The organism is Streptomyces paludis, from assembly GCF_003344965.1.
Lineage (GTDB): Bacteria > Actinomycetota > Actinomycetes > Streptomycetales > Streptomycetaceae > Streptomyces > Streptomyces paludis.
Window position 1 is genome coordinate 4,528,455 of the sequence record NZ_CP031194.1, and the last position, 461,373, is coordinate 4,989,827.

400 protein-coding genes, 3 tRNA genes, 4 pseudogenes and 2 riboswitches (2 of these 409 running past the window's edge) are annotated in these 461,373 nt (G+C 70.9%); of the genes and pseudogenes, 221 read left to right on the top strand and 186 right to left on the bottom strand.

Annotated features, from left to right (window positions below):
* The 3 genes from DVK44_RS20095 to DVK44_RS20105 all read right to left on the bottom strand — a co-directional run.
* Positions 1-2,246: the 5' portion of an MMPL family transporter gene (locus tag DVK44_RS20095; protein ID WP_114660899.1), read on the bottom strand. 13 nt of this gene lie to the left of the window's left edge; the window shows 2,246 of its 2,259 coding nt (coding positions 1-2,246); it begins with the start codon at positions 2,244-2,246; its stop codon lies beyond the left edge, outside the window.
* Between the two features lie 223 nt (positions 2,247-2,469).
* The gene (locus DVK44_RS37220; RefSeq protein ID WP_228447276.1) at positions 2,470-3,069 is read right to left on the bottom strand and encodes a helix-turn-helix transcriptional regulator; all 600 of its coding nucleotides are present in this window, start codon (positions 3,067-3,069) and stop codon (positions 2,470-2,472) included.
* Between the two features lie 121 nt (positions 3,070-3,190).
* Positions 3,191-3,952: an NADPH-dependent F420 reductase gene (locus DVK44_RS20105; RefSeq protein ID WP_114660900.1), complete on the bottom strand. Its 762-nt coding sequence runs from the start codon at positions 3,950-3,952 to the stop codon at positions 3,191-3,193.
* A gap of 159 nt (positions 3,953-4,111) precedes the next feature.
* Here DVK44_RS20105 and DVK44_RS20110 point away from each other — a divergent pair, with 159 nt between their 5' ends.
* Entirely contained in the window at positions 4,112-4,705 is a 594-nt protein-coding gene (locus tag DVK44_RS20110) for a TetR family transcriptional regulator (protein ID WP_228447277.1), read from the top strand.
* Between the two features lie 120 nt (positions 4,706-4,825).
* Positions 4,826-6,475 carry a penicillin-binding transpeptidase domain-containing protein gene (locus tag DVK44_RS20115; protein WP_114660902.1) on the top strand — a complete coding sequence of 550 codons (1,650 nt, stop codon included), beginning with the start codon at positions 4,826-4,828 and terminating at the stop codon, positions 6,473-6,475.
* Between the two features lie 72 nt (positions 6,476-6,547).
* Here DVK44_RS20115 and DVK44_RS20120 read toward each other — a convergent pair whose 3' ends face one another.
* Positions 6,548-7,912, bottom strand: coding sequence for a M6 family metalloprotease domain-containing protein (locus DVK44_RS20120; protein WP_114660903.1), 1,365 nt, complete (start codon positions 7,910-7,912; stop codon positions 6,548-6,550).
* 277 nt (positions 7,913-8,189) lie between these two features.
* Here DVK44_RS20120 and DVK44_RS20125 point away from each other — a divergent pair, with 277 nt between their 5' ends.
* Together DVK44_RS20125 and DVK44_RS20130 are read left to right on the top strand one after the other, a co-directional pair.
* Positions 8,190-8,924, top strand: a complete 735-nt coding sequence (locus DVK44_RS20125; RefSeq protein ID WP_408055338.1) for a TetR/AcrR family transcriptional regulator — start codon at positions 8,190-8,192, stop codon at positions 8,922-8,924.
* A 228-nt stretch (positions 8,925-9,152) separates the two neighbouring features.
* Positions 9,153-10,694, top strand: a complete 1,542-nt coding sequence (locus tag DVK44_RS20130; protein ID WP_114660905.1) for an MFS transporter — start codon at positions 9,153-9,155, stop codon at positions 10,692-10,694.
* 109 nt (positions 10,695-10,803) lie between these two features.
* Here DVK44_RS20130 and DVK44_RS20135 read toward each other — a convergent pair whose 3' ends face one another.
* Positions 10,804-11,331 carry a MarR family winged helix-turn-helix transcriptional regulator gene (locus DVK44_RS20135; RefSeq protein ID WP_408055407.1) on the bottom strand — a complete coding sequence of 176 codons (528 nt, stop codon included), beginning with the start codon at positions 11,329-11,331 and terminating at the stop codon, positions 10,804-10,806.
* A gap of 157 nt (positions 11,332-11,488) precedes the next feature.
* Between DVK44_RS20135 and DVK44_RS20140 the strand changes: the two genes are divergently transcribed.
* Together DVK44_RS20140 and DVK44_RS20150 are read left to right on the top strand one after the other, a co-directional pair.
* Complete coding sequence (locus DVK44_RS20140; protein WP_228447278.1) at positions 11,489-12,307, top strand: dioxygenase family protein; 819 nt, start codon at positions 11,489-11,491, stop codon at positions 12,305-12,307.
* A 539-nt stretch (positions 12,308-12,846) separates the two neighbouring features.
* Positions 12,847-13,869, top strand: coding sequence for a sigma-70 family RNA polymerase sigma factor (locus tag DVK44_RS20150; RefSeq protein WP_114660906.1), 1,023 nt, complete (start codon positions 12,847-12,849; stop codon positions 13,867-13,869).
* Between the two features lie 132 nt (positions 13,870-14,001).
* Here the strand turns inward: DVK44_RS20150 and DVK44_RS20155 are convergent, their stop codons facing one another.
* Complete coding sequence (locus DVK44_RS20155; protein WP_114660907.1) at positions 14,002-15,087, bottom strand: helix-turn-helix transcriptional regulator; 1,086 nt, start codon at positions 15,085-15,087, stop codon at positions 14,002-14,004.
* 62 nt (positions 15,088-15,149) lie between these two features.
* On the opposite strand from DVK44_RS20155, the gene DVK44_RS20160 reads away from it, so the two are divergent.
* Positions 15,150-16,718, top strand: a complete 1,569-nt coding sequence (locus tag DVK44_RS20160; protein WP_114660908.1) for an MFS transporter — start codon at positions 15,150-15,152, stop codon at positions 16,716-16,718.
* 75 nt (positions 16,719-16,793) lie between these two features.
* On the opposite strand, the gene DVK44_RS20165 is transcribed toward DVK44_RS20160, so the two are convergent.
* A complete protein-coding gene (locus DVK44_RS20165; protein WP_162793975.1) occupies positions 16,794-17,126 on the bottom strand; it encodes a hypothetical protein in 333 nt (110 codons plus the stop codon).
* Positions 17,127-17,254: 128 nt separating this feature from the next.
* Between DVK44_RS20165 and DVK44_RS20170 the strand changes: the two genes are divergently transcribed.
* From DVK44_RS20170 to DVK44_RS20180, 3 genes are all read left to right on the top strand, one after another.
* Positions 17,255-18,016, top strand: a complete 762-nt coding sequence (locus tag DVK44_RS20170) for a DeoR/GlpR family DNA-binding transcription regulator (protein ID WP_114660910.1) — start codon at positions 17,255-17,257, stop codon at positions 18,014-18,016.
* A gap of 12 nt (positions 18,017-18,028) precedes the next feature.
* Complete coding sequence (gene pfkB, locus DVK44_RS20175) at positions 18,029-19,018, top strand: 1-phosphofructokinase (RefSeq protein WP_114660911.1); 990 nt, start codon at positions 18,029-18,031, stop codon at positions 19,016-19,018.
* Between the two features lie 100 nt (positions 19,019-19,118).
* Positions 19,119-21,254 (top strand): PTS fructose transporter subunit IIABC, encoded by a 2,136-nt coding sequence (locus DVK44_RS20180; RefSeq protein ID WP_114660912.1) that lies wholly within the window; start codon positions 19,119-19,121, stop codon positions 21,252-21,254.
* 75 nt (positions 21,255-21,329) lie between these two features.
* Here DVK44_RS20180 and DVK44_RS20185 read toward each other — a convergent pair whose 3' ends face one another.
* Both DVK44_RS20185 and DVK44_RS20190 read right to left on the bottom strand, forming a co-directional pair.
* Positions 21,330-22,214 carry a DUF6227 family protein gene (locus tag DVK44_RS20185; RefSeq protein WP_114660913.1) on the bottom strand — a complete coding sequence of 295 codons (885 nt, stop codon included), beginning with the start codon at positions 22,212-22,214 and terminating at the stop codon, positions 21,330-21,332.
* 146 nt (positions 22,215-22,360) lie between these two features.
* Positions 22,361-23,392, bottom strand: coding sequence for a P1 family peptidase (locus DVK44_RS20190; protein WP_114660914.1), 1,032 nt, complete (start codon positions 23,390-23,392; stop codon positions 22,361-22,363).
* 136 nt (positions 23,393-23,528) lie between these two features.
* Between DVK44_RS20190 and DVK44_RS20195 the strand changes: the two genes are divergently transcribed.
* The gene (locus DVK44_RS20195) at positions 23,529-23,711 is read left to right on the top strand and encodes a hypothetical protein (RefSeq protein WP_114660915.1); all 183 of its coding nucleotides are present in this window, start codon (positions 23,529-23,531) and stop codon (positions 23,709-23,711) included.
* A gap of 22 nt (positions 23,712-23,733) precedes the next feature.
* Here the strand turns inward: DVK44_RS20195 and mscL are convergent, their stop codons facing one another.
* The 6 genes from mscL to DVK44_RS20225 all read right to left on the bottom strand — a co-directional run bounded on the left by mscL (position 23,734) and on the right by DVK44_RS20225 (position 29,829).
* The gene (mscL, locus tag DVK44_RS20200; protein WP_114660916.1) at positions 23,734-24,222 is read right to left on the bottom strand and encodes a large conductance mechanosensitive channel protein MscL; all 489 of its coding nucleotides are present in this window, start codon (positions 24,220-24,222) and stop codon (positions 23,734-23,736) included.
* 138 nt (positions 24,223-24,360) lie between these two features.
* Complete coding sequence (locus DVK44_RS20205) at positions 24,361-24,960, bottom strand: hypothetical protein (RefSeq protein WP_114665301.1); 600 nt, start codon at positions 24,958-24,960, stop codon at positions 24,361-24,363.
* Between the two features lie 194 nt (positions 24,961-25,154).
* On the bottom strand, positions 25,155-25,988 hold the full coding sequence (locus DVK44_RS20210; protein ID WP_114660917.1) for an S-methyl-5'-thioadenosine phosphorylase: 834 nt from the start codon (positions 25,986-25,988) through the stop codon (positions 25,155-25,157).
* Between the two features lie 98 nt (positions 25,989-26,086).
* Entirely contained in the window at positions 26,087-26,470 is a 384-nt protein-coding gene (locus DVK44_RS20215; protein ID WP_114660918.1) for an FmdB family zinc ribbon protein, read from the bottom strand.
* Between the two features lie 211 nt (positions 26,471-26,681).
* Entirely contained in the window at positions 26,682-27,935 is a 1,254-nt protein-coding gene (locus DVK44_RS20220; RefSeq protein ID WP_228447650.1) for an MFS transporter, read from the bottom strand.
* A 331-nt stretch (positions 27,936-28,266) separates the two neighbouring features.
* Positions 28,267-29,829, bottom strand: a complete 1,563-nt coding sequence (locus DVK44_RS20225; protein WP_114660920.1) for a potassium/proton antiporter — start codon at positions 29,827-29,829, stop codon at positions 28,267-28,269.
* Between the two features lie 312 nt (positions 29,830-30,141).
* On the opposite strand from DVK44_RS20225, the gene DVK44_RS20230 reads away from it, so the two are divergent.
* A complete protein-coding gene (locus DVK44_RS20230; RefSeq protein ID WP_114660921.1) occupies positions 30,142-33,027 on the top strand; it encodes a penicillin acylase family protein in 2,886 nt (961 codons plus the stop codon).
* 28 nt (positions 33,028-33,055) lie between these two features.
* On the opposite strand, the gene DVK44_RS20235 is transcribed toward DVK44_RS20230, so the two are convergent.
* Complete coding sequence (locus DVK44_RS20235) at positions 33,056-33,646, bottom strand: 5-formyltetrahydrofolate cyclo-ligase (RefSeq protein ID WP_114660922.1); 591 nt, start codon at positions 33,644-33,646, stop codon at positions 33,056-33,058.
* A gap of 138 nt (positions 33,647-33,784) precedes the next feature.
* Between DVK44_RS20235 and galU the strand changes: the two genes are divergently transcribed.
* The 7 genes from galU (at position 33,785) to DVK44_RS20270 (ending at position 39,478) form a co-directional block, all read left to right on the top strand.
* Positions 33,785-34,687 carry a UTP--glucose-1-phosphate uridylyltransferase GalU gene (gene galU / locus DVK44_RS20240; protein ID WP_114660923.1) on the top strand — a complete coding sequence of 301 codons (903 nt, stop codon included), beginning with the start codon at positions 33,785-33,787 and terminating at the stop codon, positions 34,685-34,687.
* A 150-nt stretch (positions 34,688-34,837) separates the two neighbouring features.
* Positions 34,838-36,118 (top strand): molybdotransferase-like divisome protein Glp, encoded by a 1,281-nt coding sequence (glp, locus tag DVK44_RS20245; protein ID WP_114660924.1) that lies wholly within the window; start codon positions 34,838-34,840, stop codon positions 36,116-36,118.
* A 73-nt stretch (positions 36,119-36,191) separates the two neighbouring features.
* On the top strand, positions 36,192-36,788 hold the full coding sequence (gene moaC / locus DVK44_RS20250) for a cyclic pyranopterin monophosphate synthase MoaC (RefSeq protein WP_114660925.1): 597 nt from the start codon (positions 36,192-36,194) through the stop codon (positions 36,786-36,788).
* Positions 36,785-37,372 (top strand): MogA/MoaB family molybdenum cofactor biosynthesis protein, encoded by a 588-nt coding sequence (locus DVK44_RS20255; RefSeq protein ID WP_114660926.1) that lies wholly within the window; start codon positions 36,785-36,787, stop codon positions 37,370-37,372. The genes moaC and DVK44_RS20255 overlap by 4 nt, the downstream gene beginning before the upstream one ends.
* Positions 37,369-37,998, top strand: a complete 630-nt coding sequence (locus DVK44_RS20260) for a GNAT family N-acetyltransferase (protein ID WP_114660927.1) — start codon at positions 37,369-37,371, stop codon at positions 37,996-37,998. Before DVK44_RS20255 ends, DVK44_RS20260 begins: the two co-directional genes overlap by 4 nt.
* 137 nt (positions 37,999-38,135) lie before the next feature.
* Entirely contained in the window at positions 38,136-39,308 is a 1,173-nt protein-coding gene (sepX, locus tag DVK44_RS20265) for a divisome protein SepX/GlpR (RefSeq protein ID WP_114660928.1), read from the top strand.
* Positions 39,309-39,404: 96 nt separating this feature from the next.
* Positions 39,405-39,478 (top strand) — tRNA-Ala (locus DVK44_RS20270).
* Positions 39,479-39,577: 99 nt separating this feature from the next.
* Here DVK44_RS20270 and DVK44_RS20275 read toward each other — a convergent pair.
* Positions 39,578-40,471 carry a ketopantoate reductase family protein gene (locus tag DVK44_RS20275; protein ID WP_114660929.1) on the bottom strand — a complete coding sequence of 298 codons (894 nt, stop codon included), beginning with the start codon at positions 40,469-40,471 and terminating at the stop codon, positions 39,578-39,580.
* 128 nt (positions 40,472-40,599) lie between these two features.
* On the opposite strand from DVK44_RS20275, the gene DVK44_RS20280 reads away from it, so the two are divergent.
* Positions 40,600-41,106, top strand: coding sequence for a DUF5949 family protein (locus DVK44_RS20280; protein ID WP_114660930.1), 507 nt, complete (start codon positions 40,600-40,602; stop codon positions 41,104-41,106).
* A gap of 8 nt (positions 41,107-41,114) precedes the next feature.
* Positions 41,115-41,762, top strand: a complete 648-nt coding sequence (locus tag DVK44_RS20285; RefSeq protein ID WP_114660931.1) for a vitamin K epoxide reductase family protein — start codon at positions 41,115-41,117, stop codon at positions 41,760-41,762.
* 112 nt (positions 41,763-41,874) lie between these two features.
* Here DVK44_RS20285 and DVK44_RS20290 read toward each other — a convergent pair whose 3' ends face one another.
* Both DVK44_RS20290 and DVK44_RS20295 read right to left on the bottom strand, forming a co-directional pair.
* Positions 41,875-42,201 (bottom strand): hypothetical protein, encoded by a 327-nt coding sequence (locus DVK44_RS20290; protein WP_114660932.1) that lies wholly within the window; start codon positions 42,199-42,201, stop codon positions 41,875-41,877.
* A gap of 247 nt (positions 42,202-42,448) precedes the next feature.
* Entirely contained in the window at positions 42,449-42,688 is a 240-nt protein-coding gene (locus tag DVK44_RS20295) for a chaplin (RefSeq protein WP_114660933.1), read from the bottom strand.
* A 300-nt stretch (positions 42,689-42,988) separates the two neighbouring features.
* On the opposite strand from DVK44_RS20295, the gene DVK44_RS20300 reads away from it, so the two are divergent.
* The 9 genes and pseudogenes from DVK44_RS20300 (at position 42,989) to DVK44_RS20340 (ending at position 54,389) form a co-directional block, all read left to right on the top strand.
* The gene (locus DVK44_RS20300) at positions 42,989-44,104 is read left to right on the top strand and encodes a DUF3344 domain-containing protein (RefSeq protein WP_114660934.1); all 1,116 of its coding nucleotides are present in this window, start codon (positions 42,989-42,991) and stop codon (positions 44,102-44,104) included.
* Positions 44,105-44,191: 87 nt separating this feature from the next.
* Positions 44,192-45,427: a glycosyltransferase gene (locus DVK44_RS20305; RefSeq protein ID WP_114660935.1), complete on the top strand. Its 1,236-nt coding sequence runs from the start codon at positions 44,192-44,194 to the stop codon at positions 45,425-45,427.
* A complete protein-coding gene (locus DVK44_RS20310; RefSeq protein WP_114660936.1) occupies positions 45,424-47,109 on the top strand; it encodes a sugar transferase in 1,686 nt (561 codons plus the stop codon). The genes DVK44_RS20305 and DVK44_RS20310 overlap by 4 nt, the downstream gene beginning before the upstream one ends.
* Positions 47,109-48,614: an O-antigen ligase family protein gene (locus DVK44_RS20315; RefSeq protein ID WP_114660937.1), complete on the top strand. Its 1,506-nt coding sequence runs from the start codon at positions 47,109-47,111 to the stop codon at positions 48,612-48,614. The genes DVK44_RS20310 and DVK44_RS20315 overlap by 1 nt, the downstream gene beginning before the upstream one ends.
* The gene (murJ, locus tag DVK44_RS20320) at positions 48,611-50,419 is read left to right on the top strand and encodes a murein biosynthesis integral membrane protein MurJ (RefSeq protein ID WP_114660938.1); all 1,809 of its coding nucleotides are present in this window, start codon (positions 48,611-48,613) and stop codon (positions 50,417-50,419) included. The genes DVK44_RS20315 and murJ overlap by 4 nt, the downstream gene beginning before the upstream one ends.
* A gap of 49 nt (positions 50,420-50,468) precedes the next feature.
* Positions 50,469-51,155: pseudogene (locus DVK44_RS20325) on the top strand (polysaccharide deacetylase family protein); the annotation flags it as partial.
* Between the two features lie 137 nt (positions 51,156-51,292).
* The gene (locus DVK44_RS20330) at positions 51,293-52,474 is read left to right on the top strand and encodes a glycosyltransferase (protein WP_114660939.1); all 1,182 of its coding nucleotides are present in this window, start codon (positions 51,293-51,295) and stop codon (positions 52,472-52,474) included.
* Positions 52,471-53,172, top strand: a complete 702-nt coding sequence (locus DVK44_RS20335; protein WP_228447280.1) for a YveK family protein — start codon at positions 52,471-52,473, stop codon at positions 53,170-53,172. Before DVK44_RS20330 ends, DVK44_RS20335 begins: the two co-directional genes overlap by 4 nt.
* Positions 53,172-54,389 carry a GNAT family N-acetyltransferase gene (locus tag DVK44_RS20340; RefSeq protein WP_114660940.1) on the top strand — a complete coding sequence of 406 codons (1,218 nt, stop codon included), beginning with the start codon at positions 53,172-53,174 and terminating at the stop codon, positions 54,387-54,389. Before DVK44_RS20335 ends, DVK44_RS20340 begins: the two co-directional genes overlap by 1 nt.
* 88 nt (positions 54,390-54,477) lie before the next feature.
* Here DVK44_RS20340 and DVK44_RS20345 read toward each other — a convergent pair whose 3' ends face one another.
* The gene (locus DVK44_RS20345; RefSeq protein WP_114660941.1) at positions 54,478-55,830 is read right to left on the bottom strand and encodes a glycoside hydrolase family 26 protein; all 1,353 of its coding nucleotides are present in this window, start codon (positions 55,828-55,830) and stop codon (positions 54,478-54,480) included.
* A 171-nt stretch (positions 55,831-56,001) separates the two neighbouring features.
* Here DVK44_RS20345 and DVK44_RS20350 point away from each other — a divergent pair, with 171 nt between their 5' ends.
* Both DVK44_RS20350 and DVK44_RS20355 read left to right on the top strand, forming a co-directional pair.
* Positions 56,002-57,423, top strand: coding sequence for a carboxylate--amine ligase (locus DVK44_RS20350; protein WP_181957491.1), 1,422 nt, complete (start codon positions 56,002-56,004; stop codon positions 57,421-57,423).
* Between the two features lie 122 nt (positions 57,424-57,545).
* Positions 57,546-58,823 (top strand): FAD-dependent oxidoreductase, encoded by a 1,278-nt coding sequence (locus tag DVK44_RS20355; RefSeq protein WP_114660942.1) that lies wholly within the window; start codon positions 57,546-57,548, stop codon positions 58,821-58,823.
* Between the two features lie 111 nt (positions 58,824-58,934).
* On the opposite strand, the gene DVK44_RS20360 is transcribed toward DVK44_RS20355, so the two are convergent.
* From DVK44_RS20360 to DVK44_RS20370, 3 genes are all read right to left on the bottom strand, one after another.
* The gene (locus DVK44_RS20360; protein WP_114665304.1) at positions 58,935-59,855 is read right to left on the bottom strand and encodes a chaplin; all 921 of its coding nucleotides are present in this window, start codon (positions 59,853-59,855) and stop codon (positions 58,935-58,937) included.
* Positions 59,856-59,943: 88 nt separating this feature from the next.
* Positions 59,944-60,177 (bottom strand): chaplin, encoded by a 234-nt coding sequence (locus DVK44_RS20365; RefSeq protein ID WP_114660943.1) that lies wholly within the window; start codon positions 60,175-60,177, stop codon positions 59,944-59,946.
* Positions 60,178-60,412: 235 nt separating this feature from the next.
* Positions 60,413-60,823: a rodlin gene (locus DVK44_RS20370; RefSeq protein ID WP_114665305.1), complete on the bottom strand. Its 411-nt coding sequence runs from the start codon at positions 60,821-60,823 to the stop codon at positions 60,413-60,415.
* 263 nt (positions 60,824-61,086) lie between these two features.
* On the opposite strand from DVK44_RS20370, the gene DVK44_RS20375 reads away from it, so the two are divergent.
* From DVK44_RS20375 to DVK44_RS20385, 3 genes are all read left to right on the top strand, one after another.
* On the top strand, positions 61,087-61,497 hold the full coding sequence (locus DVK44_RS20375; protein ID WP_114660944.1) for a rodlin: 411 nt from the start codon (positions 61,087-61,089) through the stop codon (positions 61,495-61,497).
* A 169-nt stretch (positions 61,498-61,666) separates the two neighbouring features.
* Entirely contained in the window at positions 61,667-62,074 is a 408-nt protein-coding gene (locus DVK44_RS20380) for a rodlin (protein WP_114660945.1), read from the top strand.
* A gap of 422 nt (positions 62,075-62,496) precedes the next feature.
* Positions 62,497-64,200, top strand: coding sequence for a sensor histidine kinase (locus tag DVK44_RS20385; protein WP_114665306.1), 1,704 nt, complete (start codon positions 62,497-62,499; stop codon positions 64,198-64,200).
* Positions 64,201-64,218: 18 nt separating this feature from the next.
* Here the strand turns inward: DVK44_RS20385 and DVK44_RS20390 are convergent, their stop codons facing one another.
* Complete coding sequence (locus DVK44_RS20390) at positions 64,219-65,064, bottom strand: response regulator (RefSeq protein WP_114660946.1); 846 nt, start codon at positions 65,062-65,064, stop codon at positions 64,219-64,221.
* Positions 65,065-65,244: 180 nt separating this feature from the next.
* On the opposite strand from DVK44_RS20390, the gene DVK44_RS20395 reads away from it, so the two are divergent.
* Positions 65,245-65,823 carry a hypothetical protein gene (locus DVK44_RS20395; RefSeq protein WP_228447281.1) on the top strand — a complete coding sequence of 193 codons (579 nt, stop codon included), beginning with the start codon at positions 65,245-65,247 and terminating at the stop codon, positions 65,821-65,823.
* Between the two features lie 9 nt (positions 65,824-65,832).
* Here DVK44_RS20395 and DVK44_RS20400 read toward each other — a convergent pair whose 3' ends face one another.
* Both DVK44_RS20400 and DVK44_RS20405 read right to left on the bottom strand, forming a co-directional pair.
* Entirely contained in the window at positions 65,833-66,915 is a 1,083-nt protein-coding gene (locus tag DVK44_RS20400) for a hypothetical protein (protein WP_114660947.1), read from the bottom strand.
* A gap of 36 nt (positions 66,916-66,951) precedes the next feature.
* Positions 66,952-67,320, bottom strand: coding sequence for a PadR family transcriptional regulator (locus tag DVK44_RS20405; RefSeq protein WP_114660948.1), 369 nt, complete (start codon positions 67,318-67,320; stop codon positions 66,952-66,954).
* Positions 67,321-67,453: 133 nt separating this feature from the next.
* On the opposite strand from DVK44_RS20405, the gene DVK44_RS20410 reads away from it, so the two are divergent.
* The gene (locus DVK44_RS20410; protein ID WP_114660949.1) at positions 67,454-68,251 is read left to right on the top strand and encodes an exodeoxyribonuclease III; all 798 of its coding nucleotides are present in this window, start codon (positions 67,454-67,456) and stop codon (positions 68,249-68,251) included.
* Between the two features lie 32 nt (positions 68,252-68,283).
* Here DVK44_RS20410 and DVK44_RS20415 read toward each other — a convergent pair whose 3' ends face one another.
* Both DVK44_RS20415 and DVK44_RS20420 read right to left on the bottom strand, forming a co-directional pair.
* Complete coding sequence (locus tag DVK44_RS20415; protein ID WP_114660950.1) at positions 68,284-68,601, bottom strand: carboxypeptidase-like regulatory domain-containing protein; 318 nt, start codon at positions 68,599-68,601, stop codon at positions 68,284-68,286.
* A 10-nt stretch (positions 68,602-68,611) separates the two neighbouring features.
* Positions 68,612-69,532: a trypsin-like serine peptidase gene (locus DVK44_RS20420; RefSeq protein WP_114660951.1), complete on the bottom strand. Its 921-nt coding sequence runs from the start codon at positions 69,530-69,532 to the stop codon at positions 68,612-68,614.
* Between the two features lie 344 nt (positions 69,533-69,876).
* Here DVK44_RS20420 and DVK44_RS20425 point away from each other — a divergent pair, with 344 nt between their 5' ends.
* The 6 genes from DVK44_RS20425 to DVK44_RS20450 all read left to right on the top strand — a co-directional run bounded on the left by DVK44_RS20425 (position 69,877) and on the right by DVK44_RS20450 (position 75,874).
* The gene (locus tag DVK44_RS20425) at positions 69,877-70,593 is read left to right on the top strand and encodes a DUF1684 domain-containing protein (RefSeq protein ID WP_114660952.1); all 717 of its coding nucleotides are present in this window, start codon (positions 69,877-69,879) and stop codon (positions 70,591-70,593) included.
* A gap of 102 nt (positions 70,594-70,695) precedes the next feature.
* Positions 70,696-72,222 carry an ABC transporter substrate-binding protein gene (locus DVK44_RS20430; RefSeq protein ID WP_114660953.1) on the top strand — a complete coding sequence of 509 codons (1,527 nt, stop codon included), beginning with the start codon at positions 70,696-70,698 and terminating at the stop codon, positions 72,220-72,222.
* 118 nt (positions 72,223-72,340) lie between these two features.
* The gene (locus tag DVK44_RS20435; RefSeq protein WP_114660954.1) at positions 72,341-73,348 is read left to right on the top strand and encodes an ABC transporter permease; all 1,008 of its coding nucleotides are present in this window, start codon (positions 72,341-72,343) and stop codon (positions 73,346-73,348) included.
* Positions 73,348-74,211, top strand: a complete 864-nt coding sequence (locus DVK44_RS20440; protein ID WP_114660955.1) for an ABC transporter permease — start codon at positions 73,348-73,350, stop codon at positions 74,209-74,211. The genes DVK44_RS20435 and DVK44_RS20440 overlap by 1 nt, the downstream gene beginning before the upstream one ends.
* Positions 74,208-75,032, top strand: a complete 825-nt coding sequence (locus tag DVK44_RS20445; RefSeq protein ID WP_114660956.1) for an ATP-binding cassette domain-containing protein — start codon at positions 74,208-74,210, stop codon at positions 75,030-75,032. Before DVK44_RS20440 ends, DVK44_RS20445 begins: the two co-directional genes overlap by 4 nt.
* Entirely contained in the window at positions 75,029-75,874 is an 846-nt protein-coding gene (locus DVK44_RS20450; RefSeq protein ID WP_228447282.1) for an ABC transporter ATP-binding protein, read from the top strand. Before DVK44_RS20445 ends, DVK44_RS20450 begins: the two co-directional genes overlap by 4 nt.
* Positions 75,875-75,883: 9 nt before the next feature.
* Here the strand turns inward: DVK44_RS20450 and DVK44_RS20455 are convergent, their stop codons facing one another.
* On the bottom strand, positions 75,884-76,540 hold the full coding sequence (locus DVK44_RS20455; protein WP_114665308.1) for a MerR family transcriptional regulator: 657 nt from the start codon (positions 76,538-76,540) through the stop codon (positions 75,884-75,886).
* Positions 76,541-76,737: 197 nt separating this feature from the next.
* On the opposite strand from DVK44_RS20455, the gene DVK44_RS20460 reads away from it, so the two are divergent.
* The 4 genes from DVK44_RS20460 to DVK44_RS20475 all read left to right on the top strand — a co-directional run bounded on the left by DVK44_RS20460 (position 76,738) and on the right by DVK44_RS20475 (position 80,516).
* Entirely contained in the window at positions 76,738-78,267 is a 1,530-nt protein-coding gene (locus tag DVK44_RS20460) for a flavin-containing monooxygenase (RefSeq protein WP_114660958.1), read from the top strand.
* Positions 78,268-78,371: 104 nt separating this feature from the next.
* Positions 78,372-79,259, top strand: a complete 888-nt coding sequence (locus DVK44_RS20465; protein ID WP_228447283.1) for an alpha/beta fold hydrolase — start codon at positions 78,372-78,374, stop codon at positions 79,257-79,259.
* A 32-nt stretch (positions 79,260-79,291) separates the two neighbouring features.
* Positions 79,292-80,218 (top strand): SDR family oxidoreductase, encoded by a 927-nt coding sequence (locus tag DVK44_RS20470; RefSeq protein ID WP_114665309.1) that lies wholly within the window; start codon positions 79,292-79,294, stop codon positions 80,216-80,218.
* Positions 80,219-80,336: 118 nt separating this feature from the next.
* The gene (locus tag DVK44_RS20475) at positions 80,337-80,516 is read left to right on the top strand and encodes a hypothetical protein (RefSeq protein WP_114660959.1); all 180 of its coding nucleotides are present in this window, start codon (positions 80,337-80,339) and stop codon (positions 80,514-80,516) included.
* Between the two features lie 138 nt (positions 80,517-80,654).
* Here the strand turns inward: DVK44_RS20475 and DVK44_RS20480 are convergent, their stop codons facing one another.
* The 3 genes from DVK44_RS20480 to DVK44_RS20490 all read right to left on the bottom strand — a co-directional run bounded on the left by DVK44_RS20480 (position 80,655) and on the right by DVK44_RS20490 (position 84,861).
* Positions 80,655-80,972 (bottom strand): helix-turn-helix domain-containing protein, encoded by a 318-nt coding sequence (locus DVK44_RS20480; protein WP_114660960.1) that lies wholly within the window; start codon positions 80,970-80,972, stop codon positions 80,655-80,657.
* Positions 80,969-81,331, bottom strand: coding sequence for a type II toxin-antitoxin system RelE/ParE family toxin (locus tag DVK44_RS20485; protein WP_114660961.1), 363 nt, complete (start codon positions 81,329-81,331; stop codon positions 80,969-80,971). The genes DVK44_RS20480 and DVK44_RS20485 overlap by 4 nt, the downstream gene beginning before the upstream one ends.
* Positions 81,332-81,393: 62 nt before the next feature.
* Entirely contained in the window at positions 81,394-84,861 is a 3,468-nt protein-coding gene (locus tag DVK44_RS20490) for a S41 family peptidase (protein WP_114665311.1), read from the bottom strand.
* A 212-nt stretch (positions 84,862-85,073) separates the two neighbouring features.
* Between DVK44_RS20490 and DVK44_RS20495 the strand changes: the two genes are divergently transcribed.
* Together DVK44_RS20495 and DVK44_RS20500 are read left to right on the top strand one after the other, a co-directional pair.
* Positions 85,074-85,646 carry a TetR/AcrR family transcriptional regulator gene (locus DVK44_RS20495; RefSeq protein ID WP_114660962.1) on the top strand — a complete coding sequence of 191 codons (573 nt, stop codon included), beginning with the start codon at positions 85,074-85,076 and terminating at the stop codon, positions 85,644-85,646.
* A gap of 173 nt (positions 85,647-85,819) precedes the next feature.
* Positions 85,820-88,048, top strand: a complete 2,229-nt coding sequence (locus DVK44_RS20500; RefSeq protein ID WP_114660963.1) for an MMPL family transporter — start codon at positions 85,820-85,822, stop codon at positions 88,046-88,048.
* A 227-nt stretch (positions 88,049-88,275) separates the two neighbouring features.
* Here the strand turns inward: DVK44_RS20500 and DVK44_RS20505 are convergent, their stop codons facing one another.
* Positions 88,276-88,710, bottom strand: coding sequence for an SsgA family sporulation/cell division regulator (locus tag DVK44_RS20505; RefSeq protein ID WP_114660964.1), 435 nt, complete (start codon positions 88,708-88,710; stop codon positions 88,276-88,278).
* 163 nt (positions 88,711-88,873) lie between these two features.
* Between DVK44_RS20505 and DVK44_RS20510 the strand changes: the two genes are divergently transcribed.
* The 3 genes from DVK44_RS20510 to DVK44_RS20525 are packed head-to-tail and all read left to right on the top strand — an operon-like array spanning position 88,874 to position 91,636.
* On the top strand, positions 88,874-89,998 hold the full coding sequence (locus DVK44_RS20510; protein WP_114660965.1) for an energy-coupling factor ABC transporter permease: 1,125 nt from the start codon (positions 88,874-88,876) through the stop codon (positions 89,996-89,998).
* Position 89,999: 1 nt separating this feature from the next.
* On the top strand, positions 90,000-90,761 hold the full coding sequence (gene cbiQ, locus DVK44_RS20515; RefSeq protein ID WP_114660966.1) for a cobalt ECF transporter T component CbiQ: 762 nt from the start codon (positions 90,000-90,002) through the stop codon (positions 90,759-90,761).
* Positions 90,758-91,636 carry an energy-coupling factor ABC transporter ATP-binding protein gene (locus tag DVK44_RS20525; protein ID WP_228447284.1) on the top strand — a complete coding sequence of 293 codons (879 nt, stop codon included), beginning with the start codon at positions 90,758-90,760 and terminating at the stop codon, positions 91,634-91,636. Before cbiQ ends, DVK44_RS20525 begins: the two co-directional genes overlap by 4 nt.
* 21 nt (positions 91,637-91,657) lie before the next feature.
* On the opposite strand, the gene DVK44_RS20530 is transcribed toward DVK44_RS20525, so the two are convergent.
* Positions 91,658-93,037, bottom strand: coding sequence for a hypothetical protein (locus tag DVK44_RS20530; RefSeq protein ID WP_114660967.1), 1,380 nt, complete (start codon positions 93,035-93,037; stop codon positions 91,658-91,660).
* A gap of 64 nt (positions 93,038-93,101) precedes the next feature.
* On the bottom strand, positions 93,102-93,506 hold the full coding sequence (locus DVK44_RS20535; protein WP_114660968.1) for a RidA family protein: 405 nt from the start codon (positions 93,504-93,506) through the stop codon (positions 93,102-93,104).
* Positions 93,507-93,638: 132 nt separating this feature from the next.
* On the opposite strand from DVK44_RS20535, the gene DVK44_RS20540 reads away from it, so the two are divergent.
* The gene (locus DVK44_RS20540; protein ID WP_114660969.1) at positions 93,639-94,064 is read left to right on the top strand and encodes a winged helix-turn-helix transcriptional regulator; all 426 of its coding nucleotides are present in this window, start codon (positions 93,639-93,641) and stop codon (positions 94,062-94,064) included.
* A 57-nt stretch (positions 94,065-94,121) separates the two neighbouring features.
* On the opposite strand, the gene DVK44_RS20545 is transcribed toward DVK44_RS20540, so the two are convergent.
* From DVK44_RS20545 to DVK44_RS20555, 3 genes are all read right to left on the bottom strand, one after another.
* Entirely contained in the window at positions 94,122-95,063 is a 942-nt protein-coding gene (locus DVK44_RS20545; protein WP_228447285.1) for a CPBP family intramembrane glutamic endopeptidase, read from the bottom strand.
* 148 nt (positions 95,064-95,211) lie between these two features.
* Positions 95,212-95,880: a response regulator transcription factor gene (locus DVK44_RS20550; protein WP_162794273.1), complete on the bottom strand. Its 669-nt coding sequence runs from the start codon at positions 95,878-95,880 to the stop codon at positions 95,212-95,214.
* Between the two features lie 91 nt (positions 95,881-95,971).
* On the bottom strand, positions 95,972-97,330 hold the full coding sequence (locus DVK44_RS20555) for a sensor histidine kinase (protein ID WP_114660971.1): 1,359 nt from the start codon (positions 97,328-97,330) through the stop codon (positions 95,972-95,974).
* 159 nt (positions 97,331-97,489) lie between these two features.
* On the opposite strand from DVK44_RS20555, the gene DVK44_RS20560 reads away from it, so the two are divergent.
* Entirely contained in the window at positions 97,490-97,741 is a 252-nt protein-coding gene (locus DVK44_RS20560; RefSeq protein WP_114660972.1) for a hypothetical protein, read from the top strand.
* Positions 97,742-98,544: 803 nt separating this feature from the next.
* Complete coding sequence (locus tag DVK44_RS20565; RefSeq protein ID WP_228447286.1) at positions 98,545-99,330, top strand: S66 peptidase family protein; 786 nt, start codon at positions 98,545-98,547, stop codon at positions 99,328-99,330.
* A 597-nt stretch (positions 99,331-99,927) separates the two neighbouring features.
* Here the strand turns inward: DVK44_RS20565 and DVK44_RS20570 are convergent.
* The gene (locus DVK44_RS20570; protein ID WP_114660973.1) at positions 99,928-100,134 is read right to left on the bottom strand and encodes a DUF397 domain-containing protein; all 207 of its coding nucleotides are present in this window, start codon (positions 100,132-100,134) and stop codon (positions 99,928-99,930) included.
* Between the two features lie 4 nt (positions 100,135-100,138).
* Positions 100,139-101,020: a DUF5753 domain-containing protein gene (locus DVK44_RS20575; protein ID WP_114660974.1), complete on the bottom strand. Its 882-nt coding sequence runs from the start codon at positions 101,018-101,020 to the stop codon at positions 100,139-100,141.
* A gap of 313 nt (positions 101,021-101,333) precedes the next feature.
* On the opposite strand from DVK44_RS20575, the gene DVK44_RS20580 reads away from it, so the two are divergent.
* A complete protein-coding gene (locus tag DVK44_RS20580; protein WP_331461615.1) occupies positions 101,334-101,744 on the top strand; it encodes an ATP-binding protein in 411 nt (136 codons plus the stop codon).
* Positions 101,737-101,991 carry a hypothetical protein gene (locus DVK44_RS20585; protein ID WP_114660975.1) on the top strand — a complete coding sequence of 85 codons (255 nt, stop codon included), beginning with the start codon at positions 101,737-101,739 and terminating at the stop codon, positions 101,989-101,991. Before DVK44_RS20580 ends, DVK44_RS20585 begins: the two co-directional genes overlap by 8 nt.
* Positions 101,992-102,074: 83 nt before the next feature.
* Here the strand turns inward: DVK44_RS20585 and DVK44_RS20590 are convergent, their stop codons facing one another.
* Positions 102,075-103,487 (bottom strand): M14 family metallopeptidase, encoded by a 1,413-nt coding sequence (locus tag DVK44_RS20590; protein ID WP_114660976.1) that lies wholly within the window; start codon positions 103,485-103,487, stop codon positions 102,075-102,077.
* 195 nt (positions 103,488-103,682) lie between these two features.
* Between DVK44_RS20590 and DVK44_RS20595 the strand changes: the two genes are divergently transcribed.
* Together DVK44_RS20595 and DVK44_RS20600 are read left to right on the top strand one after the other, a co-directional pair.
* The gene (locus DVK44_RS20595) at positions 103,683-107,495 is read left to right on the top strand and encodes a S8 family serine peptidase (RefSeq protein WP_162793977.1); all 3,813 of its coding nucleotides are present in this window, start codon (positions 103,683-103,685) and stop codon (positions 107,493-107,495) included.
* A gap of 128 nt (positions 107,496-107,623) precedes the next feature.
* Positions 107,624-108,868 (top strand): serine hydrolase domain-containing protein, encoded by a 1,245-nt coding sequence (locus DVK44_RS20600; protein WP_114660978.1) that lies wholly within the window; start codon positions 107,624-107,626, stop codon positions 108,866-108,868.
* A gap of 54 nt (positions 108,869-108,922) precedes the next feature.
* On the opposite strand, the gene DVK44_RS20605 is transcribed toward DVK44_RS20600, so the two are convergent.
* The 21 genes and pseudogenes from DVK44_RS20605 to DVK44_RS20705 form a co-directional block, all read right to left on the bottom strand.
* Positions 108,923-109,984 (bottom strand): DUF1259 domain-containing protein, encoded by a 1,062-nt coding sequence (locus DVK44_RS20605; protein ID WP_114660979.1) that lies wholly within the window; start codon positions 109,982-109,984, stop codon positions 108,923-108,925.
* Positions 109,985-110,046: 62 nt separating this feature from the next.
* A complete protein-coding gene (locus tag DVK44_RS20610) occupies positions 110,047-110,946 on the bottom strand; it encodes an EamA family transporter (RefSeq protein WP_114660980.1) in 900 nt (299 codons plus the stop codon).
* Positions 110,947-111,041: 95 nt separating this feature from the next.
* Positions 111,042-112,712 carry a penicillin-binding transpeptidase domain-containing protein gene (locus tag DVK44_RS20615; protein ID WP_114660981.1) on the bottom strand — a complete coding sequence of 557 codons (1,671 nt, stop codon included), beginning with the start codon at positions 112,710-112,712 and terminating at the stop codon, positions 111,042-111,044.
* 281 nt (positions 112,713-112,993) lie between these two features.
* Positions 112,994-114,253: a tyrosine-type recombinase/integrase gene (locus DVK44_RS20620; protein ID WP_114660982.1), complete on the bottom strand. Its 1,260-nt coding sequence runs from the start codon at positions 114,251-114,253 to the stop codon at positions 112,994-112,996.
* 96 nt (positions 114,254-114,349) lie between these two features.
* Positions 114,350-114,583 (bottom strand): helix-turn-helix domain-containing protein, encoded by a 234-nt coding sequence (locus DVK44_RS20625; protein WP_114660983.1) that lies wholly within the window; start codon positions 114,581-114,583, stop codon positions 114,350-114,352.
* A gap of 420 nt (positions 114,584-115,003) precedes the next feature.
* Positions 115,004-116,479 carry an ATP-binding protein gene (locus tag DVK44_RS20630; RefSeq protein ID WP_114660984.1) on the bottom strand — a complete coding sequence of 492 codons (1,476 nt, stop codon included), beginning with the start codon at positions 116,477-116,479 and terminating at the stop codon, positions 115,004-115,006.
* Positions 116,480-116,482: 3 nt separating this feature from the next.
* Positions 116,483-117,331, bottom strand: coding sequence for a bifunctional DNA primase/polymerase (locus tag DVK44_RS20635; protein ID WP_114660985.1), 849 nt, complete (start codon positions 117,329-117,331; stop codon positions 116,483-116,485).
* Complete coding sequence (locus DVK44_RS20640) at positions 117,328-117,957, bottom strand: DNA cytosine methyltransferase (protein WP_114660986.1); 630 nt, start codon at positions 117,955-117,957, stop codon at positions 117,328-117,330. Before DVK44_RS20640 ends, DVK44_RS20635 begins: the two co-directional genes overlap by 4 nt.
* 84 nt (positions 117,958-118,041) lie before the next feature.
* A complete protein-coding gene (locus DVK44_RS20645; RefSeq protein ID WP_114660987.1) occupies positions 118,042-118,320 on the bottom strand; it encodes a hypothetical protein in 279 nt (92 codons plus the stop codon).
* A gap of 11 nt (positions 118,321-118,331) precedes the next feature.
* Positions 118,332-118,550, bottom strand: coding sequence for a hypothetical protein (locus DVK44_RS20650; protein WP_114660988.1), 219 nt, complete (start codon positions 118,548-118,550; stop codon positions 118,332-118,334).
* A 3-nt stretch (positions 118,551-118,553) separates the two neighbouring features.
* Positions 118,554-119,156, bottom strand: coding sequence for a hypothetical protein (locus DVK44_RS20655; protein ID WP_114660989.1), 603 nt, complete (start codon positions 119,154-119,156; stop codon positions 118,554-118,556).
* 11 nt (positions 119,157-119,167) lie between these two features.
* On the bottom strand, positions 119,168-119,356 hold the full coding sequence (locus DVK44_RS20660) for a hypothetical protein (protein ID WP_114660990.1): 189 nt from the start codon (positions 119,354-119,356) through the stop codon (positions 119,168-119,170).
* A 148-nt stretch (positions 119,357-119,504) separates the two neighbouring features.
* Entirely contained in the window at positions 119,505-119,756 is a 252-nt protein-coding gene (locus DVK44_RS20665) for a hypothetical protein (protein WP_114660991.1), read from the bottom strand.
* 140 nt (positions 119,757-119,896) lie between these two features.
* Complete coding sequence (locus DVK44_RS20670; RefSeq protein WP_114660992.1) at positions 119,897-122,131, bottom strand: cell division protein FtsK; 2,235 nt, start codon at positions 122,129-122,131, stop codon at positions 119,897-119,899.
* A 148-nt stretch (positions 122,132-122,279) separates the two neighbouring features.
* Positions 122,280-122,708 carry an NUDIX domain-containing protein gene (locus tag DVK44_RS20675; RefSeq protein ID WP_114660993.1) on the bottom strand — a complete coding sequence of 143 codons (429 nt, stop codon included), beginning with the start codon at positions 122,706-122,708 and terminating at the stop codon, positions 122,280-122,282.
* Between the two features lie 87 nt (positions 122,709-122,795).
* Positions 122,796-123,185: pseudogene (locus tag DVK44_RS37230) on the bottom strand (RRQRL motif-containing zinc-binding protein).
* Positions 123,185-124,363 carry a DUF2637 domain-containing protein gene (locus tag DVK44_RS20685; RefSeq protein ID WP_114660994.1) on the bottom strand — a complete coding sequence of 393 codons (1,179 nt, stop codon included), beginning with the start codon at positions 124,361-124,363 and terminating at the stop codon, positions 123,185-123,187. Before DVK44_RS20685 ends, DVK44_RS37230 begins: the two are co-directional and overlap by 1 nt.
* Entirely contained in the window at positions 124,360-125,016 is a 657-nt protein-coding gene (locus DVK44_RS20690) for a GGDEF domain-containing protein (protein WP_114660995.1), read from the bottom strand. The genes DVK44_RS20685 and DVK44_RS20690 overlap by 4 nt, the downstream gene beginning before the upstream one ends.
* The gene (locus tag DVK44_RS20695; RefSeq protein WP_114660996.1) at positions 125,013-125,312 is read right to left on the bottom strand and encodes a hypothetical protein; all 300 of its coding nucleotides are present in this window, start codon (positions 125,310-125,312) and stop codon (positions 125,013-125,015) included. Before DVK44_RS20695 ends, DVK44_RS20690 begins: the two co-directional genes overlap by 4 nt.
* Positions 125,313-125,407: 95 nt before the next feature.
* Positions 125,408-125,587 carry a hypothetical protein gene (locus DVK44_RS20700; RefSeq protein WP_114660997.1) on the bottom strand — a complete coding sequence of 60 codons (180 nt, stop codon included), beginning with the start codon at positions 125,585-125,587 and terminating at the stop codon, positions 125,408-125,410.
* Between the two features lie 16 nt (positions 125,588-125,603).
* Positions 125,604-126,074, bottom strand: coding sequence for a transcriptional regulator (locus tag DVK44_RS20705; RefSeq protein ID WP_114660998.1), 471 nt, complete (start codon positions 126,072-126,074; stop codon positions 125,604-125,606).
* A gap of 1,078 nt (positions 126,075-127,152) precedes the next feature.
* Here DVK44_RS20705 and DVK44_RS20710 point away from each other — a divergent pair.
* Positions 127,153-127,911 carry a helix-turn-helix domain-containing protein gene (locus tag DVK44_RS20710; protein WP_114665315.1) on the top strand — a complete coding sequence of 253 codons (759 nt, stop codon included), beginning with the start codon at positions 127,153-127,155 and terminating at the stop codon, positions 127,909-127,911.
* A gap of 2 nt (positions 127,912-127,913) precedes the next feature.
* Positions 127,914-128,387, top strand: a complete 474-nt coding sequence (locus DVK44_RS20715; RefSeq protein WP_114660999.1) for an NUDIX domain-containing protein — start codon at positions 127,914-127,916, stop codon at positions 128,385-128,387.
* Here the strand turns inward: DVK44_RS20715 and DVK44_RS20720 are convergent.
* The 4 genes from DVK44_RS20720 to DVK44_RS20735 all read right to left on the bottom strand — a co-directional run bounded on the left by DVK44_RS20720 (position 128,375) and on the right by DVK44_RS20735 (position 133,440).
* Positions 128,375-128,947 (bottom strand): HD domain-containing protein, encoded by a 573-nt coding sequence (locus tag DVK44_RS20720; protein ID WP_114661000.1) that lies wholly within the window; start codon positions 128,945-128,947, stop codon positions 128,375-128,377. The genes DVK44_RS20715 and DVK44_RS20720 overlap by 13 nt on opposite strands.
* Complete coding sequence (locus DVK44_RS20725) at positions 128,944-129,447, bottom strand: GntR family transcriptional regulator (protein ID WP_331461616.1); 504 nt, start codon at positions 129,445-129,447, stop codon at positions 128,944-128,946. The genes DVK44_RS20720 and DVK44_RS20725 overlap by 4 nt, the downstream gene beginning before the upstream one ends.
* A 195-nt stretch (positions 129,448-129,642) precedes the next feature.
* Positions 129,643-131,364, bottom strand: a complete 1,722-nt coding sequence (locus DVK44_RS20730) for an AIPR family protein (RefSeq protein ID WP_114661001.1) — start codon at positions 131,362-131,364, stop codon at positions 129,643-129,645.
* A 348-nt stretch (positions 131,365-131,712) separates the two neighbouring features.
* Positions 131,713-133,440, bottom strand: coding sequence for a dolichyl-phosphate-mannose--protein mannosyltransferase (locus DVK44_RS20735; protein WP_114661002.1), 1,728 nt, complete (start codon positions 133,438-133,440; stop codon positions 131,713-131,715).
* 125 nt (positions 133,441-133,565) lie between these two features.
* On the opposite strand from DVK44_RS20735, the gene rsmI reads away from it, so the two are divergent.
* From rsmI to DVK44_RS20760, 5 genes are all read left to right on the top strand, one after another.
* Complete coding sequence (rsmI, locus tag DVK44_RS20740; protein WP_228447288.1) at positions 133,566-134,543, top strand: 16S rRNA (cytidine(1402)-2'-O)-methyltransferase; 978 nt, start codon at positions 133,566-133,568, stop codon at positions 134,541-134,543.
* Between the two features lie 139 nt (positions 134,544-134,682).
* Positions 134,683-135,138, top strand: a complete 456-nt coding sequence (locus tag DVK44_RS20745; RefSeq protein WP_114661003.1) for a hypothetical protein — start codon at positions 134,683-134,685, stop codon at positions 135,136-135,138.
* A gap of 82 nt (positions 135,139-135,220) precedes the next feature.
* On the top strand, positions 135,221-136,063 hold the full coding sequence (locus tag DVK44_RS20750; protein ID WP_114661004.1) for a TatD family hydrolase: 843 nt from the start codon (positions 135,221-135,223) through the stop codon (positions 136,061-136,063).
* Positions 136,064-136,187: 124 nt separating this feature from the next.
* A complete protein-coding gene (gene rsmA, locus DVK44_RS20755) occupies positions 136,188-137,048 on the top strand; it encodes a 16S rRNA (adenine(1518)-N(6)/adenine(1519)-N(6))-dimethyltransferase RsmA (protein WP_114665319.1) in 861 nt (286 codons plus the stop codon).
* 65 nt (positions 137,049-137,113) lie between these two features.
* On the top strand, positions 137,114-138,052 hold the full coding sequence (locus DVK44_RS20760; RefSeq protein ID WP_114665318.1) for a 4-(cytidine 5'-diphospho)-2-C-methyl-D-erythritol kinase: 939 nt from the start codon (positions 137,114-137,116) through the stop codon (positions 138,050-138,052).
* Between the two features lie 138 nt (positions 138,053-138,190).
* On the opposite strand, the gene DVK44_RS20765 is transcribed toward DVK44_RS20760, so the two are convergent.
* The 5 genes from DVK44_RS20765 to DVK44_RS20785 all read right to left on the bottom strand — a co-directional run bounded on the left by DVK44_RS20765 (position 138,191) and on the right by DVK44_RS20785 (position 145,888).
* Positions 138,191-141,556 (bottom strand): S8 family peptidase, encoded by a 3,366-nt coding sequence (locus tag DVK44_RS20765; protein ID WP_114661005.1) that lies wholly within the window; start codon positions 141,554-141,556, stop codon positions 138,191-138,193.
* A gap of 265 nt (positions 141,557-141,821) precedes the next feature.
* Complete coding sequence (locus DVK44_RS20770) at positions 141,822-142,370, bottom strand: hypothetical protein (RefSeq protein WP_228447289.1); 549 nt, start codon at positions 142,368-142,370, stop codon at positions 141,822-141,824.
* Entirely contained in the window at positions 142,370-143,965 is a 1,596-nt protein-coding gene (locus tag DVK44_RS20775) for an alpha/beta hydrolase (protein WP_114661006.1), read from the bottom strand. Before DVK44_RS20775 ends, DVK44_RS20770 begins: the two co-directional genes overlap by 1 nt.
* A gap of 9 nt (positions 143,966-143,974) precedes the next feature.
* Complete coding sequence (locus tag DVK44_RS20780) at positions 143,975-144,274, bottom strand: hypothetical protein (protein WP_114661007.1); 300 nt, start codon at positions 144,272-144,274, stop codon at positions 143,975-143,977.
* A gap of 1,275 nt (positions 144,275-145,549) precedes the next feature.
* A complete protein-coding gene (locus DVK44_RS20785; RefSeq protein ID WP_114661008.1) occupies positions 145,550-145,888 on the bottom strand; it encodes a hypothetical protein in 339 nt (112 codons plus the stop codon).
* Between the two features lie 331 nt (positions 145,889-146,219).
* Here DVK44_RS20785 and DVK44_RS37235 point away from each other — a divergent pair, with 331 nt between their 5' ends.
* The 5 genes from DVK44_RS37235 (at position 146,220) to DVK44_RS20810 (ending at position 149,294) form a co-directional block, all read left to right on the top strand.
* A complete protein-coding gene (locus tag DVK44_RS37235) occupies positions 146,220-146,534 on the top strand; it encodes a hypothetical protein (protein ID WP_114661009.1) in 315 nt (104 codons plus the stop codon).
* Complete coding sequence (locus DVK44_RS20795; protein ID WP_114661010.1) at positions 146,452-146,988, top strand: DUF6879 family protein; 537 nt, start codon at positions 146,452-146,454, stop codon at positions 146,986-146,988. Before DVK44_RS37235 ends, DVK44_RS20795 begins: the two co-directional genes overlap by 83 nt.
* Positions 146,989-147,018: 30 nt before the next feature.
* Positions 147,019-147,879 (top strand): helix-turn-helix domain-containing protein, encoded by an 861-nt coding sequence (locus DVK44_RS20800; protein WP_114661011.1) that lies wholly within the window; start codon positions 147,019-147,021, stop codon positions 147,877-147,879.
* Positions 147,880-147,980: 101 nt separating this feature from the next.
* Positions 147,981-148,475 (top strand): hypothetical protein, encoded by a 495-nt coding sequence (locus tag DVK44_RS20805; protein WP_114661012.1) that lies wholly within the window; start codon positions 147,981-147,983, stop codon positions 148,473-148,475.
* A 93-nt stretch (positions 148,476-148,568) separates the two neighbouring features.
* Positions 148,569-149,294: a class I SAM-dependent methyltransferase gene (locus tag DVK44_RS20810; RefSeq protein WP_114661013.1), complete on the top strand. Its 726-nt coding sequence runs from the start codon at positions 148,569-148,571 to the stop codon at positions 149,292-149,294.
* A 70-nt stretch (positions 149,295-149,364) separates the two neighbouring features.
* Here the strand turns inward: DVK44_RS20810 and DVK44_RS20815 are convergent, their stop codons facing one another.
* Positions 149,365-151,656 (bottom strand): MMPL family transporter, encoded by a 2,292-nt coding sequence (locus DVK44_RS20815; protein WP_114661014.1) that lies wholly within the window; start codon positions 151,654-151,656, stop codon positions 149,365-149,367.
* A 281-nt stretch (positions 151,657-151,937) separates the two neighbouring features.
* On the opposite strand from DVK44_RS20815, the gene DVK44_RS20820 reads away from it, so the two are divergent.
* Positions 151,938-152,750 carry a TetR/AcrR family transcriptional regulator gene (locus DVK44_RS20820; RefSeq protein WP_114661015.1) on the top strand — a complete coding sequence of 271 codons (813 nt, stop codon included), beginning with the start codon at positions 151,938-151,940 and terminating at the stop codon, positions 152,748-152,750.
* Between the two features lie 38 nt (positions 152,751-152,788).
* Here DVK44_RS20820 and DVK44_RS20825 read toward each other — a convergent pair whose 3' ends face one another.
* The 6 genes from DVK44_RS20825 to DVK44_RS20850 form a co-directional block, all read right to left on the bottom strand.
* A complete protein-coding gene (locus DVK44_RS20825; RefSeq protein ID WP_114661016.1) occupies positions 152,789-154,153 on the bottom strand; it encodes a tetratricopeptide repeat protein in 1,365 nt (454 codons plus the stop codon).
* 170 nt (positions 154,154-154,323) lie between these two features.
* The gene (locus DVK44_RS37660) at positions 154,324-156,924 is read right to left on the bottom strand and encodes an ABC transporter permease (RefSeq protein WP_114661017.1); all 2,601 of its coding nucleotides are present in this window, start codon (positions 156,922-156,924) and stop codon (positions 154,324-154,326) included.
* Positions 156,921-157,709, bottom strand: coding sequence for an ABC transporter ATP-binding protein (locus tag DVK44_RS20835; protein ID WP_114661018.1), 789 nt, complete (start codon positions 157,707-157,709; stop codon positions 156,921-156,923). The genes DVK44_RS37660 and DVK44_RS20835 overlap by 4 nt, the downstream gene beginning before the upstream one ends.
* Positions 157,710-158,206: 497 nt before the next feature.
* Positions 158,207-159,058 carry a cellulose-binding protein gene (locus DVK44_RS37665; protein ID WP_162793980.1) on the bottom strand — a complete coding sequence of 284 codons (852 nt, stop codon included), beginning with the start codon at positions 159,056-159,058 and terminating at the stop codon, positions 158,207-158,209.
* A 227-nt stretch (positions 159,059-159,285) separates the two neighbouring features.
* Entirely contained in the window at positions 159,286-161,754 is a 2,469-nt protein-coding gene (locus DVK44_RS20845) for an SUKH-4 family immunity protein (protein WP_114661020.1), read from the bottom strand.
* Positions 161,751-162,728 (bottom strand): SMI1/KNR4 family protein, encoded by a 978-nt coding sequence (locus DVK44_RS20850; RefSeq protein WP_114661021.1) that lies wholly within the window; start codon positions 162,726-162,728, stop codon positions 161,751-161,753. The genes DVK44_RS20845 and DVK44_RS20850 overlap by 4 nt, the downstream gene beginning before the upstream one ends.
* A 601-nt stretch (positions 162,729-163,329) precedes the next feature.
* On the opposite strand from DVK44_RS20850, the gene DVK44_RS20855 reads away from it, so the two are divergent.
* Together DVK44_RS20855 and DVK44_RS20860 are read left to right on the top strand one after the other, a co-directional pair.
* The gene (locus DVK44_RS20855) at positions 163,330-163,944 is read left to right on the top strand and encodes a YwqJ-related putative deaminase (protein ID WP_114665321.1); all 615 of its coding nucleotides are present in this window, start codon (positions 163,330-163,332) and stop codon (positions 163,942-163,944) included.
* Positions 163,945-163,951: 7 nt separating this feature from the next.
* Complete coding sequence (locus tag DVK44_RS20860; RefSeq protein WP_114661022.1) at positions 163,952-164,440, top strand: SUKH-3 domain-containing protein; 489 nt, start codon at positions 163,952-163,954, stop codon at positions 164,438-164,440.
* Between the two features lie 23 nt (positions 164,441-164,463).
* Here the strand turns inward: DVK44_RS20860 and DVK44_RS20865 are convergent, their stop codons facing one another.
* A complete protein-coding gene (locus tag DVK44_RS20865) occupies positions 164,464-165,969 on the bottom strand; it encodes a sensor histidine kinase (RefSeq protein WP_114661023.1) in 1,506 nt (501 codons plus the stop codon).
* 240 nt (positions 165,970-166,209) lie between these two features.
* Here DVK44_RS20865 and DVK44_RS20870 point away from each other — a divergent pair.
* The 6 genes from DVK44_RS20870 to DVK44_RS20895 all read left to right on the top strand — a co-directional run bounded on the left by DVK44_RS20870 (position 166,210) and on the right by DVK44_RS20895 (position 171,020).
* Positions 166,210-166,281, top strand: a tRNA-Gln gene (locus DVK44_RS20870).
* A gap of 118 nt (positions 166,282-166,399) precedes the next feature.
* Positions 166,400-167,848, top strand: coding sequence for a bifunctional UDP-N-acetylglucosamine diphosphorylase/glucosamine-1-phosphate N-acetyltransferase GlmU (gene glmU / locus DVK44_RS20875; protein WP_114661024.1), 1,449 nt, complete (start codon positions 166,400-166,402; stop codon positions 167,846-167,848).
* 139 nt (positions 167,849-167,987) lie between these two features.
* Complete coding sequence (locus tag DVK44_RS20880; RefSeq protein ID WP_114661025.1) at positions 167,988-168,968, top strand: ribose-phosphate diphosphokinase; 981 nt, start codon at positions 167,988-167,990, stop codon at positions 168,966-168,968.
* A gap of 195 nt (positions 168,969-169,163) precedes the next feature.
* Positions 169,164-169,754, top strand: a complete 591-nt coding sequence (locus DVK44_RS20885) for a 50S ribosomal protein L25/general stress protein Ctc (protein ID WP_114661026.1) — start codon at positions 169,164-169,166, stop codon at positions 169,752-169,754.
* 122 nt (positions 169,755-169,876) lie between these two features.
* The gene (gene pth / locus DVK44_RS20890; protein ID WP_114661027.1) at positions 169,877-170,473 is read left to right on the top strand and encodes an aminoacyl-tRNA hydrolase; all 597 of its coding nucleotides are present in this window, start codon (positions 169,877-169,879) and stop codon (positions 170,471-170,473) included.
* Between the two features lie 115 nt (positions 170,474-170,588).
* Positions 170,589-171,020 carry a hypothetical protein gene (locus DVK44_RS20895; protein WP_114665322.1) on the top strand — a complete coding sequence of 144 codons (432 nt, stop codon included), beginning with the start codon at positions 170,589-170,591 and terminating at the stop codon, positions 171,018-171,020.
* Between the two features lie 68 nt (positions 171,021-171,088).
* On the opposite strand, the gene ppc is transcribed toward DVK44_RS20895, so the two are convergent.
* Positions 171,089-173,818 carry a phosphoenolpyruvate carboxylase gene (ppc, locus tag DVK44_RS20900; RefSeq protein WP_114661028.1) on the bottom strand — a complete coding sequence of 910 codons (2,730 nt, stop codon included), beginning with the start codon at positions 173,816-173,818 and terminating at the stop codon, positions 171,089-171,091.
* A 274-nt stretch (positions 173,819-174,092) separates the two neighbouring features.
* Between ppc and DVK44_RS20905 the strand changes: the two genes are divergently transcribed.
* Together DVK44_RS20905 and DVK44_RS20910 are read left to right on the top strand one after the other, a co-directional pair.
* Positions 174,093-175,082: an acyl-CoA desaturase gene (locus tag DVK44_RS20905; protein WP_114661029.1), complete on the top strand. Its 990-nt coding sequence runs from the start codon at positions 174,093-174,095 to the stop codon at positions 175,080-175,082.
* The gene (locus tag DVK44_RS20910) at positions 175,079-175,807 is read left to right on the top strand and encodes a TetR/AcrR family transcriptional regulator (protein ID WP_408055339.1); all 729 of its coding nucleotides are present in this window, start codon (positions 175,079-175,081) and stop codon (positions 175,805-175,807) included. Before DVK44_RS20905 ends, DVK44_RS20910 begins: the two co-directional genes overlap by 4 nt.
* 287 nt (positions 175,808-176,094) lie before the next feature.
* Here DVK44_RS20910 and tgmC read toward each other — a convergent pair whose 3' ends face one another.
* The 4 genes from tgmC to DVK44_RS20930 are packed head-to-tail and all read right to left on the bottom strand — an operon-like array spanning position 176,095 to position 178,744.
* The gene (gene tgmC / locus DVK44_RS20915; RefSeq protein WP_114661031.1) at positions 176,095-177,249 is read right to left on the bottom strand and encodes an ATP-grasp peptide maturase system methyltransferase; all 1,155 of its coding nucleotides are present in this window, start codon (positions 177,247-177,249) and stop codon (positions 176,095-176,097) included.
* Complete coding sequence (tgmB, locus tag DVK44_RS20920; protein WP_114661032.1) at positions 177,246-178,241, bottom strand: ATP-grasp ribosomal peptide maturase; 996 nt, start codon at positions 178,239-178,241, stop codon at positions 177,246-177,248. The genes tgmC and tgmB overlap by 4 nt, the downstream gene beginning before the upstream one ends.
* A 48-nt stretch (positions 178,242-178,289) precedes the next feature.
* Complete coding sequence (locus DVK44_RS37670) at positions 178,290-178,421, bottom strand: hypothetical protein (RefSeq protein ID WP_269439626.1); 132 nt, start codon at positions 178,419-178,421, stop codon at positions 178,290-178,292.
* A 59-nt stretch (positions 178,422-178,480) separates the two neighbouring features.
* Positions 178,481-178,744 carry a hypothetical protein gene (locus DVK44_RS20930; protein ID WP_162793982.1) on the bottom strand — a complete coding sequence of 88 codons (264 nt, stop codon included), beginning with the start codon at positions 178,742-178,744 and terminating at the stop codon, positions 178,481-178,483.
* A 175-nt stretch (positions 178,745-178,919) separates the two neighbouring features.
* On the opposite strand from DVK44_RS20930, the gene DVK44_RS20935 reads away from it, so the two are divergent.
* Genes DVK44_RS20935 through DVK44_RS20945 form a run of 3 tightly spaced genes read left to right on the top strand, consistent with a single transcriptional unit; the run spans position 178,920 to position 181,009 of the window.
* Positions 178,920-179,669 (top strand): DUF6879 family protein, encoded by a 750-nt coding sequence (locus DVK44_RS20935; RefSeq protein ID WP_114661035.1) that lies wholly within the window; start codon positions 178,920-178,922, stop codon positions 179,667-179,669.
* Between the two features lie 49 nt (positions 179,670-179,718).
* On the top strand, positions 179,719-180,522 hold the full coding sequence (locus DVK44_RS20940) for a helix-turn-helix domain-containing protein (protein WP_114661036.1): 804 nt from the start codon (positions 179,719-179,721) through the stop codon (positions 180,520-180,522).
* Positions 180,523-180,559: 37 nt separating this feature from the next.
* Positions 180,560-181,009 carry a DUF6879 family protein gene (locus tag DVK44_RS20945; protein WP_331461651.1) on the top strand — a complete coding sequence of 150 codons (450 nt, stop codon included), beginning with the start codon at positions 180,560-180,562 and terminating at the stop codon, positions 181,007-181,009.
* 139 nt (positions 181,010-181,148) lie between these two features.
* Here DVK44_RS20945 and DVK44_RS20950 read toward each other — a convergent pair whose 3' ends face one another.
* The 4 genes from DVK44_RS20950 to DVK44_RS20965 all read right to left on the bottom strand — a co-directional run bounded on the left by DVK44_RS20950 (position 181,149) and on the right by DVK44_RS20965 (position 184,672).
* Complete coding sequence (locus tag DVK44_RS20950; protein WP_114661037.1) at positions 181,149-182,162, bottom strand: zinc-dependent alcohol dehydrogenase family protein; 1,014 nt, start codon at positions 182,160-182,162, stop codon at positions 181,149-181,151.
* A gap of 63 nt (positions 182,163-182,225) precedes the next feature.
* A complete protein-coding gene (locus tag DVK44_RS20955; protein WP_114661038.1) occupies positions 182,226-183,233 on the bottom strand; it encodes a zinc-dependent alcohol dehydrogenase family protein in 1,008 nt (335 codons plus the stop codon).
* 137 nt (positions 183,234-183,370) lie between these two features.
* Positions 183,371-183,718 carry an ArsR/SmtB family transcription factor gene (locus tag DVK44_RS20960; protein ID WP_114661039.1) on the bottom strand — a complete coding sequence of 116 codons (348 nt, stop codon included), beginning with the start codon at positions 183,716-183,718 and terminating at the stop codon, positions 183,371-183,373.
* A gap of 108 nt (positions 183,719-183,826) precedes the next feature.
* Complete coding sequence (locus DVK44_RS20965; protein WP_114661040.1) at positions 183,827-184,672, bottom strand: trans-aconitate 2-methyltransferase; 846 nt, start codon at positions 184,670-184,672, stop codon at positions 183,827-183,829.
* A gap of 116 nt (positions 184,673-184,788) precedes the next feature.
* On the opposite strand from DVK44_RS20965, the gene DVK44_RS20970 reads away from it, so the two are divergent.
* The gene (locus tag DVK44_RS20970; RefSeq protein ID WP_114661041.1) at positions 184,789-185,286 is read left to right on the top strand and encodes a MarR family winged helix-turn-helix transcriptional regulator; all 498 of its coding nucleotides are present in this window, start codon (positions 184,789-184,791) and stop codon (positions 185,284-185,286) included.
* A 103-nt stretch (positions 185,287-185,389) separates the two neighbouring features.
* Here DVK44_RS20970 and DVK44_RS20975 read toward each other — a convergent pair whose 3' ends face one another.
* The 9 genes from DVK44_RS20975 to DVK44_RS21015 all read right to left on the bottom strand — a co-directional run bounded on the left by DVK44_RS20975 (position 185,390) and on the right by DVK44_RS21015 (position 198,605).
* Entirely contained in the window at positions 185,390-186,160 is a 771-nt protein-coding gene (locus tag DVK44_RS20975; protein WP_114661042.1) for a LuxR C-terminal-related transcriptional regulator, read from the bottom strand.
* 305 nt (positions 186,161-186,465) lie between these two features.
* Positions 186,466-187,647: a galactokinase gene (galK, locus tag DVK44_RS20980; RefSeq protein ID WP_114661043.1), complete on the bottom strand. Its 1,182-nt coding sequence runs from the start codon at positions 187,645-187,647 to the stop codon at positions 186,466-186,468.
* A gap of 50 nt (positions 187,648-187,697) precedes the next feature.
* Positions 187,698-188,681: a UDP-glucose 4-epimerase GalE gene (galE, locus tag DVK44_RS20985; RefSeq protein WP_114661044.1), complete on the bottom strand. Its 984-nt coding sequence runs from the start codon at positions 188,679-188,681 to the stop codon at positions 187,698-187,700.
* The gene (gene galT / locus DVK44_RS20990; RefSeq protein WP_114661045.1) at positions 188,678-189,763 is read right to left on the bottom strand and encodes a galactose-1-phosphate uridylyltransferase; all 1,086 of its coding nucleotides are present in this window, start codon (positions 189,761-189,763) and stop codon (positions 188,678-188,680) included. Before galT ends, galE begins: the two co-directional genes overlap by 4 nt.
* A gap of 190 nt (positions 189,764-189,953) precedes the next feature.
* On the bottom strand, positions 189,954-190,640 hold the full coding sequence (locus DVK44_RS20995; protein ID WP_114665323.1) for a response regulator transcription factor: 687 nt from the start codon (positions 190,638-190,640) through the stop codon (positions 189,954-189,956).
* 252 nt (positions 190,641-190,892) lie between these two features.
* Positions 190,893-192,800 carry an outer membrane protein assembly factor BamB family protein gene (locus DVK44_RS21000; protein ID WP_114661046.1) on the bottom strand — a complete coding sequence of 636 codons (1,908 nt, stop codon included), beginning with the start codon at positions 192,798-192,800 and terminating at the stop codon, positions 190,893-190,895.
* Positions 192,801-192,816: 16 nt separating this feature from the next.
* The gene (locus DVK44_RS21005; protein ID WP_114661047.1) at positions 192,817-194,883 is read right to left on the bottom strand and encodes an outer membrane protein assembly factor BamB family protein; all 2,067 of its coding nucleotides are present in this window, start codon (positions 194,881-194,883) and stop codon (positions 192,817-192,819) included.
* A 252-nt stretch (positions 194,884-195,135) separates the two neighbouring features.
* A complete protein-coding gene (locus DVK44_RS21010) occupies positions 195,136-196,968 on the bottom strand; it encodes an ABC-F family ATP-binding cassette domain-containing protein (RefSeq protein WP_114661048.1) in 1,833 nt (610 codons plus the stop codon).
* Between the two features lie 158 nt (positions 196,969-197,126).
* Positions 197,127-198,605 (bottom strand): MFS transporter, encoded by a 1,479-nt coding sequence (locus tag DVK44_RS21015; protein ID WP_228447292.1) that lies wholly within the window; start codon positions 198,603-198,605, stop codon positions 197,127-197,129.
* A 225-nt stretch (positions 198,606-198,830) separates the two neighbouring features.
* On the opposite strand from DVK44_RS21015, the gene DVK44_RS21020 reads away from it, so the two are divergent.
* A complete protein-coding gene (locus DVK44_RS21020) occupies positions 198,831-199,250 on the top strand; it encodes a MarR family winged helix-turn-helix transcriptional regulator (protein ID WP_408055408.1) in 420 nt (139 codons plus the stop codon).
* 48 nt (positions 199,251-199,298) lie between these two features.
* Here the strand turns inward: DVK44_RS21020 and DVK44_RS21025 are convergent, their stop codons facing one another.
* The 3 genes from DVK44_RS21025 to DVK44_RS21035 all read right to left on the bottom strand — a co-directional run bounded on the left by DVK44_RS21025 (position 199,299) and on the right by DVK44_RS21035 (position 202,490).
* Positions 199,299-200,021: a polysaccharide deacetylase family protein gene (locus DVK44_RS21025; protein WP_114661051.1), complete on the bottom strand. Its 723-nt coding sequence runs from the start codon at positions 200,019-200,021 to the stop codon at positions 199,299-199,301.
* A gap of 1,379 nt (positions 200,022-201,400) precedes the next feature.
* Positions 201,401-201,622 (bottom strand): DUF397 domain-containing protein, encoded by a 222-nt coding sequence (locus DVK44_RS21030; RefSeq protein ID WP_114661052.1) that lies wholly within the window; start codon positions 201,620-201,622, stop codon positions 201,401-201,403.
* Positions 201,623-201,635: 13 nt separating this feature from the next.
* Positions 201,636-202,490, bottom strand: coding sequence for a helix-turn-helix domain-containing protein (locus tag DVK44_RS21035; protein WP_114661053.1), 855 nt, complete (start codon positions 202,488-202,490; stop codon positions 201,636-201,638).
* 151 nt (positions 202,491-202,641) lie between these two features.
* Between DVK44_RS21035 and DVK44_RS21040 the strand changes: the two genes are divergently transcribed.
* Positions 202,642-202,986, top strand: coding sequence for a hypothetical protein (locus tag DVK44_RS21040; RefSeq protein WP_228447293.1), 345 nt, complete (start codon positions 202,642-202,644; stop codon positions 202,984-202,986).
* A gap of 109 nt (positions 202,987-203,095) precedes the next feature.
* Here DVK44_RS21040 and DVK44_RS21045 read toward each other — a convergent pair whose 3' ends face one another.
* Entirely contained in the window at positions 203,096-204,310 is a 1,215-nt protein-coding gene (locus DVK44_RS21045; RefSeq protein WP_114661055.1) for an esterase/lipase family protein, read from the bottom strand.
* Positions 204,311-204,503: 193 nt separating this feature from the next.
* On the bottom strand, positions 204,504-204,950 hold the full coding sequence (locus DVK44_RS21050) for a nitroreductase family deazaflavin-dependent oxidoreductase (RefSeq protein ID WP_114661056.1): 447 nt from the start codon (positions 204,948-204,950) through the stop codon (positions 204,504-204,506).
* Between the two features lie 233 nt (positions 204,951-205,183).
* Here DVK44_RS21050 and mfd point away from each other — a divergent pair, with 233 nt between their 5' ends.
* Positions 205,184-208,726 carry a transcription-repair coupling factor gene (gene mfd / locus DVK44_RS21055; protein ID WP_114661057.1) on the top strand — a complete coding sequence of 1,181 codons (3,543 nt, stop codon included), beginning with the start codon at positions 205,184-205,186 and terminating at the stop codon, positions 208,724-208,726.
* A gap of 73 nt (positions 208,727-208,799) precedes the next feature.
* On the opposite strand, the gene DVK44_RS21060 is transcribed toward mfd, so the two are convergent.
* From DVK44_RS21060 to DVK44_RS21075, 4 genes are all read right to left on the bottom strand, one after another.
* Entirely contained in the window at positions 208,800-209,207 is a 408-nt protein-coding gene (locus DVK44_RS21060; protein WP_114661058.1) for an XRE family transcriptional regulator, read from the bottom strand.
* 337 nt (positions 209,208-209,544) lie between these two features.
* Positions 209,545-210,285, bottom strand: coding sequence for an RES domain-containing protein (locus DVK44_RS21065; RefSeq protein ID WP_181957492.1), 741 nt, complete (start codon positions 210,283-210,285; stop codon positions 209,545-209,547).
* Between the two features lie 303 nt (positions 210,286-210,588).
* Positions 210,589-212,982, bottom strand: a complete 2,394-nt coding sequence (locus DVK44_RS21070) for a WD40 repeat domain-containing protein (protein ID WP_114661059.1) — start codon at positions 212,980-212,982, stop codon at positions 210,589-210,591.
* Positions 212,979-215,354 (bottom strand): P-loop NTPase family protein, encoded by a 2,376-nt coding sequence (locus tag DVK44_RS21075; RefSeq protein ID WP_181957493.1) that lies wholly within the window; start codon positions 215,352-215,354, stop codon positions 212,979-212,981. Before DVK44_RS21075 ends, DVK44_RS21070 begins: the two co-directional genes overlap by 4 nt.
* A gap of 19 nt (positions 215,355-215,373) precedes the next feature.
* Here DVK44_RS21075 and DVK44_RS21080 point away from each other — a divergent pair, with 19 nt between their 5' ends.
* The 3 genes from DVK44_RS21080 (at position 215,374) to DVK44_RS21090 (ending at position 217,713) form a co-directional block, all read left to right on the top strand.
* A complete protein-coding gene (locus tag DVK44_RS21080; RefSeq protein WP_331461617.1) occupies positions 215,374-216,927 on the top strand; it encodes a lipase/acyltransferase domain-containing protein in 1,554 nt (517 codons plus the stop codon).
* An 82-nt stretch (positions 216,928-217,009) separates the two neighbouring features.
* Positions 217,010-217,345: a hypothetical protein gene (locus tag DVK44_RS21085; protein ID WP_114661060.1), complete on the top strand. Its 336-nt coding sequence runs from the start codon at positions 217,010-217,012 to the stop codon at positions 217,343-217,345.
* A 53-nt stretch (positions 217,346-217,398) separates the two neighbouring features.
* Positions 217,399-217,713 (top strand): hypothetical protein, encoded by a 315-nt coding sequence (locus tag DVK44_RS21090; RefSeq protein ID WP_114661061.1) that lies wholly within the window; start codon positions 217,399-217,401, stop codon positions 217,711-217,713.
* Positions 217,714-217,744: 31 nt separating this feature from the next.
* Here the strand turns inward: DVK44_RS21090 and DVK44_RS21095 are convergent, their stop codons facing one another.
* The 5 genes from DVK44_RS21095 to DVK44_RS21110 form a co-directional block, all read right to left on the bottom strand.
* The gene (locus tag DVK44_RS21095; protein ID WP_114661062.1) at positions 217,745-218,113 is read right to left on the bottom strand and encodes a hypothetical protein; all 369 of its coding nucleotides are present in this window, start codon (positions 218,111-218,113) and stop codon (positions 217,745-217,747) included.
* A gap of 100 nt (positions 218,114-218,213) precedes the next feature.
* Positions 218,214-218,909, bottom strand: a complete 696-nt coding sequence (locus DVK44_RS21100; protein WP_114661063.1) for a hypothetical protein — start codon at positions 218,907-218,909, stop codon at positions 218,214-218,216.
* A 79-nt stretch (positions 218,910-218,988) separates the two neighbouring features.
* The gene (locus DVK44_RS36460; RefSeq protein ID WP_162793985.1) at positions 218,989-219,462 is read right to left on the bottom strand and encodes a hypothetical protein; all 474 of its coding nucleotides are present in this window, start codon (positions 219,460-219,462) and stop codon (positions 218,989-218,991) included.
* A complete protein-coding gene (locus DVK44_RS21105) occupies positions 219,459-230,198 on the bottom strand; it encodes a LamG-like jellyroll fold domain-containing protein (protein ID WP_114661064.1) in 10,740 nt (3,579 codons plus the stop codon). The genes DVK44_RS36460 and DVK44_RS21105 overlap by 4 nt, the downstream gene beginning before the upstream one ends.
* A 147-nt stretch (positions 230,199-230,345) precedes the next feature.
* Complete coding sequence (locus tag DVK44_RS21110) at positions 230,346-230,912, bottom strand: BMP family ABC transporter substrate-binding protein (RefSeq protein ID WP_114661065.1); 567 nt, start codon at positions 230,910-230,912, stop codon at positions 230,346-230,348.
* A 160-nt stretch (positions 230,913-231,072) separates the two neighbouring features.
* Between DVK44_RS21110 and DVK44_RS21115 the strand changes: the two genes are divergently transcribed.
* Positions 231,073-231,900, top strand: coding sequence for an HNH endonuclease family protein (locus DVK44_RS21115; RefSeq protein ID WP_228447294.1), 828 nt, complete (start codon positions 231,073-231,075; stop codon positions 231,898-231,900).
* Positions 231,901-231,951: 51 nt separating this feature from the next.
* On the opposite strand, the gene DVK44_RS21120 is transcribed toward DVK44_RS21115, so the two are convergent.
* Entirely contained in the window at positions 231,952-233,220 is a 1,269-nt protein-coding gene (locus DVK44_RS21120) for an alpha/beta hydrolase family protein (protein WP_114661066.1), read from the bottom strand.
* Positions 233,221-233,425: 205 nt separating this feature from the next.
* Between DVK44_RS21120 and DVK44_RS37255 the strand changes: the two genes are divergently transcribed.
* Positions 233,426-233,911, top strand: a complete 486-nt coding sequence (locus tag DVK44_RS37255) for a GtrA family protein (RefSeq protein WP_114661067.1) — start codon at positions 233,426-233,428, stop codon at positions 233,909-233,911.
* Here the strand turns inward: DVK44_RS37255 and DVK44_RS21130 are convergent.
* Positions 233,877-234,962: pseudogene (locus tag DVK44_RS21130) on the bottom strand (acyltransferase family protein); the annotation flags it as partial. The gene DVK44_RS37255 and the pseudogene DVK44_RS21130 overlap by 35 nt on opposite strands.
* Before the next feature lie 212 nt (positions 234,963-235,174).
* Here DVK44_RS21130 and DVK44_RS21135 point away from each other — a divergent pair.
* The 10 genes from DVK44_RS21135 (at position 235,175) to DVK44_RS21180 (ending at position 245,541) form a co-directional block, all read left to right on the top strand.
* A complete protein-coding gene (locus DVK44_RS21135) occupies positions 235,175-235,831 on the top strand; it encodes a SurA N-terminal domain-containing protein (RefSeq protein ID WP_114661068.1) in 657 nt (218 codons plus the stop codon).
* A 77-nt stretch (positions 235,832-235,908) separates the two neighbouring features.
* The gene (locus DVK44_RS21140; protein WP_114665328.1) at positions 235,909-236,919 is read left to right on the top strand and encodes a nucleoside triphosphate pyrophosphohydrolase; all 1,011 of its coding nucleotides are present in this window, start codon (positions 235,909-235,911) and stop codon (positions 236,917-236,919) included.
* 73 nt (positions 236,920-236,992) lie between these two features.
* Positions 236,993-238,165, top strand: a complete 1,173-nt coding sequence (locus tag DVK44_RS21145; RefSeq protein WP_114661069.1) for an N-acetylmuramoyl-L-alanine amidase — start codon at positions 236,993-236,995, stop codon at positions 238,163-238,165.
* 141 nt (positions 238,166-238,306) lie between these two features.
* Positions 238,307-239,596: a cytochrome P450 family protein gene (locus tag DVK44_RS21150; RefSeq protein WP_114661070.1), complete on the top strand. Its 1,290-nt coding sequence runs from the start codon at positions 238,307-238,309 to the stop codon at positions 239,594-239,596.
* A 136-nt stretch (positions 239,597-239,732) separates the two neighbouring features.
* A complete protein-coding gene (locus tag DVK44_RS37675; RefSeq protein WP_181957494.1) occupies positions 239,733-240,563 on the top strand; it encodes a transglycosylase family protein in 831 nt (276 codons plus the stop codon).
* A gap of 351 nt (positions 240,564-240,914) precedes the next feature.
* Positions 240,915-241,088: riboswitch (cyclic di-AMP (ydaO/yuaA leader) on the top strand.
* A 6-nt stretch (positions 241,089-241,094) separates the two neighbouring features.
* Positions 241,095-241,814 (top strand): transglycosylase family protein, encoded by a 720-nt coding sequence (locus DVK44_RS21160; RefSeq protein ID WP_114665329.1) that lies wholly within the window; start codon positions 241,095-241,097, stop codon positions 241,812-241,814.
* A gap of 280 nt (positions 241,815-242,094) precedes the next feature.
* Positions 242,095-243,384: a phosphopyruvate hydratase gene (gene eno, locus DVK44_RS21165; protein ID WP_114661071.1), complete on the top strand. Its 1,290-nt coding sequence runs from the start codon at positions 242,095-242,097 to the stop codon at positions 243,382-243,384.
* Positions 243,385-243,514: 130 nt separating this feature from the next.
* Positions 243,515-243,991 (top strand): FtsB family cell division protein, encoded by a 477-nt coding sequence (locus DVK44_RS21170; protein WP_114661072.1) that lies wholly within the window; start codon positions 243,515-243,517, stop codon positions 243,989-243,991.
* 57 nt (positions 243,992-244,048) lie between these two features.
* Positions 244,049-244,603, top strand: a complete 555-nt coding sequence (locus DVK44_RS21175; protein WP_114661073.1) for a DUF501 domain-containing protein — start codon at positions 244,049-244,051, stop codon at positions 244,601-244,603.
* The gene (locus DVK44_RS21180) at positions 244,600-245,541 is read left to right on the top strand and encodes a Ppx/GppA phosphatase family protein (RefSeq protein WP_114661074.1); all 942 of its coding nucleotides are present in this window, start codon (positions 244,600-244,602) and stop codon (positions 245,539-245,541) included. The genes DVK44_RS21175 and DVK44_RS21180 overlap by 4 nt, the downstream gene beginning before the upstream one ends.
* Positions 245,542-245,545: 4 nt before the next feature.
* Here DVK44_RS21180 and DVK44_RS21185 read toward each other — a convergent pair whose 3' ends face one another.
* Positions 245,546-245,815 (bottom strand): type II toxin-antitoxin system RelE family toxin, encoded by a 270-nt coding sequence (locus DVK44_RS21185; RefSeq protein ID WP_114661075.1) that lies wholly within the window; start codon positions 245,813-245,815, stop codon positions 245,546-245,548.
* Positions 245,812-246,084, bottom strand: coding sequence for a type II toxin-antitoxin system Phd/YefM family antitoxin (locus tag DVK44_RS21190; protein WP_114661076.1), 273 nt, complete (start codon positions 246,082-246,084; stop codon positions 245,812-245,814). Before DVK44_RS21190 ends, DVK44_RS21185 begins: the two co-directional genes overlap by 4 nt.
* 400 nt (positions 246,085-246,484) lie before the next feature.
* On the opposite strand from DVK44_RS21190, the gene DVK44_RS21195 reads away from it, so the two are divergent.
* The 3 genes from DVK44_RS21195 (at position 246,485) to DVK44_RS21205 (ending at position 250,833) form a co-directional block, all read left to right on the top strand.
* The gene (locus DVK44_RS21195) at positions 246,485-247,870 is read left to right on the top strand and encodes an NAD(P)/FAD-dependent oxidoreductase (RefSeq protein WP_114661077.1); all 1,386 of its coding nucleotides are present in this window, start codon (positions 246,485-246,487) and stop codon (positions 247,868-247,870) included.
* Between the two features lie 243 nt (positions 247,871-248,113).
* Entirely contained in the window at positions 248,114-249,415 is a 1,302-nt protein-coding gene (locus DVK44_RS21200) for an SAM-dependent methyltransferase (protein ID WP_114661078.1), read from the top strand.
* Between the two features lie 161 nt (positions 249,416-249,576).
* On the top strand, positions 249,577-250,833 hold the full coding sequence (locus tag DVK44_RS21205; protein WP_228447296.1) for a phospholipase D-like domain-containing protein: 1,257 nt from the start codon (positions 249,577-249,579) through the stop codon (positions 250,831-250,833).
* 121 nt (positions 250,834-250,954) lie between these two features.
* On the opposite strand, the gene DVK44_RS21210 is transcribed toward DVK44_RS21205, so the two are convergent.
* A complete protein-coding gene (locus DVK44_RS21210; RefSeq protein WP_114661079.1) occupies positions 250,955-253,564 on the bottom strand; it encodes an ABC transporter permease in 2,610 nt (869 codons plus the stop codon).
* 119 nt (positions 253,565-253,683) lie between these two features.
* Entirely contained in the window at positions 253,684-254,454 is a 771-nt protein-coding gene (locus DVK44_RS21215; protein ID WP_114661080.1) for an ABC transporter ATP-binding protein, read from the bottom strand.
* A 382-nt stretch (positions 254,455-254,836) separates the two neighbouring features.
* On the opposite strand from DVK44_RS21215, the gene DVK44_RS21220 reads away from it, so the two are divergent.
* Positions 254,837-254,919, top strand: a tRNA-Leu gene (locus tag DVK44_RS21220).
* A 208-nt stretch (positions 254,920-255,127) separates the two neighbouring features.
* Positions 255,128-255,991, top strand: a complete 864-nt coding sequence (locus tag DVK44_RS21225; RefSeq protein WP_114661081.1) for a Bax inhibitor-1/YccA family protein — start codon at positions 255,128-255,130, stop codon at positions 255,989-255,991.
* A gap of 101 nt (positions 255,992-256,092) precedes the next feature.
* Here the strand turns inward: DVK44_RS21225 and DVK44_RS21230 are convergent, their stop codons facing one another.
* Positions 256,093-256,323, bottom strand: coding sequence for a DUF4287 domain-containing protein (locus DVK44_RS21230; protein WP_114661082.1), 231 nt, complete (start codon positions 256,321-256,323; stop codon positions 256,093-256,095).
* Between the two features lie 114 nt (positions 256,324-256,437).
* Between DVK44_RS21230 and DVK44_RS21235 the strand changes: the two genes are divergently transcribed.
* Positions 256,438-256,767 (top strand): hypothetical protein, encoded by a 330-nt coding sequence (locus tag DVK44_RS21235; protein WP_114661083.1) that lies wholly within the window; start codon positions 256,438-256,440, stop codon positions 256,765-256,767.
* Here DVK44_RS21235 and DVK44_RS21240 read toward each other — a convergent pair.
* The 3 genes from DVK44_RS21240 to DVK44_RS21250 all read right to left on the bottom strand — a co-directional run bounded on the left by DVK44_RS21240 (position 256,751) and on the right by DVK44_RS21250 (position 260,429).
* Positions 256,751-257,680: a hypothetical protein gene (locus tag DVK44_RS21240; protein WP_181957656.1), complete on the bottom strand. Its 930-nt coding sequence runs from the start codon at positions 257,678-257,680 to the stop codon at positions 256,751-256,753. The genes DVK44_RS21235 and DVK44_RS21240 overlap by 17 nt on opposite strands.
* A gap of 342 nt (positions 257,681-258,022) precedes the next feature.
* Positions 258,023-259,243 (bottom strand): acetyl-CoA C-acetyltransferase, encoded by a 1,221-nt coding sequence (locus DVK44_RS21245; protein WP_114661085.1) that lies wholly within the window; start codon positions 259,241-259,243, stop codon positions 258,023-258,025.
* A 79-nt stretch (positions 259,244-259,322) separates the two neighbouring features.
* A complete protein-coding gene (locus tag DVK44_RS21250; RefSeq protein WP_114661086.1) occupies positions 259,323-260,429 on the bottom strand; it encodes an SGNH/GDSL hydrolase family protein in 1,107 nt (368 codons plus the stop codon).
* Between the two features lie 159 nt (positions 260,430-260,588).
* On the opposite strand from DVK44_RS21250, the gene DVK44_RS21255 reads away from it, so the two are divergent.
* On the top strand, positions 260,589-261,983 hold the full coding sequence (locus DVK44_RS21255) for a cystathionine beta-synthase (protein ID WP_114661087.1): 1,395 nt from the start codon (positions 260,589-260,591) through the stop codon (positions 261,981-261,983).
* 276 nt (positions 261,984-262,259) lie between these two features.
* Here the strand turns inward: DVK44_RS21255 and DVK44_RS21260 are convergent, their stop codons facing one another.
* Positions 262,260-262,703, bottom strand: a complete 444-nt coding sequence (locus tag DVK44_RS21260; protein ID WP_114661088.1) for a hypothetical protein — start codon at positions 262,701-262,703, stop codon at positions 262,260-262,262.
* A gap of 41 nt (positions 262,704-262,744) precedes the next feature.
* Positions 262,745-263,266, bottom strand: coding sequence for a potassium channel family protein (locus DVK44_RS21265; protein WP_114661089.1), 522 nt, complete (start codon positions 263,264-263,266; stop codon positions 262,745-262,747).
* A gap of 96 nt (positions 263,267-263,362) precedes the next feature.
* On the opposite strand from DVK44_RS21265, the gene DVK44_RS21270 reads away from it, so the two are divergent.
* The 3 genes from DVK44_RS21270 (at position 263,363) to DVK44_RS21280 (ending at position 265,263) form a co-directional block, all read left to right on the top strand.
* Positions 263,363-263,971 carry a hypothetical protein gene (locus tag DVK44_RS21270; RefSeq protein WP_114661090.1) on the top strand — a complete coding sequence of 203 codons (609 nt, stop codon included), beginning with the start codon at positions 263,363-263,365 and terminating at the stop codon, positions 263,969-263,971.
* Between the two features lie 166 nt (positions 263,972-264,137).
* Positions 264,138-264,815 carry a hypothetical protein gene (locus DVK44_RS21275; RefSeq protein WP_114661091.1) on the top strand — a complete coding sequence of 226 codons (678 nt, stop codon included), beginning with the start codon at positions 264,138-264,140 and terminating at the stop codon, positions 264,813-264,815.
* A 70-nt stretch (positions 264,816-264,885) separates the two neighbouring features.
* The gene (locus DVK44_RS21280) at positions 264,886-265,263 is read left to right on the top strand and encodes a hypothetical protein (RefSeq protein ID WP_114661092.1); all 378 of its coding nucleotides are present in this window, start codon (positions 264,886-264,888) and stop codon (positions 265,261-265,263) included.
* On the opposite strand, the gene DVK44_RS21285 is transcribed toward DVK44_RS21280, so the two are convergent.
* A complete protein-coding gene (locus DVK44_RS21285; RefSeq protein WP_114661093.1) occupies positions 265,233-266,549 on the bottom strand; it encodes a class I SAM-dependent methyltransferase in 1,317 nt (438 codons plus the stop codon). The two genes, DVK44_RS21280 and DVK44_RS21285, sit on opposite strands and share 31 nt — an antisense overlap.
* Before the next feature lie 81 nt (positions 266,550-266,630).
* On the opposite strand from DVK44_RS21285, the gene DVK44_RS21290 reads away from it, so the two are divergent.
* The 3 genes from DVK44_RS21290 (at position 266,631) to groL (ending at position 270,013) form a co-directional block, all read left to right on the top strand.
* Positions 266,631-267,695, top strand: coding sequence for a polysaccharide deacetylase family protein (locus DVK44_RS21290; RefSeq protein ID WP_408055340.1), 1,065 nt, complete (start codon positions 266,631-266,633; stop codon positions 267,693-267,695).
* 285 nt (positions 267,696-267,980) lie between these two features.
* Positions 267,981-268,289 carry a co-chaperone GroES gene (gene groES, locus DVK44_RS21295; protein ID WP_023539274.1) on the top strand — a complete coding sequence of 103 codons (309 nt, stop codon included), beginning with the start codon at positions 267,981-267,983 and terminating at the stop codon, positions 268,287-268,289.
* 98 nt (positions 268,290-268,387) lie between these two features.
* On the top strand, positions 268,388-270,013 hold the full coding sequence (gene groL, locus DVK44_RS21300; protein WP_114661095.1) for a chaperonin GroEL: 1,626 nt from the start codon (positions 268,388-268,390) through the stop codon (positions 270,011-270,013).
* Positions 270,014-270,088: 75 nt separating this feature from the next.
* Here the strand turns inward: groL and DVK44_RS21305 are convergent, their stop codons facing one another.
* From DVK44_RS21305 to DVK44_RS21315, 3 genes are all read right to left on the bottom strand, one after another.
* Positions 270,089-270,862, bottom strand: a complete 774-nt coding sequence (locus tag DVK44_RS21305; protein ID WP_114661096.1) for an SDR family NAD(P)-dependent oxidoreductase — start codon at positions 270,860-270,862, stop codon at positions 270,089-270,091.
* Between the two features lie 107 nt (positions 270,863-270,969).
* Entirely contained in the window at positions 270,970-271,656 is a 687-nt protein-coding gene (locus DVK44_RS21310) for an MOSC domain-containing protein (protein WP_114661097.1), read from the bottom strand.
* A gap of 51 nt (positions 271,657-271,707) precedes the next feature.
* Positions 271,708-272,043 (bottom strand): WhiB family transcriptional regulator, encoded by a 336-nt coding sequence (locus tag DVK44_RS21315; protein WP_114661098.1) that lies wholly within the window; start codon positions 272,041-272,043, stop codon positions 271,708-271,710.
* Between the two features lie 392 nt (positions 272,044-272,435).
* Here DVK44_RS21315 and DVK44_RS21320 point away from each other — a divergent pair, with 392 nt between their 5' ends.
* The 4 genes from DVK44_RS21320 to DVK44_RS21335 all read left to right on the top strand — a co-directional run bounded on the left by DVK44_RS21320 (position 272,436) and on the right by DVK44_RS21335 (position 276,811).
* Positions 272,436-273,047, top strand: coding sequence for a response regulator transcription factor (locus DVK44_RS21320; protein ID WP_003948568.1), 612 nt, complete (start codon positions 272,436-272,438; stop codon positions 273,045-273,047).
* A gap of 255 nt (positions 273,048-273,302) precedes the next feature.
* Positions 273,303-273,878, top strand: coding sequence for a sigma-70 family RNA polymerase sigma factor (locus DVK44_RS21325; protein ID WP_114661099.1), 576 nt, complete (start codon positions 273,303-273,305; stop codon positions 273,876-273,878).
* A 189-nt stretch (positions 273,879-274,067) separates the two neighbouring features.
* Positions 274,068-275,570 (top strand): IMP dehydrogenase, encoded by a 1,503-nt coding sequence (gene guaB / locus DVK44_RS21330; RefSeq protein WP_114661100.1) that lies wholly within the window; start codon positions 274,068-274,070, stop codon positions 275,568-275,570.
* A gap of 116 nt (positions 275,571-275,686) precedes the next feature.
* Complete coding sequence (locus tag DVK44_RS21335; RefSeq protein WP_114661101.1) at positions 275,687-276,811, top strand: GuaB3 family IMP dehydrogenase-related protein; 1,125 nt, start codon at positions 275,687-275,689, stop codon at positions 276,809-276,811.
* A 69-nt stretch (positions 276,812-276,880) separates the two neighbouring features.
* Here DVK44_RS21335 and DVK44_RS21340 read toward each other — a convergent pair whose 3' ends face one another.
* Positions 276,881-278,143 carry a nucleotide sugar dehydrogenase gene (locus DVK44_RS21340; protein ID WP_114661102.1) on the bottom strand — a complete coding sequence of 421 codons (1,263 nt, stop codon included), beginning with the start codon at positions 278,141-278,143 and terminating at the stop codon, positions 276,881-276,883.
* A 304-nt stretch (positions 278,144-278,447) separates the two neighbouring features.
* Here DVK44_RS21340 and DVK44_RS21345 point away from each other — a divergent pair, with 304 nt between their 5' ends.
* The 6 genes from DVK44_RS21345 to DVK44_RS21370 all read left to right on the top strand — a co-directional run bounded on the left by DVK44_RS21345 (position 278,448) and on the right by DVK44_RS21370 (position 291,828).
* A complete protein-coding gene (locus DVK44_RS21345) occupies positions 278,448-280,154 on the top strand; it encodes a glycerol-3-phosphate dehydrogenase/oxidase (RefSeq protein WP_114661103.1) in 1,707 nt (568 codons plus the stop codon).
* Positions 280,155-280,680: 526 nt separating this feature from the next.
* The gene (locus tag DVK44_RS21350) at positions 280,681-282,654 is read left to right on the top strand and encodes a serine/threonine-protein kinase (protein ID WP_114661104.1); all 1,974 of its coding nucleotides are present in this window, start codon (positions 280,681-280,683) and stop codon (positions 282,652-282,654) included.
* 277 nt (positions 282,655-282,931) lie between these two features.
* On the top strand, positions 282,932-286,237 hold the full coding sequence (locus DVK44_RS21355; RefSeq protein ID WP_114661105.1) for a protein kinase: 3,306 nt from the start codon (positions 282,932-282,934) through the stop codon (positions 286,235-286,237).
* 199 nt (positions 286,238-286,436) lie between these two features.
* Positions 286,437-288,155, top strand: a complete 1,719-nt coding sequence (locus DVK44_RS21360; RefSeq protein ID WP_114665331.1) for a serine/threonine-protein kinase — start codon at positions 286,437-286,439, stop codon at positions 288,153-288,155.
* A 100-nt stretch (positions 288,156-288,255) separates the two neighbouring features.
* Positions 288,256-289,941 (top strand): succinic semialdehyde dehydrogenase, encoded by a 1,686-nt coding sequence (locus tag DVK44_RS21365; protein ID WP_114665332.1) that lies wholly within the window; start codon positions 288,256-288,258, stop codon positions 289,939-289,941.
* An 18-nt stretch (positions 289,942-289,959) separates the two neighbouring features.
* Positions 289,960-291,828: a GMC oxidoreductase gene (locus DVK44_RS21370; RefSeq protein WP_114661106.1), complete on the top strand. Its 1,869-nt coding sequence runs from the start codon at positions 289,960-289,962 to the stop codon at positions 291,826-291,828.
* Between the two features lie 85 nt (positions 291,829-291,913).
* Here DVK44_RS21370 and DVK44_RS36790 read toward each other — a convergent pair whose 3' ends face one another.
* Positions 291,914-292,966 (bottom strand): LPXTG cell wall anchor domain-containing protein, encoded by a 1,053-nt coding sequence (locus DVK44_RS36790; protein ID WP_228447298.1) that lies wholly within the window; start codon positions 292,964-292,966, stop codon positions 291,914-291,916.
* A 451-nt stretch (positions 292,967-293,417) separates the two neighbouring features.
* A complete protein-coding gene (locus DVK44_RS21380) occupies positions 293,418-293,699 on the bottom strand; it encodes a chorismate mutase (RefSeq protein WP_114661107.1) in 282 nt (93 codons plus the stop codon).
* 405 nt (positions 293,700-294,104) lie between these two features.
* Here DVK44_RS21380 and guaA point away from each other — a divergent pair, with 405 nt between their 5' ends.
* From guaA to DVK44_RS21405, 4 genes are all read left to right on the top strand, one after another.
* Positions 294,105-295,688 (top strand): glutamine-hydrolyzing GMP synthase, encoded by a 1,584-nt coding sequence (gene guaA / locus DVK44_RS21390; protein WP_114661108.1) that lies wholly within the window; start codon positions 294,105-294,107, stop codon positions 295,686-295,688.
* A gap of 126 nt (positions 295,689-295,814) precedes the next feature.
* Complete coding sequence (locus DVK44_RS21395) at positions 295,815-296,426, top strand: Uma2 family endonuclease (protein WP_114661109.1); 612 nt, start codon at positions 295,815-295,817, stop codon at positions 296,424-296,426.
* 137 nt (positions 296,427-296,563) lie between these two features.
* On the top strand, positions 296,564-297,829 hold the full coding sequence (locus DVK44_RS21400) for a hypothetical protein (protein WP_114661110.1): 1,266 nt from the start codon (positions 296,564-296,566) through the stop codon (positions 297,827-297,829).
* A gap of 141 nt (positions 297,830-297,970) precedes the next feature.
* On the top strand, positions 297,971-298,495 hold the full coding sequence (locus tag DVK44_RS21405) for a DoxX family protein (protein ID WP_114661111.1): 525 nt from the start codon (positions 297,971-297,973) through the stop codon (positions 298,493-298,495).
* Here DVK44_RS21405 and DVK44_RS21410 read toward each other — a convergent pair.
* Together DVK44_RS21410 and DVK44_RS21415 are read right to left on the bottom strand one after the other, a co-directional pair.
* Entirely contained in the window at positions 298,402-298,665 is a 264-nt protein-coding gene (locus tag DVK44_RS21410) for a hypothetical protein (RefSeq protein WP_114661112.1), read from the bottom strand. The two genes, DVK44_RS21405 and DVK44_RS21410, sit on opposite strands and share 94 nt — an antisense overlap.
* Positions 298,652-300,139, bottom strand: coding sequence for a PspC domain-containing protein (locus DVK44_RS21415; RefSeq protein ID WP_114661113.1), 1,488 nt, complete (start codon positions 300,137-300,139; stop codon positions 298,652-298,654). Before DVK44_RS21415 ends, DVK44_RS21410 begins: the two co-directional genes overlap by 14 nt.
* Before the next feature lie 157 nt (positions 300,140-300,296).
* On the opposite strand from DVK44_RS21415, the gene DVK44_RS21420 reads away from it, so the two are divergent.
* The 3 genes from DVK44_RS21420 to DVK44_RS21430 all read left to right on the top strand — a co-directional run bounded on the left by DVK44_RS21420 (position 300,297) and on the right by DVK44_RS21430 (position 305,778).
* Entirely contained in the window at positions 300,297-301,595 is a 1,299-nt protein-coding gene (locus tag DVK44_RS21420) for an ATP-binding protein (RefSeq protein WP_114665334.1), read from the top strand.
* A 172-nt stretch (positions 301,596-301,767) separates the two neighbouring features.
* On the top strand, positions 301,768-302,493 hold the full coding sequence (locus DVK44_RS21425; protein WP_228447299.1) for a LuxR C-terminal-related transcriptional regulator: 726 nt from the start codon (positions 301,768-301,770) through the stop codon (positions 302,491-302,493).
* Between the two features lie 117 nt (positions 302,494-302,610).
* Positions 302,611-305,778 (top strand): glycoside hydrolase family 2 TIM barrel-domain containing protein, encoded by a 3,168-nt coding sequence (locus tag DVK44_RS21430; RefSeq protein ID WP_114661114.1) that lies wholly within the window; start codon positions 302,611-302,613, stop codon positions 305,776-305,778.
* 22 nt (positions 305,779-305,800) lie between these two features.
* Here the strand turns inward: DVK44_RS21430 and DVK44_RS21435 are convergent, their stop codons facing one another.
* The 3 genes from DVK44_RS21435 to DVK44_RS21445 form a co-directional block, all read right to left on the bottom strand.
* Positions 305,801-306,202, bottom strand: a complete 402-nt coding sequence (locus tag DVK44_RS21435; RefSeq protein ID WP_114661115.1) for a hypothetical protein — start codon at positions 306,200-306,202, stop codon at positions 305,801-305,803.
* Positions 306,203-306,348: 146 nt separating this feature from the next.
* Positions 306,349-307,497, bottom strand: coding sequence for a C40 family peptidase (locus tag DVK44_RS21440; protein ID WP_408055409.1), 1,149 nt, complete (start codon positions 307,495-307,497; stop codon positions 306,349-306,351).
* A 292-nt stretch (positions 307,498-307,789) separates the two neighbouring features.
* On the bottom strand, positions 307,790-309,202 hold the full coding sequence (locus DVK44_RS21445) for a C40 family peptidase (RefSeq protein WP_408055341.1): 1,413 nt from the start codon (positions 309,200-309,202) through the stop codon (positions 307,790-307,792).
* Between the two features lie 7 nt (positions 309,203-309,209).
* Positions 309,210-309,382, bottom strand: a riboswitch (cyclic di-AMP (ydaO/yuaA leader).
* 299 nt (positions 309,383-309,681) lie between these two features.
* Between DVK44_RS21445 and pcrA the strand changes: the two genes are divergently transcribed.
* Positions 309,682-312,195, top strand: a complete 2,514-nt coding sequence (gene pcrA, locus DVK44_RS21450; RefSeq protein ID WP_114661118.1) for a DNA helicase PcrA — start codon at positions 309,682-309,684, stop codon at positions 312,193-312,195.
* A gap of 114 nt (positions 312,196-312,309) precedes the next feature.
* Here the strand turns inward: pcrA and DVK44_RS21455 are convergent, their stop codons facing one another.
* Positions 312,310-314,124, bottom strand: coding sequence for a M23 family metallopeptidase (locus tag DVK44_RS21455; protein WP_228447300.1), 1,815 nt, complete (start codon positions 314,122-314,124; stop codon positions 312,310-312,312).
* A gap of 632 nt (positions 314,125-314,756) precedes the next feature.
* Here DVK44_RS21455 and DVK44_RS21460 point away from each other — a divergent pair.
* Positions 314,757-315,170 carry a cobalamin B12-binding domain-containing protein gene (locus tag DVK44_RS21460; RefSeq protein ID WP_114661120.1) on the top strand — a complete coding sequence of 138 codons (414 nt, stop codon included), beginning with the start codon at positions 314,757-314,759 and terminating at the stop codon, positions 315,168-315,170.
* A 124-nt stretch (positions 315,171-315,294) separates the two neighbouring features.
* Here the strand turns inward: DVK44_RS21460 and DVK44_RS21465 are convergent, their stop codons facing one another.
* Together DVK44_RS21465 and DVK44_RS21470 are read right to left on the bottom strand one after the other, a co-directional pair.
* A complete protein-coding gene (locus DVK44_RS21465; RefSeq protein WP_181957497.1) occupies positions 315,295-317,040 on the bottom strand; it encodes a DUF5691 domain-containing protein in 1,746 nt (581 codons plus the stop codon).
* A 232-nt stretch (positions 317,041-317,272) separates the two neighbouring features.
* Positions 317,273-318,331 (bottom strand): hypothetical protein, encoded by a 1,059-nt coding sequence (locus DVK44_RS21470; RefSeq protein ID WP_408055342.1) that lies wholly within the window; start codon positions 318,329-318,331, stop codon positions 317,273-317,275.
* Between DVK44_RS21470 and DVK44_RS21475 the strand changes: the two genes are divergently transcribed.
* The 5 genes from DVK44_RS21475 to sucD all read left to right on the top strand — a co-directional run bounded on the left by DVK44_RS21475 (position 318,330) and on the right by sucD (position 325,349).
* Positions 318,330-319,484 (top strand): ATP-binding protein, encoded by a 1,155-nt coding sequence (locus tag DVK44_RS21475; RefSeq protein WP_228447301.1) that lies wholly within the window; start codon positions 318,330-318,332, stop codon positions 319,482-319,484. The genes DVK44_RS21470 and DVK44_RS21475 overlap by 2 nt on opposite strands.
* Positions 319,481-321,817 carry a DUF5682 family protein gene (locus tag DVK44_RS21480; protein ID WP_114661121.1) on the top strand — a complete coding sequence of 779 codons (2,337 nt, stop codon included), beginning with the start codon at positions 319,481-319,483 and terminating at the stop codon, positions 321,815-321,817. Before DVK44_RS21475 ends, DVK44_RS21480 begins: the two co-directional genes overlap by 4 nt.
* Positions 321,814-323,028: a VWA domain-containing protein gene (locus DVK44_RS21485; protein WP_114661122.1), complete on the top strand. Its 1,215-nt coding sequence runs from the start codon at positions 321,814-321,816 to the stop codon at positions 323,026-323,028. The genes DVK44_RS21480 and DVK44_RS21485 overlap by 4 nt, the downstream gene beginning before the upstream one ends.
* A 239-nt stretch (positions 323,029-323,267) precedes the next feature.
* Positions 323,268-324,443, top strand: coding sequence for an ADP-forming succinate--CoA ligase subunit beta (gene sucC / locus DVK44_RS21490; RefSeq protein ID WP_114661123.1), 1,176 nt, complete (start codon positions 323,268-323,270; stop codon positions 324,441-324,443).
* Between the two features lie 21 nt (positions 324,444-324,464).
* A complete protein-coding gene (gene sucD, locus DVK44_RS21495; protein WP_114661124.1) occupies positions 324,465-325,349 on the top strand; it encodes a succinate--CoA ligase subunit alpha in 885 nt (294 codons plus the stop codon).
* Between the two features lie 135 nt (positions 325,350-325,484).
* On the opposite strand, the gene DVK44_RS21500 is transcribed toward sucD, so the two are convergent.
* Positions 325,485-326,912, bottom strand: a complete 1,428-nt coding sequence (locus tag DVK44_RS21500; protein ID WP_114661125.1) for a helix-turn-helix domain-containing protein — start codon at positions 326,910-326,912, stop codon at positions 325,485-325,487.
* 116 nt (positions 326,913-327,028) lie between these two features.
* Between DVK44_RS21500 and DVK44_RS21505 the strand changes: the two genes are divergently transcribed.
* On the top strand, positions 327,029-328,804 hold the full coding sequence (locus DVK44_RS21505; RefSeq protein ID WP_228447302.1) for a cell division protein PerM: 1,776 nt from the start codon (positions 327,029-327,031) through the stop codon (positions 328,802-328,804).
* Here the strand turns inward: DVK44_RS21505 and DVK44_RS21510 are convergent.
* Entirely contained in the window at positions 328,794-329,786 is a 993-nt protein-coding gene (locus DVK44_RS21510) for a hypothetical protein (protein ID WP_114661127.1), read from the bottom strand. The genes DVK44_RS21505 and DVK44_RS21510 overlap by 11 nt on opposite strands.
* A 413-nt stretch (positions 329,787-330,199) precedes the next feature.
* Here DVK44_RS21510 and purN point away from each other — a divergent pair, with 413 nt between their 5' ends.
* Both purN and purH read left to right on the top strand, forming a co-directional pair.
* Positions 330,200-330,796 (top strand): phosphoribosylglycinamide formyltransferase, encoded by a 597-nt coding sequence (gene purN, locus DVK44_RS21515; protein ID WP_228447655.1) that lies wholly within the window; start codon positions 330,200-330,202, stop codon positions 330,794-330,796.
* Positions 330,793-332,355 carry a bifunctional phosphoribosylaminoimidazolecarboxamide formyltransferase/IMP cyclohydrolase gene (gene purH / locus DVK44_RS21520; RefSeq protein WP_114661129.1) on the top strand — a complete coding sequence of 521 codons (1,563 nt, stop codon included), beginning with the start codon at positions 330,793-330,795 and terminating at the stop codon, positions 332,353-332,355. The genes purN and purH overlap by 4 nt, the downstream gene beginning before the upstream one ends.
* Positions 332,356-332,438: 83 nt before the next feature.
* Here the strand turns inward: purH and DVK44_RS21525 are convergent, their stop codons facing one another.
* Positions 332,439-333,041 (bottom strand): RDD family protein, encoded by a 603-nt coding sequence (locus tag DVK44_RS21525; protein ID WP_114661130.1) that lies wholly within the window; start codon positions 333,039-333,041, stop codon positions 332,439-332,441.
* A gap of 302 nt (positions 333,042-333,343) precedes the next feature.
* On the opposite strand from DVK44_RS21525, the gene DVK44_RS21530 reads away from it, so the two are divergent.
* The 16 genes from DVK44_RS21530 (at position 333,344) to DVK44_RS21605 (ending at position 351,774) form a co-directional block, all read left to right on the top strand.
* Positions 333,344-334,216 carry a bifunctional methylenetetrahydrofolate dehydrogenase/methenyltetrahydrofolate cyclohydrolase gene (locus tag DVK44_RS21530; protein WP_114661131.1) on the top strand — a complete coding sequence of 291 codons (873 nt, stop codon included), beginning with the start codon at positions 333,344-333,346 and terminating at the stop codon, positions 334,214-334,216.
* A 32-nt stretch (positions 334,217-334,248) separates the two neighbouring features.
* Entirely contained in the window at positions 334,249-334,944 is a 696-nt protein-coding gene (locus DVK44_RS21535) for a DUF3017 domain-containing protein (protein ID WP_114661132.1), read from the top strand.
* Positions 334,945-335,448: 504 nt separating this feature from the next.
* Complete coding sequence (locus DVK44_RS21540; RefSeq protein WP_114661133.1) at positions 335,449-336,732, top strand: XRE family transcriptional regulator; 1,284 nt, start codon at positions 335,449-335,451, stop codon at positions 336,730-336,732.
* A 262-nt stretch (positions 336,733-336,994) separates the two neighbouring features.
* Entirely contained in the window at positions 336,995-337,984 is a 990-nt protein-coding gene (locus DVK44_RS21545; protein WP_114661134.1) for a malate dehydrogenase, read from the top strand.
* 243 nt (positions 337,985-338,227) lie between these two features.
* A complete protein-coding gene (locus DVK44_RS21550; RefSeq protein ID WP_114661135.1) occupies positions 338,228-339,730 on the top strand; it encodes an aldehyde dehydrogenase family protein in 1,503 nt (500 codons plus the stop codon).
* Between the two features lie 117 nt (positions 339,731-339,847).
* Positions 339,848-341,395, top strand: a complete 1,548-nt coding sequence (locus tag DVK44_RS21555) for a GMC family oxidoreductase (protein ID WP_114661136.1) — start codon at positions 339,848-339,850, stop codon at positions 341,393-341,395.
* A 152-nt stretch (positions 341,396-341,547) separates the two neighbouring features.
* Positions 341,548-342,615 (top strand): quaternary amine ABC transporter ATP-binding protein, encoded by a 1,068-nt coding sequence (locus tag DVK44_RS21560; protein ID WP_228447303.1) that lies wholly within the window; start codon positions 341,548-341,550, stop codon positions 342,613-342,615.
* Complete coding sequence (locus DVK44_RS21565) at positions 342,612-344,585, top strand: ABC transporter permease subunit (protein ID WP_114661138.1); 1,974 nt, start codon at positions 342,612-342,614, stop codon at positions 344,583-344,585. Before DVK44_RS21560 ends, DVK44_RS21565 begins: the two co-directional genes overlap by 4 nt.
* Position 344,586: 1 nt before the next feature.
* Positions 344,587-345,552: an ABC transporter substrate-binding protein gene (locus DVK44_RS21570; protein ID WP_114661139.1), complete on the top strand. Its 966-nt coding sequence runs from the start codon at positions 344,587-344,589 to the stop codon at positions 345,550-345,552.
* A gap of 178 nt (positions 345,553-345,730) precedes the next feature.
* On the top strand, positions 345,731-346,429 hold the full coding sequence (locus DVK44_RS21575) for a response regulator transcription factor (protein WP_162793989.1): 699 nt from the start codon (positions 345,731-345,733) through the stop codon (positions 346,427-346,429).
* Positions 346,426-348,732, top strand: a complete 2,307-nt coding sequence (locus DVK44_RS21580) for a sensor histidine kinase (protein ID WP_114661141.1) — start codon at positions 346,426-346,428, stop codon at positions 348,730-348,732. Before DVK44_RS21575 ends, DVK44_RS21580 begins: the two co-directional genes overlap by 4 nt.
* A gap of 210 nt (positions 348,733-348,942) precedes the next feature.
* Positions 348,943-349,290, top strand: coding sequence for a hypothetical protein (locus tag DVK44_RS21585; RefSeq protein ID WP_114661142.1), 348 nt, complete (start codon positions 348,943-348,945; stop codon positions 349,288-349,290).
* 53 nt (positions 349,291-349,343) lie between these two features.
* Complete coding sequence (locus tag DVK44_RS21590; RefSeq protein ID WP_114661143.1) at positions 349,344-350,363, top strand: GTPase family protein; 1,020 nt, start codon at positions 349,344-349,346, stop codon at positions 350,361-350,363.
* Positions 350,363-350,659 (top strand): hypothetical protein, encoded by a 297-nt coding sequence (locus tag DVK44_RS21595; protein WP_162793991.1) that lies wholly within the window; start codon positions 350,363-350,365, stop codon positions 350,657-350,659. Before DVK44_RS21590 ends, DVK44_RS21595 begins: the two co-directional genes overlap by 1 nt.
* Before the next feature lie 19 nt (positions 350,660-350,678).
* Positions 350,679-351,104, top strand: a complete 426-nt coding sequence (locus tag DVK44_RS21600) for a hypothetical protein (RefSeq protein ID WP_114661145.1) — start codon at positions 350,679-350,681, stop codon at positions 351,102-351,104.
* A gap of 142 nt (positions 351,105-351,246) precedes the next feature.
* Positions 351,247-351,774: a VOC family protein gene (locus tag DVK44_RS21605; RefSeq protein ID WP_114661146.1), complete on the top strand. Its 528-nt coding sequence runs from the start codon at positions 351,247-351,249 to the stop codon at positions 351,772-351,774.
* Here DVK44_RS21605 and DVK44_RS21610 read toward each other — a convergent pair.
* From DVK44_RS21610 to DVK44_RS21620, 3 genes are read right to left on the bottom strand one after another with little or no spacing between them, the layout of a single operon-like run.
* Positions 351,764-352,786, bottom strand: a complete 1,023-nt coding sequence (locus tag DVK44_RS21610; RefSeq protein ID WP_114661147.1) for a thiopeptide-type bacteriocin biosynthesis protein — start codon at positions 352,784-352,786, stop codon at positions 351,764-351,766. The two genes, DVK44_RS21605 and DVK44_RS21610, sit on opposite strands and share 11 nt — an antisense overlap.
* Positions 352,768-353,982, bottom strand: coding sequence for a lanthionine synthetase C family protein (locus DVK44_RS21615; RefSeq protein WP_114661148.1), 1,215 nt, complete (start codon positions 353,980-353,982; stop codon positions 352,768-352,770). Before DVK44_RS21615 ends, DVK44_RS21610 begins: the two co-directional genes overlap by 19 nt.
* Positions 353,979-357,059, bottom strand: a complete 3,081-nt coding sequence (locus DVK44_RS21620; protein WP_228447304.1) for a lantibiotic dehydratase — start codon at positions 357,057-357,059, stop codon at positions 353,979-353,981. Before DVK44_RS21620 ends, DVK44_RS21615 begins: the two co-directional genes overlap by 4 nt.
* 114 nt (positions 357,060-357,173) lie before the next feature.
* Here DVK44_RS21620 and DVK44_RS21625 point away from each other — a divergent pair.
* A protein-coding gene (locus DVK44_RS21625) for an IS5 family transposase (RefSeq protein ID WP_114658164.1) occupies positions 357,174-358,054 on the top strand; the annotation gives its coding sequence in 2 pieces (ribosomal slippage) (positions 357,174-357,534 and positions 357,534-358,054; 882 coding nt in all).
* A 248-nt stretch (positions 358,055-358,302) separates the two neighbouring features.
* On the opposite strand, the gene DVK44_RS21635 is transcribed toward DVK44_RS21625, so the two are convergent.
* The 7 genes from DVK44_RS21635 to DVK44_RS21665 form a co-directional block, all read right to left on the bottom strand.
* A complete protein-coding gene (locus DVK44_RS21635; RefSeq protein WP_114665339.1) occupies positions 358,303-358,500 on the bottom strand; it encodes an FxLD family lanthipeptide in 198 nt (65 codons plus the stop codon).
* Positions 358,501-358,557: 57 nt separating this feature from the next.
* A complete protein-coding gene (gene fxlM / locus DVK44_RS21640; RefSeq protein ID WP_114661149.1) occupies positions 358,558-359,796 on the bottom strand; it encodes a methyltransferase, FxLD system in 1,239 nt (412 codons plus the stop codon).
* Positions 359,797-359,960: 164 nt separating this feature from the next.
* Complete coding sequence (locus tag DVK44_RS21645; RefSeq protein ID WP_114661150.1) at positions 359,961-360,812, bottom strand: helix-turn-helix domain-containing protein; 852 nt, start codon at positions 360,810-360,812, stop codon at positions 359,961-359,963.
* A 28-nt stretch (positions 360,813-360,840) separates the two neighbouring features.
* A complete protein-coding gene (locus tag DVK44_RS21650; protein WP_114661151.1) occupies positions 360,841-361,365 on the bottom strand; it encodes a DUF6879 family protein in 525 nt (174 codons plus the stop codon).
* On the bottom strand, positions 361,334-361,570 hold the full coding sequence (locus DVK44_RS37815; protein ID WP_331461652.1) for a DUF397 domain-containing protein: 237 nt from the start codon (positions 361,568-361,570) through the stop codon (positions 361,334-361,336). The genes DVK44_RS21650 and DVK44_RS37815 overlap by 32 nt, the downstream gene beginning before the upstream one ends.
* Before the next feature lie 34 nt (positions 361,571-361,604).
* Positions 361,605-361,802, bottom strand: a complete 198-nt coding sequence (locus tag DVK44_RS21660) for a DUF397 domain-containing protein (RefSeq protein WP_114661153.1) — start codon at positions 361,800-361,802, stop codon at positions 361,605-361,607.
* Between the two features lie 5 nt (positions 361,803-361,807).
* Complete coding sequence (locus tag DVK44_RS21665; protein ID WP_228447305.1) at positions 361,808-362,689, bottom strand: helix-turn-helix domain-containing protein; 882 nt, start codon at positions 362,687-362,689, stop codon at positions 361,808-361,810.
* A gap of 218 nt (positions 362,690-362,907) precedes the next feature.
* Between DVK44_RS21665 and DVK44_RS21670 the strand changes: the two genes are divergently transcribed.
* From DVK44_RS21670 to DVK44_RS21680, 3 genes are all read left to right on the top strand, one after another.
* Positions 362,908-363,363, top strand: coding sequence for an ATP-binding protein (locus DVK44_RS21670; protein WP_114661155.1), 456 nt, complete (start codon positions 362,908-362,910; stop codon positions 363,361-363,363).
* Between the two features lie 8 nt (positions 363,364-363,371).
* On the top strand, positions 363,372-363,614 hold the full coding sequence (locus tag DVK44_RS21675; RefSeq protein WP_162793993.1) for a hypothetical protein: 243 nt from the start codon (positions 363,372-363,374) through the stop codon (positions 363,612-363,614).
* A 1,105-nt stretch (positions 363,615-364,719) separates the two neighbouring features.
* Positions 364,720-365,250 (top strand): SMI1/KNR4 family protein, encoded by a 531-nt coding sequence (locus tag DVK44_RS21680; RefSeq protein WP_114661157.1) that lies wholly within the window; start codon positions 364,720-364,722, stop codon positions 365,248-365,250.
* Between the two features lie 31 nt (positions 365,251-365,281).
* On the opposite strand, the gene DVK44_RS21685 is transcribed toward DVK44_RS21680, so the two are convergent.
* Positions 365,282-365,770 carry a carboxymuconolactone decarboxylase family protein gene (locus tag DVK44_RS21685; protein ID WP_114661158.1) on the bottom strand — a complete coding sequence of 163 codons (489 nt, stop codon included), beginning with the start codon at positions 365,768-365,770 and terminating at the stop codon, positions 365,282-365,284.
* A 47-nt stretch (positions 365,771-365,817) separates the two neighbouring features.
* Between DVK44_RS21685 and pdxR the strand changes: the two genes are divergently transcribed.
* Both pdxR and DVK44_RS21695 read left to right on the top strand, forming a co-directional pair.
* Positions 365,818-367,347: a MocR-like pyridoxine biosynthesis transcription factor PdxR gene (pdxR, locus tag DVK44_RS21690; protein WP_114661159.1), complete on the top strand. Its 1,530-nt coding sequence runs from the start codon at positions 365,818-365,820 to the stop codon at positions 367,345-367,347.
* A 109-nt stretch (positions 367,348-367,456) separates the two neighbouring features.
* The gene (locus tag DVK44_RS21695; protein WP_114661160.1) at positions 367,457-367,846 is read left to right on the top strand and encodes a VOC family protein; all 390 of its coding nucleotides are present in this window, start codon (positions 367,457-367,459) and stop codon (positions 367,844-367,846) included.
* Positions 367,847-367,890: 44 nt separating this feature from the next.
* Here the strand turns inward: DVK44_RS21695 and DVK44_RS21700 are convergent, their stop codons facing one another.
* Both DVK44_RS21700 and rocD read right to left on the bottom strand, forming a co-directional pair.
* On the bottom strand, positions 367,891-368,748 hold the full coding sequence (locus DVK44_RS21700) for a DMT family protein (protein WP_114661161.1): 858 nt from the start codon (positions 368,746-368,748) through the stop codon (positions 367,891-367,893).
* 105 nt (positions 368,749-368,853) lie between these two features.
* A complete protein-coding gene (gene rocD / locus DVK44_RS21705; RefSeq protein WP_114665340.1) occupies positions 368,854-370,092 on the bottom strand; it encodes an ornithine--oxo-acid transaminase in 1,239 nt (412 codons plus the stop codon).
* A gap of 174 nt (positions 370,093-370,266) precedes the next feature.
* Here rocD and trpS point away from each other — a divergent pair, with 174 nt between their 5' ends.
* Both trpS and DVK44_RS21715 read left to right on the top strand, forming a co-directional pair.
* On the top strand, positions 370,267-371,280 hold the full coding sequence (gene trpS, locus DVK44_RS21710) for a tryptophan--tRNA ligase (RefSeq protein ID WP_114665341.1): 1,014 nt from the start codon (positions 370,267-370,269) through the stop codon (positions 371,278-371,280).
* Between the two features lie 111 nt (positions 371,281-371,391).
* On the top strand, positions 371,392-371,979 hold the full coding sequence (locus DVK44_RS21715; RefSeq protein ID WP_114661162.1) for a 2'-5' RNA ligase family protein: 588 nt from the start codon (positions 371,392-371,394) through the stop codon (positions 371,977-371,979).
* 34 nt (positions 371,980-372,013) lie between these two features.
* On the opposite strand, the gene DVK44_RS21720 is transcribed toward DVK44_RS21715, so the two are convergent.
* Together DVK44_RS21720 and DVK44_RS21725 are read right to left on the bottom strand one after the other, a co-directional pair.
* On the bottom strand, positions 372,014-372,799 hold the full coding sequence (locus DVK44_RS21720) for a decaprenylphospho-beta-D-erythro-pentofuranosid-2-ulose 2-reductase (protein WP_114665342.1): 786 nt from the start codon (positions 372,797-372,799) through the stop codon (positions 372,014-372,016).
* Positions 372,800-372,897: 98 nt separating this feature from the next.
* Positions 372,898-374,340, bottom strand: a complete 1,443-nt coding sequence (locus DVK44_RS21725) for an FAD-binding oxidoreductase (RefSeq protein WP_114661163.1) — start codon at positions 374,338-374,340, stop codon at positions 372,898-372,900.
* Between the two features lie 145 nt (positions 374,341-374,485).
* On the opposite strand from DVK44_RS21725, the gene DVK44_RS21730 reads away from it, so the two are divergent.
* The gene (locus DVK44_RS21730) at positions 374,486-375,424 is read left to right on the top strand and encodes a YihY/virulence factor BrkB family protein (RefSeq protein WP_114661164.1); all 939 of its coding nucleotides are present in this window, start codon (positions 374,486-374,488) and stop codon (positions 375,422-375,424) included.
* Here the strand turns inward: DVK44_RS21730 and DVK44_RS21735 are convergent.
* Positions 375,372-376,667, bottom strand: a complete 1,296-nt coding sequence (locus tag DVK44_RS21735; protein WP_331461618.1) for a D-alanyl-D-alanine carboxypeptidase family protein — start codon at positions 376,665-376,667, stop codon at positions 375,372-375,374. The two genes, DVK44_RS21730 and DVK44_RS21735, sit on opposite strands and share 53 nt — an antisense overlap.
* A gap of 94 nt (positions 376,668-376,761) precedes the next feature.
* On the opposite strand from DVK44_RS21735, the gene DVK44_RS37265 reads away from it, so the two are divergent.
* Both DVK44_RS37265 and DVK44_RS21740 read left to right on the top strand, forming a co-directional pair.
* On the top strand, positions 376,762-377,019 hold the full coding sequence (locus DVK44_RS37265) for an SCO4848 family membrane protein (protein ID WP_228447307.1): 258 nt from the start codon (positions 376,762-376,764) through the stop codon (positions 377,017-377,019).
* On the top strand, positions 377,016-378,425 hold the full coding sequence (locus DVK44_RS21740) for a metallophosphoesterase (protein ID WP_228447308.1): 1,410 nt from the start codon (positions 377,016-377,018) through the stop codon (positions 378,423-378,425). The genes DVK44_RS37265 and DVK44_RS21740 overlap by 4 nt, the downstream gene beginning before the upstream one ends.
* Positions 378,426-378,448: 23 nt before the next feature.
* Here DVK44_RS21740 and DVK44_RS21745 read toward each other — a convergent pair whose 3' ends face one another.
* The 3 genes from DVK44_RS21745 to DVK44_RS21755 form a co-directional block, all read right to left on the bottom strand.
* Complete coding sequence (locus DVK44_RS21745) at positions 378,449-379,264, bottom strand: TetR/AcrR family transcriptional regulator (protein ID WP_181957498.1); 816 nt, start codon at positions 379,262-379,264, stop codon at positions 378,449-378,451.
* A gap of 11 nt (positions 379,265-379,275) precedes the next feature.
* Complete coding sequence (locus tag DVK44_RS21750) at positions 379,276-379,668, bottom strand: thiol-disulfide oxidoreductase DCC family protein (protein ID WP_228447657.1); 393 nt, start codon at positions 379,666-379,668, stop codon at positions 379,276-379,278.
* A gap of 155 nt (positions 379,669-379,823) precedes the next feature.
* Positions 379,824-380,231 (bottom strand): hypothetical protein, encoded by a 408-nt coding sequence (locus tag DVK44_RS21755; RefSeq protein WP_114661167.1) that lies wholly within the window; start codon positions 380,229-380,231, stop codon positions 379,824-379,826.
* Between the two features lie 186 nt (positions 380,232-380,417).
* On the opposite strand from DVK44_RS21755, the gene DVK44_RS21760 reads away from it, so the two are divergent.
* From DVK44_RS21760 to DVK44_RS21770, 3 genes are all read left to right on the top strand, one after another.
* Complete coding sequence (locus DVK44_RS21760) at positions 380,418-380,915, top strand: peptidylprolyl isomerase (protein ID WP_114661168.1); 498 nt, start codon at positions 380,418-380,420, stop codon at positions 380,913-380,915.
* Between the two features lie 230 nt (positions 380,916-381,145).
* The gene (locus DVK44_RS21765; protein WP_114661169.1) at positions 381,146-381,769 is read left to right on the top strand and encodes an RNA polymerase sigma factor; all 624 of its coding nucleotides are present in this window, start codon (positions 381,146-381,148) and stop codon (positions 381,767-381,769) included.
* Positions 381,766-382,914 (top strand): CU044_5270 family protein, encoded by a 1,149-nt coding sequence (locus tag DVK44_RS21770; RefSeq protein ID WP_114661170.1) that lies wholly within the window; start codon positions 381,766-381,768, stop codon positions 382,912-382,914. Before DVK44_RS21765 ends, DVK44_RS21770 begins: the two co-directional genes overlap by 4 nt.
* Before the next feature lie 14 nt (positions 382,915-382,928).
* Here DVK44_RS21770 and DVK44_RS21775 read toward each other — a convergent pair whose 3' ends face one another.
* Positions 382,929-383,138: a DUF397 domain-containing protein gene (locus DVK44_RS21775; RefSeq protein ID WP_114661171.1), complete on the bottom strand. Its 210-nt coding sequence runs from the start codon at positions 383,136-383,138 to the stop codon at positions 382,929-382,931.
* On the bottom strand, positions 383,135-383,953 hold the full coding sequence (locus DVK44_RS21780; RefSeq protein WP_114661172.1) for a helix-turn-helix domain-containing protein: 819 nt from the start codon (positions 383,951-383,953) through the stop codon (positions 383,135-383,137). The genes DVK44_RS21775 and DVK44_RS21780 overlap by 4 nt, the downstream gene beginning before the upstream one ends.
* Before the next feature lie 119 nt (positions 383,954-384,072).
* Between DVK44_RS21780 and DVK44_RS21785 the strand changes: the two genes are divergently transcribed.
* Positions 384,073-384,360 (top strand): hypothetical protein, encoded by a 288-nt coding sequence (locus tag DVK44_RS21785; RefSeq protein WP_114661173.1) that lies wholly within the window; start codon positions 384,073-384,075, stop codon positions 384,358-384,360.
* A gap of 106 nt (positions 384,361-384,466) precedes the next feature.
* On the opposite strand, the gene DVK44_RS21790 is transcribed toward DVK44_RS21785, so the two are convergent.
* From DVK44_RS21790 to DVK44_RS21810, 5 genes are all read right to left on the bottom strand, one after another.
* Positions 384,467-385,255, bottom strand: coding sequence for a succinate dehydrogenase iron-sulfur subunit (locus DVK44_RS21790; protein ID WP_114661174.1), 789 nt, complete (start codon positions 385,253-385,255; stop codon positions 384,467-384,469).
* The gene (gene sdhA / locus DVK44_RS21795) at positions 385,255-387,009 is read right to left on the bottom strand and encodes a succinate dehydrogenase flavoprotein subunit (RefSeq protein ID WP_114661175.1); all 1,755 of its coding nucleotides are present in this window, start codon (positions 387,007-387,009) and stop codon (positions 385,255-385,257) included. The genes DVK44_RS21790 and sdhA overlap by 1 nt, the downstream gene beginning before the upstream one ends.
* 20 nt (positions 387,010-387,029) lie before the next feature.
* Positions 387,030-387,506, bottom strand: coding sequence for a succinate dehydrogenase hydrophobic membrane anchor subunit (locus DVK44_RS21800; RefSeq protein ID WP_114661176.1), 477 nt, complete (start codon positions 387,504-387,506; stop codon positions 387,030-387,032).
* Between the two features lie 8 nt (positions 387,507-387,514).
* Positions 387,515-387,895, bottom strand: coding sequence for a succinate dehydrogenase, cytochrome b556 subunit (gene sdhC / locus DVK44_RS21805; protein ID WP_114661177.1), 381 nt, complete (start codon positions 387,893-387,895; stop codon positions 387,515-387,517).
* 168 nt (positions 387,896-388,063) lie between these two features.
* Positions 388,064-388,702, bottom strand: a complete 639-nt coding sequence (locus tag DVK44_RS21810) for a 2-oxo-4-hydroxy-4-carboxy-5-ureidoimidazoline decarboxylase (RefSeq protein WP_114665345.1) — start codon at positions 388,700-388,702, stop codon at positions 388,064-388,066.
* A gap of 417 nt (positions 388,703-389,119) precedes the next feature.
* Here DVK44_RS21810 and DVK44_RS21815 point away from each other — a divergent pair, with 417 nt between their 5' ends.
* The 7 genes from DVK44_RS21815 (at position 389,120) to DVK44_RS21850 (ending at position 403,757) form a co-directional block, all read left to right on the top strand.
* On the top strand, positions 389,120-390,763 hold the full coding sequence (locus tag DVK44_RS21815) for a beta-N-acetylhexosaminidase (protein ID WP_114661178.1): 1,644 nt from the start codon (positions 389,120-389,122) through the stop codon (positions 390,761-390,763).
* A gap of 135 nt (positions 390,764-390,898) precedes the next feature.
* Positions 390,899-391,489: a hypothetical protein gene (locus tag DVK44_RS21820; protein ID WP_228447309.1), complete on the top strand. Its 591-nt coding sequence runs from the start codon at positions 390,899-390,901 to the stop codon at positions 391,487-391,489.
* A gap of 187 nt (positions 391,490-391,676) precedes the next feature.
* Complete coding sequence (locus DVK44_RS21825; protein WP_114661179.1) at positions 391,677-392,321, top strand: hypothetical protein; 645 nt, start codon at positions 391,677-391,679, stop codon at positions 392,319-392,321.
* 1,012 nt (positions 392,322-393,333) lie between these two features.
* Complete coding sequence (locus DVK44_RS37680; protein WP_269439627.1) at positions 393,334-399,363, top strand: DNRLRE domain-containing protein; 6,030 nt, start codon at positions 393,334-393,336, stop codon at positions 399,361-399,363.
* A 1,595-nt stretch (positions 399,364-400,958) separates the two neighbouring features.
* Positions 400,959-401,816 carry an RNA polymerase sigma factor gene (locus tag DVK44_RS21840; RefSeq protein ID WP_114661180.1) on the top strand — a complete coding sequence of 286 codons (858 nt, stop codon included), beginning with the start codon at positions 400,959-400,961 and terminating at the stop codon, positions 401,814-401,816.
* Positions 401,816-403,012 carry a hypothetical protein gene (locus tag DVK44_RS21845; protein WP_114661181.1) on the top strand — a complete coding sequence of 399 codons (1,197 nt, stop codon included), beginning with the start codon at positions 401,816-401,818 and terminating at the stop codon, positions 403,010-403,012. The genes DVK44_RS21840 and DVK44_RS21845 overlap by 1 nt, the downstream gene beginning before the upstream one ends.
* A gap of 247 nt (positions 403,013-403,259) precedes the next feature.
* Positions 403,260-403,757, top strand: coding sequence for a GNAT family N-acetyltransferase (locus DVK44_RS21850; protein ID WP_114661182.1), 498 nt, complete (start codon positions 403,260-403,262; stop codon positions 403,755-403,757).
* Positions 403,758-403,808: 51 nt separating this feature from the next.
* On the opposite strand, the gene DVK44_RS21855 is transcribed toward DVK44_RS21850, so the two are convergent.
* Positions 403,809-404,741 (bottom strand): L,D-transpeptidase family protein, encoded by a 933-nt coding sequence (locus DVK44_RS21855; protein ID WP_114661183.1) that lies wholly within the window; start codon positions 404,739-404,741, stop codon positions 403,809-403,811.
* A 224-nt stretch (positions 404,742-404,965) separates the two neighbouring features.
* Here DVK44_RS21855 and leuE point away from each other — a divergent pair, with 224 nt between their 5' ends.
* From leuE to DVK44_RS21915, 12 genes are all read left to right on the top strand, one after another.
* Entirely contained in the window at positions 404,966-405,643 is a 678-nt protein-coding gene (gene leuE, locus DVK44_RS21860; protein WP_114661184.1) for a leucine efflux protein LeuE, read from the top strand.
* Between the two features lie 318 nt (positions 405,644-405,961).
* Positions 405,962-406,993, top strand: a complete 1,032-nt coding sequence (locus tag DVK44_RS21865) for a 3-oxoacyl-[acyl-carrier-protein] synthase III C-terminal domain-containing protein (protein ID WP_162793995.1) — start codon at positions 405,962-405,964, stop codon at positions 406,991-406,993.
* On the top strand, positions 406,990-407,904 hold the full coding sequence (locus DVK44_RS21870) for a diiron oxygenase (RefSeq protein ID WP_114661186.1): 915 nt from the start codon (positions 406,990-406,992) through the stop codon (positions 407,902-407,904). The genes DVK44_RS21865 and DVK44_RS21870 overlap by 4 nt, the downstream gene beginning before the upstream one ends.
* Positions 407,894-408,163, top strand: a complete 270-nt coding sequence (locus DVK44_RS21875; protein WP_114661187.1) for a hypothetical protein — start codon at positions 407,894-407,896, stop codon at positions 408,161-408,163. The genes DVK44_RS21870 and DVK44_RS21875 overlap by 11 nt, the downstream gene beginning before the upstream one ends.
* Positions 408,160-409,101 carry a class-II aminoacyl-tRNA synthetase family protein gene (locus DVK44_RS21880; RefSeq protein WP_114661188.1) on the top strand — a complete coding sequence of 314 codons (942 nt, stop codon included), beginning with the start codon at positions 408,160-408,162 and terminating at the stop codon, positions 409,099-409,101. The genes DVK44_RS21875 and DVK44_RS21880 overlap by 4 nt, the downstream gene beginning before the upstream one ends.
* Positions 409,098-410,279: an SDR family oxidoreductase gene (locus DVK44_RS21885; protein ID WP_114661189.1), complete on the top strand. Its 1,182-nt coding sequence runs from the start codon at positions 409,098-409,100 to the stop codon at positions 410,277-410,279. Before DVK44_RS21880 ends, DVK44_RS21885 begins: the two co-directional genes overlap by 4 nt.
* Positions 410,270-410,833 (top strand): ferritin-like domain-containing protein, encoded by a 564-nt coding sequence (locus DVK44_RS21890; protein WP_114661190.1) that lies wholly within the window; start codon positions 410,270-410,272, stop codon positions 410,831-410,833. The genes DVK44_RS21885 and DVK44_RS21890 overlap by 10 nt, the downstream gene beginning before the upstream one ends.
* Positions 410,830-411,507, top strand: a complete 678-nt coding sequence (locus DVK44_RS21895) for a 4'-phosphopantetheinyl transferase family protein (protein WP_114661191.1) — start codon at positions 410,830-410,832, stop codon at positions 411,505-411,507. The genes DVK44_RS21890 and DVK44_RS21895 overlap by 4 nt, the downstream gene beginning before the upstream one ends.
* A gap of 57 nt (positions 411,508-411,564) precedes the next feature.
* Positions 411,565-411,861, top strand: a complete 297-nt coding sequence (locus DVK44_RS21900; RefSeq protein WP_162793997.1) for an acyl carrier protein — start codon at positions 411,565-411,567, stop codon at positions 411,859-411,861.
* 13 nt (positions 411,862-411,874) lie between these two features.
* Complete coding sequence (locus DVK44_RS21905) at positions 411,875-412,465, top strand: methyltransferase family protein (RefSeq protein ID WP_114661193.1); 591 nt, start codon at positions 411,875-411,877, stop codon at positions 412,463-412,465.
* Positions 412,462-413,343, top strand: a complete 882-nt coding sequence (locus DVK44_RS21910) for an SDR family NAD(P)-dependent oxidoreductase (RefSeq protein WP_114661194.1) — start codon at positions 412,462-412,464, stop codon at positions 413,341-413,343. Before DVK44_RS21905 ends, DVK44_RS21910 begins: the two co-directional genes overlap by 4 nt.
* Before the next feature lie 60 nt (positions 413,344-413,403).
* Complete coding sequence (locus DVK44_RS21915; RefSeq protein ID WP_114661195.1) at positions 413,404-415,068, top strand: fatty acyl-AMP ligase; 1,665 nt, start codon at positions 413,404-413,406, stop codon at positions 415,066-415,068.
* Here DVK44_RS21915 and DVK44_RS21920 read toward each other — a convergent pair whose 3' ends face one another.
* Positions 415,069-415,329: a hypothetical protein gene (locus DVK44_RS21920; protein WP_162793999.1), complete on the bottom strand. Its 261-nt coding sequence runs from the start codon at positions 415,327-415,329 to the stop codon at positions 415,069-415,071.
* 5 nt (positions 415,330-415,334) lie between these two features.
* Complete coding sequence (locus DVK44_RS21925) at positions 415,335-415,778, bottom strand: ATP-binding protein (protein WP_114661197.1); 444 nt, start codon at positions 415,776-415,778, stop codon at positions 415,335-415,337.
* Positions 415,779-416,041: 263 nt separating this feature from the next.
* Here DVK44_RS21925 and DVK44_RS21930 point away from each other — a divergent pair, with 263 nt between their 5' ends.
* Both DVK44_RS21930 and DVK44_RS21935 read left to right on the top strand, forming a co-directional pair.
* Complete coding sequence (locus tag DVK44_RS21930; protein ID WP_114661198.1) at positions 416,042-416,929, top strand: helix-turn-helix domain-containing protein; 888 nt, start codon at positions 416,042-416,044, stop codon at positions 416,927-416,929.
* A complete protein-coding gene (locus DVK44_RS21935) occupies positions 416,929-417,123 on the top strand; it encodes a DUF397 domain-containing protein (protein WP_408055343.1) in 195 nt (64 codons plus the stop codon). The genes DVK44_RS21930 and DVK44_RS21935 overlap by 1 nt, the downstream gene beginning before the upstream one ends.
* On the opposite strand, the gene DVK44_RS21940 is transcribed toward DVK44_RS21935, so the two are convergent.
* Positions 417,112-417,600: a GNAT family N-acetyltransferase gene (locus DVK44_RS21940; protein WP_114661200.1), complete on the bottom strand. Its 489-nt coding sequence runs from the start codon at positions 417,598-417,600 to the stop codon at positions 417,112-417,114. The two genes, DVK44_RS21935 and DVK44_RS21940, sit on opposite strands and share 12 nt — an antisense overlap.
* Positions 417,597-417,839, bottom strand: a complete 243-nt coding sequence (locus tag DVK44_RS21945; RefSeq protein ID WP_162794275.1) for a VOC family protein — start codon at positions 417,837-417,839, stop codon at positions 417,597-417,599. The genes DVK44_RS21940 and DVK44_RS21945 overlap by 4 nt, the downstream gene beginning before the upstream one ends.
* A 344-nt stretch (positions 417,840-418,183) precedes the next feature.
* Between DVK44_RS21945 and DVK44_RS21950 the strand changes: the two genes are divergently transcribed.
* A complete protein-coding gene (locus DVK44_RS21950; protein WP_114660064.1) occupies positions 418,184-419,839 on the top strand; it encodes an IS4 family transposase in 1,656 nt (551 codons plus the stop codon).
* Positions 419,840-421,142: 1,303 nt separating this feature from the next.
* Positions 421,143-422,846 (top strand): bifunctional metallophosphatase/5'-nucleotidase, encoded by a 1,704-nt coding sequence (locus DVK44_RS21955; protein WP_408055344.1) that lies wholly within the window; start codon positions 421,143-421,145, stop codon positions 422,844-422,846.
* A 62-nt stretch (positions 422,847-422,908) separates the two neighbouring features.
* Here DVK44_RS21955 and DVK44_RS21960 read toward each other — a convergent pair whose 3' ends face one another.
* The gene (locus DVK44_RS21960; RefSeq protein ID WP_114661202.1) at positions 422,909-423,103 is read right to left on the bottom strand and encodes a DUF1918 domain-containing protein; all 195 of its coding nucleotides are present in this window, start codon (positions 423,101-423,103) and stop codon (positions 422,909-422,911) included.
* A gap of 70 nt (positions 423,104-423,173) precedes the next feature.
* The gene (locus tag DVK44_RS21965; protein ID WP_114661203.1) at positions 423,174-424,724 is read right to left on the bottom strand and encodes an FAD-dependent monooxygenase; all 1,551 of its coding nucleotides are present in this window, start codon (positions 424,722-424,724) and stop codon (positions 423,174-423,176) included.
* A gap of 29 nt (positions 424,725-424,753) precedes the next feature.
* Between DVK44_RS21965 and DVK44_RS21970 the strand changes: the two genes are divergently transcribed.
* The 5 genes from DVK44_RS21970 (at position 424,754) to DVK44_RS21990 (ending at position 431,462) form a co-directional block, all read left to right on the top strand.
* Entirely contained in the window at positions 424,754-425,458 is a 705-nt protein-coding gene (locus DVK44_RS21970) for a TetR/AcrR family transcriptional regulator C-terminal domain-containing protein (protein ID WP_181957658.1), read from the top strand.
* Positions 425,459-425,591: 133 nt separating this feature from the next.
* Positions 425,592-427,067 carry a glycosyltransferase family 29 protein gene (locus DVK44_RS21975; protein WP_228447312.1) on the top strand — a complete coding sequence of 492 codons (1,476 nt, stop codon included), beginning with the start codon at positions 425,592-425,594 and terminating at the stop codon, positions 427,065-427,067.
* Positions 427,064-429,430 carry a glycosyltransferase gene (locus tag DVK44_RS21980; protein ID WP_114661205.1) on the top strand — a complete coding sequence of 789 codons (2,367 nt, stop codon included), beginning with the start codon at positions 427,064-427,066 and terminating at the stop codon, positions 429,428-429,430. Before DVK44_RS21975 ends, DVK44_RS21980 begins: the two co-directional genes overlap by 4 nt.
* A gap of 273 nt (positions 429,431-429,703) precedes the next feature.
* A complete protein-coding gene (locus DVK44_RS21985; RefSeq protein WP_408055345.1) occupies positions 429,704-430,792 on the top strand; it encodes a GSCFA domain-containing protein in 1,089 nt (362 codons plus the stop codon).
* Positions 430,755-431,462, top strand: coding sequence for a hypothetical protein (locus tag DVK44_RS21990; RefSeq protein ID WP_408055346.1), 708 nt, complete (start codon positions 430,755-430,757; stop codon positions 431,460-431,462). The genes DVK44_RS21985 and DVK44_RS21990 overlap by 38 nt, the downstream gene beginning before the upstream one ends.
* On the opposite strand, the gene DVK44_RS21995 is transcribed toward DVK44_RS21990, so the two are convergent.
* The 3 genes from DVK44_RS21995 to DVK44_RS22005 all read right to left on the bottom strand — a co-directional run bounded on the left by DVK44_RS21995 (position 431,459) and on the right by DVK44_RS22005 (position 434,690).
* Complete coding sequence (locus DVK44_RS21995) at positions 431,459-432,184, bottom strand: SpcZ (protein WP_162794004.1); 726 nt, start codon at positions 432,182-432,184, stop codon at positions 431,459-431,461. The two genes, DVK44_RS21990 and DVK44_RS21995, sit on opposite strands and share 4 nt — an antisense overlap.
* A 104-nt stretch (positions 432,185-432,288) precedes the next feature.
* Positions 432,289-433,677, bottom strand: coding sequence for a polysialyltransferase family glycosyltransferase (locus DVK44_RS22000; protein ID WP_114661208.1), 1,389 nt, complete (start codon positions 433,675-433,677; stop codon positions 432,289-432,291).
* Positions 433,677-434,690, bottom strand: coding sequence for a glycosyltransferase family 2 protein (locus DVK44_RS22005; protein WP_114661209.1), 1,014 nt, complete (start codon positions 434,688-434,690; stop codon positions 433,677-433,679). Before DVK44_RS22005 ends, DVK44_RS22000 begins: the two co-directional genes overlap by 1 nt.
* Before the next feature lie 175 nt (positions 434,691-434,865).
* Between DVK44_RS22005 and DVK44_RS22010 the strand changes: the two genes are divergently transcribed.
* From DVK44_RS22010 to DVK44_RS22025, 4 genes are all read left to right on the top strand, one after another.
* Positions 434,866-436,209 carry a DUF6716 putative glycosyltransferase gene (locus tag DVK44_RS22010; RefSeq protein WP_114661210.1) on the top strand — a complete coding sequence of 448 codons (1,344 nt, stop codon included), beginning with the start codon at positions 434,866-434,868 and terminating at the stop codon, positions 436,207-436,209.
* 67 nt (positions 436,210-436,276) lie between these two features.
* On the top strand, positions 436,277-437,551 hold the full coding sequence (locus DVK44_RS22015) for an acylneuraminate cytidylyltransferase (RefSeq protein ID WP_114661211.1): 1,275 nt from the start codon (positions 436,277-436,279) through the stop codon (positions 437,549-437,551).
* Positions 437,552-437,561: 10 nt separating this feature from the next.
* Positions 437,562-438,497 carry an N-acetylneuraminate synthase family protein gene (locus tag DVK44_RS22020; protein WP_114661212.1) on the top strand — a complete coding sequence of 312 codons (936 nt, stop codon included), beginning with the start codon at positions 437,562-437,564 and terminating at the stop codon, positions 438,495-438,497.
* A 4-nt stretch (positions 438,498-438,501) separates the two neighbouring features.
* A complete protein-coding gene (locus DVK44_RS22025; RefSeq protein WP_228447313.1) occupies positions 438,502-439,593 on the top strand; it encodes a hypothetical protein in 1,092 nt (363 codons plus the stop codon).
* A gap of 54 nt (positions 439,594-439,647) precedes the next feature.
* Here DVK44_RS22025 and DVK44_RS37935 read toward each other — a convergent pair.
* From DVK44_RS37935 to DVK44_RS22055, 6 genes and pseudogenes are all read right to left on the bottom strand, one after another.
* A pseudogene (locus DVK44_RS37935) lies at positions 439,648-440,195 on the bottom strand (GNAT family N-acetyltransferase).
* A gap of 13 nt (positions 440,196-440,208) precedes the next feature.
* Complete coding sequence (locus tag DVK44_RS22035; protein WP_228447315.1) at positions 440,209-442,605, bottom strand: lasso peptide biosynthesis B2 protein; 2,397 nt, start codon at positions 442,603-442,605, stop codon at positions 440,209-440,211.
* Between the two features lie 96 nt (positions 442,606-442,701).
* Positions 442,702-442,875, bottom strand: a complete 174-nt coding sequence (locus DVK44_RS22040) for an albusnodin family lasso peptide (protein WP_114661213.1) — start codon at positions 442,873-442,875, stop codon at positions 442,702-442,704.
* 114 nt (positions 442,876-442,989) lie between these two features.
* Positions 442,990-443,880, bottom strand: coding sequence for a helix-turn-helix domain-containing protein (locus DVK44_RS22045; RefSeq protein WP_228447316.1), 891 nt, complete (start codon positions 443,878-443,880; stop codon positions 442,990-442,992).
* Positions 443,867-444,385: a DUF6879 family protein gene (locus DVK44_RS22050; RefSeq protein WP_114661215.1), complete on the bottom strand. Its 519-nt coding sequence runs from the start codon at positions 444,383-444,385 to the stop codon at positions 443,867-443,869. Before DVK44_RS22050 ends, DVK44_RS22045 begins: the two co-directional genes overlap by 14 nt.
* Positions 444,382-444,612, bottom strand: coding sequence for a hypothetical protein (locus DVK44_RS22055; RefSeq protein WP_114661216.1), 231 nt, complete (start codon positions 444,610-444,612; stop codon positions 444,382-444,384). Before DVK44_RS22055 ends, DVK44_RS22050 begins: the two co-directional genes overlap by 4 nt.
* A 281-nt stretch (positions 444,613-444,893) precedes the next feature.
* On the opposite strand from DVK44_RS22055, the gene DVK44_RS36470 reads away from it, so the two are divergent.
* Both DVK44_RS36470 and DVK44_RS36475 read left to right on the top strand, forming a co-directional pair.
* Positions 444,894-445,034: a hypothetical protein gene (locus DVK44_RS36470; protein WP_162794006.1), complete on the top strand. Its 141-nt coding sequence runs from the start codon at positions 444,894-444,896 to the stop codon at positions 445,032-445,034.
* On the top strand, positions 445,035-445,199 hold the full coding sequence (locus DVK44_RS36475) for a hypothetical protein (RefSeq protein ID WP_162794008.1): 165 nt from the start codon (positions 445,035-445,037) through the stop codon (positions 445,197-445,199).
* A gap of 309 nt (positions 445,200-445,508) precedes the next feature.
* Here the strand turns inward: DVK44_RS36475 and DVK44_RS22060 are convergent, their stop codons facing one another.
* Positions 445,509-445,853, bottom strand: a complete 345-nt coding sequence (locus DVK44_RS22060) for a hypothetical protein (RefSeq protein WP_114661217.1) — start codon at positions 445,851-445,853, stop codon at positions 445,509-445,511.
* Between the two features lie 349 nt (positions 445,854-446,202).
* On the opposite strand from DVK44_RS22060, the gene DVK44_RS37685 reads away from it, so the two are divergent.
* The 9 genes from DVK44_RS37685 (at position 446,203) to DVK44_RS22105 (ending at position 456,832) form a co-directional block, all read left to right on the top strand.
* Positions 446,203-447,471, top strand: a complete 1,269-nt coding sequence (locus DVK44_RS37685) for an AfsR/SARP family transcriptional regulator (protein WP_162794010.1) — start codon at positions 446,203-446,205, stop codon at positions 447,469-447,471.
* 109 nt (positions 447,472-447,580) lie between these two features.
* Positions 447,581-448,891, top strand: coding sequence for an amidohydrolase (locus tag DVK44_RS22070; RefSeq protein WP_114665351.1), 1,311 nt, complete (start codon positions 447,581-447,583; stop codon positions 448,889-448,891).
* Between the two features lie 136 nt (positions 448,892-449,027).
* Positions 449,028-450,089, top strand: a complete 1,062-nt coding sequence (locus tag DVK44_RS22075; protein WP_114661219.1) for a BMP family lipoprotein — start codon at positions 449,028-449,030, stop codon at positions 450,087-450,089.
* Positions 450,090-450,279: 190 nt separating this feature from the next.
* Positions 450,280-451,872, top strand: a complete 1,593-nt coding sequence (locus DVK44_RS22080; RefSeq protein WP_228447318.1) for an ABC transporter ATP-binding protein — start codon at positions 450,280-450,282, stop codon at positions 451,870-451,872.
* Positions 451,872-453,065 carry an ABC transporter permease gene (locus DVK44_RS22085; protein WP_114661220.1) on the top strand — a complete coding sequence of 398 codons (1,194 nt, stop codon included), beginning with the start codon at positions 451,872-451,874 and terminating at the stop codon, positions 453,063-453,065. Before DVK44_RS22080 ends, DVK44_RS22085 begins: the two co-directional genes overlap by 1 nt.
* Positions 453,062-454,342: an ABC transporter permease gene (locus DVK44_RS22090; protein ID WP_114661221.1), complete on the top strand. Its 1,281-nt coding sequence runs from the start codon at positions 453,062-453,064 to the stop codon at positions 454,340-454,342. Before DVK44_RS22085 ends, DVK44_RS22090 begins: the two co-directional genes overlap by 4 nt.
* On the top strand, positions 454,339-454,758 hold the full coding sequence (locus DVK44_RS22095) for a cytidine deaminase (protein ID WP_114661222.1): 420 nt from the start codon (positions 454,339-454,341) through the stop codon (positions 454,756-454,758). Before DVK44_RS22090 ends, DVK44_RS22095 begins: the two co-directional genes overlap by 4 nt.
* Before the next feature lie 107 nt (positions 454,759-454,865).
* Complete coding sequence (locus DVK44_RS22100) at positions 454,866-456,143, top strand: thymidine phosphorylase (RefSeq protein WP_114661223.1); 1,278 nt, start codon at positions 454,866-454,868, stop codon at positions 456,141-456,143.
* A 116-nt stretch (positions 456,144-456,259) separates the two neighbouring features.
* Entirely contained in the window at positions 456,260-456,832 is a 573-nt protein-coding gene (locus DVK44_RS22105) for a Uma2 family endonuclease (RefSeq protein ID WP_114661224.1), read from the top strand.
* On the opposite strand, the gene DVK44_RS22110 is transcribed toward DVK44_RS22105, so the two are convergent.
* The gene (locus DVK44_RS22110) at positions 456,825-457,478 is read right to left on the bottom strand and encodes an HAD family hydrolase (RefSeq protein WP_114661225.1); all 654 of its coding nucleotides are present in this window, start codon (positions 457,476-457,478) and stop codon (positions 456,825-456,827) included. The two genes, DVK44_RS22105 and DVK44_RS22110, sit on opposite strands and share 8 nt — an antisense overlap.
* Before the next feature lie 173 nt (positions 457,479-457,651).
* On the opposite strand from DVK44_RS22110, the gene DVK44_RS22115 reads away from it, so the two are divergent.
* The gene (locus DVK44_RS22115; RefSeq protein ID WP_114661226.1) at positions 457,652-457,990 is read left to right on the top strand and encodes an STAS domain-containing protein; all 339 of its coding nucleotides are present in this window, start codon (positions 457,652-457,654) and stop codon (positions 457,988-457,990) included.
* Between the two features lie 1,259 nt (positions 457,991-459,249).
* Here the strand turns inward: DVK44_RS22115 and DVK44_RS22120 are convergent.
* A complete protein-coding gene (locus DVK44_RS22120) occupies positions 459,250-460,245 on the bottom strand; it encodes a sigma-70 family RNA polymerase sigma factor (RefSeq protein ID WP_114661227.1) in 996 nt (331 codons plus the stop codon).
* Between the two features lie 217 nt (positions 460,246-460,462).
* On the opposite strand from DVK44_RS22120, the gene DVK44_RS22125 reads away from it, so the two are divergent.
* Both DVK44_RS22125 and DVK44_RS22130 read left to right on the top strand, forming a co-directional pair.
* On the top strand, positions 460,463-461,197 hold the full coding sequence (locus DVK44_RS22125) for a MerR family transcriptional regulator (protein WP_114661228.1): 735 nt from the start codon (positions 460,463-460,465) through the stop codon (positions 461,195-461,197).
* A protein-coding gene (locus tag DVK44_RS22130; RefSeq protein WP_181957501.1) for a hypothetical protein crosses the window boundary here: on the top strand, positions 461,194-461,373 show its 5' portion. It continues 657 nt past the right edge of the window; the window shows 180 of its 837 coding nt (coding positions 1-180); its start codon is at positions 461,194-461,196; its stop codon lies off the right edge, out of view. The genes DVK44_RS22125 and DVK44_RS22130 overlap by 4 nt, the downstream gene beginning before the upstream one ends.

Genomic DNA, 461,373 nt, shown 5'->3' on the forward strand with positions numbered 1-461,373 from the left:
GTGAGCGTGCGCTCAGGGTTGTCGTGGTCGTTGCCCCGACCCTGTCCGTCGCCCTGGTCGGTGGGGGCGGGGTGCTTGCGGGTGATTGCCTCGCCCTCGACGTCGATGCTGGGCAGGAGCCGGTCGAGCCAGCGCGGCAGGTGCCAGGCGCGGTCGCCGAGGAGGGCGAGTACGGCCGGGACGATGGCCATGCGGACCACGAAGGCGTCGAAGAGGACGGCGATGGCGAGACCGAAGCCGATCATCTTGATCATGGACTCGCTGGCGCCGATGAATCCGGAGAAGACCGCCACCATGATCAGTCCGGCGGCGACGACCACCCGGCCGCTGGTGCGGAACCCGGAGACGATCGCCTCCGCGGGCCGCTCGCCGTGCACGTACGCCTCGCGGATACGGGAGACGAGGAAGACCTCGTAGTCCATGGCCAGTCCGAAGACGATCCCGACGAGGAAGATCGGCATCATGCTCATGATCGGGCCGGTCTGTTCGACACCGAGGAGGCTCGCGCCGTGGCCGTTCTGGAAGACGGTGACGACCACGCCCAGGGCCGCCAGGACGGAGAGCAGATAGCCCACCGCCGCCTTCAGCGGGACGAGGATCGAGCGGAAGACCAGCATGAGCAGCACGATCGCGAGTCCGACGACGACGATCAGATACGGGATCAGGGCGTCCTGGAACTTCTTCGCGACGTCGATGTTCATCGCCGTGCTGCCCGTGACCTCGTACGTCGCGCCGGCCTCGGCCTCGATGCCGCCGCGTTCGGCGCGGATGGACTTGACCAGGTCGATGGTCCTGGAGTCGGTGGGGCTGGTGGACGGGGTCGCGGAGATGATCGCCGTGTCACCGGCCGGGTTGAACTGCGCCGGCGATACGGAGACGATCCCGCTCGTTCCGGCGATGCGCTTGCCGACCGTGGCGGCGGCGGCCTTGGGGTCGTCCGCTCCCTTGGCGTCGACGACGATCACCAGCGGGCCGTTGAAGCCGGGCCCGAAGCCGTCGGCCAGCGCGTCGTAGGCACGGCGTTCGGTGGTGGAGGTGGGCTTGGCCTCGTCGCCCGGCATCCCGAGCTGGAGGTCGGCGGCCGGGACGGCGAGGGCGCCGAGGCCCACGACGCCGAGGATGAGGATGGGCAGGGGGCGGCGTACGACCAGGCTCGCCCAGCGGCTGCTGGCGTTCTTGACGTTGCCCGCGCTGTCGGTCTTCGTACGGCGGGGCTTCTTGCCCTTGCGGACCCGGCGGGAGAGCACGGCGTTGGGCCAGAAGCCGAGGAGCGCGGGGACCAGGGTGAGGCAGATGACGACGGAGACGAGAACGGCTCCGGCGGCGGTGAGGCCCATCTTGGTGAGCATGGGGATACCGACGACGGCCAGGCCGGCCAGCGCGATGACGACGGTCAGACCGGCGAAGACGACGGCGGATCCGGCCGTACCGACGGCCATGCCCACGGCTTCCCTCGGCGCGCGGCCCTTGGCGCGTTCCTCGCGGTAGCGGGAGACGACGAAGAGGGCGTAGTCGATGCCGCAGGCGAGGCCGAGCATCGAGGCGAGGGTGCCGCTGGTGAGGGAGAGCCCGAAGGTGGTGCCGAGGGCGATAATGGCGGTCATGCTGACGGCGACACCGATGACGGCGGTGAGCAGCGGCAGCCCGGCCGCGGCCATGGACCCGAAGGTGATCAGCAGGACCACCGCCGCGATCGCGATACCGATGGCCTCGGCGGAGCCGCCCGCGGCGGGCTGGGTCGCCAGGGCGTCCCCGCCTGTCTCGACCGTCAGACCCGCGTCCCGGGCCTGTTCGACGGCGCGTTCCAGATGCTCCTTGCCGGCGTCCGTCAGGTCGTCGGCGGCGGTCTTGAAGGAGACGGTGGCGTACGCGGTGGTGCCGTCCTCGCTGACCGCCTTCGCCTGGAAGGGGTTGACGGCTCCGGCGACCTGCGGGCCGTCCGCGGCGTCCTTGACCAGGTCGTTGATGACCGCCTTGTTCTTCGCGGCGGTGACCTTCTCCCCGTTCGGCGCGATGAACACGATCCGGGCGCTCGCCCCGTCCGCCCCCGATCCGGGGAAGCGCTCGTCGAGGAGGTCGAACGCCTTCTGCGACTCGATCCCCGGCATCGCGAACCCGTCGTCGGGCGCTTCGGACGCCTGGGTCGCCGCGAAACCGACGGCCCCCAGAACGGCCACCCACAGCAGGGTGACGAACCATCGCCACCGGAAAGCGATACGGCCTACGTGATACAGGACAGTAGCCATGGCGGTCAGGAGCCTCCACATCGGCGGAACAAGAACGGGGAAGGACAGCAACGGGGAAAGACAGCGCAGAAGAAGTCGGGGAGGCGCGTTCCGTCCGCCTCGGTCCAGGACCGGGGACGCCGTGCCTCACTGGTCTCTACGATCCCGTTCCGCGCGCTCCGCCACGAGGGACCACCCTCCCGAACCCGGGGTGTAGCCCAGCTCCGACGCGGGGTGTAGCCAGCTACACCCCGGGACGCCAGAGGTGACGACAGAAGCGGGTGAACCCCGTCTGATACGCGACCACGACGAGCTGCGCCCGGTCGCGCGCGCCCAGCTTGGTCATGATGCGGTTGACGTGCGTCTTCGCGGTGTGCGGCGATACGTACAGCCGCCGCGCGATGTCGTCGTTGGACAGCCCGCCGGCGACCAGCCCGAGCACCTCGCGCTCCCGCTTGGTGAGCCGGTCCATGCCGGGGTGCGCCGGGCGCGCCACCGCGGACAGGAAACCCCCGGTCGCACGGGCGCGTTCCCGCATACCCGTCAGCCCCAGCCCGAGCCCGGTGCCGCCGGCAGGCGCCGGTCCGGCGCGCATCGCGTTGCGGACGGTGATGTCCAACGCGCCCGGACCGTACGCCGGCAGCAGCCGTACCTCGTGGTCCCGGCCGTGCTTGTGCGCGTTGGTGAGGCCCTCCTGGATGATCCGGTACGCGGCCGGATCCGTGGCGGGCGGCAGTGGGCGGGGCCGCCCGGCCGTCCGCTGCCGGATGGCCAGACCGGCCGAGGTGAACGATTCGAGCAGCTGGCCCAGCCGGGACAGACCGGGGAGGGGCTCGGTCGGCATGGCCTCGTCGCCGGAGCCGGTCCGGCGCGGTACGCCTCTCGGGGGCCCCTCGGGCGTCGCCTCACCGTGGACACCCGCCGTACCGCGATCGCGGTACGTTCCGGGGCCCGCTCCGCGCCGGTCAGACCTGGCCGGGGGCGGTGGGGTCGACAGCCGCCGGGTGGACGGCCGCGTCGGCCAGGGCCGCGACCCGCTCGGCGGGGACCGGCGTTCCGGGCGTCTTCACGTACCAGCCGTACATCTCCTCCTGGCTCAGCCCCGTGGCGGGCTTCGCGGTGAAGTACGGGTCGACGTGGACCGGGGTGCCCGGCCGGCTGCGCCAGCTGTCGGCGAGGGTGCCGATGTCGACCGAGTCGTAGCCGAGGACGTCCAGCAGCGCCGCCGCCTCCGCCTTGGCCGTGGCATCGTCACCCGCGATCGGCAGGGCGCTGCGGTCGGCGGCACCGGCGGGCCGGGCGAGGGTGAACAGCCGTACGAAGTCGATGTTGTTGAACGCCTTGACCACCTTCGCCCCGGCGAGGTGCCGCTGCACCAGCACGCTGGAGGCCGGGGCGGCCGGGCCGGCCTCGTCCAGCGCGGCGATGGGGCCGAAGCGGTCCGGGTAGTAGTTCATCGTGTCGATCACGGTCTTACCGGCCAGGGCGGCGGCCGGAAGCCTGTCGTAGGCGCTCAGCGGGACGGTCGCCACCACCAGGTCGCCGGCTTCGGCGGCCTCGGCGGGGGTGGCCGCGCGGGCCCGCGGGCCGAGTTCGGTGACGAGGTCCGCGAGGGTCTCGGGGCCGCGGGAGTTGCTCAGGACGACGTCCAGTCCGGCGGCGACGGCGAGCCGGGCCAGCGCGCTGCCGATGTTGCCGGCGCCGATGAGTCCGAGGGTCTTGGTCATGGCTTCATGCCTCCATTGCGATGGTGCCGATGACACCGACGGCGTACTGCGTCAGTGCTTCAGTAATGACTCAATGACGATAACTGAAACTCAGTGTCATACTGGCTACTGTAGCTCACGTATGCGAGCCGGATCCGGGTGAGAGGTAGGATGCGCGAGGTGAACGCTGGACCGCGTACGAGAACGAGAGACATCGCACGGGCCGCCGTGCGGTCGGAGCTGGCGCAGGTCGCCTACGACCTGATCCGCCGCGAGGGCTTCGACAAGGTGACCGTCAGTGATCTGGCCGCGGCGGCGGGAGTGTCCCGCAGCACCTTCCTGCGGTACTTCGGTACGAAGGAGGACGCCGTCCTCGGCGCCCTCGACGCGCAGGGCGAGCAGCTCGCCGACGCCCTGCGGGACCGCCCGGCCGACGAGGACGACTGGACGGCGCTGCGGCGCTCGCTCGACGTCCTCGTCGAGCCGTACCGCCTGGACCCGGCCGAGGCGCTCGCCACCACCCGCCTCATCATGGGCACCCCGGCCCTGTGCACACGGCAGCGCGAGAAGCAGAACAGCTGGCGCCCGCTCCTTGTCGGCGCCCTCGCCGAACGCACCGACCCGGCACGGCCGTTCACGGTGGCGCTGTCGGTACGGGCGGGTGCGGCGCTGGAGTGTCTGAACACGGCCCTCGACCACTGGATCGTGTCCGACGGCGACTTGGACCTCGTCGACCTCCTGGACGAGGCATTCGCCGCACTGACGATCGGGTAACCGGGCTTCCGGTGCGCACGAGCCTCGGACAGCACAGGTTCTGTCTCGAATCCCGGATTGCCTGTCTTGAATCACCTGTTCGGGAGTGGCAAGAGGGAGCGGGCGATTAGTCTGCTTCTCATGGCGCACGAGAGCGATCACCGCAACCACCGTTCCAGGAGTGACGCGTCGCGTTCCCGCCGTCGTCCCCTCATAGCGACGCTGGTGGCGGTCGCGGCGATCACGGGAGTCGGCTATGGCGGATACGTGGCCCTGGCGGGCGGTTCCGGCGAGGACCCCGAGGTCCGTGCGGCCACCGACCAGCTGACGAAGTTCCTCGGCGCGTGGGAGTCGGGCGACGCCGAGGCGGCCGGTTCCTTCACGGACACGCCCAGCAACGCGGAATCGCTCATCAAGTCCGTCATGACCAATCTGAAGCCGTCGAAGACCACCATCTCCGCGGGCTCGGGGAAGAAGATGGAAGGGGAGGTCTACATCCCCTTCACCGTCGAGATGGCCATCCCCGACGCCGGCGGCTACACATGGGAGTCCGAGGCCAAGGTCGTCCCCAAGCAGGGGAAATGGGAGGTCGAGTTCACCTCTCCCATGATCCATCCGAAGCTGACCTCCGGACAGACCCTCGCCCTCCAGTCCAAGAAGCGCGCCGCCGTGCTCGACACCAACGGCGACGAACTGCGGGCGCCCTCCCTGGTCGGCGCGGTCGACCCCGAGAGCGGCAAGGGGCTCTCCGGACTCCAGGCCCGGTACAACAAGCAGCTCACCGGCGGCGGAGGCGGCGCCAAGTCCGTCGCGATCGTGGACCGTCAGTCCGGGGAGGCCGTGCGGCGGCTCACCGAGGTCGGGGGCGCCGAGGCCAAGCCGGTGAAGACCACCATCGACCCGAAGGTCCAGGAAGCCGCCGCCGAGGCGCTGGACGGCGTCACGAAGAACGCCGCCATCGTCGCCATCCAGCCCTCCACCGGGCATGTCCTCGCCGCCGCCAACAACCCCGGCGGCATGAACCGCGCCCTCGAAGGCCGCTATCCGCCCGGCTCCACCTTCAAGGTCGTCACGGCCGCCGCGCTCCTCAAGGAGGGCCTGAGACCGGCCGACCCGGGCGACTGCCCCAAGTTCGCCGAGGTGAACGGCCAGAAGTTCGAGAACCAGAACCAGTTCACGCTGCCCGACGGCGCCACTTTCAAGGACTCGTTCGCCAAGTCCTGCAACACCTTCTTCATCAACTCGCGCGCCAAGCTCTCGGACGCGGCCCTCCACGACACGGCCGGGGCGTTCGGCATCGGCGGCGCGTGGGACGTCGGCATCAGCACGTACGACGGCAGCGTGCCCGTCGCCACGAGCGACAACGACAAGGCCGCCTCCGCCATCGGCCAGGCACGCGTCCAGGCGTCCCCGCTGGTGATGGCCTCCATCGCGGCGACGGTCAAGGACGGCACGTTCAAGCAGCCCGTGCTCGTGCCCGACGGCGTGAAGAAGCCGTACGAGGCCCCCGCCGCCCTGGACGCGGCGGTCGTGGCGGATCTCCGCGAGATGATGCGCGCGACGGTCACCTTTGGCTCGGGCGCGGCGCTGAAGGACCTCTCGGGCGAGCCGCACGCCAAGACCGGCACGGCCGAGTTCGGCGAGGAGACCCCGCCGCGCACCCACGCCTGGATGATCGGCTACCAGGGCGAGCAGGACATCGCGTGGGCGGTGCTGCTGGAGGACGGCGGCTCGGGCGGCAAGGACGCCGGACCGATCGCGGCGAAGTTCCTGAAGGGCGTCATCGACTGACGGCCACGGCCCTCCGAGCGGCCGGACGGAGGGCCGTGGATCCCTCAGGATCGCTCAGGCACTCAGGAACGCTCAGGAACGCTCCACCCGTACCAGGAAGTTGTCGTCCGGCTCCCGCGAAAGCACCGAGATCCGCACCCGGTTCTCCTTGTCGGTGAAGGACGTCCCGGGACCGTACGGCGCGTCCGACAGCTCCGCGTGCACGTTGGGCCGCCGCGTACAGCCGCCGCTGTTCTCCCTGCTGTCCGAGACCGTCACCGGGCCGCGCCCGGTGTCCACGCCCGAATCGACGCGGTAGATGAGGACGCCCGGCGCGCAGACCGCCTCGTCGTTGCCCGCCCGGGTCCGTACCTCGACCGCGTACCCCGACTCCTTGGAGACCGGTACGAAGACGATCTTCGGGCCGTCGGGAAGCGCCAGCGGGGAGAGCAGGAAGTCGCTCGAACCCCGCTCCGAGGCGCAGCCGATCTGCTCGTCGTCGAGCCAGCCGAGCTTCCACTTGTGCCAGCCCAGCAGATCGTTGTTGGCGCCCCAGTCCTCGGACATGATGTCCCAGTGCCCGACCGCGCCGCCGCCCTCCGCCGTGTAGAGGTCGGGGAGGCCGAAGACATGGCCGTTCTCGTGCGGCAGCACCCGGTAGCCGGTGTCGACGTACGAGCCGGAGCCGTCGTCCTGGCGGCTGTAGACGAAGGACGTGTTGGCGAGCGGCACCCCGTCCGCGTGCGGCGCGTCGGCGTTGCCGGAGAACGTCACGGACAGGACGGTGTCCAGCGCCGACGGCCCGGCGTTGGGTGTGACCAGGATGTTCACCAGGTCGTACGCGCTGAAGTCCACGTCCGTGTCGGTGGCGGCCACGATGTCCTCGACGAGCCGCCGGTAGCCGGGCTCGTACGGTGACCCGCGCTCGATCCCGTACTCCGCGAACGGCATCGGCATCCGCAGCCAGTCCCGGACCGGGGCCTCGGCGCGGTAGTCGAGCCGCCCGTACGAGCTGGTCCTGAACCACTCGGACGTCTGCGGGAAGAACTCGGCGAGCCGCTCCGTCGCCTTCACCGGGCCCACCGCGTCCGGGAAGTCGATCATGAGGTTGAGGGCGCGGATCCGCCCGGTGGAGCGGGAGTAGCCGGCCGGGGTGGGCAGCCCCTCCGACATCTGGACGGCGGTGGCGGCGGCGATACGGCACGGGCCGAGCGCCGAGCCGGTGCTGCCTCCGGGGCCCGCGGAGGCGCGGGTGGGGTGCGGGAGGGTGCCGCTCGCCGAGGTCAGGGCGGCGAGGGCGAGCGCGGTGAGGCCGGCGAGGGCGCCGAGCCTGCGGGTGGTGTGCGTACTGCGGGTGCTGCGCGTACTGCCCGCGCTGTGGCTGTCGTGGTCACTTCTCTTGGTCCACTCGCCGCCGGCACGTCCGCCGGCTCTGCCTATCCCACGCCTCTGCTGCATCCGGCCGCCTTCGGTCGCGCGGCAGTCGGCGGTTCTGACTGCTCTCCGTTCGATCACCCTCCGTCGGTCGGCGTGTCGGCGCCCGCTGGGTGCGCCGATCGTGGGTTCTTCCACCCTTGTGATCCAGATCACATGAGGGCGTGAAATATCCGGGGAGGGGCTCCCCGTTTGCACCTGTGTCCCCGAGAAACGGGGAGGTGTTCCCCGTTTACCTGGGCATTGCCAAGGGTTCACCGAAGCTTGACGAAGACTCCGAAGGATGAAGGAAGCGCGACACGTGACCACCGTCAGCGACACCACGGCAGCCGGAACGGCGTCCAAAGAGGCGGCGTCCGGAGCGGCGTCCCAGGCGGCGGCGCCCGCCGCGGCCCGCCGCGTCACCCGGCCGCGCGCGGACGCCCTGCGCAACCGGGAGCGGATCGTCGCGGCGGCACGCGAGATGTTCGTGGAGTACGGTTCAGAGGCGCCGCTGGACGAGATCGCCCGGCGCGCCGGCATCGGCAACGCCACCCTGTACCGCCACTTCCCCGACCGTCGTGCCCTCATCCACGGCGTCGTCCGGTCGGTCATGTCCCGTACGGCCGACATCGCGGAGCGGCTCCTCGCCGAGGACGCGGCGTCCGAGCGGCCCGACCCGTTCGGCGCGCTGTGCCGCTTCGTGCACGCGTCGGCCGACGAGCGGATCGGGGCGCTCTGCCCGATGCTCTCGGAGACCTTCGAGCAGGACCGCCCGGATACGCGAGCCGAGCGGGAGCGGCTCGAAGGGCTCGCCGAGCGTCTGATGGAGCGGGCGCGCGTGGCCGGCCAGCTGCGTACGGATGTCACCGTCACCGACGTGATGATGGCGCTGTCCCAGCTCACCCGCCCGCTGCCGGACTCGGCGTGCCTGAACCTGGACCGGTTCACCCACCGGCACATCCAGCTGCTTCTCGACGGTATGGCGGCCCCCGCCCGCTCCGTACTGCCGGGAACCGCCGCGACCACGGAGGACCTGCTGCCCACCGCCCGGTGAGGTGAGCCCATGAGCCACACGAAACACACGAGCACGCACAAGTGTGCGAGCCCCGTAGAGAACCCGCGCGGCTGAGTCGACGAGCTGACGAATCGACGAGTCGATGAGCGCGGGTTCCATGACCCGTCACGGCCTCGACACGGCCCCGCCATGACTTCGTAAGTCCCGCAGCGTCGCCTGTACTTACGTACCTATTTCGCCCTTCCGTACCCTTAGGTGGCTACCTCCATGTCAGAAACAGCCGAGAAGAGGCTCCCCGACGCGGGAGCCGCGCTTCCCGATCCGAACCGCTGGAAGGCGCTGGTGTTCATCGCCGTCGCCCAGCTGATGGTCGTGCTCGACGCGACGATCGTGAACATCGCGCTGCCCTCCGCCCAGCAGGACCTGGGGATATCGGACGGCAACAAGCAGTGGGTCATCACCGCGTACGCCCTCGCCTTCGGCGGTCTGCTGCTCTTCGGCGGCCGTATCGCCGACCTGTGGGGCCGTAAGCGCGCCTTCGTCGTCGGCCTGATCGGCTTCGCCGCCGCGTCCGCCATCGGCGGCGCCGCCAACGGCGAGGCGGTGCTGCTCGGCGCCCGCGCGCTCCAGGGTGTCTTCGGCGCGCTGCTCGCGCCGGCCGCGCTGTCGCTGCTCGCGGTGACCTTCACCGACGCCAAGGAGCGGGCGAAGGCGTTCGGCATCTTCGGTGCGATCGCCGGTGGCGGTGGCGCCGTCGGTCTGATCCTCGGTGGCTTCCTCACCGAGTACCTGGACTGGCGCTGGACGTTCTTCGTCAACATCCCGTTCGCCGTCGTGGCCGCGCTCGGCGCGTACTTCGTGATCCGGGAGCCCGCGGGCGGCCGGAACCGCTCCGCGCTGGACATCCCCGGTGTCGTCCTGTCGACGCTGGGTCTGGTCTCGCTGGTGTACGGCTTCACGCGCGCCGAGTCCGACGGCTGGGGCGACATCACGACCATCTCGCTCTTCGTCGCCTCCGCGGTCCTGCTGGGCCTCTTCGTCGCCGTCGAGTCGCGGGTCAAGAACCCGCTGCTGCCGCTGCGCGTGGTCACCAACCGGAACCGCGCCGGTGTCTACCTCTCGCTGGGCCTCGCCATCATCGGCATGTTCGGCCTGTTCCTCTTCCTGACCTACTACCTCCAGGTCGTCGAGGGATACTCGCCGGTCAAGACGGGCTTCGCGTTCCTGCCGATGATCGTCGGCATGATCACGGGCTCGACCCAGATCGGCGCCCGGCTGATGACCCGCGTCCCGCCGCGGCTGCTGATGGGCCCCGGCTTCCTGGTCGCCGCCGTCGGCATGCTGCTGCTCACCCAGCTGGAGATCGGCTCCTCGTACACGACCCTGATCCTGCCGGCGGAGCTGCTGCTCGGACTGGGCATGGGTACGGCGTTCATGCCGGCCATGTCGCTGGCCACGCACGGCATCGAGCCGCGCGACGCGGGCGTCGCCTCCGCGATGGTGAACACCTCGCAGCAGGTGGGCGGCGCGATCGGGACGGCGCTGCTGAACACGATCGCCGCGTCCGCCACGACCTCGTACCTCGCCTCGCACGCGGCGGGTGCGAACGATCAGAAGCTGCTCGCCCTCCAGGGCCTGGTGGCCGGCTTCTCCAGCGCGATCTGGTGGGCCGTCGGCATCCTGGTCGTCGCCTCGGCGATCGCGGTCACCTTCATCAACACCGGTCGCCCCGGCACCTCCCCGGCCGCTTCGGGCGGAGCGGGCGACGGCGCCGAGGACGAGTTGGTGCTGCCGGTGGCGATGCACTGACGGCGACGGCGGCACGGCGGACGGGCACCGTACGTACGTAACTGAACAGCACGGCACAACAGAACAACAACAGAACAGAAACCGGATCTGCCCTGGTACGGCCGCGAACTCAGCGGCGCCAGGGCAGATCCGCGCCCGTACCCTCCGGCTGGAGCCCGTCGGCCATCACGCGCATGATCTCCCCGAGCTGCCCCAGCTGCTCCGGCGAGAGCCGGTCGAAGAGCGCCTGCCGTACGGCGGCCACATGGCCGGGCGCGGCGCGCTGGAGCACCTTCTCGCCCTCGTCCGTCAGGAACGCGTTCTGGCCGCGCTTGTCGGAGGGACAGTCCTCGCGCTGCACCCAGCCGTGCTTCTCCAGCCGCGCGATCGCGTGCGAGAGCCGCGATCTGGTGATCTTCGCGTCCATCGCCAGCTGCGTCATCCGCATCCGACGCCGCGGCGCCTGCGCGAGATGCACGAGCAGTGCGTAGTAGATGTGCGGCATACCGGAGTCCCTTTGGAGCTGCCGGTCGAGATGGTCCTCCAGCAGCGTGGTCGCGTGGAGGTATACGCGCCAGACACGCTGTTCCTCGTCGCTGAGCCAGCGCGGCTCCTGGTCGCTGTCGCTGCCGGTGGATGCCATGGTCATGCTCTCCACTCTACTCGTCATTGAAAGTTAAATTAAATGCGGATAGGGTGAGCGCGGGGCAATGCTTGAGGATTCAAGTATAGGCCCCGTCAACAGCTGCCCATAGCTGTCTACAGCCATTGAGGGCCGTGACAGCAGGGCCGAGAATCCGGACCGGGGAGTCGCCATGACCGCCATGAGTACCGCCACCGCGCGCACCGACGCCGAGCCCGCGCCGACGCGCATGCCGGCCCTCTATCTCTCCCACGGCGCCCCGCCGCTCGCGGACGACCCGGTCTGGCCCGGCGAACTGGCCGCCTGGTCCGCGGACCTGCCCCGCCCCAAGGCGATCCTGATGGTCTCCGCGCACTGGGAGGAGGCCCCGCTCGCACTCGGCGCGACCGTGCCCGTACCGCTGGTGTACGACTTCTGGGGCTTCCCGGAGCACTACTACCGGGTGCGGTACGACGCGCCCGGCGCGCCCGGGCTCGCGGACTCCGTGCGCAAGCTGCTGCGCGTCCCGGGGACGCCCGTACAGGACGTGCCGGACCGGGGGCTCGACCACGGGGCGTACGTACCGCTCGTGGAGATGTTCCCCGACGCGGACATCCCCGTGCTCCAGATATCCCTGCCCACGCTGGACCCGCGCAAGCTGCTTGAGGTCGGGCGGCGGCTGGCGCCGCTGCGGGACGAGGGCGTGCTGATCGTCGGCAGCGGTTTCTTCACCCACAACCTGGCCGCGCTGCGGCACACCGGCGGAGGGGTGCCCGGCTGGTCCTCGGAGTTCGACGACTGGGGCGCGCGGGCGCTGGCGGACCAGGACATCGACGCGCTGCTCGACTTCGAGCACAAGTCCCCGGCCGGCCGGCTGGCCCATCCGCGCACGGAGCACTTCGCCCCCCTCTTCGTCACGCTCGGCGCGTCGCAGGACGAGCTGGGCAGCGGGCGGAGCGTCATCGACGGATTCTGGATGGGGATGGCGAAGAGATCAGTGCAGTTCGGCTGACCGGCGCGGCGGCGCCGGGGCGCTTCCCGTACCACGCCGCATCCCCGTACCCGTCGAATTTCCGCCCCGCCTCGTCGTACGTGCCGATGTGACGGACGCGGGGACGGCGCCTCCGGAACTGAGAGCGGCGCCGCCGGGGCCGGGGAAGGCGCTGCTGGTCGCGTATCCCGGAATGCGGGCAGACGCGACATCCTGAGCAACCAAAAGCCGGTGCGGCCCGTCTTCCGGGTGAGAGCGCAGCCGGCCAAGCCGCTGATCGGGGGTGAAAGGGGTGGTGTCAAAGGTGATGGCAGTCTCACGCACGTAGTGGTTGTAGAGGTCGGTCAGCGCCTCAAGATCGGCTTCCTCGCCCGGCCTGACCTGCACTTCTGTACGTACGTACGACACCTGTTCTCCCCGGTTCGCGGCACAGGGTACTGCATGATCAGAAAATCTCCGCACCGGAGGGGAATTCTGTCCGGATTCCAGTCGTTGTTTCCAACGGATGCAGGGCACCCGGGAGGGTGTCGCGACTACTCAGTTCAGCAAGGGAGCTCAGCATGGCAACCCGTGCCGTCGCCCGTCGTTCCACCTCTGCCTCCGGTGCCTCCGGTTCCGGCTCCCGTGGGACGAAAGCGGCAAGCAGTGTTCGCGCTGGAGGCGGGGAGATCGCCGACCGCGACCTGGTCGGCATGTACCTCGACGAGATAGCGCGCACACCGCTGCTCGACGCCGCGAAGGAAGTCGAGCTGTCCCAGACCATCGAGGCCGGGGTCTACGCCCGGAAGATACTCGACGGGGAGGTCGAGAGCGGTTCGGCCGGTGCCTCGAAGGAGGAGCTGGAGGCGCTGTACGAGGCGGGGGAGCGTGCCAAGGACGTCTTCATCCGCTCCAACCTCCGCCTTGTGGTGGCCGTCGCCCGGCGCTATCCGCGCAGCGGCCTGCCCCTGCTCGACCTGATCCAGGAGGGGAACGCGGGCCTGGTGCGCGCGGTCGAGAAGTTCGACTACGCCAAGGGCTTCAAGTTCTCCACGTACGCGACCTGGTGGATCCGCCAGGCCATCACCCGCTCCATAGCCGACCAGTCGCGCACGATCCGGCTCCCCGTCCACCTGGTGGAGGAGCTGGGCAGGATCCGCCGTGTGCAGCGCGAGTTCAACCGGGAGCACGGCCGGGACCCGGAGCCCGCCGAGGTCGCCGCCGAGCTGGACTCGAATCCGGCGCGCGTCCTGGACGTCCTCGACTGGGCCCGTGACCCGGTCAGCCTGAACATGTCGGTGGACGACGACGGCGACACGCAGTTCGGTGACCTGCTGGAGGACACCTCCGCCGTCTCGCCCGAGCAGTCCGTCCTCACGCTGCTGCGCAGCGAGGAGCTGGAGGATCTGATCGGCAAGCTCGACCAGCGCACCGCCTCGATCATCAAGATGCGGTACGGAATCGTCGACGGCCGCGAGCGCACCCTGACCGAGGTCGGCAAGCAGCACGGCCTGACGCGCGAGCGGATCCGGCAGATCGAGAAGCATGCTCTGATGGAGCTGAAAAAGATGGCTCGGGACACAGGTTTCGACGCGGCGGCGTGACGTCAGCGCCCGAGAGCCGTAGTGTCCCCCTTAGCCCGTATCGAAGCGCTCCCCGTGAGCGCGGTACGGGACGGCCGATACGTCGGCCCCCGAAGACGAGCCCCGGCACCAACCCCCCCCAGGTGCCGGGGCTCACCTCTGCCCCGGATCGTGCTCGGGGCTCTGTGCCGGGCTTCGCGCCTGGCCCTGTTCCTGGCTTCGCGCCTGGCTCTGCTCCGGGCTCTGTTCAGGACTCCGCTCCGGGCTTCGCTCCCAGCGGGTCGCCGCGCGGGTCAGCCGCTGGCCCAGCTCGCTCAGGTAGTCGGTGAGCCCGGCCGGCGCGTGGACAGTGAACTCGCAGTCCACCAGCGCCAGTCGCAGCGCCAGCCACTCCAGCGAATCGTGCACCGTGCCGCGCAGCCGGCAGGAGTCCGGCCCCGTCTCCTCCGGCGCGCCGAGGTGGCGCGGCAGCCGGGCCGTGACGAACGCCGCCGGTGCCCGGAAGACCACGTCCAGCTCCAGCCGGGGCTTCATCCCCGACATCGACCTGCTCAGATACTCCGCCGCGTCCCCGCCCGTCGGCAGCTCACGCGGCGCGAAACGGGCGCCGGTCGCGAACGGCTCGCCCACGCGGTCGACCCGGAACGTACGCCAGTCGCTCCGCCCCAGGTCGTACGCGACCAGATACCAGCGCCGGCCGGTCGAGACCAGGCGGTACGGCTCGACCTGGCGCTTGGTCTCCGTACCGTCCCCCGAGCGGTAGCCGAAGCGCAGCCGCTCGGTGCCCGTGACGGCGCCGGCCAGGACGGTCAGGGTGCGCGGATCGATGGTCGCGCCGTCGCCGCGCGTGAGGGGGACGGTCGCGGCCTGGAGGGTCGACACCCGGTGCCGCAGCCGGGCCGGCAGCACCTGCTCCAGCTTGGCGAGGGCCCGTACGGACGCCTCGTCGACGCCCTCGATGGCATGGCCCGCGCCCGCCCGCAGCCCGACGGCGATGGCCACGGCCTCCTCGTCGTCCAGGAGCAGCGGCGGCATCGCCGTCCCCGCGACCAGCCGGTAGCCGCCGACCGCGCCCATCGTGGCCTCGACGGGATAGCCGAGGGCGCGCAGCCGGTCGATGTCGCGGCGGATGGTGCGGGGGCTGACCCCGAGACGCCCGGCCAACTCGCTGCCGGGCCATTCGCGCGGGGTCTGAAGGAGCGAGAGCAGGCTGAGCAGCCGGGCCGGGGTATCGGTCATAGGACCATCGTGCGCGCCATTGAGGACACGTTCTGGCCTAGATGGGTCATAACTTCTGCCGCATGAGTTCTTCCGCCACCGCCGAACCCGCCCTGGAACCGACACCGCCCCGGCCCGCGTCACCACGCGCGGAGCCGGGCGCCACGCCCGACAGCTCCACGCCTGAATCGGCGCCCGACAAGCGGCGCTGGTTGGCGTTGGCCATCGTCATGACGGCCGCCTTCATGGACCTGGTCGATGTGACCATCGTCAATATCGCCGTCCCGAGCATGGAACGGGACCTGGGGGCCTCGTTCGGGGCGATCCAGTGGATCACCGCCGGATACGCGCTGGCGTTCGCCGCCGGCCTGATCACTGGTGGCCGACTCGGCGACATTTACGGCCGTAAAAGGCTCTTCCTGATAGGTATCACCGGCTTCACTATCGCCTCCGCCCTCTGCGGTTTTGCTGCCAACCCGGAGATGCTCGTCGGCTCCCGGCTGCTCCAGGGCGCGATGGCCGCGATGATGGTGCCGCAGGTGCTCGCGATCATCCATGTCACCTTCCCGGCGCACGAACGGGGCAAGGTCTTCGGGATGTTCGGCGCGATCGTCGGGCTGGGCGCCGTCTCGGGGCCGCTGCTCGGCGCGCTGCTCACGCAGTGGAACCTCTTCGGCCTCGAATGGCGCCCGATCTTCCTGATCAACCTGCCGGTCGGTATCGCGGGTGTGCTGCTGGGCCGGCGGTTCATCACCGAGTCCCGGGCCCCCAAGGCGCTCCGGCTCGACCTGGTCGGTGTGGTGCTGGTGACGGCCGCGATGCTGATGCTGGTCTATCCGCTGACGCGCGGGCGCGAGCTGGGCTGGCCGCTGTGGGGGCACCTCTGCATGATCGGCAGCGTCGGTGTGGTGGCGGTGCTCGTGGCGTACGAGCGGCGGAAGGCGCGGGTGGACGGTTCGCCGCTGATCGAGCTGTCGCTGTTCCGCGTGAAGAGCTTCGCCGCGGGCATCGCCGTCCAGCTCACCTTCGGTGTCGCGCTGGGCATCTTCTTCCTGGTCTGGACGCTCTACATGCAGACCGGACTCGGCTGGAGCCCGCTGCGCGCGGGGCTGACCGGGGTGCCGTTCTCGATCGCTGTGTCGGTGGCGGCGGGTCTCTCCGTACAGAAACTCGTACCGCGCTTCGGCCGGAAGGTGCTCCAGGCGGGCGCGCTCACGATGATCGCCGGACTGCTGCTCTACATCGCGGAGGCCGACCGGTACGGCCTGGACATCCGCCCGTGGCAGATGGCCGCGCCGCTGGTGGTGATGGGCCTCGGGATGGGCCTGATCGTGGCGCCGCTGACGGACGCGGTCCTGTCGGGGGTGCCGCGCGAGCACTCGGGGTCGGCGTCCGGCCTGATCAACACCGTGCAGCAGATGGGCAACGCGCTCGGGCTCGGGCTGGTGTCGGTGGTGTTCTTCGGGGTGGTCGACGACCGGCTCGCGGGCGGGTCCGGCGCGGTGGGCGGGGCCTTCGCGGCCGGTTTCGAGCACGCGATGTGGTGGGTGGTGGCGGTGCTCGCGGTCATCTTCGCGGTGATGTTCGCACTGCCGGGCCGGCCGAAGCCGCACGAGGACCAGGCGGATCACCAGGAGGCGGCGGCGGTCTGACCGCGCCGGGGCGGAGGTCTCCGGTTCCGTATGGGAAATCCTGTACGGCGCCGGAGACCTCCGCTCCCGGATACCTCAGCGCCGGCGCGGCGCGATCTGCGCGAAGACCGTCAGCCCCAGACCGGCCACCAGGCCGACCGCGGTCGGAATGGTGAAGAAACTCAGCTCCGTGGCCTGGTCGTCGACCAGCAGCCCGCCGGCCAGCTGGAGCGCGAAGGCCGCCGCCACGACCAGCAGCCCATAGCCGTACAACTGCGGCCGGACCAACCGCTTGCGCAACGGCGGGAACACCCAGCCGGTCGCGAGCGCGGCCACTCCGCCCGCTCCCGCGAGCACCATCACGGTCGCGTTCAGCGCTATCGCGTACCCATTCACGTTCTGCTCTACCCCCTGTCTCGTGGACCACATGTCCACCGAACGTCCACATGATGCCTGATCATGTCCGCACCATGCCCGGATCTGTTTACTTTGTGGAAATGTCGGCGTAGCCTTCCGTCGAAACCACAGGTTCGGGCACGGAACGGACGTAAAACCACATGTACGCACCGGAGCGTCAGCAGGAGATCCTGCGCCTGGCCCGCGAGGACGGCCGGGTCGATGTGCTGTCGCTGGCCGAGGAGTTCCAGGTCACCGCCGAGACCGTGCGGCGCGATCTCAAGGCGCTGGACCGCGCGGGGCTCGTCCGGCGGGTGCACGGCGGGGCCATACCCGCGGGCCGGCTGGACTTCGAGCCGGATCTCGCCGAGCGCGAGTCCACCGCCGCCGACGAGAAGGACCGGATCGCCCACGCGGCGCTCGCGGAACTGCCGCACGACGGCAGCGTGATCCTCGACGCCGGTTCGACCGTGGCGCGGCTCGCGGCGGCGCTGCCGCTGGACTGCGGGCTCACCGTCGTCACGCACGGGCTGCCCGTCGCCGCCCGCCTCGCGGACCACCCGGGGATCGATCTGCACCTGGTCGGGGGCAGGGTCCGGCACCGTACGCGTGCGGCCGTCGACGCCTGGGCGCTGCGGGCGTACAGCGAGATCCGCGCCGATGTCCTCTTCCTCGGCACCAACGGATTCTCGGCCGAGAGCGGCCTCACCACCCCGGACCTCGCCGAAGCCGCCGTCAAGCGCGCGCTCGTCGGCGCCGCCCGGCGGGTGGTGCTGCTCGCCGACTCGGCCAAGCACGGCCAGGAGCACTTCGCGCGCTTCGGCAGCCTCGCCGATGTCGACCTGCTCATCACCGACAGCGGGCTCAGCCCTTCGGATGTCGCGGCGGTCGAGGCCGCGGGCACCGAAGTGCTGAGTGTTTAGGAGCGCCGCCGCATGATCCTCACCGTCACCCCGAACCCCAGTCTCGACCGTACGTACGAGGTCCCGGCGCTGGACCGCGGCGAAGTGCTGCGCGCCACGGCCGAGCGCATGGACCCGGGCGGCAAGGGCGTCAATGTCTCGCGGGCCGTCGCGGCGGCCGGCCGGCGCACCGTCGCCGTACTGCCGCTCGGCGGCGCGCCGGGCGCCCTCGTCGCCGAACTCCTCGCCCAGCAGGGCATCGAGGTCGCACCGGTGCCGGTCGCGGGGGCGACCCGGTCCAATATCGCGCTCGCCGAGCCGGACGGCACCCTGACGAAGATCAACGCGCCGGGTCCGGAGCTGACCGGCGCCGAGTCGGAGGCGCTGCTCGCCACCGTCCGCGCCCGGATCGGCGCCCACGCGGGCGCCGGGGCGGGGACCGGCCGGGACGGCGACGCCGTGACATGGATCGCCTGCTGCGGCAGCCTGCCGCGCGGGCTGGCCCCGGAGTGGTACGCCGAACTGGTCGCCCGCGCCCACGAGGCCGGGGCCCGGATCGCGCTGGACACCTCGGGACCCTCGCTGCTGGCCGCGCTCCGCGAGCGCCCGGACGTCGTGAAGCCGAACGCCGAAGAGCTGGCCCAGGCCGTCGGCCGCCCCCTCGCCACGGTGGGGGACGCGGTCAAGGCGGCGGAGGAGCTGCGGACGTACGGCGCCGCGGCGGTCCTCGCCAGCCTCGGCGCGGACGGCCAGCTGCTGGTCACGGAGACCGGCACCTACTTCGGCTCCGCCACGGTCACCTCGGTCCGCAGCAATGTGGGCGCGGGGGACGCCTCGCTCGCCGGGTTCCTGGCGGCGGGCGGCGAAGGCCCGGCGGCGCTCGCGTCCGCCGTCGCGCACGGTGCGGCGGCCGTACAGCTGCCGGGCAGCGTGATGCCGTCACCGGGAGACCTGGACCTGTCGGCGGTCACGGTGACCGCGGATGTCCCGCTGGACCGCCTTCTCACGGAGCCCGCCTCATGAGCCCGAGCTTCAGTTCCCTTCCCCTCCCGTACCCCCTTTCCCTTTCTCCCCTCCTTCCCCTTCCTCCCCACCGCGCGATAAGCGAGCAAAGGAGCCCGCGATGAGCGACATGATCACCGCGGACCTGGTCGACCTCGACCTGGCCGCCGAGACAAAGGAAGCAGCGGCCCGTTCGCTGGCCGAGCGCATGGTGACCCTGGGCCGGGTCACCGATCTGGACGGCTTCCTGGCCGATGTGGCGGCGCGCGAGGCGCAGATGCCGACCGGCCTCGACGGCGGCATCGGGATCCCGCACTGCCGTAGCGCGCATGTCAGCGAGCCGACGCTCGCCTTCGGCCGATCGGCCCGGGGCATCGACTTCGGCGCCCCCGACGGCCCGGCGGACCTGATCTTCCTGATCGCCGCCCCGGCCGGTGCGGACGACGCGCATCTGACGATCCTCTCGGCGCTGGCCCGCCGGCTGATGAACGAGGAGTTCACGACGGCGCTGCGGTCCGCGACCGACGCGTCGTCGGCGGCGGCCCTCATCCGCGGCGAGGAGCCCGAGGAGACCCCGGCGGCTACCGCTGGACCTGCCACCGCCGAAACGGCCTCAGAGGCGCGTTCCGAGACGCCCTCGGCGGTGTCCTCGGAGACGCCCGGAACCCCGAAGAGCGCCGAGAAGAGCGCCCCGAAGAGCGCCGTGCCCGCGCCGGAGGAGCCGCCCGCTCCCGCGGCCGCCGGCTCCACCGAGCCGTTCCGTATCGTCGCCGTCACCTCCTGCCCTACGGGCATCGCCCACACCTATATGGCCGCCGAGGCCCTGGAGCAGGCGGGGGAGCGGGCGGGCGTCGAGCTGACCGTCGAGCCGCAGGGCTCCTCCGGATTCAACCGCCTCGACCCCGCCGTCATCGCCGCCGCCGACGCCGTGATCTTCGCCCACGACGTGCCGGTACGGGAGAAGGAGCGCTTCGCCGGGAAGCCCACCGTCGACGTCGGCGTCAAGGCCGGCATCAACCGCCCCGACGAACTGATCACCGAAGTACGCGGCAAGGCGGCCCGCGGCGAGGCCACCGCTCCCGCCGGCCACCCCACGCCCGTCGAGAGCGCCGGCGAGGCCGGTGAGGGCTATGGCACCAAGCTGCGCAAGTGGCTGATGTCCGGGGTGAGTTACATGGTCCCGTTCGTCGCGGCGGGCGGCCTCCTCATCGCCCTCGGCTTCGCCATCGGCGGCTACACCATCGACAAGGCGCCGTCGGTCGCCGAGCACTTCGTCTGGACGGACCACGTCAGCTGGGCGGCCCTGCTCTTCCAGATCGGCGGCCTGGCCTTCGACTTCCTGGTGCCCGTCCTGGCGGGTTACATCGCGTACGGCATGGCCGACCGTCCCGGACTGGTGCCCGGCTTTGTCGGCGGCATGATCGCTTCCACCATCGAAGCGGGCTTCCTTGGCGGCCTGGCCGCCGGTCTGATCGCCGGTGGCACCGTGATGGCCATTCAACGAGTCCGGGTGCCCGCCGTACTGCGCGGGATCATGCCCGTGGTCATAATTCCCCTCCTCTCGTCCATCGCCGTCGGCTTCCTGATGTTCCTGGTGGTCGGCAAACCGATCGCCGAGCTACAGAAGGCCCTGACCGACTGGCTGTCCGGTCTCTCCGGCGCCAACGCGATCGTTCTCGGCGTCATCCTCGGGCTGATGATGTGCTTCGACCTGGGCGGCCCGCTGAACAAGGTCGCCTACGCCTTCGCCGTCGGCGGCCTCGCGGACCCCAACCCGGGCAGCCTCAAGGTCATGGCCGCCGTCATGGCCGCGGGCATGGTCCCGCCGCTCGCGATGGCGCTCGCCACCACCGTGCGCGGCAAGCTGTTCACCCGTACCGAACGGGAGAACGGCAAGGCCGCCTGGGTGCTCGGCGCCTCCTTCATCACCGAGGGGGCCATCCCGTTCGCGGCGGCCGACCCGCTGCGGGTCATCCCGTCCGCCATGGCGGGCGGGGCTGTCACCGGCGCGCTCTCGATGCTCTTCGAGTGCACCCTGCGCGCCCCGCACGGTGGCGCCTTCGTGATCCTGCTGATCGGTCACCCGGTCCTCTACGTGATCGCCATCGCGGCGGGTACGGCCGTCAGCGCCGGGCTGGTCATCCTGCTGAAGGGCGCCCGCAGGACGGGCGGTCCCGCCCGGTCGGAGGAGCCGATAGCCGCCGGTGACACCGAGGCCGCGGCCCCGTCCGGGACCAAGGTGCCGGTGGCCGTCTGACCGCCGTCCACCCCGTGGGTCGTACGCCCGTCCACCCCTGGCGGCCGTACGACCCACACCCATGTCTTCCCGGCCTCATCTCACCTGCGCGCGGAGTTCCATGGCCTCGCGCGCCGCGCTCTCCGTCTCGTAGACCTCGCACATATGGCGGCCGTCCCGCGTCGCCGTGTGCTCGACCTCCCAGAGGCTTGTCTCACTGCCGTCGATCAGCAGGAACGCGTGCTCGTACAGCATGAACCCGGCGTCCTTGCCCTCGACCTGGCACTGCCGGCCGAAGACCTGCGTGATGTGGTGCGCGAACGCCGTTTTCAGCATCCGTCCGGTCTCCTCGCCCGGCCGGTCCTCGTTCTCCGCCCGGCGCAGCACCCGGCGCGCGTGGTCGGGGGAGTTGTCCGGTGAGTACATCCGGTGCCGTGTCGCGGGCGCCGGCGCGGGCAGCGCCCGCAGCGCGCGGAGCAGGGCGAGATGGGCGTCGATCTCCGCCGTACGCTCCGACTCCAGCTCCGCGAGCAGTCCGGCCGCGAGATCGTCCGTGGCCGGATCGCCGGTATGGGACTCCGCCTCGGGGACGGCCGGATACGCCGCGTCCGCCGGCCCCTCCCCGCCTTCCCCGGCGAACGGGGAGCACAGCGGCCCCTCCCCGCCGATGCGGCCGAGCCGGGCCGCGGCGAGCTGGGCGTCGGACTCCTCCCCGTACAGCTCGTGCAGCCGCGCGCCGTCCCGGCCGGTGTTGTGCACCAGCTCCCAGAGGCTGATCGCGCTGCCGTCGTCGAGCAGATAGGTGTGCCGGTACGTCTCGCGGTGCAGCCCCGCACTGTGGTGCGCGGAACACAGCGAGCTGGCGTGCGCCAGCGCACGGTCGAGTCCCTCGACCAACGTGTCAGGCAGGTCGAAGGAGTTGAGTGCCCGACCCAGGAGTCGCTCGAGGTGCGTCTCGGTTGTCTCGTAGGGATCGTTCAAGATGGGTCTCCAGGCCGTCGCCACATGTCACTTGGTGATTGCATAACGTAGTGCCTAGGGCTGACATCGCGTCCCCCCTTTGGGAAAACGAAGGGGGCGCACACAAAGTTCTTCCGCGCCCCCGGTCAACCCGCCGTCCGCGCCCCTCAGTCGAGTCCGTACAAATCATGGTACGAAGGAAACGTCCCGCCGGGCCCGTCCACGCCCTTCGCCGCGCGGACGGCCGAGACTATTGCCCTGGTCACCACGTCCGCACCGGCCGCCAGCACCTCATTGAGCGCCAGTTGATCCGTCGCGTCGAGCGGGCGAAGACCGGTCGACAGAGCGAATACCGTATCGCCGTCATTGAGAAGATGCACCGGACGGACGGCGCGCGCTATGCCGTCGTGCGCCGTCCCCGCGAGCTTCTGCGCCTGGGCACGGGACAGTTCGGCGTCGGTGGCGACGACGGCCAGCGTGGTGTTCAGCGGAGCGGGCCCGTTCCGCTCGCTCAGTCCGGCCAGCCGCTCGCACGCCGCCCGGTGGACCTCGGGCGCCGGATACTCCGCCCGGCCGTCGAAGTAGCGCCCGTACAGCACCCCCGTCAGCGGATCGACCACCGAACCCGCCGCGTTGGCCACGACCAGGGCGGCCACCGTCGCCCCGGAGGCCAGCACCGCGCTCGCCGTCCCCGTCCCGCCCTTCAGCGGGCCGACCAGCGCGCCCGTCCCCGCGCCCACCGCGCCCTCCTCGACAGGCGCCCCGACGGCCGTCCCGGCGGCGGCCTCCACCGCCGCCCGCCCCGTCGCCGCGTCCGGCCGTATCCGCCAGTCGCCACCGCGCCCCAGATCGAAGACGCCCGCGGCCGGCACGACCGGCACCACCTGCTCGGGCTCAGGACCCACCCGCACCCCGCGCCCGCGCTCCTCCAGCCACGCCACCACCCCGGCCGCCGCGTCAAGCCCGAACGCGCTGCCGCCCGTCAGGACGACGGCCTCGATCCGCTGGACGACATTGCGAGGATCGAGCGCCTCGGTCTCCCTCGTCGCCGGACCGCCGCCCCGCACATCCACGGCCGCGACCACGCCGCCCTCCGGCGCCAGGACGACCGTGGTCCCCGTCAGCGCCCGGTCCCCGGCCACCCGCGCGTGACCCACCCGCAGCCCCGCCACATCGGTCAGTGCGTCATTCCTCGTCATACTTCCCATGCGTACCACGCGGGTACGACAACTCCCGGCGCCGAGAGGCCGCCTCGGCTCGGCCGGCGACCAGCGCCCCGGGCCCCGGCCGCCGGGACAGCGCCCGGCCGGCCGCGCGCGCCCGTACCCTGGACTGATGAGCACCGCCCCCACCCCCGAGCCGCCGCGCCCCAGTCCGGCGCTGATCTTCGACGACCCGCTGGACCAGCCGTCCTCGGACGACACCGACCGGGGCTGGGGCGAGCGGCCCGCCGCGAGCGGCGACAGCGCCGCCGACCTCGCGCGCTTCCTCGACGAGAAGCCGCCCCACCACCTCTGACCCCGCCGGGCCGGCACCGCCGTTACGGAGCGGCCCGTCCCGGCCCGCCCGGCCCCGGCGCCCCGCGCTGGGCGACCAGGGCGTCCCGGATCTCCTTCAGCACCTCCAGCTCGCTGACCTCCAGCACCTCCTTGACCTCTTCCTTGGCCGCCTGGAGCCTGGCCCGCCGGGCGAGGTACTTCGACATCGGCAGCACCATCAGGAAATAGACGACGGCGGCTGTGATCAGGAAGGTCAGCACGGCGCTGAGCACCGATCCCCACATGATCGGGATGCCGCTGACCGCCTCGCCGCCCTTCGTCACGCACGGCGCCTTCAGACAGGAGCTGTAGTGATCCAGGTCCTTCGTGCCGAAGGCGCCCACCAGCGGGTTGATCACGCCCTTCACCAGCGAGTTCACCACGTTGGTGAAAGCCGCGCCGATGACGACCGCGACCGCGAGGTCGATCACGTTGCCGCGCATCAGGAAGGCTTTGAAGCCCGCCAGCACGCTTTCCTTCTCTTTGCTCACGAGTGAGCCTTTCTTCACATGTGCCGTAGGAATGACAAACTGCTGCGAAACCTACGGCAGCGAGTGCCCGCGCTGTCCAATCCGCGTACGCGATCAGGCGACGCGACAGCTCACCCGTTCGACCCGGCGCGGCACGTCTCAGCACAGCGTCACCGCCAGCCGGGACATGGCCCCCGCGCCCGCCAGCGCCACCGCGGTATCGCGCGGCACGGACAGCACGATCAGCGCCCCGTCGTCCGCGAGGCCCTCCCGCACCCGGGGGATCTCCGCCACCCGGGCACCCTCGGCCACCACCCGGGCCTCGGACTCACCGTCCGCCCCGGCGATCACATCGACGCGGTCGCCCCGGCGCAGCAGCCGCACCGTCGCCGCGTCCGCGATACGTACGGGAGCGGACACCATCCCCGCCGGCCGGTGCGCACGGCGCCGGGCGGGCGGCGGGCCCGCCGCGATGGCGCGGGCGGCGGCCTCCGCCCGGGCGTCGCTCCCGGGCTCGGCCCCGGCCCCGGCCGCGCCCACCGCCCCGCCGGCCCCGGTGGCGGCCAGCGCCGCCGCGGTCATGGCCAGCCCGGCCGCCGTAGCCCGGCGCCGCCGGAGCAGCGCGCGGCGCAGCCGCTGTCCGGAGCCGCGCACCCGCAGCGGGGCGAACGGAGGCACTCCGCGCGGCTCCGGCGCGGGCACGGGAAGGGGAGGGGACGGAGTGGGGGAGGAGGGATCGTGCGGGAAGGAACGGGCCATGCTGACCACCGCCTGACGTGAGGAATCGCTGCTTTCGCTCCTCACGATCCACGGTCCGCCACGATCCCGCCGGGGCCTGTGGGTCAACTCCCGATTGTGGACAACTCCCTCACCCGCGCGAGTGGTTCAGGGCGCTGCCGGGGAAATTCCGAGGCCCCGGCGCATGGCACGCCGGGGCCGGGGGCAACTCGTGATCAGGGCAGTTCGAGCCCGGTATCGATTCCGTCCAGCGCGTGCGAGCACAGACAGTCCCGTGTCTCGCTCGGCTGCAAACCGCCCACCGCGTCGAACAGCACGGTGCGCAGCCGGCCGACATTGGCGGCGAAGACCTTGAGGACCTCTTCGTGGGAGACCCCCTCACCGGTCTCCGCGCCCGCGTCCAGATCCGTCACGAGTGCCATGGAGGTGTAGCAGAGACCCAGTTCACGAGCGAGCACGGCCTCGGGATGACCGGTCATCCCGACCACCGACCAGCCCATCGCCGCATGCCACCGGGACTCCGCGCGTGTCGAGAAGCGCGGTCCCTCGATCACCACCAGCGTTCCGCCGTCCACCGGCTCCCAGCCGTGCCCGCGCGCCGCGGCGAGGGTCGTGCTCCGCCCCTCGGGGCAGTACGGGTCGGCGAGCGAGATGTGCACGACTTCGGAGGCGCTGCCGTCGGGCAGCGGCAGTCCGTCGTAGAAGGTCTGCGTCCGGGCCTTTGTGCGGTCCACCAGCTGGTCGGGCACGAGCAGCGTGCCCGGTCCGTACTCGGGCCGCAGACCGCCCACGGCGCACGGTCCCAGGACCTGCCGCACTCCGACGGAGCGCAGTGCCCACAGATTGGCCCGGTAGTTGATGCGGTGCGGCGGCAGGCCGTGCGCGCGTCCGTGCCGGGGCAGGAACGCCACCCGACGGCCGGCGATCTCGCCGAGGAAGAGGGAGTCACTGGGCGGCCCGTAGGGGGTCTCCACCTGGACCTCGGTCACATCGTCGAGGAAGGAGTAGAAGCCCGAGCCACCGATCACACCGATCTCTGCGTTCGCCATCCGATCACAGTAGCCGCAGTCGCACGGTCGCACGCGAAGGACCCCGACCGTGAAAACGGCGGGGTCCCGGCGGACAGAGAGCGGGGAGGACGAGAAGGTCAGGCGGCCGAAGAGCCGCTGGACGATCCGGCGCTCGCGCCGGATCCCGAGCCCGACCCGGTGCTCGAACCACCCGAGGAGGAGGAACCGGAGCCTGAGGACGAGGAGGACGAGGACGCGGCGGACGCGCCGGCCTTGGCCTCGGACGACGAGGACGGCTTGGCGGCCGAGGAGCTTGCCGTGGCGGGGGCACTGCTCGACGACGAACCGCGGCTGTCGTTGCGATAGAAGCCGGAGCCCTTGAAGACGACACCGACCGCGGAGAACACCTTCTTCAGGCGGCCCTCGCAATTCGGGCACACAGTGAGGGCGTCATCGGTGAACTTCTGCACCGCTTCGAGGCCCTCGCCGCACTCGGTGCACTTGTACTGGTAGGTCGGCACTGATTCCTCCTGGCACTCTGACTCGATGAGTGCTAACGATCGTCCATACTAACCTGTGTCACCTGCGATTGGAGTAGCCTCCATGACCATGCTCACAGGCATCGGTCAGGGCTTGACCGCCATGAGGGCCTCCGCGTCCGGGTGAGAAGCCGCTCGGGCGGCCGGGTCACAGCGACCCGTTCCGCGCCGAACGAAGCGATATTCCAGCACGTCACGTCCTTCCGACCGCGACAGGTTCGCGTTGCGCCGGACCGTGGGTGACCGTTCTGGCCGCACGCGGCGCCGCCAGCCGCGAACGCAGCGCCAGCAGGACGACCAGAGCCAGCGCCGTGCCCGCGAGGGGCACCACGAATCCGGCGCGCGCACCGTAGGTGTCGGCCAGCTGCCCGGCGACGGTGACCGCCGCGGCCTGGCCGAGCGCGACGGCGCCGGTCAGCCAGGTGAACGCCTCGGTACGGGCCGACGCGGGCACCAGCGATTCGACCAGCGTGTAGCCCGTGATCAGCGCGGGCGCGATACAGAGCCCCACCAGCAGGCCGAGACCGGCGAGCAGGGGCACCGAGTGCACGGCCCAGAGAGCGGAGGTGGCCAGGGTCAGCGCGACATAGCCGTACAGCAGCCTGTGGCGGGGCCCGGTCTTCCAGGCGAGGGTGCCGCACACGATCCCGGCGAGCATGTTGCCCGCCGCGAAGATCCCGTACAGCAGACCGTTCACGCCGGGGTTGCCCATCTCCGCGGCGAAGGCAGTGAGGGAGACCTGCATGCCACCGAAGACCGAACCGATGCCCAGGAAGGCCACCACGAGCACCTTCACCCCGGGAACGGACAGCGCGGAGCCGCGCCGCTCGGCGGGGGTGCCGGCGCCGCGCGGGTGGCGGGGGCTCGGCAGGCCGCTGCGTTGCGCGGCGAAGAGCAGACCGCCGACGAGGGTCAGCGTGGCCTCGGCGAGCAGCCCCGCCGCCGGGTGCACCCCGGTGCACAGCGCCGTCGCGAGCACCGGCCCGATGACGAAGGTGAACTCGTCCGTCACGGATTCGAAGGCCGCCGCCGTGGGGAGCAGTGATGCCCGGGGGCCGGATCCGTCACCCAGTACCGTCGCCCAGCGGGAGCGGACCATGGGGCCGATCTGGGGGACCGAGGCGCCCGTCGGGACGGCGGCGGCGAACAGCGCCCACAGCGGGGCGCCGGCCAGCGCCAGCGCGACCAGGGCGCCCACGGACACGGTGTGCAGCAGCACGCCCGGCACCAGCACGGCGCGCTGCCCGAACCGGTCGGCGAGCCTGCCGCCCTGCGGGGCGCACAGCGCCATCGAGACGCCGGTGACCGCCGCGACGGCGCCTGCGCTGCCGTACGAGCCGGTGGTGTGCTGGACGAGAAGCACGATGCCGATCGTCAGCATCGCGAAGGGCTGCCTGGCGGCGAACCCGGGGAGCAGGAAGGACCGGACGCCGGGGGTGCGCAGCAGCCGCCCGTATCCGGGGCGGGGAGCCTGCTGGGCGGTGTTCTTCTGGTGGGTGCCGGCCTTATGGGCCTTGCTGACCGTGTTGCGGGACACGGCCTTGCCTTTCCGCCGCCTGGTAGCGCGTCCCGGGGATCCGGGCAGGGCCGAGAGCTGTCCTCTTGCGCGGAACTGCGGTAGATGCCGGGGCCCACTGAAAGGAGCGCCACGGCCGCCATACGGGTCGCGCCAGCACTGCGTCAGGCAGAGTTGGTTCGATCAAGTGCGCCTTTATCGTACAGGCACAGAAGCGCATCCCGCCTGGGAAAGGCCGAGCGCGGTGGCTGCCCGCCTCCGATCAGGAGAGCTTGCCACCGACGCCCACACCGCGGTCCTTCCTTCTGCCCGTGCCGAGCCAGTCGGCCAGCTTGCCGCCCTGCGCCACCGCGCGCAGCCGCCGCTCGGCCGCGTCCCGTACCGGATCCGTCGCCACCACCAGCAGTTCGTCACCGCGGCGCAGCACGGTCGCGGGCAGGGGCACGAAGCTCTTGTCGTCCCGTACGACCAGGGTCACGGCGGACCCCGCGGGAAGCCGCAGTTCCGCGACCTCCACGCCGTGCATCTTGGACCCCTCGGGGATGGCCACGGAGAGCAGATGCCCGCGCAGCCGTTCCAGCGGCGCCGACTCGATGCCCAGATCGGCGGCGTCGGAGGAGGAGCCGAGCTTCAGCGCCCGTGCCAGCCAGGGCAGTGTCGGGCCCTGGATCAGCGTGTAGACCACGACCAGGAGGAAGACGATATTGAAGATCCGCAGGCTGCCCTCGACACCGGAGACCATCGGGATGGTCGCCAGGATGATGGGCACCGCGCCGCGCAGCCCGGCCCAGGACATCAGCGCCTGCTCCTGCCAGGGGATACGGAACGGCAGCAGACTGACCAGGACCGCCAGCGGCCGGGCCACCACGGTCAGGACGAGTCCGACGATCAGCGCGGGCAGGAAGTCGTCCCCCAGTTGGTGCGGGGTGACCAGCAGCCCGAGCAGGACGAACATGCCGATCTGCGCGATCCAGCCCAGCCCCTCCGCGAACCCGCGGTTGGCCGGGGCGTGCGGCAGCTTGGAGTTCCCGAGGATCATCGAGGCGAGATAGACGGCGAGGAAGCCACTGCCGTGGGCGGTGGCGCCGATCGCGTACGCGGCGACCGCGATGGCCATCACGGCGATCGGATAGAGCCCGGAGGCAGGCAGGGCGACCCGCCGCAGCCCGAAGGCGCCCGCCCAGCCGACGGCGAGCCCCACACAGGCGCCGATCGCCAGCTCCAGCGTGATCTCGCCGAGCAGTACGTACCAGTGCTCGACCGGGCCGGACGCGGAGAGCGCGACCACCATGATCACCACGGGCGCGTCATTGAACCCGGACTCGGCCTCCAGCGCCCCGGTCACCCGGGACGGCAGCGGCACCTTGCGCAGGACGGAGAAGACGGCGGCCGCGTCCGTCGAGGAGACGACCGCACCGATGATCAGCGCCTGCCGCCAGTCCAGACCGATCAGATAGTGCGCGGCGGTGGCCGTCACACCCACACTCACCGCGACGCCGACCGTCGACAGCACAGCTGCCGCCGGCAGCGTCGGCCGGACTTCCTTCCACTTGGTGCCCAGGCCGCCCTCGGCCAGGATCACCACCAGCGCGGCATAGCCGATGACCTGGGTGAGTTCGACGTTGTCGAACTTGACGTGGAAGAGACCGTCCTGCCCTATGACGACCCCGATGCCGAGATAGAGCAGCAGGCTGGGAAGGCCGCTGCGCGAGGAGATCCGGACAGCGGCGACCGCGATCAGCAGGACGAGGGAGCTGATCAGCAGGAGTTCATTGAGATGGTGGACAGTCAGCGGCCGATCCTTCCCCTCGCGCGCGTCCCGGATCGTTTCTCCGGTAGCCGGTACTTCATTACCTTACCTAATCTTTAACGCTTCCTTGACGCTTTCGAGTGCCAGTACGAGCCGAACTTCCGGCTGAACTGCGGCCCTGGTCACGAGGGATGAGCGCCTTCCGGTGAGGAGGTGATGTGATTTCCGTCGCGGTCAAGGTGCGAATCGGCCCATAAAGACCGGTGTGAATCGCGATGTGATCGACTGATGAGTCGTACTGCATGACACCGCGTCCGGCGCGGTGAAGTGCTGCGCCTATGGTTGCTCCAGCATTCCCAGGACCACCCTGCCCCTCGAAGGACAGCGATGCCCGCCAATACAGCCCCCCCTTCCGGCAAAAAGAAGGGGCGACGCGCCCGTCTGATCGTGATCGTCCTGGTGCTGGCGCTCGTCGCGGGTGTCGGATACGGCGCGTTCTGGGGCGTCAGTACGGTCCGTGCCTCCTTCCCCCAGACCACGGGGACGATCAAACTCGCGGGCCTGTCCGGCTCCGTGGAGGTCCGGCGCGACAGTTACGGAATCCCGCAGATCTACGCGGACACCGACCAGGACCTCTTCCGCGCCCAGGGCTTCGTCCAGGCGCAGGACCGCTTCTGGGAGATGGACGTCCGCCGCCATCTCACCGCCGGGCGGCTCTCCGAGATGTTCGGGAAGGGGCAGGTCAAGACCGACACCTTCCTGCGCACCCTGGACTGGCGCGGAGTCGCGCAGAAGGAGTACGACACCCAGCTCTCGGCGGAGACCAAGAAGAACCTCCAGGCGTACGCGGACGGGGTGAACGCCTACCTCGAAGGCCGTGACGGCAAGGACATCTCCGTCGAGTACGCCGCGCTGAAACTCACCAACGACTACAAGCCCGAGAAGTGGAGCCCGGTCGACTCCGTGGCCTGGCTCAAGGCGATGGCCTGGGACCTGCGCGGCAACATGCAGGACGAGATCGACCGTTCGCTGATGACCAGCCGGCTGAGCCAGAAGCAGATCGACGAGCTGTACCCGTCGTATCCGTACAGCCGCAACGAGCCCATCGTCAGCGCGGGCGGGATAGACCCGGCCACCGGCAAGTACGACCCCGCGGCGGAGCCCTCCAGCGAGGCGCCGGGTGACACGAGCGGCGACACCGGCACGGGCGACTCCACCGAACAGGGGCAGGGCCAGGGCCAGGGCACGAACCCGAGCACGGACACCGGCACGGGAACAGGCACCGGTACGGGCTTCGGTACCGAGACCGGTACCGAAACCGGCACGGGCACCGGCACCAACGTCGGTTACAGCCCCTCCGAAGCCACCGAGGGCCTCGCCTCCCAGCTCGCCGCCCTCACCAGCACCCTGGACGAGATGCCCGCCCTGCTCGGTCCGAGCGGCAGCGGCATCGGTTCCAACTCCTGGGTCGTCGCCGGCCAGTACACGACGACGGACAAGCCCCTCCTCGCCAACGACCCGCACCTCGCGCCCCAGCTGCCCTCGCTCTGGTACCAGATGGGCCTGCACTGCCGGACGGTCTCCGCGTCCTGCCAGTACGACGTCGCCGGCTACACCTTCTCCGGAATGCCCGGTGTGATCATCGGTCACAACCAGAACATCGCCTGGGGCTTCACCAACCTCGGCGCCGACGTGACCGACCTCTACCTGGAGAAGGTCAGCGGCGACACGTACCTGTACGGCGACAAGGAAGTGAAGTTCAAGACCCGCGAGGAGACCATCAAGGTCGCGGGCGGCGCCAGCCGGAAGATCACCGTCCGCTCCACCGGGCACGGCCCGGTGGTCTCCGACCGCAACAGCGAGCTGAAGAAGGTCGGCGAGAAGGCCCCGGTCGGCGATGTCGCCCCGGACCGCGGTGACGGTTACGCCGTATCGCTCCAGTGGACCGCGCTCGAACCCGGCAAGTCCATGGACGCCGTCTTCGAGATCAACAAGGCGGCGGACTTCGACCAGTTCCGCAAGGGCGCCGAGCACTTCGAGGTCCCCTCGCAGAACCTGATCTACGCCGACACCAAGGGCAACATCGGCTACCAGGCCCCCGGGAAGATCCCGGTCCGCTCCAAGGGCTTCGACGGCCGCACCCCGGCCCCCGGCTGGGACCCCGCGTACAAGTGGGACCGGTACATCCCCTTCGACCAGCTGCCCTACGAGTACAACCCGAAGCGCGGCTACATCGTCACCGCCAACCAGGCCGTCATCGACGCCAAGAAGTACCCGTACACGCTGACCGAGGACTGGGGCTACGGCGCCCGCAGCCAGCGGATCGTCGACCTGATCGATTCGAAGATCAAGGACGGCGGGAAGATCTCGACCGACGACATGCAGTCCATGCAGATGGACAACAGCAGTCAGATCGCCAAGCTGCTGATGCCCCATCTGCTGAAGGCGGACATCACGGAGCCGTCCGTCCGCGAGGCCCAGAAGCTCCTCGAAGGCTGGGACTACACCCAGGACTCCGACTCGGGGGCCGCCGCCTACTTCAACGCGGTCTGGCGCAACATCCTTATGCTCGCTTTCGGAAATAAACTCCCCAAGGAGCTGCGGGTCAAGGGCGAGTGCCTCAACGTACGGCCGGCCAACGGCTCGGGACCGGTGGACGACAATCAGCGGCTGGTGCGCGAATGCGGCCAGCGCGCCGCCGACCAGGCCCAGCCGGACGGCGGGGACCGCTGGATCCAGGTCGTCCAGAACATCATCAAGGACGAGAACAGCCCCTGGTGGACCTCCCCGGCCACCCGCAAGGACGAGGCGACCCAGACCCGTGACCAGCTCTTCGCCCGCGCCATGGCGGACGCGCGCTGGGAGCTGACCGCCAAGCTCGGCAAGGACGTCTCCAGCTGGAGCTGGGGCCGTCTCCACCAGCTGCAACTGGAGAACCAGACCCTCGGCACCAGCGGCCCCGGCATCCTCAAGCAGATGCTCAACCGCGGTCCGTGGAACCTCGGCGGCGGCGAGGCCACGGTCAACGCGACGGGCTGGAACGCCGCGGGTGGCTACCACGTGGTGTGGGTGCCCTCGATGCGGATGGTCGTCAACGTCGGCGACTGGGACAAGTCCCGCTGGATCAACCTCACCGGCGCCTCGGGGCACGCCTACAACGCGCATTACACCGATCAGACGGACAAGTGGGCCAACGGCGAGCTGCTCGACTGGTCCTTCGGCGACGACGCGGTGAAGAGCGCCACGACGGACACGCTGACGCTGACGAAGTAGGCGAAGTAGACAGCGGACGCGGTAAGCGCTACGCGAAGCGCGTGACGCCCTCGGGCGTCACCACCGCCCGTACGGGGTGGTCGTGCGGTTCCTCCGGGACCCGCGCGACCACCTCGTTCGCGTACAGCAGCACCACCAGCGCCGGCGTCGCGCCGGCCGCCGCCAGCCGCGCCAGGACGCGGTCGTACGAGCCGCCGCCGCGCCCCAGCCGCATCCCCCGCGCGTCCACCGCGAGACCGGGCAGCAGGACCGTACGCGCCGTCAGGACGGCCTCCGGGCCCTGTCGCGCACCGGCGGGCTCCAGCAGGCCGCGCGCGGCCCGTACGAGCCGTTCGGCGCCCTCGTACTTCGCCCAGTCCAGGTCGTTGTCCGCGAGCAGCACCGGCAGCAGCACCCGTACCCCCCGCGCCCGCAGCGCGTCGAGCAACGCGCGCGTGCCCGGCTCCCGCCCGACCGACACATACGCGGCGACCGTGCCGACGCCGGTCAGCTCCGGCAGATCCAGTGCGTGCCGCGCGAGAACCGATCCGGCCCGCCGCGCGTCTTCATCGGACAGCAGGGCTCTCGCCGCGAGGAGTTCACGGCGCAGGGCCGCCTTGCCGGACGTGTGCTGACTCACCTGGCGGCCCGCTTTCTGACTGACGACGGCTCAATTCAGGCCGACAGAGTGTCGTAAACCTCACACATGAGAGTTTATGAGCCGAAAGTTAACCGGAGTATCATCTTCCGCCCATTCCTGATGGATAGGGTTCGTCGTATGACTCACTCGCCCTCCAGGATCACCAAGGCTGTCATCCCCGCCGCGGGCCTCGGCACCCGGTTCCTGCCCGCCACCAAGGCAACCCCGAAAGAGATGCTGCCGGTCGTCGACAAGCCGGCGATCCAGTACGTGGTCGAGGAGGCGGTGGCCGCCGGCCTCTCCGACGTCCTCATGGTCACCGGCCGCAACAAGCGCCCTCTTGAGGACCACTTCGACCGGAACTACGAGCTGGAGCAGGCGCTCACCCTCAAGGGCGACACCGAACGCCTCGCCAAGGTCCAGGAGTCCAGCGACCTCGCCACCATGCACTACGTGCGTCAGGGCGACCCCCGGGGTCTCGGCCACGCCGTGCTGTGCGCCGCCCCGCACGTCGGCCAGGAGCCCTTCGCGGTCCTGCTCGGTGACGACCTGATCGACCCGCGCGACCCGCTGCTCGCCCGCATGGTCGAGATCCAGGAGCGCGAGGGCGGCAGCGTCATCGCCCTCATGGAGGTCGACCCGGCACAGATCCACCTCTACGGATGCGCCGCCGTCGAGCCCACCGCCGACGCGGACGTCTTCAAGGTCCACGACCTCGTGGAGAAGCCCGAGCCGGCCGACGCCCCCAGCAACTACGCCATCATCGGCCGCTATGTGCTGGACCCCGCCGTCTTCGAGATACTGCGCAGGACCGAGCCCGGCCGCGGCGGCGAGATCCAGCTGACCGACGCGCTCCAGCAGCTCTCGGCGGACGAGAAGGTCGGCGGGCCCGTCCACGGCGTCATTTTCAAGGGCCGCCGCTATGACACCGGGGACCGCGGTGACTATCTGCGTGCCATTGTCAGACTCGCATGCGAACGTGAAGACCTGGGCCCGGACTTCCGGACCTGGCTCCGCGGTTACGTCAGCGAGGAGATGTAGCACTTGAGCAGCACGGCAGACCCGGCACCGGACCAGTCGGCGACAGCGGCCACAGCGGCGGCGCCACCTGAGGCAGCGACACCTGCGACGACGGCGGCAGCGGCGACAACGACGGCCGAGGCGACGGCAGGTCCCGGCCGGCTCTGGTCGGTGGACGAGCACCTGGCGGACATCCTCGCGGCCGTCCGCCCGCTCGACCCCATCGAGCTGCAACTGCCCGACGCCCAGGGCTGCGTCCTCGTCGAGGACGTTACGGTGCCGGTGGCCCTGCCGCCGTTCGACAACAGCTCCATGGACGGCTACGCGGTCCGTACGGCCGATCTCGCCGGAGCCACCGAGCGGTTTCCGGCCGTGCTGACCGTCATCGGCGATGTCGCGGCCGGCAGCGGCGCCCTGCCCGAGGTCGGCCCCGGGCAGGCGGCCCGCATCATGACCGGCGCGCCGCTGCCGCCCGGCGCCGAGGCCGTCGTCCCGGTGGAGTGGACCGACGGCGGTACGGGCGGCGGCGCCGTCACCTCGATGCGCCCCGCCGGCCCCGGCCGGGACGGCTCCGACGGCGAGGTGCGGGTCTACCGCTCGGCGGAGCCCCGCGCCCATGTCCGCGCCGGCGGCAGCGACGTACGCGCCGGCGATCTGGCCCTGGCGGCCGGTACGGTCCTGGGCCCGCCCCAGATCGGCCTGCTGGCCGCCATCGGCCGGGACAGGGTGCGGGTCCACCCGCGCCCGCGCGTGGTCGTGCTCTCCACCGGCAGCGAGCTGGTCCAGCCCGGCGAGCCGCTGGGCGCCGGCCAGATCTACGACTCCAACAGCTTCGCCCTCACCGCCGCCGCCCGGGACGCCGGCGCCATCGCCTACCGCGTCGGCGCCGTCACCGACGACGCGGACACCCTCCGCGCCACCATCGAGGACCAGCTGATCCGCGCCGACATGGTCGTCACCACGGGCGGCGTCAGCGTCGGGGCGTACGACGTGGTCAAGGAGGCGCTCTCGTCCGTAGGGGACGAGGACGAGGAGGGCAGCGGCATCGACTTCCGTACGCTCGCGATGCAGCCCGGCAAGCCGCAGGGCTTCGGCTCGATCGGCCCGGACCACACCCCGCTGCTCGCCCTCCCGGGCAACCCGGTGTCGTCGTACGTCTCCTTCGAGCTGTTCGTACGGCCCGCGATCCGGGTGCTGATGGGCCTGGAGGACGTGCACCGGCCCGTCGTCCGGGCGACGCTGACGGCCGACGGGCCGCTGTCGTCCCCGGCGGGGCGGCGGCAGTTCCTGCGCGGCGCGTACGACGCGGAGGCGGGCGCGATCACCCCGGTCGGCGGCGCCGGCTCGCACCTGGTCGCCGCCCTCGCCCAGGCCGACGCGCTGATCGTCGTCCCGGAGGAGACCGTCTCCCTGGCGCCCGGCGCGGAGGTCGACGTGGTCCTGATCGGCTGAGAGCCGCCCGGTGGCGGTACCGTGTCTGCCCACACAGGCCCTGTCGGGCCCGGACCGGGAGCGCCAGCAGCGAATGACCGTGTTTTCCCGGGGGGAGACCCCCGGATCCCAGCCCCCTCAGCCCCCCGACGAGCGGGGCGGTGACCGTCTGACGCACCTCGACGGGTCGGGCGCGGCCCGTATGGTCGATGTCTCGGCCAAGGAGATCACCGCGCGCGTGGCGCGCGCGTCCGGCCGGGTGCTCGTCTCGGCCGCAGTCGTGGAGCTGCTCAGGGGCGGGGGAGTGCCCAAGGGGGACGCCCTTGCCACGGCCCGTATCGCCGGCATCATGGGCGCCAAGCGGACCCCCGACCTGATCCCCCTCTGCCACCCGCTGGCGGTCTCGGGCGTGACGCTCGACCTCCGGGTGGCCGACGACGCCGTCGAGATCCTGGCGACGGTGAAGACCACCGACCGCACGGGCGTCGAGATGGAGGCGCTGACCGCCGTCTCGGTCGCCGCGCTGACGGTCGTCGACATGGTCAAGGCCGTCGACAAGGGCGCCGTCATCACGGACGTACGGGTCGAGGAGAAGACCGGCGGCAAGTCCGGCACCTGGACCCGCCCGGGGACGGCGGCGGACGCGGCGGACACAGAGGGCGCGGCGGACGCGGCGGGAGGCGCGGCATGAGCACGCCACCCGCACGGGACGGCGCGGGCCACAGACCGCCGGACACCGGTACGGACGCCCATACGGCCCCGAGTACGGACGCCGCGCCCGCCCCCGTTCCCCGCCGCGCCCTGGTGATCACCGCGTCCCAGCGCGCCGCGGCCGGGGTCTACGCCGACACCGGCGGCCCGATCCTCGCCGCCGGTCTGGCCGCGCTCGGCTTCGCGGTCGACGGGCCGACGGTCGTCCCCGACGGCGATCCGGTCGAACGGGCGCTGCGCGCGGGCGTGGCCGCCGCGTACGACGTGATCCTGACCACCGGCGGCACCGGCCTCTCGCCGACGGACCGCACCCCGGAGGCCACCCGGCGCGTGCTCGACCAGGAGATCCCGGGCATCCCGGAGGCGATCCGCGCGCAGGGCACCGCGAAGGTCCCCACCGCCGCGCTCTCCCGGGGCCTGGCGGGCGTGGCCGGCCGGACGCTGATCGTGAACCTGCCCGGCTCCACCGGCGGCGTACGCGACGGCCTCGCCGTCCTCGACCGGCTGCTCGTCCACGCCGTGGACCAGATCCACGGCGGCGATCACCCGCGTACCGCCGGATGACCCCGGCCTGGCCCGCGACCCTGGCGTACGGCGATGTCGTCCTGCGCCCGATAAAACTGCGCGACCAGCGCGCCTGGCGCGAGGTGAACCGGCGCAACCGCGACTGGCTGCGCCCTTGGGAGGCGACGATTCCGCCCCCGCCGCCGGGCTCCCCGGCCGCGCAGCGCCCCACGTACCGTCAGATGGTCCGGCATCTGCGCGCCGAGGCGCACGCGGGCCGGATGCTGCCGTTCGTCATCGAGTACCAGGGGCGGCTGGTGGGCCAGTTGACGGTCGCCGGGATCACCTGGGGCTCGATGTGCGCGGGGCATGTCGGGTACTGGGTGGACCGCGAGGTGGCGGGGCGCGGCGTGGTGCCGACGGCCGTCGCGCTCGCCGTCGACCACTGCTTCCGGATGGTCGGGCTGCACCGTATCGAGGTCTGCATCCGGCCGGAGAACGGGCCCAGCCGCCGGGTCGTCGACAAGCTGGGCTTCCGCGAGGAGGGGCTGCGCCCGCGCTACCTCCATATCGACGGGGCCTGGCGGGACCATCTCGTCTATGTGCTCACGGCCGAGGAGGTGCCGGAGGGACTGCTGCACCGCTGGCAGCGGACACGGCCCGGGAACAACCAGAAAATGAAATAAGTGTTCGATATTGGTTTCCATAAGGTCATAAACTGATCCGAAAGATCATAAAAAAAGTCCGTGATATCAGCTAGATCGTGCGACACACCGGCCCAATTGGCGTATGCCGTCGTGCGAACCCCTCTACGGTGTGAACCGTGAGCAGCAGCGGCCTCATCTACGCAGTCATCGTCGGGGCTTGGGCCGCCTACTTGGTGCCGATGTGGCTCCGCAGGCAGGACGAGCTGAACGAGGCGCGTCCGACGGAACGCTTCAGCACCGCCATCCGGCTGCTGTCCGGAAGGGCGGCCATGGAGCGCCGTTACGCCAAGGAGCTTCAGGGACGCGCCGAGGAGGCGGGAACCGACGCGGAGCCGGACCGTCACGCGGAGTCGATCAGCTCCGTCGACGTCCGGGCCTTCTCCGCGCCTCGGGAGCACACAGAGGTACGGATGGAGATCCCCGTGGCCCCGGCCCCGCGCCCCGCACCCCGCGCGGAACCCGCACCCGAACCGGAGCGCGGCCCCGAGCGGCGCGATACGCGAGAGACGCTTCGGCGGCCTGAGCGTCGCGACCGGCGTGACCGCCGCGACCGGCGTGAGCGCCCCACCGGCGCATCGGCCGAACGCGCCCGGCGCGCACAGCGCTCGCAGGTCCTGGCGCGCCGTCGCCGTACGACCGTGGTCCTCTTCCTCGCCTTCACCCTCGGCGCCGTCGTCGCCGCGGTCGGCGGCCTCGGCTTCCTCTGGGCCCCCGCTGTGCCGGCTGTCCTGCTGAGCACGTACATCGTGCATCTGCGCGGCCAGGAGCGGCGCCGCTTCGCGTTCACGATGGACCGGCGCAGGGCCGAGGCCGCCGCCCAGCGCCTGCGCGAGAACCGTCCCCGCCGCCACCAGCCCGCCGCGTCGGCGGCCGGCGAGCCCGCAGAGGAGCCCGACCCCGCCGCGTGCCCCGGCCCCGCCGCCGAGCCGGTCGCCGCGGTCTCCCCACAGGAGGCCGGGCGCCGGGCCCTGGTCGAGCAGACCGACCACGCGGAGTGGGTCGACCAGCAGCGCGAACGCGGCCCGGCCCGCGGCGACAGCTGGGAACCGGTCCCGGTCCCCCTCCCCACCTACGTCACGGCCCCGGTCGCCCCCCGCGCCACCGGCGGCGTGGACGTCACCGACCCGGAGACCTGGAGCGCGGCCCGCTCCTCCACAGCGGAACCCGCCCCGGAACCGGCCCCCCCGGCCACGGCCCCCCCGCCCCCGCGCCGCCACCGCGACCGCGGCCGGACCCCCCTCTTCGACCAGTACGACGACACCACCCGCCCCCGCGCCGCCAACGAATGACCGCCCCCTCCACACCGAGCCCCCCCCGGCCCGTGACCAGCACCCAACGGATTTCCGAGCACGGCCCCGAGGGTGCTAAAGTTTCACTCGTTGCAAGGGCCTGTGGCGCAGACTGGTAGCGCACCTCGTTCGCATCGAGGGGGTCAGGGGTTCAAATCCCCTCAGGTCCACAACAACAACAGCGAAGTCCCGTCCGATCGGTTGATCGGGCGGGACTTCGCTGTTGTGGCGCTCGGCAACGCGAGTGGGGCGCGGGTGGCCCCGTTGGGTCAGTGGTGGGGGAGTGACTCGCGCAGTGCCGTCAGGGCTGTTACCGGGAGGTTCCGTGATGTGCCCTCCGTGATCCAGGTGTCGAGCATTTTCCGTGTCTGGGTGCCCACTTTGGTGAAGTGGGTTCGCAGGTAGCGGGGCAGGTCGAACGGGGCCAGGGCGGGGAGGGCCCGCAGGATCAGGTTCGCGGCGGGGGCCGGGACGTTGAGGCGGGGTGGGGGGCGGTGGAGGAGGGCGGCGGTCACGGTGACCGCCTCGCGGGTGGCCGTGGCGGGGGTGGTCAGGTCGGCGCGGAGTGCGGGCAGGGACCAGTCGGCGGCTTCCAGGGCGGCCAGGTACGGGATCATCCGCGCGGCGCCCAGTTCGGCGGTGCCGGGGCGCCGGGCGCGGCGTACCCGTACGCCCGCCGCGCGCAGCGCCGTGACGACGGGGCGGGCCCGGTCGTCCGTGCCGTGGACGGTGTGCGCGGTGCCGGGCGGCGACCAGTAGGCGATGCCCGCCGGTGTCCGGTGGGCCAGGACGGACGGGACCAGCTGGACGATCTGCTCGGCCGGCCAGATCCCGGCGAGGGCGGGCAGATCGCGCGGGTCCTGGCCGATGGTGACGACGGTCGCGGCGCCGACGCGCTCGCGGAGGTCCCGTACCCACGGCTCGTGCAGGGCGGGGGAGGGCACGCACAGCCACACCGCGTCCCAGACCCCGTCAGCCGGGTACGGTCGCGCGCGGAGTTCTTCGGGCACCGGGCGGGCGAACCTTCGCAGGCGATAAAGGGTTTTTATGTCACTGTTGGTCGTTTTCTGTCTTGCCTCGTACGTTACGGACGCGCCGGCCTTGGTCAGCCACAAGCCGAAGACCTGTCCCAAAGCTCCCGCACCGACCATCAGAATTCTCATTCAGGCATCTTATATTCATTATGAGAAAGCGGATTGGACGCATGAAGAAGTGAAGTCGCCCCAGTGGTAACCCGGTCGGGTGAACGGGGCTCACGGATATACGACGCGGGCCAGTACTGTGCCGGAGTATGACCACTACCAACGCCGCGTCGAACAGCGCCCAGTACATCTCCCAATTGGGCACTCTCTCGGTGATTCCCTGGACCAGCGACCCCACCGACAGTGAACGCAACTCTCCTTATCTGCTCGCCTATTCGCTCGGTGACGGCCGGGGCGGGCCCGGGGTCGTCGAGGAGACCATGCGTGCGGTTCTCGGTGAGGTCGGGCTGCGGCCCGGTGAGGTGGTCGACCTCACGGAGGAGCCCGGCGGTGTCTCGGTCAAGCTGCTCGTGGAGGCGGGCCGGGCCGTGCTGACCATGCCGTATCTGAACGCGCAGTGCCCCGTGCCCCCGGAGTGGGAGCGGGACGCCCGCGAGACCGGGAAGGTCTACTTCGTGGTCGCCACCCGGCCGTGGGCCGAGGCGGTTCCGGGCCGGCCGGTGGACGAGGAGCGGCTGCGGGCCTTCGCCGGGGACCCGGAGATGCTCGCCGCCGCCGCGCACTGTGTGGTGCCCGTACGCAGCCTGCGAGGCTGAGACGGGACATGGCAACCACCTTGGCGCAGCAGGACGCGACGGCTCTGGACGGCGCCGGCCGGGCCGGCGGCGACGGCGAAGTGCGCGGTGACGGCGGGGCGCTGGCGCTGCTGCTGGTGATCACGGGCGCGGCGGGGGCGCTCGCGGCGTGGGTCATCACCCTCGACAAGTTCAAGCTGCTGGAGGATCCGGGGTTCACTCCGGGGTGCAGTCTGAACCCGGTGGTCTCGTGCGGCAACATCATGAAGAGCGCGCAGGCATCGGTCTTCGGCTTCCCGAATCCGATGCTGGGGCTTGTCACCTACGCGGTGGTGATCGCCGCCGGGGCGGGGCTGCTGGCCGGGGCGCGCTACCGGCCGTGGTTCTGGCTCGGGCTGAACGGCGGAATGCTGTTCGGGGTCGGCTTCTGCACCTGGCTCCAGTATCAGTCGCTGTACAGCATCGGCTCGCTCTGCCTCTGGTGCAGTCTGGCCTGGGCGGCGACCATCGTCATGTTCTGGTACGTGACTTCGCGCAATGTGCGGGCCGGGCTGCTGCCCGCGCCGGCCGTTGTGCGCGGGCTCCTCGGGGAGTTCACCTGGGTGCTGCCGGTGCTGCACATCGGCATCATCGGGATGCTCGTCCTGACCCGGTGGTGGGACTTCTGGACCGGCTGAGCGGTCTTGTTCCGGTCCGGCCGCTCGCCTCTCGACCCCTCTCCGCCCCTCTCGGCTTCTTTCTCGGCCGTGAGGGGCGGCGGCTGTTCCGGGTGCGGTACGGGCGGAGGGGCTACTTGCCGAGCGGCATGCCGCCGAGGAGCTGGCCGCCGCCGCTGCCGCCCTGGCGGGGCTTGTTCAGCTCCTGCGTCACCTGATTCACCGCGTGCAGCACCGAGCCCGGCCGCTCCGTGTCCAGCGCGTTGCTGTGCAGCGGCTGGGGGTCGCGCAGGCCCTGGGCCAGGATGTCCTCCACGCCGCCGTTCAGGCTGAGCGAGGTGGTGGGGGCCGGTCCGGCGGCGGGCGCGGCGGCGGCGAGGGCCGGGGTGACGGCTCCGGCCAGCGCCAGCACGGAACCGGCGGTGGCGACGACAGTGGCGGTGATCTTGGTGGGCTTCATCGGTGAATCCTTCTCTGGTGATTCCGCTTTCCCCGCGCGGCGCAACTCACTTCTCACGCCCGGGCTTTGGGGATCTCCCCTCTTCCGGTGGCGATCCCGCTATCGTTAACGACTTCTCGGCGCGGCGGAAACTCCGTACCGGTCGAATTCTGCGCGGGCCACCCGAACGAGCGGCCAACGAAGCCGTGGAAACGCGGAAAGCCGTCCTTTCCCCTGGGGGAAAGGACGGCTCTTCGATACGACGACGTCAGTTGTTGACGCAGACGTTCCCGAACGCCGGGTTCAGGATGCCGATGACGTCGATCGTGTTGCCGCACAGGTTGATCGGGACGTGCAGCGGGATCTGGATGACGTTGCCGGAGATGACGCCCGGGGAGCCGACAGCCGCGGCCGACGCGTCGGAGTCGGCGAAGGCGGCGCCGGAGGCACCGGCGACAGCGGCGGCGGCCGCGGCGGAGAGGACGACGGCCTTGGCGATACGCGACATAGGGGAAAGGCTCCTCGGTCGTATGAAGATGACGTAAGCGCCGGGCGCGATTGCCCGACTCATGCATCAACGCCGAGGACCCCCGGAGGTTGCGGGCCCGAACGGGTGAATCCACGTTCGGTGCGCTGCTCGTGGGGGTTCGCGAGGATCGCGAGAGTTCATCGGGGAGGGATTCTTCCGGTCACCCCTTCATATACGTGCAACTGTACGTTCAGCAGCTTTCAGCGCGTCTGGCGTGATTTTCAGTCCGCGCTCTGTAATGGTGCGTTCTGGTTTCGGACTTGGAGGCGGAGAGCCCGTATGCGGAATTCTGCGGTTCGTGCGGTGGGGCGTGGCGTGCTGTGCGGTCTGGCCGTACTCTCGCTGTCCGCAGCGGTATACCCACCGGTGGTCCCTTCATACTTCGCTCCGCGCGCCGGTGCGAGGGAAGACCCCCGTATTCCGTTCGCCGCCCGCTGGTACGCCGTGCAGCACGGCGGGATCGTACGGGCGGCCAACGCGGCCATCAGCTGCCGGGCCGAGGAGGGCGACCGTACGTCGGCCTGTGCGGCCGCGCGGGCCGGCGGGGACGCGGCCAATCAGCAATTCGACATGTTCTATTCGGATGTCGACGACGATCCCAACACCTACAACTCGACCCGCGCCGAACTGCGGCTGCCGGACCGCGCCCGGGTCAGCTACGCGCGCCTCTACTGGGGCGGCAATCTGCTGGTCGGCGAGCAGAAACCGGCCGCGGACAACGGGCGGGTGCTGATCGCCGAGCCGGGCGGCCGGTACAAGGAGATCCTGGCCGACACCGTGATCGGCCACCGGATCGCGGGCGGGGCCGACGCCTACCAGGCGTCCGCGGATGTGACGACGCTGGTGAAGGACAGCGGTCCCGGGATGTACACCGTGGCGCAGCTCAATGTGGCCATGGGGCGCTCCGGCGCGGGTGCCTGGGGCGGCTGGACGCTGGTCGTCGCGTACAAGAAGGACGACGATCCGCTGCGGCATCTGTCGATCTGGGACGGTTTCGATCTGCTCGACGCGCGCCATGAGGAAGAGCGCGTCGACCTGGGCGCGATGCCCATTCCCGAACGGGCCTCCGGGCGGCTGGGAGTTGTCGCGTACGACGGTGACCGCGGGGTCACCGGGGACACGCTCGCCGTGGAAACGGGGAAGGGGAAAGGCGTTCTTCTCAGTAATAAAGATAACCCTTCCGATGATGTGATGAATTCCAGCATCACGGACTTCGATTCCCGTGCGATGAAGCGCGAGCCGGACTATGCGAACACCCTTGGGTATGACTCCGACGTGTTCGACCTGCGTGGTGCACTGGCATCCGGCGCCGACCGGCTTAGCGTTCGATTCGGCACCGAGCGTGACTCCTTCTGGATCGGTGCGTTTTTCGTAGAGGCCGACGCGCAGTTCTGAGCGACGCAGTTCTGATTGACGCAGTTCTGAACGGTCCGCGTGCTCTGCGTCTCGATTTCCGATGTCCACGAGTGGAAAGAGTTGCGCGTGCAGCCAGAACGGCACCGGCCAGGGACCGGCTTCACCGCGCTCCACCTCGTCCAGCCGGTCGACGGCGGAGTGGCCCGCGTGGTCCTGGACCTGGTCGCGGCACAAGTCGCCGCGGGGGTACGGGCGGTCGTCGGCTGCCCGGCGGAGGGACCGCTCGCCGCCGCCGCGGCCCGCCGGGGCGCCGAGGTCCATGTCTGGCGGGCCACCCGCGCCCCCGGGCCGGCGCTGCCGCGGGAGATCGCGGACGCGGCCCGGCTGGTCCGCCTCGTACGGCCCGATCTCGTCCACGCCCACAGCGCCAAGGCCGGACTCGCCGGCCGGCTGGCCGTACGGGGCCGTGTCCCGACCGTCTTCCAGCCGCACGCCTGGTCGTTCGAGGCGGTCGGCGGGGTGACCGCGCGGCTGGCCGGGCGCTGGGAGCGGTGGGCGGTGCGGTGGACCGACCGGATCGTGTGCGTCAGCGACGCCGAGCGGCGCACCGGCGAGCGGGCGGGCATCGAGGCCGTCTGGTCGGTCGTCCGCAACGGGGTCGAGGTCGATCGGTTCGGCGACCGGGGCGACTTCGGAGGCGCGGCGGGGACCCGGCGGGCGGACGGCCGGGCCAGGGCCGACGCTCGGGCCGCCCTGCCGCTGCTCGCCGGGCGCCCGCCGGTCCTTCCTGATGTCCCCGACGCTCCCGTCGTCGTCTGTGTCGGCCGGCTCTGCCGTCAGAAGGGCCAGGACATCCTGCTCCGCGCCTGGCCGTCCGTCGTACGGCGGTTCCCGGGGGCCCGTCTCGTCCTCGTCGGCGACGGGCCCGACGCAGGTGCCCTGCGCGCCGCCGCGCCGCCCTCCGTGCTCTTCGCCGGTGCCGTACCGGACACCGCGCCCTGGTACCGGGCGGCCGATCTGGTCGTTCTGCCCTCCCGTTGGGAGGGGATGGCCGTAGCACCCCTGGAGGCCATGGCGAGCGGCCGGGCCGTCGTCCTCAGCGATGTGGACGGCGCGCGCGAGTCCCTGCCGCCCGGCCGGGAAGCGCTCTGTCTCGCCCCGCCCGAGGACCCGGCCGCGCTGGCGGCGGCCATCAACACGCTGCTCGACGACGGGCCGCTGCGCGAAGCCATCGGCCGCCAGGGCCACCAGCACGTACTCGACACCCACGACGTGCGGCAGACCGCGCGGGCCATCGCGGACGTGTACCGCGCCGTGGCCGCGGTGCCGCGCCCCGAGCGCAGGGAGCCGATTCCCCAGTGACCACGGAAAGCACCAGCGTCCCTCCGCCGTCCGGGCGTGAGCGGACGGCGACGACGGCACGGCGCCCGGACGGTACGGCGGCCACCGGCCGGCCCACCGCCGTGAGCCAGGCGGTACGCGGGCGGACCGCCCCGGGGCGCGTGCCGATCGCGCCGCCCCGCGACACCCGTGGCGTACGCGAACTCCCCGACCGCCTCGCGCCACCGGCCCGCCGCCGGCCGCGGCGCTCCGCGCTCCGCTTCGCCCTGCCGCTGCTCGCGACGGATGTGCTCGCCGCGCTGCTGGCCACCGCCGTCCGCACCGACGGGCAGCCGGACGCCGTCCTGCCGCTCCAGCTCCTGACCCTCCTCCTCTGCGTCACCGCGCTGAACGCGCTCGCCGGGCTGTACCGGCACGGTGTCGTCCTCTCCGGCCTCGACCAACTGCCCGCGCTGGCCGCGCGGATCGCGGTGGCCTGGTGCGCGGCGGCAGCGGTGTGCGCCGCGGTGTTCCCGGCCAACGCCCTTGGTTTCACCGCCCTGTTGAGCGCCGGAGCCGTACAGCTCGCCGTCGCCTGCGGCGGCCGTTCGCTCCTCCACACGCACCGCCGCTCGGCGGCCCGCAACCGGCTGCGCTCGGCGCTCGTCGTCGGCGCGGGCCCGGCCGTACGGCGGATCACCGCGCTGCTCGCCCAGCACCCGGAGTACGGCCTGCGGCCCGTCGGCGTCGCCTCCCCCACGGCCTGCGCGCCGGGGGAGCCCGCGAAGGACGACGGCGTCGGCGTCGGCACCGTACGGGAGAAGCGGGAGAAGGAGGGGACGCGCGACGGTGGGGGCAGCGGTGCCGGCCTGAGCGCGGACGCGCCCGCGCTGCCCGTTCTCACCACCCCCGAGGACATCCACCGCGCCGTCATCCAGAACGGCGTCCAGGAAGCCCTGTTCACCGAAGGCGGCGACCCCGGCGCCCGGGCAGGCATGGTCGCGCTCTTCCACACGTACGGCTGCGCCACCTGGTTCGTCGGCGCCGGGCCCTGGGACCTCGTCGCCCCGCGCGCCGTCATGGAGCGGCACCTGTGGGGATTCGGCTACCACCGCGTGGAGCCGCCCGCCACCGCCCGGCGCCGCCGGGGCGCCCTCGCCAAAAGGCTGCTGGACCTGCTGCTCACCGCGCCCGTCCTGGTGGCCGTCTCGCCGCTGCTGCTGCTCTGCGCGCTCGCCGTCAGGCTCGGCGACGGGCCGGGGGTGCTCTTCCGCCAGGAGCGCGTCGGGCAGCACGGCCGCCCGTTCACCCTGCTGAAGTTCCGTACGCTGCGCCCCTCCGACGACCAGGAGTCGGCCACCCGCTGGAACATCGCCAACGACCGCCGTATGAGCCCGGTCGGCAATCTGCTGCGCCGCACCTCCCTGGACGAGCTGCCGCAGCTGTGGAACGTGCTGCGCGGGGACATGAGCCTCGTCGGCCCCCGGCCCGAACGCCCCTACTTCGTCGCCAACTTCAGCAAGACCCACCCGGGTTACGCGGCCCGCCACCGGATGCCCGTCGGTATCACCGGCCTGGCGCAGGTCCACGGGCTGCGCGGGGACACCTCCATCGAGGAGCGGTCCCGGTTCGACAACCACTACATCGACCACTGGTCGCTCTGGCAGGACGTGTGCATCATCGTGCGGACCGCGGTGTCCCTCGTCCGGCCGGCGGGCAGCTGATGGCCACGGCCGTGGTCCTGGATACGGCTGCCGCCGTGTCCGACGCGCCCGTACGGCCCGCTGCCCGGCCGCCCCTCCCGTGGCGCCGGGCCGCCCCGCTGCTCCCCGCGATCGCCGTCGTCGTCCTGCTCGCCGTACCGGTGGCGCCCGCCGGGGACGGTACGGCCGGCTCCGGGAGCCCGGCGGACGTGGCGTCCGCGCTGCTCGTCCTCCACTGCCTCGTCCGCGTACTGCGCGACCGGGCCCGCCCGTTGACCCGTACGGCGGCGTTCGTCCTCGGACTCCCGGTGCTCGGGGTGACCGTCGCGTCCCTCACCGCCCAGGACCCGGCGGTGAGCCTGCCCGGCCTGGCGCGCTACCTCCAGATCTTCGTGCTGGTGCCCGCCGCGCTGCTGCTGCTCCTGCGCGACCGCTGGGACTTCCGGCTGCTGGCCGGGTCCGTGGTCGCGGTCGCGCTCGTCCAGGGCGCGGTCGGCGTCGGCCAGTACCTGACCGGTACGGGCGCCTCGTACAAGGGCGAGGACGTCCGCGCGGTCGGCACCTTCGGACCGACCGATGTGATGGGGATGGCCACCGTCGTCGCGTACGGGCTGGTCATCGCGGTCGGCTTCGCCGTCGGCGGGAAGGGCGGGAAGGGCGGCAAGGGCGGCAAGGGCGGTACTGGGGCCGGTCGGCCGGGCGCGTGGACGGGGGCGCGCCTCGCCGCCCTCGGCTGCGCCGGGCTGCTGGCCGTACCCCTCCTCCTCTCCTTCAGCCGCGGCGCCTGGATCGCCACGGCGGTCGCGGTCGTCTGCCAGCTCGTGCTCTCCGGGCCGCGCCGCGCCGCCGCGGCGCTGCTCGCGGCCGGCGCGCTCGGGGTCGTGCTCGTCGGCGGGCTCGGCATCGGCTCGCAGCTCGTCACCGAGCGCGTCGACTCCATCGCGCGCGTGGCCGACGCGCCGGACCAGTCCGTCACCGACCGGTACACGATGTGGGCCGCCGCCGCCGACATGTGGCGTACGCGACCGCTGACCGGCGTCGGGCTGAAGGGTTTCCCCGAACACCGCGACAGCCACGCCTCGCTGGCCCTCTCCTCCGGCAGCGATACGGCGGGCGCCGGGCTGGGCTTCCAGCGTCAGCCGCTGCTCTCCCCGCACAACATGTACCTGCTGGTCCTCAGCGAACAGGGGCTGCTCGGCGTTCTCGCGCTGGTCGGCAGCTGGGCCGCGCTGCTTCTGCTGGGGCTGCGGGCGCTGTGGCGCTCCCGTACCGGCCGCCGTGCGGGTGGCGGGGGGTGTGGTCTTGTCGTCATCGGGCTGCTGGTCTGGCAGTTGGTGGACTTCGGGTACGCGGACATCGGCGGGCCCTCGACCGTGCTGACGGCCGTGATGCTGGGACTGGCGGCCTGGTGGGCGCTCGGGGCCGGGCCGGACGGTGACGCGTTTGACGGTGCTGTGCCGGAGGGTGCTGTGCCGGGTGGAGCCACGCCGGGCGGGGTCGTCTCGGACGGGGTCGCCCGCGCATGACCGATACCCGGCGGTCCGCCCTCCCGGCGCCCCCCGCCACCGTCGTCCCCGCGCAGACTCCGCCTCCGGAGGTGGAGAGCGGCACCGGCTCGCTCACCTCCGGCCCCGCCGGGCGCTTCCTCGCGCGCGCCGCGCTCGTCACCGCCCTGCTGACGGCGGCCGGTTCGGTCCTCGGGCTGGTCCGGGACCAGACCATCGCGCATCTGTACGGTGCCGGGCCCGGCACCGACGCCTTCCTCGTCGCCTGGACCATCCCCGAGGTCTCCGCCACGCTGCTCATCGAGGACGCCATGGCGCTCATCCTCGTACCGGCGTTCAGCTTCGCCCTCGCCCGCCGGGCCGCCGCCGTACCCGGGACGGCCGCTGATCCCGTACGGCTGCTCACGCGGTCGACGCTGCCCCGGCTCTTCCTCGCGCTCAGCGCCGCCGCGGCGCTGCTGGCGGTGGCCGCGCCCTGGGTGGTGGCGCTGCTGGCGCCGGGGCTGCCGGAGACACAACTCGCCGTGGACTGCACTCGGTTGACCGCCACATCGGTCTTCACGTACGGGCTCGCCGGATATTGCAGCGCCGTGCTCCGCGCGCACGGCAGCTTTGTGGCGCCCGCCGCGATCTATGTGGCGTCCAACGTCGGGATCATCGGCACGATGCTGGTCGTACGGGACCGGTGGGGCGTCGAGGTGGCCGCGGGCGGGGTCGCGGTCGGCGGCGTCCTGATGGTGCTGATCCAACTGCCGTGCCTGTGGCGGCGGCTGGCGGAGGGACGGCAGACGGCCGGTGCGGGGGCCGACTCCGTGGGCGGAACCGCCGCCGTCGCTCAGGGCACTCCCGCGACGGCGACCGCGACGGCGTCCGTAACTGCGACTGCGACTGCGACTGCGACTGCGACCGCTACCACTACCGCAGCCGCCACCGCGCCCGTCGCTCTCGGTCTTCTCGCGCCCGTCATCGTCTTCGCGCTCAGCCGCCAGTCACAGGTCCTCATCGAGCGCTTCCTCGCCGCGCCGCTGCCCGCCGGGGCCATCTCGCATCTCAACTACGCGCAGAAGGTCGCGCAGATCCCGATGACGCTCTCCCTGATGCTCTGCACAGTCACCTTCCCCGTCGTCGCCCGCGCGATGGCGGCGGGGGAGACCGACCGGGCGCGGCGGCGCGTCGAGCGGGATCTCGCGCTGGCCGGGGCGATCGTGCTGGTGGGCGCCGCGACGATCATCGCCTGTGCCCCGCAGTTCATCGAAGTCCTCTTCCAGCGGGGCGAGTTCACCGCCGCCGACACGGCCGCGACCGCCGCCGTCATGCGGGTGTACGCGCTCGGGCTGCTCGGCCACACCCTGGTCGGGGCGCTCGTACGCTGCTACTTCTCGGCCGCGCGCCCGCTGTGGTTCCCGGCGGTCGCCATGATCGCGGGGCTCGGGCTGACCACCGTCGCGGGCTCGCTGCTCGTACAGGTCTGGGGGGTACGCGGCATCGCCGCCGCCAACGCCCTCGGCATCACCCTCACCGCCGCCCTCATGCTGGCCGGCCTCGCCCGCCACAGTGTGCCCCTCGACGCCCGGTTCATGGCCGGCGGCCTCACCAAACTCAGCGCCGCCGCCGCCGCGGCGACCGGCGCCGGCTGGCTCTGCGGAGCCCTTGTCGCCTCCCCCGCGCCCGCCGCTACCGCCGCCTGCGCGGTGATCGCCGCGGTGTTCCTCGTCCTCGCCCGGGCCCTCCGGGCACCCGAGATCGACAGTCTTCTCGACCCCGTACTCCGCGTACTCCGCACCCTCCTCCGCCCCGCCTCACGAAAGCCGCCGCATGTCCGCTGACACGGTCTCCCCGTCCGCCGCCGCCCGTCCGGGTCCCCTGTGGGCCTTCATGTACCACTCGGTCGCCGATGTCACCGGCCCGGCCGACGACCCCTACCAGGTGACGGTCACCCCCGCCCGGCTCGAACGGCAGCTGAGCTGGCTCCGCCACCGGGGCCTGCGGGGCGTCTCCATGGACGAACTGCTGCGCGCCCGCGCCGCCGGCCGGGGCGCCCGGCTCGTCGCGCTCACCTTCGACGACGGCTACGCCGACTTCGTGGAGCGGGCCGTACCGCTGCTGCGGCGGCACGGCTGCACCGCGACCCTCTTCGTCCTGCCCGGCCGTCTCGGCGGTACGAACGAATGGGACCCCCTCGGCCCCCGCAAGCCCCTCCTCACGGAGGACGGCATCCGGGCGGCCGCCGACGCCGGCATGGAGATCGGCTCGCACGGACTGCGCCACACCGACCTCACCACCGCCAACAACGAGGACCTCGCGCGCGACACCGCGCACAGCCGCGAGCTGCTGCGCTCCATCACCGGCCGCGAGGTGGCGGGCTACTGCTACCCGTACGGGACGGTCGACGCGCGCGCCGTCGAAGCCGTCCGCGCCGCCGGTTACGGATACGCCTGCGCCATCAGCCCCGGCCCGCTCACCGGGGTGCTCGCCCTGCCCCGTATCCATGTCGGCCAGTCCGACACGGGGGCGCGGCTGTTCCTCAAGCAGCTGCTGCACCGGCGGCGCCGCGAGCCCGTACCGACGGCCGCCTACACGCAGTACGCGGCGTACGTGGCCGCGCAGAGCAAGACCGCTCCGGACGCGACCATGCCCGGCACAACCGCTCCCGGCACGGCCGCTCCGGACTCCGCCGCTCCGGACACGGCGGTCCCGTCATGAAGGTGCTGCACATCATCACCGGTCTCGGCATCGGCGGCGCCGAGCAGCAACTGCGGCTCCTGCTGCGCCAGTTGCCCACCGATGGCGATGTCATCACGCTCACCAACCCCGGCGCCGTCGCGGACGGCATCGTCGCCGACGGCGGCTCCGTCCGAAACCTCGCCATGGCCGGCAACCGCGACCTCGGCGCGCTGCCCCGGCTCACCGGACTGATCCGCCAGGGCCGGTACGACCTGGTGCACACGCACCTCTACCGCGCCTGCCTGTACGGGCGGTTCGCGGCCCGGCTCGCGGGCGTCCGGGCCATCGTCGCCACCGAACACTCCCTCGGCGAGGCCCAGATCGAGGGCCGGCCGCTGACCCCCGGCGCCCGCGCCCTCTATCTCGCGGGCGAGCGCGCGGGAACGGCGACCGTCGCCGTCTCCGCCACGGTCGCGCGGCGGCTGGAGCGCTGGGGGGTACGGCGCGACCGTATCCACGTCGTCCCCAACGGCATCGAGGCCGGGCGCTTCGCCTTCGATCCGGCCGCCCGCCGCGCCGCCCGCGCGCACCTGGGGCTGCCGGCCGGCGCCTTCGTGGCCGGCGGGGTGGGCCGGCTGACCCCCGGCAAGCGCTTCGACCGGCTGGTACGGGCCGTCGCGCGGCTGCCCGAGGCGCGCTTCCTCCTGGTCGGGGACGGCCCGGAGCGCGCGCGGCTGCGGCGGCTCGCCGAGGAGCTGGGCGCGGCGGACCGGGTGCTGCTGTACGGCGCGTGCGAGGACCCGCCGCCGTACAAGGATCTGTCCCGTACGGGAGGGTCTCCGGCCGGTGGCCTCGGGCTGCCCGCGCTGCTCGCCGCCATGGACGTCGCCGTATCCACCTCCCACGACGAGGCGTTCGGACTCGCGGCGGTCGAGGCGCTCGCCGCCGGGCTGCCGGTGCTCTACGTCACCTGCCCCGCCCTCCAGGACCTGCCCCCCGAGTCCGCGCCGGAGGCCCGCCGGATCAGCGGCTCCGTACCCGGACTCGCGGATGAGCTGCGGCGGTTCCAGGAGACGCCCGCCGCGCGAGCGCCCCGGGCGGTGGCTCCCGCCGCACTCCACTACGACATCTCCCGCAGCGCAGCCCAGCTCATGGCCGTCTACGAGCACGCCGCCCGAGGCCGGTCGGCCTCCCTCCGAGAAGTGAGTTGCCCATGACCCCGCAGAACCGGCTCCGAGCCCCGAAGACCCTCCGCAAGTCCGGCGTCAGGGCCCTGCCCGTGCGCTGGATCGTGCCGCTGGCCGTCACGGCCGGGGCGCTGGCGGGCGGCGCGTACGGGATGCTCCGTACGCCCGAGTACGCGGCGACCAGCTATGTCGTCGTCGTCCCGCTCGACACCACGGAACCGGCCGCCGCGCAGGGGTTCGCGACGGCGTTCGGCCGGGTCGCGCCCCAGCTCGCGCTGGTCGGTGACGCGCCGACCTGGGCCGGGGTGCCCGCCGCCACGCTCAAGCGCGATGTACGGACGGCGACCTCGCCCGACGCGCCGATGATCTCCGTGACGGCGACCTCGGCCAAGGCGTCGACGGCGGTGGACATGGCGAACGGGGTCGCGCGCTCGCTGGTCGTCAGCGGCACACAGATGCAGGGCAGTACGAACGTACGGGTGCTCCAGTTCTCCCGGGCGATCGCGCCCACCGGCCCGGTCACCCCGTCGGCCGGGCTGTCCGCCCTCGTCGGCGGCTGCGCGGGCGGGCTGCTGGGCGGGCTCGGGCTGCTCGTACGCCCGAAGCGCCGCCGGGAGGACGCGCCCGCCGGGTCCGCGTCCGTCCCGGGACCGGCGTCCGGCTCCGGTGCCTCCGTAACCTCCTCCTCCGCCTCCGCTGCCGCCAAACCGCACCCGGAAACGGTCTGATGGGATCCCCCACGCGGTCGCGGACCGCCCCGGCCCTCCGCGCGCCGGTCTCCTCCGTACCGGTGGCCGCCCTGCTCACCGTCTCCCGGTCCGGCAGGGCCTTCACCACGGAGATCTGCGCGGACGCCGCGCGGTTCGGCGCGATCGCCCCGGAGTGGGACGCCCTCTACCGCGCCTCCCGTACGGCCACCCCGTTCCAGAGCCACGCCTGGCTGCACTCCTGGTGGCAGTCGTACGGGACGGGCGGCGGCGGCAGGCTGCGGGTCGTCCTGGTCCGCCGGGGCGGGGAACTCGTCGCCGCCGCGCCGCTGATGCTGCTGTTCCGGCCGCTTCCCGTCCTCGTACCGCTCGGTGGCACCATCACCGACTTCTCCGATGTCCTGCTGGACGAGTCCCGTACCGACGAGGAGACCGAGGCCGCCGTCACCGCGCTGGCGAGGGCCTTCGCCGAACTGGCGGGCACGGCCGTGATCGATCTCCGCGAGGTACGCCCCGGAGCCGCCGCCGAGCGCGTCTACGCCCGCTGGACCGGCCCGCGCCGCCGGCTCGCCGACTCGCCCTGCCTCGAACTGCCCGCCGTACCGATGGAAGGGCTGCTCGCCCGGCTCCCCGCGTCCCGCGCCCAGCGCGTCCGCGCGAAGCTGCGCAAGCTCGACGCGCTCGGTATCGAGGAGCGCGAGGTCCCGGCGGACGAGGTGCCGGTCGCGGTCGGCCGGCTGCTGGAGCTGCACCGGCTCCAGTGGGAGGGGCGCGGTGTCACCCCCGAGCACCTCAGCGCCCGCTTCGCCGAGCATCTGACCAGGGCCGCGCGGACCATGGTCGCGAGCGGCGACGCCCGGCTGACGGAGTTCCGGCTCGCGGGGGCGGTGGTCGCGGCCGATCTCACCCTGATGTCCGGCGCGCTGGCGGGCGGTTATCTGTACGGGGCCGATCCCGTGCTGCGCGCGCGGAAGGCGGACGTGGCCACGATGCTGCTGCGCGCCGGGGCCCGGGACAGCGGCGCGCACGGGCGCGCGACGCTGAGCATGCTGCGCGGCGACGAACCGTACAAGCACCACTGGCGCCCGGAGACCGTCCGCAACCAGCGGCTGCTGCTGGCCCGGCCCCATCTCGCGCCGTCCCTGTGGCTGCTGCTGGCGCGGGCGGCGGGGCGGGAGCGGGCGGCGACGCTGGTCAAGCGGGCGCGGAAGACGGAGGAAGGCGGCGACAAGGGATGACAGGGACGACGACGCTCGTGACCTCGACCGTCACCTCGACCGTGCCTCTCTCCTTGACGCCGCCGTCCTCCGGGCGCGCCGCGCCGCGTCACTTCCGCAGGCGCTCCCCCCACCAGTCGAGCCGCAGACAGAGCTTGCCGCCGAGCCACTTCTCGACCAGCGGGCCGAGGTTGAGCGGGGTGCAGTTCTGCGGGCGGCTGGGCGGGGGAGTGGGAGCGGGCGTCGACTCGGGTTCGGGCGTCGGGTCCGGCGTCGGGTCGGGCGTCGGCTTCGGCGTCGACTCGGGGTCGGGTGCCGGCGGCGGAGTCGGGTCCGGCGTGGAATCCGGCGTGGGAATCGGCGTGGGAACCGGCGGCGTCGGATCCGGTGTCGGCTCCGGTGTCGGCGTCGGGGTGGGATCCGGCTCGCGTGCGGAGAGCATGGACCGGAACACCTTCGACGACTCGGGATTCTTCTCGCACTGCCAGATGCCGTGCGGACAGTAATCCGTGACCGTGTTGTACAGCGGCTTGTACGTGTCGATCCACTGGAGCATGCGCCGCATGTATTCGGGGTTGTCTCCGTTGCGGAAGAGGCCCCACTCCGGATAGGAGATAACCTTTCCGTGTGCAGCGGCGAAGTCCACGTGTTCCTGAAGCCCGAGAGGCTCATTCACCTGTTCGTCAAAAGTCCGGCCGGGCGGCTGATCGTACGAATCCATGCCGATGACATCCACGACATCGTCACCGGGATAGCACGCGGTCCACGGAACGGCGTCCCGTCCGCGATTCGGCGCGAAGTCGAAACGGAACTTCTGCCCGGGAACGGCACGCATGGCGGTGACAATGCGGTTCCAGTATCTCTTCCACGCCTGTGGGTCGGGCCCGCAACGATGGGTGTACGTCGTGCCGTTCATCTCCCAGCCGAGCACGATCACCGTGTCCGGGACGCCGAGGTCCACCAGCCGCCGGGCCAGCGCCGTGAAGTGGCCGTCGTACTGTCCGTACGCGCCTCTGCGCAGCTCACGGCGGACGAGCCGGTCGGGCACCCGCCCCTCGGTGCGCTCCAGCATCGGTACGTTGAGGACGAACAGCCGGTCGTCCTTGGCCTTGCGCCAGGCCGCCCAGTCCTCCAGGAAACCCGGGCTTCCCTCGATGTTGGACCACACGTCCCCGGGGAGATAGGTGTGGCCCACGCGCAGCTCCGTACCGCCGAGCCATTTCTCCATGGCGGCGATGCGCTGGACGCCACTGGGACCGAAATCCAGATACGCGCCGAGCGCGGGCGAGGCGGCCTGGGGCGGTTTCCGCTTCTCCGCGCTTTCGGGGCCGTTCAGTGCTCCCGCGCTCTCCTGTCCCTCCGCCGTACCGGCCGGAGTCGGAAGCGCCGCGCCGGAGACAAGGAGACCGGCTGTGACCGCCCCCAGGCAGGTGGTCGTCAGCCTTCGACGTCTGGATGGCATGTCAGCTCCTCGTGATTCGAACCCGTTTCCGCGGTCGCGACCCGGAATCGTGCAGCCACGTTGAGCGTAAAAGTATTTCTAATAAGCCGATCGGGAACCTGGCCCGGCGCTCCAGTAGTCCATCCGTGAATTTCATCCCCCGCATGGGGTATCGATCTGAAGGACCCCACCGTGCCGAGCTTCGACACCCGTGTCCCCGCCGTCCTGCTGCGGCTCGACCGGAACCCGTTCCACCACGGCACGCTGGGCGCCGTCCGGTCGCTGGGCCGGGCCGGGATCGAGGTGCACGCGGTCGTCGAGTCCGCGCGCAGCCCCGTCGGACGCTCCCGCTATCTGCACCGGGCCCATCTACGGCCGCTCCGGGGACCGGATCTGACACCCGCTCCGGACTTCGACGGGACCGCGCGGCTGCTGCTCGGGATCGCGGACGGGCTCGCCGGGCCGGCCGTGCTGGTGCCGATGGACGATCTGAGCGCGATCGCCGTGGCGCGCCTCCGCGAGCGCCTGACCGGGCGTTATCTCCTGCCTGAGCAGCCGTCAGGGCTGCCCGAGCGGGTCGCCGACAAGGCGGAGCTGGCCGGGATCTGCCGCGAGCTGGACATCCCCCACCCCCGGACGGTGGTGCCCGGCTGCGCGGCGGAGGCGGCTGCCGCCGCCTGGTCGCTCGGGCTGCCGGTGGTGGCGAAGTGGAGCCGGCCCTGGCTGCTGCCCGAGGGCACGGGGCTGCGCAGTACGCAGGTGGTCCGCTCCCCGCGGGAGGCGCGGGAGCTGTACGGGCGGGCGGCGGAGGCGGGCAGCGGGCTGCTGCTCCAGGAGTTCCTGGCGCCGGGGCCCGACCTGGACTGGTTCTTCCACGGTTACGGCGGCGGTCCCGGCCGCCGCTTCCTGGGCGCCGCCGGGCGCAAGGAGCGGGCCTGGCCGGTGGGGGCGGGGCTGACGGCGGTGGGCCGGTGGCTGCCCAATCCGGAGGTGGAGCGGACGGCGCGTCAGCTCGTCTCGGCGCTCGGCTACCGGGGCATCCTCGATCTCGACTTCCGCCGCGACGCCGCCTCCGGCGCGTACCACCTGCTCGACTTCAACCCCCGGCCCGGAGCGCAGTTCCGGCTCTTCACCGACCGGGCGGGCGTCGATGTCGTCCGCGCGCTCCATCTGGACCTCACGGGCCGGACCGTACCGGCGCAGGAGGCGGCGCACGGGCGGACGTTCGTCGTGGAGAACTACGCGCTGCTCTCCGTCCTCGCCTCGGCGCGCTCGGCCGCCCCCAGGCCGTCCCCGTCCGGGGCGCGGGCCGCGGCGGCGGGGACCGAGACCGCGTGGTGCGCGCTGGACGACCCGTGGCCCGCCGGCGCGATGGCCGTGGCCTGGGCGCTGCACGCCGTACGGCGCGGCTGGCGCCGGCTCCGGCGCGCGCTGCCGTCGCGGCGGCGTGCGGGCGGCGGCGGGCGGTCGCGGACGCCCCCGGTACGGCAGCGACGGGGCAGCCCCGACCGGCCCGACCGGCCGCACCGCCCGGATCGCGCCGACCGCCCCGACCGCCCGGATCGCTCGGACCGTACGACGCCGGGTGGGCCCGTACCGAGGCGGACCCGATGAGCCGCACCGGCGACACGAACCCCGTGCCCCTCGGCGGCCCCGGCAGCCCCGGCGTCTTCGGCACGACAACGACTACACGCTCCACGCCCCATACCTCCGGAACAGAGAGCGGGACAGACACGATGCACGACCTGGTAGTGGTGGGCGCCGGCCCCTACGGACTCTCCATCGCGGCACACGCCGCCGCGGCCGGCCTCGATCTGCGGGTGTTCGGCCGGCCGATGGCCTCGTGGCGGGACCACATGCCGCCCGGGATGTTCCTCAAGTCCGAGCCCTGGGCCTCGAACCTCTCCGACCCGAAGCGCTCCTTCGGCCTGGCCTCCTACGCCGCCACGCGCGGGGTCGAGGCCCGGCACGGGGTGCCGCTGCCGGTGGGCTTCTTCGCCGCGTACGGACTCTGGTTCGCGGAGCGGGCCGCGCCGCCGGTCGACGAGCGGACGATCACCTCCGTACGGCCCTGCCCGGGCGGGTTCCGGCTCACCGCGGAGGACGGCGAGACCGTCCTCGCCCGTACGGTGGCGCTCGCGATCGGGGTCATGCCGTTCATCGACATCCCCGCCCCGCTGCGCGGACTGGCGCCCGAGCAGGCGACGCACAGCAGCCACCACGCGGATCTGACCCGCTTCGCCGGGCAGGACGTGACCGTCATCGGCGCGGGCCAGGCGGCGCTGGAGACGGCCGCGCTCCTCGCCGAACAGGGCACCACCGTACGGGTGGTGGCCCGGTCGGGCCGGCTGAACTGGAACACCCTGCCGCCGCCCCGGCAGCGCCCCTTCGGCCAGTCGGCGCGCGCCCCGCACACCGGTCTGGGCTGCGGCTGGAAGAACTGGCTGTACGCGGAGACCCCCGGCCTCTTCCGCCGGCTGCCGGAGGAGACCCGGGCCCGGGTCTTCACCTCGGCGCTCGGCCCGGCGGGCGCCTGGTGGCTGCGGGAGCGCTTCGAGCCGGCGGTGGAGGTTCGGCTCGGTGAGAGCGTGGCGGCGGCGGTCCCGGCGAACGGGCGGCTGCGGCTGGAGCTGATCGCGAACACCGGGCGGGTGGAGACCCTGGAGACGGACCATGTCATCGCCGCCACCGGCTTCACGCCCGGCCTCGAACGGCTGGGGCTGCTCGACGGTGAACTGGCGGGCTCGCTGCGGACGGTGGGGCCCACGAGCGCGCCCGAGGCGAGCGCGGTCTTCGAGTCGTCGCACCCCGGGCTGTTCCTCGCGGGGCTGCTGAGCGCTCCGTCGTTCGGCCCGTCGATGCGCTTCGTGTACGGCGCCTCGTACACGGCGGAGCGGCTGGTACGAGGGGTACGGCGGCGGCTCGGCGCGGGCGGCGGCGGCAGCGGGCCGCGGGTGACGGTCCGGCAGCGGCGGGGCGAGGGGGAGACCGTACCGACGTCGGCGGTGTCCTGAGCGGCACGGCACGGCACGGCACGCACGGCACGGCGACGGAACTGATCGGTTCTGATGCGGATCGGTGCAGCCGGGAGGATCCCCCGTGGTTTTCTCCCGGCCGGTTCGGTGTCAGACGCGCGCGGCGGGCCTGTTGCGGCGGTAGAGGACGCCGCCCGCGATCAGCAGGCCGGCGCTGAGCGCACCGGTGGTGAGCAGGTGGGAGCCGGCGCCGGTGGCGGCCAGCTCGTCGGTGCGCGCGGGCGTCGACGCCTCGGGGGCGGTGGGCGCCGCGGCGACCGGCTTGACGACGGGCTTGACGGCCTCGGTCTGGGGCACGGGGTTGTTCGGGGTGCCGGGGGTGCCGGGGGTCTCGGGGGTGTTCGGGGTGTGCGGCGGGACGGAGGTGGACGGCGGGTTTCCGGTGCGGCCGTCGGTCGGGGGCGAGACCGGGGGCACCTCCTTCTCCTCGTCGGGGGAGCCGGGGGTCACGGGCCGGACCGGGGGCCGGCCGGGGGCGGCCGGCGTACCGTTCACACAGGTGTTGCCGAAGGCCGGGTTGAGCAGACCGACCACGTCGATGGAGTCGCCGCAGACGTTGAGCGGGACGGCGACGGGCACTTCGAGGCCGTTGCCCGCGAGGACGCCCGGCGAACCGGTCACGAGGGCGGTGGAGCTGGCGCCCTCGCTGTGGCTGCCGCGCCCGCCTCCGTATCCGTCGGGGGAGCCGTACGCGTCGGTGGATCCGTGACCGCCGTGCGAGCCGTAACCGCCGTGCGAGCCGTAACCGCTGTGGTGCGCCTTCGGTGAGCCCGACGAGTTGACGCAGGTGTTGCCGAAGACGGGGTTGAGCAGACCGATGACGTCGATGGTGTTGCCACAGAGGTTGACGGGGATGTCGACGGGCACCTGGACGCCGTTGCCCGAGAGGACGCCGGGGGAGCCGGCGACTACGGCGTCGGCGTCCGCCGCCTGGGCGGATCCGCCGCTCAGGGACAGCACACTCGACGCCGCGGCGGCGGTGAGCAGCCCTTTGCTGATGAGGTCTCGCACGTGGTTCTCCTGATTGATCGCCACGACGGCCGAGGCCGGCCCCGGAGCGCGGAGATACCGCGCTCCGGAACCGGCCCGGGACACCGTGTTACTTGTTGATACAGGTGTTGCCGAAGGCCGGGTTGAGCAGCGAGATGATGCCGATGCTGTTGCCGCAGATGTTGATCGGGATGTGGAGCGGCACCTGGACGACGTTGCCCGAGAGGACGCCGGGTGAGCCGACGGCGACGGCACCGGCGTCCGAGTCGGCCATGGCCGGGGCCGCGGCGCCCAGCGCCAGGACCAGTCCCGCGGCGACGGCCGCGGCCTTCATGCTCTTCATGGTGTAGCCCTTTCCGCAGCGGCGAATACGTCCGCACGACGGTCGTGGCACGTGAGCATCCGCTTTCTCAGCTCTTTACGTCCGCTGCGAAAAGTCCAACGAATGTGACGTTACGAGGAAACTGCCCCGAATTGGGTGGTACGTCGGGTTCACTCAATTGACGCAGTCGCCGGGAAACGCGAACCGGCCCGGTGCGTCATTGCGCCGGGCCGGTCCGTCGGCCGGGGAGCCCCGGTCAGCCGTTGGCCACACCGTTGCCCGAGAGCACCGGGATGTTGTTGACGAGGTGCGACAGCGGCTCGTCCTGCTTGGCCTGCGTGGAGTTGTCCGCGCACTGCTGGTTCTGCGGGTTGGCGAGGACGTTGACGTCCTGGACGGCGACCGGCACGAGGATGCCGACCAGCGCGCCGACGTTGGCCTTGACCGGGACGCCGAGGCAGAGCTTGTTCAGCGAGCCCTGGATCAGCTCGGCCTGGGGGCTCTGGTCGCCCTTGGTCGTCGAGTTGCCGAAGGCGCTCTCGGCGCCGTTCCCGCTGAGGGAGATCGGGCCGTCGTCGTTGCCGATGGCGAGAGCGGGGGCCGCGGCGGCAGCGGTAACGCCGACTACGGAGGCGGCCACGGCCGCGCCGGCCATAATCTTCTTGATCACGGTGTGTTCCTTTGATGGTGAAGAAAAAGCAGATCCAGCGATGCAGCAATGCAGCGACCTGAACAACCATCCATTCGCTGTTTGGTTCCGATGCTTCACCCGAACGGCTTGCGGGTCGGCGTGGCATTGCCGCGCGACCGGAGTGAGTAATAGGCCATTGGAGTGAAGAGGGGGGTCCCGTCAGAACCAAAGAGGCGGGTGGGGAGTTGCTCAGAGGGCTCCGGGAACTTAGGGGCATCCGTCAGAAGGGGACTCAGATCGTGATCAAGAAGGTTATGGCCGGCGCGGCCGTCGCCGCCTCCGTCGTCGGCGTCTCCGCCGCCGCGGCGGCCCCGGCGCTCGCCATCGGCAACGACGGTGGACCCACGTCCGCGAGCGGCAACTTCGCCACCCAGCAGTACGGGAACATGTCGACGTACGGCGACATGAGCCCGCAGATCGCCCTCATCCAGGGCTCTTTCAACAAGCCCTGCATCGCGCTGCCGGCCAAGGCGAACCTCGGCTCCCTCATCGGCCTCGTGCCGATCGGTCTCCAGGACATCAACGTCCTGTCCTCGCCGCAGAACCAGCAGTGTGTCGAGAACTCGACGCAGACGAAGGGCGACGAGCCCCTGTCGCACATCCTGGACAACATCCCGATCCTGTCCGGGAACGGTGTGGCCAACCGCTGAGAAGCCGGCCGACCGGGCCGGCCCACCGCTGAATTCCGCGGTGGGCCGGCCTTTTTCCCGAAAAGCGTGCTACTCCATTCGGGGGAACCCCCGAAACTAATCCAGCTGCCGATGAGTTGAGCAGCTCGGATTCCACCGGTGGAATCCGACTTTCTGGAAAGGCATTAAAATGAAGAAGCTGTGGGCAACCGCTGCTGTAGCGGCGTCCATCGTCGGAGCCACGGCCGCCGCGGCGTCGCCGGCGCTGGCCATCGGTAACGACGACGGCCCGATCTCCTTCAGCGGCAACGGCGCCAGCCAGGCCTTCGGCAACCAGGCGACGAAGGGCGACATGAGCCCCCAGCTGAGCCTGGTCCAGGGCTCGCTGAACAAGCCCTGTGTCGGCCTGCCGCTCAAGGCGAACGTCGGCTCGCTCATCGGCCTCGTGCCGATCGCCGTTCAGGACATCAACGTCCTGTCGTCGCCGCAGAACCAGCAGTGCGTCGAGAACTCGACGCAGGCCAAGGGCGACGAGGCCCTCTCGCACATCCTGGACAACATCCCGATCCTGTCCGGGAACGGCGCGGGCAACCACTGATCCCCGCAGAGGCCCGGCCCCGCGTTCCGTACGCGGCGGCCGGGCCTCTTGGCGTGTCCGGCTCCGTACGGCGCGATGTGCCGGGAAGGTCCGACGGCTGCGGGGGACATGACGCAGAACTTCCCGGCTCCACCATCATCCAGCGGCGCCCCGCCCCGCCGATAGGGCCGAACAGCCCCCTCCCCGGGCCAACCGGCCCTATCCGCGCTTCCATCTTCCGTGCCCCGGGCGGAAGATGGGCAGGTCGGAGGGCTGTCGTAGGCTGCCGAGAGGGAGACCGGACCGGGGAGCACGCGTTGGTCAAGACGACGGACAGTTCGGGACGTTCGGACGAATCGCCGGACGACTGTCCCCGTCGGCCGACCGCCGAACTCGTCCACCCGCCCGCACCGTCCCCGCCGCCGTCCGGCAGCCCGGACCGGATGCGCGAGCTGCTGGACGCCGTGATGAACCTCGGCCACGGGCTCGAACTGCCCGAAGTGCTACGGCGCATGGTCAAAGCGGCGGTCACCCTCACCGACGCGCGGTACGGGGCGCTCGGCGTCGTCGGTGACGGCCAGACGCTCGCGCAGTTCATCTCCGTGGGCATCAGCGACTCCGTCGCGGCGGAGATCGGCCCGACCCCCTGCGGCCGGGGGCTCCTCGGCGAGCTGATGCGCCACCCGGTGCCGCTGCGCCTCACCGACCTCACCACCCACCCCAGCCGCTACGGCTTCCCCGCGCACCACCCCGCGATGCACACCTTCCTGGGGGTGCCCGTCCGGGTGCGCGACGAGGTCTTCGGCAACCTCTACCTCACCGAGAAGCGCGGCGGCGGCGACTTCGACGCGGACGACGAGGCCGTACTGACCACCCTGTCCATCGCCGCCGGGGTCGCCATCGAGAACGCCCGGCTGTACGAGGAGAGCCGCCGCCGGGAGCGGCGCCTCGAAGCGCTGGGCGAGATCACGCGCTCGCTGCTGTCCGGTACGGACGCGGGCGAGGTGCTGCATCTGATCGCGGAACGCGCGATGGAGGTGGCGGGCGCCGACTGCGCCGCCGTCCTCCTGCCGAAACCCGGCACCGCGGACCCGGAGGGCCCGCCGGACGAGGGCGCCGGACCCGCGGACCTGCTGACGGTCGAGGTGGCGCGCGGCCAGGGGGCCGACCGGGTCCGGGGTGTCTCCGTACCGGCCGCCGGCTCGCTCGCCGGGCTGGCCGCCCGTACCGGAACCCCCGTGGCCAGCGCCGACGTACGGTCCGATCCGCGGGCCCATCCGCTCGGTGACGGTGTGGAAGGCAGCCTGGGGCCGGTGGTGGCCGTACCGCTCCAGATCGACACGGGTGCGCTCGGCGCGCTGCGGCTGGGGCGGCTGGCCGGGAGCCCGCCGTTCGACGAAACGGAGATCGAGCTGGTCTCCGGCTTCGCCGACCAGGCCGCGATCGCCCTCGAACTCGCCCGGCGGCGCGCCGAGTCGGAGGAGCTGGCGGTCCTGCACGACCGGGACCGGATCGCCCGGGACCTGCACGATGTCGCGATCCAGCGGCTCTTCGCGACCGGGATGACCCTCCAGAGCACCACCCGTTCCATCGCGGACCGGCCGGCCGCGGCGGAACGGGTCAGCCGGGCCGTGGACGATCTGGACACCACCATCCGCATCATCCGGTCCACGATCTTCGACCTGCGGACGGCGGACCGGCCCGGCCGGTCCGGGCTGCGCCGCCGGATGGCGGAGACCGCGCAGACGGCCGCCCGCGCGCTGGGCTTCCGGCCGGCGCTGCGGATCGAGGGGCCGGTGGACACCAATATCCCGGACGAGCTGGCCGAACAGGTGCTGGCGGTCGCCGCCGAGGCGCTCTCCAACGCGGCCAGACACGCGCGGGCCCGCCGGATCGAGGTCGCGCTGACGGTCGCCGACGACGACACGGTGACGCTGACGGTCACGGACGACGGGGTGGGGATGCGCGGCCCGGCCGGGGACGGCTCGGCCGGGGCCGGCTCGGGTACGGGCGGTGAGCCGCCGCACACCGGCGGGCTGGCGAACATGCGCACCCGGGCCCGGCTCAACGGCGGCGCCCTCACCCTGGAGACCCCCGAGGACGGCGGTACGCGGGTGCGGTGGCGGGTGCCGTTGCCACCGGGGTGAGGCCCGTACGGTGCCGGGTTACGGGCGGGGGCGGTCCGGGCCGTAACCGCTGGGGCCACTGGGACCGCTGTGACCGGGGGCATGACCGGGGGCTGCCTCCCGGGCCCGTACCCGCCCGGCTATCACCGCGGCCTGCACCCGGCGGCCCACGCCGAGTTTGGCCAGGATCGAGGAGATGCGGTTCTTGACGGTCTTCTCCGCCAGGGACAGCCGGTCGGCTATCTCGCGGTTGGTCAGGCCCTCACCGATCAGGTCCAGGATCTGACGCTCCCTCGGCGCGAGCGCGTCCAGCTCGGAGGGCGCCGGTTTCCGCGCGGCGACCGGGCCGCCGCGCCCGCCGCTGTGCGGGCCGGTCCGCGGGCCGGCTTGGGGGCCGCGCAGCCGGGCCATGACCCGTGAGGTCGTACGCGGGTCGAGCATGGAGGTGCCGGCCGCGACGGTGTGTACGGCGGCCACCAGGTCGGCGCCGTTGATCTGCTTCAGCACATAGCCGGCCGCGCCCGCCATGATGGCGTCGAAGAGCGCCTCGTCGTCGTCGAACGACGTCAGCATCAGACAGGCCAGCTCCGGCATGGCGGCGCGCAGTTCGCGGCAGACCTCGATGCCGGCGTGGTCGCCGCCCCGGTCGTCGCCCAGCCGTACGTCCAGCACCGCCACATCGGGCCGGGCGGCGGGCACCCGGGCCAGCGCCTCGCGCGCGTCGGCCGCCTCGCCGACGACCTCGATACCGTCCTCGGCCTCCAGCAGATCGCGCACCCCGCGGCGGACGACCTCGTGGTCGTCGAGAATGAAGACACGCACGGTCGCGGGGGCGGGTGTGGCGGCGCTTGTGGAGGTTGTCGCGGGCGCGACGACGGGGGGCACGGGGGACTCCTTCGTGTTCACCCGACGCTCGCGCGCCGGGTGGGGCGGTCGCGGGTGCTCCAGTATCCCGGTCGGTTCCCGGGGCCGGAAGTGACGAACTTCATGGGGGCCGGAAGAAGCGCGCGTCGGACAGCCGCTACATTGTCGTTGCTGGTAGGAGAGTTGAGGAGATCCACACCTGTGCATGGCCGCCGACTGCCCTCGTGGGCCTGGGTTACCGCGCTGACCGCTGGCGCGCTCGTGGCCGTCACCTTCCTGGCCGTGGAGGCCGGAAACGGGTCACGCCCGACCGCCACCGCACCCACCGCACAGGTCAAACCGACCGCGAGCCCGAGCCCGAAGGCGGCGGCGTCCCCCGGGCTCGGCGAGGACGTGAAGCACCAGGTGCCGACGGCGTCCGGCGAGGGGCGGCGGATCGTGTACTCGCTCGGTGAGCAGCGGGTGTGGCTGGTCGATCCCAACAACAACTACGACGACTCCTTCGCCGTGTGGCCGGGCACGATCAGCCCGGAGAAGGGGTCGTACGCGGTCTCCTTCCGGCGGGACGACGGGGTCGGTTCCGACGGGGTGTCCATCGAGCACATCGTCTACTTCGCGGTGAAGGAAGGCATGTCCATAGCGTTCTCGAACGCGGTGGACGGCGCGGCGCCGAGCCCCGCGCCCGGCGTGAGCACGGGCGGGATACGGGTCGCGACGACGGCGGGCGGCGCGATATGGAAGTTCGGCGCGCTGGGCACGAAGATTTCCGTGGTCGATTAGCCGCCGCGGTCAGGCGTCCTTCTTGTCGCCGGTCAGTTCGGCCGCCAGGAACAGGGCGGAGCCTGCCAGTCCCACGGCGGCGACCCAGAACCGCCAGCCGAAGTCGCCCTTGACGGTGGCTGTCACGACATAGGCGAGCAGCAGGGCCGTGAGCAGCGCGGTCTGCCACGAGGCCCGTGACCACCACACCCGCGGGCCTGACTGCTCGGCCAGCTGGAGCGCGTACACCTCGACCGGTCCGAACTCCTCGGCGGGCGAGCCGCCGGTGGCGGCCAGATGGCCGCGGGCCTCGGCGACCAGCTCGCGGGAGCGGCGGCCCGGCACCTTGTGCCGGCCGGTCAGCAGTCCGCCGAGCAGGCGCAGCCAGTCTTCGGGGTCGGTGGGGTCGGTGGAGCCATCGTGGTTGATGGGGTCGGTGGGGGCTGTCGTGTCCTCCGGGCCGGTTACGGCGGCGGCCGACCTGCGGTTGAGCAGCCACAGCAGCCCGAGCGGGGCGAGCGCCGCCAGGGCGAGGAGCGGCGAGGGGAGCCGGGCCAGCGAAGCGTCCGGCAGCAGGGCGAACGCGGCGAAGGCCCCCGCGATCAGTACGGCGGTCCCGGCGCCCGCGAGGGCGGTGGCCCGGATCCGGCCTGCGGCGTACAGGCCCTTGGCCATCCAGACGGCCTGCACGGTCGCCGCCAGCAGCAGGATCCCGGTCAGGCCCGCCGCGGTGACATGGAACCAGAGGCCGTCGTGCCGCATGACGTTGTACGTGTACACGCCCAGCAGTGCGCTGAGGGTGGTCAGCCCCGCCTTCCAGAAGTCGCCGGGCAGCCGGTCGGACCGGTCCCGCCGGGCCCGTTCCGCGACGGGGACCCGCTCGCGCGCCGTCTGCGCCGCGAACTCGTCCGCCGGGCCGAAGGCGTCCTCGGGGTGCTGGCCCGTCTCGGCGCAGTGCGCGGTGACCTCGGCGAGGATGTCCTCGGTGATCTCGCGTGTCATGCCCGGGGCGAGGGCGAGCCGTAGCTCCAGCCGGTCCAGCCACTGCTGCTCGCTGTTTCCGTCCGTCTCGCCTGTCCCGTCCGTGGGTGTGGGTGTGGGTGTCTTCGTCATCGTTCCCCCTGTTTCAGGTCGGCCATATCGGACGGGTCACGTCTCGCGCGGTGCGTCGGGTGCGGCGGGAGCGGCGTCCAGCAGGCCGGTCATCAGCACCGAGAAGCGGTCCCACTGCGACCGCTGCTCCGCGAACCGCTCCCGGCCCGCGGCAGTGAGGCCGTAGACCTTGCGTCCCGGTCCGCCCTCGCCGGGCTCCCAGGTCGCGGTCACCGTCCCGTCCCGCTCCATCCGGCCCAGTACGGGATAGAGCGCGGCCCCCCGGACCTTGCCGAAACCCCGCTCGTCGAGCCGGCGCGCCAGCGCGTACCCGTGCCCGGCGCCGTCGGTGAGGACCGCGGCCAGGGCGAGTTCGAGCACGCCACGCAGCCAGCCGGTCTGCCAGTCCGCCGGATTCTCCGTCATGCGCCCGCCTTCTCTCCGCTCAGTCGTTGAGTCTATGAGTAGACGGCCTTTTTGACTAGTTGCAATTCTGACTAGTGGGTCCGGGGCGTCCTGGCCGCCCCGCGCGGCCAGCTCCGCCCGGTACTGTGCCGGGATGCTCACCGTGACAACCGTGAATGTGAATGGACTCCGCGCCGCCGCGAAGAAGGGTTTCGTGGAGTGGCTCGCCGGCACCTCCGCCGATGTGGTCTGCCTCCAGGAGGTACGGGCCGAGCCCCATCAGCTGCCCGACGAGGTCCGCGCGCCCGAGGGCTGGCATGTGCTGCACGCGCCGGCCACCGCGAAGGGGCGGGCCGGTGTCTCCGTCTACTCGCGGCGGGAGCCGGACCGTACGCGGATCGGGTTCGGCAGCGAGGAGTTCGACGCGAGCGGGCGGTACGCGGAGATCGAGCTGCCGGGGGTCACGGTCGCCAGCCTCTATCTGCCCTCGGGTGAGGTCGGCACGGAGCGCCAGGACGAGAAGATCCGCTTCATGGACGAGTTCCTGCCGTACCTGGAGCGGCTGCGGGCGAGCGCGGCGGCGGACGGCCGGGAGGTCGTGGTCTGCGGTGACTGGAACATCGCCCACCGGGAGGCCGACCTCAAGAACTGGAAGGCGAACCGCACGTCCTCCGGCTTTCTGCCCGAGGAGCGCGCCTGGCTGGGCCGCGTCTTCGACGAGGCCGGTTACGTCGATGTCGTACGCGCCCAGCACCCGGACCAGGACGGGCCGTACTCGTGGTGGTCGTACCGCGGCCGGGCGTTCGACAACGACGCGGGCTGGCGCATCGACTACCTCGTCAGCTCACCGGGGCTGGCGGACCGCGCGGTCAAGGCGTACGTGGAGCGGGCGGCCAGCCACGCGGAGCGGTGGAGCGACCACGCGCCGGTGACGGCGGTGTTCGAGCTGTAGGTGGGGCGCGGGTGATCGTCTCCGGTGTCGGGTTACGGGCGGCCCAGGCGCAGGCGTACCTCGGTGTCGGCCGGGCCGACGGCGGCCCCGGCGATGACGGTGACCCGCGCGGTCGCGGTGCCCGCCGGGCCGGTGGCGGAGTGGTCGTAGCAGCTCACGGAGTAGGTCCCGTCGGCGGGCGCGGCCAGGGCGAACCGGCCGTCCCCGTCGGTCAGGGCGGCGACGTCCGGCACGGGGACCGGCCCGTCGGTGATGGCCACGCGCACGCCGGGCGCGGGGGCGCCCGCGGCGTCGAGGACGATGCCGCGGATCACCCCCGCGGGGCGGGGAGCTGGGTTTGTCGGGCTCATGGAGTGGTTCTCATGCCTTCCAGGCCACGTAGTTGTCGTAGACCGGGGTCGTGATGCGGGTCCCGGAGTTGACCGTGGCGCCGCCGTAGGCGTGGATCGCGACGCCGTAGCGGTCGCTGCCGTTGATGATGCGGTAGACGGCGCTGCCGCTCTGTCCGCCGTAGGTGTCGATGTCGTAGTAGACCTTGCGGGGACCGACCGAGTCGATCTTGCGGGCGTCGTACCAGAGGGTGCCGTACGGCTTGTCGCCCGGATAGCCCGCGATGTTCCCCACGGAGGCGACCAGATCGGCGTCGGACCACACGCCGAAGCCGAACCAGCCGGTGGTGCTGCCCAGGTCGTTGGGGAGGATGATCGCGCCGTAGTCGTAGTTCTCGTCGCCGTTCGCCGTCCAGCCGTTCACCGAACGGAAGTCGGTGCTGGTGACGGAACCGTAGGGGGCCGAGCCGCCGTTGCGTCCCGCCCACACCGTGATGGAGCGGACCCAGCCGTCGCGGCCGGCGACACCGCTGTTCTTGATGAAGACCACATGCCCGGCGGTGGCGATGGTGTGCGGACCCAGGAACCAGCCGGTGCCGATCCACCGGGATCCGTCGGCCGCCGTGATCTCCAGGAAGCAGTGCACGCGCCACGGGTACACATCGGTGTTCGTGATCTGGACCCGGTCGTCCGGCCCGTGGACGGTCTCCGGCGCGGCCGGCGGACCGAACGACGCCTCGCCGATGTCCCGCAGGGATTCGTCCGGCGCGGGCGGGACCGCTGTGGGCAGCCGGAAGCCGTCCACGGCCTCGACACCCTCGTCGGATCCGCCCGGCGCCAGCCCTTCCGAGCCGGGGGACGGGCCCTCCAGGCGTGGTCGGCCGGGCACGGCCGTGAGCAGGCCCTCGGGCTGATTGGACACCGCTATGTGCAGATCGAGTTCCTGTGGCATCTGAACGTCACCGCTTCCCCGAGTCTTGTCATGAATTGGAGGGGAACACCCCTTCGTCGCGAATATCCCACTCGTTACCAAGTGGCCGGAAGGCGTGGAACGGTAGTGCTCGGGGGCGCGCAGGGTGCGGGGGGTACGGGGGTGTGCGGCGGAGCACTCCGTAGAGATTCACTCTGTGTAGTGGGTGAGGGGTGCCGGGGTATTAATGAGACGGGTGTCTCGGTATTTGGTCATTTCGTGGCCGGAAATGCTCCCTTGTATGTACGATTCCTCCGTTACAGACCTGGCTGCGACGGTGCGCCGGATCGAATCGTCGTCCCCGCACGGACCGGAGCTGGCCTCGTATGTCTTCACCGCAGTTCGATCATGATGTTTGGCAGGCCGCGCGGCGGGACGCCGTGGTGGCGGGCACCGGGAATCTGGCGCTGGTCGAGACGCGCTGGCTGCCGCCCCGGGTGGACGCCGAGGTCGCCTGGAAGCAGGCGCGGGCGGAGGCCGAGGCCGAGGCGGGCGCGGGGGTGACGGTCACCACGGTGCGGCGGACGAATCTGCACACCGGGGAGCCCGAGCACGGGCTGCGCTTCTGGGACGCCGACGCTCCGGCCGTCCGTAACTTCGAGCGGATCGACACGTTCCCGTACCGGGCGGACTGGGTGGTCGAGGCGGGCTTCACACCGGTCGAGGGCGGCCGGCGGGTGCCCTTCGAGCACATCAGGGACAGTGGCGGCAGCCGCGAGCTGGTCGTGCCGGGGGACATCCGGGTGACGATCGACGGTGTCGCGTACGTCCTGTCGGCGTTCGACGACGACGGAACGCTTCTGCTGGTCTTCGGCGACCCGACCAACGGGGTGGACACCTACGGCGCCGGCCGGTTCCTCTTCGTACCGCACGAGTCCGGCAGTTCGACCGTCGTCCTGGACTTCAACCGCGCCTTCGTGCCGCCGTGCGGTTTCTCCGCCCAGTACAACTGTCCGTTGCCGCCGCGGCAGAACCGGATCCATGTGCCCGTCGAGGCGGGCGAGAAGGTTCCGGTTTTCCGCGGCGGCTACACGGTTCACTGAGCGTTTGAGCGACCGATCGGCCGGGTGACCGCGTCCGACCGGGCGACCGAGCACCCGAGCGACTGAGCACCCGTCCCGGCCTACAGCAGGAGAAACAACGTCATGAGATCCACGTCCGCACGGCTTCTCGGCGGCGGCGCCCTCGCCGTCAGCCTCTCCCTCGCCCTCTCCGCCTGCGGCGGGGGCGGCGGGAGCAAGTCCTCCTCGGGCGGCTCCGGTTCGTACGACAAGAACGCGACCATCGGGATCGGATCGCTCTACGAGCCGCAGAACCTCGACAACACCGGGGGCGGCGGCCAGGGCGTGACCGAGGCGCTCAACGGGAACGTCTACGAGGGCCTGTTCAAGCTCACGGACGACGGCAAGGTCGAGAACCTGCTGGCCACCGACTACAAGGTCAGCCCGGACGGCCTCACCTACACCTTCACCCTGCGCAAGGGCGTGAAGTTCCACTCCGGCAAGACCCTCACCTCCGCCGATGTGAAGTACAGCATCGAGAAGGTCCGGGCCAAGGACTCCCAGTCGGCGCGCAAGAGCAGCTTCGACGTGGTGAAGTCGATCACCACCCCGGACGCCGACACGGTGAAGATCGCGCTGTCGTCGAAGTCGATCTCGTTCGTCTACAACCTCAGCTACGTCTGGATCATCAACGCCGACGCCAAGAACCTCAAGACGTCGGAGGACGGCACCGGCCCGTACAAGCTCGACAAGTGGACCCGCGGCTCCGCGCTCAGCCTGGTGCGCTTCCCGGGCTACTGGGGCACGCCCGCCACCAACGAGAAGGTCGTCTTCCACTACTACAAGGACGCGACCGCGCTCAACAACGCGCTGCTCACCAACGCCGTCGACGTGGTGACCAGCGAGCAGAGCCCCGACGCGCTCGACCAGTTCAAGAACAACAGCAACTACAAGGTCAACGACGGCAATTCGACCACCAAGCTGCTGCTGGCCTTCAACGACCGGGTCAAGCCGTTCAACAACGTCGAGGTGCGCAAGGCCGTCACCTCCGCCATCGACAACAAGAAGCTCCTCCAGTCCGTCTGGGGCGACCACGGCACACTGATCGGCTCGATGGTCCCGCCCACCGACCCCTGGTACGAGGATCTGACCAAGGTCAACCCGTACGACGTGGCGCTCGCGAAGAAGGAGCTGGCCAAGGCGGGTTACGCCAAGGGCTTCAGCTTCACGCTCGACACACCGAACTACGACCCGCACCCGACCGCCGCCACCTTCATCAAGTCGGAGCTGGCCAAGGTCGGTATCGATGTCAAGATCAACATCATTACGCCGGACGAGTGGTACACGAAGGTCTACAAGAACCACGACTTCAGCGCGACGCTCCAGGAGCATGTCAACGACCGCGACATCGTCTGGTACGGAAACCCCGACTTCTACTGGGGCTACGACAACAAGCAGGTCACCGAGTGGGTGAAGCAGGCGGAGGAGTCGGACACCACCGAGCAGCAGACGGCCCTGCTGAAGAAGGTCAACACGAAGATCGCGGAGGACGCGGCAAGTGACTGGCTGTACCTCTACCCGCAGATCGTGGTGGCCAACACGAAGCTGTCGGGCTACCCGCTGAACGGGCTGAACTCGCAGTTCTACGCGTACGACATCAAGAAGAGCTGACGCGCGCGCTTCTGCTGATGTGCTGTTCCGCGGGGCGGGCCGGGGCTTTTCGGCTCTCCGGCCCGGTCCCCGGCCGTCCCGCGGAATACCCGCTTCCCCCGATCGGTTCGGTCTCCTGATGCTCTCCTATCTCCTACGGCGGCTGGCCTTCCTCGTCGGCTCGCTCTTCCTGGCCAGCGTGGTGCTCTTCCTGCTGCTGCGGCTGCTGCCGGGCGACCCGGCGAACTCCCTGCTCTCGGTCGGCGCGACCCCGGAGCAGATCGAGGCCGCCCGCCACCAGATAGGGTCCGACCGGCCGCTGCCCGAGCAGTTCGGGCACTGGCTGCACCAGCTGGCCACCTTCGACCTCGGCACCTCCTTCATCAGCTCGCTGCCGGTCGGCCCGGAGATCACCTCCCGGCTGAACGTCACCGTGCCGCTGACGCTGCTGGCCTTCCTGCTGGCCGTGGTGGTCGCCGTACCGGTCGGCTATGTCGCGGCCCTCCGCGCGAACACCCGCTTCGGCACGCTCATCAGCGGGGTCTCCCAGCTCGGTATCGCCGTCCCGGTCTTCTGGGTCGGCATGCTCCTCATCACCGTCTTCGCGCTGCGCCTCGGTGTGCTGCCCGCCGGGGGCTTTCCCCAGGACGGCTGGGCGGAGCCCGGGGAGGCGCTGAGATCGCTGGCGCTGCCGGTCATCACGGTCGCGCTCGTGATGTCCGCGTCGCTCATCCGGTACGTACGCTCCGCCGCCCTGGACGTCCTCGGCAGCGACTACCTCCGTACGGCGCGGGCGCTCGGCTCGTCCTTCACCCGCGCGATGTGGCGGCACGGGCTGCGCAACGGGGCCGTACCGGTGATATCGGTGCTCGGTATCGAGCTGGCGACGACGCTGCTCGGCGCGGTGGTCGTGGAGACGGTGTTCGCGCTGCCGGGGCTGGGGAGCATGCTGGCGCAGGCGGTCGCGCAGCACGACTATCCGGTGGTGCAGGGCGTGCTGTTCGTGTCCACGTTCGCGGTGCTGGTCATCGGGTTCCTCAGCGATATCGCGCAGCGGCTGGTCGATCCGCGGCTGCGCGGCCATCTGGCGTCGGGCCGGATGTCGTCTGGTCGGTTGTCGTCCGGTCGACGGGGGGCGAAGTCGTGATGAGCGACACCACGGTGCGGGACACGGTTACGGAGAAGACCACGCGACGGCGGCGGCGTTCGCCCGCGCTGGTGACCGGGCTCGTCCTCGTCGGGTTCATCGTCCTGATCGCGGTGGTGTCGGCGTTCTGGCTGCCGTATCCGCCCGACGACACCTCCGGCGGCCGGCTCGTGTCGCCCGGGCTCGACCATCTGCTCGGCACGGACAAGCTGGGCCGCGATCTGCTGACGCAGCTGATGAACGGCGCGGGCATCGCCCTGCGGGCCGGGCTCGGCGCGACGGCGATCGGCGCCGGGCTCGGGGTGTGCGCCGGGCTCGCGGCCGGATTCGCCACGCGCTGGCTGGACGACACACTGTCGACGCTGCTGGATGTCCTGATCGCCTTCCCCACCCTGCTGCTGGCCATGCTGATGGTGGCGGCGCGCTCCGCGTCGCTCGGCTCGGCGATCCTGGCGATCGGGTTCGCGATGACGGCGGTGGTAGCCCGGCTGACCAGAGTGCTGGTCAAGCGGGTGCTGGCGCAGGACTACATCACCGCCGCCCGGACCTCGGGCACCTCGTGGCCCCGTATCGTCAGCGCGCATGTACTGCCCAACATCTGGCCGACGCTCGTGGTGAACCTCGCCCTCCAGTTCGGCCTCGCCGTCATGGCCGAGGCGAGCCTGTCGTTCCTGGGGCTCGGCGCGCCGCCGCCGAACGCCTCGTGGGGGCGGATGCTCCAGGAGGCGCAGGCGACCGTCTTCACCGCGCCGACCGGGGTGATCGCGCCGGGCGTACTGCTGGTCATGCTGGTCGTCGGCATGAACCTGATCGCGGACGGACTGCGCGACACGCTCGATCCGACGCGGCGGAGGTCCCGATGAGCGACGTACTGCAAGTTCAGGGGCTCGGTGTCCGTACGGACGACGGGCGGGACCTCGTCTCCGACGTCTCGTTCTCGATCCGGGCCGGGTCCCGGCTCGGGCTGGTCGGGGAGTCCGGTTCGGGCAAGTCGCTGACCGCGCTCGCCGTCATGGGGCTGCTGCCGCGCGGGATGAGCGCGTCGGGCAGCATCCGGCTGAGGCCCTCGGCCGCCGGGCCGGCCGCCGAGGTCGTCGGCGCGTCCGAACAGCGGCTGAACGGGCTGCGCGGCAGCGCGGCCACCGTCGTCTTCCAGGAGCCGCTGACCGCCCTCGACCCGCTGATGCGGGCCGGGCACCAGATCGCGGAGGCCCTGCGGCTGACCCATGGGCGCGGGCTGCGCGGTCCCGCGCTGCGGCGGGCGGTGACGGACGCGCTCGACCGCGTACGACTGCCCGAGCCCGACCGGATCGCCCGCGCGTATCCGCACGAGATCTCCGGGGGCCAGCGCCAGCGGGTCGCCCTCGCCATGGCCCTGGCCCGGGAACCGGCGCTGCTGATCGCGGACGAGCCGACCACCGCGCTGGATGTCACCGTGCAGTCGGAGGTGCTCGCGCTGCTGGACGGGCTGGTCGCCGAGCGGGGGATGGCGCTGCTCTTCATCAGCCACGATCTGGCGGTGGTCTCGGCCGTGACCGACCATGTCCTGGTGCTCAAGGACGGGTCGGCGGTCGAGTCGGGCACCGTGGACGACATCGTGCGGCGGCCGTCGCATCCGTACACCCGGGACCTGGTGGGGAGCGCCCGGCACCTCGAAAGCGCGCTGGAACGGATTGTCCGATGACGTCAGATGCTCCGATGGTTCCCTCCGCGGCCCCTTCCGCGGCCCCCGTTCTGGCCGCCGATGACGCGGGGTTCGCGTACCGCGGCGCGCCGCCCGTGCTGCACGGTGTCTCGCTCGACATCACGGCGGGACGGAGCGTCGGTCTGGTCGGTGAGTCGGGCGCGGGGAAGACGACCGTGCTGCGGCTGCTGCTCGGTCTGACCCGGCCCACCAGCGGGCGGATCCTCTTCGACGGCGCCGAACTGCGGCTGCGCGACCGGGAGCAGATGCGGCGCTTCCGGCGGGGTGTGCAGAGTGTGTTCCAGGACCCGTACTCGTCGCTGGATCCACGGCAGCGGGTGGGCAGGATCGTCTCGGAGCCGCTGCGGTCGCTGGGGCTCGCGCCGGAGGCCGGTCTTGTACGGGGTGTGCGGGGCGCGCGTGGGGATGATCCCCGGGTCGGGGCTGCGCTGGAGGCAGTCGGGCTGCCGGCGGAGGTGGCGGGGCGCTACCCGCACGAGTTCTCCGGCGGTCAGCGCCAGCGCATCGCGATCGCGCGGGCGACGGTCTGCGATCCGCGTGTGCTGCTGGCCGACGAGCCGGTCAGCGCGCTCGATGTGACCACGCGCGTCCGGATCGTCGATCTGCTGATCGAGCTGAAGGAGACCCGCGGGCTGACCATCGCGATGGTCTCGCACGATCTGTCGGTGGTGGCCGCGCTCTGCGAGTGGACGGTGGTGCTGGAGCACGGGCGGGTGGTGGAGCAGGGTGACACCGCCGGGGTGCTGGGGGCGCCGTCGCATCCGTACACGCGGCAACTGCTGGCGAGCGTACCGAGGTTGCCGGCGGCGGACGCGTCGTAACAGGGGCCCTCAGGCGTCCGGGGCTTCGGCGGCTTCCGCGGTTTCGGCGGCTTCTGCGCGGAGGTGGCGGTCCAGGGCGAGTGACACCTCCGCCGTCACCACGCTCTGGGCCAGGGGCCTGAGTTTGGCCGGGTCCGTGCCCGGGATGTGGTCGCGGAGGACCGCGGCGAATATGGCGGCCAGCGCGTCCGTATGGACCCGGACGCTCCGGCCCGCTTCGAGGACCGCCGCGAGCGGTACGCCCTCCCGTACCAGCGCCGTCGAGACGTCCAGCAGCCGGCGGCTGACGTGCACGATGTCCGGGCCGTCCGTGGCGAGATAGCCGAGGTCGAGGGCGGCGGCGAGGTTCGCGGGGGTGACCTCGCCCTCGAAGTGGTCGGCCAGCTCCTCGGGGGAGAGCCGGACCGGGGTCTCCTCGAAGTCGGCGCCCAGGCCCAGGACTTCGCCGATGTCCCGGCCGGTCTCGATGGTGGCGGCGAGGTCGGCGATGCCGTTCAGGGTGTGGCCGCGCTCCAGGAGGGCGGCGATCGTACGGAGCCGGGCCAGGTGCCCGTCGTCGTACCAGGCGATGCGGCCCTCGCGGCGGGGCGGCCGGATCAGCCCGCGCTCGCGGTAGAAGCGCACGGTGCGGACGGTGATGCCGGCTTCCCGGGCCAGCTCGGCCATGCGGTACTCGCGGACCGCCGTGTCCTGCTCCCGTCGCTGCCCCTCTTCCATGCCGGGCAGCTTATGTCGTACGCGTCGTACCGCGGGTAACTTGCCCCGGTCCGACCCCTACCCATCAGTACGGTGCTGCTCTACGCTCCGAATTGCGCCAGTGATCGCTGGCGCGTTCTTGCTCGGTGGGTGGGTCAGGAGGCGGTATGGGTCAGCATGTACGTGTCGCGGTGATCGGATCCGGATTCGGCGGCCTGGGGGCGGCCGTGCGGCTGCGACGGGAGGGGATCACCGACTTCGTCGTACTGGAACGGGCCGGTTCCGTCGGCGGCGCCTGGCGCGACAACAGCTATCCGGGCTGCGCCTGCGACGTACCCTCGCACCTCTACTCCTTCTCCTTCGCGCCCAACCCCGACTGGCCGCGCACCTTCTCCGGGCAGCGCCACATCCGCGCGTATCTGGAACACGTCGCCGACACCTTCGGGCTCCGGCCGCATCTCCGCTTCCACCACGAGGTGCTGCTGATGCGCTGGGACAACGACGCCCTGCGCTGGGAGATCGAGACCACGGGCGGCACCACACTCACCGCTGATGTGGTCGTCTCCGCGTCCGGTCCGCTCTCCGATCCGAAGGTCCCGGAGATACCGGGGCTCGCGGAGTTCCCGGGGAAGGTCTTCCACTCCGCGCGCTGGGACCACGGCTACGACCTGCGCGGCAAGCGCGTCGCCGTCGTCGGTACGGGCGCCTCGGCCATACAGATCGTCCCCGCCATCCAGCCCGAGGTGTCCCGGCTGACGCTCTTCCAGCGGACCGCGCCCTGGGTGCTGCCACGCGCCGACCGGGCGATCACGGCGGCCGAGCGGCGGCTGCACCGGGCGCTGCCCGTGACCGCCGCGCTGCGCCGTCAACTGCTCTGGTCGGTGCGGGAGTTGCAGGTCCAGGCGTTCACCAAGCGGCCGAAGGAACTCGGTCTGGTCGAGACCCTCGCGAAGGCCAATATCGCGCGGTCGGTCAAGGACCCGGCGCTCCGGGCCAGGCTGACGCCCTCGTACCGCATCGGCTGCAAGCGGATCCTGCTCTCCAGCTCGTACTATCCGGCGCTCGCGCGGCCCAATGTGCAGGTGGTCGACGGCGGGCTGGCCGAGGTGCGCGGTTCGACACTGGTCGGTGCGGACGGTACGGAGGTGGAGGCCGACGCGATCGTCTTCGGCACCGGATTCCATGTGACGGACATGCCGATCGCGGAGCGGGTGATCGGCGCGGACGGGATCACCCTCGCGGAGGTGTGGAAGGGCGGTGTGACATCGCTGCGCGGCGCGACCGCCGCCGGATTCCCCAACTGGATGACGATCGTCGGCCCGAACACCGGGCTGGGAAACTCCTCGATGGTCCTGATGATCGAGTCCCATCTGAACTATCTTGCCGACTATCTACGGCAGTTGGACGGACTGGGCGGCCGGGACGCGGGCCGGGGGCGGGTGGCGCTGGTGCCCCGGGCGGCGGCCGTGCGCGGCTGGAACGAACGGGTGCAGCGCCGGATGGAACGCACGGTGTGGAACACCGGCGGCTGCACCAGCTGGTATCTCGACGAGAGCGGTCACAACACCACACTCTGGCCGGGCACGACGGCCGAGTTCCGGCGGGCGACGCGGGAGGTGAACCTCGCGGAGTACGAGGTGATCCGGGCGGCGGGGTCCGCGCGGGGCACCGAGCGGGAGAAGGAGGCGGTTCAGTGAGCGGGTCGGTGAACGGTTCGGGGAGCGGGTCGGTGAACGGGGCGGCAGGGCGCGGGCGCCAGGCGCGGCGCCCGGGGCGTCCGTACATCCCCAAGGAGCGGGAGGTGGCCGTCACTTCGGCCGACGGCACCCGGATACACGCGGAGATCCACGGCGAGGACGGCCGGCCCGCCGTCGTCCTCGCGCACGGCTGGACCTGCTCCATCCAGTACTGGGCGGCGCAGCTCGCGGATCTCGCGGTCGACCACCGGGTGATCGTCTACGACCTGCGCGGACACGGCCGTTCGCCGGTACCGGCCAATCCGGGCGGACGGGGCGGACCGGGCGCGTTCTCGGTCGACGCGCTGGCCGACGACCTCGAAGCGGTGCTCGCCGCGACCCTCGCGCCCGGCGAGAAGGCGGTGGTGGTCGGCCACTCGATGGGCGGTATGACGGTGATGGCCGCCGCCCGCAGACCCGTCTTCCGGGAGCACGCGGCGGCCGTTCTCCTCTGCAACACGGGCAGTTCGCGGCTGGTCACCGACATGGCGGTCGTACCGCTGCGCGCCGGGCGGGCACGCGACCGGATCACCCGGAGCATCCTCGGCACACGGCTGCCGCTGGGCCCGGTCACACCGCTCTCGAAGCGGCTGCTGCGGTACGGGACGATGGGCCCCGGTACGGCGCCGGAGCGCGTCACGGCGTGCGCGCGCATCGTGCAAGCCTGTCCCACGGTGACCCGGGCGGGGTGGGCGAGGGTGCTGGACGGGCTCGATCTCGACGCGAACGTACCGGAGTTGAAGGTGCCGACCTCCGTACTGGCCGGGGCGGCGGACCGGATGACCCCGCCCGCGATGTCACGGTCGCTGGCCGCCGCGCTGCCCGAGTGTGTCGGGCTGACCGTGCTGACGGGCGTGGGGCACATGGGGCCGGTGGAGGCGCCGGAGGCCGTGGGCGAGGCGATACGGGAGCTGACGGCGGCGCATCTCGGGGCGAAGGAGGACACGGCGTGAGCACGAAGAACCGAACCACGACGAACCGGACACTGCCGCTTACGGGCCGCCCGCGCGGCTTCCGCGACCTCGACGGACAGGTCGCCGTTGTCACCGGCGCCGCGCGCGGGGTCGGTGAGCTGCTGGCGCGCAAGCTCTCGGCGCGGGGCGCGCGGGTGGCGCTCGTGGGCCTGGAGGAGGACGAGCTGAAGCGTGTCGCCGGGCGGCTGCACGCGGAGGGTGGCCACTGGTACGCGGATGTCACGGACGACGCCGCGATGACCCGGGTCGCGGGCGAGGTGCAGGAACGCTTCGGCCGGGTCGACATCGTCGTGGCGAACGCGGGTGTGGCGGCGGGCGGCCCCTTCGAGGACTCGGACCCGGCCGCGTGGCGCCGGGTCGTCGAGGTCAATCTGATCGGGGGCGCGGTGACGGCGCGGGCGTTCCTGCCGTATCTGCGCCGCAGCCGCGGCTACTTCCTCCAGATAGCCTCGCTCGCCGCGATCACGCCGGCGCCGCTGATGACGGCGTACTGCGCGTCCAAGTCCGGCGTCGAGGCGTTCGCGCACAGCCTGCGCGGCGAGGTCGCGCACCAGGGCGTACGTGTCGGCGTCGGCTATCTGTCCTGGACGGACACCGACATGGTGCGCGGCGCCGACGAGGACGAGGCGCTGCGCGAACTGCGCGCCCGGCTGCCCTGGCCGGCGAACCGTACGTACCCGCTCGGCCCCGCGGTGGACCGTATCGTCGCCGGCATAGAGCGGCGCGCGCCGCATGTGTACGCGCAGTGGTGGCTGCGCGGTATGCAGGGCGTACGGGGCTATGTGCCCGGCGTCGTCGCCACCGCCGGACAGCGCGAGATGCGCCTCTTCGAAGCGCGCCTCGCGGGCCGTCCGGGGGGCGCGGGCGCGGGCGTGCGCAGGGGGCTGGTGGGCGCGGGCGGCGCGGCGGACGAACGGGGGCGCACGCTCCGTAACTGATCGCACCTTGATCGAAATGCGTGGAATGTCGCGCCGTGTCAGTCTGATCGAGGCCCCACCCCGCATCCGGGGTTCCGGGCCTCATCCCAAGGCTCCACAACTTCAGGAGTGACATTCCATGGGCATTTCCGACCAGTTCAAGGACAAGGCACAGCAGCTCGCCGACCAGGCCAAGGCCAAGATGGACGAGAACAAGGACCCGTCAAAGGCCAAGGACCGCGCGCAGGACGCCCGCGACCAGGGCCAGTCGAGGGCCCAGGACGCCCGCGACGAAGCGGAAGACCGCTTCGACCACTGACACGGCGCCGCTGAGACGGTCCTGGAAAGGCGCACCCGGCCCGCCGGGTGCGCCTTTCGGTGTGTCCTCCGGCGTGTCCGCCCGGGGCGACCGGCTCGGGCCCTGCGGCTCGGGCCCCGCGGGTGGCGGATGAGGCTGTCAGGCGATAGCCGCGATGTCCCCGTCATCGAAATAGATGGCCTGATGCAGACGCCCACCCAAAGCCACAGCGAATCGAGCGATGACGTCTTGGCCGGAGACGTGTCCGCGCTCGATTTGTGACACACGCCCCTTGGTGACGCCCATACGGTCGGCCACGTCCTGCTGGGTCAGCCCTCGGGACCGCCGTAGTTCCGCCAGGCGGCGGCCAGTTGTCTCCGCGAGAAGCTGCTCCTTGCCCGCCTGTACAGCCTCCTCGCCTCCGGCGCGGGCAACATGCTCAGCGCGAATGTCCTGCCAGCGCGTGTAGCCGCTCACGATCGTCCTCCTTCTTTCTGGGCTCGTTCCTTCACGTAGGTCTCATAGCGCTCTTCGGCCAGCGGAATCGCTTCCCGGTACCACTCGTTCCACCGCCCCGCTTTGTCTCCCGCCACCAGCAGAATGCTGCAGCGCCACGGATCGAAGGCGAACAAGATGCGCACCGTTCCGGGGCGCAGTTCCTTCATATTCGCCATCGTCGAGCCATGGATGGTGTCGACCAGTGGACGCCCGAGCCCCGGGCCTCCCTCCGACAGGGCATCCAGTGCCTGCACCACTCGTGCATGCGCCAGGTCGTCGAGGCCATCGATCCAGTCGCGCACCTCGTCGACCAGGAAGATCTCCCACTCGCTGTCCATACGTCCAAGTATAGTGAAAGCTATACCTTCGGGAGTCAACCGCTGTCGCGGCACCGGTGGTGTCACATTGGTTGGGTGCGTGGGGGGAGTGGTGGGCGGCGGAGGTTGGGGACTGCGTTGTAGTCGGGTGGGGTGGCGGCCGGGGTGCCGGCCAGGAGGTCCAGGGCCATCCAGACCGCGTCGTCCAGTTGGGCGTGGCGGCCCTCGGCCCAGTCGAGGGGGGTGCGCAGGGCTTCGACGTCCGGGGCGACGCCGTGGTTCTCGATGGACCAGCCGTACGCGTCGAACCAGGCCGCGTTCATCGGCACCGTGATCACCGTGCCGTCGACCAGGCGGTGGCGGCCCGTCATGCCGACCACGCCGCCCCAGGTGCGCTGGCCGACGACCGGGCCCAGGCCGAGCAGCTTGAAGGCGGCGGTGATCATGTCGCCGTCGGAGGCGGTCGCCTCGTCGGCCAGTGCGACGACCGGGCCGCGTGGGGCGTTCGAGGCGTACGAGACGGGCTGGGCGTCGCGGGTCAGGTCCCAGCCGATGATGCGGCGGCTGAGCTTCTCGACGACCAGTTCGCTGATATGGCCGCCCGCGTTGCCCCGGACGTCCACGATCAGCGCCGGGCGCGAGACCTCCAGCCGTAGATCCCGGTTGAACTGCGCCCAGCCGGAGCCGCCCATGTCGGGGATGTGCAGATAGCCGCACCGGCCGCCGCTGATCTCCCGTACCGCCTCGCGGCGTTTGGACACCCAGTCCTGGTAGCGCAGCGGCCGTTCGTCGATCAGCGGGACCACCGCGACGCGCCGGGGCCGGTCCTCGCGGGTCTCGCGGCCCTCGCGCGCCGCCGGGCGGAAGGTCAGCTCCACCGTCGTGCCCCCGGCGGCGGAGAGCAGGGGATACGGGCCGGTCAGCGGGTCCACCGCCCGCCCGTCCACATGCGTGAGCACCGCGCCCTCGCGGATGCCCGTACCCGCCAGCGGCGAGCGCGCCCGGGAGTCCGAGGAGTCGCCGGGCAGGATGCGCTTCACCGTCCATTCGCCCTCCCGGCAAACGAGGTTGGCGCCCAGCAGCCCCATCGCCCGCTGGTAGTGCGCCGGGCCCTCGTTGCGCCTCGCCGGTGTGACGTACGCGTGCGACGTGCCCAGCTCGCCGAGGACCTCGCGCAGCAGATCGGCGAACTCGTCGGGGGAGGCGACGCGTTCGACCAGCGGCCGGTACTGGTCGAGGACCCCGTCCCAGTCGATGCCGCACATCCGCGGCTCCCAGAAGTACGCGCGGATGATCCGCCCCGCCTCCGCGTACGCCTGCCGCCACTCCGCCTCCGGATCGACGTCGTGCAGGATGCGCCGGGGATCGAGGAAGACCGTCGTATCGAGGTCGCCCAGCTCGGTCGCGGGTACGGCGCGCAGCTCGCCGTCGTCCACGACCACCAGCCTGCTCCCGTCGCCGCTCGTCGCGAACCAGTCCAGATGCGCGACGAGTTCGCTCTTGCGCGCCTTCGCGATGTCGAAGTGCTCCAGCGTCGGCCGCCCGGACATGTCCGCCGGGTTCGCGAACGTCTCACCCAGCGCGCCCGAGATCGGCCAGCGCAGCCAGACCAGCCCCCCGCCGCTGACCGGGCGCAGCGCCGAGTACTTCGACGCGGTCACGGGGAACGGCGTGACCCGGTCCGGCAGCCCCTCGACCTCGACCGTGACCGTACCCTCGCCGTCCTCACCGAGCGTCGGATCGAGCCCGCCCGCGGCCGGCCGGCCGTCGGGGGAGAGCGCGAAGGGCGACGGGGTCGCGGAGGAGAGCGGCACGAGGTACGGGCGGCAGCCCAGCGGGAAGGACAGGGCGCCGGTGTGCACGTCGTAGACCGGGTCGAAGCCGCGCCAGGAGAGGAAGGCGAGATAGCGGCCGTCGCTGGTGAAGACGGGGTTCTCGTCCTCGAAACGGCCGTTGGTGACATCGACGACGGTACGGGCGAAGCTGCCGGCGATCTTGGCGAGCTTGATCTGGCGCAGCGAGCGGCCGATACCGGGGTGGGACCAGGTGAGCCAGCCGCCGTCGGGGGAGAAGGCGAGGTCGGTGACGGGGCCGTTGATGGAGCGGATGAGTTCGGTGACGGGATCGGGGGTTGGGATTGGGGTTGGATCGGGGGTGGGGGGCTGCGCTTCTTCCGAAGGCTCGGGCGGCGCCTCTGGCTCGGGCGGCTCCTGGGGTTCTTGTGGCTCCTGGGGCTCGGGGGGCTTTGGCGGCTCGGGCTGCTCGGGTGCCTCCGGCTCCACCGGCGTCCCCACATCCCCGTCCGCCACATCGATCAGCAGCAGCCGCCCGTCGTGCGACGCGATCGCGATCCGTTCCCCGTCCGGGTCCGCGACCATCTCCAGTACGCGGCCCAGCCGCCCGGACGCCAGTCTGCGCGGGGCGCGGTCGCCGCTCGCGCGCGGGAGGTACGCGATCTCGACGGCGTCCTCGCCGTCCGCGTCCGTGACGTACGCGACCTGGCCGCCGCTGCCGAGCATCACCGGGTTTCTGACCCGTACGCCCGGGGTGTCCGCGATGGTGCGGGCGGGGCCGTCGCGGTGGGTGAGCCAGTAGAGGCTGCCGCGTACGGAGACGGCGCTCGCGCGGCCCGTCAGGTCCACCGAGAGGCCGTCGATGTGCCGGCCGGCGGGCACCTGATAGCCGCGCCGGCCCGCGCGCGGGCCCCCGAGCCGTACGTCCAGCCTGCGCGGCCGGGAGTCCGGGGTCAGGGTGTCGACCAGCCAGAGGTCGCCCGCGCACTGGTAGACGACCCGGTGGCCGTCGGAGGCGGCGTGGCGGGCGTAGAAGGCGTCGTGGTCGGTGTGGCGGGTGAGGTCCGTACCGTCGGGGAGGCAGGAGTAGAGGTTCCCTACGCCCTCGTGGTCGGAGAGGAACGCGATGCGCCCGGCCACGAACATCGGCGAGTCGAGATGCCCGCCGATGTCCGGGAGCAGCCGCTCCCCGTGCAGCCAGAGGCGGCCGGTCGCGCCGCCCCGGTAGCGCTTCCAGGCGGCGGGCTCGTGCGGCGGCTTGCCGGTGAGCAGGAGCGTACGGCGCTCACCGTCGAGGTCCGCGACGGCGATGTCCGTCACCGGGCCCCAGGGCAGCGCGCCGCCGGGGGAGCCGTCGAGGGGCAGGCTGTACGCCCAGGCGAAGTACGAGAAGGGCTGGCCGTGCGAGGAGACGGCGAGGATCTGCGGCTCGCCGTCCGTACGGTCGCCGGGGGTCCAGCCGCAGACGCGGGTGTCGGTGGCGCCCCAGTACGTCAGCCGCCGCGCGGGGCCGCCGCCGACGGGCGCGAGGTGGATCTCGGGGTCGAGGCTGCGCCAGCTCGTATAGGCGATGTGCCGCCCGTCGGGCGAGAAGCGGGGATGGCCGAGCCGGGTCCGGTCCGCCGTCACCCGCCAGGCCCGGCCGGGTTCCTCCCCGGCCCCGGGGAGCGGGGCGACCCAGAGGTCGTCCTCGGCGACGAAGCACAGGGAGTCGCCGTGCAGGTGCGGGAAGCGAAGGTACGCGGTCTCGTCACTCACCTCCCCCATGCTGCACTCGTCGGGGGTGCCGCGCCTCTTGAACGCGGGTTCTGGTGCGGTCCGCCGGGCGGGGAGACCGGGGGCCGGGGGCCGGGCGGGACACCCCGGCCGGGCGGTGTGGCGTAGGACACAAGCGAAACGGTTTCGTTTCGTTCGGGGGCGGGGTTATCTTCGTACTGTACGAAACCGTTTCGTTCGGAAGGTCGAGGAACATGGCACGCAGCAGACTCACGCCTGAACGCGAGGCCGAGCTGTACGGTGCCGTGCTCGATCTGCTGCGCGAGGTCGGTTACGACGCCCTCACCATGGACGCCGTGGCCGCTCGTACCCACTCCAGCAAAGCCACCCTCTACCGCCAGTGGGGGAGCAAGGCCGAGCTGGTCGTCCGGGCGATGCGGAGCAACAAACCGCTGCACACGACCCAGGTCGACACCGGTTCGCTGCGCGGGGACTTCCTCGCCATGGTGTCGGACACGGACGACTGTCAGGTGGAGAAGGACACCGCGCTGATGCGGGGTCTGTTCCACGCCGTGCACGACAATCCCGAACTCTTCCAGGCGCTGCGCGAACTGCTCATCGAGCCCGAGATCGACGGACTCAATGTGCTGCTCCAGCGGGCCGTGGACCGGGGCGAGATCCCCGCGGACAGCCCCGCGCTGAAATATGTCGTCCACATGCTGGTCGGGGCCTTCGCGGCCCGGCAGCTGATCGAGGATGTGCCGCCGGACCAGGCGTTCCTCGGCTCTTATATCGACGCCGTCGTCTTCCCCGCCCTCGGTGTCTGAGTCCCCCTCCCCATAGCACGCAGCACTCCCGCAGCACGCGTCACCGCGGTCACCCGTCGCGGTCGCGTACCCCGCTGTGCCCGTAACACCCCGTAATACCTGACGCGTACCGCTCTGCCGTCGGGCCGGCTCCCCATGCCCTGTTCGTTCCATAGACCCGGGAGTACGCCCTCGTGGCCACGTTCCTCTACAAGCTCGGTCGGTTCTCCTTCCGGCGCCGCAATTTCGTCGCCCTCGTGTGGGTGGCGCTGCTGGCGCTCGCCGGGGTCGGCGCGGTCTCCGCGGCCACCGCCCCCGCCAGTTCCTTCTCCATACCCGGTACGGAGGCGCAGAAGGCCTTCGACCTGCTTGAACAGCGCTTCCCGGGCGCCACCGCCGACGGTGCGACCGCCCGGGTCGTCTTCAAGGCGCCCGACGGCGAGAAGATGACCGACGCCGCGCACAAGGCGGAGGTCGGGAAGATCGTCGGCGAGTTGCAGAGCGGCTCGGACCAGGTCGCCTCCGTGACCGACCCGTACACCGCCAACGCCGTCTCGCAGGACGGCACCACGGCCTACGTCTCCGTCTCGTACAAGGTCGACCAGGCCACGGTGACCGACGCCAGCCGCGACGCGCTCACGGAGACCGCCGAAGGCGCGCGCGCCGACGGGCTGACGGTCGAGATCGGCGGTACCGCCCTCCAGGCCGAGCCCGAGGGCGCCGCGTCCTCCGAGGCCATCGGGGTGGCCCTCGCCGCGGTCGTCCTCGTCATCACCTTCGGATCGCTGATCGCCGCCGGGCTGCCGCTGCTCACCGCGATCATCGGGGTCGGTATCTCCTTCGCCGCGATCACCGCGCTGGCGAGCCCCCTGGACCTGGGCACCAGCTCCTCCAGCCTCTCCACGATGATCGGCCTCGCGGTCGGTATCGACTACGCCCTGTTCATCGTCTCGCGCTACCGCTCCGAACTGGCCGAGGGCCGCGAGCGGGAGGAAGCCATCGGACGCGCCGTCGGCACCGCCGGTTCCGCCGTGGTCTTCGCCGGTCTCACCGTCGTGATCGCGCTGGCCGGCCTGGTCGTCGTCGACATTCCGGTGCTCACCAAGATGGGCTTCGCCGCGGCCGGCGCGGTCGTCGTCGCCGTCCTCATCGCCCTCACGCTCGTCCCGGCGTCCCTCGGCTTCGCGGGCAAGCGGGTGTTCGGCCGCAAGGAGCGCAAGGCCATGGACGAGAAGGCGGCCGCCGGGACGCAGCCCGAGGGCAAGCCCAACATGGGCACCCGCTGGGCGCGCTTCGTCCTGCGCCGTCCCGTCGCCGTCATGCTCACCGCGGTCGTCGGCCTCGGTGTGATCGCCATCCCCGCCACCTCGCTGGAGCTGGGCCTGCCCGACGACGGCTCGCAGCCGACCAGCACCACCCAGCGCCGGGCGTACGACCTGCTCTCCGACGGCTTCGGCCCCGGCTTCAACGGGCCGCTGATGGTGGTCGTCGACGGCAAGTCCCGGAACAACGCCCAGGAGGCGGCCGACAAGGTCGTCGAATCCGTCGGCAAGCTGGACCATGTCGCCGTCGTCGCGCCGCCCACCCTGAACAAGGCGGGCGACACCGCGATCATCACCGTGATCCCCAAGGACCGGCCCTCCTCGACCTCCACCGAGGAACTGGTCCACTCCATCCGTGACACCGGCGCCACCGTCAAGTCCGACAACGGCGCGGACGTTCTGGTCACCGGCAACACCGCCATGAACATCGACTTCGCCCAGCGGATGAACGACGCGCTGATCCCGTACCTCGGTCTTGTCGTCGGTCTCGCCTTCCTGCTGCTGATGCTGGTCTTCCGGTCGATCCTGGTGCCCCTCAAGGCGGCGCTCGGCTTCCTGCTCTCCGTGGTCGCCACGCTCGGCGCGGTCGTCGCGGTCTTCCAGTGGGGCTGGCTCGCGGGCCTCTTCGGGGTCGATCAGACCGGTCCGGTGATGGCGATGATGCCGATCTTCCTGGTCGGAATCGTCTTCGGTCTCGCGATGGACTACGAGGTCTTCCTCGTCACCCGGATGCGCGAGGCGTTCGCCCACGGCGAGGAGCCGCGCGAGGCCATCGTCACCGGCTTCCGGCACAGCGCGCGGGTGGTCGTGGCCGCCGCGGCGATCATGATCGCGGTCTTCGCCGGCTTCATCGGTGCGAGTGAGTCGATGATCAAGATGATCGGCTTCGGTCTCGCCATCGCCGTCCTCTTCGACGCCTTCGTGGTCCGGATGACGATCGTCCCGGCCGTGCTCGCGCTGCTCGGCAAGCACGCCTGGTGGCTGCCGCGCTGGCTCGACCGCGTCCTGCCCAACGTCGACGTCGAGGGCGAGGCGCTGACCAAGCACGACACGGCGCCGACGCAGGGCCCGGACGGGGACCGGGAGTTGGTACGGGTCTGATCCCGCACCCCCATGACTCCGGAGCCGCCGCCTGAGCGGGGTGGCGGCCCCGGATCGCTGCGGCACCGTGGGGACGGGAGCCGGAGCGGAACACGCGGCCCGGTCGCACACCTCGGTGGGAGGTGTGGGACCGGGCCGCTGTACGTGTGCGTATGTCCTTCAGGCTCTGTTGCCCGTCATGCCCTGTTGCCCGTCATGCCCTGTTGTTCGTCAGGCTCTGTTGTTCGTCAGGCTCTGTGGACCAGGCCGCCCTCCGCGCGCTCTTCCCGCGCGTACGTGCTCGCCAGGAACCTGCGCAGTGGCGCCGAGTCGAACTGCACCACCGCCACCCCGTCCGGCGAGTGGAACTCCATCACCGTCTGCGCCCGGCCGCACGGCCACACCTGTACGTCGTCGCCGTCGTCCCCGGCGGGCTGCCGCAGGCCGGTTTCGAGGAGCGTGCGGGCGAACGCCCAGACCACCTCGTCCCCGTCGGCGGAGACCTCGGGCGGGAACGCGATCCGTACGGTGCCGGGATCCGCGCCGTCATGGCGGAGGGTGACGGTGACCGGTCTGGACTGGGGGGCGTCCGTGATGAGACGGGCCTTGGCGGGCTGTTCCACGAGCTGCCCAGGGGGCTGTTCGACGGACTCTTCGACGGGCTGTTCGACGGCGGGAGACATGTCATTGCTCCTCGGCGGATCGTCTGGCCGGGCGGGGACGTAAGGCCATAACGCTCTTAATAGTACAAATGATGCTCCTTGGCATGTCGCGCGGCTGGTCGCGCCGTATCTCGCATGCCGTCCGCTCTTGCGAATCATTCGCAAGAGGCCCGATCATCGGTCCATGCATGTGCCCGACGGATTTATCAACGTGCCCGTCTCGGTCGCCACCGGCGCCGTCGCGGCGACCGCCGTCGCCGTCAGCCTCCGCGGCGCCCGCCGGGAGCTGGACGAGCGCACCGCGCCCCTGGCCGGGCTCGTCGCCGCCTTCGTCTTCGCCGTCCAGATGCTGAACTTCCCGGTCGCCGCCGGGACCAGCGGCCATCTGCTGGGCGGGGCGCTCGCCGCCATCCTCGTCGGCCCGTACACCGGTGTCCTCTGTATCTCCGTCGTCCTGCTGATGCAGGGCATCCTCTTCGCGGACGGCGGGCTCACCGCGCTCGGCGTGAACATCACCAACATGGCCGTCGTGACGACCGTCGTCGCGTACGCGCTCTTCCGCGGGCTGGTCCGGATCCTGCCCCGTACCCGCCGCTCGATCACGGGCGCGACCTTCGTCGCCGCGCTGGTCTCCGTCCCGGCCGCCGCGCTCGCCTTCACCGGGATGTACGCCGTCGGGGGGACGACGGACATCCCGATCGGCCGGGTGGCGGTCGCGATGACCGGGGTCCATGTGCTCATCGGCATCGGCGAGGCGGTGATCACGGCGCTCACCGTCGGCGCCGTCATCGCCGTACGCCCGGACCTGGTGTACGGGGCGCGCGGGCTCACCGCGCCGCTGAAGCTGCGGGTGGGCGGGGAGCTGGTGGACGCGGCGGTTCCGGGGGCGGGGGAGCCTGTCGCCGCGCGGTCGGCTTCGGCTTCGGCTTCGGCGTCCACCCGTAACGTCCGGATCGCCGGGCTGGTCACCGCGCTCGTCCTCGCCGGGTTCGTCTCGTACTACGCCTCGTCCAGCCCGGACGGACTGGAGAAGGTCGCCGCCGACCAGGGCATCGACGAGAAGACCGAGGCGCACCACACCGACGGCTCCCCGCTCGCGGGCTACGGCGTCGCGGACATCTCCGACGGCCGGCTCTCCGGCGGGCTCGCCGGGGTGATCGGGGTGGGTGCCACGGTCGCCGTCGGCAGCGGGATCTTCTGGGCGGTACGGAGGCGGCGCACGGCCGAGGGCGCGGGGGCAGGTCAGGGGGCGGTCGGTGGCGGGGCCGGGCCGGACGGGGATCCCTCCGTACCCGCCGGGAACGCCTGACATGGGCGCCGGGCACGCCCACAAGCTCTACCGGCCGGGCCACTCGCCCGTCCACGCGCTGCCGCCGCACTGCAAGCTCGCCGCCGTCTTCGGCTTCGTCCTGGTCGTCGTCTCCACCCCGCGCACGGCGGTCTGGGCGTTCGCGCTCTACGCGCTGCTGCTCGCGGCGGTCGCCGCCGTCGCCCGGATCCCGGCCGGATTTCTGCTGCGGCGGCTGCTGATCGAGGTCCCGTTCGTCGCGTTCGCGGTGCTGATGCCCTTCGTGGTCCCGGGCGAGCAGGTGGTGTTCGCCGGTCTGTCGCTCAGCGTCCCCGGGCTGTGGGGCGCCTGGAACGTCCTCGCCAAGGGCACGCTCGGCGTCGCCGCGTCCGTACTCCTCGCCTCCACCACCGAACTGCGCGCGCTGCTGCTCGGCCTCCAGCGGCTGCGGCTGCCGCCGCTGCTCGTGCAGATCGCGTCGTTCATGATCCGCTACGGCGATGTGATCACCGACGAGATGCGCCGGATGTCCATCGCCCGCCGCTCGCGCGGCTTCGAGGCCCGGGGCGTACGGCACTGGGGCGTGCTCGCCAAGTCGGCGGGCGCGCTCTTCATCCGCTCGTACGAACGCGGCGAGCGGGTGCATCTGGCGATGGTCAGCCGGGGGTACGCCGGGACCATGCCGGTGATCGACGAGGTGCGCGCGGACCGGACGCAGTGGACGTACGCGGCGGCCCTCCCGGTGTCGGCGCTCGCGGTGTGTCTGCTTGGCTGGGCGCTATGACCGCGCCCGAACCCGTACCCGCGCCCGACGCCGCGCCCGAACCCGTACCCGCGCCTGAACCCGTACCCGTGTCCGTTTCCGACCCCGTACCCGTTTCCGACGCCGACTCCGTACCGCTTCCGCCGTCCCTCGACGTCCGTGGCCTCGCGTACGCCTATCCCGACGGCCACCAGGCACTGTTCGGCGTCGATCTGACCGTCGCGCGCGGCGAGCGGGTGGCGCTGCTCGGCCCCAACGGCGCGGGCAAGACCACCCTCGTACTGCACCTGAACGGCATCCTCACGGCGGGTGCCGGTACGGTCGCGGTCGCCGGACTGCCTGTGGAGCGGCGGAACTTGGCGGAGATCCGGCGCCGGGTCGGCATCGTCTTCCAGGACCCGGACGACCAGCTGTTCATGCCGACCGTACGGGAGGACGTGGCCTTCGGCCCGGCCGCCTCCGGGCTGCGCGGCGCCGAGCTGGAGGCGCGGGTCGTGGCGGCGCTGCGGCAGGTGGGGATGGCGGAGTACGCGGACCGGCCGCCGCACCATCTGTCCTTCGGCCAGCGCCGCCGGGTCGCGGTGGCGACCGTACTGGCCATGGAGCCCGAGATCCTCGTACTGGACGAGCCGTCGTCCAATCTGGACCCGGCGTCCCGCCGCGAACTCGCGGACATCCTGCGGTCGTTGGACATCACCGTGCTGATGGTCACGCACGATCTGCCGTACGCGCTCGAACTCTGCCCGCGCGCGGTCGTCCTGAGCGAGGGCGTCATCGCGGCGGACGGCCCGACGGGAGCGCTGCTCTCCGACGACCAACTGATGCGCGCACACCGCCTGGAGCTGCCTTTCGGCTTCAACCCGGCGACGGTACGGGCCCCTTCCGGAGCCGCGTAGCCGGTCATCCCGCGTAGCCGGTCATTCCGCGTGGGTGGCGAGGATGTCGTACATCTCGGCGGGCCGCAGCGCGGGGTTGGCGGCGGCGTCGTCGACGACCTCGGGGGCCGGGTCCGACAGGAGCCGCGTCAGCAGCTCCTGCGTGATGTTGGGGTGACGGGCGACGCCTCGGCGCACGAAGTGCTCGGCGTCGGCGGCGAGTTGTGCCAGGGCGGGTACGGGCAGTGCCGGGTCCTGGAGGGCTACGTAGCGGATGTGCGGGCTCGGTTCGTCGACGAACGTGCGCAGTGTGTGCCGGGGGAAGCGGGGGTGGTCGACCAGCAGCGGCCGGATGTGGAACACCTCGCCGTGGGCGCGGACCAGCCGCTCCAGTACCTCCGGCGGAGCGTCCGGGCGGCGGGCGGCGGTGCGGCGGACCGTGAGTTCCGGGTCGCTGTCCAGCCGGCGCCATGCCTCGTCGGGCAGGTCGTGGCAGGAGGCCAGCACCCGCCGGAAGGCGCTGTGCGGGCAGTCGAGGTAGGTCAGCCGCTCGTCGAGGGGCGCCTCGCGCAGCCAGTCCGGCTCGATTCCGTACCAGCTCAGCGCCACATCGGCCTCGATGCTGCCGCCCGCGCGGTCGGCTTCCACGCGCGCGTACAGCCGGTCCCGGGTCGCGGCGTCCGTATGGCGGTGCTGCGCCACCGCGACGCGCACCATCGGATCGTCGATCTCCCCGGCCGCGTCCATCTCCAGGATGCGGGCCACCATCGCGGACGACAGACACGGGTTCTCGGTGACAGCCTGATGGGTCTCCTCGTCCTCGCTCCGCATGAGCGGTACGAACTGGTCCCACGTGAGCGGGGCGTGACGCGCCACGTTCGCCCGCGTGGCCGGGTCCGCGAGGCAACGGTCCCGCCACTCGGGCGGGACGGCCGGCTGCCCGTGCCCGGTCGCGCTCGCGCGGACCGTTGGATCCGGGTCCGCGAGCAGCTCCACGTGTACGGCGAGGGGCCGGTCGCGCCAGGCCCGCGCGACCGCCGCGCGCAGCGGCGCACTCGGCGCGCCGACGAGCGCGGTCCGGGGCCGGCCGTAGGCGTCCTCCAGGTCTTCGATGTCCATCGGCACATCGCGGTCGACCATGGAGCGGACGAAGTCCGCGTGCGCGTCACGGATCGCCGGATCGGGATGCCCGGCGATCCGGCGGCGCATCGCCGGGGAGAGCCGGTCCCTGGGCCGGACGACCGTGACGCTGTTGTCGCCGTGCGCCAGCAGGGCCTCGACGACGGCGTCCGGCAGCGGGCCGCCGCGCCCCGCCATCCCGTGCCGGCCGGCCGGGTGCGCGGCGAGGCGCACGAGGATGTCCTCGGGGGCGGCCGGGTTCCGGCCCAGCCCGGACAGGTGCGGGTGGTGGAGGCTTGTCATCGGCTCAAGGTAGTGGCACGGCCCGGTAACTTCAGCCCGGTTAAAGGGCCTTGGCCTGACGGGATCAGGCGGGCAGCTTGGTGTCGACGATGAAGCTGATCTCGATGACCTGGCCGGGGAAGGTCAGCGCGGTGACACCGAGCACGGTGCTGACCGGGCGGTGGTCGCCGTAATACGCCAGGTTGCCCCGCATGGTCTCGTCGGAGTGCCGCTGCACGTCCACCACGTACAGGACCTGCGAGACGATCTGGTTGCGGGTGACGCCGTAGTGGCCAAGGATCTTGTCGAAGTTGGCGTAGGTCAGCTTGAGTTGGGCGGCGAAGGCGTCCGCGTGGCGGAACTCTCCGGCGTCGTCGAGGGAGAGCTGTCCGGAGACATGGATCAGGTCCCCGGACTTGATCGCCTGCGTGTAGCCGAACGCGCTCTCGGCCGGGATGTTGTGGTTGAAGGTGTCGGTGGTGGTGGCCATGGTGTGTGTCCTCACTGGTGTGGCCGCGGGGTGCGCGTGCTGGGCGCACGTGCTCTCTTGCGGTTACTGGGAAACCGTAGAAGAGTGAGCGCTGACCTGGAAGAACGCACTTTTTAGTGACTGGGGAACCTCATGGTGACCAAGCAGTTCAGCGGCTCGCCCGAGGACGCGGACCTGAGACGCGCGGACTCCCTGGCGCGGGAGATCTTCTCCGACGTCGCCAACAAGTGGGCGTTCCTGATCATCGAGGCGCTGGGTGGCGAAGCCGTGGGCGGAAAGGCTCCCGGCGGGAAGGCCGCAGGCCGGGGCACCCTGCGCTTCAGCGAGCTGCGGAACCAGGTCGAGGGCATCAGCCACAAGATGCTCACCCAGAACCTGCGCATGCTGGAGCGCTACGGCCTGGTCGACCGTACGGTCCACCCCACCGTGCCGCCACGCGTCGAGTACACCCTCACCGAGCCGGGCCGCGTCCTGCACGCCACGGTGGACGGGATGTGCGGCTGGACCCACCAGTACCTCGGCCATATCGAGGCGGCGCGCAGCCGCTTCGACGGGTAGCTCGGGCAGCTCGTGTGGCGGTGCCGGAGGGCTGGCTCCCCTCTGCCGCCGCTGCCCTCAGCGACCGTCGACGGCTGCCGGCTCCGGGGGCTGCGCGGCCTCCGGCTTCGTGGGCGGCTTCGTGGGCGGTACGGACCGCCCGGCCACGTACCCCAGACGCCCCCGCGTGGCCGCCAGCACGATGATCGCCGCCGTGACGGCGGCCAGCAGGAACGCGTGGGAGCCCTGCTTGTCCGTCAGCTCCGGGAACATGTCGGACCAGGCCAGGGAGAAGAAGTTGTTGACGCTGGTGTGCAGCAGCATGACCAGCGGCATGCTCTCGCGCGAGCGGTTGAAGACCCACGTCATGACGTAGCTGAAGGCCAGCGCGGTGACCAGGAACTCCGCCACGCGCAGCGGCTCCATGCCCGCCGCGACCCCCCAGTCCGTCAGGAACAGCGGCAGGTGCCACGCGCCCCACAGCACGCCGACGATGAAGGTCGCGACCAGCGGGCCGTAGCGGTTCTGCATCCGGGGCATCGCGAACTCGCGCCACCCGGGCTCCTCCGCGAGGCCCGTTGTGATCATCTGGATCAGCAGGCCAGGCAGGTACACGGCGAGAATCATGGCGGCGGGCAGTACGGGCGTTGTGTCCGTCAGCGCGATGGTGGCGAGTGTCAGCGCGGCGGGGACCGAGACCATCACCAGCAGATACCAGTGCCAGCCGACCCGGAACCCGACCATCCGGGCCCGCCAGTTCCGCAGACCCTGACGGCCCTCGGTCAGGGAGGTGATCAGCAGGGCCGAGCAGATCGGGCCGAGGTACGCGCCCGGCAGTATGCCCAGGATCTGGCCCGAGCCCCCGGCGCCGAAGTCGTGGTCCCAGACGCCGAGTCCGTTCTCCGACAGGATGTACGGCGTCCAGGCCAGCCAGCTCAATGCGTACGCGAGGATGAAGAACCAGGTCAGCGGGGCGCGTTGGAAGGCGCCTCGGATGCCTGAGGTGGTGGGGACGGTCACCGCGTGTCCTCTCGGAGGGGGCTGGATGTGATGCGTTCAGCACACCAGCCCCGAGGCCGAGGATCATTGCCGTGGGCACCCCGAAACGGAGTACAGCAGGCTGTACCAGCGGTAGTTGCCGTAGCCGTCGTAGCCGTCGTAGGCGTACTCAGACCAGGCGCCGGGTGTCCTCCAGGTAGTGCAGGACGGCGGCCACCCGCCGGTCCACGCGGTCGGCCCGGTCGGTGGGGGAGAGGTCGAGCTTGGCGAAGATGCTGCGGATGTGTTTGTGGACCGCGCCGTCCGTGACGACGAGCCGGGCCGCGATAGCGCCGTTGTCCAACCCCTCGGCCATCAGGGCGAGTACGTCCCGCTCGCGCGGGCTCAGACGCTCCAGCCGGGTGTCCTGGCGGGAGCGCGTGAAGAGCTGCGCGACGACCTCGGGATCGATGGCCGTACCGCCGCCCGCCACCCGGTGCAGCGCGTCGAGGAACTCCTCGACCCGGCCGACGCGTTCCTTGAGCAGATAGCCGAGGCCGCCGACCCCGCCGGTGAGCAGGTGCGTGGCGAAGCTCTGTTCGACGTACGCGGAGAGGACGAGCACGGCCAGCCCCGCGTGACGGCGCCGCGCCTCCACGGCCGCCCGGATGCCCTCGTCGGTGTGGGTGGGCGGCATCCGTACGTCGAAGATGGCGACGTCCGGCCGGTACGTGTCGATGGCGGCCAGCGCCTCGTCGGGGGTCCCGGCGGTGGCGGCCACGTCGAGCGACTCGGCGCGCAGCAGGAGGGCGAGCCCCTCCCGGAGCAGCGGGTCGTCCTCGGCTATGACGATGCGCAGATCGCGGACGGCGGTGGCGTCAGGGCGAGTTGGGGCGTTGCGGTCGGCGGGGAGGTCGCGCGGCGCGGAGGGGGCAGGGCCCTCGGGGAGTTCACGAGCCACAGGGGAGATCCACTTCCAGGGTTGTCGGACCGCCGGGCGGGCTGGCCAGGCGGAGAGTGCCGTCATGGGCCGCCACCCGGCGGCGTATCCCGGTCAGCCCGGAGCCACCGGAGCCACCGGAGCCACCGGAGCCACCGGAACTACCGGAACTACCGGAACTACCGCCGCCATCCGCGCCGTTCGCGCCCTCCGCACCGCCCCGGCCGTCGTCGGTGACGTGCAGCAGGAGCCGCCCGTCCCGCGTACGGACGGTTACGGTGGCGAGGCGGGCGCCGCTGTGCTTGGCGACGTTGGTGAGGGCCTCGGCCACGACGAAGTAGGCGGTCGCCTCGACGGAGGCGGCACAGCGTTCGAGCGTTTGTACGTCGATACGGCAGTCCACCGGGCACTCCGAGGCGAGCCCGGACAGCGCCCCGGCCAGCCCCCGGTCGTCCAGTACGGGCGGCATGATGCTCCGCGACACGGAGCGCAGCTCGGCCAGCGCCTGTTCGGCGGCGGACTGGGCGCGTTCGAGGATCTCGTCGGCGCGCGACGGATCGCGGGCGACCTGGCGGCGGGCCGCGCCGAGCAGGATGGAGACGGACACCAGCCGGTTCTGGGTGCCGTCGTGCAACGCCCGCTCGATACGGCGCAGTTCGACGGCGTGGGCATCGAGGGCGGCGGCGCGGGTGGAGGTCAGCTCTGCCACCCGCAGCAGCAGATCCACATCCGAACCCGCCGCGAGATACCGCCGGCCGGGGGCGGCCTGGAGCCGCGCCATGGCGGGGGTCAGACCGAGGAGCATCGCGATCGCGCCCACACCGACCAGGAACACGGCGATGGCGTCCAGCCAGGTGTGCGCCGTACCGACGCCGAAGGAGGTGGCGGTGGGAGGGCTGGGCGTCAGCCGCCAGTAGAGGGGGAAGGTGGTGTCGCGTACGGCGGAGAGCGGCAGCCAGAAGGCGAGCACGCCCAGCAGAAAGCCCAAGGTCGCGTGCTGAACGAGCCAGCGCGCCTCCCGCCGCGTGGTCGGGTCCACGAGCGCGGCCACCAGCCCGGCCGGCGGCGGATCCGGCGCGACGACCTCGGCACCCCGCCGGCCCAGCCGGGCACGCTCCTGGCGGGCCAGAGCGTGCAGGGCGCGCAGCGCGAGGGGCGCGAGGAACAGCCCGACCCCGACGAGCGCGGTGACGGCCGTCGCGGCCAGCAGAACCAGAACGGCCAGCGCCAGAACGGCCGTTCCGAGACCACCGAGAAGCTCCCCGACGGCCGAGGCGGCGCGCCGCAGGGCGCGGGCGGCGGCGCCTCGGCCGTCGTTGCCGTCGCTACGGCCGTTGCTGTCTGCGGTCGCGGGGGATGCCGTAGCCATCCGTCAGCCTCCTTACGTGGCCCTCGGGGCCGGACGGTACAGCCTGCTGTACCGCGAACCGGGCGGTACGCGGGATGGGCGGGTCCCGCCACGCTCCGTAACGTCGTCCACGAACGTCATCCACAACCTCGTTCACACCCACCCGAGGAGCACCCCGCCGTGACACCCACCGAACCGTACCGTCCCGCAACCGCCCAGCAGGCTGGGCAGGTTCAGCAGCCCGCCGGAGCGTCCCGCGACGGGCTCGTACGCAACCTGCTGTGGGCGGTCGTCGTCCTCAGCTCGACCGCCAACGTCGCAACCAACTTCGGCTCCGCCCCTGCTTGGACCCACCTGGCAAGCGGCCTGGTGACCACGGCGGCCGTAGCCGCCCTGGTCATACGCGCCCGGCGCCAGCGCCGCCGCCGATAGGTGGGGGCCTGCGGGTCAGTACCAAGGGGTAGACCGGGGTGGGCCGGTGGCGAGGTGCTGGGCGCTTGGTGCGGGATGGGCCGCCCCTCCTCCTGCCAGTGTCGCGCCTCCAGGGGAGGAGTAAAGGGCGCTCCTTCGTCGCGTCGGCTGCGCCGACTCCGCTGCGCTACGCCCTTGACACCTCCCCTTCCGGCGCGTGTACGGAAGAGGGGGGGCGGCCGGGGGGAGGGGGCCCGAGGGGTCCGCTGTTCTGCCACTCGGCTCAGGGTCCGGCGGGCGGGTGGGCCCTGCGGGGCGCGCGGTAGAGGAATGGGGTGACTCGGCCCCGTCTCGGCGGCCGACCGTCCGTTGTTGGTTGCGACTCAAGCCCCGCTGGTCACCGTTGCGTTGTGGTGCCCGGAAGGCGGGTGGGTTCTGCTGCCCGGATGGGGTCCGCAGGGGCTCCTCGGGCGGCTCATGTGTCCGGGGGTGCGTTAGCGGCACTCCTGAATGCATGGACCGCTTCCAGGGGGACCGGAGTGACTGGTGGGGCAGGGGGTGGCCGGTCCGGCGCCGGTTAATGCGTGGCGTGTTGTCGCGTCGTGTTGGAACACTGCGGCGGTGACCACTTCGGTACTGCTTCGGCCGCGTGCTCTGAGTCCCGGCGATCTCGTTGTCATTGCGGCGCTGTCCGGGCCGCTCCATGCCGTCTATGAACCTGATCTTGAGCGGGCGGTGGTGGTGCTGGAGCGGATGGGGTTTCGTGTGCGGCGGGCGCCGCTTCTTGAGGCGGGGCGGAGTCTTGGTGGAGTGCGGCTCGGCCGGTGGAGATTGCTGAGGAGTTCAATGGGTTGCTGCGTGATCCGGAGGTGCGCGCGATTGTCGCGCATGACGGTGGTCAGACGGCGCTCGGTTACCTGGACCTGATCGACGTTGAGGCGGTCAGGGCCGATCCCAAGCCGATTCTCGGCTACAGCGACATCTCGTTGTTGCATTTGGTGCTCTATGCGCGTGCGGGGCTGGTGGGTTTCCATGCGGACCTGGCCACTCCCGGACTCGGCGGGCACTGGCAGGCCGCGCCCGCAGCGCGCCAGGCGGTGCTTGAACAGCTCTACTCGACGCTGTTGACCAGCGACGAGCCGATCGGTGCGCTGCCGACCACTCCGTCGTGGGAGTGCTGGCGCGCGGGGCGTGCCGAGGGTCGGCTGCTTGGCGGTGTCATCAACCGGATCGTGCTGGCGCAGGCGACGCCGTATGCGCTGCCGCTTGAACGGTTCGACGGCGCGGTGCTGTTCTGGGAAGAGATGGGCGGCTACGCGTCGTATGTGTGGAGCAATCTCCAGGTGATGCGGCACTGCGGCATCCTCGACCGGATTTCCGGCATGGTCGTGGGTATCCCGCACGCGATCGACGGCCTCGGGACGGACGGGTCCCCGACCCTCCGCGAGATCGTCCTCGACGTTCTGGGTGACCGTGACATCCCGGTCCTGGGCAACGTCGAGTTCGGCCACGCCGGCCCCAACCTGCCAATGCCGGTAGGCATCCGCGCCGCCCTGGACGCGGGGCAGCGAACCCTGTCACTCCTCGAACCAGCAGTACGCCCCCGGTGACGTGACGGGGCGCGCCCCTCTCGCCCCGCCGCCGGTCCGGCCGTCTCCCCCCCTGCCCCACCCGTCACTCCAGTCCCCCTGGAGCCGCTCCATGCATCCAGGAGTGCCGCCAATGCACCTGCGGACGCATGAGCCGCCCGAAGGGACCCCCACCCTCCCGCGAAACAGCCCCATATGGGGCGGATCGACAGGAGGGCGGCCCGCAGACCCGGCCGGGCCGCAGAACCCGTCCGCCTTCCGGGCACCACAGCGCGACGGTGACCAGCGGGGCTTGAGTCTCAGCAAACAGCGGACCGTCAGCCGCTGAGCCGGTGCCGAGTCACCCCATTCCTCTGCTGCGCAGCCCCGCAGGGCCCACCGGCCCGCCGGACCCTGAGCCGACCGGCAGTACGGCGCCACCCCTTGGGCCCCCTCCCCCCCGGCCGCCCCCCCCTCTTCCGTACACGCGCCGGAAGGGGAGGTGTCAAGGGCGGAGCGCAGCGGAGTCGGCGCAGCCGACGCGACGAAGGAGCGCCCTTTACTCCTCCCCTGGAGGCGCGACACTGACAGGAGGAGGGGCGGCCCAGCGTTCAGCTTCTCGCCCCCGTACACCCCTGCTTACCTCTTGGTACTGACCCGCACGCCCCAGGGCCCGCAGCTGGCGAAGGTCTGCCAGGCCGCAGGGGCAACGTGCAGGACCGGGCCGGTGGGGTGCTTGGAGTCGCGTATGGCAACGGTGGTGGGCACGTTGCGGGCGACTTCGACACACTCCTGAGTGTTGTTGGCTCCGCTGTAGCTCGATTTGATGAACTTGTACGCGGCCATACCGCTACAACTCCTTGAGGCTTGCGTTGATCAGCTGAGCAGAGTCACGCGGTGAGAGCGTCAGCTCGGTGAGGCGTTCGAAGGAGCGGCCATGGCGAGGGGTGTCAATTTCGTCTTCCAGCCAGATGGCCGTCAGTGTGGTGTCCATATGCACGACGTCCAGCGCGCCTGGTTCAGCGAACGAAAGGATGCTGAACCCGTTGGTCATGGCCGGGTGGGCGCCGGCGGAGTAGGGCACCACCTGCAATGTCACGTTGGGCTGCTTGGCCACGTCCAGCAGGCGGCTGAGTTGCTGCTTCATCACGTCTCGGCCCCCGATGTGTTGGCGTAGGACGCTCTCGTGAAGAACCGCTGAGAGGTGGAGCGGCTGCTCACCTTCCAGTCGGATCTGCCGGGCAATCCTGCTCTCGACGAATGGGTCGATAGCTGCGGGATCGTCCCAGAAGCCTGCCCCGGTGGCGAGGGCTCTCACGTAGTCCGGCGTTTGAAGCAGGCCAGGCACGAGCGAGTGTTGCCACGTACGAATGTGCGTCGCGACGGCCTCAAGGGCGACGTATTCCAGCAGTGAGGCCAACTGCGGGTGTTGACTCCACCAGCCCTTCGCCTTGCGTCGATCGCGGTCGACTGCCGCCAGCTCCAGCAGCCGTTCTATGACCGTCTCGTCCCGCTCCCCGTACAGGTGACACAACGCTCGGATGTCCGGGTCCCGCATGGGGACCAGGCCGCGCTCCATCTTTGCGACCTTGGTCGCGGATGCCGTCAGGGCCTTGGCCGCAGCGGCCTGGCCCTGCTTTCGCTGCAATCGCATGCGTAGCAGCTCGCCACCGAGCCTGCGCCCCAAGACGGTTGAGACCGTCTTGCCCCGGTCGGGGTTGGTGCCACCCATGCTGCCCTCCCTTGTTGCGTCGCCACATTCTGAGGTCTCGGCCCTGTCGAACTCAACTCGGACAGCGAGTTGACTGTCCGCCATATTGCGGGACAGCCATTCACCCCAATACGGTGTGTACGCAACCGCTCGCACAGCGGAACCGCCCAGCGGAAGTGCACCGCCACGCCCTGCCCAACGGCAGGCGTGGGCTTCGGTATCGCCACCGCCGCGTATCCGCCCCGTACGGGCAACGCCCCGACCGCACATGGAGGTGCGCGCGTCCATGGCCTCAGATCCTCAAACCCCTTGCCCCGAGCCCCCTTTCGAGCCCGTGTTGCACGAGGACCGGCTCAACTACAGTCCCGTCGCCGGCAGTGTCACCCTCGCCAGACACCGTGCCGCGTCGCTGGTGGCCAAGTGGGGGTATCCCGAACTTTCCTGGTCCGTGGGGCTGGTGGTCTCCGAGTTGGGGACCAATGCCCTGATGTACGGCTGCGTCCGAGGGCGGCTGTTCCAGGTGCGCCATGTTCTGCGGGCCAGCACTCTGCGGGTCGAGGTCAGTGATCCGCGTGGTGAGCGGCTGCCGCGTGCTCGGGTCGCCGCCGACGACGAGTGTTTTGGGCGGGGGCTCCGGATTGTCGCGGAGATCGCGGACCGGTGGGGGACGGAGCCTCGGAGCGTGGGGAAGACGGTGTTCGCCGAGTTCGATGTCCTCAACGGCCTTGGGGTAGAAGGTGGTTGAGCCCGTCAGTGACGCGCGGCTCTGGGGGGTCGTCGCGCTCGGCGTGAGCTTTCTGGTGCTCGTTGTGACCGTCCTGTGGGCGGCCTCGTCGTCCTCCGCCGATCCGGACTACGAGGTACGGGCCTTGCTCGCCGACGAAGCGCCGGGCGCTGTGTACGCGTACACCTGCCACTGTCACCGCGCGTCGGTTCTCGTGACCGTGCCGGTGGGGGAGTTGCCCTGTCGGCGGGGGTGGGGGCGGATATGAGGTTGCCGCGCCCCCGTGCGTACCCCCGGACCGCCGCGTGCAGCGCAGCGGTCCGGGGGCCTGCTACCTCAGCTACCTCAGCGTCAGCAGTACTGCGCCTGTTTCCCGATCGACCGGTACATGCAGTCCGCGTTCTCCAGCAGTTGGAGCACCGCGTCGCGGTTCCGGCTGGTCTCCCGGGTGATGAGTGAGCCCGGCGGGTAGAAGCCGCCCTGCGCGCTCGTCCTCGGATACAGCTCGTACGTGTAGCTGAAGATCTTGTGCGTGCCCCACAGCCAGTCGGGGATCGAGCCGTCCGTGATGTACAGCGCGCTGGACTGCTGCGCCGTGTAGCCGTTGCTGGCCGCCATTTTGCGGCCGACCGTCGCGAAGGCGTCCCGGTCGTCGGCGGTCAGGCCGGTGGCGGTGGTGGCCGTGGTGTAGCCGTACGGCCACATCACCAGCTCGCTGTAGGTGTGGAAGTCGATCGCGGCCTTGATCTGCTGGACGCCGCCCACGACCCGGCTGCGCACGAAGTTCGCCACGACCTTCACCTCGGGCGACGACTCGGCCGCCGTGCCCCGGTAGGTCTCCGAGGAGAAGGTGCCGGAGGACCCGCCACAGCAGCCCCAGCGGTACGCCCAGTTGCGGTTGAGGTCCGTACCGACGGCGGTGGAGCCGGAGTTGGGCTGGCGGTTCTTGCGCCAGCTGCGGTACGCGCCGGTGGCGATGTCGTACTCGCCGCCGTCCGGGTTGAGGTCCGGGATGATCCAGATCTCACGGGTGTTGAGGAGTGTGGTGATCCGCGAGTCGGTGCCGTAACCCGAGGTCAGCTCGTTGAGCAGATACAGCGCCATCTCGACGGTGAGGTGCTCGCGCGCGTGCTGGTGGTGGGTGAAGAGGACCTCGGGCTCGTTCTCGTCCACGGCCACATTGCGGCTGATCTTGATCGCGACGATGTTGCGGCCCTCGTACGAGGTGCCGATGACGCGCTGGCTCGCGATGGTGGGGTTGGCCGCGATGACCGAGTTGATCTCCGCCGTCATCTCCGCGTAGTTGTGGTACGCCGAGTCCGACGAGGGGAAGTCGGCGATGGAGACCTCGCCGTCGGCCCGGCGGTCCGGGGGGCCGCCCAGCGGGGTCGGCTCGTAGCCGATGGCCTTGAGCTTCGCGACCTGCGCGGGGTTGGCGGAGACGACCACGGACTCGCTGTCCGTCTCGTCGATGGACACGCCGGTGGAGGTGACTTCGGCGCGGGTGGCCGGGGTCGCGTGCAGATGGATCTCGTACTGCTCGATGTCCTCGGTGGTGTCGGGCCCGACGGCGGCGGTACGGCCGGCCGCGGCCTGCTGCAACGGGGAGGTCGAGTCGCTCTGGGCCGCGACGGCGGTGAGGCCGAGGGCCAGGGCCACGAGGGCGGCCAGTGGGCCGGTCCGGCCGCGACGGGTGTGACGGGTGGGGCGGATGCGTTTGGTTCCGCTTCCTGGCATTCCGCTTCCTGAGGGTCGGAGGCGCATGAGTTCTCCTGTGTAGGGGGGAGCCATCGTGAGGGGAATGTCATGGTCAGGTCAAGAGTGCAAAAAGTTAGGTAAGCCTAAGTTGTGCGTTACCTTTGCGCAGTGCATCGCACCGCCGGGCGCGGGCCGCTGTTCGGCGGCCCGCGTTGGCCTGATTTGTCATGCCCATCAGCCACCACTCCGAACGGAGTTCGCGTGATAAGACATCGCGCCGCGACCTGGACGGGCGGCGCTCTCGCGGCCGTCATGCTCGTCACCACCCAGAGCGGGATATCCACCGCCGCCGGCTCGCTTCCCGCCGGCTCTCTCGCCTCGGCTTCCCCTGCCTCGGCCGCCTCCGGCGCCGTACCTGCCGCCCTCCAGGGCAAGCGGTTCACCCTCATCACCGGGGACGTCGTCAGCGTCAACACCACCAAGGGCACCGCCGACATCGATGTCTCGGCCGCCCCCGGCCGGGAAGGCGTCGGCTTCTTCCGTACGCGTACGGGCGACGACGTCAGCGTCGTACCCGCGGATGTGGCCCCGCTCGTGGCCTCCGGGCAGCTGGACGACCAGCTCTTCAACATCAGCGAACTCGGCAGGCTGGGGCTGGGCGACCGGACGGCGGGTCAGGAGGCGGATCGCAGCACCCACAAGGCTGGTGCCACCGCCGGAGCGACCACCACCGGGACCCGCCTTCCGCTGATCATCAAGCACCGCGGCGCCCGCCTCCCCGCCGCCGCCCGTGCCGAGGTCGCCGGGGCGGAGATCGTCCCGCTCACCTCCATCGGTTCCACCGCCGTGAGCGTCCCGGAGGACGACGGGGGCGACCTCTGGAAGGCGCTCTCCCAGGACGCGGCCAACGGCAAGGCCGCGACCCCGAAGGCGACCCCGAAGGCCGGTGCGAAAGCAGCCCCCTCCGCAACCGCCGCGCTCCTCCCCGCCGTAGAGACCGTCTGGCTCGACCGCCCCGCCCAACTGACCGACGCGCGGAGCACGAGGCCCCACGCCGGGCCCGAGATCACCCCCGACGGCGACACCGCCGTCTCCGACCTCGTCGGCCAGATCAACGCCAAGAGCGTCCGGGCCGGCGGCATCGACGGCTCCGGCGTCAAGGTCGCCGTCCTCGACACCGGTGTGCTCACCTCGCACCCCGACCTCAAGGACCGCGTCTCCCAGTCCGCCAACTTCATCGAGTGGGACGACGAGACCGCGACCAGCGACATCGACGGCCACGGCACCCACGTCGCCGGCATCGTCGGCGGTACGGGCGCCGCCTCCGGTGGTACGTACGCGGGGGTTGCCCCCGGGGCCGAGATCATCAGCGGCCGGGTGCTCTCCGGCAGTCTGGGGCAGATCTCGCACATCATCGCGGGCATGGAGTGGGCCGCCGAACAGGGCGCCGACATCGTCAACATGAGCCTTGGCGCGTCCGGGCTCAGCGACGGCACCGACCCCTGGTCCCTCGCCACCGACGCACTGCTGGCCAAGGGCGTGCTGCCGGTCGTCTCCGCGGGCAACAGCGGCCCCGGTTCGTACACCGTCACCCCGCCCGCCGCGGCCGAGGGCGCGCTCTCCGTCGGAGCGGCCGGTGGCGACGGCGCCACGGCCACGTTCTCCAGCCGCGGGCCGCTCTACGGCGACTACAGCGTCAAGCCGAACGTGAAGGCCCCCGGCGTCGCCGTCACCTCGGCGCGCGCCGCCGGCACCCCCGTAGGCGACGCCGAGCGCGAGGGCCCCGAAGGGCCGGTGGACGACAACTACACCCGGCTGTCCGGTACGTCGATGGCCGCACCGGCGGTGGCGGGCGCCGCCGCGCTCGTCATGCAGGCGCACCCGGACTGGACGCCCGTCCAGGTCAGCCAGGCGCTCATCTCCAGCGCGCGGGGCACCCCGGGCGAGTCCGTGTACGACGAGGGCGCCGGCCTGATCGACGTACAGCGCGCCATCGACCAGCGGGTCAGCGCGACCACCCCCGCCGTGGACTTCGGGCGGCAGGCGTGGCCCCGGCCCGCGGCCCCGACCACCCGGAAGGCCACCTTCCGTAATGCCTCGGACGCGCCCGTCACCCTCGATCTGTCGCTCGCCGTCCGGTCGACGCGCGGCACCCTGCCCAGCTCGGTCCTGAGCCTGTCCACCAACCGCCTGACCGTGCCCGCGCACGGCGAGGCGTCGGCCGATGTCGTCCTGCACGACAAGGGCGTACGTACGGGCGGTACGGTCTCCGCCGTTGTCACCGCCAAGCAGTCCGGCGGTCCCGATATCGGTGAACCCGCCGTCGTACTGCTCCCCGTGGGGCTCACCCTCGAACCCGAGAGCCACGAACTGACGCTGCGGCTCCTCGACCAGAACGGCGAAGGCGCCTCCGACATCTCCCTGTTGAGCGTCACCCCGCTCGACCGCGACCTGGAGCCCTTCGAGAGCCCCATCCGCTACACCGACCGCGACACCCTCAAGGTCCGCGTCCCCACCGGCTCGTACGGCGTCTCGGCGATCATCGCCCGGGGCGGCGGCGACTACTGGTACGAGAGCGACATCCTCATCACCGGCGAGCCGTACGTCCGCGTCACCAAGGACACCGCCCTCACCCTGGGCGGGAAGACCGCGACCCGGCTCGGCAACACCGTACCGACCAAGGGCGTCCAGCGGATCTACCAGCTGGCCGGCCTCAAGCAGACCCAGCCGAGCGCCCCGCCCGGCCGCGCCACGCCCATCTCCACGGACATCTCGGTGGAGTTCAAGCACCGGTCGCCCGCCTACTGGTCCGTCCCGTCGAGGACCAGCGACAAGCGGTCCGACTTCACGACGTACTACCGCGAGGATCTCGCGGCGGGTTACGAGTACGCCACCGACGACGAGTACAGCAAGCCCACCGCTACCGGGCCCGTCTACTACCTCGCCAACGCCCACCGCGGCGGCGTCCCGGCCAAGCTCACCGGCAAGGTCGGTACGGAAGGTCTGGCGCGGATCGACGCCCGTTACGCCCAGTCACAGGCGACGACCTGGGCCAACGGCCCGTTCCCCCTCAAGAGCAAGCTGGTCACCGCCCGGATCGCCGGGATCGACACCGGGGGCCGCCGGGTCAACGTGAAGTCGCCCGGCACACGTACGGAGTACTACTCCGCCTCGCCCGATGTCGCCTGGACACAGGAGCTGCGCCAGACCTGGCAGAACTACGACAGCGACGACCCGCGCACCGACGGCGCCCTTTACACCGCCCCCGAGACGCTGCGCGGCGGCTCCCGGCGCACCGAGAAGTGGAACTACCCGGTCGCGGGCGGCCCGGCCCTGGTGGCGGGCGCCACGAGCCCCCTCACCCGTACGGGCAGCACCCTCACCGCCGATCTCCCGCTGACCGGCGACTCCAACCCCCGCCACCGCAGCGTGGGCGATCACTACCTGGTCGACTCGGTGGACTACACCCTCAGCCGCGACGGCAAGCGGATCCCCCGCACGCGCGAAGGCGCCGAGGAGTTCCCCCGCGCCTCCTGGATCAATGGCTGGGACATCCCGGCCGGCAACGACACGTACACCCTGAAGGCCACGGCCGTAAGGGACTTCTGGTACACGCTCTCCACGGAGGTACGGGCCTCCTGGACGTTCGCGGCGGGCGCCACGCCCGGCGGCGGACGGACCGCCGGGCTGCCGCTCAGCAGCGTCCGCTGGCAGCCGGCGACCGACAACCAGTCGCGGGCGAAGGACAACCGGCGCGCCAAGGTGCCTTTCACCGTCCAGCGCGTCGGAGGCACCGGCGGCAAGGACAAGGAGCGCGGCAAGCTGCGCTCGCTGACCGTCGAGGCGTCGTACGACAACGGCACCACCTGGAAGAAGGTGCCCGTGCGACGGTACGGCAAGGACGGCCTCCAGGGGCAGGCGCTGCTGCGCTACCCGAAGCTCAGCACGCTGGACGCCAAGTACCTGGACGTCAACGGCGACGGGTATGTGAGCCTGCGCGTGCGGGGGAAGGACGCGGTCTCGTCCTTCGCGCTGACGGTCAAGAAGGCGTACAAGCTGAAGGCCGCTTCGTAGCACCCCGGGGTACACCGGACCGCCCTGGAAATCGTCGCCGCCCTCGCCGTGCTGCAATAGAAGGACCGCCCGTCCCCGTGGGGGACGGGACGGCGGCGAGGGCGGAACGACGGGCAGGGAGTACGGGCGTGGACGTCCAGGGCACGGTGGATGCGGGCTTCGAGCCGGTCAGGGACGCGTTCGCCGGGAACTTCGAGCGGCTCGGTGAACGGGGCGCGGCCGTCGCCGTGTACCGGGACGGCCGCAAGGTCGTCGACCTGTGGGCGGGCACGCGCGACGTGGACGGCGGCAGCGGCGGCGAGGGCAGCGGCGGCGGCGAGGGCGGCAGCGGTGAGGGCGGCGACGCCGGTCCGGGCGCGCCCTGGGCGCTCGACACCGCGCAGATCGTCCGCTCGGCGACCAAGGGCATCGCCGCCGCCGTACCGCTGCTGCTGCACCAGCGCGGCCAGATCGACCTGGACGCCCCGCTCGGCACGTACTGGCCGGAGTTCAAGGCGGCGGGCAAGGAGCGCGCGCTCGTACGGCATCTGCTGTCGCACCGCGCCGGGGTGCCCGTGCTGGACCGGCCGCTCACGCCCGCGCAGGCGGTCGACGGCGTGTCCGGGGCGCGCGCGCTCGCCGCGCAGGCGCCCGCGTGGGAGCCGGGCACCGACCACGGTTACCACGCGCAGACCTACAGCTGGCTGCTGTCCGAACTGGTCGTGCGCGTGACGGGCCGGTCCATCGGCCGGTGGATCGCGGAGGAGATCGCCCGGCCGCTCGGGCTCGACTTCTGGGTCGGGCTGCCCGCCGAGGAGGCGCACCGGGTGGGCCGGATCGGGCCGGTGACGGAGCCGGCGGCCGTCGGGGGCGCGCTGCGGCTGCGGCCGAAGCGGTCCGTCTCGGCGGCGTACGGCGACCCGGGGTCGCTGACGCGGCGCGCGTTCGGGGTGATCGACCCGCTGCCGGACGAGAACGACCCGGTGTACCGCGCGGCCGAACTCCCGGCGTCCGGCGGCATTTCGACGGCCCGCGCGCTGGCCCGCTGCTACGCGGCGATGATCGGCCCGGTGGACGGGCACCGGCTGTTCGCGCCCGCGACGCTGACCCTGGCCCGTACGGAGGAGTCGGCGGGCCCCGACCGCGTCCTGGTCGTACACACCCGCTTCGGTCTTGGCTTCATGCTGCACGGCCCGGCGGCGCCGCTGCTGGGGCCGGGCTCCTTCGGCCACCCGGGGCGCGGCGGCTCGCTCGGCTTCGCGGACCCGGAGACGGGGATCGCGCTGGGGTACGTGACGAACGGGATGCGCAAGGGCGTGACGGCGGACCCGCGCGCGCAGGCGCTGGTGCGGGCGGTACGGAGCGTGGTGGCGCCGGAGGGCGGGGCGGGCTGAGGGGTTCCGTACGGCAGCCCCTCGGCCCCTCCCCTCCTCGGGCGGCTTCCCCGCCTATGTCGCCGGGGTCCGGGGGTTGCTGACCGGCACCACGTTCGTGAGGTCCAGCGCGGCCCGCAGGACCTTCGCCAGCCGGACCGCGTCGCCGACCGCCCACACATGGATGAAGAACAGCCGCGGATTCTCGGTGAGTCCGTGGTTGTGCAGCTCCACCAGGCCGATCCCGCCGCGCAGCAGCACCTTGATGACGCCCTGCACCTCCGGCGCGATCAGCGCGAAGTCCCCGCTGAGCGCGGCCCGGCCGCCGCCCAGCGGCTGGAAGATGAGCGCCGAGATCGAGCCGAGCCCCGGCGGCAGCACCATGCCCTGGTCGACGATGGTCTCGCGGCGGGCGAAGGTGGCCTTGGCGACCTCGCCGTCCCGGCCGATGTTGCTCCGTAGCGCCGCGTTGATTCCGTCGAGGTCCAGATCGATCGGCCGCGGCGGCTCCGGGTCGGTGTGCGGCGGGCTCGCGGTCCGCGCGAGCGCCGCCCGTACGCCGCGTGCGAGGGCCACCGGGTCCTTGCCGTGCGCGTGGATGTGGATCCACCAGACGTCGGGCTGGTGGGCGGGCAGATGCTTGTGCAGCGAGGTCTGCGCGATCCCGTGGTCCTGGAGGGCGCTGAGCACCCCGTGGACCTCGCCCTCGGTGATCGTGAGATCGCCCATGAGCAGTACCTCGTCCTCGGGGTACCGCACGAACGCGATGTGCGACCCGAGGGCGAGCGAGGTCGACACGGGGACGCCGTGGGCGGTCAGCCGCAGGTCGCCGCGCGGGTAGCGGGTGAAGTACGCCGTGTTGTTGTTCCCCAGGGTCCCCGGCCGGCCCAGCTCCGCCGTGACGCCCCGCCAGTACTCAAGGGTGCTGGGTACCGGCCGTACGGGCTCGGTGTCATGGCCGGGATCGGCGCCGCGGCGCGATCCTGCCGACGACGCCGGGGTCTCCGCCGCTTCGGCGGCTGAGGCGGCCTCGGCGGCTCTGGCGGTCAGGAGTGGCACTCCGGCGAGTACGGGGGCCAGTGCGGCGGCGGTGAGTACGGTGCGCCGGGGCGTGGTGTCCCTTATGGGTGTGTTCATCGTATTTTGCACCTCCGGGAGGAGATGAGAACACGAGGCGCCGGTGAATCGCCGCCGACACGTCAGCCCGCGTGCAGCATCAGTCCGATGCCCACCACCATCAACCCGGCCGCCACCATCCTCGGCACGCCGAAACGCTCCTTGAAGAAGATCGTCCCGATGGCCGCGCCGACGATGATCGACGACTCCCGGAGCGCCGAGACCGGCGCCAGCGCCGCCCGGGTCTGCGCCCACAGGACCAGGCCGTACGAGAGCATCGAGAGCGCCGCGCCGAGAAGGCCGAGCCCGGCGTGCCGGCGCAGTTGCGGCAGGAGCCGCCCGCGCCGGGTCAACAGGGCGTATATCGGGATCAGGCCGCCCTGGAGGATCATCAGCCAGGCGATATAGCTGAGCGGGGAGCCCGCGCTCCGTACCCCGACCCCGTCCACGACGGTGTACGCGGCGATCGACAGCCCGGTCGCGACCGCGGCGAGCAGGGCCGGCCAGCGGGATGCCGTCCTGCTGCTGTCGCCGCCGTTCCCGCCGTTCCCGCCGTTCCCGCCCTTCCCGCTCCCCCGGATGCCCCACACCGCGAGGCCCACCAGCCCCGCCGAGGCGACCGCGACCCCCGCCGTCTGCCAGGAGTCCAGCGACTCACCGACGAAGACGGCGGCGGCCACCGTCACCACCAGCGGTGCCGTGCCCCGGGCGATCGGATACATCTGGCCGAAGTCACCGAGCTGGAAGGAGCGCATCAGCAGCAGCATGTAGCTCACGTGCAGCACGCCCGACGCCACCAGATACGGCCAGGCCGCCGCGTCCGGGAACGGGGTGAGGAAGGCCAGGACCACGCCGATCGCCGCCGAGCCGCCGCCGATCAGGCTGAACACGGCCAGCTTGTCGCTGATGTTGTGCGCGATCGCGTTCCAACTGGCGTGCGTCAGCGCGGCGATGAGGACGGCCGTGGCCACCAGGGGGGTCATCCGCCGGCCCCCGTCAGATACGTACCTCCGGAACCACGTCCGGCACGATGTACCGCATTACGGCCGACGATGTCCCCGGTACCTACGCTCCGCACTTACCCACCCGCGCCCAGCACCGCCGCCACCACCGGGCCCGCCGCGTCGCCGCCGTGCCCGCCGGCCTGGACGACGGCCGCCGCCGCGACATCGTTGCGGTAGCCGACGAACCAGCTGTTCGAGGTCGCCTGGCCGTCCACCTCGGCGGAGCCGGTCTTCGCGCCCTTGTCGCCGCTCAGCCCGGACATCGCGTTCGCGCCCGTACCCGTGGTCGCCGTGATCACCATCATCCGGCGCAGCTGCTCCGCCACATCGAACGGCAGCGAGCGCGCGGCCGTGGCGATCTCCCGGCCGTCCAGCTCGGGCGCCACGATGACGGGCTGCTTGAACGAGCCGTTCTTGGCGGTCGCCGTGATCGACGCCATGTTCAGGGCGTTCATCTGTACGGTGCCCTGTCCGATGTACTGCGCCGCCGCTTCGCCGCCGAAGGTCTCCGGCACACTGCCGTCGAAGGTCGGGATGCCCGTCTTCCAGTTGTCGAGCCCGATCCCGAACACTTCCCGTGTCTCCGTGGCCAGCGCGGAGTCGTCCCGGACGTCGTCGATCAGCTTGATGAAGGCGGTGTTGCAGGAGCGCGCGAAGCTCTCCGAGAAGGGCCGGCTGCCGAGCGAGAACCCGTTCAGGTTCTGGAACGTACGGCCCTGGTAGGTCGCGGTCTCCGGGCAGTCGGCCGGCCGGTCGGCGGCGACGAGGCCCTTCTCCATCAGCAGCGCCGCCGTCACGATCTTCATCGTGGAGCCGGGCGCCTGCTTGCCGAGCAGGGCCGCGTTGAAGCCGTCGGCGCGGTTGTTGGCGATGGCCAGGATCTCGCCCGTACTCGGCTGGACGGCCGCGACGGACGCCTCGCTGAACTGCTTCACCGACCGCTCGGCGGCGGACTGCGCGTTCGCGTCGATCGTGGTCGTCAGCCGGCCGGGGGTGCCCTCGGAGAGCGTGAGCAGCGTCTCGGCCGCCCGGCCCGTACCGCCGCCGCCCGTACCGCCGTCGCTGTCGCCGCGCAGCATCAGCTCGATGCCCGGCGAGCCGCCGGACGTCTCGCCGTACCGCTCGCGCAGCTCGTCCAGGACCGGCCCGAGCGACGGGTACTTCTCTTTCGTCAGCTCCACGCCATTGCGGTCGACGGCCTCTATCTGGGGGGCCGCCGCCTCGCTCGTGACGAGCTGGTTGGTCTTCGTCAGCTTCGGGTGGACGACGGACGGCGACCAGTCGACGAGCGGCCGGCCGGTGGTCAGCCCGCGCACCACCGTCAGCTCGGACGTGTAGGTCCAGGCCGCGCTCCGGCCGCCGAACTCGACGGTGGCCCGGACGGTGAAGGGGACCTTCGTGCCGAACGCCTGGCCCGGGGTGATCTCCGCCCGCGTCACATGCGCCTGTTCGCGGTAGTCGTCGATGACGGTCGCCGCGGCGTTCGGGTCGTTGGTCAGCTGGGCCACGGTGGCGCCGTCGTCACCGTTCGCCCAGGCGGCGAGGAAGGCCCGGCCGGCCTGGTCGACCTCGGCGGCGGTCAGCGGCGCGCTGCCGGCGTCACGCGCGGCGGAGACGGAGGAACCACCCGTGCCCGTACCGTCGTTGGTGATCCCGTCGTAGACGTTGTACGCGCCGTACCCGACCCCACCCGCGAACACCAGAAAAACTCCGCCGATCACGGCGGTCCTCGCCCCACTGCGCATGAGCGCGGTCTCCCCTCCCCAGTCCGGAGCCTCCGCTCCACAGAGCCCAGTCCTCAGGTGGCCGCACTCTACGGGACCGCCGCGACCCCCGGGGCGGGAGTGGCCGGACTGCGACGCGGCCCACACCTCACACCCAGGTGTCCAGCCACATGCGCGCGCGCCACGAGTCGATGGGGATCGGCGTTCCCGTGTACAGCGGCCAGAAATAGATGAAGCCTCGCCTATCTCGGGCCATTCTCCCCTGACCAGCATGTTCGCTGCTGGCCGGGGCCACCGGACGGCTACGGGGCCGTCTCCGGGCCGTGATCATGGTCCTGTGACGCTTCGAACAGGGTGTCAACGGCCTTACGGGTGCGCCCCTCGCTGCTCGGCATGAGGTGCGTGTAGATCCGCAGTGTGAACCCGGGGTCGCTGTGACCGAGGTACGTACTCAGGGCCCGGATGTTCTCGCCGGCGTCCAGCAGAACGGAGGCGTAGAAGTGCCTCAGCGCGTGCATGCCGTGCTCGGGGGCCGCCGCGTACCGCTTGCCATCCTCGGGGTACGGGATGATGCCGACGGACGCGAGAGCGGGCTTCCACATGAAATCGTTGAAGTGGCTCACCCGGACGTGGTCACCGGACGCTCCGCTGAAGATGAGCGTCTTGGTCACGAGCGGCCCGTCCGGCGTCCGCCACGGCAACGCGACTTTGACCGGCGCGTACCGCTTCGAGTGCGCGCGCAGTGCCGCGCCTACCGCCTTGGGCAGGGGCACGCTCCGCACCTTGCCACCCTTGGGCCGGGCAAAGACGAACTTGCCCCGGATGCGCTTGAGCTGGTGGTCCACGGAGAGCCACCCACCCTCGTAGTCGATTTCGTCCGTCGAGAGACCGAACACTTCCCCCTGCCGCAGACCGCAGCCGCTGGCCACGTCGACTGTCGCTCGCAGATGCTCGGGCAGTGCGGCCCGTACGCCGAACACCTGCTTCGCGGTCCACGGGGTCACCCGGGGCAGGCTCCCCTTCGGGATCTGGACTGACCGCGCACGGCAAGGATTCTTGGCGAGCAAGGTGTCATCCACGGCGGCGCTGAGGGCGGCGGACACGGTTCCGAAGATGATCCGGCGGTGGGACGACGCGGGAACCGCCGACTCCAGCTCACCCAGCCACGTACGGATGTGACCGGGCTGGAACGACGCGAGCGGGCGCGTGCCGATGTACGGGTACGCGTGCAACCTGAGGCGACGCTCCGCCGCCTCACGGCTGTTGATCTCGGTGGTGTGGGTGGCCACCCACTTCTCCGCGAACTGCTGGAAGGTGATGCGCGCGGCGCGGGGGTCGATGTACTGCCCCCTCGACATGTCCGCCGCCGTCGCGATGAGCCACTGTTCCGCGAGGCGCTTCTGCTTGTCCGGGAAGGACTTGGACTTCTCGGTGCCGTCCGGGCCGACGTACCGGGCGCGGTAGCGCATGCCGGTGCCGTGGCGGTCGGTTTTGACGCGGGTGGTCTTGCCGTTGGTGCTGGTCTCGGTCTTGAACCAGCGGTCTTGGATGTGGCCGGCCATAGGTGGCTGCTCCTTGCGAATGGCGGCGGCCGGTGGCGAGGGGTGCTCGCCACCGGCCGGGGTGCTGGTGCTGGTGCTGGTGCTGGTGCGGGATGGTCATGCCGCGTTGTCGGCCATGCGGTCGTTGACCCATGTGCGGACGGCGGTGGGGTCGTAGCGGAGGTGTTTGCCGATGCGGAAGCCGGGCGGGCCGGTGCGCTTCTTGCTCCACTGGTAGACGGTCTCTTTGGGCACGTCGAAGATCTCGGCGATGTCGTCGGGGGTGAGGTAGCGGTCCGGGAGTCCGGCGCGGAGGGTGGTTCGGGGGTCTGCGGGAGTCGCCGTGGCCAACGTGTCTCCTTGGCTGTGCTGTCCGAGGTGCGGATTTCTGCGTCACAGCGTCACGTGCGTCATGCGGGGGTGTGAGCTGCGGTTTTGTGTGACGCAGTGGTGTGGGAGTGCGTCACGGCTGCGTCATGTGCTGCGTCACGGCGTGACGCGGTGACGCAGCGGTGACGCAGAACCCGCCGTCTGCGTCACGCCCGTTGCAGCAGGTCGGGGGCCGCTTTCCCGGTGTGCGTGACGCTGTGACGCAGAGCTTCCCTACCTAGGAAAAAGAAAAGGGGGTGTCTGTAGTGGTGCGGTGCTCCTTCGGGCGTGAAGAAGGAGCCGCTGCGCGGCACGCCTTTGGCGCGGCGTTCCGCCGGACAAGCAAGAGGAGCACCCCGGGCGCGGCGTGCTCCTCTTGCTTGTGCCGTGACCGGGCGGTCGTCAGAACGCTTTCGCCTGTTCGGGCGGTGGTGGCGCGCCTTGGCGGGTCATTTCGAGGTAGCGGCCTTCTCGGGTGCGTCCGCTGTCGATGAGGACGCCCCGGGCCGCGAGGGTGGGTTGAAGGCGCTTGAGGCGGTCTGAGAGCACCTTGCCCGTGGTCGGCCATCCTTTAGGCAGGGGGCGGAGTTCGTCGCCGTTGTAGAGGCGGCTGAGGCAGTGCAGCCACTCGGTGGATGTCTTTCGCTGCTCACCGCCGGGGGCCATGGTCGCGGCGTGCTGGAGGACGGTTTGCGCGAGGAGGTCGCCTTCGATCACGTCGTCGTTGAGGTCGTCCAGGCTGGCCCGGTAGGCGTTGAGCGCTCCGAGGCCGGTTGCTGCGTCGAGTTGCGCGCACAGGTGGGCGAAGTCCGCCATGCGCAGATCGGTGGGTGTCTCGGCATCGGCGGCGCGGACCTTGACGGTGAGGTCGAGGAGCGAGCCGAGAACGACGGGCAGCACCTCGGCGTACTCCGCCCACAACTCCGCCTCGGTCCGTCGGACGCGGGGCCGCTCCAGCCTCAGGGGCAGGAGCCGTTCGGCAAGGTCGGGGCGGATGACGCCGACGTCGATGCCGGTGAGGAGCAGGGGGCGGCGGTATCGGGCGCGGTGGACGTCCCCGTCGGTGAACAGGGCGCGCTTGACGCTCTCGGCGCCGGTAACGATGCAGCACATGGCGTCGGACAGGTCAGGGGTCATGTGGGAGAGGTTGTCGAGCGCGGTGACCCATCCGGCGGCCACGGCCGCGATCAGGTTCTCCTCATCCTTCGGCGCCCGTCGCAGGTCGCCGCTCATGCCTTCCACGATCCGCACCAGCATCCGCCCGCCGGTCGACTTCCCCGCCCCCTGCGGCCCGGTGAGGAACGGGGCCGGGACGGGCACGCCCGGCCCCAGACAGCCGATCAGCCAGGCAATGGCCAGGCACTCGGTCTCGGCGGTGGCGAAGTTGCACAGCCGCATCAGCAGGTCGATGCCCTTGCCGTCAGTGTCCTTGGCCGGCAGCGGGAGTTCCCCGGTGAGCTGGGTGCGCCGCCAGCACACCTCACGCGGGTCCGGAACCGTGACCTCCCACCCCGTGGGGTGGATACGGACGGACTGCCCATCGGAGCGGCCCAGGTCCAGCCATGTCGCCCCGTCGAACCCGGGGGCGACGCGGATGTGCACGGCCTGAGTGGTCTCGATCAACGCCAGGGCCTCGATCAGGTCCAGCGCTTCCTTGAGCGCGGTGCCGTTGAACACGCCGACACCGTCCTTGAACATGCCGACCATGAGTTCCTGGCGGTGGCTGCCCGTTGTGCCCTGGGAGCGGATCGGACGCGCGACGGGGTGGCCGTTCTTCTGCGCGTAGACGGTGCCGTCGGCGGTGCGAAAGTACCGGAAGTGGGACTGCGCGTAGTCGGTGATGACCTCACGCGCCGGGGTCTTCTCGTCCTCGGACATGGCTCACATCCCCAGCGCGGAAAGGGCATTGGTCCACGCGTCGTTGCAGTGCCGGCCGCTCTCGCCCATGCCCTGTGCGGCGGTGAACAACCGGGTGATGTGGGTGTCGGTGAGGCAGCCGCACCGGCCGTGCGTGGACAGGACGGCGAGGAACGTCCGGTACACGGTGGCGTGGACCCCGGCCGCCGCCCCGGTGATGCGCTGCTCGGCCATGGTGATGCCGCGTTCCAGGTAGGCGGGCGTACGGTGTCGGCATTCCCCGCCACCGGCCGGCGCGGCCACGGCGACGGCGCGCGGCGCGGGCCGGGCCGGGGACGGCTTCTTGACGACCAGGGCACGCACGACGTCGGGCAGGGCGGTCATGGTGCCAGCGCCGGGGCCGCGCCACTGTGCGTAGGACATCGTGGACTTGATGTCGACACCGTCACGTACGGCGTTCGCGGAGCGCGTGGTGCCCTGGTAGATCCAGTGCTCGCCGCGTGTGGTCGGGACGGTCCGGGTGGCGGGGAGGGTTTGACGTGCCCATGCGACGGCCGCCGCGTTGTCGAGGTCTACGACGGTCACTCCGGCGCCGCCGGGGTGGTAGGCGATGGCCTGAGCCTCGCGCCACGCTCCGGCCCATGCGGGGGAGGTGAGGACGCGCGGGTCGGTGGTGGCGGCGGCCCATGCGTGGCAAGGGCGGGGGCACCCGCACTTGCCCGGGGTCAGCATGTGGGGGCGCCCGCCGCACGCGAGGTCCGCGCATGTACGGCAGTTGCCGAACGGCACCTTCCCGGCCCGCAGCGGTAGCACCGGCACACCGGCCGTGGCCAGTTCCAGCGCGGTGCGAAGGTGGTCGCGACGGGCGCTCATGCGGCGATGCTCCTCTCGTGGGTGAGGAACTGGCGGCCGATCCATTCGCTGTAGGCGGGGGGTACGGCTTTGCGCGCATCGGTGCTGCTCATCCAGGTGCAGCCCATGGCGTCGGCGTAGGCGCGTTCCGCTTTGTGGGCGAAGGGGAGGAGGTTCTTGTGGTGCCAGCAGGGTGCGACCAGGTCTCCGCCGCCGCCCCAGGACGTCTCGAACGCCCGGTGCCGGCGGACGTTGAGGCCGAACTGCGATCCGCACAGCAGGTAGTCGGGGCGCAGGGGTGCTTCGGGGACGTTCTCGATGATCCACGGCAGTCCGGACGCCAGGAGGCGTTCGCGGCCGGGGGTAAGGAGGTCGGGGTGGTTGTCCTGGTTGCCGCGCCATGCGGTGACGCGGGCGAAGCGCTCGCACGGCCAGGACGCGTGGACCAGGTCGAACCCGTCGAGGGGGAAGGTGAGGGCGTCGGCCTGGTGGAAGGTGAACGGGTAGTTGGGCTGCGGGGTGATGTCGACGCCCACGACGTCGAATCCGGCGAGGTGATAGCCCATGGACAGGCCACCCGCGCCACAGCACAGGTCCAGCAGGCGCGGCCGGTCGCCCACTCGCCGGATCGGGACAGGTTGAGTCATGCTGGGTGTCTCCAGTTCTGTGAAGAGTGCTGGCAGACGAGAGCGGCCCCGGTTCTTGGTCGGATGGGGGCCGCTCTCGGCTTGTCAGAAGGGCGGTTCGTCGCTGTATCCGCCGGTGGCCCACGGGTCCTGTCCAGCCGTGCGGCGGCGGGGCAGGAGCGGGAGGGGCAGGAGCGTCCAGCAGCGGTCCGGGTGCCAGCAGGGACAGAGGTACGAGTGGGTTCCGGCGTACTCGCCGGTCTCGTCTCCGTAGTCCTCGTCCCAGCCGCCCTCACCTCGGCAGTCCGGGCAGTTGGGGCGGGGGGTGTCGGTGAGGACGAGTGCCGGGCGGGGCCATGTGGTGCGGTGGATGCGCAGTCGCACAGGCGGTGTCCTTACGAGGTGGTGGTGTGGGCGGCGCGGTGGATGAGGCTGGTGATGACGGCGACGGTGGGCCAGTCGGATCCGGCGAGCCAGTTGACGATGCGGTGGTCGTAGGTGCCGAGTTCGACGCCCGCGGCTTCGAGGGCGGTGATGAGCGCGGCGTGCTGTTCGTCGTCACCGACGAAGCCGACGGGCGCGGTGTTGATCGGGCCGGTGGGGATGGGGAGCATCGGTCAGTGCTCCTCGGTGATGTCGTGAGCGGGGTGGCGCAGGAGTTGGGGGAGTCCGGTGGTTTCGATGGCGGTGGGGTCGTAGCCGGGCATGGCGGCCCGTGCGGTGAGTGCGGCGGCGAGGGCCTGTGCGTACGCGCTTCCCTCGCGGGCTACTTCGATCTGTGTGCGGCCCCGGATCGCTTCGACGCGTTCGGCGTGCACGTGATCCTCGCGCCGGACCGTGGTGGCGCGTTCGTGTGCGGTGGTGTCGCGGCGGTCGGTGCGCCAGTGGCGGGCGGCGACCCCGTACGCCACCGCCGTGGTGACCGCCCAGAGCAGTACGGGCAGTGACCAGCCGTCGGCGTATCCGGCGACTCCGGCGAGGGTGAGGGCGCCGGAGGTGGCGAACGCAGTACCGGCGAGCACCCCGTCACCGCCGGAGCGTCCGGCCGATGCGAACGCGCCGGCGGTGGCGGCGCCGGTGGCCAGTACGACCATGAGCGCTGCGTTGCCGGTGGAGTGTTCGGCGCCGTTGGCGTTCCAGATCCGCCCCAGGATGAGCACGGTGGAGGTGGCGATGACCGGGGCGGCTTTCGCGGCTGTGTGGGTGAGGGGTTCGTCCATGACCGGTTCTCCTACGGGCTCGGTATGGCGTTGATGACGGCGGTGGCGAGCTGGTTGATCGGGGTGGCGGCGCCGGTGGAGGCGAGGAAGAACCCGAAGCCGATGGCGACGAACGCGGCGCCGTAGCTGAGGGAGTGGGAGCGGAGCAGGAAGAACAGGACGAGTCCGAAGAGCGCGACGAGCGAGACAGTGATTGCCATGAGGGACCTCCGGCGGGGAGCGGTAAAGTGCGTGGCGGTGCTCGCCCTTGGGGGCGGGTTTCGAGTGGGACCGGCGGTCGCGCCAACCTGTCGTCAGCTAGATGAGGGGTCCGCCTTATGGCGGGCGACCGCCGGTCTTTTGTTTCCGTCAGCGGGTGCCGTCGCGGTGGAGACGGGCGGCGGTGTTGTAGAAGTGACGGCCGATGCGGATGCGCTTGCCGGTGGCGTCGCAGCGACGGCAGTCCTTGCCTCGCTTGGCCCGGCCCTTGCGGTCCGTCTTCATGGCGTGGCCCCAGCCACGGCACTTGCGGCAGTTCCCGAACGGCGAAACGGCACACAACCCGCCGTAACAGAGTGTGATGCCGAGTAGGCAGGTGATAGCGAGGATGACGGGGGTCATGAAGGTGCCTCCAGGCCGGATTCAGAGGTTTTCCCAGCTGAGCAGCTATCCACTAGCCCGCTGATCAGAGGCATGTTGGGCCGCTATCGGCGCTGCTATCGATAGCAGGGGCAGGCACTATCGATAGCAGCCCCGATTGGTCAGCTCGCGTCCCGCTTTCCGTCACGTTCCGCAACCATGGCAGCGATGTCGTCGCGCTTGATGCCGCGCTTGTTGACGAACTTTCCGTCGATGCGGCGGCCCACCTGACCGGCCGTGATGCCGTAGGGCTTGAGGACGGTGGTCAGGTGCGCGGTCTGTTCCTCACCAGACATACGTGCCCAGTCGCCATAGCGCTCCGGACGCAGGTCCGCGAGGCGCTCCACCACGGTCTCGTTCCACACCTTCGCCTCATCCGCGCCGATGACCGCGAGAATGTCGGCAAGGAGTGTGTCCCCGGCCGTGTCACTGGCCTCGAACTCCTCCCCGAGCGCGTGGCCGGAGAGGGTGCCGGCCGCTTCGCGCAAGGTGCGGGCGCGCTGGCCGATGGTCTCGGCGGTGGGGGCGTCGACGTAGACGGAGGAGACGATCCGGGCGTCGGATCCTTCACCCACGAAGTAGTGGATGCCCTTGTCCTTCCACGAAAACATCGTGGCCCTGATCCCCCGCTTGTACGACGACGTGCCCAGGACCATGTCGTTCTCCAGCTGGCCCATGACCTTGAGGCAGAACCGGGCCGACGCGTTCGCGGAGATCCCGGTAGGAAGTGCCTTGGCGTCCGGGCGCTGGGTGGCCAGCAGCAGGACGATGCCGGTGGCGGGGCCGCGCTTGACCAGGTCGGTGCAGATCTCTTCGAACTCGGCTCCGTGCTTGGGGTGTTCGAACCACACCTGGCACTCGTCCACCCCGATCACGATCGGGTGCAGCCCCAGCGTCGGCTTGTTCGCCAGCTCGGACGTCACCTTGGACTCCGGGCAGATGTCCCGGGGCAGCGAGCGGATCATCTTCGCGCGGCGGCGCAGTTCCTTGCGCAGTTCGCGCAGGTCGGCGAGCGCGTATTCGATGTCCTCGTCGTCGTCCCCGGCCCGGTGCCGGTGGGAGACCCGCTCACCCACCGGGTCGAGGTCCCCGGTCCCTTTCAGGTCGTAGGTGTGCAGCTCGGCGCGTACGTCCAGCGCGCCGATCAGCAGGAGGAGCCGGAGGAGGAAGGTTTTACCCATGCGGGGGATCGCCCCGATGACGGCGGCAATGTACATGAGGGTGATCTCCACCCACCGGCCGCGCTGATCGGTGCCGAACGCTACGGGCTTGAACAGGTCGACCGAACCACCCTTGAGCAGCGGCCACACCGGCTTCTTCGCCGTCGACATGTCCTGGTCACCCACCCACAACACCAGCCGCCCGGTGTGCTCCTCCGGAACGGCTTCGGGCCACACACACCCCAGCGTGCGCCGCAGACCTGAGGCGAGTTTGTCGCGGCGTTCGATGACGTCGGTGACCGTGACGCCGTAGGGGAGGTTGCCCTCCGCGCGCCAGCCGGGGCCGTCGCGCGTGATCGGGGCGGTGAACTGGAACCCGTCACGTCCCTTGCCCTGCGCCTGGTTGATCGCGGGGATCCCCAGCGCCCCGAGTGCGCGAAGCACGATGTCGCTGGTGAGCTTCGGCGCGTTCGGCAGCTCCACCGCCCGCGTCACCACCGGTGCGTCCGCCCGCGTGCCGGCCGACCCCAGCGCCAGTACCAGCGCGCCGACGGACAGGGCTTGCAGCCAGCCCGGGGCGAGTACGTAGATGGCGAGCGCGGCCCCCAGCCCGGTGAACATGGCCAGCACACCGGCCAGCGTCCGCAGCCGTACGCGGCCGTCGCGCTGGCGCGAGAGCTTGAGGTACTCGGCAGTGTCCTCACGGCGGACGGCGGCGAGGCGTACGGGCTCGCCCTCACGGTCCGACATCCACCGCATCGACCCACCCACGAACCGTGCCGCTCCGCGCGGGGACTGGAACGCGAGGCGGCCGGCGTAGTAGGGGGAGCGGAGCGCGTGGTATCCGGCGAGGTGGCCGTAGTGCCCGGCCGCCCACCGCGCCGCCGTCTTCAACTCGGCACGCGAGCGCAGCCACGCGGGCAGCAGAGCGCGGCGGCGGGCGCCCATGAGCCTGCCGAGGTAGCCGGGCCCGGTGGGCGCGGGGCCGTCGACCATCACGCGCTGGGTCGGGTCCGCGTCGTCGGGGGTGGTGTCGGCCGGGTCGGGGGTCGACTCGGCGCGGGCGGTACGGGCCTTGTCGAGGTCGACCACCTCAGCACCCGAACCCGCCTCAGGGTCGGTGGCGGGGTTGGTGGTGGGGGTGGTCATGTCGGCTTCGAGCCGCGGGAACAGCTCGTTCTCATCCTCGTGATTCACTGAATGTCCTTCCCGGACACGTGGGGTGGGAAAGGGGTCCGGACGGCGCTTTGGTAGGGCCGACCGTCCGGGCCCCTGCTTGACGGTGGTGCGAGTGCCCCGGCCGGGAGTCGAACCCGGTCTGCGACCATCGGGGCGGATGTGCTGGTCAGGAGGCGGATCGCAGGATGTTGGCGAGGATGTCGCCGTGGTCGAACGCCAGCGGGGGCAGCTCGCTCAGGGGCCACCAGCGGGCGGCGGTGGCGTCGTCACCGGCCGCCGGCGCAACGGCCTGGGGCAGGGTCGCGGCGTAGGCGACCGTGACGTACCGGCCGCGCGGGTCACGGCCGGGGGCGTCGAAGGTGCCCACCTGCCGTAGGTCGGCGGAAGCCACGGTGATGCCCGTCTCCTCGGCCAACTCGCGGGCGGCGGCGACCAGGCTGGTTTCGCCCTCGTCCACGTGTCCACCGGGCAGTGCCCAGCAGCCCTCGAACGGGTCCCACCCGCGCTCGATCAGCAGCACGCGGCCTTCGGCAAACAGAACGACATCGGCCGTGAAACGGATGGTCTCGAACGTCTCGGTCTCGGTGGAGGTCATGGTGTCCTCTTGGATTGTTGGATGGTGCGGTGCGTGCCCCGGCCGGTAGTCGAACCCGGCCTCCGACCATCGGGGCGGAAGTGCTGGTCAGGCCGCGCGTTGTTCTTCGGGGTATGCACAGGTCACGCACATGCCGAGTGAGGTGGGGATGACGTATCCCGCATCCGTGCCGCATTCGGGGCAGGTGCGGCGGGCGGTGTTCGCCTTGGCGAGTGCGGCCCATTTGGCGGGGGTCATCGGCCGGACCGGAAGGGCCCGGTCGACGGGGTAGAGGAAGGCGCACCGGATCGGCGGAGTACCGGGGCGGCGGTAGCGGTGCGAGTGCCAGAGCACTTGCGCTGCTACTTCCTGACCGCCGGGCCGCAGTCCGGCGGCCCGGAGCTACCGGCGGGTTGCCAGCCCTTCCGGGGCGAGGCGGAAGGGGTAGGTGGGGATGCCGTAGCGGGACCCGTCCGGGTCCCAGAAACGCCCGGCCATCAGGCGGCCGTCGCCTCAGCAGCGGTGTCCGCCGTGCCGCGTTCGATGCGCAGCGCGTCGCGCAGGATCCGGCCGTTGGCCGACGACGTACGGACCGCCTTACGGATCGCCTCACCCGTCAACTCGCTCTCCTGCCAACCCGCCGTCGCGGTCCGCGCCTCGGTGAGGAGCTGTTCGCGGGTGCGGACCGGCCGGGACGTACGAGCCGACTGAGGTACGCGGCCGGTCGCCCGACGGCGGGCGGGCGCCGCCACAGCGACCGGCTTCACCGGGGCCGACTCGGCGGGCACGGCAGGCTCGACCACCGCCGTCTCGTCCGCCGACTCCATCGGGCCGGTGGACTCGACTACCGGTGCCGGACCGGCCGTCGGGAGCGACTCGACTGCTGGGGCCGGTTCGGCCGACTCGGCGGCCGGGAGTCCGGCCGTCGGTGCTTCGAGGGTGGGGGTCGACTCTCGCAGGTCAGACCCCGACTGATTTACGGTAGACCGTGGTGTTTCATCCTGGTCTGTGACCGGGGTGGTCGGGGTGAGTTCTCCGAGCTTCAACAGGACGCGTTCGCGGCGGGGAGTCTTCGACCGCCAGCGTCGACCATGCCGCTCGCGCAGGTCCGCCCGCGCCAACTGCCGCTCCCGCTCACGGGCCAACGCGTCGCCGTACGAGGTGATCTCCCACAGCGTCATCCGGCGCCACAACGCGAACGTCGAGGGGAACGCCAGCAGCCAACGCGAGCGGCGGATCTTCTCCATCCGCTTGCCCGTGACCGCGCCGATCCTCACCGCGTAGACGTGCGCGATGATCTCGGAGAACACCACCCACAGCAGCGGCATCGTCCCGTGCGCCACCTTCGCGGACACCGACGTACCGGCCGCGATGTTCAGCCAGCACGTCACCCCGGTGAGCACCCACGGCACGAACCGCACCCACGCCAACGCCATGTCCATCCGCACCAACAACAGGTGGGCCACGGTGAACACGGGGATCGCAATGTCGATACCGATCGGCAGCATCCACGGCGCCGCGAAATCCCACCGCGCCGCCGCCTCCGAAACCGCGCTGAACGACGACGCGAACCCCAGCGCACCGACCCCGGCCGCCGCCACAGCGGCCAGCCCCATCAGCGCCTGTTCGGGCCGGGTCAGCGGCGGAACATCCCGCCGTCCGATGTTCTCGCTCATGACGTCGCCCCCGTGGCGCCGTGCGTGCCCGTACGGCCGGCGCGACGGCCGTTGACCGTGCCCATGCCGGACGTGTGGTCCGATGCGATCTGCCACGGGGTGCCGGTGCGCTTGGCCCGGTACATCTCCTCATCCGCGAGCCGCAGCAACGCCGACAAGTCGACGCCGTCCACGGCGGGATCATGGGTGACGGCGCCGATGGACGCCCCCACCGTCAGGACGTGTCCCTCGTAGCGGACCGGCTCTTCGAGCGAGTGGGTCAACCCGTCCAGCATCCAGACCAGTTCGGTGCTGCTGTGGACCGTGCTGACGGCGGCGAACTCATCCCCGCCCAGCCGCGCCACCGTGGCGGCGTGGATGTCGGCCCACTCGGTCAGCCTGTGCCCGGTCGCGCGGATGACCGCGTCCCCGGCCGCGTGGCCGTGGGTGTCGTTGATCTCCTTGAACCGGTCCAGATCGATCAGGTAGACCGCGCCACGACGGCCCCGGGACAGCGTCCGGGCGGCGCGCTCGGTGAACGCGTCGCGGGTCCACAGCCCGGTCAGGGGATCGCGCCGGGCGGCATCGACCTGTCGGCGCAGCCGCAGGCTGTGAAACGACCATCCGGCCGCGAGCGGCGCGGCAGCGGCCAGCGCGGAAAGGACCGTGCTCATGCCGCAGCCCCCTTCCCGAAACGCGCCCGGCGGCGGGCGGTGGGGCGGTTCAGCGGGGTGACGTCGAACAAGCCCGGCGCGAACGCCTCAATCGCCTCGACGGCAACCCGGGAAACCCGGTCCGAGAGGCTGGGATCATCCGCGAGGATGTCGCGGGCCGCGTCCATACGGGCGGCGCGCTCCTCCTCGCTCTCCCCGCCGTCCGGACCGAGCCACAGGTCCAGCGGAGTACCGAGCGCCAGCTCGACGAACTCTGTCGCCGTAACGGCCGTATGACCGGCAACGATGAACTTCATGAGTCGTGCTCTCCCAAGAAGGATGTAACGGCTCAGGGCGGCCCCGGAGGTGCAACTCCAGGGCCGCTCGCCGTTGATGTGGGTGTGGGTGGTGGTCAGAGTCCGGCCCGTCGGGTGACCTCAGCGCGGATGTCGTTCTGCGTCGCGCCGGCGGCGAGCGCACGGGCCACGGCCCGGCCCCTGGCCGCGTTCGCGCGCTTCCCGTAAAGCCCGGCGGGGCCGCTCTTGTCGAGGATCTCGGCGGCGGCTTCCCGTACGGCTCTCTTTCTGTTCACGACGACGCCCCCTGGTTCAGACGGTCGCGATGATGAGCGCGGCGACCAGCAGCCACACATGGTGAAAGGACTGGTCAAGGGCGTAGGCGCCGGTCCCCAGATGCGCGGACGGCTTGCCCTCAGCGGTGACCGGGTGCGCGGGGTGCGCGCCGGTGCCGAGCGAGTAGAACTCGCTCTGGCCGGTGACCCTGGCCAGCCACGCGAGGGTGGACCGGCGATCCGCCCACCCGTGCGATACGGCGTCGACCAGCAGACCGAGAGCCACACCCGTCACGGACAGGTCCAGTCCCAGCAGTACGGCGACCGGGGCGAGCAAGGCGGCTTTGGTGGCGGTGAGGGTGGCGACATGGCGGGCGGCGGCGAGGCGGCCCCTCCAGCCGGGCAGTCCCTTCGTGCAGGACTGGTGAGAGGTCTGGACCCAGTGGTCACCCACCGAGTGCCCGACCCATAAAGCGATGAACACGGCGGCGAAGACTGAAGCGTGCACGCTGGTTCTCCTCAGCAGCAGCGGGGCCGGACTGTCCGGCTCCCCTCACCGCCCGTACGAGACGGGCGGATCGGGCAGCCGTCAGCGACCGGGCTGCGCGATGTGACCAGCGGCATTACCGGACGCGAACGCCTTCGACGGCTCCTGCTGGCGGCCCCTCATCGGGTGCCCTTGGCGCGGGCGTTGTCCCGGCTGGCCCGGTTCCGTTCGGCGTTCCTGCGATCCAGGTCCGCTCGCTTTTCCTCGTCTGTCAGACTGACGTTCACAGGGACCTCCAGAGGGTGCCTGTACTGCGCCGTCCGGAGTTACCGCTCCGGGCGGCGCGCCTTTTGGTGCCGGTTTTCCGGCTCCCCTCTGCCCCGTCCGTACGGCGTCGCACGCAGCGAGCCGGACGGGCGGGGGAGGCAACCGGCCCCGCGATAGCCGCGGGGAAACACGATCCGATCAGGCGGCCCTACTGCTCGGCCGCCGACGCTGTAGGGCGTTGTCACCCGCGCCGGTCCAGCGCGGGCAACGCCCTGAGTAGTCGCTTGTTCATGGGGCCCTCCTTCGCTGCGGTGGCTGAGGGGGTGCGGTTGCTCGGTTCTCGTGTTCGCACGGCGCTGCTCGGTCCGGGGAGATCCGAAGTCCCGGACGTCTGAGGGGGCAGCTTCAAGGTGTGCCGTAGCGGTTCTTTCGAGTCGGTGGCGTGTCCCCCATCTGGGGTGTCGGGCCCCGGTGTGACGGGGGCCCCTTCTCGACCGACTGGTCTCCACTCGCCCCGGCCGGAGTTGTCACGGCCGTCGTACTGCGGTGGATCACACTGTGCAGTTGTTGTGCGGTTCGAAGCAGCCCAAAGAAGGGCCTCTCCGGTCGTGCGTCTCGCTCCGGACTTCCGCCCGATGCGATACCTGTATTACAGGTCCCGCATGGTGGTCTCGTCAAGTCACGCAGCGAACTTCTTGGGCTTCGCGCCGGGACTTCCTGGCGCACCATCAGAATGGCCCCAGGTGGGGGGCGTTGTTTACCTCGTACGTGGACAGCTCGAATTCATCTGGCTACCTTCAAGAGGTCCCTAGACGTCCCATCGGAGGTGGAGATGTCCAACGAGCGCTTACGGTCGGCCCTTCTCGCGCAGGGCATGACCGTGCAGGATCTGGCAGAGGCAATCGACGTCAACCCCAAAACGGTTGAGCGCTGGATCACTCAGGGGAAGGTGCCGTACCGGCGGCATCAGTACGCCACCGCGTCCCTGCTCAAGGTCGACGTGACGACCCTGTGGAACGACGACCGCGCGGTCGACAGCGCGTCGGACCTCAGCAAAGCGGAGATCGTCACGGTCTACCCGCACCGGCACATGGTGCCCGCAGGACTGTGGCGGGACATCTACTCGCGCGCCGAAACACACCTTGACGTGCTCGTCTACTCCGGCCTCTGGCTGTCGGAGGATCCCTTGTTTCACGACCTGCTCAAGGAGAAGGTGCAGGCATCGGCCCAGGTCCGCATCCTGCTGGGCGAGCCCGGGTGCGCGGCGGTTGAGCAGCGGGGCATAGATGAGGGCCACCGCATCATGGACGGCAAGATTCGCAACGCCCTGGTGAACTACCGGCCGCTCTTCGCCAGCCACCCCGACATCGGGTTCCGGCTCCATGACGCGACGCTCTACAACTCGCTCTTCCGCTCCGATGACGAGATGCTCGTCAACACCCACGTCTACGGCATCGGCGCGTACATGGCGCCCGTGCTCCACCTGCGACGACTCCCCGGCGGCGGGCTCTTCGACACGTACGCGAATAGCATCGAACAGACCTGGGGAAGCGCACGCCCGATAACCGACCACGACATCACGGGAGCATGAGCATGGGCCGTATCGACTACCTCCACGATCCCGCCGCGCCGCCGGCCAACTCCGTCGTTCCGTCCGTTGTGGCGTTCGTCCAGAACGAGGCGGATGAGGTGCTGGTGATCCGCCGCTCCGACAACGGCCGTTGGGCGCTTCCGGGCGGTGGCCACGACGCGGGGGAGTCCATCAGCGACACCGTGGTGCGCGAGGTGTGGGAGGAGACCGGGATCAAGGCCGAAGTCATCGACATGTCCGGGATCTACACCGACCCCGGGCACGTCATGCAGTACGACGACGGCGAGGTGCGACAGCAGTTCAGCATCTGCTTCCGGGCCCGGCCGGTCGGCGGTGAGATCCGTACGAGCGACGAAACGACCGACGTCCGGTGGGTCGCGCCGGCGGACCTGTCGGAGTTCGACATCCACCCCACCATGCGCCTGAGGATCGACCACGCGATGGACCGGGCCCGTACGGCGCCCTACATCGGCTGACGGGCCGCACTGGCGAGCCGTACGAGCACCCGGGATGTGCTTGCCAGGATCTCAGGCTCGGCGCGCCGGATAAATGTACCGATGAGGCTGTCGGCGCCGTACCGCCCGGCGATCTCGTTCACCCGGTCCACGGGATTGGTGGGGGCGCCGTCCGGGGTGGTGTTCATGTCGCAGTAGCAGAGCGCGTCGTTGAGATGCGCGCTCTCGCGCGGGAACTCGCTCTCCAGCTCATGCCGCAGACCCCGGGCTTCCGCCTCCATCCATGAGCAGGAGTGATGGGCTACGAGGCAGACGATCCGTTCGTCCGCACGGGCCACCTCCCGGAGGTAGCGCGCGCCGTCGAGCGGGTGGAACCCGGTCTTGGCGACGTCGGGCGAGTAACCGATGTCGTGCAGCACAGCCGCGGCCTCCATGAGGTCGGCGTCCGTGCCGAGGACCGGGGCGATCGACCGGGCTCGCTCGGCCACACCCAGCGAATGCGCCCACCGGCGCGGCAGTGCCTCGGCAAGGAGAGACTCTGCGAGCGGGTAGGCCCATGTGGTCAGTTCGTTCGTGCTCAAGGTTCGGGACGCTCCTCTCGGTCGGGCAGAGCCCGCACGGTTCGCGGCTTCCCCTGCCGGGACTCCGACAGCAGACCCGCGGCTTCGAACTTGTTCAGCACCTTCGCCACCGTGGGGCGCGCTACGCCGAAGCGCTCGCTCAGCGCGGACGCGCTCGGGAACGGCACGCCCACCTTCAGTTCGTCGGTCACGAAGATCTCAGCGATCCGATCGGCCAACGGCCGGCGGTCGGCGTCGTCGGAACCTCTGAGCACGCGCCAGCGGCCCCCAGCCACTGGCTCTGCGATACCTGCTTCCCTGAGAGCTCCAAAGGCCCTGAGCGCCACCCCACGGGAGATCCCGTGGGCACTCATGAGGTTCGCGACAGACGGAAGCTCGGTCATTTCTGGATTCGCTTCGATCTGAGACTTCACCGCATCGGCAATTTTTAGAAAAGTTCCCCGAGGGCTGACCTTCTGCGACACACCCACTTCCTCTCTCTTGTGCGTGATCGTGGACAAGCGTGCCACGTTCCTTGAAGTCTCGGTGTTGTACCCCTTTCCGGCCCTGCCTCCGACTGTAAATCCTGGAGCTGCCAGGCGGTCCATGAGTGCTTTGATGAGGACCAGACCGACCGGGGGCCGACGTGATAACGGGCACGCCGCCATGCTGTGCAGCCGTGGCTTGGTTACGGCAGGTCCCGTCGCTAAAGTGGATTACCTTCGTCTCAAATTTTTGACTCCCTTGAGGATCAAGTCTGTGAAAGCCTGAGTGCGAACAGTGTCCCTATCGAGGATTCCATCCTTTTCGGTCTCGCGCACTGCGGAATCAACGATTGGCAGAACTGATTGCACCAAAGCTGGCCCCTCTTGCGGATCCCAGAGTCGATCGGCCAGTCGGGTGCAGTACTTCTCCAAATCCCGCCGCTTATTAGGTACTGGGGCCGGCTCGGCGTAGTGGCGAATAGCCATGAGTATTTGATAGCGCGCCGGCTTGTATTTTCCGTCGACGTAGTTATTTCGAAAGAAATACTCCAGGCGGTATGCCGCCACAGCGCTTACGTAGTAGGGGTCCGGGTAGTCTGCTGAAGCGAAGATGTCGTTTCCGCGGATTCGCTGGAGTTCTTTGTAGTATCTCCCTGCTCGCCACGCTTCATCGAGCATCATTGCCGCATAAGTGCGAACTAGCTGTGGGCGAGTAATAATTCGAGTTTTCTCTAGGCCGGGAATCGAACTGTATTGCTTTGAGCGGCGCTCATAGTAGAGACGCTTTTCGATCGGATGGGCTTCAAGGAACGCCTCTAGCTCTTTCTGGAGGGTCTCCAATGCTTTCAAGTCTTCGTCTGAGACGAGAGTTTGCTTGTTCGTGGCAGCGGTTACGCTACTGGCCACGTCTTCGTCCTGTGTGACGATGAGGCGTAGAGGGACGTGGACGCCCTCCAGTTCGTCCTTCTCGTCGAAGAGGACGTGGCTTGTTTGGCATCCGTTGACGATTTGGTAGTCGCGCAAGGTGAACTTGTTTCCGACAACGCCCATCTCGCGTGCGACTACGGTGATTCCGTTATTTAGTACTACGAAGCGGCCTCGCAGGCGTTCCTCTTGCAGCGTGGAGCGAATTCCTCTATTTACGTCGTTGTAGTCTTGGAAGTCGCGCACATTCTCATAAAACAGCGATTTTCGGATATTTCCGTTAGGGTCGCTGATGAGCTTCATGTATTCGGTTGCAGAGACTGTTCCGATATAGGACTGCTCTACGCCGTCAATGTCGGGGAGTAGGACCTGATTTGAAAATAGAAACTCCGCCTCGACAGTATTCTTTGCGCTGCGATAGAGGGATTGGATTTCCCTTGCACCTAGGCACTCAAATTCTACCGTTTCAAAGATATTCAGGCTTTCGAGTCTGGCCTTTGCTGCAGCCGCCTTAGAGGAGAGGTGGGCGTCGCCAGTCCAGCTTCCTGTCGTGACATATCTGACGACGAGGTCGGGAGATCCCTTGCGGAAAGCTGTACTGTTCTCGTAGAGTCGCTCGGTTAGATCTTTAAACTCCTTAAGGTTGCTACTCATGGGGAGTGAGGGATCGTTTGAGAAGAAATCACAAAGGTTGTCTGCAAGGTCGGTGATGCGGGCTCCATCGAAACCGCTGCTTGTCTTTGCTTGTATGATTAGAATGCGTGCCTGTAGGTAATTATTCCTGTTTCGTAGATCGTCAATTTCTTCAGGACTTGAAATGATGTCGCCGTTGACAACCAGGGCTGCTGCATCCACGGCTAGGTCGTTTCCGCCACCGGTTCGCATCTCGACTGGATCGAACTCGCCGTCGAACTCGCTAGAAATTACGCAATATGCACAAAAAGCCTCAAATTGCCCCGACTCGGGTTCGTGGCTCAGCTGGCGCTCGCTAGAGAATTCTTGCAGGAAACTACCTGTGATCCGGTCCACTGGCACACTCCTTGAGCCCGCACATGCGATGTCTTCCGGGAACGTACCTCAAGGGGATGGTTCTTTGCTCGGCCTTCACCAGAATCGACGCGAAAGGTGCGTATCCCAGTCGGCAGGAGGTTCACCTGTTGTGTTGGTAGTGAACGAGGCAGGTGCGAGGTAAGGCAGTTGTGGCACAACCCCTGGTCATGTTGGAGAGCGGGAGGCAGTGCTCTGTATATCCGCCAACGGAGGCCAGGGTTGGGCCGCCTGTGGGCCGTCCAAGGGTGGCCGACGACCACCGCCAACGACCGACAACGATTACGGGGGTACGGCGCCATGCCGTACCCCCGTGGTGCGTTCACCCAGCTACACCCAGGTGTCCAGCCACATGCGCGCGCGCCACGAGTCGATGGGGATCGGCGTCCCGGTGTACAGCGGCCAGAAGTAGATGAAATTCCAGATGATCAGCAGGGTCAGCACCCCCGCGCCGACCGCGCCCACCGTCCTGCGACGCTCGTCGGAGCCCGGCGGGCCGATGATCGCGCCCAGCAGCATGGCCACCGCCAGACAGAGGAACGGCACGAAGACGACGGCGTAGAAGAGGAAGATCGTCCGCTCCTGGTACATGAACCAGGGGCCCCAGCCCGCCGCCACCGCGCACGCGATCGCGCCCGCGCGCCAGTCGCGGCGGAAGAACCAGCGCCACAGCACGTAGCAGAGCGCGAACGCGGCCGTCCACCACAGCAGCGGGGTGCCGATCGCCAGCACCTCGCGCGCGCACTTGCCGGCCGTCGTCGCCGGGCAGCCGTCCGTGCCGGCCGCCGGGTCCTCGTAGAAGTACGAGACGGGGCGGCCCAGGACGATCCAGCTCCACGGGTTCGACTGGTAGGTATGGCCCGACGTCAGGTTGATGTGGAACTGGTAGACCTCGTACTCGTAGTGCCACAGGCTGCGCATCCAGTCCGGCAGCCAGGTGAACCAGCCGCCCTCGCCCTGGCCGGGTGTCGTCGCCCAGTTCCGGAAGTACCCCTTGTCGCTGAGGATCCAGCCGGTCCAGGAGGCGACGTACGTGACGATCGCGACCGGCACCGTCGAGACGAAGGCCGGCAGGATGTCCCGCTTCAGCACCGAGAGATACGGCAGCCGCGCGCCCGCGACCCGGCGCGCGCCCACGTCCCAGAGCACCGCCATGAGCGCGAAGGCGGCCAGCAGATAGAGGCCGTTCCACTTGGTGCCGAAGGCCAGCCCGAGCATCACCCCGGCGGTGATCCGCCAGGGCCGCCACCCCAGGCGCAGCTGGTCCGCGACGGTGGCGTCCGGGCGCAGCAGGCCCTCCTCGTCCACCGGCAGGGCCGCCGCCAGTCTGCGCCGGGACCAGTCGCGGTCGATCAGCAGACAGCCGAACGCGGCCAGCACGAAGAAGGACAGCACCAGGTCGAGCAGCGCGGTCCGGCTCATCACGAAGTGCAGCCCGTCCACGGCCAGCAGCGTGCCCGCCAGACACCCCAGGAACGTCGACCGGAAGAGCCGGCGCCCGATCCGGCAGAGCATCAGCACCGACAGCGTGCCGAGCACCGCCACCATGAAACGCCAGCCGAAGGGGTTGAAGCCGAAGAGCTGCTCCCCGAGGCCGATGACCCACTTGCCGACCGGCGGATGCACCACATAGCCGGGATCGGACGGGACCGGCACCAGGGACGGGTCCTTGAGGATCTGCTTGTCGATGTCCTTGGGCCAGCTGCCCTCGTAGCCCTGGTTGACGACCGCCCAGGCGTCCTTGGCGTAATACGTCTCGTCGAATATCACCGCCTTGGGGCTGCCCAGGTTCCAGAACCGCAGCACCCCCGCGACGAGCGCCACCAGCAGCGGCCCGCCCCACGCCGACCAGCGGATGATCCGGTCCGCGAGCGCGGGCGACACCCCGAGGACGGCCCACAGCCGCTCCGAGGGCCTGGTGTACGGCGGCACGAGCCGTTCGCGCAGCCCGGTCACCCGCCGCGGGGCGTGGCCGAATCGGCGGAGCCGCTGGGGCCATGAGGGCGGCTTGTCCCCGGCGTCGTGCCCCTGGAGGGGTGTGGGCGCAGTACTCGTCACCGCGCCATCGTAGGGAACGCCGCTGTGCGAGGGGCGCGTCGCGTCCTGCGAGGATGGCGGATGTGACGGAAATGCTCGGAACTCACGGACCTCAAGAACCCCACGAATCACGCGAAGCGGACGATATGTCCGATGTGGGTGATGCGGGCGGTACGGATGGCGCTGACGTGGCGTACGGCGCGGGCCGGGCGCCCGGCGTGCCCGGCGCCGACGGGGCCGCCGGGACGCTCGTGCTCGCCGGGACGCCCATCGGTGATGTCACGGACGCCCCGCCCCGGCTCGCCACCGAGCTGGAGACCGCCGATGTGATCGCCGCCGAGGACACCCGGCGGCTGCGCCGGCTCACCCAGGCGCTCGGGGTACGGACCAGGGGCCGCGTCGTCTCGTACTTCGAGGGCAACGAGAGCGCCCGTACCCCCGAGCTGGTCGAGGCGCTGGCCGGCGGCGCGCGGGTGCTGCTGGTCACGGACGCGGGCATGCCGTCCGTCTCGGACCCCGGCTACCGGCTGGTGGCGGCGGCCGTCGAGCGGGACATCCGCGTCACCGCCGTACCCGGACCGTCCGCCGTACTGACCGCGCTGGCGCTCTCCGGGCTGCCCGTGGACCGCTTCTGCTTCGAGGGCTTCCTGCCGCGCAAGGCGGGCGAGCGCCTCGGCCGGCTCCGCGAGGTCGCGGGTGAGCGCCGTACCCTCGTCTACTTCGAGGCGCCGCACCGGCTGGACGACACCCTCGCCGCGATGGCCGAGGTCTTCGGCGCGGGCCGCCGGGCCGCCGTCTGCCGTGAGCTGACCAAGACGTACGAAGAGGTCAAGCGGGGCGGTCTGGGCGACCTCGCGGCCTGGGCGGCGGAGGGCGTACGGGGCGAGATCACCGTCGTCGTCGAGGGCGCGCCCGCCCCCGTACCCGGCGAGCTGGACGCGGCCGAACTGGTGCGCCGGGTACGGGTGCGCGAGGAGGCGGGGGAGCGGCGCAAGGAGGCCATCGTGGCGGTCGCCGCCGGGGCCGGGGTGCCGAAGCGCGAGGTGTTCGACGCGGTGGTGGCGGCGAAGAACGCGGCACGGGCCGCCGGGGAGGGCGGCGGGAATGGCAAAGGGCCGTCTTGAAATGTAAAGCGCAGACCGCGCGGTGTGCCTTTTGCCGGGCTTTTGTGGCATGAGAAGGCCAAGACCCCTCCATTAATCGACAGGGTCCATGCGCTCCCGCCCGTAAAGGCGTCCACTGGGTCAGTGGAGAGGAGCTGGCATGAGTGAGATCACGGGCACCGCCGTAGCCCACGAGGCATATGCCTTTTGCTGCATGCACTGTGGACACGGCTGGGAGCAGTCTTTCGACATAACGCACTTCGTCGACGGCGCGGGCCGTACGGTCGTGGTGTACAAGGCGGACGGGGTACGGGTGCCGTCGCCGCTGTCGAGCCCGACCTGTGTCAACTGCGGGGGGCATGTCGTACGCATCATGAGGTCCGGACAGGTCTCGTCCGTCCGGGCGCTGACGAACGAGAAGCACCACCCGGCGAAGACGTCCCGGGCGGGCGCGGAGGCGGCGGCCGCGGAGGCGGCGCGGCAGGCCGGGGAGCCGGGCGGCGCGATATCCCCGGTGGCCGACGGCCACGGCCCCGGGACCGGGGCCGACCACGGCCACCACCACTGGCACCTCTCCGATCTGCTGCATCCGTTCCAGCACCGCCACCGCGGCTGAGGTCCGTCGCGCGTGGTGAGACCGGTGGGAGTGGTGAGACCGGTGGGAGCGGTCGCTGAGGGGTCCTCGTAGGATCGCTCCCATGAGTGCGAAGCAAGCCCCGCCGCCGCTGCCCGAACCCCTCCGGGTGGCGGTCGCGGACGCGCACACCCACCTGGACATGCAGGACGGCACCGTCGAGGAGGCCCTGGAGAAGGCCGCCGCGGTCGGTGTGACGACGGTGGTCCAGGTGGGGTGCGACCTCAAGGGCTCCCGCTGGGCCGCCGAGACGGCAGGGGCGTACGAGAACGTGCACGCGGCGGTGGCCCTGCACCCCAACGAGGCCCCGCGCATCGGCGACGCGTCGAGTGACGCGCTGGACGACGCGCTCGCCGAGATCGACCGGCTGGCCGCCCTGCCGCAGGTGCTCGGCGTCGGCGAGACCGGCCTCGACCACTTCAGGACCGGCCCCGAGGGCGTCGCCGCCCAGGAGCACTCCTTCCGCGCGCACATCGAGATGGCCAAGCGCCACGGCAAGGCGCTCGTGATCCACGACCGGGACGCGCACGCGGATGTGCTGCGTATCCTGACGGAAGAAGGCGCGCCGGAGCGCACGATTTTCCATTGCTATTCCGGTGACGTGGAAATGGCGGAGAAGTGCGCGGCAGCCGGTTATTACATGTCGTTCGCCGGTAATGTCACCTTCAAAAACGCTCAACCGTTGCGTGACGCGCTCACAATAGCGCCGCTGGAACTCGTTCTCGTGGAGACGGACGCGCCCTTTCTCACGCCCGCGCCTTTTCGCGGCCGTCCGAATGCGCCCTACCTCATCCCGGTCACGCTGCGCGCGATGGCCGAGGTGCGCGGGATCGACGAGGACACGATGGCGCGGGCGCTCGCGGACAACACGGCGCGCGCGTTCGGGTACGGCGCCCCCGTAGGCTGAGCAGGTGAGCAGCACTGAGCCCGACGCACCGGCCCCTGACGACACCGCACCCGAGTCTCCGGCCCCTGACGACACCGCACCTGAGGCGCCCGTCTCCGACGCCCTCCCGACGTCCGACGCCCTCCTGGCCTCGGACGCCCTGCTGGGGCCGGCGGAGATCCGTGAACTCGCCTCGGTGCTGGGCGTACGCCCCACCAAGCAGCGCGGCCAGAACTTCGTCATCGACGCCAACACCGTCCGCCGGATCGTCCGCACCGCCGGAGTCCGCCCCGACGATGTCGTCGTGGAGATCGGCCCCGGGCTGGGCTCGCTGACACTGGCGCTGCTGGAGGCCGCCGACCGGGTCACCGCCGTAGAGATCGACGACACCCTGGCGAGCGCGCTGCCCGCGACGATCGCGGCCCGGCTGCCCGCGCGCGCCGACCGCTTCGCGCTGGTGCACTCGGACGCGCTGCGGGTCACCGAGCTGCCGGGCCCGCCGCCGACCGCGCTGGTCGCGAACCTCCCGTACAACGTGGCCGTACCGGTGCTGCTGCACATGCTGGAGCACTTCCCCACCATCGAGCGGACCCTGATCATGGTCCAGGCGGAGGTCGCGGACCGGCTGGCCGCCGCCCCGGGCAACAAGGTGTACGGAGTGCCGTCCGTCAAGGCCAACTGGTACGCGGACGTGAAGCGGGCCGGCGCGATCGGCCGCAATGTGTTCTGGCCCGCGCCCAATGTGGACTCGGGGCTGGTCTCGCTCGTCCGCAGGGCCGAGCCGCTGAAGACGACGGCCGCCAGGACCGAGGTCTTCGCGGTCGTCGACGCGGCCTTCGCACAGCGTCGTAAGACCCTGCGGGCCGCCCTGGCCGGCTGGGCGGGCTCGGCGCCGGCGGCGGAGGCGGCGCTGGTCGCGGCGGGGGTGTCGCCGCAGGCGCGCGGCGAGTCGCTGACGGTCGAGGAGTTCGCGCGGATCGCGGAGTCGAAGGGCGCGGGCGAGTGAGTACGGAGCGGGAGCGCGAGCGGGAGCAGGGGCGGGAACGGGTGTCGGCCCAGACGGAGGCACAGGTGCCGGCACAGGTACCGGCACAGGCAGAGGTACCGGCGCAGGTACGCGTACGGGTCCCGGCCAAGGTCAATGTGCAGCTGGCGGTGGGCGCCGCCCGCCCCGACGGCTTCCACGACCTGGCCAATGTCTTCCTCGCGGTCGGGCTCTACGACGAGATCACCGTCACCCCCGCCGACGCCCTCCGCGTCACCTGCGCGGGCCCGGACGCCGCTCAGGTCCCCCTCGACACCACGAACCTGGCCGCCCGCGCGGCCCTCGCGCTGGCGGAGCGGCACGGCATCGACCCGGCCGTCCATATCCACATCGACAAGGACATCCCCGTCGCGGGCGGTATGGCGGGCGGCAGCGCGGACGGCGCCGGAGCCCTGCTGGCCTGCGACACCCTGTGGGGGCTCGGCTCCTCGCAGGACGAACTGCTTGCCATCTGCGCCGAGTTGGGCAGCGACGTACCGTTCAGCCTGATCGGCGGCGCGGCGCTGGGCACGGGCCGGGGCGAGCACCTCACCCCGCTCGATGTCGGCGGCGGCTTCCACTGGGTGTTCGCGGTCGCGGACGGCGGTCTCTCCACACCGACGGTCTTCCGCGAGTTCGACCGGCTCACCGAGGGGACGGACGTCCCGCTCCCGGCCGCCGACCCCGCCCTCCTCGCCGCGCTCCGTACGGGCGATCCCGTGGCGCTCGCGGCCACCCTCGGCGGCTCCAACGGCCTCCAGCCCGCGGCCCTTTCGCTGCGCCCGTCCCTGGCGGACACCCTCGCGGCGGGTACGGCGGCGGGCGCCCTGGCGGCCCTGGTCTCCGGCTCCGGCCCGACGACGGCCTTCCTGGCGAAGGACGCCGACACCGCGGCGGCCGTGGCCGAGGCGCTGACCGCCTCGGGGACCTGCCGTACGGCCAGGGTGGCGACGGCACCGGCGCCCGGCGCGACGGTGGTGTCGTAACCGAACGACGCCGAACGACGCCGGCCGCGCCCGGGGGAGTGGTGCGTGATCCCCGCCCGGACGCGGCCGACGTACGTACTGCCGATGCGTGCCTGCTTGCTTGTTTGCCTGCCTGCTTCAGTCGCTTACTTCAGGCGCTTACTTCAGCAGGTACGCCTTGATGATCGTGACCTCGTAGCTGTTGCCGCTCTTGTCGACGAGCTTCGCCTTGAAGGAGACCGACGTCGCCTTCTTCGGGTGGCTCAGCTTCAGGCTCTTCTTGCCGCTCTTCGCGGTGGTGACCGGAGCCTTCGCCCACTTCTTGCCACCGTCGTAGGAGACCTGCACGGCAAGGGACTTGAGGCTCTTCTTGGCCGCGCCCTCGATGGTCAGCGGTACGGTCAGCTTCTTGCCGGCCGAGGCCGTGCTCGCCAGGCTCAGCTTCGGGCTGAAGCGGAGCGAGGAGAGCGGCAGGTTCGCGGTCTTGTCGCCGGTGAGCTTCTTCGTGTTGAAGGTCCAGGTCGCGATGTGCCGGGTGGTGACCGGGAACACCGTGGAGGAGCGGGTCGCGTCCGTGGTGACCTTGGCCTTGGCCGCCTTGTTGGGCAGGCCCTCGTACGCCCCGCACAGCTCGTCCTTGACGTCGGCGATCTTCTTGCCGTCGACGGTGACCGTGGACCGCTGCTTGCTGACGGTGGAGAAACCGAGGTGCCCGGCGCCGTCGGAGTGCTGCGCCACGCAGAAGAACAGCATCTGCCCGATCTGCTCGTACGTGGTGAAGCGGCTGCGGTCCACGGAGGGGCTGAACACCCCTACGTTATAGGTCTTGTTGTACGTCTTCTTCGCCGTGTAGGCCCTGTTCGTGGTGTCGTTGAGGTACAGGTACGAGCCCTTGCGCGCCTCCTGGTAGACGTTCACGTCCCAGCCGATGCCCTTGGGCGTGGTGACGTACGTCTTCGCCGTGCCCGGGAGGGCGAACGAGCGCGTGCTTGAGCTGAAGCCGCGCTCCTCCTTGTCGAGCCAGCCGACGTCGAGGGAGACGGTGCTCTTCTTGACCGGGGATCCGATCTTGACGTTCAGCAGCGCGAGTTCACTCTTGGCGGTCTTGTGGGTGAACCCGGTGGAGAGCGAACCCGCCTTGGTGTAGAGGAGGTTGTAGTTGGTGCTGCCCTTCAGCCACTGGCCGCCGACCAGCGAGTTGAACTGCTTCGCCGGCAGCCCCGAGCCGATCTGGAGGGTCCTGAAACCGGCGAAGGACCGCATGATCGAGCCCTGGCCGTAGTCGAAGTCGGGCCGCTGAAGGGTGTAGCTGATCAGCGCGCTGTTGATCTTCGCGGACTCCGGCGCGGTGATGTTGACCGGCTTCGCCTTGCGGGCGTCGAAGGTGTACGTGGCGTTCTTGGTCACGCTCACATTCGGCTGGACGATCATCGCGGAGTCGCCCTTGGGCGTGTTCACCGTGGTGTCGATCAGATACGAGCCCCTGGGGACACGGATCTTGACGACACCGTCACCGTCGGAGTCCCAGGCGGGGTACTGGACGTCACGGGTGCGGTCGACGACGCTCGCGAAGGACTCGACGGGCTTGCCGTTCGTACCGATGAACTTCAGCGTGATGTCGTACGACTCGACCTCGCGCTCGACGGCGAAGGACGTACGGACGACCTGACCGGCGCCGCTGCCGGTGCCGCTGCCGTCGTCGGTGGCCGTGGCGACGACCGAGCCGGTGAAGACGCCGTCCACGGTGCCCACGGAGGTGTTGGCGATGAGGCCGACCCGCGCGGTACCGCCCGCCGGGACGGTGACCCGCGGCGCGCCGGTGGTGAAGAAGCCGGCCGGGGCCGCCTTGCCCTTGGGGCCGGTGGCCTCCACCGCCAGATCGAGGGTGACGTCCCGTGTACCGGTGTTGGCGTACGTGATCTCCTTGGTGACCGGCTTGTCGTCGGTGTGCGGCCACGGTGTGACACCGAAGTTCAGCCCGGCCTGCTCACTGACGACGGTCTGCGTGATCGCCTTCGTCAGATCGGCGCGCCCGGTGCCCTGCTGGAACGCGGTCAGCCCGGCGGTCGGCTTGGCGGACGAGATCAGCGCCTGCTTGATGCGCTGGCTGCTCCAGTCCGGGTGCTGCTGGGCGAGGATCGCGGCGGCGCCCGCGACATGCGGGGTTGCCATGGACGTACCGGAGAGCGATACGTAGCCGTCGGCGGCCGGTTCACCGATGAAGCCCTTGGCGGCCTTCGCGGCGACGATGTCCACACCGGGCGCGGTGATGTCCGGCTTCAGCGAGCCGGTGACCGTCGGACCCACGCTGGAGAATCCGGCGAGCTGGTCCTTGCGGTCGACCGCCCCGACGGTCAGCGCGGAGACGGCGCTGCCCGGGGAGTCGATGGTCCCGGAACCGGGGCCGTCGTTGCCTGCGGCGATGACGAAGAGCACGCCCTTCGACGCGGACAGCTCGTTGACGGCCGCCGTCAGCGGGTCGTTCGTCCCGCCGTCCAGACCGCCGAGGCTCAGGTTGCCGATCTTGGCACCCTGGTCGGTGGCCCACTGCATACCCGCGATGATGCCGGAGTCATCGCCCCCGCCGTTGTCGTCGAGAACCTTGGCGTCGATGATCTTCGCACCGGGCGCGACGCCCTTGTACTTCCCGCCCGACTTGGCGCCCGAGCCGGCCAGGATGGACGCGACGTGCGTGCCGTGGCCGAAGTGGTCGACGATATTGCCGGAACCGGAGAAGTCCTTCTGGACGATCTCGGCACCCTTGAGGTCGGGGTGCGTCTGGTCGACCCCGGTGTCCAGTACCGCGACCTTCACCCCCGTACCGTCGAAGCCGGCCTGCCACGCAGCCGGCGCGCCGATCTGCGGCACACTCTTGTCCAGCAGCGCCTTGCGCTTGCCGTCCAGCCACACCCGCTCGATCCCCGGCGCCACTTCGCGCCCCTCGACGCCCGGGTCACCGGGCGCGGTGAGCGCGTGCCAGACATCGGCGGTGTCCCCCTTGGGCGCGGTGAGCGCCTCACCCCGTACGGCGGGCAGATTGCGGCGTACGGAGACATCCGCGTCCGCGATCGCCGCCTTCGCCCGCGCCTTCTGCCGCGCGTCCTTCGCGTACGACACGATCAGCGGGAGCGAGGCCCGGTGCGCGTCGTCGTACTCGGCCTCGATCAGCCGCGTCACATCGAACAGCCGCCGGTCCAGCCGCCCCTGCGCGACAAGCGCGGCGGCATCCGCCGGCACGACATAGGTCGCGCCCCCGTCGTACCGGACCGATATCCGTATCCCTTCCCGCCCTTCGGCGGCCTCCACCTGCCCCACCCGGCCCTTGGCGTCGACGTGGACGCGGTCACCGGTGATGAGGGTGACGACGGTGGGCGCGCCACCGGCGGCCGCGGTGGCGGCAGCGGCGGTACGGGCGGCATCTGCTGTACGGGCGGCATCTGCGGTGCTCGCGCCCGTGGACGCCGTGGAGGCCGTCGCCGGGGTGAACCCGGTGGCCAGCCCGGCGGTGAGCAGCGCCGCGACCATGGCTGCGCCGGTTCTCCGGCTGGTGTTGATGCTGCTTCTGTTGTTACTCCTGCTCCTGCTGCTGAACAACTCGTCCCCCCAGGATGAGTGCACACCTCGTTTGCCCGTTCGCACCGCCAACTAAAACGCCCTACTGGGTAGTTGGGTGGGCTATGTCGGGCTGTCGTCTTGGACGTGGAGATGAGCAACAGCCTCGGATGGTTCCCATCGATCCGCCCCATTTTTCCGGAACCATTGCTTCCGGCGGGGTGAGGGGGCGCGGGGATCAGAACTGCTGCTGCGAGACGCCGGGCGGGAGGAGGCAGGGGGTGTTGACGATCAGGACGAGGAGGGAGTCGTCGATGTCCTCGGCCGAGATGGCCTGGTGATCTTCCGGGTGCTTCGCGTCCACCAGGTTGGCGGGGTTCTTGCTCGCATCGGAGCGATAGCCGACGATCTCGAACCCCTTCCGCTTGAGGGTGTCCCTGATCGCGCGGATCGCCTGTGCGTGCTGTTTCTTGGGCAGTTTGGCGCGCACGCTGTAGCGGAGAGTGAAGCGCCCGTCGCCCGCGACCTCGTCCCTTTCTCCCACACAGTGGGTGAAGGACGCAGCGGAAAGTTCGGGGTCGGTCTCGGGCTGGATCTCGGCCTTTGCGGTGCGGGCCATGGATTCGGTCCAGTGTCTGGCCCATTCCTCGGCCTTCACCTTGCTCATGCGAGGCAGTGGATCGTTGATCCCGTTGTCGGACATGCAGCCTCCCAGCAGCAAGGTCAAGGCCAGGGCGGTGGTGATCCGGCGCGGTACGGATGAGGAGACGGTCTGCCCGCGCGGCATCAGCCCAGTCCTCCGTCTCGCGGGTCCTTGCCCGCGATAATGCGCCCCTGGTTCTCCAGACTCAGGCTGCCGTCATCCCAGTAACCGCTGTGGCCGCCGGTGTCCACGTACATTCTCTGGGCACCGAATCCTGGATCTTTGGGGTCCGGACCCAAGGTCAGGCCCGACGCGTGGTTGGAGATGTGGTCATTCGAGGCCGCGCCGACCCACAAGTGCCGTGGATCGATGTGGAGTTGCTCGGCTCGGCCGACCGTCAGCCCCGGACTTCCGACCACCACCATGTCGTCGGCGTCCAGCCCTCTGCCACCGGCGTCGGCGGCGCCTGCCGTGGTGGAGCCGTAGCTGTGGGCGAGTACGGTCAGGTGGGTGGGGGCGCCTTCATGGCCCGCGCGGAGGCCGTGGGTGAAGTCGCGGAGGTCCGGGGCTCCGGCCAGTGCCCGTTCTTGGGTGACGATGCTGTTGTTGTACTCGGGGGCGTTGTAGCCCAGCCAGGCGATGACTGAGACATCGCGGCCCTTACCCACACTTCGATCTCCCGCCGCGTTCTGCAACTTGTTCACCCGATCGATCTGGCCACCGAAGTTCTCCAGTTGGCTGTTGGTCCCGGGAACGAGTACGGCGGTGTGCCGGGCCGTGTCCGGATTTCCGATGGCGACGATGGCCCGGCCGTCGCTCTCGGTGCTGAAACCGAGCAGATACATCCGCTTGTGCGCGGCGCCCGAATCCGTAGCGTCCATACGGCTCTTGAGGTCGAGGAGGGCGCGGTAGCTGCTTCTGTCGTGGTGGCCGAGACCGTTCTCGCGCAGGTCGTAGTCATTGAGGCGCATGTCCAGTACGGCACGGTTCGCCAGATCCCTGGTGCCGGCGGGCAGGCCGTCCAGTGCGCCGATCCGCTCGGGGAACGCGGCGAGGTAGAAGTCGCGAACGTCCTCGTCGAGCGCGGCCCACCAGCGCGCTGACCGGCGCGGGCTCTTTCCGTCCGGGATGTCCTTCTCGCTGAGGCCGGTGAATTCGGCGACCAGCGCCGCGTCTTTGCGGGCGTTGTCCGCGCCGTACTGTTTGCCGAGGTCGAACGGATCGATCTGGTGCAGGATCTCTCCCGCCCGATAACTCGCGGTCTCGGCTTCGGTGACGGCCTGTTCGATACGGGCGCGGAATTCCCCGAGCCCGGAATTGGCACGCCGCTGGATCTCCGCGTACTCCGGATCGTGGCGGTGCCTGGGGTCGACGGCCGTCTTCGGCTCGACCCAGCCGTCAGCCGCGACCTTGTGCCCCGCCGCCTCGGCATCGGCCACGGCGTTCCGCAGTGTGCGCTGGGCTGCCGCCATTCTGGTGTGGAGAGTGTCGAGAACGGTGCTGATCAGCCGCGCGTTCACCTGCCCGGTGCCGAGCTTGCTCTCGGTGGCGCGCAGCGCGTCGAACCCGTACGAGGCGCTGACCCCGGTCCAGCCGGCCTCGTGGAGCGGCCCGGTCACCCGCCCGCCACTACCGGTCTTGGTCCTTCCGAGTGTGGTGGCGAGTCTCTTCCAGGCGGCGGTGGCGGCGTCCAGGTCGGTGAAGTCCTGCGCGAGGAGCTGAGCGAATTTCTCCGGCATACGGCGGTGTCACCAGCCCGCAAAGGAGCTGCGGACTTCCTCCTCCATGATGTCCCGGCCGTTCGCCAGTATCCGCATGCCGGACGCGTGCGCGCAGAGCCGGTCGCACACCGTACCGAGCGCCCGGCCCCAGCCGTCGCTGGTCTGACCCATCCGGGGCGCCGCGTCCCAGCCGCGTAAGGACGCGGCGGCGGTGGACAACTCGTCCACCGCCTTCTTCAGGACCGGTTTGAGATCGGTGACCAGGTCGTCGGCGGCTCCGGCCGAGGCCCTGAGGTCCTTTACGGAAATGCTGAGGTCCGATGCCATGTTTCTCCCACTCCGCCTCTGGGCTGGCGCCTAGGACCGCGCGGTAGCGGTACAGCGGTACAACGGCGCAAACGGGCGCCCATAGTGGCGCGGCCCGTTCCTTGGGCGCAAACGGTTCAGGGGGGTTTGTGCGGATGACGGTGACCGACGTTGACGATGGCGTTGACGAGTGCCTGTGGGCGGGTGTAGGGGGTGTAGGTGCGGGTGGGCTGTTCCCTGCGGGTCAGAGCGGAACTCTGTCGGGGGTGGGTCGGTGGCGGAGGTTGTGGACGTGGGGCCGCCCCTCCAGCTTTGAGTGTCGCGCTTCCGGGCCGGGTATCAAGGGCGCTCCTTCGTCGCGTCGGCTACGCCGATTCCGCTGCGCTCCACCCTTGACACCCGGCCCTCCAGCGCAAGTGCGGGTGCGGGAGGGGCGGCCGGGGGGAAGGGGGGCCCAGGAGGTGGTGCCGTGCTGCCACTCGGCTCAGGGTCCGGCGGGCGGGTGGGCCCTGCGGGGCTGCGCGACAGAGGAATGGGGCGGCCCGACACCGGCTCAGCGGCTGACGGTCCGCTGTGTGCTGAGACTCAAGCCCCGCTGGTCACCGTTGCGTTGTGGTGCCCGGAAGGCGGGTGGGTTCTGCTGTCCGGCCGGGTCTGCGGGCCGCCCTCCTGCCGATCCGCCCCAAATGGTCCGGTTTGGTGGGCGGTTGGGGGTCTTCTCGGGCGGCACATGTGTCCTCAGGTGCGTTAGCGGCACTCCTGGACGCATGGACGGCCTTCAGGGGCCCACTCACCGCCACCCGCGTCTCAGTAACCCCACAACCCACACTCGGTGACCAGCGGGCTTGGGTCGCAACCAGCAGCGGACGGTTGGCCGCTGAGCCGGTGCCGAGTCGCCCCATTCCTCTGCTGCGTAGCCCCGCAGGGCCCACCGGCCCGCCGGACCCTGAACCGAGTGGCAGCACGGCACCACCCCCCGGGCCCCCTCCCCCCCCGGCCGCCCCCTCTCCCGTACACGCGCCGGAAGGGGAGGTGTCAAGGGCGGAGCGCAGCGGAGTCGGCGTAGCCGACGCGACGGAGGAGCGCCCTTTACTCCTCCCCTGGAGGCGCGACACTGGCAGGAGGAGGGGCGGCCCACCCCGCACCAAGCGTTCAGCGCCTCGCCCCCGTACACCCCGGTTACCTCTTGGTACTGACCCGCAGGCAACAACCCCACAGAAAGTGGTCGCCCGGGCCGCCCGGGCCGCCGGGCTCACCAAGACAGCCACGCCGGCAAGTGACTCCCCGCAAGCCCGGTCAGTTGAAGACGACCAGGTCCGTGCGGACCCGGAGGCCGCTGCTCCAGGCGACGTTGACCCTGACGGTCACGATCCCGGCGGCGGGAACGATGTTCGCGACCGTGATGGGCGCGGCGCCCAGGAACCGTACGCTGTTGCCGTCGATCTCGCTGGCCGCGACGAGGACCGTCGAGTTCGCGTTGATCACGCTCCAGGTGATGGGGTAGTCGACCCAGCCGCTGTACGCGCCCCAGTTGACCCAGCCGCGCCAGATGTCAACGACATTGCCACCGGCGGCGACGCCCTTGGTCAGCTCGGGCGCCTCCACATCGGTTGCCGGTGCGGTGATGATGGACATAGCGGTCCCCTCTCTTCCCGGGCGGACCCATGCCCCGGCCGGCCACTCCGACCAGGGAGCCCTTCCATAACTCTGAGTGTCCAACCCATCGCACTACGCAACAACCCCTCGAAGGAGTGAACCTCCCACCAACGCGCCCGCACCGGAGCGGCCACAACCACCCCCTCGTGATACAGCCCCGCACAGAACGCGTGCGTACCACCAAAGGCGCCGCCCCCTCACATCTCCTGCGCTTGGCCGAATCCTTCTGTTCCGCCTCCAGGGTGTCTGGACATCGACGGGCAAGCCACTGTGCAATGGCACGCAATCGGCTCCGTATGGGGAGGACGCCATGCAACTGCGGTTCGTAGGTATCGACCCGGAGACGGGCACATCCAACTCGCCAACCGTGTGGTTACGAGAGAGGGCCGAAGAGCTGGTCTTCCAGGGGTGGAAGCCTGACGCCGAACTGGAAAGGGAATGCGCCGCATTCCACGTTCCGGGTCACGCCGTGGGCATCCCCTCGGACGAGACCGTGGTCCGGATTCCGTTCCGGATGATTTCAGTCTTGAGGGAGGCGTGTGATGCGGCAGAGCGGGCAGCAGCCCAGCTTCGAGGAGCTCATGGCGGCGACGACGCGGGCGGCCGTGCATCTGGAGATGCGTGACGCGTACGGGGTGAGCGACGAAGCGGACGACTTCCGGCACTGGCGGCAAACCGGCGAGCGGGACGTGGACCCGGCCTCCGCATACTGGGGGCCGTGGGTGTCGCTCGTGAAGGACACCGTGCGGCGTGGCGTTGAGGTCCGCCGGGTCCGTATCGTCTCCGAGCCGGTCTCGGACTACATCAGGTACGAGCACGCCGGCACCGTCGTCAACACCGGGGCCGGGGAGAACGTACGGTGGCTGCCGCGCCGGCAGGCGTCCGCCCTGGCCCTGCCGGGCAACGACTTCTGGCTCTTCGACGAGGAGACGGTTCTCTTCAACCATTTCGCCGGTGACGGCGAGGTGTCACCCGAGGGCCGCGAACTCCGAACGGAACCAGCCGTGGCGCGACTCGCGGCACGCGCCTTCGCAGCCGCCTGGGCCCTCGCGACTCCCCACGACCACTACAGAATCTGAGCACGATCACCGGACCGGACAGACCCACCCATGGCTTACTCGCACCACCCCGAAGCACTCGACAGCGTCGAAGAGGTCCGCAGGGCTGTGGCCACTCAGCTGGGAACGATCAGGAGGGATGCGGGCCTCACCGGACTTGAGCTGGCCGAGCGGTGCGGCTGGCACGCGTCGAAGCGGTCGCGTATCGAGAACGCGCGCACCCGGCCGTCGGACGAGGACATACGCGCCTGGTGCCGCGCATGCGGCGCCGATGAGCAGATTCCCGACCTCATCGCGTCCTCACGCCATGCCGACTCGATGTACCGCGAGTGGAAGCTGGTCCACAGTCGCGGCCTCAAGAAGGCTCAGGACTCCGTCGTACCTCTGTACCTGCGTACCGAGCACATGCGGGTGTACTGCTCGAACGTCATCCCGGGCCTCGTCCAGACCGCGGGCTACGCCACCGCGCTCCTCAGCTCCATCGCGTCATTCGAGAACGTCGCGAATGACGCCGAGGAAGCCGCGATCGCGCGCGTCGCACGATCGGAGATCATCTACGACGCGCGACGGCGTTTCGCGCTGCTGATCGAGGAAGACGTCCTGTACTTCCGTTTCGGGGACGCCGACGTCATGTCCAGGCAACTCGCCTATCTGCTCTCCGTCATGACGCTGCCCAACGTCTCCCTCGGGGTCATTCCCCGGACCGCGGTCCGCGAGATGTGGACACTCGAAGGCTTTGTCATCTACGACAACATCCAGGTGCAGGTCGAAACCCTCTCGGCCGACATGAACATCAAGCGCCCCGGCGAAGTCACCGTGTATCAGCGCGCGTTCAGCAAGCTGTCCCAGATGGCGGTCCACGGCAGCGCCGCGCGGGCCCTGATCCATGAGGCCCTCGGCACACTCGGTTGACACTCAAGGGTGATTCACATGCAATCTTGTGCAATCTCATTGCTCGGACGGTGCGCGAGTTCCTACCTTCGAGCCACGACACACGACCACGGCTCAGACTCATGGAGGTACGCATGAGCACAGCAGTCAGGCTCAGGACCCGTGACCCGCGGGTCATCCTCAACGCGTTACAGGACCGGGTTCCGCATCTCGTCGCGGACGTCGGTGTGGAAGATCTCTGGGAACGAGAGGTCCGGCTGCTGCTCCGGGACAGTGTGGCCGTCCGCAGCCTGGCGGAACGCATCCTCGGCCAGGGAGTCGCGTATCTGGTGACCGCCATGGAGCACCCCGGCACGGACATGGGTGTCGGCTGCACCGTCGACATCGGCGTCCATCAGCTCATCCTGGACACGCCTCTCTACTTCGCGTTCTGCGAGGAGTACAACGACGGCCGCTACAAGCATCACGCTCCCCTCATCGAGCGGCGCCGCGACGGCACGGTGACGCGGACCGCCGAGTTGCTGCGCGGGAACGGGTTCGCGGTGGATGAGGAGCTGTGGTCGGTGGACGCGTCGGACTGCTCCCCGTGCGACAACAAGGTTCCCGACAGCCACTGACCCCGATAGGTACGGGGCCGCTCTCCGTCCTCGTCCGCAGGACGGAGAGCGCCCCCTTCGCGCACCACTCACCGACCCGCCCAGAGGAACACGTTGCCCGCACAGCACAACATCGACCACGAGCGCGAGCTGTGGGACGCCTTCGCGCTGAGTACCAAGGACAAGGTCTTCGCCTCCGAACCGGTCTTCCGCTGGACGCAGTACGCCGGCCACGGGCCGGGCGCCGAACTTCTCGGATCGCCCAGGACCGCGCTGGAGATCGGCTGCGGTACGGGCCGGGCGCTGGCGCACCTCGTCCGGCAGGGCGTCAGGGCGACCGGGGTGGACATGTCGCCGGTCATGGTGGAGCACACCACCGCACGCTGGGGGCCGGACGGCGTCCGCTTCGTGTGCGCGGAGGTGCTGGAGCATCTGCGGGCCGAGTCGGAGACGTACGACGCGGTCTACTCCATCTTCGGGGCCGTCTGGTTCACCGACCCGGAGGAACTGCTTCCGCTGATCGTCCAGCGGCTCAACCCGGGGGGCGTCCTGGTCTTCTCCCACCCGCCCGCCATCCCCGGCGCCTACGGCCCCCAGGGCATGTACAAGGGCGGCTTCGCAGGCCCGGCGCGCTATACGTACCGCTACAGCCATACCCCCGGGACCTGGGAACGGCTTCTCCTGAACGCCGGCTTCGCCGAGGCCGACGCCTGGATCCTCGACGCCCCGACCGCCGGGCACATCGGCACCCTGATCGCCCGCGCCACCGTCGTCTCCTCCGCCGCCTGCGCCCCCTCGGCCCCTGCGCCACTCAAGCCACCTCTGCCTCCCAGTAGCTGACGACGCCACACGAACCGTGCCCGCCTCCGCAGTGGAGGCGGGCACACAGCGGGTGGCTGTCCTCGCGCAGTCAGACGCCCGCCGCGTCCTTCGCCGGCGCCACGACGGTCGCCGCCGCCGTGTGCTCCGGGCCGCTCTCGCTCAGGCCGAAGCGGTTGTGGAACGTGCGCAGGAAGCCGGGCGCGTACCAGGCCGAGCGGCCGAGGAGGCGCATCGCAGCCGGGACCAGGACGCCGCGTACCGCGATGGCGTCGATGAGGATGGCCAGCCCGCTGCCGAGGCCGAACATCTGCATGAAGCTGATCTTGGCGACGCCGAAGGCGAAGAAGCTCACCGCGAGCAGGAAGGCCGCCGCGCTGACGATGCGTCCGGTGTGGCCGAGGCCGTCGATGACGGCGGTCTCGTTGTCCGCGCCCAGGTCGTGGAGTTCCTTGATGCGGCTGGTCACGAACACCTCGTAGTCCATGGACAGACCGAAGGCGATGCAGAACATCAGCACCGTCATCGCCATCTCCATCGGCTGCGGCGTGAAGCCGAGCAGGCCGGAGAGGTGGCCGTCCTGGAAGATCCAGGTCATGACGCCGAGGGTGGCGGCGAGGCTGATCCCGTTGAGGACCAGCGCGCGCAGCGGGTGCACGACGCTGCCGGTGAAGAGAAAGAGCAGGACGAAGGTGGTCAGGGTGATCAGGGCGACGGCGATCGGGAGCCGGCCGCCGATGGAGTCCTTGGAGTCGACCAGCGCGGCGTCGTTGCCGCCGACCAGGGGCTGGGATCCGGCGGGCGGGGTGACCGCGCGGACCTTCGCGACGAGGGCCTGGGCGGCGTCGGACTTCGGTTCCAGTGAGCTGATCACACTGATCCGCTGTGCGTCGGGGCGGCCGAGGGCGGCGCTGGCGGGGCCGGGTGGTGCGGACGTACCCCCGGCGTAGGTTCCCGTACTGGCCTCGACGCGGGCGACGCCCGGCAGCGCGGCCAGTTCGGTCGCGTACGACTCCAGTGGGGCCTTGCTCACCGGCGTACCGATGACGATGTTGAGGGCCGCGTCCTCGCTGCCGTCGAAGTTCTCCCGCAGCGCGGTGGAGACCTGCCGGCTCCCGGCGTCCTCGGGCAGGACGCGCTCGTCCGGCGTACCGAAGGTGATGCCCAGCAGCGGGCTCGCCGCCAGCAGCAGCACCGCGAGTACGGGCAGCGCGGTGACTCCGGGACGGCGCATGACGGTACGGGCGAGCCGGCCCCACAGCGGATCCCGGTACAGCGGATCCCGGTCGCCGGAGCGGTCCTTCTCCGCGTACGGCTTCGCGTACGGCTTCGCTGACGACTTCGCCCACGGCAGCCGCCCGCTGTTGACGCGATGCCCCAGTACGGCCAGCAGCGCCGGCATCACGAACAGGGTGCCGACAGCCGCGATGACGACGACCCCGACACCGGCGAAGCCGAAGGAGCGGAGGAAGTACTGCGGGAACACCAGGAGCGCGGCGAGCGCGGCGGCCACCGTGGCGGCGGAGAAGGCGACGGTCCGGCCGGCGGTGCTCACCGTACGGCGGACGGCGTCGTCCACGCTCGACCCGGCGGCCAGCTGCTCCCGGAAGCGGCTGACCATCAACAGGGCGTAGTCGATGCCCAGTCCGAGGCCGAGGGCGGTGGTGAGGTTGGTGGCGGTGTCCGCGACGTCGGTGACGCTGCCGAGGACGAAGAGCTGGGCGAACGAGCCGACGATGGCGATGGTGGCGATGGCCAGCGGCAGCAGGGCCGCGACGACGCTGCCGAAGATGAGCAGGAGCAGGATGAGCGTCAGCGGAATGGCGATGGCCTCGGCCAGGATCAGGTCGTCGACCACCTGCGCCCCCAGATCGCTGCCCACGGCGGCCCCGCCGCCGGCACCGACCTCCAGCGCGCCCTTGTACGGGCCGGTGTACGGGCCGGTGTACGTGGCGAGCAGCTCCTTGGCGTTGTCCCGCTGCGTGGTGTCGTCGCCGGTGACATGGGCGAGCACCATGGCCTCGCGGCCGTCGCGGGAGCGCAGGTCGGGGCTGTTGGTCTCCCAGTACGAGACGACGTTGGTGAGGTTCTTCTCCTTCTTGAGCCGGTCCACCAGGGACGCGCCGTCCCGCGCGGCGGCCGGGTCGTCGACGCGGCCTTCGGTGGCGCGGACGAGCAGGATCAGGTTCGTCTCGCCGCCGAACTTCGCGTCGATGACCCGGGCGGCCCGGCTGGACTGCGAGGCGGGGTCGTCGAAACCGCCTCCGCGCAGCTTGCCGAAGGCACCGGCGCCGAGCGCGGCCATGAGGGCGACGGCGACGGTGGCGACGACGAGTATCAGCCGGGACCGGCGGATCGCCAGTTCGGCCAGACGTTCAAACACGTGCGTTCTCCTTAGGACCATAAGAACAAACAGGACACGCCGAGGGATATGAGGGCATGTCAGAGACCGTGCTGTGCAAGGGAGTCGGCGCGTGCGGTGTCGCGTGGTGGCGGTGCCGGGTGGTGGCAGTGTCGCGGTGTCGCACTCTTCGTCGCCGGGAACGACGTTAGCCAGGCGGCGGGTTGTTGAGCAGTAGGAGATTTACCTGACGGTGTCAGATTTTCCTCATGGATCGAGGTGCTTCGATACCGCGACCGTCACCGCCGTCGTACGGTCATCGCATGCCCACCGCAGCCGAACACGTGCCCGAACCCCGCACCGCCCCGCCCTCACTGCGCCAGCGGCGCAGGGCCGTAGCCGTCCAGGAGATCGTGGACGCCGCCGAGCGCCACCTCGCCGAGCACGGACCGGCGGCGCTGTCCCTGCGCGCGGTCGCCCGGGACCTCGGGATGACGGTGCAGGCGCTCTACCACTACTTCCCGAGCCGGAACGCCCTGGTCACGGTCCTCATCACCAAGGGGTACGACGACCTGACCGAGGCCGTACGGGCCGCCGTCGACGCGGTCGCGGGCGACACGGCGCCGGGCGACTCGGTGGCCGTCGTCACGGCGACGGGCGACACGGCCGTACTGCCGCGCTTCGTGGTGGCCGCCCTGGGCTACCGCCAATGGGCCGTCGACCATCCCGAACGGTTCCAACTCCTCTACGGAACACCGCTGCGAAGCTACGAGGCCCCCGCCGAGGGCCCCACCACACAGGCCACGCGCCGGATGGGCGCGCTCTTCCAGAACGAACTGTTCGCCGGCCGCACCACAGCCCAACTCGCCGCGGCCGGCCCCTTCACCCTCTCGCCCCCGCTCCGGTCACACCTGGAACGCCTGAGCCCCCAGGGCCCCGACGCCCTGCCCCCGGCGGCGGCCTCGCTCTTCCTGAGCGCGTGGGGACATCTGCACGGCCTGGTCACACTGGAGGTCTTCGGCCACACGGCCTTCATCGGCAGCCACCAGGCCGAGATCTTCCAGACGTCGATGCTCACCATGCTCGAAGACATCCACCACCGAATCCCGGGCCCCGCCGGCCCGACCGGCCGGTGAGACTCCGGTCCCGGCCCGGTCGATCCCAATCCGCGCTGTCAGAAAGGTGGTTCGGCGGAGTGGGTGCCGCCCCAAGCAGGTGCGGTCGGAGTGGTCGTCGGCTGCTGGAGGACTCGTACGGCGTCCTTGACGCGGCCGAGGTCGATGAGCCGCTCGGCGCGCAGAGACCTGTTGAAGCTCGTGTGCTGTTCGAGGACCGCGGCGGCTTCCTCGGTGCGGCCGGCTCCGGCGAGCAGGTCGGAGAGGGCCGATGCCGCGTACCAGGTGCCGCCCTCGGGGTGTGCCCCCGCCTGCTCGATCGCTTCGTCGAGCAGGCCGCAGCGGGCCATGAGCGGAAGCAGCAGACGGAAGAAGTCCCAGTCCTCCTTCCCGCCGCGGCGGGCCTTGAGGGCGTCGAGATGGGCGAGGCCCTCATGGGCCCGGCCATGGTCGGCGTACAGGGTGCACAGCTCGTGGACGATCCAGTCCTCCGCGCCGCCGGGCTGTTCGGCGAGCGTACGCAGCACCTCGATCGCCTCCTCGCTCCGTCCGTGCCGGAGCAGGAGCTGGGACAGCGGAACGGCCGCATGCCACATGCCTTCCCGCGTAGCACCGAATGTCCGGTAGGCGGCGATCGCGCCTTCCGTGTCGCCGCGTTCGTCCAGCACTTCGGCGAGGCGCCGCACGGCGTGCCCGTGGTGCTCGGAAGCCGCGTACGCGCGCAGTTCCGCGATCCGGTCGTGCCTCGCCAGCAGGTCGGCCAGCTGGTCACGGTCGTTGACCGAGGTGGAGTCACGGGTGTGCAGCAGGGCGATCGCCTCCTCGGTCCGGCCTTGCCGTTCCCGGATGATGGCGAGCAGTTCGACCGCGTTGAACGGTTCGCACCGGAGGTTGCCGCAGTCGGGGTCGTCGCACGCGGGGACCGCCGCTTCCACCCGGGCCGTCAACAGGGCCGCCGCTTCCTCGTCCAGGCCCGCCGCTTCGGCGACGTCGACCAGGCATGCGGCGAGGAACCAATCCTGGATGCCGGCGCGCAGCAGCATGAATGCCTCGCGGCCGCGGCCGTGGCGTGCCAGCAGTCGCGCGAAGAAGACCAGCACCAGCCGGTCCCCGGCCTCCGCGTACGGGCGGGACAGCGCGATCGCCTCCTCCACCAGGCCGTAGCTCTCCAGCAGCTCTGCCCGGGCCCGGATCGCCGGCCACCAGTGCGTGGCGGTGTAGGGATCAAGCACCTCCAATGCCCGCTCACGCTCGCCCCGGCGCCCGAGCAGCCGCGCCCACTCCAGCGCGCAGAACCACTCGCCGCGGCCGGCCTGGAACTCCACTTCTCGCTCATGACCGAGTTCGAGAAGCCGTGCCACCAGCAGCGGAGGAACGCAGCCCGTCAGCGTCCGGGCCCGGTGTTCAAGATCAGCAGCGTCCACGACAGAGCACTCTAGCCATGAGCCCTGAGCCACTCCGGCGCGCGGCCGGCGAGAGTGCCGATGCGGCCGGCAGGTGAACGGGTGGCGGGTGGCGGGTGGCGGAACGCGAGTCCGGCCCCGGTGGATGTTGGAGGACATCCACCGAGGCCGGAAGGGTTGATCCTATCGTCCTACTCCGAGGCGATCGCGTTCAGGACGTTCATCCGGCCCGCGCGGAACGCCGGTACGAGGGCTGCGAAGAGGCCGACGAAGGCGGAGGCGATGAAGACCGTGAGGATGGTGGGCCAGGGGATGTCGAGGACGCCCATGCCCTCCAGGGCCAGCAGCTTCTGGGCCGCCGTGCCCCAGCCCATGCCCAGGCCGAGGCCCAGCAGGGCGCCGAAGAGGGCGATGACGACGGACTCCAGGCGGATCATGCGGCGCAGCTGGCGGCGGGAGAGGCCGATGGCGCGCAGCAGGCCGATCTCGCGGGTGCGTTCGACGACCGAGAGGGCCAGGGTGTTCACGACGCCCAGCACCGCGACGATGATCGCCAGCGCCAGCAGGCCGTAGACGATGTTGAGGAGCTGGCCGACCTGGTCGCGCAGTTCCTGCTTGTAGTCGGCCTGGTTGCGGACCTGGTACTGCGGGTACGGGGCGAGCGCGTCCTTGAGGGCCGCGTACGCCTGCTTCTCCTTGCCGTCCGCCGCCTGGGCGAACATGAGCAGGTTGTCGGGCACCTTGTCCGCCGGGAGATACCGCCGCGCGGTCTCGATGTTCGTGTACATCGAGTGCTTGTCGATCGCCGTGTCGTCCGAGGTGATCGCCGCGACCTTCAGCTTCGCCGTCTCACCGCCCTTGAACGCGACGGTCAGCTCGTCGCCGAGCTTCACGCCGTGGCTCTCGGCGTAGGTGTCGCCGACCGACATCGCGTCCTTCCCGTACGCGGCGGACAGATCGCCCGCGACCGTCTCGCGGCGCAGATCCTCGGGGTACGTGGGATCGGCGGCGGAGAGGGCGAGGCTCTCGGTCTTGCCGTCGGGGGAGGTCAGTTTGGCCTCGACCCACTTGTACTGGGTGACATGGTCGAGGTCCGGGGACTTCGCCAGGGCCTCCTGGGCCTGCGGGACGATCGTGGCGCCGCTGTCCGACTGGACGATGAAGTCCGCGCCGACCGACCGGTCCAGCTCCTGCGTCGCCGAGGCCAGCATCGACGAGCCGACCACCGACAGACAGGCGACCAGGGCCAGCCCGATCATCAGGGCCGCGCCGGTGGCCCCCGTACGGCGCGGGTTGCGCAGCGCGTTGCGCTCCGCCATGCGGCCGACCGGGCCGAACATCCGCAGCACGACCGCGCTCAGCGCCCGTACCAGACCACCCGCCAGCAGCGGGCCGATCACCACGAAACCGAGCAGTGTGAGGACGACCCCCAGCCCCAGATACGCCGAGCCCTCGCCCGCCTTGTCCGCCCGCGCCGCCACCAGCAGCGCCGCACCGCCCAGCACCGTCAGGACGAGGCCGACGATGCCCCGGACACGCCCCGCGCGCCCGTCCGCCGGCGTGCCCGCGTCGCGCAGCGCCGCCATCGGGGAGATCAACCCGGCCCGCCGGGCGGGCACATACGCGGCGAGGACCGTGACGACGACACCGAGGAGCAGCCCCAGCACCGGCGTCGTCCACTTCACCGTCAGATCGTCCACGGACAGCTCCATGCCCATGGCCGACATCAGCTTCATCAGCCCGACCGCGATCCCCACGCCGGCCGCGACCCCCGCCACCGAACCGACGATCCCGAGCAGCACCGCCTCCAGCAGCACCGAGCGGTTGACCTGCCGGCGGCTGGAACCCAGCGCCCGCATCAGCCCGATCTCCCGGGTCCGCTGCGCCACCAGCATCGAGAAGGTGTTGACGATGAGGAAGATGCCCACGAGGAAGGCGATCCCGGCGAAGCCGAGCATCGCGTACTTCATCACGTCCAGGAACGACCCGACGTCCGACCGGTTCTCGTCCGTGGCCTCCTGCTGTGTCAGTACTTTGTACGAGCCCGGGTCCGCCCCCAGCACCGCCGCCACATCCCGCTTCAGCTCGGCATCCCCGACTCCCGGCTCGGCCGAGACGTTGAGATGGGTGAACCGTCCGGTGGCGCCCAGCAGCGCGCGCTGAGCCGTCTCCCTGTCGAAGAAGAGGATCGTCGCACCCGGGTTGGTCACCGTGAAGGTCACGATCCCGGATATCTCCGCCGTCACATCGCCCGTCGGCGTGATGGTCCGCAGCTCGTCGCCGAGCTTGAGGTCGTGCTTGCGGGCGGTGTCCGCGTCGATCATCATCTCGTTCGGCCCGGCCGGCTCATGACCCGAGGTGATCTTCATCGAACGGAGGTCGTTGCGCGTCCAGTTGCCCGCGATCGTCGGGGCGCCGTTGCTGCTGCCCAGATTCTTGTTGTCGGAGTCGACGACGGTCACGCTCTCGCTGTGGACAGCGCCCTCGACCGACCGCACACCGGGCGCCTTCTCCACCGTACGGACGACGGCGGCGGGCACCGTGTCCGGCCGGCCGTTACCACCGCCCGGACCGTTGCCACCGCCACCGTCGCCGTCGTCGTCCGTCTTCGGAACGACCGTCACATCCGGCGCCGACACAGCGAACAGCTTGTCGAACGTCGTGTTCATCGTGTCGGTGAAGACCAGCGTGCCGCTCACGAAAGCCACCGACAGCAGGACCGCGACGGCGGAGAGCGCCATCCGCCCCTTGTGCGCGAGGAAGTTGCGCAGCGAAGTCCGGAACACGGTCACGAGGTCCGCCCGCGCGCGTCGAAGTCCTTCATCCGGTCGAGCACCGCGTCGGCCGTCGGCCGGAGCATCTCGTCCACGATCCTGCCGTCCGCGAGATACAGCACCCGGTCCGCGTACGACGCCGCCACCGGGTCGTGCGTGACCATCACGATGGTCTGCCCCAGGTCATCGACCGACCTGCGCAGAAAGCCCAGCACCTCGGCGCCGGCCCGCGAGTCCAGATTCCCCGTCGGCTCATCACCGAAGATGATCTCCGGCCGCGCCGCCAGGGCGCGCGCCACCGCCACCCGCTGCTGCTGACCGCCGGACAGCTCCGTCGGCCGGTGGCCCAGCCGGTCGGCCAGCCCCACCGTGTCCACCACCTGCTGAAGCCACGCGGCGTCCGGCTTGCGGCCCGCGATGTCCATGGGAAGCGTGATGTTCTCCAGGGCGTTGAGCGTCGGCAGCAGATTGAACGCCTGGAAGATAAAGCCGATCCGGTCCCGGCGCAGCCGCGTCAGATGCTTGTCCTTGAGCGTCGTTATCTCGGTCTCGTCGAGGAAGATCTCCCCCGACGTGACCGTGTCCAGACCCGCGAGGCAGTGCATCAGCGTCGACTTGCCGGAGCCGGACGGCCCCATGATCGCGGTGAACTCCCCCCGGGCGATGTCCACATCGACATGGTCGAGGGCGACCACCCGGGTCTCCCCGGCGCCGTACGCCTTCAGCACCTGGCGCGCCCGTGCCGCGACGGCCGTACGCCCTCCCGTACCCCCGTGCCTGGGGATGGTCACAGCCGTTGTCACGGTATGTCTCCTATATCGCCGGACGCACCGTACGTTTGTCCGGCGCGCGCTCCGAGTCTGCTGGTCACGGGGGGTGCGGCACGATGGTGCCCGGCGCAGTCTTCCGCCGGGGGTTTCCCCCACCCCCGGGCCCCGGCGAGCCCCCGCTCCCCGGGGCGCCGCCGGTGCCCCGCCCCGCTCGTCCCCGTAAGAAAACGATAGGGAGCGGCCGGTGCCCTTCTCCTCCTCCGGCGGTACGACCGGTCCCCAGGCCGAAGTAAGGAGTCCCCCCTAGGGGGCTCCACCCCCCGCTGGAGCCCCCTGACAGCCGCACGGTGGACTCTGCACCCTCCCCCTGCGGAAGGTGCAAGGCCGGCGCCAGGAAACGGCCCCCGGCAAACCCCGGCGGACCCCGAAGGACCCCTGAGCACAGAGAACAGGGCCCCTAGGGAGTCGACTCCCAGGGGCCCTCGGCCGACGTCCGGCAACCGGCGTCCGGCAACAGCGGTTCGCCGCGCTCAGTCCGCCGTCGGAGCCCGGCCCGTCAACGCCGCCAGGCTGTTCCGTACGTGCGCCATGTGCGCCCGCATCTCCTCGCGCGTCTCCTCGTGCTCCCGCACCAGCCGCTCCGTGTCCCGCATGACCCGCTCGGCCCGCACCCGCGCCTGCGCCATCAGCTCCGCCGCCGTGTCCTGCGCGTCCTCCTGACGGTGCCGCGCCTGCTCCCCCGCCTCGGACAGCATCCGGCGGGTCTCCACGAGCCGCGCCTCCGCCGACGCGACCAGCGCGTCGCTCTCCGCCTCCAGCGCGACCCCCCGCCGGTCGAACTCCCGGTCATCGGCGGCCAGCATCTCGCCGTGCTTCTTCTCCAGGTCGTCGATCACCCGCTGCGTCCGCCGGCGCACATCCGTCAACGCGTCCAGTGACTCGGCGCGCTGCGCCTCCGTCTCCGTCCGCGCCTCGCCCCGGATGTCCTCGGCCGAATCCAGCGCACGCTCCGTGGCCTCGGAGGCATGCGCCTCCGCCGCCGCCCGTATCTCCTCCGAACGCTCCCTGGCCGCGTCCCGCAGCCGCCGCGCCGACTCCTGAGCCGCGTCCAGAACCGCCTGGCACTCCTCGCGGACCTCGCGCCGTACGGTCTCGTCCTCCGCCTTCGCCAGCGCCAGGATCTGCTGAGCCCGGCGGCCCAGATTGTCGTACGTCGGCTGCTCCAGCGCGGCGACCCGCTCGGCCAGCAGCGCCGACTCGGTCTCCATCCGCTCCGCCTGAGCGGTCAGCCGCTCCACCCGCTCCCAGGCGTCCTCGCAGTCCTTGGCCAGCGCCGCGATCCGCTGATCAACCTGCTCGGGCCGGTAACCCCGACCCCACACGGACGCGAAGCCATGAGTCGACAATGGTGCAGCACCCATCTTTCAGCCCCTCTCGGACACACAACGCGACACACAACCCTTCAACACAGCCAGAGCCGGCCACCGCCGGATACGACCGGGGCGCCCGCCCGCCAATCAGCGGGGGCGCCCCGGTCATCCCTACGGCACTGCTCTCCGGTCACCGCCGCGCGGCCACCGCTCTCCACCACCGCGACGTCAACGAACGGTCACAGCAATCCGTCCCACATCTGCTCCAGCAGCACCGACCACCAGTTCTCCGGCGACGACAGCGCCGCCGGATCCAGCGCCGCGAGCTGCGCCTGGAAGTCCACCGTCCAGCGGCCCGCCTGCTCAGGAGTCAGCCCGTACCGCAGCCGCCACATCCGCCCCAGCAGCGCCATCGACCGCGTGAACTCCGGCAGCCCCGTGTTCACGAACTGCGGCGCCACCGGCTGCCCGCCCGGACCCGCCTCCACCGGTACGGCCATGATGTGGGCCGTACCGTACTGGACACAGAGCGCACGGCCGAAGTCGCTCCCCACGACCAGATACGACCCGGCGTCGGAAGCCGCCCGCACCTGCCGCTGCGCGGCGAGTTCGGCCAGCGTCGGCACCACCGGCTGCGGCTGCTGCGCCCAGAAGAACGGCCCGAAATCGGCCGGCAGTCCCGCCCACACCAGCGTGCGCGCCACAATCTCCGGCACCCCCTGACGGGACACCGCGCGCTGGTCGAACCGGCAGATGCCCTGCGGACCGAACGCCGCCATCAGCTCCTGCGCGATCCCCTCCGGCGGAATCGGCGGCGCGGGCGGCACCGGCGGCAGCGGCGCGCGCACCGGCGCCGGACGCGCGGGACCGTCCGCGACCTGGTGCAACTCGCCCTGGTGCGTGAGCAGATGACGCATACCCTGCTGCCGGCCCGCGTGATCCTGACCGTACGGCGCGACACTCGTGATCCGCACCTGCGGCCAGGTCTCCCGGATCATCCGCGCGCAGTAACCACCGGGCAGCTCGCACGACTCCAGCTCGGTGTGCAGCTCCAGCACCTGCTGCGGCGGCACGTTCAGCGCGCGCAGCTCATGCAGGATCTGCCACTCGGGGTGCGGGGTACCGGGCGCCGAACGCCGGATGAGCTGCGCCTCGGACCCGTCGGGCGCGCGATAGCGCAGGACGGCCTGATAGCCGGGCCCGACGGTCGGCAGACCGGTCGGCTGCGGCGGATAACCGTACGCGGGCGGCGGTACGGACTCGGGGCCCAGCGGCGGTACGGGACCGGGCGGGGGTACGGGGCCCGGCGGCGGTACGTGGCCGGGGCCGGGCGGCTGCGGGGCGCCCTGGCCGGGGTCGGCGAACATCGTCGCCGCGTGGTGCACCCCGCCCGACGGCGTCCCGGGACCCCCCGGAGCGCCGGGCGGACCGGGCGGGCCAGGAGGCCGCGGCGGCTGCGGGGCACCGGGGGCACCCGGGTCCGCGAACATCGTCGCGGCGTGGTGCACCCCACCGGGCGGCGTCCCGGGCGCGCCACCGGGCTGACCGGGCTGACCGGGCCGGCCAGGGGGCCCCGGCGGGGCCGGCGCCTGGGAACCGATGCTGGGGGCCAGCTGCGTCGGCAGATAACCGGCAGCCGGAGCACCGGGCGCCGGACCCGACGCGGGCGCGGGCGCAGGGGCGGGTGCGGGTATCGGGGCGGGCGCGGACGCGCTCGGCGGCGGGGGCGGGTTCGAGCCGCCACCCCGCGCACCGCGCGGCGGCGCGGTGGCCTTGCTGGTCGTGGCGTCGGCGATGTCCCCGGCGCCCGTACCGGCCGTACCGCCCGGGCCCGCCGTACCGCCCGGACCCGCGCTGTCGCCGTCGGGGCGGCCGGCGGGCCGGCCCAGCGCCGGGTTCACCGACGTACGCGGCAGCTGGCTGCCCCCCGACATCAGCGCGGTCGGCGCCTCCGCGGCCACCACGGGCGGCGGTACGTCATCGTCGTCCGCCCCCGAGAGCGGCGGCGCGAAGACCGTGGCGGGCAGCGGTACGGAACCGTCCGCGACATTGCCCGAGCCGCTCGTGTCGATCCCCGACCACGGTGTCGCCCCGGCAGGCGCGCCCGGAGTCGCGGCGGGCACCCCGTCGTTGGCGGTGGGCTCGTACGCCCCGGGCCAGGCGGAGCTGCCCTGGGAGGCGTTGCCGCCGTCAGAACCGGACCCGGCCTCGGAGCCGGAACCGGAGCTGTCCGCAGCCGCCCCCGGCCCGTCGTCGCTATCGGCAGAGGCAGCGGCAGCGGCAGACGAGTCGGTGTCCGCCTCCGCCTCCGGCTTCCGCCGGTCCGGAATCCCCAGCTTGTCCGCCGCGTCCTGCAACCACTCCGGCGGCGTCAGCAGGAACGACGTCTGGTTCAGGTCCATCCGGGCCGGTGCCTCCGGCGCCGCGGGCGCCTCCGCCGGCGCCCCGTACTCCTCCTCGTACCGCCGGATCACCTCACCCACCGGCAGCCCCGGCCAGAGCGTCACCTCGCCGCTGTCCCGCGCGATGACCAGCCGCTGCCGGCCGCCGTCCGAGGTCGGGCCGCCCTCGCGGTCCTCCGCCCACACCACGAAGCCCAGCTCGAACTCCCGTACCCGCACCTCTCGGTGCTGATAGCCGGGCAGATCGCCGTTCACCCAGTCTTCCGCGCGCTCCTGCGCCTGCGCGAAGGTCACCACCGCGCTCATCCCTCCACCGGGACGGCGCGCGCGAAGCCGCCGTCCACCATCAGGTTCGCCACGGTCTCCAGCTCCGGCGGGCTGCCGGCCAGCCGCAGCAGAAACGCGTCGAAGTCGTCGCCGCAGGGCAGCAGCAGCCGCTCCACCCGCTCATGCACGCTCAGACCGTCCTGGTCACGGGCGTCGTCGTACGCGCAGAACCAGACCGAACCGATCCGCTCACCCCTGACCTTCACCGCGAGAATGCCGCCCTGGACAAAGGCGACCGCCAGATAGTCCTTGGTCAGATGGTCCCGCAGACACTTGTTCACGTACACCAGGTCGTTGACCGCGGCCTCGTCGCGCACCGTGAAGAACGGCTGGTCCACCAGGAGCCCCAGCTCCGGATCGAGCGCCGCGCCCACCGGGGCGCAGCCGCCCGCCGCTTTGAGGAAGGAGCGGTACGCGCCCGGCAGCCGGTAGCCGAGATCCTCCTCCGCGCCCAGCACCTGGTGCTCGCCGACCGGCCCCGGCCCCTTGGGCAGACCGAAGTGCACCGGCCTGGTCTCCTGGAGCGGACGCGTGCCGCGCTTGGCGTGGTCCACCGGCGCCGTCGCCAGTCCGCCGTGGTGTCTCAGCAGGGCCTTCACCTCGGCCGGCACCAGCACCATCCGGCGCGAGGCCGGCAGATGGTGCCAGGTCCAGCCGTGCGGGGTGGCCACGGCGGGGACCGTGCCCCACAGCTCATGACCGGCGGCGTGCAGCGCCGCGTTGGCCGATACGTAGTCCGTGAGCCGCAGCTCGTCGATACCGAAGCCCACCGGGGGCTCGGCTATCTCCACCGCGGCGCGGGCGTACGGCACGAAGTCCGGAAAGCCGTCCCCGTCCACCCGGACACCTCTCGGGTGCCGGGAGGCCCGGACCGGGTCCGGGAAGTGCACGACCTGCCCGGCGTAGGCCGCGTTCGGTGGCGCGGCTTGCTGCCCGAGCCGACCTGTCGTCATGGCGGTTGCCCCCTGCTGCTTACGGCTGGTTCAGCACAGCCCTGGTTCGGCACAGCCTATGCGGTGGGGCAAGGGGGAACAGGCCACCGCCCGTCCCCCGACCGACCGCTGTCCGGACGTTTTTCGACGGTGACAATCAGCCACTTTCCCCGGGCGACCGACAAGATCCGGCCGGATCTTGTCCGATCGTCGCGGTCCGCCATCGCGCGCGGAGTGAGATCGGGCACTTCGCCCCGGTCCACCCGTCTCCGCCCGCGTCCACTTGGTGACCAACGGTCACGCGCACGTGACCGGAAGCGCACGCAACGCCGAGAACGGCCAGGAATCCCGGCCGATGCACGCCCCAGCTTCCCCACAGTGCGTCACATTTGGCAGGCTGTCCCAGCAACATGGGGGGCGTGACACCAGCGGCCACCGGCCGCCGGGCACGGGGAGGGGACAGCACTGCATGCAGACGCACACGTATACGTACACGTACCGCGCGGCCACCGGCGGGTCCGGTACGACCGGCATGTCCGGTACGCCCGGCCCATCCGGCCCGTCCGACAGCCGTGCCCCGGCCACCCCGCGCTCCGGCGAGCCACGCCCGGGCGAGCCGCGATTGGGCGAGCCACGCTCGGGCGACGAGCAGTCCGGTGACGCGCCCGCGGCGGACGCGCGCGCCACGGACGCCCAAGCCGCCGAACCACGTTCCGCGGACCCGCGCGCCGGTGACACCCGCTCGCAGGACCCCCGCTCCGGCGGCGACCCGCGCCTCAGCTGGAGCAGCACCGAGCCCAACAGCCCGCCCCAGCTCCGCCGGCGCAGGGACGGCATCCTGCCCGCCATCGCCGCCGCCCTCTCGGTCCGCGGCGAGACGACGACCTGCACGGCGGGCAAGGGCGACCAGCCGCCCGCGCTGCACCCGCTCGTACAGGACTTCCTCGACACCCTCACCAGCGGACAGCGGGAACGATTCACCGGGCGCTGTCCGGAAGCGATACTGCTCTCCCGCCATCTCACCGCCGCCGAGGACACCCGCTCCAAACGGGCCAGACGCAAACCCCTGACCCACAGCGAGGCGAGACGCTCGCTCAAGCACGCCAAACTGACCGCCCGCCGCATCCGCGAGGACGGCGACCCCCTGCACGGCAGTTACGCCCCGCCCTGCCGTTCCTGTGCGACGCTCCTCGCCCACTTCGGCGTACGGCCCGTCGACCTGACCGAGAACGGCTGAACCAACCATGCCCGACCTCAGCACCACCCGTTTCCCCGTCCCCGTGGACGCCGCCCTGCGCGACGCGGGCTGGCGGCCGGGGCGCTGGAACATACAGCGGGCCGAGGAGTGGGCCGACGTCCTGCGCGCGCACACCACCCCCGCCGGCCACCGGCTGAGCGTCTTCCCGGCCGCCGTCGAGGCATGGGCCGAATTCGGCGGCCTGCGTATCACCGCGCCGGGCCCGGGCCGGCAGATAGCCCCGGCCACCCTGCGGTTCGACCCGACGGCGGGCATCCACCTCGCCCGTACGCTCGCGGACCTCGGCCGCTCCCTGGAGACGGAGCTGAGCCCGCTGGGCGAGGAGGGCGACGGTCAGGCCGTACTGGCGATCGACAGCACGGGCCGGGTGTTCAGCATCGACCACACCGGGGACTGGTACCTGGGACCGGACATCGACCGGGCGCTGGGGACGCTGATCACGGGACTGGAACCGGTACGGCTGACGCAGGGCTGAGCGAAGACCGCGTATCACCCGTCTCAGGCGGCGCTGCGGTCCGCCAGACCGGTCGTACCCGGCACATCCGCCGGACCAGGTGAATCCGACGGACCCGACGGACTCGGCGGACCCGACGGGCTCGGCGGCCCCGACGGGCTCGGCGGCCCCGGCAGCTCCGGCGCGTCGGGCAGCACCGCCGACACCCGGAACCCGCCCGAGTCGGTCTCCCCCGACACGAACACCCCGCCCAGCGCCGTCACCCGCTCCCGCATCCCCACCAGCCCGTTCCCGCCGCTGGGCAGCCGCAGCCCGGCGTCCTCCCGCGCCGCGTCGTCCGCGGGCCCGTTCTCCACCTGCATGGCCACCTCCACCTCCCGGTGCGCGAGCCGGACCATCACCTTCGAGCCGGTCGCGTGCTTCAGGACGTTCGTCAGCGCCTCCTGCACCACCCGGTAGGCGGTCTGCTCCACCTCCGGCGCGTACGGGCGCGACTCGCCCTGCACCGTCAGCTCCACGACCATCCCCGTGTCCCGGGACTCGCCCACCAGGGCCTCGATGTCCCCCAGCCCCGGCCCGTCCTCGGCGGCGGCGGCAGCGGCGGCGTTCGCGGCGGCCAGCCCCACGGCGGCCAGCGGCACACCGGCGGGCGCACCCGGCAGGCCGCCGGGCGTCCCGGGGCCGCCCCCGGCCCGCCCGGCGGCCTGTAGCGCCGCGACCTGCTCGCCCGAGCGGAGTACGCCGAGCATCTCGCGCAGCTCCGTCAGCGCCTGCCGGCCGAGATCACCGACGAGGGCGGCGTTCTTGACGGCCTTCGCCGGATCCTTCAGCGCCACCGCCTGGAGGGCCGCCGCGTGCACGACCATCAGACTCACCCGGTGCGCCACGACGTCGTGCATCTCACGGGCGATCCGGGTGCGCTCCTCCGTACGCGCCCACTCCGCGCGCTGCTCGGCGCGGTCGGCGAGCAGCGACAGCTCCTGCTCCAGGCTGTCGGCCCGCTCCCGCAGGCTCTCCATCAGCCGCCGCCGGGCGCCGATGTAGAGCCCCAGCAGCACGGGCGGGGCAGTGAGGCCGGCGGACATCAGAACGGCGACGAGGGGGACGTACCAGCGGTGCGTGTCGATGCCCGTGTCCGTGACGTTCTGCCGCATCCGTACGGAGGTCACGATCAAGGTCCCGACCAGCGACATCCCGGCCAGCGACCCGATGAGCCGGCGCGGCGCCTCGGAGGCGGCCAGCGTGTAGAGGCCGACCAGGCCCATCAGATAGCCCATCTCGGCGGGCGTGATCGCGATCGCCACGAGCACGACGGCGAACGGCCACCGCCGCCGTACCACCAGCACCGAACCGGCCAGCAGCCCGAAGAGCACCCCGAACGACACGGGCAGCGCCGCGTTCCGCGCGAAGGAGATCCCCTCCAGCGCGCACTCCAGGGCCGACACCAGCGCCAGCCCCACATCCAGCACGACGCTCCGCCGCCGCCCCCACCACCCGTAGCCACGGGCGGTCATGCCCGCACCGTCCTGGTGTGCCCCCGTTGTGGTCATGTCGTCCAGCGTACGGGCGCCCGCGAGGTAATTTCCGGCGACCTGTAGGACGTGTGTACGACCTTCCCGCCGGCCTTCCCGCCGACCGCGCCCGCCCGTGCCCGGCCATGCCCGGCCGCGCGTGATCGTCCGCGTCACCAAGAGGACCGATCTATCCCGTCGCATGGAGGGCGCCTGGTACGGCATAGTGTTACGTGCCGTTCGGCAGCCTGACGCAATGTCCGGTTTAGCCGCTTACCATCCCCCGTGGTGTAATTGGCAGCACTGTGGCTTTTGGTGCCATCTGTCTAGGTTCGAGTCCTGGCGGGGGAACACGGCAGCACACGACCCGCGGGTCCCGACCTCGCCGGTCGGGGCCCGGCCTCGTTTACGCCCGGAAACACCCCGGTATCCTGCGGATGTCCCACACCCGAAGCCGAAGGGCATCTCCGTGAGCGCCAACCGCCCGGCAGCCGTCGTCGTTCTCGCAGCGGGTGAAGGCACCCGCATGAAGTCGAGGACCCCCAAGGTCCTGCACGAGGTCTGCGGGCGTTCGCTCGTCGGGCATGTCGTGTCCGCCGCGCGGGAGCTGGAGCCGCGGCAGCTCGTCGTGGTCGTCGGGCACGCCCGCGCCGAGGTCGAGGGGCATCTGAGCGCGGCGTACGACGGTGTGCGCACCGCGTACCAGGCCACCCAGCTCGGCACCGGGCACGCCGTGCGGGTCGCGCTCCAGGAGCTGGGGGGCACGCCCGACGGGACCGTGGTCGTCGTCTGCGGTGACACCCCGCTGCTCTCCGGCGAGACCCTGAACGCGCTCGCCGCCACCCACGCCGCCGACGGCAACGCCGTGACCGTGCTCACCGCCGAGGTCCCGGACGCGACCGGGTACGGGCGGATCGTCCGGGAGGGCGCGCACGGCGCGGTCACCGCGATCGTGGAGCACAAGGACGCCTCCGACGCGCAGCGCGCGATCCGGGAGATCAACTCGGGGGTGTTCGCGTTCGACGGGCAGCTCCTCGCGGACGCGCTCGGCAAGATCCGTACGGACAACAGCCAGGGCGAGGAGTACCTCACCGACGTCCTGGGCATCCTGCGCGAGGCCGGCCACCGCGTGGGCGCGTCCGTGGCCGCCGACCACCGCGAGATCCTGGGCATCAACAACCGCGTCCAGCTCGCCGAGGCGCGCCGGCTGCTGAACCAGCGGCTGCTGGAGCGGGCGATGCTGGCCGGTGTGACGGTCGTCGATCCGGCGTCGGTGTTCATCGACGTGTCGGTGACGTTCGAGCAGGACGCGGTCGTGCACCCCGGTACGCAGCTGCTCGGCGCCACGCATCTGGCGGAGGGCGCCGAGGTGGGTCCGAACACGCGGCTGAAGGACACCGCCGTGGGCGCGGGCGCCCGGGTGGACAACACGGTCGCGGACGGCGCCGAGATCGGCGCGGGGGCGAACATCGGCCCGTACGCGTATCTGCGGCCGGGGACGCGGCTGGGCGCGAAGTCCAAGGCGGGCGCGTACGTGGAAATGAAGAACGCGACGATCGGCGAGGGGACGAAGGTCCCGCACCTGTCGTACGTGGGGGACGCGACGATCGGTGAGTACACGAACATCGGCGCGGCGAGCGTCTTCGTGAACTACGACGGTGAGCGCAAGCACCACACCACGATCGGGTCGCACTGCCGTACAGGTTCGGACAACATGTTTGTGGCACCCGTCACGGTCGGGGACGGTGCGTACACCGCCGCCGGCTCGGTGATCACGAAGGACGTACCGGCCGGTTCGCTGGCCGTCGCCCGCGGCCAGCAAAGGAATATCGAGGGTTGGGTGGCCCGGAAGCGTCCGGGCAGCGCGGCGGCGCAGGCGGCGTCGGCCGCGGTCCCGGGGGCCGGGGACGAAAGCTGACCGGAAAGAGTTGCGCCGTTCTCGGCGTAACGTGATAACCGAAAACCGTATGACCGCACGATTGGCTTTCGCACGATTCGGCTGGCTCGCAGGGACGCGCGGGCTCAGCGGCCATCAACACGTCTGAGGAGACAGTGCTGTGACCGGGATCAAGACGACCGGCGAGAAGAAGATGATGTTCTTCTCCGGCCGCGCCCACCCCGAGCTGGCCGAGGAGGTCGCGCAACAACTCGGTGTCGGGATTGTGCCGACCAAGGCATTCGATTTCGCCAACGGCGAGATCTATGTGCGCTATCAGGAGTCGGCCCGTGGGGCCGACTGCTTCCTGATCCAGAGCCACACCGCTCCGATCAATAAGTGGATCATGGAACAGCTGATCATGATCGATGCGCTGAAACGGGCCTCGGCCCGGAGCATCACCGTGATCGTGCCGTTCTACGGCTACGCCCGGCAGGACAAGAAGCACCGCGGCCGTGAGCCGATCTCGGCGCGGCTGGTCGCGGATCTGATGAAGACCGCGGGCGCCGACCGGATCCTGACGGTCGATCTGCACACCGACCAGATCCAGGGCTTCTTCGACGGCCCGGTGGACCACCTCTTCGCGCTGCCGATCCTGGCGGACTACGTGGCCGGGAAGGTGGACCGCGCGAAGCTCACGGTGGTCTCCCCGGACGCGGGCCGGGTGCGGGTCGCCGACCGCTGGTGCGACCGGCTGGGCGCGCCGCTGGCGATCGTGCACAAGCGCCGTGACAAGGACATCGCCAACAAGGTGACGGTCCACGAGGTCGTGGGCAATGTGGCCGGCCGGGTCTGTGTGCTGGTCGACGACATGATCGACACGGGTGGCACGATCTGCGCCGCCGCCGACGCGCTGTTCGCGCACGGCGCCGAGGACGTCATAGTGACGGCGACGCACGGTGTGCTGTCGGGTCCGGCCGCCGATCGCCTGAAGAACTCCAAGGTGAGTGAGTTCGTGTTCACGAATTCGCTGCCGGACCCGGGCAATCTGGATCTGGACAAGATCACGGTGCTGTCGATCGCGCCGACGATCGCGCGCGCGGTGCGTGAGGTCTTCGAGGACGGTTCGGTGACGAGCCTCTTCGAGGAGCAGGAGGACTGATCCGGCCTGCCGGCCCGCTGCCGGTAGATCGATTTCTGGGGCGGCCTCCCCGCCGGGTAGACTCATCGAGTTGCTCGGCGAGGGAGGCCGCACTCATGTGCGGTTCGTCCGTTATCGACGCGCTCTTCGTAGCAGGCCCGTATGTGGCCGGGTGACCAGCGGTTTTCCGACTCACCATCTACGAGGAGTGCCACCATGGCCGACCTGAAGATCAGCGCCCAGATCCGCACCGAGTTCGGCAAGGGCGCGTCGCGCCGGCTGCGTCGCGAGAACAAGGCCCCCGGGATCATCTACGGCCACGGCGCCGACACCGTCCACGTGACCCTCCCGGCCCACGACCTGATGATGGCGCTCAAGACGGCGAACGCCCTGATCACGCTGGACGTCGACGGCCGCACCGAGCTGGTCATCCCGAAGGCCGTGCAGCGCAACGCGATCCGTGGCCACATCGAGCACGTCGACCTGCTCGCGGTCAAGCGCGGCGAGAAGGTCACGGTCGAGGTCGCGGTCCACACCGAGGGCGAGCTGGCCCCGGGCGCGAACCTGCTGGAGAACGTCCTCAACACGCTGACCGTCGAGGCCGAGGCCACCCACATCCCGGAGTCCGTCACGGTCTCCGTCGCGGGCCTGACCGCCGGTGACTCGATCGCCGCGAAGGACGTCCCGCTGCCGGCCGGTACGACGCTGGTGACGGACGAGGACGCGGTCGTCATCCAGGTTCTGGCCGCGCAGGCCGAGGAGCCCGCCGCGGACGCGGCCGAGGGTGCCGCGACCACCGAGGCGTGATCGACCACCGGGGCGTGATCCTCGGGAATTGATGTATCCGGACGGGGTGGCGGGCTGCGGTCCGCCACCCCGTCCGTGCCTGTGAAAGACACCACGTACCGACGCGAGGAGATTCGGCGCGCATGACCACGGATGCCAACGCCCCCTGGCTGATCGTCGGCCTGGGGAACCCCGGGCCCGGGTACGCGGCCAACCGGCACAACGTCGGGTTCATGGTGGCCGATCTGCTGGCGGAGCGGATCGGAGGCTCGTTCAAGCGGGCGCAGAAGGCACAGGCGCAGGTGATCGAGGGCCGGCTCGGCGCGCCGGGGCCGGGGAGCCGCCGGGTGGTGCTGGCGAAGCCCACGTCGTACATGAACCTGTCCGGCGGTCCGGTGGCCGGGCTGCGGGACTTCTACAAGCTGCCGACGGCGAACATCGTCGCGGTCCACGACGAGCTGGACATCGATTACGGGACGCTGCGGCTGAAGCTGGGCGGCGGGGACAACGGGCACAACGGTCTGAAGTCGATGACGAAGGCGATGGGCCCGGATTACCACCGGGTGCGGTTCGGGATCGGGCGTCCGCCCGGCCGGATGCAGGTGGCGGACTTCGTGCTGAAGGACTTCTCCTCGGTGGAGCGCAAGGAGCTGGCGTACTTCGTGGACCGCGCGGCGGACGCGGTGGAGGCGCTGGTGGCGGAGGGGCTGGAGCGGGCGCAGAGCGCCTTCAATTCCTAGGATCGTAGGATCCCGCCGTATGGAGCGGACGAAGAGGCGGACGAAGAAGCGCGCGGCCCGTCCGAGGCGCTCGGCCCGTACGGCGCGGCTGCTGGCCCTCGGGCGGGAGGCCGCGATGGCCGGGGTCACCGTACTGCTGCTGGTCGCGGGCGTCTGGGCGTCCTGGGACGCGGCGCAGCATGTGGTGCTCTCGAAGGGCCGGGAGCACGGCACGTTCACGGTGGCCGGCTGCGCGGACGGGTTCTGTACGGGCGCGTACGAGCCCGAGGCCGGTCGGTCCACGTCTGCCGGGGCGCGCGGGCGGATGGCGATCGAGGAGTCGGTCGCGGCGCGCGAGGGTGACCGGTTTCCGGTGGTGGTGAAGCCCGGGACGTCGGAGCTGGTGCGCGCGGGGACGGCCGGGCTGCTGTACGCGTGGGTGCCGCTGGGTGGGGCGCTGCTGCTGGCGGCGCTGATCATCGGCGGTGGGCTGCGGATGACGCGGTTGGCGTGGGGGTCCGCGGCGGCGGGCGGGGTGCTGTTGCTGGGGACGTTCTTCGCGCTCTGAGGGCTTCCACGACACGGCTGCCCCCGCCGGGACGTTTCCGGCGGGGGCAGCCGTGTGCGGGACTGTCGTCAGCCGGTGTTGCGCAGTCCGGCCGCGACTCCGTTGACGGTCAGCAGCAGGGCCCGTGCGAGGAGCGGGTCCGGTGCTTCCTGCCGGGCCGCCGCGGCGCGCTGGCGGGCGAGCAGGGAGACCTGGAGGTAGGAGATCGGGTCGAGATAGGCGTCCCGGATGGAGAACGTCTGCTGGAGCACCGGGTTGGAGTCGAGGAGCTTCTCGCCGCCGGTGATGCGCAGGACTTCCTGGACGGTGAGGGCGTGTTCGGCCTCGATGGCGCCGAAGACGTGCTTGAGGTCGTCCGGTACGAGGGTGTCCACGTAGTGGCGGGCGATCCGCAGGTCGGTCTTGGCGAGGGTCATCTCGACGTTCGAGAGGAAGTTCCGGAAGAAGTGCCAGTGCTCGTACATCTCGTCGAGCACGGTGTCGGGTCCGGCTTCGCGCAGTGCCTTGAGGCCGGAGCCGACGCCGTACCAGCCGGGCACGATCTGGCGGGACTGGGTCCAGCCGAAGACCCAAGGGATGGCGCGCAGTCCGTCGAGGCCGGCGCCGGAGTCGGGCCGCCGGGAGGGGCGGGAGCCGAGGTGGAGGTCGGCGAGCTGGTCGACGGGGGTGGCCGCGAAGAAGTACGCGGGGAGGTCGGGGTCCTCGACGAGCGCGCGGTACGCGCCGTGCGCGGCGTCGGAGACCGTGTCCATGGCCGAGTCCCAGCGGGCGAGCGCCTCGTCGGACTGGCGGGGCGCGGTGTGCAGGGCGGATGCCTGGAGGGTGGCGGCGACGGTCAGTTCGAGGTTCTCCCGGGCGAGGGAGGGGATCAGGTACTTGTCGGAGATGACCTCGCCCTGCTCGGTGACCTTGATCTCGCCTTCCAGGGTGCCCCAGGGCTGGGCGAGGATCGCGTCGTGCGAGGGGCCGCCGCCGCGGCCGACGGTGCCGCCGCGGCCGTGGAAGAGGCGCAGCCGTACGCCGTGCCGGTGGGCGACGTCGCGCAGTCGGCGCTGGGCGCGGTGGATCTCCCACTGGGAGGTGGTGATGCCGCCGAACTTGGACGAGTCGGAGTAGCCGAGCATGACCTCCTGGACGTCGCCGCGGAGGGAGACGAGCCGTCGGTAGGAGGGGTCGGCGAGCATTTCGTCGAGGATGACGTCGGCGGCGCGGAGTTCGTCGGTGGTCTCCAGCAGCGGCACGATGCCGATCTTGGCCCAGCCGCCGTGCAGGTCGAGCAGGCCGGCCTCGCGGGCGAGGACGGCGGCGGCGAAGACGTCGTCGGCGCCCTGGCACATGGAGATGATGTACGACTCGATGACTTCGGGGCCGAAGCGCTCGAATGCCTGGCGGACGGCGAGGAACACGCCGAGGGTCTTCTCGCCGGCCGCGTCGAGGGGCGCGGGGGTGGGGGCGAGGGGACGGCGTGAGCGCAGCTCCTTGGCGAGGAGCTTCTGCCGGTACTCGCGCGGCATGTCGGCGTACCGCCAGGATTCCTCGCCGAGGCGGTCGAAGAGCTGGCCGAGCGCGTGGTGGTGGGCGTCGGCGTGTTCCCGTACGTCCATGGTGGCGAGCTGGAGGCCGAAGGCGGCGAGGGTGCGGATGGTGCGGTCCATGCGGCCGTCGGCGAAGAGGCCGCCGCGGTGTTCGCGCAGGGAGGTCTGGATGAGGGTGAGGTCGTCGAGGAGTTCGGCGGTGCCGAGGTAGTCGCGACCGGGCTCGTGCGGGGTGTTGCGGGCCAGGCGCTCGCGGGTGTTGACGAGCTTCTGGCGGATGCAGGTGGCCTTGAGGCGGTAGGGCTCTTCGGCGTTGAGGCGCTTGTAGCGGGGGCTGATCTCGGGGAGGCGCTCTATGTCGTCGGCGAGGGAGTCGAGCAGTTCCTGGGTGGCTCCGGTGTAGCGGATGGAGTTGGAGAGCTGGCCGCGGAGCTGGTCGACGAGTTCGAGGGCGTCGGTGATGCCGTGTTCGTGCTGGAGGATCAGGACCTGGCTGGTGACGTCGGGGGTGACGTTGGGGTTGCCGTCGCGGTCGCCGCCGATCCAGGTGCCGAAGGTGAGGGGGCGGGTGCCGGGGGGCATCTCGACGCCGACGCGTTCGAGTTCGGCGGTGAGGTCTTCCAGGACGTCGCCGACGGCGCCGATGTGGAGTTCGTCGAGGTAGTAAATGGCGTTGCGGGCCTCGTCGGCGGGCTCGGGCCGGACGACGCGCAGCTCGTCGGTCTGCCAGATGAGGTCGATGGACTCGGCGAGCCGCAGGTCGTGGCGGCGCCGGTCGGAGGCGATCACAGGGGCTTCGAGCAGCTCGGCGATGCGGCGGAGCTTGTTGAGGACGGAGCGGCGGGCGGCTTCGGTGGGGTGCGCGGTGAAGACGGGCCGTACGTTCAGATTCTTGACGGTCTCGCGCAGGTGTTCGGGATCGGCGTCCTTGAGCCGGTCGGCGGTACGGGCGAGGAGCCCGCCCTCGGCGGCGCGGCGTTCGCGCAGCTCGCGGCCCCGGTGGACCTGCTCGGTGACGTTGGCGAGATGGAAGTAGGTGGAGAAGGCGCGGACGAGCTTGGCCGCGGTCTCCAGGTCGGTGTCGCCGAGCAGCTCGGCGGCGGCTTCGCCGTTCTCGCGCGTGAGGGCGCGGACGCGCTCGACGAGGTCGAGCAGCTCGGAGCCTTCCTGGCGGACGAGGGTCTCGCCGAGGAGGTCACCAAGACGGCGGATATCTGAACGCAGCTCCGCGTTGGCGGAGGGGGTCTGGTCGGCACTGCTCACAGGTGCGGCTCCTTGCAGTGTTTTGGCACGTCTGGAGGGTTCTGGAGGCTTCGCGGACCGCGCTGTCCGACTCCATAAGGATAGGTGGCCGCCCTCTGACGTTATCCACAGCCCTCTTGCCGGGTCGTGTGGCGCTGCCATACTTACGTTGCCGTAGGTTACGCACCCGTATCCAGGCTTCTGTGCTTTCCGTGGCTTACGTACCCTTCTCGGCCCTTTTCGATTCCTCTCACCCTCATCCCCCACCCCCTTCCCTCCTCTTCAAGGGACCCACATGACCGCACCGCGCGACGCACTCGCCGATACCTCCACACCGTCACTCACAGGAGACGCTCCAGCACCCTCCGCCACTCTTGGCGGGGACAAGAAGGGCACGATCGAGCAGGTGGCGCTGCTTCTGTTCATCGTGGTGCCGTTCGCGGCGCTGCTGGCGGCGGTGCCGCTGGCCTGGTCGTGGGGCGGGGTGAGCTGGCTCGATCTGGGGCTGATGGTGCTGATGTACTACATCGGCTGCCACGGTGTGACGATCGGCTATCACCGCTATTTCACGCATGGCGCGTTCAAGGCGAAGCGACCGCTGCGGATCCTGCTGGCGGTGGCGGGTTCGCTCGCCGTGGAGGGCCCGTTGGTGCGCTGGGTGGCGGATCACCGTAAGCACCACAAGTTCTCGGACGCGGAGGGCGACCCGCACTCGCCGTGGCGGTTCGGGGAGTCGCTGCCGGCCCTGATGAAGGGGCTGTGGTGGGCGCATATCGGCTGGCTGTTCGACGAGGAGCAGACGCCGCAGCAGAAGTACGCGCCGGATCTGATCAAGGACCCGGCGCTGCGGGCGGTGTCGCGCCAGTTCGCGATGTGGACGCTCGTGTCGCTGCTGCTGCCGCCGCTGGTGGGCGGGCTGGTGACGATGTCGTGGTGGGGCGCGTTCACGGCGTTCTTCTGGGGGTCGCTGGTGCGGGTCGCGCTGCTGCACCATGTGACGTGGTCGATCAACTCCATTTGCCATGCGGTCGGAAAGCGTCCGTTCCGGTCGCGGGACCGCTCGGGCAATGTGTGGTGGCTGGCGATCCTGTCGTGCGGCGAGTCCTGGCACAACCTGCACCACGCGGACCCGACGAGCGCCCGGCACGGGGTGCTGCGGGGGCAGATCGACTCCAGCGCCCGGCTGATCCGGTGGTTCGAGCTGGCCGGCTGGGCGTCGGACGTGCGCTGGCCCGACGCCTCCCGTATTGACTCCCGCCGCAAGAGCGCACCCGTCAAGGCATGATGGGCACCGTGGCGATCGACGGCAGTACCAGCAAGCAAGGCAGCACCGACAAGGCCCGGACCAACGGGTCCCGGGCCACAGGGACCCGGGCCACGGGGACACGCCGGGCCCGCCGGGTCCGGATGACCGGGGCGGAACGGCGCGAACAGCTGCTGGACATCGGTCGCACGCTCTTCGCGGAGAAGGGTTTCGAGGCCACGTCGGTGGAGGAGATCGCGGCGAAGGCCGGGGTCTCCAAACCGGTGGTGTACGAGCACTTCGGCGGCAAGGAGGGGCTGTACGCGGTCGTGGTGGACCGCGAGATGCGCCAGCTCCTCGACATGGTCACCGGCGCGCTGACCGCCGGCCACCCCCGCGAGCTGCTCGAACAGGCCGCGTTCGCGCTCCTCGACTACATCGAGACGTACACGGACGGCTTCCGCATCCTGGTCCGCGACTCCCCGGTCGCCCAGTCGACGGGCACCTTCGCCTCACTGATCAGCGATATCGCCACCCAGGTCGAGGACATCCTCGGCATGGAGTTCAAGGCCCGCGGCTTCGACCCGAAACTGGCCCCGCTGTACGCCCAGGCCCTGGTGGGCATGGTGGCGCTCACGGGCCAGTGGTGGGTGGACGCCCGCCGCCCGAAGAAGTCCGAGGTGGCGGCCCACTTGGTGAACCTGGCGTGGCACGGCCTGGAGGGACTGGAGCCGAAGCCGCGGCTGATAGGGCACCGGAAGGTGTGAGGGGCGGGCCTCGATCGGGGCGCGGGCCGGGGTCAACCCGTACGGATTGATCACCCAAGGTGGTGACGCTGTCCGGACCGCACGGCTCTGGTGGGCGAGCGGCCCGGAGTATGACACCCATGGGAGAAACCAGTACCCCCGCGACCAAGCGGGTCGAAGACGCGCCTCAGTGGCCCGTGCCCCCGCCGGTCGGCGCCGGGGAGGCGGACGCATGCGGTTGCCGATCCGGGTGCGGTTGCCGCGTCTGACGGCATGGGCCGACCCTGGCTGTGGCTGCTACGCCCGTGCTACGGCCAGGTGAGGCGCTGCCCGTCCCGCCCGACGTGCAGCCGCATCCGGGTGGCGGGTGGGCGGCCGTCGGCGTGCCAGCGGGTGAGGTGCTCTGTGACCGTGTCCCAGAGGGGGGCCGGGCCGCCGCCGCCCTGCCGGGCCAGCCAGCGGCCCGGGTGGCCGTCCTCCTCGTACACGGCGGCCCATGACGCGGTGGCGACGTCGAGGAGGATGTGTTCCGTACGGCCGTTACGTTTGAGGGTGAGGCGTTGCGCCCGCGGTACGGCGGCCTGGGCGACGAAGCGGGCGGTGGGGTCGTCCAGCGCGTCGGCGCCGAGCGGGGTGGGGGCGGGGGCCGCCGCGTCGAGGTCGGGGAGCAGGCCGAGCGGGGGCGGGAGGTGCGGACGCGCGAGCATGAACGAGATGTGCCCGGCCAGCAGGGGCCCGCTCGCGGTGCCGTCCTCGGCGACGGTGAGCCGGACGAGTTCGGACGCGTGCAGCCAGCCGCCGACGGACACCACGATGACGCCGCCGGGGCGGACCTGCTCGATCCACGCGGACGGGACGGTACGTACTCCGCAGGTGGCGATCAGTCTGTCGAAGGGGCCGGCGTCGGCCACACCCGCGAGTCCGTCGCCGACGACGAGGTCCGGCCGGTGGCCGAGCCCGGCGAGGGCCGTACCCGCGCGGGCGGACACCTCGGCGTCGACCTCCACGGAGGTCACCCGCTCCTCCCCCACGGCATGGCAGAGCAGCGCCGTCGAGTAGCCGGTTCCGGTGCCGATCTCCAGCACGCGGGCGCCGTTCTCCGCCGGCTCCAGCTCTTCGAGCATCCGCACCACGAGCCCCGGCAGGGTGGAGGACGACGACGGAGCGCCCGCGACGCGCCCTTCCACCTGGTCGGCGAAGAGGGCGCCGGCGATCTGCGTGACCAGGGTGTCGTCCTCGTACACCCGGTCCAGTCCGCCGGCCACGGACCGGTACCAGCCGCCGGGGTCGTCCCCGTCGTACTCGAACCACCCGCGCCCGAGGAACGCCTCGCGCGGCACGGCGCGTACGGCGGCCTCCCACCGGGGGCTGCGGAGCGCGCCGTTGAGGCGGAGACGCCGGGCGAGTTCGGCGCGCTGGCGGGTGGAGGCCGTGAAGTCGTTCGAGCTGGTCGTACCGTTCATGATTTTGCCACTCCACTCTCCAGTAGGTCCGCGACGGCCTCGGTGATCGGCGGCCCGGCGGCGGCCTCCAGCCAGGCCCACTGGCCGTTCGGGTTGCACTCCAGGAACCACCAGGTGCCGTCGGCCGTCACGGCGAAGTCGAACGCCCCGAAGCCGAGCCCGAATTCGGCCAGGAACCGCCGCAGGTCCCGGTCCAGGCCGGCGGGGCAGTCGACCTGTTCGTAGGTCAGCCGGCGGTACTCGGCCCGCCAGTCCAGGACTCCGGGCGGGGCGGTGATCCGTACGCAGAAGGCCCGTTCGCCGACCACCACGGCGCGTACGTCGGCGCTCTTCGGCACCCGCGCCTGAAAGAGATGGGCGCAGCGGCCGACAGCGTCGTCGATCTCGGCCGGCGCGACCTCGGCCGCCCAGATGCCGGCGGGTTCGCCGTCCACCTCGTAAGCACCGGCGTGCAACGGCTTGTAGACCGTGGGCTGTTGGGCGCAGAACCGAGCGGCTTCGGTCGCGTCGTTGGTGATCAGGGTGGCGGGGACGCGGAAGCCGAGGCGTGTGGCGAGGGCGAGTTGGGCGGGCTTGTACTCGGCGCGGGCGACGGCCTGTGGGTGGCTGAGGTAGAGGCAGTCCGGCAGGGCGCCGAGGACGCCCCCGAGTCCGCGCCGGTTCTCCTGGGCGACGAAGCGTGCGTTCTGGGAGGCGGGGTGGTCGTGGTGGTCGGGCGCGTAGGTGTTCGGGCGCCGGTGGTACAGGGCCCGTACGCCGCCGAGTTCCGCCGTACGGTTCCCCAGGGTGAGGGTCCCGCCCGGCCCGCCCGCCTCTCCCGCCTCTCCCGTACCTCCCGTACCGAAGCGGGCGGCGAGTAAGGCGGGGGCGGGAAAGTCGCGTCCAGGGTCGAAGCGCAGGACGGGCACCCGGCGACGGTTCAGCTCCGCGATGACGAGATCGGCGGTCGGGTCCTCGTACTGGGTCGAGACCAGCACCGGGCGTCCGTCCATGGTTTCGGTCCTCCGTGTGTCTCAGTGCCGTATCTCAGCGCCGATGTCTCAGTCCTGCGTCGCGTCGTGGCCGGAGTCCGCGTCCATCTTTCCGTCCTTGCCGACCTGGGTGGCCGGGTAGGTATTGACGGACGTACCGTGCTTGCCGAGCTCGATGGGCGTGGCTGTCTCATCCCCCACGGGGGCCTGGGCGTGGGCCCGCGCCCGGATCCACGTCCGGCCACGCCCCCGGCCCCCGTTCACAGCCGCGTCCGATGATTACGCGCCGCCACCCGCGCCCGCAGCTCCTCCGCGGAGGTGGCCGGCCAGAGGCACCTGGCGTCGGCCTCCCACTCGCCCCCGCTCCGCGGATGCCTGAGCCGGACACGGGCCACGACGTAACCGACGACCTCCCCCACCTCGCCGCGTTCGGCGTCGAGCATCCAGGTGGCGATGGGCGGCACGGGGATTTCGTTATCCGTGGCGCTGAGGCTTCCTGACGCGATGTCACGCGTAGCGGTCATGAACGGGACGTTAGGGGCAGAGCCGCCAGGATCGCTGCGAATATTCTCGATTATTCGCAGCTTGGTTTCGAATATTCCTCAACATTCTCATGCGCGGCAGCGGATTCGGTGACACTGGACCAACCACCCACTCATGCTGGTGTGGTCACAGTGTGCAATCGAAAGGACACGGACCATGGCTCGACGGCTGCGTTTCAACGGGACGGGGTCAAGCCTCGATGGGTGCCCCGCCGTGCACGAGGACTTGGACACGGGGGAGGCCATCGTTCACGGGAAGCCACTGATCGAGCCGGACGACCTCGCTCAGCTCCAGCACCTCTCCGAAGGGGAGGTGGCCGTCGTTGTGCCGAGGGAAGTCCTCGTGGACTTCGGGCCGAAAGACCGAGTGCCCCACATCATCGACCTCGAAGAATTCGGCCGGCTCTTCACCATCTTCAAGCACACCGCCTGGCGACTGGAGACCCGCCGTCGCTACGGGTCGGACGAAATCACGGATACCTACGCGCAGTTCACACGCGGCGAGCCCGTCCAGTGGGAAGGCGTCGATGCCGAGTGGTGCGCCGAGCGGCGCAAGCAAGTCGACCTCGGCAAGCGCTTCGAGCGGGTACGGATCCTGGACAGCCCGCCGACGGCAGGACAGCGATACCTTCTGGACAACGCGCGCCGCAACAGCGCGGTCGGCGAAGTCATCCACACGCTGTCGCGCTCGGAGGCCGAAAGGCTGCGCCTGCCCGAGGAGGACTTCTGGCTCTTCGACGCGCGGCTGGTCGCTCTGCTTCGCTTCGACGATGACGACCAACTCGTCGATGTCGAGCTGATCACCGAGCCCGCCGCCGTCCTGCGCTACGCCCAGGCACGCGACGCCGCCTGGCACTACGCCGTCCCGTACCAGGAGACCGAGGCAGGTCTCCCGGCTCCGGAGTAGGTACCGTGAACCGGTGAGCGATTACCAGCAAGCGCGTGTGGCTCTTGGCATGAGGCTGCGGGAGCTGCGCAAGGCGGGGTCGCTCACCGGTGCCCAGCTCGCGGAGTTGCTCGGCTGGACGCAGTCGAAGGTCAGCAAGCTGGAGAACGGCCGCCAGACCGCCACGGCGGAAGACCTTCGGCGATGGGCAGTTGCCGTGGAGCGGCCCGACGTGGCCGGGGAGCTGACCTCACGGCTTGCCGGGCTCGAATCCCACATGCGCTCATGGCGCCGCCAACTCGCCACGGGGCACAAGGCCGTACAGGAGACGCTCAACACCGAGTTCGACCGGACAAGGACCTTCCGCGCCTGGGAAGGGTCAATGATCGTGGGGTCGCTCCAGACTGCCGACTACGCACGGCACATCTTCAGCCGCTACACCGACCTGCATCAGTCGCCGCGCGATACGGAGGACGCGGTCCGGGCCCGTATGAAGCGGCAGGCCGGTCTGTACGAGGCTGGAAACAAGTACCGGATCATCCTGTGGGAGGCGGCGCTCCACGCCCTGGTCTGCCCGCCCTCCGTGCTGGCCGCGCAGTTGGACAGGCTGGCGGGTGTGATCGGCATGGACACCGTGGAGCTGGGGATCATCCCCTTCAGCGCCCCGCTGAGGATCCCGCCCGCCAACGCTTTCTGGATCTTCGACGAGCGGCTCGTCATCGTCGAGGACTGGCACGCGGAGCTGTGGGTGGAGGACCGCGCCGGCATCGCCACGTACCTCCGGGTGTGGGACATGCTGAACGGATCAGCGGTGTACGGAGCCGACGCGCATCGCATCATCACGCGCGCGGGCCGGATGCTCGACGCGCGATGACATCGTCAGTGAGTAGGAGATCGACTACGTGTCCGAAATGATCGACCTGAACAAATTCGCGCGGCTCTTCGAGACCTTCGAGCACTCCGCGTGGCGGCTCGAAACCCGGCGCGGCTACGCCTCCGACCGGGAGGACGAGACGTACCGCGAGTTCATCGAGACGGGCACCGTCCAGTGGGATTCCAACAGTGCCTGGTGCAGAAACATGCGCCATCAGACTTCGCAGGGCAAGCGCGTGGGCAGGGTCCGCATCGTCGACGCCCCGCCCACGACCGGGCAGCTCTACCTGCTCGACAACGCACGCCGCAACGCGGCCACCGGCGAGGACATGCGGAACCTGTGGCGCGCGGACGCCGACCGGCTGTGCCTGCCTGCCGAGGACTTCTGGATCTTTGACTCGCGCCAGGTCGCCCTGCTCAACTTCGATGGCGACGACAACCTCGTTGACGTCGAGCTGATCAGCGACCCGGCCACGGTACTGCGCTAAGTCCAACTCCGTGACGCCGCCTGCCATCACGCCGTCCCCTACGCCCAGTTCGCCACGCGCCTCTCGGCGGAGGCCGAGTAGCGGCTCTTCGGGTGCGGGAGGGCGGGCGCTCCCCGGATTGGCGGGTGTCCGGTGGTCGTCAGTCGGTGGTGCGGATGACGATCTTGCCGAAGGCGCCGCGGGCCAGGTGTTCGTATGCCTTGATCGCGTCGTCGAAGGGGTAGACGGTGTCGATGACCGGGGCCAGGCCGTGCTTTTCGATCCAGGCGTTCAGGTCGAGGAAGGCGCGGCGGTGGCCGACGGCGATGCCTCGGACGGCGGCCTGGCTGTAGAGCAGGGACAGGACGTCCAGGGGGGCGGTCATGCCGCCCAGGAAGCCGACCAGGGAGATGTGGCCGGCGGGCCGGGTGGCGTGGATGGACTGGTTGAGGTTGTCGCCGCCGACTACCTCGATGACCTGGTCCACGCCCTGTCCGTCGGTGAGTTCGCGTACCTTCTCGGCCCAGTCGGGGGTGGTGCGGTAGTTGATGAGGCCGGTGGCGCCGAGGGCGGCTGCCCTCTGGAGTTTGCCGTCGTCGCTGGAGGTGGCGATGACGCGGGCACCCAGCGCGGTGGCGATCTGGATGGCGAACAGGGAGACGCCGCCGGTGCCCTGGACCAGGACGGACTGGCCGGGCCGCAGGCCGCCGTACTCGACCAGGGAGAACCAGGCGGTCAGGGCGGCGATCGGCAGGGTGGACGCCTGCTCGTCGGTGAGGTTGGCCGGGGTCGGTACCGCCGATTCCGCTTCCAGGATCAGGTACTCGGCGAGGCCGCCGTCGGTCGGGCCGCCGAGCTGCCAGTCGGGTTCGTCCCGGGCGGGGGCGCCGTCGAGCCAGTGCGCGTAGAGGTGCGACATGACGCGGTCGCCGACCTGCCACTGGGTCACCCCGGGGCCGAGCTGGGCGACCACGCCGGCGGTGTCGCTGACCGGGATGAGGTTCTTCGGTACCTTCTCCGGGCTGTAGACGCCGTCGACGATCGCCTTGTCGCGGAAGTTCAGCGAGACCGCGGAGACCTTCACGAGGATCTCGCCGGGACCGGGCTTGGGGGTGGGGCGCTCCGCGAGGCGGAGGTTGTCCAGGCCCAAGTCTTCCAGCTGCCAGGCACGCATGAGGACACGTGCTCCTTTCTCCGGTGGTGGTGCGCGCGGTGTCCCGCTGCGCGGCGGGGGGTTTCAGGAGGTGGTGTCGTCGTGGGTGACGGTGACGACGATCTTGCCGACCTGGCCGTTGGCCTCCATGTAGCGGTGGGCCTCGGCGATGTCGCTCAGGTCGAAGGTCTTGTCGACGACGGGGGCGAAGGAGCCCGAGGCGAGTCCCGCGTTGATGAACGCGACCGCGCGGCGCAGCCGTTCGGGGTCGGAGGTGATCTCGAAGAGGGTGTAGGTGCTGGTGTTCAGCGCGGGGAAGGACCGCGCGTTGGGCAGCGGGGTGGTGCGCTGGTCGAGAGCGCCGTAGACGACCAGGTGTCCGCCGGGGCCGATGCCCTTGGCGAGGGTCTCGACGCCGGGGCCGGCGATCGGGTCGAAGGCCAGGCGTACGCCCGTACCGCCGGTGATCTCCGCGACGCGGGCGGCCAGATCCTCGTCGTCGGTGACGATGACGTCGGCCGCGCCGGCGTCCAGGAGGCGCTGCTTCTTGCCGGCGCCGCGGGTGGTGGCGATCGGGATCGCGCCGACGTGGCGGGCGACCTGGATGGCGGCCAGGCCGACGCTGCTGGAGGCGGCGGTGATCAGGACATGGTCGCCCGGACGCACCTGGCCACTCTCGGCGAGGGGGCCGTAGGCGGTGATGTAGGCCATCCAGACGGCCGCCGCGGTGACGGCGTCCACATTGCCGGGGCGGGGAACGACGGCCGAGGCCGGCAGGACGACGCTGTCTCCGTAGGTGCCGTACGCGCTCTGCGAGAACGCCGGCACCACGGCCACCGGGTCGCCCGCGGAGAAGTCGTGGACGCCTTCACCGGCCGCCTCTACGACGCCCGCGGCCTCGTAGCCCAGCGTGGAGGGGAAGACCGGCTGGTAGAAGTAGCCGCCTTCCCGGTACATGATCTCGGCCCGGTTCAGGCCGATCGCGTCGACCCGGATACGTACCTCTCCCGCGCCGGGAGCGCGGGTGGCGACATCGCGGATCGCGAGGACCTCGGGGCCGCCGGTCCGGTCGAACTGTACGAGCTTTGCCATGGTGCATCAGCCTCGGAAGGGAGAAAGCGGGAGACACCGGACCATCCCGGCGCGCTCTCCACCCTGCCTTAAACTTTGACCACGGTCAAATTACGACGCCCATCGAACTATGTACGTCACGAGCCGCCTCGGCGGACTCAGGCCCCGTCCGCCGTCTCCGTGGTCAGAGCCGCCAGCACCGCCGGCAGCAGCCCCGGGAACCGCTCGTCCATCTCGTCGGCGCGCAGCGCGTTCATCTTCGTGGTCCCCACGTAGTACTGGCGGATCACACCCGCCTCACGCAGCACATTGAAGTGGTGCGTCAGCGTCGACAGCGACACCGGCGCGACGAAGGTCCCGCAGCTCAGATCCGTACCCGCACCGGCCAGCTGGACCACCACCGACCGGCGCACCGGGTCCACCAGCGCCTCCAGGACCTGTTGCAGGGAGACCCGCGCCAGGTCGGGATGCTCCACCGTCCGGGGGGCGGTGCGGGGACGGGCCACGGTGACTCCTCAGGGCAGGCGTTCGATGTCGCCGTCCCATACTACGACCGCCATCGAATGAAGGGCCCGGGCGGCCGAGCCTCGCGCGTTCGTGGCCGCACGCGGTCGTTACGCGGCCGGCTTGCGGGCCACCGCGAAGATACGGCGGAAGGGGTAGGCGGTGCCGTGGGGGCCCGCGGGGTAGGCGGTGCGCAGGAGGGCGCGGTACTGGGCCGTGAAGGCCCGTACGGCGTCCTCGTCGCCCTTGAGCGCCGTCAGGACCGGCCGCAGGGCGGTGCCCTTGACCCAGTCCAGTACCGCGTCCTCGCCCGGGAGGAGCTGGAGGTACGTGGTCTCCCAGACGTCCGTCGCGCAGCCCAGGTCCGTCAGGCGGGTGAAGTAGTCCGCCGGGGTGAGGACACCGCCGGGGAAGCGGAGGCCCTGGCCGGGGCCGAGGCGGCCGCGCCAGGGCGGGGAGGCGCAGAGTTCGGCGAGGAGGGTGTGACTGGGGGCCGTGAAGTTGCCGGGGACCTGGAACGCGAAGGTGCCGCCGGGCGCCAGGGCCTCGATCCAGCGCGGGAAGAACGCGGCATGGTCCGGGATCCACTGGAGGGCCGCGTTCGAGACGATCAGGCCGTACGGTTCGCCGTCGGAGGCGGCCGGCGGCCAGTCCTTGGCGTCTGCCGTACGGAAGGTCAGCGTGCCGCCGCCGGGGGTCGGGCCCGCGTACTCCCGCGTCGCGCGCGCCAGCATCTCGGGCGAGTTGTCGAAGCCGGTGATACGGGCCGCGGGCCAGCGCTCGGCCAGCAGCGCGGTGACGTTGCCGGGGCCGCAGCCCAGGTCGGCGATGCGCGGCGGGCCTCCCGTCGCCGGGTCCTCCACTCGTGCCAGCAGGTCCCGGAACGGGCGGCTCCGGTGGTCCGCGTGCTTGAGGTACTGCGTCGGGTCCCAGGTGGGGGTGGTCAGAACAGGCATGCGTTCTCCGTTCCCTTGGCTCCCTTGGCTCGGGCGCCTTCCTCTCCCCACCCTGCACCCCCATATATCTTGACGTCAAGAGACTTCATATCGAGGGACCCTCTACACTGATCGCCATGGAGGATGAGGTCGACCGGTTGGTCGCTGCATGGCGCCGAGAGCGCCCCGACCTCGACGTGGAACCGCTTGAGGTGCTCAGCCGCGTCAGCAGGCTCGCCCGCCATCTCGACCGGGCGCGCCGGATCGCGTTCGCGGAGCACGGCCTGGAGCCCTGGGAGTTCGACGTGCTCACCTCGCTGCGGCGCGCGGGGGCGCCGTATCAGCTCTCCCCTGGGCAGTTGCTGACGCAGACCCTCGTCACGTCCGGCACGATGACGAACCGTATCGACCGGCTCACCAAGAAGAGCCTCGTCGAGCGGCTGCCCGACCCCAGCGACCGGCGCGGGGTGCTCGTCCGGCTCACCGCCGAGGGGCAGGACCGCGCGGATCAGGCGCTCGCCGGGCTGCTCGCCCAGGAGCGCGCCATCCTCGCGGAGCTGAGCACCGCCCAGCGGGGCGAACTGGCCGGGCTGCTGCGCCAGTTGACCGCGCCGTTCGACAACGTGCCCAGTTGAGCGGAGGCCCTGGTGCCGGTATCCGTGGATACCGGCACCAGGGCCCTGAGCCACTCAGGCGCTCGGCCGTCATCAGGCGCTCGGCCGTCAGGCGCTCGACCGCTCAGCCCGTCGACGTGATCGCCCGCGCCCCCAGATCCACCGGGCCCACCCCGGCCCTGCGGGCCAGCGCGACGGCCGCCAGGGTGGAGTGCACGCCGAGCTTCCCCAGCACGTTCTGCATATGCGTACGGACCGTGTGCGGCGACAGGAAGAGGCGTTCCGCCACGGCCTTGCGGCCCAGGCCCGCCACCATGCAGCGCAGCACCTCGCGCTCGCGCGGCGTCAGCGACTCGACGAGCCGCTCGCTCTCCGTACGGTGCTTGCGCGCCGCCGTCAGCTCGCGCAGGACGCCGGTGAGCAGCGCCGGCGGCAGATGCGTCTCGTCCCGCAGAACGCCCCGCATCACGGCGAGCAGCCGTTGCAGCGAGCAGTCCTTCGCGACCCAGCCGGACGCGCCCGCCTGAAGCGCCAGCGCCGCCCGGCGCGGGTCGTCCTTCTCGGCCAGCACGACCGTACGGACCGATGGCTGGCCGGAACGGACCCCGGCCACCAGCGAGATGCCGTCGACCGGCACCGGCGTCTCGCCGGAGCCGCTGTCGGGTACGGCGCGGGCGACCGGGACCTGAACCGGTATCACCGCGCCGAGATCGGCGTCGACCAGCATCACATCGAATCTGCGCCCCTCCGAGGCCGCCCGTTCGAGACAGCGCAGCGCGGCGGGCCCACTGCCCGCGGCGGCCACGTCGACATCGGGCTCGGCCGCGAGTGCCGCGGCGAGCGATTCGGCGAAGATGCGGTGGTCGTCCACCACGAGAACCCTGATACGTACCAATGGACACCCCCTCAAGGTGGGAGCGGACGGCACAGGCACGGCGCCCGGTAGTGCGAGTGACAGCTCAAGTCGCACGGCCGCCGCCGCGTGTTGACTGCTACCCCACCCCGGGCGTCGTACCCGCTTGTCTCCACCCCTGATCAGCACCGGCCCCCACCGGTGCTGTGCATCAGCGTACGGGCGCGGACCGGGAGCGGAAGGAGAATCGCGGAAATCCCGGGCCGTGCCCTCGGAGGTGTGTTATGGGAGTGATGAATGACGTTTGGTGAGGCGGGAGTTGCGGCTCTCGGGAGGCATTCCCGCGATCACGCCACCCGGTGCGCCCCCCGCGACGCGATCGCCGGGAACACCCTCGGCGCCGTGTACCCCGCCGCCGCGAACGCCTCCGTGACCGACTTCGCCACCGCGTCCGCCGCGTCCACCTCGACCAGGACGATCGCCGAGCCGCCGAAGCCGCCGCCCGTCATCCGGGCGCCCAGCGCGCCGGCCGCCGTCGCCGTCTCGACCACCAGGTCCAGTTCGGCGCAGGAGACCTCGAAGTCGTCGCGGAGCGAGGCGTGTCCCTCGTTCAGCAGCGGGCCGACGGCCCGGACGTCGTCCGCGTCGAGAAGCGCGATGACCTGCTCGACGCGGTGGTCCTCGGTGACGACATGGCGCGTGTAGTTCCGTATCGTCTCGCTCTGCCCGGCCGCCGCCAGCCGCTCCAGCGCGGCCGGCAGCTCCTCGTACCGTACGTCCCGCAGCGCGGGCACCCCGAGCGCCGCCGCGGCGGTCTCGCAGCCGGTGCGGCGCTCGGCGTAGGCGCCGTCGCCGAGTTCGTGCTTGACGCGGGTGTCGACCACGAGGAGCTGGAGGCCGTGGGCGGCCAGGTCGAACGGCACCTGGCGCTGCGCCATGTCGCGCGCGTCCAGGTGCAGCGCGTGCCCCTCGACGCAGCAGGCGGACGCCGTCTGGTCCATGACCCCGCACGGCACACCGGCGAAGTCGTTCTCGGCGCGCTGCGCGACGACGGCCAGTTCGGTCGGTGAAAGCCCCAGCTGGTACAGGTCGTTGAGGGCGACCGCGGTGACGACCTCCAGCGCGGCGGAGGAGGAGAGTCCGGCGCCCGTGGGGACGGTCGACCGCAGATGGATATCGGCGCCCGTCACCGGGTGGCCGGCCGCGCGCAGCGCCCAGACGACCCCGACCGGGTACGCGGCCCAGCCGCCGTTGTCGGCGGCGGGGTTCTCGGAGTGCGGGACGAGGTCGTCGACGCCGAGCTGGTAGACGCCCTGCGGGATGTCGGCGGAGTGGACGCGTACGACACCGTCCGTACGGCGCGAGACGGCGGCCACCGCGCGGTGCGGCAGGGCCAGCGGCAGCGCGAAGCCGTCGTTGTAGTCGGTGTGCTCGCCGATCAGGTTGACCCGGCCGGGCGCGGCCCAGACGCCGTCCGGCGCGGCGCCGTACAGCTCCTGGAACTCCGCCGCGACGCGGGCGGTGTCCACATCCGGAGTGCTTTCCGAGGAAGTGGATGTGGAAGGGGGAACGGTCTCGCTCACGCCTGCTTCTCCTCGCTGCGTGCGAACGCCCACGCGTCCGCGACGATGTCCGCCAGCTCGGCGCGGGCGGGCCGCCAGCCGAGGCGCTCGTGCGCCGTGGCGGCGGAGGCGACCAGGACGGCCGGGTCGCCGCCGCGGCGCGCGGCCACGGCCTCCGGCACCGGGTGGCCGGTGACCTTCCGTACGGTCTCGATGACCTCGCGGACCGAGAAGCCGCTGCCGTTGCCGAGGTTGCAGATCAGGTGCTCACCGGCGGTCGCCGCGGCCAGCGCGCGCAGATGGGCCTGGGCCAGGTCCGCGACATGGATGTAGTCGCGTACGCAGGTGCCGTCCGGCGTCGGGTAGTCCTCGCCGTACACGGAGATCGACTCGCGGGTGCCGAGGGCGACCTGGAGGACGAGCGGGATGAGGTGCGACTCGGGGCTGTGCCGCTCGCCGTACGTGACGCCGGAGGCGGACTCGTACGCGCCCGCGACGTTGAAGTAGCGCAGCGAGACGGCCGCGAGGCCGTGGGCCGCGCACTCGCCGGCGATCATGTGGTCGACGGCGAGCTTCGTCGCGCCGTACGGGCTGGTGGGCGCCGTCGGGTCGGACTCGGTGATGGGGGTGGAGACCGGCTCGCCGTAGGTCGCGGCGGTGGACGAGAAGACGATCGTACGGACGTCGGCGGCGCGCATCGCGGCGAGCAGCGCCATGGAGCCGGCGACGTTGTTGTCCCAGTACTTCTCGGGCTTGGCGACGGACTCGCCGACCTGCGAGGACGCGGCGAAGTGCAGCACGGCGTCGTACGAGGGATCCAGCCATTCGGCGGCGTCCTGGACGCGCCCCTCGATGAAACCGGCCCCGGCCGGGACGGCCGCGCGGAAGCCGGTGGAGAGGTCGTCGAGGACGGTCACCTCGTGCCCGGCCTCCAGCAGATGGGCCGCCACGACGCTGCCGACGTATCCCGCGCCACCCGTGACCAGGTACTTACCACTCATTTGCTCGCTACCTCTCGCAGTCGCTCGGCCGCGGCCTCCGGCGGCACGTCATTGATGAACACGCTCATGCCGGATTCGGAGCCCGCGAGGAACTTCAGCTTGCCGGAGGTCCGTCGGATGGTGAAAAGCTCCAGGTGGAGGGCGAACTCCTCGCGCCCGGCGGCCCGGAACGGCGCCTGGTGCCAGGCGGCGATGTACGGCGTCAGCGGCTCACCTTCGCCGAAGATCCGGTCGAAGCGCTTCAAGAGTTCCAGATAGATCTGTGGGAACTCTGTGCGCGCCGCCTCGTCGAGCCCGCGCAGATCGGCGACCCGGCGCCGGGGGTACAGATGCACCTCGTACGGCCAGTGCGCGGCGTACGGCACGAACGCCACCCAGTGCTCGCCCGCCAGCACCACCCGGCCGCCGCTGTCCCCCCCGCCGTCCCCGTCCACATCCCCGTGTCCGTCCGGGGCGGTCTCGCGCGCCAGGATGTCGTCGAAGAGGTTGCGGCCGGTCTCGGCGCGGTGCGCGGCGGCGTTGCGGAGCATCAGCGCGGAGCGCGGGGTGACGAAGGGGTACGCGTAGATCTGGCCGTGCGGGTGGCCGAGCGTCACACCGATCTCGGCGCCGCGGTTCTCGAACGGGAAGACCTGCTCGACCTCGGGCAGTTCAGCGAGTTCGGCGGTGCGGTCGGTCCATGCCGCCAGCACGAGACCGGCCTGCTCCTCGGTGAGGTCCGCGAAGGACGCGTCGTGGTCGGAGGAGAAGCAGATGACCTCGCAGCGGCCCGCGTCGCCGGCCAGGGAGGGGAAGCGGTTCTCGAAGACGGCGACGTCGTAGTCCTCGTCGGGGATCTCGCTCAGCCGGCCGTCCCGGGAGGGGCAGAGCGGGCACTCGTCGGCGGGCGGGTGGTACGTACGGCCCTGGCGGTGCGAGGCGATGGCGACCGCGTCGCCGAGCAGCGCGTCGTGGCGGATCTCGGAGGTGGTGGAGATCGGGTCGAGGGGGCGGTGGTCGGGAGCGTCGCGTACGACGTCGTCCCGGGAGTCGTAATAGACGAGCGCGCGACCGTCCGCGAGCTTCGTCACCGTCTTCTTCATGCGTTTGCCTCCGGCACCACAACGCCCAACCGATCACAACCAACAGAACTCAACACAACAAATCATAAATCAACAGGCGCGTCAACGGGCGGCCGGGTTGACGAGATCGTGGAACGCGCAGCGCAGAGCCCCGGGCAGCGGCGCCGTGACCGCTATCCGGGGCTGTCGTACGTCCGCGTCCGCGTCTTCCTTACTCGGTGCCGCCCTCCGACGGCTCCGCCGCCCGGTCCAGCAGTCCCGTACGGGCCGCCAGCGCCGCCGCCTCCAGCCGCGACCCCACGCCGAGCTTCATCAGCACCCGCTGCACATGCGTCCTGGCCGTGCTGGGCGCGATCCCCATGCCCGCCGCGATCAGCCGCGTGTCCTCGCCCTCCGCGACCCGTACCAGCACCTCGATCTCGCGCGGTGTCAGGATCCGCAGCAGCCGCTGCCCCTCGTCGTCCGGCTGGGCCGCCGGGTTGAGCAGCTCGGTGAAGGCGCCCTGGAGGAGCTGCGGCGCCACCGCCGCCTCGCCCGCGCGCGCCTTGATCATGGCGCGCTCGACGCCCTCGATGCGCTCGTCGTGCCGTACGTAACCGGAGGCGCCGGCCGCGAAGGCCGCGGCGATCCCGCGCGGATTCGGCACCGGGCCGAGCACCACCACGGCCACCTGCGGGCGGTCGCGCTTGATCCGTACGATCGGGTCGAAGACCCCCGGCTCCGCGGGCACCGCCGTGCCGAGCAGGCACACCTCGGGCGCCCTGCTCACCACCAGATCGGCGACGCCGGCCGTGGGCGCCGCCGCCGCGAGCACCCGGTGCCCGCGCAGTTTCAGTGCCGAAGCGAGCGCCTCGGCCAGCAATCTGTGATCGTCGACCACCATGAGCCGCACGCCCACGAACAAACCCCCATCCCCGCTGGTCCCTTGGCCCCCCGGCCTCTTGACCCGGCAAGCTACACGCTTGTTCGACCTCGCGCGCCCCTTACTTGCCAGAAGCCGCTCGGATTGCCGAATTCCCGCCCATTCAGGACTACTTACGGCCTGTCGCAGGTACAGAGCGCTTTACAGAAACGGGGCCGCGGTCCGTGGTGTCACCCACAGGACCGCGGCCCCGCCGCGTCCGTAACGCCGCAATGCCTGCCTTCTCGCTTACTGCTTCGTCGTGAACGACATCGCCAGGTAGCGCTTCTTGCTGTACTCATTGGGCTTGCTGATGAACGGGCTGGAGATGAACATCCGGCCGTCCCGGTAGAGCAACTCCATGGAGCTGGGCGTGCTGAAGTCGTTCTCCTGCTCGGTGGCCGACCGCTCGCCCGAGTTCTCCAGCAACAGCGTCTGCTTGAACGTCGAGCCGTCGACGGAGATGATCTCGCCGCCCTTGTCATAGGTGGGCGTCTTGTACACGATCACGTTCGAGCCGTCCATCCGGACCGGGTACATCTGCCGGCGCTCGCCCGCGTCGGCGCGGCCCGTGACGCCCTTTCCGGTGGTGAGGTCGAAGCCGATGATCTCGTTCGTACGCCCGTAGTCCGAGCTGCCCTCGTGCTCCGCGGTCGGCACGTAGATCTTGCCGTCGCCCACCACCATCAGCGAGCACTTCTCGACATCCGTCGAACCGCAGCGCGCCTCGAACTTGCCCACCGCGGAGATCTTGGCCAGCAGCTTTCCGGTCTTCTCGTCGATCGAGAAGAGGTCCGAGAAGCCGTTGCCGCCCTCGGCGGTGTCACCGACGTCGGCGGCGACCACCAGCGGCTTGGTGGAGACGATGTGCGGGTAGTCGACACCGGACGGCATCGTGTACGCGGAGAGCGGCGCGCCCGTGAGCGGGTTGAGCGACTGGATGGTCATCTGCGGGTCGTTGGTCGAGCCGCACTTGCGGACCGCGACCAGCGCCTCGCCCCCGCCGTAGCCGGTGTCGTAGCAGCCGTCGGTGCTGACCTCGGGCTTCCAGCGGACGGCGCCGGTCTTGATGTTGAAGGCGGCGCCGCCGTCGAAGCCGCCGACGGCGACCGTCTCGCCGCTGAGGGTGATCTCGCCGAAGGAGTAGTCGCGCTCCCCGTCGTTGGTGTCCTTGAGCGACTTGTTCCAGACCATCTCACCGGACTTGAGGTCGATCACGGCGATCTTGGTGCAGCGCGGGTACTTGTTCGCCTCCGACGGCTTCTCGGCCGCGAAGGCGATCGCGGTCCGGTAGTCCTTGGAGACATGCTTGGTGGTGGCGCAGATCTCGCCGGGCAGCGGGATCGCCCAGAGCTGGGTGCCCTTGGTCAGGTCGTAGCCGACGATCTGGTCGATGCCCGTCTTGACGTACGTGGAGTCGCTGAGCCACGAGCCGTAGACGGACGTGCTGTCCGTGACCTTGGGCAGCGGCACGGTGAAGGCGACCTTGGCCTTGGTGTTGGACGGCGCCTGCTCCGAGCCGCCGCCGCCCGTACCGCCCTTGTCGCCGTCCTTGTCGCCGTCCTTCGTGTCACCGGTGGCGCCGGACGAGCTGTTCTTGGCCTCGTCCTTCTTGGAGCCGCCGGAGTTCGCGAACCAGACACCGGCGCCGATGATCAGCACGACGGCGACGGCCGCGGCGATGACGATCTGGAGCCGGGTGTTGGACTTGCCGGGCTTGCCGCCGGACACGGCGGTCGCGGGCTGCTGGAACTGCTGGAACCCCTGCGGGTGTTGCGGGTACTGCTGCTGATACTGCGGGTACTGATGAGGCTGCTGATACCCCTGCTGCTGGTATGGCGGGTGGCCCTGCTGGTACGGGGGCTGCTGCGCCGGGTAGCCGTAACCCGGCGGCGGTACGGGCGGCTGCTGGCCCGGGTAGCCGTACCCGGCGGGCGGCGGGTCCTGCGGGGCGCCGAACCCGCCCGCCGGGGGCTCCTGCGGCGCGCCGAAACCGGCGGGCGCGGGGCCGGGCGGCTGCTGGGGCGGGGTGGGGGGTGCGGGCGGCGTGGTCGGCTGGCTGGGCTCAGCGGGCCGGCCGGCCGGCGCCGGGGGCTGGTTCGGCGGCTGACTCGGTGGCGTGGGGGGCTGGTTCGGGGGCTGCGGAGGCTGTGTCATGGCGTGGCTACCTCGGTCACTTACCGTAAACGATCATGGTCTTCTTCTTCAGCAGCTCGGCCCTGGATCCGCTGACCCGGTCGGCGAGCAGATAGAAGCGGCCATCGACGTACGTGTACTTGCTGAAGCTGAAGGAGTTCTCGATCCCCGCCACCGTGTCCGGGTGCTGGAGCAGGATCTTCGGGCTGCCGCTGCCACCGGGCGTGATGGTCGCGACCGCGCCGCCCTTGTCGTACGTCGGCTGGATGTAGACCAGCGGCTTGCCGCCCTCGGTGCCCATCAGCGTCATCGTCCGGCCGGACGGCGCCTCCGTACGGGAGGTGATCGCGCCCGTGGCCAGGCTGTACGCGACGACCTCGTTGGCCTTGCCGTAGTCCACGCTCGTCGACATGTAGAAGTGGGTGGCGTCGGCGGCGATCCCGGAGCAGCCCTCGATGTTGTCGTTGAAGATGATCCCGCCGCCGCAGCTCACGGAGAACTTGTCGTCGCTGCCCTTCATCACGGCGCGCTGGGTGCCGTTGGCGTTGAAGGAGACGATGCTCCAGGTCTTCTTGTCCCGGTCCTTCATCGAGACGACCAGCGGGTTCACCGAGTAGACCTTGTCGACCTCGTAGCCCTTGACCAGGGTGAACGACCACTTGACCGCGCCGGTGGCCGGGTTCAGCTCCTGAAGGGCCTTGGTGTCGCCGGTGCGGCAGGTGGCGGCGGCGATCATCCGCTCGCCGCCGCCGGACGCGAACGCGTACGGCTTGCAGTCGGTGGTGGGGGTGGCGAAGAGGTCCTTGCCGTCGCTCACGCGGTAGGCGTTGGCGTAGCTGGTGCGGCCGACGGTGACGGTGTTACCGGTGATCGTCAGCGAGGGGTCCCCGATGAAGTCGAAGAGACCGCCCTTCTCGACGGTCTTCTTCCAGCCACCCTTGCCGGTGTTCAGGTCGACCATCTGGAGCTGGGTGCATTTGCTCTTGTCGGTGTTGCCGTCCTTGATGGCGACGACCATCTTGCCGTCGGCGGTGGGCGCGGTGGGCGCGGCGCAGATCGGGGCGGCGAGCGGCAGGGTCCACTTCTTCTTGCCGTCGGCTATGGAGTAGCCCACGACTTCCTTGTACATGGCCTTGACGACCGTGTCGCCGGCGAACCACGGGCCGAACACCTCGGCGCCGTTGCGCGGCAGCTGCACGTCGTTGATCAGCATCCAGTCGACCTTGGCCTCGCCGTCCTTGCGCCCGGCGTTGAGGTCGTCGTTGGCCTCGCGGCCCGTACCGCTGCCGTCGCCCTCGTCGACGCTCGGTGAGGGGGAGGCGGAGGCGTCGGGGGTGTCGCTGCTCTTGCTGACGGCGGGCTTGCCGTCGTCGTCACCGCCGTTGGCCGTGAGCGCCCAGACGCCGGCGCCGACGAGCACCAGCCCGGCGACGGCCGCGGCGACGATGACGGCCACCTTGTTCTTGGGCTTCTGGCCGGAGCCATCGGCGCCCATGCCGGCGTAACCGCCGTTGCCGCCGTAACCGCTGCCGCCGGCGAACCCGACGGGCGCGCCGGGGAACTGCTGGGGCGGGTAGCCGCCCTGCTGCGGCCCGGGGCCGTAGGGTCCCGGCTGGGCGGCGTACGGGCCCGCCTGGCCGGGGTAGGCGCCGGGCTGCTGGCCCGGCTGAGCGGCGTACGGTCCGGCCTGGCCGGGGTACGCGCCCGGCTGGCCCGGCTGGCCCGGCTGCCCGGCGTAGGGGCCGGGCTGCTGACCGTACGGTCCGGGCTGCTGGCCGTACGGGCCCGGGGCCTGCGGCGGATAGCCGTAGCCGGGCTCACCGGCGGGCGGCGCCGGCGGGTACGCGTAACCGGGCTGCCCGGTCGGCGGCGCCTGCGGCGGCTGGGCTGGCGGCTGGGCCGGGGGCTGAGCGGGCGGCTGCGGCGCGGCCTGGGGAGGCTGCGCGGGAGCCTGCGGCGGCTGAGCGGGCGGCTGGGCCGGGGCCTGCGGCGGCTGCGGCGGAGTCTGCGGTGGTACGGCCGGCTGCTGCGGGGCCCCCTGCTGCGGGTCCTGCGGAGCGCCGAAGCCTCCCTGCGGCGGTTGCTGGCTGGGTGGCTGGGTCATCAGCGCTTTCCCCCTGTTTGGCGCGGGTCCGCCACCCGTTCGTACTCCCCCGCGATCCCGTCGGGGCATTGCCGTGAATGCGGCCTGCCTCCCCGGAATAGAGCGATTCGGGCGTGGATTCCGCATCGTCACATCAGTCGAGCGGGGCTTCTTTGTATCACCCGAACCCTTGAACGGGCCGGGCCGGTCCACCCCTGTACCCAAGGGAGGACCGGCCCGTGACGCGCTTGTTATGCGCTCTGCACGCCGTCTTTACGCATCCTCCGCGAGTTCGAGCCAGCGCATTTCCAACTCCTCGCGCTCGGACTTCAGTTCACGCAGCTCACTGTCCAGCTCGGCCACTTTCCCGAAATTCGTGGCGTTGTCGGCGATCTGCTGATGGAGCTTCTTCTCGCGGTCGTCCATCTTGCTGACCTGGCGCTCGATCCGCTGGAGTTCCTTCTTCGCGGCCCGTCCGTCCTTGGCGGACGCGGCGGCGGAGGAGGACCCGCCGGCCGGCGCGGTGACGGCGGAGGCGGATGCCTGTACGGCGGCGGGGGCGCCGGAGCCGGCCAGCGCGCGGCGCCGCTCCAGATACTCGTCGATACCGCGCGGCAGCATCCGCAGCGACCGGTCACCGAGCAGCGCCATCACCTTGTCGGTGGTGCGCTCGATGAAGAAGCGGTCGTGGGAGATGACGACCATCGACCCGGGCCAGCCGTCGAGGAGGTCCTCCAGCTGGTTGAGCGTCTCGATGTCGAGGTCGTTGGTGGGCTCGTCGAGGAAGAGGACGTTCGGCTCGTCCATCAGCAGCCGCAGCAGCTGGAGCCGACGCCGCTCACCGCCGGAGAGATCACCGACGGGGGTCCACTGCTTCTCCTTCGTGAAGCCGAACTGCTCGCAGAGCTGGCCCGCGGTCATCTCGCGGCCCTTGCCGAGGTCGACCCGGTCCCGTACCTGCTGGACGGCTTCGAGCACCCGCAGGGTCGGCTTCAGCTCGGTGACCTCCTGGGAGAGATACGCGAGCTTCACCGTCCTGCCGACGACGATCTTCCCGGTCTCGGGCTGGACATCGCCCCGGCTGCGGGCGGCCTCGGCGAGGGCGCGCAGCAGCGAGGTCTTGCCCGCGCCGTTCACCCCGACGAGCCCGATCCGGTCGCCGGGGCCGAGCTGCCAGGTGAGATGGGTGAGCAGCACCTTGGGGCCGGCCTGGACCGTCACGTCCTCCATGTCGAAGACGGTCTTGCCGAGCCGGGCGTTGGCGAACCGCATCAGCTCCGAACTGTCGCGCGGCGGGGGTACGTCCGCGATCAGCTCGTTGGCCGCCTCGATCCGGAAGCGCGGCTTCGACGTACGGGCGGGGGCGCCGCGCCGCAGCCAGGCCAGCTCCTTGCGGACCAGGTTCTTCCGCTTGACCTCCTCGGTGGCGGCGATGCGCTGGCGCTCGGCGCGGGCGAAGACGTAGTCGCTGTAGCCGCCCTCGTACTCGTGCACCGTGCCGCCCTGCACATCCCACATGCGTGTGCAGACCTGGTCCAGGAACCACCGGTCGTGCGTGACGCAGACGAGCGCGGAGCGGCGGGCGCGCAGATGCTCGGCGAGCCAGGCGATGCCCTCGACGTCGAGGTGGTTGGTGGGCTCGTCGAGCACGATCAGATCGGGCTCGCCGATCAGCAGCTTCGCGAGCGCGATACGGCGCCGCTCACCACCGGAGAGCGGCGCGATGACGGTGTCGAGGCCCTGCGGGAAGCCCGGCATGTCGAGCCCGCCGAAGAGTCCGGTGAGCACATCGCGGATCTTGGCGTTGCCCGCCCATTCGTGGTCGGCGAGGTCACCGATGACCTCGTGCCGTACGGTCGCGGCGGGGTCGAGCGAGTCGTGCTGGGTCAGCACACCGAGCCGCAGGCCACCGTTGTGGGTGACGCGGCCGGTGTCGGCCTCCTCCAGCTTCGCCAGCATGCGGATGAGGGTGGTCTTGCCGTCACCGTTGCGCCCCACGACGCCGATCCGGTCCCCCTCGGACACACCGAGAGAGACACCGTCGAGCAGCGCACGGGTGCCGTACACCTTGGTGACTGCCTCGACATTGACGAGATTGACGGCCATTTCACTCCTGCTACGGGGGGACATGCCCCGGGGGACACGCGATCGACGTCCCAGCGTAGTCGCCCGGTAGGACAGCGGTTCGCAGCGGTTGGCGCGGGGAAACGGACCGGCCGCCCAGCGGTGAGGCGGGGCGGCCGGGTCGGGTCGGGCGGGGCGGGTCAGGCGGTGGCCCCGGACACCTTGGGGGCGGCGGGGGCGGCGTTCGGCGCGCTCCCCGTACCCGTACCGGCCTCCGGCTGGGCGCTCGCGCCCTTGGTCGGGATGAAGAAGGCGACGACGGCGGCCACGAGGGCGACACCGCAGCCGATCATCATGGCGACACGGAAGCCGTTCTCGGAGGCCAGGGCGTGACCGCCGAAGTCGGTGGTCATCTGGGCGAGGACCACACCGATCACGGCGGCGGCGAAGGAGCTGCCGATGGAGCGCATCAGCGTGTTGAAGCTGTTGGCCGAGGCGGTCTCCGACTGCGGTACGCCGCCCATGATCAGGGCCGGCATCGCACCGTACGCGAAGCCGACGCCGGTGCTGCAAATGATCGTCACGACGAGCAGCCCCAGCGTGGAGCCCAGCAGCGCCTGGGAGGCGCCGTAGCCGATGGCGATGATGAGGCTGCCGAGGGCGAGGGTGATCCGGGGGCCGGAGGCGGCGGAGAGCTTGGCGCCGACCGGCGACATCACCATCATCATCAGACCGCCCGGCGCCACCCACAGCCCCATGGCGAGCATCGACTGACCGAGACCGTAACCGGTGGCCTCGGGCAACTGGAGCAGCTGCGGAATGACGAGGGACTGGGCGTACATCGCGAACCCGACGAGGATGGAGGCGACGTTCGTCATCAGCACCTGGGGGCGGGCGGTGACGCGCAGGTCGACCAGCGGTTCCTTCGTACGCAGCTCCCAGCGGCCCCAGGCCAGCAGGATGACCACGGCGCCGCCGAGCAGCCCGAGCGTGGAGCCGCTGCCCCAGCCCCAGTCGGCGCCCTTGGACACACCGAGCAGCAGGCAGACCAGCGCGATGCCCAGTCCGACGGCGCCGAGGCCGTCGAAGCTGCCCTTGGCGGTGTTCTCCTTGCCGGCGGGCACGAAGAGCGCGACGAGGACGCCGACCAGCAGGCTCAGCGAGGCGGCGACCCAGAACAGCACACGCCAGCTGGCGTTCTCGGCGATCGCGGCGGAGACCGGCAGGCCGAGCGCGCCGCCCACTCCCATGGACGCGCTGATCAGGGCGATGGCGCCGCCCAGCTTCTCGGTCGGCACGACATCGCGCAGCAGGCTGATGCCGAGCGGCACCACGCCCATGCCCATGCCCTGGAGACCGCGTCCGGCGATCATCGGGACCACCGAGGAGGACAGGGCGCAGATCACGGAGCCCAGGACGAGCGGGCCGATGGAGACCATCAGCATGCGCTTCTTGCCGTACATGTCACCGAGGCGCCCGGCGACGGGGGTGGTGACCGCCGCCGCCAGCAGGGTGGCGGTGATCACCCACGTGGCGTTCGAGGCGGAGGTGCTGAGCAGCGTCGGCAGTTCGCCGATGAGCGGCACCACCAGGGTCTGCATGAGCGCGGCCACGATCCCCGCGAGCGCGAGGATTCCGACCACACGGCCGGAGCGGGCCTCGGTACTGGGACTTTCCACGGGTACTCCCTGTTGCTTTCTTCCGGGCGGCGGCGGCCATGGCGGCCATGGCGGCCATGGCGGATTGCACCATGCAAACAATGTGCAGCATGCACATCGCATGCAGCGTACACGTCGCGTGTTACATCTAATGTGAGGTGGTCGTCCCGCCCCCAGGGGAGGGCCAGCAGGAGCCGGAGGAAGCCGTACGTGAAGAAGCCCATCGACCGGATCGCGTTCGAGACCATGCTGCTCGGGCGTTATATGCACCTGCTCAGCCCGCGCCCGCTGGGTGCCGATGGCCGGCTGGACCGCAGCGCGTATCTCCTGCTCAGCCGGATCGAGGCGGAGGGGCCGATGTCGATCGGCCAGCTCAGCGAGGCGTTCGGCCTGGACACCTCCACGCTCAACCGGCAGACGGCGGCGATGCTGCGGGCGGGGATCGTCGAACGCATCCCGGACCCGGACGGCGGCATCGCGCGCAAGTTCGCCATCACCCCGGACGGCGCCCGCCGCCTGGCGGCCGAACGGGCCGAGAACATCCAGGGGCTGGCGAAGGTGATGAACGACTGGACGCCGGAGGAGGTGGCCGACTTCGCGGGCTACCTGGGCCGCCTGAACCGCGACATCGAACGAGCCGACGGCCGCCCGTGGCCGGGCCACTGAGGAGGGGGCGGCGGGGCGGCGGGGACGCCCAGCCCGTCAGGAGGCGCCTCAGGGGCGGTAAGCACCCCGGTTGTTGTAGTAGACCGTGCCGGCCTTGAGCTTGGTGGGCGCGAAGAGCTGATCGACCGTCACGAACCGGTACCCCCGCGACTTGAGGTCCGCGAGGATCTTGGGCATCGCGTCCACGGTGGTCTTGTGTATGTCGTGCATGAGCACGATGTCACCGGGCTTGGTGTACTTCTTGACGGCGGCGGCGACCTTGGCCGCGTCCCGGTGCTTCCAGTCCAGCGTGTCCACACTCCAGTTGACCAACGGCCGCCCGGCGGCGGAGCGGACCTTGGCGTTCTGCGCGCCGTAGGGCGGACGCAGGGTCGTCGGCGACTTGCCGGTGGCGTCCTTGACCGCCTTGTCCGTACGCGAGAGCTGCGACTTGATCTGAGCGGTGGTCAGCTTGGTCAGATCGGGATGGTTCCAGCTGTGGTTGCCTATCTGATGCCCGGCGGCGGCTTCCTTCCGCACAAGGTCGGGCTTGCTCGCGACGTTCTGGCCGACGACGTAGAAGGTGGCCTTGGCGTCGTAGTCCTTCAGCAGCCCCAACAGCCGGTTGGTGTACGAGGCGGGACCGTCGTCGAAGGTCAGCGCGACGCACTTGACCTTACGACAGTCCACAGCCGCGGCCGGGGCCGTGGCGGCGTGCGCGGTAGTGGTGACGGAAGCGGTGACGGCCAGCAGGGTGGCGGTGGCCATCAGGGTGGCGGCTCGTCTGTCCATGAGAGACCTCACATGAGAGTGGATGTGAACTCACCTGCTTGGACGACTACTTATCCACAACGGTTGCCCCCACAAGCCCCACTTCCGACCGAATGTCCCGAAGCCTCCACCCGCCGGGCGGGATCGGCACGCACGATCTCCGCTGGTTACTGGGGTGTTGTCGGGCGCGGGTCAGTACCAAGAGGTAACCGGGGTGTACGGGGGCGAGGTGCTTGGCGCTGGGCCGCCCCTCCTCCTTTCAGTGTCGCGCCTCCGGTGGAGGAGTAAAGGGCGCTCCTTCGTCGCGTCGGCTGCGCCGATTGCGCTGCGCTTCACCCTTGACACCTCCCCCGGAGTCGCAAGTGCGGATGAGGGGGGGCGGCCGGGGGGAGGGGGCCCGGGGGGTGGTGCCGTGCTGCCACTCGGCTCAGGGTCTGGCGGGCGGGTGGGCCCTGCGGGGCTGCGCGACAGAGGAATGGGGCGGCCCCACACCGGCTCAGCGGCCGACCGTCCGCTGTGTGCTGAGACTCAAGCCCCGCTGGTCACCGTTGCGTTGTGGTGCCCGGAAGGCGGACGGGGTTCTGCTGCCCGGTTCGGGTCTGCGGGCCGCCCCCTTGCCAATCTGACCCATATGGGGCGGTTTGGTGGGCGGTTGGGGGTCTTCTCGGGCGGCACATGTGTCCTCAGGTGCGTTAGCGGCACTCCAGGGCGCACGGGTGACCCTCGGGGGCCCACCTGGTGCCACCTGCGTCCCGGCGGCCGCCTTTCCGTGCCGCCGGACGGGGCCTGCCGCCCGGTCGGCCTCTCGGGCCACCCGCCCCCACCCGCATGTCCCATATGGGGCGGTTTGGCGAGGTGCTAGGGGTCTCCTCTGGCGGCACATGTGTCCTCAGGTGCGTTAGCGGCCCTCCTGGACGCATGGACGGCCTTCAGAGGCCCACTTGCCGCCACCCGCGTCTCAGTAACCCCACAACCCACCCTCGGTGACCAGCGGGGCTTGAGTCTCAGCAAACAGCGGACCGTCAGCCGCTGAGCCGGGGCCGAGTCACCCCATTCCTCTGCCGCGCGCCCCGCAGGGTCCACCGGCCCGCCGGACCCTGAGCCGAGTGGCAGTACGGCGCCACCCTCCGGGCCCCCTCCCCCCGGCCGCCCCCCTCTCCCGTACACGCGCCGGAAGGGGAGGTGTCAAGGGCGGAGCGCAGCGGAGTCGGCGAAGCCGACGCGACGTTAGGAGCGCCCTTTACTCCTCCCCTGGAGGCGCGACACTGGCAAAAGGAGGGGCGGCCCAGCGTCAAGCACCTCGCTCCCGTACACCCCGGTCTACCCCTTGGTACTGACCCGCAGACAACAGCCCCACGGTGACTGGCGTCGGGCTCTGGACCGGCCGGCATGGCTTGTGGTCAGGCGTCGGGAGTGGTGGGGGGTTCCTCGGCGAAGTGGTCGAACTCGCCTGCCTTGATGCCGAGGATGAAGGCTTTGAGCTTCTCGGGGGTGGTGGTGACGATGATGTCCGGGCTGTCGCTCTCCACGAGCTTGATGTTGCCGTCGTCATCGGCGGCGACGTTGATGCAGTTGGCTGCCTCGCCACTGAAGGAGGACTTCTGCCAGTTGAGGGCGGACACGAGAGTTCCCTTCTCAGATGTCTTGTGCGAGCCGACGGATCAAGGTTCGGGACGCTGCGGGCTTGAGGCTACAGCCCTCCATGCGGTCCAGAACGGTCCGGTACTTCACCAACTGGGGCTGATTGTCGAGGAACGCGGAACCATGGTCCGTGTCCAGCTGGACGGTGTCCAGGGCGGGGATCGCACCGGCCATGTGGTGGATGCCCTGCCCGGAGCTGGGGAAGGTGCTCGCGCCGAACGGGACCACCCGGATGGTGATGTGCTCGTGCTCGCTCAGGTCGAGAAGGGTCTTCAGCTGCGCGCGTGCCACATCCGGTCCGCCGAAGCCCATACGCAGGGCCGCCTCATGGATGATCGCCGTCAGCGGCGTCGGGTTCTCGCGGTAGAGCACCGCCTGCCGCTTGATGCGGTACGAGACCCGGTGCTCCACTTCGGGCGGTGAGAGCGTCGGCACGACATCGCTGATCACGGCGTGCGCGTGGGCGCGGGTCTGGAGCACGCCCGGTAGATGGATCACCGCCGCCGTGCGCATCGCGGTGGCGTGGTGTTCCAGTTCCGCCAGGTCGAGCGTGTCGGCCGGCAGTATGTCGCGGTACTCGTCCCACCAGCCGCGCGTCCGGCCTCCCGTCATCTCCGCGAGCGCGTCGATCAGGGCTTCATCGGTGCAGGTGTAGCTGCGGGCCATGGCCCGGACCCGGTCGGCACTCACCGCGAAGTGGCCCAATTCAACGCTGCTGACCTGCGGTTGGGAGGAGCCGAGGAGCGCCGCCGCTTTTGTCACGGACAGCTCGGCATGCTCCCGCAGCCTGCGCAGTTCGGCGCCAAGCCGCCGCTGCCGTACCGATGGCGGGAAGGCCCTCTTAGCCATGGCACCCCTTCGCTCGATCTGATGTATCAGGCTTTTTTTCTTGGTAGATGGTAGTGCCTCCTCTATGTTGTGAAGCACGCCACATCGAATGTGGCCGCGCCCGCAAAGCGCCCTCAACCCGCCATGTCCATCTGCCCGTTAGGGGAACGTGATGACCGTATCGCCGCAGGACCCTGCCCCGGAGTCGTTCGATTTCGAGCAGGAGTTGTACGAACTTGTCCGCGACACCGCGCCCCGGTTCTTCGCCGTCGTCGTCGAATACCGCGACGGCGACGGGGACCTCGGCCGGGATGCCGCCGTCGTTGCCTGGGGGATGGCGCACGAGGACGGGGCCGCCGATGTGACGCGGGTGGGCGGTGGGGGCCCGTTGCGGCTTGCGGCGGCGGAGAATGTGGCCCGGTACTTCGGGCGGGAGGACGGGTGTTCGCCTCGGGTGGTGTGGCTTCCGGCGGTGGCTGGGAGTGGCGGCCGGGAAGTCGGTGCTCGCGCCGCCTGAGGCTCGTGGGCCGGGCCGGGGGAGGCGGCCGCGTCCAACGGGTGCGGCGCGGCCCGCACGGTCGACTTGGACCGTGCGGGCCGCGCGGGCCGCGTCGCCCTGGAACCGCTCAGTCGGGCAGGCGGTCGAGGACCCACTCACCGATCTCGGGGGTCATGGCCGCGTGCGGGTCGTTCTCCGAGGAGAGCAGGTAGTCGTTCAGATCGAACTCCTCCGGCGGCAGCTCGTTGATGTTGGTGTAGAGGTCCCGCTGCTCGCCCAGGTCGCGGACGGAGACCGCGCTGACGGACGGCACGAAACACCCCGAGCGGTGCGTCACGTTGACGCTCTCGTTGAAGGCGGCGAGGGCGTCACCGAGGATGCCGAACGACTCCAGCGTCCCGCCCGGCGCCCCGTCCAGTTCCGGGAAGCCGCTGGTGGTGACGGTGTGCGGGCCGCCGAGGACGCCGTTCAGTACGGCCACCTCCGCCGGGTCGCCCCCCGACTGGGTCAGGAAGTACGTGCCGTCGAAGAGCGGGCCGGAACAGCTCAGCGCCTTGTCCCCGGGCCGGACGCCGTTGCCCAGGCCGTCGCCGCGTCCGCTGGACACCCCGAGCAGCAGCGGGATCTGGGGCCATGAACCGACCTTCTGGAGCCGCTCCTTGAAGTCGGTCCGCAGCGGGCTCTCCTGCGGTGTGCCGGCCACCCCGTCCACGTACCGCCACAGCATCTGCTGCGAGGCGGGGCTGCTGATCTGCCGGAGGTACGTGTCGTCCACCGTGGCGAGGTAGTGCGCGAACGCCTGGAGCCCGATCGGCACCCACGCGCCCCGGTGCGGGCTGTCGAACGATACGTAGACGCCGGTCCGGTGGTCCATCCGCTGCGTTTCCATCTTCGCCAGCGCGTACCGGGCGACGATGCCGCCCATGCTGAACCCGCCGACGAGCAGCCGGGTGTCGTCCAGCTGCTCGGCGATGGTCCGCATGATGGCGGCGGTCATCGTCTCGGCGTTCCGGAGGATGGACTCGCTGCGCTCATCGAACCCGACGAGGACCAGCGTGCGCCCCCGGCGCCGCAGCTCGCTGATGAACGGGTACCGGCCGTTCTCCAGCCCGTCCCACAGGTGGTCGAAGTCCGTCGGCCCGAGGTTGAACCCGTCGGCCAGGACGACGGGCCTGACCACGGCCTTCTGGCCCTCGCCGTAGTACACCCGGGCGCTGCCGTGCGGCAGTTCCCACCTCTCGTCCGCCGCAGGTGCCTGAGGGGCCGCCGGCCTGACCGCCGGGGTGACGAGTCCGATCGCCCCGGCGGCTTTCCTGGCTTTCTCGGTGGTGCTGTCGGCCATGGAAGTCCCTTTCCATCGTGTTGCTCATGGTTCAAGGGACATGCTCGGTTCGCGAAGGCCGTGATGATGCGCGCAATGCGGGTGGTTCACCACATCGGGTGGTCCGCACCGCCCATGCCTGCGGCGCAGTGCGTCAGTGCGGCGCCCAACGCCTCAGAGCGGCGCGCAACGCCTCAGTGCGGCGCCCAACGCCTCAGTGCGGCGTCGGGGACTCCTCCAGTACGAAGACGGGGATCTCCCGGTCCGTCTTCTCCTGGTACTCCGCGTACTCCGGGTACGCCTCGACCGCGCGCGCCCACCACGCCGCCTTCTCCTCGCCCGTGACCTCGCGCGCGATCATGTCCCAGCGCTCCGTGCCGTCGCGGAGTTCGACGCGAGGATCGGCCTTGACGTTGAAGTACCAGACGGGATGCTTGGGGGCGCCGCCCAGGGAGGCGACCGCCGCGTACGCGCCGTTGTGCTCCACGCGCATCAGCGGGCTCTTGCGGATCTTGCCGCTCTTCGCGCCGAGCGTGGTGAGGATGATGACGGGCATGCCGCGCATCGTCGTCCCCTCCGTACCGCCCGAGCCCTCGTACAGCTCGACCTGGTCGCGGGCCATCGGGAAGGTGCTGGGCTCGTACTCGCCTTTGAGTGGCATGGCTGCTGCTTCTCCTGTCGGTCGGGAACGTGGGGGATGTGCCTACAGCAGTGGGGGAACGCGGGTGGGTACCCGCTACGTTCCAATGATCTCGGGTCCCCCCGTCATTCCCGGCATTCCCGCTCCCGGCCGCGCCTGTCAGTGGGCGGAAGTACGCTGGAGAACCCCCGGCTCGTACGTCACGCCGGGCTTTTAGGCATGCTCGCCCCCGGACCCGGACGGAAATCCCCTTCATGAGCCTGCACGGTCTGCTGGACGCCGTGGTACGTGACCCGGCGCTCGCCGAAGCGGTGAAGGCCGCCTCCGACGGTCACCGCCCCCATGTCGACCTGGTCGGACCGGCCGCCGCGCGGCCCTTCGCCGTCGCCGCGCTCGCGCGCGAGGCCGGGCGGCCGGTGCTGGCCGTGACGGCGACCGGGCGGGAGGCCGAGGACCTGGCGGCGGCGCTGCGCTCGCTGCTGGATCCGGACACCGTCGTCGAGTACCCGTCGTGGGAGACGCTGCCGCACGAGCGGCTCTCGCCCCGCTCCGACACCGTCGGCCGGCGGATCGCCGTGCTGCGCCGGCTCGCGCATCCGGCGAAGGACGATCCGAGCGCCGGGCCCATCAGCGTGGTCGTCTCGCCCGTACGGTCCGTGCTCCAGCCGCAGGTCAAGGGGCTCGGCGACCTGGAGCCGGTCGCGCTGCGCAGCGGGTCGAGCGCCGATCTGAACGCGGTGACCGAAGCGCTGGCCGCCGCCGCGTACGCGCGCGTGGAGCTGGTCGAGAAGCGCGGCGAGTTCGCCGTGCGCGGCGGGATCCTGGATGTCTTCCCGCCCACCGAGGAGCACCCCCTGCGGGTGGAGTTCTGGGGCGACGACGTCGAGGAGATCCGTTACTTCAAGGTCGCCGACCAGCGCTCCCTGGAGGTCGCCGAGCACGGTCTGTGGGCGCCGCCCTGCCGGGAGCTGCTGCTGACGGCCGATGTACGGGAGCGGGCGGCGGCCCTCGCCGAGGTCCACCCGGAGCTGGGCGAGCTGCTCGGCAAGATCGCGGAGGGGATCGCGGTCGAGGGCATGGAGGCGCTCGCGCCCGTACTGGTCGATGACATGGAGCTGCTGCTCGATGTGCTGCCGCCGGGCGCGATGACACTGGTCTGCGACCCCGAGCGGGTCCGGCGGCGGGCCGCCGACCTCGTCGCGACCAGCCAGGAGTTCCTTCAGGCGTCGTGGGCGGCGAGCGCGGGCGGCGGAGAGGCCCCGATCGACGTCGGCGCGGCCTCGCTCTGGTCCATCGCGGACGTACGGGACCGGGCGCGCGAGCTGGGGATGGCCTGGTGGTCCGTCTCGCCGTTCGCCGTGGACGAAGAGATCGACGACGACGCGATCACGCTCGGCATGCACGCCCCCGAGTCGTACCGGGGGGACACCGCCCGCGCGCTCGCCGATACGAAACAGTGGCTCGCGGACGGCTGGCGCACGGTCTTCGTCACGGAGGGTCACGGAACGGCGGCCCGTACGGTCGAGGTGCTCAGCGGGGAGGGCATCCCGGCGCGCCTCGACAGTCCCGCCGGTCAGGGCGGGCTCGCGGAGATCGCGCCGTCCCTCGTGCATGTCGCGCGCGGCGCGATCGACCACGGCTTCGTGGACCCGGGGCTCAAGCTGGCCGTCCTCACCGAGACCGACCTCTCCGGGCAGAAGGCCGCCGGCAAGGACGGCGCGCGCCTGCCCGCCAAGCGCCGCAAGACCATCGACCCGCTCACCCTGGAGCCCGGCGACTACATCGTCCACGAACAGCACGGCGTCGGCCGGTACGTGGAGATGGTGCAGCGTACGGTCCAGGGCGCGACGCGCGAGTATCTGCTCGTGGAGTACGCGCCGGCCAAGCGCGGCCAGCCCGGCGACCGCCTCTACATCCCCACCGACCAGCTCGAACAGGTCACCAAGTACGTCGGCGGCGAGGCGCCCACCATGCACCGCCTCGGCGGCGCCGACTGGACGAAGACCAAGGCGCGCGCCAAGAAGGCCGTCAAGGAGATCGCCGCCGACCTGATCAAGCTCTACTCGGCGCGGATGGCGGCCCCCGGGCACGCCTTCGGGCCCGACACGCCGTGGCAGCGGGAGCTGGAGGACGCGTTCCCGTACGTGGAGACGCCCGACCAGCTCTCCACCATCGCCGAGGTCAAGGAGGACATGGAGAAGACGGTCCCGATGGACCGGCTGATCTGCGGCGACGTCGGTTACGGCAAGACGGAGATCGCGGTGCGGGCCGCGTTCAAGGCGGTCCAGGACGGCAAGCAGGTCGCCGTCCTCGTACCGACGACCCTGCTCGTCCAGCAGCACTTCGGCACCTTCTCGGAGCGGTACGCGCAGTTCCCGGTGTCGGTACGGGCGCTCTCGCGCTTCCAGTCCGACGCGGAGGCGAAGGCGACGCTGGAGGGGCTGCGGGACGGCGCGGTCGACATCGTCATCGGCACGCACCGGCTCTTCTCGTCCGAGACCAGGTTCAAGGACCTGGGCCTGGTCATCGTGGACGAGGAGCAGCGCTTCGGCGTCGAGCACAAGGAGCAGCTCAAGAAGCTCCGGGCCAATGTCGACGTCCTGACGATGTCCGCGACCCCCATCCCGCGTACGTTGGAGATGGCCGTCACCGGCATCCGCGAGATGTCGACGATCACCACCCCGCCGGAGGAGCGCCACCCGGTGCTGACCTTCGTCGGGCCGTACGAGCAGAAGCAGATCGGCGCGGCGATCCGGCGCGAACTGCTGCGCGAGGGCCAGGTCTTCTACATCCACAACCGCGTCGAGTCGATCGACCGGGCCGCCGCCAAGCTCCGCGAGATCGTGCCGGAGGCGCGGATCGCGACGGCGCACGGGCAGATGTCGGAAGGCGCGCTGGAGAAGGTCGTGGTCGACTTCTGGGAGAAGAAGTTCGATGTGCTGGTCTCCACGACGATCGTGGAGTCCGGCATCGACATCTCCAACGCCAACACGCTCATCGTGGAGCGCGGCGACAACTTCGGCCTCTCGCAACTCCACCAGCTGCGCGGACGCGTGGGCCGCGGCCGGGACCGCGGGTACTCGTACTTCCTGTACCCGCCGGAGAAGCCGCTGACCGAGACCGCGCACGAGCGCCTCGCGACCATCGCGCAGCACACCGAGATGGGCGCGGGGATGTATGTCGCGATGAAGGACCTGGAGATCCGCGGCGCCGGCAATCTGCTGGGCGGCGAGCAGTCCGGGCATATCGCGGGCGTCGGCTTCGATCTGTACGTACGGATGGTGGGCGAGGCGGTCGCGGACTACCGGGCGGCGGTGGACGGCGGGGAGCCCGAGGAGGCGCCCCTCGAAGTCAAGATCGAGCTGCCGGTCGACGCGCATGTCCCGCACGACTACGCGCCGGGCGAGCGCCTGCGCCTCCAGGCGTACCGGGCGATCGCCGCGGCGAACACGGAGGCCGACATCACGGCCGTACGCGAGGAGCTGACCGACCGCTACGGCAAGCTGCCGGAGCCGGTGGAGAACCTGCTGCTGGTGGCCGGGCTGCGGATGCTGGCGCGGGCGTGCGGGGTCGGCGAGATCGTGCTCCAGGGCCCGAACATCCGCTTCGCGCCGGTGGAGTTGCGCGAGTCGCAGGAGCTGCGGCTGAAGCGGCTGCATCCCCGTACGGTCATCAAGCCGGCGGCGCACCAGATCCTGGTGCCGCGCCCGACGGCGGGGAAGATCGGCGGAAAGCCGGTGGTGGGGCGGGAGTTGCTGGCGTGGACGGGCGAGTTCCTGACGACGATCCTGAGTTGAGTCGCCCTCGTATGCCTCGGCCCGGCCCCCGTCACTTCGGGGCCGGGCCGGTTTCGCGTGGTGCGGAGCCGCTCTACAGGTCGCCCTTGATGTATGAACGTGCCGCGGCCATCGCGTCCTTGACCCGTCCCTCCGCGATGACCTCCAGCGGCGAGTCGTCTTCGAGCTGCGGGTTCATACCGATCATCCAGGCGCGCGCCGTATGCGGGTTCTCCGCCCGCGCGATGACCTGGAACACCTGGAACGCGGCGCGGAGGCGCAGTTCCGAGTCGAAGCGCGGGGTGCTCTGTCCGGTGCACCAATTGCGGACATGCTTCGGATCGGCGATGCCGGCGATGTACGCGGTCAGCTTCTGGCCGAAGGTGTCCTGAAGGAACTGCGCGATTCCTGGGGTCTGCAGCTCGTTGGTGGAGGTGTGCGCGGCGGTCGTGCTGGCCGCTTCCACACCGGTCGCCTCAGTGGCGTTCTCTCTGGTGAACATGGATCCCTCCTGGCTCCTCGTGGGTGCGGGGCAGCGCCCTACACCTGCTCGCCGGGGGAGGAGCTGTCTCTTCCGGCTAATCCGGAACGGGAATATGTCCGCATGCTGCCTCCTGTGATTCGTTGTGGTGAGGGTACCCGTTTACACCCCCGCGCACTCTCCGAATTGCCAACCTCAAATCCCCCCGGAATCCCCCCTCATTATCCCTGTGGCGCTACTGACCAGCGCATTCCTCATGGCCACGATGGAGTGACGCGTTATCACTGCGATGAACCCGACACGGGCCGGGCATCCGAATGGGTGACCGCGGACGGTCAGCGGTGGCGGCCGGCGGCGGTCAGCGGATGGTCAGTCCGTACTCCACGGCGACGGACCTGAGTTCCACGTCCTCCGCCCGGATCGGACACCTCTCGGCCTCCACCAGGTCGACATCGGACAGCACCGCCCAGCACCGGTGGCCCCCGTAGTCGGACCGGTAGGCGATGCCCTGCACCAGCCGGTGGCCCTCCCGGTCGCGCTGCGCGACCGCCCAAGCGGCGATCTGGCGTGCCACCCGGCGGTCGGGGCCGTAGACATGCTCCTCGGTGAGCAGCCCGGAGACGCCCAAGTCCGCCAGCTCCACCTGGAGTTCCTTGCTGAGGAACTCGCGCGTGGACTCCGCGTCGACGTCGAGGAAGCGGGTGCCGGCGCCGGGCAGCAGCCGTACGAGGATGTGATCCTCGCGCCAGCCCGACGGCAGATGCCCGTTCGCCATGGCACGCCGTCCGCTGGGGTCCTCCGTCAGGAGACCGCGCATCTTGGGTGACACCCGGAACGTACGGAGCCCTTCGGCGTAGCAGCCGATGTGAGCGGTGGCGCAGTAGAGGGTGCCGTAGGTGAAGAGGCTGAAGCGGCCGGCCGCGTTGCCGAGCGCGGTCTCCGGCTCCAGGCAGTTGTACTTGACGGGACAGTCCCTCTTGCCCAGGCGCCAGACTCCCCGTTCCGGCGGGGGTACGAGGGCGACGGGAGGCTCCTGCGCGGCGGGGGCGGCGGAGGCGGGAGCAGGGTCGGCGGCGGGGGCGGTGGTGTCGGCTGTCATCCGTGCCCCCGACGCGTCGCGCTGGTTCGCGAGGCGGCTAAGGAGGCACGGGAGGAGCAGACCGGTAAGACAACGGAGGGCATCAGTGGTCCTCGTTACGGGATCTTCGACACGGGGTCGGGTCGTCGCTGGGATCCGGAGCCGAAGCGCGGGTGTGCACCGGCGTACTCGGACGGTCATTGTCCCGTATGAGCCATCGTGGCGTGAAGGTTTCTCCCGCCCCGCGGGGGCGCATACCGGGCGTGCGGGGAGCTTCGCCCGGCGCACGCCCGGCTCACGGATGCTTCGGGCGAGCCGGAGACCTCACGGATGTTCCGGGGCGAGCCGGAAGACCGATACGCCCGCCTCGCTGGTGGCCAGCAGGACGGGCGCCGTCGTTCCCGGACGGTCCACCCGGTGCGCGGAGAGGCCGTGCAGCGGCATCCCGGTCACGATCCGCAGCAGCGGCACCCCGGTGAACAGGTCCCACACATGAATGGCGGTACGCCCCGCCGCCGCGAGCAGCACCCGGTCCGAGGGCGTACGGAAACAGGCCAGCGCGGTGAGCGACCCGTCGTCGGGGCCGAACCGGGGCAGGCCCTCCGCCGGCCGCCGGGTGGTCAGGTCCCACAGCCGTACGGTGCCGTCCTCGCCCGACGAGGCGAGCAGCGGAGGGGGAGGAGCGTGGGGCGCGGCGGCGGGTGCCGGGGGGACGGCGGCGACGGCGGTGACCGTGTGCTGATGGCACCGCATCGCCGTCCCGTCCGGCCGGAGGCTGTCCACGTCCCAGAACCGGATGGTGTCGTCGGTGCCTGCGGAGGCGATCAGCGGCCCGCCGGGCGTGTCGAACGCCAGGACCGAGCGGACACTCAGCCGATGCTTCGACCAGGTCTTCAGCAGGCCGCGCTCGCGCAGGTCCCAGAGGCGTACGGTGCCGTCCGGGCTGCCGGTGGCGAGGAGCGACCGGCCGCCGTGGAGCAGCGGCGCCATGGAGGTGACCGGCATCGCGTGGCCGGTGAGTTCGCCGGTCGGACGGGGCGGGCCGCTGCCGGCGGGACCGAGGGAGTGCAGCACGACACGCGCATCGCTCAGGGCGGTGAGCAGCACGGGCTCGGCGCCGATGGCCGACCATGCGAGCGAGGTGACACCGGTCCCGTCCGGGACCCGGGTGTGGCCGCCGGTCTCGATGTCCCAGAGCCGGGCGCCGCCCTCGTCCGCGACCGCGAGCAGCAACGGCCCGCGTACACCGGGGGCGGGCAGCGCCGCCGCGCTGACGGAGCGCCAGGGGGCGGCGGGGGTACGGGTGCTGTGCCCGGCGAGCGGCCAGCCGCGCAGTGTCTTGTCGGCGCCGACGGTGACGAGCCGGGCGCCGCCGCGCGGCCCTCTGCCGCCGCCCGCGCGTGTGGCGGGCAGTGCGGTCAGCGCGGTGACGGGCCCGGTGTGTCCGTGCAGTGCGCCGCCGACCGGCTGCCCGGTCTCGGCGTGCCACAGCCGTACCGTACGGTCGCTGCCCGCGGACGCGACGGCGGGCAGGCCGTCCACGACCACCGCCACGAGCGCGGTGACGGGGCCGGTGTGCAGGGGCTCGCAGACCACGACCGGCTCGGCGGCACCCACGTCGTGGATCCGGACGCCGCCGGACTCGTCGCAGACCGCGTACCGGCCGGGCCGCTGGAGCGCCACGATGCCTCGGACCGCGCCTGGGTGGCCGGTGGACCCGGGCCTCGTACCGCTCCGCTCGTCCCACAGCCGTACGTCCGCGCCCTGGCCGATCAGCAGGACCGTACTGCTGCTGCTGCTGCCGCCGCCGCCGCTGCCGCTGTCGGGCCGGGGAACGGCGGCGAGCACGGCCGGCCGGCCGCCGAGGTCGGGCAGCCCGCCGGGGAAGGGGTCGGCGGGCTGGAAGTCCGTGCTGCTCAGCGCGGTGATGTGGCCGTCGCTGTGGGCGGCGAGTACGGTCCCGAGGCCGTCCGCGGAGGTGAACACGGTCAGCGAACTCACCCATGTGCCGGGCCGCCTGTGCACCTCGGCGGCCTGGCGGTGGCGCGCGCGGTCCGCGCGGTTCCATACGCGTACGGCGCCGTCCGCGCCGCCCGACACGAACGTTCCGTCGTCGAGCGCGAGCAGATGCCGGACCGCGGCGCCGTCCGTGTGCATCGGGGCGCCGGCCGGTGTGCCGTCCGCGTGCCAGGTACGGATGATCCCCAGATCGTCGCCGCTGATGAACACCCCGGCGGTGTGGGTGAGGGCTTCGATCCGCGCGGAGGAGACGGCCAGGACATTGTCGGACGAGGCCCAGTCGCTCCACAGCGGGGTCACCGGGGAGTCGGCCAACTGGACTTTCGCCAGGGGCTGTTGCCGGGAGAGCGGCTGGCGCCGGGCGGTGGCGGCGTGGTGGGCCAGGAAGAGGCTCGTCAGCCGGGAGCGCGGATCGGACAGGCGCAGGAACGGCTCCAGACCGGCCCATGCCCTGAGCCACTCCCGGCTGTTCGGTGTGCCGTCCTCGCGCCGCAGCAGCCGGCGGATCGTCGCGCTGGACTCCCAGGGCAGCAGCGCGGGCGGCACATGGTCGTCGTCCAGGACGTTCCCGAGGGCGGCGTGCTCGGCGAGATGTCTGCTCAGGTAGGGATGGGGCGGGATCGTCGGGTCGTCGGTGACGAGCTTGGCCAGCGCCCGGGCGATCAGCCGGTGGGTGGCGTCGTCCCGCGGATCGCTCATGACGCCTCGTCCCCGATACCTGACGCCTCGTCCCCGATGATGCGTTGTGCCTCGCCCCGGGCAGGTGGCGCGTCGTCCCGGACAGGTGGCGCGTCGCCCCGGGCAGGTGGCGCGTCGCTCTCGCCGTACGCCAGGAGTTCGGCGTCGCTTCGCTCCTTCAGCGTCGCCACGAGCGCCTCGTGCGCCGGACGGTAGACCCGCCGGTCGTCCTCCTGGGCATGGGCCAGATAGCCGTTGAGCCTGCTCTTCAGCAGCTTCTCGATCGCGTCGTCCGGATTCTCCAGCGGACGGTCCAGGAACACCCCCGCGATCGCGGGCCAGACATTGGACCAGGGGACACCGGCTCCCTGGGCGTGCGCGGCGGCCCGCAGGAGCGCCAGGGCGACGTCCGACGGCAGCCCCTCGGCCGCGACGAGCCGCAGATCCCGTCGCAGCAGACCGGTGGTACCGGCCTTCAGCAGCTCCTGCCACTCCGGATCGGCCACCGTGGCGAGCGGATCCGGCGCCGACCGCAGCTGCTCGCCCGCCAGCCGGGCGTCGAGGAACGACGGTGTCACCAGCCGGGCGACGGTACGGGCGGCCTCCCACACCGTCTCCGGGGGACACTGCTGAGGGCCGATCAGCGCGTGCAGATACTCGACGATGTCCTGCTCGGCGGCGTCGCCGTCCGTACGCTCGACCAGCGCGCCCGGGAACGCGGCGCGCAGCGCGCCGAGCAGGCTCGGCCCGTCGTCCTCCGGGGCCGCGGCGCCGCCGCCGTCGAGCGGCCGGCTGCTGCGGACCCCGATCAGCAGCCGTAACTGCCGTGTCCGCTGCGACGGTTGAGCACCACGCGGGCCCGGCACACCGCCCGGCGGTGGGGTGCAGAACGCGCTCAGCGGCGCCAGCACGTCCCGGATGATTCCCGACGGGTCGGACGCCTCGTCCAGCCCGTCCACCACCAGTGTCACCGGTGGCCCGGGGCTGGCGAGATGCCTGGTCAGCTGGGCCGACCAGAGAGATATCGGGTCCTCGTCGAGGCCGTGCCCCTCCGGCTGGATGTCCAGTCCGCGCAGCAGGTCGGCGACCAGTGTGACCGTTGTGCGATGGCGCGCCAGCACGGCCGCGGTCACGGACTTCTCCGGCGGTACGGTCGCGGGCTCGGCCAGCTCCAGGGCCTGCTTGTAGGCGGGATGGTTCCGGAACTCGGGATCGCTCAGGGTGACGGCCCGCGCCAGTACGGCCGACTTGCCCGAACCGGCCGTTCCGGTGACCAGCAGGACACCGTACGGATCGCTGAGAAAGGCGGCTATGCGCGAGTTCAGCCGCTCACGGCCGCGGAAGTACCAGCCCGGGTCCTGCTCGTTGGGCCGCCCGCTGGCCCGGGCGAGCCAGTGGTCGACCACCTCCGCCGAGGTCGCCACCTGCCGCAGGGAAGCCGCCACCAGCTCCTGGACCGGCGGCCGGTAGCCGGGATTGGGCAGGCAGGGGGTGACGGCGGTCTGGCCGCTTCCGTCGATGATCCGGCGGAGCCGGTGCTCGGACTCGTGTCCGCCCAGCTCGTTCTCGAACTCCGTCAGCAGATGGGCGACGCTCAGCCAGGGGGTTGTGATCTGCGCACTGGTCCTGAACCGGTTCAGCACACGGCGCAGTACGCGGGGGAACCGCCCTACGAGGACCGTGGAGCTGTGGTCGCATGTCGCGATCACGTCGATACGGCAGCCGGTACGGCGGGTGTTCCTGATGTCCTTGCGGAGAGAGGCCAGTTCGGCATCGATCGCGGCCGAATAGCAGGTGTTGACGATGACCAGGACGTTGTCGGCGTGCGAGTCGAGCGCGGCGGTCACGATCTCGTTGGTACGGATGGCCGTGGCCAGCAGCCGCTGTCCGTCGGTCCTGGGTAACTCCAGGAAGTGTGTGTTGGACGATCCGGTGACGCCGTGGCCGGTGATGAACACGACCAGCGCCTGGCCGCGCAGTTCGCGGACGCCCGAGCGGTGCAGGAAGAGTTCGACGTCGTGGCGTTCGGTCAGCTCGGGGGAGGGGATGTGCCGGAAGGGCTCCGCGGCGCCGTCCGGGGCCCACCACTCGCGTACCACGGCGAGCTGTTCGTCAATGCCTTCGGTGAACTCCTCGTCGCCGTCGCCGTAATCCCGTACGGCGAGGGTGAGCAGCGTCCGGGAGAGCGCGTCGGAGCCGGCCTCCGGGGCGCCTGTGGCTTCCGCGACGCCGGCGACTCCGGTGGCTCCCGTAGCCTCTGCGACTCCCGCGACTCCCGCGACTGCCGTAACTGCCGCGACTTCCGTGGACTCCGCGACTCCTGTGGCCGGTGTGCTTCCCCCGGCCCTGCCGACGCTCCCTGTTTGCCCAAGTCCGCCCGCCCGCTGCCGCATGCTTCCTATCCTTCCAGCTATGAACAAGGCGCCGCATGGACATCGCTCGGACGGCACGGGCGAGGAAGAGCCTTCCCGCCACCGCCCGCGCTATCCGGATCCGGAGGTCTCGCCCGACGTCACCCAGGACGCCGTCGTGATCGTGCCGGGCATCATGGGCAGCGAGCTGTACGACACCGTCGAGAAGAAGGTGGTGTGGGGGCTGTCCAACCCGGGCTGGCTGGTGAACGCCTGGACCGGGGCCCACGGCGGGCTCGGGGGCCTGCACCTCACGCCCGACGAGCGGGAGGGCCGGCTCGGGCGGATCGTGGCCCGGCGGCTGCTGACGGCGCCCGCGTGGGCTCCGGTCCTGAAGGGGCACGAGCCCTACCCCGACCTCGTCGCCACCGCCACGGCCGCCGTCGCCGATCCGGACGCGGTCCTTCCGTTCGCTTACGACTGGCGGCTGCCCGTCGCCACCAACGCCCGTCTGCTGGCCGCCGAGGCGCGTCGGCACCTCACGTACTGGCGCGGGCACGAAGCGCACGCGCGCGCCCGCCGGCACCGGGTCGACGAGCGGGAGGGCCGGCTCGTCTTCGTCGCGCACTCCATGGGCGGGCTGGTCACCCTCGCCGCCCTGACCGGCGGTTACGACAACGACCTGGAGGCGGACACCCGGGGCGTCATGACGCTCGGAGCCCCGTTCCGGGGCGCGGTGAACGCCGCCGTGATCCTCAACAGCGGCCAGGGCTCGCCCGTCCCCCTCCCGCACCGCAGACTGCGCGAGCTGGCGGTGACCCTGCCCGGGGTCCATGACCTGCTGCCCCGCTTCCCGTGCCTGGACGAAGGCACCGACGTACGGGTCCCGAGCACGGCCGACATCGTCGCGCTCGGCGGCGACCCGTACCTGGCGGAGCAGTCACGTACGCTCCACGAGGGCCTGAGCGGCAAGCGGCTGCCGGGACACCGCGCGGTCGTCGGGATCAACCAGAGCACGCTCCAGTCCATGACGCTGGACGGCGGTACGGTGACCGGCGCCGAGCACTCCTTCCGCCTCCACACCGACGGCACGGTCCTGCGCGACCGGACGACCCTGCTTCCGCACCGCTTTCCCGTCGGCGGCGACGGTACGGTCCACAAGGAATCGGCCGCGCTCGGCAGGGAGATCGTGCCGGTCTCGCTCCAGCACGGCGCGCTCGCCCAGGGATCGGCCGCGATGGACGCCGTCGCGTCCTTCCTCAAGGAGGACGAGCACCTCGGCCCCACTCAGGCGGGCGGCGCTGGCCTGGGACTCCTGATCCCGGACGTCGTCACCCCCGGGAGCCGCTGGGAGATCCGCGTCACGGGCGTCGACAGCCCGAAGGGAATCACCTGCGAGGTCCAGACCGTACCCGCCGCCCCCACGAGCGACGGCCCCCGCCCGGTCGGACCCCGCCCGATCCGGGCCCGTCTGTCCGGCGACGACCACGACGGCCTCACCGCCCGCGTCACCCTCCCGGCGAGCGGCCTGTACCGGGTGACGGTCGACTCCGGCAACGGCGAACCGCTCACCCAGCTCCTCCTGGCGGCGGAGAGCGACGGGAAGGACCACTGACCCGGCGAAGTCCCCTAAATCCCGTGGCGGTTGGCGGCGAGGAGGATCTACCGTCTCCGTCACAGGACGAAGGGGGCGCACGATGGCATTGAACAAAAAGGGTTCGCGGCGCATCACGGTCGACGGCACCGACTACCGCTGGCGGATCCGCAGGAAGCCCACGTACGCGCAGGCGATGTGCCACGCGCCGATGGTGTACGCGGTCGAGTCCGCCGACCCCGGCGGTCCGGGCACCACACTGGTGGTGACCACGGGACAGCCCCACGCGGCCAACTGGCTGGGCACCGCGCCGGAACCCGTCCGCCCCGCGGATGTGGCCGCGGCGATCAGGCAGGCACGGGGGAGTGGCTGGGAACCGGCCCGCGCGGGCTCCCCGTTCCAGCTGGACCGGAGCGCGGGCTTCGTACCGACCCCCTGAGTAGGAGGCCGCGTACCCCGATGGCGCCTCACACACGGACGCATGATGGACGCGTGACGACATGGATGCGCTGCCACTGGGACGACGAGGACATCTGGTTCTACTTCGAGGTCGACGCCGAGGGCTGGGTGACCCGGCAGGTTGAACTCCAGGGCCCGGAGCGCGTCCCGCTCGCGGCGGCGGCGCTTGCCGAGTGGGACCGCGCGTATGCCGCCGGCACCTGGTCGGAGTACGAGCGGAGGTACGGGGGCACGGCGGAGCTTCCGGTGTCGGAGTGGGAAGGGCATGTCCCCGAGTGGCTGGCGGCCGACGCGTTCGAGGCCGTGTGGCGGGCCGCCCGCCGGGATCTCGCGGCGCGGAGCCGCTGAGGTCCCGGCGCGGCCGGGCGGTGCGCGAGGGTCACCGCCCAGGCGCCGCGGACGGCCACGGCGCCCAGGGCAGGGCCTCGCGCCACCCCGGTCGGCCAAAGGCCCAGTCCTGGAGTACGACCGCGACCGGCTCCACGGCGAACGCCCCGTGATCGCACGGCACATGGGCCTGGAAGTGCCGGTCCGGGCCGCCTTCGCGGTACTCGACCCGGTAGCTCAGGTCGTCGTTGAGACGGACCTGCATGTAGTGCTGTCCGGCAGGTTCGAGGTCATGCCGTTCGACGATGACGAAGCGCCAGGTCAGGCTCATGTCGGCCAGCAGGTCGTGCAGTTTGTCCTCGGACGGGTCGTCCCAGGACGTCCCGTCCCACTCGATCGCGCGCAGCATCGGCACCGACATATATCCCCCCGTCCCGTCCACGAGTCGCTCCGCTGAGGAGCCGCACGCGGGCGACTTGGCCCGGTAGCGGCCCGGCGGGCCGCCGAGCCGAGGTTCTTGATCAGATCACTTCGACGTCATGTCCGTAATGATCCTTCACATTCTCCGCCATTTCCCGGCCGGCGACGCGGGGGATCCGGCGCTCCCACCAGCCACGGCCGCCGGGCACCTCGAATCCCCGGGACAGCAGGCCGGCGAACTTGTCGTCCACTGCCTGGATGTCTTTCTTGAACCATGCCAGCTCGGGGACTTCTCTGATCACCGGGTCGTCGATGACCCGTTGCAGAAAGCTTCGGATCGAGATGTCGTCCCCGTACTCGAAAAGAGTCCCTTCGTAGCCCTCCGCGCAGTCGTCCACGAATTCGGACCACTCCTCGATGGCGCGATGGGGAGTCAGCTCCGGAGGCCGGCCGAGATCACCGGCCAGTTCTCTGAACCGTTCGAGAAACATCGAATTCTGATAGCGCAGCCATAGCCGGGAAATCCAGACATTCGAACCGTCCGGTGGCGGGGAGGTGACCGGTGGCAGTGGAGCTGACTCCACGATATGCAGAAGCGTCCAGGCCAATCCGAAGCACTCGTCATCGCCGAAGCACTCCATGAGGAGAGTGGCCTCTTCGTTGGTGACAGGCTTCTCGATGGCATGCAGGGCCTCAGTCATTTCCTCAAACGCCTCGTCCCCCTCCTCGGAGTCGTCGTCCTGCGGGGGGAGTGGATGGCCGAGGCGAAGAAACTCCCGCACCTGATCGCTGATCATGTAAATCTCTTGCTTCAGCAGGTCTGGGTGGTTGCTTTAAAGGCTTTCGTTGGGCAAACTTCCGCCTCGATCGCGACTTCTAGCTTCTCTGATATTCCTCAAGGAATTTCAGCACTCCTGCCAATGGGGCTTTGATGTCGGGTCGATCGATTCCGGCACCTTCGAGATGTATGAGAATGCTTGCTTCTTCGGAGAATTCTCGCGCGAATGCTGAAGTGCATGCGCCGAGGGATTTCTGTACATGCATTCCGATTTCTTCGGCAAGAGGTGAAGCGGTTGCGCTGTCGAAGTCGATCGGGGCCGTCGCAAGAATTATTCCGGGAGCCCCGTCATCCCGGTGGTTGACCAGTACCTGCACGCTCCCGATCCGAGGGGATCCGCCGTATCTCTCATGGGCGAGAGGGGAATTCAGAATCGCGGCATCGCAATCCCAGCCGGTTTCGGCGATCGATCCTGTGCGGAACTCGATTCCTGGTATGTGGCCCAACATTCTTCGGCACTCTTGAATGAACCTGTCCGAAGATGTTGCCATCACAAATTTCATCGCCATCACCCACAGCTCATAGTGGGCATGATTTGCGGCCTGCTCAGCTTCGAGAGAACACTGTCCTGGAGGGCGACTCCGCCGTCAATGACATCAGTCGTGTAGGCCATTCTTGCGGATTCGGGAAGATCCGACAGGTTTGCCTTGGTGCGGATCATGGTGTAGGAACCCTCCTTCGGGTAGGCGGCATGCGCTCTTCGTGAATATTCCGATGCCCCTTTTTCTGTGAAGGAGAAGAACTTGATTCCCTGAGTGCTCTTGAAGACGCGATTCTTGCGAATGTCGTCGCGTTCTCTGCCCGTGACGCCTCGCCAGAGAAATATCTCGTTGGCGCCGAGTTCGCCGCCCGCGTTGTGGACCAGAACCGGTTCCGGGCCCGCCAGGACATAGTACGTGTGGAGGTCTTCGACGCTCAGGTCGTACGTTGTGCGTTCCGCGCGGTACGACGTGATGTCGATGATGACCGTCGGGGCGCCCGTGTCGTTCTGGAGTTGCTGGCCCGGCTTGAGATCGCCGGCGCGGGTCCAGGCGTCGCGGGTCGCTTCGTAGAACTGGTGGTGCTTGGTGGTCTGGATTGTCCGGGGGCCGGACTTGGTGGCGATGGTGACGTCGACGTAGTCCTTGTCGTCCTTGGTGACGATGACGGACTTCACGCGGTGTTTCTCGGTGGTCTTCTTGCCGGGTTCGGCGGTGAGGACCATGTCGCCGGGCCTGACCTCGCGGATGGGCTTGGTGGTGCCGTCGGCCAGGAGGACGGGGGTGATGCCGGTGAAGCTGTGCTTGCCGATGCGGGGGATCTTGCAGGTGGAGGGGGCCGAGGGCTGGCTGTCGCCCTCCGGCCTGGGCTTCGCCTTGGGGCCGAACCGGCCGGCCGCCGCGCCGAAGATGCCGCCCGACGCCGCGCCCACCGCCGTGACCTTGGCGGCGCCGCTGATGCTGCACCCCTCCTCGCTGGAGGCGCACGAGACGCCGTAGCCGACCGCGCCCTCCGCCGCGCCGCCCGCCGCGCCCTGGGCCGCGCCCTGGACGACCCGGCCGCCCATGCCGGCCAGCAGCCGCCCGGCCGCGCCCGCCGCCAGGCCGCCCGCCGCGCCGCCCAGGGCACCGGTCGCCGCGCCCACGGCCACCGAGCCGAGGAAGCCGCCGACCGACTTGGGGCCGTCGCTCATCAGATAGCCGACGCCGTTGGCCGCCGCGCCCGCCAGGGCCGCGCAGCCGATCACGCCCACCCCGCCCGTGGCGGCGGTGCAGCCCGCGAAGACCGCCACCCCGACCGCGACCGAGGCGATCGTCGCGGCGTGCTGCTTGACGAAGTTCGCGGAGGCTTTGGCCGCCTTTTTGACCGCTGTGCCCACCTTTTTGGCGGCCTTCACGGTCTTCTTCGCCACGTGTTTGACCGCCTTGGCCACCGTGCGGACCGTCTTCTTGACCTGCTTGACGACCTTGTGGACCTTCTGTTTCACCCGTTTATAGGTGCGTTTGACGTATCTCTTGACCTTGTGGACGCTGTCGGCCACCCGGTGGACCGTCGCGCGCACCACCCGCTTGGCCTTCTTGACGACTTTCTTGACGGTCTTCTTGATCTTTTTGGCGGCCTTCTTGACGACCTTGGCCGCCTTCTTGACCGTCGTCGTGGTTTTCTTCCAGGCCGACTTGGTGACTTTCGTGACCTTCTTCGTGACCTTTTTGATCGCCTTGTTGACGAAGCTCGGCCAGTGGCCCGTCGGGTCCGTCGCCGTCATCGGGTTGTCGTCGCCGTACGCGTAGCGGTTGGCGGAGACCGACGCGGGCAGCGGGTCCATGCCGACCGTGTCGCGGCTGTTGAACTGGCCCGTCTGCGGGGAGTACCAGCGCGCCGCCATATTGACCTTGGCGGTCGCCGGATCCGTCCAGCCCGACTGGTAGCCGAGCTGGCCCAGCATGCCGGCCGAGTCGACGACCGTACCGAAGGGCGAGTACGTCGTGGAGCCGCTGAGCGCCTCGCCCGTCCCGGTGAACTGCGCCACCACGTCGTCGTGCAGATCCGTGAGGGCGAGGGCCGACGCCCAGGACGTCTTCACCCCGACCAGGGCGCCGTCCGCGTCCCGGCTGTAGGAGGCGACCCCGTCCGTCGCCACGTCATTGCCCGCCCCCGTGTACTGGAAGGCGTAGGCCGGGGTGGCGAGCCCGTCGTCCGTCGTGTCCGTCGCCGTCAGCAGCCGGTCCAGACCGTCGTACGCGTACGTCCGGGCGCCCTCGCTGATCACCCGGTTGAACGCGTCCGCCTTCGTCGTCGTCCGCTTCCCCGTCTCGTCGGCCAGCGTGCTCATCGTGCCGCGCGCCGTGTACGCGTACGTGTTGTGGCCGTCCGAGGTGAGGCGGTTGCGGGCGTCGTAGGTGTACGTGTCGCCGCCCACCCTCGTACGGTTGCCGGAGGCGTCGTACCCGTACTGCTCCGTCTTCGTCCCGTCGTTCCAGGAGGTCAGACGGTTCGCCCAGTCGTAGCCGTATGTGGACGTGCGGGTCGCCGCGCCCGACAGGCCCGTGGTCGTCTTCTTTGTCTCGTTGTCGTTCTCGTCGTATCCGTAGGTTATTTCGGACAGGGATGTGCCTGATTTTGACGTCAGTCTGTCCGCTGTCAGACGTTCCAGCGCGTCGTAGGTGAAGGTGCGACGCGTCGCGTTCGCGCCGTAGTCGATCGTCTTGACGTTGCTGTTCTCGTCGTACGCGTACGTCAGCGACGAACCCGTCGCGCTGTCGTTGAGCGTCTTGAGCCGCCCCGCCGCGTCGTACCCGAAGGTCGACGTCCCTGACGCGTCCGTCCGCGAGGTCATCGAACCGTCGCCGTTGTACGCGAACGACGACGCGCCCGAGGGACCGCTCGTGGACAGCAGCAGACCCCGGTCGTCGTAGGTGAAGGCGTTCGTGTCGTCACCCGCGCCCGTGCTCGCGCCCGTCACCGCCACGATCCGGTCGTCCGCGTCGTAGCGGTACGTGTGGTCGACTGTCTCCGCCTCCGCGCCCCGGCCCGTCTGCCGTGTCAGCCGGCCCTTGACGTCGTACTCGTTGGTGATCGTGACCCCGCCCGGCGAACGCGCCTCCTTCGCCTGCCCGTTGGCGTCGTACACCATCGTGAACGTGCGCTCCGCCGCGCTCGGGTGCGCCGGGGTCGCCGGTTCGGTCTCCGACTCCGGCAGCCCCCAGCTGTTGTACGTGGTGAGGAAGGGATTGCCGCGGCCGTCCGTGAAGCGGGTGCGGTTGCCCGCCGCGTCGTAGCCGAACGTCGTCGTGATCGACTCCGTCGCTGAGACCGGCTGGACGGCCCTGGTGACCAGCCCCGTCCCGTCCACCGTCAGCGACACCGTATGACCGCGGTAGTCCGTCACCGTCAGCGGACTGCCCGCCCGGTCGTACGTCGCGGAGCTGGTGCGCAGCGTCCGGCCCGCCGCGTCCAGATCGCTGGTGGCGATGAGCTGGCCGAAGCCGTCGTACGTGTTCTTCGTGCTGGTGCCGTCCGGGTCCGTGGCGGTGAGGACCTGGCCGTCCATGTCGTACGTGAACTTCGAGACGCCGCCCGCCGAGTCCGTGACCTCGGTCGTCTCACCCAGCGCGTTGTACTTGTACGACTCGGCCGCGCCCGTCGGCGAGACGGTCCGGGTCAGCTCGCCGCCCGCGCCGTACTCGTTGATCGCCGTGTACGCGCGCTGGGTCGGCTGCCGCACGATGTCCGTGCTGGTGACCGCGCGCCCCAGGAAGTCCCACGTGGTCTCCTCGCGGGCGCCGTTGGGCCGGACCGCCGCGAGCTGGTCGCCGTTGGTGCTGTAGACGTACGACGTGGTGCCGCCGCCCGGGTCGGTGACCGAGGCCAGATCGCCCAGCTGGGTATAGGTGTACGTCCTGCGATTGCCGAGCGCGTCGCTCTCGGCGGTGACCTGGCCGAGCTTGTTGTACTCGTTGCGGAACGTCGCCCTGACCGGCGCGCCCGCGCCCGGCGGGGTGTAGTCCGGCAGGGTGGTCGAGGTCTCCTGGCCCTCGGCGTCGTACGTCGTGACCGTGACATTGCCGAGCGGGTCGGAGGTCTCGGTGGCCTCGCCGAAGGTGTTGTAGCCGGTCATCGTGACGGGCCGGACGGTGACCGGCGCCTCGCCGTTCCGCTCCGCCTGCACGGCCGGCTCGGTGACGGTCGTCTGCTGGGCCGCCTCGTCGTACCCGTACTCGGTGGTGGTGCCGTTCGGGTCGGTGAAGGAGCTGGGCAGCCCGCGCTGGTCGAGCTTCCAGGTGGCCGTACGGACGGAGCTGCCGGCCGCCGGGAGCGTGCCGCCGCGGACGGCCGTGACCTGCGCCGGGGCCAGCGCCTCGCTGTAGACCTGGATGTCGTCGAGCGAGCCGTTGGTGTTCTCGGAGTACGCGCCGTTGTACCGCAGCCGGCCGATCTGGAGCGGACCCGTCGCCTCCCACGGGGTGGTGAAGGTGCCGTTGTTGGCGACGGCCGCGCCGTTCACATACAGCCTGACCTGCGCGGACTCCTTGTCGTACACACCCGTCAGATGCGTCCAGGTGTTGACGGCCACCGCCGCCGTGCCGGAGTACGAGCGGACGATGACCGGGTTGACGGTGTCGGTGGCATGCCGGTTGAAGGTCCAGCCGTACGCCGTCGAGTAGTAGAGCTGGAAGCCGCTCGCGTTGTCGCCGGCCTGGGCGACGAAGGTGTTGTTGGCGGTGGTGGCCTTCAGCTTGACCCAGGCGGAGACGGTGAAGCTGCCGCTGGTGTTGACGACCGGCCCTGCGGTCTGCGCGTACGCGTTCGCCGTGCCGTCGAAGTCGGCGCTGCCGCCGCGGTCGGTGTTCCACTTCACCCCGCTGCCGAGGGTGCCGGTGTGGTTCGCGCCCGAGGAGTCGGCGGTGCCGGTGCCGGAGGTCTCGTCCAGTTTGAAGCGGGCCACCGGGGCGGTCGTGCCGTCGTGGACGGTGTTGCCCGTGACATTGCCGAGGTTGTCGTAGCGGGTGTCCGAGGTCGACACCTCACCGGTCGCCGGGTCGGTCACCGTCTCCGAGACGGCGTTGTCGTCCGGGTCGTAGGAGACCCTGGTCGTCCGCCGCGCGCCGTTCGGGTCGAGCACGGAGGTGGTGGTGCGGTCCGCCGCGTCCACCGCGAAGGTGGTCGTGGTCTGGCCGTCGTCCGTCACCTGCTGGATCAGATTGCCCACCGCGTCATAGGTGTTGGCCTGCTCGGTGAAGGACCTGCCGGTGGCCGGATCGCTCCGTACGACCTTCGCCGACAGCCCGTCGTCGGTGTACGTGTACGAGGTGGTCCAGCCCATCGCGTCGGTGACCGAGGCGAGCCGGCCCGCCGGGTCGTACGCGCGGGACTCCTGCACCAGGGTGGTGGGCGGGGACGGATTCGCCGGATCGCCCGTGTAGTTCAGCAGGTTGGTGGTGAGGGGACGGCTCTCGGCGTCGAAGGTGTACGTGTTGACGTTCCCCGCCGGGTCGGTCTCGCGGACCTTGTTGCCGTACACGTCGTACGCGAACGAGGTGGTGTCGCCGCCCGGATCCGTCCTGGTCGCCAGGCGGTTGTACGCGTCGTACGTCATGGTGGTGGTGCGTGGCGCGTCCCCGCCGGTCAGGTCGGCGACGGTCTGCGCGAGGACATTGCCGTCGGCGTCGTACTCGGTCGTCGAGCGGGCGGTGTGGACCGCGCCCGTCACCCGGTTGGTGACGGGCGGCGCGGTCTCGGTGCGGACCTGGTCGTTCTTGTCGTACGTGAGGACGGTGGTCAGCCCGGCCGGCTGCGCGTCGGAGACCTCCGTCTCGGTGAGCTGCCGGCCCAGACCGTCGTACGTGTACGTCACCCGCGCGCCGTTGGCGTCGGTAATCCTGGCCGGGTCGCCGTTGGCGTAGTAGGTGTACGTGGTGCGCCGGCCGCCCGGGGTGACGACCTCCGAGACCAGCCCGGCGGGCGCCTTCGCGGTGCCGCCCTCGGCCGCCGGAGTGTCGGCGGCGGTGTAGGCGGTGGTGGCGGTCCGGCCGCCCGGGTGGCCGGGCACCGGCGGGGTGGTGACGGAGGTGATGTTGCCGGCCGTGTTGTACGTGTAGCTGGTGAGGTACGTGTTGTCCGTGGGCCCGGAGGAGCGCCCGTCGCGCTCGGTGAGCATCAGGTCGTTGCGCGGATCCATCGGCGGGAACGCCGTCGTGGCGTCCGGATAGTAGGTGTAGTACTCCGTCGCGCACTTGTTGGCCGCGGTGTCCTGGCAGGTGGTCGAGGAGACCGTGTTGCCGCGGATGTCATGGCCGGTGACACTGCGGTTGCCGTTCGCGTCGGTCACGGTGTGCGGGAAGCCGGCCGTGTCGTAGCCGTACGTGGTGCGTTTGCCGTTGGTGTCGGTGACGGCGAGCAGCCGGTTGCCCATGTCCGCTTCGTAGACGTACGTCAGCGTCTTCTCGGTCGGGTCGGTCAGCTTGACCGTACGGATCGGGGCGATGCCCGAGGACGCCTTGTACGCGCTCCAGTGCTGCTCGACCTGGTCGGCGCCGAGCGCGCTCCCGTACACCGCGACCTCGGCGATGGAGCCGGTGAAGTAGCTGATGTCGGACGGCGAGCTGACCCACGAGCGGGTGAAGCCCGCGCCGATGAACGTCCGGGTGTTGGACTGGTCCCTGGCCGCGCCCGCGAAGTCGGCCTGCTTGACCCCGTCCACGTACAGCGTCTGGGTCGCGCCGGAGGCGGAGAGCACCGCGTGGTGCCAGGCGTTGTCGGTGACGACGGCCTTGGAGCCGAAGGCCGTGCCGCCGCTGCCGGAGACGCTCCACCAGTGGCCGTGGAGCTTGCCGTCGGCACCGACGTAGAGGACGGGGTTCCAGGAGCCGCCCACCCCGTCGGCCGCGTCCGGGGTCCGGCTCTGGTCGGCGATCAGCACACCGGCTTTGGAGGTCTTGAACCACAGCTCGACGGCCCGGTTCTCGCTTCCGTGCCAGGGTGCGTACGGCACCTCCGTGTACGAGGTGGTGCCGTTGAACGACGCTGCGGTCACATCCCCGGTGCCGAACGGGCCCGCCACACCCTGGGTGACGTTGTTGTACGTACCGAACCCGGTGTGGATCTCGTTGGCGGCCTGCGGCGCGCCCTTGGTGTCGTCCAGCCGCCAGTAGCCGGCCGGCGCCGAGCCCATCACCGCCGAGCGGTAGACCTGCGAGGAGCCGGTGACGGTCGCGGGGTGGAGCTTCCAGGTGCCGCCGTCGCCGTCGGTGGCCTGGAGGACCTGGTCGTCGGCGGTGGTGTAGACGACGGACGACTGTGTTTTGCCGCGCGGGGTGGTGATCTTGTTGAGCAGCCCGGCGGAGCGCTTGGCCGCCTGGTACTGGGCGGTGATGACGCTCTGGCTCAGCGGCTCGGAGTAGATCGAGACCTCGGCGAGCTGGCCGCTGTAGTGGCCGAGCTTGTCATTGGCGTTCATCGCGGGCCAGCCGTCGATGTTCACCCCGGCGCCGAGGGTGAGGTAGGGCTGCTCCCAGTCGTTGATCGTGCCGGTGAGCGAGCCGACGGCGACCCCGTCGAGATAGAGCGTCTGGCTGTTGGCGACACCGGTCAGGACGGCGTTGTGCCACTGGCCGTTGTTGACGGAGGCGGTGGAGGTGATCGTGGTCATGCACCCGGGGGACATGGCCAGACAGCCGCGCAGCTTGCCGTCCGTGCCGACGTAGACCGCGGGCGTGTTCTTGGTGGTCGTACCGGCCGGGTCGGCGACGCTCAGCGGCTTGTCGCCGTAGTAGAAGAGGACACCGCCCGCCTGCGTCGTCCGGAACCAGAGCGAGACCGACATGTACGAGGGGGTGGCGCCGGGCGCGCTCGGTATCTCCACGTACGAGGTGGTGCCGTTGAAGGTGGCGGTCTTCTGGGTGGAGCCGGCCAGGACGGACGAGCCGCCCAGGGTCACATCGCGGTACAGGCCGTTGTACCTGCCCTGGTTGCCGTCGACGGAGTCCTTGGCGACGGTGGCGCCGGGCTCCTCGCCGAGCCGCCAGTACGCGAACGGGTCGGCGTCCAGGACGGTCGTCCGGTAGTGGTTGCCGGTGGTGTAGCCGTAGACGGTGCAGGCGGTGGGGTCGGCGGGCGGGCAGACCTGGGTGAGCTGGTCGCCGCTGTAGCCGTACGTCCAGGTCTGGACGGTGGCGGCGTCGCCGGGGGTGGCCGGGTCGGTGGCGACGGTGGAGACATGCGCGGCGCTCGCGCCGGACGGGGTCCCCCAGGTGAGGTTGAGGGAGCGGTTCGAGGTGGTGTTGGTGATCTTCGTGAGCTGCCGGGACGTGTTGTACGTGAAGGTCTCGGTGCGGCCCGCGTAGTCCTTGATGGTGGTCAGCGCGCGGACCGCGGTCTTCGCCGTGGTCTGGGTGAAGGTGTAGACCGTGAAGTCCTTGTCGGTGAGCGTGTAGCCACCGGTGACGGACTGGAGTCTGGCGTAGCGGCCCGGCGGGGGCACGAACGTACCGTCGCCGTTGCGGCCGAAGGCGACCTGCTCACCACCCGGATAGGTGATCACGACACTGGCGACCTTGCCCGCGCCGTCCAGCACCTCGGACGCCTGCATGTCGACGACCGTGGACCAGCCGGCCCCGAAGGCGCTGTCGACGCGCGGGTCGAGGCTGTTGTACGCGCGCTCGACGGAGAGGGACGGGCCGACGACCTCGACCTCCGCGTCGGTGTCCTCGGTGGTGTAGTTGCCGTCGCTGGGGTCGAACTCGTGGCCGTCGTTGTTCTGCGCGAGCCCGGAGGTGACGGGCGGCTGCGGTACGGCGGTGGCGAAGCGGCCGGAGTGGGTCACCTCGGCGTAGCCGTCGCTGACGGCGGCGTACCACTCGTAGTTCTTGCTCCAGGTGAGCTTGTTCGCCGGGATCTTCCAGGAGCCCTTGGCGATCGCGCCGGAGGCGGCGACCGGGGTGGTCGACTCGCTGTCGGCGTCGTACACCTCGAACTCGTAACTCAGCGCGGTGTTCGGCCACTTGTCGGCGTCACTGGCGTAGACGAGCAGCTCCGGCTGGAGCGTGTTGGCCTGGAAGTTGTCGGGCGGGTACTGGGCGTTGACCTGGGGGGCGGTGTTGGCCGTGTAGGTCAGGTCCAGGGAGGGGCGCCAGGCGGCGGTGGCGGAGTTGGTGGAGTGGAACCGCTTCCAGGAGGTGGATCCGGTGAGCGCCGCCTCGATCGCGAGCCCGTAGTTGGTGGTGGCACCGGTGGCGACCTTGGTGAACCAGTCGGTGGAGAGCGTCACCGGCATCGCGGTGCCGACACCGGTGGAGCCGGTGCCGTTGTTGCACGACGCGCCGGCCGCGGGGGTGGTCGTGCCGATCGCGGCGCCGGAGGTGGGCCCGGGATAGGCGGTGACGGCGCTGGGTGTCCACGACTGGGTGATCGGGCTGACGGTGAACGGGGTGGCGGTGCAGGTCGCGGAGTAGAGCGCCCACAGGTTCAGCTTGGCGGCGGAGACCCGCTGCCCCTTGATCGCGGTGCCCAGCGAGCTGAACTGGAGGAACGAACGCGTCTTGTCCGTACCGGAGTTGTACGTGCCGACCTTGAGCTGTTCCTCGGTGGAGTGGTTGCCGCTGATCGTGTTCTGGGTGTACGTCGAGTTGCTCGCGGCGATCGTCGGGTCCACCGTGACGGGGTAGACGCGCGCCGGGTCGTCCAGCCAGGCCCGGTCGGCGGTCATCCGCAGGGCGGGCGCGCCGTCCGGGGTGCCGTCCACGGTGGTCAGCTCGTAGCGGATGTCACGGGACTGCGCGGTCTCGCCGGAGGCGGGGTCGACCTTCGAGTCCGCCATGTAGGCGGGCGGCATGGCCGCGACGGCCTTGCCGGCGGCGTCGGTGAACTCGACACCGCCGTCGTCGGTCAGCCGCGGGGTGAGGCCCTGGAGCTCCAGCGGGAAGAGCCAGGAGTTGCCGGCCCCCGCCGAGCGCAGGACGAGGTTCTCCTTGAGGCCCTCGGCGAGTGAGACGAGTTCGAGATCGGTGCCGGGCAGCACACCGGCGTAGGTGAGGGTGCCGTTCTCGTCGGCGGTGGGCTCGACCTTCGCGGCGCCGCGCAGGGCGTACGCGAGGGAGCGTCCGGAGCCGAAGTCGACGGAGGTGAGCCGCTGGTCGGCGGCGTCGGGGGCGAACTCGACCGCGAGGGAGTTGGCGCGCTGCCGCAGCCGGCCGTCGTCGTTGGTGACCAGCTCGGTGTCGATCCGCTTCCATGTGCCGTCGCCGGACTTGAAGTTGGTCCGGCCGGTGAAGTGGCGGACGGTGGTGGAGCCGTCGGCGTTGACGTAGAAGTCCGAGGTGGCGGTGGACTTCCTGGCGTCGCGCTTACTGGTCTTCGCGTGGAAGCTACGGGCGTTCCCGTCGGCGCGCGGACCGGTCCTCGTCCGCTCGGTGGTGCTCACGGGCCGTTCGTACGGGGGCAGTTCGCCCTTGCCCCGGCCGGGCTTCGAGCCGATGCCGCCCTCGGCGGTGGTGGACTCGGTGGTGGCCGAGTGGCTCCGGCCGCGCGCGGAGCCGCCCTGCTGGGTGGGGGTGCGGAGCGGGGACTCGTTCATCCAGGTCCACAGGCCCGACACCGACATCTCGGGCATCGAGAGGGCCGGCAGGGTGGCACCGGTGGCGGCGGCCGTCTCGGTGGTGAGCATGAGCGCGAGGGAGGCGAGCACGGAGAGCGCCGTGACCCTCGCGCGTCGGCGGCCGGCCGGACCGGGCGGGAACAGGCGAGTTGCACGGACCCGGTGGCGAGCGCGCATGAAGCGAAACCTCAACTGACGAAATGGGCACGAGATCTTCGCAAACATTTCCGCCGTACGCGCGTGCTATCCCTGGTCAGACATGGTTTTGATCGTTCTTTACCAAGGGGTCCTGGGTTTCATGCCCGCCAGGGAGGGTATGTCGTGCTATTTGGACTTCTGTTCGGGCGTCTCGTCGGCGGTCTCTTCGGCATCTTTGACGGCCTGTTGGATGACCGAGGTGACGGTCTTCTCAAGCCCCGCACCGGAGTTGGCGGTGATGACGTTGTCCGCCGCGCCGGAACCGCCTCCGTCACCGCCGTCGCCGACCACCACGAAGCGCACCTCCGGATGGCGCGCGGCCCCCGACTCCACGACGGCGACCTGGGGCGCGCCCACGGCGAGCACGACCGCGCACCGGCGCTGGATCAGGGTGTTGAGGAACGGCTCGGCGTTCGCGGTGGTCTGCTCACCCGTCACCGGTACGTAGTTGACGCGGGCGCGCGTGCTGAGCGACGCCTCGCGCAGCGCCTCCCAGACGGGCGCGGCGGGCGTCCCGGCGGTGACCCCGCGCTCACCGGTCAGCAGACAGGCGTCCACCTCCCGGTAGACACGCGCCCGGGTGTCCAGCGGCGCGGGCCCGCCGTCGTCACCGGTGAACTGCCATACGGCGACCGCCCCGAGGGCGACCGCGAGCACGACGGCGGCGGTGGCGGCGGTGGTGACGGGCTTCACGAACGGTCTCCTCTTACCTGCGTACGGACACACCTTCCCTGAGCGTACGTCCGGACGGAAGGCCGGGAAGGTCTGACGGGCCCCTCGCGTGGGCAGGTATCCCGCGCCGGATCCGAACGGTCCGGCACCGGCTGTCCGGTGTGACACGTAGGGTGCGGGTGTGCGCAGACTTGAAGATCGAATATCGCGAACGTTGCTGGCGGGAGGGGCGATTGCCCTCTCGGTGGCCCTGCTGACGAGCTGTGACGTGGTGATCGAGGACGACGCGTCGTCCTCGACGTCGCCGTCCAGCGGCGCGAGCGGCAGCGATAGCAGTGGCAGTGGTGGCGGCAGTGGCAGCAGCGGGAGCAGCGTCTACGGCGTCCTGCCGCTCACCAACCCCGACGGTACGAAGCGCGGTCTCGCGCCCGTCACCGCCGAGGCCGACAAGAAGGCGTCCCGGGAGCTGATCGAAACGGTGCCGACGGCCCGCGCCGGCTCGGGTGCCTCGTACGACCGGAAGAAGTTCGGCTACGCCTGGCAGGACACGGCCGAGGGCATCCCCTTCGCCGGGAACGGCTGCGACACCCGGAACGACATACTCGCCAGGGACGGCAAGGATCTGAAGTACCGGGAGGGCTCCGACTGCGTCCTCATCTCGATGACCCTGAACGACCCGTACACGGGCAAGGAGATGGAGTGGCGCAAGGAGGCGGCGGCCAAGGTCCAGATCGACCATGTCATGCCGCTCTCCTACGACTGGCGGATGGGCGCCTCCCGCTGGTCCCTCGCCAAGCGCAAGCAGATCGCCAACGACCCGATCAACCTCGTGGCGGTGGACGGCCCGACCAACGGCTCCAAGGGCGACTCCGGCCCGGCGGACTGGCTCCCGCCGCGTGAGGAGATCCACTGCGCGTACTCGACGCGCTGGGCGCAGGTGGCGCTGAAGTACGAACTGCCGGTCACCGCCGAGGACAAGGCGACCATGCTGGAGACCTGCGGCGGCTGAGCGCGCGGATCGGGCCGTACGGTCTGATCCGTACGGGCCCGATCCTGGGCCTCAGCCGATGAAGCGGACCTCCGGGTAGCGCCGAGAGGGGCCCGCGAGCAGCGGGGCGCGGCGGTCGCGCAGGTGCAGATCGAAGAAGGCGCGCAGATACCGGCGCTGGATGTCGATCGCCCGCGCGCCGTTCAGCGGCCCGATGACCTCCGCCAGCTGTTCGGGGGTGGCGCCGAGCCGCCCGGCGACCTGGGGCAGGAACGTCTCGTAGTCCGTGAACGAGAAGTGCCGGGTCCCGGTCAGCCGGAGGTTACGGCGCCAGCCGCGCAGCCGGGGCCAGAACGCGGCCCAGCTCGGATTGGTGTCGGCGTCCTCGCCCATCAGCAGGAACGGCTTGCGCAGCCCGCTCGTCAGCACCGGCCCGAAGACGCTGCCGTCGAGATCGGCGCCCGCCGCGACCGGCACCCCCGACGCCAACGCCTGGGCGGCGGTCGCCCCGCCCAGGGAGTGGCCGAACATACCGGTCCTGGAGAGGTCCAGGACCGAGGCGAGTCCGTACGGCAGCGGTCCGGACCGGGGGCCGTTCCGTACGAGGCGGGACAGCTCCTCCAGGACGAAACGGGTGTCGGCCACCCGGACGGCGACAGCCTTCAGGATGACCGGGTCGTCGTCCTCGCCGGTCAGGTCCGGCATCGCGTACTCCGCCACCCGGCCGCCGGGGAACTCGACCTGGCCCGCGTCATAGGGGTGGTCGATGGTGACGACGACATACCCGTGGCTGACGAGGTCCTCGACCAGCGCCGTACTGGACGCGCGGTACTGGCCGTGCCCGTGCGAGTAGAGAAGGACGGGCCGCCGGCCGGCGCGGGTGTCGGCGGGCGCGCCGGTACGGGCGTGGGTGAGCGGCAGGGTGGCGAACTCGGTGAGCAGATACCCCGTGCGCTGGAACACCGCGGCGGCCCCCGCCGTCATCCACGGCGCCAGCGGCGGACGCCCGCCGCGCGCCGGAGTGCTCGCCGCCGGGTACCAGACCTGCGCCATCAGCTCGCGCGCGGGCCGGGACGGCACCCACGGGTCCCGGCGGCTCCGGTCGGTGAGATGGAGGGCGACGGTCCCGAGGGCGTACGGTCCGCTCGGCCGCGGCAGTGTCAGCCGTACGGGCGGAGCCGCCTTGGGGGTGGCCGTGGGGGCGGCGGCCGTGGCCGCGTGGGCGGTGCCGCCGAGCGCGACGCCCGCCGCCGCGCCCGCCGCGAGGGCGGTGCCGGTCACCACCAGCCGCCTGCGGCTGAGCGCCGTACGTGACGGACGGTCCGGGACGGAACGCGGCATGGCGGTTCTCCTTCGTGCGGGGCGATGCGGGGTGGAGCCCCGGCGTGGTGTGGAGCCGGGCCGAAAGGGCGTAAACCGGCCCCTGCTCCGAAACTACGGGCCGCACGGCCCGCCACCCGCTGCCGTTTCGCACGCTTTCCGCTGACATTTGTCATGCGGCCACGGGGACAAGTGAGGACAACCGGGGCTGTGCCACACTCCTCGTGTGAAGGTCCGCAACCAACTGGTCAGGTTCACCCTGGTCGGGGTGGTCAATACCGGCACGTACTACGGCTGCTATCTGTTCTTCCTGCACCGGCTGCCGTACGTCGTGTCGCACGTCCTGGCGTTCGGGCTCAGCATGACGGGCTCGTTCTTCCTCAACAGCTGGTTCACCTACCGGACCCGGCCCACCTGGCGGAAGTTCGTGCTCTTCCCGCTCACCAACGCGGCGAACTTCGTCATCTCCACGGCCGGTGTCTATCTGCTGGTGGACGTGTTGCGCCTGAGCAGCCGCTACGCGCCGCTGATCACCGCGGCGGCGGCCGTCCCGATCACCTTCATGGTCTCCCGCATGATCATGCTCCGCCCCGATCGGGCACCGGGACCGGCGCTGGCGGAGACGGAAGGACCGGCACCGGGGCAGGGGCCGGGTCCGGGACCGGCTCCGTCGGACGGAGACGCTCGGCCTGCCGCTTCATCGTCCGCTTGATCCGCGGGCCCAACGGCTTCTCCACCAGCCGGTGGATCAGCCAGGCCAGCACCAGCATCGAGCCGACCGACGCGATGAGGGTGACCGCCGCCGACAGTCCCAGGTAGCGGTGGAGCACCCGGATCGCGAACCAGCCCAGATGTTCGTGGATCAGATAGAACGGGTACGTGAGCGCCCCCGCGAAGGTCAGCCAGCGCCAGTTCACCCGGCGCAGCCACCCCAGCGCGACCGCCGCGACCGACCCATAGGCGAATGTGACGATCAGCAGGATCATGTACGGCGAGCGCGGCTGGAAGACGTTCGTGGCCGCAGGGTTCCAGAGCGCGACGGTCGCGTAGTGCTGGCCGAGCAGCCAGCTGGTGGCGACGATGCCCCAGAGCAGCAGATCGCTTCCGTACCGGTGGATCAGATAGAGCGCGAGCCCGCCGACGAAGAACGGCGCGTACTCCGGCATGACGACCGCGTCCAGGAGTGGGACCTCGGCGACGCCCGAGAGCACCGCCGCCACCGTCCACAGACAGCAGAAGATCACCACCCGGCGGTAGGTGACGCCCTTCCACACCACGAAGAGCGCGAAGAGCAGATAGAAGCGCGCCTCCACCCAGAGGGTCCAGCACACCCCGAGCACCCGGCGCACCCCGACCGGCTGCTGGAGCATCGTCAGATTGACCAGGGTCTCGCTGAGGGGCAGCGGCTTGCTCACGACCGGGAGGACCAGGCACGCGGCGGTGACCAGGACGATCGCCGCCCAGTACGCGGGGTAGAGCCGGGAGACGCGCGAGCGGAAGAAGTCCCCGAGGGACCGTCCCCAACTGCTCATGCAGATGACGAAACCGCTGATGACGAAGAAGACCTGCACGCCCAGACAGCCGTAGACGGCGAGCGCGGAGAGATCGGGGAACAGTGCCTTCGGCGAGCGGCCCCAGGCATCGGTGACCTGGCCGCCGCGGCCCGCGTAGTGGTAGAGACAGACCATGAGCGCCGCCAGGATGCGCAGGCCGTCCAAGGCGCGCATCCGGTCCTGGACACGGGCCGGTGTCGCGTCTTTCATGGTGCGACACGCTAGGGGGCGCCCGGTGAACGGTGCGCGGTACGCCGGATGAACAGCCCGTCCGGGCAGATGACATGGGGATGAACGGGGCACGTACCCGAATCCGGCGCTGAATCGTTGGTCCAACCAGTGGCCCAGGCCACGGAGACTGCCTACCATCGATCACTGCAAGGTCTTGTGCATCGCCGCACAATCACGCCGGGAGGCCCCCTTTGCACCGCCGCCGTCGCACCTCGCTCGCCGTATCCGCCGCCCTGCTCGCCGCGGCACCGCTCCTCACCGCCTGCGGTGGTGAGTCCCACCCCGGCGCCGCGGCGGTCGTCGGTGGGCAGCGGATCGAGACCTCCGCGCTCCAGGCGGAGGTACGGGACGTACGGGACGCGCAGCGGGCGGCGCCCGACGCCGAGCAGCTCATCAAGAACACCGGGCAGCTCAGCCAGGCCAAGCTGAACGGCATGATCTTCGACCGGGTGCTCCAGCGGTCCGCCGACGACGCCGGGGTGACGGTCAGCCGCAAGGAGATCCAGAGCACCCGGAAGCAGGCCGCCGCGCAGTCGGGCGGCGAGAAGCAGTTCGTCGAGATGCTGCTCCAGCAGGGCGCGCTCTCGGCGGGCCAGATCGACTCCGCGATCCGCCGCGAGGTGCTGCTGAACAAGCTGTCGCAGGCGCTCGGCGCGAACACGTCGACGCCGGAGGGCCAGCAGATCGTCCTGGCCGATCTGACCAGGACGTCGAAGAAGCTGGGCATCGACGTCAATCCGCGCTACGGCAGCTGGGACAACGCCCAGGTCCGGCTGGGCGAGGCGAAGACGCCGTGGATCAAGCAGATCACCCGGCAGGCACCGGAGGAGCAGCCGCCGGCCGCCTGACGCTCTCTTGATCGGGCCGGTCGTGTACGGATCGGGCCGGGCGCCGGAGCGGCGACCGGCTGGCGTAGGTTCGAGTGGTGACACACGAAGCTCCCGCCGCGCCCGGCCGTATCGTCCTGCTGACCGCCAGCCACCGGGTCGCGCCCGGGCTGCTGTCCTGGCCCGCCTGGCAGACGCTGCACGCCGCCGACCGGGTGCTCTGCGCCGACCCCGGCCATCCGCAGCTGCCGTATCTGCGCGAGGCCGGGATCACCGTCGAGCAGGCCGCGCCCGGCGCGGCCGAGCTGGTCGAGGCGTGCGCCGGCGGCCGTACGGTCGTGGTCCTGCCGACGCCCGGCGAGAGCGACCGGGCCGGCGGCGGTGACCCTTCCCGGGCGCTCACCGACGGGCTCGCCGCGCTGGCGGGCTCTGGCCGGGTCCGGATGCCCGAGCTGGAGCTGCTGCCCGGTTCGTACGATCTGCCGGGCGCGCGGCTGCTCGATCTCGTCCAGGTCATGGACCGGATCCGGGTGGCGTGCCCGTGGTCGTCGGTCCGTACCCACCGGGAACTCGCCAAGTACGCGATCGAGGAGGCGTACGAGCTGGTCGAGGCCATCGAGGACGGCAGCCGCGAGGAACTGCGCGAGGAGCTGGGGGACGTACTGCTCCAGGTCGTCTTCCACGCGCGGATCGCCGAGGAGGAGCCCGAGGAGCCGTTCTCCATCGACGATGTCGCGGGCACCATCGTGGAGAAGCTGATCCACCGCCATCCCCATGTCTTCGGGGACGAGACGGCCGAGACCCCCGAGGACGTCAAGGCGCACTGGCTCCGTAAGAAAGCGGACGAGAAGCGGCGCGCGTCGGTCACCGACGGGGTGCCGCTCGGACAGCCCGGTCTGGCGCTCGCCGCCAAGCTCGCGAGCCGGGTCCGCACCGCCGGTCTGGAGGTCGCGCCGCCCGGCGGCGAGGGGATCGGGTACGAACTGCTCGCGCTGGCGGTACGGGCGGAGGCCGCCGGGGTCGACCCGGAGACCGCGCTGCGCGCCGCGGCCCGTACGTACCGGGACGCGATCCACGCCGCCGAACAGCGGGCGGGCGGCACCCCGTAGCCTTCGCTTCCCCGCGCCGACAGCGGCTGAACGCCGTAGCGGCGCACGGAACTTGAAAGGCAACGGCCCCCCTATGTCTGTTCCCCCCACGGATTCGGCTCCCGCCACCCCGGAAGCCGCTCCCTCCCCTTCTTCTCTGTCCCGGTTCTCCCGGCGGGCCGTGATCGGCGCCGCCGGGGCGGTGGCCGCGGCGGCCGTCGTCACTCCTGTCGTCTCGGCGGCGACCCCGAGCGGCACCGGCCCGGATGCCGGTACGGACGCGGGCCCGGACGCCGTGACGAAGGCCGGGCCCGGCGAGAGCGTCGAGACGTTCCCCGCGACCCGGTCCGCGGCGGCCACCGGTGAGCGGCCCGTCCAGGCCGCGTTCCCCATCGGCCATGTCGGCGTGCGCTGGAGCGGGCCCGCCGACGGCGGCGGGATCCGGCTCCGGCGCGCCGACGGCGGCCAGGGCGCCTGGCAGCCGCTGAGCGGCGGCTGCTCACCGGCGAACGGCGGCGCGGCGCTGGTCGCCGCGGGCGGGGCGGCCGGCTATCAGGTGCGGGCCCCCGAGGGCGCGACCGGCGTGCGTACGTACGCCATCGACACGGCGAAGGGCCCGGAGCGCGAGGTGGCCGTCCCGGAGGCGACCACCCGGGTGCGGGGCGTGGCCTATCTGTCGCGGGCGGCCTGGGGCGCCGACGAGTCCAAGCGCTTCAAGCCGGACGGCTCGGAGAACTCCCCGACCGTCTACTACCCGTTCCAGACGATCACGGTGCACCACACCGACACGGCCAACGCCGATCCCGACCCGGCGGCCACGGTGCGGGCGATCTACGAGTTCCACGCCATCGACAACGACTGGGGCGACATCGGCTACCACTTCCTCGTCGACGCGGAAGGAGTGGTCTACGAGGGGCGTTACTCGGGGGACGACGGCGTCCCCGCCCATGACGCGGACGGCAGGCTGGTGACCGCCTTCCACGTCGGCGGGTTCAACTCCGGGAACCTCGGTATCGCCCTGCTCGGCAATCTGATGGAGCAGGGGCCGACCGACGCGGCGCGGGACGCGCTGACCCGGCTGGTGTCCTCGCTGGCGCGGCTGCACGGGCTCGACCCGAAGGCGGAACTCACCTACGTCAACCCGGTCAACGGCGTCACGAAGGACGTCCGGTCGATCAGCGGTCACCGCGACTGGCTGGCGACCGACTGCCCCGGTGACGTGATGTACGCGGAGCTGGCTGCCCTGCGCGAGCGCGTCACCGTGTAGTCGTGCACCTGAGTACGGACGGGGCCGGGGTTCCGTTCATCCGGTGATCGCCTCCTGTCGTCCCCTCGGCCGTCCCCTCCGGTGGTCCCCTCCGGCCGTAGCTCCCGTCATCCCGGCGGCTACGGTCGGTGGGTGCCCGACATGTCTGAGAACCACACCGTCCCCGAACTCTTCAGCTGGGAGTTCGCCACCGATCCGTACCCCGCGTACGCCTGGCTGCGCGAGCACTCGCCCGTCCACCGGACCGTGCTGCCCAGCGGGGTCGAGGCATGGCTGGTGACGCGGTACGCGGACGCCCGGCAGGCCCTCGCGGACGCGCGGCTCTCCAAGAACTCCGCGCACCACGCGGGCCCGGCGCACGCCAAGGGGAAGACGGGGATCCCCGGCGAGCGCAAGGCCGAGCTGATGACGCACCTGCTGAACATCGACCCGCCGGACCACACCCGGCTGCGACGGCTGGTGTCGAAGGCGTTCACGCCCCGCCGCGTCGCCGTGTTCGCTCCGCGTGTACAGGAGCTGACGGACCGGCTGATCGACGGATTCGCCGCGAAGGGGACCGCGGATCTGATCCACGATTTCGCGTTCCCGCTTCCCATCTACGCGATCTGTGATCTGCTCGGCGTGCCACCGGAGGACCAGGACGACTTCCGCGACTGGGCCGGCATGATGATTCGGCATGGCGGCGGGCCGCGGGGCGGAGTCGCGCGGTCGGTGAAGAAGATGCGCGGATATCTGGCCGAGCTGATTCACCGTAAAAGGGCGGATCCCGGCGACGATCTGATCTCCGATCTGATCCGGGCGAGCGACCACGGCGAACATCTCACCGAGAATGAGGCCGCCGCGATGGCTTTCATCATCCTGTTCGCCGGTTTCGAGACGACCGTCAATCTCATCGGTAATGGCATGTACACGCTTATGCGGAATCCGGTGCAGCGCGACCGGCTCCAGCGTTCGCTGGCGGCCGGGGAGACCGGACTGCTGGCGACCGGCGTGGAGGAACTGCTGCGCTACGACGGCCCGGTGGAGCTGGCCACCTGGCGGTACGCCACCGAGCCGCTCACCCTCGGCGGGCAGCGCGTCGCCGCCGGTGACCCGGTGCTGGTCGTCCTCGCCGCCGCCGACCGGGACCCGGCGCGCTTCGACGATCCCGAGGTGCTGGATCTCGCCCGGCGTGACAATCAGCACCTCGGATACGGCCATGGAATCCACTACTGCCTCGGCGCGCCGCTCGCCCGGGTGGAGGGGCAGACCGCGCTGGCGACGCTGCTGACCCGGCTGCCCGATGTGCGGCTTGCGGAAGATCCTGCCGATTTGCGCTGGCGCGGCGGGCTCATCATGCGTGGATTGCGCACACTTCCGGTGCAGTTCACGCCATTGTCCGAAAGGGCGAGTGCGGGGTATTCCGAGGGGAATCCCGGAACGAATTACTGACGCCCCGTCAAGACTGTGACTTTCGCGTGATCTCCGCTGCATCGACTTGTGACAACAGTTCGAGTACCGCTACGTTCACGACGACTCAGCAGCAACACGCTGAAGTCGAACCGACAGACACACGGAAGGCAACCGCATGCGCTCCGGGAAACACCGCCGTCCCCGACAGGCCCCCGCCCTTCTCGTCGCGGCAGGAGTGACGGGATCGGCCATCGCCATCCCGCTCCTCGCCGCCAGTGGCGCAAGCGCGGCGGAAGCCTCCACGTGGGACCGGGTCGCCGAGTGCGAGAGCGGCGGCCGGTGGAGCGCCAACCTCGGCAACGGCTTCTACGGCGGACTCCAGCTGACCCAGGAGACCTGGGACACCTTCGGCGGCGCGGAGTTCGCGGCCAGCCCCGACCTGGCGAGCCGCTCCCGGCAGATCCAGATAGCCGACAAGGTCTTCGCGGCGCAGGGCACCAAGGCGTGGTCGAGCTGCGCCGTCGTCTCCGGGCTCGTGAAGAGCGTCGGGGGCGTCGTCGACGGCGCGACCGGCACCGGCTCGGACAGCGCCACCACCGACCCGGCGGCCGGCGCCACGGACGGCGCCTCCGGCACCGAGACCCCCGGCTACGGCGACAGCGGCACCCAGACGGGCGGTACGGCCCCCTCGGCGACCACCACCCCCTCGCCGGCCGCGAGCGACGCCAAGGAGTCCGCCACGCCCGAGGCCGACGCCTCCTCCGCGCCCGCCAAGGGCAAGCACCGGGGCGCCCCCGCCAAGGAGGATGACGGCGCATCGGGCAATACGGATAAAGAGCGCGAACCGAACGACCGCGCCTCGCGCGGCAGCGCGACCGCCCGCGACGGAAGCCTCGGCGACGCGTACGGCGGCGAGGAGACCGGCCGCGGCGAGTCCGTCGTCGTCGGCGGCGAGCCCCTCTCGGTCGTGATCGGCAGTCAGAAGGTCGTCGGCGGCTGGGTCTGAGGTGAACGGGGCACCGTTGACGTCCGCGGCGCCCCGTTCGGCCCTGGCCAGGCCCCTGGCCGCGATCCGAAACATGGCCCGATCGGAGGGTGTTTCGGTGGCCTATGTCCGCTTCTGCGTAAGTGAGACAAGGGTCTCTTTGCCGCAACTGGGGTCATTTGCTCTGGCGGTTGGGTCATCCCCGGGCCCACCTGCGGAAACGTGAAGGCCGTTGAAGCCCGGACGGGCGATTTCTCCCGGATGTGCCTCTTTGAACAACCACCCGGGCTGTGATTACGGTCTGAACCGCTCGCACCGCGGGCCCCGTCGACCGAAACGCCGAATCCTGCCGTCGGTCGGGGGGAGTGGTCGTCGCGTAAAGCGCCGAAGGCAGGAGCGGGGGACCCAATGGTTCGCGCCGGTCCCGGCCGTCGAGAGACGGTCCGGGGACGGCTTGGGGTGAAGCCGCGTGTGAGAGCACGCGGCCGGGCAACTCACTTGGCCCGAACCCGACAGCTGACCTCGTAGGCGTCGGTGAGGAGATGCTTCATGCTGCTGCGTTCGAGCAAGGCCAAGCACCGTCGTCCGTCCAAGGCGGTCCGTTACGCCACACTCGCCGGAATCACCGGTGCCGCCGTCGCGGCCCCGCTGATCGGCGCCACCTCCGCCTCCGCCGCCACCGCGTCCGAGTGGGACCAGGTCGCCCAGTGCGAGTCGGGCGGCAACTGGTCCATCAACACCGGCAACAGCTTCTACGGCGGCCTTCAGTTCACCAGCTCCACCTGGGCCGCGTACGGCGGCACCGCCTACGCCCCCCGCGCCGACCTGGCGTCCAAGTCCCAGCAGATCGCGGTCGCCGAGAAGGTCCTGGCCGGCCAGGGCAAGGGCGCGTGGCCGAGCTGCGGCGTCAACCTGTCGCGCGCCGCGTACAACGGCGGCTCCGGCACGCAGTCGCAGTCCCAGCCGAAGCAGCAGGCCGCCCCGAAGCAGCAGGCGGCGCCCCAGCAGCAGGCCGCCCCGAAGCAGCAGGCCGCGCCCCGGCAGCCGGCCCGCACCCAGGAGCAGCCGGCCGCCTCGCGCAGCCAGAGCCGCGCCACCGTCACGATCAAGACCGGTGACGGCGAGTACAAGGTCAAGTCCGGCGACACGCTGTCCAGGATCGCCGAGGCCCACAAGGTCAAGGGCGGCTGGAAGAAGGTCTTCGACCTGAACAAGGACATCGTCCAGGACGCGGACGTGATCTACCCGGGCCAGCGGCTCCACCTGAGCTGACCCCGGCTCCGCACGCCCCACCCGCCCCTGAGCACCCCGGCCCGGCGCGCCGCCCCCGTACGCGCCGGGCCGGGGTTTCGGCCGTCGGGCCGGCCGGCGGGTCGCCCGCAGGGCCGGCCGCAGGGCCACGGCCGCCGGGCCGGAGCCCCGGAAACCGGCCGTTACTGGTCGGTACGGGGCAAGAGGGGCAGCCTCCGGCCTACCGATCACTCCGGGCCGGTTAGGCTCATGCCGCAAGGCCAATGAGACCTTGCGCCCACGCGTCACATCCCAGAAGGAGATGCTCGTGCCGTCCATCGACGTCGTCGTAGCCCGGGAAATCCTCGACTCCCGAGGCAACCCCACGGTCGAGGTCGAGGTCGGCCTCGACGACGGCAGCACCGGTCGTGCTGCTGTCCCCTCCGGTGCCTCCACCGGTGCGTTCGAGGCCGTCGAACTCCGCGACGGAGACGCCAGCCGCTACCTGGGCAAGGGTGTCGAGAAGGCCGTCCTCGCCGTCATCGAGCAGCTCGGCCCGGAGCTGGTCGGGTACGACGCCACCGAGCAGCGCCTGATCGACCAGGCGATGATCGACCTGGACGCCACCGAGAACAAGGGCTCGCTCGGCGCGAACGCCATCCTCGGTGTCTCCCTGGCCGTCGCGCACGCCGCCTCCGAAGCCTCGGACCTCCCGCTCTTCCGCTACCTCGGCGGCCCGAACGCGCACCTGCTGCCCGTTCCGATGATGAACATCCTGAACGGCGGCTCGCACGCCGACTCCAACGTGGACATCCAGGAGTTCATGATCGCCCCGATCGGCGCGGAGTCCTTCTCCGAGGCGCTGCGCTGGGGTGCCGAGGTCTACCACACCCTCAAGAAGGTCCTGAAGCAGAAGGGCCTGTCCACCGGCCTCGGCGACGAGGGCGGCTTCGCGCCGAACCTGGAGTCGAACCGCGCCGCGCTCGACCTCATCCTCGAAGCCATCAAGGAGGCCGGTTACGTCCCCGGCCGCGACATCGCGCTCGCGCTCGACGTCGCCGCGTCCGAGTTCTACAAGGACGGCTCGTACGAGTTCGAGGGCAAGTCGCGCTCGGCCGCCGAGATGACCGAGTACTACGCCGAGCTGGTCGAGGCGTACCCGCTCGTCTCCATCGAGGACCCGCTGTACGAGGACGACTGGGCCGGCTGGAAGGTCATCACGGACCAGCTGGGCTCCAAGGTCCAGATCGTCGGCGACGACCTCTTCGTCACCAACCCGGAGCGCCTCGCGCGCGGCATCGAGGAGGGCTCGGCCAACGCCCTGCTCGTCAAGGTCAACCAGATCGGCTCGCTGACCGAGACCCTGGACGCCGTGGAGCTGGCGCAGCGCAACGGCTTCAAGTGCATGATGTCCCACCGTTCCGGCGAGACCGAGGACGTCACCATCGCGGACCTCGCCGTCGCCGTGAACTGCGGCCAGATCAAGACCGGCGCCCCGGCCCGCTCGGACCGCGTCGCCAAGTACAACCAGCTGCTGCGTATCGAGGAGATCCTCGACGACGCGGCGGTGTACGCGGGCCGCAGCGCGTTCCCGCGGTTCCGCTCCGCCTGAGGTTCCGCCTGAGGTGACCCTGAGGTACGCGGGCGCCCGCCCGGTGCCCGCCCGCCCGTCGTCCGTACGTCCCCGGCCCCGGTCCCGTACCGTGTCCGGGGACGTACGTACGTAGGAGGGGAGGGCGGCCATGAGCGGGAACCGGGACCGGTTCTCCACCGCGACCAGGCTGCGGATCATCGGTGAGCAGACGGCCGCCCGGGTCTACCGCTCGCAGAACCGCAGGCAGGACCGCCGCTCCCGGCTCACCGGGCGCGCGGCCTTCCTCGCCCTGGTGGTCTGCACGATGGTGGTGGCGCTCGCGTATCCGATGCGGCAGTACGTGTCGCAGCGGAACGAGATCGCCGACCAGGAACGGCTGGCCCGCGAGGCGAAGCAGCGGGTCGAGGAGCTGCGCGACGAGAAGGCGCGGCTCCGCGACGACGCCTACATCCAGCGGCTGGCGCGCGAGCACCTGCACTATCTGATGCCGGGGGAGACGGGATACACCGTGATCGACCCGGAGACGGCGCGGGAGAAGCGCGACGAGAACCGCGGGTCGGCGGACCGGCCCTGGTACTCGAACGTCCTGGACGGCGTGGACACCGCGGACCGCCCGAAGAACTAGCGGGCAGCAGCCCCCGCACGACAGACGACTCGTCAGAACATTGAGACCAAGGCAGGCATGGACACGCCCCCTCCGCAGACCGAACGCACCGAGCCGACCGAGGCGGACGTCGCGGCCTTCAAGGAACAGCTCGGCCGCCCGCCGCGCGGACTGCGCGCCATCGCGCACCGCTGCCCGTGCGGACAGCCGGATGTCGTCGAGACCGCGCCCCGGCTCCCGGACGGCACACCCTTCCCGACCACGTACTACCTGACCTGCCCGCGCGCGGCCTCGGCCATCGGCACGCTGGAGGCGAACGGGGTCATGCGGGAGATGACGGAGCGGCTCGCGACCGATCCCGGGCTGGCCGCCGCGTACCGCGCGGCGCACGAGGACTATCTCGCCCGGCGCGACGCCATCGAGGTGCTGCCCGGCTTCCCCAGCGCCGGCGGGATGCCGGACCGGGTGAAGTGCCTGCACGTACTCGTCGGCCACTCGCTGGCGGCGGGCCCCGGGGTGAACCCGCTGGGGGACGAGGCGCTCGCGATGCTGCCCGAGTGGTGGGCGAAGGGCCCGTGCGTGAGCCCCTGCGCGGCGGTGGCCGCGCCGGACACCGAGGAGGGGACGGCATGACGAGGGTCGCCGCCATCGACTGCGGTACGAACTCGATCCGCCTCCTGGTCGCGGACGCGGCCCCTGAGACGGGCGAACTGACCGAGCTGGACCGGCGGATGACGATCGTCCGGCTCGGCCAGGGCGTGGACCGGACGGGCCGGCTCGCCCCGGAGGCGCTGGAGCGCACCTTCGCCGCGTGCCGGGAGTACGCGGCCGTGATCAAGGAGCACGGCGCCGAGCGCGTCCGCTTCGTCGCGACCTCCGCCTCGCGCGACGCCGAGAACCGCGACGACTTCGTCCGGGGCGTGCTGGACATCCTGGGCGTGGAGCCCGAGGTGATCACCGGCGACCAGGAGGCGGCCTTCTCCTTCACCGGCGCCACCAAGGAACTGCCGGGCGCGGACAGCCGGCTGGTCGTGGACATCGGCGGCGGCTCGACCGAGTTCGTCGTCGGCGACGACCGGGTACGGGCGGCGCGGTCGGTGGACATCGGCTGCGTACGGCTGACGGAGCGCCATCTCGTCCACGACGGGGTGACCGCCGACCCGCCCACTCCCGGACAGATCGCCGCGATACGGGCCGACATCGAGGCGGCCCTCGACCTCGCCGAGGAGACCGTCCCGCTGCGCGAGGCCCGCACCCTGGTCGGCCTGGCCGGCTCGGTGACCACGGTCGCCGCGATCGTGCTGGGCCTGGACGCGTACGACTCGGCCGCGATCCACCACTCCCGTATCCCCTACGACCGGGTCGCGGAGACCACCACCCGCCTCCTCACCGCCACCCACACCGAACGCGCCGCCATCCCGGTCATGCACCCCGGCCGCGTGGACGTCATCGGCGCGGGCTCCCTCATCCTGCTCGCCATCATGGAACGGACGGGCGCGCGCGAGGTCGTGGTCAGCGAGCACGACATCCTGGACGGCATCGCGTGGAGCTGCGTGCCCGACGCCCAGTGAGTGCTCAGATACGGCGGTGGACGTCGCGCCGGTCACCGACCTTGACGACGAGGACGATGAGCGCGTCGTCCTCGACCCGGTAGGCGACCCGGTAGTTGCCGACCCGCAGCCGGTAGAGGCCCGAGGGCCCGGCGAGCTTCTTGACGTCGGCGTCCTCGCGGTACGGATCGTCGCCGAGCGCGGTCAGCGCGGCCAGGACGCGCATGGCCGCGGGCCGGTCGATGGCCCGCAGCTGCCGCTGCGCCGCCGCGGTGAACCGGAACGCGTACTTCACGCGGCGTCCTCCGCGCGCTCGGTGAACAGGTCGGCCAGCAGCTCGGCCATCGTCACGGTCGGCCCGTCCTCGGCCAGAACGGCTTCCGCCTCCCGCGCGAGCAGCACATCGGCGGCTTCCTCCAGCGCGTAGAAGTCCGCGATCGGCACCACGGCGGCCACCGGCACGCCGTTACGGGTGATCACCGTGGGCGTGCCCTGCTCGGCCCGATTGATGTGGTCCGCAAGGTGCGCGCGGGCTTCCCGTACGGTCACAGTGCTCTCATTCATAGGGGAAGTGTACGCGCCTCCGTGTACACGGGAGTGAGTCCCGCCGCGGCCGCCGCCGCGCCTCACGAGAAAGTTCGTGAAGTTCTTCACAAGGAATTCGGCCCTGATGGGCGCCCGTACCGCCGTCCGGGGCCGTCTGTCAGGAGCGCAGGGCGCCGGCGCCCTTGTACGGGGTGATTCCGGGCGCGTTACGGAGGCGTGAATCGGGGAGTTGGCCCGGTATCGGGTGAGGTGCGGAGGGGCAGCTCACAAGGGGTGTACAACGTTCAAACCCATGATCCGGTTCCCCCGGTGGAGTGCGACCTCGGTCACGTGAGCCGCGCAGTGTAGCACTAGGGGGGTGGGTCCTTGTGAAGGGGCTCACGAGCACCCCCTCCGAGGGGGGTGGATACTCGATGGCATGAGCACCACGGAGCGTCCCAGGATCCTCGTTGTAGGCGGTGGGTACGTTGGCCTGTACGCAGCTCGTCGCATTCTGAAGAAGATGCGCTACGGGGAGGCGACCGTCACGGTCGTCGACCCCCGCTCGTACATGACGTACCAGCCCTTCCTCCCCGAAGCCGCCGCCGGCAGCATTTCGCCTCGGCATGTCGTCGTACCGCTGCGACGCGTGCTGCCCAAGGCCGAGGTGCTCACCGGGCGGGTCACCACCATCGACCAGGACCGCAAGGTCGCCACGGTCGCGCCGCTCGTCGGCGAGGCGTACGAGCTGCCGTTCGACTATCTGGTCGTCGCGCTCGGCGCGGTCTCCCGTACCTTCCCGATCCCCGGCCTCGCCGAGCAGGGCATCGGCATGAAGGGCATCGAGGAGGCCATAGGGCTGCGCAACCATGTGCTGGAGCAGCTCGACAAGGCCGACTCCACCACCGACGAGGAGGTCCGCCGCAAGGCGCTGACCTTCGTCTTCGTGGGCGGCGGCTTCGCCGGCGCGGAGACCATCGGTGAGGTCGAGGACCTGGCGCGGGACGCGGCCAAGTACTACACGAACGTGAAGCGCGAGGACATGCGCTTCGTGCTCGTCGACGTCGCCGACAAGATCCTTCCCGAGGTCGGCCCCAAGCTGGGCGCCTGGGGCAAGGAGCACCTTGAGGGCCGCGGCATCGAGATCTACCTCCAGACGAGCATGGAGTCCTGCGTGGACGGCCATGTGAAGCTCAACAACGGCCTGGAGGTCGACTCCGAGACGATCGTCTGGACCGCCGGCGTCAAGCCGAACCCGGCGCTCGCCCGCTTCGGTCTCCCGCTCGGCCCCCGCGGCCACGTGGACACCAACGAGAAGCTCCAGGTGCAGGGCACCGACTACATCTGGGCCGCCGGCGACAACGCCCAGGTCCCGGACGTCATCGGCCGCAAGGCCGGCAACCCGAACGCCTGGTGCCCGCCCAACGCCCAGCACGCGCTGCGGCAGGCGAAGGTCCTCGGCGACAACGTGATCTCCGGTATGCGGGGCTTCCCGCAGGGCGAGTACAGCCACGCCAACAAGGGCGCGGTCGCCGGTCTCGGGGTCCACAAGGGCGTCGCGATGATCGTCATGGGCAAGATGAAGTTCAAGATCAAGGGCCGGCTCGCCTGGTACATGCACCGCGGCTACCACGGTCTGGCCATGCCGACCTGGAACCGCAAGATCCGGATCTTCGCGGACTGGACGCTCGCCATGTTCCTCAAGCGCGAGGTCGTCTCGCTCGGCGCCATGGAGACGCCGCGCGAGGAGTTCTACGAGGCCGCCAAGCCCAGCCCGCCGCCGGCCGCCGCGTCGGCCGCGCCGGAGACCGCCAAGGCGTCCTGAGGCGCCGCCCGCGGCTCCTGGTGAGCCGCTGAGAGCCTGACAGAAGGGCCGTCCGCCATCCGTGGTGCGGACGGCCCTTCTGGCGCGCCCGCGGCCGGAGCATGACGGCCACGGGCGCAAGGCACGTGGTGGATGCAGGTAATTTGCCGTCACATTGCGCGTCGCCGGGACTGCGCGGACCCTCTCGCGGTGTTTACGTGGAGTGGAGCACGTCCGGTATCCACCACCACGGAGGTAGACGCCATGGCCGACGCCGCACTGCGGCTCACCACTCTCGCCGAAGAGTTGCTGGGGGCCCCGCTCCCGGTCCGTATCCGTGCCTGGGACGGCAGCGAGTCCGGTCCCCGGGACGCGCCGACCCTGATCATCCGCAATCGCCGTGCCCTGCGCAGGCTGCTCTGGAAGCCCGGGGAGCTGGGCCTCGCCCGTGCCTGGGTGGCCGGGGAGATCGATGTGGAGGGCGATCTCTACGCCGCCCTCGACCGGCTCGCCGGCATCATCTGGGAGCGCGGCGCCGACGCCAAGGACGCCGTCCATCCCGTACGGGACCCCCGTATGCGGGCCGCCGCCCGCGGTCTCGTCCGGATCGCCGGACCCTGGCCGCCGCCCGCCCCGCCCGCCGAGGAGATCCGCCGGCGGACCGGGGCGCTGCACACCAAGCGCCGCGACAAAGCGGCCATCAGCCACCACTACGACGTGGGCAACGACTTCTACGCACTGGTTCTCGGCCCGTCCATGGTCTACTCGTGCGCCTACTGGGACGCCGGACCGGGATTCGGCCTCGAAGACGCACAGCGCGACAAGCTCGACCTGATCTGCCGCAAACTCGGCCTCAAGGAGGGCGACCGGCTGCTCGACGTCGGCTGCGGCTGGGGCTCGATGGCCATGCACGCCGCGCGCGAGTACGGCGCCCGGGTCACCGGCATCACCCTCTCCCGCGAACAGGCCGCCTTCGCCCGCAAGCGCATCGCCGAGGAAGGGCTCACCGACCGGATCGAGATCCGCGTCCAGGACTACCGGGACGTCCGGGACGGGCCGTACGACGCGATCTCGTCCATCGGCATGGCCGAGCACGTCGGCTCCGTCCAGTACCGCGCATACGCGGACGACCTGTACCGCCTCCTGAAGCCCGGCGGGCGGCTGCTCAACCACCAGATCGCCCGCCGCCCCGAGCGGGACGAGAGCGGCTACCGGGTCGACGCGTTCATCGACTCCTACGTCTTCCCCGACGGCGAGCTGGCGCCGCTCGGCCGCACCCTGGCCACGCTGGAGGAGGCGGGGTTCGAGGCCCGCGACGTCGAGTCGATCAGGGAGCACTACGCCCTGACGCTGCGCCGCTGGGTGGCGAACCTGGAGGAGCACTGGGCCGAGGCCGTACGGTCCACCTCCGCCGGGCGCGCCCGCGTCTGGCGGCTCTACATGGCGGCGTCCGCGCTGTCCTTCGAGCGCAACAGGATCGGGGTCAACCAGATCCTGGCGGTGAAGACCCCGGAGAGCGGCGCGTCGGGGCTGCCCCTGCGGACACGGCTGTGGGGCGCCGCCTGAGCACTGCCGGGCCATTCGTATGACGAGCGGTCACATGTCCTCGGTGGCGGGGACATCCGGTTGATACCTTCTGCCACCCGGGCCCGCACGCGGAGCCGCCGGACACCACGGTCCGGCGGCTTCGGCGTGTGCGCCGCGCGTCATACCAACGGGAGGCCGGCGTGCCACGCCACCGCAGAACCTGGCTGTCCGCTCCGGCAGCCGTCCTGATCTCCGCAGGCATCCTGCCGGCCACGGCCACGGCCACGGCCGCCGCCGCCGACGCCGAGGCCGTGACGGTCACCACGGGGGCCCTCTTCAACGACCCGGCGGGCACCACCGCCGAGCGCGACCGGATCCGCGACCACATCCTCGCGCTGATCGCCGGCGCGCCCGCGGGCAGCTCGATCACGATGTCGCTGTACACGTTCACCGACGGCAAGGTCCGCGACGCCCTGATCGCCGCCCACGGGCGCGGAGTCGCCGTACGGCTGATCCTCGACAACGCCTCGCGCGCCACGGTCACCACCGGCGCCCAGTACGAGAACCTCGCGGCGGCCCTCGGCACCGACCGCTCCCAGGCGTCCTGGGTGATGGCGTGCCCGCGGACGCGCTCCTGCGTCGGCAACCGCGCGCTCGGCAAACCGGCGATCAACCACAACAAGTTCTTCCTCTTCTCCCGCACGGGAGGCGCGGACAACGTCGTCGTACAGACCTCGGCCAATATGACCGGCGTCCAGCGCACCGATCTCTTCAACAACGCCGTCACGGTCGTCGACGCCGGCCTCTACGCCAACTACCGGGCGTACTTCAACGACCAGGTCGCGTACGGCGCCTCCGGCGCGGGCCTCGCGACGTACTACCGGACACCCGTCAGCGCGACGAACCCCGCGTACAAGACGTACTTCTTCCCCCGCAAGGAGAACGGGACCGACTACAAGGCCGATCCCGCCACCGACACCATCAAGCTCATCCTCGACAACGTGACCTGCTCCACCGCGGTCCCCTCCGAGGTGCGGATCGCCGCGAACCTCTTCTACCGCGACCAGATCGCCAGCAGGCTCGTCGCCATGAAGAACGCGGGCTGCAAGGTCTATCTCGCGTCCGACGGCAATCCGAACGGCGGCGGCAGCGGCGTACCGTCGCTCGGCGCCACCGTCCGGTCCCTCGTGTACGGCAAGCTCACCCAGCGCGTCGAGTGCTGGCAGGCCCCGCCGGTGGCGGGCGCGCCGAACATCGGTCTGCACTCCAAGTACCTGCTGGTGAAGGGGACATACGCCGGCACCGCCAACGACCGGATCGTCTGGACCGGCAGCCACAACTACTCCTGGCAGGCGCTGCGCTCCAACGACGAGACGCTGCTGAAGATCAACAACGACGCGCTGTACGAGCAGTTCAGGGCCAATCACGACCGGCTGATGGAGTACTGCGCGGGCTGACGCGCGAGCCCGTACGCGCCCCGTACACGACCCGTACGCGACCCGTACACGACGGAAGGGCCGGGTCCGGGGAGTGGTGCTCCCCGGACCCGGCCCTTCCGCTCGCTTCCCGCCTCCGTGCCTATTCGGTCTTGATGGCCGTCAGCATGTTCAGCTTCGCCGCGCTGCGCGCCGGCCACAGCGAGGCCAGGACGCCCACCACCCCGGCCAGCAGCATGAACAGGGCGATCCGGTCCCACGGGATGACCAGGGCGTAGTTCGGGATGGACTCCGAGATGAACCGGCCGATCGCCCAGCCCAGGAAGGTCCCGAGCGCGACCCCGATCACCGCGCCGAAGAGCGAGATCACCACGGCCTCCAGCCGGATCATCCGCTTGACCTTGGTGCGGTCGAGCCCGATGGCGCGCAGCATGCCGATCTCCTGCTGCCGTTCGAAGACGGACATCGCCAGCGTGTTGACGACGCCCAGGACCGCGATGATCAGGGCCATCGCCAGCAGGCCGTACAGGATGTTCAGCATCGTGTTGATGATGCCGCTGAACTCGTTCTTGATGCCTTCGATGTTGTTGATGCTGATCGCCGGGTTCTTGCCCAGCGCGTCCACGAGGGCCTGCTCGTGCGCCGAGGTCGCGCCGCCGTCCATCTTCACCCAGATCTCGGTGATGTACGGCTTGACCGTGTGCGCGTCGGCCAGCTCGGTGGAGGTCAGCATCCGGCCGAGGAAGTCGATCTCCTTGAAGACGGCGCCGATCTTCAGATCCTGGGTCTTGCCGTCGCCGAACTCCGCCGGGACGGTGTCGCCGGGCTTCCAGCCGTTGGTCTTGGCGAGGTCCTCGGTGACCGCGATCTCGTTCCGCGACAGCGAGTCCATGGAGCCCGAGACGGTGATGATGTTGAAGACCTTCTCGACGTCCCCGGCGGCCACCGCCGTGGCGTTGTAGTACTCGCCCTTGCTCTCGAACGACGTCATCTGCTGCGGCGAGACCGCAGACACACCGGGCGCCTTGCGCAGCGCTTCGAGCGCCGACGGGTCCAGATCGCCGTACCCGGCCATCGACACCCGGTAGTCGGCGCGGATGTGGTCCGACGTCGACTTGTCGATGGCGGTGCCCACCGTGACGGCGACGACGGTGAGCGTGGTGACCAGCGTGAGCCCGATGGCCAGCGCGGAGGCGGTGGCGCCGGTGCGCCGGGGGTTACGGACGGCGTTCAGACTGGCCAGCTTGCCGGAGACCCCGAAGGCCGAGGTGAGCAGCGGCCGTACGAGGGCGATGACGGGCCGCGACAGCAGCGGGATCAGCACGATGACGGCGATCATCGTCAGGAACGCGCCGGCCGCGATGATGTATCCGCCGTCGTTGTCGGCCGTGGCGCCGAGCACGATGACGGCCGCGCCGATCAGGCCCAGGACACCGCCGATGGAGTTCCGTACGACCAGCGACTTGGTGGTGGCGACCGCGTGCACGCTGCTCATCGCCGCCACCGGCGGGATCTTCGCGGCCCGGCGGGCGGGCAGCCAGGCGGCCAGGACGGTGATCAGCACACCGACGGTGAAGGCGGCGATGATCGCCGTGGGCGAGATCACCAGCGGTCCCGCGGGCACCTTCGCGTCCAGCAGGCCCATCGCGGAGCGCAGTCCGATCGCGAGGCAGAGGCCGATCACGAAGCCGATCGCGGAGGCGATCACGCCGACCACCGCGGCCTCGATCAGCACCGAGCGCTTGATCTGGCGGCGGGAGGCGCCGACGGCGCGCAGCAGCGCCAGCTCCTTGGTGCGCTGGGCGACCAGCATGGTGAAGGTGTTGGAGATCAGGAAGACCCCGACGAACAGGGCGATGCCGGCGAAGGCCAGCAGCATCTGGTTGAGGCCCGACAGGCCCTGCTCGATGTCCTTGGCCTGCGCGCTCGCGCGCTGCTCGCCCGTCTCGACGTCGGCGCCCTCGGGGAGGAGCTTGACCATCTCCGCGCGGATCTTGTCGTGCGAGGCGCCCGGCTTCGCGGTGACGGCCAGCTCGCTGAAGTAGCCGGGCTCCAGGAAGAGCTTCTGGGCGACGTTCTCGGTGAACAGCACCAGGCTGCCGCCCGCGTTGACCGCGCCGTCCTCGGTGGTGAAGATCCCGCTGAGCGTGTACTCCTTCACCGGCCCGTTGGTGGCCACCCGTACCTTCTCGCCGACCTTGTACTCGCCCCGGGCGGCGGTGTCCTTGTCGAGGGCGACCTGGCCGGCCTCGGCCGGGCCCGAGCCCTCGGTGAAGTCGTACGCGGGGTCCTTGCCGTCCTTGCCGGGAGCGAAGTTGCTGCCGGTGTTGGACCAGCCGTTGCCTATCAGCTTGCCCTTGGGGTCGCCGACCCCGGCGAAGCCGTTGACGCGGCTGGTGACGGAGGCGACGCCGTCCAGCGCCGCGATCCGGTCGACGGTCTTCTGGGAGGCCCCGGGACTGCCCTTGCCGGACGCGGAGTCGGACGCGGAGTCGGATTCGGAGTCCGAGCCGGATTCCGAGCCCGGCGCACCGTCCGGGGCGGAGTCGCCGTCGCCCCGGGTGTCCCACACGGTGGCGCCGACGGCGATGTCCTTGTAGCTCTTGGCGCTCTGGTTGCGGAAGGCGTTGCCGAGGGTGTCGGTGAAGATCAGGGTGCCGGAGACGAAGGCGACGCCGAGCATGACGGCGAGCACGGTCATCAGCAGTCTGGCCTTGTGCGCGAGCACATTGCGCAGGGCGGTACGGAACATGGTGGGAGTCCTGGTGAGGAGGGGGCCGGGGCAGGTGGACAGGGCCCGGGGGCGATACGGGGACACGCCCGGGACGGCGGAGCGTCGGAGCCGGCGGTACGTCAGCGCCGGCGGTTGCGTCAGCTGGTACGGCCCTTGGCGTCGAACGCCTTCATCCGGTCGAACACGGCGTCGGCGGTGGGGTTGAGGATCTCGTCGACGATCCGGCCGTCCGCGAGGAAGATCACCCGGTTCGCGTACGAGGCGGCCGTGGCGTCGTGCGTCACCATGACCACGGTCTGGCCCATCTCCCGAACGGAGTTGCGAAGGAAGCCCAGCACCTCGGCGCCGGAGCGCGAGTCCAGGTTCCCGGTCGGCTCGTCACCGAAGATGATCTCCGGCCGCGCGGCCAGGGCGCGTGCCACCGCCACCCGCTGCTGCTGACCGCCGGACAGCTCCGTGGGCCGGTGGCCGAGCCGGTCGGCCAGCCCGATCATGCTGATCACCTGGTCCAGCCACTGCTGGTCGGGCTTGCGGCCCGCGATGTCCATGGGGAGCGTGATGTTCTCCAGGGCCGTCAGCGTCGGCAGCAGGTTGAACGCCTGGAAGATGAAGCCGATCTTGTCCCGGCGCAACTTCGTGAGCTGCTTGTCCTTCAGCGTCGACAGCTCGGTGTCCCCGATCCGTACGGACCCGGAGCTGAAGCTGTCCAGTCCGGCCACGCAGTGCATGAGCGTGGACTTGCCCGAACCGGAGGGTCCCATGATCGCGGTGAACTCGCCCTGCCCGAAGTCCACGGACACCTTGTCGAGCGCGACCACCTGGGTCTCGCCCATTCCGTAGACCTTCGACAGCTCGGAGGCGCGGGCGGCGACCGCGGTCGAGCGGGGGGCGATCTGAGTGGTGGTCACGGATGGATCTCCTGTCGGACGGGCCGGCTGCGAGGACCCCTTCATCCTCGCCGCCCGTACGGACCGGAAGCGTCCCTCCCCGTGCCCGTTCCCGGTGCCCTCTTGAGTCTGACCGGAGGGCCGCGTTCTCCTCCTGCGGTATGACACGACCCCTGAGACGCGTACTCCGGCATGTCTGCTGCGTGACCGGGCGGCGACTTTTCGTCATTCCTGGGAGCCTCGTTACGAGATGCCCATGGGCGCCCGGCATGTGCCGATGGGCCGGTACGTGTCCTGACGCACCCTCAGACGTCAATAAAATAAGACAACATCGGGTAGGCACTCGGCTGTTCGAGTGGTGTGTCCCGATAGGCTCCTGTGCCAACGCGGCGTCGCGCGCCGTGCCCGGATGGTGGAATGCAGACACGGCGAGCTTAAACCTCGCTGCCCCTCGGGGGCGTGCCGGTTCAAGTCCGGCTCCGGGCACATCACCGGCCTCCACCCCGGTGGCCCGGCGACTGGAATGACGCGTACATGACCCACTGAGGGCTCTCTGCGGCGGCATTCTGTCGTGATGTGTGTCACCCCCCTGAGTTGCGATTTGCGAAAGATCCTCCCCGAGCACTAGAGCGTAGCCTTTGCTCTCCCATTACTCTTGACGCAAGGCCGCGCTGGGTGGCCATGGAGGAGTGAGATGAGGAGCAGTAACCCGGTCTTCTCGCGACGGGGCTTCAGCCGCGACAACGGCCACGCGGGCTTCAACGCGGCGCCGACGGCCGGGGGCCCCGCCGTAGGAACCAATCCGTACGCGACCAACCCCTACGCGCCCCAGCAGGGCGCGCAGCTCGGTGGCCCGCAGGCGCCCACGCGCCCCGACGTCATGACGATCGACGACGTCGTGACGCGTACCGGCATGACGCTGGGCACGGTCGTGCTCACCGCGGTCCTGTCGTGGGTCCTGCTGCCGGTCGACCCGGCCAACCTCAGCAAGTCGTTCGGGATCGCCATTGGCGCCTTCCTGGTGGCGATGGTCCTGTCGCTGGTCCAGGCGTTCAAGCGCAAGGCGTCCCCCGCGCTGATCCTGTCGTACGCCGCCTTCGAGGGTGTCTTCCTCGGCGTCATCAGCAGTGTGACAAGCACCTACGTCGCCGACGGCGTGGTGATCCAGGCGGTCATGGGCACGATGGCGGTCTTCGCCGGTGTCCTCTTCGCGTACAAGATGCGCTGGATCCGCGTCACCCAGCGCTTCTACGGCTTCGTGATGGCCGCGGCCATGGGCTTCATGCTCCTGATGGTCGCCAACATGCTGTTCAGCGTCTTCGGCGGCGGTGACGGCCTCGGCTTCCGCAGCGGCGGCCTCGGCATCCTCTTCGGTGTCATCGGCATCATCCTCGGCGCCTGCTTCCTCGCGCTCGACTTCAAGCAGGTCGAGGACGGCGTCGCGTACGGCGCTCCGCGCGAGGAGTCCTGGCTCGCGGCGTTCGGTCTCACCGTGACGCTGGTGTGGATCTACATGGAGATGCTGCGTCTCTTCACGATCCTGTCGGGCAACGACTAGCCGACCGTGAAGTGAAGACGGCGCGCGCCTGAAGCGCCGAAGGGGTCCGCGGGCTGTTGCCCGGGGACCCCTTCTTCGTGTGCGGTGACTCGCGGTGGCCGCTATCGCAGCCGACGGGCCGCCCGCCGCAGGTCGTACTCGTGGACGATGGCCTTGGCGTGCCCGTAGGTGAGGTTGTGCTGGCTCCTGAGCCAGGCGACCTTCTCCTCGAACCGGAAAAGGGACGGGCCTTCCTCGACGGTGCGCAGCCAGTCGGAGATCTCGCGACCGGTGCAATGGGGGATACGGGCGAGGAGATTGCGATGGGTCTCTTCGGAGAAGACAAGGGACATCGGCGCCTCCGGACGCTCTACGCGAACTGGTCCTTAACGCCCACCGTGCCCCAGTGCCGGGCCGATGGCAAGGTCTGTTCGCCACTCTTCTCGGCCGGGCGCTAAGGTCTGGCCGTGCTCGACACCACGCCGCTGACGGCTGCCACGGACCGATTCGCCGACCGGCTGCGCGCCGCGCCGCAGAGCCGGCTCCAGCAGGGCGCCGCCGCGGCGGCACTGGCCCTCGCCAGGGATCTCTCCGTACGGGCCCAGCGGCTCGACGCCGCCGGCGGGGACGGCGGCGAGCCGCGGATCATGCCGGACGCCGGGGTCTTCGTCGTCGCGGACCAGCTCACCGTCGCCGCCGAGGACCTCGCGGAGGCACTGCGAACGGCCCCGTCCCGGAGGGAGCTGGACGAGGCCGTGCGGTCGGTCGGGGAAGCGGCGGCTAGAGCGAGGCTATGACCCGGTCCGCGAGGATGTAGATGTGCCCGGCCTGCCCGGCGTCCTCGCCGCAGGCGAAGGTCAGCGCGTACGCGCCGGAGATACCGGAGCCGCCCAGCAGGAACGGGGCCGCACCGGCCCGCAGCGCCTCCGCGAGCCGCTCGGCGGTCTCACGGTGGCCCGGGGTCATGCAGAGCGTCGTACCGTCCGCGAAGACATACACGTCGAGCGTGCCCAGCGGGCCCGGCCGGACGTCCGCGAGCGCCGTGCGGGTCTCGGCCAGCTCCTCCAGCCGTGCGACGGTCCGCTCGTAGTCGGTGACGACGGGCGTGCGGACCGGGACGAAGTCCGGGTGCGAGGGGTGGCGGCGCCGGGCGGCGGCCAGTTCGGCCGAGTCCTCGGCGTACTCGGCCGCCTCGCCGTGACCGCCCACCTCGGTCAGCTCCGGGTAGTCGGCGAAGTCAGTGAAGTCGGTGAACTCGTCCAGCAGCCCGTCGAGCGAGTCGGGACCGACGCCGTCGGCACCCATGCCGTCCGCCCCGTCGTGCGGGCGCGGCGTCTCCAGCCCGGCGAAGTCGGCCTGTCGCGGTACGTAGAAGGGCGTGTCCTCGGTGCCGAGCCCCGCGAGGCCGCCCAGCATCGCCGGGGGCGTGTCGGACGCGTCCCGGGCCTCCTGCGCGGCCCAGAAGGCACGCGCCTCGGCCAGCTCGCGCTCGCGCTCCTCGGCGAGGGCCTCGGCGACCGCGGTCCGTATGGCGTGCGTCTCGACGGGGTGCGTTCTGGCCTGGGGTACGGACGCGGTGAGACCGCCCGGGTTCGCCGCCAGTTCCGCGCGCAGGGCGCTGACCTGCCGACGCAGCACATGAGCGGCGTGCAGGGCAGCGACGCCCACGGCCGTGGCGGCGGCCGTGGTCAGCAGCAGGGCAAGAGACATGGCGCTCACTGACTACTCCCGTTCCGATCGATACCCCCGACTTCCTACCTCAGCTTGTCGTGAGCCCGTGCCCACCGTCAGTGCATTACGTCACGAATTGGACAGGTCTTTGGGCCTTATGTTTCGTCCGCGTACCGGGCTGACCTGGGAAAACGAATCTCCCCCGGGACTAGGTCACATCCTGGGGGAGATTCAGTCACGACTGGGGATCGGTGGGGCGGAACGGTGCTTTTCGGTACGGCGCGATTACGGTGCGCGACGCCGGGCCGGGACCGGCATCGCGCAAGGCTCAGCTCAGGCGCTCGTGTTCGTGGTCGCGCTGAGCTTCGCCTCCGCTGCGGCTCAGCTCAGCCGCTCGATGACCATGGCCATGCCCTGGCCCCCGCCCACGCACATCGTCTCCAGCCCGAACTGCTTGTCGTGGAACTGGAGGCTGTTGATCAGGGTGCCGGTGATCCGCGCGCCGGTCATCCCGAAGGGGTGGCCGACGGCGATGGCGCCGCCGTTCACGTTCAGCTTCTCCAGCGGGACGCCCAGGTCCCGGTACGAGGGGATCACCTGCGCGGCGAACGCCTCGTTGATCTCGACCAGGTCGATGTCGTCGATGGTCAGCCCGGCGCGCCCGAGCGCCTGGCGGGACGCCTCGACCGGCCCGTAGCCCATGATCTCCGGCGAGAGACCGGTGACGCCGGTGGACACGATCCGGGCCAGCGGGGTCAGCCCCAGCTCGCGCGCCTTGGTGTCGGACATGATCACGAGCGCGGCGGCGCCGTCGTTGAGCGGGCAGCAGTTGCCGGCCGTGATCAGGCCATCGGGGCGGAAGACCGGCTTGAGGCCCTGGGTGCCCTCCAGGGTGATGCCGGGGCGCGGGCCGTCGTCCGCCGTGACCACGGTGCCGTCCGGGGTCGTCACGGGCGTGATCTCGCGCTCCCAGAAGCCGTTCTTGATGGCCTCTTCGGCGAGGTTCTGCGACCGTACGCCGAACTCGTCCATCTCCCGGCGCGTTACGCCCTTCAGCCGGGCCAGGTTCTCCGCCGTCTGGCCCATCGCGATGTACGCGTCGGGGACGAGCCCGTCCTCGCGCGGGTCGTGCCATCCGGCGCCCTCGCTCGCCGCGACGGCGGCGGTCCTGGCCTCGGCGTCGGCGAAGAGCGGGTTGTGGGTGTCGGGCAGGCCGTCCGAGCTGCCCTTGACCGAGCGCGAGACCATCTCGACGCCCGCGGAGATGAAGACATCGCCCTCGCCGGCCTTGATGGCGTGCAGCGCCATCCGGGAGGTCTGGAGCGACGAGGAGCAGTAACGGGTGATGGTGCAGCCCGGGAGATGGTCCATCCCGAGCTGTACGGCGACGATCCGGCCCAGGTTGTGGCCCTGCTCGCCGCCGGGGAGGCCGCAGCCGAGCATCAGGTCGTCGATGTCGAGCGGGTCCAGTTCGGGGATCTTGGCGAGCGCGGCCTCGATGATCGTGGCGGTCAGGTCATCGGGCCGCAGCTCCTTCAGTGAGCCCTTGAAGGCCCGGCCGATGGGGGAACGGGCGGCAGAGACGATCACGGCTTCTGGCATCACGGCTCCATGGGACGGAAAGCGGGTCGGGCGGAAAGGGCAGGCCCGAGGGGGAAGTTACCCGCACGTAGGGGGTGGGTCACTGGTGCGGACGTGTGATGCGGGACTCTTTTCTAAGCGCTTGCTCAGGATGGTCGCTCCCGTCCCCGCGACGCTCTCCGTGGTCCCGGCGGCCCTCCCCGTCGTCCCGGCCGTCCTCCCCGCCGTCCCCGTGCTCCGTGCCCGTCCGCTCGTCCGCCGTCGGCAGCAGATGCCGCCGTCTGCGGTGCTTGAGCATGGCCCAGGGCGCCCGTACCCCCGCGACCTCCGTGCCCGCCTGGGCCGCCGCCGCCGAGGCGGCCTTCGCCACCGTCAGCATGTCCTCGTCACGGGACGCGTCCAGATGGTCGGTCTCGGGCCACAGGCCCAGCACCGCGCAGAGCGTCGGCAGCATCGCCATCGCGGCGGTCGCGTACCCCTCCGCCGAAGGGTGGTAGTTGTCCGGACCGAACAGCTCCCGCGGATTCGCCGCGAACTCCGGGCCCAGCAGATCGCCCAGCGAGACCGTACGGCCGCCCTGCTCGACCGTGACGATCGTCTGCGCGGCGGCCAGCTGCCGGCTCACCCGGCGGGCCACCCAGCGCAGCGGCTGGTACACCGGCTCGATCGTGCCCAGGTCCGGGCAGGTGCCGACGACCACCTCCGCCCCCGTCGTCCGCAGCCGCCGTACCGCCGCCGCCAGACAGCGGACGGACTCGGTCGCGGCCATCCGGTGTGTGACGTCGTTCGCCCCGATCATGATCACGCAGACGTCCGGGGTGTGTGACGTCGCCGACAGCAGCTGGGTCACCTGCCGCTCCAGATCGTCCGACCGTGCCCCGGGCAGCGCCACGTTCCGCAGGTCCACCGGGCGCTCCGCGACCGCCGCCAGCCCCGACGCCAGCAGTGCCCCCGGGGTCTGCCCGGCCCGCCGCACCCCCTGGCCGGCCGCCGTGGAGTCGCCCAGCATGCCCATCCGCAGCGGTTCCGTATGCCCGAACGCCAGTCCGTACCAGCCGTCCCCGCGCGGCGGTACGGGGGCGGTCCCGCCGCCCACCGAGCGCTTCGCGAGCTGGACCTCGGCCAGCAGCACCCCGACGCCCGCCGCGCCCAGCAGCCCGATGCTGCCGCCGCCGTAGGCCGCGCCCGCGGCGATCCGCCGCGCCACCCTCGCCCTCGACACCGTCCGGGTCACCACCTTCCGTCTTCCCGTTCCGCCTCCGTGCGCGTACGCGTACCAGCTAACTGCCCCGTAAGGACCGTCGCCCAATCTCACCCGCGGGCGCATACGCTGGCCGGACCATCACGGAGACCCCGGAGACATACGGTGCAATTCCACGACTCGATGATCAGTCTGGTTGGCAATACCCCGCTGCTGAAGCTGACCAGCGTGACCGAAGGCATTCAGGCGACAGTCCTGGCCAAGGTCGAATACTTCAACCCCGGCGGTTCGGTGAAGGACCGGATCGCCCTGCGCATGATCGAGGCCGCGGAGGAGAGCGGGGAGCTGCGCCCCGGCGGCACGATCGTCGAGCCGACGAGCGGCAACACGGGCGTCGGGCTCGCCATCGTGGCCCAGCGGAAGGGCTACAAGTGCATCTTCGTCTGCCCGGACAAGGTCTCCACGGACAAGATCAATGTGCTGCGTGCGTACGGCGCCGAGGTCGTCGTCTGCCCCACGGCGGTCGACCCCGAGCACCCCGACTCGTACTACAACGTCTCCGACCGGCTGGTCCGGGAGACGCCCGGCGCCTGGAAGCCCGACCAGTACAGCAACCCGAACAACCCGCGCTCGCACTACGAGACCACCGGTCCCGAACTGTGGAAGCAGACGGACGGCCGGATCACCCACTTCGTCGCGGGCGTCGGCACGGGCGGCACCATCTCCGGCACCGGCCGCTTCCTCAAGGAGGCCAGTGACGGGCGGGTACGGATCGTCGGCGCCGACCCCGAGGGCTCGGTCTACTCCGGCGGCTCCGGACGGCCGTATCTGGTCGAGGGCGTCGGCGAGGACTTCTGGCCGACCGCGTACGACCGTACGGTGACGGACGAGATCGTCGCCGTGTCCGACAAGGACTCGTTCCAGATGACCCGGCGCCTCGCCAAGGAGGAGGGCCTGCTCGTCGGCGGCTCCTGCGGCATGGCGGTGGTCGCCGCGCTGAAGGTGGCGGAGGGGCTCGGGCCCGACGATGTCGTGGTCGTCCTGCTGCCGGACAGCGGCCGGGGCTACCTCAGCAAGATCTTCAACGACGAGTGGATGAACGACTACGGCTTCCTCGACCACAGCGGGGACGCGCCGCGCGTCGCGGACGTGCTCCAGCACAAGGCGGGCCCCATCCCGACCCTGGTGCACATGCACCCCGAGGAGACGGTCGGCGAGGCCATCGAGGTGCTGCGGGAGTACGGCGTCTCCCAGATGCCGATCGTGAAGCCGGGCGCCGGCCACCCGGACGTGATGGCCGCCGAGGTCATCGGCTCCGTGGTGGAGCGGGAGCTGCTCGACGCGCTCTTCACCCGGCGCGCCGCGCTCGGCGACCCGCTGGAGAAGCACATGTCGGCGCCGCTGCCGCAGGTCGGCTCCGGCGAACCGGTGGCCGATCTGATGGCGGTCCTGAGCGGCTCCGACGCGTCGGACGCGGCGATCGTGCTGGTGGAGGGCAAGCCGACCGGCGTCGTGAGCAGGCAGGATCTGCTCGCGTTCCTCTCGAAGGACGCGAAGTAGCCACGCGGAGGGGTTATCCGGCCACCGGACCCGCGGGTTCGCGAAAGTGGTACGAGCGCGACACGTCCGCGCAGCACCGCCTTAACACGCGTACGGCACATTGGTTGTTGTCGGCGTCAAGGACTTCCGGAGCGGCTCCCGGACCTCCATGGACGCCCGGACACGTCAGCCGGCCCTGACCCGGAGCGTGTCCCTCGCGGGGACCGCCGTCGTCCCGCCCCCCGGTAACGGGGGTGCGGCGGTCCCCGCGACTATCTTTTTCCGGCGCTCCAGTCCTCAGTCCTCCCAGTCCGAGGACTTCCGCCGCTCACGTTCCCGCTCGCGCTCCCGCTGTCCGGACCAGGGCCACGGCCGCGTCGAGGAGAACGCGTTCACCCCCACGATCCCCAGCCAGCAGACGAGCAGCCCGCCGATCCCGGCGTTGGCCACGGCGATCGCGGACAGCGGTATGGCGAGGATCAGCGAGATCACCGCGAACCCGAAGCGCTCGCCGAACCCCTCGGCGGCCGAACCGGGCGGCCGGTCCGGGCCGCGGGCCGCGAGCGTCTGCTGCTCCGCCAGCCTGCGCCGGACACGGCGGTCGATCGTCTGGTCGAGGCTCTCCTCGACCTTCTCCAGGAACGACTCGACGAGCGCGGGCTCGTACTCGGCCCCCAGGTCCCGTCGGGCCTGGAGCGTGGCGTCGAGTTCTTTCTTCAGCTCAGCGTCGCGGGCATCCATGCGGCAACGGTACGAAGCGGGGCGGGCCCGGGTCAGTGGGGCTAACCCCCGTCTTCGGTGGGGCCGTGGCCGTTGCCGTGGCCGTGGCTCCGGGCCAGCAGGTGTTCGAGCCGGTCGAAGCGCTCGTGCAGGGCGCGCAGTTCCCGGGCGGCGTCCGCCCGTCCCTCCCGCTCCACGTGTCCGAGAGCCGCCGCTGCCCGGCGCGCCCGGTGCGCGGCGCTGCCGACCAGCCAGGTGGCGAGGGAGGCCGTGACGACGCTGAAGACGGAGATCCCGACGAGCATCACGACACACGCGATGACGCGGCCGGGCACGGTCACCGGATACAGATCGCCGTATCCGACGGTCGTGGCGGTCTCGACGGACCACCACAGCGCGAGCGGGAACGAGGTGATGGTCGCGCGGGGCGCCCGGGCCTCGTACGGCACGATGATCCAGGAGCCGAGCAGCAGAACGAGCACGAAGGCCATCCCCGCCCCCGCCGCGGCCTTCACATGCAGCCGCCGCCACCGCTCGTTGCCCAGCAGCCTGCGCAGCACGAAGAGGGGCGACAGCGGAGCCATGGACCGAAACTAACCGGGACCGGCGGGGACGCCCGGCAGGACACACCCCGTACGACCGGCCCCGGCCCCGGCCTCAGGGCCGATAGCCTCGGGCGCATGTCCCGTCGCCCGCCCCTGCCACCGCCTCCACCGCCCGTGGAGCTGCGCTCCTGGCCCGGTCACGCGGCGATGCTCGCGGACCGGGCCGCGGTCCTGTCGGACCTGGGCCGGCGGAGTCTGGGCGGCGCCGCGCTGGCGGTGTTCTGGCTGCTCGTCGCGGGGGCGCAGCTCGGCTGGGGGGTGGTCGGACTGGCGCTGACCTCGGACTTCGCGGGACTGGCGCCGTTCGGCGTGCTGCTCAGGGCGGCCCTCGGGGCCATCGGCGTGGGCGTGATGGCGGCGCCCGTGATCATCCTCGGGCTCTCGGCCCGCCGGCAGCGCAGGACGCGGTCGCTGATGGACCAGTGGGCCGCGCTGGCGAGCGACCCGGCCGGCGCCCCGCGCTTGCGGATGGCCGGCGCGAGCCTGTCATGGCTGCTAACATCGTTCGCCTCGGGCACGGCCGGCCTCTGGCTCGCGCTCGTCGTACCGGCCACGGCCCGCGCGGGCGAGGACACGTACGGCGCAGTCGCCTACGCGATGGGCGCCGGCACCCTCCTCTGGCTCGCCGCCCTGACCGGCGCGGCGCGGGCGGTGAGGCACTACCGCTGGGCGATCCGGCTGTGAGGCGGACCGGGCCCCTCCGGGAGGACTTGTCGGATGCGGCGGTCGCGGCGGGCGTACCGCTCCACGACTGGACCCCATCGAGTTCCTGCCTGCACGCACCGCTAATCTCTGCCGAATGATCAGCCGCGTTCGTGTTCCGTTGCCGCCGCCTCCGCCGTCTCCGGAGGTGGTCGCATCACCGGACCAGGATCAGGACCCCGACCGCGACCAGGATCAGGGCCAGGACCACGGCCACGGCCAGGACCGTGACGCGCTGCTCGCCGACCGGACGGAGATTATGGCCGAGTTGGCCCGGCGTGGTCTCTCCGTCGGGCGGCTGGCGGTGCTTTGGCTGCTCGGGGCTGTCGGGGTGGCCGGTTGGGCGGCGGTGGGGCTGGCTGTGCGGAGTGTGGAGACCGGGGGGCTCGGGGTCCTGACCGGGCTGGTGTCGCTCGTGCTCGCGCTCGTGCTGCTGGTGCCGGCCGCGATCGGCGCCGGGAAGTGGCTCAACGGGGGGCGGGACGTACGGCAGCGGCTGGAGGCGTGGGCGGCGCTGGGCCGTGTCACCGATTCGGGGCTGCGGGTGCACGCGCGCTGTGTGGGCTGGCTGTTGCCGTCGGTGGCGCTGTGTCTGCTGGGGCTGGCGACCGTACTGCCGGCCTGTGTCGCGATCATGGACGCCACCGACGGCTCCGCCGACGCGGAATCGTTCACGCTCGGCGGGGTGACGTACTCGCTGGGGCTGGGCGCCACCGTACTGCTGACCGGGCTGCTGGGGCTGTTCCAGACCGTCGACCACCAGCTCTGGGCCGAGCGGCTGCTGCACCCGGTGCCGGTCCGCCGGGGCGGTGGCGCACACCGCTGAGACCGTTCCTACCGGGTCCGTCCTATCCTGAAGGGGAACGCATGCGCCATTCAGGGTTAAGGGGCGGCGGATGGACTGGCTTTGGTGGGTTTTTGTCTTCTTCATCGTCGGGGGCTTCGGCTGGATAGCCGATACGGGCCGGACCGCGCTCCGGACCCGCCACGAGCGGAGAATCGAACGCTTTGAGCTGGCGGAGCGGGAGCGCGAGCGAGAACGGCTGGCCCTTGAAGAGGCCAACAAGCAGCCGGAACCGGTCTGCGGCTGCTCGCACCACCTCGCCAAGCACGACCGCAAGGGCAAGTGCCATGAGGACATGGAGACGGCGGTCGAGTGGGACGAGGAGAAGAAGCCGCTGCGGTACGAGCGCAGGCAGTGCAACTGCCAGCAGTACGTGGGCCCGCAGCCGCTCTCCACGATCTACGCCGATGAACTGACCGACCTCGCCTGAGCCGTTCCGGCGGTTCTGTCGGGCCGGCTCACCGGATGGCCGAGCAGCATCGTCGGCGCGCCCGCGACCCGGGTGAGGAAGACCGTCGCCGCGTGCGGCCCCTTGAGTTTCATCCGGCGGCGCAGCTCCTCCGGCTCCACCGCGGAGCCGCGCTTCTTCACGGTCAGGACACCGACCTCGCGTTCACGCAGCAGCGCCTTCAAGCGCTTGAGGCTGAACGGCAGTTCGTCGGTGATCTCGTAGGCCGTCGCGTACGGAGTCTCGCGGGCCTCGTCGGCCGTGATGTACGCGATCGTCGCGTCGAGCAGTCCGCCGGCCAGTTCCTCTGCCACCTCGGCGACCAGATGCGCGCGGATGACGGCCCCGTCGGGCTCGTACAGATAGCGCCCGGCCGGCCGGACCGGCGGGTCGGGCAGACCGCGCCCGGTGAGGGTGACGGGCGCGGGGGTGAGCAGTGTCGCGCGGCGGGTGCCGGGGACGACGGCGGGGTGGTGCCAGAGCACGGCTTCCTTCACGTCGCCGCCGTCCGAGATCCACTCGGCCTCGAAGTCGTCGGGGACCAGCTCGTGCGGGATCCCCGGCGCGATCTTGACGGCGCCCGTACCGACGCGCCGTACCGCCTCGATCGCCCACGACAGCGGTGGTGAGTACGCCTCCGGGTTGAAGATCCTGCCCCGGCCGCCGCGCCGCGCGGGGTCGATGAAGAGGACCTCCGCGCCGGCCGTGTCGTACTTCCGCACATCGGCGCGCGTCACGGTCGCGGGCGGGCCGCCGGGCGCCAGGGTGCGCACATTGGTACGGGCGATCTCGCAGGTCAGCGGGTCGATGTCGACGGCGGTGACGGCGAATCCCGCGCGGGCCAGCTCAATGGCGTCGCCGCCGATCCCGCAGCACAGATCGGTGACGCGGACGGCCCGGCCGGGCGTCGCGCGGGTGAGCGCCACGAGGCGGGCGGCGCGGTGGGCGGCGACGCTGCTCCGGGTGGCCTGCTCGACGCCGTGGGGCGTGAAGTACATGCGGTACGCGTCGTCCGCGCCGAACTTCGCCACCGCGCGCTGCCGCAGCCGGGCCTGGGCCAGCGCGGCCGAGACGAGTTCGGCCGGGTGGTCGCGGCGCAGCCGGGTCGCCAGGGCGAGTTCCCCGGCCGGGTCGTGGTCCCGCAGCTCGGCGAGGAGGGCCTGCCCCTCGGCGGAGAGCAGCGGCGCGAGCAGCGGGCGCGCGGCCTCGGAGGGCGGCTCGGCGGGGCTGGGCGGGGAGGAGGGGGCGCGGTCGGTCACCCGGTCCATTGTGGGCCAGCCGGGGGACCGTGCGCGCCCGGCGGCGGTTCGCCCGCGCGCGGGCGCCGCGCGCTGACAGGATGCGGCGCCATGCAACTAGTACGACAAAACGAAGAAATGACCACAAAGGGTACGGGTGAGGCCAAGGCTCGGACCCGTCGAGCCACGCGTGGACCCCTCCGTGGAGCCATCCGTGGCGCGTCCCGCCGCCGTACCGGCAACCGGGTGCGCATCGCGCTGGCGGTGCTCACGGCCGCCGCCATCGGCTCCGGCTGCGCCACCGGCTCCGGCGAACCCGCCGGGCCGCCCGCCCCGCCGCCCGCCAGGCCCGTACCGGGAGCGCTGCACGGCGGCCCGCCGGCCGAGGGCGCCGGTGGTCCCGCCAACGCGCCCGCCGCGCCCGCGAACGCCGAGGCCGTACGGAAGGCGCAGGCCGCGCGGGCCGTCGCGGCGAAGAAGTGGGGGCTGGACAAGACCCCCCTGGCCGCGCCCGCGCCGCCCGCGGTCAAGCCGGAGATCACCAACCGCAAGGGCTTCGAGATCGCGAACGAGGAGGAGGGCGAGAACCTCCCGCCGGTCTTCACCACCGTCCCGGTCAAGGACCGCGTCGTCTTCCTGACGATTGACGACGGCATCGACAAGGACCCCGAGCTGCTGCGGATGATGACCGAGCTGAAGATCCCGTACACGGCCTTCCTCAGCGACTACGTCATCAACGACAACTACGGCTACTTCAAGCAGATGCAGGACCGGGGCGTCGCCCTCCAGAACCACACGCTCAACCACCCGTATCTGCCCGGCCTGTCGTACGAGGAGCAGCGGCGCGAGATCTGCGACCAGCAGGACAAGATCGAGAAGCGGTACGGGAAGCGCCCCACGCTCTTCCGGCCGCCCTTCGGCAACTACAACGGCGACACGCTGCGCGCCGCCAAGACCTGCGGGGTGAAGGCCGTACCGCTGTGGACGGCCGAGGCGTACCCCGACCGGATGGAGTGGCGCGAGTGGGACGAGGACCTGCACCCCGGTGACATCGTCCTCACCCACTTCCGGGGGCCCGCCGACTGGAAGGCGACCATGCCCGACCTGGTCAGGGCCGCGATGAAGCGCATCACGGACAAGGGATACGCGGTGGCCCGGCTGGAGGACTACGTCTGATCCGCCCGGATCGGCCCCGCTCCCCGTACCGCTCCTCGTACTGCTCCCCGTACCGCTCCGCGCACCCGGAACCTCTGGCTCCGGGTGCGCGTTCCCGTTACGGCGCGCATGCCTCGATTGGCACTCCGCTTGACCGAGTGCTAATCGCGGTCATAGTCTCTGTTCTGGCACTCCCCACTGGAGAGTGCCAAGCGCGATCGACAGATCCGGCACCCGCGACGACGGGTCTATCCGGTCGCCACCCAGACAGCTAGCACCGAGATCTCCGAAGGGGGAGGTCGGATCGTGACGACCGCCAGCACCAAGGTTGCCATCAAGCCGCTCGAGGACCGCATTGTGGTCCAGCCGCTCGACGCCGAGCAGACCACGGCCTCTGGCCTGGTCATCCCGGACACTGCCAAGGAGAAGCCCCAGGAGGGCGTCGTCCTGGCCGTGGGCCCGGGCCGTTTCGAGAACGGCGAGCGTCTCCCGCTCGACGTTTCCGTCGGCGATGTCGTTCTGTACAGCAAGTACGGCGGCACCGAAGTGAAGTACAGCGGCGAGGAGTACCTCGTCCTCTCGGCTCGCGACGTACTCGCGATCATCGAGAAGTAATTCACCGAAAGTTTTGCTTTTGAGCTGCGCCCTCGGCCACCCAGCGATCGCCGGGCGGACGGGGGCGCAGTTCATGCGAGAGGACGAGAGAAGCAGCCATGGCGAAGATCCTGAAGTTCGACGAGGACGCCCGTCGCGCCCTTGAGCGCGGCGTCAACAAGCTTGCCGACACGGTGAAGGTGACGATCGGCCCCAAGGGCCGCAACGTCGTCATCGACAAGAAGTTCGGCGCCCCCACCATCACCAACGACGGTGTCACCATCGCCCGCGAGGTCGAGCTGGACGACCCGTACGAGAACCTGGGCGCCCAGCTCGTGAAGGAGGTGGCGACCAAGACCAACGACATCGCGGGTGACGGCACCACCACCGCCACCGTGCTGGCCCAGGCGCTGGTCCGCGAGGGTCTGCGCAATGTCGCCGCGGGTGCTTCCCCGGCCTCTCTGAAGAAGGGCATCGACGCCGCGGTCAAGGCCGTGTCGGACGAACTGCTCGCCACCGCCCGCCCGATCGACGACAAGTCGGACATCGCCGCCGTCGCCGCGCTCTCCGCGCAGGACGACCAGGTCGGCGAGCTGATCGCCGAGGCGATGGACAAGGTCGGCAAGGACGGTGTCATCACCGTCGAGGAGTCCAACACCTTCGGTCTGGAGCTGGACTTCACCGAGGGCATGGCCTTCGACAAGGGCTACCTCTCGCCGTACATGGTGACCGACCAGGAGCGTATGGAGGCCGTCCTCGACGACCCGTACATCCTGATCCACCAGGGCAAGATCGGCTCGATCCAGGACCTGCTGCCGCTGCTGGAGAAGGTCATCCAGGGCGGTGGCTCCAAGCCGCTGCTGATCATCGCCGAGGATGTCGAGGGCGAGGCGCTCTCCACCCTCGTCGTCAACAAGATCCGCGGCACCTTCAACGCGGTCGCGGTCAAGGCCCCCGGCTTCGGCGACCGCCGCAAGGCCATGCTCGGTGACATCGCCACCCTCACGGGCGCGACCGTCATCGCCGAGGAGGTCGGCCTCAAGCTCGACCAGGCCGGTCTGGACGTCCTGGGCTCCGCCCGCCGCGTCACCGTCACCAAGGACGACACGACCATCGTCGACGGCTCCGGTGCCGCCGACGAGATCGCCGGCCGTGTCAACCAGATCAAGGCCGAGATCGAGACCACGGACTCCGACTGGGACCGCGAGAAGCTCCAGGAGCGCCTCGCGAAGCTGGCCGGCGGCGTGTGCGTGATCAAGGTCGGCGCCGCCACCGAGGTGGAGCTGAAGGAGAAGAAGCACCGTCTGGAGGACGCCATCTCCGCGACCCGCGCCGCGGTCGAGGAGGGCATCGTCTCCGGTGGTGGCTCCGCCCTGGTGCACGCCGCCAAGGTGCTGGAGGGCAACCTCGGCAAGGAGGGCGACGAGGCCACCGGTGTCGCGGTCGTCCGCCGCGCCGTCGTCGAGCCGCTGCGCTGGATCGCCGAGAACGCCGGTCTCGAGGGCTACGTCATCACCTCCAAGGTGTCGGAGCTGGAGAAGGGCCACGGCTTCAACGCGGCCACCGGCGAGTACGTCGACCTGGTGAAGGCCGGCGTCATCGACCCGGTCAAGGTCACGCGCTCCGCCCTGGAGAACGCCGCCTCCATCGCCTCCCTGCTGCTCACGACCGAGACCCTGGTCGTCGAGAAGCCGGCCGAGGAAGAGGCCGACGCCGGCCACGGCGGCCACGGCCACAGCCACTGAGCAGTTCCCCGCGGCGCAGCGTGCCGCCGTACGACGGCCCGGTACCCCTCTTCAGGGGGTGCCGGGCCGTCCGCGTCAGCGCGGGCCGTACTTGCGGCCCGTCTTCGACGTGATGCCGCCGAGCAGCCCGCGCGGCGCCAGCTTCACCGCTCCCATCAGCGCCTTGTACCGGGGGTCCGGCACCGACACCACCTTGCCGCGCGCCAGGTCGGTGAGCGCCGCCGCCACCAGCTTGTCGGCGTCCAGCCACATCCAGTCCGGGATGTTGTCCGTGCCCATCCCGGCCCGCTCGTGGAACTCGGTCCGTACGAAACCGGGGCAGAGCGCCATCAGCCGTACCCCCGTACCGGCCAGATCCCGTGCCGCCCCCTGGGTGAACTGGACGACCCACGACTTCGACGCGCCGTACGTACCGCGCGGCAGGAACGCCGCCACCGACGCGACATTGACGACCCCGCCCCGGCCGCGCGCCCGCATCCCCGTGACCGCCGCCGAGGTCAGCCGCAGCACCGCCTCGCAGTGCACCTTCAGCATCGTCAGCTCGTCGGCCATCGAGACTTCGAGGAAGCGCCCCTTGTTGCCGAACCCCGCGTTGTTGACCAGCAGATCGACCTGGTGCTTGCGGTCCGCGAGCCGTTTCTCGACCGACTCGATACCGCCATCGGTGGCGAGATCGGCGGTCAGCACCTCGGCCTCGATGCCGTGCCGGTCGTGCAGTTCGGTGGCCTGCTCGCGCAGACGCTCGGTGTCGCGGGCCACCAGCACGAGGTTGCGGCCGTCCGCCGCCAGCCGTCGCGCGAAGGCGGCACCGATGCCCGCCGTCGAGCCCGTAATCAGAGCAGTCGTCATACGCGGCACGTTAGTGCCTACCTCGGTACGCCTGATGTGAATGTTCCGTAGGGGGACGACCGCCACGAGCCCGCGCGAGCCGCCGACCCCGCGAGCCTGTTACCCCGCTACCCGCGCGCCCCGCCCTGCGTCCGCAGCCCGGCCACGTACTCCCGCGCGATCCGCAGCTCCTCGGCGTGCAGCGCCTCCCCGGCGGCCAGTACCCGGGGCAGCAGCTCCCGTTCGGTCGTCACCGCGCGGAACGCCATCCCCACCGTCACCTCGTGCCCGGGCCGGTGGATGATCTCGATCGGGTCGCCCGCGCGGATCTCGCCGGGGGTGATGACCCGCAGATACGCCCCGGTCACCGCCTGCCGGGTGAAGCGTCCGACCCACCCCTCCTCGCCCAGCCAGCTCTGGAACGTACGGCAGGGCATCCGTCCGCTGGTCGTCTCCAGCACCACCTCGGAGCCGATCAGCCAGCGCTCCCCGATCTTCGCGCCGGTGATGTCGAGACCGGACGTGGTCAGGTTCTCGCCGAAGACGCCGTTGGGCAGCGGCCGGCCCAGCTCCCGTTCCCAGAAGTCCAGATCCTCCCGGGCGAACGCGTACACCGCCTGATCGGTCCCGCCGTGATGGCGCCGGTCGCAGACCGCGTCACCGGCGACTCCGCCGCCGCCCGTGCCCTTCGGCCCCGGATCCGCCACCCGGACGGGGCCGTCCACCGGCCGCTTGTCGATTCCGGTGGCACCGCCCGGCGCGTCGCTGTACTCGACGGTCCTGGGCCCGCCCACGTTCACGGTCAGAAGCTTCATGCGGGCACGCTAGCCGGGACGCCGGGGGACACCGGATGAAGGAACGTTTCTTCACTCTCCTGAACGCGCGCTCGGGGCGTCGGGTGCCGCCGACGCGGTGATCAGCCGGGTGCGCGCCCGGCCCATCAGCTCCTCGCGCTCGTCCTCGGTCAGCCCGCCCCACACGCCGTACGGCTCCCGTACCGCCAGCGCGTGCGCCGCGCACTCCGCGCGGACCGGGCAGCGCATGCACACCTCTTTCGCCGAGTTCTCGCGCGCGCTGCGCGCCGCGCCTCTTTCACCCTCCGGGTGGAAGAAGAGAGAGCTGTCCACACCACGACATGCCGCGAGGAGCTGCCAGTCCCACAGATCGGCGTTCGGTCCGGGAAGGCGGGAGAAATCTGCCATTGCTCATGTCCCCTTGAAACCGTGCTGAGGCGGATACGGCGGATACGGGCTCGCTCACGACCGTACATCCAATATGTAAGTAGATGTAAATATGACTGATGGTAAATCTACCCACAGACACCAGCGAAAGTGAAGAAAAGCCTCTAAATGGGGCATGCCTCGGATGGGGGACGGTGGCATGCGGGGTCGCTCTGCTCCGTGTACGCCCCCTCACGCGGAGTGCGGAACTCGATCGTCCAACCCGTAACTCTTTCGAGTGACCATCGTTGAGTGTGCGAGGCGGTTGAGGGAATGAGCGATCGGGCACATGTCCGAGAGCGTCAATCGCACAGGTGACGATATGTACCAGCCTGGAGGCTCAAGGTGACGCGCATCAGCTGCGGAGGACGGTCATGACATCCGTCCTCGTCTGCGACGACTCCCCGCTTGCCCGAGAGGCGCTCCGCCGCGCGGTCGCGACCGTGCCCGGTGTCGAGCGCGTGACGACCGCGGCCAACGGCGAGGAAGTCCTCCGCCGCTGGGGCGCGGATCGGTCCGATCTGATTCTCATGGATGTCCGGATGCCCGGACTCGGAGGAGTGGAGACGGTCCGCCGGCTGCTCTCCGCCGACCCCGGCGCCCGGATCATCATGCTCACGGTCGCGGAGGATCTGGACGGCGTCGCGCTCGCGGTCGCCGCCGGGGCCCGGGGCTATCTGCACAAGGACGCCTCCCGCGCCGAGCTGCGCGCGACCGTCACCCAGGCGCTCGCCGATCCGACCTGGCGTCTCGCGCCGCGCCGGCTCCGCTCCGCCGAGATGGGCGCCGCGCCCACCCTCACGGCGCGCGAGATCCAGGTACTCGAAGGCATGAGCCACGGCCGCTCGAACGCGGAGATCGGCCGCGAGCTGTTCCTCTCGGAGGACACGGTCAAGACGCACGCCCGGCGGCTCTTCAAGAAGCTCGGCGCGTCCGACCGGGCACACGCCGTGGCGCTCGGCTTCCGCTGGGGTCTGGTCCGCTGACCTCGCGCTTCGTGCGCCCCCGCCCGCCGTGAGGCGGGCGGGGCGACCCGGCCGACGGGGGCGACGTACGCCCGTACACACTCGTTTCCCGCGCTATGCCGCATCCTTGGAGATGTGGAGTTCCTCGGGGACGAGTCGGACGAGCGCGAGGGGAGGGCGCCGGGAATGAGTTCTGCCGCACCCGCTCATAACGCTTCGGTGCACAACTACGGACGCGGCGCCGCCGATCAGCAGCCGCCAAGGCACCATGGACCGATGCGCGAAGACGAGCCCACGGTGATCGGTGCGCTCGTTCACCGTGCCGTCGACGGCGACGAACGGGCGACACACGATCTGCTGGCGCGGGTCCACCCGCTCGCGCTGCGCTACTGCCGTACGCGGCTGAGCCGGCTGCCGGGTGACGCTCGCCACTTTGTGGAGGATCTCGCACAGGAGGTCTGCGTCGCCGTACTGATGGCCCTGCCGCGCTACCGCGACACCGGCCGCCCCTTCGAGGCGTTCGTCTTCGCCATCGCCGGGCACAAGGTCGCCGACCTCCAGCGGGCCGCCATGCGGCACCCGGGTTCGACGGCGGTGCCCTCCGACGAGATGCCCGAGCGGCCCGACGACTCGCTCGGCCCCGAGGAGCGCGCGCTGCTCAGCAGCGACGCGGAATGGGCCAAGCAGCTCCTCGCCAACCTCCCCGACAACCAGCGTGAGCTGCTCGTTCTACGGGTCGCGGTGGGGCTCACGGCCGAGGAGACCGGGCAGATGCTCGGGATGTCACCGGGCGCGGTACGGGTCGCCCAGCACCGTGCGCTGAGCAGACTGCGGGCCCTGGCCGGGCAGTGACCGACGCTGGCGCGGCGGCCCGGTGAGGGCGGCCGGCCGGCGCCGGAACGGCGTCCGCTGAACGCGGGGCGCGGGCGTCTACGTATGAACATACGAAGCCGATCGGTGATCTTGTTCGTGGAATGAGAGGCTCGCGGAGCCCGTTAGCATGGACATCCGCACCGATCAAGGTCATTTGGGGAAGGTGTCATGACTGCAAACGTCGACGGAGTGCCCGAGAAATTCGCGACGCTCGGGCTGACATACGACGACGTGCTGCTGCTGCCTGGCGCCTCGGAAGTCCTGCCGAACCAGGTGGACACCGCGTCGCTGGTCTCCCGCAACGTCCGGGTGAACATCCCGCTGCTCTCCGCCGCGATGGACAAGGTCACCGAGTCCCGCATGGCGATCGCCATGGCCCGTCAGGGCGGCGTCGGGGTGCTGCACCGCAATCTCTCCATCGCCGACCAGGCCAACCAGGTCGACCTGGTGAAGCGCTCCGAGTCCGGCATGGTCACCGACCCGATCACCGTCCACCCGGACGCGACGCTCGGCGAGGCAGACCAGCTCTGCGCCAAGTTCCGGATCAGCGGTGTCCCGGTCACCGACCGCGCGGGCAAGCTGCTCGGCATCGTCACCAACCGCGACATGGCCTTCGAGGCGGACCGCGGGCGCCAGGTGCGCGAGGTCATGACCCCGATGCCGCTCGTCACCGGCAAGGTCGGCATCTCCGGCGTGGACGCCATGGAGCTGCTGCGCCGCCACAAGATCGAGAAGCTGCCGCTGGTCGACGACGCGGGCATCCTCAAGGGCCTCATCACGGTCAAGGACTTCGTCAAGGCCGAGAAGTACCCGAACGCGGCCAAGGACGCCGAGGGCAGGCTGCTCGTCGGCGCCGCCGTGGGCGCCAGCCCCGAGGCGCTGGAGCGGTCCCAGGCGCTGGTCGCGGCCGGTGTCGACTTCCTCGTCGTGGACACCTCGCACGGCCACAACAGCAACGCGCTGAGCTGGATGTCCAAGATCAAGTCGAGCGTCCCGGTCGACATCATCGGCGGCAACGTCGCCACCCGCGACGGCGCCCAGGCGCTGATCGACGCGGGCGTGGACGGCGTGAAGGTGGGCGTCGGCCCCGGCTCGATCTGCACCACCCGCGTGGTCGCCGGTATCGGCGTTCCCCAGGTCACGGCGATCTACGAGGCCGCGGCGGCCTGTCTCTCGGCCGGTATCCCGGTCATCGGCGACGGTGGCCTCCAGTACTCGGGCGACATCGGCAAGGCGCTCGCCGCCGGTGCCAGCACGGTGATGCTCGGCAGCCTGCTCGCGGGCTGCGAGGAGTCGCCGGGCGAGCTCCAGTTCATCAACGGCAAGCAGTTCAAGTCCTACCGGGGCATGGGCTCGCTGGGCGCGATGCAGTCCCGGGGCCAGGGCCGCTCGTACTCGAAGGACCGTTACTTCCAGGCCGAGGTCTCCGCGGACGACAAGCTCGTCCCGGAAGGCATCGAGGGCCAGGTGCCCTACCGCGGCCCCCTCTCCGCCGTACTGCACCAGCTCGTCGGCGGACTCCGCCAGACCATGGGGTACGTGGGCGCCGCCTCCATCGACGAGATGGAGCGCAAGGGCCGCTTCGTCCGGATCACCTCGGCGGGTCTCAAGGAGAGCCACCCGCACGACATCCAGATGACGGTCGAGGCGCCGAACTACACCCGGGGCTGAGCCCCGACGGGCCCGCGGGCTCCGCGGCCTGCGGGTGACGGACCCCGCGGGCGCCGAGTGGTGGCCGGGCGTCGGGGATACTGGGACGGCAGACGTAGACGGAAAGGCCACATATCGTGACTGAGATCGAGATCGGGCGCGGCAAGCGCGGCCGCAGGGCGTACGCGTTCGACGACATCGCCGTCGTCCCGAGCCGGCGCACCCGGGACCCGAAGGAGGTCTCGATCGCCTGGCAGATCGACGCCTACCGGTTCGAGCTGCCGTTCCTGGCCGCCCCGATGGACTCGGTGGTCTCCCCGCGGACCGCGATCCGTATCGGCGAGATGGGCGGTCTGGGCGTACTGAACCTGGAGGGCCTGTGGACCCGGTACGAGGACCCGCAGCCGCTGCTCGACGAGATCGCCGGTCTTGACGAGGAGACCGCCAACCGCAGGCTCCAGGAGATCTACGCCGAGCCGATCAAGGAAGAGCTGATCGGGCAGCGCATCAAGGAGGTGCGCGACTCGGGCGTGGTCACGGCCGCGGCCCTGTCGCCGCAGCGCACCGCGCAGTTCTCCAAGGCCGTGGTGGACGCCGGGGTCGACATCTTCGTCATCCGCGGTACGACGGTCTCCGCCGAGCATGTCTCCGGCGCGGCCGAGCCGCTGAACCTCAAGCAGTTCATCTACGAGCTGGATGTCCCGGTCATCGTCGGCGGCTGCGCCACGTACACCGCGGCCCTGCATCTGATGCGTACGGGCGCGGCGGGCGTGCTGGTCGGCTTCGGCGGCGGCGCGGCGCACACCACCCGTAACGTGCTGGGCATCCAGGTGCCGATGGCGACCGCCGTCGCGGATGTCGCGGCGGCCCGCCGCGACTACATGGACGAGTCCGGCGGCCGGTATGTGCATGTCATCGCGGACGGCGGTGTCGGCTGGTCCGGCGACCTGCCCAAGGCGATCGCCTGCGGCGCGGACTCCGTGATGATCGGCTCCCCGCTGGCGCGCGCCTCGGACGCGCCGGGCCAGGGGCGGCACTGGGGCATGGAGGCCGTTCACGAGGACGTGCCGCGCGGCAAGCTGGTGGACCTGGGCATCGCCGGGACGACCGAGGAGGTCCTGACGGGCCCCTCGCACAGCCCCGACGGGTCGATGAACTTCTTCGGCGCGCTGCGGCGGGCCATGGCGACGACCGGCTACAGCGAACTCAAGGAGTTCCAGCGGGTCGAGGTCACGGTGGCGGACTCGCAGCACCGCCGCTGACGTACCGCTGTTCGTGCCAGGAAAATGGCCGCCTCTGTACAGAGGCGGCCATTTTCGTTTTCCGCGCTCTCAGAGGCGGTGGGCCGTGCCGGTCGGGCTCGCTCCCCGGGTGTCGAGGAGCAGTTGTGCCTTGACGGCCAGACCCTGGAGGTCGTAGGTGCGGTGGTTCTGGAGCAGGACCGTCAGATCGGCGTGGGCGGCGGCCTCGTAGAGGGAGTCCACGCGCGGGACGGGCAGCTCCCGTACGCGCCAGTGGGGGACGTACGGGTCGTGGTAGCTGACGGCGGCGCCCAGGTCCATCAGCCGGCGGGCGATCTCGGTGGCCGGCGCGCTCTCGCGGTCGGCCAGATCGGGCTTGTAGGTGACCCCGAGGAGCAGGACGCGGGCGCCGCGCGCGGACTTGCCGTGCTCGTTGAGAAGGGCGGCGCAGCGCTGGATGACGTACTGCGGCATCCGGGAGTTGATCTCCTGGGCGAGGCCGACCATACGCAGCGGGTGGCCCGGGGTGCGGCCCGCGTGCGGCAGACAGCTGGGGTCCATCGGTACGCCGTGGCCGCCGACGCCGGGTCCGGGCCGGAACGCCTGGAAGCCGAAGGGCTTGGTCTCGGCGCAGCGGATGACGTCCCAGAGGTCGACGCCGAGGTCGTGGCAGAGGACGGCCATCTCGTTGACGAGCGCGATGTTGACATGCCGGAAGTTGGTTTCGAGGAGCTTGACGGTCTCGGCCTCGCGGGGGCCCCTGGCCCGTACGACCTTGTCGGTGAGGCGGCCGTAGAAGGCGGCGGCGGCTTCGGTGCAGGCGGGGGTGAGGCCGCCGATCACCTTGGGGGTGTTGGCGAGGCCGTGGGTGCGGTTGCCGGGGTCGTGGCGGCCGGGGGAGTACGCGAGGTGGAAGTCGCGGCCGGCGCGCAGGCCGGAGCCCTCTTCGAGGAGGGTGCGCAGGAATCCCTCCGTCGTACCGGGCGCGGCGGGTGACTCCAGCAGCACGGTGGTGTGCGGGCGCAGCCGGGCGGCGAGGGCGCGGGCGGCGTCGCCGAGCGCGGTGAGGTCGGGGGTGCCGTCGGCGCCGAGGGGAGTGGGGGCGCAGATCACGGCGGTACGGACCCGGCCCAGCTCGGTGGTGTCGGTGGTGGGGCGGAAGCCTCCGGAGAGCATCCGGCGGACGTCGGAGGCGGTGAGCGGTCCGTCGGCCGGGGTGTGGCCGGCGGCGAGTTCCGCGACGGGGCGTGGGTCGGTGTCGTATCCGATGGTGCGGACACCGGCGGCCACGGCGGCCTGGGCGAGGGGGAGGCCGAGATGGCCGAGTCCGATGACGGCGAGATCTGCGGGCATGGCGGTGGCCGCGTCCTTCCCTGGCCGGAGCTGATGGTGCGCGCGAGCCCGGAGGACAGAAATGAGCGGGCGCAATGTCAGACTAGGCGTAAATATGACCGTTATGTGGCATCGCGCGGCCGGAGAAGTACGAGGAAGTGCGTGGAGTGCGTGGAGTACGCGGAGTGCGCGGCGGTGTGTGGAGTGCGCGGCGGTGCGCGGATCGGGTGGGGCGGGAGTTATCCACAGCCGGTGGCTGAAGTCGCGGACTGCGGACAGAATCGATCTGTGAGCCCGACCACGCGGGGGACGACGGGAGGCAGCGGTGAGGACAGCGACACTGGGACCGGCGGAGCGCGCCCGCGCGCTGGCGGCGATGACCGAACGGGAACTCGACGTGCTGGTGGTGGGCGCGGGAGTGGTCGGGGCGGGCACCGCCCTCGACGCCGTGACCCGAGGGCTGGCGACCGGACTGGTCGAGGCGCGCGACTGGGCGGCCGGCACGTCGAGCCGGTCGAGCAAACTGATCCACGGCGGTCTGCGCTATCTGGAGATGCTTGACTTCGCGCTGGTCAGAGAGGCGCTCAAGGAACGCGGGCTGCTGCTGGAGAAGCTGGCTCCCCATCTGGTGAAGCCCGTGCCGTTCCTCTACCCGCTCAAGCACAAGGGCTGGGAGCGCCTCTACGCCGGCTCGGGCGTCGCGCTGTACGACGCGATGTCCGTGTCGTCCGGGCATGGCCGGGGGCTGCCGGTCCACCGCCATCTCTCCCGGCGGCACGCGCTGAAGGTCGCGCCCTGCCTGAAGAAGGACGCCCTGGTCGGCGCCTTGCAGTACTACGACGCGCAGATGGACGACGCGCGCTATGTGGCCACCCTCGTCCGCACGGCCGCCACCTACGGCGCGCAGGTCGCCAACGGGGCCCGGGTCGTCGGATTCCTGCGGGAGGGCGAGCGGGTCGTCGGCGCGCGCGTCCGCGACGTGGAGGCCGGCGGGGAGTACGAGATCCGCGCCAGACAGGTCGTCAACGCCACCGGGGTGTGGACGGACGACACCCAGGGACTCATCGCCGAGCGCGGACAGTTCCATGTCCGGGCGTCCAAAGGCATCCATCTGGTCGTACCGAAGGACCGGATCCACTCCACCACCGGGCTGATCCTGCGGACCGAGAAATCGGTGCTGTTCGTCATTCCCTGGGGCCGCCACTGGATCGTGGGCACCACCGACACCGACTGGGACCTGGACAAGGCCCATCCCGCCGCCTCCAGCGCCGACATCGACTATCTGCTGGAGCATGTGAACTCGGTGCTGTCCGTGCCGCTCACCCGGGACGATGTGCAGGGGGTGTACGCGGGGCTGCGCCCGCTGCTCGCCGGGGAGTCGGACGCGACCAGCAAGCTGTCCCGGGAGCACACGGTCGCGCACCCGGTGCCCGGCATGGTGGTCATCGCCGGAGGCAAGTACACGACCTACCGGGTGATGGCCAAGGACGCGGTGGACGAGGCGGTGCACGGCCTCGACCAGCGGGTGGCCGACTGTGTCACGGAGGACGTGCCGCTGCTCGGCGCCGAGGGGTACCACGCGCTGTGGAACGGACGGGCGGGGATGGCGGCCCGGACCGGCATCCATGTGGCCCGCGTCGAGCATCTGCTGAACCGCTACGGCACCCTGGTGGAAGAGCTGCTGGAGCTGATCGCCGGGGATCCGGGGCTCGGCGAGCCGCTGGCCGGCGCGGACGACTATCTGCGCGCCGAGGTCGTCTACGCGGCGTCGCACGAGGGCGCGCGCCATCTGGAGGACGTCCTCACCCGGCGGACCCGGATCTCGATCGAGACCTTCGACCGGGGGACGCGCAGCGCCCGGGAGTGCGCGGAGCTGATGGCTCCCGTGCTCGGCTGGGACACGGACCAGATCGAGCGCGAAGTGACCCACTACGAGAAGCGGGTGGAGGCGGAGAGGGAGTCGCAGCGGCAGCCGGACGACCAGACGGCGGACGCGGCGCGGCTGGGCGCGCCGGACATCGTGCCCATCTGACACGCCGTCGGCGGGGGTACGGAGGCGGGCCCGGCCGGGGTGGCGCCCGGTCGCGCCCGGGGGTCCGGACGCCGGCCCCGGGCGGCGCGCTCTTGAACCGGGGGCCGGGGGCGTACGTATAGAGGTCGGACAGGGCCGGGCGGCGGCCGGGGGCGGGAGGACGGCCGGAGCCGGGGAGCCGGTTCGGTGTGCCCTGAACCGGCGTGCGGGTGGCTGGTGATGGGTGGGTGTCAGCGGAAGACATATGCCTTTCTCTGCCTCATGCGTCACACCCATCACACCCGTAACGCACCCGGATCGCGTGTACTTGTGCCGAGTTCGAACGGACGCATGACCTGCGCGGGGTCCGTTCCGGCCCGGGGGAGTGGCATGGTGGGGGTCCCTCGGGCGGGCGCCGTCCCGGCGGCGGCGGACCCGGGAGCAGTGGCCTTCCCGGAGTGAGGGACAATGAAGGCTCTGCCAGGGCGCGTTACGGCACCGCGCGGCGGCGGGCGCGGGCCAGGATCAGGGATCGCAGAGGGGACGCATGTCGGAGTCGAAGCAGTCGCGGGACACGGCGCAGGAGCCTCAGCGGGAGACGGCGGACAGCCCCCGCCCGGAGCCGGCGGAGAGCCCTCTGCCGGAGCCGGCGAAGAGCGCCGACGCCGCCCCGGAAGGCCGCCTCCTCGCGGGCAGGTACCGGCTCGGCGAGGTGCTCGGGCGCGGTGGCATGGGCACGGTGTGGCGGGCCCTCGACGAGACGCTCGGCCGTACGGTCGCGGTGAAGGAACTCCGCTTCCCCTCCAGCATCGACGAGGACGAGAAGCGCCGGCTCATCACGCGCACGCTGCGCGAGGCCAAGGCGATCGCCCGGATCCGCAACAACGGCGCGGTCACGGTCTTCGACGTGGTGGACGAGGACGACCGGCCCTGGATCGTCATGGAGCTGATCGAGGGCAAGTCCCTGGCCGAAGCGATCCGTGAGGACGGCCTTCTGACGCCCCGGCGGGCCGCCGAGGTCGGGCTCGCGATCCTCGACGTGCTGCGCTCGGCGCACCGCGAGGGCATCCTGCACCGCGATGTGAAGCCGTCCAATGTGCTGATCGCCGAGGACGGCCGGGTCGTCCTCACGGACTTCGGCATCGCCCAGGTCGAGGGCGACCCGTCGGTCACCTCGACCGGCATGCTCGTCGGCGCCCCCTCGTACATCTCCCCGGAGCGCGCCCGCGGTCACAAGCCCGGCCCCGCCGCCGACCTCTGGTCGCTCGGCGGGCTGCTGTACGCGTCGGTCGAGGGCTGCCCGCCGTACGACAAGGGCTCCGCCATCGCCACACTGACGGCGGTCATGACCGAGCCGGTCGATCCGCCGAAGAACGCGGGCGCGCTGGAAGAGGTCATCTACGGGCTGCTCGCCAAGGATCCCGCGCAGCGGCTCGACGACGCGGGCGCCCGCGCGCTCCTGGAGGACATCATCGAGGCGCCGGAGGGCGCGCCGGAGCCCGCGCCCGACGCCACCCGCGCCATCCCGCTGCCGCCCCCGCCTCCCGGGCCCGTCGTGTCCTCGGCCTCGCGCGTGCCGCGCGGCCCCGGAGCCGCGCAGCCCATGGCCGGCGGCGGGTCCGTACCCCAGCCCGCCGGACCGGACCGGACCGCCGAGCGGCGGGCGTCGCTCACGGATGTGGTGCCCCGGCGCACGCTGGTGATCATCGCGGTCGTGGCGGCGCTGGCGCTCATCACCACCGTGCTGGTCGTCGCGCTGAACGGGGACGGTGACAGCCCGTCCGGTTCGGCCAAGGGCGGGGACGGTACGACGGCCTCCGCCGGGACCAAGGCCGACAGCTCCAAGGAGCCCGCGACCGGCAAGAACACGGACGGCGACGACAAGGACGCCGCCACGGCGGCGACCGGCCAGGGCGCCGCGGGCTCCGAGGCCGTCACCGACAACGCCTCCTCGGACGGCTCCGGTGACACTTCCGATGACGACAGCGAGTCGGGCAAGGGCAAGGACAAGGGTTCGGACGACAGCGGGGACAAGAGCGACGACGACGCGGACGACGCCGGGCTGCCCGACGGCTATGTCACGGTCGTCGACACGCAGTTCCACTTCTCGATGGCGATGCCCAAGGAGTTCCGCAAGACCGGCATAGCCGGCAGCAACTCCGGCGGCATATACAGCGAGAACGGCGGCTTCCCCCGCGTCCAGGGCGACTACACCAGCACCCCGACCGATGACGCCGTGGCGGCCTGGACGGGCCAGGAACCGTCCGTCAAGAGCAGCAGTGGCGGCTACAAGCGGCTCAGCCTGGAGAAGGCCGACTACAACGGCTATCCCACCGTCGCCGACTGGCTGTTCGAGCGGAATCAGAACGGCGAGCGCGTACGGGTCCTCAACCGGGGCTTCAAGGCGGACGCCACCCACGGCTACTCGATCATGGTCAGCTGCAAGGCGAGCGAGTGGGACGAGGACGAGTGCCGGACGCTGCGCGAGACCGCCTTCGCCACGTTCCGGCCGAAGGACTGAGGACCGCGGGGGTCGGGGGACTGACGCGGCGGCAGGATCCGAGCCGAGCGGGAGCCCGCCCGGACGTATGGGTTCCGGCCGGTGGGGGCAGGAGTGGAGTGGTACGGATTCGAACGTTCCGGGGCGGGTTGTCGCGACCCGGCTCCACGTTCGGCCGTCGCCACGTATCGTGAGAACTCACGAACCGTACGCAGCCACAATGAGCCGGTAAATGACCGGAATTGGCGGTTTCGTGGGTCTCCGGGACCGGGAGACCGCCTGTTTGCGGGGAGGCGTTGTGGACGAATACGCGGGGCGGGTGCTCGCCGACCGCTATCGCCTGCCCCTGCCGCCCTCCGACGCGTACGAACTCGTCGAGACCCGGGCCTTTGACACCTACAGCGGGCAGGAAGTCCTCGTCCGGCAGGTGCCCCTGCCGGAGGTCGTCGAGGCCGAGGTCATCGACGCCGAGGGCACCGCCGCCCCGCGCCGGGCCCCGGGGCGTACGCAGCGCAGGCATACGGATCCGGCCGTGCGGCGCGCCATCGAGGCCGCCCAGAGCGCCGCCCAGATCCCCGACCACCCCCGGCTCGACCAGGTCTTCGACGTCTTCGCCGAGTCGGGCTCGCTGTGGATAGTGAGTGAACTGGTCGCGGCCAGGCCGCTCGCCGCGCTGCTCGCCGAGAAGCCGCTCAACCCGTACCGCGCGGCCGAGATCGCCTCCGACGTGCTCACCGCCGTACGCGTCGTGCACGCGCACGGCTGGACCCACCGCAACATCACCGTCCGTACGGTGCTCGTCTGCGACGACGGGCGCGTGGTGCTGACCGGGCTCGCGGCGGGCGCGGCGGAGGAGGCGCTGTGCGGCTACGCGCCGGTGCCTGAGCCGCCGCCCGAGGAGGAACCGGACTTCCCCGAGCCGGAGTTCCATCCGTCCGAACTCCACGAGCCCGAGCCCCACCGGCCCGAGATCCAGCAGCCAGGGCCCCATCAGCCCGGACTGCACGCGGGACTCCACCAGCCAGGACTTCACGACCGGGGGCTCGACGCTCCGCACGGCGGAAGGCCGGGCGCGCCCGCGCTCGGCGGGCCGGAATCCGGGCCCGCGCAGCCCCACGCCCCGCACGCGCCCCACGCCCCGGGCGCCTCCTCCGGCCCGGGGGCCCTGCCGTACGCGCCGGGGTCCACCGCCGGGGTGCCCGGCGGTCCCGGCCGGGCCGCGCTCGGTCCCGGCCAGGGCGCGCAGAGCCCGTACGGCGACAGCGCCTCGGCGACCTCGTCGGGCACGTCCGGCGCGATGCCCCGGCCGCAGCACGGCCCGCCCGGGATGCCCGCACCGTACGGCGGCCGGCCGGCGCTGCCGGGAGCCGGGAGTGCCTCCGGCGACATCCGCGCCGCGCGCGCCGGCGCGATCGCCGCGTACCGCGCCGGAGCGCGCGCCGCCGCACGGGCCTCCGAGGACCAGAGCCCGAGCGCCGCGCCCGCCCAGCAGTCCGTGCCGCAGCCCGCGCCCCCGTCGCCGTCGGAGCCGGACACCGGCGAGCAGCGGGCGCACGTACCCACGAGCGCGCCCGGGAGCGCGCCCGGGACCCCGGGCAGTGGCCCCGATCCGGAGTGGTGGGCGAAGCCGCGTGGCTTCCAGGGGCAGTTCGACGGGGAGCAGGACGCCGACGAGGAAGAGGACGACGACCCGCCCACGCCCTACCGCCCCCAGCTCGCGGGCACCTGGCGCGACGGGCCCGCACCCTGGAACGACGCGTCGGGCTCCCTGCCGGCAGGCGGCAGCAGTGGCGGCGCGGGGGCGTACGGACCGCACTCGGCCGGCCCGTTCGGCGCCGGTACCGGTGGTACGGCGGGCATTCCCGTACGCGGCGGAGGGCCGGCGGGCGAGCCGCGCCACACCCCCCAGCCGCCGCCGTCCGGCGCCGTCACGGCCCATGGCGGCGGCAGCCCGTACGCCGGCGGACATCCGGGCGGCGCGCGCGACGCGCTGCGCGCCGACGCACAGCGGAACACCGCGCGCCTGCCCGCCGTGGCGGGCGTCGGCGGCGGCGGGCGCTGGGACGAGGTCGTCGCGAGCGGCCATGTCCCCGCCTACCGGGGCCCCGCCACCCCGCTCGCGGCCGAGCGCGCCCGGCAGGCGCGGATCGCGGTGGTCGGCGCGGTCACCGAGCGCTGGGCGCCCGAGCAGGCCGGGCCCGTGCACGAGAACTGGCAGCTCGCGCCGCCGATCGGGCCCGCCACCGACCTCTGGGCGCTGGGCGCGCTGCTGTACCGCGCGGTGCAGGGCCATGCCCCGTATCCCGAGGAGAGCGCGATCGAGCTGGTGCAGCTGGTCTGCGCCGAGCCGCCCGCCTTCGCCGAGGAGTGCGGTCCGCTGCGCCCCGTCGTCGAGTCCCTGCTCCGGCAGGACCCCACCGAGCGGCCGGACTTCGAGGAGCTGCGCGGCTGGCTGCGGTCGCTCGTACGGTCCGCGCCCGAGCCGGAGGCCGGCCTGGACGTCGTGCCGGTGCCGTCGGACGAGACCCGGCTGCCGATCAAGCGCCGCCGGGGCGAGCTGGTGCGCAGACGGCGCGTCTGGGGGCGCTCGCGCGACGCGGAGCATGGGCGCCACCGCCACAAGAAGGGCAAGGACGGCAAGGGGCGCGCCGAGTACGCCGTACAGAGCGGCCAGGCCGAGCAGGGCGGCCGGTTGGCGGCCGAGGAGACGTACGAGCGTCCGGAGATCTTCGAGAACTTCGGCCGCCCGGAGCCGTCCGAGCACCAGGCGCACGCCGGCGGCATCGACCTGACGGAGCGGGGCGAGCGCGGTGACCGGGGCGGTCGGGGGGAGCGCGGCGGACGCTCCGAGCGGGAGCGCGCGCCCTATGCCCTGGGCCGCACCCTGCTGCTGTTGATACTGCTGCTTCTCGTCGCGGTCGTCGTGTACGCCGTGATGTTCATGCCCAAGACCGATGCCCAGCAGCAGGGCCAGCGCGTCGGCGAGGCGAACCCCGGCTCGTCGGCCGCGCCGCACACCTCGGACGGAGCCGCCTCGGACGATCCGGACTCCTCGACAAAGGATCCGGGGTCCGGCGGCGCCGGCACGGGCGGTGCCACCAGCAAGCCCAACACCTCCGCCCCGCAGACCTCGGGCCCCGCCGTCGATGTCGCCGACGGATACGTCCTGCGCGAGGACACGGAGGGGTTCCGTATCGCCGTCGACAAGACATGGGAGCGGCGCCCGATCAACGACAGCGGCCAAGTCCGTTACGTAGGCGGGGACTTCACCCTGATAGTCGTGCCGGGCCGGGACACCGTCGCGCAGAACGGTTCCGACCCGATGGTCTATCAGCGCGACAAGGAGCGGGAGATACAGCCGTTCCGCGACTCCAGTTGGGCCACGGCCTCGGGCCTGCGCCGGATCGACGTCGGTAAACAGGCCATGGCCGAGGGCCAGTACACCTGGCAGGACAGCACCGGCCGCGAGGTCTTCGTACGGAACCTCGCGATGATCGTCGGCGGTCGCTACCACGTGATCCAGGCGATAGGACCGGCCGATCGCCGTGACAAAGTGGACGAGATCTACCAACAGGCCAACTCCGCCTATCGGGTGACGGGCTGAGCGACGTCTGTCCGAGTGTCACAGTGCGGTTTCCGTGCGCCGCCCGAGGTTCCGGGGGTGCGGGTCCGCTCCGTAACCTGTGGTCCCAAGGAAGCGGGGCTGGTACGTGGAACATTCGCAGGGATCGGGCGCGGGCGACGGAAGCGCGCGCTCGGGCACCGCAGGCGCGGGCTCAGAGGCGGGCGCGGGCGCCGGCCAGGTGCTCGCCGGGCGCTACCGGCTGGGCGAGAGCATCGGCAGCGGCGGTATGGGCCGGGTCTGGCGCGCACACGACGAAGTGCTGCACCGGATCGTCGCCATCAAGGAGTTGACGGCGGGCCGCTACGCGTCCGAGGCGGACCGCGCCGTGCTGCACCAGCGGACACAGAAGGAGGCACGGGCCGCCGCCCGGATCACCCACTCGTCCGTCGTCACCGTCCACGACGTCCTCAATCACGACGGCCGGCCGTGGATCGTCATGCAGTACGTCGACGGTCCGTCACTCGCCGATGTGGCCAGGGACTCCGGGCCCGTCGACTTCCGCGAGGCGGCCAGGATCGGGCTCGCCGTCCTGGGCGCGCTGCGCGCCGCGCACACCGCCGGAGTGCTGCACCGCGATGTCAAGCCCGGCAATGTGCTGCTGGCCCGCGACGGCAGCGTCCTGCTCACCGACTTCGGGATCGCCGCCATAGAGGGCGACGCGACCATCACCAGAACGGGTGAGATCGTCGGCTCCATCGACTATCTGGCGCCCGAGCGGATACGGGGCCACGATCCCGGCCCCGCCTCCGACCTCTGGTCCCTGGGCGCCACGCTCCACACCGCGCTGTGCGGCGCGTCGCCGTTCCGGCGCGGCTCGGCGCTGGCCACCATGCAGGCCGTCGTCACGGACGAGCCGGAGAAGCCGTGGGGCGCCGGCCCGCTGGAACCTGTGATCGCCGCGCTGCTGCGCAAGGACCCCGAGGCCCGGCCCGGCACGGCCGAGTGCGAGCGGATGCTGCGCGAGGTGGCGGAGGGCCGGGCACCGGCCGTCGAGGAACCGTACGACGCGACGCGGCCCGTACGGTACGACGGCGCGCGGACCGCCACGGTCGCGGGACCGGTGGTCGCCGGGACCGACGGGGGCATGGGCGCGGGCGGCGTGAGCGCCGGCGCGGGCCCTGCCTGGGGCGCGGGCGCAGGCGCGGGCGCGTACGGGACCGGAAGCGGGAACGGGTACGGGAACGGGAACGGAAGCGGCGGCGGAGGCGGCGGAAGCGGGACCGTGCCGTCGTCCGTACGGCCGCCCGGTCGGCGTCGCCGGCGGATGCGCGCGGTGGCCATCGCCGTCGTCGTCGCGGCGGTCGTCGGCGGTGGCGGCGGTCTCGTCGCGCTGAAGTACCTGGACGGCGGAAGCAGTTCCTCCACCGGCTCCGGCGGTGTGCGCACTCCCGGCGACGGCTCGAACGCCGACGACGCGTCCGACACGGACACCGGCACCGGCGCCTGGACCCTCGTCGAGGCGCCCGAGGGCTTCACCGTCAAGGTGCCCGAGGGCTGGGAGCGCAAGGAGGACAGCGGGCAGATCGACTTCACCCCTGACAACGGTGTCCATCTCCTCCGTATAGGTATCTCGGCGCCCGATTTCGAGGATCCGTACGCGCACATGGTGAGTCTGGAGAAGCAGTTGCAACGGCTGCCGGACTACAAACGGATCTCCATGGAAGCCGACTCCTTCCGCGACAAGGCCCGCTCCGCGCGCTGGGAGTTCACCTGGAACGAGCAGTCCGCGACCGCGTCGGCGCGCCACGCGATCGACCAGATCTACTACTCCGACGACGGGAACACGGAGTACGCGATCTATATGTCCGGTCCGGAGGAGGACTGGGAGACCATACGCGCGCAGTTCGACGTCGTACTCCGCAGCTGGCAGCCGCCACCGGATGACGAGGACAGCTGATCGGCGATCGCTGATCGCTGATCACTGATCGCGCCAAGGGGCGGCGGAAATTGTTACTGCCGGGTATCCAAACCTCCGGATGCGGCATATTCTCGGCCTCATGACGGACTCGAAGGCTTCCGCCGCCACCGCCTCCCCGGGCACCCCCAGCACTCCCGGTACTCCCGGTACCTCCAGCACTCCCAGTGCCTCAGGCGCCCGGGGCACCAACCCGGTGGCCGCCGCCCCGGCCGGTGCCCGTACCGCCGCCGACGTGGTCACCCCCGAGGTGGTCGTCCGGCTGCTGCGCGGGGTCGTCGGGTCCGGTCGTACCGCCAACCACAACCCCTTCACCGGCGAGAAGCTGGCGGACCTGCCCGAGGCCACCCCCGAGGACGTGGCGAGCGCCTACGCGCGGGCGCGCGCCGCCCAGCCGGCGTGGGAGGCCCTGTCCGTACGGCAGCGGGCCGCCGTACTGCTGCGCTTCCACGATCTCCTGCTGGCCCGTCAGTCCGAGGTGCTCGACCTGGTCCAGCTGGAGACCGGCAAGGCCCGGCTGCACGCCCACGAAGAGGTCCAGGCCGTGGCCGTCGCCGCGCGGCACTACGGGCTCAAGTCGCCCTCGTACCTGCGGCCGAAGCGGCACATCGGCGCGCTTCCGGTGCTCACGAAGGTCACCGAACTGCGCCGGGCGCGCGGGGTCGTCGGCCAGGTCGCGCCCTGGAACTACCCGCTGGAGCTGACGATCGGTGACGCGCTGCCCGCGTTCGTCGCCGGCAACGCCGTGGTGATGAAGCCCGACACGGAGACCGCGCTCACCGCGCTCTGGGCCCGTGACCTGATGATCGAGGCCGGACTGCCGGCCGAGGTCTTCCAGGTGGTTCTGGGCGAGGGCCCGGTCGTCGGCCCGGAGGTCGTGCGCCACGCCGACTACGTCTCCTTCACCGGCTCGACCCGTACCGGCCGCGAGGTCGCGCGGGGCGCGGCGGACCGGCTCATCGGCGTCTCCCTCGAACTCGGCGGCAAGAACGCGATGATCGTGCTCGCGGACGCCGATGTGGAGAAGGCGGCGGCGGGCGCGGTGCGCTCCTGCTTCTCGTCGGCGGGCCAGCTCTGCATCTCCATCGAGCGGCTGTACGTCCATGAGTCGGTGGCGGACGCGTTCGTGGAGCGGTTCGCCGCGCGCACCCGCGCGATGCGGCTCGGCAACTCCCTCGCGTACGGCGCGGACATGGGCTCGCTCGCGGGCGAGCGCCAGTTGGAGACGGTGACGCGCCATGTCGACGAGGCGGTCGCCAAGGGCGCCACGGTCGTCACGGGCGGGGTCGCGCGCCCCGACATCGGACCGCTCTTCTACGAGCCGACGATCCTCGACGGCGTCGAGCCGCCCATGGCGGTGTGCACGGAGGAGACCTTCGGCCCGGTCGTCTCGCTCTACCGGTTCCGCGACGAGGACGAGGTGATCGACCGCGTCAACGGCACCCCGTACGGGCTCAACGCCAGCGTCTGGTCGGCCGACGCGCGGCACGGCCACGCCGTCGCGGCCCGGGTGCGCAGCGGCACGGTCAACATCAACGAGGGGTACGCGGCGGCGTACGGCAGCGTGCGGGCACCGATGGGCGGAATGAAGGATTCCGGCCTGGGGCGGCGGCATGGCTCCGAGGGAATCCTCAAGTACACGGAGGCCCAGACGATCGCCCACCAGCGGGTTCTTCCGATGGGCCCGGCGTTCGGGATGGACGACGAGCGGTACGCGGCGTTCATGAGCAGCAGCCTGAAGGTGATGAGGACGCTGCGGCTGCGGTAGTTCGCGACGAGGAGAGCGATGGCGCGGCAGAAGCACGAGAAAAAGCAGGAAGCGGAAATAGATCCGGAAGCGAACGACTACGACGTGATCGTGGTCGGCTCGGGCTTCGGCGGCGCCGTCACCGCGCTGCGGCTGACCGAGAAGGGGTACCGCGTCGGCGTCCTGGAGGCCGGCCGCCGCTTCACCCGCGAGACCCTCCCGAAGAGTTCGTGGGACCTCAGGAACTATCTCTGGGCCCCGGCCCTCGGTCTCTACGGAATCCAGCGCGTCCATCTGCTCGGCAAGGTGATGGTGCTGGCGGGCGCGGGGGTCGGCGGCGGTTCGCTCAACTACGCCAACACGCTGTACGTACCGCCCGCCGCGTTCTTCGAGGACCCCCAGTGGGCGGGCATCACCGACTGGCGGCGGGAGCTGGCGCCGCACTACGACCAGGCGCGGCGGATGCTCGGCGTACGGCTCAACCCGACGACGACGCCCTCGGACGTCCATCTGAAGGCGGTCGCCGAGGAGATGGGCGTCGGCGACAGCTTCCACGCCGCGCCGGTCGGCGTCTTCTTCGGGGACGGCGCGGACGCCGACGGTACGGTCCGGGCCCGGCCGGGCGCGGAGGTGCCCGACCCGTACTTCGGCGGCGCGGGCCCGGAGCGCCGGGCCTGTACGGAGTGCGGCGCGTGCATGACGGGCTGCCGGCTGGGCGCGAAGAACACCCTCGGCGAGAATTACCTCCATCTCGCGGAGCGGGCGGGCGCGGTCATCCACCCCATGACATCGGTGCGGGCGGTCACGGAGGAGAGCGGGGCCGGGGGCGGATACCGCGTGGTCACCGTACCGACGGACGCGAGACAGGGCGGCGGGAAGCGGGGGAGGGCGCGCGTACGGGTCTTCCGCGCGCCCCGGGTGGTGATTGCGGCCGGTACGTACGGCACCCAGACGCTTCTGCACACGATGCGGGACCGGGGGCTGCTGCCCCGGCTGTCGGCGCGGCTCGGGGAGCTGACCCGTACCAACTCCGAGGCGCTGGTGGGCGCGCAGACCGATGACCGGCACTACCGCGCACGCCATGGCGCGCCGAGGGCGGACTTCACCCGAGGCGTCGCCATCACCTCCTCGATCCACCCGAACGACACGACCCATATCGAACCGGTGCGGTACGGCAAGGGGTCCAACGCGATGGGCACGCTGTCCATACTCCAGGTGCCGTACAGCGACCGGCGGGTACGGGCCTGGCTGGCCGGCGCCGCGCGCCACCCCGTGCTGTTCCTGCGCTCGCTCTCCTACCGCAAGTGGTCGGAGCATACGATCATCGGCCTGGTCATGCAGTCGCTGGACAACTCCCTGACGACCTACCGGAAACCGGGCGGCGTCGGCAAGGGCCTGCTCACCGCCCGCCAGGGCCACGGCACCCCCAACCCCCAGCAGATCCCGGAGGCGACCCGGGCCGCGACCCTCATCGCGGCGGAGATCAACGGCTTCGCGGGCAGCAACATCGGTGAGCTGATGGGCACCCCGCTCACCGCGCACTTCCTGGGCGGCTGTGTGATCGGCGCGTCGGCGGCGGAGGGCGTGATCGATCCGTACCACCGGCTGTACGGGCACCCCGGGATCTCGGTGGTCGACGGCTCGGCGGTCTCGGCGAACCTGGGGGTCAACCCGTCGCTGACGATCACGGCCCAGGCGGAGCGGGCGATGTCCTTCTGGCCGAACAAGGGCGACCCGGACCCCCGGCCGCCGCAGCGCACGGACGGGACCACGCCGTATGTGCGGCTGCCCCCGGTCGTACCGTCCCGCCCGGCGGTCCCGCCGGAGGCGTTCGGCGCGCTGCGCCTGCCGTTCCTGGCCGTACCGCAGGTTCCGCCCGTACCGCAGGATCCGCCGCGCGAGGCATAAAGGGCATGCGGACATGAGAGAGGCGCTGCACCCCCCTCCGAGTGCAGCGCCTCTCTCTTTCGCGTGCGAGACGCGAGCTTCTGGGTTACGCGGCGGCCTCGCCGCTGCGGCGGCGCTTCAGCGCGAAGACCACACCGGCACCGGCGACGATGGCGATCCCGCCGGCCATGCCGATCACGGGCATCATCGAGGAGGAACCGGTCTGGGCGAGGCTGCCCTCCGGCTTGATCTCCTTGTCACCGACCGGCTTCGCGGGCAGCGGCTTCTTGCCGCCCTGCGGCTTGGCCTCGTTGGGCTTGCCCGGGTCGCTGCCGGCGGCGACGATCGTGAACTCGTAGTACGCCTCGTCGTCCGCGATGACGCAGTTGCCCTTGTCATTGACGTACGCGCCGATGCTGATGGCGTAGCCGAGACCGGCCGGGGCCGACTTGTCGACGTTCAGGCGCAGGTTGATCGAGAACGACTCCTTCGCCCTCACGTCGGTGAAGCCGAGGTAGCCGGCCCCCTCGTCGAACGCGTCGAGGGAGATGTCGACCCACTTGCCGGACTCCGGGTCCTGGAACTGGAGCGTCAGGTGATCGGTGTCGAAGCCCCAGGTGTCCTCGTCGATCTGGGCGGTGAAGACACCGAGGTCGACCCGCTTGTAGTCGTTCTTGCCCTTGTTCGAGACGTTGAGCTTGAAGGAGTGGAAGCCGCTGCCCGCGACGATCTTGTCGGGCAGCCCGCTCAGGCTGGTGCTGAGGTTCGGGTCCAGCTCGATCTCGTCCCGGTCCAGGCAGTCGTTGATGCCGTTGCCGGGGTCGGCGGTCGGCGAGGCGGTGCTGGAGGGCGGTGTGCTCACCGGAGGCGTCGTGCTGGACTCGCCGTCGCCGGGCGTGGGCGCCACCGGCGTCGTCTCGTCGTCGGTCGGCTCGGTCGCGCCGTCCGTCGGCCCGGGGGGCGTCTCGCCGTCGGTGGGCTCGGAGCCCTCGGTGGGAGTCTCGCTCGCCTCGGTGTCCTCGGGGGCCGGGACGGACTCGCTGGCGCCGGGCGCGGGCGAGTCGGTCGACGTCGGGGTGTCCTCACCGGTCGCGAACGCGGCGGGAGCCGAGAAGAAGGCGGCGGGGGCTATGACAGCGGTCGCTGCGGCGACGGCCATAGCGCGGCGGAGCTTCATGAAGACCTCAGCGAGGTTCGGCGCACCACTGCGTGCGAGGTGCGGAGTCGTTGGGCCTCCACCAGAGGGTGGTTACGGGTGAGGCCGTTGATTTCGCATGCAAGACCTGCGACATGCGGGAATGGTTGCGGTCTTCTTCACAGAATCTTTAAGTGACCTGCGTCACGACCATTTCTCACCCGTACGGCGCGTGACCGCGAAGGCCCTGCCTTCGTTGGACGTACGGGCGCGCGGATACAGAGGAACCAGCGTGGCTCCGCCGGGGCGTGCGACGCACCTCGCACGTGCGTCGTGGGACCTCGTCCCGGCGCCCGTGACCGGTAGGCAGGGGACAGCAGCCCGGTCACAGCACGGAACGGCCGGCCCCGGGGACGCCCGGGGCCGGCCGCGTGCGGGGGACGGAGCGGACCCCGGACCTCGCGCCGCGCGTCGGTCAGACGCGGCCCCGGCTCAGCTCCAGCAGGGTCATCGCCAGCGCCGTGCCGGGCTTGCCGAGGGCGTCGCTGTAGTGGGCGATGATCTCCATCTCGCGCGAGAGATGGACCCGGCGGCCACCGGAGGCGATCCGGGCGTCCTGGACGACGGCCGAGACCGCGATCCGCTCCTGGACGAGGCCGATGATCCGGTCGTCGAGCGCGTCGATGCGCTCGCGCGCGTCGCCGATGACGGTCTCGGTGTCGGTGTCGGTGACGGTGTTCTGCTGGGTGGTGGTCATCTGCGGGGGCCTCTCGGTTCGGTACGGGGAGAGCCGCCGGGCCCGAAACGCGACAGACGCCCCGGACCTGGTGGCCCGGGGCGCCTGTCGGAAGTCGCTTGTCAGCTCAAGCAGCACGACCGTGGCAGCCGGACGGGCCGGTGCCATAGGTAAAGACGTACGTCAGCTGCTGGTGCATGGGGCCAGTATGGACCCGGCGGGCCCGCGCCCGGCAACGCCGGTTCGGATCGTGAGACGCGGCGTGCGGCCCGGGCGGACGGTGCCGGAGGTACGGGAGGCACGGGAGGGAAGCGGGAGACGGGGGAGACGGGGGAGACGGGGGAGACGCGGGGCTTCGCGCCATCGGGGCCCCGGTAGAATTGGCCGGACCTCCTCTTCTCACGTCACCGCCGGAAGGCCGCCCCCGTGCCAGCAGCACCCCCCGCCGCCCCCGACGTCGTTCTCGTCGTCGACTTCGGCGCGCAGTACGCCCAGCTCATCGCCCGCCGCGTCCGCGAGGCCCGGGTCTACAGCGAGATCGTCCCGTCCACGATGCCGGTGGCCGAGATGCTGGCCAAGAACCCCCGCGCGATCATCCTCTCCGGTGGCCCCTCCTCCGTGTACGCGGAGAACGCCCCGACCGTGGACCGCGCGCTGTTCGAGGCCGGGGTGCCCGTCTTCGGCATGTGCTACGGCTTCCAGCTGATGGCGACCACGCTCGGCGGGACCGTCGACAACACCGGCGCCCGCGAGTACGGCCGTACGGAGCTGAGGGTCTCGAACACCGGCTCCACGCTCTTCGAGGGCACCCCCGCCGAGCAGGCGGTCTGGATGTCGCACGGCGACGCCTGCTCCGCCGCGCCCGCCGGCTTCACCGTCACCGCGTCCACGGACGTCGTCCCGGTCGCCGCGTTCGAGAACGACGAGCGGAAGCTGTACGGCGTCCAGCACCACCCCGAGGTGCTGCACTCCACGTACGGACAGCAGGTCCTGGAGCACTTCCTCTACCGGGGCGCAGGCATCGAGCCGACCTGGACCACGGCGAACGTGGTGGACGAGCAGGTCGCGCTGATCCGTGAGCAGGTCGGCACGAAGCGCGCCATCTGCGGGCTGTCCGGCGGCGTGGACTCGGCCGTGGCCGCGGCCCTGGTCCAGAAGGCCATCGGATCCCAGCTGACCTGCGTGTACGTCGACCACGGTCTGATGCGCAAGGGCGAGACCGAGCAGGTCGAGAAGGACTTCGTCGCCGCGACGGGCGTGCAGCTCCGGGTGGTCGACGCCGAGGAGCGCTTCCTCACCGCGCTGGCCGGGGTCTCCGACCCCGAGCAGAAGCGGAAGATCATCGGCCGGGAGTTCATCCGGGTCTTCGAGCAGGCCCAGGCCGACATCGTGGCCGAGGCGGGCGCGGAGGGCGAGGACGTCGCGTTCCTGGTCCAGGGCACGCTCTACCCGGACGTGGTCGAGTCCGGCGGCGGCACCGGCACCGCCAACATCAAGTCGCACCACAATGTCGGCGGGCTCCCCGACGACATCGAGTTCGCCCTCGTCGAGCCGCTGCGCAAGCTGTTCAAGGACGAGGTCCGGATGGTCGGCCAGCAGCTGGGGCTGCCGGAGGAGATCGTCCAGCGCCAGCCGTTCCCCGGCCCCGGCCTTGGGATCCGGATCGTCGGCGAGGTCACGCGCGAGCGTCTCGACCTGCTGCGCGAGGCCGACGCGATCGCCCGCGAGGAGCTGACCGCGGCCGGTCTCGACCGGGACATCTGGCAGTGCCCGGTGGTCCTCCTCGCGGACGTACGCTCCGTGGGCGTCCAGGGCGACGGCCGTACGTACGGCCACCCGATCGTGCTGCGGCCCGTCTCGTCGGAGGACGCGATGACGGCCGACTGGACACGGATGCCGTACGACGTGCTGGCGAAGATCTCCACCCGGATCACCAACGAGGTCGCCGACGTCAACCGGGTGGTCCTCGACGTGACGAGCAAGCCGCCGGGGACCATCGAGTGGGAGTAGCCCCTCCCGGGCCCTCCCGCCGAGGGTCAACGCCGACGCCGTCGCTCATTCGTTTGGGTGGCGGCGTCGACGTATCCCCTGGGTACGCTGCTGGTAGAGGTCAGACTCCGACGTATGGGAGTAATCATGAGCGCCGCACCTGAGCACGGGCTGGAACCGCGTTATGAGTGGCCGATCCCGCCCGCCGGGGGCTGGACCGCAGATGACCTCGACCGGATTCCGGGCCTCCCGCCGCATGCTGAGCTGATCGACGGGAGCCTTGTCCTGATGAGTCCGCAGACCCGATTTCATATGCGCACCATGCGTCTGCTGGAGAACATCCTTCTCGATCAGGTGCCCGATGACCTCGACGTCGACCGTGAGATGACCATCAGGATCGACGCCAAGAACCGCCCGGAGCCGGACATCCTGGTGTTCCTGGCAGAGGGGGCCACCGGCCCGAGGCAGACCTGGCACCGGCCGGAGGACATCGTTCTCGCCATCGAAGTCGTCTCCGAGGACTCTTTGGAGCGCGACCGCGATGTGAAGCCCCGCAAGTACGCGGAAGCGGGGGTACGGCACTTCTGGCGTGTGGAGGAGGAGCGCGGTCTGCCCGTCGTCTACAGCTATGAACGTGACCCGGCCACGCAGGTGTATGTACCGACCGGTATTCACCGTGAGCGGCTTGTGCTGAAAGAGCCATTTCCGATCGAGATCGATCTGACGGCGGTCAACCGGCGCCGTTCCGCGGAGGGCTGAGTCCGCCGGGGCAACACCGTAATGATGTTGTCACCCGCTCCGACCGGGCAAACTTCGCATACCTCACCCTCTGTGCGGGACAATTCCCTTGCGTTGCAAGGAAGTTCACTCACGGGGTGGGAAGGGCGGAAACCGGCGTGGCTGTGCAAGAGGCGAGGCGGAGCGCGCACGGCGGTGGCTGCGGCTGCGGGGACTGCCCGCACGGGGCCCGGGAGGGGCACCGGCGGGCCGTGGCCGAGTTCCTGGCGAAGCGCGACGGATACGCCGCCGGGGAAGGGCTGCCCGGGGCGGTCGCGCACTCGGTGGGGGCCTCCCGGCAGTGGGTGTCCGACGAGCTGACCCAGTCCGCGCGCGCCGTGGCCGACCGGAGCCGGGAGGCGGGCGACGCCTGGCTGCACACCGTCCGGCGCAATACGCTGCTGGCCGTGTGGGGCGCGGTCGTCGTGCTCGCGTTCGTCCAGACGGCCACCGCGATCGGGGTGGGCTGGTCGCTCGCGCGTACGGCCGGACTGGTCGCCGCGGTGAGCGTCGCGGGGGCGCTGACCGCCGCCGCCCTGCTGCACCGGGCCCGCGGCGGGCTGCTCGCGCCGCTGATCGGGGAGGACAACCGGCTCTCCACCTCGCGGACCGTCGCCTCCGCCTGGGTGCTGCTCGTGGTGTTCGCCGTGCTGGTGCTCGCGCTCCAGCTGGCCGGCGCGTCCGGGCACACACGGCGCGACGAACTGATCGCCGGACTCGAACTGGCCCGGGGCGTGGGCCTTGTCACCGTCCTCGCCGTGGTCTGCGCCATCGCCGTCATCGTGCGCGGGGTGGTGTCCGTACGGGTGCTGGGGCAGCGGCTCCAGAAGGTACGGGCCGAGCGGCCCCGGCCGGCGGATCTGCTCTGCGACGACGGCGGGCGCGGCAGCTTCACCGATGTGCAGTACGTCCTGGTGAACGCCGTCGCGGTGGTCTTCGCCGCGGTCCGGCTGGCCCGCCGGCCCGAGCAGCTGCCTGACCTGCCCTGGGCGCTCGCGCTGCTGGTCACCGTCTCCGCCGCCACCTACTTCGCCGGGAAGTACGCGGAGGGCGGGCGGCCCGTCGTCCTGTCGGTGGTGCGGGCCAGGGAGGCCGGTGATCTGGACGCCCCCATCCGGACCGGTGACGACATCGAGATCCGCGGCGCCGGATTCGTGCCGCCCGGGGCCGGCACCCCGGACCGGCTGGCGCGGATGGTCGTGCGGATCGGCTCCGTCCATGTCCATGTGCCGCTGGTGCCCGTCCCGGGCGGCTTCGCCAACCCGTCGGACACCTGTCTGACCGTGCCCGTCCCCGTCGATGTCGAACCGGGCGCGGTCGAGGTGCAGGTCGTGACGGCGGCCGGGGTCGAGACCAACCGGGTCATCGTCGACGTACTCGACTGACCTTGATCCATATTCTTCCTTCGGTGCATACAACTGAATGAATTCGGGCGGTTGTTATTCGAATCCGGCCAGAACTGATTCACTGGGCCCCTGACATGTCCGTACGTACGCGCGGACGGACAGGCGAGAGGCGGACCGGCGATGACGTATGGCAACCGGACGGACACCTACGGGCTGGGCGTCGGGGGCGGTGACCGGGGCGGCCTCCGCGAGAGCGCGGCGCGCCACGCGCTGCTCCCGCTGCGGCTGTTCCTCGGCATCACCTTTATCTACGCGGGCATCGACAAGCTCACCCAGGGCGGCTTCTTCGCGGCCACCGGGGCGGGGTCCGTCGGGGAGCTGATGCGTGCCGTACGGGACACGTCGGCCATCCCGGCCCTGGTGGACCTGGCGCTCAAGGCCCCGGCAGGGTTCGGCTACGCCATCGCGCTCGGTGAGCTGGCCGTGGGGCTCGGTGCCCTCTTCGGGGTGTTCACCCGGCTCGCCGCGCTCGGTGGCGCCCTCATCTCGCTCAGCCTCTGGCTGACCGTGAGCTGGCAGAGCGACCCGTACTACTACGGCAACGACCTCGTCTACTTGATGGCGTGGCTGCCGCTCGTGCTCGCCGGGGCCCCGTCGTTCTCGCTGGACTCCGTCCTGGCCGGGCGGCGCCGCCGTATCAGATAGGTCACCCAGGTCACCAAGGACGCCAGGAACAGACCGCAGGCCATCACCGCGAACGCCGTGAACCAGGGCGCCTGCCAGGCACCGGCGGCCTCGCCCAGATACGGGACGGCGGCGGCCAGCGCGGTCAGCCCCACGACCAGCCGGCCGGGCCGGAAGTCATGACGCAGCACGGTCCACCTCCACCTGGCCGAAGCCCACTTCGAGGGTCAGATCCAGGGTGCCCGCGCGCGCCGCGTCCGTCTCCGGCGTGATTGTCTGCTGCCGGCTCAGACCGTTCGCGATCTCGACACCCTCCTTGGCGTCCCCGGGGAAACGGATGGCGCCGAAAGCCGCTGTGGCCTTCACCCGCACGGTCACTCCCTTCGGTACGAGGACTTTCAACTGTCCGGCGGCCACCCGGGCGGAGGTGCTGACCGTCGTCCCCTTCGGGACCTTCAGCCCGCTCAGATCCAGGGTGCCCAGGCCGGAACCCAGCTGGTAGTGCGGCTGGACGGCGGCGGCCGAGGACGCCGTCCAGCGCGGCTCGCGCCACTGGGTGGTGATGTCCTTCGGGACCACCGAGGCGCCCGCCAGCAGCCCCGCCGTGATCACCGCCAGCAGGATCGTGCCGAAGCCGGTGCGCCCGAGCAAGCTGCTCACCACGAGCCCGAGCCCGAGGACCACGAGCCCGGCGGCCAGACCGATCTCCATGCTCGTGCCGAGCGGGTGGCTCTCCCAGGACAGGGCTGTGCCCAGCCCGGTCGCCAGCACGGCCAGCAGAAAGACCAGACCGGCGATCCCGCGCGGACCGCGGGGACGGGACCGGTCCGCCGCCGAGGCCGCGCCCGGGTGCCAGCCCCACGGCTGGGCCTGTACGGTCACGCCCGGGCTGTCGGGGCCCCACAGATAGTCCGTGCCGGCCGGACCCCAGCCGCCCGGACCCCAGGCGCTCTGCGTGGAGCCCCCGTGTCCCGAACCACCGTGTCCCGCGCCGCTATGGCCCCAGCCGCTGTAGCCCCAGCCGCTCGGGCTCCAGCCGCCCGGCGTCCAGCCTCCCGGGCCCGTGCGGCCGTCCTTGACGATCGGGTCCCGCCACCACGAGTGCATGCCGGGCGTCGGCGGCGCCATCGTCTCCGGGGGAGCCTCCGACACCGTATGCGCCGAGGCCGGGTCGAGCGGCGCGCCGTCCGCCGGGGCGCCGCGCCGGCGCTGGGACCAGACGGCCGCCCCGACGACGGCTATGGAGAGCAGGCCCGCGAAGCTCAGCGTCTCCTCATTGCCCAGCATCGACAGGAACAGCCCGCAGCCGATCAAGGCGAGCAGCACGGCGATCAGCGAGGCGCCGTCGACCCGGCCGGACAGCAGCCTGCGGGCCTCGTTCTCCTCCTCGCCCTCCAGCGGGATGAGCAGCCAGGCGAAGCCGTAGAAAATCAGCCCGATGCCCCCCGTGACCGTGAGCACGCCTATCACGATCCGGAAGATGACCGGATCGATGTCGCAGTACTTCCCCAGCCCGCCGCAGACCCCCGCGAACACCTTCTGCCGGGGAGCGCGGCGCAACTGCGCGAGTGCGGGCGCGGAACCGGGCGGAGGCGACGCGGAGGCCGAAGCGGAACCCGGCGCCGAAGGGGGCGCGGGCGGCGGCGGAGGCGGCGGCTGGCTCATATGTCCATGGTGGGGGTGCGGGCGCCCCGGCTCCAGCCGCACCGACCCCGGACTGTCCCTGATATTGCCCCCGGGAGCCTCTCGGGGCCGGATCAGGGTCGGGTCAGGGGTACGACCCTGATGCCCCCGCGCCGTCCGCCGTGTGACCATCGGTGACATGCCCGCCGCTCCGCCCCGTGCCGCCGCGACCTCCTCCTCCCGTGCCTCCGCGCCGGAGGAGCCGCCGGCGCGCAAGCTGTACCGCAGCGCGGACGGCCGGCTGCTCGGCGGGGTGGCCCGCGGGCTCGCCGGACATCTCGGGCTGCCGGTGATCTGGGTGCGGATGGTCTTCCTCATCCTCTTCTTCACGCAGGGACTCGGCGCCCTGCTCTACGCGGTCTTCTGGATCGTCGTGCCGCTCGGCGTGGGCGGTACGGCGGCCGAGCCGCGCTCCGTCTTCGAGACCAGCCCGGACGGCAGACGCCGGCTCCGCAAGCCCGACAAGGGACAGATCTTCGCGCTGATCGCGCTGGTCATCAGCGCGGCCACCTTCATCGGCAGCGTCAGCCTCGGCCGCAGCCAGGCCGACCGCTACATCTGGCCGGTGCTGCTGATCGGCGTGGGCGTCGTCCTCGTCTGGCGCCAGGCGGACAACGCGCGCCGGGCCCGCTGGGCCGAGGTCGGCCGGAGCCGCCGGGCGTTCCAGCTGGCGCGCGGGGTTGCGGGGGTCGCCCTGGTCGGTCTCGGGCTGGCCGTCTTCATGGTGGTGCGCGGTTCGGCCGCCCAGTTCGGCAATGTGCTGACGGGCGCGATCGCCGTCATGGCCGGAGTGGCGCTGCTCGCCGGGCCCTGGCTCGTACGGATGACCCAGGACCTCTCCGAGGAGCGGCTGATGCGGATCCGGGCGCAGGAGCGCGCCGAGGTCGCCGCGCATGTCCATGACTCCGTGCTGCACACCCTCACCCTCATCCAGCGCAACGCCGACGAGGCGGGCGAGGTCCGCCGGCTCGCCCGGGCCCAGGAGCGCGAGCTGCGCGCCTGGCTCTACCGGCCGGAGGGCACGGGCAAGGACGGGGAGGACGAGCCCAGCACCCTCGCCGAGGCGGTCAAGCGGACGGCGGCCGAGGTGGAGGACTACCACGGGGTGCCGATCGAGGTGGTGGTCGTCGGTGACTGCCCGCTCGACGAGAAGCTGGCCGCGCAGATACAGGCGGCGCGCGAGGCCATGGTCAATGCCGCCAAGTACGGCGGCGAGGGAGGCGCGGTGCAGGTGTTCGCCGAGGTGGAGGGGCGCACGGTCTTCGTCTCCGTACGCGACCGGGGCCCCGGGTTCGACCTGGACGCGGTGCCGGCCGACCGGATGGGCGTACGGGAGTCGATCATCGGCCGTATGCAGCGCAACGGCGGCTCGGCCCGGCTGTCCGCGGCGCCCGGCGGCGGCACGGAGGTCGAGCTGGAGATGGAGCGGGCCGAGTGAGCCAGAAAACGGGGACGGGGAGCGTGGGGCGAGTGAGCGTGGGACATGAGAGGCCGGGGAGCGTCGGCGGGGCGGGCGTGGGGCCGTGGCTTCCGGTCGGGAGCGCCGGGCCCGTACGGTACGAGAGCGTGCCGCGCGGGCGGCGGAGCGACAAGGGCGAGGGGCAGAGACCATGAGCGAGGGCGTAGCGGCCGGATCCACTCCCGGGGCGAGCGACGGGGAGCAGCCGGGCGACGGCCGGCGCGTGCGGGTCGTGCTCGTCGACGACCACCGGATGTTCCGCACCGGGGTCCGGGCCGAGATCGGGCGTACGGAGCTGACGGGCGTCGAGGTCGTCGGTGAGGCCCCCGATGTCGACCAGGCGGTCACGGTGATCAACGCGACCCGTCCCGAGGTCGTGCTGCTCGATGTCCATCTGCCGGGCGGCGGCGGTGTGGAGGTGCTGCGCCGCTGCGCGCCCCTGATGGGCGCCGTGGAGAACCCGGTGCGGTTCCTGGCACTGTCGGTCTCCGACGCGGCGGAGGACGTCATCGGGGTGATCCGGGGCGGTGCCCGGGGCTATGTCACCAAGACGATCACCGGCACGGATCTGGTGGCCTCCGTCTTCCGGGTCCAGGAGGGCGACGCGGTGTTCTCGCCCCGGCTGGCCGGGTTCGTGCTGGACGCGTTCGCGTCGACGGACGCGCCGCCGGTGGACGAGGACCTGGACCGGCTCACCCAGCGGGAGCGCGAGGTGCTGCGGCTGATCGCGCGCGGATACGCGTACAAGGAGATCGCCAAGCAGCTCTTCATCTCGGTGAAGACCGTCGAGTCGCATGTGTCCGCCGTCCTGCGCAAGCTCCAGCTCTCCAACCGGCATGAGCTGACCCGCTGGGCGACGGCCCGCAGGCTGGTCTGAGGAGGGGGAGGCTCGCATGGCATGTCCATGGGGAAACGTGGTGCGCGCCTCTTGACCCCGGTCCGCGCCGGTTGATGCCCTGTGTGGTGTCGCGCGCGCCTACCGAGGGAGATCACCTTGACGGTTCCACGCAGGACGCTCCTCATCGCCGGCACCGCCGCCCCCCTGGCCGGCGCGCTGGCCCCGGGAACCGCGCACGCCGCGCCCGGCGCGGGCACCTTACCCGCGCCGGACCCCCGTACGGCCACCGCCAGGACCATCGAACTCACCGACGGCTGGCGGTTCGCCCTCGCCAACCCCGCCGGTATCACCGATCCGACCGGGGCCTACGCCACCGCCGCCCAGCCCGGCCACGACGACACCGGCTGGCGCGCGGTCCAGGTGCCGCACGACTGGAGCATCGAACTCACCCCCACCACCGGCTCCGGCACCACCTCCGGCACCGGCTTCTTCCCCGGCGGCCTCGGCTGGTACCGCAACACCTTCACCCTGCCGCCCGCGCTCACCGGCCGCCGGATCTCCGTCGAGTTCGACGGCGTCTACATGGACGCCAACGTCCACTGCAACGGCACACTCGTCGGCAACCACCCCTACGGCTACACCGGGTTCGCCCTCGACCTCACCGATCTGCTGCACACCGACGGCACCACCGCCAACGTCATCGCCGTCGGAGTCCGCAACCGGCTCCCCAGCAGCCGCTGGTACTCCGGCAGCGGCATCCACCGCCACGCCCGGCTGGTCGTCACCGACCCCGTCCACGTAAGGCGCTGGGGTACGTATGTGACGACGCCCGGCCTCGCCGCGACGATCGGCCAGGGCCGCGCCACCGTCCGCGCCCGTATCGAGATCGTCAACGAGTCCGCCGCCGCCCGCCCGGTCACCGTCGTCACCACCGTCCGCGACCCGGCCGGCCGCGCCGTCGCCCGGGGCACCGCCCCACTCGCCACCGAGCCGCACTCCCCGTACACCGCCGAGCTGGAGATGACCGTCGTCCGGCCCCAGCTGTGGTCCTTCGACACCCCGCGCCTCTACACCCTCGACACCGAACTGCGCTCCGGCGGCGCCACCCTCGACACGTACCGCACCACCTTCGGATTCCGGTACATCACCGTCGACCCCGCCACCGGGTTCTCCCTCAACGGCGCGTACACCAAGATCCGCGGCGTCAACCTCCACCACGACCTGGGCGCGCTCGGCGCCGCCACCCACGAGGACGCGATCGTCCGTCAGCTCACCCTGATGAAGTCCATGGGCGTCAACGCCTTCCGCTCCTCGCACAACCCGCCCTCGCCCGAGCTGATCCGCGCCTGCGAGCGGCTCGGCATCATCATGATGGTCGAGGCGTTCGACTGCTGGCGGACCCGTAAGACCACCTACGACTACGCCCGCTTCTTCGACACCCACAGCGACGCCGACCTCGCCGAGATGGTCCGTGCCGCCCGCAACTCGCCCGCCGTCGTGATGTGGTCCATCGGCAACGAGATCCCCGACACCACCAGCACCGCCGGCCTCGCCATCGCCCGGCGCCTCATCGACGGCGTCCGCGCGCTCGACGACACCCGGCCGGTGGTGATCGGCTCGGACCGCTACCGCTCCCTGCCCGCCGTCGGCTCGGCGGCCGACCTGATGCTCGCCGACCTCGACGGCCTCGGCCTGAACTACAACACCGCCGCGTCGGTCGACGCCCTGCACGCGCGCTACCCGCACCTCTTCCTCTTCGAGTCCGAATCCTCCTCCCAGACCTCCACCCGGGGCACCTACCAGGAGCCCGAACACCTCAACACCGGCGAGAACCACACCCCCGGCCGGCGCGCCACCTCCAGCTACGACAACAACCTCGCCTCCTGGACGATGAGCGGCGAGTACGGGCTGAAGAAGGACCGCGACCGGCGCTTCTTCACCGGGCAGTTCCTCTGGACCGGTATCGACTACATCGGCGAACCCACCCCGTACAACGTGTTCCCGGTCAAGGCGTCGTTCTTCGGCGCGATGGACACCGCCGGCTTCCCCAAGGACATGTACCACCTCTTCCGGAGCCAGTGGAGCGACCGCCCCATGGTCCATCTCCTGCCCATGGACTGGACCGGCCACCGGCGCGGCGAGACCGTCGAGGTCTGGGCCTACGCCAACGTCGACACCGTCGAGCTGTTCCTCAACGGCACGTCCCTGGGCGTACGGAACTTCGACACCAAGCGGACCACCGACGGCCGGACCTACCTGGAGACGACGGAGGCCACCGGCGACGACCGGACGGTCACCTCGGGCCCGTACCCCGGCAGTTACACCAGCCCCAACGGCAGCGCGGGCAAACTGCACCTCACCTGGCGCGTCCCCTTCGCACCCGGCGTGCTGAAGGCCGTCGCCCGCCGCGACGGCCGTACGGTGGCCACGGACGTGCTGCGCACCGCCGGACGGCCCTACACCGTACGCCTCACCCCGGACCGCACCCGGTTCGACGCCGACGGCCGCGCGCTCTGCTTCGTCACCGCCGAAGTCATCGACGACCACGGCGTCGTGGTGCCGGACGCCGCCCACCGCATCGACTTCACGGTCACCGGCGGCTCCCTGGCCGGCCTCGACAACGGACGCCAGGAGAGCGCCGAGCCCTACCAGGCCGCCACCCGGACCGCCTTCCACGGCAAGGCCCTCGCCATCGTCCGCGCCGGCACCACCGCCGGTACGGTCACCCTCACCGCCCGCGCCGACGGGCTGCGCACCGCCGCGGTGACCGTACGCGCCACGGCCGCGCGCGACGCGTCGACGACCCCGCCCCGGACCTTCGCGCCCGACCCCGGGCCGGACACGCCGAGCGGCCCGGTGGCCGACGCCAGCTACTCCGGCGCGCCCGACACCCTGCCCGCCGCCCTGCTCGACGGCTCCCCGGACACCGGCTGGTCGAACGCCTTCACCAAGGCGGCCACCGCCCTGCTGCCCGCCTTCAGCGGCGCCCGCCCGGCCGACTGGATATCCGTGACCTGGCCCGCCGCCCGTACCTTCGACTCGGCCGAGGTCACCTTCACCCTCGGCGCGCGGCACACCCTGCCCGCCTCGGTCGCCGTCTCCTACTGGGACGGCGACCGGTACGCCCCCGTACGCCACCAGAGCGTCGTATGGGCCACCGGCTCCGGCGCGCCGACGCTCATCACCTTCGACCGGGTCACCGGCACCCGGATCCGGCTGGAGATGACCAGCGCGCACCCGGGCGCGGCGAACGGCGCGCAGCGGGTCACACTGCTCCACGTACCGGACGCGCTCCTGGACGGCGCTGGTGGGGCGGCCGGTTGACGACTGAGTGAGGGCGGCGGCTCTACGAGCAGCGCCAGCCGGTGACGTAGAGCCGCTCCCGCTCGTCCTCCATGACGCCCCGGACGCACTCCCCGGGCTCGGTGTCGAGCGTGCCGGTCAGCTCGGCGTGCCCCTGCCGGGTCGTCCGCGTTCCGAACCAGCCGGGGAACGCGGTGATCCGGGCGTCCTTGCGCTGATATCCCAGGCGTACGGCGATCTCGGGGCGGCCCGGGTGCTGGTCGTAACGGGTGGTGAAGGTGCCCGCGCCGCCGATCGGGCCCTCGACGCAGAGCCGGCCGCCGGACAGCTCGCCGCAGCCCTCGGGGGTGACGCCGACGGGGGCCAGCACGAAGAGCGACCCCACGACGAGACCTGTGGCACGTACGGCGGTGGCGCGTCGCACGGTTCTCACGGAGCTGCTCATCGGCGGCACCTCTCTCCGGCTTCCCCTGCCGCTCATGGTGGCGCGCGGCGGGGGAAGGGGCACCCCGACGGGCCCATGAGTGGTCCGTACGGGCCAAGCGGAGGGGCTGTGGGACGGGCTGGCGCTTGCGGGGCGACCAGCGGCTGTTACGCGGGACGGGTGGCGCCCGCGAACGGCATCTGGTCGATCGGCGCGAGCTTGACCGCCGAGCCGGGGCGCGGGGCGTGGATCATCTGCCCGCCCCCGACATAGATCCCCACATGGCTGATGCCGGAGAAGAAGAACACCAGGTCACCCGGGGCGAGCCGGTCGCGGCTCACCCGCTGCCCCGCGTTGATCTGGGTGTAGGTGGTCCGGGGGAGGGAGACCCCGGCCGCGCGCCACGCGGCCTGTGTCAGCCCCGAGCAGTCGAAGGAACCCGGCCCGGTCGAGCCCCAGACGTACGGCTTGCCGATCGCGCCGTACGCGAAGGCGACCGCCGCCGCGGCCCGGGAGCCCGGCGCCGGGGCGGTCCCGGCCGGCTGCCCCGGACCGGCACCCGGGCCCGAGCCCGGCGTACCGCTGTCGGCGGCGGCGCCCCGGCCCTGGCCGTCGTACTCGGCGCGCTGGGCGGCGGAGAGGCGGTCCAGCAGTCGCTGGGCGGCGCCGATCTTCTTCTGGACGGTCGCCTTGTGCCGGGCCAGTTCCGCCTGCCGCGCGCCGAGGTCCCTGATCCGGTCGCCGGCCCGCGCGCGCAGCCCGGCGAGCTGCCCCAGCTCCCCGCGGATCCCGGCGACCATGGCCGCCTGCCGGGTGCCCGCCAGCTCGGCCAGCGACGCCCCTTCGAGGAAGGTCTCGGGATTCGAGCTGAGACCGAGCTGTACGGCGGGGTCGAGACCGCCGGAGCGGTACTGCGCGGCGGCGACGGAACCGAGCGCGTCCCGCGAGGTGTTGAGCCGCTCCGTCCGGCGGGCGGCCTCGTCGCGTAATCGCGTCAGGGAGGTACGGGCCTCGGCCGCCTTCACCTTCGCGCCGTTGTACCGCTCCGTGGCGGCCTCGGCCTGCTGGTACAGCCGGTCCACCTCGGCCTTCACCTGCGCGGCCGTGGGCCGGGGCGCGGCGGTCGCGGGGGCGCCGGCGGCGGTCGCGGTGGCGGCCCCGGCGAGCGCGAGCGTGGCGGCCGTACGGAGCGTGGCGGCCGTACGGAGCGTGGCGGCCGTACGGACGGTGCGAGCGGTGCGGCCCGCGCCGCTTGTGCCGCTCGCGCCGCCTTGGCCGGAGAGCGGGCGCTTTCTGGGTTTGCGGTGCGCTGCCACGGGGGCGTCCTCGTCCTTCTGTCCCATACGGCTGTCCGCACGGCTGTACGTGCGGGTGGGCGGTACGGAATCGGGCCGCCCGGAGAAGGACGCTAAGCGCAAAGATCACGGTCCGGCATCGACGGAGCGGTATTGACCGGAGGTGATGGCTCCGGGACGATTTGCGATCGAAACGCTTCCGGATGGTGGCGCCGGATGGCCGCGACCGACCGGACCCGTCAGGTCGTCGCCGCGCTCCGGAGCTGACCGGCGCGGCGGGCGCCGCCGGTCAGCTCCGTACAGGGACCGCCGGTCAGGCCGGGCGGACGCTGCCGAAGATCGGCAGGTAGTAGATCGATTCCTCGCGGACGTTCGCGCCCATCTTGGGCGCGTGGATCATCATGCCGTCGCCGATGTAGATGCCCGCGTGGCTGACATCGTCGTAGAAGAAGACGATGTCACCGGGGAGGAGATCGTCCGTCGCGACCCGGGTGCCGGTCGCGACCTGGTCCCAGGTCGTGCGCGGCAGCTCGACGCCGGCCACCCGCCAGGCGGCCTGGGTCAGGCCCGAGCTGTCGTACGAACTGGGGCCCGAGGCGCCCCACACGTACGGCTTGCCTATCTGGGCGCGGGCGAAGGCGAGAACCTTCGCGGCCTTGGTGGCGTAGCTGACGGCGGGCGCGGCGGCCGTACCCGTACCTGCTGCTGGAGCAGTGGCCGCAGCCGCGTTCGCGCCCGGAACCGGACCGGCGGCGGTGAGCGCCCCCGGGTCCATGTCCATGCCCTGGTCCGCGTCCGTGCCGACGGCCGTGACCCGGCCCGTGACCGCGCCCGGGCCCGCGACGGCGGTGGTGTCCGGCCGGACCAGCAGCTCCTGGCGCTCCCACTCGGCGGCCTCCGCCGCGGCGCGTGCCTCGGCTTCCGCCTGGGCCTGGGCGCGGGCCTGCACCTGGGCCTCGATCTGGGCCTGCGCCTGTGCCTGGGCTTGTGCCTGGGCCTGCGTCTCCGCCAGGCGGCGGGCCTCTTCCTCTTCCTGCTCGCGCTCCTGCTGCCGGCGCTCCAGCGCGGCCAGCCGTGCCTGCTCGCCCGCTGTCGCCTTCGACAGCAGGGCGCGCGCGTCGGCCAGCTTCTTCTGGACGGTCTCCTTGTTGCTCCGCAGGGACGACGGCGGCGCGTCCTGTGCCTCGGCCGGTACGGCGGGCGTGGCGGGCATGACCGGCATCGCGGGCACAGCGAGAGCGGGCACAGCGGGCATGGCCGGTGCGGTCTGCGGCACCGGCGGCTGGGTCGGCCGCGGCGGCGCGCTCTGCTGGGGGCGCTCGGCGGTCCGGTCCGCGGTCCGGTCCACGAACGTCAGGGCGGCGGCCGGGGCGGGGCTGCCCTCCCGGTACTGCGTGGGCGCGTAGGAACTGAGCGTACGGCGGGCCTCGTTCAGCTTGTCCGCGCTCTTGGCGACGTTGTCACGCACCCGGTCGACGGTGCGCTTCTGCTTCGTCGTACCGGGCTTGGGCTTGCTGAACTGCTGGTTGGCGCCCCCGGCTTGGCGGTACAGGTCGTCGACCTTTTTCTGTACCTCTTCCACCGAGGGGTTCGGCTCGGCGGGCGCGGCGTCCGCGCTCTGCGTCGACAGCAGCGTGACCGAGGCGATGGCGGCCGTAGTGACCCCGACGGCGGGGGAGTTGGTGCCTGCGCCGCCACGGTTGCGCGACTTGCGATGCGACGCCAAGGTCGGCATCTCCTTCCGTAGACCGCCTACCGGGTTAGCTGTCGGGTTCGGGCGGAACGGAAGGCTGCCCTACGGGCCTGGCGTACGGCGGACGTACGGCCCGATTCACCCCGGTGGTGCAGAGTGGGTCCCCGGTTCCGGGCCTCCTTGGGGGGAGGCCGAATTCGGCGTGGGCCGCCCGCTCGGCGTGGATCGCCAGGGGGAAACGGACTGCCTGATCGAGCACGCTAGCCAAGTTGTGCTGCTGATGTGAAGGTGGATGGTCGATATGCCCGGAACATTTTCGTGACCATTTGCTGGAGTGAGGTGCGAGGAGCGTCAATCGAGGGTATAGCGTCACGCTCGGTAGCCCACTGACCGCGTGGCGGCGAAGGTGAGGACGGACGGGAGCTGTACGCGGGCCGGATGTGAAGACGGGTGCGGGCTGTACGGGAAGACGGGCGCGGAGTGTCAGTGGGGCCGCCTAGACTCGGAAAGCGATGAGCAGCCTTTTTGATGACAGTTTCCTGGCGGACCTCCAGCCCTCCGGCGACGAACACCCGCCGCCGCCCGAGGAGCGGGACGACCACGCCCCGGAGCAGGTGCCCGACGACCTGTTCGGAGGCGTCTTCGACGCGCCGCCGCCGCGCGACGCGTACCACCGCGGCGGCAGCCCGCGCTCGGTCGTGGACCCGGCCGCCCTGCTGGAGGGGCTGAACGCCGAGCAGCGCGCGGCCGTCGTGCACACGGGCACGCCGCTGCTCATCGTGGCCGGCGCCGGATCCGGCAAGACGCGGGTCCTCACGCACCGGATCGCGCATCTGCTGGGCAGCCGCGGGGTCCACCCCGGCCAGATACTGGCGATCACCTTCACCAACAAGGCCGCGGGCGAGATGAAGGAGCGGGTCGGCGACCTGGTCGGCGCGCGCGCCAACGCCATGTGGGTGCTGACGTTCCACAGCGCCTGTGTGCGGATCCTGCGCCGGGAGTCCAAGCGTCTCGGCTTCACCTCGTCGTTCTCGATCTACGACGCGGCCGACTCCAAGCGGCTGATGGCGCTGGTCTGCCGGGATCTCGACCTCGATCCGAAGCGCTATCCGCCGAAGGCGTTCAGCGCCAAGATCTCGAATCTGAAGAACGAGCTGATCGACGAGGAGACCTTCGCCGGCCAGGCCGCCGACGGCTTCGAGAAGACGCTCGCCGAGGCGTACCGGATGTACCAGAGCCGGCTGCGCGAGGCCAACGCCCTGGACTTTGACGACATCATCATGACCACCGTGCATCTGCTCCAGGCGTTCCCCGACGTCGCCGAGCACTACCGGCTCCGCTTCCGCCATGTGCTGGTGGACGAGTACCAGGACACCAACCACGCGCAGTACACGCTTGTACGCGAGCTGGTGGGCCCCTCGGGCGAGGGGAACGACCCGGCCGAGTTGTGCGTCGTCGGCGACGCCGACCAGTCGATCTACGCGTTCCGGGGCGCCACGATCCGCAACATCCTCCAGTTCGAGGAGGACTACCCGGACGCGACGACGATCCTGCTGGAGCAGAACTACCGCTCCACACAGACCATCCTCAGCGCCGCCAACGCGGTCATCGAGCGCAACGAGAGCCGCCGTCCGAAGAACCTGTGGACGAACGCGGGCGCGGGCGCGCAGATCACCGGGTACGTCGCGGACACGGAGCACGACGAGGCGCAGTTCGTCGCCGAGGAGATCGACCGGCTGACGGACGCGGGTGACGCCAAGGCGGGCGATGTCGCCGTCTTCTACCGGACGAACGCGCAGTCGCGTGTCTTCGAGGAGATCTTCATCCGGGTCGGCCTGCCGTACAAGGTCGTCGGCGGGGTGCGCTTCTACGAGCGCAAGGAGGTCCGCGATGTGCTGGCCTACCTCCGGGTGCTGGCCAATCCGGAGGACAACGTACCGCTGCGCAGGATCCTCAATGTGCCCAAGCGCGGCATCGGGGACCGCGCGGAGGCGATGATCGACGCCCTCGCCCTCCGGGAGCGGATCACCTTCCCGCAGGCGCTGCGGCGCGTGGACGAGGCGTACGGGATGGCGGCGCGCTCCGCCAACGCCGTCAAGCGCTTCAACACGCTGATGGAGGACCTGCGCACGATCGTCGAGTCGGGCGCCGGGCCCGCGACGGTCCTTGAAGCCGTGCTGGAGCGGACCGGCTATCTGGCCGAGTTGCAGGCGTCGACCGACCCGCAGGACGAGACCCGGATCGAGAACCTTCAGGAACTGGCCGCCGTGGCGCTGGAGTTCGAGCAGGAGCGCGGCCAGGCGGCGGGCGAGGCGGAGGGGGAGCCGGCCGACGCGGCGGACACTGCCGACACGGCCGTTGTCGCCCCGACGCCGACCCTCGCCGAGTTCCTGGAGAAGGTCGCGCTCGTCGCGGACTCCGACCAGATCCCCGACGAGGACGAGGACGGCTCCGGGGTCATCACCCTGATGACGCTGCACACCGCCAAGGGCCTCGAATTCCCGGTGGTGTTCCTGACCGGCCTGGAGGACGGCGTCTTCCCGCACATGCGGTCCCTCGGCCAGACGAAGGAGCTGGAGGAGGAGCGGCGCCTCGCGTACGTCGGCATCACGCGCGCGCGGGAACGGCTCTATCTGACGCGGTCGTCGATGCGCAGCGCCTGGGGGCAGCCCTCGTACAACCCGCCGTCGCGGTTCCTGGAGGAGATCCCGGGACAGCATCTGGAGTGGAAGCGGACGGGCGCGCAGATCCCGGCGGGTCCGACGCAGGGCATCGCGTCCTCGCTGTCGTCCTCGGCCGCCGCGCGGTCGCGGACCGGCGGCCCCTCGGGCTTCGCCACCCGGCGTACGGCGGACAAGCCGGTGATCGCACTGGCCACCGGGGACCGCGTCACCCACGACCAGTTCGGCCTCGGCACGGTCATGGCCGTGACGGGCACGGGCGCGGACGCCCAGGTGACCGTCGACTTCGGGGATGCCAAGCCCAAGCGGCTGCTGCTGCGTTACGCGCCGGTCGAGAAGCTGTAGGCCGGGCGCCGGAGCTTGTGGGTGGTACGCCGATCGGGGCCTCCCCTGGGGGGAGACCCCGATCCGGTCGTGCGTACGGTGCGGTGTCGCGGGCGCCGGAGCGCCCGGGCGCTCTCAGGTCGGGTCGACGCCGTGGCTGCGCAGCCACTGGAGCGGGTCGACCGCGGAGCCCGCGCCGGGCCGTACCTCGAAGTGCAGGTGCGGTCCGGTGGAGTTGCCGGAGCTGCCCGAGTAGGCGATCACATCACCGGCCTTGACCGAGCCCGTGCGGATCTTGGTGCTGCTGAGGTGGCAGTACCAGGTCTCGGTGCCGTCGGGGGAGGTGACGATGGCCATGTTGCCGTAGGCGCTGTTGTACTGCGTCCGTACGGTGCCGTCCGTCGCGGCCATCACGGGCGTCCCGTACGAGACGGGGAAGTCGATCCCGGTGTGTACGGACATCCAGTTGACGCCGGCCTGGCCGTAGTACGCGCTGAGGCCGTGCTGCGAGACGGGGAGCACGAACTTGGGGCGCTCGGCCTCCTTGCGCGCCTCCTCCGCGATCCGCTTCTTGCGGTCCGCTTCCTGCCGGGCCTGGAGGTCGATGCGCTCCTGCGTACGGCTGGCCCGGTCGCCGAAGTCGCGGGCGCCCTCGCTGAGGGTGGTGATCTGGGTGTCGAGCTTCTTGTTGGCCGCCGCCGCCGCGGCGGCCGGTTTCTCGGCGGCGGTGTCGGCCGCCGACGCGGTGGTCGCCTTGTCGTCCTTGACGTCCTCGCCGCCGCCGAGTCCGCTGACGGAGGCCGCCGCGATTCCGGCGACGCCCATCACACAGGCGGAGGGAACGGCGATGGTGAGGAGTGCGGAGCGTTTGGCGGGGGTACGGCGGCGGCCCCGGCCACCGCTGCCACCGCCGCCCGCGGCCCGGCTCACCGGGCGGGGGGTGACATTGACGGTGGGGACGGCCATGGTCGCCGCCATGTGCAGCGACTCGGCCTCGGGGGCGTTCTCGGCGGTGGGGTCCGGGGCGTCGGCCGCTCCGGTCAGGTCCGTCCGGTCGTCCTGGTCGCCCGGTGTGCCCGGGGCGGCGGCGTGCTCGACGCCGTCCTCGGTGCCGTACGCCCGTTCAGGCTCGGGCCCCGGGGCGCCGTAGTCGGCGTCGGGGCTGTACTGCGAGGACGGTTCCGCCTCGTACGAGGCGTCGTACGCGGGGGCCGTCCATACGGCGGTGGCCTCGTAGTCGAGGGGCGCGTCCGCGGACCGGAACTGATCGGCGTCGAACTGGGCCATCTCGAACTGGGCCGGGAGGTCGTACCCGAACTGGGTGCTGTCGGCGCTGTCGACGGACACGTTCTGGAACTGGCCGCTGTCGAACTGGCTGTTCTGGAACTGACCGTTCTCGAACTGCGTGCTCTCGAACGGTGTGTTTTCGAACGGTGTGTTTTCGAACTGCGCGCTGTCCACCATCACGGTGTCGAAGTGCGTGCTGGCGAACTGGCCGCTGTCGACCTGGCTGCCGTCGAACTGCCCGGTACCGCCGGAGCCGTTCGGCTGGTCCGCCGGTGTCCAGCCGTCCGTGTTCCACTGCCCGGAGGAGTCGGCGGTGACGGTGGCCCACTGGCCGCTCGTGTCGTACTGCGGTGTGGCGTACGCGTCGTATCCGGCCACCGGGGCGGCGACCTGGTGGCCGCCGGTGTCCCACTGCCCCGAGTCGTACGGGCCGGTGCCGTATGCCGTGGAGGGCGCCGCGACGGTCTGGTAACCACCGGTCTCGTAGCCCGTGGCGCCGTTCTCGTAACCGGCGGTTCCGTATCCCGCGGTCCCGTATCCGGTCTGGTCGACCGGAGCGGCCGAGCCGTCCGGAAGGGTACCGAAGAGGGGATCCGGTGTGTAGCTGCCGTTCTGGTAACCGTCATGTGCGGCGTACCCGGCGTGGGCGTGCTGGTCGTTCACCAACTTCTCTCTCGCCTCGGCAGCAGAAGCAGAACCAGGGTTGTCCGGAACTCGTCCTGATCGGAAGGGTCCCGGAGGAAAGCAGTGGCCGCGACTGTACCCGGCGGTATGCGACGGCGACAATCTTCCGAGAGTTTTGCGCGTTGAGGAAACGGGCATTCGGCCGTGTTTCGGCAGTCTGCGGACGCAGCCTTGGCCCTACGTTCGATAAATGTTCGATCAACTGGCCCGGGATGAACGGTTGTCAGGGTCGGAAGACGGGCGCGGATCCGTCGAATTTGCCGCCTCCGGCGTCCAGATGTTCGATATGCGCCGCGTCGCACGCCGCGTCCGTACGGGGGGCTCCGCCCCGCGCCGAGCCGCTCCGTCACGGAGCCGTTCCGCCGTGCCGCGCGGCCGGCGGCACGGTGGAACGGCCGCCCGTGCGGCGACTTTCGCTGCGGCTTCCCTCGGCCCCCCGGCCCCGCCGGTCGGCCGACCCGGTCGGCGGCGGGATCGAGTGGTGACGGAACGCCGCAAAGCGAACATGTCGCAGGTGTGATTTCCCCCTCGGGGGCCTCCGCGAAACGGCGGGGTGCGGGATGCTGAGGATAACGTTCGTTCACTACGGCGCCGTCGACGTGGAGGCAGTGATGGGTGTGGCTGGTCCGATTCGTGTGGTGGTGGCCAAGCCGGGCCTCGACGGCCACGATCGCGGGGCGAAGGTGATCGCGCGGGCACTGCGCGACGCGGGCATGGAGGTCATCTATACGGGCCTGCATCAGACGCCCGAACAGATCGTGGACACCGCGATCCAGGAGGACGCCGACGCGATCGGCCTTTCCATCCTCTCCGGCGCCCACAACACGCTCTTCGCGAAGGTGATCGAGCTGCTGAAGGAGAAGGACGCGGCGGACATCAAGGTCTTCGGCGGCGGCATCATCCCGGAGGCCGACATCGCGCCGCTGAAGGAGCTGGGCGTCGCGGAGATCTTCACCCCGGGCGCGACGACGACGGCCATCGTCGCCTGGGTGAACGCCAACCTCCGTCAGCCCGCGGGAATGTGACGGGACGACGGAATCCGCGGACGGTGAGGGCGGCGCCCGTGAGGGCGGTCGGCGGTGAGGGCGGGCGTGGTGGCCGTGGCCGCGATGGCCGCCGCCGGGGGCCGGCCGGCGCGGCCCCCGCCGGTCAGGGAGGCGCCGGGCCGTCCAGCTCCGCCAGCAGGGCCGCGCGCAGCCGCAGCGTGGCGACCAGCCGCTGGAACGCCTCCGACCAGTAGCCGTCCGCGCCGTGCCGGGTGTCCTCCGTCTCCGGCCCGTCGGGCGCGGCCGTGAGAAGGGCGAGCCGGTCCGCCTCCGCCGGGTCCAGACAGCGTTCGGCCAGGCCCATGACCCCGCTGAAGCTCCATGGATAGCCGCCCTCGTCCCGCGCGGTGCCCAGGGCGTCCACGACCGCGCGGCCGACCGGCTCCGCCCAGGGCACCGCGCAGACCCCCAGCAGCTGGAACGCCTCCGACAGACCGTGCGCCGCGATGAACGCGGCGATCCATCCGGACCGTTCGGCAGGCGGCAGCGTGGCGAGCAGCCGCGCCCGTTCGGCCAGCGACGAGGTGCCCGGTCCGGTGGCCGGCGCGGCCGAGGGCGGCCCTGGGGCGTGTTTCAGAAGTCCCGCCTGCCCGGAGGCGGACGGCGCTACTTCTGAAACACGCCCCAGCAGCGCGGCGGACCAGAGCGCGTCCCGCTGCCGGACGGCCGCCCGGCACCAGGCGGCGTGCAGCTCGTCCGCCCAGTCGTCCAGGACGGGCAGCGCGACGATCTCCTCCGGTGTCCGGCCGCCCAGCCTGGCCGGCCAGGTGGCCAGCGGCGCGGCCTCCACCAACTGCCCCAGCCACCACGACCGTTCACCCCGGCCGGCGGGCGCCGTTGGAACCACACCGTCACGCCGCATGTCCGCGTCGCACTCGTGCGGCGCCTCGACCACGATGACTTGGCCGCCGCCCGTACGGTCCATGCTCACGCAGGTCGCCGCGCGGGCCGCCATCCGGCGCGCGAACGCGGACCCGGGCAGCGCGGACAGCAACTCGGCCGCCGTGGCGCGGATATTGCGGCTTCGGTCCGACAGCGCCTCCTCCAGGAAGGGTTCGTCCGCCGGAGAGAGCCCGGTGCGCAGCGAGTCGAGGAACAGCAGCCGGTCCTCGGCGCGCTCGGTGGACCAGAGCGAGCCCAGCAGCTCCCGCGCCGCCGCCGGGTCCTCGGCCCGTACGGCGGACAGCAGCGCGATCCGCTCGGCGAACAGCCCTTCCGCCCAGAGCCGCCGGACCGCCTCGGTGTCCCGGACCGGTGGCAGGGCGCCGCTCCCCGACGCGTCGCGCAGCGCGAACCGCCACTCCGGATTGAGCCGGGCGAGCCACCGCCCGCGCGCCCCTGCGAACAGCAGTGCCCCCGGCCGCAGATCGGTACGGGCGCGAGCGGCGTCGAGCAGCGCGGGCAGTACGGCGGCGGGCGCGCGGTAGCCGCGCGCGTTGGCGGCGGCCAGCCACTGCGGCAGCAGCTCACCGAGGTCGGGCGCCGTGCCCCGGCGGCCCCCGCCGGCCCCCGCCGACCGGTCGGCCAGCAACTGCGCGAGCCGTGTCCCGGCCGCCTCCGGCACCGGCCGCCGGCCGTCGTACGGCGCGGGCTCGGGACGCGGCGCGGCACGCGCGGGACGCAGACCGGCCCTGCGCCGCACGGTGTGGAGCGCGGCGGCGTCCAGCAGCGCCAGGGGCGCGTCCGGGCCGCCGGCCGGCGGATCCGTCGGCGGGGGACGCCGGTCCGTACCGAGCAGCGCCGAGACGACGAGCTGCTCCCAGGAGGCGGTGAGGGCCCCGGCCGTGCCGGACGGGTTGGTCGTGGTGGTGGCGTGGGACGTAGTGGTGGCGTGGGACGTGGTGGTCATGCGGACTCCTCCGTATCGGATCCCGGCCCGTGCCGGGAGCAGACAGGGCCTGGACGAGTAAGTCCGAAGTCCCGTCTGCCCGGCGGCGCCCAGCACGCACGCTCGCCGCGTTCCCGAAATGCCCTAGTAGCTCCGCTACGAGGGCACCCCGGCGCCTTGCGATCGCACGCACCGGACACCGCCGGGCCCGCCCCAGGGGCGGACGACGCTACTTCGGACTTACTCGTCTAGGTCAGGTGAGCGGCACCGGTCCCGGTATGTCCTCGGCCCAGGCCGTCAGCGGAAGGAAGCCGCGGTGGCCGAACTCGCCGAAGACGGTGACCGGTCCGCCGCCGGAGAGCGCCGCGAGCTTCCACAGCCCGGAGCGGGACAGCCCCGCCGACGCGAGGGGCAGCGCGGCGCCGCCCACCGCGTCCGCCAGCTGCCAGCCGCCCCCGGCCCCCGGCACCGGCACGACCTGGCACAGCGTCACCGGCAGTGCGTCCAGCCAGGGATCGGTCAGCAGCGCCGCGCCGTACGCCTCGATCGCCGCCTCCGTGGAACCGCCGGGCGGCGGCTCCACGATGGGGGCCGGCGCGCCGAACCGCTCACCCCAGTCGGCCCGGAGCTGCCCGGCGCCCGGGTGCGGCACGATCTCGGCGTCGATCATCAGGCCCACCGGCAGCTCCAGCGCCGGGGCCCGGCCCCCCGCGCCGAACGAGAGCACCAGCGCCGAGCGCCCCGAATCCCGTCCGTACAGCCGGATCCGGCGCGTGACGAGCCTGCCGTCCGACGTGTCGTACCGCGCGAGCACCAGCCAGTGGTCCCGGACCGGCGGGCCCCCGGCGGACGAGGGGAGGCCGACCCGGGTGCGGACCGTGGCCGCCAGCGGCTCCGGCAGCCGGTCGCGGCCCTGCCATGCCGTGCTCAGCAGATGCAGCAGCGCGGACTCCTCCAGCAGCCGCGCCGGCCACCCGGGCCCCGAGCCGGGGATCGCCCCCAACTCCCGCACCCGGCCCGCCAGCCCGGGCGCCTGCGCGTCGACCATCCGGGCCGCCGTCTCCTCCCACATCCCGTCCCCCGACTGCTGCCCCGCGGCCAGCCCGCCGCGCAGCAGATCCGTCAGCCGCCGCTCCAACTCCGTCGCGCCCGCCGTGATCCGCGCGGCCCGCCGTTCCCCCGTCAGATTCATGTCCACGACGTTAGAGCCCCCCACTGACAATCGCTCTGACCTGCGGATACGGCCGATTGTCAGTGGCGTGGTGCACCGTGGAAACCCACATCGGGTCGAACGATCCGGAGGGGGAACCATGACCGTGACCCAGACCCAGTCCGACGCCCAAACCGACACCCAGACCGACACCCGAACCGAGCCCCAGACCGGCGCCGAGATCCTGCGCCCGCACGCCGAGGACGCGTTCGCCGATGAGCTGACGGCCCTGGCCGCCGCCGACGACCGGCCGCGGCCCGCCGGCTGGCGGCTGTCGCCCTGGGCCGTGGCCACCTATCTGCTCGGCGGCACCCTGCCCGGCGGGACGCTGATCACACCGAAGTACGTGGGACCGCGCCGGATCGTCGAAGTCGCCGTCACCACCCTCGCCACCGACCGGGCGCTGCTGCTCCTCGGCGTGCCGGGCACGGCCAAGACCTGGGTCTCCGAACATCTCGCGGCGGCCGTCAGCGGTGACTCGACGCTGCTCGTCCAGGGCACCGCGGGCACACCCGAGGAGGCGATCCGGTACGGCTGGAACTACGCGCGGCTCCTCGCCGAAGGCCCCAGCCGCGCCGCGCTCGTCCCCAGCCCGGTGCTGCGGGCCATGGCGGAGGGGATGACCGCGCGCGTCGAGGAGCTGACGCGTATCCCCGCCGATGTGCAGGACTCGCTCATCACGATCCTCTCCGAGAAGACCCTGCCGGTGCCCGAGCTGGGGCAGGAGGTGCGGGCCGTCCGCGGCTTCAACCTGATCGCGACGGCCAACGACCGGGACCGCGGGGTCAACGAGCTGTCCAGCGCGCTCCGCCGCCGGTTCAACACCGTCGTCCTGCCGCTCCCCGCCGACCCGGAGGCGGAGGTCGGCATCGTCGCGCGCCGTGTCGACCAGCTGGGGCGCTCGCTCGGTCTGCCGGGCGGGCCCGAGGGCATCGACGAGATCCGCCGGGTCGTCACGGTCTTCCGCGAACTGCGCGCCGGCGTCACGGCCGACGGCCGCACGAGGCTCAAGTCCCCTTCGGGGACGCTCTCCACCGCCGAGGCGATCTCCGTCGTCACCAACGGCCTCGCCCTCGCCGCCCACTTCGGTGACGGTGTGCTGCGCCCCGGCGACCTGGCGGCGGGCATCCTCGGCGCGGTCGTCCGCGATCCGGCGGCGGACCGGGTGATCTGGCGGGAGTACGTGGAGACGGTCGTCCGCGAGCGCGACGGCTGGCAGGACTTCTACCGAGCCTGCCGCGAGGCCGGCGCGTGACCACCGCGCGCGGGCCGCTGCTACTCGGGGTCAGGCACCACGGCCCCGGCTCCGCGCGGGCGGTCCGGGCCGCGCTCGACGCGGGCGCGCCCCGGGTCGTCCTGATCGAGGGGCCGCCCGAGGCGGATCCGCTGCTCGCGCTCGCCGCCGACCGGGCCATGCGGCCCCCGGTGGCGCTCCTGGCGCACGCCGTGGACGATCCGGGGCGCGCCGTGTTCTGGCCGCTGGCCGCGTTCTCCCCGGAGTGGGTCGCCCTGCGCTGGGCGCTGGACCACGGCGTACCGGCCCGGTTCATCGATCTGCCGGCCGCGCACTCCCTGGCGGCCGGGCCCGCGCCGGACGGCCCGGGTGACGACGGCGGGCCCGATCCGCTCGCCGCGCTCGCGGCTGCCGCCGGTCACGACAGCCCGGAGACCTGGTGGGAGGACGCCGTCGAGCACCGGGGGCCGGGGACCGGGTCCGGCGGCCCCTTCGCGCCGTTCGACGCCGTCGCCGAGGCGATGTCCGCGCTGCGCGAGGAGTACGGCGACGGCGGATCCGCGCGCGATCGGGTCCGCGAGGCCCATATGCGGCTTCAGTTGCGTTCGGCGCGCAAGGAGTTCGCGGAGCACGGCGACGCGGCGGTCGCCGTCGTCTGCGGCGCCTGGCATGTGCCCGCGCTGCGCGAGCGGACCACCCTCGCCGCCGACCGCGCCCTGTTGAAGGGGCTGCCGAAGGTCAGGACCGACATCACCTGGGTGCCCTGGACCCACCGCAGGCTGGCCCGCCGCAGCGGTTACGGCGCGGGCATCGACGCCCCCGGCTGGTACGGGCATCTCTTCGACGCGCCCGACCGGCCCGTGGAGCGCTGGCTCACGAAGGTCGCGGGGCTGCTGCGCGAGGAGGACCACCCCGTGTCGCCCGCCCATGTCATCGAGGCCGTACGGCTCGCCGAGGCCCTCGCCGCCCTGCGCGGCCGGCCGCTCGCCGGGTTGGCCGAGACCATGGACGCGGTCCGGGCCGTCCTGTGCGAGGGCTCCGACGTGCCGGTCGGGCTCATCAAGGAGCGGCTCGTCGTCGGTGATGTGCTCGGTGAGGTCCCCGACACGGCGCCCGCCGTGCCGCTTCAGCGCGATCTCACCCGGCTCCAGCGCTCCCTGCGCCTCAAGCCGCAGGCCGGGGAGCGCGAGCTTGACCTCGACCTCCGTAAGGAGGGCGACGCGGCGAAGAGCGCGCTGCTGCACCGGCTGCGGCTGCTCGGCGTCGGCTGGGGCGAGCCCGCCGAAGGCAGGACGGGCACCGGCACCTTCCGGGAGGGCTGGCGGCTGCGCTGGGAGCCCGAACTCGCCGTACGGGTCGCGGAAGCCGGCGTCTGGGGCACGACCGTGCTCGCCGCCGCGACCGCCAGGGCGGAGTCCCTGGCCCGCTCGGCGGTCACGCTCGCGGAGGTCACGGCGCTGGCCGAGAGCTGCCTCCCGGCCGCGCTGCCGGACGCCCTCCCCGTCGTCATGCGGGCCCTCGCGGACCGGGCCGCCCTGGACACCGATGTCGGCCGCCTCGCACGGGCGCTGCCGGCACTGGCCCGCGCGGCGCGGTACGGAGACGTACGGACCGGGACCGGCGCCAAGACCGGCAGCGGTACCGGCACCGCGGCTCTCGCGGAGGTCGCGGCCGGGCTCGCGGAACGCGTCTGTGTGGGGCTGCCGCCCGCCTGCGCCGGGCTCGACGCGGACGGCGCCGCCGAGATGCGCGGCCATCTCGACCGCGCACACACCGCCATCGGCCTGCTGACCGGCGGCCAGGACCGGGCCGGGGAGGCCGCCGGGCTGCGAGGGCGCTGGGAGGGCGTCCTCCACAGACTCGCGGAACGGGACACCGTGTCCGGCGGGATCCGGGGCCGGGCCGTCCGCCTGCTGCTGGACGACGGGCGACTCGACCGGGACCGGGCCGCCGTTCTGATGGGGCTCGCCCTGTCGCCCGGCGTCCCGCCCCCGGAGGCCGCCGCCTGGATGGAGGGCTTCCTGGGCGGCGCGCCGGGCGGCGGCCTGATCCTGGTCCACGACGAACGCCTTCTCGGCCTCGTCGACGCCTGGCTGACCGGGGTGGCGCCCGGCGCCTTCACGGACGTACTGCCGCTGCTGCGACGCACGTTCTCCGCGTACGAACCGGGCGTACGCCGCGCGCTGGGCGAGCGCGTACGGCGCGGGCCGGGCGGCGCCGGGGGCCCGGCCGGGCACGGGCCCGGCGCGCCGGGCTTCGGCCCCGGCCTGGACGAGGGCCGCGCCGACGCCGTAATGCCGCTCCTCACGCTCATCCTCGACAGGACCCACGATCTCGCGGAGGTGACGGGATGACCACGGACCCGGACGTGCGGGAAGAGCGGCTGCGCCGCTGGCGGATGGTGCTCGGCGGGGACGGCGCCGACGGGACGGGACACGCCCTCACCGGCACGGACGCGGCGATGGACGGCGCGCTGACCGCCCTGTACGGAGCGGGAAACGGGACAGGGAGCCCCGGCCCGGGCTCCGGTCCCGGCCCCACCGCCGGGGGAGGCCGGGCGGCCGGGGGCGGCCGGGCCGGCGGTCTCGGCGGATCGGCGCCGTCCGTGGCGCGCTGGCTCGGCGACATCCGTACGTACTTCCCGAGCACCGTCGTCCAGGTCATGCAGCGCGACGCGATCGACCGGCTCGGTCTCGCCTCGCTGCTGCTGGAGCCCGAGACCCTGGCGGCGGTCGAGCCCGACGTCCATCTCGTCGCCACCCTGCTCTCGCTCGGCAGGGCCATGCCCGAGACCACCCGGGAGACCGCCCGCGCCGTCGTCCGCCAGGTCGTCCAGGACCTCGAACGGCGGCTCGCCGCCCGTACCCGCACCACGCTCGGCGGCGCGCTCGACCGCTCCGCGCGGATCAGCCGACCGCGCCACCGGGACATCGACTGGGACCGGACGATCCGCGCCAACCTCAAGAACCGGCTGCCGGAGCGCGGCACGATCGTCCCCGAACGGCTCGTCGGACACGGCCGGTCCTCCCGGGCGGTGCGCAAGGAGATCATCCTCTGCGTCGACCAGTCCGGGTCGATGGCCGCCTCCGTCGTCCACGCCGCCGTCTTCGGCGCGGTCCTGGCCTCCATGGGGTCCCTGGCCACTCGGCTCGTCGTCTTCGACACCGCCGTCGCCGACCTCACCGATCAGCTCGCCGACCCCGTCGACGTGCTCTTCGGCACCCGGCTCGGCGGTGGCACCGACATCAACCGGGCGCTTACGTACTGCCGCTCCAGGATCACCCGTCCGGCGGACACCGTCGTCGTACTCATCAGCGATCTCTACGAAGGGGGGATACGCGACGGGATGACCGCGCGGGTCGCGGAGATGAAGGCGTCCGGCGTGGAGGTCGTGGCGCTGCTCGCGCTCTCGGACGAGGGGACGCCCGCCTACGACCGCGCGCACGCGGCGGCCCTCGCCGCGCTGGGGGTGCCCGCCTTCGCGTGCACGCCGGACCGCTTCCCGGAGGTGATGGCGGCGGCGCTGGAGAAACGCCCGATTCCTGTACCGGACACCGATCTGTGAAGGCGCGATGTGACGGGTATCACCGCTCTGTGACAGGTATCACCGCTCATGTGTGATCCGCGATTTAGGGACCCACGGCGCACGGGGATAACCTGCGAGGCGGACATGCCGCGTACCGGACAGCGTGTACGCCTCCCTCAGTGACAGTGCAGTCACGTTGCCCTTCGCGGCACGCCCACGCAGACAACGAACCCGCGATCACCAGGCTGCGGTTTTAAGAAGACAAGGGACGGACGCGCGTGGACCTGTTCGAGTATCAGGCGAGGGACCTCTTCGCCAAGCACGGTGTACCGGTGCTGGCCGGTGAAGTCATCGAAACGCCTGAGGCCGCCCGCGAGGTGACCGAGCGTCTCGGCGGCAAGGCCGTCGTCAAGGCGCAGGTCAAGGTCGGTGGCCGCGGAAAGGCCGGCGGCGTGAAGCTGGCCTCCGACGCGGCGGACGCGGTCGAGAAGGCCGGTCAGATCCTGGGCATGGACATCAAGGGCCACACGGTCCACAAGGTCATGCTCGCCCAGACCGCGGACATCGCGGAGGAGTACTACGTCTCCTTCCTGCTGGACCGCACCAACCGCACCTTCCTCGCCATGGCCTCCGTCGAGGGCGGCGTGGAGATCGAGGTCGTCGCGGAGGAGAACCCCGACGCGCTGGCCAAGATCCCGGTCGATGCCAACGAGGGCTGCACGCCCGAGAAGGCCGCCGAGATCGTCGCCGCCGCGAAGTTCCCGGCCGAGATCGCGGACCAGGTCGCGGACGTGCTCCAGAAGCTGTGGACGGTCTTCATCAAGGAGGACGCCCTCCTTGTCGAGGTCAACCCGCTGATCAAGTCCGGCGACGGCAAGATCATCGCGCTCGACGGCAAGGTCTCGCTGGACGAGAACGCCGAGTTCCGCCAGCCGGAGCACGAGGCGCTGGAGGACAAGGCCGCGGCGAACCCGCTGGAGGCCGCCGCCAAGGTGAAGAACCTCAACTACGTCAAGCTCGACGGCGAGGTCGGCATCATCGGCAACGGCGCGGGTCTGGTCATGTCGACCCTCGACGTCGTCGCGTACGCCGGTGAGGCGCACGGCGGCGTGAAGCCCGCCAACTTCCTCGACATCGGTGGCGGCGCCTCCGCCGAGGTCATGGCGAACGGCCTGGAGATCATCCTCGGCGACCCGGACGTCAAGTCCGTGTTCGTCAACGTCTTCGGTGGCATCACCGCGTGCGACGAGGTCGCCAACGGCATCGTCCAGGCGCTGGAGCTGCTCGCCAGCAAGGGCGAGAAGGTCGAGAAGCCGCTGGTCGTGCGGCTCGACGGCAACAACGCGGAGCTGGGTCGCAAGATCCTGTCCGACGCCAACCACCCGCTCGTGCAGCGCGTGGACACCATGGACGGCGCGGCCGACAAGGCCGCCGAGCTGGCCGCGGCCAAGTAAAAGGACAGGGACTCCAACACCATGGCTATTTTCCTGACCAAGGAAAGCAAGGTCATCGTCCAGGGGATGACCGGCGCCACCGGCATGAAGCACACCAAGCTCATGCTCGCCGACGGCACCAACATCGTCGGCGGCGTGAACCCCCGTAAGGCCGGTACGTCGGTCGAGTTCGGCGAGACCTCCGTACCCGTCTTCGGCTCGGTGGCCGAGGCCATCGAGAAGACCGGCGCCGACGTCTCCGTCGTCTTCGTGCCGCCGGCCTTCGCCAAGGCCGCCGTCGTCGAGGCGATCGACGCCGAGATCGGGCTGGTCGTCGTCATCACCGAGGGCATCGCGGTCCACGACTCCGCCGCCTTCTGGGCGTACGCGAGCAGCAAGGGCAACAAGACCCGCATCATCGGTCCGAACTGCCCCGGTCTGATCACCCCCGGTCAGTCCAACGCCGGCATCATCCCGGGCGACATCACCAAGCCCGGCCGGATCGGTCTCGTGTCCAAGTCCGGCACGCTGACCTACCAGATGATGTACGAGCTGCGCGACATCGGCTTCTCCTCGGCCGTCGGCATCGGTGGCGACCCGGTCATCGGTACGACGCACATCGACGCGCTCGCCGCGTTCGAGGCCGACCCCGAGACCGACCTCATCGTGATGATCGGCGAGATCGGCGGCGACGCCGAGGAGCGCGCGGCCGACTTCATCGCGAAGAACGTCACCAAGCCGGTCGTCGGCTACGTCGCGGGCTTCACCGCGCCCGAGGGCAAGACCATGGGCCACGCCGGCGCCATCGTCTCCGGCTCCTCCGGCACGGCCCAGGCGAAGAAGGAGGCCCTGGAGGCCGCCGGTGTGAAGGTCGGCAAGACGCCGACCGAGACGGCCGGGCTCGCCCGCGCCATCCTCGCCGGCTGACACCGGGCACGGCAGCGGCCCGGGCCAGGGCCCGGGTCACGGCACTCGCGCGTGGGCCCGTACTCCTTTCGGGGGGTACGGGCCCACGCGCGTTTCGCCGTGCGCCGCGCCGGACGGCTTGCTCCGGTTATTCCGTCACTCCGGGCGCGGCAAGAGGCGGTACGGGCCGTTCGCCGGCTGGGCGCGGAGATGGGCGCGGAGCTTCACGTCCTGCCGGGTCAGCCGCTGCGGACCGGCCGCGGCGGGGACTCCGCCGACCCGCTCACCCGCGGCCACCGGCGCGTGGTACTGGGTCGGGGCGGTGGTCACGGTGAAGGCCGTGGCGCCGACGATCAGCGTGGTGAACGAGATGGCGGCCCGCGTCCAGAGCCGGATCCGCCGCTCGCTGCGCGTCCGTACGGTCCCCGGCGGCGCGAGCGACGGCGGGGTGACCGCGCCCGCCAGCGCGTCGAGGCGCGCGTGCAGCAGCGCCGGATCCGCCAGCTCCGGCAGGTGCGCGGCGAGCGCGGCGCGGGCGTGCATCAGCCGGTTGACGGTGGCCGGGGTGCTCGCCTCGGTCTCGGCGGCGGTCTCCGGCAGATCGAGCCGCAGACCGTCGTAGAGCAGCAGCGTCCGGCGGTACGAGGGCGGCAGCGCGAGCAGCGCCTCGTGCAGTGCCCGGGCGCCGGGGCCCTGGAGTTCGCCGGGGGTCGCCGGATCGGGGTGCCGGTGGGCGCGGCGCATCGAGTGCCAGGGCGACATCGCGTACTCGTACGCGGCGACCCGTACCCAGCCCGGCGGATCGCGGTCCACGGCGACCTCCGGCCAGCGCTGCCAGGCCAGATGGAACGCCTGCTCGACGGACTCCTTGGACAGGGCGCGCCGTCCGGTGAGCAGGAATGTCTGGCGGGCAAGGGCGGGCCCGGTGTACGTGTACAGCACGTCGAACGCCTGCTCGGGGGTGGTCGCGGCGGCGAGGGCGGCCAGGGCGGCGGCCTTGGCTTCGGCGGCCCGCGCGGCGGCCTCGGCTTCGGCCACCGCCGCCGCTTCCACCGCCGCCGCCACTGCTGCCGCTGCCTCCGCCTCCGCTTCGGCGGCGATGACCGACTCCGCCGATGACGCTGACACCGCCTCAGCTCCGCTGTCGGCAGGCGCCACGAGCACGGCCGCGGCGGTCACCGGTCGCGCCGCCGGTTCCGCGGCCGGCTCGGCGCGCGGCTCCGGGTGCGACCCCGGGTGCTGGTCCGGGTGCTGCTCGGGGTGGTCCTGGAGCGGTGCGCCGTGGGTGTTCAGGAGACGGGCCGCCGTCCGTTCCTGAGCCGCCTTCACCGCCGCCCGTTCCGTTCTGCGGGCCAGCGCCGCCCGCTCCAGCAGCTCCAGCTCGATCCCGGCGAGCAGCTTCGCGTACGACTCCCGCTTACGGCCCCGGGGATTCGTACGGCCGGTCTCCCAGGACCTGATCGTCGACCGCGTGACGCCCACCGCCGTCGCGATCTGCTTCTCCGTCAGCGGCTTGGCCTCACGCAGCCTGCGGCGCTCCTCGGGAGGCGGCAGCGTGGCGCTCCGCGTGGTGTTCTGCGTCATGTAGGGCTCCCCACAGCGCGATACTGGGTAAAAAAGCACATAAACGTATATTGGTCGACACGGCGAGTATTCGCCTGTTACGTGGATACGGCGCGTGTCGTGGGCAGCATGACCTTGTGACCCAATTGACCGAGTGCAGCACGCCGTTGTCTTCGGCCTCCGCGGTGGAGCGGGGCCGGGCCGCCGCGCTGACCGCCGCCTTCCTCCGTGGAGCCATCGCCGCCGGCCTCGGGCTCGGCGCGCTCGCCGTGCTGGTCATGGCGGCGTGGATCATCTCGCCGTATCCGGACAGCGGCGCCGGTGGGGCCCTGCGGGTGACGGCCGGGCTCTGGCTGCTGGCGCACGGGGTCGAGCTGATCCGCCCCGACACCCTGTCAGGGACCCCGGCGCCGCTCGGTGTCGTGCCGATACTCCTCCTCGCCCTGCCGGTCTGGCTGGTGTACCGGACGGTGCGGGACACACTCGAACCGGACGAGGGGCGGCCGCGGCTCACCGCGTTCGGCGCGGTGTCCACGGTGTGCGGCGGATATCTGCTGGTCGGGGCCGCCGCCGTGGTCTTCGCGGCGAGCGGTCCGCTGATCGGGCGGCCGTCGCGCGCGGCCGTCGCGCTGCCGCTCCTCGTGCTGGCGTCCTCGGCGGCCGGGGCATGGCGGGCGGGCGGCCGGCGGCGCGGCGCGCTGCCCCGCCGGCTGCCGGGCGCCGTCCGGGCGGCGCTGGTCCGTACGGTGCGGTCGCCCGGCGCCCGAAGACGGACGGCGGTGGCGGGGCGGGCCGGGGCCGCGGCCGTCCTGCTGCTGCTGGGCGGTGGCGCGCTGCTCGTCGGGGTGTCGCTCGGCCGGCACATGGACCCGGCGCACGCCTCGTTCGTGAGCCTGGCGGGGGACTGGTCCGGGCGGTTCGCCGTGCTGCTCCTCGGGCTGGCCCTCGTGCCGAACGCGGCGGTCTGGGGCGCGGCGTACGGGCTGGGCCCCGGCTTCGCGCTCGGTACGGCGGCGACGGCCACCCCGCTCGGCGTCGTCGGCACCCCGGCCCTGCCGTCCTTCCCGCTCCTCGCGGCGGTGCCGGGCGTCGGCCCGGGGACGGCGGCGAACTGGGCGGCCGGGCTGGTGCCGGTGGCGGCGGGGCTGGCGGTCGCCTGGTTCACGGTCCGTACGGCGGCGCCTCCGTACTCCGTACGGGACGAGGCGTGGAGCGCGCGCGAGACGGCGCTGACGGCGGGGCTCGCCGGCGGGGTGTGCGCCGTGCTGACGGCGAGTCTGGCGGCGCTGTCGGGCGGGCCGCTGGGCAACAGCGAGCTGGCGGCCTTCGGCCCGGTGTGGTGGCTGACGGGCGCGGCGGCGCTGGGCTGGACGGTGGCGCTCGGTGTGCCGATGGCCCTCCTGCTGCGGACCTGGCGGCTGCGGGAGCGCCGGGCGGACGCCCTGGCGGAGCCAGAGACGGGGCCCGGGGCCGAGAGCGAGGCGCGGGCGGTCGCGGAGGCCGGGGAGCCGGGTCCGGCGGGCGGCGGCCGGTGGTGGGCGCCCTGGTGGCGCCGCGTGCCCCCGGGCGCTGCTCCGGCCGTCGTACCCGTACCCGTAACAGGGTCGGGGTTCGGATCCGGGCCCGGGCCGGTCGTGCAGGCCGTGGCGGGCGGTCCGGAGCCGGTGCCGTACGACGTCCTGCCCGTCGACGCGTGGCACGAGCGCGGGGCGCGTCAGGTGCGGTGGGCGGCGTTCAAGGAGGCGTCGGGCGGGCTGATGGCCGACTTCCCGGCCGCCCCGGAAGCCCCGACCGCTCCCGCTGCCCCCGCACCCGCCCCCACCCCTGCCCCCACCCCCGCTCCCGCCGCGGTGGAGCCGGAGGAGGGAGAGCGAGGTGAGAGCCCGGTGGTAGGTCCCGCGGTTACTCCTTGACGCCGAAGACCCGCTCCAGCGAGTGCGGCAGCAGCTCGTTGCAGGAGAGCTGGCCGGTCTTGGTGAGCGCGTCGTTGACGCAGGAGTAGTAGTCCGGGTAGGCGAGGCGCACACCGAAGGTCGTCGCGACGAAGAGCAGCGCGAGCGCGGCGGCGACCAGACCGCTCACCGCCGCCGTCCGCTGCGGCCGGGTGGATGAGGAGGCGCCCTGGTCCGGCGCGGTCTTCGTCAGGCGTACGGCGGCGGGGGAGGAGCCGGAGGCGCCGGCGGAGCCGTCGGTGACCGCGCTCTTCGCGCCGTCCTTGGCGTCCGCCGCCTTCGGTTTGTTCTTGTTGCGGAGCGAGCTGGCGCCCCAGTAGACGGCGAGCGAGCCGAGGAGCAGGGCGACCTCGGGCAGGTCGAAGAGCACGAAGAAGAGCGCCCACATCCCGCCGAGCAGCGCGTACCGCGCCCGGCGCTGGGACACGTCCGTCGGATCCCAGCGCAGCCCGCCGCGACCGCCGTCGGGGCCGTCCTGACCGCCGTCCTGGCCGGACTGGCCGCCCTGGCCCTGCTGGGCGCCGGGGCGGCTGCCGAAACCGCCCGACGAGCGGCCCGGCTGGCGGCTGCTCCACTGGCTGCCCCAGCCGCCCCGGCCGGAGCCGGAGCCGTCGTCGGCGGAGCCGCCGTTCTCCGGGAGGCGCGGCTGCCACGGCCGGTCGGGCGTGCCCTCGGGCGGCGGCGCGAACGGATTGTCCTCACCGGCGCCCGACGGCTCGCGGGTACTTCCGGAAGGCTCGGAAGGCGCTGCGGGCGAGGATCCCGAAGGCCCTGTGGATCCCGTGGAGGACCCCGAACCCTGGGTCTCCGGGGCATCCGAGGAGTCCGAGGAGCCCGGGGTCCCCGGCGAACCGGTGGAGGAGGACTGGCGTTCCCGTGGCAGCAGCACCGGTCCAGCGGGCGGCGGGAGGTGGAGAGCTGTGCGGCGGCGTCGGTCCGGCATCTGGTGAACGTCTTCCCCTCAGACCCTGCGCGTCAGACCCTGCGCGCGGGGGTCTTGTCTCGTCACTTCATGGCCCGTCTCGGAGACGGACCCGTCCCCAGACGCTACCTCCCGGCCCAGGACTTGTCGTCCAGGCCCCTTGCCGGGCCCCTTGCCGGGCACCGGGCCCGACGCGGGCGCGGGCCTCGCCCGGCACCGGGCGCGGCCCCCGTCCCGAGGGGGTGCGGCCGGCTGCCGGTATCGTTGCTGCCGGTCGGCTTCTTCGTAGAGTTCCCCGTATCGGGGGGCACGACTCGTTCGTACGACCGCACAAAGCTCCAAGAAAGGCGCCCGCTGTGGCCTCCCCTCCCCCCGGCCGGACGGCCCCTGCCCCGGCTACCGCCCCGGCCTCCGCCCCCGCGCCCGCCCGGCTCGTGGTGCTCGTCTCCGGCTCCGGTACGAACCTCCAAGCCCTGCTGGACGCCATCGGTGACAACCCCGCCGGTTACGGGGCGACGGTCGTCGCCGTCGGCGCCGACCGCGACGCGATCGCCGGTCTGGAGCGCGCCGAGCGCGCCGGGCTGCCGACCTTCGTCCGGCGGGTGAAGGACTACGGAACGCGCGCCGAGTGGGACGCCGCGCTCACCGACGCGACCGCGGCGTACGCGCCGGACCTGGTGATCTCGGCCGGCTTCATGAAGATCGTGGGCAAGGAGTTCCTGGCCCGCTTCGGCGGCCGGACCGTCAACACGCATCCCGCCCTGCTCCCCAGCTTTCCCGGTGCCCATGGTGTGCGCGACGCGCTCGCCTACGGAGCGAAGGTCACCGGCTGCACCGTCCACTTCGTCGACGACGGCGTCGACACCGGCCCGATCATCGCGCAGGGCGTGGTCGAGGTGCGGGACGAGGACGATGAAGACGCTCTCCACGAGCGCATCAAGGAAGTCGAGCGACGCCTGCTCGTCGAGGTCGTGGGGCGTCTGGCCCGGCACGGCTATCGCATTGAGGGACGAAAGGTAACGATCCAGTGACCGCCGAAGGTACGAAGCGCCCTATCCGCAGGGCTCTGGTCAGCGTCTACGACAAGACCGGCCTCGAAGAGCTGGCCCGTGGACTGCACGAGGCGGGCGTCACCCTGGTCTCGACCGGCTCCACCGCGTCGCGGATCGCCGCCGCGGGTGTCCCGGTCACCAAGGTCGAGGAGCTGACCGGCTTCCCGGAGTGCCTGGACGGCCGGGTCAAGACGCTGCACCCGCGCGTCCACGCGGGCATCCTCGCGGACCTCCGGCTGGAGTCCCACCGCGAGCAGCTCGCCGAGCTGGACGTCGAGCCGTTCGACCTCGTCGTCGTGAACCTCTACCCGTTCCGCGAGACGGTCGCCTCCGGCGCCTCCGCCGACGAGTGCGTCGAGCAGATCGACATCGGCGGCCCCTCCATGGTCCGCGCCGCCGCCAAGAACCACCCCTCGGTCGCCGTCGTCACCAGCCCCGAGCGGTACGCGGACGTCCTCGGCGCCGTCCAGGACGGCGGTTTCGACCTCACGACCCGCAAGCGCCTCGCGGCGGAGGCGTTCCAGCACACCGCCGCGTACGACGTGGCCGTCGCCTCCTGGTTCGCCGACGACTACGCGGCAGCGGATGACTCGGGCTTCCCGGACTTCCTGGGCGCCACGTACACCCGTAAGAACGTGCTCCGTTACGGCGAGAACCCGCACCAGCCCGCCGCGCTCTACACCAGCGCCGAGGGCGGTCTCGCGGAGGCCGAGCAGCTGCACGGCAAGGAGATGTCGTACAACAACTACACGGACACGGACGCCGCGCACCGTGCCGCGTACGACCACGCCGAGCCGTGCGTCGCGATCATCAAGCACGCCAACCCGTGCGGGATCGCCATCGGTGACGATGTCGCCGAGGCGCACCGCAAGGCGCACGAGTGTGACCCGCTGTCCGCGTTCGGCGGTGTGATCGCCGTCAACCGGCCGGTCTCCGTCGCGATGGCCGAGCAGGTCGCCGAGATCTTCACCGAGGTCATCGTCGCGCCCGGCTACGAGGACGGCGCCGTCGAGGTGCTGGCGCGCAAGAAGAACATCCGCGTGCTGCGCTGCCCCGACGCCCCCTCGGCGCGGGTCGAGGTCAAGCCGATCGACGGCGGGGCGCTGCTCCAGGTCACCGACCGGCTCCAGGCCGACGGCGACGACCCGGCCAACTGGACCCTCGCGACCGGCGAGGCGCTCACCGAGGACGAGCTGCGCGAACTGGCCTTCGCGTGGAAGGCGTCGCGCGCGGTCAAGTCCAACGCGATCCTGCTGGCCAAGGGCGGTGCCTCGGTGGGCGTCGGCATGGGCCAGGTCAACCGCGTCGACTCCGCGAAGCTCGCGGTCGAGCGGGCGGGGGAGGAGCGGGCGCGGGGCTCGTACGCGGCGTCGGACGCGTTCTTCCCGTTCCCCGACGGCCTGGAGATCCTGCTGGCCGCGGGCGTCAAGGCCGTGGTGCAGCCGGGCGGTTCGGTCCGGGACGAGCTGGTCGTCGAGGCGGCGAAGAAGGCGGGCGCGACGATGTACTTCACGGGGACGCGCCACTTCTTCCACTGAGCGGGCCTCGTTACGGCGAAGGCCGCGTTCCCTCCGGGGAACGCGGCCTTCGTGCCGTCGACCGGGCTTCGGTCACCGGGTGGTCACTTGGACTTGACGACCACCGTCGAGCAGACCTTGTCCGCGAACGTCTGCTTCTTCTGGTCCCACAGCGGCCACAGCCAGCCGATGTAGCAGGCGATGTTGTCCAGGAAGTGGGCGAGCCCGCGGACGAACGCCATACCGGCGCCGATCGGCTGGCCGTCGTTCTCGCGCAGCAGCCGGATGCCCACGACCTTCTTGCCGACCGTCTGACCGGTCGAGCCCTCCTGGATCACCTGCCAGATGAAGATGCCGAGCATGGCGAGCCCGCCGACCAGGGCGAGGACCGGGCCGATGCCGCCGTCGGAGCTTGCGCCGGCGACGAGGATGAAGTACGGCACGACGTACAGCAGGCCGTCGATGAGCTTGCCGCCGAACCGCAGGCCCCAGTGGGCGAGTTCCGGCATGCCGCCGCCGTAGCCGGGCTGGCCCTGCGGGTAGGCGCCGTACGGCTGGCCGGGCTGCTGGGGATAGCCGTAACCCTGCGGCGGTACACCCTGGGGGGCCTGCTGCGGGTAGCCGTAACCGGGCTGGGGCTGTCCCGGCTGCGGCTGGCCCGGCTGGCCCTGCTGGCCGTACGGGTTGTTGGGGTCGCCGAAACTCATGGGGTAATTCCTCCGTTGGTGGTGCTGGGGACGACGCGACCCGCACGGAGGAACTTCTCAGGTGCTACTGAGCGGTCTGCCCCCCGATACACTGCCGGCCGCGCGCTGCGCGGTAATCGTGGTATTAACTGCCCATTCTTGTCCAGTGGCTTTCGACAGCTGTTGTGCAAGTGCAACCTGTTGTGCGGTACGGCGACGGACGCGGCCGGGATCCGGACCGGGGCCCGTCGGGATCCGGCCCGGTCGCGGTCCGATCCCGGCCTGATTGGAACAGCGGAGGGGTAATCCGCGAGGATGGGGGTATGAGCGCCCAGATTCTCGATGGCAAGGCCACCGCAGCCGCGATCAAGTCCGATCTCACCGTCCGCGTGGCGGCCCTCAAGGAGCGGGGGATAACGCCGGGCCTGGGGACCCTGCTGGTCGGCGACGACCCGGGCAGCCGCTGGTACGTGAACGGCAAGCACCGCGACTGCGCCCAGGTCGGCATCGCCTCGATCCAGCGGGAGCTGCCGGACACGGCCTCCCAGGAGGAGATCGAGGCGGTCGTGGCGGAGCTGAACGCCAACCCCGAGTGCACGGGCTACATCGTGCAGCTCCCGCTGCCCAAGGGCATCGACACCAACCGGGTGCTGGAGCTGATGGACCCGGCCAAGGACGCCGACGGACTGCACCCGATGAGCCTCGGCCGGCTGGTGCTGGGCGTGGAGGGCCCGCTGCCCTGCACCCCGTTCGGCATCATCCAGCTGCTGCGTCACCACGGTGTCGAGATCAAGGGCGCGCATGTGGTGGTCGTGGGCCGCGGGATCACCGTCGGCCGGTCCATCCCGCTGCTGCTGACCCGGCGGACCGAGAACGCGACGGTGACGCAGTGCCACACCGGCACCCGTGATCTGCCGGCGCTGCTCAAGCAGGCCGACATCATCGTGGCGGCGGCGGGTGTGCCGCACATCATCAACCCCGAGGACGTCAAGGAGGGCGCCGTCGTGCTCGACGTCGGGGTCAGCCGTGACGCGGACGGCAAGATCGTCGGCGATGTCCACCCGGGCGTGGCGGAGGTGGCCTCCTGGATCTCGCCGAACCCGGGCGGTGTCGGCCCGATGACCCGCGCCCAGCTGCTGGTCAATGTCGTCGAGGCGGCCGAACGCACCGTCGACGCGGACGCGGACGCGGGCTGAGCGCGGGCCGAAGCGGAAAGGGGCGCCACACCATGGGTGCTGGTACGAGTGAGGGCGGCGCGGCCGGGCCCGCCGAGCAGCCGCGTGAGCCCGCCGAGGACCCGGTGCGGAACGACGGGAGCGGTGGCTCCGCGGGGGCTCCCGCGGAGACCGACAAGACGGCCGAGGCGGCCGAGGCTGCTGGGACCGATGAGGCGGCCGGGGCCACTGAGGCCAACGAGGGCGCGGGGGCGACGCCCGTACCCGTATCCGAGCCCGTACCCGTATCCGTGCCCGCGCGCGCCGATACGGGCCAGGGCCAGGGCGCGGGATCGGGCGCCGGCTCGGGCGACGACCCCGGCAGCCGGTTCTCGCTCACCCAGGACACGGCGCGCCCCGAGGGCGGCGGCCGGGCCGCCCCCCGCGACGCCGCCGCGCCGGTCCGGCAGTGGCCGCTGCTCGCCGTGCTCGGCACGACCGGGCTCGGGCTGCTGATCGTCGGTCTGCACCCCTTCGCCGAGGCCGTCCGGATCGGCACGATCCTCATCGGCGTCGCCCTGATCGGCGGCGCGGTCCTGCGCCGCGTCCTGCCGTCCGTCGGGATGCTCGCGGTCCGGTCCCGCTTCACCGACATGCTGACGTACGGCCTGCTCGGCGTCACGATCGTGCTGCTGTCCCTGATGACCCAGCCGAAGCCGTGGCTGGAGATCCCGTTCCTGGAGGACATCGTCCACTCGACCGTGCCTTAGCGGCGCGTGACTTGGGTGCGTGACTTCAGCGTGTGACTTCGGCAGGTGCGCGACGGCGTCCGTCCTCTCCCCCGGGATGAGGACGGACGCCGTCCTGCATGGCGGTGAGAGCAGCGTCACGGACCGCGAGCGACAGTTCAAGGTCCAGATGTGGCCTGTGGCACGGAAGTGACCATTCCGCCATGGTGTGATCAGTGGGCAACGGATGGGAGACTGAGGCGGTGACCGAGACCGGGGGCGCGCGACGGCGCGCGAAGAAGGCTCCGGTTGCTTCCATGCGCTGCCGGTGAGGGAACTGGCATCCTGGCTCGGAACATCCCTGTGGGTAGTCCGTGAGGTGGACCGTACGGACCGACGTGAGTCGGCCCTGACGCGGCCGGCTCGGGGACCGGAGCGCCGTGGGGCTCCGCCGGGGAGAGCCGGGGGCGGTGAGCGCGGAGGCGGCAGGGGGATGAACGGCGCGGGGCACATCAGGCACGTGCGGGGGGACAAGGGGGAGGCAGAATGCCTCGTTGGAAGGCGCTTCCGGAGGAGCTGGACCCGGAAGTCAGCGAATTCACGCTTCAGTTGCGCGCGCTGGTCGACCGCAGTGGTCTGAGCATCGCCGCGGTGGGCGACCGGACCGGTTACAGCAAGACGTCGTGGGAGCGGTATCTCAACGGCCGGCTGCTCGCGCCCAAGGGCGCGATCGTCGCGCTGGCCGAGGTCACCGGCACGCATCAGCAGCATCTGATCACGATGTGGGAGCTGGCGGAGCGGGCCTGGAGCCGCTCCGAGATGCGGCACGACATGACGATGGAAGCGATACGGATCTCCCAGGCGCGGCAGGCGCTCGGCGAGTTCAGCCCGGGAGCGGCCGGCAGCGTGAGCGGCCCCGGCGGCGGTCCCGGGGGGCGCGGGGGTCCGGGCGGCGTCGGCGGTCCCGGCGGTCCCGGTGGGCCCAAGCCCGGTGCCGGTGGCCGTGGTGGACGCCCGCCGGCGGCGGCAGGCGCGACCATCGACTTCGGCGCCGGCGCGCGCGGCGGCAGGCCCGGCGCGGGACCCGGCTCGGGCGCCGTACCGCAGCAGCGGGGGCCCGGGGGCCCCAGACCGTCCGCGCCCGGCCAGGCGCAGGGGCCGGGGCTGTACCCCGGTCAGAGTTACGGCGGGTACGGACCGGCCGCCGGTGCCCCCGGCGCGTACCCCGGCCCGGCCCGGCCGGGAGGCCCGGCAGGCGGCCCGGGTGGCCCGGGCGGTCCTGGTGGCTCCGGTGGCCCCGGCGGACCGGCCGCACCCGGGCGTGGCCGGCGTCGCGCGCTGATCTTCGGCGCGGCGGTCGTCGGCGCGCTGGTGGTCGCGGGCGGCGCGCTGCTGACGCTGAACCTCGGCGGTGACGGCGACACCGGCAAGCCCGTCGCCCAGTCCCCGTCCCCCTCCCCGGTCACCAGCAAGCCCGTCCTGCCCGACGGGGTGAAGTGCTCCGGCGACGACTGCACGGGCGAGGACCCGGAGGAGATGGGCTGCGGCGGCCAGTACGCCGAGACCGTCTCCAGCGCCACGGTCGGTACGACGCTGGTCGAGGTCCGCTACAGCAAGACCTGCGGCGCCGCCTGGGCGAGGATCACGCAGGCGGCGATCGGCGACGAGGTACGGATCAGCTCGCTCCGGGCCACCGGCGAGGAGCAGACCGGCGTGGTGGAGACGACCACGGACGCGTACACGCCCATGGCCGCCGTTCCGGACGCCGACAGCGCGAAGGCGTGCGCGACGCTCGTGAGCGGTACGAAGGGGTGCACGACGGCGGAGTGACCGGGGGACGGCCCGTACCTCGCGCGCGAGCCGTACGAGCCGAGCCGTACGAACCGCCGGAGGCCCGTGCGTGAGCCGTGCGTGAGCCGTGCCACAACGGGGGCGTGGGTGACGGCTCGCCCGGGTCCGATAGCCTGACCGCTGGATATCTCTTCACGTCAAGATTCAGTCCAGCGATGGGCCGGTTGTCGGAGTCGGGGGAGATGTCCCGCACCCAGGGGCAGGGACCCCCGCCACCGCCAGCTGTCTTACGGAGATCGCCATGACCCGCACTCCCGTGAATGTCACCGTCACCGGCGCGGCCGGCCAGATCGGCTACGCGCTGCTCTTCCGCATCGCCTCGGGCCACCTGCTCGGCGCGGATGTGCCGGTCAAGCTGCGTCTCCTTGAGATCCCGCAGGGCCTCAAGGCCGCCGCGGGCACCGCGATGGAACTGGACGACTGCGCGTTCCCGCTGCTCAGCGGCATCGAGATCACCGATGACCCGAACGTCGCCTTCGACGGCGCGAACGTCGCCCTCCTGGTCGGCGCCCGCCCCCGTACGAAGGGCATGGAGCGCGGCGACCTGCTCGCCGCCAACGGCGGCATCTTCAAGCCGCAGGGCAAGGCCATCAACGACCACGCCGCCGACGACATCAAGGTCCTCGTCGTGGGCAACCCGGCCAACACCAACGCGCTGATCGCCCGGTCCGCTGCCCCCGACGTACCGGCCGAGCGCTTCACCGCGATGACGCGCCTCGACCACAACCGCGCCATCTCGCAGCTCGCCGCCAAGACCGGCTCCGCCGTCTCCGACATCAAGCGGCTGACGATCTGGGGCAACCACTCCGCCACCCAGTACCCGGACATCTTCCACGCGGAGATCGCCGGCAAGAACGCCGCCGAGACCGTCAACGACGAGGTGTGGCTCGCCGACACCTTCATCCCGACCGTCGCCAAGCGCGGCGCGGCGATCATCGAGGCCCGTGGCGCCTCCTCGGCCGCCTCCGCCGCCAACGCGGCCATCGACCACGTCCACACGTGGGTCAACGGCACCGCCGCGGGCGACTGGACCTCGATGGGTATCCCGTCGGACGGTTCGTACGGGGTGCCGGAGGGCCTGATCTCCTCCTTCCCCGTCACCACCAAGGACGGCGCGTACGAGATCGTCCAGGGCCTGGAGATCAACGACTTCTCGCGCGCCCGGATCGACGCCTCCGTCAAGGAGCTGGCCGAGGAGCGCGACGCGGTGCGCGAGCTGGGCCTGATCTGACCGTACGGATGTACGACTAGTGCCCCTGGTAGCCGAGAGGCCGCCAGGGGCACTCGTCGTGCATGCGTCGTGCATTCGGCCTGCACCCGTCGTTCCGGCACGTGAGCCGGAGCACTTTCCGTCACGCCATGCGCATGGTTTCCGCTCCCCGGGGCAGGCACCGGAATCCCCAGTCCTCGCTGGTGGAGAACGTTCCGGTCGGCATTCCGACCGGGATTCCGGTAAGGGAAGGCATTGCGCGACGTGTCGGCACAACAGACGATTCATGTGGACGGAAAGTGGCGTGAAGCCGCGTCCGGAGCCACGCGTGACATCCTCGACCCCGCCGACGCGACGGTCCTCGCCGTCGTGTCCGAGGGCGGGGCCGAGGACGCCGACGCGGCCGTCGCCGCCGCGCGCAGGGCGTTCGACGAGGGCCCCTGGCCCCGTACCCCCGTGGCCGAACGGGCGGCGCTGCTGCGCCGGACCGCCGAGCTGCTCGTCCGCAACCGCGAGAAGATCGCGCTGCTGGAGAGCCGGGACGCCGGCAAGACCCTGGAGGAGGGCCGGGTCGACGTCGACTGTGTCGCCGACGCCTTCCGGTACTTCGCGGACCTCGTGATGAACGAGAGCGGCGGCCGGGTCGTCGACGCCGGTTCCGCCACCGTCCACAGCGTGGTCGTGCATGAACCCGTCGGGGTCTGCGCGCTCATCACCCCGTGGAACTACCCGCTGCTCCAGGCCAGTTGGAAGATCGCCCCGGCCCTCGCCGCGGGCAACACCTTTGTGATCAAGCCGAGCGAGATCACCCCGCTCTCCACCGTCGACCTCATCGACCTGCTCGCCGAGGCCGGTCTGCCGCCCGGCGTCGCCAACCTCGTGACCGGCGCCGGCGACCCGGTCGGTGCCCGGCTGTCCGCCCACCCGGACGTCGACCTCGTCTCGTTCACCGGCGGCCTGAGCAGCGGTACGAAGGTGATGCAGGCCGCCGCGCCCGGCGTGAAGAAGGTCGCGCTCGAACTCGGCGGCAAGAACCCCAACGTCGTCTTCGCGGACGCCTGCGCCACCGACGAGAGCTTTGACACCGCCGTCGACCAGGCCCTGAACGCCGCGTTCATCCACAGCGGCCAGGTCTGCTCCGCCGGCTCGCGCCTCATCGTCGAGGAGTCCGTACGCGAGCGCTTCGTCGCGGAACTCGCCCGCCGCGCCGGCCGTATCCGCCTCGGCCGCGGCACCGAACCGGGCGTGGAGTGCGGACCGCTTGTCTCGGACCGGCAGCTCGCCAGGACCGAGGAGTACGTGGCGTCCGCCCTCGCGGAGGGCGCCGTGCTGCGCGCGGGCGGCCTCCGGCCCGACCCGTCCGACATCCGCCCGGCGGCGGGCTACTTCTACCGGCCGACCGTCCTCGACCAGTGCCACCGCGAGATGCGCGTCGTACGCGAGGAGATCTTCGGCCCGGTCCTGACCGTCGAGACGTTCCGTACGGAGGACGAGGCCGTCGCCCTCGCCAACGACACCGAGTACGGCCTCGCCGGCGCGGTCTGGAGCGCGGATCCCGGGCGGGCGCGGCGGGTGGCCGGACGGCTGCGGCACGGCACCGTATGGATCAACGACTTCCACCCGTACCTCCCGCAGGCCGAGTGGGGCGGCTTCGGCAAGTCCGGCGTCGGCCGGGAGCTGGGGCCGGCCGGGCTCGCGGAGTACCGCGAGGCGAAGCACATCTACCAGAACCTCGAACCGCGCCCGGTGCGCTGGTTCGCGGGCTGATCCACCGCCGGACGCCATACGCGCTCGTCCCACGCCCCCGCACGTCCGCACCCCCAGGTATCCACCGCACACCCACGTATCCACCGCACACCTTCAGCGAAGGAGCAGGAGACAGCCATGGGATCCACGGTCGAGTACGACTACGTCGTCGTCGGGGGCGGCACGGCGGGCTCGGTGATCGCCTCCCGGCTCACCGAGAACCCGGACCTCGACGTCGCCGTCATCGAGGGCGGCCCCTCCGACGTCGGCCGCGACGACGTGCTGACGCTGCGCCGCTGGATGGGACTGCTCGGCGGTGAGCTGGACTACGACTATCCGACCACCGAGCAGCCGCGCGGCAATTCGCACATCCGGCACAGCCGCGCCCGCGTCCTCGGCGGCTGCTCCTCGCACAACACCCTCATCGCGTTCAAGCCGCTCCCCTCCGACTGGGACGAGTGGGCGGCGGCCGGCGCCGAGGGCTGGGACGCGGGCGCGATGGACCCGTACTTCGACCGGCTGCGCAACAACGTCGTGCCGGTCGACGAGCGCGACCGCAACGCCATCGCCCGCGACTTCGTCGACGCGGCGCGGCGCGCGCTCGACGTCCCGCGTGTCGAGGGCTTCAACCGGGAGCCGTTCCACGAGGGCGTCGGCTTCTTCGATCTCGCCTACCACCCCGAGAACAACAAGCGCTCCTCCGCCTCCGTCGCCTATCTCCACCCCTTCCTCGACCGGCCCAACCTCCATCTGCTGCTGGAGACTTGGGCGTACCGGCTGGAGCTGACGGGCAGCCGCGCAACCGGTGTGCGCATACGGTCGGCCGATGGCGCCGAGACGCTGGTCCGCGCCCGCCGCGAGGTGATCGTCTGCGCGGGCGCCGTCGACACACCGCGGCTGCTGCTGCACTCGGGCATCGGCCCCCGCGCCGATCTGGAGAAGCTCGGCATCCCGGTCGTCCACGATCTGCCGGGCGTCGGCGAGAACCTGCTCGACCACCCCGAGTCGGTGATCGTCTGGGAGACGGACGGGCCGATACCGGAGAACTCCGCGATGGACTCCGACGCGGGTCTCTTCGTACGGCGCGACCCGGCCGCCGACGGGCCCGACCTGATGTTCCACTTCTACCAGATCCCGTTCACCGACAATCCGGAGCGGCTGGGGTACGAACGCCCCGCGCACGGTGTGTCCATGACCCCGAACATCCCCAAGCCGCGCAGCCGCGGCCGGCTTTATCTGACGAGCGCGGACCCCGAGGTCAAACCAGCCCTCGACTTCCGCTACTTCACCGACGAGGACGACTACGACGGCCGTACCCTCGTGGACGGCATCCGTATCGCACGGCGGGTCGCGGCGGCCGAGCCGCTGGCACACTGGCTGAAACGGGAGGTCGCCCCCGGGCCCGAGGTCACCTCCGACGAGGAACTGAGCGAGTACGCCCGTAAGTGCGCGCACACCGTCTACCACCCTGCGGGCACCTGCCGGATGGGCGCGGTGACCGACGAACAGGCCGTCGTGGGGCCCGATCTGCGGATCCGGGGGCTCGACTCGATCCGTATCGCGGACGCCTCGGTCTTCCCGACGATGCCCGCGGTCAACCCCATGATCGGGGTCCTCATGGTCGGTGAGAAGTGCGCGGAACTGCTGACCGGTGGGACCGGCGACGACGAGGGGCTGAACCGATGAGCGAAGGCAACGGAAACAGCGAAAGCAGCGCGAGCGACGGCGTTCCGGGTACGGATACGGGGGCGAGCCCGCGCCCCGAACCCGTGGAAGTTCCCGAGGCACTTGTAACACCCGCAGCAGCCGAAGCGCCCGAAGTCTCCGAACGACCACCGGTGTTCGCCCTCCGCGGCCTCTGGAAAGTCTTCGGCCCCCAGGCCGACGCCGTCCCCCACGACCCCGCGCTCGCCGCCCTCGACCCCGCCGAACTGCGGGCCCGTACCGGCTGTACCGCCGCCGTCCGTGATGTCTCCTTCGACGTCCGCAAGGGCGAGGTCTTCGTCGTCATGGGGCTGTCCGGCTCCGGCAAGTCCACGCTCGTACGATGTCTCACCCGGCTCATCGAGCCGACCTCCGGCGCCCTCACCATGGATGGCGAGGACGTCCTGGCGATGGACCGGACACGCCTGCGCGAACTGCGCCGCCACCGCGCCGCCATGGTCTTCCAGCACTTCGGGCTGCTGCCGCACCGCTCGGTGCTCGACAACGTCGCGTACGGCCTGGAGATCCAGGGCATGGCCCGCGCCGAACGCCGCGCCAAGGCCGCCGAGGTCGTCGGCAAGGTCGGCCTCGAAGGGCTGGAGGACCGGCGCCCCGGCCAGCTCTCCGGCGGCCAGCAGCAGCGGGTGGGGCTGGCGCGGGCGCTTGCCGTGGATCCTCAAGTCCTGCTGTTCGACGAGCCGTTCAGCGCGCTCGACCCGCTGATCCGCCGCGACATGCAGGAGGAGGTCATCCGGCTGCACCGCGAGGAGCGGCGCACGATGGTCTTCATCACGCACGACCTGACCGAGGCGCTGCGCCTCGGCGACCGTATCGCGCTGATGCGCGACGGCCGCGTCGTACAGCTCGGCACCCCGGAGGAGATCGTCGGCCGGCCCGCCGACGCGTACGTACGGGACTTCGTCCGCGATGTGCCGCGCGAGCAGGTCATCACGGTGGGCGCCGCCATGCGCGCCGCCGGTCCCGGTGACGGCGACGCGGGCCCGGAGCTGGCGCCGACCGCGACCGTCTCCGAGGCGATCGAGGCGGTCGCGCGCTCCGGTGAGGCGGCGGCCCGCGTGGTCGACGGGCGGGGCGGCCTCCTCGGCGTCGTCGACCGGGAGCGGCTGCTCGGTGTGGTGGCGGGGACGGCGCGGATGCCGGAGACGGCTCGGATGTCGGAGACGGGAACGGCGCTGCGATGACCTCCGCCTCCCCGGCCGCGACCAAGGCCGCCCCGTACCCGGCGGGCCTGCTGGCGAACCGTACGGTCGTCGTCGGCAAGCTGCTGCCCTTCGCCGTGTTCGCCGCCGTCCTCGTACCCCTCGCGCTCACCCGCTGGTCGGGATCGACCGCCTGGCCCGACGCGCTCACCGTCGATCTCTCCGGTCCGCTCGGCCGCACCAGCGACTGGATCATCGACAACCGCGACCACCACCCCCTCTTCCTCTACTTCTTCGGGCACGTCAGCAACGCCGTCGTGCTCTCCGTACGCGCCGTCTACCTGCTGCTCCTCGCCCTCGGCTGGGCCGGTGTGACGGCGGGCGCCGCGCTGATCGCGTGGCGGGTCGCGGGCGGGCGGCTCGCGGTCACCGCGGCCGTCGCGTTCGCCGTGTGCGGCGGGCTCGGCATGTGGGTGCCGACCATGCAGACGCTCGCGCTGATGGTCGTGGCCGTCACCGCGTCCGTGGTGCTCGGCGCGCTGCTCGGCCTCGCCGCCGGGCTCTCCGACCGGCTGTACCGCATGACGCGCCCGCTGCTCGACACCATGCAGGTGCTGCCCGCGTTCGCGTATCTGCTGCCCGTCGTGCTGATCTTCGGCATCGGTGTCCCGGCGGCGGTCCTCGCGACCGTCGTGTACGCGGCGCCGCCGATGGCGCGCCTCACCGCGCTCGGGCTGCGCGAGGCCGACGGCGGGGTGATGGAGGCAGTGTCCTCGCTCGGCGCGACGGCGAAGCAGCGGTTGCTGACGGCCCGGCTGCCGCTCGCCCGGCCGCGGCTGCTCCTCGGCCTCAACCAGACGATCATGATGGCGCTCTCCATGGCCGTCATCGCGTCCGTGATCGGCGCCGCCGGGCTCGGGGACCGCGTCTACCAGGCGCTGGCCTCGGTCGACGTCGGCGCGGCGCTCGCGGCCGGGCTGCCGATCGTACTGCTGGCGGTGGTACTGGACCGTACGACAGCGGCGGCGGGCGCGGGTACTTCCGACACCAACGGCGGTGACCTCCGGGGCGGTTGGCGCGGCTGGGCCGTCGTGGTCCTGGGGATCGGCGCCGTCGCCGTCGCCGGGCGGCTGGCGGGCCGGCTCGACTGGCCCGCCGGGGGTACGGTGCCGATCGCCGAGCCGGTGAACCGTGTCGTCGACTGGATGACCGACCACCTCTACTCCGGCGTCCCGGTCGTCGGCGGCACCGCCGACTGGGCCGGCCACTTCACCACCTGGGTCCTCGACCCGCTGCGCGGCGGCCTCCAGGCGCTGCCCTGGTGGGTCCTGCTGCTGGCGGTCGCGGCGCTCGCGCTGCTCATCGGTACGTGGCGGACCGCGCTGACCGCTGTGCTCGCCCTGGCCGCGATCGGTGTCCTCGGCGTGTGGAAGCCCTCGCTCGACACGCTCTCGCAGGTCCTGGCCGCCGTCGCCGTCACACTCGTCATCGGCTTCGCGGCGGGCATCGCGGCGGCGCGCAGCGCGCGGGTGGAGGCGCTGCTCAGGCCGGTGCTGGACGTCTTCCAGACGCTCCCGCAGTTCGTCTATCTGATCCCCGTCGTCGCGCTCTTCGGCGTGGGCCGCGCCCCGGCGGTCGCCGCCGCCGTGGTCTACGCGCTGCCCGCCGTCGTACGGATCACCACACAGGGGCTGCGGCAGGTCGACCCGGCCGCGCTGGAGTCGGCGCGCTCCCTCGGGGCGACCGGCGTACAGCAGCTCCGGCAGGTCCAACTGCCCCTCGCCGGACCGGCGTTGCGGCTCGCGCTCAACCAGGGCGTTGTCCTCGTACTGGCCGTTGTGATCATCGGCGGACTGGTCGGCGGGGGCGCGCTGGGCTACGACGTGGTGTACGGGCTGGCGCAGGGCGACCTGGCGACCGGGCTGGTCGCGGGCGCGGCCATCGTCTGCCTGGGGCTGATGCTCGACCGGGTGACCCAGCCGGCCGAACGCGTACGACGGAAGGGCGCCTGACATGCGTACGTACCGCACACTGACCGCCGCCCTCGTCTCGGCGGGCGCGCTGCTCGCCGTCACGGGCTGCGGCGCGGCCGACATGACCAAGCAGGCGTCCCCGTACGCCAACGCGGGCGGCGCGAAGACCGTCACCCTCTCCGTACAGTCGTGGGTCGGTGCCCAGGCCAACGTCGCGGTCGCGGCGTATCTGCTGGAACACGAACTCGGCTACCGCGTCGACACCGTCCAGGTCGACGAGGTCCCCGCGTGGGACGCGCTCAGCCAGGGCCGGGTCGACGCCATCCTGGAGGACTGGGGCCACCCGGACCAGGAGCAGCGCTACGTCAAGGACAAGAAGACGATCGCGCCCGGCGGCGACCTCGGGGTGACGGGCCACATCGGCTGGTACGTCCCCACGTACTTCGCCGAGAAGCACCCGGACATCACCGACTGGCGCAACCTCAACAAGTACGCCGGTCAGATGCGCACACCGGAGAGCGGCGGAAAGGGCCAACTGCTGGACGGCTCACCGTCGTACGTCACGAACGACAAGGCGCTCGTGGCCAATCTGGACCTCGACTACCAGGTCGTCTTCTCGGGTTCCGAGGCGGCGCAGATCACCCAGATCAAGCAGTTCGCGAAGGAGCGCAAGCCGTTCCTCACGTACTGGTACACCCCGCAGTGGCTGTTCGAGAAGGTCCCGATGACGGAGGTGAAGCTGCCCGCGTACAAGGAGGGCTGCGACGCCGACCCGGAGAAGGTCGCCTGCGCGTATCCGCACACGCCGCTCCAGAAGTATCTGAACGCGGACTTCGCGAAGGGCGGTGGCCGCGCGGCGGAGTTGCTGAAGAACTTCCACTGGACGACGGAAGAGCAGAACGAGGTGGCGATGATGATCGCGGACCAGAAGCTCTCGCCGGAGAAGGCGGCGGAGAAGTGGGTGAAGGCGCACGGGGCGACGTGGAAGAAGTGGCTGGGGGAGTGACGGTGTGAGGTCGTGAACCGGGTCTGGGGTGGCGGCTGTTGAGGTCCCACCCCGGCCCAGTACCGGGTTCCTTTTGATGGTTCCTCCCCGGGGGTTTCTCCCGATTCTCCCGAAACGGGTGTACCGCCGGTCACCGTCCCCGTACCATTCCGGCACGGAACGCGACCCGGGGAGAGCCATGGGGACACCCGCCGTGGACAAGGGGCCCTTACCCATCCGGGTAGCGGCCGTCGACGACCATCCGATCATTCTGTACGCGCTCAAGGCGACCTTCGCCGAGACCGCCCCCGACATCCAGCTCGTGGCGGTGGCGGAGGATGTGGACGCTCTGCTCGCCCAGGACCTGCCGGCCCCGCCCCCGTCGGTCGTGCTGCTCGATCTGCGGCTCCAGGACCGCAGCGAGACCGGCGAGAACGTACGGCGGCTCCGCGAGACCGGCGCTCATGTCCTCGCCTACACGACCGAACACCGGCCCGCCCTCGTCCGCAAGGCGCTGGACGCCGGGGCCGTCGGGCTGGTGCTCAAGGAGGACGCGCAGAGCAAGCTCGTCGAGGCGATCCGGGCCGCGCACGCGGGCGAGACGTATGTCTCCAGCAGGCTCGCCCAGCAGATCGTGAGCGACCCGCGCGGTGCCACCCGGCTCAGCAAACAGCAGCACCGGGTGCTGGAACTCCTCGCCAGAGGGCTGCCGCACCCGCAGATCGCGCTCTTGCTGCACATCACCGAGGACACCGTCCGTACCCACCGCAAACGGGCCATCGAGGCGTACACCCACGAGGGGAAGAGCCTGCTGGACCGGAACAGCCAGATCGTCTGGCAGGCGGTGGCGGACGGGCACATCGACATCGTCCCCGAGCGGCCGGAATCCACGGGGTGAGTGCGGGCTCCTACCGGTACGGCGTCGAGTGCGGCCTCTCGCGGGCGGTGGCCTCCGTGGCGACGCTGTTCACGGTCGTCTGGGGGGCGTTCCTGCTCAGCCACGTGGGCGGCCTGACCCCCGGTGTCCTCGGTGTGTCCGTGGTCTTCACGGCGCTGGTCGGGGCGGTGGCCGTGCGCGGGTTCCGGATCCGGCTGGGGCGGGCGGACGTCGTCGCCGCCGTCGTGGTGGCGGTCGCCGGGAATCTGGTGATCGCGCTCGACGAACCGGAACAGGTGGTGATCGGGCAGCGCTGCATGCTGGCCGTGCCGGCGGTTCTCCTCGCGGTCGGATGTCTGCCGCCCCGGGGGGCCCGCTGGGTGTCGCTGCTCGCCATCTGCGCCCAGGTGGCCGCGAGTTGGCCGGTGGACGGCGCGGCCGGCGCGATCGAGGGCGTCTGGCCGGTCGTGGCGACGGCGATCGCGGGCGTGGTGCTGGCGCCGCTGATGCGCGCGGCGGGCACCGGGGCCGACCGCTCGGAGCGGCGGGTACGGGCCGCCAAGGCGGCGGCGGCCCGCGCCCGGGGCCGGCGCGAGGCGCACCGCGACTTCCAGGGGATGCTGCACGACGACATCAGTTCGGCCCTGCGCGCGCTCGGCGTCGCGGGGATCGAGCCGGCGCGCGTACGGGAGGCGGCGCGGGGTGCGGTGACGGCGATCGGCCGGACCCCGGCGCCACCGGAGGAGGCCGGGCCGGTCGAACTGGGCGCGCTGGTACGGGCTTTGGCCGCACCGGCGGGTACGGAGCTGACGGTCGAGGCTGCTGGGGCAGTCGGTACGACCGGCACGGTGCTGGTCGGCGCCGAGGTGGCCGCTGCCGTCATGGGCGCGGCCGGTGAGGCACTGCGCAATGTGGCGCGGCACGCGAAGGCCCGCAACGTACGGGTGAGGCTGCGCGGGCGCGGCGACGGGCAGGGGTTCGACCTCGCGATCACCGATGACGGGATCGGCTTCGCCCCGGCCGGGCTCCGATCGTCGTCGGTGGGCGTACGGCGGTCGATGATCCGGCGGATGGCGGGGGTCGGCGGCACCGCCGAGGTGCTCAGCGCACCCGGCGGCGGGACGACCGTACGGCTGTCCTGGGAACGTCCGGGCGATGGTCCCGGGACGGCGGAGCCCTCTGCCGCGTCCCATTCCGCGTCCCGGGCCGGGAAGACCGGGGAGACCGGGAAGACCGGGAAGACCGTGCGCATGCGGGCGGCGGTCGGGGACGTACGACGCCCACTGGCCGCTGTCTGTCTGCCCTTTGTGCTGGTCATGGGGGTGATCGCGGGCATCCACACGGCGGCGACGCCCGGTGCCGGCTGGCTGATGGGCTGGTACGTACTGCTGTCGGCGATCACCGTGGCCCTGCTGCTGCGCGCCCACACCGGGATCCCCGGGCCGGCGGCGGGCGCGGCGGCGGCGTTCGCGGTGGCGGGGGCGCTCAGCAGCTTTCTCACCCTGCCGCTGGCGGGCCTGGCCGACTACACGTCGTGGCCGATCGGCGCGGTGACCCCGCTGCTGACCCTGCTCGTGATCGTACGGCCGTCCTGGGAGGCGCTGGTCGCGCTGGGGGCGGAACAGGCGGGCCTGCTCCTGCTGGTGGCGCTCGGCCCGCCGATCGCGCCGTCCTTCGCGGAGTCGCTGGCGATGACACTGCCCGCGCTGTTCTCGCCCGCGCTCGGGGTGCTGACCGGGCTGGCCATCGGGTCGAACGTGTCGCGGCTCGGCGGGGTCACGATGCGGGCCAACACCGCCCGGTCGGCCGCGCTCGCCGCGGAGTCGGCCCGTACCGCCCGGGAGACCCTGCACCGGCGCAGGCTGGCCGATCTGGACGAGGAGATCCTGCCGTTCCTGCGCGCCGCCGCCTCGCCCGTGACGACCTTGGACGACCCCGAAGTACGTTCCACCGCAAGGCTGTTGGCCGCCGCTGTACGGGACGAGATCCATCTCCCCGGAGTCCTCGACCGGCCGACCCGGGAGCTGCTGAACGCGGCCCGTACGGCGGGCTGCGACATCACCATCCAGTCGGACGCCGACGACCCCCACCCGCCGGCGCTGCTCCGCCTCCTCCTGACCACCGCGCTGCGCGAGGGGCCGACACCCCGGGAACTCACCCTCAGCGTGGGCGCCGGCCCGGCCGGGGTCCGCGCGGGCCTGGTCGTCCTCCCGGGCGACCGGCGGCGTACGGACGCGCTGCGGGAGGCGCTCGCGGGAAGGGCGGCGGCGGTCCGGGGGGCCGATGAATTCACGCTGGTGGAGGTGGACGGCCCCACGCTCTGAGCGGGGGAGTGGCTGAGTTCCTGAGTGCCTGAGCGGGGGATGTCCCCATTGCTGGGTACAGCGCTTACGCCCCGCGCCAGGGACGATGAACGAAGTGCCGGATCGCTCGATATCTCATCTCCGGCACCTGGTTCACCGACTCGGGGAGAGCTTTTGGGACGTCATCGGAATTCCCGTCATCATCCCATCCGGAACTGGTCCGTCGGGCCCGTGGAGAAACAGCTCGGGACTGTCGCCGACCCGCCGGATGTCATCGCGTACGCCATTGAGGCCATTTGCCGGGCGGGCCGGCTGGGCCGGGCGGATCTGGAACAGGTACTGGCCGCGATCGACCGCGTACTGAGCGGCCGGATGGACTCCTATGAGTCCGCCCAGGTGGCCGGAATGCGGATGGCGCTCCGGGCCCGGCCGGACTTCGGTTTCGAGATGTACTTCTACGGGCTGACGTATTTCGGCGCGGCCGGGGTCGAGATGTTCAAGGGTCTGGTTCAGCAGCTGGATACGTTCGAGCCGCAGTTGGTCGAACTAATAGGCGACGGAAGATTCGACCGAGACTGAAAGACCGAGAAACAAGCGACAAAGGACAACTGTCTCGCAGAGGGGGACAAGTGATGAACTTCAAGCAGAACTTCAAACGTCAGCTCAAGGCGTCGATGGACCGGACCGACGGCCTGTCCCGGGCCGAGCGCGCGGCCGTGATCCAGGAGTACGACGCGGCGCTCGACCGGGAGAAGCCGCCCCGGCTCGTACTCATCGGGGAGGCGGGCGTCGGCAAGTCGACCACCATCAACGCGCTCTTCAACGCGGGCCAGAAGGTCGGCCACACACGGGCCACCACGGACCGCGCCGAGGCCGTCACCGTCGAGGAGATCAACGGGGGGAAGGGCAGCCTGGAGGTGGTCGACATGCCGGGCCTCGGCGACGACGTGGCCAACTACGACCGGTATCTCGATCTCTACCTGCGCGTTCTCCCGACGGCGGACGCCATCTTGTGGGTGCACGCGGCGGAGGACCGGATGGTCCACCTCGTACAGCAGGCGCTGTTCGACATCTTCAGCAACAGCCGCCCGGAGCTGATCGGCCGGCTGGTCTTCGGCCTCAACAAGGCCGACGAGATGAACCCGCGCGACTGGAACCCGAGCGCCAACCTCCCCTCGGCGGGGCAACTGGCGGCGCTGGGTGAACGGGAGCAGGACTTCACCGCGAAAGTCCACAGGGCGCTGCCGACATGGCGGGGCCGGGCGGTCTCGTATTCGGCGCTGCGCTATTACAACCTGTCGGCGCTGTTCAAGGCGATGATGTACGCCGTACCGGAGGAGCGGCGGTGGGTGCTGGAGAAGCGGATGGATCTGGCGGACTTCACCACGCTGGTGGACCGAAAGCTGCTTCGCGCGGCAGAGGGAAGGACACTCGCGGAAGTGACGGAACGGCCCCGTCCCACCCCCACCCCCGCGCCGCCTCCGCCTCCCGCGCCGGACGCTGAAGATCCCGCCGTACCCAATTCCCTCCCGAGTGCCGTGGATTCGGCGATCGCGGGGTTGTCGGAGACGCAGTGGCGGAAGCTGAGTTCCGACCGGGACCTGTTCCGCGCGTTCCTCCGGAACGTGGAAGAGCAGGAGAAGAGCGGATGATGAACGCGGAGCCCGTGGGTTCACCGGGCATGGAGGAAATGCGGGAACGCATCAGGGAGGCCATGCGGGAGCATGAGCTGAACATGAGCGAGATCACGCAGATGTCGGATGTCTCGTTCCTGCACTGGGTCGAGAGCGTGGGACGCAGGATCGCGGCGGCGCTGGGAATCCCCCTCGCCAAGCTCCACGCGCTCTTCGACGATATGCGGTCCATCGGGGGAAACATGAAGGATTCCTTCCGGGCCTCGTACCGGGACGCGTACAACAGATCGCGGAAAATCAAGCGCACGGGATAGCGGGAAAGGAGAAGGGATCATGGCATGGGTTGAATTCCCCTTCCCCGAGTGCCCGGCCTGCTTCCGTTCCTGGAGCAGCAGCCGCCACCGGGACTGCCCGGCCGGGGGCGAACGCCTCCTGGAGATCGACCCGGACGCGGCGGAGGTGCGCTGCGCGAGTTGCCGCAGCGCATGGGGCGTGGGCAGCACCCGCTTCTTCTGCGCGTGCGGCCGCCGCTTCGAGGCGACGGAGGTGGACGCCGCGCTGCGGGAGATCATCCGGGTCGCGTCCCTGCTGACCGAGATGCTGGTGGAGCGGGCCCGCGACCTGGCCGAGATCCGCCGGGCGGGCGAGGTCTCGTTCCTGGCGTGGGCGGACGGCTTCGCGCGCAGGCTGGCGGGATCGTTGGGGGCGCTGGCGGGGCGGGTGGTGGGCGGGCTGCTGAGGGAACTGGACGAGACGTGAGGGGAGCGGGGGTACGGGGGTACGGGGGTCTCCCGTACCCCCGCTTCCCGCTTCCCGCCCACCTCTGTCTTCACATCCGGAGAGCTGGTAAAATTTTAAGGTTCAAGTAATCATTTTGCCGGTCCGGATCGAGGGTGTAGCCATGGCCATCAACCGCATGAACCACGCAGTCCTGTACGTACGCGATGTCGAGCGCAGCGCCGCCTTCTACCGCGATGTGCTGGACTTCCGCGAAGTGATGTCCATGGCGGGCCGGGCGGTCTTCCTCCAGGCCCCCGGCTCCACCAACGACCACGACCTCGGCCTCTTCGCCCTGGGCGCCCAGGCCGGCGACAGCACCGCCGGCCGCACCACGGTCGGGCTCTACCACCTGGCCTGGGAGGTCGACACCCTCTCCGACCTGGAGGAATACCAAGCGCGACTCGCGGACGCCGGCGCCCTGGTGGGCGCCAGCGACCACGGCACCACGAAGAGCCTGTACGCACACGACCCGGACGGCCTGGAGTTCGAGATCGCCTGGATCATCCCCGCCAACCTCCTAGACGACGAAGCCCGCGCCGCCCGCACCCGCATAGGCCCCCTCGACCTCGCCCAAGAGAAGCGCCGCTACGGAGCGGACACGCAAGGCGGCGTGGGCATCTCCATCCCGGCGCCGAGCGTTACGCCGTAGTCGTCACCGGCCATCGAGGATCAAGGATGGCCGTACGTGCCGCCCACGCCAGGGCGCTCTGCTGTCCTATGGACAGGCCGAGGCGGTTCCAGTGGAAGATGATGTGGAGAGCCAAGACGCGGCGAAGCCCACGGTCGAGGGATCCGGAGTGGACCGCTTCGGCAAGCGCGAGGCCGGTGCCACGGAAGGCTTCGGCCCACGCGGCGACAGGTGCCAGCGGTCCTCCGTAGGCCAAGGCGGGGCCGTCCGCCGAGGTGTCGGCGAGGAGCAGCACACGCAGGTGTTCAGCCATTTCGCGAAGGCGTTCCTTGGGGATGTCCCCGACGGCTGACCGCTGTTCCTCGCCGATGACGCGGTCCCACACATCGCCCTGCTCGTACCACTCAAGACCTGCGGCGCGCATCATGATCACGCAGAGCATGACGGACAACTCGCGGCGGCCGAGGGCGACATCGTCGCGCCTTGCCAAGGCGACGATTTCGCGGCTGTCGGCGACGAAAAGGCGGTGCGCGGCCGACATACCGGCACGGCCCCCGAAGGCAGCGGACTCCGGTTCGTAGATGCCGGGCCACCATCGGCGCAGGTGGCCCCCTTCGACAAGGTGATCCAGCGCAACCCCGAGGTCGGTCCTGACGCCGATTCCGGGCTTGATGCGCAGCCGCAGGCGCCAGCAGGGATGCTTTCGGGTGAACCACCACGCGCTGATGGCGCCGCTCCCTTCGGCACCGCGCAGCAGCGGTTCCAGGTGGTTGACGGCCGTCTGCTCGGCGTTCGCCCACTCGGTGAACTCAATGCGGACCTGCCACCAATCGGTGACGGCGGCCTGCTCGGCGAGCGCCGCGTGCCCGGCTTGCCGGAACACCTCCACGGCGTCCGCCAGGTTTGTCGGTTCCACCCCTGACCGGTGTGCGGTGCCGACGACGTCCCGGCCTGCCAGGACATCGAGTACGGCCCGGTCGATGGGCCCGAGCGCCGGTGGCCGCGCAGCCTCAGTCAGTCGATCAGCAGACATGCGTCCCATCCGGTGGTCGGTGAGTGGCCGGCGGCGAGGGTGGTCAGGGCGAGGGCGCAGCCGGCGTCTCCCTCCAGGAGTCCCCGGCCCTGGGGCGAGCCCGCTCGGGCGTTGGCGGTCAACGCCTCCCCCAACGGACCGAGCAGGTGGCTCAGTTGTGAGCCGGGAGCGTCACAGGATGCCCGGAACGCGGTCTGGTAGATGCCCGCCCAGCCGTGGCACAGGCTGGTGTCGGTGACCCGAGCCAGTTGTACGGGGTCGGACAGGCACCGGTACAGGGCATCCTCGTAGAAGTGCCGCAGGCCCCGGTCGCCGAGGGCGATACCGGCGAGCTGCCCGGCGCGGGCGATGCCGGGTGTGCCGTAACACCAGCTCGGCCGGGCCGGGCCAGGTGCGTGGATCCGCCCTGTGGTGACGTCCGAGACGGTGAGATGCTCGGGCCACCATGGTCCGGCGGCGCCTTCCTGACGCCACCTGTCCAGATGGGCGCAGAGGGAGAGAATGGCCTCCGTCTGCCCGTCCACGCTGATGCCGCGCCGCAGGGACTGGGCGAGGAGCATCAGCGGGCCGGTCATGCCATGGGCCGCGCCGAAGTTGCCGTGTCCGCCGGGGAAGCGGGAGGAGTACGTACGGTGCGGGTCGTGACCGACCCACCAGCCAGGCATGCGGTGACCCTTGCCCGCGGACGGGTGCGTCAGGGAGACCAGGTAGCTCAGGATCCGCTCCAAGGCTCCGGCGCCGGGATCGCTGCGCAGGAAGTAGGCCCCTATTCCGGTGAGGCCGTAGAAGATGTCGTACTCGGCGAAGCCCGGCAACTCGCCGCGTAACATCCGGGCCGACGCGGCGTCGACGCGCCGGTTGGCGAGCGCCGTGACATGGGTGTGCAGCGTTGTCCACGCCGGGTGGTAGACGGCGTGGAAGGCGGCAGGCGCGGAATACAGGAGAAACGCGAGGGCAGGGGCGCCGAAGTAGAGGCCCGTGTGGTCTGCGCCGCTCACCCCGCCGGAGGCCGCCTGTCGGATCCAGCGGTGAGCCGTATGCCACGGCACGGGAAGCGTACGGGCCCGTTCCACATGCAGCAGCGCGATGCCGGCCGCCCCGTCGGCCAAGGACTGGTCGCTCGGCTGCTTGTCGGCGGGCCGGGCCAAGTGCTCGGCGAACTCATCGATCAGGCAGGACGCGTGAGTGACCGTCATGTCCGTACCTCCTTCTTGGCCGGAAAACGGCACAGGGCCGCGGCACGTGCGAGGCGGAGGGTCACGGCCTCGGCACGCGGACCGACACCGAGAGCCCGTACGTGGTGCTGATGGAGCAGCGACCGTACGACCGTGAGCGGTTCACCCTGCTGTCCGGCCAGGGCCTCCCGGTAGGAACGCACAGCGACATCGCGTGCTTGCCAGGCTTGCGAGACGGTTCCCCCAGCGGGGAGCGAGGCCAGTAGCGACCATCCCCCGGGGGCCGCGAGCCCGCGAGCCTGGTCGCACAGCTCACGGTCCAGGTGCCCACCGCCTCGGGGCACGTTCTCGATGAGCCACTTCCCGCCCTGGTCCGCCGAGCCGGCCAGGGCCGCTGTCAGACCGACGACACTCGCGGCCGCGAGGGCCTGCGGAGCGACGGCACCCGTCTCCACGAGCCGGATCTGCGCAAGGGCCGCGGCGGAGTCGGCGGCGAAGACGCGGTGAGCGGCTTCCAGGGCAGCCGCACGTCCGTACCGGCCCGTCTGCGGTACGTACGTCTCCAGCGTGAGGCGGGAGACCAGCCGGCTCCGGCGCAGCCCTGCGGCCCAGGCGTTGACCTGCTCGGCGACTGTCCCGTACGTGCCGCTGTCGATGCGCAGGAACAGCGCGAGGTGCTGTCCGGCCTCGGGCCGGGCCATCTCGCGATGCCGGACGAACCACCACAGCGGGGCGTCGCCGAGAGCTCCGAGGAAGGTGGGCAGGTGACGGTCCAGGATCTCGCTGTAGCGATCGGGGTGTGCGTGCAGATGCGCACGCAGCACCGTTCCGGCGCCGGGCAGTTGGATATCCTCCTCGGCCGTCGCGATGGCCCGCCGGGGTGTGGGCAGCGTGACGGCGTCGGGTTGGGTATGAGTGAGGGGGAGCAGAATTTCGTGAGCGCGTCCGATCCAGCCGTACAGGTCGGGATCGGCCACTTCGCGCAGTTCCAGACGGCGGACGTCGTTGAGGCGGGAGCGCAACAGCCGCCGGTGTACGGGATGGGTCAGGTCGAGGGCGAGTCGTTGATCGAACTCGACCAGGGCGATCCGGTCCGGGACGCGCAGGCGCGTCCGCCAGGCGGTCAACGCTTCGTCCCAGGCCACGACCGACGCCACTCGTCCGGGAAGGTCCTCGGCCCTCAGCAGCCAGCGGGCCGGGGTCAGGATGGTCCGGCGATAGCGCACGCGGGGCAGGTACGGGAGCCGTCTTGCCGTGCCGAAATCGAACGGCTTGTAGATCGCACACCGGGCGTTGCCGAGCTCCGTCAGCAGCCGGGCCAGTGGTGGTGTCTGGATCCCGGCTTCGAGCGCGTGCAGCACCCGTACGTCGATCGGCCGGCCGGTGGAGAGCTGGACGAGATGGAAGCGGCGGGCGTCCGCTGTGACCGCGATGTCCGCCGGCCCGATCACGTGCTCGTCCGCGGCACGGTGCTCGCCCAACGCGATGACGTCGGGGAGCAGTCGCGCGGTGCGAGTGACGTTCTCGTTGCGCCGGCGTCGGGGGCCGAAGGAGAGCTGCGCGGTGACCGCGTCAGGCCGGGAGGAGAGGTAGGTGCCGGCCAGAACGTCCTGGTGCGCGGGCGGCAGGAGGTGGGCGAACCGTCCCAGCATGCTGCTGCCGGGTCGGGGAACGCCGGTGAGCATGAGCTGGAACGCGCCGCGCGCCAGATCGGCGGACGAGGACGCACGGATCTCGAAGGCGACCTCCGCGCGGGGAACGAGCGTCGGCCTCTCACTGCCCGCGGCGTCGGCGAGGCCGGCAACCACCGCGTCGGTCAGGACCAGCTCACCACGGTTCTCCATAAGCGCCTGCTGCACCAGGGCGAGCACCGCGTCATCGCGGTCGGTCACCTGCTTCGCGGCTCTGCCGCGCTCCGATCCGACGTACTCGGCCGGCCACCCGAGCCCGCTGTCGGCCACCAGTTCCAGCACCGGCACAGCAGAGCCGACGCCGTACCGGGCCCGGAAGCGCCGGTGGTAGTCGCGCCACTGCTGATAACCGTACGGCTGAGGGGAGAGCCGGTACAGCGCCGATACGGCGGCCTCGGCTTCCGCGACGACGTGCGCCGGGATTTGCACGTCGCAGTCCAGCGCGGTGTCGATGAGGAGAGGTACCGGGGCGGCGGAGGACTCCTTCGTCATCCGGTCGATGACCGCACTCAAGGTGCCGGTCGGCAGCGCTGGGGCGCGGCCGTTGAGGTCGTCGCGGATCGCGTACAGGACGCGCACCAGGTCTGCCACGTCCGGCAGGGTGTGGGCATCCGCCTTCTCCAGCTCGCCGCATACGTGGCCGAGGGCGTCCAGGGTGGTTGACGGCGCCCGCAGGCTGGTGATGAGCAGGTCCTGCGCGAGGAGATCGGCCAGAAGCGCGTCGATCCTCCCTCCGGCACCGGCCGGGAACATGGCGGTGAGCTCGGCACGCAGCTCTCCGTACGGAGTGGGGATCCGGGCCGCTCGCATCGCGGCCTGTACGGTCCGGCGGTACGGCACGGACACCTCGACCGGCGCCATCAGACGGTCGCGGCCGTCTGCCGGAGCGCCCGGAGCGACGAGGCGGTCGCCGCGTACCTGTGCGGTGTTGTTGGCCACCACGGGCAGGCGTTCCAGCAGGTCCGGGCTGTCTTGCAAGCGCTGGACGATGTCAGCGATCCAGTCGGCGTCGGCGCGGACCACCTCCCGGTGTGTGTCATCCCACCGCACACGGACTGTCGCTCCGACCGATACCGGGGCTGTGCCCGCGAAGCGGCCGAAGGGGGTGGGCCGGTGCTGCCAGCGCAACAGGTAGGAGGCGACGGACAGCGCCGCGCGCCGGATCTGCTGCGGCTGGGTCCGCACCCCGCGTACGACATCGCCCGCAGCCCGGTACAGGACGGGGCTGGCAGTGCGCACAGCGTCGCGGGTGTCCTCGTGCTGCCACACCCTGCCCAGCCACGACCGGGTGGCGGCCGGATCATCGAGATCGAGCGTGCGCGGTAGGTCGGCCGGTCCGGGGCGCGTCGTGGCGCGCAGCATCGCCGCACCCTGCCACCGGTAGTTGACGACTGCTCTGGAGGCCACGGGCAGCACTTCCTTCCATCTGCCTACGGATGCAGGAGGCGGCGGCGTTTGAGGGGGCTAGGTCCTGTCCGGCGGATCATGTGACCTTCTGACCGGTCGCTCGTTGGTTCGGGTATGGGTCGGGGGGATTTGATGAACCGCGAGTGGTCGTTGCTGGAGCCGCATCTGCCATCTCTGGGTGGCCGGGGCGGCCGGTGGAACGACCACCGCACCGTGGTCAACGGGATCCTCTTCCGGGTCCGGACCGGTGTCCCGTGGCGTGACCTGCCGGAACGCTATGGCTCGTGGAAGACCGTCTATGAACGGCATCGCCGCTGGTCGGCGGACGGTACCTGGGACCGGATCCTGCACGCGGTCCAGGCCGACGCCGACCTGGCCGGGCGGATCGACTGGTCGATGATCGGCATCGACTCGACGTCCTGCCGGGCCCATCAGCACGCGGCCGGCGCCCGCAAGGCCCGTCCGCGGATCCCGAAAAAAGGACGACGCCCCGGCACCACCGCCCCGACGAGGGACTCGGACGGTCCCGGGGCGGCCTGACCTGCAAGATCCACCTCGCCGGCGAAGGCGGTTGCCGCCCCATGGCCCTCCTGCTCACGCCGGGTCAGTGGGGCGACGCCCCGCAGATGGTCGAGGTCCTGGACCGAATCCGGGTCCCCCGGCCACGGGGCGGACGCCCCCGAACCAGGCCCGACCACGTCAGCGGCGACAAGGCATACAGCTCCCGCCGAAACCGCCGCTACCTGCGAAGACGCCACATCCGGCACACGATCCCGGAACCGAAGGACCAGCGGGCCAACCGCCAACGCAGAGGCAGCAGCGGTGGCAGACCCGCCGGCTTCGACCGCGACCGCTACCGGCGCCGCAACGAGGTCGAGCGGACCATCAACCGGCTCAAGAACTCCCGCGCGGTCGCCACTCGTTACGACAAGCGGGCCTACGTCTTCCACGGCACCGTCACCGCCGCCGCGATCCGACTCTGGCTCCGCCAGTGATCCGCCGGACAGGACCTAGGGCCTGTCCGACAAATCCCGCCTGGCTCGCGACGCCTGGCACGCACGCTCGCCGCGTTGTCGGGATCACCCCAGTACGTCCAGTACTGGGGCGACCCTCCGCCTTGCGATCGCACGCACCAGACACCGCGAGCCCCGCCCTACGGGCGGACGGCGCTATTTGCCGGACAGGCCCTAGGCCGCTGCCGGTGGGCCGGGCGGATCACACCCGGCCCACGGCGAAGGAGCCGTCAGGCCGGATCCTCGATGAACGAGCTGCATGCGGAGGCACCGTTCGCGCACGTCTGGCCGCAGCCGTCATTCGTGGCGCACATGAGCTTCCCGATCGGGTGGACGGCAACGACGATCTTGATGTCGAGCGGTGCGAAGTCGTCGTCCTGAGCGGCGCCGTCCGGCCGCGCGGCCAGTGCGGTAGGACCGTCGATCATGGCGTTCACTCTCTTCCCGGTCTGGTGGAGCGGTGCATGACGACCTGACTCCGACGGCTATGCCGGGGGCCAGGAGAGCGAGATCCGGCTGTGGACCTTGTCGATGACCCGGCCACCGACGACCCGGCCACCCGCAATCAGGTCGTCGGGAGTGCCTGCCGGATAGACCCGGACGACGGGGCCGGGGCCGCCGCGGTGCTCGCGGTTCCAGTCGCGCAGGTGTCCGGCGACCTTGCCGGCAAGGGATCCGGCATCGGAACCAAGGGCATGCACAGCGAACTCGACGTGCTTGTCATCCTCGGTGCGGCGGGTGGTGAGGTACGCGAAGCTGCCGCCCTCCACGGCAGCGAGGGCGAAACTTCTGTTGGCCGGGGCAACGATGCCGGTGTCCAGGTCGGGGTCGACGGCCATGATGCAGAACCCGGGCAGTGCGATCGCCAGGTGCATCTGGAGCGTGTCCAGGAGCTCGCTGATACCGAGCGTGATGCCCGTCCAGAGCTCGACCCTGGGCGTACGGACCGCGTTGTCCAGGAGGCCAGGGTTTTCGGGCAGTCCGTCGTCGAACCGGAGGCCAATCTCCGGGGTGCCGGTGACGAGCAGCAGTTCCTCTTGATGAGCGGAAGCGCCCTGCATGGGCACGAAGCCGCACACCTTCGAGGACTCACTCTCCAAGTGGCCGTCAACCAGCGTGAAACCGAGGGCCCGGGTCAGGCCGCGTACCCGCAGTGGCACCACGAGGCGCCCGCCCGGTTTGAGCTGCTGGGTCCAGGCCGGCGGGATGTCCCAGGCCCCGGCGGTCACCAGGACGGCATCGACCTTTCCCACCCCGGGAATCGGCTCCGCGGCGTCCGCGGTGACCACACGCACGTGGCCGTAGCCGTTGCCGGCCAGGAGGCGTGCAGCCCGGGCGGTGACTTCCGGGTCGATGTCGACCGTGGTCACAGCGCCGTCCGGTCCCACGAGTTCCGCCAGATAGGCGGCATTGAGCCCGCCGGAGCCGATCTCCAGCACATGGTCTCCGCGCTGGACCCTGGCCTGCTCCAGCATCATCGCCTGGATCTGCGGCGCGGATACCGAACTGAGCTGTACGCCGTGCCTGTCCACCTTCGTGACGAAGGCCGAGTAGACCTGGTAGGCCTCGTCCAGAGTGGCCCCCGGAGTGAACAGGTGGCGCGGGACCGTACGCATCACGGCTTCGATCCGGGGCGAGACGATCGTGCCGGCCGCGCGCAGTTCGTCAACAGCCTTGTCGCGCAGGGCGGTGGCGGCGTCTGAGTCGACGGTCGCATCGGTCACAGGGCTTCCTTCGTGTCGTGCGTGCTGATGAGGGGCCGGGCGCAGCGGCGCGAGACGGGAACGGCCACCGATCCGGCGGACGTTCCCGGCGAGACCACGCTAGGAACGATGGCCCTTCAGCACCAAGCGAGTCCTACGAAGTTGCACGCGAGTCTTCACGGTCCTCACGTCAGCGAGTCGGCGGCGGACGTGATCAGGCCACGGGCCTCGGCACCGTAGACGGCCATCTCCCGCAGCTCTGCGAAGGCCCTCATGTACAGCGCGACCTCACTGGGCGCGGTGACCGTGATCTGAGCGGACAGCAATTCCACATGAACCCGCTGCTCGTCAAAGACATTGAACGCTTCAAGCGTCCAGATGCCCCGCTCTCGCGCGGAGAGAGGGATGACGCCCAGGGAGACCGATGCCAGCGACATCACCGACAGCAGGTGCCCGAGCTGGCCGCCCATGGTCCGCACGTCCCCGATTTGGTAGCGCAGCACGGACTCCTCCACGACCAGAACGAATCGACGGTCGCCCCTGTGGAGAACCCTGGACCGGTTCATACGCGCGGCGACCGCCTCGGCGGTGTCGTCCGGTGCGCCGTGAAACCGTCCGACGGCCGACAACAGGGCGGAAGCGTAGGCGGGCGTCTGGAGCAGCCCGGGTACCACATGCGAGGCGTACCCCCGGAAATGCCGGGTCCGTTCGTACAGCGGCACTCGGGACTCTTGCAGTCGGCGCAGCCCCGTGCGCTGGAGTCGCTGCCACGCCACATACATGGAGTCGGCGGTGCGGGATGCCGCGATGATGTCGGCAGCCTGGTCGGCGACGCCGCAAACCTCGCACCATGTACGGATGTCGCTGTCCGACGGCGGAGTGGCCGCGCTCTCCAGACGTGACGTCTTGGACTTGTGCCAGCCGCAGCGAGAAGCCAGCTCATGGCCCTTCAGCCCGGCATCCAAGCGCAGCTCACGCAGCCTCGCCGCGACAGCCTTGCGGGCAGTCTCGACGTTGGACGACGGGTAGGCGGACACAGGCCGGCGATTGCGGGGGATGTACGCGTCAGACTTCGAAATCCTCGTGTGGCGTGGACAGTTCCCATACCGACTCGAAGGCCGCGGAGCATTGCTTGATCACGGCCGGATCCTCACACAGTTCGTGTCCGGCCGAAGAGCCGTCGCCGCCGAAGTGGCCGAAGCGAATCAGCCGGTTGTCGAAGAGCCACAGATCGTTTCCGGGAAGGACAAGAGCCGACGCGAGCCGACGGGGCAGCCACCGGACTTTCTCGCCCGCCGCCACATTGAGATACGTACCGGCATGCTCGTACCGTATGTACTCGCTCACCGGTACGGACACCACACGTGCCCTGCGGATCTCCACACCCCGCCGGACCGCGCCTTGTACGAGGTCGAGCCACGGGCGCCGTCCTTCCACGGAAGCCGGCGTGATCCGTCCGTACTTCTGCCACTCCGCGAAGTCCTCGGCCTCCGACGCGACGCCGTAGACATCACGCATCTCCAGATGCACGGCGGACCGATGACAATCGGAGATCAGGTCAGAGAACTTTGGCACGCTGCTCTGCGGCATCGCAGGCCTTCCTCACGAGTGGCGACTCGGATTCCTGTGGGTCCGTTGGTGTGCCAACCGCGTTGCGGAAGGTGGTCCAGGTGGTGGGGGTGAGGCGGAGTATGGGGCCGGTGGGGTGTTTGGAGTCGCGTATGGCGACGGTGTCGGGGGCGTTGGTGGCCACCTCGACGCATTCGCCGCCCGCGGCGCTGTAGGAGGACTTCACGAAGGTGAAGGGGCGCCCTTGCTCGGGGGACAACTCAGTGTCCTCGTGCGTCCGCCGGTGCGCTGACCGCGTTGCGGAAGGTGGTCCAGGTGGTGGGGGTGAGGCGGAGTATGGGGCCGGTGGGGTGTTTGGAGTCGCGTATGGCGACGGCGTCGGGGGCGTTGGTGGCCACCTCGACGCATTCGCCGTTGCCGATGCTGTGGCTGGACTTCGTGAATTCGTAGGGGAACATCTGAACTAAAGCTCCTTGAGCGCGCGCCTGATGAGCGACTGAGAGTCGGTCGGCGGCAAGGAGTTCCGCACGACGTGCTCGAAGATGGTCGTGTGGCGGGCCGCGTCCTGTTCGCTCTCCACCCACAGGCTAGACGCAGGGGTGTCCAGGTAGACCACGTCCAACGCGCCAGGTTCGGCGAACGACAGGATGTTGAAGGCGCCTCCCAGGCCCGCGTGTGCGCCGGAGGTGAACGGAAGTATCTGGACCTTGATGTTCGGGCGCTCGGTGAGCTTGAGCAGGTGGGTGAGCTGCGCGCGCATTGTGCTGGGGCCGCCCACCTGCTGATGCAGGACACCTTCCGCGATCACGGCCCACAGCTGGAGCGGGTTCGCGCCGTCGAGCCGCTGCTGGCGGGCGAGGCGTGCTTGCACGACGCGCTCCACCTCGTCCGGCCCTGACCACGCTTCGCAGCCGACCGCCAGGGCGCGTGCGTGGTCGGCGGTCTGGAGCAGTCCGGGGACGACGTTGAGCTGCTGAGTGCGCACCTGCGCGGCGACATCTTCCAGCGCCGCGTACTCGACCTGGGTGCCCAACTCCGGGAACTGCTTCCACCAGCCTTTGGCCTTGCGCCGGTCCCGGTCCGCCTTGGCGAGCGCGAGGAGGCTCGCGACCGTCTTCGGGTCCCTGGTCTCGTACAGCTCGCACAGTGCCTTGATGTCCAGGTCGCGCACCGGCACCCAGCCCCGTTCCACCTTGGCGACCTTCGCGACGGATACGCCGAGTGCCTCGGCCGCGTGCGGCTGCTTGAGGCCAACGGCCTCGCGCAGACGCAGCAGTTCGCTGCCCAACCTCCGGGCGAGGACGGTGGAGACCGAGGTTCCTCGGCTGGTCCGACTCTCTGGCACTGGCTCTCTCTCCTCCGTGATGTGGCCCCAGTCTGCAACCGATGGAGGGTCGGGAACAAGCGCGTTCGAGTAGATGTTTCCCGCAGTCGGGGTTGCTGGCGTCATGCCAGCTGCTCTACCGTCGGTGACGAACCGCTCACACGGTGGTGCCGCCCGGCGGAGGAAGCCGGCGGCCGCCCCCGTACGGGCACACCCACCGCACAAGGAGGTGCGCGTCCATGACCGCAGACCAAGAGGTCCCCGGACCGCAGGAGTTCGTCCCGGTGGCGCCGGTCGTCCTCTTCGAGGACTGCCTGAGCTACGCCCCCGTCACCGGCAGCGTGACGCTCGCGCGGCGGCGGGCCGGGCAGGTGGTCGCCGAGTGGGGGCGGCCCGAACTCGCCTGGTCGGCGGCCCTGTTGGTCAGCGAGCTGGCCACCAACGCGCTGCTGCACGGCTGTCTGCGTGGGCGGCTTTTTCAGGTGCGCGTCACTCTTCGTACGGACGTCCTCCGGATCGAGGTCAGTGACGCACGTGAGGAGCGGCTGCCGGTTCCGCGTGTCGCGGGTGACGGGGACTGCTTCGGCCGGGGGCTGGTCATCGTCCGGGAGCTGGCCGACCGGTGGGGTGTTGGGCCACGTACGGTCGGGAAGACCGTGTTCGCCGAGATCGGCCTTGAGCTGCCGGAACGGTGACCGTCACCATGGACGAGCGGACCTTCTGGGGCATGGTTGCCCTCGCGATCAGCTTCACCACGCTGGTGCTCGGCGTGCTCTACGCGGCCGGAGCAAGGGGAGACGAGGGCGCGCCACCGCCACCACCTCTGTGGGTGGAGCCCGAGGAGACGTACTCCTACACCTGCCACTGCCACCGCAACCCCGTCCACATCACCATCCCCAGCCGCCAGGTCCCCCGCATACTCGGACGCGGGCGCTGGCTGCCGTAGCTCTGGGGGCGGTTGTGCGTGACTTCGTGGGGGTTTGCACGGCTGGCCGATACCGGTGCCCTGTGGGGTTGTCGGGTGCGGGTCAGTACCAAGGGGTAGAGCGGGATGTACGGTGGCGAGGTGCTGGACGCTTGGTGCGGGGTGGGCCGCCCCTCCTCCTGTCAGTGTCGCGCCTCCAGGGGAGGTGTAAAGGGCGCTCCTTCGTCGCGTCGGCTGCGCCGATTGCGCTTCGCTTCACCCTTGACACCTCCCCTTCCGGCGCGTGTACGGGAGAGGGGGGGCGGCCGGGGGGAGGGGGCCCAAGGGGTCCGCTGTCCTGCCGGTCGGTTCAGGGTCCGGCGGGCGGGTGGGCCCTGCGGGGCTACGCGGCAGAGGAGTGGGGTGACTCGGCCCCGTCTCGGCGGCTGACGGTCCGCTGTGTGCTGAGACTCAAGCCCCGCTGGTCACCGTCGCGTTGTGCTGCCCGGAAGGTGGGCGGGTTCTGCTGCCCGGCCGGGTCTGCGGGCCGGACACCTCCAGCAATCTGCCCGATATGGGGCGTTTTGGCGGGCGGTTGGGGGGCTCTTTGGGCGGCACATGTGTCCTCAGGTGTATTAGCGGCACTCCGGGACGCATGGACTGCCTTCGGGGGCCCACTTGTTGTCACTCACGTCCCAGCGACCCCACAACCCACACCCGGTGACCAGCCGGGCATGTGTCCCGGCCAACGGGCGGCCGTCAGCCGCTGAGACGAGCCGGGCAGCCCCATTCCTCTGCCGCGTGCCCCGCAGGGCCCACCGGGCCGCCAGCCCCTGAGCCGAGTCGCAGTGCGGCGCCACCCCTTGGGCCCCCTCCCCCCGGCCGCCCCCCCTCTTCCGTACACGCGCCGGAAGGGGAGGTGTCAAGGGTGGGCGCAGCCCATCGCGCAGCGACGCGACGGAGGAGCGCCCTTTACTCCTTCCCTGGAGGCGCGACACTGGCAGGAGGAGGGGCGGCCCACCCCGCACCAGGCGCCCAGCACCTCGCTCCCGTACACCCCGGTCTACCCCTTGGTACTGACCCGCAGGGCCCCACCGGACCGTCGGACCCTGAACCGACCCAGCACCCCACGATTACGGTGTGATCCATGAGCATCGACGTATCGCCCGATGACCGCCGATTTCCGCCCGCGCTTGTCGCCATGTCCGAGGTTGAGTTCGACTACGACGACGGGCACGGCATCGACTACGAGCCCTTCGCCGCTTTCCGTACCGCTGAGGACACCACCGACTGGATACGGGCCTGGACCGGGAACCCCCTGCTGAGCGGTGATGCCTTTCGGCCGTTCGGGCAGGACGGGACCGGGGGTTACGCGGCGTTGTGGCTGGTCAGGGCGGGGCGGGGGCTGGTGGAGCAGCCTGTGGTTTTTCTGGGGTCGGAGGGCGACGTCGGTGTCGTCGCCCGCGACCTGGACAGCTTCCTGTGGTTGCTGGCCGACGGCCTCGGTCCCTGCGAGGCCGTGGAGCAGCGCGGCGGGGACGCCCGGCCCGTGCCGCGGCTGCTTGCCCTGGCCGAGCGGTTCGCGGTGGGGCCGCGGCGGTCGGCCAGGGAGGTCATGGAGGAGGCGGCGCGGGAGTTTCCCCGGTTCGAGGAGGAGATCCTCGCGTTGTGCCGCTGACCGCCGGCGGGCCCAGGGGCGGTTACCGGCGTCAGTGGTTGAACGTGCCTGCCTCGTAGGCGCCCGGGACCATGCGCGTGGTCACCGCGAAGCGGTTCCACGCGTTGATCACGTTAATCGCGGCGATCAGCCGGGCCAGTTCGGTCTCGTCGAAGACCTTGGCGGCCCGCCCGTAGACCTCGTCCGGGACGAAACCGTCCGTCAGGACCGTGACCGCCTCGGTCAGTTCGATCGCCGCGATCTCCCGCTCCGTGTAGAAGTGCCGGGACTCCTCCCAGGCGCTGAGCTGCACGATGCGCTGTACGGTCTCGCCCGCCGCCAGGGCGTCCTTCGTGTGCATGTCGAGGCAGTACGCGCAGTGGTTGAGCTGCGAGGCGCGGATCTTGACCAGTTCCAGCAGCACCGGATCGACGCCCTCGCGGGCCGCCCGGTCGAGCTGGACCATCGCCTTGTAGACCGCGGGGGAGGACTTCGTCCACTCCAGGCGGGGGGTGTGCGGAGCTGCGTATTCGTTCGTCATACGTACGACGGTACGCCGCCAGTGGCACAGGGGTATGGTCCACTTCCGTGACGGAATCCTGGGCCAATACGCGCATCGGCGGGGTCGATCTCCACCTGGATCTGCGAGGCCCGGGGGCGGTCTCCGGGCTGCGGGCCGGGCTCATGGACGCGTTGCGCGAGGCCGTGCGCGGCGGGCGGCTCGCGCCGGGGACGCGGCTGCCGTCGTCCCGTACCCTCGCCGCTGACCTGGGCGTGGCCCGTAACACCGTCGCCGACGCGTACGGCGCGCTCGTCGCCGAGGGCTGGCTCACCGCGCGGCAGGGCTCCGGGACCCGGGTCGCCGCGCGGGCCGTGCCGGCGCGGCCCGCGCCCCGGCGGGGCACGGCAGGGGCGGCAGGGGCGCCGGTGAGCGCCGCCGCGCCGCATCCGGCCGCCGCCGACCGGCCCGCGTACAGCCTGCTGCCCGGCTTCCCGGACCTCTCCGCGTTCCCGCGCGCGGCCTGGGTCAAGGCCACCCGCCGCGCGCTGAGCGTCGCGCCGTACGAAGCCTTCGCCTGCGCTTACGACGAGACGCGCGGCCGGATCGAGCTGCGTACCGCGCTGGCCGGCTATCTGGCGCGGACGCGCGGCGTGGACGCGTCGCCGGAGCGGATCGTGGTCTGCTCCGGCTCGGCCCACGGGCTGATGCTGCTGGGGAAGGTGCTCAGGGCGCGCCGCGTGCGCGGGGTGGCCGTCGACGCGTACGGGCTGCCCGCGCACCGCGACCTGCTGGCCGCCGCGGGGCTGCGCACCCCCGCGCTGCCGCTCGACGCGCGCGGCAGCCGCACGGAGGTACTGGCGGACCTGGCCGGGGCGCCGGCCGGAGTCGGGGCCGTCCTGCTCACGCCCGCCCACCAGTTCCCCACCGGCGGCGCCCTCCACCCCGAGCGGCGCGCCGCCGCGGTCGACTGGGCACGCGCGGCCGGCGGGCTGATCCTGGAGGACGACTACGACGGCGAGTTCCGCTACGACGGACAGTCCGTCGGCGCGCTCCAGGGGCTCGACCCCGAGCGGGTGGTGTTCATGGGTACGGCGAGCAAGTCCCTGGCCCCCGGGCTGCGGCTCGCCTGGATGGTGCTGCCGCGCGGGCTGGTGGCGGAGGTGGCGGCGGCGAAGGGCCAGGTGGACTGGGCGTCGAGCACGCTGGAGCAGCTGACGCTGGCGGAGTTCATCGCCTCGGGCGCGTACGACCGCCATATCCGCGCCATGCGCGCCCGCTACCGGCGCCGCCGCAACCAACTGGTCGACGCGCTCGCGGAGTTGGCCCCGGACATCCGTGTCACCGGTATCGCGGCCGGTCTGCACGCCGTCGTCCGGCTGCCGCCCGGGACCGAGCGGGAGACGCTCGCGGTGGCCCGGCGGCGGGGGCTCAGGCTGGAGGGGCTGTCCGGCTTCCGGCACCCGGCCGACCCGTCGCCGCCGTACGACGCGCTGGTGGTGGGGTACGGGACGCCGTCCGACAGCGCGTGGACGGGCGCGCTGGACGCGCTGCGGCGCGTACTGCCGTCGCGGCCATCGCACCCGTCACTGCCACCGCCGCTGCCGTCGTCGTCGTGACAGCGCGCGCCGGTCCGTTTTAGGATCTTCAGTACGGCATCGCGTGTCGGTCACCGTCCGGGTGAGGCATGGAGGTGCCCGTGAGTCTGCCTTTCGGAGGCATTCCACCGTGTCTGTTCAGTTGAATCACACCATCGTCCACGCCAGGGACAACCGGGAATCCGCGGATTTCCTGGCGCACATCATGGACCTCGAAGCCGGTGAGCAAGCGGGTCCGTTCATCCCCGTCGAGCTGAGCAACGGGGTCACCCTCGACTACGCGACCATCCCCGCCGAGTCGATCACCATGCAGCACTACGCCTTCCTGGTCACCGAGGCGGAGTTCGACGGGATCTTCCAGCGGATCCAGGACGCCGGGATCGGCTTCTGGGCCGATCCGCACCAGAAGCACCCCGGCGAGATCAACCACAACGACGGCGGCCGGGGAATCTACTTCCTCGACCCGGCGGGCCACGCCCTGGAGGCGATCACCCGGCCGTACGGCGGCTTCCCGAGCTAGCCCGCTCTGTTCTGCCCTGCACTGCCCGGGCCGGGGGCATTCCGTTACGGCGCGCCCCCGGCCGTCTTCCCTGGCGTGTCCCCGGCCGCCTCCCCGGCTGTCGGCGGTTCGCCGAACCGCGCCAGCGCCAGCGCCCCGGCCACCGCGACCGCGAAGCCCGCCACCGCCAGCCACTCCAGGCCGTCGCGCGTACGGTCACCCAGCCAGACCACGCCGACCAGCGCCGGGCCGATCGTCTCGCCGAGGACCATGCCCGCCGTCGCCGTCGTGACCGAGCCCCGCTGGAGCGCCGAGGTCAGCAGCAGGAACGCCGCGCCCCCGCCCAGCAGCAGCGCGTAGAGCGCCGGATTGGCCGGATCCGGCCCGTCGATGAGCCGGACCGAGACCTCCACGACCCCGAAGCCGAACCCGGACCCCAGGCCCAGCACCAGCGCGCGCGGCCGGTCGGGGAGCCGGCCCGCCGCCGCACCGGCCAGCAGCACCGCGCCCGCCACCGCCAGCATCACCCAGCCCAGCGCCGCCGGCCCCGCGCGGTGGCCCTCCGGCCCCGACGCCAGCCCCAGCAGCGCGAGCCCTCCGCACACCACCGCCACCGCGCCCCACTCGGCGCCGCTGAGCCGCACCGCCAGCAGCCGCGCCGCCACCACCGCCGTCACCGCCAGACTCGCCGCCAGCGCCGCGCCCACCGCGTAGATCGGCAGCGAGCGCAGCGCGACGATCTGGAGGGCGAACCCCAGCCCGTCCAGCGCCAGCCCGGCCCCGTACCGCCACTGCCGCAGCGCGCGCAGCAACAGCGCCGGATCCACCCCGGACCCCGTCCCCGGCTCGGCGGTGCGGGTGGCGACGGCCTGGAGGACGGAGGCGGTGCCGAAACAGACCGCGGCGCCAAGTGCGCAGATCATCCCAAGAAGCACAAAGGGACTGTAGGCCCTGCCCGGCCGCCCCGGGACCCCTGCCCCGGGACCCCCGCACCGACCAGGGGCCCCATACCCGACCCAGGAACCCGCTCAGTCCGCCAGTACCGCCCGCAGCTGCTCCAGCCCCCAGTCCAGGTCCCCCTTGCTGATCACCAGCGGCGGCGCGATCCGGATCGTGGCGCCGTGGGTGTCCTTCACCAGCACCCCCCGCTCCATCAGCCGCTCCGAGATCTCCCGGCCCGTGCCCCGCGACGGCGCGATGTCCACGCCCGCCCACAGACCGCGCCCCCGCACCTCCTCGACGGCGCCCGTCTCCCGGAGCCGGCCCAGCTCGCGGTGGAGATGGTCGCCCAGCTCGGCGGCGCGCCGCTGGAACTCGCCCGTCCGCAGCATCGCCAGCACCTCCAGCGCCACCGCGCAGGCCAGCGGATTGCCGCCGAAGGTCGAGCCGTGCTCGCCCGGGCGGAACACGCCGAGGACGGCCGCCGAGGAGACCACCGCCGAGACCGGCACCACCCCGCCGCCCAGCGCCTTCCCGAGGACGTACATGTCCGGGACGACGTCCTCGTGCTCGCAGGCGAACGTCTTCCCCGTACGGCCCAGGCCCGACTGGATCTCGTCCGCCACGAAGAGCACGTTCCGCTCGCGGGTCAGCCGCCGTACCCCGGCCAGATAGCCGGCCGGCGGGACCCGTACCCCGGCCTCGCCCTGGACCGGCTCCAGCAGCACGGCCACGGCGTTCTCCGTCAGCGCCGCGTCCAGGGCCGTGAGGTCGCCGTACGGCACGATCTCGAAGCCGGGGGTGTACGGGCCGAAGTCCGCCCGTGCCTCCGGGTCCGTCGCGAAGCTGACGATCGTCGTCGTACGGCCGTGGAAGTTGTCCGCCGCGACCACGATCTTTGCCATGCCGTCCGGCACGCCCTTGACCCGGTAACCCCACTTCCTGGCCGTCTTGACGGCCGTCTCCACCGCCTCCGCGCCCGTGTTCATCGGCAGGACCATCTCCATGCCGCACAGCTCGGCCAGCCGCGCGCAGAACTCGGCGAACCGGTCGTGGTGGAACGCGCGGGAGGTGAGCGTCACCCGGTCCAGCTGGGCCTTCGCCGCGTCGATCAGCCGCCGGTTGCCATGGCCGAAATTGAGCGCCGAATACCCGGCGAGCAGATCGAGGAAACGGCGCCCCTCGATATCGGTCATCCACGCGCCTTCGGCGGAGGCGACGACGACGGGGAGCGGGTGGTAGTTGTGCGCGCTGTGGGCCTCCACCGCGGCGATGGCGCGTGCGGTGGCCGCCGGAGGCGGCGCGGCCGGTGTTCGCGGGGGTGCCACCGGTTCCACGGGATCTCCGTTCGATTGGGCCCATAAGGGCTATGTGATGATCTATCCGCTGATTTATTACCTTCCTTATGTGATTCCCCCGTTTTCCGGCGTCGTATCCTCGCCCTGTCCCCGTACGGGAGCGACGTCACGGACCTGTCAGTCGCACCTGAGAGAATGGTGAACATGGCCTCTGCTCTTCCCCGCGCGCTCTCCGGGATCCAGCCCACCGCAGGCTCGTTCCACCTCGGGAACTACCTCGGTGCGGTGCGCCAGTACGTGGCGCTCCAGGAGACCCACGACGCCTTCTACATGGTCGTGGACCTGCACGCGATCACCGTTCCGCAGGACCCCGCCGAGCTGCGCGCCAACACGCGGCTCGCCGTGGCGCAGCTGCTCGCCGCCGGGCTCGACCCGCACCGCTGCACGCTGTTCGTGCAGAGCCATGTGCCCGAGCACGCCCAGCTCGGCTGGGTCATGAACTGCATCACGGGCTTCGGTGAGGCGTCCCGGATGACGCAGTTCAAGGACAAGTCCGCCAAGCAGGGCACGGACCGCGCCACGGTCGGGCTGTTCACGTACCCGATCCTCCAGGTCGCGGACATCCTGCTCTACCAGGCCGACGCCGTCCCGGTCGGTGAGGACCAGCGCCAGCACATCGAGCTGACCCGCGATCTCGCCGAGCGCTTCAACGGCCGCTTCGGGGAGACGTTCACGGTCCCGGCGCCGTACATCGTCAAGGAGGTCGCGAAGATCTACGACCTCCAGGACCCGGCGAGCAAGATGAGCAAGTCGGCGTCCACGCCCAAGGGCCTGATCAATCTGCTGGACGAGCCGAAGGTCACCGCGAAGAAGATCAAGAGCGCGGTCACCGACACCGGCACGGAGATCCGCTTCGACGCGGCGGAGAAGCCCGGCGTCTCCAACCTCCTTACCATCCTCTCCACCCTCTCGGGGACCTCCATCCCCGATCTGGAACGTGGGTACGAGGGCAAGGGCTACGGTGCCCTGAAGACGGACCTGGCCGAGGTGATGGTCGACTTCGTCACCCCGTTCAGGACGCGTACGCAGGAGTATCTGGACGACCCGGAGACCCTGGACGCGCTCCTGGCCGCGGGGGCGGAGAAGGCCCGCGCCGTCGCCGCCGAGACGCTCGCCCAGACCTACGACCGGATCGGCTTCCTGCCCGCCAAACACTGAGACCGCGCCCGGCCGCACCACCCAGGCCCGGCCGGCCGGTCACACCCCCCCCGCCAACCAATCCACCCGACCCGGACACAACCCGGACACACGGACTACTGAGGAGCAGATGTGGGGACCGTAACGCTTGGCGTTTCGATCGCGGTCCCGGAGCCGTACGGCAGCCTCATCCAGGAGCGGCGTGCGGGCTTCGGCGATCCCGCCGCGCACAGCATCCCCACCCATGTCACGCTGCTGCCGCCCACCGAGGTCGACGCGTCGGCCCTGCCCGCGATCGAGGCGCATCTCGCCACGGTCGCCGCGGCGGGCCGGCCGTTCCCGATGCGCCTCTCCGGCACCGGTACGTTCCGCCCGCTCTCGCCGGTGGTCTACATCCAGGTCGTGGAGGGCACCTCGGCCTGCGCCTGGCTCCAGCAGCGGGTCCGGGACGCGTCGGGGCCGCTCGTACGGGACTTGCAGTTTCCGTACCACCCGCATGTGACCGTCGCGCACGGCATCGCCGAGGAGGCGATGGACCGGGCGTACGAGGAGCTGTCGGAGTACGCGGCGGAGTGGAGCTGCGCCTCCTTCGCGCTGTACCAGCAGGGCACGGACGGTGTGTGGCGCAAGCTGCACGAGTACGCGTTCGGCGGCGGCGGGGAGACCACATCGCTGCCCTCCCAGTCCACCCCGGCCGACCGGCCCTCGGTGCACCCCTGAGAGACCGCAACTGCCGGTCCGAGGCTACGGAACCTCAGACCGGCAGTCTGCGGAAGAGCGGGCGCGGCAGATGCCGCAGCCCCGCCATCACCACCCGCAGCGCCCCCGGCACCCACACCGTCTCCGAGCGCCGCCGCAGCCCCAGCTCGATGGCGACCGCCACGGCCTCCGGCGTCGTGACCGAGACCGCGACCGGCGCCGTCTCCGGGCGGCCCGCCGTCCGCCGCGTCCGTACGAAACCCGGCCGTACGACCATGACATGCACCCCCGTGCCGTGCATCGCGTCCCCGAGGCCCTGGGTGAACGCGTCGAGGCCCGCCTTGCTCGATCCGTAGATGAAGTCCGCGCGCCGCGCCCGTTCGCCCGCCACCGACGAGAGCACCACCAGCGAGCCGTGCCCCTGCGACTGGAGCGCGCCCGCGCACACCAGGCCCGCCGAGACCGCGCCGGTGTAGTTCGTCTGCGCCACCCGTACGGCCGCGAGCGGCTCCGCCTCGTCGTGCGCCTGGTCGCCGAGGATGCCGAAGGCGACGAGCACGAGGTCGATGTCGCCCTCCGCGAAGACCTTCCCGAGCACCTCCTCGTGCGTGCCGGGGTCCAGGGCGTCGAACGCGACCGTACGGACGTCCACGCGGTCCTGGCCGGCCGGGCCCAGCGCCCGCAGCCGCTCGGCGGCGGTCTCCAGGGCGGGCGAGGGGCGTCCGGCCAGCCAGACCGTACGGGTGCGGCGGGCGATCAGCCGGCGCGCGGTGGCCAGCCCGATCTCCGACGTCCCGCCGAGGATCAGCAGGGACTGCGGGGTGCCGAAGGCGTCCTTCACGTACATCGCTCCTTGGGTGAGTGGCGGTAAAGGGAGTGGCGGTAAGGCGGCAGGGAGGTAGGCGGTAGGGCGGTACAGCGGTAACGCGGAGGCGGGCACTACAGGCGCAGCCGCCGCGACAGGTCCGACGTGAACACCGACCGCGGATCCAGCTCGGCCCGCAGCGCCCGGAACTCCGCCAGCCGCGGATACATCGCGGCCAGCCGCTCCGGCCTGATCCGGGCGTCCTGCGCCAGACAGACCCGGCCCCCGTCCGCCACGACCTCCTCGTCCAGCGCGTCGAGCAGCGGCCCCAGGCTGCCCGGGTCGGCCGGCAGCTCGACCGTCAGCGACCAGCCGGGCGCCGGGAAGGACAGCCACCCCGACCCGGCCGCGCCGAAGCGGGTGAGCGCGGCGGGGAAGGACGGACAGCCGTGCCGCGCGAGGCGCTCCACGATCCGGCGCAGGGTCTCCTCCCGGCCGTATCCGACGGTGAAGCGGTAGCGGACGAAGCCGCCGCGCCCCGGCCCCGGCAGCCGGTGCCAGGGCACCGCGTCCCCGGGCGGCCGGCCGAACACCGGGAGGCGCCGCAGCTCACCGCTGCGCAGCCGGGGCGCCGTCCGGTACCAGACGCCGTTGAGCAGCCCGGCCGCCGCCCGCCCCGGCAGTCCCGGCGGCGGTACGAGCGCGGAGAGGCCGTCCCGGGGCCCCGGCCGGAAGAGCAGCGGGCGCCGCCGGGCGCGCGCGGGCAGGGCGCTGAGCGGCGCGTGCTCCCCGCGTACGAGGACCGCGCGCCCCAGCTCCGCCCCGCGCGCCAGCGGATCCAGCCAGGCGACCGCGTAGCCGCGCGGCTGCTCCGGGCCGGGGTCGGACTCGGGCGCCGCCGGGTACGGGCGCGGGTCCGCCGCCGCCAGTCGCGCGAACAGGTCGTCGAGATCCGTCGCCCGCTCCGTGTCGACGATCATCAGCGAGGTCGCCACGCGCCGCAGCCGCAGTGTCGCCGAGAGGATCACCCCGGTCAGCCCGAGACCGCCCGCCGTCGCGTCGAAGAGCGGGGTGCCGGGCAGCGCCGTCCGCCGCTCGCCGTCCGCCGTGAGCAGCTCCAGCGCCGACACATGGGCGGAGAACGACCCCGCCGCCGGATGGTTCGCGCCCTCGACGTCCGCGCCGATCGCGCCGCCGACCGTCACCCCGTACCCCCCGGTCACCGGGGTCACCGGCAGGCACCAGCCCAGCGGCAGCAGCACCTCCAGCAGCCGGCGCAGACTCAGCCCGGCCTCGCACACCACGACGCCCGTGGTGACGTCGAGCGCGCGGATTCGGTCGAGCCCCGTCATGTCGAGGACCGCGCCACCGGCGTTCTGTGCCGCGTCGCCGCAGCTCCGGCCGAGCCCGCGGGCGATGAGGCCACGCTCCCCGCCGGCCCGGACGGCCGCGGCGGCCTCGTCGGGGGAGCGGGGGCGCAGCAGCAGGGCGGTCGTGGGGGAGGTGCGCCCCAGGCCCGTGAGGGAGACGACGGAGTCCTCGTCGTAATAGCCGTGCTCGGCGGTGTCGACTGACATGGAGGTGACCGTATCGCCCCCATACCTCAATCTTTGTAATCTTTGTCGCCTTTGTTGCGCTGCTTGGATGAACGCGCGGGAACGGGTGAGGCGGCTCACGCATGTTCGGCCGTGGCCGGGCGGGGCCGCCGGGTAGATCTTCGCCATGGACTGGCTGAGAAAACTCCCCGTCATCGGCCCGCTCGTGGCCAGGCTGATGCGGACGCACGCCTGGCAGGCGTACGAGCGGCTCGACCGGGTCCACTGGTCGCGGCTCGCCGCCGCGATCACCTTCCTCAGCTTTCTCTCGCTCTTCCCGCTCATCACGGTCGCCGCCGCCGTCGGGGCCGCGCTGCTCAGCAAGGACCAGCTCGACCGGGCGCAGCACAGCATCGAGAAGCAGGTCCCCGGTATCTCCGACCAGCTCGATCTCAACTCCCTCGTCACCAACGCCGGCACCATCGGGGTGGTCGCCGGGGCGGTGCTGCTCTTCACCGGGATCGGCTGGATCGGCTCGATGCGCGAGTGTCTGCGGGCCGTCTGGGAACTGGACGACGGGGAACAGGGCAACCCGATCGTCCTCAAGGGCAAGGACGGCCTGGTCCTCATCGGCCTCGGTGCCGTCGGGCTCGCCTCACTGGCCGCCTCGGGGCTCGGCTCCACGGCCGTCGGCTGGACCGCCGAGCGGCTCGGCATCGAGGGGGGCGGCGCGGGCGGCGTACTCCTGCGGATCGCGGCGCTCGTGGTGGCGGTCGGCGCGGACTTCCTGCTGCTCCTGTACGTGCTGACGCTGCTGCCGCGCGTCCACCCGCCGCGCCGCCGGCTGATGGTCGCCGCGCTGATCGGGGCTGTCGGCTTCGAGGCGCTGAAGCTGCTGCTCGGCGGCTATATGAAGGGCGTGGCGGGCAAGAGCATGTACGGCGCGTTCGGGGTGCCGGTGGCGCTGCTGCTGTGGATCAACTTCACGGCGAAGCTGCTGCTGTTCTGCGCGGCCTGGACGGCGACGCGGAAGGCGGCGGCTTCGGCCGAGGAGACCGAAGCCACCGACGACGTCACGGACGCGCGCGGCGACGGACCAGGTCGGGCAGCGGCCAGCGCCGGTTGACCAGGAACACCGCACCCGCCAGCGCGATCAGCACCCCGCCCGCCACCGCCAGCGCGATCCCCACCCCGCTCGATCCGCCGCTGTTCGCGGTCGCGACCGCCTCGGCGGGCGCGGTGGCCGGCGCCGACTCGTCGCTCACCGGCGTGGGGCTCGGCGAACCGGCGTCCGACACGGCGTTCTTCGGCGGCACCAGCTCACCGACCGGCTTGACCTTCCCGACCGCCGCGAAGCCCCAGTCCAGCAGCCGCGCCGTCTCCTGGTACACCGCGTGCGGCTCGGTGGAGGACGGATTCATCACGGTGACCAGCAGCTTCTTGCCGTTCCGCTCAGCGACGCCGGTGAACGTCGTACCGGCGTGGGTGGTGCTGCCGTTCTTCACGCCCGCGATGCCCTGGTACTGCGCGACCCCGTTGGCGCCCGTCAGCAGCCGGTTGGTGTTCTGGATCTCGAAGGTCTCGCGCTTCTTGCCCTTCTTCTTCTCGCCGGGGAACTTGGCCGTCGCCGTCGCCGCGTACTCCCGGAAGTCCTTCTTCTGGAGCCCCGAGCGGGCGAAGAGGGTGAGGTCGTACGCGCTGGAGACCTGGCCCTTCTCGTCGTACCCGTCCGGCGAGACCACATGGGTGTCCAGCGCCTGGAGGTTCTCGGCGTGCTTCTGCATGTCGCGGACGGTCTTGTCGATGCCGCCGTTCATCGCGGAGAGCACATGCACGGCGTCGTTCCCGGACTTGAGGAACACGCCCAGCCACAGATCGTTGACCGTGTAGGTGAGGTTCTCCTTGACGCCCACGAGGCTGCTGCCCGCGCCCATGCCCTGGAGATCGGCCGGCGCCACCTTGTACGACTCGGTCTTGGGCATCCGGGGCAGCAGCGTGTCCGCGAAGAGCATCTTGAGCGTGGACGCGGGGGGCAGCCGCCAGTGGGCGTTGTGGGAGGCCAGCACATCGCCGTGCTCCGCGTCCGCGACGATCCACGACCGCCCGCTGAGCTTCTTGGGCAGCACCGGCACGCCCGCCGCCATGTTCACCTGCGTACCCGCGAGCCCCAGTTTCTCTCCGCCGAGTGTGGACATCGAGGCGGGCGGCTTCGGCTGCTTCGTGTCGGCGCCGTCGGCCCTGGCGTACAGCGGTACGGAGGCGGCCGGGGCGGCCGGCGCGGCCGGGAGGGCCGCGGCGGGCACGGCGGTCAGAGCGGGCAGCAGCGCGGCGGCGAGGACCGTCAGGACGGTCTTATTCAGAGCGGGCACGACCGTGAAGGTACAGGGCGCGCCAGACGGCGACGACGGCCGGTCCGCGGGACCCCGCCGCCGCTGTTCGAGAGGCCCCGGCGATACTGACGGTATGAAGCTCAGCCGCCCCGTGTCCTGGTTCCTGCTGGCCTTTGGCCTCTGGTCTTGGGGCATCTGGGTCACCTTCGTCAAGAACTTGTGGCAGGACGGCAGCGGACTCGCCTTCGACGACGCCGGAGATCCGACGGCGTACTTCTGGGTGCATCTGACCCTCGCCATCGTGTCCTTTCTTCTGGGGACGGCCATCGGCGTCATCGGGTTCCGGGGCGTACGCGCGCTCCGCGAACACAATAAAGATCAACAGGATTGAGGGACTTGCTCGTGGTGGTCGTCGTCGTTCTGCTGGCACTCGCGGTGGTCGCGCTGCTGACCGTGGCGCACTGGTATCTGTGGCGGCGCCTCGTACGCGACACCACGGCGCCGGGGGGCCTCGCCCGTAAGGCGGGGACGGTCGCCGCGGTGGTGCTGCCTTTACTGTCCGTCCTGGCGCTCACCGCGCGTGGCTGGGCGCCCTTCTGGTTGCAGCAGATAGTGGCCTGGCCGGGGTATCTGTGGCTGGCGGTGCTGCTGTATCTGCTGCTGGCACTGCTGGTCGGGGAGGCCGTACGGCCCCTGTTCAGGATGTTGCCGCAGCGGCGGCCGAAGGGCGAGCCGGACGGGGCGACGGAGTCTGTACGGGCCGATGAGCGCGCCCCGGTGACCACTCCCGAGGGGCCTTCGGAGGCAGCGGCAGCGGCGGAGGCGGAGGCGGAAGCCGGAGCAGCGGCCACGTCCGCGCCGACGTCTTCGGAGCCGGCGCCCGCGACGTCTCCGGAGCCGGCGCCCGCGACCGCCTCGGCCTCCGCCCCCGTCACACCGAAGTCCGCGCCGTCCTCCGCGTCCGTACTCGCGCCCTCCCGGCGGCTCTTCGTCTCCCGCGTCGTCGGCGGCGCCGCCGCGACCGCCGCGCTCGCCACGGTCGGCTACGGCACGTACGGCGTGCTGCGCGGCCCCCGCGTCAAGCGCGTCACGGTGCCGCTCGCCAAGCTGGCGCGCGCCGCGCACGGGTTCCGTATCGCCGTCGTCAGCGACATCCACCTCGGCCCGGTCCTGGGCCGCGCCCACTCCCAGCGCATCGTCGACGCGATCAACTCGACCCAGCCCGACCTGATCGCGGTCGTCGGGGACATGGTCGACGGCAGCGTCAAGGACCTGGGGCCGGCCGCCGAGCCGCTCGCCGGGCTCGAAGCGAAGCACGGGGCGTTCTTCGTCACCGGCAACCACGAGTACATCTCCGGCGCGGCCGAATGGGTCGACCACGTCCGCGAACTGGGGCTGCGGCCCCTGGAGAACGAACGCGTCGAGCTCGACGGCTTCGACCTCGCCGGGGTCAACGACATCGCGGGCGAGAGCGAGGGCCTCGGGCCCGACTTCGGCAAGGCCCTCGGCGACCGCGACACAACCAGGGCGTCCGTGCTCCTCGCCCACCAGCCCGTCGTCATCCACGACGCCGTACGCCACGGCGTCGACCTCCAGCTCTCCGGCCACACCCACGGCGGCCAGCTCTGGCCCGGCAGCCTCCTCGCCGGACTCGCCAACCCCACCGTCGCGGGTCTGGAGCGGTACGAGGACACCCAGCTCTACGTCTCGCGCGGGGCCGGTGCCTGGGGGCCGCCCGTACGTGTCGGCGCGCCGTCGGACATCACCCTCGTACAACTGGCCTCGCGCCAGGCTTGAGCCCGCGCGCCCGAGCCGACGAATCAGGAGTCCCTGCCGGAGCTGTCGGTCCGGTCGGCCGGGTCAGCCGTGTCCGTCCGGCCAGCTCGGTCGGTCCGGCCGGCCCGTGCCGCCGCCGTTTCCGCCATCCCCGGCAGGAACTCCGTGAACAGCTCGTGCACTTCGCGTACGACCGGACGCAGCACCCGGAAGCGCGAGAGCGCGATCGTCCGGGCGGTCAGCCGGGCGCCGCGCAGGGCCAGCCGGCGGGTGCGCGCGCTGTGCGGCGAGCGGTCGTAGACCCAGTACAGGACCAGCCCCATCTGGGCCAGCCACAGCACCTCGGGGAGGGTGTCCGCCAGCTCCTTCGGGATCTTCGTCCGGGAGCCGGCCAGCACCTCGCGGTGGACGGCGATCGCGGCCTCCCGGACCGGCTCCGATTCGGGGGAGAAGGGGCTGAGCGGGCTGTCGGGATCCGCCGCGTTCTTGAAGAACTGCGCGGCGAAGGCGTGGTACGGCTCCGCGATGTCGAGCCAGCCCGTCAGCACCGCGCCGAAGCGTTCCTCCAGACCGGTCTCCCGGTCCAGTACGGGCCGGATCGCCAGCCGGTGTTCGGTGGCGATCCGGTCGTAGAAGCCCTGGACGAGATGTTCCTTCGACGCGAAGTAGTAGTACGCGTTCCCGACGGAGACACCGGCCTCCTTGGCGATGGCCCGCATCGTCGTCTTGTCGTAACCGCGCTCCTTGAAGAGCCGCAGCGCGGTTTCGAGGATGAGGGTGCGGGTCTGCTCGCTCTTCGGAAGAGTCTTCTCGCTCTTCGGGAGGGGGGTCGGGTCCTTCGTGTCCTTCGCGTCCGTCACGGTCCCCGAGCCTAATCCGGCCGGCCGCCGCCCGGCGGCGCGGGCAGCTCGCACGCGTCGTCGCAGGGGGCGGCCGTCAGCGCGCGGTACTTCGCGGCGGCGAGCACACTGACCCGGGCGAACGGCGCGCCCGCCGGGGTGGCCAGCCAGTGTGCCCGGGGCCGGTGTTCGGCCAGCGCCCAGAGGCAGACGATCCAGGCGGCGGTGGCGCGGTAGACCTGGCCGCCGTCCCCGATGACGGTGATCTCCTTGAGCGTGGCGGCGTGGTCGAGGTCCGGGTAGCGCCGCCGCGCCTCCGGTGACGCGGCGGGGACGAAGTCGAGCGGTACGAGCTGGGGCTGCCGGCCGAGCCACTCCCGGACGTGGGCGCAGAGCGGGCAGTTCGCGTCGTACAGGACGGTCAGCCGGAGGACGGGCCGCTGTTGCTGCCCCTGCGCCTGCCTCTGCTGCTGTCCCCAATGCTGCTGGTGCTTCTGGTGGTGCGGTGTCGCGGCCCGGGTCCGTAGCGTGGGCAGTTGCTCCCGCGGCAGGCTCCGCAGGGGTTCGGTGGCCATCGGGCTCACAGCCCGGCGGCCGGCGCGGTCCACGCCTGCGGCGGTACCGGCGGGGTCTGGTGGCGCTCCAGGAGCCCACGCCGGCGCATCTTGTTGAGCACGTACACATTGCCCAGGTGCATGACACCGAGCACGAGCAGGACGACCCCGAGCTTCACTGAGAGCGCCTCGAACAGCCCGCGCGCGTTCGTCACGGCGTCGGCGGCCTTCAGATACAGCGTGACGAAGCCGAGGTTGACCAGGTAGAAGCCGACCACCAGCAGATGGTTGACGGCTTCCGCGAGCTTCTCGTCGCCCTTGAGCACATCGGCGAGAAAGATCCGCCCGTTGCTGCTCAGCGTCCGGGCCACCCACACGGTGAGCGCGACGCTGATCAGCAGGTAGATCACATACGCGACAACAGTGAGGTCCATCCCCCACCCTCCCTTTGAACGTGTTCAAAAAGCTGATGTCCCTGACTCTAGACCCCTTTTTGAACATGTTCAAGTGGTGGTGGGCGTCGTGGAGCGGCGCCCGCGACGCCGTGGCGGCGGAGGGGCGACAGGCTGGGACGAGGGGGGTGTACGCGAGCCGGGAGGCGCAAGTGTCAGGATGGTGACATGACGATTAAGGTCTACTTCGACATCACCATTGACGACGCCCCCGCCGGGCGGATCAACTTCAACCTGTTCGACGACGTCGTGCCCAAGACGGTCGAGAACTTCCGCGCCCTCGCCACCGGCGAGAAGGGCTTCGGCTACGCCGGGTCCTCGTTCCACCGGGTCATCCCGGACTTCATGCTCCAGGGCGGCGACTTCACCGCGGGCAACGGCACGGGCGGCAAGAGCATCTACGGCGAGAAGTTCGCCGACGAGAACTTCACGCTCAAGCACACCAAGCCGGGCCAGCTCTCGATGGCCAACGCGGGCCGGAACACCAACGGCTCGCAGTTCTTCATCACGACCATCGTGACGGACTGGCTCGACAACAAGCACGTCGTGTTCGGTGAGGTCGCGGACGACGAGAGCATGGCCCTCGTCAAGAAGATCGAGGGCTACGGCTCGCGCTCGGGCGCGACCAGCGCCAAGATCACCATCTCCGCCTCCGGCCAGCTCTGACCGTACGGACGGGCTGCGCGCGCGCCGGCTGGTGAACCCCTTCACCGACCGGCGCGCGCAGTCGTTTCCGGAGCGCTCGGGTGTGACCCGGATGGTGTGACGGGGCGGTGTGACGCGGGCCACGGGAACCCCGTGCGAGGTGCGGAGAGGTACCTGCTGTGAGGAGCACCGAACCACCAGACGCCACACCTCTGCGGCCCGCGCCGACGGACCCCGAGCCCCCCGACCCGTTGCGCGCCCGCGTACGGGCGGGTGACCGGGAGGCGTTCGCGGAGCTGTACGACACCCACGCGCGCGCCGTGTACCACCACGCCCTGCGGCTGACCGGCGACTGGTCGACCGCCGAGGAGGTGATGTCCGAGACCTTCCTCGCGGCCTGGCGCGTCCGGGAGCGGCTGGAGCCGGACGGGGGGTCGCTCACACCGTGGCTGTACGGCATCGCCACCCACAAGGCCCACAACGCCAACCGCGGCCTGCGCAGACGCCTCGCCTTCCTGGACCGGCGGCCGTCCCCGCCCCCGGTGGCGGACTTCGCGGAGGAGACGGCCGGCCGGATCGACGACGCGCGCAAGCTCGCCGCGATCCACGGCGCCCTCGGCCAACTGCGCCGTCAGGAGCGGGAGGTGCTCGCGCTGTGCGTCTGGTCCGGCCTCGATTACCGGCAGACCGCGCAGGCGCTCGGCATCCCGGTCGGCACCGTACGCTCGCGGCTCTCGCGCGCCCGCGCCAAGCTCGCCCGCCGGCTTCAACCGGTTCGTCCGGCTGCGGAGAAGACGGAACCGCGCCCTCGCCGCGGAGAGGTGAAGAGTGAAGCCGCGTTCGCGGCTCTGTCCCTGCGGGAGGAACCCCGATGAACGCTGACCGAGGCTCCGACCGGGCCGACACCGAGGCCGAGGCCGATACCAAGGCCGACGCCGAGGCCGTCGCCCGGCTGCTGCCCGCCCCGGCCGAATGGGACCTGCCGCCGGACCGTCACCTCCGTCACAAGGACCGCCTGATGCAGCAGATCGACCACGACCAGCAGTCCACCACCGCGCAGCCGGTCACGGACCCGCCCGCCCGCCGTCCGCGCCTCCGCCGCCCACGCTTCTTCCGCCCCGCCGTGCTGCTGCCCGCCACCGCCCTCGCGCTGTCCGGTGTCCTGCTCGCCACCCTCGCGGCGGGCGGAGACGCCGACCGGGGCCCCGCGGCCCCGGCAGTCGGGAGCGACCGGGCTGGCGGCGCGGCCGTGCTGCTCAACCGGATCGCCGCCGCGTCCATGGCGACTGACGCGACGCCCGTACGGGACGACCAGTTCGTCTACGTCAGAAGTGTGGTCCGGGAGAACGAGGGCACCTTCGAGGGCCCGGTGCAGCTCGGCGCCCCGCACCGGCGGGAGGTCTGGACGGCCCAGGACCCGGCGCCCCTCACCGAGGTCGGGCTGCTCCGCGAGAGCGGCGGCGGTGTCCACCGGTCCGGCCCGGTCGAGGTCGGCGTTCCGGACGGCGCGCCCGCCGGCTCGGGCGGCGTCCCCGCGGGGATCGACCGGCCCACGTACACCTGGCTGGCCTCCCTCCCCACCGACCCCGAGGCGCTGCGCACCCTGCTGTACGAGCGGACGCGGCCGGCCGACGGCGAGACGAGGGACGCCGCCGTCTTCAGCAGGATCGGTGAGCTGGTGGGCGAGACGATCGTGCCGCCCGCGACCGCCGCCGCCTTCTACCGGGTCGTCGCCGGGATCCCCGGGGTGACCGAGGTGCCGGACGCGGTGGACGCGGCGGGCCGCCACGGCGTCGGGATCACCCTGGAGAACACGGGCTTCGCCACCCGCGAGGAGTGGATCTTCGACAGGGAGAGCCTGGCGTACCTCGGCTCCCGCCACTACATCGACAAGAGCGGTACGTGGCGGCGGGGCGACCGGGTCGGCACCCTCTCCGGTGTCACCGCGACCCTGGAACGCGCCGTCGTCGACAAGGCCGGCCAGGCCCCGGCGAAGGCGGCGAGCCGATCGGCCTCCTGACCGGGAGAGGCCGGTCAGGAGACTATGAACTCGCCGCGCTGCAAGGCCCGGATGAACGACGCGAAGGCCCGCGGCGGGAAGACGAGCGCCGGACCGCCCGGGTCCTTGGAGTCCCTGACCGGCACCGAGCGCCCGAACGTATCGCTCACCTCTATGCAGTTGGCGCCGTTGGTGCTGTAACTGCTGCTCCGCCACCCGAGGGAGAGCTGGTTCGTGCGGATCATGACGTGAGTCCTTCCAGATGCGCTCTGATCAGGCCGGCGGACTCGTCGGGTGAGAGGGCCACCGCCCGCAGCAGATCGAAGGAGTAGGTGGCGGTGGCGATCTCATGCGTGTCCAGGGCGGTTCGGCCCTGGGAGAAGCCGTCGACATAGAGCACGTCGGCCCCTTCCTCGAAACTCAGCACGGTGAAGGGGCCGGCGAGCCCGGCATGGGCGGGGACCGTACGCGGCACGACCTGGATCACACAGCGTGGATTCCGCCCTTGTTCGAGCAGGCGCGTGAGCTGGTGACGCATGACGGCGGTGCCGCCGATGGGCCGGAGCAACACGTTCTCGTCCATGACGAACCAGGTACGGGGAGGTGATTCCCGTTCGAATACTTCCTGTCGCGTCATCCGCGCGGCAATGAGTCCGTCGAGATTTTCCGGACGTACCGCGTAGAGCATGGCGCGGGCATATTCCTCCGTCTGGAGAAGCCCGGGAACGATCTGGCTTTCGAATACCCGCATTGCCGTGGCTTCGCGTTCCAGTTCGACGAACGGCAGAAACCACGACGGGTACGCGTACGTGATGACGAGCGGGTACAGCCGTGCGAAATGCCCACCCGTACCGAACGCCCCGTCCAGATCGCAGGCCAGTTCTTCGGAGGGCACCCGCTTGGCCGCCTCCACCTTGGAGATCATCGACTGGGTCGTGTGCGAGCGTGCCGCCGCCTCGTCCTGGGAGACTCCCGCCCCCTGCCGAATACGCTTCAACTCGCTGCCGAAAAAGGCGAGAAGCGAGGAAGTGGGGTCGGGAGCATCGGTCTCTGCCGTCATCTGCGCGTTCCTTCGTCATGACCAACGCCATGTCATGGGCTGATGCCTGGTAAACGTGCTCGCGGATACCGAAGCTTGAAGACGGAAAGCGAGAACGGATAACGGAAGGTACATCTCCCATGGGTGAGCGAACCACCGATACGGGGACCGATGACCCGGAAGAGCGAGGCGGCGCGGGCCGCAGCGACGCGCGGGAGAGGCTCTCGCTGCTCATGGAGACCTTCGGCGCGGACGGCGCGCTCGTCGTCGGCTGGGACGAGCCCATCGAGGAGGACAGCTACCCGGCGCCCGCCCCGGGAGCGTCGCCCGACTGGCCCGCCTGCCGGTGCGGCGGCCCCAAGTGCCGCCCCGACGACTGGATTCCGGAGAAGTCAGGCGCGGACGGCCCCCAGGAGAGGGACGACTGAGGGGACGCGCACCCGGCTCCCGGCACGCCGGAGGCCCGTCTCCGTACGTACGGAAACGGGCCTCCGGCCAACAGCTTTGACCGTACGGTCAGAAGCGGCGGAGCCGTCAGAAGCGGCGCGTGATCAGCGCGCGCTTGACTTCCTGGATCGCCTTCGTGACCTCGATACCGCGCGGGCAGGCGTCCGTGCAGTTGAACGTCGTGCGGCAACGCCACACGCCGTCCTTGTCGTTGAGGATCTCCAGCCGCTGCTCCCCCGCCTCGTCACGCGAGTCGAAGATGAAGCGGTGCGCGTTGACGATCGCGGCCGGACCGAAGTACTGGCCGTCGTTCCAGAACACCGGGCACGACGACGTGCACGCCGCGCACAGGATGCACTTGGTGGTGTCGTCGAAGCGCTCGCGGTCCTCGGCGGACTGGAGGCGCTCCCGCGTCGGCTCGTTGCCGGTGGTGACGAGGAAGGGCATCACATCGCGGTACGCCTGGAAGAACGGGTCCATGTCGACGATCAGGTCCTTGAGGACCGTCAGCCCCTTGATGGGCTCGATCGTGACGGGCTTGGTGACCGTCCCGTGCTTGTCGACCGAGATCAGGTCCTTGATCAGCGTCTTGCACGCCAGCCGGTTGCGGCCGTTGATCCGCATCGCGTCCGAGCCGCAGATGCCGTGCGCGCAGGAGCGCCGGAAGGTGAGTGTGCCGTCGACATCCCACTTGATCTTGTGGAGGGCGTCGAGGACACGCTCCTTGGGGTCGATGTCGATCCGGAAGTCCTGCCACTGGACCTCGTCGGAGACCTCCGGGTTGAACCGGCGGATCCGGAACGTGACCGCGATGAGGTGGGAGGAGGTGGAGTCCGCCTCCAGCGCCTCCAGCTTGTCCATGGTCGGGGTAGCCATCAGTACTTACGCTCCATCGGCTGGTAGCGGGTCTGGACGACCGGCTTGTAGTCGAGCCGGATCGACTCGGCGCCGTCGTCGCCCACCTCGCGGTACGCCATGGTGTGGCGCATGAAGTTGACGTCGTCGCGGTTCGGGAAGTCCTCGCGGTAGTGACCGCCGCGCGACTCCTTGCGGGCGAGCGCGGACACGGCCATGACCTCGGCCAGGTCCAGCAGATTGCCCAGCTCGATGGCCTCCAGCAGGTCCGTGTTGAAGCGGCGGCCCTTGTCCTGGACGGAGACGTTCAGATAGCGCTCGCGCAGCTCGCCGATCTTCGCCACGGCGGTTTTGATCGTCTGCTCGGTACGGAACACCATCACGTTGGCGTCCATGCACTCCTGGAGCTCCAGGCGCAGCTCGGCGACCCGCTCCTTGCCCGTCGACTCGCGCAGCCGCTCGACCTGGGCCTGGACCAGCTCGGCCGGGTTGTCGGGCAGCTCGACGTAGTCGTGCTTCGCGGCGTACTCGGCGGCGGCGATACCGGACCGGCGGCCGAAGACGTTGATGTCCAGCAGCGAGTTGGTGCCGAGACGGTTGGCGCCGTGCACGGAGACGCAGGCGACCTCGCCGGCCGCGTACAGACCCGGGACGACCGTGGTGTTGTCCGCGAGGACCTCACCCTGGACGTTGGTGGGGATGCCGCCCATGGCGTAGTGCGCGGTCGGCTGGATCGGGATCGGGTCCGTGTACGGCTCGATGCCCAGATATGTCCGCGCGAACTCGGTGATGTCGGGCAGCTTGGCGTCCAGCTGCTCCGGCGGCAGGTGCGTGAGGTCGAGGTAGACGTGGTCGCCCTCGGGACCGCAGCCGCGGCCCTCGCGGATCTCCGTGTAGATGGAGCGCGAGACGACATCGCGGGAGGCGAGGTCCTTCATGACGGGCGCGTACTTCTCCATGAAGCGCTCGCCGTCCTTGTTGCGGAGGATGCCGCCCTCACCGCGGGCGCCCTCCGTCAGCAGGATGCCCATGCGCCAGATGCCCGTCGGGTGGAACTGGAAGAACTCCATGTCCTCCAGGGGCAGCCCGCGCCGGTAGCAGGCGGCCTGTCCGTCACCGGTCAGGGTGTGCGCGTTCGAGGTCACCTTGAAGAACTTGCCGGTGCCGCCGGACGCGTAGATCACGGCCTTCGCCTGGAAGACATGGATCTCGCCGGTGGCCAGCTCGTACGCGACGACGCCGGCGGACACCTTCACGCCGTCGACCTCGGTCAGCAGCTGGTCCAGGACGTAGAACTCGTTGAAGAACTCCACACCCTCCTTGACGCAGTTCTGGTACAGCGTCTGGAGGATCATGTGTCCCGTACGGTCCGCGGCGTAGCAGGACCGGCGGACCGGGGCCTCACCGTGGTTGCGGGAGTGACCGCCGAAGCGGCGCTGGTCGATGGTGCCGTCCGGGGTGCGGTTGAACGGCAGGCCCATCTTCTCCAGGTCGAGGACCGCGTCGATGGCCTCCTTCGCCAGGATCTCGGCGGCGTCCTGGTCGACCAGGTAGTCGCCGCCCTTGATCGTGTCGAAGGTGTGCCACTCCCAGTTGTCCTCCTCCACGTTGGCGAGCGCGGCGGCCATGCCGCCCTGCGCCGCGCCCGTGTGGGAGCGGGTGGGGTAGAGCTTCGTCAGTACGGCGGTACGGCTGCGCTTGGTCGACTCGATGGCCGCGCGCATACCGGCGCCACCGGCGCCGACGATGACGGTGTCGTATTTATGGATCTTCATTGGTGTCGTCAGCCCCGGCTTTAGCGGATGTTCGGGTCGAAGGTGAAGATCACCAGCGAGCCGAGGAGGATGGTGAACACCGTGGCGGTGTACAGCAGGCCCTTCAGCCACAGGCGCGTGTTGGCGCGCTCCGCGTAGTCGTTGATGATCGTGCGCAGGCCGTTGCCGCCGTGCAGCATGGCCAGCCACAGCATCAGCAGATCCCAGACCTGCCAGAACGGGGAGGCCCAGCGGCCCGCCACGAAGGCGAAGCCGATCTTGGACACACCGCCGTCGAGGACGAGCTGGATGAGCAGGTGGCCGATGACCAGCACGACCAGCACGACACCCGAGAGGCGCATGAAGAGCCACGCGGCCATCTCGAAGTTGCCGCGGGTCGATTTGGGCGTTTTGGCGGTACGTTTCCTCGGCGCTTCGATGACCGGGGCCGGGAAATCGGCGTCGTACAGGCTCTCGCTCTCGACGGCGCCGATCGCGGAGGAGGTCTCAGTGGACATGCGGTCTCTCAGCTCCCGAAGACTTCGCGTACGGCGTGGCCGAGCACGGGGTAGAGGGCGCCGATCATCAGGACGACCCAGATGCCCACGGCGGACCAGAGCATCTGCTTCTGGTAGCGGGGGCCCTTGGACCAGAAGTCCACGGCGATGACACGCAGGCCGTTGAGCGCGTGGAAGAGGATGGCGGCCACGAGGCCGTACTCCAGCAGCGCGACGAGCGGTGTCTTGTAGGTCGCGACGACATCGTCGTACGCCTCGGGCGAGACCCGCACGAGAGCGGTGTCCAGTACATGTACGAACAGGAAGAAGAAGATGAGCACGCCGGTGACTCGATGAGCCACCCACGACCACATTCCTTCCCGGCCGCGGTACAGCGTTCCAGCCGGCACGGAAAAACCCTCCGGGAGCGGGGATCGGGGCCGGCCGCCATCTTCTACTCAATCAAGCACAGTGGTGTCGGTCGCGCCCGGCCGGGTACGGTCCACCGGCCCCGGCCATCGTAGCGACGAGTTGTCGGTTCGTTCGCGCGGGGTACCCCGGTGTGATCAAACACGCAATCAAACGGCCACTGATGGGCTATCCGGACACCCCGGAGAGGGCTCGGGCAGCCCCGCGCGGGCCGGGCGCCGGCCCGGCTGCTCCGGCGGGCCCGCGATCAGCCGGGTGATCCGGCTCCGGGCGAGCCGGCGCAGCTCGTCGGCGGCGACGGACCGCTCGTGGTCGGGGTCATGGGCGAGCCGGGCGCGTACGGCGGCCAGGACATGGTCGAGGGACTCCTCGGGCCGGTGGCCGTCGAGGCTGATCACGAAGGCGTGGCCGAACCGGCTCTCGTACGCGGCGTGCGCGGCGCGCAGCGCGGTCCGGGCGGCGGCCGGGGCACCGGGGGGCGGTCCGGCGGGCGACTCGGCGGCGAGCGCCTCGGCGAGATCGGCGAAGGAGAGGTCGTAACCCGCCTCGTCGGAGGCCGCGAGCAGCACGTCCAGCTCCGCGTACGGGCGGTGCGCGGCGAGCCGCTGGGCCCAGCGGCGGCTGCCGAGGCAGCCGAGCAGCGCGGCCTCGGCGGCGGCGGACGGGGCGGCGTTGAGGCGGCGGAGGCCGTGCGGAGTGCCTGTCGGGCGGCCGGTCGGGGTGGTGGCCGGGGTGGCCGGGGTGGTCGGAGGGCAGGTCGGGTGGCCGGCCTGGGATGCGCGGTACAGCGGGTGCTCCTCGACGGGCTGCGGACGGGCTGCCGGACGGGTCCGGTCAGGTGCGGGCGTGACGGGGCGACACGGCGGATGCGGGGGCGTTGGGCAGACGGCAGACGTAAGGGCAGACGTGTGTGAGCGCGCGAAGGTTGCGTGAAGACGGCCGAGTGGGTGAGCGGGATGGGGCCGTCGCGCCGTAAACGCTATCGACGCTCGGACGGGGATTCCCGTAACCCACTCGCATGTCACCCGGACGGGAGAGTTTCGACGCGCGGGGTGGACGGCGCCGTGGGACCTTCGCCGTAGCGCGTCATGCTTCCGCCGCAGGTCGTACCCGCCGTACCCGCAGCACACGGGCGCGTCCCGCGTACCTGTCGTACGTATGTACGTTTGCGGCTGGCTCCATTCGTACCAGGGAGGTTCTACGTGATGAGGTCATCTCCGGGTGCCCGGATAGCCGGCGCGATCGTCGTGCTGGCCACTGCCACGACGGTCGCGGCCTGCGGATCGGGGGGCGGGGGAGGGTCGGCGACGGGCGACGGATCCTCGGACGGCGCACTCTCGGCGCGCGCCTCCGACGCCGCCACGGCGGCCGACCCCTCGGCCACCCCCTCACCCACTCGGTCGTACGCCCTCTCCACCGCCCCGCGCTCCATACCCTCCGTACGCACCCACGAGCCCGCCCGGGGCCCCGGCTGGCGGCCCGGCAAGAACAGCGGTGTCGTCCTGGCGAAGGGCAGCGACTCCCTGGCCGGCGAGGGGAAGCTGCTCTCCCAGGAGCTGAAGATCGCCTACCGGGGGACCGCCGCCGCCCGCGCCGGCGATGTCGAACTGGCCCTCGGCGGCAGTGGCTCCGGAGCCGGCGCGGCCGAGTCGTACACCCTCACCACCGGCGACGGCCGCGTCCGGATCACCGGACCCGACCGGGCCGGAGTCTTCTACGGCACCCGCACCCTCAAGCAGTCCCTGCGCGCCGACGGTGTGATGCCCGAGGGCGTCGTACACGACAGCCCGGCGCGCGCCGAGCGCGGACTCAACCTCGACATCGCACGTAAGTACTACAGCCCCGGCTGGATCGAGGCCCGGCTGCGCGAGATGGCCGACCTCAAGATGAACACGCTGGGGCTGCACTTCTCCGACGACCAGGGCTTCCGTATCGAGTCCAGCTCGCACCCGGAGATCGTCTCCGCACAGCATCTCTCCAAGGCCGAGGTCCGTAAGATCCTCGCCCTGGCCGACCAGCTGCACATCACCGTCGTCCCGGAGATCGACTCACCGGGACACCTCGGCGCGGTCCTGCGCGCGCACCCCGATCTCCAGCTGCGCAACGCGAGCGGCAAGGCGACCCAGGGCGCGATCGACATCTCGAAACCCGCCTCCGCGAAGATCGTCGACGATCTCGACCGCGAGTTCGCCGCGCTCTTCAAGGGGCCGTACTGGAACCTCGGCGCGGACGAGTACCAGGCGCTGGTGGTCCGTGACCCGGAGGCGTCGTATCCGGCGCTGGCCCGGCTCGCGGTCCAGAAGTACGGCGCGGGCGCGCGAGTCCAGGATCTGACGACCGCGTGGACGAACGACCGGGCGGCGGCGCTCAAGTCGTACAAGAAGAAGTTCAAGGTCTGGAACGACGGGCTCTTCCGGGGCGGGATCGTCAAGGCGAACCCGGCCTTCGAGGTCCAGTACTGGACGGGCAAGGAGCTGGGCGCGCGGCAGCCGCAGGAGTATCTGGACGAGGGGCGCCAGGTCGTGAACTTCAACGACGAGTACCTCTACTACGTCCTCGGCCAGCCGAACGCCTTCGTCTACCCGACCGGCCAGCGGATCTACGAGCAGTGGACCCCGCTGGTGCTGCGCGGCACGAAGCCGGTGCCCGCGGCGCACGAGAAGCAGATCCGCGGCGGTGTCTTCGCCATCTGGGGCGACTTCCCGAACGCGCAGACGGAGGCGCAGGTGGCGGCCGGGATCAAGCTGCCGCTGGCGGCGACGGCGGAGAAGACCTGGAACCCGGACAAACCGAAGCTGAGCTGGAGCCAGTTCAAGGCGCTCGACGCGAAGGTGAGTCAGTCGGGCTGAGCGTGCCGCCCTCAAGGGGAGGGAACTCCTCCTCTTGAGGGCAATGTGTGATGGCCTCGTGATGGATCCATGCCGAACGGGCCGAGGGGATCCCGGCCGGGTGAGGGTGGAGTCCCGAGCAGGGGGGATGCGGATATGAGTACGGGTACGGGTACGGACGCGGGAGCGGACGAGGGCGCCGGCGTGGGTACGGACGCGGGCGCGGGCTTCTGGGGCTACTTCCTCGCCGGCCGCAGCGACCGGCCGCTCGCCGAACTGCCGGCACTGGCCGCCGTACGGGACGAGCTGACCTGCCACGAACGGCGGCCGGACGGCTGGCAGGTGTGGCGTCGTACCGGCGAACCCGACATCGGCGGCATGGGGGCGCTGGCCCGCGCCATGGGGTCGCCGGTCGTCTTCGGCTTCATCATGGGCGGCGAGTGTGTGGCGGTGGAAGCGGCGGCGCCCGTCAGTGGATCCTGGTACGCGTGCCTCGCGCGCGAGCCGATGGTCCAGCACCTCGCGGCGAGCGGCCTCGTCCTCGAGGAGGTGTTCCTGCCGGCCGAGGACGCGGCGCGCCGGGCGGTCGACTGGGCGGTCGAGGCGGGCGCCACGGTGGAGCCGGGCCCGCTGCTCGATGTGCTGCATCTGGCACGGCCGGAGCCGGGCGCGGACGCGACGGAGCTGTTCTTCCGGCTGCTGGACGGGCTGGGCGTGCCGAAGGGGGCGTCGGGAGACACCAACTGACTGAGGAATTAATACGGTTCACGCCGATCCGCCCCTTTGCGTAACGCTATGACCGCCCTGTCTGGTCCAGACCTGATCCGTGCCGCGTCTACGCGCGGAGCACGAGTGACGTTTTCCGGTCGTATGGCGCAGTAGAGGTCAGTACTGGTCAGTACTGGCCAGTACGCGTCCGCGACAGGAGACGTGAATGAGCCTGGTGAAGCTGATCGCCCAAGCCGACGAGAGAGCGCTCGCCGCGAGCGGACTGGCCTCCCTCGACCGGTGTCTGCCCCTGCTCGCCGAGGAGAACGATGTCCTCCGGCCACTCTGGGCAGGCGTACAGGGCGGCGAACGGGACTGGCCGGACCGGCTGGCGGAGGCCCGGACCGCCCTCGACGAGGCCATCGAGGCGGAGGCCGCGGCCGGAGCCGGCGCGGAGGTGACCGCCGCCGACGTCACCGCCGAACTCATCCGCAGCCTGCTCGGTTCCGCGCCCGCCCAGTGGGCGGCCGAACCGCTGCGCGCCTGGGCGGACACCTGCTCCGTCGTCGCGCTGGAGATCCACCAGAAGCTGGACGCGGTGGGCGACACGAGCGGCGACCCCGCCGCCGCCGACCGGCTGGCGCGCTGCCGCGAGGACCGTACGGCCGTCCCCGACGCGGTCGACGGCTCGGAGGGCGGCGACGGCGTCGGCCCGCTGGTCGCCGGTGAACTCCGCAGACAGATCCGCATCCTGGAGATCCTCACCGAAACCGAGGGCCCGGCCGGGCTGCGCCAGGCGCTGGACGTCTCCACGGAGGGACAGCGGGTACTGCGCGCGGTGGTCTCACGCCGGGCACGGGCGCGGAGCTGAGAGACCGTTGAGTTCACACGGGGGGTGGGCGCGCGGTCGGGCGCGCGCTCGCGATCGGCCGTGGAAGGGCTGCCTGCCCCAGCCCTGGTCCCAGCCGGACACCTGGTGGGTGCGGTCGAGCGGTTTCTCGAAGCACCAGTGACCATCACGCTTCACGAACCGGTCCTCGTAGTCCGCGTTGAGAATGCACGGCATCGGGGGACTCGCCGTCGTCCTCGGTCGTGCACAGGCAGCAGACGGTCGACGATCCACCCTCCCTCCCCGGTGAACAGGCCGGCGGTGGCGTCGGGCCGGTAGCCGTTGTCACAGTGCTCGGCGTACAGATACGTGAGCTGTTCGGTGGTCCGTACGTTCTCGAGGCGGTCCAGCCGCCGAGCGGGATCGTTCACCTCGGTGGCGGCGGTCGGTGAGCTGTCGCTCATGGCGGCCCCTTGGCCAGCCGCCCGACACTTCCCGTTCCGCCTGTGACAAGTGCCCTGCGAAAACGTGCCGGCTCACCGTTCTGGCGTTCAACGGCATCCTTCGCGTGACGTCGGCCGGCCGACGTCGACGGAGAGGCGTGGCTGCCCTGCGGCATGGCGCCGGCGGCCTGTGTCGCCCCGCCCGCTGCTCTGATCCGCATGGGAAAAACTGCCCAGTCGAGACCAAGTCTCTTTGGGGGCAAGGGACTTGATAAAACTGGTGGGCAGTCGGGCGTTTGGACGCGGGCGGCTTGGGGATCATGAAAACTTGTAAGATCCACCTAAGGATGATCACGTTGCGCAGTGAGTTGCTGTGCAGGTGAGGAGCTCTCGTGTCATATCTCATGCGCAGACCCACGCGGCACAAGGCCGCTGGCTTCCAAAGCCCCTTACAGACGACCCTCTCCATACGACGCATGCGTCCGGTCGCCCTGGCTCTCACGCTGCTGATGTCCGTCGAAGCCGCGGTGCTCGTTGAGTCCTCGGGGCAGGCAGTAGCTCTTTCGCCGGAAGTGGCCAAGAGCGCACGCGCATCAAGCGAGTCCAGGAGCGTGGGCCCCGCCACTGCGGCCAACATCTCAGCCGCCCGGCTCAAGGCCAAGATCCAGAACCGTCGTATCGAGGTCACGGGCGCTCGCACCGAAACCTCTACGACTTACGTAAACCCTGACGGCACTGTCACGGAGCAGGCGTACGCCGGCCCGATCCGTTTCAAGGACGAGCAAGGCACGTGGCAGGACGTCGACGTCTCGCTGAAGCGCGTCGCCGACGGATCGGTCAAGGCCAAGGGCCATCCGCACGGCCTCACTCTCGCGGGCAAGCACACGGCGCCCAAGGGGCTGAAGACCACCGGAGTGAAGACTGCTTCGGAGCCGGCGCCACTGGCGACCGTGGAGGATCGCGCGGGACGGGAGATGGAGCTGGGCTGGTACGGCGCGCTGCCGGCCCCGACGATCGAGGGTGCGGACGATACGGTCGCCCGCTACAAGGACGCCTTGCCGGCGACCGATCTCCTCATCGAGTCCACCCGGACCGGTTACGAGCAGTTTCTGGAGCTGAAGGACCGCTCTGCTGTTGATGCCAACGGCCAGGTCACCTACCGCCTGAAGGCCGCGGGACTGACAGCGAAGGCGCACGGCGACGGGTCGATCACTTTCACCGATGCCAAGGGCAAGAGCGCGGGGGTCCTGCCGTCGCCGGTGATGTGGGATGCCCGTACCGACAGGAACTCCGGGGAGCACACGCACACCGCGAAGGTCGGGGTGAAGGTCGCCCAGGAAGGCGACGCGATCGCGATCACGCTCACCCCGGACGCCGAGTTCCTCGCCGACGAAGCGACCCGGTTTCCGGTGGTTATCGATCCGACCGTCAACATCGGCGCCAGCTTCGACACCTTCGTCCAGCAGGGTTACACCACCGATCAGTCCGCCGCGACCGAGCTGAAGATCGGCAACAACGGCTCCAGCCAGGTGGCCCGTTCCTTCCTGTCCTTCCCGATGAAGAACATCACGGGGAAGCAGATAACAGCCGCCAAGCTGAACCTGTTCGAGTTCCACTCCTGGTCGTGCACGGCCAGAGGATGGGATCTGTACAGCACGGGGGCCGCCTTGACGAGCAGCCGCTGGACGAGCCAGCCCACTTGGGGCACCAAGTACGCCACCAGCACCCAGACCAAGGGCTACTCCAGCGCCTGCAACGACGGCTGGGTGAGCATTGACGCGGCCTCGCTGGTGCAGACGTGGGCCAACAACGGCAACGCCACCAATCACCTGGGCCTGCGTGCCACGGACGAGTCCGACCCGTACGGATGGAAGCGGTTCAACTCGGGCAACGCGGCCTCCAACACGCCGTACCTGTCGGTGACGTACAACTCCATACCGGATGTCCCGACCCTCATATCCCCGGCCGACAAGGCCGCGACGAACGTGACCACGCCGACCCTTGCGGCGAAGGCGCTGGACGGCGACGGCTCGCAGGTCAGGATCGACTACGAGGTCTGGGCCTCCAACGGCGCCGCCGCGCTGCGTTCCGGTTCCAGCGCATACGTGGCCTCCGGTGCGCAGGCGTCATGGAAGCCCGCAGCGCTGCCGGAAGGCGCGTACAAGTGGCGTACGCGTGCCGGGGACGGCAGCGCGAACAGCGCATGGTCGGGATTCCGGGCCCTCACCGTCGACACCACGGCGCCCGCGACGTCGAGGGTGTCCTCCACCGACTTCCCAGCCGGCCAGTGGTCAGGATCGCCTGACGACAACGGTGACTTCACCGGCACGTTCACCTTCACTCCGCCGACCAGCGATGTGAAGGAAGTCCAGTGGAACCTGGACGGCGCTGCCTGGCAGTCGGCGGCCACCACGGGAACAGCCGTCTCCCGCAAGCCCGTCTTCCGTGCGGGCAAGCACGTCCTGACCGTCCGTACCAAGGACGCGGCCGGGAACGTCTCGGCCTCGACGTCCCACACCTTCTACGCTGGTTCCGGCGCGGCTTTGCTCACCCCGGGCAGTGGTGACCGCACGGCCCGCCGAGCTGAGTTGACAGGCCAGGGCAAGGCTGGCGACACAGGGGTGCGCTACCAGTACCGGCGTGGCGAGACGGACGCCTGGAAGGACGTTCCCGCTCAGAACGTGCGCCGCAAGGCCGACGGCTCGGCCCTGACCTCGTGGCCGGCGAAGGTCACGGGCGGCGATGCCGAGGCGCTGATCTGGAATGTCACCGACACCTTGAGCGAGGACGGGCCGGTCGACGTCCGCGCTCTGTTCACCGACGGCACCACCAGCGACGGCTCTCCGGCCGCCACGATCACGGTGGACCGCAACGCTGGCGAGGCACCCAGTTCAGGTGTGGGGCCGGGCAGTGTGAACATGCTCACCGGCGACTTCGGCCTCTCTGCCACGGACGCCTCGGGCTTCGACCTGACCGCCACCCGCTCCTTCTCCTCCCGCCGCCCGGCCAACGGGTCCCAGCAGGAAGGGCAGTCCGCGATCTTCGGCCCGCAATGGACGGCGGGCACTACGGCGGAACTCTCCGAGAGTGACTGGGCCTCGGTGCGCAGGACCTCGGCCACCTCGGTGGCGGTGGTCGATGTGGACGGTGAGGAGACCGGTTTCACCGCGACCACGGGCGGCGGATGGAAGCCGGAGACCGGCGCGGAGGATCTGACGCTGACCGGCTCGCTGACGGGTTCCTTCACGCTGAAGGACACGGAGGGCACCACCTCGGTGTTCACCAAGGTGGACACGGCGGCCACCACGTGGCAGCTGTCGCAGACCTTCCTGCCCACGGAGAACTCGACCACGAGCGTGATCTCGGAGAAGGTCACCGTGGACGGCAAGATCCTGGCCCGCCCCACGTACGTGATCGCACCGACCTCCGCCGCCTCGGCCGCTGTCTGCACGGCCACGCCGTCGACCAGGGGCTGCCGGATCCTGGAGTACCAGTACGCCGCCACGACCACCGCGAGCGGTACCGCGCTCGGTGACGTGGCCGGACAGGTCACGCGGATTCGTCTGTGGAGCACGGCCCCCGGCGCGACCACTTCTACGGCCACGATCGTCTCCCAGTACGCCTACGACGTTCAGGGCCGTCTGCGCGAGCAGTGGGACCCGCGTATCTCCCCGGCACTGAAGACTGCCTACACCTACGACAGCGCCGGCCGCGTGGTCACCCTGACCCCGCCGGGCGAGCTGCCGTGGACATTCGCGTACGGCAGGGCGGGCGTCGGTGCGGTCGCCGGTGACGGCATGCTCCTGTCCGCCTCCCGGCCGACGTTGAAGGCCGGTACCAAGGACGAGCAGGACGGCGGCAGGGCGACCACCTCGGTCGTCTACGACGTACCGCTGTCGGGCACCAAGGCGCCCCACCAGGTCTCGCCCGCCGAGACCGCCAAATGGAGTCAGACGGACGCGCCCACGGACGCCACCGCAGTCTTCCCGGCCGACCAGGTTCCGTCCTCCCACACCGGAGGCGACCTCGGCGTGGCCGACTATGACAAGGCCACCCTCACCTACACCGACGCCTCCGGGCGCGAGGTGAACAGCGGTCTGCCCGGCCGGCATCTGACGGTCAAGCAGTACGACCGTTTCGGCAACGTCGTCTTCGAGCTGAACGCGACCAACCGTGAACTCGCCCTGGGCAGCGAGGACTACCAGGTCAACACCCAGAGTGAACTGGGCATCCTCTCCGAGTCCCCGGCCGAACGCGCTCAGCTGCTCGGCACCGTCTCGGTGTACTCCACCGACGGCAAGCGCAAGCTGGAGGAGTCCGGGCCGCTGCATCTGGTCACGCTCACCCAGGCGCTCAAGGGCGAGGGCGACAGCCCCGACCTGCCGGCCGGGAGCCTGACCGCCGCGCGGGCCCACACGGTCAGCCGCTACGACGAGGGCCGTCCCACCAACGGCACCGCCACGGTGAGCGACCAGGTCACCACCAGCCTGGTGGGCGCCGCGGTCGACGGGTACCCCGCCGACGGGGACGTGCGGACCACCACGACCGCCTACGACTGGGTCAAGGGCCTGCCCACCACCGTGGTCACCGACCCGGGCGGGCTGAAGCTGACCAAGACCACCAGCTACGACACCCAGGGCCGCGTCACCAGGACCACGCTGCCCAAGTCCAACGGCACCGACGCCGGGGCAACGGTCACCCGCTACTGGGCTGCCACCGGCACCGGAACCTGCGAGGGCCGGCCGGAATGGGCCGACCTGGTCTGCTCCACCGGTCCCGCCGGCGTGATCACCGGAGGCGGCTCCAATCCCACCGAACTACCGCTGAAAACCACCGAATACGACCGCTGGGGCAACACCGCAAAGGTCACTGAGACCGCCAACGGCACCACCCGCACCACGGAGAACACCTACGACGCTGCGGGCCGTATGACGCAGACCAGGATGACGGGCGGCGTCGGCACCGCCGTACCGGCGCAGAGCACCACCTACGACGCGGGCAGCGGAGCCGTGGCGACCGTCACCGACGGCACCGCCACCATCCGCCACACCACCGACGTCCTCGGCCGTGCGATCGCCTACGACGACGGCGCCGGCAATGTCACCCGCACCCAGTACGACAACCGCGACCGCCGCATCCGGGTGACCGACTCGGCTCCGTCCACGGTCACCTACGACTACGACAACCCCGCGGGTCTGCCTTCCAGGGTTCACGACTCGGTGATGGGCACCATCGGTGACGTGACCGGCTTCTACGACTCCGACGGCCGCCTGTACAAGCAGAAGCTGCCGTGGAACATGGACGTCGAGTTCAACCTCGACCCCACCGGCACGGAGACCTCCCGCTACTGGCACTGGGAGTCCGGCTGGACCGTCCAGGGCGAGTCGGCCACCGAGTCCATCCACGGCCAGGTCGTCAGCCGCACCACCTACACCGGAGGCGGCGCCTACCAGGAGTACACCTACGACGCCGCTGGCCGCCTCACCAAGGCGGACGACGGCCGATCCGGTGTCACCACCCACCGCGCCTACACCTTCGACAACAACACCAACCGCACCGCGCTGACCACCACCGTCGACGACATCGACGGCGGCGCGCCCACGACGGCCACGGTCAGCTCTACGTACGACAGCGCTGACCGGCTGATCGCCACCGGCACGGTCTACGACGCCTTCGGCCGCACCACCGCGCAGGCCGGTGGCGCCCAGAACGCCTACTACGCCAACGACCTCGCCCGCCAGATCACCGCCAACTCCCAGCGCTCGACCTGGAACCTGGACGCGGCCGGACGTCACGCCTCCTGGACCACCGAGGAGCAGGCGGAGGACAACACCTGGAGCACGTCCGTCACCAAGATCAACCACTACGGTGGCGGCGGCGACAGCCCGGACTGGACCGCAGGGTCCGACGGAACCGTCAGCCGCAGCATCGAAGACCTCTCCGGCAATCTGATCGCCACCACGGGCAAGACCGGTGACGTCGTCCTCCAGATGGCCAACCTGCACGGAGACATCAGCACGCAGCTCCCCCTCGCCGACGACACCACCCCGGTGGTCAACGCCTACGACGAGTACGGCAGCCTCGTCCCCGGCACCGACCCCACCCGCTACGGCTGGCTCGGCGGCAAGCAGCGTTCCACCGAAACCCCCAGCGGCGTCATCCTTATGGGCGTCCGCCTCTACGACCCGTTGCTCGGACGCTTCCTGTCGGTCGATCCCATCCTCGGCGGCAACGCGAACGCCTACGATTACGTCAACGGGGATCCGGTCAACCGCCTGGACCTGGACGGTAAATGGGGAATTTCCAAACGCTGGAAGCGCAGGCTGCTGCGTGGTGCGGTCTACACGGCGGCCGCGATCGGCACGGCGGCTGTCTGCGGCGCCACCGGCGTCGTTGTATGCCTCGCCGGGGCCGCTGCCATCGGTGCGGCCGGCGGCGCGGGGGACTACTGGGCCAAGCGGCGCTTCGGGAACCGTGCCACATTCCGACGCCGTGACTTCTGGGGAAGCGTGGGAACAGGCGCTGCCTTCAATGTAGCCGGTGCGGGCGGCGGTAGAGCGTACAGCGCCGGGGCCAGGTATTGGTCGAAGCTGAGATACAAGCCCCGGCACGCCGTCCCGCGTGGCAGACACCGGCGGTAGACCTTCAAGCTGAAAAGAGAGAAGAACGTGAAGCCATCCGACTTGATCATCATCATCGGCGTGCTGGCCGTTGGCGGGGCACTGGCTCTGCTGCTCGGAGGTGGATTTCCGAGTCAGGCCGTGCTCGCTCTGGCAGCCGCGGGAGGCGGCGCGTATGTAGGCGTCAGAATCAAGAACCGGAGGAATTCGGCGAAGTAGTGCCGAGGCGACCGTCCTGCCTGATCGGCGACGTCGGTTGAAGCGGTAAGGCGGTACGGGAGCCGGTGGCCCCGTACCGCCTCTTCCGGTAGCGGATGGCAGTGCGGCCAGGGAGAGCGACCGTGCTTACCTGGCCGTATGCCAGGTCGCGCCATTGTTCCCGTGCGCCCTTTCTGAGTAAATCTAGAAGGTATTGATTATTGCGGACGAGTGACTGTGCCTTATTTCGAGGCTGTCCGATGCGTATGGACTTGGCTGCCTCGGGCGTGCCTTGCGGACGTGCTGTGAGGAGGCGCGCCGGAGGGTAATTTGCAGGATGCCTGGTGTATTCTTTTCCCGTATACCGAGATCACTGATGCGGCTTTCTTTGGTGTGGGCCAAATCGTAGTGTCAAGAAATAGTCGGGCGATGGATTCAGGTCCCTTGAGCGTGGAATTGTTGGCATGGTCGGGCGGGATTTTAGTTCATTGAGTTCCGGATTTTGATCTCGATTTTTGAAATTTTATTCAGCGAATGCATCGAGGGCCTAATGCTGTCCCATCGTTGCTATTTGCAACCGCTGTGTGGGGGGTAACGTGAAGGATCCTGAATTTGAGGTTGGCGAGAGAGTCAGCCATCGTTCGGAGGTGGGAAACGTGGGTGAGGTTGTGGCTGTCCGTATATCTGGATGGCCGCCGCCCAGGTACTGGATATATGATGTTCAATGGCGTGAAGGTGTGCGGTCGGTCCCGATGCGTGAAGGGCTGTGGCGCGTAAAAAACGGAGATGAGAGCCAGGTGCGCGAGGAATTAAACTGATCCCAAAATTCCGAACAGACGTGTGTCATTGCGGGAAGTTCCGAACTGTGTAAATTCCTTGCGGGGCCGTAAAGGCCGCGTCGGCGGCCAACCGCGGCGGGTCGCTTTCGGTTGATCGGGAAGTCCCGCTCCGAGCGGCCCCACCGCCCCGACTCGCCCCGGTACCTCACCGCCACCAGCGCGGGCGACGGGGTCAGAACTCGGTTGTCCGGGCAATGGGTTCGAACGCCTCCGTGGCCGCCCGGTCAGGCTGGGGCCACGTAGCCCGTGATCCGCGCATTACCTGGTCAGGGCAGGGAAAAGGGAGGACGACCGGGGTCGCCACCCCCCACAGGAGAGACCCCGGTCGCCTTCCGCCGGAGCCGCGTGACGGCCCCGTACTCAACACAGCGCCGTCGCCGCGTTTTCTGTCACACCCCGGGGCGCGGGAGATGGTCACGGGAGGTGGTGAGGGTTGTGGGAGGGGTCACGGAGGATGTTGCAGAGTGCACAAGACATGGACGCGGACCCGGTAAAGCCGTAGCGTTCAGGGAGCGCGCGGGGGGCGCGCGGCGGTGACGGGCCGCGATTTCAGGACAGCTTGGCAGGCGGGTAGTGGGAGTGCTGGGGGATGACGCGGAGCTGACCGCCGCGGTGCTCGCGGCACAGGACGGTGACGAGAACGCGTTCCGGACTGTGTACCGCACGGTGCACCCGCGGCTGTTGGGCTATCTACGGACACTCGTCGGTGAGCCGGACGCCGAGGACGTGGCCTCCGAGGCATGGCTCCAGATCGCCCGCGACCTCGACCGCTTCACCGGCGACGCCGACCGGTTCCGCGGCTGGACCGCCCGGATCGCCCGTAACCGTGCGCTCGATCACATCCGTATGCGCGGCCGGCGCCCGGCCATCGGCGCCGACGAGACGGAGCTGGCCGGGAAGGCCGCCGAGTCGGACACCGCCGGCGAGGCCATGGAGGCGCTCGACACCGGCCGGACGATGGCGCTGATCGCACGGCTCCCGCAGGACCAGGCCGAGGCCGTGGTGCTGCGGGTGGTGGTCGGCCTCGACGCGAAGACCGCCGCCCAGACGCTGGGCAAACGGCCGGGCGCGGTACGGACGGCCGCGCACCGCGGACTGAAGCGGCTGGCCGAGCTGCTCGCCGCGGGCGACGAGGAACCCGACGGGGCGGGTGCCGCTCCGGGTGCCGCTCCGGGAGGGGGGCCGTCGGGTTCGTCGCGGGGTTCGTCGGCCGGACCGGGCGCCGGATCAGGCACCTTTCCACGTACGGGTCCTGGTGCCGGTACGGCCGCCGGTCCGCGGGACGGAACTGGCGTGGCCCGCGCGTCCGTTGGACCGGAAGTGCCCCGCGCGTCCGCCGTACCGGGGGGCGTCCCTCCGCAGCGGTCCGGCCGGTCGGTATCCTCTGCCTCCGCAGGTGTGACGCATTCGCGCCTGCGGACGCAGAGGGACATGTGATGGCCGATGAGGGTGACCCGTGGCTCAGCGAGGACGAGGCGGAGAAATTCCTGCGGGGGGAGCCCGTAGAGGGTCTTGACGACGATGTCAGGGCCCGGCTGAATCTGCTCGACGACGCCTTGCGGGACATGACCGTCGTCACGTACGCAAACGGTACGGAACTCCCCGGTGAGGCCGGCGCGCTCGCCGCCTTCCGGCAGGCGCGCGCCACCGGGGCCCGGCCGTCATCGATGGCCTCGGACGAACTGCCCGGTACGGTACGGATCGCCCGCGCCCCCCGCGGCCGGCGCCCCTCCGGCACCGGTGGACGTGTGCGCCGGGGGCTGGTCGCGGCGGTGGCCGGGTGCGCGCTCAGCGGTATGGCGGTCGCGGCGGCTGCGGGTGTCCTGCCGGACATGTTCGACAGCGGACCCATGGGCGGCCCGGCCGACTCCGTCTCCGCCGCGGCCACTTCGGGCCCGGACCGGTCGAGTACGCGCGGCACCGAGGGCGGCGACCCGGCCGGCACCCCGAGCGCGCCCGGCGCGTCCCCTCGCGTGGAAGAGCCCTCGCCCGTCTCCTCGTCCCTCACCGGCGGACGCGGAGTGGCCGACCCCCGAACCACCGGCACCGGTTCCGGCCACGACGGCGACGGCCGGGCCGACCGGGGCGAGGAGGGCGGCGCCGACCGTACGGACCTCGCCATCGGCCCCGACGGCAAGCACCGCGGCCGGCCCGGTCCTGACGCGGACGCCGAGAGCTGGAAGTGGTACGAGCGTACGGCCGCCGCGTGCCGCGACTACGCGAGCGGCGAGATCGACGACAAGCGCCGGAGGGCGCTGGAGGCGGCGGCCGACGGCCCCGAGGGCGTCGAGCGGTTCTGCGCCGACCTGTTGAGCGACGGCGGTACGCCACCGAGCCAGGGCGGCAAGCGGGGCGGCGACCGGAACGGTCCCGGCTACGGCGACGGCGACGGCACGGGCGGCGGCTCGGGTGGCGGTACGGGCGGCGGCTCGGGTGGCGGCTCGGGTGGCGACGACGAGGCCGGCCCCCCGGAGGGCGCGCCCGGCCTGGCCCCGCCCCGGCCGCCCAGCCCGGCACCGTCCATCGAACGGACGGCGTACCCGGTCCTGCCGGACGATCCGCAGCAGCACGTCATGCCCGCCGATGTGCCTTCCGATGTGCCTTCCGCCTCGCCGTCGTCCGTGGAGTCCTGACAGACCCGCCGATGTCATGGGTGTGAGGGCGGGTGTGACGTTTCTTCGAGGGTTGGCGCAGTACAGAGTGAGCCGACTGGTCATCGGCCGCGCGAGAGCCGGGGTTCCCCCCGTACCTTCGGCTCAGCGCACCCGGCGCGGGCGGGACACGTTCCCCCGGTCCCGCCCGCGCCCTTCTCCGTCTCCGTAACTCTTCGGCCGCCAATCGTGTGGCAGGCGGACAGCCGGTTTCCGTACAGTCCACGCCATGCCACAGCTCCAGCCACAGCCCCAGCCGCAGCTGCTCCGTCCGGACCACGCCCCCGCTCTCCTCGCCTTCGAGCGGGCGAACCGGGCCTACTTCGCGGCGTCCATTCCCGACCGGGGAGAGGACTACTTCGCCCGGTTCGACGAGCGCCACCGCGAGCTGCTGGCCGAGCAGGCGACCGGGGCCTGTTTCTTCCATGTTCTGGTCGACGCCGCGGGCGAGGTGCTGGGGCGGGTCAACCTGGTGGATGTGGCTGACGGCAGTGCCGAGTTGGGATACCGGATCGCGGAGCGGGCCGCGGGCCGGGGGCTGGCCACCTCGGCCGTGCGGGAGGTGTGCGCCCTCGCCGCCGGCACATACGGGCTGACCTCCCTGCGGGCCGCCACGACTCTCGACAACGCGGCGTCGCGAGCGGTGCTGGCCCGTGCGGGATTCACCGTCACCGGCGAGACGCGGCTCTCGGGCCACCCGGGCCTGAGGTATCTCAAGTCCGTCTGAGGACAGGTCCGTTGAGGATCTTCCGCCCGAGGGCCGCCGAAGTCGTCGCCGCTACCAGTAGATGACGACCTTGTCGCCGACGTCGACCTGATCGAACAGCGCGGCGATCTTCTGCTCGTCCCGGACGTTGACGCAGCCGTGCGAAGCGCCCGCGTATCCGCGTGCCGCGAAGTCCGAGGAGTAGTGCACGGCCTGTCCGCCGCTGAAGAACATGGCGTACGGCATGGGTGAGTCGTACAGCGTCGAGACATGGTCCCGGGACTTCCAGCCGACCGAGAACAGGCCCTCGCGGGTCGGGGTGTACTCCGAGCCGAAGCGCACGTCCATCGCGGAGACCACCGTGCCGTTGACCATCCACGCGAGGGTGCTGCTCTTCTTGCTGATGCACATCACCCGCCCCTTCAGACACCGGGGATCGGGGGCGGCGACCGGCTTCGCGGTCGGCGGACGCAGTTCGTCGGGGGTCGGCTGTTTCGTCATGCCGAGGAGGCGCTGCCAGGTGACGGTGTCGGTCGCGCCGGTACGGGGGAGCCCGCGCTTGGCCTGGAAGGACGAGACGGCGGTGGCGGTGACCGTGCCGTAGAAGCCGGTGGGCGCGCGGTCGAAGTAGCCGATCTGGCGCAACCGGGCCTGGAGTTCGCGTACTTGACCGTTCTCCGCGCCGCTCGCCAGCAGTACGGCGGGCTGGGGCGCGGGCGGCGCGGTGCTCGCGCTCGGCGCGCTCGCCGGAGCGGCCGGTGGCGGGGCCGAGGTCCGGGGCGGCGTCGGTGCGGGGGACGAGGTCGACGGTGACGCGGTGAGCGGTGTGGCCGTGGGTACGTCGGGCGGCGGACCGATGCTCACCCCCAGCGGGCTGCCGCCGCCGGGCTTGGCGTCCGCTCCCGTACCGCCGGCGCCCGGCTGGACCGTACAGCCGACGCTCATCGCCACTGTCAGTACGGCCGTGGCGGTGAGTGCTCCGCGCAGGGCGGGTGTCCTGAGCATGTTGTCCCCCGTCTCTCTTCTCTTTCTTCTTCTCTGCCCTCTTTTTGAAGTCCCGCCGCATTCTCGCGGGCCGTCGCGGGTGACAGGTGCGGTTTCGGGCAAGCGGTGCGCAGATCGTGACCCGTGGTGCCGCGCGGGCTGCCGCGCGGGCCGTCGTGACGGCGGTCGTCCGGCCGGTGGACGCGCCGTGCGGCCGGGGAGGGGCGTATGCCACACTCCGGCGCATGCTGGGTGTAACCGATCTGCCGACATATCTGGTCGGCCTCACACTGATCATTCTGCTGCCGGGGCCGAACTCGCTCTATGTGCTCTCGGTCGCGGCCCGCCGCGGCATACGCGCCGGTTACGGCGCCGCCGCGGGCGTCTGGTGCGGCGATACGGTCCTGATGGCGCTGTCGGCGGCGGGCGTCGCCTCGCTCCTCCAGGGCAACGCGCTGCTCTTCGGCATCGTCAAGTACGCGGGCGCGGGTTATCTGACCTGGCTGGCGATCGGGATGCTGCGCGCGGCGTGGTCGCTGTGGCGGGAGCGGAACGTACAGGAGCGGACTGCGGACGCCACGGCAGACGTCGCGGCGGACGTCACGGCGGATGCTCCGGCCGTCGAGCGTCCGTACCGCCGGGCCCTGGTGATCAGCCTGTTCAACCCGAAGGCGATCCTGTTCTTCATCTCGTTCTTCGTCCAGTTCGTGGACCCCCACTACGCGTACCCCGCGCTGTCCTTCATCCTGCTGGGCCTCGTCGCCAACCTCGCCAGCGCCCTCTACCTCTCCGCCCTCATCTTCGGCGGCACCCGCCTCGCCGCCGCCTTCCGCCGCCGCAAGCGGCTCTCGGCGGGGATGACGACGGCGGCGGGCGCGCTGTTCCTGGGCTTCGCGGCCAAGCTGTCGCTGAGCAGCGTCTGACGCGGCTCGGCATCCGATCGGCATCCGATGGACAGGCGCAATTACGGACGTAGTGTTTTCTGTGGTGATATGCGGTGCCCGTCGTGGAGTGCGTGAAATATCAGCCCCGTGATGCCTGTTTATGTACCGTTTTCCACCGCTGATTGACTTCGATACTGTCCGTTCGTGTAACGTTCGGTGCGGTTGAATCTTCGCGGCTGCTCTCGTGTCCGGAAGTTGAGCGCCAGTCCGCTTTCCGTTTCCCGGCGATTTCTGCTCGCAACTTGGAGGACGCGGTATGGAATTGTCCTTATGGCGACGGAATCGGGAGAGCCGCACATGAGGCATTCCTCCATTTCCGGGATGGCCTACTCCCTGGGGACGACGCGGCTGCGTGTGGAGGAGTCGGCGGAGGCGGGCAGATTACGTTCCCCGGCCGCCGATCTCGTCTCGGCCGGATTCGGCTCGCACTACATCTGCCGGCCGGAGGAGACCGCGTACGAACTGGCCGCCGCCGCGGTGCGCGAACTGCCGCTCTCCGGCGGTGTGGACGCGATCGTCTACAACACCTGTCTGCCGGGCAACGGCAACACCGGGGACCCCGCCCTGTGGGAGCGGACCCGGGACGTCAAGCATCTGATGGATTTCCCGGCCAGCCGGTTGCAGGCCGATTTCGCTCTCTCCTCCGCCGTGGTCTTCGGCCTGGGTCAGCAGGGGTGCACAGGAATGCTCGGTGCCCTGCGGCTCGCGAACGCGCTGCTGGCCGCGGAACCCGACTGGGGCACCGTGCTGTGCGTCACCTCGGACCGGTTTCCCGACGGCGCGCTCTACGAGCAGTCCTACAACGTCATCTCCGACGGGGCGGCGGCATGTCTCGTGTCGCGGGATCAGGGGGAGCCCGGTAATCCGGGAGGTTCGGGCAGTTCGGGAGCTTCGGGAGATCCGGGAGTTTCGGGGAAATCCCTCGGGTACCGCATCGTCGCCTCGCACCAGATAACCAACGGCGGGCTGCACTCCGCTTCCGACGACGAGACGGTCGGTCTGTTCTTCTCGTACGTTCCGCGACTGGTGCGGCAGACCGTCGAGAAAGCGGGACTCACCACCGCCGATATCGACTGGGTGATCCCGCAGAACACCAACGGAAACGCGTGGAAAATCGCGGCGCGCTTGCTCGGGTTTCCCGAGGAGCGGATCTGCCAGAGCACGCTGAGTGATATCGGGCACGCGATTTCCGCCGACAACGTTATCAACCTCTCGGCGCTGGCGGACAGCGGCGCGATAGAGCCGGGGCAGCGTCTGCTGCTCGTCATGGCGGGTCACGGTCTCAACTGGCAGGCCACGATCCTTGAGGCTACGGAGACGGCGCCATGACAGAGCGGGCTGAATCGGATGCGGGGCTGCGGCTCAGGGAGGGGATCGAGGGAATCTCCGACACCGTGCGACGGCTGACCGAGCAGTCGCGGGTGCGGTACCAGAACCCCTACGAGGCGCTCACCTGGCCCGAGAGCGTCGAGCCCGAGGAACAGTGGTTTTTCTCCCCGGAGCTGACCTCCCTCCATGCCACCCCGTACGACCCGACCCACGACGAGCGGGCGGCCAGGCGGTTCGCCTTCCAGGAAGCGGCCAACTTTTTCAGCCTCAACATCCACGGGGAGAAGTCGCTGATGGCGGGGCTGGCCACTCGGATGTACCGCAGCGACCTGGTGGAGATCTCCGACTATCTGCACCACTTCCTCGACGAGGAGAACAAGCACAGCGTCTACTTCGGCGGCTTCTGCCGCCGTTACGCGAAGCTCTACCGCAGCAGGCACGTGCCCTTCGCGGAAGGCGGAGCGCGTTCGGTGGCGGACTTCCTCTTCTTCAGCAAGGCCCTGCTGTTCGAGGAGCACGCCGACCGGTACAACGTCCTCCAGGCCAAGGACAGCCGGCTGCACGAACTCGCCCGGTTCATCAACCACGCCCACCACGCCGACGAGAGCCGCCACCTGGCTTTCAACCGGGCCATCGTGCAGGTGCTGTGGCAGGCCCATGCCCCCGACTGGGACGAGGCGACGCTCGTCGATGTCCGGGCCCGTATCGGCCAGTTCTTCGTCACCACCTGGCGCGAGTATTACAACCCCGATGTCTACGCCGACGTGGGGTTCGAGGACCCGTGGCAGGTGGCGGAGGACGCGTGGTCGCACCCCGCCCAGCGGGCGCACCGCAGGGCGGTCTCCGCGAAGTGCCTGCGCTTCTTCCTCTCCCACGGCATTCTCGAACAGGACCCCGCCGATGTCTTCTGAGTCTTCCGAACTGGATCAGCTCCGCGCCTGGGTCACCTCCCGCGCCGCCGACCTCCCGCCGGGTGGGCTGACCGATGACCTGCCGCTGCTGTCCGGCCGGCATCTCACCTCGCTGCACATCCCCGAACTGATCCTGCTCCTGGAGCGGTTGAGGCGCCGGGTGATCGACGTCGAGTCGCTCGGCGCGGGCGATTTCCGGGACGTGGCGACCATCGCCGCGCGGTTCCTCGACACCGAGACCGAAGGAGCGGGGACATGAGTCCGTCCGCGACGGCGGCGGATCAGGATCAGGACCGGGACCGGGGCCGCGACCGGGACCGCCTCGCCGAGCTGGACCGTATCGGACTGCGCTGGAGCGAGCGCGGCAGCGCCGCGCTGACCGGCCCGCTGCTGGAGTTGGCCGACCGGCTGGACCGGGCGCTGCTCCACCTCGCCGCGCGCTGGGACGCGGTGCCCGAGGAGCACCCCGCGCTGCTCGCCGCCGAGGACCTGGAACCGGTGGCGTACCTCTCCTCGTTCCCCCAACTGGCGACGTTCGCCGTGTCCTTGTCCACCGAAGGCGACGACCTGGAGAGCTTCGCGGGCACCGCCCAGAAGGACACCGCCGCCGCGCTGAGCCGGGGCAGGCTGACCACACCGCGCGATGTGCTCACCCCGGCCGCCTGCTACCACGTCTACGCGCACCACCGCGGCCGCGAGCTGACCGCCCCGCTGCGGGTGACCACCCGGAACACCTGCTTCCGGCGGGAGGACCACTTCACCCCGCTGCGCAGGCAGTGGAGCTTCCGGATGCGGGAGATCGTCTGCCTGGGCACCCCCGAGGAGGTCACCCCCTTCCTCGACGGTGCCAGGACAGCGGTCGACGGGCTGCTGGCCGCCCTTGACCTCACCGTACGGTGGGCCCCGGCGACCGATCCGTTCTTCAACCCCGCCGCCAACCCCCAGTACCTGATGCAGAAGTTGCATCCGACCAAGTACGAGGCGTGCTACGGCGACCTCGCCATCGCCTCGGTCAATCTGCATCAGGACCACTTCGGCGGTGCCTACGCCATCACCCGCGACGGCCGGCCGGTGACCAGCGGCTGTGTGGCGTTCGGCATCGAACGCTGGCTGTACGCGGTGCTCGACCGCTGGGGCACGGACCCGGCCGCCTGGCCGGACCCGCTCGCCGCCGTGGACGGAGACACCCTCCGATGACCACTCCGACCACTCCGGCCACTCCGGCCACTCCGGCGACTCCGGCCAGAACGGTTCTCGTCACCGGCGCCGACGGCTATATCGGGCGCCGTACCGCTCAGCGGCTGCTCGCCGACACCGACGACCGGTTGGTGCTCACCGTACGGGCCGCCGACCGCACGGAGCTGGCGCGCAAGCGCGAGCGGCTGCTGGGCTCGCTGGGGGTCCGGGCCGAGGGGCGGGCCGAGGTCCACCCCGCCGATCTGACCGAGGACGCCCCGCTGGCGAAGGTGACCCGGGATGTCCACGCCATCGTGCACTCGGCGGCGCGCACGGCCTTCGACCAGCCCCGGGACGACGCGCGGCGGATCAATGTCGACGGCACCCTCCGTGTCGCCGAGTACGCCGGACGCTGCCCCGGGCTCGACCGGTTCGTGCTGCTGTCCACCCTGGTCAGCGCGGGCCGCAGAACCGGGGACGTACCGGAGGCGGCGCTGTCGGACGAGGCCGGGTTCGCCAACCACTACGAGTGGTCCAAGAGCGAGGCCGAGCGGCTGCTGACCCGGGACCACCCCGCGCTGCCCCTGTCGATCGCCCGGCTCTCGACCATCGTCGCCGACGATGTGGACGGGCACATCACCCAGTACAACGCCTTTCACAACACACTGAGGCTGTTCTTCTACGGCCTGATCACCATCATGCCGGGGCTGCCGGACACCCGGCTCTACCTGGCGACGGCGCACGCCACCAGCGGCGCGATCGCGCATCTGACCCGGCCTGCCACCCCCACCGGGGTCTATCACCTCGCACCCGCCGCCGATCAGGCCGTACGGCTGGACGAGGCGATCAGCACGGCGTTCGACGTGTTCGAGCAGGACCCGGCGTTCGCCCGCAGACGGCTGCTGCGACCGGAGTTCTGCGACATCGAGTCGTTCCGCTATCTCAACGACGCCGCACAGGCGCTCAGCGCCAGCCCTTCGGCGGCGGCGCTGCGTTCGGTGCTTCCGTTCGCCGAGCAGATGTTCTGCCCCAAGCGGTTCGACAACAGCAGGCTGCTGCGCACCTGGCCCGGCTCCGCGGCCTTCGACACCGGCCAACTGGTGCGGAGCGTATGCGAGTCGCTGGTGCGCGGACGCTGGGGACGCAGGGCCCCCGAAGCCCCGCACACCGCCGGAATGGAGGCCACCGCATGTCCCTGACCGAGAACGACCTCTGGCTGCTGAGCTATTACCGCAGCTCCGAGATCAACGCCGCGCTCTTCTTCGGCCGGGTCTCCCGCATGGTCCGGCCCGGCAAGCTCCAGGCCGAGGTCACCCACCACTTCGCGGACGAGGCCAACCACGCGAAGTACTGGAACGAGTGCATCAACGACCTGGACGCGGACCCGATCAAGATGCGGGAGTCCTACCAGGACCAGTATCTGGAAGCCATCGGCACACCGAGCAACATGATGGAGGTCATGGCGATCACCCAGGTGCTGGAGAAACGGGTGATCGGCCAGTACCACCGCCAGCTGCGCGTCCCCGATCTGCACCCCAGGGTCAAGCAGACCATCGAGCGGATCATGCTCGACGAGCGCTGGCACATCCAGTACGTGCGCGAGGCACTTGAGGACATGGCCGACCGTTACGGGGCCGACCACATCGAGACCACGATCAAGCGTTTCACCGAGGCCGACCAGGAGATCTACGCCAAGACCCTGGCCGAGTACGGGGACCGGGTGGCCTTCCTCGGCGGTCCGGAGCAGGGATGACGACGGGGGCGGGCCGGCCCGGCGCGTGGGCACCCGAAGCGCGGCTGTCCGGCGTACGGGTGCCAGGTGCCGACGGGGTACGGCTACGGCTCGCCGGCAGCCGAGTCCCCCTCCCCGAAGCGGACCTCACCGAGGGCGAGGCCGCACAGGCGGCGGCGTTGAACTCCCCTGCTCGACGACGTAGTTGGCTGACCGCACGCCGGGCACTACGCCGGGCGCTGACCGGCACCCGACTGCCCCAGGACACCTCCGGCTACACCTTCCCGCACCGGGTGGCCTCCCTGTCCTACGCGCGGGACCACGCCGTCGCCGCTGTCGCGGAGGGCGACACGGCGGACGTCAGGGGCCTGGGGGTGGACGTGGAGACGGGGGATCCGCCCGCACCGGACACCGCCCGGCTGTTCCTGGGCGCGCGCGAGCTGAGCCTGCTCGGCACACTGACCGCCACGGAGCGGGCGGCGGAGTGCCGGCGGATGTGGACGGTCAAGGAAGCCCTCTTCAAGGCCGACGCCGAGGACGCCGTGTTCGACCTGCGGCGCTACGTACTGGACGAGCCGGGGGCGCGTCACGGCGTCGCCCGGCGGGCCGGAAGCGATATCCCCGCCTTCCGCTATCTGACCCTCGAACTGCCCACCGGGGCACTCAGCGTCGCGTTGAAGCTGTCCCCCCGCTGAAAACTGTCGCTGAAACCATCGCGCCGAAACACGCCTTCCCAGAACCGGAGCACTACCTTGGCCGACCACGACCTCACCGACCACGACCTCTCCAACCGCTCTTACGGAGATGCCGAGTTCACCGAATTCGCGGGCAAGATCGCCTCGATCATCGGCGTACCCGCCGCCCGGCTCTCCCCGGACACCGTCGTGGCCGACCTCGGGCTGGAGAGCATGACCACCGTGGAACTCGTGGTCGACCTCCAGGAGGACTACGACGTCCTGCTGTCCCGGGAGGACTTCGACGACGTGACCACCCTCGGCGACCTGGCGGGGCTGATCTTCCAGCGGCTCCCGCAGCGCGACAGAAACTAGAGGACCGACCCAGATGGACAACAGCGTCCTCGTGCTGCTGCTGCTCGACTTCGCCCTCATCACCGCACTGCCGAGGGTGTTCTTCAAGCGGACCGGCACCTTCAACCTGCGGTGGTGGTCGACCGCGCTGCCGGTCGGACTCACCCCGCTCCTCGTACTGCTCCGCACCGTACTGGACCTGCCCCCGCTGCTGGACGAAAGTGTCCTGTCGGTGACGGGTCCGATCGCGGCCGTCCTGTTCGCCGGGTCCATCGGACTGATCGCGCTGACCCTCGGCACACACCGGGTGCCGATCGCACTGTGGCACCAGACGAACGACGACCCCGTACACATCGTCACCTGGGGCGCGTATGCCCGTATCCGGCACCCCTTCTACACCGCGTTCCTGCTCGCCTTCACCGGCGTCGTACTGGCCTACCCGCACTGGCTCACCCTCGTACCGCTGGTGTACATGGCGGCCATGCTGACCCGGCTGGCCGTACGGGAGGAACAGAAGCTCAGCGCCTCGGAGTTCGGCGCGGAGTACCAGGAGTACATGACCAGGACCGGCCGCTTCGTGCCGAGCCTGTCGCGGTCCGCCGCCCGACAGGAGGCCACCTCGTGAGCACACCGTCGCCGGTACTGATCACCGGCTGCTCCTCGGGGGTGGGAGAGGCCGCCGCCTGGCGCTTCCTGCGCCTGGGGCACCCGGTCTACGCCACCGCCAGGAACCCGGAGACCCTGACCGAACTGGGCGCCGCCGGGGCGGTGGTGCTGCGGCTGGACCTCACCGACGAGGACAGCATGGTCGCCGCCGTCCGCCGCGTCGAGGCCGACCACGGTGCCGTCGGCATCCTCGTCAACAACGCCGCCTACGGCGTCCAGGGGGCGATCGAGGCGGTACGGATCCAGGACGCCCGCGACCAGTTCGAGGCCAACTTCTTCGGACTGGCCCGGCTGACCCAGCTGGTCCTTCCCGCGATGCGGGCGCGCGGCACCGGCCGGGTGGTCAACGTCGCCGCGATGGGCGGGCACTTCTCCCTGCCGGGAGCGGGCTTCCTGCACGCGTCCAAGTACGCCGTCGAGGCGCTGTCGGACGCCCTGCGACTGGAGGTGCGCGGTCTTGGCGTCACCGTGGTGATCGTGGAGCCGGGCCCCATCCTCACCCCCTTCCCGACGAAGATCAACGGCACGCTCCCGCCCCCGGACGGCGGCCCGTACGACCGCTTCCACCAGGACGTGGAAACCAGGGTCAGCGCCGCGTACAAGCCCAAGGCGATCAGCATGGCGCTCACCGCCGACCGGGTGGCACACGCCGTCGAGAAGGCGGCGCTGCGCCGCCGGCCCCGCGCGCGGTACCCGGTGGGCGTGATGGCCCGGGGCCTGATCGCGCTCAGCCGGTACCTGCCCGGACGCGCGGTCGACGCGATCACCCGCTCCCAGTTCCGCTGCCCCACGCCCGACCGGGCCGCCCGGGACACGACGGCCCGTTCAGGGGTATGACGACCGTTCCCGGGGGCGGTACCGCACCACAGCCGAAGTCACCAGGAGGAGTTACGTCCCATGAGCAGGTTCACTGACACCCTGCTGACCACCGCCCGGCGATCCGACCGGGGCATGGTCACCGGTGAGCCTCAGCAGCCGCACCGCCGCACCTGGGCCCAGGTGCACACCCGGGCGCGCCGGGTGGCGGCGGCCCTGGCCGCGCGAGGGCTCGGCCGGGGCGGGGCGGTCGCGGTGCTGGCCGCGCGGCCCGCCGAGATCGCACCCGCCGTACAGGGCGCCTGGCTGGCCGGTGGCAGCGTCACCATGCTGCACCAGCCCACCGCGCGCACCGACCTGGCCGAGTGGGTCCAGGACACCGTACGGGTGCTGAAGATGATCGGCGCCGAGGCCGTGCTGCTCGGCGCGGACTTCCGGCAGCTGGCCCCCGTACTCGCCGAACACGGTATTGCCCAGTACCCGTTGGACGCACTTCTCGAAGCGGCGGACCCTCCGGACGGGTTCGAGCCCGTGGCCGTCGGGGAACACGACACCGCGCTGCTCCAGCTGACCAGTGGGACGACCGCCGGCCCCAAGGCGGTACGCATCACTCATGGCAACCTCTTCGCCAACATCACGGCCATCGCGGAACACGGGCGGCTGGAGCCCGACCGCGATGTCATGGTGTCCTGGCTCCCGCTCTTCCACGACATGGGCATGGTCGCCTTCCTCACCCTGCCGATGCTGCTCGGTCTGGAGCTGGTGAAGGTCACCCCGGTCGACTTCCTCACCGACCCCTTGCTGTGGCCCACCCTGCTGAGCAAGTACGGGGGAACGATCACCGGGGCCCCCAACTTCGCCTACGCCGTGATCCGCAAGCGGCTGGCCAAGGTCACCGACCCCGCCGCCTTCGACCTCTCCCCGCTGCGGATCGCCCTCAACGGCGCCGAGCCCATAGACGACTCCGCCGTGCACGGCTTCACCGAGGCGGGCGCCCGCTTCGGACTGGACGCGGGCTGTGTGCTCGCCGCCTACGGCATGGCCGAGGCCACGCTCGCGGTGACCGCCGAGGCCCTCTCCCGGGGCCTGACGGTGGACACCGTCGACCCGAAGGTGCTGGACGCCGACAACCGGGCCGTGCCCGCCGAACCCGGCGCCTCCGCCAGGCACTTCAGCCGGCTCGGCCGTCCGCTGCCCGGATTCGAGGTGACGGCTGTCGACACGGACGGCACGTCGCTCGGCGACCGCCGTGTCGGTGAACTGCTGATCCGGGGCGAGGCCGTGACCCCCGGCTACCTCACCGAGGACGGACCGCTGCCCGCCACGGACGAGAACGGCTGGCTGCACACCGGCGACATCGGCTATCTCGCGGACGGGGAGGTGGTGATCTGCGGCCGGCTCAAGGACGTGATCATCCTGGGCGGCCGCAATGTCTACCCCACCGACATCGAACGGCTCGTCGACTCGGTCGACGGCATCCGGGCCGGCAACACCGCCGCCGTCCGGATCGACGCGGACGGCCGACGGGAAGGCTTCGCGGTGGTGGCCGAGTCCCCGCTGGCCGGGGACCCCGAAGCCGCGGGGGAGCTGGCCCAGCGCGTGACCACCCGGCTGTCCCGCGCCATGGAGATCCGCCCGGCCACCGTCCACCTGATCCCGCCCGGCACCCTGCCGAAAACGCCTTCGGGCAAGGTACGCAGAGCCGAGGCGGCGACGTACTTGGCACGGCGGGAGGAACGGACCTGATCAGGGCAGCCGGCGTCCGCGTCCGAAGACGCGCGGGACTTGGTGGAGGCGGATGGTGATGTGTACGGGGTCGCGGTGGCAGTAGCAGGTGTAGGAGTACGTCTCCTCGGGTTCGACCGGTGGGGGCGGTGGCCGGTCGCCCTCGTCCTGGCCGGAGTTGGCGGCGTACAGGATGCCGAGGATGAGTACGGTGAAGCTGATGGCGAGCGCGGTGACGCCCCAGAAGGTCTGTTCGTCCACGGCGGCGGTCATCGTGGCCACCGTGGTCACGGTGCCGTCGGCGGCTTGAGGTCGATCTCCGCGTAGACGGTCTTGCCGACGGTGCGGGACTCGGTGCCCCAGCGGTCGGTGATCTGTACGACGAGCGGGAGCCCGCGCCCGAAGCATTCACCGTCGTCGGCGGCCCGCAGGGTGGGGAGGCGTTCGCCGCGCGGGTCGCTGACCTCGATACGGAAGAGGGCCGGCCGCAGCAGGATGGCGACCTGGAAGAGCCGGTCCCGCAGACATCCGTGCAGCAGCGCGTTCGTACCGAGTTCGCTGACGACGAGACCGGTGGCCCAGGCGAGTTCGGGACGTCCCCACTCCGTGATCAGCCGCGCCGCGCGGTGACGGGCGAGCGTCACACTGCCCGGCACGGGCGTGTAGTTCAGCCGGTCCTCCCGCAACATGCCTTCCGGCAGCGGCAGATGGGCTTCATGGGTCGAGGTCATGGACACGCGCCTCCGTGCGTGGTCGGGGGACTGCCGGGCCGGCGGTGGCGATACCGCGCCGTGTCATGCGTCTGGTTGTGCGCAGCGCGGCGCGGTGCACTTCCGCCAGGTGGCTCCGCTGTGCGAGCGGTTACGTACCGAACGTAGCCGTCGAGTTGCTCTGAGCTCAAGGTGTTGGGGAATACGTTCCCCGTAAGAGTGACAAGGGGTCTCGATGGGGGCTACTGCTGACACACTGTGAGTGAGTCGATGAGGAGGGTGACATGGGGAGTGCCCCGGGTTGGACGGGTGGCGGTCGAGTCTCCACAGTTCTGGGCCGCAAGCTGGGCGGCGAGCTTTACAAGCTGCGCGTTGCGGCCGGCAAGAAGCAACAGGAAGCTTCCGACGCGCTGAGCGCGACTCCGACGAAGGTCGTCAAGATGGAGAGCGGTTCGGTGCCCATGCGGGACCCGGACGTCAAGGCGCTGTGCGAGCTGTACGAGGCGGACGCCGAGGTTGTCCGGCAACTACGGGAACTGGCAAGGCGAGACCGGGAGCGCCGGAAGGTGAAGGGGTGGTGGGACGACGAACTGACCCCCGCCAAACAGGTTGAGTACATCTCCACGGAGGACGCTGCCCTCAGTGTCCGGCAGTGGCAAATGGCCATCATTCCAGGGCTGTTTCAGACGCCCGAATACCTTCGGGCCATGGGGGTGGCTGATCTGTCCTGCGACGACCTGGACCGGATCGAGGATGTCGTCGCGACGCGTCTGAAGCGACAGGCGCGATTGCACGGTGACGAGCCGCTCAAGATTCACGCGGTGATCTGGGAGGCTGCTCTACGGCAACTGATGGGTGGGCCAGAGGTGATGCGGGGGCAGCTCAGTCACCTGTGCGAGTTGACGAAGCTCCCCAATGTTCAGATTCAGGTCCTGCCCTTTCGGGCAGGGGCGCATCCGTGTATCGGCGGTCCGTTCAGCATTCTTTCCTTCGCTGAGGAAGGAGCTGTCGATGTGGTCTACCAGGACACCGCACGGTCTACCATCTGGTACGAAGACCCGGCGGAAGGCGCCGACTACGCGGCACTCTTCGCTCGGGTTGCCGGGGCGAGTCTCTCGCCCTACGACTCGGTCCAGTTCATCGACAGTGTCAGCAAGGGATTGAACGAGTGATGTCGTTCCACTTCGTCAAGTCCAGCTACAGCCCGGACACCACCGACTGCGTCGAGGTCGCCCGTAACGTACCCGGCACCGTCGCCGTCCGGGACTCCAAGCACCAGGCCGGCCCCATCCTCCGCCTCACCCCCACCGCCTGGCGCGCCTTCCGTGCCGGGGTTGCCGCCCCGGCCGCGAGGCTATTGCTCTGATCGGGATGATTCGCCGGGTTGAGAGGTGCTTTGCTCCTGGCGGAGGTAGCGGCGAAATCCCTGGGCGAGCGGTTGGAAGCCGCAGGCTTGGTAGAACGTGTGCGCTTCATGGCTGTCGGCCGCCAAGAGTTGGATCTTGTAACAGCCGGTGGACTCAGCGAGCCGCGCGGCGGCGTCCATCAACTGCTTGCCCACACCGAGTCGACGATGGGTGTGGGTGACCACGACGTTCTCCACGACCAGGATCGATCGGCCGCCGCGGGTGAGGTTCGGTAGGACCGTACAGTCCGCGGTGCCTGCCAGTGTGCTGTCCAGTTCCGCGACCAGTACGGTCCGGCCTTGCTGATGGCGGATGGCCGTCCAGATGCTTCTTGCGGAATCTGCCGACAACGGCGCGTCGTCTGGGTTCAGCTCCGCGTAGAGCGGGAGCAGTTCGCGCAGATCGGTCTCAGCGGCCGGTCGGATGGTGATCGTCATACGCCGGAGCCTATAAACGGCCCGTGCGGGCGCGTTCTCGGGCGGTGGTCGCCCTGGAGCGTGGCGCCGAGTGTGAGCAGACGCTCGACCTCCTCGTCACGGGTGCGGTTCTGCGGCTGAAGATCCAGACGCACCCGGTTCTTCACCGTCTTGCGGTCAGCGACTCTGATGAACAGCAAGGTGCCGGCCGCAGTTGTGACCAAGACCTCCGGATCCTTCGGAAGGTCGTCATCGGCGATGGAGCCACCCTCACCCGATCACGAACGGCTTCGGCCGTCCAGAGGCGGCGGGCGGTGCCAAGGGGCGCCGCCGGGGCCCCGCCCCGGTACTGCGACGGCGGGGGTCGTTGGGTGTGGGGCCGCCCCTCCAGCTGTGAGTGTCGCGTCTCCAGAACAGGAGTAAAGGGCGCTCCTTCGTCGCGTCGGCTGCGCCGACTCCGCTGCGCTCCGCCCTTGACACAAGGCCGTGAAGTTAAGGGTTTGTGGTGGTGGTTACGGGGTGGGGTGGGGGAGGTACGGACAGAGCTCCTGGTCGTTGAGGTGGTTGTCGAGACCGATTCCTCACGGCAGGAGCTCTGTTGGACATGCAGTCTGCCACTGTGACGTATTCGCGTGCTATCACTGTCGCTCCGGGGAAGTACGCACCCGGACATCTGGGCGAATTGACGCCGTACCTGCCCTTCGCGGCTGTCGATGAGGTGTTGGAGGAGGCCGGCCGGCTGGGGCAGCGCCGGCGGGACCTGCCCACGCGGGTGGGCGTGTACTGGGTACTCGCGCTGGCATTGTTCGGATGCGGATACCGTGCCGGGTGGAACCGGCTGACCGCGGGACTGGCCCATGTCGCGGAGGTGCCCATGCCCTCGGTGACAGCCCTGGCAGGCTTACGCCACCGGGTGGGAACCGAGCCTGTCAAAGCACTGTTCACCGCGGTCTCGGGCCCGCTCGCGATCCCGGGCTCCACCCCGGGTTCCTTCTACCGGGGACGACGCGTCGTGGCCTTCGACGGCTGCTCGTCCATCAAAGTACGGGACCTGCCCTGCAACCGCCGCTGGCTGGAGAAAATCCGCCACGCGGTGGGCTGGGCCGGCTACCCGAGCCTGATGCTGATGACACTGGTGGAGACCGGCACCCGCAGCATCATCGGAGCCGGGTTCGGCTCCCTGCGCCACGGCGAACGCCACTACGCACACAGCCTGCTGCCTCTCCTGGACACCAGCATGCTGCTGCTCGCCGACCGCGGCTTCGACGGAAACGACTTCCTCGCCCAGACCGACGCCACCGGCGCGGCCTTCCTCATCCGCCTCAAATCCGCCCGCAGACCAACCATCGAACAACGCCTGCCCGACGGCTCCTACCTCACCCGCCTGGGACACCTCACAGTCCGCGTCATCGAAGCGTCCATCACCACCACCTGCGCCGACGGCACCCACTGGACCAGCAACTACCGCCTGGCCACCAACCTCCTCGACGAGGGCCCCGACCCGGCAGAACGCCTCCTCGCCCTCTACCACGAACGCTGGGAGATCGAAGTCACCTACCTCGCCCTGCGCCACACCCTGATGAAAGGACGCGTCCTGTCCTCCGGCACCCCCGACGGAATCCGCCAGGAAATGTGGGCCCTGCTGACCGTCTACCAACTCCTGCGGACCGCCATGACCGACGCCGCGGCCACCACCGGACTCGACCCCGACCGGATGAGCTTCACCCGCGCACTGGAAGCCGCCCAGCTCTCCGTCATCAACGCCACCGGAATCACCCCCACCACCACCAGCCCCGGCCCCGACACCGGCCCCGGCACCCACAGCCCCCCGGACAGCATCCACCGCACCCTGCTCGCACACCCCCTCCCCCCACGACGGCCCCGGACCAGCACCCGCAAAGTCAAATCCCCCATCTCCCGCTACCACACAGCCCCCCAAACCGGACGCCCCGCCCGCAGCACCCCCGTCACCGAGATCACCCTCACCATCCACCACCCCGGCAACCCCGCCCCACCACCCACCACACCCCCCGCCCCACCACGCCGCCCCACCCGCCTCGACCAGATCATCAACGCCATACACAACAACCCCGACCACACCTGGACCCCCAAAGAAATCACCCGCGCCATCAACTACCAAGGCTCCTCCGGAACCCTGGTCACCCAACTCACCCAATGGGTCACCAAAGGCTTCCTCCACAAAATCGCCCACGGCATCTACACACCCCCACCACCCACAACCAACACCACAAACCCTTAACTTCACGGCCTTGGCCCTTGACACCTGCCCCGGAGCCGCAAGTGCAGGTGCGGGAGGGGCGGCCGGGTGGGAGGGGGTTGCCCGGGGGGCCCGCTGTCCTGCCACTCGGCTCAGGGGCTGGCGGGCCGGTGGGCCCTGCGGGGCGCGCGGCAGAGGAATGGGGTGACTCGGCCCCGTCTCAGCGGCCAACGGTCCGCTGTTGGTTGCGACTCAAGCCCCGCTGGTCACCGTTGTGTGGGTTGTGGGGTTACTGGGACGCGGGTGGCGGCAAGTGGGCCTCTGAAGGCCGTCCATGCGTCTAGGAGGGCCGCTAACGCACCTGAGGACACATGTGCCGCCCGAGGAGCCCCCCAATAGCAAGTCAAACCGTCCCATATGGGACACGTAGGCGGGAGTGGGTAGCCCGAGGGGTCGACCGGGCGGCAGGCCCCGTCCGGCGGCGCGGGAAAGTGTCCACCGGGACGCGTGCGGCGCCAAGTGGGCCCCCGAGGGTCGCCCATGCGCCCCGGAGTGCCGCTAATGCACCCGAGGGCACACGTGCCGCCCGAGGAGGCCCCCAACAGCTCACCAAACCGCCCCATATGGGTCAGATTGGCAAGGGGGCGGCCCGCAGACCCGAACCGGGCAGCAGAACCCCGTCCGCCTTCCGGGCACCACAACGCAACGGTGACCAGCGGGGCTTGTGTCTCGGCACACAGCGGACGGTCGGCCGCTGAGCCGGTGTGGGGCCGCCCCATTCCTCTGTCGCGTAGCCCCGCAGGGCCCACCGGGCCGCCAGCCCCTGAGCCGAGTGGCAGTGCGGCGCCACCCCTCGGGCCCCCTCCCCCCGGCCGCCCCCCCCTCTTCCGTACGCGCGCCGGAAGGGGAGGTGTCAAGGGTGAAGCGAAGCGTAATCGGCGAAGCCGACGCGACGGAGGAGCGCCCTTTACTCCTCCCCTGGAGGCGCGACACTGGCAGGAGGAGGGGCGGCCCGGCAGGCACCTGGCGTTCAGCGCCTCGCTCCCGTACACCCCGGTTACCTCTCGGCACTGACCCGCACCCGACAACCCCACCGCGCCCAGCGGCGCATGAGTCACCACCAGCAGACAGCCGTCAGCCGCCGAGACGACCCCGGCAGCCCCATTCCTCTGCCGCGCAGCCCCGCAGGGGCTCCCCGGTCGTCGGCCCGCCGGACCCTGGGCCGAGTGGTGGCACAGCGGACCTCCTCAGGCGTGGTGTGTCGCGAGACGCCTTGGTGCGGGGGCTCCCTAGGATCTCGGGCGTGACAAATACCCGTTTAACGCGACTTCGTTCGCGCGGTACCGTGGCCGTTGGTGCGCTTGCCGTCGCCACCGCGCTGTTCGGTCTTCAGGCAGCACCCACCCCCGCGCGTGCCGCTGAGCGCGTGCCCGTTCAGCTGCTCGCGCTCAATGATCTGCACGGCAATCTCGAACCCGTGGACGGTGCCGCGGGGCGTATTACCCACCGGGGGGATTCCCTTCAGGCCGGTGGGCTGGCGCAGATGGCTACGTTGCTGGACGAGGCCAAGGTCGGGCGGACGAACAGTCTGGTGGTGGCTGCCGGGGACATGATCGGTGGTAGTCCGCTGCTGTCGGCGATCTTCCATGACGAGCCGACCGTGGCCGCGCTCGACGAACTCGGTCTCGCCGCTTCCTCCGTCGGCAACCATGAGTTCGACGAGGGGCCGGTGGAGCTGCGGCGGATCATCGACGGTGGGTGTCATCCGGTGGACGGGTGTGCGCCGGACGCGCCGTACGCCGGGGCCGGGTTTCCGTATCTCGGGGGGAATGTCACCGCGCGCGGTGGCGACACCCCGCTGTTCCAGCCGTACACCGTGAAGACGCTGCCCACCGGGCAGAAGATCGGGTTCATCGGTGTGGTGACCAAGAACGCGCCCACCGTCATCAACGCCTCCATGATCCGTGACGTGGAGTTCCACGAGGAGCTGCCGGTCATCGAGAAGTACTCGAAGGAGCTGACCAGGCAGGGCGTACGGGCCCAGGTCCTGCTGATCCACGAGGGCGAGACCGTCAACGGTGTCGCGGACGGGAAGTGCGACGAGGGCGAGCCGGGGGCCCGGCTCGTGGGGCGGGTCAAGGAGATCGCGCAGCAGGCGCCGACCGCCGTCGGGCTCGTCGTCAGCGGCCACTCGCACGACTCGTACGAGTGCACCGTCCTCGATCCGGCCGGCAAGCGCCGGATGGTCACGCAGGCGGACTCCTTCGGGCGGTCCTTCACCGATCTGCGCTTCGATCTGAACGCCCGGGGCGAGATTCTGCGCAGTACGGTACGGGCCCAGCACCGGCCCGTCCCCGTCACCACCCCCCAGCAGCCGGCCATGGCGAAGCTCATCGACACCTGGCGCGCCCGGTCGGAGGCGCAGGCCAACCGGGTCGTCGGCTATATCGCGGGCGATCTGCCGGGCCGCGGTTCCACCGTCCCCGAGGCGCCGCTCGGCAGCCTCATCACCGACGCCCAGGCCGCGTCCGGCCGGGGTTACGGCGCCGACTTCGCGCTGACCAACCCGGGCAGCTTGCGGGCCGACCTCATCTACAAGGACGGCGGCGCGGTGACATACGCGGATGCCTACCGCGTCCAGCCGTTCGCCAACGCCCTGTGGGTGCTGCCCATCACCGGGGAGCAGCTCGTCACCGCGCTCAAGCAGCAGCTCAGCGGCGACAACGAGGCCAAGACGGTCTTCCTCCAGCTGTCGAAGGAGCTGAGCTACTCGGTCGACATGAGCAGGTCCGGGGCCGACCGGGTGCTCGTCGACACGATCCGGCTGAACGGGCTGCCGCTGGATCCGGCGGCCACGTACAAGGTCGCGGTCAACGACTTCCTCGCCAACGGCGGCAACAACTTCGGGGTCTTCACCGAGATCACCACCCGTGAGGGCGGCACCACCACCGACCTCGACGCCCTCGTCTCGTACCTGGAGTCCACCACTTCGCCCGAGCACCCGGCCCCCGTGCCGGCGCCGGGCCGGATCACCTTCGTCACGCCGTAAGGGGCGCAACGCGTTGCTGGGGCCGGGAGCCGGGTGGCTCCCGGCCCCAGCTCGTACGCTCGCTACTCGCCGTCCCGGTGCGGCCTCAGCTCGCTGTCCGGGCCGGGGGAGATGATCGACTCATGGCCGTTCTCCGCCCGTACCCGGAACGGCGGCGTCCCCTCCGGGCCCAGCACCTCGACGATCTCCACCTCCCGGTCGTGCTCCCCGACCACCCGGCCGTGGGTGACGAGACGGTCGCCCTTGTTCGCCTTCATGTCTCGACTGCTCCTCTCCTCCATGGACAACAGATCCGTGGGGGAGAGTGTACGGAGTGTGACCTCTCCGCTACCTTCCGTCCTCGCTGGTGTCGGCGCCCACCGTCCGCAGCCACTCCCGCAGGCCCGTCGCGTCCTCGCCCGCCCAGCCCACGTAACCGTCCGGCCGGATCAGGAAGAGGCCCTTGCCGTACGGTTCGTACGGCCCGACCGGGTGCCGGTGCACCAACCGCTCGTCCAGCGGCGGGAGTTCGGCGTCCGTGGCCACCGCCAGCAGGGTGAAGTGGGGGCCGCGCAGCGCGTCGAAGATCGTGGTGTCGCCGGAAGCCGTGGTGTCGTCGGATCCGGTGTTGAGTGGGTCCGCCGTCAGTGGGCCGTCGGGGGCCCGGTCTCCCGCGCGCAGCGCGCCCGCCGCGCCCCTCGACAGCGGGCCGTCCCGGTAGCCGAGGCCCAGCTGGCGCGTCGCCGCGCCCCTGCGGGCCTCGCCCCGGTGGATACGGGTCGACAGGCCGAGCATCTCCGCCGCGACCGGGCGGCGTTCCGCCTCGTACGAGTCGAGCAGCGCGGGCGCGGCGCCGTGCCGCAGCACCTGGCCGAGCTTCCAGCCGAGGTTGTACGCGTCCTGGACGCTGGTGTTCAGGCCCTGGCCGCCGGCCGGGGAGTGGACATGGGCCGCGTCGCCCGCGAGGAAGACCCGGCCGGCCCGGAACCGGTCCGCGAGCGCCGCGCGCGGCCGGAAGTCCGACGCCCAGCGGACCTCGGTGACGTCGTCCGCCGTGAGGTGCGTACGGGCAGCGACGAGCGCGCGTATCCCCTCGGGGGTGGTGTCCGGCGCCCGGTCCGGGGCGCACTTGGCGACCAGCTGGAAGTCGGGCGTGCCCGGCAGCGGGCACAGGGTCGTGAACAGACCGTCGGCGGCCGGGAAGATATGCCAGTTCAGCCGGTCCAGCGCGGGTACGCGCACATCCGCGACCAGCATCGGCGCCGGGTCGACGGTCTCGCCCGTCATGCCGATGCCGAGCAGCCCGCGCACCGTGCTGCGGCCTCCGTCGGCCGCTACGACATAGGCCGTACGGAGGGACCTCGCGCCCGCACCCGCACCCGCGCCCCCGCCCCCGCCCGCACCCGCGCCCCCGTCCCCGCCCGCCGTCGGCGCCCGCGTCAGCTCCGCCGTCACGCCGTCCGCGTCCTGCGTGAGGCCCGTCAGCGCCGTACCGAACGTGACGCTGCCGCCCAGCTCCAGCAGCCGCGCGTACAGGATCTCCTGTGTCCGCCACTGCGGCAGCAGCCAGGGGCCGGTGTACGGCTCGGCCGCGGTCGCCGTCTGGTCCTCGAACAGCCGGTGCTCGCCCTGTCGTACGCCGTTCTCCCAGACCATGCCGACCGGCGCGGGGCCGCCCAGCGCGCGGACCTCCGCGATCACCCCGAGATCGTCCAGCACCTCCTGGGTGCGGGGCTGGACGCCCTTGCCGCGCGAGCCGGGGAAGAGCCCCGCCGCCCGCTCCACCACCTGTACGTCCACCCCGCGCCGGCGCAGATCGCAGGCGAGTGCCAGGCCGGCCGCGCCCGCGCCCACGACGAGAACGTCCCGGACCGTTTCCTTAACATCGTTAAGTTCCATGGTTTCGAGACTGCACTTATCGCTGTTAAATTGTCAAGGTGGCTGTGACACGACTGGACCGCGGGCTGGTCGCCCGTACCGCGCTCGACGTACTGAACGAGGTCGGGCTCGACGGGCTGTCCCTGCGCGCCATCGCGGGGCGGCTGGACGTCAAGGCGCCCGCCCTCTACTGGCACTTCAAGGACAAGCAGGCGCTGCTCGACGAGATGGCGACCGAGATGCTCCGGCGCGCGACCGCCGCGGCGCCCGGCGCGCCCGATCCCGACTGGCGGGCCGGGCTCGCGCACAGCATGCGCGGACTCCGCGCCGAGCTGCTGCGCTACCGCGACGGCGCCAAGGTATACAGCGGTACGCACTTCACGGACATCGCCTACGCGGCTTCCCTGGACGCCTATCTGCGCACCTTCACCGACGCCGGATTCACCGTGCGCGCCGCCGCCCGGGCCTGGTTCACCGCGTACAGCTACACGATCGGTTACGTCACCGAGGAGCAGGCGATGGGGCCGGACACCGCCGATCCCGGGGGTGCTGATCCCGGTGGTGTGGACTCCGGGGGTACGGGACCGGAGCCGTACGACCTCGGCGCGCGGGCCGAGCGGCTCGCGGCGTATCCGCTGGCCGCGGCGGCGGGGGAGGAGCTGTTCCGGGACCGCGGGGCGGGGTTCGAGGCCGGGCTCGCCGCCGTTGTCGCGGGGATCGAACTCACCCTCGCTCCCCGGTCCTTCACCGACTGACCCGCGCGTTTCCCCGCCCGATGAATCCGGTTCACCTCCAAGTCGTCTCCCTTTACTAGCGTTTTGCTCCCCGCCCACCGTTCGTAGGGCAGACGCTTGGAGAAGCATGACAATGGGCCGCAATCGATGGCCGATGCCGCTTAACGGTGACAGTCCGGTCAAAACGCCCGAAGTTGGCGTTCCGGAGGTACGGATCAGCCCCGCCGGGCTCGACGAGTGCGTCCGCGCCTGCGCCGCGCACAGCGGGAAGCTGGTCGGGACCCTCGGCCGCCGGCGGATCGAGCTGGCCGAGAAGCTGCGGCAGCTGCTCGCCGTGCACGCCGTCACCGAGCAGCCCTCGGCGCCCGCGCGCGCCGCCACCCTGCTGCGGCGCGCCACCGGCCCCCGGTCCACTGTTGACGGCGATCTGCTCGACGCGCTGCTCGCGGTCGGCAACAAGGCGCTGGACTGCGGTTACGACGACGAGCTGAAGCTCGCGCTGCTCATCACCGACACCGTGCTGACCCACCGCAAGGGCTCCCGTGCCGGCTGGCGGCTGCGCGCCAGGACGCTGGAGGCGCTCGGCGACGAGGCCGGCACGATCGACGCGTACGACCGCTACCTCGCGCTCACCGAGGACGACGGGTTCGGGGTCGCCGCCAAGAACGCCGGGCTGCGGATCGGCCGTGAGCGCGGCCGGCAGCTGCTGGCGCTGCTGGAGCGCGAGACGCCCGGCGCCGCGCCGTTCGCCGCCGGGCCCGCCACCGATGTCTGGGCCCAGGGCCTCGCGCTGCACGACCTCGGGGACACGGCGGGCGCCGAGGCCCGGCTGGTCGGCGCGCTGCTCGCGATGGCCCGCGACACCGCCGTCGCGCTGCCCGACCTCCAGGAGGCCATCGGCCACTACCTGGACCTGCGGATCGCCGCGCACTCGGGCGACGCCTCGACGCTGCGCGAACTCGTGGGCCTGTACGCCGAGATGCGCCGCAACCGGATGCGCGGCCCGATCTCCGACCCGGTCTTCGGCGGGGTCGAGTGGATCAGCCTCGGCGAGTTCCGCAACAAGATCGCCGGCAAGTCGATCTGCCTGATCGCCAACTCCCAGAGCGTCGGACGTAGTTCGCTGGGGCGGGAGATCGACGCGTACGACCTCGTCGTCCGCTTCAACTCGTACCGTATCGACGCGCCGGCCACCGGCCGCCGTACCGACATCCATGTCTCCATCCACAAGCACGGCTTCAACTGGGACCAACACGTCCCGATCCGGCTCGTGTTCGGCGGAATCTCCGGCGACTGGAAGTACTCGCTGCGCAACCGGCTGGTGCCGGGCGCCCAGACGTACCTGGGTGACGAGTCGCTGCGCTGGCCGCTGCGGAACATCGGCCGGATCGGCGCGTCCGCCTGGCCCGCCATCCCCACCAGCGGCTTCAACATGCTCTGGCTGCTGGACTTCCTGGACGTCAGCCCGAAGCTCGACCTGATCGGCTTCGACTTCTACGAGAGCGGCGCGTACCGCATCCAGGAGGCGATGAAGATGCCCATCACCTCCGTGCACGAATACACCAGCGAGAAGACCTGGGTCATGGAACGCGCCCAGAGCGTGACCGACACGAGGATATCCCTGCGATGACCGTAGACACCGCTGCCCCGGAGGCCCTGCGGCCGGCCGGCGCCGCCTCCGCCGACGCCTCCGCCCGCGCGCTCACCGGCAAGCGCCGGATCGCCTTCGCGAGCTTCGTCGACGAGAACTACCTGCCCGGCTTCCTGGCGCTGCTGCGCAGCCTCGCGCTCACCAACCCGAAGGTGTGCGAGGACTTCCTCGTCCTCCACGACGGGCTGCGCCCCTCCTCCGTCGCCCGGATCCGCGCCCTGCACCCGCGCGTCGAGCTGCGCCGTGTCGACGCGGCCCGCTACGACTCGTACGCCAAGGGCGACCAGGACAACTACCTGGTGCGCAAGGCGTACTTCATCCTCGATGTGTTCCGGATCCGGGACTACGACACCGTCATCACCCTCGACACCGACATGGTCGTCCTCGGCGATCTGAGCGAGCTGCTCACACTGCGCGAGGGACTGGCCGCCGTACCGCAGTTCTTCTACGGGCAGCACAAGCTCAACAGCGGTCTGCTGGTCATCCAGCGCGAGTATCTGACCGACGAGTTCTGCGCGCGGATCGACGCGACCGGCCGCAGCGGCGACTACGAACTCGACAAGCACGACCAGGGCATCCTGAACGCCGTGCTCGACGGCGACTTCCGCCGGCTCGACAACCGCTACAACTTCGTGAAGCGGCGGCTCTCCGGCGACCAGCCCGTCCCCGACGACACCGCGATCCTGCACTTCACCGGGCGCCACAAGCCCTGGCTCGGCGGTGAGTCCGGCTATGCGCAGGCCGAGGAGCGCTGGCGCGAGTTCGAGATGTCCGACAACGACTTCCGGGCCGCGTACGTCCAGCGCTCCAGCGGCTCGGGCAACGCACACCACGACCTGCTCGTGCACTACGGCACCCCGCACGTCCACCGCACCGGCGAGGTCGACACCGCCCGCCGGCTCGCGCTCGCGCACATCGGCGCCGGCGAGTTCCAGCAGGCCGTCGACATCCTCGAAGCCGTCCGGATCCCCGTCGACTCGGCGTGGCCGCACGAGGTGTACGGGAACGCGCTGATGAGCGTCTCCCGTTACGACGAGGCCGAGGCCCAGCTGCTGCTGGCCACCGCCGCGCCCAACCGCGCGGCCACCGCCTTCTCCCGGCTCGCGCAGATCGCCTGGATCCACGGCGACGACACCACGGCCCACGCGTACGCCACCGACGGGCTCACCGTCGACCCCAGCCACCGCGCCTCCCGGCTGATGCGGCTGCGTACGGCGGGCAGTGTGCCCGGCCCCCGCGAGGGCTCCGCCGACGAGCAACTCGCCCATGTGGCCTTCTACATGCCGCAGCAGGGCAACGCGGGCGACAAGCTGCTGCCCGAGTCCGTACGGCTCACCTTCGGCCCCGACACCGGGGCGCGCCGCTGGCACTCCATCCACGCGCACCGCCTCTTCGACGAGGCCGCGCTGGAGCGTGTCAACGCCCGGCGCGGGCTGGTCATCGGCGGCGGCGGGCTCTTCATCCCGGACACCGCGCCCAACGGCAACAGCGCCTGGCAGTGGAACGTCCCGGACGCGCACCTCAACCGGATCGATGTGCCGATCATGGTCTACGCCGTCGGCTTCAACGCCTTCGACGGCCAGTCCTACCGGCGCGAGCGCTTCAACTCCAGCCTGCGCCAACTCGTGGAACGTTCCTCCTTCTTCGGGCTGCGCAACCACGGCTCGATCGCGAAGGTCCGTGCGCTGCTGCCCGACTCGCTCCACGACCGGGTCCGCTTCCAGCCCTGCCCCACCACCGTCACCCGGCAGCTCGTCGAGGGCTGGACCGACCCGGCCTCACGCGAGGACACGATCCTCATCAACGCCGCGTACGACCGGGCCGGCCTGCGCTTCGGCCACGACTACGCACACTTCCTGGCCGAGATGGCGAAGGCGGTACGGGGCCTGGGCGCGTACGCCGAGGTGCAGTGTGTCGCACACTCCCTGGACGACGAGAAGATCGCCTTCGACCTGCGGCGCGAGCACGGCATCTCGCTGCCGGTCATCCCGATGTACGACTTCGAGAACGACGAGATCCGCGACACCTACGCCCGGACGAAGCTGGTCATCGGCATGCGCGGCCACGCGGGCATGATCCCGTTCGGCTGCGGCACGCCCATCATCAGCCTGATCTCGCACCCGAAGATGGCGTACTTCCTGGCGGACATCGAGCGCCCGGAGTGGGGCGTCTCCGTCCACGAGAAGAACCTCGGCGCGATCCTCACCGAACGCGCCGCCGACCTGCTGTCCGACCACGCGGCGACGGTCGCCGACGTACACGGCAGGCAGCAGGAGCTGTGGAAGATCACCGAAGCCAACGCGGCCGACCTGAGGGTGATCCTGGGCTCGCCGGTGCGGTAGCCCGTACGGCTCAGCCTGCACGGCTCAGCCCGTACGGCTTGCTGTCGGCCCGCACCGGGTGTCCGGTGCGGGCCGACGCCGTGTGCGTCAACTCCCTTGATTTGAGATCGTTTTGGGCTCGGGGGCGGTTGGGTATCGTCGTGGGGATCGGGAAGATCGCGAAGATCGGGAAGATCGCGAAGGGAGACCGATGCCGTCCCAGGGTCCACGCGCACACTCCGGGCCGACGGCGCCGGTCGCCGTTTCCGGCCTCGCCGCGAGCAAGAAATGGGAGTGTGCCCGTTGAATCCCTACCAGTCCCTGCCCGTCAGGTCGTTCTGGCGGCCCGCGGTCGCCGAGCCGGATCCGCTGGACATCGAAGGCGTGTGGGTACCCAAGTTCGCCCTCGGGCAGGACGATCCCGTCGTCACCGCCGGCTCCTGCTTCGCCGCGCGGATCGGGCGGGCGCTGCTGGACTCGGGGATGAACTGGTTCGACGCCGAACCCGCCCCGCCCGGTCTGACGCGGGAGGAACGGCAGGAGCGCGGGTACGGGGCGTTCTCCTTCCGTACGGGCAACATCTATACGCCCGCCGTCCTGCGCCAGTGGCTGTCGTGGGCCCTCGGCCAGGCCGAGCCGCCGCAGGAGGCGTGGGCCGACGGCGACCGGTGGGTCGATCCCTACCGGCCCGCGATCGAACCCGGCGGCTTCGCGTCGCCCGCCGAGATGCTGCGGTCGCGGGACGTCACGCTGGCGGCCGTCCGTACCGCCGTCACCGAGGCGAAGTGCCTGGTCTTCACCATGGGGCTCACGGAAGCCTGGCGCGACGCCGTCGACGGCACCGTGTATCCCACCTGTCCCGGCACGGTCCGCGGCACCTTCGACGCCGGGCGCCACTCCCCGCACAACTTCACCTTCGCCGAGGCGCACCGGGACATGACCGAGGCGATAGCCATGGCGCGGCTGGTCAACCCCGGCCTGCGCATCCTGCTGACGGTGTCGCCGCAGCCGCTGACCGCCACCGCCACCGGCGGGCACGCGCTCCCCGCCAACGGCTACAGCAAGTCCGTGCTGCGCGCGGTCGCCGGACAGCTCGCGCTGGAGGACCCGGACGTCGACTACTTTCCGTCGTACGAGCTGATCACCGGCCCGGTCTTCGGCGGCAGGTTCTTCGGCCCGAACCAGCGCACTGTCACTCCCGAGGGCGTCGACTTCGTGATGCGGCACTTCATGGCGGGACTCCACGGGCTCCACAGCGGCCCCGCGCAGCCGCAGCCGCAGCCGCGGCGCACCGATGTCACTGATGACGTCACCGCCACCGACGCCTCCTCGACCGATGCCGCCTGTGAGGACGCCGTCCTTGACTACTACAGCCCCCGCTAGGTTCCTGCTGCTCGGCGACTCCCACGCGGGACCCATCGGACGAGCTGCCCGGAATGCCGGTATCCCGTTCCAGGGCGGCCCCATCGGCGCCGGACGGGAGTTCACCGACAGCTTCTTCAGCGTCCGCGAGACACCCGGCGGCACTGACGTCGTGTTCCGGTCCGACGAGGCCGAGGAGCACTACCGCCGCTTCCTCAAGGAACTCGGCGCCGACGGTCTCTCCGGGCTGGGTGTCCCGCTCGTCACGACGTTCGGCTTCTGCGCGCACTTCGTCGCGCTGCGGGAGAACTGGGACCTCTACCGCGACCGCGCCGGTGCCGTCCCACCGGGCTTCCTCGACAGCCCCCTGTTCGACGCCATCGTGCGCGCCGCTGTGCGCGACGCCCTCGCGTTCTACGGGCGCGCCGTGGGCCTCGGCCTGCGTGTCCTCGCGGTGCTGCCGCCGCAGCGGGTCCCCGGCCAGTCCGATCCGGCGGTGTTCATGGCCGCGCAGGAGCGCGTCAGGCTGGCCGTGGCGGAACTCGGCGCCGAGATCGTGGACCTGCGCCGGCGGACCGCCGGACCGGACGGTCTGCAACGCCCGGCGCTGTGCGAGCCCGACGACGAGATCCACGGCAACCTCGCCTTCGGCCGCATCATCCTCTCCGAACTGCTGGACCGGGGGCTCTAGTTGACTGCCGCAGTCGCCACCGCGTCGGTGAGGCCGTTACGGAGGCGCTCCCGGGCCTCCTGAGCTTCCGGAACGGCCGGACCGTCGGCGCCCGCCGGTCCCGCGTACGCCGCGATCCAGGCCCGTACGGTGGCGAAGGGCCAGGCGCGCGCGTACTCCTCCGCGCTTCCGGTGGCGAAGGCCGCTGCGTACGCGGCGCTGTTCGCGAGCGCGTTGGCCTCGGCGTGCACACGCGCGCTCGCCTCGGTGTTTGTACGCGCGTAGGTCTCGCCGTAGCGTTCCGCCTCGTCCTCGGACCATCCGCGCGAGCGCGCGAAGGAGGCCGCGGCCGACGAGGCCCGGGAGTACACCCGCTCGCGGGGATAGGCCAGCCGGTACACCTCGCGCAGCGCCGGTTCCAGCACCGCAGACCAGGCGTCCTCGGTGATCGCCTCACCGGCCGCCGCGCGTACGTGGACCGCGCGTACGGCGTCGTGCGGGGCCCGCTCCGCGCCGTGCCGGACCGCCGCCTCGGCGATCAGCTCCGCCACCGCACCGGCGTGCCAGTGGTGGACCGCGGCGAAGGGCACCTCGGTGGTGGCGGCGTACGGCAGCAGCCCGTCATGGCCGCCGCCGCCCGCCGGGTCGGTGAGTGCCTCGCGGACCTGGTCCAGCCAGCTCGGTACCGAAGTGGCCGAAGTGGGCGGGAGGGCTTCCGGCGGGACACGTGGTTCGGTCGTCAACACAGCCTCCAGCGGAATCAGCGGACGGCACATTCTGCCGTGCCGGTACGGGCGCGTGAACTCCGCCCGTACCGCACCGTGTTGACGCCCGAACCCCGGCCCGCTCAGCCCACGCCCACCCGCAGGACCGCCCGGCGCAGCTTGCGTGCGCGGCGGACCATGCGGCGGGCCGCCGCGTTGCGGGGGAGGCGGGTGGCGAGTGGGCCGGGGACTCCGCCGGGGAGGCCCAGGGTGGTCAGACGGCGGCGTTTGAAGTAGCGGCGTTCGCGGTCGTCCAGGGGGCCGGCGAGATAGCGCTCCGCCGACGGCCGCAGATCCGGGTGGAGTTGGGGCTGCATCACGAAGCCGACCGCCACGAGCAGCTCCTCCAGCCGGGCGTCCGGGCGGTGGGTGTCGCCGGTGCCGTATCCCTCCAGGGGCGGGAGGAGGGCGTCGACGATCGTCACCGGCACCCGGTTGCTGTTCTGGTACGGGGTGAGCCGCTCCAGCAGCAGTTCCGTGCCCGAGCGGGCCACCGGGATCCCGAAGAACTCCGACGCCGTGAACAGCGCCGTCGAGAAGCACCCGACCACCAGCGCGGGCTTCAGCCGCAGGTAGAGCACCTCGGCGAGCAACGGCGTTTCCAGTACGGTCAGTTCGGCGCCCAGCCGGGCCGCCTCCACCGCCAGCCGCGTCGACCACACGGCGGGCGCCGCCGGATGCGGCTTGAACACCACCCGGGTGTGCCCGAGCGCCACCGCGCCCCGCACCATCCCGATGTGCAGCTCCTCCTCCTCGGCCTCGGTGAGGATCGAGAGCGCGGAGAGATACTGACCGAGCAGCAGCGCCGGTGGTCCGGCTACCGGCTCGGCGGGTGGCGCGACCGCGCGCCCGCTCTCCGTGTCCGCGAGCTGGTCCAGGACCCGGGTGAAGGCGTCCGTGGGGATCACCTCGGCCGGCACGCCGAACTCCCTCAGCAGCAGCGGCTTCAGACCCGGCACCAGGTCCAGATGGAGCAGCCGGCGCACCCGCTCACCGACCAGCGGCTCGATCTTCGAGCGCGTCGGGCCGTAGCTCATCAACCCGTCCGCGTAGACGGTCAGGGGCGCGGCGGTGAAGATCTGCGCGATCGCCAGCGCCGGGTTGACCTGGAGCGACTCCACGATCAACTCGACCTCGTCGGAGCCGAGTTGCCAGGACAGCCGCAAGTACCTCTCCCAGAGCGGGATGTCGTCGGGCCTCGGCGACCAGGCGCCCGGGTGGAACGGCGCGATCGTCCCGTTCCACGACACCAGGTCGTCGAACCGGCCGCGCAGCCGCTCGAACCCGGGCATCTCGTCGACGTCCGGGGTCAGTTCGGGCGTGCCCGTGGTGTTGCAGACGACCAGCACCCGCCGGCCGGCCGGGCGGAAGAGGCCCGCGTCGAGCGCGGCGGCCAGCGTGGCCGCGCCGTAGAGGGTGGAGGCGCAGAAGATCTGGGTGGTGGTATGCGGTGTTGTCGAGGGATTCGTCATCAGGCCGCTGCCTCTCCGGTCGAGGCGGGGGCGGCCGTCGCGCCCGTACCGGACGACATCCGGCGCCGTAGCTTCCGCAGCTGGTCCGAGCGGTCGAGATCCATCGTGTCCAGCGCTTCCTTCAGCAGATCCTGCGGCAGCCGCTTCAGCGCGCCCGCGCTCAGCGCGCGCAACTGCCGCGCCACGGCCGGTTCGAAGCGGTCCTTCGCCGCCAGATGGTGGGCGATGATCGCGCAGTACGTCCGTACGGCCTTCGGCAGGAAGCGGTCCGCCTCCGGGTCGGCCGATGTCTCCGCGATCACCTGGTCGAACGCCCGGATGAAGTCGAGCTGCCGCACATCGCCGATCTGCGTGAGCGACGAGGCGACCCCGCGCCGGTAGAACACCCCGAGCAGCGTCCCGGACACGGCGAACGACTCCGCCTCCCGGTGCAGCCGCCAGATCCACGGCCGGTCCTCGGCCGTACGCAGCCCGTCCGTGAAGTGCAGCAGCCCCCGCTCCAGCAGCCGCCGGTGGTAGACGCCCGCCCAGGCGTACGCGTAGTCGACGGAGGTGGTCCGGGCGACGGGGAGGATCGCGTCCCGGGGGTTCAGCACCTCGTCGCGCCGGCCGACCGGGACGCGGTGGACCGTACGCGCCCTGGCGGTGAACTGGACATGGTCCGTACGGACGAAATCGCAGCCCAGGCCCTCGGCGGCGGCGACCAGCCGGGCGTAGTAGCCGGGTGTCACCCAGTCGTCGCCGTCGAGGAAGGTGACGTACTCGCCGCGCGCCGCGTCCAGGCCCGTATTGCGCGCGGTGGCCAGTCCTCCGTTCCGTTCGTGTCTCAGCAGGACCGCCCCCGGGAGATCACGCACAGCCCGTTCCAGTATTTCCGGGGTGGCGTCGGTCGAACAATCGTCGACCAGCAGGAATTCGAAGTCCTCGCGCGTATTCGCGCGCAGGCTCCGCAGGGTTTCGAGGGCGTATGTCTGCACGTTGTAGAACGGCACGACAACAGAGAGCTTGACCACCGTACGACGTTAAACGGCGGCCGGTCCTTCTGCCCGACATCCGCACGCATGCCAGGTGAACGGCGGGTGGCGGGACCGTGAATCCGGCCTGTGACGCCATTCGTAGAGGTTCTGTTAACCCTTTATTGCGGTTGAGTTGGGCCGCGGCACGAAATGGCTTCCTAACGTCCGTGTCGTGCCTTCATCCACCAGCGGAGCGGTCCGGGTCGCCGTACTCGCCGATTCCGACACCCGATGGAAATGGGGTGCGCTGACCGCGCGCCGCATTGCCACGGACAGTTCCCGCGGCTCCGTCGAGCTGAGCGGCTTTCTGCTGCGCGGCCGGGCCACCCCCACCGCCCGGCAGCTCGACGAGGTCGGCGCGGCGGCGGACGCCCTGCGGGAGGTCACCGGGATCGGGTTCCTGAAGGAGCTGCGCGAGGGCGCGTACGACGTCGTCGTGCTGGCCCTCGTCGGCGGCGCCGTCCAGGCCATGCTGCACGGGATCGCCGCGCTGGGCATGGAGCGGCGGCCCGTCGTCGTCACCGGCTATGTCGGTGTCGTCTACGAGAAGCTCTCCGACGGGCTGCTGCTGCGGCACGGCGCGGACATCGTCCTCGCCAACTCCCGTTACGACGCACAGCGGTTCCGCGGCGTCTACACGGGCGTCGGCGCCGATGACTCCGCCGTCACCGAGGCGGCCCTGCCGTTCCTCGGCGGCGAGCGCTACCGCGCCGAGGAGGGCCGCGACACACTCGTCCTCGCCGCCCAGCCGTCCGTACCGGCCACCCGCGCCGACCGCGCCTACCTGCTGCGCCGCATGGTCGAGCACGCCCGGCTGCACCCGGGCCGCGAGGTGCTGCTGAAGCTGCGGTCCAAGCCCGGCGAGCACACCACGCATGTCGAGGAGTTCCCGTACCAGCGGCTCGCCGAGAAGGTCCCCGGCGGGCTGCCGCCCAACTTCCGTCTGGTGTACGGCAACATGGGCGAGGTTCTGGACCGGACGGACCTGCTGGTCACCGTCTCGTCCACGGCCGCGCTCGAAGCCCTCCACCGGTCCATCCCGACCGCGATCCTCACCGACTTCGGGATCCGCGAGCCGCTCGGCAACCACCACTTCCTCGGCTCCGGCTGTCTGGCCTCCTGGGACCAGCTGGACGGCGGCGGGCGCCCGCGCGCCGACGCCGTCTGGGCCGACCGGCAGGGCGTCGCCGCCGACGGTACGTACGCCACCGCCTTCGACGAGGCCCGCGCGCATCTGGCGAAGCTGCTCGAAGCCCGGTCCGCCGGGTCCGGGCTCCCGCCGATCGCCCCGTACTACACGGCCACCACCGCACCCGGCTATCTGCCGGGCCTGCTCGCCCGCTACCACCTGGCCGCCGACGGCACGGCGCTCGCGTCGTCCCGTACGGCCAGGGACGAGCCGGCCGGCGGGCTGCGGCGCGTGGTGCGCGAGGCGGTACGGGGGGCGGCGCGCGGGGCGTACCGGCACGGTGTGCAGCGCGTGGCCCCCGTCATCCGCCGGATGGGCGAGCTGTGACCGGCCCCCGTAACGGCCGCCTGCCCGGTGCGGGCGGCGTACCCACTCAACCCCCTACGGAGCACTCATGACCGTCCTCGCGGTGATCCCCGCACGCGGCGGGTCCAAGGGCGTCCCCGCCAAGAACCTCGCGCCCGTCGGCGGCGTCCCGCTGGTCGTCCGCGCCGTCCGCGCCGCCCTGGCGGCCCGGTACGTGACCGATGTCGTCGTCTCCACGGACGACGCGGCCATCGCGGACGCGGCCCGTACCGCCGGCGCCGAGGTCGTCCAGCGGCCCGCCGCCATCGCGGGCGACACCGCGACCAGCGAGGCCGCCGTCCTGCACGCGATGGACGCGTACGAGCTGATGCGCGGGGTGGCCGCCGAGGTCGTCCTGCTCGTACAGGCGACCAGCCCGTTCCTGACCTCGGGCGATCTGGACGGCGTGGTCACGGCCGTGATCGAGGACGGCGCCGACACCGCGCTGACGGTCGCGCCGACACACGGCTTCCTCTGGCGCGAGACCGGTGGTCGGGAGACGGGCGGTCGCGGGTCGGGCGGCCATGCGTCAGTCGGCGCTAACGGTGTCGGTGTCAACCACGACAAGGCGAACCGCCCGCGCCGCCAGGACCGCGAGCAGGAGTACCTGGAGACCGGCGCCGCCTACGCGATGCGCGCCGACGGCTTCCGCGCGGCGCGCCACCGCTTCTTCGGCCGTACCGCGCTCGTACGCACCGACGCCGCCCGCGTCCTGGAGATCGACGACCCGCACGACCTGGCCCGCGCCCGCGCGCTCGCCCCACTGGTCGAACCGCCCACGCTGCCGGCGCGCGGCGACATCGACGCCGTCGTCCTCGACTTCGACGGCACACAGACCGACGACAAGGTCCTCATCGACGCGGACGGCCGCGAGATCGTCGCCGTGCACCGCGGCGACGGGCTCGGCATCGCCGCGCTGCGCCGCTCCGGGCTGAAGCTGCTCACGCTCTCCACCGAGCGCAACCCGGTCGTCGCCGCCCGCGCCCGCAAGCTCGACATCCCCGTCCTCCACGGCATCGACCGCAAGGACGTGGCGCTCAAGCAGTGGTGCGACGAGCAGGGCATCGCACCCGAGCGCGTGCTGTACGTCGGCAACGACGTCAACGACCTCCCCTGCTTCGACGTGGCCGGCTGGCCGGTGGCCGTGGCGAACGCGCACGGCTCCGTACGGTCCGCCGCGCGCGCGGTGACCACGACGGCGGGCGGCGAGGGCGCGATCCGCGAGATCGCGGCCTGGCTGCTCGGCCCCACGCTCCGGACCACCGAAGGCACCACCTCCCCTTACACCTCCACTCCCAGCCTCACCCCCACCCCCAACATCTAAGGACAGTTCCATGAGCACCAACGCCACCTCCCGCCTGCGCACCCTCGGCACGCGGACCGCGGGTCCCGGCCGGCCTGTCTATGTCACGGGTGAGATCGGCATCAACCACAACGGCGACCTCGACAACGCCCTCGCGCTGATCGACGTGGCCGCCGAGGCGGGCTGCGACGCGGTCAAGTTCCAGAAGCGCACGCCGGAGATCTGCACCCCGCGCGACCAGTGGGACATCGAGCGCGACACCCCCTGGGGCCGGATGACGTACATCGACTACCGCCACCGCGTCGAGTTCGGCGAGGACGAGTACCGCACCATCGCCGAGCACTGCGCCAAGCGCGGCATCGACTGGTTCGCCTCCCCGTGGGACACCGAGGCCGTCGCCTTCCTGGAGAAGTTCGACGTCCCCGCCCACAAGGTCGCCTCCGCCTCCCTCACGGACGACGAGCTGCTGCGCGCCCTGCGCGCCACCGGCCGGACGATCATCCTCTCCACCGGCATGTCCACGCCGAAGCAGATCCGTCACGCGGTCGAGGTTCTCGGCAGTGACAACATCCTGCTCTGCCACGCGACTTCGACGTACCCGGCCAAGGCCGAGGAGCTGAACCTGCGGGTGATCAACACCCTTCAGGCCGAGTACCCGAACGTCCCGATCGGCTACAGCGGCCACGAGACCGGCCTTCAGACCACTCTGGCCGCCGTCGCCCTCGGCGCCGCGTTCATCGAGCGCCACATCACCCTCGACCGCGCCATGTGGGGCTCCGACCAGGCCGCCTCCGTCGAGCCGGGCGGCCTCACCCGCCTCGTCCGCGACATCCGCACCATCGAGGCGTCCCTCGGTGACGGTGTCAAGAAGGTCTACGAGTCGGAGCTGGGCCCGATGAAGAAGCTGCGCCGTGTCACGGGCGTCGTCGCGGAGTCCGCCGAGTCCGCCGAGCCGGTCGCGGTCTAGCGCCATGACCACCGAAGGTGGGGACCGTACCCGTACTCGTAACTCCGCACCCGCACCCGCACCCGCGATCGCCTTCGTGGAGAGCCCGGTTCAGCTGCTCAACGTGCTGGAGTGGGCGGACGCGAGCGGTACGGGTGAGGAACTGACCCTGGTCGTCCTGTCGCCCACCGACCCCATGTCGCGCGGCCAGCTCCGCCGGATGGCCGAGCTGGCCCGCGACGCGGGTTTCACCGTGCGCTGGCAGGAGGCGCGCGGGGGCGCGGGCGCGCCGCTGAAGACGGTGCGCGAGCTGGCGCCGATGCTGCGCGCGAGCGACCGGATCGTGATCGGCGACCCGTTCTCCCGCTACGTACAACTGCTGCTGACCCTGGTCGGCGGCAAGGCCCTGACGGTCGTCGACGACGGCACGGCGACGATGGAGTTCATCGGCCAGATCGCACGCGGCGAACGGCTGGTGCGCTGGCACCGGCGCGGCAGCCGATCGCCCCGGGAACTGGTCCTGGCGCCCGTCACGGCGGTCGCCCGGCGCCGGCTGACACCGTCGGCCGCCCGTACGGTCGAGGTCTTCACGTCGATGCCGGTCGAGGAGGTGCCCGAGGGCATCACCGTGACCCCCAACGACTTCGCCTGGACCCGCGCCTCCTTCGGCCCGCCGCGGATCTCGGCGAGCGCGGACATGGTCGGCACCTCGCTGGTCGAGACGGGCGTGGTCGACGCCGACCAGTACACCGAGGCCGTCATCGCCCTGGCCCGCACCCACAACGCGACGCGCTACTTCGCCCACCGCCGCGAGAACGTCGACAAGCTCCACAAACTGCACGCGGCGACCGGCCTGGAGATCGTCCGCCCGGACCTCCCGCTGGAACTGATAGCGCGCCGCGGCCCCATCGGCCGCACGATCCTGAGCTTCCCGTCGACCGTGGTCCACACCCTCCCCCTGGCCCTGGCGGGCACGGGCGTACGGGTCGCGGTCTGCGACATAGCCCCGGAGTGGCTCCGCGAAACAGCCTCCCCCCGAGCCCCCGGCTTCCTGGCAGTCGTCACCGGCACCGCCCGAGACGTCCACAGACTGCCCCGCCTACCGTCCCCGGCGTAACACCGGCCCCGCCCGATCCGGCCCGTCACCGCTCCGGTGACGGGCCGGCCGCCGTCACCCGGGCAGCCGGGGAGTGATGACGGAGGGACCGGTGAACTCCTTCGCGAGGGCGTCCATGAGGACCTCGTCGCAGACCTGTCCCAGCCAGTAGCCGGACTCCCGGAGGGTTCCCGCCGAGCGGAATCCGGCCTTCTCATAGGCGCGTACACCGGCGGTGTTCGGGGCGAGGACCTTGAGCCAGACCATGCGCAGATTGGTGACGTGGAAGGCGTAGTCGAGCGTCAGCCGGGTCGCCGCCGCACCGAGTCCGTGCCCCCGCGCCTCCGGGGCCAGCATGATGACGTACTCGGCGGTCCGTACGAGTGGTCCGGCAGGAGCGTGGTGACTCCGGCCGGGACGGGGGTGCCCGAGGACAGGTCGTAGACGGTGAACCGGATGTTCTCGCCCCGGAGTTGATGGGCCATCCCCTCGGTACGGGCTTCGAGGGACTCGGGTGCCTGCCTTCCGTAACCGACGAGCAGGGCAGGATCCTGTTCCCAGCGCCAGTAGGTCTCGGCCAGGTCGGTGTGGTAGGGGCCTAGGGCGCAGGTGTCGGTGCCGATCCACAGGATCGGGTCAGGGCCGGTGCTGATGAGGGTCTCCGATGGTGAGGACGGGCGTATGGGCGAGCGTGGAGGGCGGTTCCGCGACGGGCGTGCCGTCAACGGTCCGTATCCAGGCGTGCAGACGTACCGGGTTCGGGGCGACGCCGTGACACCAGGTGACAGCGAGCCGTCGTGCGGCCAGGAAGAGGGTTACGGCGGCGGACTCTTCCAGGCAGGCCGTACGGCCGGGGAAGTGCCATCCGGCGTAACGGACGGCGAGGACGGCGGCGTGGGCCTCGGCAAGGGTGGCCGCGCGCCGGCGGGTTGACGCGGCGGTTCTCAGTGTTGTCGTGATGCGCAGCATGGCGGACCTCGGATCCCCCGCCCGCTTGACCGCGGAGATGAAAGCCAGAGCACTTGCCGCCGCGAGGCCGGACCGGCAGGGAACAGCCGGGGGACGGCTTGCTCCCGCGGGATGCTCCGTGCTGCCCCAACTCGCCGGTGCGGGGCGGGCGGTGATCGGGGCGGGCCACGGTTGGGGCGAGGATGTGGGCGCCAGCAGTCCGGCGGCGAGGAGGTGATTCGCCAGCCCCGGTGCCATGGCAGCCGGGCGGCCGGTGAGGGCGGTGTCCCGCCACTGGAGCGCGGCTGCGGGCAGAAGGCACTGCACGAGGCCGCCGCGGTAGTCGATGAGAACCAGGACATGTCCGAAGTCGACCGCGTGTACATGGCTGGGGGAGGTCGCGAAGCGGGGTGTCTCAGGCACGCGGGTCCCTCGCTGCTCGGTCGGTCCAGACAGGGCCGCGAGGCCGGCCAGATTGGCCCGCAGTCCGGCGTAGTGGTCGCTGTTGAAGCTGCCCTTGGTGGTGCGGGCGGCGATCTCCGGCGGCAGCAGGTGCCGCATCGCACGGGAGAGGACCGGCTTGTAGAGGTGTACGTGTGGACGGCGGTCGAGGGGGGTGCGCAGGACCGCGTCCATGACCCGCGCGTCGAGGAACGGGTTGTGCAGGTCGATGCCGCAGGTGGCGGCGAGTTGGGCGTCGGCGGCCGCGGTTCGGGCGACCTCTCGGATCTCGTCCACGAGAGTGCGTACCGAGGCGTCCGGACCGGGAAGAGGGTCCTCGGTGTCCACGGCCTCGGTGGTCGCGTCGGCCAGCAGCCGCAGCGCCGCGGGTCGGGCCCAGGACGGTGTCGGCAGGGAGTGGAACCATCCGACACGGTGATGCCGGCCGCCCCGGGACGGGACCGGGGCCGCCGGGGAGCGGGCCAGGTCGACGAGGGCGTCGCGGCGGCTGGTTCGGGCCGTGGCCGCGGCACCCACCAGAAGCGGTGCGATCGCGCAGTGCCGTAGTCGGGCCCAGCCGAGAGCCTCACGCATCGCTCGTGGCCACCTGCGTCGGCGGATGAGGTCGGCGAGGTGGACGGGCGGCTGGAACAGCACACTGTCACCGCCGTCACCGGTCAGGTGTGTCCTGCTGCCGAGGTGGTGGTGCATCCAGCGCAATTGAGCGGTCAGCCGGGCGAGGGTGAGTGTCGAGGGGGCGGGTTCGTCCGTGGCGGGGACGGAAGTGACGCCCGTGTACGGGAGGTGCTCCGCTGCCAGCGGGAAAAGGTGGTGGACGATGCGGTCCGGGTGCGCTGCGGACGCCAGCTTCGCATAGCGGAGATCCGCACCGTCGTCGTTGCCCTCGGGGTGGATTGTGACGGCGCTGAGCCTGTACGGGGCGGGCAGGGCGGCTGCGGCCAGGACAGCCACCGAGGTCGAGTCGAGCTCGCCGGAGAGGTCGCAGGACAGGTCCGGGGCGGCGGCTCGCACCCGGAGGCCCACGGCTGCCGAGAGGGCGTCGCGCAGACGGTGATGCGGCGGTCCCGGAACCGGTTCCGGGCGCCACAGTGTGGTACATCGCAGGCTTCCTCCGTTCGCGGGCAGTTCGATCCGGCAGCCTGGGGCCAGCTGTTCCACACCGGCGTAACAGGTGCGTGAGCCGATGAGCGCGGGCACCGACGGTGCGAGGACAAGGCAGGCGAGCCGCTGGGAGTCGACGGAGGCGGCGGTGAGGCCGGCGAGCATTCTGGCCGAAGTGGACCATGCCCAACCGTTCGACCAGGCCGCCACGTAGACGGGCAGGGCCGAAGCCGGGTCGGTGTGGCAGATCACGCCGTCACGAGTCTCTTCGACGACTGCGTAGGCGCCGGCCCACCGCCAGGAGATGTCGGTGGGCAGCGGAGCGTCGGCCGAGCGCCGCAGCTCGGAGCGGGTGGCACCGCACCAGCCCAGGACCAGGACGCGCCGGTGTCCGCCCTGGGCAGGGATGAAATGGGCGGGTGCGCCGCCGAGTCTCCAGGCGGAAGATCCGGCGCCGAAGCGCTCGGCTCCTTCGGGGAGGAGACGAATGTGTTCGGTGGTACTGAAACCGCCGAAGGTCACTGGCCCTCCACTTGCCGTCCGGTTCGCGCGGGGAGCGGGGTGGTGAGGACACGGCAAGTTCACTTCGTATGTCCGCACCACCCCCTGTGAAGAGGGTCAGCTGTTGTAGGCGCGACGCTTGTCCTCGCTCTGACCGCCGCCCTGGCCCTCGGTCAGCTCGGCGATGTCGCCGAGTGTGACCGGCAGCAGATCGTCCTCACGGCCGGTGCCGGTGCCGGCGCTGGTGCTGGTACCGGCGGGGCGGGTGTCGGTGCGAAGCGGATTGCTCATGGCGGTTCCTCTCTTCTCCGGACGTTCTGGGAGAGTAGAGGAGGTCTTCTTTGCAAGGACAGCGGATTTCTTGATATTTCTAGAAATCCTCAGAACGAGTGGGACGCCAAGAAATCACTCGCCATCTCCGGGCACTTCAGCGACCTCTGAGGAGAGGTCGTCGATGACCCGCGTGATGAGGGCGCGCGCAGCTCGCCCGTAGGTGGCCACCGCCGCAAGCCGCTCGAAGGCGGTGCCGTACAGCTTCACTTCCGACGGCTGGGCAAGATTCAGCTCGGCGGAGTACGTCTCCACCATCACTCGGTCGTGATCAAGGATCCAGAAACCGTGCCATGGGGCCACCGCGTATGGGGTTTCGAATCCGATGATGCCGAGCTTGACGTTCGGCAGCGTCGACAGAGAGATCAGACGGTCGAGTTGCCCGAGCATGACATCGGGCGTACAGAGCCGAAAACGCAATGCCGCTTCGGTGAGAACGAAGTGGAAGCGCTTGTCGGGTCGGTAAAGAATCTCCTGGCGTTGAGTCCGTACCCGCACTGCTTCGTCCACATCATGGGGCACGTTGAGGGTGGTGATGCCCTGAGTGAACCGCTCCCGCGCGTACCCCGCCGTTTGCAGCAGGCCAGGGACAACGGTCGGCTCGAATGCCCGGAAAAACCGTGTCCGCGCGTCAAGCCGGGCGATCGAGTTTTGATGAGAAGCGAAGCCGGCCTTCAGCTGACGCTGCCACTGCGCATACTGGAGATCCAGGGTGTGCAACGAAGTGAGCAGCGCCTCGGTCCTGGCCTCGCCTCCGGTTGCCTCGGTCCAGTCGCGGATGTCTTCGGCAGTCGGTGTCTGCCTGCCGTTCTCCAGCTTGGAGACCTTGGAAGGTGGCCACGACAACGACTCCGCGAGCTGCTTGCCGGTCATTCCGGCTTGCTGACGCAGCTCACGGAGCCGTTGCCCGAGCGCACTGCGTGCCTCGTGAACGGTAGTGATGCCCGATGACTTACTCGGCCGCAAATTCGTCCCGCCTTATGGCGTGGTGCCAGGCCGCGTCACGCCAGTAGCCGTGCTGCACGACTGTGGCGGGATCCTCGATCAGCTCACCGCCGAGGAAGCGGTCCGCGTCATCGAAGTGCATTCTGATCAGCTTGCTGGAATCGAACAACCAGTAGTCGTGGTTCGGCAGATCGTGGACGTCGGCTTGTTCACGTTCGAGATAGCGGATATCCTCACCGGCTCCGTTGGTGAACTGCGCACACCACACGCCGAATCGGCTGTAGTCGGTCAGCGGAACGCTCACCACCCGTACCCGGGAGAAGCGACGGCCACTTTCCGTTGCCTCACGGATCATATGCAGCCAATCCCGCATCCAGGGCAGGTCGTCCTTTTCGGTCGAGAGGAATCTGACCAGCGACGCGTTCTCGTACGGCGCGTCGTAGCGGTCACGGACCTCCAGACGGAACGCGGTGTGCTCGAACGTCCGGAAGAGCCGGCTGAATCCCTCGCCGGTGATGAGGCTCAGTGTTCACCCTCCTGGTATCGGCGCGCGTAGAACTTGAGTACCTCTTCGGGGATTTCGATGATCGCTTCGCCCTCGGGGACGGGGCCGACGTCGATGAGCGCCTGACGGTCGGTCACCACCCATCCCTGGGCGATGAAGGTCTTGCGATCGGTCCGGTCCGTCGCGAACAGCGTGGGTGACTGCCCCACCTGGGACGCGGGGTCCTTGCCGAGAAAACGCGCGCGCATGCCGATCCTTTCTCGAAACCTGCTGAAAGGTGCTCATGGATTGTCCTGGAGCGGCTCGGAGCCGGTCAAGGGCGCGGTCCTGATCTCCGGCGGGCCCGTTCCGGGGCGTACACCGAAACGGCCCGTCACCGCTTCTCTCCCGGTGACGGGCCGTGTTGACCGGGGCGTCACTGACGCCGTAGATGTACGTGTAGCCGTCGCCGCTCTCCGAGGCGGGCAGCAGCGCGGAGCCCCAGGCCACACCGGACTCCGAGGGCAGGGTACGGACGCGGGCCGGCGCCGTGAGGTTGGCCAGGTCGAAGTCGGCCATCACATTGCGGCTGAAGCGCCAGTCCCAGGCCCCGCTGCCGAAGCGCTCGTACTTCTGGAAGGTGTCGGAGAAGAGCCAGACGGTCCGGCCGTCCACCAGCTTCACCGAGTAGGTGGAGTCCCCGCCCGTCCAGCCGTTCGGGGTGGTCTCGGCGTACGTGGTGAACGTCCTGGAAGTGCCCGCCGCCTTGACGGAGTTGGGCTCCGTCTCGGTCCACGTCGACACGAGCGTGGCGACCATGGGGTACGCGAAGTCGGTTACGGAGATGATCCATTGAGCGTCCGGCAGCACCACCCGGTCCGTGTCCGGGTACGCCTTTCCGGCCCCCGAACTGCCCGCCGGGCGCCAGATCACCACCGCCGACTCACGGTTCGGGTCGTCGTCGGTGTCCAGCAGCAGTGTCGAGCAGTATCCGCAGCGGGGATCCCCGAGATCCTTCTGCGCCCAGAAGTCGTGGTACGCCGCGCCGTCCTTGCGCAGTGTTACGTCCGGTGGACCGCCCACTCGGCGGTGGCCTCCATCCACCAGTTGACCGAGCCGAACCGGTCGCTGCCGAGGGCGTCGATGAAGTCCTGGGCGATGTCGTTCAGACCCCATCGCGCGGTACAGGAAGGCGGCGGACTCCATCGCGTGAAGCATCCGGGAGACGGCGACGGGCCGCCCGACGGAGCCGAAGACGGCGGGAACTCCTGGGCGGCCACTTGACCGAGAGGGCCGACAGGAACGTCAGACAGCGCTCGGGATCCTCGACCGGGCCGGTCGCGCGCAGCCGGGCGGGCACCGTGGCAGGGGAGTTGAGCGCCCTCATCCCGTAACGCGCCGTGTCGTCGACGGAGAGCCGGCCGCTCCGGTACTCCTTGACGATCTTCTCGTTCGGCCCGAAGGAGAGGGTCTTCGCCGTGACGGGGACCTTGCTCGGGCCGGACGGCACCGCCCGGTACTTCCGCGCCCGCGGAGGCGGCTCATCGGCCGGGGCGGTGGCCGCTGAACCGGCACCGCCGGGCGCGGTGATTTCCCGCCGCTCGGCCCCACCCCCGTGAGGGCCGACCGGCGGAGTCCGGGAAGGCCACCCGTTCGCACGGGTTGTGGCGGACGCTAGCCGCCCGCGGTTAACGAATGGCTGACGGCCGGACGAGCCGGGCGATCAACCGGAACGGCGCGCGCGGGCGTCCGGATTTGTAGACTGCGCTGACCCGTTGGGAGCACGCGTGTCCTTGTCCCGAAGTCCCGTTGAATTCAGCCTGCTTGGCCCCGTCTCGGCCACCCGCCAAGGCGTCCGTGTGGAGCTGGGGGCGCCCAAGCAGCGCGCCGTGCTGGCCGCTCTTCTGCTGCGGCCCGGCCAAGTGGTGTCGGTCGACGAACTGATCGACCAGGTGTGGGGCGAGTCGCCGCCGGACGCCGCCCGCAAGGCGGTCCAGGTCTATGTGTCCCGGCTGCGCCGCGCCCTGCCCGAGGCGCCGCCGCGCGGGCAGCTGCCCGGGTATGTGATCGACGTACGGCCGGACCAGGTCGATCTGCACCGCTTCCGGGCGTTCGTCGCCGCGAGCCGGGGGCGCGCGGGCGCCGACGCCGACGAGCTGCTGCGCCGGGCCGGGGACGAGTGGGCGGCGGCCACCCCGCTGGCCGGGCTCGGGGACATACCGCTCGTCCGCGTCCAGGGGCCCCCGCTCCTGGAGGAGCGGCTTTCGGTCACCCGGCGGCTCATCGAGGCGAAGCTCGACATGGGCCGGCACGCGGAGGTGATCGGGGAGCTGCTCACCGTGACCGGAGAGCATCCGCACCGGGAGGATCTGCACGGGCTGCTGATGCTCGCGCTGCACCGGGCGGGCCGTACCCGCGAGGCGATCGACACGTACGAGGCGGTACGCCGCCGGACCCGGCGCGAGCTGGGCGCGGAACCGGGCAGCGCGTTGCGGGAGCTGTGCGGGCGGATCCTGCGCACCCCGGCGCCGGGAACGGGATCCGGCCGTACGGAGGCGGGACGTACGGAATCCGGCCGTACGGAAGCGGACCGTACGGAAGGCGGCCGTACGGCCCGGCTGAGCGCCGGCGCAGCCGGTGAGGAGGTGGAACGGATCGACGACTTCGTCCTGGTCGGCCGGCGGCTCCGGGCCGTCGCGGCCGAGGCCCGGGAGATCCTCGCCATGCACCCATCCCCGCGCCGCGTGCCTGTGGAGGACCTGGACGACTATCTGCTGATGCTGGGGGAGAGGGACACCCACTGGCGGACGATCGTCGACCGCGGCTCCCTGGCCGATCCGGCCGGCGTCCATTACTGCGCGCGGCTCCACCGGGCCGGCGACCGGCACCGCGTCACCGACAGCCCCGCGCAGCAGCTCGTCATCATCGACCGGGCCGTCGCCTTCGTCCCCACGGTGCCCCGGGCGCACCGGGTCGGCGCGTTCGTCATCCGCCAGCCCGGGATCGTGGCCACGCTCGTGGATCTCTACGAGCAGACCTGGGACCGGGCGGTCGATCTCGACCGCCTGGTCGACATCGACGAGGTGACCGCCGGGGCAGGAAACGGCCGGTATACCCACAGCGAATGATCGCCATGCACGGCCGCAGCGGATTTCTTCCCCTGAGCGGCTGAAATTTTGTTGATCCATGCTTGGTTGATCACTGAAGGGGCCTACTCTTCAACAGGTGAGCCAGCTGATGTCCCGTGAGTCCACCACCGCCCGCTCCAGCGAGGAGGCGTCCGCCGAGACGTCCGCCGCCGCCGCGCTTCCCGGCGCCCTGCCGGACGAGCTGCGCGCCGAGCTGATCGCCTTCCGCCGGGATCTGCACATGCATCCCGAGCTGGGCAATCAGGAGTTCCGTACGACCGCCGCGATCAAGAGCCGGCTGGAGCGCGCCGGGCTCGCGCCGCGCGTGCTGGACACCGGTACGGGCCTGATCTGCGACATCGGCATCCGGGACGGCGTACGGGACACCGGACGGGACGGCGTACGCGACAGCGCACACAACGGCGTACGCGAAGGCGCGCGCCCCATGCTCGCGCTCCGCGCCGACATCGACGCCCTGCCCATCCCCGACACCAAGACGGGCGTGCCCTACCGCTCCACCGTGCCCGACCGGGCGCACGCCTGCGGGCATGACGTGCACACCACCGCCGTCCTCGGCGCCGGGCTCGTCCTGGCCGAGCTGGACCGGCAGGGGCTGCTGCCCCACCCCGTACGGCTGCTCTTCCAGCCCGCCGAGGAGGTCCTGCCCGGCGGCGCCGCCGACGCCATCGCGTCCGGTGCGCTGGACGGTGTGGGCTCCATCATCGCCGTGCACTGCGACCCGCGCGTCGACGCCGGGAGCATCGGGCTGCGCCCCGGGCCGATCACCTCCGCCTGCGACCGGCTGGAGATCACCCTCGACGGCCCCGGCGGCCACACCGCCCGGCCGCATCTGACCACCGACCTGGTCACCGCCGCCGCCAAGGTCGCCACCGAGGTCCCCGCGCTGCTCGCCCGCCGGGTCGACGCGCGCTCGGGCCTGGCCGTCACCTGGGGCCGGATCGCGGCCGGCCACGCCTGCAACGTCATCCCGCAGCACGCCGAGCTGTCCGGCACCGTCCGCTGCCTCGACCTGCCCGCCTGGCGCGACGCGCCCGACCTGGTGCACGCCGCCATCGACGAGATCGCGACGCTGTACGGGGCGAAGACCGTGATCGACTACGTCCGGGGTGTGCCGCCGGTCGTCAACGACCCCGTCGTCACGGAGCTGCTGCGCGCCGCGCAGACCGCCCGCCGCGGATCGTACGCAATCGAGGACACCGAGCAGAGCCTCGGCGGGGAGGACTTCTCCTGGTACCTGGAGCGGGTCCCGGGGGCGATGGCGCGCCTCGGTGTGCGGCGGCCCGGCAGCCAGGATCGGTATGACCTGCATCGCGGAGATTTCGACGTCGACGAGCTGGCGATCACGGCCGGTGTGGAGCTTTTCACCGCCGCCGCGTTGATCGACGGCAACCGGTTGTAATCGGCCATGACATCTTCCGTTCGCGACGATCCGATAACGGCTGTCGTACGGGTCTTTACCTGACATCTACGCGCGTTACGATCGCCGCGAAACCAGCGCCGGAAGAGGCGCTTCGGTCAGGTTGAAGGAGCCCCTCTTGCGTCGTACCACCAGGATCGCCACGCTCTGTATCGCCTCGGCGGTGGCGCTGACCGCCACGGCGTGCGGCAAGACGTCGTCCTCGTCCTCCTCCGGCGACAGCAGCTCCGCGGGCACCAAGGAGGCCGCCGCCGCCATCGCGTACGACGTCGGCGGCCGGGGCGACCAGTCCTTCAACGACGCCGCCTACGCGGGTCTGTCGAAGGCCGAGTCGGACCTCAAGGTCAAGGGTGTCGACTCGGAGCCCTCCGACGGTGAGTCGGACGCCGACAAGGTGCAGCGGCTGACCGAGCTGGCCCGCGCAGGCAACAACCCGGTCATCGGTGTCGGCTTCGCCTACGCGCCGGCCATCGACAAGGTCGCCAAGAAGTTCCCGAAGACGACCTTCGGGATCATCGACGACGCCTCGGTGACCGCCGCGAACATCGCCAACATGGTCTTCAACGAGGAGCAGGGCTCCTACCTCGCGGGCGTCGCCGCCGCGAAGACCACCAAGACCGCCACGGTCGGCTTCATCGGCGGTGTCGAGACCCCGCTGATCAAGAAGTTCCAGGCCGGCTTCGAGCAGGGCGTCAAGGACACCGACCCCAAGGTCAAGGTCCTCTCCCAGTACCTGACCCAGCCGCCGAACTTCGACGGCTTCTCCAAGCCCGACCTGGGCAAGGCCGCCGCGCAGGGCCAGCTCGACAAGAAGGCCGACGTCATCTACGCCGCCGCCGGTCTGGCCGGTTCCGGCTCGATCGAGGCCGTGTCGAAGGCCGGCAAGTGGAACATCGGCGTCGACTCCGACCAGTACAACCAGAAGGGCCTGGCCGACTACAAGGACTCGATCCTCACCTCGGTCACCAAGGACGTCGCGGACGCCGTCTACAACCTGATCAAGTCCGTCCAGGACGGCAAGCCCGAGTCCGGTGAGATCCGCTACGGCCTGGACAAGGACGGCGTCGGCCTGGCCGACTCCAACCCGGCGTACACCAAGATGACCGACGTGGTCGCCGCGGTGGAGAAGGCCAAGAAGGAAATCATCGACGGCAAGATCACCGTCAAGACCACGCCGTAACCGGAGGGGCCGCGCGCCAGGTCCTCCCACTGTCGGCCGATCGCCGGACGGGCTCCACCGCCCGTCCGGCGATTTCCGGCATACCGTGACGACACACCGACGTGCTCTCCCACACCGCCTTCACCGTCTCCACTCCTTTCCCCGCCAAGGAGAGTGCGTCATCAACGCGTCCAGCAGTCCTCCCGAAGCCGTGGGGTCTCCCGCGGCCGCTCCCGCCGACTCCGGCCCCGCCGCCGTCGAGCTGCGCGGCATCACCAAGCGCTTCCCCGGTGTCGTCGCCAACCACGACATCGACATCACCGTCCGCAAGGGCACCGTCCACGCCCTGGTGGGCGAGAACGGCGCCGGCAAGTCGACCCTGATGAAGATCCTCTACGGCATGCAGAAGCCGGACGAGGGCACCATCACCATCGACGGCACCCCGGCCGCCTTCGCCACCCCCGGCGACGCCATCGCGCGCGGCATCGGCATGGTGCACCAGCACTTCATGCTCGCCGACAACTTCACCGTGCTGGAGAACGTCGTCCTCGGCGGCGAGAAGCTCTACGGCATCGGCGCCAAGGCCCGCAAGAAGATCCAGGAGATCTCCGACGCGTACGGTCTCGGGGTCCGCCCCGACGCGCTCGTCGAGGACCTCGGGGTCGCCGACCGCCAGCGCGTCGAGATCCTCAAGGTCCTCTACCGCGGCGCCCGCATCCTGATCCTCGACGAGCCCACCGCCGTCCTCGTGCCGCAGGAGGTCGAGGCGCTCTTCGACAACCTCCGCGAGCTGAAGGCCGAGGGCCTCACGGTCATCTTCATCTCCCACAAGCTGGGCGAGGTGCTGTCCGTCGCCGACGACATCACCGTCATCCGCCGCGGTACGACCGTGGGCACCGCCGACCCCGCGAACACCACCACCAAGCAGCTCGCCGAGCTGATGGTCGGCAGCGAGCTGCCCTCGCCCGAGACCCGCGAGTCGACGGTCACCGACATCCCCACGCTCACCGTGGACGGACTGCGGCTCACCGCCACCGACCCCGACGGCGCCGTACGCGAGGTGCTCGACTCCATCACCTTCACCATCCACCGCGGTGAGGTGCTCGGTATCGCCGGGGTCGAGGGCAACGGCCAGACCGAGCTGATCGAGGCGCTGATGGGGATGCGCGACCCCGACGGCGGCACCATCACCCTCGACTCCGCCGACATCTCCCACGCGCCCACCCGCAAGCGGCGCGAGGACGGCATCGGCTACATCCCCGAGGACCGGCACCGGCACGGCCTGCTGCTGGAGTCCTCCCTCTGGGAGAACCGCATCCTCGGCCATGTCACCGAGGCGCCCAACAGCCGCCGCGGACTGCTCGACCCGCGCGCCGCCCGCGCCGACACCGTACGGATCGTGCGCGAGTACGACGTCCGTACCCCCGGCATCGAGGTCACCGCGGCCTCGCTGTCCGGCGGCAACCAGCAGAAGCTGATCGTCGGCCGCGAGATGAGCCACGCCCCCAAGCTGCTCATCGCCGCGCACCCGACCCGCGGTGTGGACGTCGGCGCGCAGGCGCAGATCTGGGACCAGATCCGCGAGGCGCGCCGCGAGGGCCTCGCCGTCCTGCTGATCTCCGCCGACCTGGACGAGCTGATCGGGCTCTCCGACACCCTGCGGGTCATGTACCGCGGCCGGCTCGTCGCCGACGCGGACCCCGCCACCATCACCCCGGAGGAGCTGGGCTCGGCCATGACCGGCGCCGCCACCGGTCACCTTGAGGCCGCCGACGCGGCCGAAACGGCGGAGGACGAAGCCTGATGAAGAAGTTCGACAAGGACAGGCTGATCCTGGGGGTCGCCGGTCCGGCGCTCGCCATGGTCGTCGCCTTCGCCCTCACCACGGTGGTGCTGCTGGCCTCGGGCAAGGACCCGTTCCGGCTCTACCAGCTGATGTCCGACTCCGCGCAGTACGTCGACATCCAGGTCCTGATCATCAACCAGGCCGGCACGTACTACCTGGCCGCCCTCGCGGTCGCCGTCGGCTTCCGGATGAACCTCTTCAACATCGGCGTCGACGGCCAGTACCGGCTCGCCGCCATGATGGCCGCCCTCGTCGGCGCCAACGTCAACCTCCCCGGACCGCTCCACATCGCGCTGATCGTCATCGTCGCGATGCTGGTCGGCGCGTTCTGGGCGGGCATCGCGGGCATCCTGAAGACGACGCGCGGAGTGAGCGAGGTCGTCGCGACGATCATGCTCAACGCCATCGCCACCAGCCTGATCGCCTGGCTCATCCAGCCGACGAACCTCGGCGTCCAGCCGGCCGGGTCCAACAACCTGACCACCGGCATGATCCCGGAGTCCGGCTGGTTCCCCGGTCTCTCCCTCGGCGCCGAGGCCGGTCACATCTACGGCTTCACCTTCGTCGCCGTCGCCTGCGGAATCGTCTACTGGTTCGTCCTCGGCCGTACCCGCTTCGGCTTCGACCTGCGCGCCACCGGCGCCAGCGAGAGCGCCGCGCAGGCGTCCGGCGTCGACGCCAAGAAGATGACCCTGACCGCCATGCTGATCTCCGGCGGCGTCGCCGGGCTCGTCGGCATGCCGACCCTGCTCGGCGACTCCCACACGTACAGCCTGGACTTCCCGGCCGGTATCGGCTTCGTCGGCATCACCATCGCGCTGCTCGGCCGGAACAACCCGGTGGGCATGCTCTTCAGCGCGCTGCTGATCGCCTTCCTGGACAAGACCTCCGCCTCCCTCGACCAGTTCGGGTACGAGAAGGAGATCGCCACGATCATGCAGGGCCTGATCGTGATCGCGGTCGTCGTCAGCTACGAACTCGTCCGCCGTTACGGGCTCCGCCGCCAGCAGCAGAAGGTCGGCGAGGAACTCGCCGCCGGCGGCGCCCTCACCACCGAGGCCCACCCCGACCCCACGTCCGGCGACGGCTCCGGTGACGACTCCGGCTCCGGCCCGTCCGACAAGACCGAGAAGGAGGGGTCCGCGCTGTGAGTACGCGTACGAACACGAGCACCGTCTCTGCCACGAGCACGGCTCCCAAGAAGACCGGCGGCGGACGCCCCGCGCTCACCCTGCCCGTCATCCTGCTGATCGTCGCGGGCGGACTGGCCCTCGTCTCGCTCGTCCGGCTGATCAGCGGCGCCGAGGACATCACCTCCGTCGGCCAGGTCGCCGGCGCCCTCGAACTCGCCATCCCGATCGGCCTCGCCGGACTCGGCGGCCTGTGGGCCGAGCGTGCGGGCGTCGTCAACATCGGCCTCGAAGGCATGATGGTCCTCGGCACCTGGTTCGGCGCCTGGGCCGGCTTCCAGTGGGGCCCCTGGACCGGCGTCCTCGTCGGTATCCTCGGCGGCTGCCTCGGCGGACTGCTGCACGCCGTCATCACCGTCACCTTCGGCGTGAACCACATCGTCTCCGGTGTGGCCATCAACATCCTCGCCGTCGGCGCCACCCGCTACCTCTCCAAGTACGCGTTCGACGGCGTCGAGGGCGGCTCCACCAAGCAGTCCCCGCGGATCGGCTCCATCACCGAGATCACCGTCCCGGGGCTCGCCGACTGGATGGCCACCCTCCAGGGGAAACACTGGTTCCTGATCTCCGACATCGCGGGCATCATCGGCGGCCTGGTCACCAACCTGTCGCTGCTCACCCTGTTCGCGCTGCTGCTGATCCCCGCCACCTGGTGGATCCTGTGGCGCACCGCGTTCGGACTGCGGCTGCGCTCCTGCGGTGAGAACCCGGTCGCCGCCGAATCCCTCGGCGTCAACGTCTACAAGTACAAGTACATCGCCGTCGCCGTCTCCGGCGGGCTCGCCGGACTCGGCGGCGCCTTCCTCGCCATCGTCTCCACCGGCATCTACCAGGAGGGCCAGACCGGCGGGCGCGGCTATATCGGCCTCGCCGCGATGATCTTCGGCAACTGGATGCCGGGCGGCATGGCACTGGGCGCCGGGCTCTTCGGCTTCACCGACAGCCTCAAGCTGCGCGGCGGCGCCGAGAACGTCCACGCCATGCTGCTGCTGCTCGCGATCCTGCTGGTCCTCGCCGTAGCCTGGCAGCTCTACAAGAAGAAGTACGTCCCCGCCGCCGTCTCGGCGGCCGTCTCGGTGCTGCTCTTCGTCTGGTACGGGCTGACCGACCAGGTGCCGAGCCAGTTCGTCGACGCCGCGCCGTACGTCACGACGCTGCTGGTCCTCGCGCTCTCGGCGCAACGGCTGCGGATGCCGAAGGCGGACGGGATGCCGTACCGAAGAGGGCAGGGCAAATGACCGCGACCGCCGTGGACACCGGGACCGCCGACTGGGACGCCCTGCGGGCCGCCGCCCGCGACGCCATGTCCCGTGCGTACGCCCCGTACTCGAAGTACCCGGTCGGCGTGGCCGCCCTGGTCGACGACGGGCGTACGGTCACCGGCTGCAACGTCGAGAACGCCTCGTACGGCATCGGGCTGTGCGCCGAGTGCGGCCTGATCTCCGCCCTCCAGCTCGGCGGCGGCGGCCGGCTCACCCACTTCACCTGCGTCGACGGCGCGGGCGAGGTGCTGGTGCCGTGCGGACGCTGCCGGCAGCTGCTGTACGAGTTCGGCGGGCCTGAGCTGATCCTGGAGACCCCGGACGGCTTCCGCACACTGGACGAGATGCTCCCGCAGGCATTCGGCCCGGGACACCTGGAAGCCCGCCACTGAGCCCGGTCCCGGGGAGAGCCGCGATCCGGCTCCCCCGGGGCCGCTGTAATGATCCGGCTCCCCCGGGGCCGCCGCAATACCGAACCAATCCACGCGTAAGGACCACCATGGACGTCATCTCCGTCATCCGCACGAAGCGCGACCGGGGCGAGCTGAGCCCGGAGCAGATCGACTGGGTGATCGACGCCTACACGCGCGGCGAGGTCGCCGACGAGCAGATGTCGGCGCTCGCGATGGCCATCCTGCTCAACGGCATGAACCGCACCGAGATCGCCCGCTGGACCGCCGCCATGATCGCCTCCGGCGAGCGCATGGACTTCTCCGCGCTGTCGCGCCCCACGGCCGACAAGCACTCCACCGGTGGCGTCGGCGACAAGATCACCCTGCCGCTGGCCCCGCTGGTCGCCGCGTGCGGCGCCGCCGTACCGCAGCTCAGCGGCCGGGGGCTCGGCCACACCGGCGGCACGCTCGACAAGCTGGAGTCCATCCCCGGCTGGCGGGCGCTGCTCTCCAACGAGGAGATGCTGCACGTCCTCGACACCACCGGCGCGGTCATCTGCGCGGCGGGCGACGGACTGGCCCCGGCCGACAAGAAGCTGTACGCGCTGCGCGATGTCACGGGCACGGTCGAGGCGATCCCGCTGATCGCCTCCTCGATCATGTCCAAGAAGATCGCCGAGGGTACGGGCTCGCTGGTCCTGGACGTCAAGGTCGGCACCGGCGCGTTCATGAAGACCATCGAGGACGCCCGCGAACTCGCCGCCACCATGGTCGGCCTCGGCACCGACCACGGCGTGAAGACCGTCGCGCTCCTCACCGACATGGCCACCCCGCTCGGCCTGACCGCCGGCAACGCCCTTGAGGTCCGCGAGTCCGTCGAGGTCCTCGCGGGCGGCGGCCCGGCCGACGTCGTCGAACTCACCCTGGCCCTCGCCCGCGAGATGCTCGACGCGGCGGGCCTGCCCGACGCCGACCCGGCGAAGGCGCTGGCCGACGGCTCGGCGATGGACGTCTGGCGCCGCATGATCGCGGCCCAGGGCGGCGACCCGGACGCGGCCCTCCCGGTCGCCCGCGAACGCCAGACCATCACGGCCCCCGCCTCCGGCGTCCTCACCCGCCTCGACGCATACGGAGTCGGCGTCGCCGCCTGGCGCCTGGGCGCGGGCCGCGCCCGCAAGGAGGACCCGGTCCAGGCCGGCGCCGGCATCGAAATCCACGCCAAGCCCGGCGACCGGGTCACCGAGGGCCAGCCCCTGCTGACCCTGCACACGGACACCCCGGAGAAGTTCGCCTACGCCACCGAGGCGCTGGAGGGCACGTACGACATCGGCGCGGCGGGCACGGCGTACGAGGCGACCCCGGTGGTGCGGGAACGTATCGCCTGACGCGGGCCGGCGGGGGTCTGACCTGCGGGGATACCCATTCGGGTGAACGGGATCGGTGGACGGCCACCGGTCCCGTTCGGCATGCTGGGATCGGTGACACAACGAAGGAGACCGCCATGAGCGCACTCACCGCCGACCGGGACTGGGCCCGGCTTGTCCATGCCTGGGAGGAGACGCATCCGCCCGAGGGCTGCAAGGTGGAGATCGTTGACGGGGTCATCACCGTGTCACTGCCACCCTCCTGGGACAACAACGTCACAGCCTCCCGGCTTGTGCGCCGGCTCTGCTTCGTGATCCCGGAGGACTGGGCGATCTTTCAGTGGCAGGAAGCGGTCGTACCGGGCCGCAAGGGCCTCTACATGCCTGATGTGATGGTGGTGGCGCAGGAGCACAAACCGGCGCCGGGAGACCTCTTCCCCGCGAGCAGGGCGAAGTTCATCGCGGAGATAACCTCACCGGGGTACGCCCACCACGACCGCGTAGCCAAAGCACATGGCTATGCCCATGCCGGCGTACCGCTCTATCTGTTGCTCGACCCCTGCGCGTCGGATGCTCCGACAGCCACGCTCTACGGCGACCCCGAGGGCGGCACGTACCGCGTGCTCGAAGCGGTTGCGTACGGGGGCAAGATCACCCTCCCCGCCCCCTTCGACCTGGCGATCGACACGGCCGAGTTCCCTGTCAGCTGACCGCGCGCGCAGCGCTCAGCAGCCCCGGCAGCTCCCGCATGTCCTCGAAGACCACCGTGCCCGGCCCGGCCAGCCGGTGCGCGGCGGTCAGGCCGCCCGCGTAGCCGAACGACCGCATGCCCGCCGCGCGCGCCGCCGTCACGCCGTACGGGCTGTCCTCCACCACCGCGCAGCGCGCCGGATCCACGCCCAGCGTGCGGGCCGCGTGGAGGAAGAGGTCGGGCGCGGGCTTGCCCAGGGCGACGTCTGCGGCGCTGAAGATACGGGCCTCCGCGAAGTGGTGGCGCAGGCCGGCGGTGGCCAGATTGCGCCGGATGTTCGCGTGGCCGCCGTTGGAGGCGAGACAGAAGGGCAGGCCGAGCGCTTCGAGCGTTCCGATCGCGTCCGCCACGCCGTCGATCGCGGTCAGTTCGGTGGCGAGGGCCTCCTCGTAGAGGTGGTCGTACGCCTTGTACCACTCCGGCGCGAGGGGCCGCCCGAGCCGTTCCTCGATGAACGCGTCCCGGATGGCGAAGGACGAGCCGACGAAGGTGGAGATGACCTCCTCCTCGGTGAAGTCACATCCCAGGTCGGCCATCACCCGCACGTCGATCTTCACGCAGATGCGCTCGCTGTCGACGAGGACACCGTCGCAGTCGAAGATCACCAGCTCAACGGGTCCAGCGGGTCCGGCGGGTCCGTCAGGTTCGGCGGGTCCGTCAGGGTCGGCAGGTCCGGCGGGTTCGGCAGGCTCATGCGTCATGGTCATGTTCAGCAGCGTACGGGCCGGTCCGTGCGCGGCTGCGATGAGTTTTGGCAGTGTGAGCGGTCTCCTACCCCGTGGATGTCACGGAACCGATCCTTCTCGCCATCGCCGGCCGCGTCACGCCCGCCGAGGTGCCGACGCTCTCCGGCCAACTGGAAACAGCGCTGCGCGCCGCACTCCCGACGGCCGGAGGCCGGGGAGAGGTGATCTGCGACGTGGGCGGCCTCGTCCAACCGGGCCTGGCGGCGGTCGACGTGCTGGCCCGGCTGCGACTGGCGGCCCGCAGGCAGGGGTGTGGGTTCCAACTGCGGGGGGTGGGGCGGGAGCTGCGGCTGCTGCTGGAGTTGGTAGGACTGGCGGAACTGGGCGACCCGCGCGACACGGCCCAGGCCGACGACGGCGCGGACCACTGAGCCCCGACGAGCCCCGACGGCCGCGGATCGGGCGGCGCCCACGCTTGACACCTGCTGGGAGGGGTTGTCGGGTGCGGGTCAGAGCGACGCTGAGTGGGGTGGGTCGGTGGCGGAGGTTGTGGGTGTGGGGCCGCCCCTCCAGCTTTGAGTGTCGCGCTTCCGGGCCGGGTGTAAAGGGCGCTCCTTCGTCGCGTCGGCTGCGCCGATTGCGCTGCGCTTCACCCTTGACACCCGTCCCTCCAGCGCAAGTGCGGGTGTGGGAGGGGCGGCCGGGGGGAAGGGGGGCCCAGGAGGTGGCGCCGTTCTGCCACTCGGCTCAGGGGCTGGCAGGCGGGTGGGCCCTGCGGGGCTGCGCGACAGAGGAATGGGGTGACTCGGCACCGGCTCAGCGGCTGACGGTCCGCTGTTTGCTGAGACTCAAGCCCCGCTGGTCACTGTCGCGCTGTGGTGCCCGGAAGGCGGACGGCTTCTGCTGCCCGGCTGGGTCCGCGGGCCGGACACCCTGCCCGCATGCCCCACATGGGATGGTTTGGCGGCCTGTTGGAGGTTTCCTCGGGCGGCACATGTGTCCTCAGGTGCGTTAGCGGCACTCCGGGACGCATGGACGGCCTTCAGGGGCCCACTTGGCGCCACCCGCGTCCCAGTAATCCCACAACCCACACAACGGTGACCAGCGGGGCTTGTGTCTCAGCAAACAGCGGACGGTCGGACGCTGAGCCGGTGTGGGACCGCCCCATTCCTCTGCCGCGCAGCCCCGCAGGGCCCACCGGGCCGCCAGCCCCTGAGCCGAGTGGCAGTGCGGCGCCACCCCTTCGGGCCCCCTCCCCCCGGCCGCCCCCCCCTCATCCGCACTTGCGACTCCGGGGGAGGTGTCAAGGGCGGAGCGCAGCGGAGTCGGCGCAGCCGACGCGACGAAGGAGCGCCCTTTACTCCTCCACCGGAGGCGCGACACTGAAAGGAGGAGGGGCGGCCCAGCGCCAAGCGCCTCGCTCCCGTACACCCCGGTTACCTCTTGGTACTGACCCGCACCCGACAACCCCACGGTGCCCAGCGGGGCGCGAGTCTCAACCAGCAGACGGCCGTCAGCCGCCGCGACGACCCCCGCAGCCGGCTGACGGGGTTCACCGGGTAAGGAGCGCTCCTCCCGGAGGCGCAGGCGCAGGCGCAGGCGCAGACGGAGTCGGCGGATACGCGGAGGGGCCCACCCGTACCACCCGTACGCGTGGGCCCCTCCGCTCGTACCGTCGTCCCGCCCTCCGTTACGCCGCCAGCGTCTCCGGCAGGTCGAACAGGGGGAACCACCGGGGCGTGTCCAGGAAGCAGTTCAGCGCCGAGATCTTGCCGTTCTCGATCTCGATGATCTGGAGCGCCCACGGCGCGAACCCGTCGCCGGACTCCGCCGGCTTGTAGTGCGCGAAGGCCGGTGTGCCGTTCGCGACCGTCGCGACGAGGCGCGAGCCGCGGCAGCCCGCGCCGATGGTGAGCATGAAGCCGGTGATGTCGTCGTGGCCCTGGAGCCACAGGTCGAAGGGCGGCATCGTGAACTTGGCGTCGTCGTGGAGCAGTTCCGTCAGCGCCTTCATGTCGTACCCCTCGAAGGCCACGACATAGCGCTCCAGCAGCCGCTGGTGCTCCTCGTCCAGCTCACTGGCCGTCTCGGTCGCCGCGGGCTCGGACTCGGCGATCGTCGCGCGCGCCCGCTGGAGCGCGCTGTTGACCGACGCGACCGATGTGTCGAGCAGTTCGGCGACCTCGCTGGCCTTCCAGGACAGCACCTCGCGCAGGATCAGCACCGCCCGCTGCTTGGGCGCGAGATGCTGGAGCGCCGAGACGAACGCCAGCCGGATCGTCTCCCGCGACACCGCCGCCTCCGCCGGGTCCGTCACGGACGGCAGCACCCGGCCGTCCGGCACCGGCTCCAGCCAGGCGGTCTCCGGGAGCGGGGTGAGCTGCGCCTGTGCCACGGGGGTGGGCCCCGACAGATCCATCGGACGCGCCCTGCGGTTGCCCGCGCTGAGCATGTCCAGACAGACGTTGGTCGCGATGCGGTAGAGCCACGATCTGAGCGAGGACCGGCCCTCGAACGTCTGGAAGCTCTTCCACGCCCGGACCATCGTGTCCTGAACGGCGTCCTCGGCCTCGAACGGGGAGCCCAGCATCCGGTAGCAGTAGCCGGTCAGCTCCGTCCGGTACTGCTCCAGCCGGGAGTCCAGCTCGCTCTGCCCCGCGTCTGCCGTCGCTGTCGTATCGCTCATCGCGTCGTCACCCCAGTCGCCCCGCGTGAATCCGGTCCGTGACCAGTCTCGCGGAAGGTGCTGTCCGGCCGCAGCGGATTGGCTCAGGTATCCCGGGCCGCCGGGACTGTTTGCGGTGGTTGTTTACGGTGGTGATCCTCTTGGCCCGAGGCATTCCGCGTCCGACGGCATCGCCGGACCTTGACCTTGACGCAACGGCAGGGTTTCTACTGGTGAGATGCGGATCGGAGAGATTGCCGCGCTCGTGGGGCTCACCACCCGGGCGATCCGGCACTACCACCACGTCGGACTGCTCCCGGAACCGGCGCGGCGCCCCAACGGCTACCGCGCCTACAGCGTGCGCGACGCCGTCCTGCTCGCCAGGGTGCGCCGGCTCACCGAACTCGGCCTCGGCCTCGATGAGGTGCGCGACGCCCTCGCCGACGATGCCGGGCGCGAACTGAACGAGATATTGAAGGAACTCGACGCCGACCTGGCCCGTCAGGAAGCGGGCATCCGGGAGTGCCGGCGTCGGCTCGGTGTCCTGCTCGCCGAGCCGCCCGGCGTGTGCGGTCCCGTCTCACCCGGCCTTGCCGCCCTGCTGGCGCAGGCCCCCCGGACGGACTCGCCGAGCGCGGTCAAGGACCGCGCGTACCTCACGCTGGTCGACACCGCCGGTCCCGGTGCCCAGGAGATTTTCGCGCTGCTCGGCACGCTGGTCGCCGATCCCGCGGTCGCCGAACTGTACGAGCGCCTCGACGCGCTCGCCGAAGCCCCCGCCGACGATCCGCGGATCGCACCCCTGGCGGCCGATCTCATGGCGGCCGTCCCCGACGAGGTGTTCGCCGTGATCCCCGAGGACGGGGTGGTCGTGGCCGGGTTCAAGGAGGCGCTGCTCGCCGAGTACGCGCCCGCGCAGGCGGAAGTAGTGGGCCGCCTCATGGACGCGTTCATGGGGCGGGGCCGGAGATGAGCGGCGGACGGGGCGTATGCGTGGCGCGGGTCGCGGTGGCCGCCGTACTGCCGGGGGAACTGGCCCTGGCGGCCTGCCTGGTGGCCGGGGTCCGGCCACCAGGGTGGGCGCTCGCGGGCGCCGAGGCGCTGGCGCTCGCGGTGCTGCTGCTGGAGGCATGGGTGCTGCGCTCCCTG

Bases quoted from the DNA above. Each gene is read 5' to 3' on its own strand.
- DVK44_RS20865 (WP_114661023.1), bottom strand. From the start codon at position 165,969: ATGACCACAACGGGGGCACACCAGGACGGTGCGGGCATGACCGCCCGT.
- DVK44_RS21260 (WP_114661088.1), bottom strand. From the start codon at position 262,703: ATGGATGCCCGCGACGCTGAGCTGAAGAAAGAACTCGACGCCACGCTC.
- DVK44_RS20505 (WP_114660964.1), bottom strand. From the start codon at position 88,710: ATGTCTCCCGCCGTCGAACAGCCCGTCGAAGAGTCCGTCGAACAGCCC.
- DVK44_RS20665 (WP_114660991.1), bottom strand. From the start codon at position 119,756: ATGACCCCCGTCATCCTCGCTATCACCTGCCTACTCGGCATCACACTC.
- DVK44_RS21050 (WP_114661056.1), bottom strand. From the start codon at position 204,950: ATGCCACTCAAAGGCGAGTACGAGCCCAGCACCTTCCCGATGGCCCGC.
- DVK44_RS20495 (WP_114660962.1), top strand. From the start codon at position 85,074: ATGGCACGCAGCAGACTCACGCCTGAACGCGAGGCCGAGCTGTACGGT.
- DVK44_RS20275 (WP_114660929.1), bottom strand. From the start codon at position 40,471: ATGAGAATTCTGATGGTCGGTGCGGGAGCTTTGGGACAGGTCTTCGGC.
- DVK44_RS21150 (WP_114661070.1), top strand. From the start codon at position 238,307: ATGTCTGAGAACCACACCGTCCCCGAACTCTTCAGCTGGGAGTTCGCC.
- DVK44_RS21365 (WP_114665332.1), top strand. From the start codon at position 288,256: ATGACGGACTCGAAGGCTTCCGCCGCCACCGCCTCCCCGGGCACCCCC.
- DVK44_RS20190 (WP_114660914.1), bottom strand. From the start codon at position 23,392: ATGACGAGGAATGACGCACTGACCGATGTGGCGGGGCTGCGGGTGGGT.
- DVK44_RS20605 (WP_114660979.1), bottom strand. From the start codon at position 109,984: ATGAACACACCCATAAGGGACACCACGCCCCGGCGCACCGTACTCACC.
- DVK44_RS20655 (WP_114660989.1), bottom strand. From the start codon at position 119,156: ATGGACGAACCCCTCACCCACACAGCCGCGAAAGCCGCCCCGGTCATC.
- DVK44_RS20630 (WP_114660984.1), bottom strand. From the start codon at position 116,479: ATGTCCGAGGACGAGAAGACCCCGGCGCGTGAGGTCATCACCGACTAC.
- DVK44_RS21950 (WP_114660064.1), top strand. From the start codon at position 418,184: ATGCAGTCTGCCACTGTGACGTATTCGCGTGCTATCACTGTCGCTCCG.
- galE (WP_114661044.1), bottom strand. From the start codon at position 188,681: ATGAGTGGTAAGTACCTGGTCACGGGTGGCGCGGGATACGTCGGCAGC.
- DVK44_RS20535 (WP_114660968.1), bottom strand. From the start codon at position 93,506: ATGGCCACCACCACCGACACCTTCAACCACAACATCCCGGCCGAGAGC.
- DVK44_RS22070 (WP_114665351.1), top strand. From the start codon at position 447,581: ATGTCCCGTGAGTCCACCACCGCCCGCTCCAGCGAGGAGGCGTCCGCC.
- DVK44_RS20860 (WP_114661022.1), top strand. From the start codon at position 163,952: ATGCCCGACCTCAGCACCACCCGTTTCCCCGTCCCCGTGGACGCCGCC.
- DVK44_RS20285 (WP_114660931.1), top strand. From the start codon at position 41,115: ATGGCAACCACCTTGGCGCAGCAGGACGCGACGGCTCTGGACGGCGCC.
- DVK44_RS20795 (WP_114661010.1), top strand. From the start codon at position 146,452: ATGCGGCAGAGCGGGCAGCAGCCCAGCTTCGAGGAGCTCATGGCGGCG.
- DVK44_RS20615 (WP_114660981.1), bottom strand. From the start codon at position 112,712: ATGCGCAGTGGGGCGAGGACCGCCGTGATCGGCGGAGTTTTTCTGGTG.
- DVK44_RS21825 (WP_114661179.1), top strand. From the start codon at position 391,677: ATGAGCCTGGTGAAGCTGATCGCCCAAGCCGACGAGAGAGCGCTCGCC.
- tgmC (WP_114661031.1), bottom strand. From the start codon at position 177,249: ATGAACGGTACGACCAGCTCGAACGACTTCACGGCCTCCACCCGCCAG.
- DVK44_RS21930 (WP_114661198.1), top strand. From the start codon at position 416,042: ATGGGGAGTGCCCCGGGTTGGACGGGTGGCGGTCGAGTCTCCACAGTT.
- DVK44_RS20590 (WP_114660976.1), bottom strand. From the start codon at position 103,487: ATGCGCCTCCGACCCTCAGGAAGCGGAATGCCAGGAAGCGGAACCAAA.
- DVK44_RS20530 (WP_114660967.1), bottom strand. From the start codon at position 93,037: ATGACAAGCCTCCACCACCCGCACCTGTCCGGGCTGGGCCGGAACCCG.
- DVK44_RS21600 (WP_114661145.1), top strand. From the start codon at position 350,679: ATGGCATGGGTTGAATTCCCCTTCCCCGAGTGCCCGGCCTGCTTCCGT.
- DVK44_RS21530 (WP_114661131.1), top strand. From the start codon at position 333,344: ATGAGCGCCCAGATTCTCGATGGCAAGGCCACCGCAGCCGCGATCAAG.
- DVK44_RS20750 (WP_114661004.1), top strand. From the start codon at position 135,221: ATGAGTGCGAAGCAAGCCCCGCCGCCGCTGCCCGAACCCCTCCGGGTG.
- DVK44_RS20635 (WP_114660985.1), bottom strand. From the start codon at position 117,331: ATGAGCGCCCGTCGCGACCACCTTCGCACCGCGCTGGAACTGGCCACG.
- DVK44_RS21660 (WP_114661153.1), bottom strand. From the start codon at position 361,802: ATGTTCCCCTACGAATTCACGAAGTCCAGCCACAGCATCGGCAACGGC.
- DVK44_RS21280 (WP_114661092.1), top strand. From the start codon at position 264,886: ATGGACTGGCTTTGGTGGGTTTTTGTCTTCTTCATCGTCGGGGGCTTC.
- DVK44_RS21070 (WP_114661059.1), bottom strand. From the start codon at position 212,982: ATGAGCGATCCGCGGGACGACGCCACCCACCGGCTGATCGCCCGGGCG.
- DVK44_RS36790 (WP_228447298.1), bottom strand. From the start codon at position 292,966: ATGGCCGTCGCCGCAGCGACCGCTGTCATAGCCCCCGCCGCCTTCTTC.
- DVK44_RS21965 (WP_114661203.1), bottom strand. From the start codon at position 424,724: ATGGAACTTAACGATGTTAAGGAAACGGTCCGGGACGTTCTCGTCGTG.
- DVK44_RS20420 (WP_114660951.1), bottom strand. From the start codon at position 69,532: ATGCCACAGGAACTCGATCTGCACATAGCGGTGTCCAATCAGCCCGAG.
- DVK44_RS21200 (WP_114661078.1), top strand. From the start codon at position 248,114: ATGGCCGACGCCGCACTGCGGCTCACCACTCTCGCCGAAGAGTTGCTG.
- DVK44_RS20640 (WP_114660986.1), bottom strand. From the start codon at position 117,957: ATGACTCAACCTGTCCCGATCCGGCGAGTGGGCGACCGGCCGCGCCTG.
- DVK44_RS20695 (WP_114660996.1), bottom strand. From the start codon at position 125,312: ATGAAGTTCATCGTTGCCGGTCATACGGCCGTTACGGCGACAGAGTTC.
- DVK44_RS20290 (WP_114660932.1), bottom strand. From the start codon at position 42,201: ATGAAGCCCACCAAGATCACCGCCACTGTCGTCGCCACCGCCGGTTCC.
- DVK44_RS20155 (WP_114660907.1), bottom strand. From the start codon at position 15,087: ATGACCGATACCCCGGCCCGGCTGCTCAGCCTGCTCTCGCTCCTTCAG.
- DVK44_RS21270 (WP_114661090.1), top strand. From the start codon at position 263,363: ATGTCCCGTCGCCCGCCCCTGCCACCGCCTCCACCGCCCGTGGAGCTG.
- DVK44_RS20120 (WP_114660903.1), bottom strand. From the start codon at position 7,912: ATGCAGCAGAGGCGTGGGATAGGCAGAGCCGGCGGACGTGCCGGCGGC.
- DVK44_RS22095 (WP_114661222.1), top strand. From the start codon at position 454,339: ATGACCGCGACCGCCGTGGACACCGGGACCGCCGACTGGGACGCCCTG.
- DVK44_RS20400 (WP_114660947.1), bottom strand. From the start codon at position 66,915: ATGACGAAGACACCCACACCCACACCCACGGACGGGACAGGCGAGACG.
- DVK44_RS21635 (WP_114665339.1), bottom strand. From the start codon at position 358,500: ATGATCGACGGTCCTACCGCACTGGCCGCGCGGCCGGACGGCGCCGCT.
- DVK44_RS20970 (WP_114661041.1), top strand. From the start codon at position 184,789: ATGGAGGATGAGGTCGACCGGTTGGTCGCTGCATGGCGCCGAGAGCGC.
- DVK44_RS20365 (WP_114660943.1), bottom strand. From the start codon at position 60,177: ATGAAGAGCATGAAGGCCGCGGCCGTCGCCGCGGGACTGGTCCTGGCG.
- DVK44_RS21850 (WP_114661182.1), top strand. From the start codon at position 403,260: ATGCCACAGCTCCAGCCACAGCCCCAGCCGCAGCTGCTCCGTCCGGAC.
- DVK44_RS21315 (WP_114661098.1), bottom strand. From the start codon at position 272,043: ATGGCAGATTTCTCCCGCCTTCCCGGACCGAACGCCGATCTGTGGGAC.
- DVK44_RS20800 (WP_114661011.1), top strand. From the start codon at position 147,019: ATGGCTTACTCGCACCACCCCGAAGCACTCGACAGCGTCGAAGAGGTC.
- DVK44_RS21100 (WP_114661063.1), bottom strand. From the start codon at position 218,909: ATGATCAGCGATCAGGTGCGGGAGTTTCTTCGCCTCGGCCATCCACTC.
- DVK44_RS20450 (WP_228447282.1), top strand. From the start codon at position 75,029: ATGACGTCAGATGCTCCGATGGTTCCCTCCGCGGCCCCTTCCGCGGCC.
- DVK44_RS21080 (WP_331461617.1), top strand. From the start codon at position 215,374: ATGAACAAGGCGCCGCATGGACATCGCTCGGACGGCACGGGCGAGGAA.
- DVK44_RS21940 (WP_114661200.1), bottom strand. From the start codon at position 417,600: ATGACGATCACCATCCGACCGGCCGCTGAGACCGATCTGCGCGAACTG.
- DVK44_RS22100 (WP_114661223.1), top strand. From the start codon at position 454,866: ATGGACGTCATCTCCGTCATCCGCACGAAGCGCGACCGGGGCGAGCTG.
- DVK44_RS20845 (WP_114661020.1), bottom strand. From the start codon at position 161,754: ATGAGCGCGGTGGTGACCTTCGCGCAGGCGCAGGAGCGCGCGGAAGAC.
- DVK44_RS21780 (WP_114661172.1), bottom strand. From the start codon at position 383,953: ATGACGGCAGAGACCGATGCTCCCGACCCCACTTCCTCGCTTCTCGCC.
- DVK44_RS20460 (WP_114660958.1), top strand. From the start codon at position 76,738: ATGGGTCAGCATGTACGTGTCGCGGTGATCGGATCCGGATTCGGCGGC.
- DVK44_RS20335 (WP_228447280.1), top strand. From the start codon at position 52,471: ATGACCCCGCAGAACCGGCTCCGAGCCCCGAAGACCCTCCGCAAGTCC.
- DVK44_RS21435 (WP_114661115.1), bottom strand. From the start codon at position 306,202: ATGAGCAGCTCCGTGAGAACCGTGCGACGCGCCACCGCCGTACGTGCC.
- DVK44_RS21885 (WP_114661189.1), top strand. From the start codon at position 409,098: ATGACCACTCCGACCACTCCGGCCACTCCGGCCACTCCGGCGACTCCG.
- DVK44_RS21755 (WP_114661167.1), bottom strand. From the start codon at position 380,231: ATGGACCTCACTGTTGTCGCGTATGTGATCTACCTGCTGATCAGCGTC.
- DVK44_RS21675 (WP_162793993.1), top strand. From the start codon at position 363,372: ATGGACGAGCGGACCTTCTGGGGCATGGTTGCCCTCGCGATCAGCTTC.
- DVK44_RS21340 (WP_114661102.1), bottom strand. From the start codon at position 278,143: ATGCCCGCAGATCTCGCCGTCATCGGACTCGGCCATCTCGGCCTCCCC.
- DVK44_RS21570 (WP_114661139.1), top strand. From the start codon at position 344,587: ATGCGTACGTACCGCACACTGACCGCCGCCCTCGTCTCGGCGGGCGCG.
- DVK44_RS21525 (WP_114661130.1), bottom strand. From the start codon at position 333,041: ATGAGTTTCGGCGACCCCAACAACCCGTACGGCCAGCAGGGCCAGCCG.
- DVK44_RS21475 (WP_228447301.1), top strand. From the start codon at position 318,330: ATGACCGTGACCCAGACCCAGTCCGACGCCCAAACCGACACCCAGACC.
- DVK44_RS37235 (WP_114661009.1), top strand. From the start codon at position 146,220: ATGCAACTGCGGTTCGTAGGTATCGACCCGGAGACGGGCACATCCAAC.
- DVK44_RS21420 (WP_114665334.1), top strand. From the start codon at position 300,297: ATGCCCGCCGCTCCGCCCCGTGCCGCCGCGACCTCCTCCTCCCGTGCC.
- DVK44_RS21790 (WP_114661174.1), bottom strand. From the start codon at position 385,255: ATGGCTACCCCGACCATGGACAAGCTGGAGGCGCTGGAGGCGGACTCC.
- DVK44_RS20410 (WP_114660949.1), top strand. From the start codon at position 67,454: ATGCTCACCGTGACAACCGTGAATGTGAATGGACTCCGCGCCGCCGCG.
- DVK44_RS21510 (WP_114661127.1), bottom strand. From the start codon at position 329,786: ATGCCGGACCGACGCCGCCGCACAGCTCTCCACCTCCCGCCGCCCGCT.
- DVK44_RS20930 (WP_162793982.1), bottom strand. From the start codon at position 178,744: ATGACCGCTACGCGTGACATCGCGTCAGGAAGCCTCAGCGCCACGGAT.
- DVK44_RS21370 (WP_114661106.1), top strand. From the start codon at position 289,960: ATGGCGCGGCAGAAGCACGAGAAAAAGCAGGAAGCGGAAATAGATCCG.
- DVK44_RS21000 (WP_114661046.1), bottom strand. From the start codon at position 192,800: ATGACACAGCCTCCGCAGCCCCCGAACCAGCCCCCCACGCCACCGAGT.
- DVK44_RS21285 (WP_114661093.1), bottom strand. From the start codon at position 266,549: ATGGACCGGGTGACCGACCGCGCCCCCTCCTCCCCGCCCAGCCCCGCC.
- DVK44_RS21775 (WP_114661171.1), bottom strand. From the start codon at position 383,138: ATGATCCGCACGAACCAGCTCTCCCTCGGGTGGCGGAGCAGCAGTTAC.
- DVK44_RS21680 (WP_114661157.1), top strand. From the start codon at position 364,720: ATGAGCATCGACGTATCGCCCGATGACCGCCGATTTCCGCCCGCGCTT.
- DVK44_RS22055 (WP_114661216.1), bottom strand. From the start codon at position 444,612: ATGCGCGCGCGTTTTCTCGGCAAGGACCCCGCGTCCCAGGTGGGGCAG.
- DVK44_RS21025 (WP_114661051.1), bottom strand. From the start codon at position 200,021: ATGGACAGACGAGCCGCCACCCTGATGGCCACCGCCACCCTGCTGGCC.
- DVK44_RS21170 (WP_114661072.1), top strand. From the start codon at position 243,515: ATGAGCGGGAACCGGGACCGGTTCTCCACCGCGACCAGGCTGCGGATC.
- leuE (WP_114661184.1), top strand. From the start codon at position 404,966: ATGCTGGGTGTAACCGATCTGCCGACATATCTGGTCGGCCTCACACTG.
- galU (WP_114660923.1), top strand. From the start codon at position 33,785: ATGACTCACTCGCCCTCCAGGATCACCAAGGCTGTCATCCCCGCCGCG.
- DVK44_RS21060 (WP_114661058.1), bottom strand. From the start codon at position 209,207: ATGTTCACCAGAGAGAACGCCACTGAGGCGACCGGTGTGGAAGCGGCC.
- DVK44_RS21545 (WP_114661134.1), top strand. From the start codon at position 336,995: ATGACCCGCACTCCCGTGAATGTCACCGTCACCGGCGCGGCCGGCCAG.
- DVK44_RS21785 (WP_114661173.1), top strand. From the start codon at position 384,073: ATGGGTGAGCGAACCACCGATACGGGGACCGATGACCCGGAAGAGCGA.
- DVK44_RS21085 (WP_114661060.1), top strand. From the start codon at position 217,010: ATGGCATTGAACAAAAAGGGTTCGCGGCGCATCACGGTCGACGGCACC.
- DVK44_RS20660 (WP_114660990.1), bottom strand. From the start codon at position 119,356: ATGGCAATCACTGTCTCGCTCGTCGCGCTCTTCGGACTCGTCCTGTTC.
- DVK44_RS21925 (WP_114661197.1), bottom strand. From the start codon at position 415,778: ATGACCTCGACCCATGAAGCCCATCTGCCGCTGCCGGAAGGCATGTTG.
- DVK44_RS20785 (WP_114661008.1), bottom strand. From the start codon at position 145,888: ATGTCCATCATCACCGCACCGGCAACCGATGTGGAGGCGCCCGAGCTG.
- cbiQ (WP_114660966.1), top strand. From the start codon at position 90,000: ATGGGCGCCGGGCACGCCCACAAGCTCTACCGGCCGGGCCACTCGCCC.
- DVK44_RS21065 (WP_181957492.1), bottom strand. From the start codon at position 210,285: ATGACAGCCGACACCACCGCCCCCGCCGCCGACCCTGCTCCCGCCTCC.
- DVK44_RS21380 (WP_114661107.1), bottom strand. From the start codon at position 293,699: ATGACCACCACCCAGCAGAACACCGTCACCGACACCGACACCGAGACC.
- DVK44_RS20675 (WP_114660993.1), bottom strand. From the start codon at position 122,708: ATGACCTCCACCGAGACCGAGACGTTCGAGACCATCCGTTTCACGGCC.
- DVK44_RS20105 (WP_114660900.1), bottom strand. From the start codon at position 3,952: ATGACCAAGACCCTCGGACTCATCGGCGCCGGCAACATCGGCAGCGCG.
- DVK44_RS20195 (WP_114660915.1), top strand. From the start codon at position 23,529: ATGAGCACCGCCCCCACCCCCGAGCCGCCGCGCCCCAGTCCGGCGCTG.
- DVK44_RS20780 (WP_114661007.1), bottom strand. From the start codon at position 144,274: ATGGCATCGGACCTCAGCATTTCCGTAAAGGACCTCAGGGCCTCGGCC.
- DVK44_RS20955 (WP_114661038.1), bottom strand. From the start codon at position 183,233: ATGGCAAAGCTCGTACAGTTCGACCGGACCGGCGGCCCCGAGGTCCTC.
- DVK44_RS21700 (WP_114661161.1), bottom strand. From the start codon at position 368,748: ATGATCTGCGCACTTGGCGCCGCGGTCTGTTTCGGCACCGCCTCCGTC.
- DVK44_RS20775 (WP_114661006.1), bottom strand. From the start codon at position 143,965: ATGCCGGAGAAATTCGCTCAGCTCCTCGCGCAGGACTTCACCGACCTG.
- DVK44_RS20230 (WP_114660921.1), top strand. From the start codon at position 30,142: ATGCCCGCCAATACAGCCCCCCCTTCCGGCAAAAAGAAGGGGCGACGC.
- DVK44_RS20570 (WP_114660973.1), bottom strand. From the start codon at position 100,134: ATGGCCGCGTACAAGTTCATCAAATCGAGCTACAGCGGAGCCAACAAC.
- groL (WP_114661095.1), top strand. From the start codon at position 268,388: ATGGCGAAGATCCTGAAGTTCGACGAGGACGCCCGTCGCGCCCTTGAG.
- DVK44_RS21540 (WP_114661133.1), top strand. From the start codon at position 335,449: ATGCCTCGTTGGAAGGCGCTTCCGGAGGAGCTGGACCCGGAAGTCAGC.
- DVK44_RS21305 (WP_114661096.1), bottom strand. From the start codon at position 270,862: ATGACGACTGCTCTGATTACGGGCTCGACGGCGGGCATCGGTGCCGCC.
- DVK44_RS21230 (WP_114661082.1), bottom strand. From the start codon at position 256,323: ATGTCCCTTGTCTTCTCCGAAGAGACCCATCGCAATCTCCTCGCCCGT.
- DVK44_RS20555 (WP_114660971.1), bottom strand. From the start codon at position 97,330: ATGGCTACGGCATCCCCCGCGACCGCAGACAGCAACGGCCGTAGCGAC.
- DVK44_RS22040 (WP_114661213.1), bottom strand. From the start codon at position 442,875: ATGAGCAATCCGCTTCGCACCGACACCCGCCCCGCCGGTACCAGCACC.
- DVK44_RS20945 (WP_331461651.1), top strand. From the start codon at position 180,560: ATGATCGACCTGAACAAATTCGCGCGGCTCTTCGAGACCTTCGAGCAC.
- DVK44_RS20385 (WP_114665306.1), top strand. From the start codon at position 62,497: ATGCGCGAGCTGCTGGACGCCGTGATGAACCTCGGCCACGGGCTCGAA.
- DVK44_RS20965 (WP_114661040.1), bottom strand. From the start codon at position 184,672: ATGCCTGTTCTGACCACCCCCACCTGGGACCCGACGCAGTACCTCAAG.
- DVK44_RS21610 (WP_114661147.1), bottom strand. From the start codon at position 352,786: ATGTCTGCTGATCGACTGACTGAGGCTGCGCGGCCACCGGCGCTCGGG.
- DVK44_RS20130 (WP_114660905.1), top strand. From the start codon at position 9,153: ATGTCAGAAACAGCCGAGAAGAGGCTCCCCGACGCGGGAGCCGCGCTT.
- DVK44_RS21240 (WP_181957656.1), bottom strand. From the start codon at position 257,680: ATGTCTCTTGCCCTGCTGCTGACCACGGCCGCCGCCACGGCCGTGGGC.
- DVK44_RS20715 (WP_114660999.1), top strand. From the start codon at position 127,914: ATGGGCCGTATCGACTACCTCCACGATCCCGCCGCGCCGCCGGCCAAC.
- DVK44_RS20160 (WP_114660908.1), top strand. From the start codon at position 15,150: ATGAGTTCTTCCGCCACCGCCGAACCCGCCCTGGAACCGACACCGCCC.
- DVK44_RS20150 (WP_114660906.1), top strand. From the start codon at position 12,847: ATGGCAACCCGTGCCGTCGCCCGTCGTTCCACCTCTGCCTCCGGTGCC.
- DVK44_RS20770 (WP_228447289.1), bottom strand. From the start codon at position 142,370: ATGCCGCGCGGGCAGACCGTCTCCTCATCCGTACCGCGCCGGATCACC.
- DVK44_RS21725 (WP_114661163.1), bottom strand. From the start codon at position 374,340: ATGTCAGTCGACACCGCCGAGCACGGCTATTACGACGAGGACTCCGTC.
- DVK44_RS21105 (WP_114661064.1), bottom strand. From the start codon at position 230,198: ATGCGCGCTCGCCACCGGGTCCGTGCAACTCGCCTGTTCCCGCCCGGT.
- DVK44_RS20140 (WP_228447278.1), top strand. From the start codon at position 11,489: ATGACCGCCATGAGTACCGCCACCGCGCGCACCGACGCCGAGCCCGCG.
- DVK44_RS20710 (WP_114665315.1), top strand. From the start codon at position 127,153: ATGTCCAACGAGCGCTTACGGTCGGCCCTTCTCGCGCAGGGCATGACC.
- DVK44_RS21890 (WP_114661190.1), top strand. From the start codon at position 410,270: ATGTCCCTGACCGAGAACGACCTCTGGCTGCTGAGCTATTACCGCAGC.
- DVK44_RS20165 (WP_162793975.1), bottom strand. From the start codon at position 17,126: ATGTGGTCCACGAGACAGGGGGTAGAGCAGAACGTGAATGGGTACGCG.
- DVK44_RS21040 (WP_228447293.1), top strand. From the start codon at position 202,642: ATGACCGTATCGCCGCAGGACCCTGCCCCGGAGTCGTTCGATTTCGAG.
- DVK44_RS20315 (WP_114660937.1), top strand. From the start codon at position 47,109: ATGGCCACGGCCGTGGTCCTGGATACGGCTGCCGCCGTGTCCGACGCG.
- DVK44_RS20405 (WP_114660948.1), bottom strand. From the start codon at position 67,320: ATGACGGAGAATCCGGCGGACTGGCAGACCGGCTGGCTGCGTGGCGTG.
- eno (WP_114661071.1), top strand. From the start codon at position 242,095: ATGCTCGTGCCGTCCATCGACGTCGTCGTAGCCCGGGAAATCCTCGAC.
- DVK44_RS20205 (WP_114665301.1), bottom strand. From the start codon at position 24,960: ATGGCCCGTTCCTTCCCGCACGATCCCTCCTCCCCCACTCCGTCCCCT.
- DVK44_RS20280 (WP_114660930.1), top strand. From the start codon at position 40,600: ATGACCACTACCAACGCCGCGTCGAACAGCGCCCAGTACATCTCCCAA.
- DVK44_RS21855 (WP_114661183.1), bottom strand. From the start codon at position 404,741: ATGCTCAGGACACCCGCCCTGCGCGGAGCACTCACCGCCACGGCCGTA.
- DVK44_RS21730 (WP_114661164.1), top strand. From the start codon at position 374,486: ATGGACTGGCTGAGAAAACTCCCCGTCATCGGCCCGCTCGTGGCCAGG.
- DVK44_RS22025 (WP_228447313.1), top strand. From the start codon at position 438,502: ATGACCACCGAAGGTGGGGACCGTACCCGTACTCGTAACTCCGCACCC.
- DVK44_RS21535 (WP_114661132.1), top strand. From the start codon at position 334,249: ATGGGTGCTGGTACGAGTGAGGGCGGCGCGGCCGGGCCCGCCGAGCAG.
- DVK44_RS21770 (WP_114661170.1), top strand. From the start codon at position 381,766: ATGAACGCTGACCGAGGCTCCGACCGGGCCGACACCGAGGCCGAGGCC.
- DVK44_RS21405 (WP_114661111.1), top strand. From the start codon at position 297,971: ATGACGTATGGCAACCGGACGGACACCTACGGGCTGGGCGTCGGGGGC.
- DVK44_RS20255 (WP_114660926.1), top strand. From the start codon at position 36,785: ATGAGCACGCCACCCGCACGGGACGGCGCGGGCCACAGACCGCCGGAC.
- DVK44_RS20540 (WP_114660969.1), top strand. From the start codon at position 93,639: ATGGTGACCAAGCAGTTCAGCGGCTCGCCCGAGGACGCGGACCTGAGA.
- DVK44_RS21325 (WP_114661099.1), top strand. From the start codon at position 273,303: ATGCGCGAAGACGAGCCCACGGTGATCGGTGCGCTCGTTCACCGTGCC.
- DVK44_RS21145 (WP_114661069.1), top strand. From the start codon at position 236,993: ATGTCTGTTCCCCCCACGGATTCGGCTCCCGCCACCCCGGAAGCCGCT.
- DVK44_RS21595 (WP_162793991.1), top strand. From the start codon at position 350,363: ATGAACGCGGAGCCCGTGGGTTCACCGGGCATGGAGGAAATGCGGGAA.
- DVK44_RS21095 (WP_114661062.1), bottom strand. From the start codon at position 218,113: ATGTCGGTGCCGATGCTGCGCGCGATCGAGTGGGACGGGACGTCCTGG.
- DVK44_RS21180 (WP_114661074.1), top strand. From the start codon at position 244,600: ATGACGAGGGTCGCCGCCATCGACTGCGGTACGAACTCGATCCGCCTC.
- DVK44_RS20435 (WP_114660954.1), top strand. From the start codon at position 72,341: ATGCTCTCCTATCTCCTACGGCGGCTGGCCTTCCTCGTCGGCTCGCTC.
- DVK44_RS21980 (WP_114661205.1), top strand. From the start codon at position 427,064: ATGACCGTAGACACCGCTGCCCCGGAGGCCCTGCGGCCGGCCGGCGCC.
- DVK44_RS20345 (WP_114660941.1), bottom strand. From the start codon at position 55,830: ATGCCATCCAGACGTCGAAGGCTGACGACCACCTGCCTGGGGGCGGTC.
- DVK44_RS21650 (WP_114661151.1), bottom strand. From the start codon at position 361,365: ATGCCGCAGAGCAGCGTGCCAAAGTTCTCTGACCTGATCTCCGATTGT.
- murJ (WP_114660938.1), top strand. From the start codon at position 48,611: ATGACCGATACCCGGCGGTCCGCCCTCCCGGCGCCCCCCGCCACCGTC.
- DVK44_RS20765 (WP_114661005.1), bottom strand. From the start codon at position 141,556: ATGGTCGCGGCGCTGCTCACCGCCGGGCTGGCCACCGGGTTCACCCCG.
- DVK44_RS21760 (WP_114661168.1), top strand. From the start codon at position 380,418: ATGACGATTAAGGTCTACTTCGACATCACCATTGACGACGCCCCCGCC.
- DVK44_RS20485 (WP_114660961.1), bottom strand. From the start codon at position 81,331: ATGGACAGCGAGTGGGAGATCTTCCTGGTCGACGAGGTGCGCGACTGG.
- DVK44_RS21425 (WP_228447299.1), top strand. From the start codon at position 301,768: ATGAGCGAGGGCGTAGCGGCCGGATCCACTCCCGGGGCGAGCGACGGG.
- DVK44_RS22125 (WP_114661228.1), top strand. From the start codon at position 460,463: ATGCGGATCGGAGAGATTGCCGCGCTCGTGGGGCTCACCACCCGGGCG.
- DVK44_RS20610 (WP_114660980.1), bottom strand. From the start codon at position 110,946: ATGACCCCCCTGGTGGCCACGGCCGTCCTCATCGCCGCGCTGACGCAC.
- pth (WP_114661027.1), top strand. From the start codon at position 169,877: ATGACCACGGATGCCAACGCCCCCTGGCTGATCGTCGGCCTGGGGAAC.
- DVK44_RS21010 (WP_114661048.1), bottom strand. From the start codon at position 196,968: ATGGCCGTCAATCTCGTCAATGTCGAGGCAGTCACCAAGGTGTACGGC.
- DVK44_RS21460 (WP_114661120.1), top strand. From the start codon at position 314,757: ATGGGTGTGGCTGGTCCGATTCGTGTGGTGGTGGCCAAGCCGGGCCTC.
- DVK44_RS21465 (WP_181957497.1), bottom strand. From the start codon at position 317,040: ATGACCACCACGTCCCACGCCACCACTACGTCCCACGCCACCACCACG.
- pfkB (WP_114660911.1), top strand. From the start codon at position 18,029: ATGATCCTCACCGTCACCCCGAACCCCAGTCTCGACCGTACGTACGAG.
- DVK44_RS20950 (WP_114661037.1), bottom strand. From the start codon at position 182,162: ATGCGTGCCTGGCAGCTGGAAGACTTGGGCCTGGACAACCTCCGCCTC.
- DVK44_RS20905 (WP_114661029.1), top strand. From the start codon at position 174,093: ATGACCGCACCGCGCGACGCACTCGCCGATACCTCCACACCGTCACTC.
- DVK44_RS21290 (WP_408055340.1), top strand. From the start codon at position 266,631: ATGCAACTAGTACGACAAAACGAAGAAATGACCACAAAGGGTACGGGT.
- DVK44_RS20885 (WP_114661026.1), top strand. From the start codon at position 169,164: ATGGCCGACCTGAAGATCAGCGCCCAGATCCGCACCGAGTTCGGCAAG.
- DVK44_RS21320 (WP_003948568.1), top strand. From the start codon at position 272,436: ATGACATCCGTCCTCGTCTGCGACGACTCCCCGCTTGCCCGAGAGGCG.
- DVK44_RS21470 (WP_408055342.1), bottom strand. From the start codon at position 318,331: ATGGTTCCCCCTCCGGATCGTTCGACCCGATGTGGGTTTCCACGGTGC.
- tgmB (WP_114661032.1), bottom strand. From the start codon at position 178,241: ATGGACGGACGCCCGGTGCTGGTCTCGACCCAGTACGAGGACCCGACC.
- DVK44_RS20425 (WP_114660952.1), top strand. From the start codon at position 69,877: ATGTCTTCACCGCAGTTCGATCATGATGTTTGGCAGGCCGCGCGGCGG.
- DVK44_RS21035 (WP_114661053.1), bottom strand. From the start codon at position 202,490: ATGGCTAAGAGGGCCTTCCCGCCATCGGTACGGCAGCGGCGGCTTGGC.
- DVK44_RS22120 (WP_114661227.1), bottom strand. From the start codon at position 460,245: ATGAGCGATACGACAGCGACGGCAGACGCGGGGCAGAGCGAGCTGGAC.
- DVK44_RS20690 (WP_114660995.1), bottom strand. From the start codon at position 125,016: ATGAGCACGGTCCTTTCCGCGCTGGCCGCTGCCGCGCCGCTCGCGGCC.
- DVK44_RS21960 (WP_114661202.1), bottom strand. From the start codon at position 423,103: ATGAAGGCGAACAAGGGCGACCGTCTCGTCACCCACGGCCGGGTGGTC.
- DVK44_RS20430 (WP_114660953.1), top strand. From the start codon at position 70,696: ATGAGATCCACGTCCGCACGGCTTCTCGGCGGCGGCGCCCTCGCCGTC.
- DVK44_RS20525 (WP_228447284.1), top strand. From the start codon at position 90,758: ATGACCGCGCCCGAACCCGTACCCGCGCCCGACGCCGCGCCCGAACCC.
- DVK44_RS20440 (WP_114660955.1), top strand. From the start codon at position 73,348: ATGAGCGACACCACGGTGCGGGACACGGTTACGGAGAAGACCACGCGA.
- DVK44_RS21845 (WP_114661181.1), top strand. From the start codon at position 401,816: ATGGCCGATGAGGGTGACCCGTGGCTCAGCGAGGACGAGGCGGAGAAA.
- DVK44_RS22015 (WP_114661211.1), top strand. From the start codon at position 436,277: ATGACCGTCCTCGCGGTGATCCCCGCACGCGGCGGGTCCAAGGGCGTC.
- DVK44_RS20210 (WP_114660917.1), bottom strand. From the start codon at position 25,988: ATGGCGAACGCAGAGATCGGTGTGATCGGTGGCTCGGGCTTCTACTCC.
- moaC (WP_114660925.1), top strand. From the start codon at position 36,192: ATGACCGTGTTTTCCCGGGGGGAGACCCCCGGATCCCAGCCCCCTCAG.
- DVK44_RS37220 (WP_228447276.1), bottom strand. From the start codon at position 3,069: ATGCCGACCGAGCCCCTCCCCGGTCTGTCCCGGCTGGGCCAGCTGCTC.
- DVK44_RS20415 (WP_114660950.1), bottom strand. From the start codon at position 68,601: ATGAGCCCGACAAACCCAGCTCCCCGCCCCGCGGGGGTGATCCGCGGC.
- DVK44_RS21575 (WP_162793989.1), top strand. From the start codon at position 345,731: ATGGGGACACCCGCCGTGGACAAGGGGCCCTTACCCATCCGGGTAGCG.
- DVK44_RS21190 (WP_114661076.1), bottom strand. From the start codon at position 246,084: ATGAATGAGAGCACTGTGACCGTACGGGAAGCCCGCGCGCACCTTGCG.
- DVK44_RS21880 (WP_114661188.1), top strand. From the start codon at position 408,160: ATGAGTCCGTCCGCGACGGCGGCGGATCAGGATCAGGACCGGGACCGG.
- DVK44_RS20475 (WP_114660959.1), top strand. From the start codon at position 80,337: ATGGGCATTTCCGACCAGTTCAAGGACAAGGCACAGCAGCTCGCCGAC.
- DVK44_RS21565 (WP_114661138.1), top strand. From the start codon at position 342,612: ATGACCTCCGCCTCCCCGGCCGCGACCAAGGCCGCCCCGTACCCGGCG.
- DVK44_RS20805 (WP_114661012.1), top strand. From the start codon at position 147,981: ATGGAGGTACGCATGAGCACAGCAGTCAGGCTCAGGACCCGTGACCCG.
- DVK44_RS21975 (WP_228447312.1), top strand. From the start codon at position 425,592: ATGCCGCTTAACGGTGACAGTCCGGTCAAAACGCCCGAAGTTGGCGTT.
- DVK44_RS37675 (WP_181957494.1), top strand. From the start codon at position 239,733: ATGCGCTCCGGGAAACACCGCCGTCCCCGACAGGCCCCCGCCCTTCTC.
- DVK44_RS21590 (WP_114661143.1), top strand. From the start codon at position 349,344: ATGAACTTCAAGCAGAACTTCAAACGTCAGCTCAAGGCGTCGATGGAC.
- DVK44_RS20330 (WP_114660939.1), top strand. From the start codon at position 51,293: ATGAAGGTGCTGCACATCATCACCGGTCTCGGCATCGGCGGCGCCGAG.
- DVK44_RS22000 (WP_114661208.1), bottom strand. From the start codon at position 433,677: ATGACGAATCCCTCGACAACACCGCATACCACCACCCAGATCTTCTGC.
- DVK44_RS21555 (WP_114661136.1), top strand. From the start codon at position 339,848: ATGGGATCCACGGTCGAGTACGACTACGTCGTCGTCGGGGGCGGCACG.
- DVK44_RS20260 (WP_114660927.1), top strand. From the start codon at position 37,369: ATGACCCCGGCCTGGCCCGCGACCCTGGCGTACGGCGATGTCGTCCTG.
- DVK44_RS21195 (WP_114661077.1), top strand. From the start codon at position 246,485: ATGAGCACCACGGAGCGTCCCAGGATCCTCGTTGTAGGCGGTGGGTAC.
- DVK44_RS21485 (WP_114661122.1), top strand. From the start codon at position 321,814: ATGACCACGGACCCGGACGTGCGGGAAGAGCGGCTGCGCCGCTGGCGG.
- DVK44_RS22105 (WP_114661224.1), top strand. From the start codon at position 456,260: ATGAGCGCACTCACCGCCGACCGGGACTGGGCCCGGCTTGTCCATGCC.
- DVK44_RS21605 (WP_114661146.1), top strand. From the start codon at position 351,247: ATGGCCATCAACCGCATGAACCACGCAGTCCTGTACGTACGCGATGTC.
- DVK44_RS20510 (WP_114660965.1), top strand. From the start codon at position 88,874: ATGCATGTGCCCGACGGATTTATCAACGTGCCCGTCTCGGTCGCCACC.
- DVK44_RS20745 (WP_114661003.1), top strand. From the start codon at position 134,683: ATGAGTGAGATCACGGGCACCGCCGTAGCCCACGAGGCATATGCCTTT.
- DVK44_RS21865 (WP_162793995.1), top strand. From the start codon at position 405,962: ATGAGGCATTCCTCCATTTCCGGGATGGCCTACTCCCTGGGGACGACG.
- sucD (WP_114661124.1), top strand. From the start codon at position 324,465: ATGGCTATTTTCCTGACCAAGGAAAGCAAGGTCATCGTCCAGGGGATG.
- DVK44_RS21265 (WP_114661089.1), bottom strand. From the start codon at position 263,266: ATGGCTCCGCTGTCGCCCCTCTTCGTGCTGCGCAGGCTGCTGGGCAAC.
- DVK44_RS20650 (WP_114660988.1), bottom strand. From the start codon at position 118,550: ATGCTCCCCATCCCCACCGGCCCGATCAACACCGCGCCCGTCGGCTTC.
- DVK44_RS21800 (WP_114661176.1), bottom strand. From the start codon at position 387,506: ATGTCCACTGAGACCTCCTCCGCGATCGGCGCCGTCGAGAGCGAGAGC.
- DVK44_RS21225 (WP_114661081.1), top strand. From the start codon at position 255,128: ATGAGGAGCAGTAACCCGGTCTTCTCGCGACGGGGCTTCAGCCGCGAC.
- DVK44_RS21120 (WP_114661066.1), bottom strand. From the start codon at position 233,220: ATGCCGCGTTCCGTCCCGGACCGTCCGTCACGTACGGCGCTCAGCCGC.
- DVK44_RS21415 (WP_114661113.1), bottom strand. From the start codon at position 300,139: ATGAGCCAGCCGCCGCCTCCGCCGCCGCCCGCGCCCCCTTCGGCGCCG.
- DVK44_RS21615 (WP_114661148.1), bottom strand. From the start codon at position 353,982: ATGACGGTCACTCACGCGTCCTGCCTGATCGATGAGTTCGCCGAGCAC.
- DVK44_RS20455 (WP_114665308.1), bottom strand. From the start codon at position 76,540: ATGGCCGAGCTGGCCCGGGAAGCCGGCATCACCGTCCGCACCGTGCGC.
- DVK44_RS21670 (WP_114661155.1), top strand. From the start codon at position 362,908: ATGACCGCAGACCAAGAGGTCCCCGGACCGCAGGAGTTCGTCCCGGTG.
- DVK44_RS21915 (WP_114661195.1), top strand. From the start codon at position 413,404: ATGAGCAGGTTCACTGACACCCTGCTGACCACCGCCCGGCGATCCGAC.
- DVK44_RS21175 (WP_114661073.1), top strand. From the start codon at position 244,049: ATGGACACGCCCCCTCCGCAGACCGAACGCACCGAGCCGACCGAGGCG.
- DVK44_RS21245 (WP_114661085.1), bottom strand. From the start codon at position 259,243: ATGCCAGAAGCCGTGATCGTCTCTGCCGCCCGTTCCCCCATCGGCCGG.
- DVK44_RS20170 (WP_114660910.1), top strand. From the start codon at position 17,255: ATGTACGCACCGGAGCGTCAGCAGGAGATCCTGCGCCTGGCCCGCGAG.
- DVK44_RS20115 (WP_114660902.1), top strand. From the start codon at position 4,826: ATGGCGCACGAGAGCGATCACCGCAACCACCGTTCCAGGAGTGACGCG.
- DVK44_RS20180 (WP_114660912.1), top strand. From the start codon at position 19,119: ATGAGCGACATGATCACCGCGGACCTGGTCGACCTCGACCTGGCCGCC.
- DVK44_RS20910 (WP_408055339.1), top strand. From the start codon at position 175,079: ATGATGGGCACCGTGGCGATCGACGGCAGTACCAGCAAGCAAGGCAGC.
- DVK44_RS20940 (WP_114661036.1), top strand. From the start codon at position 179,719: ATGAGGCTGCGGGAGCTGCGCAAGGCGGGGTCGCTCACCGGTGCCCAG.
- DVK44_RS22085 (WP_114661220.1), top strand. From the start codon at position 451,872: ATGAAGAAGTTCGACAAGGACAGGCTGATCCTGGGGGTCGCCGGTCCG.
- DVK44_RS20355 (WP_114660942.1), top strand. From the start codon at position 57,546: ATGCACGACCTGGTAGTGGTGGGCGCCGGCCCCTACGGACTCTCCATC.
- DVK44_RS21500 (WP_114661125.1), bottom strand. From the start codon at position 326,912: ATGACGCAGAACACCACGCGGAGCGCCACGCTGCCGCCTCCCGAGGAG.
- DVK44_RS20380 (WP_114660945.1), top strand. From the start codon at position 61,667: ATGAAGAAGCTGTGGGCAACCGCTGCTGTAGCGGCGTCCATCGTCGGA.
- DVK44_RS22020 (WP_114661212.1), top strand. From the start codon at position 437,562: ATGAGCACCAACGCCACCTCCCGCCTGCGCACCCTCGGCACGCGGACC.
- DVK44_RS21045 (WP_114661055.1), bottom strand. From the start codon at position 204,310: ATGGCCGACAGCACCACCGAGAAAGCCAGGAAAGCCGCCGGGGCGATC.
- DVK44_RS20445 (WP_114660956.1), top strand. From the start codon at position 74,208: ATGAGCGACGTACTGCAAGTTCAGGGGCTCGGTGTCCGTACGGACGAC.
- DVK44_RS21685 (WP_114661158.1), bottom strand. From the start codon at position 365,770: ATGACGAACGAATACGCAGCTCCGCACACCCCCCGCCTGGAGTGGACG.
- DVK44_RS20295 (WP_114660933.1), bottom strand. From the start codon at position 42,688: ATGTCGCGTATCGCCAAGGCCGTCGTCCTCTCCGCCGCGGCCGCCGCC.
- DVK44_RS21310 (WP_114661097.1), bottom strand. From the start codon at position 271,656: ATGAAGCTTCTGACCGTGAACGTGGGCGGGCCCAGGACCGTCGAGTAC.
- DVK44_RS20895 (WP_114665322.1), top strand. From the start codon at position 170,589: ATGGCCGGGGTCACCGTACTGCTGCTGGTCGCGGGCGTCTGGGCGTCC.
- DVK44_RS21820 (WP_228447309.1), top strand. From the start codon at position 390,899: ATGAGTACGGGTACGGGTACGGACGCGGGAGCGGACGAGGGCGCCGGC.
- galT (WP_114661045.1), bottom strand. From the start codon at position 189,763: ATGAAGAAGACGGTGACGAAGCTCGCGGACGGTCGCGCGCTCGTCTAT.
- DVK44_RS20575 (WP_114660974.1), bottom strand. From the start codon at position 101,020: ATGGGTGGCACCAACCCCGACCGGGGCAAGACGGTCTCAACCGTCTTG.
- DVK44_RS21075 (WP_181957493.1), bottom strand. From the start codon at position 215,354: ATGCGGCAGCGGGCGGGCGGACTTGGGCAAACAGGGAGCGTCGGCAGG.
- DVK44_RS20935 (WP_114661035.1), top strand. From the start codon at position 178,920: ATGGCTCGACGGCTGCGTTTCAACGGGACGGGGTCAAGCCTCGATGGG.
- DVK44_RS20685 (WP_114660994.1), bottom strand. From the start codon at position 124,363: ATGAGCGAGAACATCGGACGGCGGGATGTTCCGCCGCTGACCCGGCCC.
- DVK44_RS37265 (WP_228447307.1), top strand. From the start codon at position 376,762: ATGAAGCTCAGCCGCCCCGTGTCCTGGTTCCTGCTGGCCTTTGGCCTC.
- DVK44_RS20340 (WP_114660940.1), top strand. From the start codon at position 53,172: ATGGGATCCCCCACGCGGTCGCGGACCGCCCCGGCCCTCCGCGCGCCG.
- DVK44_RS21350 (WP_114661104.1), top strand. From the start codon at position 280,681: ATGTCGGAGTCGAAGCAGTCGCGGGACACGGCGCAGGAGCCTCAGCGG.
- DVK44_RS21005 (WP_114661047.1), bottom strand. From the start codon at position 194,883: ATGACCCAGCCACCCAGCCAGCAACCGCCGCAGGGAGGCTTCGGCGCT.
- sdhA (WP_114661175.1), bottom strand. From the start codon at position 387,009: ATGAAGATCCATAAATACGACACCGTCATCGTCGGCGCCGGTGGCGCC.
- DVK44_RS21905 (WP_114661193.1), top strand. From the start codon at position 411,875: ATGGACAACAGCGTCCTCGTGCTGCTGCTGCTCGACTTCGCCCTCATC.
- trpS (WP_114665341.1), top strand. From the start codon at position 370,267: ATGGCCTCTGCTCTTCCCCGCGCGCTCTCCGGGATCCAGCCCACCGCA.
- DVK44_RS21815 (WP_114661178.1), top strand. From the start codon at position 389,120: ATGAGGTCATCTCCGGGTGCCCGGATAGCCGGCGCGATCGTCGTGCTG.
- DVK44_RS20620 (WP_114660982.1), bottom strand. From the start codon at position 114,253: ATGGCCGGCCACATCCAAGACCGCTGGTTCAAGACCGAGACCAGCACC.
- DVK44_RS21210 (WP_114661079.1), bottom strand. From the start codon at position 253,564: ATGTTCCGTACCGCCCTGCGCAATGTGCTCGCGCACAAGGCCAGACTG.
- DVK44_RS21870 (WP_114661186.1), top strand. From the start codon at position 406,990: ATGACAGAGCGGGCTGAATCGGATGCGGGGCTGCGGCTCAGGGAGGGG.
- DVK44_RS20820 (WP_114661015.1), top strand. From the start codon at position 151,938: ATGCCCACCGCAGCCGAACACGTGCCCGAACCCCGCACCGCCCCGCCC.
- DVK44_RS21020 (WP_408055408.1), top strand. From the start codon at position 198,831: ATGCTGCTCGGGCGTTATATGCACCTGCTCAGCCCGCGCCCGCTGGGT.
- DVK44_RS21395 (WP_114661109.1), top strand. From the start codon at position 295,815: ATGAGCGCCGCACCTGAGCACGGGCTGGAACCGCGTTATGAGTGGCCG.
- guaB (WP_114661100.1), top strand. From the start codon at position 274,068: ATGACTGCAAACGTCGACGGAGTGCCCGAGAAATTCGCGACGCTCGGG.
- DVK44_RS21935 (WP_408055343.1), top strand. From the start codon at position 416,929: ATGTCGTTCCACTTCGTCAAGTCCAGCTACAGCCCGGACACCACCGAC.
- DVK44_RS21875 (WP_114661187.1), top strand. From the start codon at position 407,894: ATGTCTTCTGAGTCTTCCGAACTGGATCAGCTCCGCGCCTGGGTCACC.
- DVK44_RS21895 (WP_114661191.1), top strand. From the start codon at position 410,830: ATGACGACGGGGGCGGGCCGGCCCGGCGCGTGGGCACCCGAAGCGCGG.
- DVK44_RS20850 (WP_114661021.1), bottom strand. From the start codon at position 162,728: ATGACGACAGGTCGGCTCGGGCAGCAAGCCGCGCCACCGAACGCGGCC.
- DVK44_RS20300 (WP_114660934.1), top strand. From the start codon at position 42,989: ATGCGGAATTCTGCGGTTCGTGCGGTGGGGCGTGGCGTGCTGTGCGGT.
- rsmI (WP_228447288.1), top strand. From the start codon at position 133,566: ATGTCCGATGTGGGTGATGCGGGCGGTACGGATGGCGCTGACGTGGCG.
- mfd (WP_114661057.1), top strand. From the start codon at position 205,184: ATGAGCCTGCACGGTCTGCTGGACGCCGTGGTACGTGACCCGGCGCTC.
- pcrA (WP_114661118.1), top strand. From the start codon at position 309,682: ATGAGCAGCCTTTTTGATGACAGTTTCCTGGCGGACCTCCAGCCCTCC.